402 protein-coding genes, 8 tRNA genes, 14 pseudogenes, 3 riboswitches and 1 other annotated feature (2 of these 428 running past the window's edge) are annotated in these 461,373 nt (G+C 28.9%); of the genes and pseudogenes, 60 read left to right on the top strand and 364 right to left on the bottom strand.

The window, feature by feature from the left end; genetic code table 11:
• From BN2920_RS05735 to BN2920_RS05720, 4 genes are all read right to left on the bottom strand, one after another.
• Positions 1-775 carry the 5' portion of a DegV family protein gene (locus BN2920_RS05735; RefSeq protein ID WP_058294055.1) on the bottom strand. It extends 62 nt beyond the left edge of the window, so 775 of the gene's 837 nt are visible here — the first part of the coding sequence; it begins with the start codon at positions 773-775; its stop codon lies beyond the left edge, outside the window.
• Positions 776-791: 16 nt separating this feature from the next.
• Positions 792-1,253, bottom strand: a complete 462-nt coding sequence (locus BN2920_RS05730; protein ID WP_058294054.1) for a tRNA (cytidine(34)-2'-O)-methyltransferase — start codon at positions 1,251-1,253, stop codon at positions 792-794.
• 214 nt (positions 1,254-1,467) lie between these two features.
• Positions 1,468-2,952 (bottom strand): VanW family protein, encoded by a 1,485-nt coding sequence (locus BN2920_RS05725; protein ID WP_058294053.1) that lies wholly within the window; start codon positions 2,950-2,952, stop codon positions 1,468-1,470.
• Positions 2,953-3,103: 151 nt separating this feature from the next.
• Entirely contained in the window at positions 3,104-4,048 is a 945-nt protein-coding gene (locus BN2920_RS05720) for a glycoside hydrolase family 25 protein (RefSeq protein WP_058294052.1), read from the bottom strand.
• 246 nt (positions 4,049-4,294) lie between these two features.
• On the opposite strand from BN2920_RS05720, the gene BN2920_RS05715 reads away from it, so the two are divergent.
• On the top strand, positions 4,295-5,008 hold the full coding sequence (locus tag BN2920_RS05715; RefSeq protein ID WP_058294051.1) for a response regulator transcription factor: 714 nt from the start codon (positions 4,295-4,297) through the stop codon (positions 5,006-5,008).
• A 10-nt stretch (positions 5,009-5,018) separates the two neighbouring features.
• Positions 5,019-6,482, top strand: a complete 1,464-nt coding sequence (locus tag BN2920_RS05710) for a sensor histidine kinase (protein ID WP_058294318.1) — start codon at positions 5,019-5,021, stop codon at positions 6,480-6,482.
• A gap of 137 nt (positions 6,483-6,619) precedes the next feature.
• Here BN2920_RS05710 and BN2920_RS05705 read toward each other — a convergent pair whose 3' ends face one another.
• From BN2920_RS05705 to BN2920_RS05675, 7 genes are all read right to left on the bottom strand, one after another.
• Complete coding sequence (locus BN2920_RS05705; RefSeq protein ID WP_058294050.1) at positions 6,620-7,528, bottom strand: D-alanine--D-alanine ligase; 909 nt, start codon at positions 7,526-7,528, stop codon at positions 6,620-6,622.
• Positions 7,529-7,773: 245 nt separating this feature from the next.
• Positions 7,774-8,412: an endonuclease III gene (gene nth, locus BN2920_RS05700; RefSeq protein ID WP_058294049.1), complete on the bottom strand. Its 639-nt coding sequence runs from the start codon at positions 8,410-8,412 to the stop codon at positions 7,774-7,776.
• Between the two features lie 12 nt (positions 8,413-8,424).
• Positions 8,425-9,129 carry a lysophospholipid acyltransferase family protein gene (locus BN2920_RS05695; protein WP_058294048.1) on the bottom strand — a complete coding sequence of 235 codons (705 nt, stop codon included), beginning with the start codon at positions 9,127-9,129 and terminating at the stop codon, positions 8,425-8,427.
• A gap of 175 nt (positions 9,130-9,304) precedes the next feature.
• On the bottom strand, positions 9,305-10,303 hold the full coding sequence (gene queG / locus BN2920_RS05690; protein ID WP_058294047.1) for a tRNA epoxyqueuosine(34) reductase QueG: 999 nt from the start codon (positions 10,301-10,303) through the stop codon (positions 9,305-9,307).
• A 10-nt stretch (positions 10,304-10,313) separates the two neighbouring features.
• Positions 10,314-10,904: a serine O-acetyltransferase EpsC gene (epsC, locus tag BN2920_RS05685; protein WP_058294046.1), complete on the bottom strand. Its 591-nt coding sequence runs from the start codon at positions 10,902-10,904 to the stop codon at positions 10,314-10,316.
• Between the two features lie 43 nt (positions 10,905-10,947).
• Positions 10,948-11,859, bottom strand: coding sequence for a cysteine synthase A (gene cysK, locus BN2920_RS05680; RefSeq protein ID WP_058294045.1), 912 nt, complete (start codon positions 11,857-11,859; stop codon positions 10,948-10,950).
• Positions 11,860-12,019: 160 nt separating this feature from the next.
• Positions 12,020-12,258: a binding site (T-box leader), on the bottom strand.
• Positions 12,259-12,361: 103 nt separating this feature from the next.
• On the bottom strand, positions 12,362-13,609 hold the full coding sequence (locus tag BN2920_RS05675) for a magnesium transporter (protein ID WP_058294044.1): 1,248 nt from the start codon (positions 13,607-13,609) through the stop codon (positions 12,362-12,364).
• Between the two features lie 697 nt (positions 13,610-14,306).
• On the opposite strand from BN2920_RS05675, the gene BN2920_RS05670 reads away from it, so the two are divergent.
• Together BN2920_RS05670 and BN2920_RS05665 are read left to right on the top strand one after the other, a co-directional pair.
• Positions 14,307-16,268 carry a YgiQ family radical SAM protein gene (locus BN2920_RS05670; RefSeq protein ID WP_058294043.1) on the top strand — a complete coding sequence of 654 codons (1,962 nt, stop codon included), beginning with the start codon at positions 14,307-14,309 and terminating at the stop codon, positions 16,266-16,268.
• A gap of 109 nt (positions 16,269-16,377) precedes the next feature.
• Positions 16,378-16,926, top strand: a complete 549-nt coding sequence (locus BN2920_RS05665) for a hypothetical protein (protein WP_058294042.1) — start codon at positions 16,378-16,380, stop codon at positions 16,924-16,926.
• Positions 16,927-16,974: 48 nt separating this feature from the next.
• Here the strand turns inward: BN2920_RS05665 and BN2920_RS05660 are convergent, their stop codons facing one another.
• Together BN2920_RS05660 and BN2920_RS05655 are read right to left on the bottom strand one after the other, a co-directional pair.
• Positions 16,975-17,625: a hypothetical protein gene (locus BN2920_RS05660; RefSeq protein WP_058294041.1), complete on the bottom strand. Its 651-nt coding sequence runs from the start codon at positions 17,623-17,625 to the stop codon at positions 16,975-16,977.
• Between the two features lie 51 nt (positions 17,626-17,676).
• Positions 17,677-18,555, bottom strand: coding sequence for a YegS/Rv2252/BmrU family lipid kinase (locus BN2920_RS05655; protein ID WP_058294040.1), 879 nt, complete (start codon positions 18,553-18,555; stop codon positions 17,677-17,679).
• A gap of 237 nt (positions 18,556-18,792) precedes the next feature.
• On the opposite strand from BN2920_RS05655, the gene pssA reads away from it, so the two are divergent.
• A complete protein-coding gene (gene pssA, locus BN2920_RS05650; protein WP_058294039.1) occupies positions 18,793-19,314 on the top strand; it encodes a CDP-diacylglycerol--serine O-phosphatidyltransferase in 522 nt (173 codons plus the stop codon).
• 58 nt (positions 19,315-19,372) lie between these two features.
• On the opposite strand, the gene BN2920_RS05645 is transcribed toward pssA, so the two are convergent.
• The 7 genes from BN2920_RS05645 to BN2920_RS05615 form a co-directional block, all read right to left on the bottom strand.
• On the bottom strand, positions 19,373-19,726 hold the full coding sequence (locus tag BN2920_RS05645; RefSeq protein ID WP_058294038.1) for a hypothetical protein: 354 nt from the start codon (positions 19,724-19,726) through the stop codon (positions 19,373-19,375).
• 257 nt (positions 19,727-19,983) lie between these two features.
• Entirely contained in the window at positions 19,984-20,244 is a 261-nt protein-coding gene (locus BN2920_RS05640; RefSeq protein ID WP_058294037.1) for a hypothetical protein, read from the bottom strand.
• 12 nt (positions 20,245-20,256) lie between these two features.
• On the bottom strand, positions 20,257-20,799 hold the full coding sequence (locus BN2920_RS05635) for a rubrerythrin family protein (RefSeq protein WP_058294036.1): 543 nt from the start codon (positions 20,797-20,799) through the stop codon (positions 20,257-20,259).
• Between the two features lie 97 nt (positions 20,800-20,896).
• Positions 20,897-21,496 carry a class D sortase gene (locus BN2920_RS05630; RefSeq protein WP_058294035.1) on the bottom strand — a complete coding sequence of 200 codons (600 nt, stop codon included), beginning with the start codon at positions 21,494-21,496 and terminating at the stop codon, positions 20,897-20,899.
• 86 nt (positions 21,497-21,582) lie between these two features.
• Complete coding sequence (locus BN2920_RS05625; RefSeq protein WP_058294034.1) at positions 21,583-26,754, bottom strand: SpaA isopeptide-forming pilin-related protein; 5,172 nt, start codon at positions 26,752-26,754, stop codon at positions 21,583-21,585.
• A 145-nt stretch (positions 26,755-26,899) separates the two neighbouring features.
• On the bottom strand, positions 26,900-27,790 hold the full coding sequence (locus BN2920_RS05620; RefSeq protein ID WP_172437920.1) for an ATP-binding protein: 891 nt from the start codon (positions 27,788-27,790) through the stop codon (positions 26,900-26,902).
• A gap of 434 nt (positions 27,791-28,224) precedes the next feature.
• On the bottom strand, positions 28,225-28,947 hold the full coding sequence (locus BN2920_RS05615) for a LytR/AlgR family response regulator transcription factor (protein ID WP_058294032.1): 723 nt from the start codon (positions 28,945-28,947) through the stop codon (positions 28,225-28,227).
• Positions 28,948-29,394: 447 nt separating this feature from the next.
• On the opposite strand from BN2920_RS05615, the gene BN2920_RS05610 reads away from it, so the two are divergent.
• Positions 29,395-31,104, top strand: coding sequence for a methyl-accepting chemotaxis protein (locus BN2920_RS05610; RefSeq protein ID WP_058294031.1), 1,710 nt, complete (start codon positions 29,395-29,397; stop codon positions 31,102-31,104).
• 922 nt (positions 31,105-32,026) lie between these two features.
• Here BN2920_RS05610 and BN2920_RS05605 read toward each other — a convergent pair.
• The 15 genes and pseudogenes from BN2920_RS05605 to BN2920_RS05535 all read right to left on the bottom strand — a co-directional run bounded on the left by BN2920_RS05605 (position 32,027) and on the right by BN2920_RS05535 (position 52,546).
• Complete coding sequence (locus BN2920_RS05605) at positions 32,027-32,686, bottom strand: GntR family transcriptional regulator (protein ID WP_058294030.1); 660 nt, start codon at positions 32,684-32,686, stop codon at positions 32,027-32,029.
• 339 nt (positions 32,687-33,025) lie between these two features.
• Positions 33,026-34,396, bottom strand: a complete 1,371-nt coding sequence (locus BN2920_RS05600; protein WP_058294029.1) for a SpoVR family protein — start codon at positions 34,394-34,396, stop codon at positions 33,026-33,028.
• A 1-nt stretch (position 34,397) separates the two neighbouring features.
• Complete coding sequence (yhbH, locus tag BN2920_RS05595) at positions 34,398-35,573, bottom strand: sporulation protein YhbH (protein WP_058294028.1); 1,176 nt, start codon at positions 35,571-35,573, stop codon at positions 34,398-34,400.
• Between the two features lie 8 nt (positions 35,574-35,581).
• Positions 35,582-36,847 (bottom strand): annotated as a pseudogene (locus tag BN2920_RS05590) (serine protein kinase); the annotation flags it as partial.
• 126 nt (positions 36,848-36,973) lie between these two features.
• Positions 36,974-37,687, bottom strand: coding sequence for a response regulator (locus tag BN2920_RS05585; protein WP_058294027.1), 714 nt, complete (start codon positions 37,685-37,687; stop codon positions 36,974-36,976).
• Positions 37,680-40,382 carry a sensor histidine kinase gene (locus tag BN2920_RS05580; RefSeq protein ID WP_058294026.1) on the bottom strand — a complete coding sequence of 901 codons (2,703 nt, stop codon included), beginning with the start codon at positions 40,380-40,382 and terminating at the stop codon, positions 37,680-37,682. The genes BN2920_RS05585 and BN2920_RS05580 overlap by 8 nt, the downstream gene beginning before the upstream one ends.
• 135 nt (positions 40,383-40,517) lie before the next feature.
• Positions 40,518-41,123: a potassium-transporting ATPase subunit KdpC gene (kdpC, locus tag BN2920_RS05575; protein ID WP_058294025.1), complete on the bottom strand. Its 606-nt coding sequence runs from the start codon at positions 41,121-41,123 to the stop codon at positions 40,518-40,520.
• A gap of 15 nt (positions 41,124-41,138) precedes the next feature.
• A complete protein-coding gene (gene kdpB / locus BN2920_RS05570) occupies positions 41,139-43,205 on the bottom strand; it encodes a potassium-transporting ATPase subunit KdpB (RefSeq protein WP_058294024.1) in 2,067 nt (688 codons plus the stop codon).
• Positions 43,206-43,219: 14 nt separating this feature from the next.
• Positions 43,220-44,959 carry a potassium-transporting ATPase subunit KdpA gene (gene kdpA, locus BN2920_RS05565; RefSeq protein WP_058294023.1) on the bottom strand — a complete coding sequence of 580 codons (1,740 nt, stop codon included), beginning with the start codon at positions 44,957-44,959 and terminating at the stop codon, positions 43,220-43,222.
• Positions 44,960-45,284: 325 nt separating this feature from the next.
• Positions 45,285-47,303 carry a methyl-accepting chemotaxis protein gene (locus BN2920_RS05560; RefSeq protein WP_058294022.1) on the bottom strand — a complete coding sequence of 673 codons (2,019 nt, stop codon included), beginning with the start codon at positions 47,301-47,303 and terminating at the stop codon, positions 45,285-45,287.
• Positions 47,304-47,625: 322 nt separating this feature from the next.
• Positions 47,626-49,134 (bottom strand): recombinase family protein, encoded by a 1,509-nt coding sequence (locus BN2920_RS05555; protein WP_058294021.1) that lies wholly within the window; start codon positions 49,132-49,134, stop codon positions 47,626-47,628.
• A gap of 55 nt (positions 49,135-49,189) precedes the next feature.
• Entirely contained in the window at positions 49,190-49,411 is a 222-nt protein-coding gene (locus tag BN2920_RS05550; RefSeq protein ID WP_098021068.1) for a hypothetical protein, read from the bottom strand.
• A gap of 65 nt (positions 49,412-49,476) precedes the next feature.
• Positions 49,477-50,142: pseudogene (locus tag BN2920_RS05545) on the bottom strand (P-loop NTPase family protein); the annotation flags it as partial.
• Between the two features lie 234 nt (positions 50,143-50,376).
• The gene (locus BN2920_RS05540; protein WP_058294019.1) at positions 50,377-51,066 is read right to left on the bottom strand and encodes a peptidylprolyl isomerase; all 690 of its coding nucleotides are present in this window, start codon (positions 51,064-51,066) and stop codon (positions 50,377-50,379) included.
• Between the two features lie 112 nt (positions 51,067-51,178).
• Complete coding sequence (locus tag BN2920_RS05535; protein WP_097919322.1) at positions 51,179-52,546, bottom strand: MATE family efflux transporter; 1,368 nt, start codon at positions 52,544-52,546, stop codon at positions 51,179-51,181.
• A gap of 201 nt (positions 52,547-52,747) precedes the next feature.
• Here BN2920_RS05535 and BN2920_RS05530 point away from each other — a divergent pair, with 201 nt between their 5' ends.
• Together BN2920_RS05530 and BN2920_RS05525 are read left to right on the top strand one after the other, a co-directional pair.
• Complete coding sequence (locus BN2920_RS05530; RefSeq protein ID WP_058294017.1) at positions 52,748-53,215, top strand: glycosyltransferase family protein; 468 nt, start codon at positions 52,748-52,750, stop codon at positions 53,213-53,215.
• 21 nt (positions 53,216-53,236) lie between these two features.
• Positions 53,237-53,542 (top strand): hypothetical protein, encoded by a 306-nt coding sequence (locus BN2920_RS05525; RefSeq protein ID WP_058294016.1) that lies wholly within the window; start codon positions 53,237-53,239, stop codon positions 53,540-53,542.
• Between the two features lie 333 nt (positions 53,543-53,875).
• Here the strand turns inward: BN2920_RS05525 and BN2920_RS05520 are convergent, their stop codons facing one another.
• The 16 genes from BN2920_RS05520 to BN2920_RS05445 form a co-directional block, all read right to left on the bottom strand.
• Positions 53,876-54,787 carry an ROK family protein gene (locus BN2920_RS05520; protein ID WP_058294015.1) on the bottom strand — a complete coding sequence of 304 codons (912 nt, stop codon included), beginning with the start codon at positions 54,785-54,787 and terminating at the stop codon, positions 53,876-53,878.
• 212 nt (positions 54,788-54,999) lie between these two features.
• The gene (locus tag BN2920_RS05515) at positions 55,000-56,394 is read right to left on the bottom strand and encodes a glycoside hydrolase family 1 protein (protein WP_058294014.1); all 1,395 of its coding nucleotides are present in this window, start codon (positions 56,392-56,394) and stop codon (positions 55,000-55,002) included.
• An 87-nt stretch (positions 56,395-56,481) separates the two neighbouring features.
• The gene (locus tag BN2920_RS05510; RefSeq protein ID WP_058294013.1) at positions 56,482-57,360 is read right to left on the bottom strand and encodes an ROK family protein; all 879 of its coding nucleotides are present in this window, start codon (positions 57,358-57,360) and stop codon (positions 56,482-56,484) included.
• Between the two features lie 32 nt (positions 57,361-57,392).
• Positions 57,393-58,373, bottom strand: coding sequence for a mannose-6-phosphate isomerase, class I (gene manA / locus BN2920_RS05505; RefSeq protein WP_058294012.1), 981 nt, complete (start codon positions 58,371-58,373; stop codon positions 57,393-57,395).
• A gap of 245 nt (positions 58,374-58,618) precedes the next feature.
• Positions 58,619-61,474, bottom strand: a complete 2,856-nt coding sequence (locus tag BN2920_RS05500) for a glycosyl hydrolase (RefSeq protein WP_058294011.1) — start codon at positions 61,472-61,474, stop codon at positions 58,619-58,621.
• 158 nt (positions 61,475-61,632) lie between these two features.
• Positions 61,633-62,754, bottom strand: coding sequence for an SGNH/GDSL hydrolase family protein (locus BN2920_RS05495; protein WP_058294010.1), 1,122 nt, complete (start codon positions 62,752-62,754; stop codon positions 61,633-61,635).
• A 113-nt stretch (positions 62,755-62,867) separates the two neighbouring features.
• The gene (locus BN2920_RS05490; protein WP_083498716.1) at positions 62,868-64,631 is read right to left on the bottom strand and encodes a methyl-accepting chemotaxis protein; all 1,764 of its coding nucleotides are present in this window, start codon (positions 64,629-64,631) and stop codon (positions 62,868-62,870) included.
• Between the two features lie 97 nt (positions 64,632-64,728).
• Positions 64,729-65,745 (bottom strand): glycoside hydrolase family 130 protein, encoded by a 1,017-nt coding sequence (locus BN2920_RS05485; protein ID WP_058294009.1) that lies wholly within the window; start codon positions 65,743-65,745, stop codon positions 64,729-64,731.
• Between the two features lie 91 nt (positions 65,746-65,836).
• Complete coding sequence (locus tag BN2920_RS05480) at positions 65,837-66,685, bottom strand: carbohydrate ABC transporter permease (protein ID WP_058294008.1); 849 nt, start codon at positions 66,683-66,685, stop codon at positions 65,837-65,839.
• A 4-nt stretch (positions 66,686-66,689) separates the two neighbouring features.
• Positions 66,690-67,634 carry a carbohydrate ABC transporter permease gene (locus tag BN2920_RS05475; RefSeq protein WP_058294007.1) on the bottom strand — a complete coding sequence of 315 codons (945 nt, stop codon included), beginning with the start codon at positions 67,632-67,634 and terminating at the stop codon, positions 66,690-66,692.
• A 67-nt stretch (positions 67,635-67,701) separates the two neighbouring features.
• Positions 67,702-68,991, bottom strand: coding sequence for an ABC transporter substrate-binding protein (locus tag BN2920_RS05470; RefSeq protein WP_058294006.1), 1,290 nt, complete (start codon positions 68,989-68,991; stop codon positions 67,702-67,704).
• Between the two features lie 117 nt (positions 68,992-69,108).
• Positions 69,109-69,789 (bottom strand): YesL family protein, encoded by a 681-nt coding sequence (locus BN2920_RS05465; protein WP_058294005.1) that lies wholly within the window; start codon positions 69,787-69,789, stop codon positions 69,109-69,111.
• Between the two features lie 15 nt (positions 69,790-69,804).
• Entirely contained in the window at positions 69,805-70,917 is a 1,113-nt protein-coding gene (locus tag BN2920_RS05460; protein WP_058294004.1) for an ABC transporter ATP-binding protein, read from the bottom strand.
• A 332-nt stretch (positions 70,918-71,249) separates the two neighbouring features.
• Positions 71,250-72,191 carry a glycoside hydrolase family 113 gene (locus tag BN2920_RS05455; RefSeq protein ID WP_058294003.1) on the bottom strand — a complete coding sequence of 314 codons (942 nt, stop codon included), beginning with the start codon at positions 72,189-72,191 and terminating at the stop codon, positions 71,250-71,252.
• A 147-nt stretch (positions 72,192-72,338) separates the two neighbouring features.
• Complete coding sequence (locus BN2920_RS05450; RefSeq protein ID WP_242868309.1) at positions 72,339-73,622, bottom strand: ABC transporter substrate-binding protein; 1,284 nt, start codon at positions 73,620-73,622, stop codon at positions 72,339-72,341.
• A gap of 35 nt (positions 73,623-73,657) precedes the next feature.
• Positions 73,658-74,902: a response regulator transcription factor gene (locus tag BN2920_RS05445; protein ID WP_058294001.1), complete on the bottom strand. Its 1,245-nt coding sequence runs from the start codon at positions 74,900-74,902 to the stop codon at positions 73,658-73,660.
• A gap of 203 nt (positions 74,903-75,105) precedes the next feature.
• Between BN2920_RS05445 and BN2920_RS05440 the strand changes: the two genes are divergently transcribed.
• Positions 75,106-76,872 carry a cache domain-containing sensor histidine kinase gene (locus BN2920_RS05440; RefSeq protein WP_058294000.1) on the top strand — a complete coding sequence of 589 codons (1,767 nt, stop codon included), beginning with the start codon at positions 75,106-75,108 and terminating at the stop codon, positions 76,870-76,872.
• 737 nt (positions 76,873-77,609) lie between these two features.
• On the opposite strand, the gene BN2920_RS05435 is transcribed toward BN2920_RS05440, so the two are convergent.
• A complete protein-coding gene (locus tag BN2920_RS05435; RefSeq protein ID WP_058293999.1) occupies positions 77,610-79,799 on the bottom strand; it encodes an alpha-galactosidase in 2,190 nt (729 codons plus the stop codon).
• Positions 79,800-80,254: 455 nt separating this feature from the next.
• Complete coding sequence (locus tag BN2920_RS05430; RefSeq protein WP_058293998.1) at positions 80,255-81,064, bottom strand: DUF368 domain-containing protein; 810 nt, start codon at positions 81,062-81,064, stop codon at positions 80,255-80,257.
• 483 nt (positions 81,065-81,547) lie between these two features.
• Between BN2920_RS05430 and BN2920_RS05425 the strand changes: the two genes are divergently transcribed.
• Positions 81,548-81,853 carry a PTS sugar transporter subunit IIB gene (locus BN2920_RS05425; RefSeq protein WP_058293997.1) on the top strand — a complete coding sequence of 102 codons (306 nt, stop codon included), beginning with the start codon at positions 81,548-81,550 and terminating at the stop codon, positions 81,851-81,853.
• 98 nt (positions 81,854-81,951) lie between these two features.
• Positions 81,952-83,283 carry a PTS sugar transporter subunit IIC gene (locus BN2920_RS05420; RefSeq protein WP_058293996.1) on the top strand — a complete coding sequence of 444 codons (1,332 nt, stop codon included), beginning with the start codon at positions 81,952-81,954 and terminating at the stop codon, positions 83,281-83,283.
• Between the two features lie 222 nt (positions 83,284-83,505).
• Here BN2920_RS05420 and BN2920_RS05415 read toward each other — a convergent pair whose 3' ends face one another.
• Positions 83,506-84,792 (bottom strand): SGNH/GDSL hydrolase family protein, encoded by a 1,287-nt coding sequence (locus tag BN2920_RS05415; protein ID WP_058293995.1) that lies wholly within the window; start codon positions 84,790-84,792, stop codon positions 83,506-83,508.
• Positions 84,793-85,004: 212 nt separating this feature from the next.
• Here BN2920_RS05415 and BN2920_RS05410 point away from each other — a divergent pair, with 212 nt between their 5' ends.
• Positions 85,005-86,171: an FIST signal transduction protein gene (locus tag BN2920_RS05410; protein WP_058293994.1), complete on the top strand. Its 1,167-nt coding sequence runs from the start codon at positions 85,005-85,007 to the stop codon at positions 86,169-86,171.
• A gap of 58 nt (positions 86,172-86,229) precedes the next feature.
• Positions 86,230-87,663 carry an aldehyde dehydrogenase family protein gene (locus tag BN2920_RS05405; protein ID WP_058293993.1) on the top strand — a complete coding sequence of 478 codons (1,434 nt, stop codon included), beginning with the start codon at positions 86,230-86,232 and terminating at the stop codon, positions 87,661-87,663.
• 95 nt (positions 87,664-87,758) lie between these two features.
• Here BN2920_RS05405 and BN2920_RS05400 read toward each other — a convergent pair whose 3' ends face one another.
• The gene (locus BN2920_RS05400) at positions 87,759-88,520 is read right to left on the bottom strand and encodes an IclR family transcriptional regulator (RefSeq protein ID WP_058293992.1); all 762 of its coding nucleotides are present in this window, start codon (positions 88,518-88,520) and stop codon (positions 87,759-87,761) included.
• Positions 88,521-89,182: 662 nt separating this feature from the next.
• Positions 89,183-90,616, bottom strand: coding sequence for an NCS2 family permease (locus BN2920_RS05395; RefSeq protein WP_058293991.1), 1,434 nt, complete (start codon positions 90,614-90,616; stop codon positions 89,183-89,185).
• Between the two features lie 396 nt (positions 90,617-91,012).
• Between BN2920_RS05395 and aguA the strand changes: the two genes are divergently transcribed.
• Together aguA and aguB are read left to right on the top strand one after the other, a co-directional pair.
• Entirely contained in the window at positions 91,013-92,113 is a 1,101-nt protein-coding gene (gene aguA, locus BN2920_RS05390; RefSeq protein WP_058293990.1) for an agmatine deiminase, read from the top strand.
• Position 92,114: 1 nt separating this feature from the next.
• Positions 92,115-93,020: an N-carbamoylputrescine amidase gene (gene aguB / locus BN2920_RS05385; RefSeq protein WP_058293989.1), complete on the top strand. Its 906-nt coding sequence runs from the start codon at positions 92,115-92,117 to the stop codon at positions 93,018-93,020.
• A 113-nt stretch (positions 93,021-93,133) separates the two neighbouring features.
• Here aguB and BN2920_RS05380 read toward each other — a convergent pair whose 3' ends face one another.
• From BN2920_RS05380 to BN2920_RS20890, 4 genes are all read right to left on the bottom strand, one after another.
• Positions 93,134-94,924, bottom strand: coding sequence for a heme NO-binding domain-containing protein (locus BN2920_RS05380; RefSeq protein WP_058293988.1), 1,791 nt, complete (start codon positions 94,922-94,924; stop codon positions 93,134-93,136).
• Between the two features lie 294 nt (positions 94,925-95,218).
• Positions 95,219-96,382: an FprA family A-type flavoprotein gene (locus BN2920_RS05375; protein ID WP_058293987.1), complete on the bottom strand. Its 1,164-nt coding sequence runs from the start codon at positions 96,380-96,382 to the stop codon at positions 95,219-95,221.
• Between the two features lie 379 nt (positions 96,383-96,761).
• Positions 96,762-98,183, bottom strand: a complete 1,422-nt coding sequence (locus tag BN2920_RS05370) for an N-acetylmuramoyl-L-alanine amidase family protein (protein WP_058293986.1) — start codon at positions 98,181-98,183, stop codon at positions 96,762-96,764.
• 212 nt (positions 98,184-98,395) lie between these two features.
• Positions 98,396-98,563, bottom strand: a complete 168-nt coding sequence (locus BN2920_RS20890; RefSeq protein ID WP_083498715.1) for a nitroreductase family protein — start codon at positions 98,561-98,563, stop codon at positions 98,396-98,398.
• A 310-nt stretch (positions 98,564-98,873) separates the two neighbouring features.
• Here BN2920_RS20890 and BN2920_RS05365 point away from each other — a divergent pair, with 310 nt between their 5' ends.
• The 3 genes from BN2920_RS05365 to BN2920_RS05355 all read left to right on the top strand — a co-directional run bounded on the left by BN2920_RS05365 (position 98,874) and on the right by BN2920_RS05355 (position 100,859).
• Positions 98,874-99,923, top strand: coding sequence for an IS30 family transposase (locus BN2920_RS05365; protein WP_058293985.1), 1,050 nt, complete (start codon positions 98,874-98,876; stop codon positions 99,921-99,923).
• Positions 99,924-100,139: 216 nt separating this feature from the next.
• A complete protein-coding gene (locus tag BN2920_RS05360) occupies positions 100,140-100,364 on the top strand; it encodes a hypothetical protein (RefSeq protein WP_058293984.1) in 225 nt (74 codons plus the stop codon).
• 123 nt (positions 100,365-100,487) lie between these two features.
• Positions 100,488-100,859 (top strand): HD-GYP domain-containing protein, encoded by a 372-nt coding sequence (locus BN2920_RS05355; protein WP_058293983.1) that lies wholly within the window; start codon positions 100,488-100,490, stop codon positions 100,857-100,859.
• A gap of 174 nt (positions 100,860-101,033) precedes the next feature.
• Here the strand turns inward: BN2920_RS05355 and BN2920_RS05350 are convergent, their stop codons facing one another.
• The 7 genes from BN2920_RS05350 to BN2920_RS05325 all read right to left on the bottom strand — a co-directional run bounded on the left by BN2920_RS05350 (position 101,034) and on the right by BN2920_RS05325 (position 109,982).
• Positions 101,034-101,990: an aromatic acid exporter family protein gene (locus BN2920_RS05350; protein ID WP_058293982.1), complete on the bottom strand. Its 957-nt coding sequence runs from the start codon at positions 101,988-101,990 to the stop codon at positions 101,034-101,036.
• 271 nt (positions 101,991-102,261) lie between these two features.
• The gene (locus BN2920_RS05345; protein ID WP_083498714.1) at positions 102,262-103,659 is read right to left on the bottom strand and encodes a prolyl oligopeptidase family serine peptidase; all 1,398 of its coding nucleotides are present in this window, start codon (positions 103,657-103,659) and stop codon (positions 102,262-102,264) included.
• 289 nt (positions 103,660-103,948) lie between these two features.
• Positions 103,949-105,811 (bottom strand): beta-glucoside-specific PTS transporter subunit IIABC, encoded by a 1,863-nt coding sequence (locus BN2920_RS05340; protein WP_058293981.1) that lies wholly within the window; start codon positions 105,809-105,811, stop codon positions 103,949-103,951.
• Positions 105,812-106,122: 311 nt separating this feature from the next.
• Positions 106,123-106,953 carry a BglG family transcription antiterminator LicT gene (gene licT / locus BN2920_RS05335; protein ID WP_058293980.1) on the bottom strand — a complete coding sequence of 277 codons (831 nt, stop codon included), beginning with the start codon at positions 106,951-106,953 and terminating at the stop codon, positions 106,123-106,125.
• Between the two features lie 477 nt (positions 106,954-107,430).
• Entirely contained in the window at positions 107,431-108,864 is a 1,434-nt protein-coding gene (locus tag BN2920_RS05330; protein ID WP_058293979.1) for a glycoside hydrolase family 1 protein, read from the bottom strand.
• A gap of 239 nt (positions 108,865-109,103) precedes the next feature.
• Positions 109,104-109,232 (bottom strand): hypothetical protein, encoded by a 129-nt coding sequence (locus tag BN2920_RS22275; RefSeq protein ID WP_268259050.1) that lies wholly within the window; start codon positions 109,230-109,232, stop codon positions 109,104-109,106.
• 336 nt (positions 109,233-109,568) lie between these two features.
• Entirely contained in the window at positions 109,569-109,982 is a 414-nt protein-coding gene (locus BN2920_RS05325) for a MerR family transcriptional regulator (RefSeq protein WP_058293978.1), read from the bottom strand.
• A gap of 111 nt (positions 109,983-110,093) precedes the next feature.
• Between BN2920_RS05325 and BN2920_RS05320 the strand changes: the two genes are divergently transcribed.
• Entirely contained in the window at positions 110,094-110,939 is an 846-nt protein-coding gene (locus BN2920_RS05320; protein ID WP_058293977.1) for an aldo/keto reductase, read from the top strand.
• Positions 110,940-111,110: 171 nt separating this feature from the next.
• Entirely contained in the window at positions 111,111-111,692 is a 582-nt protein-coding gene (locus BN2920_RS05315; protein ID WP_058293976.1) for a histidine phosphatase family protein, read from the top strand.
• 296 nt (positions 111,693-111,988) lie between these two features.
• Here the strand turns inward: BN2920_RS05315 and BN2920_RS05310 are convergent, their stop codons facing one another.
• The 12 genes and pseudogenes from BN2920_RS05310 to BN2920_RS05260 all read right to left on the bottom strand — a co-directional run bounded on the left by BN2920_RS05310 (position 111,989) and on the right by BN2920_RS05260 (position 126,355).
• Complete coding sequence (locus tag BN2920_RS05310) at positions 111,989-113,971, bottom strand: KUP/HAK/KT family potassium transporter (RefSeq protein WP_058293975.1); 1,983 nt, start codon at positions 113,969-113,971, stop codon at positions 111,989-111,991.
• A 365-nt stretch (positions 113,972-114,336) separates the two neighbouring features.
• Positions 114,337-114,699 (bottom strand): annotated as a pseudogene (locus BN2920_RS05305) (aldo/keto reductase); the annotation flags it as partial.
• Between the two features lie 245 nt (positions 114,700-114,944).
• Positions 114,945-115,139 (bottom strand): TetR/AcrR family transcriptional regulator, encoded by a 195-nt coding sequence (locus tag BN2920_RS05300; protein WP_058293974.1) that lies wholly within the window; start codon positions 115,137-115,139, stop codon positions 114,945-114,947.
• A gap of 888 nt (positions 115,140-116,027) precedes the next feature.
• The gene (locus BN2920_RS05295) at positions 116,028-116,528 is read right to left on the bottom strand and encodes a hypothetical protein (protein WP_058293973.1); all 501 of its coding nucleotides are present in this window, start codon (positions 116,526-116,528) and stop codon (positions 116,028-116,030) included.
• A 209-nt stretch (positions 116,529-116,737) separates the two neighbouring features.
• Positions 116,738-118,753: a methyl-accepting chemotaxis protein gene (locus BN2920_RS05290; protein WP_058293972.1), complete on the bottom strand. Its 2,016-nt coding sequence runs from the start codon at positions 118,751-118,753 to the stop codon at positions 116,738-116,740.
• Positions 118,754-118,974: 221 nt separating this feature from the next.
• On the bottom strand, positions 118,975-119,421 hold the full coding sequence (locus BN2920_RS05285) for a hypothetical protein (RefSeq protein WP_058293971.1): 447 nt from the start codon (positions 119,419-119,421) through the stop codon (positions 118,975-118,977).
• Between the two features lie 113 nt (positions 119,422-119,534).
• Positions 119,535-120,917 carry a methyl-accepting chemotaxis protein gene (locus BN2920_RS05280; RefSeq protein WP_058293970.1) on the bottom strand — a complete coding sequence of 461 codons (1,383 nt, stop codon included), beginning with the start codon at positions 120,915-120,917 and terminating at the stop codon, positions 119,535-119,537.
• Positions 120,918-121,685: 768 nt separating this feature from the next.
• Entirely contained in the window at positions 121,686-123,395 is a 1,710-nt protein-coding gene (locus BN2920_RS05275) for a methyl-accepting chemotaxis protein (RefSeq protein ID WP_058293969.1), read from the bottom strand.
• A 793-nt stretch (positions 123,396-124,188) separates the two neighbouring features.
• Positions 124,189-124,410: an MATE family efflux transporter gene (locus tag BN2920_RS05270; RefSeq protein ID WP_058293968.1), complete on the bottom strand. Its 222-nt coding sequence runs from the start codon at positions 124,408-124,410 to the stop codon at positions 124,189-124,191.
• Between the two features lie 74 nt (positions 124,411-124,484).
• On the bottom strand, positions 124,485-125,471 hold the full coding sequence (locus BN2920_RS05265) for an aldo/keto reductase (RefSeq protein ID WP_058293967.1): 987 nt from the start codon (positions 125,469-125,471) through the stop codon (positions 124,485-124,487).
• A gap of 31 nt (positions 125,472-125,502) precedes the next feature.
• Complete coding sequence (locus BN2920_RS21240; protein ID WP_157065759.1) at positions 125,503-125,673, bottom strand: hypothetical protein; 171 nt, start codon at positions 125,671-125,673, stop codon at positions 125,503-125,505.
• A gap of 106 nt (positions 125,674-125,779) precedes the next feature.
• Complete coding sequence (locus tag BN2920_RS05260) at positions 125,780-126,355, bottom strand: TetR/AcrR family transcriptional regulator C-terminal domain-containing protein (RefSeq protein WP_058293966.1); 576 nt, start codon at positions 126,353-126,355, stop codon at positions 125,780-125,782.
• A 262-nt stretch (positions 126,356-126,617) separates the two neighbouring features.
• On the opposite strand from BN2920_RS05260, the gene BN2920_RS05255 reads away from it, so the two are divergent.
• Positions 126,618-127,388 (top strand): ABC transporter ATP-binding protein, encoded by a 771-nt coding sequence (locus BN2920_RS05255; RefSeq protein ID WP_058293965.1) that lies wholly within the window; start codon positions 126,618-126,620, stop codon positions 127,386-127,388.
• A 60-nt stretch (positions 127,389-127,448) separates the two neighbouring features.
• Positions 127,449-128,054, top strand: a complete 606-nt coding sequence (locus tag BN2920_RS05250) for an ABC transporter substrate-binding protein (RefSeq protein WP_058293964.1) — start codon at positions 127,449-127,451, stop codon at positions 128,052-128,054.
• A gap of 762 nt (positions 128,055-128,816) precedes the next feature.
• Here BN2920_RS05250 and BN2920_RS05245 read toward each other — a convergent pair.
• From BN2920_RS05245 to BN2920_RS05200, 10 genes are all read right to left on the bottom strand, one after another.
• Positions 128,817-129,758 carry a 2-keto-3-deoxygluconate permease gene (locus BN2920_RS05245; protein WP_058293963.1) on the bottom strand — a complete coding sequence of 314 codons (942 nt, stop codon included), beginning with the start codon at positions 129,756-129,758 and terminating at the stop codon, positions 128,817-128,819.
• A 5-nt stretch (positions 129,759-129,763) separates the two neighbouring features.
• Complete coding sequence (locus BN2920_RS05240; RefSeq protein WP_058293962.1) at positions 129,764-131,218, bottom strand: glycoside hydrolase family 1 protein; 1,455 nt, start codon at positions 131,216-131,218, stop codon at positions 129,764-129,766.
• A 58-nt stretch (positions 131,219-131,276) separates the two neighbouring features.
• The gene (locus BN2920_RS05235) at positions 131,277-133,133 is read right to left on the bottom strand and encodes a beta-glucoside-specific PTS transporter subunit IIABC (protein ID WP_058293961.1); all 1,857 of its coding nucleotides are present in this window, start codon (positions 133,131-133,133) and stop codon (positions 131,277-131,279) included.
• Between the two features lie 173 nt (positions 133,134-133,306).
• Positions 133,307-134,137: a BglG family transcription antiterminator LicT gene (gene licT / locus BN2920_RS05230; RefSeq protein ID WP_058293960.1), complete on the bottom strand. Its 831-nt coding sequence runs from the start codon at positions 134,135-134,137 to the stop codon at positions 133,307-133,309.
• Positions 134,138-135,325: 1,188 nt separating this feature from the next.
• Entirely contained in the window at positions 135,326-135,715 is a 390-nt protein-coding gene (locus BN2920_RS05225) for an HD-GYP domain-containing protein (RefSeq protein WP_268259047.1), read from the bottom strand.
• Positions 135,716-136,618: 903 nt separating this feature from the next.
• Positions 136,619-136,840, bottom strand: coding sequence for a DUF4318 domain-containing protein (locus tag BN2920_RS05220; protein WP_058294316.1), 222 nt, complete (start codon positions 136,838-136,840; stop codon positions 136,619-136,621).
• Between the two features lie 115 nt (positions 136,841-136,955).
• Entirely contained in the window at positions 136,956-138,107 is a 1,152-nt protein-coding gene (gene fucO / locus BN2920_RS05215; RefSeq protein ID WP_058293958.1) for a lactaldehyde reductase, read from the bottom strand.
• 40 nt (positions 138,108-138,147) lie between these two features.
• Entirely contained in the window at positions 138,148-138,591 is a 444-nt protein-coding gene (locus BN2920_RS05210) for an RbsD/FucU family protein (RefSeq protein ID WP_058293957.1), read from the bottom strand.
• The gene (locus tag BN2920_RS05205) at positions 138,585-140,057 is read right to left on the bottom strand and encodes a rhamnulokinase (protein WP_058293956.1); all 1,473 of its coding nucleotides are present in this window, start codon (positions 140,055-140,057) and stop codon (positions 138,585-138,587) included. The genes BN2920_RS05210 and BN2920_RS05205 overlap by 7 nt, the downstream gene beginning before the upstream one ends.
• Before the next feature lie 258 nt (positions 140,058-140,315).
• Positions 140,316-142,109, bottom strand: coding sequence for an L-fucose isomerase (locus BN2920_RS05200; RefSeq protein ID WP_058293955.1), 1,794 nt, complete (start codon positions 142,107-142,109; stop codon positions 140,316-140,318).
• 173 nt (positions 142,110-142,282) lie between these two features.
• Between BN2920_RS05200 and BN2920_RS05195 the strand changes: the two genes are divergently transcribed.
• A complete protein-coding gene (locus BN2920_RS05195) occupies positions 142,283-143,176 on the top strand; it encodes an AraC family transcriptional regulator (RefSeq protein WP_058293954.1) in 894 nt (297 codons plus the stop codon).
• A gap of 643 nt (positions 143,177-143,819) precedes the next feature.
• Here the strand turns inward: BN2920_RS05195 and BN2920_RS05190 are convergent.
• The 4 genes from BN2920_RS05190 to BN2920_RS22460 form a co-directional block, all read right to left on the bottom strand.
• Positions 143,820-149,546 carry an S-layer homology domain-containing protein gene (locus tag BN2920_RS05190; protein WP_058293953.1) on the bottom strand — a complete coding sequence of 1,909 codons (5,727 nt, stop codon included), beginning with the start codon at positions 149,544-149,546 and terminating at the stop codon, positions 143,820-143,822.
• Positions 149,547-149,745: 199 nt separating this feature from the next.
• Positions 149,746-150,966: a cation:proton antiporter gene (locus BN2920_RS05185; RefSeq protein WP_058293952.1), complete on the bottom strand. Its 1,221-nt coding sequence runs from the start codon at positions 150,964-150,966 to the stop codon at positions 149,746-149,748.
• 14 nt (positions 150,967-150,980) lie between these two features.
• Positions 150,981-151,586, bottom strand: coding sequence for a TetR/AcrR family transcriptional regulator (locus BN2920_RS05180; RefSeq protein ID WP_058293951.1), 606 nt, complete (start codon positions 151,584-151,586; stop codon positions 150,981-150,983).
• A gap of 664 nt (positions 151,587-152,250) precedes the next feature.
• Positions 152,251-152,391: a MerR family DNA-binding transcriptional regulator gene (locus BN2920_RS22460; protein ID WP_307993310.1), complete on the bottom strand. Its 141-nt coding sequence runs from the start codon at positions 152,389-152,391 to the stop codon at positions 152,251-152,253.
• Positions 152,392-152,480: 89 nt separating this feature from the next.
• Between BN2920_RS22460 and BN2920_RS05170 the strand changes: the two genes are divergently transcribed.
• A protein-coding gene (locus BN2920_RS05170) for an IS3 family transposase (protein WP_097919320.1) occupies positions 152,481-153,628 on the top strand; the annotation gives its coding sequence in 2 pieces (ribosomal slippage) (positions 152,481-152,724 and positions 152,724-153,628; 1,149 coding nt in all).
• Here the strand turns inward: BN2920_RS05170 and BN2920_RS05165 are convergent.
• The 9 genes from BN2920_RS05165 to BN2920_RS05130 form a co-directional block, all read right to left on the bottom strand.
• The gene (locus BN2920_RS05165) at positions 153,608-154,150 is read right to left on the bottom strand and encodes a hypothetical protein (RefSeq protein ID WP_230132143.1); all 543 of its coding nucleotides are present in this window, start codon (positions 154,148-154,150) and stop codon (positions 153,608-153,610) included. The two genes, BN2920_RS05170 and BN2920_RS05165, sit on opposite strands and share 21 nt — an antisense overlap.
• A gap of 145 nt (positions 154,151-154,295) precedes the next feature.
• Entirely contained in the window at positions 154,296-154,940 is a 645-nt protein-coding gene (locus BN2920_RS05160) for a YczE/YyaS/YitT family protein (RefSeq protein WP_242868317.1), read from the bottom strand.
• Positions 154,941-154,957: 17 nt separating this feature from the next.
• Positions 154,958-155,290 carry a hypothetical protein gene (locus tag BN2920_RS05155; RefSeq protein WP_058293947.1) on the bottom strand — a complete coding sequence of 111 codons (333 nt, stop codon included), beginning with the start codon at positions 155,288-155,290 and terminating at the stop codon, positions 154,958-154,960.
• Positions 155,238-155,603, bottom strand: a complete 366-nt coding sequence (locus BN2920_RS05150) for a hypothetical protein (protein WP_058293946.1) — start codon at positions 155,601-155,603, stop codon at positions 155,238-155,240. The genes BN2920_RS05155 and BN2920_RS05150 overlap by 53 nt, the downstream gene beginning before the upstream one ends.
• A gap of 12 nt (positions 155,604-155,615) precedes the next feature.
• A complete protein-coding gene (locus tag BN2920_RS21645; protein WP_198157481.1) occupies positions 155,616-155,771 on the bottom strand; it encodes a PTS sugar transporter subunit IIB in 156 nt (51 codons plus the stop codon).
• A gap of 691 nt (positions 155,772-156,462) precedes the next feature.
• A complete protein-coding gene (locus tag BN2920_RS05145) occupies positions 156,463-157,185 on the bottom strand; it encodes an energy-coupling factor ABC transporter ATP-binding protein (protein WP_058293945.1) in 723 nt (240 codons plus the stop codon).
• Positions 157,182-157,985, bottom strand: a complete 804-nt coding sequence (locus tag BN2920_RS05140) for an energy-coupling factor transporter transmembrane component T (protein ID WP_058293944.1) — start codon at positions 157,983-157,985, stop codon at positions 157,182-157,184. The genes BN2920_RS05145 and BN2920_RS05140 overlap by 4 nt, the downstream gene beginning before the upstream one ends.
• Complete coding sequence (gene cbiM / locus BN2920_RS05135; RefSeq protein WP_058293943.1) at positions 157,972-158,973, bottom strand: cobalt transporter CbiM; 1,002 nt, start codon at positions 158,971-158,973, stop codon at positions 157,972-157,974. Before cbiM ends, BN2920_RS05140 begins: the two co-directional genes overlap by 14 nt.
• 93 nt (positions 158,974-159,066) lie before the next feature.
• The gene (locus tag BN2920_RS05130) at positions 159,067-159,723 is read right to left on the bottom strand and encodes a Crp/Fnr family transcriptional regulator (protein ID WP_058293942.1); all 657 of its coding nucleotides are present in this window, start codon (positions 159,721-159,723) and stop codon (positions 159,067-159,069) included.
• A 172-nt stretch (positions 159,724-159,895) separates the two neighbouring features.
• Between BN2920_RS05130 and larA the strand changes: the two genes are divergently transcribed.
• From larA to larD, 6 genes and pseudogenes are all read left to right on the top strand, one after another.
• Positions 159,896-161,179, top strand: coding sequence for a nickel-dependent lactate racemase (gene larA, locus BN2920_RS05125; RefSeq protein ID WP_058293941.1), 1,284 nt, complete (start codon positions 159,896-159,898; stop codon positions 161,177-161,179).
• A gap of 1 nt (position 161,180) precedes the next feature.
• Complete coding sequence (larE, locus tag BN2920_RS05120) at positions 161,181-162,011, top strand: ATP-dependent sacrificial sulfur transferase LarE (RefSeq protein WP_058293940.1); 831 nt, start codon at positions 161,181-161,183, stop codon at positions 162,009-162,011.
• A pseudogene (gene larB / locus BN2920_RS05115) lies at positions 162,004-162,672 on the top strand (nickel pincer cofactor biosynthesis protein LarB); the annotation flags it as partial. The gene larE and the pseudogene larB, both read left to right, overlap by 8 nt.
• A gap of 9 nt (positions 162,673-162,681) precedes the next feature.
• Complete coding sequence (larC, locus tag BN2920_RS22270; RefSeq protein ID WP_058293939.1) at positions 162,682-163,461, top strand: nickel pincer cofactor biosynthesis protein LarC; 780 nt, start codon at positions 162,682-162,684, stop codon at positions 163,459-163,461.
• Between the two features lie 14 nt (positions 163,462-163,475).
• Entirely contained in the window at positions 163,476-163,898 is a 423-nt protein-coding gene (gene larC2, locus BN2920_RS22265) for a nickel pincer cofactor biosynthesis protein LarC2 (RefSeq protein WP_058293938.1), read from the top strand.
• Positions 163,899-163,913: 15 nt separating this feature from the next.
• Positions 163,914-164,624 (top strand): D/L-lactic acid transporter LarD, encoded by a 711-nt coding sequence (larD, locus tag BN2920_RS05100; RefSeq protein ID WP_058293937.1) that lies wholly within the window; start codon positions 163,914-163,916, stop codon positions 164,622-164,624.
• A 94-nt stretch (positions 164,625-164,718) separates the two neighbouring features.
• Here larD and BN2920_RS21640 read toward each other — a convergent pair.
• From BN2920_RS21640 to BN2920_RS05075, 7 genes and pseudogenes are all read right to left on the bottom strand, one after another.
• Positions 164,719-164,865, bottom strand: a pseudogene (locus BN2920_RS21640) (IS3 family transposase); the annotation flags it as partial.
• Between the two features lie 24 nt (positions 164,866-164,889).
• The gene (locus BN2920_RS05095; protein WP_058293936.1) at positions 164,890-165,117 is read right to left on the bottom strand and encodes a hypothetical protein; all 228 of its coding nucleotides are present in this window, start codon (positions 165,115-165,117) and stop codon (positions 164,890-164,892) included.
• A 254-nt stretch (positions 165,118-165,371) separates the two neighbouring features.
• Complete coding sequence (locus BN2920_RS05090; RefSeq protein ID WP_058293935.1) at positions 165,372-166,187, bottom strand: hypothetical protein; 816 nt, start codon at positions 166,185-166,187, stop codon at positions 165,372-165,374.
• A gap of 65 nt (positions 166,188-166,252) precedes the next feature.
• Positions 166,253-168,189: pseudogene (locus tag BN2920_RS05085) on the bottom strand (DNA polymerase).
• Positions 168,190-168,250: 61 nt separating this feature from the next.
• A pseudogene (locus BN2920_RS21235) lies at positions 168,251-168,331 on the bottom strand (ssDNA-binding protein); the annotation flags it as partial.
• Between the two features lie 140 nt (positions 168,332-168,471).
• On the bottom strand, positions 168,472-168,669 hold the full coding sequence (locus BN2920_RS05080) for a sigma factor-like helix-turn-helix DNA-binding protein (protein ID WP_058293934.1): 198 nt from the start codon (positions 168,667-168,669) through the stop codon (positions 168,472-168,474).
• Positions 168,670-168,702: 33 nt separating this feature from the next.
• Entirely contained in the window at positions 168,703-168,903 is a 201-nt protein-coding gene (locus BN2920_RS05075; protein WP_058293933.1) for a hypothetical protein, read from the bottom strand.
• A 277-nt stretch (positions 168,904-169,180) separates the two neighbouring features.
• On the opposite strand from BN2920_RS05075, the pseudogene BN2920_RS05070 reads away from it, so the two are divergent.
• Positions 169,181-169,889, top strand: a pseudogene (locus BN2920_RS05070) (CoA transferase subunit A).
• Positions 169,890-169,901: 12 nt separating this feature from the next.
• Positions 169,902-170,555: pseudogene (locus tag BN2920_RS05065) on the top strand (3-oxoacid CoA-transferase subunit B).
• A gap of 572 nt (positions 170,556-171,127) precedes the next feature.
• On the opposite strand, the gene BN2920_RS05060 reads toward BN2920_RS05065, so the two are convergent.
• From BN2920_RS05060 to BN2920_RS05030, 10 genes and pseudogenes are all read right to left on the bottom strand, one after another.
• Entirely contained in the window at positions 171,128-171,619 is a 492-nt protein-coding gene (locus BN2920_RS05060; protein ID WP_058293932.1) for a CarD family transcriptional regulator, read from the bottom strand.
• Between the two features lie 262 nt (positions 171,620-171,881).
• Positions 171,882-171,983: pseudogene (locus tag BN2920_RS21230) on the bottom strand (deoxyribonuclease IV); the annotation flags it as partial.
• Between the two features lie 213 nt (positions 171,984-172,196).
• Complete coding sequence (locus BN2920_RS05055; protein ID WP_058293931.1) at positions 172,197-172,442, bottom strand: hypothetical protein; 246 nt, start codon at positions 172,440-172,442, stop codon at positions 172,197-172,199.
• Between the two features lie 38 nt (positions 172,443-172,480).
• Positions 172,481-172,720 (bottom strand): hypothetical protein, encoded by a 240-nt coding sequence (locus BN2920_RS05050; RefSeq protein ID WP_141443146.1) that lies wholly within the window; start codon positions 172,718-172,720, stop codon positions 172,481-172,483.
• A 442-nt stretch (positions 172,721-173,162) separates the two neighbouring features.
• Positions 173,163-173,321, bottom strand: coding sequence for a hypothetical protein (locus tag BN2920_RS21990; RefSeq protein ID WP_242868307.1), 159 nt, complete (start codon positions 173,319-173,321; stop codon positions 173,163-173,165).
• 210 nt (positions 173,322-173,531) lie between these two features.
• Positions 173,532-174,170 carry a hypothetical protein gene (locus BN2920_RS05045; protein WP_058293929.1) on the bottom strand — a complete coding sequence of 213 codons (639 nt, stop codon included), beginning with the start codon at positions 174,168-174,170 and terminating at the stop codon, positions 173,532-173,534.
• Positions 174,171-174,273: 103 nt separating this feature from the next.
• Positions 174,274-174,399, bottom strand: a complete 126-nt coding sequence (locus tag BN2920_RS22260) for a hypothetical protein (RefSeq protein WP_268259043.1) — start codon at positions 174,397-174,399, stop codon at positions 174,274-174,276.
• 23 nt (positions 174,400-174,422) lie between these two features.
• On the bottom strand, positions 174,423-175,244 hold the full coding sequence (locus BN2920_RS05040; RefSeq protein ID WP_058293928.1) for a protein-ADP-ribose hydrolase: 822 nt from the start codon (positions 175,242-175,244) through the stop codon (positions 174,423-174,425).
• Positions 175,245-175,248: 4 nt separating this feature from the next.
• Positions 175,249-176,160: an SIR2 family NAD-dependent protein deacylase gene (locus BN2920_RS05035; protein WP_058293927.1), complete on the bottom strand. Its 912-nt coding sequence runs from the start codon at positions 176,158-176,160 to the stop codon at positions 175,249-175,251.
• A gap of 11 nt (positions 176,161-176,171) precedes the next feature.
• Positions 176,172-176,798, bottom strand: coding sequence for a 4Fe-4S binding protein (locus tag BN2920_RS05030; RefSeq protein ID WP_058293926.1), 627 nt, complete (start codon positions 176,796-176,798; stop codon positions 176,172-176,174).
• 69 nt (positions 176,799-176,867) lie between these two features.
• Here BN2920_RS05030 and BN2920_RS22565 point away from each other — a divergent pair, with 69 nt between their 5' ends.
• On the top strand, positions 176,868-176,942 hold the full coding sequence (locus BN2920_RS22565) for a winged helix-turn-helix transcriptional regulator (protein WP_374116970.1): 75 nt from the start codon (positions 176,868-176,870) through the stop codon (positions 176,940-176,942).
• Positions 176,943-177,073: 131 nt separating this feature from the next.
• A riboswitch (FMN riboswitch) is annotated at positions 177,074-177,194 on the bottom strand.
• Between the two features lie 21 nt (positions 177,195-177,215).
• Here BN2920_RS22565 and BN2920_RS05025 read toward each other — a convergent pair.
• From BN2920_RS05025 to BN2920_RS22560, 4 genes and pseudogenes are all read right to left on the bottom strand, one after another.
• Positions 177,216-177,617: a pyridoxamine 5'-phosphate oxidase family protein gene (locus BN2920_RS05025; protein WP_058293925.1), complete on the bottom strand. Its 402-nt coding sequence runs from the start codon at positions 177,615-177,617 to the stop codon at positions 177,216-177,218.
• A gap of 347 nt (positions 177,618-177,964) precedes the next feature.
• A pseudogene (locus BN2920_RS20875) lies at positions 177,965-178,213 on the bottom strand (SDR family oxidoreductase); the annotation flags it as partial.
• Between the two features lie 45 nt (positions 178,214-178,258).
• Positions 178,259-178,780, bottom strand: coding sequence for a flavodoxin (locus BN2920_RS05020; RefSeq protein ID WP_058293924.1), 522 nt, complete (start codon positions 178,778-178,780; stop codon positions 178,259-178,261).
• A 220-nt stretch (positions 178,781-179,000) separates the two neighbouring features.
• Complete coding sequence (locus BN2920_RS22560) at positions 179,001-179,147, bottom strand: hypothetical protein (RefSeq protein ID WP_374117021.1); 147 nt, start codon at positions 179,145-179,147, stop codon at positions 179,001-179,003.
• 451 nt (positions 179,148-179,598) lie between these two features.
• On the opposite strand from BN2920_RS22560, the gene BN2920_RS05015 reads away from it, so the two are divergent.
• The gene (locus BN2920_RS05015; protein ID WP_058293923.1) at positions 179,599-180,171 is read left to right on the top strand and encodes a sigma-70 family RNA polymerase sigma factor; all 573 of its coding nucleotides are present in this window, start codon (positions 179,599-179,601) and stop codon (positions 180,169-180,171) included.
• A 289-nt stretch (positions 180,172-180,460) separates the two neighbouring features.
• Here the strand turns inward: BN2920_RS05015 and BN2920_RS05010 are convergent, their stop codons facing one another.
• Positions 180,461-181,387, bottom strand: a complete 927-nt coding sequence (locus tag BN2920_RS05010) for a lysozyme (RefSeq protein ID WP_058293922.1) — start codon at positions 181,385-181,387, stop codon at positions 180,461-180,463.
• 12 nt (positions 181,388-181,399) lie between these two features.
• Positions 181,400-181,690, bottom strand: coding sequence for a hypothetical protein (locus BN2920_RS05005; RefSeq protein WP_141443142.1), 291 nt, complete (start codon positions 181,688-181,690; stop codon positions 181,400-181,402).
• Positions 181,691-182,195: 505 nt separating this feature from the next.
• Here BN2920_RS05005 and BN2920_RS04995 point away from each other — a divergent pair.
• From BN2920_RS04995 to BN2920_RS21630, 4 genes are all read left to right on the top strand, one after another.
• Positions 182,196-182,753: a hypothetical protein gene (locus BN2920_RS04995; protein ID WP_058293919.1), complete on the top strand. Its 558-nt coding sequence runs from the start codon at positions 182,196-182,198 to the stop codon at positions 182,751-182,753.
• Between the two features lie 542 nt (positions 182,754-183,295).
• Entirely contained in the window at positions 183,296-183,451 is a 156-nt protein-coding gene (locus BN2920_RS21635; protein ID WP_172437929.1) for a hypothetical protein, read from the top strand.
• A 69-nt stretch (positions 183,452-183,520) separates the two neighbouring features.
• Complete coding sequence (gene ltrA / locus BN2920_RS04990; protein ID WP_479680402.1) at positions 183,521-185,485, top strand: group II intron reverse transcriptase/maturase; 1,965 nt, start codon at positions 183,521-183,523, stop codon at positions 185,483-185,485.
• Positions 185,486-185,563: 78 nt separating this feature from the next.
• Positions 185,564-185,731, top strand: a complete 168-nt coding sequence (locus BN2920_RS21630; protein ID WP_172437853.1) for a hypothetical protein — start codon at positions 185,564-185,566, stop codon at positions 185,729-185,731.
• 749 nt (positions 185,732-186,480) lie between these two features.
• Here BN2920_RS21630 and BN2920_RS04985 read toward each other — a convergent pair.
• Positions 186,481-186,828 (bottom strand): TIGR04076 family protein, encoded by a 348-nt coding sequence (locus BN2920_RS04985; protein ID WP_058293918.1) that lies wholly within the window; start codon positions 186,826-186,828, stop codon positions 186,481-186,483.
• 321 nt (positions 186,829-187,149) lie between these two features.
• Between BN2920_RS04985 and BN2920_RS04980 the strand changes: the two genes are divergently transcribed.
• Together BN2920_RS04980 and BN2920_RS04975 are read left to right on the top strand one after the other, a co-directional pair.
• Positions 187,150-187,374, top strand: a complete 225-nt coding sequence (locus BN2920_RS04980; RefSeq protein ID WP_058293917.1) for a DUF1659 domain-containing protein — start codon at positions 187,150-187,152, stop codon at positions 187,372-187,374.
• A gap of 42 nt (positions 187,375-187,416) precedes the next feature.
• Positions 187,417-187,635, top strand: coding sequence for a DUF2922 domain-containing protein (locus BN2920_RS04975; RefSeq protein WP_058293916.1), 219 nt, complete (start codon positions 187,417-187,419; stop codon positions 187,633-187,635).
• A gap of 866 nt (positions 187,636-188,501) precedes the next feature.
• Here BN2920_RS04975 and BN2920_RS04970 read toward each other — a convergent pair.
• The 56 genes and pseudogenes from BN2920_RS04970 to BN2920_RS04710 all read right to left on the bottom strand — a co-directional run bounded on the left by BN2920_RS04970 (position 188,502) and on the right by BN2920_RS04710 (position 235,608).
• On the bottom strand, positions 188,502-190,007 hold the full coding sequence (locus tag BN2920_RS04970) for a glycoside hydrolase family 1 protein (RefSeq protein ID WP_058293915.1): 1,506 nt from the start codon (positions 190,005-190,007) through the stop codon (positions 188,502-188,504).
• Positions 190,008-190,034: 27 nt separating this feature from the next.
• A complete protein-coding gene (locus tag BN2920_RS04965) occupies positions 190,035-191,318 on the bottom strand; it encodes a PTS sugar transporter subunit IIC (protein ID WP_058293914.1) in 1,284 nt (427 codons plus the stop codon).
• Positions 191,319-191,320: 2 nt separating this feature from the next.
• Positions 191,321-191,626 (bottom strand): PTS sugar transporter subunit IIB, encoded by a 306-nt coding sequence (locus tag BN2920_RS04960; protein WP_058293913.1) that lies wholly within the window; start codon positions 191,624-191,626, stop codon positions 191,321-191,323.
• 4 nt (positions 191,627-191,630) lie between these two features.
• Positions 191,631-191,957 carry a PTS sugar transporter subunit IIA gene (locus BN2920_RS04955; RefSeq protein ID WP_058293912.1) on the bottom strand — a complete coding sequence of 109 codons (327 nt, stop codon included), beginning with the start codon at positions 191,955-191,957 and terminating at the stop codon, positions 191,631-191,633.
• Positions 191,958-192,352: 395 nt separating this feature from the next.
• The gene (locus BN2920_RS04950) at positions 192,353-192,679 is read right to left on the bottom strand and encodes a PTS sugar transporter subunit IIB (protein WP_058293911.1); all 327 of its coding nucleotides are present in this window, start codon (positions 192,677-192,679) and stop codon (positions 192,353-192,355) included.
• 10 nt (positions 192,680-192,689) lie between these two features.
• Complete coding sequence (locus BN2920_RS04945) at positions 192,690-194,609, bottom strand: BglG family transcription antiterminator (protein WP_058293910.1); 1,920 nt, start codon at positions 194,607-194,609, stop codon at positions 192,690-192,692.
• 175 nt (positions 194,610-194,784) lie between these two features.
• Entirely contained in the window at positions 194,785-195,492 is a 708-nt protein-coding gene (locus tag BN2920_RS21980) for a UPF0236 family protein (protein ID WP_242868304.1), read from the bottom strand.
• A 1,116-nt stretch (positions 195,493-196,608) separates the two neighbouring features.
• Positions 196,609-196,911 carry a spore coat protein gene (locus BN2920_RS04935; RefSeq protein ID WP_058293909.1) on the bottom strand — a complete coding sequence of 101 codons (303 nt, stop codon included), beginning with the start codon at positions 196,909-196,911 and terminating at the stop codon, positions 196,609-196,611.
• Between the two features lie 4 nt (positions 196,912-196,915).
• Complete coding sequence (locus BN2920_RS04930) at positions 196,916-197,131, bottom strand: hypothetical protein (protein WP_058293908.1); 216 nt, start codon at positions 197,129-197,131, stop codon at positions 196,916-196,918.
• Between the two features lie 143 nt (positions 197,132-197,274).
• Positions 197,275-197,553 (bottom strand): annotated as a pseudogene (locus BN2920_RS04925) (spore coat protein); the annotation flags it as partial.
• Between the two features lie 15 nt (positions 197,554-197,568).
• Positions 197,569-198,240, bottom strand: coding sequence for a manganese catalase family protein (locus tag BN2920_RS04920; RefSeq protein ID WP_058293907.1), 672 nt, complete (start codon positions 198,238-198,240; stop codon positions 197,569-197,571).
• A gap of 214 nt (positions 198,241-198,454) precedes the next feature.
• On the bottom strand, positions 198,455-198,595 hold the full coding sequence (locus BN2920_RS21975; protein WP_242868300.1) for a hypothetical protein: 141 nt from the start codon (positions 198,593-198,595) through the stop codon (positions 198,455-198,457).
• Between the two features lie 43 nt (positions 198,596-198,638).
• A pseudogene (locus BN2920_RS04915) lies at positions 198,639-199,009 on the bottom strand (phage holin family protein).
• 748 nt (positions 199,010-199,757) lie between these two features.
• Positions 199,758-200,195 carry a MarR family winged helix-turn-helix transcriptional regulator gene (locus BN2920_RS04910; protein ID WP_058293906.1) on the bottom strand — a complete coding sequence of 146 codons (438 nt, stop codon included), beginning with the start codon at positions 200,193-200,195 and terminating at the stop codon, positions 199,758-199,760.
• A gap of 18 nt (positions 200,196-200,213) precedes the next feature.
• On the bottom strand, positions 200,214-200,714 hold the full coding sequence (locus tag BN2920_RS04905; protein ID WP_058293905.1) for a GNAT family N-acetyltransferase: 501 nt from the start codon (positions 200,712-200,714) through the stop codon (positions 200,214-200,216).
• Positions 200,715-200,951: 237 nt separating this feature from the next.
• Positions 200,952-202,277: pseudogene (locus tag BN2920_RS04900) on the bottom strand (MATE family efflux transporter).
• 95 nt (positions 202,278-202,372) lie between these two features.
• The gene (locus BN2920_RS04895; RefSeq protein ID WP_058293904.1) at positions 202,373-202,576 is read right to left on the bottom strand and encodes a hypothetical protein; all 204 of its coding nucleotides are present in this window, start codon (positions 202,574-202,576) and stop codon (positions 202,373-202,375) included.
• Between the two features lie 103 nt (positions 202,577-202,679).
• Complete coding sequence (gene arsB, locus BN2920_RS04890) at positions 202,680-203,729, bottom strand: ACR3 family arsenite efflux transporter (protein ID WP_097919293.1); 1,050 nt, start codon at positions 203,727-203,729, stop codon at positions 202,680-202,682.
• A gap of 80 nt (positions 203,730-203,809) precedes the next feature.
• The gene (locus tag BN2920_RS04885; protein WP_058293902.1) at positions 203,810-204,214 is read right to left on the bottom strand and encodes an arsenate reductase ArsC; all 405 of its coding nucleotides are present in this window, start codon (positions 204,212-204,214) and stop codon (positions 203,810-203,812) included.
• A 55-nt stretch (positions 204,215-204,269) separates the two neighbouring features.
• A complete protein-coding gene (gene arsA / locus BN2920_RS04880) occupies positions 204,270-206,018 on the bottom strand; it encodes an arsenical pump-driving ATPase (protein WP_058293901.1) in 1,749 nt (582 codons plus the stop codon).
• A gap of 75 nt (positions 206,019-206,093) precedes the next feature.
• On the bottom strand, positions 206,094-206,495 hold the full coding sequence (gene arsD / locus BN2920_RS04875) for an arsenite efflux transporter metallochaperone ArsD (RefSeq protein WP_058293900.1): 402 nt from the start codon (positions 206,493-206,495) through the stop codon (positions 206,094-206,096).
• 111 nt (positions 206,496-206,606) lie between these two features.
• Positions 206,607-206,924, bottom strand: coding sequence for an ArsR/SmtB family transcription factor (locus BN2920_RS04870; protein ID WP_058293899.1), 318 nt, complete (start codon positions 206,922-206,924; stop codon positions 206,607-206,609).
• 120 nt (positions 206,925-207,044) lie between these two features.
• Positions 207,045-207,206 (bottom strand): hypothetical protein, encoded by a 162-nt coding sequence (locus BN2920_RS21215; RefSeq protein ID WP_157065758.1) that lies wholly within the window; start codon positions 207,204-207,206, stop codon positions 207,045-207,047.
• A complete protein-coding gene (locus BN2920_RS22255; RefSeq protein ID WP_268259041.1) occupies positions 207,203-207,331 on the bottom strand; it encodes a hypothetical protein in 129 nt (42 codons plus the stop codon). Before BN2920_RS22255 ends, BN2920_RS21215 begins: the two co-directional genes overlap by 4 nt.
• Positions 207,332-207,343: 12 nt before the next feature.
• The gene (locus BN2920_RS04865; protein ID WP_307991172.1) at positions 207,344-207,553 is read right to left on the bottom strand and encodes a phage holin family protein; all 210 of its coding nucleotides are present in this window, start codon (positions 207,551-207,553) and stop codon (positions 207,344-207,346) included.
• 839 nt (positions 207,554-208,392) lie between these two features.
• Positions 208,393-208,683, bottom strand: coding sequence for a hypothetical protein (locus BN2920_RS04860; RefSeq protein WP_058293898.1), 291 nt, complete (start codon positions 208,681-208,683; stop codon positions 208,393-208,395).
• A 37-nt stretch (positions 208,684-208,720) separates the two neighbouring features.
• Complete coding sequence (locus tag BN2920_RS04855; protein WP_058293897.1) at positions 208,721-209,815, bottom strand: hypothetical protein; 1,095 nt, start codon at positions 209,813-209,815, stop codon at positions 208,721-208,723.
• A 14-nt stretch (positions 209,816-209,829) separates the two neighbouring features.
• Positions 209,830-210,801, bottom strand: a complete 972-nt coding sequence (locus tag BN2920_RS04850; protein WP_058293896.1) for a hypothetical protein — start codon at positions 210,799-210,801, stop codon at positions 209,830-209,832.
• Positions 210,788-212,449 (bottom strand): hypothetical protein, encoded by a 1,662-nt coding sequence (locus tag BN2920_RS04845; RefSeq protein WP_058293895.1) that lies wholly within the window; start codon positions 212,447-212,449, stop codon positions 210,788-210,790. The genes BN2920_RS04850 and BN2920_RS04845 overlap by 14 nt, the downstream gene beginning before the upstream one ends.
• A 134-nt stretch (positions 212,450-212,583) precedes the next feature.
• Positions 212,584-213,915, bottom strand: coding sequence for a recombinase family protein (locus tag BN2920_RS04840; protein ID WP_058293894.1), 1,332 nt, complete (start codon positions 213,913-213,915; stop codon positions 212,584-212,586).
• Positions 213,860-215,146: a recombinase family protein gene (locus BN2920_RS04835; protein WP_058293893.1), complete on the bottom strand. Its 1,287-nt coding sequence runs from the start codon at positions 215,144-215,146 to the stop codon at positions 213,860-213,862. Before BN2920_RS04835 ends, BN2920_RS04840 begins: the two co-directional genes overlap by 56 nt.
• A 200-nt stretch (positions 215,147-215,346) precedes the next feature.
• The gene (locus tag BN2920_RS04830) at positions 215,347-215,892 is read right to left on the bottom strand and encodes a hypothetical protein (RefSeq protein WP_058293892.1); all 546 of its coding nucleotides are present in this window, start codon (positions 215,890-215,892) and stop codon (positions 215,347-215,349) included.
• A 103-nt stretch (positions 215,893-215,995) separates the two neighbouring features.
• Complete coding sequence (locus tag BN2920_RS04825; protein WP_058294313.1) at positions 215,996-216,679, bottom strand: N-acetylmuramoyl-L-alanine amidase; 684 nt, start codon at positions 216,677-216,679, stop codon at positions 215,996-215,998.
• Positions 216,672-217,082, bottom strand: coding sequence for a phage holin family protein (locus BN2920_RS04820; protein ID WP_058293891.1), 411 nt, complete (start codon positions 217,080-217,082; stop codon positions 216,672-216,674). Before BN2920_RS04820 ends, BN2920_RS04825 begins: the two co-directional genes overlap by 8 nt.
• Positions 217,083-217,109: 27 nt before the next feature.
• Positions 217,110-218,453 carry a hypothetical protein gene (locus tag BN2920_RS04815; protein ID WP_058293890.1) on the bottom strand — a complete coding sequence of 448 codons (1,344 nt, stop codon included), beginning with the start codon at positions 218,451-218,453 and terminating at the stop codon, positions 217,110-217,112.
• A gap of 22 nt (positions 218,454-218,475) precedes the next feature.
• The gene (locus BN2920_RS04810) at positions 218,476-220,125 is read right to left on the bottom strand and encodes a phage tail spike protein (protein ID WP_058293889.1); all 1,650 of its coding nucleotides are present in this window, start codon (positions 220,123-220,125) and stop codon (positions 218,476-218,478) included.
• Entirely contained in the window at positions 220,126-220,827 is a 702-nt protein-coding gene (locus BN2920_RS04805; RefSeq protein WP_058293888.1) for a distal tail protein Dit, read from the bottom strand.
• The gene (locus BN2920_RS04800; protein WP_058293887.1) at positions 220,828-223,272 is read right to left on the bottom strand and encodes a hypothetical protein; all 2,445 of its coding nucleotides are present in this window, start codon (positions 223,270-223,272) and stop codon (positions 220,828-220,830) included.
• Between the two features lie 204 nt (positions 223,273-223,476).
• On the bottom strand, positions 223,477-223,761 hold the full coding sequence (gene gpG, locus BN2920_RS04795; RefSeq protein WP_058293886.1) for a phage tail assembly chaperone G: 285 nt from the start codon (positions 223,759-223,761) through the stop codon (positions 223,477-223,479).
• 3 nt (positions 223,762-223,764) lie between these two features.
• Entirely contained in the window at positions 223,765-224,352 is a 588-nt protein-coding gene (locus BN2920_RS04790) for a major tail protein (protein WP_058293885.1), read from the bottom strand.
• Positions 224,353-224,355: 3 nt separating this feature from the next.
• Complete coding sequence (locus BN2920_RS04785) at positions 224,356-224,688, bottom strand: hypothetical protein (protein ID WP_058293884.1); 333 nt, start codon at positions 224,686-224,688, stop codon at positions 224,356-224,358.
• Positions 224,685-225,071, bottom strand: a complete 387-nt coding sequence (locus BN2920_RS04780; protein ID WP_058293883.1) for an HK97-gp10 family putative phage morphogenesis protein — start codon at positions 225,069-225,071, stop codon at positions 224,685-224,687. The genes BN2920_RS04785 and BN2920_RS04780 overlap by 4 nt, the downstream gene beginning before the upstream one ends.
• The gene (locus BN2920_RS04775; RefSeq protein WP_058293882.1) at positions 225,064-225,390 is read right to left on the bottom strand and encodes a phage head closure protein; all 327 of its coding nucleotides are present in this window, start codon (positions 225,388-225,390) and stop codon (positions 225,064-225,066) included. Before BN2920_RS04775 ends, BN2920_RS04780 begins: the two co-directional genes overlap by 8 nt.
• Positions 225,391-225,395: 5 nt before the next feature.
• Positions 225,396-225,671, bottom strand: coding sequence for a head-tail connector protein (locus BN2920_RS04770; RefSeq protein ID WP_058293881.1), 276 nt, complete (start codon positions 225,669-225,671; stop codon positions 225,396-225,398).
• 17 nt (positions 225,672-225,688) lie between these two features.
• The gene (locus tag BN2920_RS04765; RefSeq protein WP_058293880.1) at positions 225,689-226,888 is read right to left on the bottom strand and encodes a phage major capsid protein; all 1,200 of its coding nucleotides are present in this window, start codon (positions 226,886-226,888) and stop codon (positions 225,689-225,691) included.
• Between the two features lie 17 nt (positions 226,889-226,905).
• Entirely contained in the window at positions 226,906-227,595 is a 690-nt protein-coding gene (locus BN2920_RS04760) for a head maturation protease, ClpP-related (protein WP_058293879.1), read from the bottom strand.
• Complete coding sequence (locus BN2920_RS04755) at positions 227,588-228,856, bottom strand: phage portal protein (RefSeq protein WP_374116943.1); 1,269 nt, start codon at positions 228,854-228,856, stop codon at positions 227,588-227,590. Before BN2920_RS04755 ends, BN2920_RS04760 begins: the two co-directional genes overlap by 8 nt.
• A gap of 104 nt (positions 228,857-228,960) precedes the next feature.
• Positions 228,961-229,377: a hypothetical protein gene (locus BN2920_RS04750; protein WP_058293878.1), complete on the bottom strand. Its 417-nt coding sequence runs from the start codon at positions 229,375-229,377 to the stop codon at positions 228,961-228,963.
• A 173-nt stretch (positions 229,378-229,550) separates the two neighbouring features.
• On the bottom strand, positions 229,551-229,763 hold the full coding sequence (locus BN2920_RS04745) for a helix-turn-helix transcriptional regulator (RefSeq protein ID WP_058293877.1): 213 nt from the start codon (positions 229,761-229,763) through the stop codon (positions 229,551-229,553).
• Positions 229,764-229,765: 2 nt separating this feature from the next.
• A complete protein-coding gene (locus tag BN2920_RS04740; protein ID WP_058293876.1) occupies positions 229,766-230,158 on the bottom strand; it encodes a hypothetical protein in 393 nt (130 codons plus the stop codon).
• Between the two features lie 105 nt (positions 230,159-230,263).
• Entirely contained in the window at positions 230,264-231,811 is a 1,548-nt protein-coding gene (locus BN2920_RS04735) for a terminase large subunit (RefSeq protein WP_058293875.1), read from the bottom strand.
• A gap of 8 nt (positions 231,812-231,819) precedes the next feature.
• Positions 231,820-232,287, bottom strand: a complete 468-nt coding sequence (locus tag BN2920_RS04730; protein ID WP_058293874.1) for a phage terminase small subunit P27 family — start codon at positions 232,285-232,287, stop codon at positions 231,820-231,822.
• A 79-nt stretch (positions 232,288-232,366) separates the two neighbouring features.
• A complete protein-coding gene (locus BN2920_RS04725; RefSeq protein ID WP_058293873.1) occupies positions 232,367-232,816 on the bottom strand; it encodes a gamma-glutamylcyclotransferase family protein in 450 nt (149 codons plus the stop codon).
• A 71-nt stretch (positions 232,817-232,887) separates the two neighbouring features.
• Positions 232,888-233,796: an amidoligase family protein gene (locus BN2920_RS04720; RefSeq protein WP_058293872.1), complete on the bottom strand. Its 909-nt coding sequence runs from the start codon at positions 233,794-233,796 to the stop codon at positions 232,888-232,890.
• Between the two features lie 149 nt (positions 233,797-233,945).
• Positions 233,946-235,181 carry a site-specific DNA-methyltransferase gene (locus BN2920_RS04715; protein ID WP_058293871.1) on the bottom strand — a complete coding sequence of 412 codons (1,236 nt, stop codon included), beginning with the start codon at positions 235,179-235,181 and terminating at the stop codon, positions 233,946-233,948.
• The gene (locus tag BN2920_RS04710) at positions 235,171-235,608 is read right to left on the bottom strand and encodes a helix-turn-helix domain-containing protein (RefSeq protein WP_097919295.1); all 438 of its coding nucleotides are present in this window, start codon (positions 235,606-235,608) and stop codon (positions 235,171-235,173) included. Before BN2920_RS04710 ends, BN2920_RS04715 begins: the two co-directional genes overlap by 11 nt.
• Before the next feature lie 544 nt (positions 235,609-236,152).
• Between BN2920_RS04710 and BN2920_RS04700 the strand changes: the two genes are divergently transcribed.
• On the top strand, positions 236,153-236,569 hold the full coding sequence (locus BN2920_RS04700; protein WP_058293869.1) for a hypothetical protein: 417 nt from the start codon (positions 236,153-236,155) through the stop codon (positions 236,567-236,569).
• A 43-nt stretch (positions 236,570-236,612) separates the two neighbouring features.
• Here the strand turns inward: BN2920_RS04700 and BN2920_RS04695 are convergent, their stop codons facing one another.
• The 25 genes from BN2920_RS04695 to BN2920_RS04580 all read right to left on the bottom strand — a co-directional run bounded on the left by BN2920_RS04695 (position 236,613) and on the right by BN2920_RS04580 (position 259,275).
• On the bottom strand, positions 236,613-236,969 hold the full coding sequence (locus BN2920_RS04695) for an HNH endonuclease (RefSeq protein ID WP_058293868.1): 357 nt from the start codon (positions 236,967-236,969) through the stop codon (positions 236,613-236,615).
• Between the two features lie 109 nt (positions 236,970-237,078).
• Positions 237,079-237,504, bottom strand: a complete 426-nt coding sequence (locus BN2920_RS04690; RefSeq protein ID WP_058293867.1) for a DUF1492 domain-containing protein — start codon at positions 237,502-237,504, stop codon at positions 237,079-237,081.
• Positions 237,504-237,737, bottom strand: coding sequence for a hypothetical protein (locus BN2920_RS04685; protein ID WP_058293866.1), 234 nt, complete (start codon positions 237,735-237,737; stop codon positions 237,504-237,506). The genes BN2920_RS04690 and BN2920_RS04685 overlap by 1 nt, the downstream gene beginning before the upstream one ends.
• The gene (locus tag BN2920_RS04680) at positions 237,734-238,102 is read right to left on the bottom strand and encodes a type II toxin-antitoxin system PemK/MazF family toxin (protein ID WP_058293865.1); all 369 of its coding nucleotides are present in this window, start codon (positions 238,100-238,102) and stop codon (positions 237,734-237,736) included. The genes BN2920_RS04685 and BN2920_RS04680 overlap by 4 nt, the downstream gene beginning before the upstream one ends.
• A 2-nt stretch (positions 238,103-238,104) precedes the next feature.
• The gene (locus BN2920_RS04675; RefSeq protein ID WP_058293864.1) at positions 238,105-239,457 is read right to left on the bottom strand and encodes a DEAD/DEAH box helicase; all 1,353 of its coding nucleotides are present in this window, start codon (positions 239,455-239,457) and stop codon (positions 238,105-238,107) included.
• A complete protein-coding gene (locus tag BN2920_RS04670; RefSeq protein ID WP_141443125.1) occupies positions 239,438-239,731 on the bottom strand; it encodes a VRR-NUC domain-containing protein in 294 nt (97 codons plus the stop codon). The genes BN2920_RS04675 and BN2920_RS04670 overlap by 20 nt, the downstream gene beginning before the upstream one ends.
• Entirely contained in the window at positions 239,677-239,892 is a 216-nt protein-coding gene (locus BN2920_RS04665; RefSeq protein WP_058293863.1) for a hypothetical protein, read from the bottom strand. The genes BN2920_RS04670 and BN2920_RS04665 overlap by 55 nt, the downstream gene beginning before the upstream one ends.
• 266 nt (positions 239,893-240,158) lie before the next feature.
• Entirely contained in the window at positions 240,159-242,513 is a 2,355-nt protein-coding gene (locus BN2920_RS04660) for a virulence-associated E family protein (RefSeq protein ID WP_058293862.1), read from the bottom strand.
• A gap of 29 nt (positions 242,514-242,542) precedes the next feature.
• A complete protein-coding gene (locus BN2920_RS04655; protein ID WP_058293861.1) occupies positions 242,543-243,103 on the bottom strand; it encodes a sigma-70 family RNA polymerase sigma factor in 561 nt (186 codons plus the stop codon).
• A gap of 14 nt (positions 243,104-243,117) precedes the next feature.
• Positions 243,118-245,058: a DNA polymerase gene (locus BN2920_RS04650; protein WP_058293860.1), complete on the bottom strand. Its 1,941-nt coding sequence runs from the start codon at positions 245,056-245,058 to the stop codon at positions 243,118-243,120.
• A 53-nt stretch (positions 245,059-245,111) separates the two neighbouring features.
• Positions 245,112-245,651 carry a DUF2815 family protein gene (locus BN2920_RS04645; protein ID WP_058293859.1) on the bottom strand — a complete coding sequence of 180 codons (540 nt, stop codon included), beginning with the start codon at positions 245,649-245,651 and terminating at the stop codon, positions 245,112-245,114.
• A complete protein-coding gene (locus BN2920_RS04640; protein ID WP_058293858.1) occupies positions 245,652-246,791 on the bottom strand; it encodes a DUF2800 domain-containing protein in 1,140 nt (379 codons plus the stop codon).
• 2 nt (positions 246,792-246,793) lie between these two features.
• Positions 246,794-247,081, bottom strand: a complete 288-nt coding sequence (locus tag BN2920_RS04635; protein WP_083498708.1) for a hypothetical protein — start codon at positions 247,079-247,081, stop codon at positions 246,794-246,796.
• Positions 247,053-247,214, bottom strand: a complete 162-nt coding sequence (locus BN2920_RS21210) for a hypothetical protein (protein ID WP_157065757.1) — start codon at positions 247,212-247,214, stop codon at positions 247,053-247,055. Before BN2920_RS21210 ends, BN2920_RS04635 begins: the two co-directional genes overlap by 29 nt.
• Before the next feature lie 69 nt (positions 247,215-247,283).
• The gene (locus BN2920_RS04630; RefSeq protein ID WP_058293856.1) at positions 247,284-247,679 is read right to left on the bottom strand and encodes an RNA polymerase sigma factor; all 396 of its coding nucleotides are present in this window, start codon (positions 247,677-247,679) and stop codon (positions 247,284-247,286) included.
• A gap of 189 nt (positions 247,680-247,868) precedes the next feature.
• Complete coding sequence (locus tag BN2920_RS21205) at positions 247,869-248,003, bottom strand: Com family DNA-binding transcriptional regulator (protein WP_141443127.1); 135 nt, start codon at positions 248,001-248,003, stop codon at positions 247,869-247,871.
• A 78-nt stretch (positions 248,004-248,081) separates the two neighbouring features.
• Positions 248,082-248,867 carry an ImmA/IrrE family metallo-endopeptidase gene (locus tag BN2920_RS04625; RefSeq protein ID WP_058293855.1) on the bottom strand — a complete coding sequence of 262 codons (786 nt, stop codon included), beginning with the start codon at positions 248,865-248,867 and terminating at the stop codon, positions 248,082-248,084.
• 9 nt (positions 248,868-248,876) lie between these two features.
• A complete protein-coding gene (locus BN2920_RS04620; RefSeq protein WP_058293854.1) occupies positions 248,877-249,254 on the bottom strand; it encodes a helix-turn-helix domain-containing protein in 378 nt (125 codons plus the stop codon).
• 311 nt (positions 249,255-249,565) lie between these two features.
• Positions 249,566-249,934, bottom strand: a complete 369-nt coding sequence (locus BN2920_RS04615; protein WP_198157480.1) for a DUF3267 domain-containing protein — start codon at positions 249,932-249,934, stop codon at positions 249,566-249,568.
• Positions 249,935-251,006: 1,072 nt separating this feature from the next.
• Positions 251,007-252,269: a restriction endonuclease subunit S gene (locus BN2920_RS04605; protein ID WP_157065756.1), complete on the bottom strand. Its 1,263-nt coding sequence runs from the start codon at positions 252,267-252,269 to the stop codon at positions 251,007-251,009.
• Between the two features lie 139 nt (positions 252,270-252,408).
• Positions 252,409-254,574, bottom strand: a complete 2,166-nt coding sequence (locus BN2920_RS04600) for an N-6 DNA methylase (RefSeq protein ID WP_172437855.1) — start codon at positions 254,572-254,574, stop codon at positions 252,409-252,411.
• 811 nt (positions 254,575-255,385) lie between these two features.
• Complete coding sequence (gene rlmD / locus BN2920_RS04595) at positions 255,386-256,741, bottom strand: 23S rRNA (uracil(1939)-C(5))-methyltransferase RlmD (RefSeq protein ID WP_058293849.1); 1,356 nt, start codon at positions 256,739-256,741, stop codon at positions 255,386-255,388.
• Between the two features lie 277 nt (positions 256,742-257,018).
• Positions 257,019-257,423 (bottom strand): hypothetical protein, encoded by a 405-nt coding sequence (locus BN2920_RS04590; protein ID WP_058293848.1) that lies wholly within the window; start codon positions 257,421-257,423, stop codon positions 257,019-257,021.
• 19 nt (positions 257,424-257,442) lie between these two features.
• Entirely contained in the window at positions 257,443-258,147 is a 705-nt protein-coding gene (locus tag BN2920_RS04585; protein ID WP_058293847.1) for a hypothetical protein, read from the bottom strand.
• A gap of 450 nt (positions 258,148-258,597) precedes the next feature.
• Positions 258,598-259,275 (bottom strand): ComEA family DNA-binding protein, encoded by a 678-nt coding sequence (locus BN2920_RS04580; RefSeq protein WP_058293846.1) that lies wholly within the window; start codon positions 259,273-259,275, stop codon positions 258,598-258,600.
• 158 nt (positions 259,276-259,433) lie between these two features.
• Between BN2920_RS04580 and BN2920_RS04575 the strand changes: the two genes are divergently transcribed.
• Positions 259,434-260,669, top strand: coding sequence for a D-alanyl-D-alanine carboxypeptidase family protein (locus BN2920_RS04575; protein ID WP_058293845.1), 1,236 nt, complete (start codon positions 259,434-259,436; stop codon positions 260,667-260,669).
• A 55-nt stretch (positions 260,670-260,724) separates the two neighbouring features.
• On the opposite strand, the gene asd is transcribed toward BN2920_RS04575, so the two are convergent.
• Entirely contained in the window at positions 260,725-261,810 is a 1,086-nt protein-coding gene (gene asd / locus BN2920_RS04570) for an aspartate-semialdehyde dehydrogenase (RefSeq protein ID WP_058293844.1), read from the bottom strand.
• A 208-nt stretch (positions 261,811-262,018) separates the two neighbouring features.
• On the opposite strand from asd, the gene BN2920_RS04565 reads away from it, so the two are divergent.
• Positions 262,019-262,906, top strand: coding sequence for a LysR family transcriptional regulator (locus BN2920_RS04565; protein ID WP_058293843.1), 888 nt, complete (start codon positions 262,019-262,021; stop codon positions 262,904-262,906).
• Between the two features lie 189 nt (positions 262,907-263,095).
• Here the strand turns inward: BN2920_RS04565 and BN2920_RS04560 are convergent, their stop codons facing one another.
• The 35 genes from BN2920_RS04560 to BN2920_RS04400 all read right to left on the bottom strand — a co-directional run bounded on the left by BN2920_RS04560 (position 263,096) and on the right by BN2920_RS04400 (position 299,776).
• Positions 263,096-263,977: an ROK family protein gene (locus BN2920_RS04560; RefSeq protein ID WP_058293842.1), complete on the bottom strand. Its 882-nt coding sequence runs from the start codon at positions 263,975-263,977 to the stop codon at positions 263,096-263,098.
• A gap of 13 nt (positions 263,978-263,990) precedes the next feature.
• Positions 263,991-265,367 carry a glycoside hydrolase family 1 protein gene (locus tag BN2920_RS04555; protein WP_058293841.1) on the bottom strand — a complete coding sequence of 459 codons (1,377 nt, stop codon included), beginning with the start codon at positions 265,365-265,367 and terminating at the stop codon, positions 263,991-263,993.
• A complete protein-coding gene (locus BN2920_RS04550; protein WP_058293840.1) occupies positions 265,360-266,175 on the bottom strand; it encodes a MurR/RpiR family transcriptional regulator in 816 nt (271 codons plus the stop codon). The genes BN2920_RS04555 and BN2920_RS04550 overlap by 8 nt, the downstream gene beginning before the upstream one ends.
• Before the next feature lie 24 nt (positions 266,176-266,199).
• On the bottom strand, positions 266,200-268,818 hold the full coding sequence (locus tag BN2920_RS04545; RefSeq protein ID WP_058293839.1) for a glycoside hydrolase family 38 N-terminal domain-containing protein: 2,619 nt from the start codon (positions 268,816-268,818) through the stop codon (positions 266,200-266,202).
• Between the two features lie 69 nt (positions 268,819-268,887).
• Positions 268,888-270,885 (bottom strand): fructose-specific PTS transporter subunit EIIC, encoded by a 1,998-nt coding sequence (locus BN2920_RS04540; protein WP_058293838.1) that lies wholly within the window; start codon positions 270,883-270,885, stop codon positions 268,888-268,890.
• A 468-nt stretch (positions 270,886-271,353) separates the two neighbouring features.
• Positions 271,354-271,662, bottom strand: a complete 309-nt coding sequence (locus BN2920_RS22250) for a suppressor of fused domain protein (RefSeq protein ID WP_268259035.1) — start codon at positions 271,660-271,662, stop codon at positions 271,354-271,356.
• Between the two features lie 17 nt (positions 271,663-271,679).
• A complete protein-coding gene (locus tag BN2920_RS22245) occupies positions 271,680-271,868 on the bottom strand; it encodes a suppressor of fused domain protein (RefSeq protein WP_268259034.1) in 189 nt (62 codons plus the stop codon).
• Positions 271,841-271,993, bottom strand: a complete 153-nt coding sequence (locus BN2920_RS21965; RefSeq protein WP_242868297.1) for a hypothetical protein — start codon at positions 271,991-271,993, stop codon at positions 271,841-271,843. Before BN2920_RS21965 ends, BN2920_RS22245 begins: the two co-directional genes overlap by 28 nt.
• A gap of 189 nt (positions 271,994-272,182) precedes the next feature.
• Positions 272,183-273,085 (bottom strand): RluA family pseudouridine synthase, encoded by a 903-nt coding sequence (locus BN2920_RS04530; RefSeq protein ID WP_058293837.1) that lies wholly within the window; start codon positions 273,083-273,085, stop codon positions 272,183-272,185.
• 14 nt (positions 273,086-273,099) lie between these two features.
• Positions 273,100-274,350, bottom strand: coding sequence for an LCP family protein (locus BN2920_RS04525; protein WP_058293836.1), 1,251 nt, complete (start codon positions 274,348-274,350; stop codon positions 273,100-273,102).
• A 77-nt stretch (positions 274,351-274,427) separates the two neighbouring features.
• Positions 274,428-275,000, bottom strand: coding sequence for a bis(5'-nucleosyl)-tetraphosphatase (symmetrical) YqeK (gene yqeK, locus BN2920_RS04520; RefSeq protein WP_058293835.1), 573 nt, complete (start codon positions 274,998-275,000; stop codon positions 274,428-274,430).
• Positions 275,001-275,050: 50 nt separating this feature from the next.
• Complete coding sequence (gene nadD / locus BN2920_RS04515; protein ID WP_058293834.1) at positions 275,051-275,659, bottom strand: nicotinate-nucleotide adenylyltransferase; 609 nt, start codon at positions 275,657-275,659, stop codon at positions 275,051-275,053.
• A gap of 689 nt (positions 275,660-276,348) precedes the next feature.
• Entirely contained in the window at positions 276,349-276,651 is a 303-nt protein-coding gene (gene yhbY, locus BN2920_RS04510) for a ribosome assembly RNA-binding protein YhbY (protein WP_058293833.1), read from the bottom strand.
• A 120-nt stretch (positions 276,652-276,771) separates the two neighbouring features.
• Positions 276,772-278,061: a GTPase ObgE gene (gene obgE / locus BN2920_RS04505; RefSeq protein WP_058294309.1), complete on the bottom strand. Its 1,290-nt coding sequence runs from the start codon at positions 278,059-278,061 to the stop codon at positions 276,772-276,774.
• A 715-nt stretch (positions 278,062-278,776) separates the two neighbouring features.
• Positions 278,777-279,076: a 50S ribosomal protein L27 gene (gene rpmA, locus BN2920_RS04500; RefSeq protein WP_058293832.1), complete on the bottom strand. Its 300-nt coding sequence runs from the start codon at positions 279,074-279,076 to the stop codon at positions 278,777-278,779.
• Between the two features lie 4 nt (positions 279,077-279,080).
• Positions 279,081-279,467 (bottom strand): ribosomal-processing cysteine protease Prp, encoded by a 387-nt coding sequence (locus BN2920_RS04495; protein ID WP_058293831.1) that lies wholly within the window; start codon positions 279,465-279,467, stop codon positions 279,081-279,083.
• A gap of 4 nt (positions 279,468-279,471) precedes the next feature.
• On the bottom strand, positions 279,472-279,783 hold the full coding sequence (gene rplU, locus BN2920_RS04490; RefSeq protein WP_058293830.1) for a 50S ribosomal protein L21: 312 nt from the start codon (positions 279,781-279,783) through the stop codon (positions 279,472-279,474).
• 133 nt (positions 279,784-279,916) lie between these two features.
• Positions 279,917-281,365, bottom strand: a complete 1,449-nt coding sequence (locus BN2920_RS04485) for an Rne/Rng family ribonuclease (protein ID WP_058293829.1) — start codon at positions 281,363-281,365, stop codon at positions 279,917-279,919.
• A 101-nt stretch (positions 281,366-281,466) separates the two neighbouring features.
• The gene (locus BN2920_RS04480; protein WP_058293828.1) at positions 281,467-282,174 is read right to left on the bottom strand and encodes a TIGR03936 family radical SAM-associated protein; all 708 of its coding nucleotides are present in this window, start codon (positions 282,172-282,174) and stop codon (positions 281,467-281,469) included.
• Positions 282,158-284,014, bottom strand: a complete 1,857-nt coding sequence (locus BN2920_RS04475; RefSeq protein WP_058293827.1) for a TIGR03960 family B12-binding radical SAM protein — start codon at positions 284,012-284,014, stop codon at positions 282,158-282,160. The genes BN2920_RS04480 and BN2920_RS04475 overlap by 17 nt, the downstream gene beginning before the upstream one ends.
• 684 nt (positions 284,015-284,698) lie before the next feature.
• Positions 284,699-285,547, bottom strand: coding sequence for a site-2 protease family protein (locus BN2920_RS04470; RefSeq protein WP_058293826.1), 849 nt, complete (start codon positions 285,545-285,547; stop codon positions 284,699-284,701).
• Positions 285,548-285,585: 38 nt separating this feature from the next.
• On the bottom strand, positions 285,586-286,062 hold the full coding sequence (locus tag BN2920_RS04465; RefSeq protein WP_058293825.1) for a hypothetical protein: 477 nt from the start codon (positions 286,060-286,062) through the stop codon (positions 285,586-285,588).
• Between the two features lie 327 nt (positions 286,063-286,389).
• Complete coding sequence (rodA, locus tag BN2920_RS04460; protein WP_083498705.1) at positions 286,390-287,517, bottom strand: rod shape-determining protein RodA; 1,128 nt, start codon at positions 287,515-287,517, stop codon at positions 286,390-286,392.
• Between the two features lie 233 nt (positions 287,518-287,750).
• Positions 287,751-288,020, bottom strand: coding sequence for a cell division topological specificity factor MinE (gene minE, locus BN2920_RS04455; RefSeq protein ID WP_058293824.1), 270 nt, complete (start codon positions 288,018-288,020; stop codon positions 287,751-287,753).
• Between the two features lie 12 nt (positions 288,021-288,032).
• Positions 288,033-288,830: a septum site-determining protein MinD gene (gene minD / locus BN2920_RS04450; protein ID WP_058293823.1), complete on the bottom strand. Its 798-nt coding sequence runs from the start codon at positions 288,828-288,830 to the stop codon at positions 288,033-288,035.
• Positions 288,831-288,851: 21 nt separating this feature from the next.
• Positions 288,852-289,508: a septum site-determining protein MinC gene (gene minC / locus BN2920_RS04445; protein ID WP_058293822.1), complete on the bottom strand. Its 657-nt coding sequence runs from the start codon at positions 289,506-289,508 to the stop codon at positions 288,852-288,854.
• A gap of 155 nt (positions 289,509-289,663) precedes the next feature.
• A complete protein-coding gene (gene sfsA / locus BN2920_RS04440; protein ID WP_058293821.1) occupies positions 289,664-290,347 on the bottom strand; it encodes a DNA/RNA nuclease SfsA in 684 nt (227 codons plus the stop codon).
• Positions 290,348-290,476: 129 nt separating this feature from the next.
• Positions 290,477-293,464 (bottom strand): penicillin-binding transpeptidase domain-containing protein, encoded by a 2,988-nt coding sequence (locus BN2920_RS04435; protein WP_058293820.1) that lies wholly within the window; start codon positions 293,462-293,464, stop codon positions 290,477-290,479.
• The gene (gene mreD / locus BN2920_RS04430) at positions 293,461-293,958 is read right to left on the bottom strand and encodes a rod shape-determining protein MreD (protein ID WP_058293819.1); all 498 of its coding nucleotides are present in this window, start codon (positions 293,956-293,958) and stop codon (positions 293,461-293,463) included. The genes BN2920_RS04435 and mreD overlap by 4 nt, the downstream gene beginning before the upstream one ends.
• A gap of 9 nt (positions 293,959-293,967) precedes the next feature.
• Positions 293,968-294,825 carry a rod shape-determining protein MreC gene (gene mreC / locus BN2920_RS04425; protein WP_058293818.1) on the bottom strand — a complete coding sequence of 286 codons (858 nt, stop codon included), beginning with the start codon at positions 294,823-294,825 and terminating at the stop codon, positions 293,968-293,970.
• Positions 294,826-294,829: 4 nt separating this feature from the next.
• Entirely contained in the window at positions 294,830-295,849 is a 1,020-nt protein-coding gene (locus tag BN2920_RS04420) for a rod shape-determining protein (protein WP_058293817.1), read from the bottom strand.
• A gap of 22 nt (positions 295,850-295,871) precedes the next feature.
• Entirely contained in the window at positions 295,872-296,561 is a 690-nt protein-coding gene (radC, locus tag BN2920_RS04415; RefSeq protein ID WP_058293816.1) for a RadC family protein, read from the bottom strand.
• 129 nt (positions 296,562-296,690) lie between these two features.
• Complete coding sequence (locus tag BN2920_RS04410) at positions 296,691-297,257, bottom strand: Maf-like protein (RefSeq protein WP_058293815.1); 567 nt, start codon at positions 297,255-297,257, stop codon at positions 296,691-296,693.
• 208 nt (positions 297,258-297,465) lie between these two features.
• Positions 297,466-298,143, bottom strand: a complete 678-nt coding sequence (locus BN2920_RS04405) for an SPOR domain-containing protein (protein WP_058293814.1) — start codon at positions 298,141-298,143, stop codon at positions 297,466-297,468.
• A gap of 178 nt (positions 298,144-298,321) precedes the next feature.
• Positions 298,322-299,776 (bottom strand): aminoacyl-histidine dipeptidase, encoded by a 1,455-nt coding sequence (locus BN2920_RS04400; RefSeq protein ID WP_058293813.1) that lies wholly within the window; start codon positions 299,774-299,776, stop codon positions 298,322-298,324.
• A 490-nt stretch (positions 299,777-300,266) separates the two neighbouring features.
• Between BN2920_RS04400 and pyk the strand changes: the two genes are divergently transcribed.
• Entirely contained in the window at positions 300,267-301,685 is a 1,419-nt protein-coding gene (pyk, locus tag BN2920_RS04395; protein WP_058293812.1) for a pyruvate kinase, read from the top strand.
• A 62-nt stretch (positions 301,686-301,747) separates the two neighbouring features.
• Here pyk and rpsA read toward each other — a convergent pair whose 3' ends face one another.
• Positions 301,748-302,899 carry a 30S ribosomal protein S1 gene (gene rpsA / locus BN2920_RS04390; protein ID WP_058293811.1) on the bottom strand — a complete coding sequence of 384 codons (1,152 nt, stop codon included), beginning with the start codon at positions 302,897-302,899 and terminating at the stop codon, positions 301,748-301,750.
• 277 nt (positions 302,900-303,176) lie between these two features.
• On the opposite strand from rpsA, the gene BN2920_RS04385 reads away from it, so the two are divergent.
• Genes BN2920_RS04385 through BN2920_RS04375 form a run of 3 tightly spaced genes read left to right on the top strand, consistent with a single transcriptional unit; the run spans position 303,177 to position 305,395 of the window.
• Positions 303,177-304,067: a hypothetical protein gene (locus BN2920_RS04385; protein WP_058293810.1), complete on the top strand. Its 891-nt coding sequence runs from the start codon at positions 303,177-303,179 to the stop codon at positions 304,065-304,067.
• A gap of 14 nt (positions 304,068-304,081) precedes the next feature.
• Positions 304,082-304,735 carry a PspA/IM30 family protein gene (locus BN2920_RS04380; RefSeq protein WP_058293809.1) on the top strand — a complete coding sequence of 218 codons (654 nt, stop codon included), beginning with the start codon at positions 304,082-304,084 and terminating at the stop codon, positions 304,733-304,735.
• A 9-nt stretch (positions 304,736-304,744) separates the two neighbouring features.
• Positions 304,745-305,395 carry a hypothetical protein gene (locus BN2920_RS04375; RefSeq protein ID WP_058293808.1) on the top strand — a complete coding sequence of 217 codons (651 nt, stop codon included), beginning with the start codon at positions 304,745-304,747 and terminating at the stop codon, positions 305,393-305,395.
• A gap of 31 nt (positions 305,396-305,426) precedes the next feature.
• On the opposite strand, the gene BN2920_RS04370 is transcribed toward BN2920_RS04375, so the two are convergent.
• The 9 genes from BN2920_RS04370 to rd all read right to left on the bottom strand — a co-directional run bounded on the left by BN2920_RS04370 (position 305,427) and on the right by rd (position 312,597).
• Entirely contained in the window at positions 305,427-305,876 is a 450-nt protein-coding gene (locus BN2920_RS04370; protein ID WP_058293807.1) for a CBS domain-containing protein, read from the bottom strand.
• 157 nt (positions 305,877-306,033) lie between these two features.
• Positions 306,034-306,963 carry a 3'-5' exonuclease gene (locus tag BN2920_RS04365; RefSeq protein ID WP_058293806.1) on the bottom strand — a complete coding sequence of 310 codons (930 nt, stop codon included), beginning with the start codon at positions 306,961-306,963 and terminating at the stop codon, positions 306,034-306,036.
• Positions 306,964-306,993: 30 nt separating this feature from the next.
• On the bottom strand, positions 306,994-308,796 hold the full coding sequence (locus BN2920_RS04360; protein WP_058293805.1) for a MutS-related protein: 1,803 nt from the start codon (positions 308,794-308,796) through the stop codon (positions 306,994-306,996).
• Between the two features lie 463 nt (positions 308,797-309,259).
• Positions 309,260-310,189 carry a metal ABC transporter solute-binding protein, Zn/Mn family gene (locus tag BN2920_RS04355; protein WP_058293804.1) on the bottom strand — a complete coding sequence of 310 codons (930 nt, stop codon included), beginning with the start codon at positions 310,187-310,189 and terminating at the stop codon, positions 309,260-309,262.
• A gap of 196 nt (positions 310,190-310,385) precedes the next feature.
• Positions 310,386-310,568, bottom strand: a complete 183-nt coding sequence (locus tag BN2920_RS04350; RefSeq protein ID WP_058293803.1) for an alpha/beta-type small acid-soluble spore protein — start codon at positions 310,566-310,568, stop codon at positions 310,386-310,388.
• Between the two features lie 131 nt (positions 310,569-310,699).
• Positions 310,700-311,647: a hypothetical protein gene (locus BN2920_RS04345; protein WP_058293802.1), complete on the bottom strand. Its 948-nt coding sequence runs from the start codon at positions 311,645-311,647 to the stop codon at positions 310,700-310,702.
• A gap of 227 nt (positions 311,648-311,874) precedes the next feature.
• Positions 311,875-311,949, bottom strand: a tRNA-Trp gene (locus BN2920_RS04340).
• A 162-nt stretch (positions 311,950-312,111) separates the two neighbouring features.
• Positions 312,112-312,258 (bottom strand): hypothetical protein, encoded by a 147-nt coding sequence (locus BN2920_RS21200; RefSeq protein ID WP_157065755.1) that lies wholly within the window; start codon positions 312,256-312,258, stop codon positions 312,112-312,114.
• Between the two features lie 177 nt (positions 312,259-312,435).
• Positions 312,436-312,597, bottom strand: a complete 162-nt coding sequence (gene rd, locus BN2920_RS04335; RefSeq protein WP_058293801.1) for a rubredoxin — start codon at positions 312,595-312,597, stop codon at positions 312,436-312,438.
• A gap of 1,735 nt (positions 312,598-314,332) precedes the next feature.
• Here rd and BN2920_RS04330 point away from each other — a divergent pair.
• Positions 314,333-316,012, top strand: a complete 1,680-nt coding sequence (locus BN2920_RS04330; RefSeq protein WP_058293800.1) for a 2-oxoacid:acceptor oxidoreductase subunit alpha — start codon at positions 314,333-314,335, stop codon at positions 316,010-316,012.
• Positions 316,013-316,885, top strand: coding sequence for a thiamine pyrophosphate-dependent enzyme (locus tag BN2920_RS04325; RefSeq protein WP_058293799.1), 873 nt, complete (start codon positions 316,013-316,015; stop codon positions 316,883-316,885). It begins immediately after the preceding gene.
• Here the strand turns inward: BN2920_RS04325 and BN2920_RS21625 are convergent.
• The 3 genes from BN2920_RS21625 to BN2920_RS04315 form a co-directional block, all read right to left on the bottom strand.
• Entirely contained in the window at positions 316,875-317,018 is a 144-nt protein-coding gene (locus tag BN2920_RS21625; RefSeq protein WP_172437916.1) for a hypothetical protein, read from the bottom strand. The two genes, BN2920_RS04325 and BN2920_RS21625, sit on opposite strands and share 11 nt — an antisense overlap.
• Before the next feature lie 191 nt (positions 317,019-317,209).
• Positions 317,210-317,284, bottom strand: a tRNA-Trp gene (locus BN2920_RS04320).
• A 71-nt stretch (positions 317,285-317,355) separates the two neighbouring features.
• Positions 317,356-318,327, bottom strand: coding sequence for a metal ABC transporter substrate-binding protein (locus BN2920_RS04315; protein ID WP_058293798.1), 972 nt, complete (start codon positions 318,325-318,327; stop codon positions 317,356-317,358).
• 328 nt (positions 318,328-318,655) lie between these two features.
• Between BN2920_RS04315 and tsaE the strand changes: the two genes are divergently transcribed.
• Genes tsaE through rimI form a run of 3 tightly spaced genes read left to right on the top strand, consistent with a single transcriptional unit; the run spans position 318,656 to position 320,251 of the window.
• Entirely contained in the window at positions 318,656-319,117 is a 462-nt protein-coding gene (tsaE, locus tag BN2920_RS04310) for a tRNA (adenosine(37)-N6)-threonylcarbamoyltransferase complex ATPase subunit type 1 TsaE (protein WP_058293797.1), read from the top strand.
• A complete protein-coding gene (gene tsaB / locus BN2920_RS04305; protein ID WP_058293796.1) occupies positions 319,114-319,830 on the top strand; it encodes a tRNA (adenosine(37)-N6)-threonylcarbamoyltransferase complex dimerization subunit type 1 TsaB in 717 nt (238 codons plus the stop codon). The genes tsaE and tsaB overlap by 4 nt, the downstream gene beginning before the upstream one ends.
• Positions 319,814-320,251: a ribosomal protein S18-alanine N-acetyltransferase gene (gene rimI / locus BN2920_RS04300; RefSeq protein ID WP_058293795.1), complete on the top strand. Its 438-nt coding sequence runs from the start codon at positions 319,814-319,816 to the stop codon at positions 320,249-320,251. The genes tsaB and rimI overlap by 17 nt, the downstream gene beginning before the upstream one ends.
• A gap of 277 nt (positions 320,252-320,528) precedes the next feature.
• Here the strand turns inward: rimI and BN2920_RS04295 are convergent, their stop codons facing one another.
• From BN2920_RS04295 to BN2920_RS04260, 8 genes are all read right to left on the bottom strand, one after another.
• A complete protein-coding gene (locus BN2920_RS04295) occupies positions 320,529-321,281 on the bottom strand; it encodes a flagellar motor protein MotB (RefSeq protein WP_058293794.1) in 753 nt (250 codons plus the stop codon).
• A gap of 28 nt (positions 321,282-321,309) precedes the next feature.
• Positions 321,310-322,086, bottom strand: a complete 777-nt coding sequence (gene motA, locus BN2920_RS04290) for a flagellar motor stator protein MotA (RefSeq protein WP_058293793.1) — start codon at positions 322,084-322,086, stop codon at positions 321,310-321,312.
• 551 nt (positions 322,087-322,637) lie between these two features.
• Entirely contained in the window at positions 322,638-323,216 is a 579-nt protein-coding gene (locus BN2920_RS04285; RefSeq protein ID WP_058293792.1) for an ECF transporter S component, read from the bottom strand.
• Between the two features lie 187 nt (positions 323,217-323,403).
• Positions 323,404-323,521, bottom strand: a riboswitch (FMN riboswitch).
• A gap of 104 nt (positions 323,522-323,625) precedes the next feature.
• Complete coding sequence (locus tag BN2920_RS04280; protein ID WP_058293791.1) at positions 323,626-324,219, bottom strand: cytidylate kinase-like family protein; 594 nt, start codon at positions 324,217-324,219, stop codon at positions 323,626-323,628.
• Between the two features lie 100 nt (positions 324,220-324,319).
• Positions 324,320-324,928, bottom strand: a complete 609-nt coding sequence (locus BN2920_RS04275; protein ID WP_058293790.1) for a copper homeostasis protein CutC — start codon at positions 324,926-324,928, stop codon at positions 324,320-324,322.
• A gap of 63 nt (positions 324,929-324,991) precedes the next feature.
• Positions 324,992-326,128 (bottom strand): YibE/F family protein, encoded by a 1,137-nt coding sequence (locus BN2920_RS04270; RefSeq protein WP_058293789.1) that lies wholly within the window; start codon positions 326,126-326,128, stop codon positions 324,992-324,994.
• Between the two features lie 138 nt (positions 326,129-326,266).
• On the bottom strand, positions 326,267-327,829 hold the full coding sequence (locus BN2920_RS04265) for an alkaline phosphatase (protein ID WP_058293788.1): 1,563 nt from the start codon (positions 327,827-327,829) through the stop codon (positions 326,267-326,269).
• 294 nt (positions 327,830-328,123) lie between these two features.
• Positions 328,124-329,587 (bottom strand): 6-phospho-beta-glucosidase, encoded by a 1,464-nt coding sequence (locus BN2920_RS04260; RefSeq protein ID WP_058293787.1) that lies wholly within the window; start codon positions 329,585-329,587, stop codon positions 328,124-328,126.
• 272 nt (positions 329,588-329,859) lie between these two features.
• Here BN2920_RS04260 and BN2920_RS04255 point away from each other — a divergent pair, with 272 nt between their 5' ends.
• Complete coding sequence (locus BN2920_RS04255) at positions 329,860-330,654, top strand: Cof-type HAD-IIB family hydrolase (protein ID WP_058294307.1); 795 nt, start codon at positions 329,860-329,862, stop codon at positions 330,652-330,654.
• Between the two features lie 122 nt (positions 330,655-330,776).
• Here BN2920_RS04255 and BN2920_RS04250 read toward each other — a convergent pair whose 3' ends face one another.
• A complete protein-coding gene (locus BN2920_RS04250; protein ID WP_058293786.1) occupies positions 330,777-331,688 on the bottom strand; it encodes a hypothetical protein in 912 nt (303 codons plus the stop codon).
• A 218-nt stretch (positions 331,689-331,906) separates the two neighbouring features.
• Here BN2920_RS04250 and BN2920_RS04245 point away from each other — a divergent pair, with 218 nt between their 5' ends.
• Both BN2920_RS04245 and BN2920_RS04240 read left to right on the top strand, forming a co-directional pair.
• Positions 331,907-332,599 (top strand): response regulator transcription factor, encoded by a 693-nt coding sequence (locus tag BN2920_RS04245; RefSeq protein WP_058293785.1) that lies wholly within the window; start codon positions 331,907-331,909, stop codon positions 332,597-332,599.
• Positions 332,574-334,148: a sensor histidine kinase gene (locus BN2920_RS04240; RefSeq protein ID WP_083498704.1), complete on the top strand. Its 1,575-nt coding sequence runs from the start codon at positions 332,574-332,576 to the stop codon at positions 334,146-334,148. Before BN2920_RS04245 ends, BN2920_RS04240 begins: the two co-directional genes overlap by 26 nt.
• A gap of 201 nt (positions 334,149-334,349) precedes the next feature.
• Here the strand turns inward: BN2920_RS04240 and cls are convergent, their stop codons facing one another.
• The 22 genes from cls to uxuA form a co-directional block, all read right to left on the bottom strand.
• Positions 334,350-335,897 carry a cardiolipin synthase gene (gene cls, locus BN2920_RS04235; protein WP_058293784.1) on the bottom strand — a complete coding sequence of 516 codons (1,548 nt, stop codon included), beginning with the start codon at positions 335,895-335,897 and terminating at the stop codon, positions 334,350-334,352.
• A 374-nt stretch (positions 335,898-336,271) separates the two neighbouring features.
• Positions 336,272-336,409, bottom strand: coding sequence for a hypothetical protein (locus BN2920_RS21195; protein WP_157065754.1), 138 nt, complete (start codon positions 336,407-336,409; stop codon positions 336,272-336,274).
• A 94-nt stretch (positions 336,410-336,503) separates the two neighbouring features.
• Positions 336,504-338,627 carry a beta-glucosidase gene (locus BN2920_RS04230; protein WP_058293783.1) on the bottom strand — a complete coding sequence of 708 codons (2,124 nt, stop codon included), beginning with the start codon at positions 338,625-338,627 and terminating at the stop codon, positions 336,504-336,506.
• Positions 338,628-338,733: 106 nt separating this feature from the next.
• Positions 338,734-341,079 (bottom strand): alpha-xylosidase, encoded by a 2,346-nt coding sequence (yicI, locus tag BN2920_RS04225; RefSeq protein ID WP_058293782.1) that lies wholly within the window; start codon positions 341,077-341,079, stop codon positions 338,734-338,736.
• Positions 341,080-341,292: 213 nt separating this feature from the next.
• Positions 341,293-342,135: an aminoglycoside 6-adenylyltransferase gene (locus BN2920_RS04220; RefSeq protein ID WP_058293781.1), complete on the bottom strand. Its 843-nt coding sequence runs from the start codon at positions 342,133-342,135 to the stop codon at positions 341,293-341,295.
• A gap of 102 nt (positions 342,136-342,237) precedes the next feature.
• A complete protein-coding gene (locus BN2920_RS04215; protein ID WP_058293780.1) occupies positions 342,238-343,080 on the bottom strand; it encodes an AraC family transcriptional regulator in 843 nt (280 codons plus the stop codon).
• A 198-nt stretch (positions 343,081-343,278) separates the two neighbouring features.
• Positions 343,279-344,259, bottom strand: a complete 981-nt coding sequence (locus BN2920_RS04210) for an N-acetylmuramoyl-L-alanine amidase family protein (protein ID WP_058293779.1) — start codon at positions 344,257-344,259, stop codon at positions 343,279-343,281.
• A gap of 302 nt (positions 344,260-344,561) precedes the next feature.
• Positions 344,562-347,420 (bottom strand): glycosyl hydrolase 115 family protein, encoded by a 2,859-nt coding sequence (locus BN2920_RS04205; protein WP_058293778.1) that lies wholly within the window; start codon positions 347,418-347,420, stop codon positions 344,562-344,564.
• Between the two features lie 35 nt (positions 347,421-347,455).
• Positions 347,456-349,171 carry an SGNH/GDSL hydrolase family protein gene (locus tag BN2920_RS04200; protein ID WP_058293777.1) on the bottom strand — a complete coding sequence of 572 codons (1,716 nt, stop codon included), beginning with the start codon at positions 349,169-349,171 and terminating at the stop codon, positions 347,456-347,458.
• A gap of 218 nt (positions 349,172-349,389) precedes the next feature.
• A complete protein-coding gene (locus BN2920_RS04195; RefSeq protein ID WP_058293776.1) occupies positions 349,390-351,435 on the bottom strand; it encodes a methyl-accepting chemotaxis protein in 2,046 nt (681 codons plus the stop codon).
• A 368-nt stretch (positions 351,436-351,803) separates the two neighbouring features.
• The gene (locus BN2920_RS04190) at positions 351,804-353,393 is read right to left on the bottom strand and encodes a response regulator transcription factor (protein WP_058293775.1); all 1,590 of its coding nucleotides are present in this window, start codon (positions 353,391-353,393) and stop codon (positions 351,804-351,806) included.
• Positions 353,390-355,168, bottom strand: coding sequence for a sensor histidine kinase (locus BN2920_RS04185; RefSeq protein WP_058293774.1), 1,779 nt, complete (start codon positions 355,166-355,168; stop codon positions 353,390-353,392). The genes BN2920_RS04190 and BN2920_RS04185 overlap by 4 nt, the downstream gene beginning before the upstream one ends.
• Positions 355,169-355,322: 154 nt before the next feature.
• Positions 355,323-357,203 (bottom strand): sialate O-acetylesterase, encoded by a 1,881-nt coding sequence (locus BN2920_RS04180; protein ID WP_058293773.1) that lies wholly within the window; start codon positions 357,201-357,203, stop codon positions 355,323-355,325.
• Between the two features lie 127 nt (positions 357,204-357,330).
• Entirely contained in the window at positions 357,331-360,072 is a 2,742-nt protein-coding gene (locus BN2920_RS04175; protein ID WP_058293772.1) for an endo-1,4-beta-xylanase, read from the bottom strand.
• Between the two features lie 42 nt (positions 360,073-360,114).
• Positions 360,115-361,659 carry a glycoside hydrolase family 43 protein gene (locus BN2920_RS04170; RefSeq protein ID WP_058293771.1) on the bottom strand — a complete coding sequence of 515 codons (1,545 nt, stop codon included), beginning with the start codon at positions 361,657-361,659 and terminating at the stop codon, positions 360,115-360,117.
• A gap of 16 nt (positions 361,660-361,675) precedes the next feature.
• Positions 361,676-362,800 (bottom strand): family 8 glycosyl hydrolase, encoded by a 1,125-nt coding sequence (locus BN2920_RS04165; RefSeq protein WP_058293770.1) that lies wholly within the window; start codon positions 362,798-362,800, stop codon positions 361,676-361,678.
• Positions 362,800-363,696 (bottom strand): carbohydrate ABC transporter permease, encoded by an 897-nt coding sequence (locus tag BN2920_RS04160; RefSeq protein WP_058293769.1) that lies wholly within the window; start codon positions 363,694-363,696, stop codon positions 362,800-362,802. The genes BN2920_RS04165 and BN2920_RS04160 overlap by 1 nt, the downstream gene beginning before the upstream one ends.
• Before the next feature lie 14 nt (positions 363,697-363,710).
• Entirely contained in the window at positions 363,711-364,670 is a 960-nt protein-coding gene (locus BN2920_RS04155) for an ABC transporter permease (protein ID WP_058293768.1), read from the bottom strand.
• Between the two features lie 71 nt (positions 364,671-364,741).
• Complete coding sequence (locus BN2920_RS04150; protein ID WP_058293767.1) at positions 364,742-366,412, bottom strand: type 2 periplasmic-binding domain-containing protein; 1,671 nt, start codon at positions 366,410-366,412, stop codon at positions 364,742-364,744.
• 142 nt (positions 366,413-366,554) lie between these two features.
• Positions 366,555-368,642 carry an alpha-glucuronidase family glycosyl hydrolase gene (locus BN2920_RS04145; protein ID WP_058293766.1) on the bottom strand — a complete coding sequence of 696 codons (2,088 nt, stop codon included), beginning with the start codon at positions 368,640-368,642 and terminating at the stop codon, positions 366,555-366,557.
• A 108-nt stretch (positions 368,643-368,750) separates the two neighbouring features.
• Positions 368,751-370,367 carry a mannitol dehydrogenase family protein gene (locus tag BN2920_RS04140; RefSeq protein WP_058293765.1) on the bottom strand — a complete coding sequence of 539 codons (1,617 nt, stop codon included), beginning with the start codon at positions 370,365-370,367 and terminating at the stop codon, positions 368,751-368,753.
• 109 nt (positions 370,368-370,476) lie between these two features.
• Positions 370,477-371,544 carry a mannonate dehydratase gene (uxuA, locus tag BN2920_RS04135; protein ID WP_058293764.1) on the bottom strand — a complete coding sequence of 356 codons (1,068 nt, stop codon included), beginning with the start codon at positions 371,542-371,544 and terminating at the stop codon, positions 370,477-370,479.
• A 214-nt stretch (positions 371,545-371,758) separates the two neighbouring features.
• On the opposite strand from uxuA, the gene BN2920_RS04130 reads away from it, so the two are divergent.
• Together BN2920_RS04130 and BN2920_RS04125 are read left to right on the top strand one after the other, a co-directional pair.
• The gene (locus BN2920_RS04130) at positions 371,759-372,550 is read left to right on the top strand and encodes a helix-turn-helix domain-containing protein (protein ID WP_058293763.1); all 792 of its coding nucleotides are present in this window, start codon (positions 371,759-371,761) and stop codon (positions 372,548-372,550) included.
• 265 nt (positions 372,551-372,815) lie between these two features.
• On the top strand, positions 372,816-373,502 hold the full coding sequence (locus tag BN2920_RS04125) for a DUF624 domain-containing protein (protein ID WP_058293762.1): 687 nt from the start codon (positions 372,816-372,818) through the stop codon (positions 373,500-373,502).
• Between the two features lie 96 nt (positions 373,503-373,598).
• Here BN2920_RS04125 and BN2920_RS04120 read toward each other — a convergent pair whose 3' ends face one another.
• From BN2920_RS04120 to BN2920_RS04000, 24 genes are all read right to left on the bottom strand, one after another.
• Positions 373,599-374,549: a sugar kinase gene (locus tag BN2920_RS04120; RefSeq protein WP_058293761.1), complete on the bottom strand. Its 951-nt coding sequence runs from the start codon at positions 374,547-374,549 to the stop codon at positions 373,599-373,601.
• An 18-nt stretch (positions 374,550-374,567) separates the two neighbouring features.
• Positions 374,568-375,251 (bottom strand): bifunctional 4-hydroxy-2-oxoglutarate aldolase/2-dehydro-3-deoxy-phosphogluconate aldolase, encoded by a 684-nt coding sequence (locus BN2920_RS04115; RefSeq protein ID WP_058293760.1) that lies wholly within the window; start codon positions 375,249-375,251, stop codon positions 374,568-374,570.
• Positions 375,252-375,269: 18 nt separating this feature from the next.
• A complete protein-coding gene (gene uxaC, locus BN2920_RS04110) occupies positions 375,270-376,673 on the bottom strand; it encodes a glucuronate isomerase (RefSeq protein WP_058293759.1) in 1,404 nt (467 codons plus the stop codon).
• A gap of 69 nt (positions 376,674-376,742) precedes the next feature.
• Positions 376,743-378,278, bottom strand: a complete 1,536-nt coding sequence (locus tag BN2920_RS04105) for a glycoside hydrolase family 43 protein (RefSeq protein ID WP_058293758.1) — start codon at positions 378,276-378,278, stop codon at positions 376,743-376,745.
• 1,002 nt (positions 378,279-379,280) lie between these two features.
• Entirely contained in the window at positions 379,281-379,826 is a 546-nt protein-coding gene (locus tag BN2920_RS21960; protein ID WP_058293756.1) for a hypothetical protein, read from the bottom strand.
• A 1-nt stretch (position 379,827) separates the two neighbouring features.
• Positions 379,828-380,025, bottom strand: a complete 198-nt coding sequence (locus BN2920_RS21955) for a hypothetical protein (RefSeq protein WP_058293755.1) — start codon at positions 380,023-380,025, stop codon at positions 379,828-379,830.
• On the bottom strand, positions 380,015-381,736 hold the full coding sequence (locus BN2920_RS21950) for a glycoside hydrolase family 2 TIM barrel-domain containing protein (RefSeq protein ID WP_058293754.1): 1,722 nt from the start codon (positions 381,734-381,736) through the stop codon (positions 380,015-380,017). Before BN2920_RS21950 ends, BN2920_RS21955 begins: the two co-directional genes overlap by 11 nt.
• 253 nt (positions 381,737-381,989) lie before the next feature.
• Positions 381,990-384,119 carry a glycoside hydrolase family 3 C-terminal domain-containing protein gene (locus tag BN2920_RS04080; protein ID WP_058293753.1) on the bottom strand — a complete coding sequence of 710 codons (2,130 nt, stop codon included), beginning with the start codon at positions 384,117-384,119 and terminating at the stop codon, positions 381,990-381,992.
• Between the two features lie 364 nt (positions 384,120-384,483).
• Positions 384,484-385,959, bottom strand: coding sequence for an L-fucose/L-arabinose isomerase family protein (locus tag BN2920_RS04075; RefSeq protein ID WP_058293752.1), 1,476 nt, complete (start codon positions 385,957-385,959; stop codon positions 384,484-384,486).
• A gap of 116 nt (positions 385,960-386,075) precedes the next feature.
• Positions 386,076-386,699, bottom strand: coding sequence for a DUF4867 family protein (locus BN2920_RS04070; RefSeq protein WP_058293751.1), 624 nt, complete (start codon positions 386,697-386,699; stop codon positions 386,076-386,078).
• A 189-nt stretch (positions 386,700-386,888) separates the two neighbouring features.
• The gene (gene tkt, locus BN2920_RS04065) at positions 386,889-388,880 is read right to left on the bottom strand and encodes a transketolase (protein ID WP_058293750.1); all 1,992 of its coding nucleotides are present in this window, start codon (positions 388,878-388,880) and stop codon (positions 386,889-386,891) included.
• A gap of 605 nt (positions 388,881-389,485) precedes the next feature.
• A complete protein-coding gene (gene fsa, locus BN2920_RS04060) occupies positions 389,486-390,136 on the bottom strand; it encodes a fructose-6-phosphate aldolase (protein WP_058293749.1) in 651 nt (216 codons plus the stop codon).
• Between the two features lie 233 nt (positions 390,137-390,369).
• The gene (locus BN2920_RS04055; RefSeq protein WP_058293748.1) at positions 390,370-391,518 is read right to left on the bottom strand and encodes an ROK family transcriptional regulator; all 1,149 of its coding nucleotides are present in this window, start codon (positions 391,516-391,518) and stop codon (positions 390,370-390,372) included.
• 72 nt (positions 391,519-391,590) lie between these two features.
• The gene (gene xylB, locus BN2920_RS04050; protein WP_058293747.1) at positions 391,591-393,099 is read right to left on the bottom strand and encodes a xylulokinase; all 1,509 of its coding nucleotides are present in this window, start codon (positions 393,097-393,099) and stop codon (positions 391,591-391,593) included.
• 158 nt (positions 393,100-393,257) lie between these two features.
• Positions 393,258-394,805 carry a response regulator transcription factor gene (locus BN2920_RS04045; RefSeq protein WP_058293746.1) on the bottom strand — a complete coding sequence of 516 codons (1,548 nt, stop codon included), beginning with the start codon at positions 394,803-394,805 and terminating at the stop codon, positions 393,258-393,260.
• Between the two features lie 29 nt (positions 394,806-394,834).
• Positions 394,835-396,679, bottom strand: a complete 1,845-nt coding sequence (locus BN2920_RS04040; RefSeq protein WP_058293745.1) for a sensor histidine kinase — start codon at positions 396,677-396,679, stop codon at positions 394,835-394,837.
• A gap of 459 nt (positions 396,680-397,138) precedes the next feature.
• Positions 397,139-397,699: a methyl-accepting chemotaxis protein gene (locus BN2920_RS04035; protein WP_326998586.1), complete on the bottom strand. Its 561-nt coding sequence runs from the start codon at positions 397,697-397,699 to the stop codon at positions 397,139-397,141.
• Between the two features lie 35 nt (positions 397,700-397,734).
• Complete coding sequence (locus tag BN2920_RS04030) at positions 397,735-398,865, bottom strand: MCP four helix bundle domain-containing protein (protein WP_058293743.1); 1,131 nt, start codon at positions 398,863-398,865, stop codon at positions 397,735-397,737.
• 170 nt (positions 398,866-399,035) lie between these two features.
• Positions 399,036-400,223, bottom strand: coding sequence for a multiple monosaccharide ABC transporter permease (mmsB, locus tag BN2920_RS04025; protein ID WP_058293742.1), 1,188 nt, complete (start codon positions 400,221-400,223; stop codon positions 399,036-399,038).
• Complete coding sequence (gene mmsA / locus BN2920_RS04020; RefSeq protein WP_058293741.1) at positions 400,223-401,767, bottom strand: multiple monosaccharide ABC transporter ATP-binding protein; 1,545 nt, start codon at positions 401,765-401,767, stop codon at positions 400,223-400,225. Before mmsA ends, mmsB begins: the two co-directional genes overlap by 1 nt.
• Before the next feature lie 306 nt (positions 401,768-402,073).
• Complete coding sequence (gene chvE / locus BN2920_RS04015; protein WP_058293740.1) at positions 402,074-403,174, bottom strand: multiple monosaccharide ABC transporter substrate-binding protein; 1,101 nt, start codon at positions 403,172-403,174, stop codon at positions 402,074-402,076.
• A gap of 284 nt (positions 403,175-403,458) precedes the next feature.
• Complete coding sequence (mnmM, locus tag BN2920_RS04010) at positions 403,459-404,004, bottom strand: tRNA 5-(aminomethyl)-2-thiouridylate-methyltransferase MnmM (RefSeq protein WP_058293739.1); 546 nt, start codon at positions 404,002-404,004, stop codon at positions 403,459-403,461.
• Between the two features lie 371 nt (positions 404,005-404,375).
• Entirely contained in the window at positions 404,376-405,404 is a 1,029-nt protein-coding gene (locus BN2920_RS04005) for a hemolysin family protein (RefSeq protein WP_083498702.1), read from the bottom strand.
• A gap of 103 nt (positions 405,405-405,507) precedes the next feature.
• The gene (locus BN2920_RS04000) at positions 405,508-406,434 is read right to left on the bottom strand and encodes a DMT family transporter (protein WP_058293738.1); all 927 of its coding nucleotides are present in this window, start codon (positions 406,432-406,434) and stop codon (positions 405,508-405,510) included.
• A 254-nt stretch (positions 406,435-406,688) separates the two neighbouring features.
• On the opposite strand from BN2920_RS04000, the gene BN2920_RS03995 reads away from it, so the two are divergent.
• Complete coding sequence (locus BN2920_RS03995) at positions 406,689-407,072, top strand: CBS domain-containing protein (protein ID WP_058293737.1); 384 nt, start codon at positions 406,689-406,691, stop codon at positions 407,070-407,072.
• 64 nt (positions 407,073-407,136) lie between these two features.
• Here the strand turns inward: BN2920_RS03995 and glgB are convergent, their stop codons facing one another.
• From glgB to BN2920_RS21190, 8 genes are all read right to left on the bottom strand, one after another.
• On the bottom strand, positions 407,137-409,080 hold the full coding sequence (gene glgB / locus BN2920_RS03990) for a 1,4-alpha-glucan branching protein GlgB (RefSeq protein WP_374116940.1): 1,944 nt from the start codon (positions 409,078-409,080) through the stop codon (positions 407,137-407,139).
• 179 nt (positions 409,081-409,259) lie between these two features.
• Positions 409,260-409,328, bottom strand: coding sequence for a glycerate kinase (locus BN2920_RS20860; RefSeq protein ID WP_243145180.1), 69 nt, complete (start codon positions 409,326-409,328; stop codon positions 409,260-409,262).
• A gap of 134 nt (positions 409,329-409,462) precedes the next feature.
• Entirely contained in the window at positions 409,463-409,762 is a 300-nt protein-coding gene (locus BN2920_RS03985) for a hypothetical protein (protein ID WP_058293736.1), read from the bottom strand.
• A 350-nt stretch (positions 409,763-410,112) separates the two neighbouring features.
• Positions 410,113-412,278 carry a Tex family protein gene (locus BN2920_RS03980; protein WP_058293735.1) on the bottom strand — a complete coding sequence of 722 codons (2,166 nt, stop codon included), beginning with the start codon at positions 412,276-412,278 and terminating at the stop codon, positions 410,113-410,115.
• 399 nt (positions 412,279-412,677) lie between these two features.
• Positions 412,678-413,517, bottom strand: coding sequence for a CPBP family intramembrane glutamic endopeptidase (locus tag BN2920_RS03975; protein WP_058293734.1), 840 nt, complete (start codon positions 413,515-413,517; stop codon positions 412,678-412,680).
• A gap of 100 nt (positions 413,518-413,617) precedes the next feature.
• Positions 413,618-415,102, bottom strand: coding sequence for a sensor histidine kinase (locus BN2920_RS03970; protein WP_058293733.1), 1,485 nt, complete (start codon positions 415,100-415,102; stop codon positions 413,618-413,620).
• Positions 415,089-415,787, bottom strand: a complete 699-nt coding sequence (locus tag BN2920_RS03965) for a response regulator transcription factor (RefSeq protein ID WP_058293732.1) — start codon at positions 415,785-415,787, stop codon at positions 415,089-415,091. The genes BN2920_RS03970 and BN2920_RS03965 overlap by 14 nt, the downstream gene beginning before the upstream one ends.
• 278 nt (positions 415,788-416,065) lie before the next feature.
• Complete coding sequence (locus tag BN2920_RS21190) at positions 416,066-416,266, bottom strand: hypothetical protein (protein ID WP_058293731.1); 201 nt, start codon at positions 416,264-416,266, stop codon at positions 416,066-416,068.
• A gap of 84 nt (positions 416,267-416,350) precedes the next feature.
• On the opposite strand from BN2920_RS21190, the gene BN2920_RS03955 reads away from it, so the two are divergent.
• A complete protein-coding gene (locus tag BN2920_RS03955; protein WP_242868294.1) occupies positions 416,351-417,727 on the top strand; it encodes a M28 family metallopeptidase in 1,377 nt (458 codons plus the stop codon).
• Positions 417,728-418,000: 273 nt separating this feature from the next.
• On the opposite strand, the gene BN2920_RS03950 is transcribed toward BN2920_RS03955, so the two are convergent.
• From BN2920_RS03950 to BN2920_RS03875, 16 genes are all read right to left on the bottom strand, one after another.
• Positions 418,001-418,444, bottom strand: a complete 444-nt coding sequence (locus BN2920_RS03950) for an Hsp20/alpha crystallin family protein (RefSeq protein ID WP_058293730.1) — start codon at positions 418,442-418,444, stop codon at positions 418,001-418,003.
• Between the two features lie 54 nt (positions 418,445-418,498).
• Positions 418,499-418,936, bottom strand: coding sequence for an Hsp20/alpha crystallin family protein (locus tag BN2920_RS03945; RefSeq protein ID WP_058293729.1), 438 nt, complete (start codon positions 418,934-418,936; stop codon positions 418,499-418,501).
• A 355-nt stretch (positions 418,937-419,291) separates the two neighbouring features.
• A protein-coding gene (gene prfB / locus BN2920_RS03940) for a peptide chain release factor 2 (RefSeq protein ID WP_097919264.1) occupies positions 419,292-420,393 on the bottom strand; the annotation gives its coding sequence in 2 pieces (ribosomal slippage) (positions 419,292-420,314 and positions 420,316-420,393; 1,101 coding nt in all).
• 210 nt (positions 420,394-420,603) lie between these two features.
• Positions 420,604-423,258 carry a preprotein translocase subunit SecA gene (gene secA / locus BN2920_RS03935; protein WP_058293727.1) on the bottom strand — a complete coding sequence of 885 codons (2,655 nt, stop codon included), beginning with the start codon at positions 423,256-423,258 and terminating at the stop codon, positions 420,604-420,606.
• Positions 423,259-423,602: 344 nt separating this feature from the next.
• Positions 423,603-424,136 carry a ribosome hibernation-promoting factor, HPF/YfiA family gene (gene hpf / locus BN2920_RS03930; RefSeq protein WP_058293726.1) on the bottom strand — a complete coding sequence of 178 codons (534 nt, stop codon included), beginning with the start codon at positions 424,134-424,136 and terminating at the stop codon, positions 423,603-423,605.
• A gap of 374 nt (positions 424,137-424,510) precedes the next feature.
• Positions 424,511-425,206, bottom strand: a complete 696-nt coding sequence (locus BN2920_RS03925; RefSeq protein ID WP_083498732.1) for a ComF family protein — start codon at positions 425,204-425,206, stop codon at positions 424,511-424,513.
• A complete protein-coding gene (locus tag BN2920_RS03920) occupies positions 425,179-426,195 on the bottom strand; it encodes a hypothetical protein (protein WP_058293724.1) in 1,017 nt (338 codons plus the stop codon). The genes BN2920_RS03925 and BN2920_RS03920 overlap by 28 nt, the downstream gene beginning before the upstream one ends.
• A 20-nt stretch (positions 426,196-426,215) precedes the next feature.
• Positions 426,216-428,441, bottom strand: coding sequence for an SF1B family DNA helicase RecD2 (gene recD2, locus BN2920_RS03915; protein WP_058293723.1), 2,226 nt, complete (start codon positions 428,439-428,441; stop codon positions 426,216-426,218).
• Between the two features lie 266 nt (positions 428,442-428,707).
• Positions 428,708-429,883: a methionine adenosyltransferase gene (gene metK, locus BN2920_RS03910; RefSeq protein WP_058293722.1), complete on the bottom strand. Its 1,176-nt coding sequence runs from the start codon at positions 429,881-429,883 to the stop codon at positions 428,708-428,710.
• Between the two features lie 164 nt (positions 429,884-430,047).
• Positions 430,048-430,149, bottom strand: a riboswitch (SAM riboswitch).
• 186 nt (positions 430,150-430,335) lie between these two features.
• Positions 430,336-430,420, bottom strand: a tRNA-Tyr gene (locus tag BN2920_RS03905).
• Positions 430,421-430,425: 5 nt separating this feature from the next.
• A tRNA-Thr gene (locus BN2920_RS03900) sits at positions 430,426-430,500 on the bottom strand.
• Between the two features lie 43 nt (positions 430,501-430,543).
• Positions 430,544-430,628, bottom strand: a tRNA-Tyr gene (locus BN2920_RS03895).
• A gap of 5 nt (positions 430,629-430,633) precedes the next feature.
• Positions 430,634-430,708: transfer RNA gene (locus BN2920_RS03890), tRNA-Thr, on the bottom strand.
• An 18-nt stretch (positions 430,709-430,726) separates the two neighbouring features.
• Positions 430,727-430,802 (bottom strand) — tRNA-Val (locus tag BN2920_RS03885).
• 6 nt (positions 430,803-430,808) lie between these two features.
• Positions 430,809-430,893 (bottom strand) — tRNA-Tyr (locus BN2920_RS03880).
• A 145-nt stretch (positions 430,894-431,038) separates the two neighbouring features.
• Positions 431,039-431,449, bottom strand: a complete 411-nt coding sequence (locus BN2920_RS03875; RefSeq protein WP_058293721.1) for a hypothetical protein — start codon at positions 431,447-431,449, stop codon at positions 431,039-431,041.
• A 101-nt stretch (positions 431,450-431,550) separates the two neighbouring features.
• Between BN2920_RS03875 and yyaC the strand changes: the two genes are divergently transcribed.
• Positions 431,551-432,099: a spore protease YyaC gene (yyaC, locus tag BN2920_RS03870; RefSeq protein ID WP_058293720.1), complete on the top strand. Its 549-nt coding sequence runs from the start codon at positions 431,551-431,553 to the stop codon at positions 432,097-432,099.
• Positions 432,100-432,182: 83 nt separating this feature from the next.
• Here yyaC and mreB read toward each other — a convergent pair whose 3' ends face one another.
• The 29 genes from mreB to BN2920_RS03725 all read right to left on the bottom strand — a co-directional run.
• Positions 432,183-433,217 (bottom strand): rod shape-determining protein MreB, encoded by a 1,035-nt coding sequence (gene mreB / locus BN2920_RS03865; protein WP_058293719.1) that lies wholly within the window; start codon positions 433,215-433,217, stop codon positions 432,183-432,185.
• 78 nt (positions 433,218-433,295) lie between these two features.
• Positions 433,296-433,550, bottom strand: a complete 255-nt coding sequence (gene spoIIID / locus BN2920_RS03860; RefSeq protein WP_058293718.1) for a sporulation transcriptional regulator SpoIIID — start codon at positions 433,548-433,550, stop codon at positions 433,296-433,298.
• Positions 433,551-433,695: 145 nt separating this feature from the next.
• Positions 433,696-434,454: a M23 family metallopeptidase gene (locus tag BN2920_RS03855; RefSeq protein WP_058293717.1), complete on the bottom strand. Its 759-nt coding sequence runs from the start codon at positions 434,452-434,454 to the stop codon at positions 433,696-433,698.
• A 327-nt stretch (positions 434,455-434,781) separates the two neighbouring features.
• Positions 434,782-435,825: a stage II sporulation protein D gene (gene spoIID / locus BN2920_RS03850; protein ID WP_058293716.1), complete on the bottom strand. Its 1,044-nt coding sequence runs from the start codon at positions 435,823-435,825 to the stop codon at positions 434,782-434,784.
• Between the two features lie 185 nt (positions 435,826-436,010).
• Positions 436,011-437,273 (bottom strand): UDP-N-acetylglucosamine 1-carboxyvinyltransferase, encoded by a 1,263-nt coding sequence (murA, locus tag BN2920_RS03845; RefSeq protein WP_058293715.1) that lies wholly within the window; start codon positions 437,271-437,273, stop codon positions 436,011-436,013.
• A gap of 21 nt (positions 437,274-437,294) precedes the next feature.
• Positions 437,295-437,930, bottom strand: coding sequence for a hypothetical protein (locus tag BN2920_RS03840; RefSeq protein ID WP_058293714.1), 636 nt, complete (start codon positions 437,928-437,930; stop codon positions 437,295-437,297).
• Between the two features lie 257 nt (positions 437,931-438,187).
• Positions 438,188-438,586, bottom strand: coding sequence for an ATP synthase F1 subunit epsilon (atpC, locus tag BN2920_RS03835; protein WP_058293713.1), 399 nt, complete (start codon positions 438,584-438,586; stop codon positions 438,188-438,190).
• Between the two features lie 14 nt (positions 438,587-438,600).
• A complete protein-coding gene (gene atpD, locus BN2920_RS03830; RefSeq protein ID WP_058293712.1) occupies positions 438,601-439,995 on the bottom strand; it encodes a F0F1 ATP synthase subunit beta in 1,395 nt (464 codons plus the stop codon).
• A gap of 14 nt (positions 439,996-440,009) precedes the next feature.
• Positions 440,010-440,861, bottom strand: a complete 852-nt coding sequence (gene atpG, locus BN2920_RS03825; protein ID WP_058293711.1) for an ATP synthase F1 subunit gamma — start codon at positions 440,859-440,861, stop codon at positions 440,010-440,012.
• 36 nt (positions 440,862-440,897) lie between these two features.
• A complete protein-coding gene (gene atpA, locus BN2920_RS03820; RefSeq protein WP_058293710.1) occupies positions 440,898-442,412 on the bottom strand; it encodes a F0F1 ATP synthase subunit alpha in 1,515 nt (504 codons plus the stop codon).
• Between the two features lie 10 nt (positions 442,413-442,422).
• Complete coding sequence (locus BN2920_RS03815) at positions 442,423-442,962, bottom strand: F0F1 ATP synthase subunit delta (protein ID WP_058293709.1); 540 nt, start codon at positions 442,960-442,962, stop codon at positions 442,423-442,425.
• Positions 442,963-442,964: 2 nt separating this feature from the next.
• A complete protein-coding gene (locus BN2920_RS03810) occupies positions 442,965-443,459 on the bottom strand; it encodes a F0F1 ATP synthase subunit B (protein WP_172437856.1) in 495 nt (164 codons plus the stop codon).
• 59 nt (positions 443,460-443,518) lie between these two features.
• A complete protein-coding gene (gene atpE / locus BN2920_RS03805) occupies positions 443,519-443,734 on the bottom strand; it encodes an ATP synthase F0 subunit C (protein WP_058293708.1) in 216 nt (71 codons plus the stop codon).
• Positions 443,735-443,772: 38 nt separating this feature from the next.
• Entirely contained in the window at positions 443,773-444,435 is a 663-nt protein-coding gene (locus BN2920_RS03800; RefSeq protein ID WP_230131943.1) for a F0F1 ATP synthase subunit A, read from the bottom strand.
• A gap of 673 nt (positions 444,436-445,108) precedes the next feature.
• Positions 445,109-446,287: an acetyl-CoA C-acetyltransferase gene (locus BN2920_RS03795; RefSeq protein ID WP_058293706.1), complete on the bottom strand. Its 1,179-nt coding sequence runs from the start codon at positions 446,285-446,287 to the stop codon at positions 445,109-445,111.
• Between the two features lie 375 nt (positions 446,288-446,662).
• Complete coding sequence (gene wecB, locus BN2920_RS03790; protein ID WP_058293705.1) at positions 446,663-447,814, bottom strand: non-hydrolyzing UDP-N-acetylglucosamine 2-epimerase; 1,152 nt, start codon at positions 447,812-447,814, stop codon at positions 446,663-446,665.
• Between the two features lie 153 nt (positions 447,815-447,967).
• Positions 447,968-448,462 (bottom strand): deoxycytidylate deaminase, encoded by a 495-nt coding sequence (locus BN2920_RS03785; protein WP_058293704.1) that lies wholly within the window; start codon positions 448,460-448,462, stop codon positions 447,968-447,970.
• A gap of 20 nt (positions 448,463-448,482) precedes the next feature.
• The gene (gene upp, locus BN2920_RS03780; RefSeq protein WP_058293703.1) at positions 448,483-449,112 is read right to left on the bottom strand and encodes a uracil phosphoribosyltransferase; all 630 of its coding nucleotides are present in this window, start codon (positions 449,110-449,112) and stop codon (positions 448,483-448,485) included.
• Positions 449,113-449,159: 47 nt separating this feature from the next.
• Complete coding sequence (gene rpiB / locus BN2920_RS03775; protein WP_058293702.1) at positions 449,160-449,609, bottom strand: ribose 5-phosphate isomerase B; 450 nt, start codon at positions 449,607-449,609, stop codon at positions 449,160-449,162.
• 103 nt (positions 449,610-449,712) lie between these two features.
• Positions 449,713-450,762 carry an L-threonylcarbamoyladenylate synthase gene (locus BN2920_RS03770; protein WP_058293701.1) on the bottom strand — a complete coding sequence of 350 codons (1,050 nt, stop codon included), beginning with the start codon at positions 450,760-450,762 and terminating at the stop codon, positions 449,713-449,715.
• Positions 450,763-450,782: 20 nt separating this feature from the next.
• Positions 450,783-451,370 carry a hypothetical protein gene (locus tag BN2920_RS03765; RefSeq protein WP_058293700.1) on the bottom strand — a complete coding sequence of 196 codons (588 nt, stop codon included), beginning with the start codon at positions 451,368-451,370 and terminating at the stop codon, positions 450,783-450,785.
• 106 nt (positions 451,371-451,476) lie between these two features.
• Positions 451,477-452,559, bottom strand: a complete 1,083-nt coding sequence (gene prfA / locus BN2920_RS03760; protein ID WP_058293699.1) for a peptide chain release factor 1 — start codon at positions 452,557-452,559, stop codon at positions 451,477-451,479.
• 61 nt (positions 452,560-452,620) lie between these two features.
• Positions 452,621-454,399: a peptide chain release factor N(5)-glutamine methyltransferase gene (gene prmC / locus BN2920_RS03755; protein ID WP_058293698.1), complete on the bottom strand. Its 1,779-nt coding sequence runs from the start codon at positions 454,397-454,399 to the stop codon at positions 452,621-452,623.
• Positions 454,400-454,424: 25 nt separating this feature from the next.
• Positions 454,425-455,009: a thymidine kinase gene (locus BN2920_RS03750; protein ID WP_058293697.1), complete on the bottom strand. Its 585-nt coding sequence runs from the start codon at positions 455,007-455,009 to the stop codon at positions 454,425-454,427.
• 84 nt (positions 455,010-455,093) lie between these two features.
• Positions 455,094-456,857 (bottom strand): sensor histidine kinase, encoded by a 1,764-nt coding sequence (locus BN2920_RS03745; RefSeq protein ID WP_058293696.1) that lies wholly within the window; start codon positions 456,855-456,857, stop codon positions 455,094-455,096.
• Between the two features lie 146 nt (positions 456,858-457,003).
• On the bottom strand, positions 457,004-457,576 hold the full coding sequence (locus tag BN2920_RS03740; protein ID WP_230131945.1) for a methyl-accepting chemotaxis protein: 573 nt from the start codon (positions 457,574-457,576) through the stop codon (positions 457,004-457,006).
• 281 nt (positions 457,577-457,857) lie between these two features.
• Positions 457,858-458,862, bottom strand: a complete 1,005-nt coding sequence (yjfF, locus tag BN2920_RS03735) for a galactofuranose ABC transporter, permease protein YjfF (RefSeq protein WP_058293694.1) — start codon at positions 458,860-458,862, stop codon at positions 457,858-457,860.
• Positions 458,859-459,896 carry an ABC transporter permease gene (locus BN2920_RS03730; protein ID WP_058293693.1) on the bottom strand — a complete coding sequence of 346 codons (1,038 nt, stop codon included), beginning with the start codon at positions 459,894-459,896 and terminating at the stop codon, positions 458,859-458,861. Before BN2920_RS03730 ends, yjfF begins: the two co-directional genes overlap by 4 nt.
• Before the next feature lies 1 nt (position 459,897).
• Positions 459,898-461,373, bottom strand: the 3' portion of a protein-coding gene (locus BN2920_RS03725; RefSeq protein ID WP_058293692.1) for a sugar ABC transporter ATP-binding protein. The gene runs 42 nt beyond the window's last position; only the last 1,476 of its 1,518 coding nucleotides appear in the window; its start codon lies beyond the right edge, outside the window; its stop codon occupies positions 459,898-459,900.

Genomic DNA, 461,373 nt, shown 5'->3' with positions numbered 1-461,373 from the left:
CAACTGGTGATAAAATATAATTAACCTTGTTTTCAATCAAATATGTTTCTAACGCATTTGTAACTTCTGGATTATCTACCTCAATCAATATTACTGGAACATCATTATCTAAATCATTACTTTCCAAATCACTTATTATCTTCTTAATTGCCTTTTTACTTCCTCTTATTTTATCTTTTACTGACATAAGACCATCTTTAATTTCAAGAATTAATTTTATTCCTAACACGCTTCCTACAATTCCAGCTGTTTTAGATATTCTTCCACCTCTAACAAGGTTATCTAATGATTCAAAAAGAATTGAACTCTTAATATTGAATTTTATTTTCTCCAATTCTTCTGCTATTTCTTTAGTTCCATATCCATTTTCTTTAAGGATAGCAGCTTTTAATACTAACATTCCAAGTGCAGCAGTAACATTTTTAGAATCAATAACAAAAATCTCTTCTGACTCTAATGTATCTTTTGCTATACATGCTGATTGATATGTTCCGCTCATTGCTGAAGAAATATGAATAGATATAATTTTATACCCATCATCTAGATACTTCTTATACGTATCCATAAATCTATTTGGTATAACTTGCGCTGTTGTAGGAAGACTTCCTTCTTTTTCAATTCTTTCAAATAACACTTCTGGGGTTATTTCTACTCCATCCAAGTAACTTTCTTCTCCAAAATTTATTAGTAAGGGTAAAACTTCTATATCATATTTTTCATATACTTCCTTAGGTAAATCTGCAGTACTATCTGTAATAATCTTTATTTTTTCCATCTGCCTCATTCCTCTTCTATTTCATATTTGGAAATCCAATTTGCCTTAATGCCTCATATGCTACAATAGCTACAGTATTAGATAGATTTAAACTTCTAGTGCTTGTTTTTACCATTGGTACTCTAAATCCTTCATGATTATTATGAACAACTTCTGGAACACCACTTGATTCCCTTCCAAACATTATGAAATCACCATCTTTATATTCAACTTCATCATAATGTTTCTCTGCATGAGTACTTGATAAAAATATTCTCCTATCTCCATACTTAGCAAGAAAATCCTCATAACTTTCATGTATTTCTAAATCAAGTTCGTTCCAATAATCTAATCCTGCTCTTCTTACTTGTTTTTCATTTATATCAAATCCTAATGGCTTTATTAAATGTAACTTACTTTGTGTTAACACACAAGTTCTTGCAATATTCCCTGTGTTTTGTGGTATCTCTGGTTGATATAGAACTATATTAAAATTCAAAACTTCACCTTCTTTAAATTCTTTTAACTATATATTGTTAGGCTGATTATTTCATTTAAAAATTATACTATATGCTTTAATACAAGTCAAAAATTCTAAACTTTATTAGTATATTGATTTATAATAAAATAAAAAAGCATATTGACTATGTATATTTATGTTATAAATTTCTCATAGATCCATATGCTCTTCTATATTTCTTATATTGATTTAACTAATTAACTTCTGGAGGCATTTGATTTTCTTCTGATATTTGGCCTACAGCTGGTGGCTCTAATGGTTCTGTAGCCTCTTCTTTTTCTGCCTTCATAGTTCCTACTTTCACAATTGAATCAACTTTAGCGTAATTATCAGTTGATATAAGCTCTCTGCTAATCTCAGCTCCATTTTCATATGTTATTTGATATGAGTTGACTTTATATCCAGTCATGGCCCCACCTTCATCTACGCGTTCGCCTTCTGGAAGGTTAGGATCAAGAACTTCTTTAGTTTCAGGTGGATGCACTTCAAGAATTTCATTTGTCATATCATATTTTTTTCCATTTAATGCAGATGGATCTCCATATATTGTATATGTAACAACTTTACCTGCTGTTATTCCTTCTATATATATAGGAAAGTCATATGTATTCTTAAACTTATAATCTAAGTATCCATAAGCTACAGTTGCATCTAATCCTGGTTCCATATATCCAACCACCATAGAATGATTAGTTCTTTCTGTTGATCTTATATTAGCTCTCATCGCAGCTCTATATAATGCAGATGATACTTGACATATTCCGCCACCAATTCCTGGCTCTACCTTATTACCTACATAAGTTCCTGCTTCTTGATATCCTCTTTCTACTGATCTATCTCCAACTACATCATTAAAACTAAAAACCTCTCCTGGCATAAGTATAGTACCGTTAATACTCTTAGTTGCTAACTCAATATTAGTAGATCTCCCAGGTGCTGAAGTTCCATAAGAACTAGAATAGCTTCCCATAGGACCAGTAATTTTTGATAACTCTTCTGCTGTGATTTTTGCTTTTGTAGTTTCTAATTCTAATTGTATTGTTTCATTTGTATTTGATTTAAGTGCTTCTTTTATTTTTGAATCCAACTCATCAATATTTATAGACTTTCCATCAGATTCACTTTCAACGGAAATATTTCCATTAGAAATATTTATTTGGGCATTTTTGGGTTTTACATTAACTTTATCCTCTATTGTTTTTTCAAATTCTTTTAGTTTTTCTTCATCATATGTAAAGTTAATAGGTACTTGTTGAACCTCTCCCTTTTTAATTATAGAATATTTTTCTAAAACACCATGATCTTTTCCAAATTTAAATGCCTGTTCAACTGCATCATTAATATCATATTGTGGATTAATATCTGAATAAATAAGTTCGAAATCTTGATCTTTAACTTTTATGTGTAAACTCTTATTAGCTATTTCACTTTTTAGATGTTCTTCTAACTTTGCTTTTGCTTCTTCTTTTGACATACCACCAATATCTATATTATCTATAGTGATTCCTGGATATACTTTATCTTCCCATTTTCCAACTACTTTTTTTGTAGCCAATGTATATGCTGATAAGCAAACAGCTCCAACGATAACTATAGCAAGCATAACAGTAATAACTTTTCTTTTTACATCATTAGCATTATTATTTGATCTTTTCTTTTTACTTCTATTTCTCCCCACGCAAATTTTCCTCCTTTCATAAAATATTTATATTAAAAATTTGATGATAATTTATATTATGTATATTTTTCATCAATGCTACAATATTATATCATATTTCGACTGATATATGATATAAAAATATATCAGTCAAAATACAATAAACATATAATTATAGCATTACTTTAGCTCTTCTTTTTGATGTTTCTCCATCATAATCGAATGCCTCTATTGTTACAGAAATATTTCCCGGCTTAGGTATTTTAAATTTATTTTTATTTATAATGTAACTTGTATCATCTTTATCAACAGTTGCTACCCATTCGTTATTAACAAAGATATTATATCCCAATAAATCAGTATCTTCATTCCTGTTCCAACTTACATATATGTTGCCATTTTCCAATCTGGCCTTTAGCCCTTTCACATCATCTGGTTGTGTTAATAAATCTATACTGTTAGGTCCCCAGTTAGCATCCACTGGATTACCAACTCCTTGGACTATTTGATTTTCGCTATACTGCCAAATTCTCCATCTAGTCCATCCCCCTATATCTGGAGGAACTGCAGGATTAGTTGGTACATTAGTGTACATAGCAAACCATAAAGGCATATTCTTTAATGGATATCCTCTTCCTTGAATATAAAAGTTATTATATAATTCTATAAAAAATAGTCCCGTATAAAGCATTAATCTTCTTCTTGTTTGCTTTTCAAACCTTTTTCTAAACCTATCTATCCAATTTATTAATGCTGTTGTTGAAATTTCTGCTGTATCCACAGGTACTTCCACATCTAATACTGGCATTAAATCTCCATAATCTCGTTCTCCAAAACCTTGTTGTAATACATCAATAAAATCATCACATTGATTATCTGCAGTAGTCAAATCATAAGATGGAACAGCAAAATGATATGCGCCTACTGGTATACCATAATTTCTAGATTCTACTGCATATTGTAAAAATTTTCTATCTGTTCTAAATCTTCCACTTCCTGAACCTGAAGCTCTTAAATATAAAAAATCTATTTTAGTTGCTAAGATATTAAACTGAACATTTTGAGTATATTCATTTATATCAATACCAAATAGACTTTTAGAATTTTTATCTTGCATATTTCCTCCACAAATAATACTTTTCTAATATATAAAATATTCATATATATTTAAATTTGTGAATACTTTTATCTATAATTTTCATGTATATTTTAAAGCCGTAAATTCTAAAATAATTTATAAAATATTAAGAACTTTTGTTAGATATATTAAGGTCTTCAGTTTAAAATATATTTATACATGAATACCAATTAAATTGTTATTAATATAGAAATATGTATATTATTATTTATAGGAGATGATTTTATGGATAAAGAAAATATTTTAATTGTAGATGATGAAAAAGAGATTAGAGATTTAGTTGAAATATATCTTAAAGGCGAAGGCTATAATACACTACAAGCTGCTGATGGGGAAGAAGCTTTAGTTCTTCTTGAAAAAAATCAAATAGACTTAATAATTCTAGATGTTATGATGCCTAAATTAAATGGAATTGAAACATGTTTAAAAATAAGAGAAATAAGAGAAATGCCAATAATAATGTTATCTGCTAAAAGTGAAGACATAGATAAGATTCTGGGTTTGAATATGGGAGCCGATGATTACTTAACCAAACCATTCAATCCATTAGAACTTATTGCAAGAGTAAAATCACAATTAAGGAGATTTCATAAATTTACAAACAATAAAACTTTAAATGATATTTCTAAAGTTAATGAAAATATAATTCAAATAGATGATTTAATCATTAACTTAGAGACACATGAAGTAATATTGAATGAAGAAATTCTTAGGCTCACTCCAACTGAATTTGATATTCTTTCACTGCTTGCTAAAAATCGTGGTAAAGTCTTTTCAATAGAAAACATTTATGAGAGCGTATGGAATCAAGAATTTATGGCTTCTGATAATACTGTTATGGTTCATATAAGAAAGATAAGAGAAAAAATAGAGCAAGATCCAAGAAATCCAAGATTTATTAAAACCGTTTGGGGGGTTGGCTATAAAGTTGAAAAATAAAAAGAAACTAATCGATAAATTTAAAAGGATCCCTTCACTGAATACTTTATTGGATGAACTCAAAAACAAAATAAAAAAATCTATTCAGTTTGAGCTTATGTTTGTTGTTGCTATATGTTTTTTAATATCGTTTCTTTTTTATAACTTTACTAATAATATTCTTAAAAGAGAATATACAGAGCCTCAAATCACTTATGATTATGATTCAATAGAGCGACAAGCAAACGATCTTTTAAAAAATATAGAAAGTAAAGAAAATTTAACACTCTCTGATAAAGAAATTATAGAAAGTGAATTAAATAAATATTCTGATAACGCTAAGTGTTATATAACAGATTTAGATGGTAAAATTCTTTTTAAAACCACGAATGTAGCCGAAGATTCTATTGATATTTATACAGCTTTAAAAAATGCTATGACAAATGTTAATTACGAAAGCGCAAATATGCCTAAAGAAAAAAATTATATAATGCCACTTAAAATTAATGACGAAAGAATTTATTTAATATACTCAAAACTTCCTGAAGCCACAATAACTTATAATGTTGTCAATGTTTCCAATTCACATTTCGCATTGCTTCTTACTTTTATTGTTTTCATTATAAGTTTTGTTATTATAACCAATCATAAGATGAAATATCTAGATGAAATTGCTTCTGGATTAAAAATAATTGCAAATGGTAATTTAGATTATAGAATAAAAGAAAAAGGCGATGATGAAATCAGGAATATAGCCTATAATATAAATAATATGGCAAAAGAAATAGGAGAAAAAATTCAAGCTGAACGAGCAGCTGAAAAAACAAAAACTGATCTAATCACAAATGTATCTCATGATCTTAGGACTCCATTAACATCTGTTATGGGATACTTAGGTCTTGTAATAGATAATAGATATAAAAATGAAGAAGAGATGCGTGAATACTTAAACATTGCATTTTCAAAAGCTGAAAGATTAAAATTACTTATTGAAGATTTATTTGAATATACAAAGTTAAACAACGATGGTATATCACTTTCTAAAAGTAGCGTTAATCTTTCTGAATTTTTATCTCAGCTTTTAGAAGAGTTTTTTCCAATACTTGATGAAAATAATCTCACTGTTTATAAAAAATTTGAAAATGAGAAGCTAATTGTTTCAATGGATACTTTAAAAATGCTTAGGGTATTTGAAAATATATTAACTAATGCTATTAAGTATTCATATAAACCTGGAGAAATAATAGTCGCACTATATGAAGATAATAACTATGCAATGATAGTTTTTAGAAATAAAGGAGAGCATATTCCTAAGGAAAAAGCTGATAAACTTTTCGATAGGTTTTACAGAACTGATGAATCTAGAAATTCTAATACTGGGGGATCCGGTCTAGGTCTTGCCATATCAAAAAATATTGTTGAATTGCATGGCGGTGCTATTTGGGCTCAATCAATAGGTAATAACATTAATTTTTATATAAAACTAAAACTTTAAAAAAATGATCAATTTTCACTTATCAATTATCAATGACCTCTAAAATTCTAAAGTGATTTATAGATACTATAAATTTTTCTTTTAAGAATTATCTTTCATTGAAAATTAAATATTGAGAATTGATCATTTAAATTAGATTATCTTTGCACTTTTAATGAATCCTGAATTATCATATCAATTAATTGAGTAAATCCTATATTTAATGCTGCTGCACTTTTAGGAATTAAACTATTCTTAGTCATACCTGGTAATGTATTTACTTCTAATATATAAGGTGTTCCTTCGCTTGTAACAATCATATCAACTCTAGAATAAACTTCACATTTTAAAGCTTTATAAGTTTCCAAAGCCATTTTTTCTACTTCTTCATGTAAGCTTTTTTCTAGCTCAACCACAATTTCTTCTGAACCGCCATCCTCATATTTTGATGTAAAATCAAAGAATTCACCTTTTTTAGGTTTAATAGCTATTACTGGCATCATTTTATCTGCAAATACTGGGCATGTTATTTCGTCACCTTTAATGAATTTCTCAATCATAACTTCATTATCCCATTTAAATGCTTCTGCTACGCATTCCTCAATTTGTTTTTCCTCTTTTACAATAAATGTAGCTACACTAGATCCTCCATGTGTTGGCTTAACTACAACTGGATAACCTAATTTATTTATTTCATCATAATCAACATTATCATCTTCTCTTAAATTAATCCATGGTGCTGTTCTTATTCCCGCTGATTTCAACATTGATTTTGTTACATCCTTATCCATGCACATTGCACTGCTTAAAGGACCACAGCCTGAGTATGCTATTCCTAGTGTTTGAAGCACCGACTGAACTGTTCCATCTTCTCCAAATTTTCCATGCAATGCTAATAAAGCAAAATCTATACCTTTAACCTTATTTATTATATCTTCTTTTTTATCTATTATAATTGATTCAACATCATACTTTTCTTTATCAATATTTTCAACTATAGACATACCACTTTTTAATGAAATTTCTCTTTCTGATGATATACCGCCCATTATTACTCCAATTTTCATAAAAATACCTCCAAAATTTATATTTGATCTAATTGTATAGTTTTAATTATAATCTGTGCTTATATCAATTATTAATTTTAATCATAATTTGTGTTTATATCAATTATTAAAATAACTATCTTTATATATATTTTACTAAAATCTATTGTAAAAAAAAGAACCACTAATTTATAAAATAAAATTAGTGGTGGATTTTTTCAGCTTACAATTTCAAAATATATAATTTTTATTATAAAAGAAAATTGTTATTTTTTTGTTCTTGTTTTATTATCATATTTACATTCTTTATTAAGTGGACATTCACTACACTTAGGATTTCTAGCTGTACAACATCTTCTTCCATGAAATATTAACATATGATGCATAAGCGACCATTCTTTTTTAGGTAACTCCTTTTGAAGTTGCTTTTCAACTTCTAACACGCTCTCTGAATTAGCTAATCCTAATCTATTAGATACTCTAAACACATGAGTATCTACTGCTATTGATGGAACTCCAAATGCATTTGACAAAACAACATTTGCTGTCTTTCTGCCTGCTCCCGCAAGAGAAGTTATTCCTTCCATTGTTTGAGGGACTTCACCATTAAATTTCTCTTTAACTTGATTAAACATCATTATAAGATTCTTAGCCTTATTTCTATATAAACCTATTTGTTTTATTCTTTCTTCAAGTTCATCGTTTGTTATTGTAAGAAAAGCATCTAAATCAGGATAATCTTTAAATAAACCTTCAGTTACTTCATTGACCTTTTTATCTGTAGTTTGTGCAGACAAAATTGTAGCTACAAGCAATTGAAGTGGTGTCTCATAATTTAATTCACACTTAGCATCTGGATATGTCTCTTTTAATATCTCTACAATTTTTTTTGTCCTTGCTTTCATTATAAATTCTCCTTATTTATAAACACCTCTATAGCTTTCTGGTAAAAGTTTAGCTATACTTCTCATTAGTGTGTCCATACATCTATCTTCGTATGCATGTCTATCCTCATCTTTTTCTCTTGGAGGAAATTCTACTTTCTCTCCTATTTTTATAGTAACATCTGCATGATACCATTTTTCTCTTCCCATATCTCCATCTTCACTGATTGGTAGCAACTTGTCGGTTCCACTCATTCCAATTGGAATTATTTCAGCTTTAGACATTCTTGAAAAAAGAAGTATTCCTTTTTTCCCTTCTATCATAGCTCCAGTTCTACTTCTTGTTCCTTCTGGAAATATCAAAATATCTTCTCCGCCCTTTAAAACCTTAACAATATTAGTAATAGCTTCTTTATCAGCAGAATTTGGTTTTATCCCTATATTTTTCACAATCTTAGTTCCAAGATTAGTTATTGGATCATCAGATAACTTTACTCCTGCAACAAATGTTGGATCACTTTTTTCCTTAAGTATTTTAGATAAAATTAATCCATCTGAATTACTAAGATGATTGCATATAAATATTCTTGGTTTTTTGACTTTATCTATATTATCCAATCCTTCAATTTTAATGTTAGCATATTTTTTTATATAACCATTAGCAATGCTTTTAGCAACTTTTATTACAAATCCTTCTGGCAGCATTCCTATTATTTTAACTGTAATTGGTGATAACATTCTAATCAGCCTTTCTAAAATAAACATATTAAATTTACACTATTTACATTATATATTCTTTTATACTTTCGTGCAATTTTTATATATAACTATATGACACTACTATAATATTGTATAAATTCATTTTTAATACTATATAATGTAGTTTATCCTATAATAACACTATAAGTTATCCCTATTCATTTTTCAACACTAATTTTTCCAGATATTTCTGTAGATATGGAGATTCAAATTTTTTATGTTGCATATTATCTTTTAAATATAATTGCTTTCTTATTAAAGCATTTCTTTTTAAAATATTCTTTCCTCTCCAGCCACAGGATGTTAATTTAAAGCTATTTTTAAACTCAGCATTTCCCATATTTATAATAAAATCTTCGTTATTATCATTCATAAACTCTAAGCTATCAAACTCTCTTATTGATGATAATTTTGCTTTTTTATTGTATGGGCATTTCAATTGACAGCTGTCACAACCAAAAACTCTGCCATCCAGCTTCTTAATTTCCCAATCTTCAAGTTCTTTTTTTTGTGTTATGTATGATAAGCAAATATTGCAATTTTTCTTTATACTATTAATCGATTTGGTTGGGCATTCACTATAACATATAGTACAATCTCCACATTCTTTAAAAAGATTAATTTCTTCAAAACTTCGTTTATCTTCTTCATAAAATTCTAAATCTGTTATAACTTCACCTAAAAAAACATATGATCCATATTCCTTTGTTATTATCATATTATTCTTTCCTATAAATCCAACTCCAGAAATATAAGCTAAATATCTTTCTGGAAGTGTATTACTATCCACAAAAGCCTTTGCCTTCCCACCATAATTTTCGATTATATCTATTATATTCTTCAAATACTTATTTACAACATAATGATAATCACTTCCTCTAGTATAAAGTGAAAATCCATTATCTATTCTATTATCTATATTTAAAGAAAGATAAGGGAAAGCTATAGAAACTATAGTCTTTCCCTCTTTAAACCATTCCCTGCCTTCTATTCTAAGGTCTATATTTTTTTCTTCAAATTCATTTTCTAAGTTCAAAGCTTTTCTTTCTTTAAAAAAGCCTTCCAATTCTTCAAACCTTCTACATCTTATAAAACCTACTGAATTTATACCTAATGAAAAACAATAATTAATAATGTCTTCTTTTACTCCCACTTTAACTCCTCTAAATAACCATATCATTAAATATTTTTTTACGGCGACCTTTTAAATCACTTATTTCAATTATACTTGAATTAGACTTAGCTTTCACTATATTTTTTGCTCTAATTCCAACAGCTGTTGCACCTTCTGGAACATTGTGGAGAACAACCGAATTAGCTCCTATCTTAGCATTATTTCCAACTATAATAGGCCCAAGTACCTTGGCTCCAGTTCCTATCAGCACATTATCTCCAATTGTAGGATGTCTCTTTCCAGTATGCTTTCCCGTACCACCTAGAGTTACTCCATGATAAATAGTTACATTATCTCCAACTTCAGCTGTTTCACCAATTACAACTCCCATACCGTGGTCTATAAATAGTCCTTTTCCTATTTTGGCCCCTGGATGAATTTCTATACCTGTAAAAAATCTAGATAGCTGTGAAATCAATCTTGCTAAGAAAAATAATTTATGCTTATATAAAAAATGTGTTAATCTATATGCTATAATTGAATGCACACAAGGGTATAAAAATAATACTTCTAATTTACTCTTTGCAGCCGGGTCTTCTTTTAATATTCTTTCTAGGTCATAATTGAGTCGTTTAAACAAGTTCCTTCCTCTCCTTCAATAAATTCAGTTTGTGGTAATAATATTACTCATATAATCCCATTGATATATATTTTTCTCCACCATCTGGTGCAATTGCTAACACTTTTTTACCCTTTCCAAGTTTTTTAGCTAATTCTATTGCTGCATATATAGCAGCACCACTTGAGATTCCAACTAATACACCCTCTTTATCTGCAAAAGCTTTTGCAGTTTTAAAAGCATCTGTGTCTTTTACTCTTACTACTTCATCGATAAATTCTTTTTCATATATGCTTGGAATAAATCCTGCGCCTATTCCTTGTATCTTATGGCCGCCTGGATTTCCGCCACTTAATACTGGTGAAGCATCTGGTTCAACTGCAATTGCTTTTATGGCTGAATTTTTCTTTTTAAGATTTTTAGCTACACCAGTAATTGTTCCACCAGTTCCTACTCCTGCAATCACTGCATCTAAATCTGGAATATCAGTAAATATTTCTTCTGCAGTTGTTGCATAATGCTTTTCTGGATTAGCTATATTTTCAAATTGTTGTGGTATAAAATACTCATCCCCGACACCTATTTCTATAGCTTTCTCGATGGCACCTTTCATTCCTTTTGCGCCTTCTGTCAAAACAAGTTCTGCCCCATAAGCTTTAATTAAATCTCTTCTTTCCTTACTCATTGTCTCTGGCATTACTATTATTACTTTATAGCCTTTTAATTTTCCTATAAGGGCTAATGCTATACCTGTATTTCCACTTGTTGGCTCTACTATAGTAGATCCCGGCTTTAATAATCCTTCTTTTTCAGCTTTTTCTATCATTCCTAGTGCAGCTCTATCTTTTACGCTTCCACCTGGATTAAACTTTTCTAATTTAACATATATATCTGCGATATTGTCATCCTTCACTAAATTGTTCACCTTTAAAATTGGTGTTTTTCCTATCAATTCTAATACTCCATTATAAATCATACGCTTGTCCTCCTACTATTTTATACTTATTTTAAATCTATTTAATTGCTTTAATCTTAAGTGTTTTTAAATTATCATGCATGAAAATTTATGTTTTAATCATAAAACCTGTGAATTAACTTTTATAAATGTATATAAAAAAACCCCGTCGCTATAAAACTATAGAGACGAAGTAAATCCGCGGTTCCACTCTAATTGAATTAAATTAATAATTCCTCTTTGGTTTCAGCACATTATTATGCTATATCACTATAACGGGTGAATCCGGAGAATCATACTCTTATATTCTGATTTCAACTCCAAAGGGCACTTCACATAAATTTCTGATGAAAAGTTCTCAGCCTTCTTTTCTCTCTGTTAACATTCCTTTATGTTACTTTCCTTTTTCATAGTCTTTATTCTTAATTTTTTATTCCGAGTGTTCTGATAAACTTTATATATTCATTATATGACTTATATAAAAAAAGGTCAACACCTTATCAAGTATTTTTTTCCATAAATATTAATTTTTCTTTTTCCAAAGTGGATAAAGAAACTCATCTATTAAATCGTGAATAATTACAATCCCAATTAATTTTTCATCTGCATCAATTACTGGAACAGAATTCAAATGATACTTCGCAGCTACTTTAATAACTTTGTTAATTTCATCATCAAATCTCACTCTTGACACAGTTTCATCCATTATTTCTTTTATTTTGATCTCTGAATCATTTATAATTAAATCTCGTATTGGAACTACACCTTGAATCTGCTCATCTTTGTCAGTTATATAGATATAATACATAACCTCTTCATCTGGCTGCATTTCTTTTAATATATCGATTGTTTCACCAACTGTTATATCCAGATTTACTGAAATAAACTCCTTACTCATTATGCTTCCAACAGTTTCATCTTCATAATTTAAAAGTTCTTTTACTTCTTCTGCATCTTCTCGCTCCAAATTTAATAATATTTTTTCTCTTTCTTCTTCATTCAAATCATCTAATAAATCTGCAATCTCATCGTTAGGCATATTCTCTAAAACTTCAACTGCCTTACTATCTGATAATTCCTTTATTATCTCTGATTTATATTCTGAATCTATTTCCTCTAATGTGTCTGCTGCTAAGTCTTCATCTAATGATTCTAATACCTGTTTTCTTGATGTTGAGTCTAATTCTTCTAGTATGTCTGCAAGATCAGCGGGGTGAAGTGTTGATAACTTTTTATATGGCAAGTTAATCTTTAAATTATTATCTACCATTTCTAAAGATTCAACATCGTCCCATCGTAGCATCTTATCAGTAGTATCTTTTCTAAAAAGTTTAAATATAAATTTAGCTAATCCACCTATACCTAAACGTCTATATTTTGCTAGTGGACCCGCTTCTACTCCTATTACCCTATATTCACCAGCTATTTTTGCTATTCTTAAATCATTAACACTTACAACTTTTTTCCCATTGATATCTACTATTTTTTTATCTAATAAATTCTCTGAAAGTAGATAGCTATATCTCATAGGAAGTATTTCTTTACTTCCTCTAGTTTTAATTTTTACTTTACCATCTTTCTCATTAAATTCTATATATTTAAATTCATAATGGAAAGTCACTCCATCTTTTTTTAATTTATAACCAATAACACGTGGATATCCATCTTCTGTAGTAACATAAATATCTTTTAGACTTCCTAAGACATCGCCAAATTCATCATATACCTTTTTCCCTAAAATAATAGAATATAGGAATGTAGATAATTTCATAATTTAGATTCCTCCTTTTTTATTCACAGAAAGAAGTCATTAAATACGAAATTATCCACATTTATATGTATATATTTTATACATAATCAGCATAATTATTTCCAAAACTTTCATATTTTATAAGTTAAATAAATAATGCTGATTTAGTGCATTTCAAATAAATGAGCTCTCTCTGAATATATTTAGTTTTTGCCGTATGATAATTAATATTCTGAGGTCCTTCCTCCATTTTTTGATACACCATCCTTTATCAATTTATAATTTACAATTCATGATTCACAATTTAAAACTCATAATTATAACTTGCAATAAATAAATATAAATTTTAACTCATATTTTATAAACTTATACTAAATAAATTTAAATATTCCTTCAATAGAAATTTTATAATTAAATTTAAGTATTTATTCTTTCTTAATTATTATATTATATAGCTTCAAAAAGGCAACAAATTTTTGCTTTTCTTTAAAAATTAATTATTGCATATATTTTATTATAAAAATGAATATATATTATCTTATAAATTCTGAAAATACTTAAATTATCATCCAAATTTTACTTTCTTTAAATATTTGTAAAATTAACATCCGTATGTTAAACTGAAATCTGTTAATGAATAGAAAAATAGCTAGTATAATAACTAGTTATTTTTTTAATATATCTTAATTAATATAATAAAGAATTGGAGTTAATATATATGAAGCTTTGCAAAGAATTTTTACCTATAAGCAAGGATGATATGAAACGTAAAGGTATAGAACAATTAGATTTTATAATTGTAACAGGTGATGCTTATGTTGATCATCCTTCTTTTGGTACTGCTATTATTGGTAGAACACTTGAAGCTCAAGGTTTTAATGTTGGTATAATTGCTCAGCCTAATTGGCATAATTGTGATGACTTCAAAAGATTAGGATGTCCAAAATATGCCTTTTTAGTTAATTCAGGTAATATTGATTCTATGGTAAACCACTACACATCTGCAAAGAAGAAAAGAAGAGATGATCTCTATTCTCCTGGTGGTGAAGCTGGACATAGACCTGATAGAGCCGTTATTGTTTACTGTAATAGAATTAGAGAAGCTTATAAAGATATTCCCATAGCTATTGGCGGTATAGAAGCAAGCCTTAGAAGATTTGCTCATTATGACTATTGGGATGATAAAGTAAGACGAAGTATACTATTAGATTCAAAAGCTGATCTTCTAATGTATGGAATGGGTGAAAAAACAATCGTACAGATTGCTGATTTATTTAGATATGGTGGGCATATACAGAATATGGATAATATTCGAGGAACTTGTTATATAACTAAAGATATTTCACATATTAATAAACCTGTGATAGTCCCATCGTTTGAAAAAGTATCTACTGATAAAAATGCTTATAATGAAGCATATAAATTAGAATATTACGAACAGGATTCCATTCTTGGAAGGACCATAATTCAGCAATATGGAGATAGATATCTGGTACAAAATCCACCACAAGAAAATCTTACACAAGAAGAAATGGATGAAACTTATAATTTACCTTATACAAGAACATATCATCCTATATATGAAGAAAAAGGTGGAATTCCTGCTATAACTGAAGTTAAATTTTCTATAACTAGTCATAGAGGCTGTTTTGGTTCTTGTTCTTTCTGTGCATTAACTTTTCACCAAGGAAGAGTAATCCAAAATAGAAGTCAGGAATCTATAATTGACGAAGCGGAACTACTTACTACTTTACCTGATTTTAAAGGATATATACATGATGTTGGAGGTCCAACTGCCAACTTTAGGCATAGAGCATGTAAAAAGCAAGAAATTCATGGCACATGCAAAACTAAACAATGTATGTTCCCTTCTCCTTGTAAAAATTTAATTATAGATCATACTGAATACTTATCACTTTTAAGAAAAATAAGAAAACTACCTGGAATAAAGAAAGTATTCGTACGTTCTGGAATCAGATATGATTATTTAATTCATGATAATAATGATGCTTTTTTCAAGGAATTATGTGAACATCATATAAGCGGTCAATTAAAAGTTGCTCCTGAACATGTTGTTCCTAGAGTTTTAAATCAAATGGGTAAACCTACAAGGGACGTTTATGATAAATTTGTTAATAAATATTTTAAGATAAATAAACAACTGAATAAAAATCAATTTTTAGTGCCTTATTTGATGTCTTCTCATCCTGGTTCAGATTTAAGCGCTGCAATTGAGCTTGCACAATACGTTAAACATATGGGATATACACCTGAACAGGTTCAAGACTTTTATCCTACTCCTGGAAGTCTTTCAACGACTATTTATTATACAGGCGTTAATCCTATTACAGGTGAAAAAGTATATGTTCCTAAAACTCAAAGTGAAAAAGATATGCAAAGGGCTCTAATACAATTTGCTGTACCAAAAAATTATGAAAAAGTAAAAAAAGCTTTAATTGCTGCTCACAGAGAAGACTTAATTGGAAATAGTAAAGCTTGCCTAATTGGATATGCTCCCAAAAAACAGGGATATCAAGGAAAAAATAAACTTAATTCTTCTACGAATATAGCAAAGGGGAATTCCAATACAGCAAAGAGCAATTCCAAAAAATACTCTAAAAATAAAAATAGTAATTTCAAAAAATCTAATTCAAAAAAAAATAATTCTAGATTTAATTGATAATTATTAAATGTTTTTTTATTATTTGTTAAGAAACATTTAAGATGCATGTTTTATAATAATTTGTAATTAATAGTATTTAATATTTATAAGAAACGGGGAATGATGGGTGAAAAGAAATATTTATATTATGGTTAGCCAAACTGGAACTAACTGCTCTAAAATATTACAATTTTTTACGCGTGCACCTTATAATCATGCTTCTATAGCACTTGATGAAGATTTAAATTCTTTATATAGCTTTGCCAGACAGAACTTATATATTCCACTAATTGCAGGATTCGTTAAAGAAAATATAAATGAAGGAATTTATAAGCTCCATGATAATACAGTATGCCAAATATACCGTATATCTATTACAAACAAACAATATAGAAAATTACAAAGAGAAATACGTGAATTCGAAAGAAACGGAAATAAATATCATTATAACTTTGCTGGTCTTGTAGCCATGTTATTTAACATACCATATCACAGACCTAATCACTATGTTTGTTCTCAATTTGTTGCGTACGTACTAGAACAATCAGAGTCTGTAAAATTTAATAAACATTTTACTTTAATAAGACCATATGACTTTTGTGATTTAGCCGAATCATCAGATGTTGATTTAGTATATTCAGGGAAATTAGCTGATTATAATACTGCATTTGCATAAAAAGTCACCATACAGATTTATTTGTTATAAATCTGTATGGTGACTTTTTTACTTATTAATTTTTTTGAATCCGTTAATAACAAAATTCATAATTATTAAAAATATTAATTCTCCACTAACTGAATAAGGAAATACTTTAATTCCTCCAAGTATTGTTACTTCCTCAGCCATAACTAGCACTATGGCTAATATAACAAACCATATTCCTTTTTTATTAACAAATGGTTTATCAAGTATTACTACATTTATAATCATTAATACTCCAAGTAATATTAATGAAAGCATGGATATTGTAACCTCATTATCTAATCTTATTATAAAACCATAAATATAACTTACTTCCATTGTCACTTTTGATAAGTGCAATATAATTGCATATATTATCCCTACTATAACTGCTATAATATAACTACCAGTAAATTTTAATTTTTCCGCTCTTAAATAAACATAAGATATAGGTATTATCATAAGTGGTATTGTTATATAATCTAAAAATACTAGTAGTTTTAAATAATATAAAAAGTTACTATTTTTAATTAAACATAAACATAATAAAGCTATATTTCTTAATAAAAATAATGTTATTACAATAGTTAAATAAATTTTTATTTTTTTAGGTGAATAATCTATATTCTTTTTTATCATTAAAAAGGATAAAAAAATTATAAGTAACAAAAATATATAATACGCAAGACTCACACTTTACACTCCCGTCTAATATTTCGTTACTTATATTTATTATTGTTTATATTAATTTATTCCTAAAACTTTAATTCCTTTTTCAATACATTGAATCCTTAAAGGAAAATCAGGGCCTCTCTCTCCATCTATATCAGTAACTATATCTTCGCTAGATTCTATATACAAATCATCAGTCTTAAAATATACAACCTTATCAGAGTCTAAATGTTCTCCTCTTAGTACCTTTATAAACAGAGGTATTAATTCTATTATTTGAATTGCCTTAAATATTATTACATCAAGTTTTCCATCTGTAACATCAGCCTCAGTTGCTAAATTAAAGTTGCCTGCAGTTTTTCCATTAAATACTAGCAGTAAATACATTTCTCCATCAAAAGTGCATTCCTTAGATGTAAGTTTTAGCTTTAATCTTCTGAAATTAGGAAGTTCCTCTAACCCTTTTAAATAGTATGCTAATTTCCCTATTGTATTTTTTAAATTAACATCAGTCTTTTGAGAAACATCTGTAAACAGTCCTGTGCTCGCAACATTAACGAAGTATTTTTCATTAATTTTACCAATATCTATAAGCTTTGGTTTTGAGCTTAAGATCTGCTTACACGCAGTTTCTACATCACTTGGTATTCCAAGAAAGCTACCAAAATCATTTGCCGTTCCAACAGGAAGAATTCCTATGGGAAGATTTATATTTCTCTGTTCCATAGCATTAACAACTGAATCTACAGTTCCATCTCCTCCAGCAATTAATATATATGCATAAGTGTCATCTACAATATCAAGAGCTTCACTTAAATCCTTTCCTTTTTTTATTCTGTATGGAACAATAATCATTCCTACGTCTTGATGTATTCTTATTACATTATCTATTTCGTCTATTATTCCATTTTCACCCGAATAAGGATTATAAATAAATCTAACCTTCTTCATAAAAGAATTTCTCCTCTCTAAAGTTATTAATTTACATCTTTTTCCTACCACATAAAAATTATTATACCATTTAAAAATTACAGTGTCGAGAATAAAAAGATGGTGATTGCAATATTATATATAATAATATGAGTATTACATTAATAATATCTTAAAGTTATTTAATGTCTTATATTATTTGCATTTATATGGTATAATATTTTTTTGTAAGTAGTTTTTAATTTCTAGGAGGATTTTATGAGGAAAAGTTGTATTCCAAACGTTTTTACCTTTCTCAATCTATCTTGCGGAGTTATATCTATCTTATCAACAATGAACTTTAATTACATTCTTGCATGTATTTTTATTTTATTAGCTGGTTTAGTAGATAGATACGATGGTAGGATTGCTCGTTTTTTAGATGTGTCTAGTGATTTAGGTAAAGAATTAGACTCCCTAGCTGATTTGGTTTCATTTGGTGTTGCACCATCAATATTAACATATATATTATTTGATTTTCAAAACTTTGGTCCAAAAGGACTATTAGGTCTTATTTTACTTTTATTATTCCCTATTTGTGGAGCGTACAGACTTGCAAGATTTAATGCTGTTCAGTTTGATGGGTGCTTTACTGGAGTACCAATAACAGTTGTAGGATGTTTTATGGCTTTATATAATTTGCTTACTTTAAATATATTTCTTCCTAAAATCATTCCTATGTTTTTAATGATTTTAGGTTCATATTTAATGATCAGTAAAATTCGTTTGAAAAAATTTTAATATTTAAAAAGAACTCTAATTTCATAAATGAAATAGAGTTCTTTTTAAATATATTCCTTCATTCTTCCTCTTCCCTGTTTGATGAATTTTCAAAATTCAATTCATTATCTATTTCTGTAAATATACCATCTTTTTCTGTATTTGCTGAAATATAGCTGTTTTTAACTTTACAATATTTTAAGTACCCTGTTCCACATCTGTCTAATGTATTTATTAATTTATCTATTAATTCCCCTAATTCATCTGCTCTTTCTATTGCTTTCCTTACTTCACTTTTCTTTGCTATGTTTATACTGTATAGATCAGCAGCTCCAGCTATTAATAATCTATAAGCATTCACATAATTCCCCAATAAGTTACTCAAATTTTGTATATCTACATATTGCTTATCCAACAGATCATTATAATTCATATTTCCTCTCCCAAAATTAATCTACTAATTATTTTATATTTTATTTGTTTTAATAAAATACCATTATTATATTATTTTATTTACTAGACTTGTGCAGTGATTTGGATATATATACCAAAAGGCCAATATTTTATTCTTTGATATTTAATCCCCCTTGCTTTTAAGCCATTTTGGAAAATTGCTCAATTTAGTGCGCAAGTCAAGTTATTTATATAAATAAATGAGAATCACTAATAAGTAATTCTCATTAAAATCATTTATATATCCAACTTTATTTCATTATTTATATATTCTTCATCTGATTCTTCAAAAATATTTTCTCTTCTTTTGCAATCTGATTTTTCTAGATTATTCTCTTTAGATTCCACCTTCTCTGAAAAGGGATCACATTCTCTTAATAAGCTTTTTTCCACCTCAATTTCTGTGTCAATTCCTTCCGATTCTTTATTATTTTTCTCAATTAAGTTATCAGAATAGCTCACTTGAACATTATACTCATCTGGATAATTAAAAAACATTTATATTCACTCCTATTTACAATCTATATTTTCTATTTTTTCAAAAAATGATTTTGGATATTTGCACAAAGGACATCTATCTGGTGCTTCTTTACCTTCATATATATATCCACAATTTAAACATTTAAAGTAACAAACTTCTTCACATTTAAATATAGTTTCACCTTTTACTTCTTTTGCTAATTTTGAGAATATTTCTTTATGGCTTTCCTCTACTTCCTGCAATTCTTTATAAAAATCTGCAATTTCTTTAAAACCTTCTTCTCTTGCAACTTTTTCAAATTCTTTATATATAAATTGACTTTCTTCAGCTTCTCCAAGGGCTGAATCTATTAAATTATTTTCTGTATCGCAGACTTTTTTTAAGTATCTTTTATATGCTTCTCTTGCATGAGCATATTCATTTCCTGCTATCATATTAAAAATTTCTGATATCCAAACATATCCGTCTGCTCTTGCTTTTTCAGAATAAAGGTTATATTTCGTTCTAGCTCTGCATTCTCCTGCATAAGTCTTATATAGATTCTTTTCTGTTCTGCTTCCTTCCAAGTCCATAAAAATCTCCAACTATTATTACATATAAATAAAATATTCACTTTATTTAATTCTGCTACTAAAGCTTTTATTTAATTTTCTATCCATTGCCTATAATCTATTGTTCTCTGATTCCTTTAATAATTAGTCTATGAGATCCTACTCTAATTGGAGTGCATGTTATTAGTGTTATTTCTTCTTCCTCACTTTGGTTTAATACAGATACTTCTTCTGGCTTTACTACTTTAATTTCTGTAACTTTGTATTTAAACTCTTTTCCGTTATATTCAACAATAATTTCATCATTTTCTTCAATTTCATCTAATCTATTAAAAAATTCTCCATAGGTATAACTTCTATGTCCAATTACGCAGAAATTACCCTTCTGACCTGGCATAGCCGTATCTGAGAAATGTCCAACAGAATATTTTAATGTTTCATTATCTACCCCTTCACCAATGCCAACATTCAAATCTAATTTGGGGATACTTAAGATCCCTATTATATTGCTTGATTGTTCTTGAGAAGTATATGTTTCAAACGCTTTCTTATTCTCGTTAAAAGATTTGTCTTCATTTTGCATATTTGAAATATAATCTCTATAATTATCTACTATCTTTTTTTGTTTATAATCAGTAATTATTTTTAATGAAATTGCTACAATAATAATGATGCAGCCCAAAGCTATAAGCATTTTGCCTAAATATTTCTTTATCATTTTATTGACTTCTCCCTTTATATAAATAGATATTTATTAAAAAACTGCCTTAAAAGTCTTAGTCTTTTAAGGCAGTCTTTTCTAAATTAGAATTTTACTGATTTCTTCCTTTTTAAATTATATGCAAAGCCTAATATAATTAATATTAAACCTGAAATAATTAATACTGTAGAATCAATGAATCTTCCTGCTTGTGGTAATTTTTCCTTTTTACTCTTAGCTTTTATTTTTTCTTCTCCACTGGTATAATTGGTACCATTAGTACCATTGGTATCTACACCAGCAGAAATTTCATTTCCATTCTTATCATACAAAGTATATTGAGAACCACTTGGTGAACCCTCAGTTGCATTTAAAAAATTATTTCCTGTGTTTTGATTATTTTCTTGTTCAACTTTTGTGTTATTATCTATTTCAGTTTTTTCCTCAGGATCCGTAGTTATGATTTCTTCCTCATCTTTATCATCCTTGTGCTTCTTTGAACTTGAAGATGAGCCACCACCTCCTCCTGATCCACCTCCATTTGTTGGAATTAATTTATTTATGAATTCATATGGTGATGTTCTTATAACATCATCTGTCCCATTAAATTCATCAATTGTTATATTAATTACTTCTTCTGATAATTTATATCCTTCTGGAGCCTTTGTTTCTTTAATCTTATAATTTCCGGCTTTAACATTTATAAATTTTACTATTCCATTATCATCACTTACTGCTGACGAAATAGGATTTTCAAAATTAACATCTTCCAACTTATATAATGAGAAAATCGCATCTTTCAATGGATTACCATTTATATCTTGTTTATAAAGCTCTATTGTCTTAATTATCTCTTTATTAACAATCTTATATGGATTAGTCTTTATAACTTCTCCAGCCACTTCAAAGTCACTTTCTTTTATACTAATTACTGTATCAGAAAGTTCATATCCTTTTGGAGCTTTTGTTTCTTTAATTTTGTAATCCCCTGCTTTAATATTTGTAAATCTAACTAAGCCAGTAGAATCACTTCCTGTAATAGATACAGGGCTTTTAAAATCAGTATCCGTTTCTTTATAAATAGAAAATATAGCATCTTTTAATGTTGTTCCACCATCAGATTCTTTATAAAATTCAATAATTTTCTGTGGTTTTGTCTTTGTATTAACTACTGTTCCCTTATCAAAGAAAGCATCTGCTGTCTCAAAGTCTGACTTGTTTACAACAATTGAATCTGCTGATGGATCAAAACCATTTGGTGCCTGAGTTTCTTTAATTACATAATCTCCATAGTCAACATCTTTAAATTCCACTATTCCATTTTCATCACTATACGCTGGGTCGCCTACTGGAATAGTTTCATCTCCATTTTTATATAACATAAAAGTTGCACCTTTTAGCTTAGCCCCATCTGCTGAAGTTTTTAATAACTTTATATTCTTTTGAATAAATTTATTTACAACTTCAGAAGGTGTAACATTCACTACATAGTCATTATTTCCATCTGGTGCAATTGTAGCAGTAATTTTATCTGCATAAGTAACATATCCAGTTGGAGTCTTTGTTTCTTTAATCTCATACTCAACACTCTTGCTTGGATCTACAGCTATATCTTTAAATAATACAAAACCATTTTCATCACTTACTGCTGTTCCCTTAGGATCTGAAAAGAATGTATCACTTGCTAAGTAAAGCTTAAATTCTGTTCCTTTAATTGGTTGTCCATCAGAATCTTCTTTTTTAAACTTAATATCTTTCTTTATTTTTTCATTAATAATATTGATTTTCTTAACATTATTTGCTGGTATCGTTGTGTCTTTTTTTATATTTACTAATGTATCTTTAGTGCCATCTAAAACATATCCTTTTGGAGCTTTTATTTCTTTTATATGGTAGTCAACACCAAATTTCAGTCTAGTAAATTTAGTAACTCCATTTACAGTTGGTTCTGAGGTTTGAACTACTTTTTCATCTTTAATAAGCTCAAAGACAGCTCCATCAAGCTTTTTATTATTATCATCCTTATCTACTTTTGTTATTATAACAGAGCCTGAAGTCCCAGATGCACCACCACCATATATATCATCTGAGAAACTTACATTAATTCCTGTCTTTTCGGATGTATAAAGAGTAGAATTACCATCTAAGCTTACAGAGTTAGAAAAACTTCCAGAACTTTTTGCAATTGTATCAAATTCTAGTAAATATGATTTTGTAGTCGAAGGTGAATAGTTAACTTCAAGCTTTCTAGTATCTGCTGAATAGTTACTTGTATAATTAGATGCAGAAACTTCTATTTTATTGTTAATTGTCTTATAGTCATCACCTGTTAATTCAACTTCATATAATTTTATTGAATCCATATCAACTTGAAGACCATCTTTTATATCATCAATAACTTTAAATCCATCTAATTTGATATTATTTTTATTTATATATATATCCCAAGTTATAAAGTCATTCCCTTGTGTGTATTGTGAATCTTTATAAACAAGATAGTTTTTAATTGTAACTGTGTTTGAATCTTTAATCTCTTTCGATGTTTCTGATGTAGTAAGGTTAGCTTCATTAGTTACTACTTTATCTTTATTTTCATCAAATTCATTATCATTTGGTATTTGCGTATCAAAGGTTATTTGATAGCAGTCACTAATGTTTCCAAAGTCATAAACAAGATCTCCACCTTTCTCCAATTCTAATGAATCCTTAGGTGTATAAATTAATTTACTTCCCACATTTGTAGTAATTGACGTATCATCAGTATTACCTGATTGGCGTATAACTTTAAATGTATCTTTAAGAAACTCTTGTCCACTTAATATACCATCCAAAATCTTAACATCCTGTATAGGTGTTTCAGACTTATTTACATCTATTGTCCATGTTATATGGCGATTAGCATAATTGTATTTTCCAGATTTTCTAATCAAAGTACTGTCAACATTTTGTGGAACATCATTTGATGTATATATGCCTATGTTAGATCCTGTTAAGTTACATGAATTGTAAACACTTGCATTTCCATTCCCATATATGATATTATCATTTGTCAACTCAGTTTCTAAAGTAATAACTTTGCTTCCAGTAATATTTCCCAAGGAAATTTCATAAATTGTATTTGTGATTTCATCAAATTTAGCAGCTACTCCGTCAATTTCTGCTGAGGGATCAACATATTTTTGATTATTTCCTATAGCTTCAGTAACTTTTGCATCAGTTATATTAAGACCAATGGTATTTACAGTTATTTCCCATTTTATTCTTTTTGTTTTCTTATCATATGAAACAGCTCTTTTACTTATTGCTTCTCCATTTCCATCCACTCCAACACCAACTCCTGGTGCATTGTAATAATACGAAAGACCATTAACTGATAAATCTATCTTATTATTAAATGTAATTGGAGTATGAAAGGCTTGTTGAAGTTTATCTGAATCTATCTTTGTTACAAATGTTAATGTATGAGCACTATTATCTTCTGGGGAATTATTAAAAGTAAATAATCTACTACTAGAGTCATAAGTAAAGTCTGTGTTAATAACACTATCTTTATTATCTAGTTTTACACTATCTGTATCTAAGAATAAACCTTCTTGCAAAGTATCTGTAATGATTGGATTATTAAAATTAACTTTGCTATTATTAATTTTAACTGTCCATAATATATCTTTTGTAGCAGGGTTATACTCTCCAGTCTTATTAATAAAATCATTAATAACAGTAACAGTCTTATCATTAGAATTTACAATTTCTTTTGTCCCATTATTATTCTCAAATTCTAATGATGCTTTATTAGTTATGTTTGTTTTAACTCCTTGACTTTCAAGAATAGATTGAACAGGTATAGTTTGAAATTCAATTGTTCTCTCTGGTGATGGATTTCCTGTTGTAATCTTATCTAACGTGTATTCTAAAGTTGAGGTATTAGAATTTGCATCTTCTGTGATTGTAGGATTACCTACTGAAATTCCATCCACCTTAAAGCTTCCATTTTTAAAGGTATGTTCTTTTGTATTTAATACATCATTAATCACAACATCTTTTTTATCCAAATTTCCTGCTTTAACTTTTAATTTCCAATTTATAACTTGATCTTGTGCTGAATACGAACCATCTTTAGTAATTATTGGATCAGATTCTTCAAACGGCTGTTGCTTGAAATTCAGATCATACTTCTTTGTCCCAAATTTCGGTATATCAAAAGCTATTTGCACTGGATTTGTATTTCCAATATTATCTTTATTTAAAGATCGTCCAAACCAAAAATATCCAGTGACATCTGAATGCCCTTCTGAAAATTCAGTAAATGTAATTATAATTTGATTATCATTTTTATAAGTTACATCAGCTACTTTATTTCCATCAGTATCATTAAGAACTATTGTATCTTCAGATGGCTTTAAAAATTCATTTGGTATATTCATTACAAATTGTTGACCTTCAGTTACTGTAACAGTGTCTGGTATTTCAAATTTATAACCTACATACATTTGTGAACTTTTTTCTAATTCTTTATCCTTTAATGTATTTGTGTAATAATCATTATATTCTGTTTCAAAATTATCAGCTGTAATATCAATTCCAGAACTATTAAAAGGTTTATCACTCAAATAAACTCCTGTAATAAATGGAAAATCTATATTTGTAGCCAATAATGCTGGTTGCTTCATAATATTAAAATCTTCAAATTCGATTCCATTTTGTGTTAATCTAACTATTTTAGAAGCTAATCCTTCTACTTTCTCTGCATCAAATTTCATTTCTAATTCTAATTTACCCTTTATTTTTTTATCTTCATTTACTGTAACCCCATCTGAAGTTGTCACTTCATCTGCAGTTGTATTATACTGTGAATTTTCCATTAAAGAAATGATAGTTTTGTTTTTTTCATTACTAGCTGTCCCAATATATCCATCACTCTCTACCTCAATATTACTTTTTTCTACTTCTAATTCTTCTGGTAATTCTAATATTAAATTTCCATTAGAAATATCCGAACTAGAAATAGTAAAATTATATTCTGCCTTAATTTTGTCACTGGTGGAAATTGTGCTGCCATCTGAAATTTCATTATTATCACCATCATAAAAGTTCATACTAGTAACATATTTACTAAAATCATTTTTATCTTCAGCAAATACATTTAAATCTAATGAAAATCCAATTATAAAAGATACAACTAAACAAATTGATATCATTCTCTTCATATATGCTTTTTTTATTGAGTCTTTCAATTGTAATCTTTTTGTTCTTAAAATCATTTTTTTATCTCCCATATTCTCTCCCCATTCTTTATTAATTAATCTTGAAACATTATTATTATTTCTAAACATATATTATTTAATAATTATTATTCACAAAAAAATAAAAAACAACACATTTACCAAAATAGTTGTTTTTTTACTGAATTAAAATATATTATTAGTTAATCAATATTGAAACTTCAAATATGTTATTATTATATTTAAAATTTGCAATGCCACAATGTTTTTTAGCAATGCTTTTTACAGATTCTATTCCTATTCCAGCCTCATTACGCTTTGAAGAAATAAATATGCCATTTCTACAATTAATTTTGCCTTCAAAACTATTTTCAATTAAAATGGCTATAATCTTCTCATCCTGCATTTTAATACTTAAATTAATGAATTTTTCTTCTTTTAATTGGCGTATACAAGCTTCAATGGCATTTTCTAATAAATTCCCTAGTATTATGCAAAGATCATTTTCTAATTTGTAGAGTTCTTTAGGAATATTTATAGCGATTTTTATTTTAATTAAGTTCTTTTTGGCAACCCTTAAGTAGTGTTGAATAATTGAATCAACTGCATAATTTTTACATATAGGTATTCCTTCATCTAACTCTGCATCTCTACAATAATCATATACATAGTTCCTTACCCCTTCAATATCTTCCTTATCAACAAGCCCTTTTAATGCAATTATGTAATGCTTTAGATCATGCCTCATTCTTCTCGATTCTTCGATATTTTTTTTTAGCATATCATATTGTTCTCTTTGTAGTGAAACTTTAATTTTTGATATCTCCAGTTCTTCTTTTATTTTTCCGTTTTTAATAATCTCCGAAAATGTATGTAAAATAATAAAATACGATAAGAATAATCCTATTGACCAAACATAAGTCACTAAAAAGCTTGTCTGAATTAATTCATTAATTTGGCTTTCATGACTTGAAGGCATAATAACACGATATATAGCATAAAAAGAAGCTGGAATAATCCAAAAATATCTCCAAAATACTATTTGCCCTTCTTCATCAATTAATGACCTTAATAAATTTAATATAAACATATTTAAAATTGGATACGATAAGACCAATACAATTATCTTTGACAAAAAATAATATTTATAACTAAAGTTACCATAATTACAATTAAAAAAGATTATACTAAAAGATAACGAAAATAAATTAACACTATCCATATAAGTTTTTGTTAAGAAATAGACAAACAAGATCTGAAAAACTGATGCTTTTATCATCAACATTAAAGATACTAGTATTGGGAGAAAATATATAAGTGAACAAAATAAATTCTCCTTTGCATATAAATCATAATCATAAAATATAATTACAGATTTTATAATAAGAGCAGATACTGCAACTGTGATAATGGCAGTAGTCCAAATAGAAAACCGAAATTTTTTACTAAACACCATGAAAATTATGCAAAAACTTGGAAGCAATTTCAATATTATTTCAATTATCATGATTTTATTGCTCAATATTATAAGGCACCTCTCATCTTATCAAATATGTAATCTGCAAAATACTGTTTGATTTCTCCGCAATGTTTTTTAGATATTGGTATTATTTCTCCATTTTTCATTACAAAGTCTTTTTCCCTAATACCACTTACTTTGCTCATATTTATCATACAATTACGATAACAATATAAAAATTGCTTATATGGTTCAAGTAATTCCATGATCTCTTTAAACTTCATATAGCTTTTAATCATCCTATAGTTAGTATGTATTTGAATATAATGATTATAGTAGTCTATGTAAATAATGTCATCTAAGCATACTTTTATATTTATACGAGCTTCTTTAACTTCAATATATTTCACTTGATTTGGCAAGACTTTATGTGCTAAATTCATAACCTCCATAAACTGTTCATAGCTATATGGTTTCAGCAAATAATAAAAGGCTCTAACCTCATAACTTTCTATTGCAAATTCTTTACTTACAGTAGAAAATATTATTAAACATTTCTCATCTTTTTTACGTATATTTCTTGCTAATTCCATTCCATTTAAATTATCTATATAAATATCCAAAAATATTATGTCAAACTTATCTTTTTCAAATTCATCACAAAACTCTTTTTCGCATTTAAAACCATGTAAATTATATGATATATGCTTTTTTTTGTAATATTTATCTATAAAATTTGATATTATATCAAAATCATTTTTCATATCCTCAACTACTGCAATATTCAAAATATCCCCCCTATAATAATACTTATTCACTTGACTTGCAATTAATAAAATAATTTCTCTCAATAATTTTCATCTTATGTATCTTAATACAAAAAATATATTCTATAGCATTATTTACTATTATAGCATATAGCATAATGCTTGTAGATGTATTTTCTTTTCCATTTTTTAAAGTACTCTTAGAAATAAATTTTTTTCAGTCTAACTTCCTTCAATTCAATAATAGTCTTCAATAATTACTACACATAAACAAAACATTCATATCAATTAATTCTACTATATATTAAACTTAATTTATCTTAGTCAATCTTTTATTACATAATATGGTTTTATTTTAAATTTATCTAAATTCTTTTAATATTTCATTTAATATATTTTTTATTCTGCTATAATAAAAAATGTAAATGTTTTAAATAGATTATTTTATTTTCTTAGGAGGTACTTATTATGCAATTAAAGCACAAAAATAATTTGATTAATGTAAAAAACAAAAAAATAAGTAAAAAAATAGATTTAATATTTATAAATATATTAAATCTAACTCTAATTACTATGATAATTTCTATAGGCGTACTATTATTTACATCTTCGAGAACTTCTGCTCTTTATGAAGGTCCATTTTTGCTTTCAAAAACTATATCAAATATTAGACTTAATTTACAAGAGAGTGATAAAAACATATATAGGGCAGTGGTCCAAACTGATACAATAAACAAAAATATATTCTTAAAAAATTCCGATAACTCTGCTAATGAACTAAAGGCAGATATTGAAATTCTCCGAAACATTTCTACAATAGACGGTAGTTTAATAAATGAGCTTACTACTAATATTGATTTAACAGAAAAACTAAGAGTTGAATTAATTGATTTAATAAAAAATAGTGATACTGAAAAAGAAATTGAAGAAAAACAAAATGAATATGGCTTTCAAATGGATATATGTGATAATTTCATAGACAAGCTATACGATTCATCACAAGAAAGTGCATTATCGTTTGTTAATAGCTCAGTATTTTATAGAAATATAGCTATATCTGCACTTATTATCTTAATGATTTTTCTTATTATCATTCCAAGATTAATGGGAAAAAGCCTAAAAAGCACATTAATTAGTGGAATTAATAATGTAACTACTATAGCTAATAATATTGTTAATGGAAATTTAGATGTAGAAAACAATTATATTTCTACCGATGAAATGGGACAAATGTCTGAGGCACTTATAAAATCTATTAATATGATTAAATCATATATAGCTGATATAACTGTTACTTTAGAAAACTTATCTTTAGGAAATTTAAATATATCTACTAATTCATCAGTTGAGTATATCGGTGATTTTATTCCAATACATACTGCTCTTAATAAAATAATCGAGCAATTAAATATAAGTTTTTCAGATATGCATAATTCAATTGACTTCACAGCTAATAGCGCTAAAGAAATTTCTTCAATAACAAAGGTTTTATCTGACGGTGCTTCTAATCAAGCTAGTGCAATCCAGCAGCTTCAGGCAAGCTTTAGTGAAATATCAGAAAAAGTCAATCTTAATTCTGGCAATTCAGAACAAGCTTATTGTTCTTATATTAGAACAAAAGAGATTATCGAAAATGGAAATAATCAAGTGAATATTTTATTACATTCAATTTTAGATATAAGTATTTCATCTAAGCAAATATCACAAATTATCAGCACAATAGAAGATATTGCTGAGCAAACAAATCTCCTTTCTTTAAATGCAGCTATAGAAGCAGCTAAAGCTGGAGAATCAGGAAAAAGCTTTGCTATAGTTGCTGATGAAATTAAAGGGTTATCCGAACAATCTTCAAATGCTGTAAACAAAATAACCAAAATTATAGAAAGTTCATTAAAATTAATTAATAATGTTGAAATTTTGGCTAAAGATACTAATATTACATTAAATGATGTTGTAAAAAATGTTGATTCAACTTCTGCTTTAATAAATGAAATAACTGCTGCATCTAAAGACCAGGCTGATGCAATATCACAAATGACTTCTGGAATAGATGTCATTTCTGATATAATTCAAAATAATTTAGCAACTGCTGAAGAAACTGCTGCCTCTACTGAAACACTATCTGAGCAATCGCAAATTATACGTGATAAAATTTCTTTATATAAGTTAAAATTTTAGATTCATTTTAAATAAATTTCAAAAACACACCATGTAAAATTTAACTTTTACATGGTGTGTTTTAATTTATATATTTTTATAATACTTTAGAAAGAAAATCTAGAGTTCTTGGATTTTTAGGATTGTCAAAAAATTCTTCTAAAAAAATCCCTTCTATACCGCATAAAATAAGNATATAGACTCATCTTTTTGGGGTCATCTCAAAATAATATATTAATTTGAGATAAAAATTTATTTGCACACTCTAATCCACATAAAATAAGCATATTCTTAAGCAGAGAACCCAAATCTTGTATTTGGTGCGAATCGCTTACACCTACGAATGTATATGAGCAGGTGTTTCCTTAAAAACTCCTTTATAATCCCGCATAAAATAAGCATATTCTTAAATTCTTAAATTCTTAAATTCTTAAATTCTTAAATTCTTAAATTCTTAAATTCTTAAATTCTTAAATTCTTAAATTCTTAAATTCTTAAATTCTTAAATTCTTAAATTCTTAAATTCTTAAATTCTGGGTATTTTACCTTATTCTAAATATTTATACAATAGTTTTTTCTTCATTTTCCTAATATTTTTTTAATTATAAATTATAACATATAAGCTCTTTTTAATTATTAAGATACCTTTCTTGCTATTTCCAATTGAATTTCTTTTTTATCTACGTTATCTAATAGACGATTTTAAAAAGATGATTACAGCCATTCAATTATTCTTTTTAGCCTTACCCCCTTCATATTATATATACTTACTCCTTGGTTCTATATCTTTTATATTCTGTATACAACACATTGATATAAAAAAATAATAAAGTCAAAAATTTAAAATCTTTGACTTTATTGCCTTTAATTGTATATTAATCATTAATTATTTTACTTTCAGTATTTTATTGATAAGACACTAATAATTTAGATTATCAGACATTTATGCATTTTTTCTTAATATTTTTTCTTTTACATTCTTCAAATGTCTAAGCATTGATTCACTTGCTTCTTCAAATTGTCCTCGTTCTATATAATCAATTATTTCTTTATGTTCCTTATTAGCTATAATACTATATTGTGGTACAGTACCAGACAATATTAAAAAACGTTTTGTTACTAGAGTTGCCTTTTTTATTGTTTCATTCAAAAATGAATTTCCTGTATATTCTGAAATAGTATTATGAAAATCATAATCTAATTCTATAAAGCTATATCCATCAAATTGTTCTATGGTATGTAATTGTTCTATATACTTATTTTTTAAATCTTCTATCTGACTTTTTGTTATTTTATCTTTTAGCAAAGACACTGCCAATGGCTCTAGGGATTCACGTATAAAAAATATATCATCAATATCTTTTTGAGTAATATCAGACACTATTACATTTTTATTTTTGTTTATAAATGCAATTTCTTCAAACACAAGTTTAGATAATGCAGATCTTATTTGTGTTCTGCTAATATTTAATTCTTCTGCCAGCTTTTCTTCTGCTAATATTTCTCCTGGCTTTAATTTATTATAAATTATTGCTTCTTTTATTGTATCATATGCTTTATCAGCTAATGATTTACTTTTTTTTATTGAGCCAAGTTTTTCCACAGTTGACTTACCTCCCATTTATGAATACTGTATACATATTCTATTCAAATACATCCTAATTTTATATGAATAAATAAAATCTATATTCACATAAAATTATATAATCATTTTTATTTAATGCATATTATTATTTCTCTCTATGCTTAGAATACGTCTATCAACATAAACTGTCAATTATATGTTTATATGATTTTTATGCTTAATTATTCAATATTAAATTATCATTTTTCAATGCCCAATTATCAATTTAAGTTGAAATTCTTTTAGAATTTCTTAAAATATATTTAAAATTTTCCTTAACTGATTATTGAGCATTGATATTTGATAATTATATATGCCTTATAATATATTTATTTGTTTTTCTGAATTACATAACATAACTACGCTTTGCTTATCACTTCCTTTAGTAATTAATTTAACATCATATCCCCAAAGCTCTTGTATATATTGTAAGGTTGCTTTTGCATATGATAAATCCAAAGTTCGACCATCATATACATTTTCTAAAGTCAGAGTTCTATCATTTTTATTAAGATCAATGATTCTTACATATGGTATTCCTCCCATACCACATGTATAACTTAATGTATCACGTATAGTTTTCCAGCCATCTTCATCTGATATTTCTTCAATAATTGTATCGAATGTTCTTTGATTGTACTCAAAAAGATTTAACTCTTCACACAATTCTTGTGTTAAATATCTACGTAAAAATGAAGAATCTCTTTCGATAGCTCTAACTTCAAAAATTTTTTCTTTTCCATATTTTTTTTCTATATCTTCAAACATTTTAAATCCTATATAGTATGGATTTAAGCCACCTATAGCTGGTGCTATTACATCATTGTGCCTCTTAATAAACTCTAAATATAGCTCTTGTGGTAAATCTAGCTGCTTTAATATATTATAATGAGTATAACTTGCCCATCCTTCATTCATTATCTTAGTCTCTATTTGAGGAAGAAAATATTCAGCTTCTCTTTTTACAATACTTAAAATTGTTTTTTCCCATTCCTTAAGAGAACCATACTCTATTATAAATCCCATAATATCATCTACTGGCTCTAATGGTATTTTATCTAAATTAGGCAATTTAATTTCTTCATAAGAATCTAAAAAACTTCGATTTTCTTTTTTACTCTCATAATCCTTTATTATGCTTTCTTTTATTTCATTATCTGATAACTCTTTAACTCCAATTGTTCTTCCAACTTGATATTTTATAGCATGAGCTGCATCTAATATTCTTTCAACTTTTTCATATCCAATACTTGGATCATCTATATATTCTCTTATAATCTTTGAATTCAAATTGAACATTTCTAAAGTATATTTAGCTTTAGTTCCTTGTTTAAATAATCTATTATTCTTAAAAAAATCATTATGACCATATACATGAGCCATTGTTAATATTTGAAGCAACACTGTATTGTCTTTCATCAAATATGCTAAACAAGGATCAGAGTTAATAACCATTTCGTAAGGAAGCCCTGTAAGATTTAAAGAATATAACATTTTATTTTTCTCATATGATTTTCCAAAGCTCCAGTGGGGATATCTTGATGGCATACCCACATAAGACTCATATCCAATCATATCATTAAATCCTATCATTTCAAATTCCTGTGGATAAAAATCTAATCCATATTCTTCAACCTTTTTTTCTATCTTTTCATTCCATATTTTTAAATCCTCTACTGTATAATCCAAACTAACCTTCCTCCTTTAGCTCCTTCCTAAGCATAACTTTTAGTGCTTCCCATAAATCTTTCTTTTCCTTTATTATTACAGGAACAAATTTTTCATTTGTTATTTCTTTCTTGAATTTATGATACATGGTTGTTGTATATGTTGACGGTAAAAGTTCTGCATACCCAAACATATTACTTATTTCACAAATTTTCTTAACAGCTTTAACAGCTCTCTCATTGTCTTCAGACCAATTATCGCCATCACTAGCATATATAGGATAAATATTCCATGCAGCAATTGGATATTTTTCTTCTATTAATGCTAATGCTTCATTAATTCCACTTGATATATAAGTTCCTCCTGATTCAGATCTATGAAAAAATTCATATTCATCTACTCTTTTAGCCACTGTTGTATGGTATATAAATTCAAAAGCAATGTTGTTATATTTTCTTTTTAAAAAAGTAGCCAATACGAAAAAGTAAGAACGTGCCAAATATTTCTTTGTAACATCCATAGAACCTGATGCATCCATTATGAAAATCATAACAGCATTACTAACCTTTTTAGGCTTTACTTTTACCCTGTAATATCTTAAATCATCATCAATAAATGGAAATCTTTCAAGCTCTTCTTCATTGCCTAATTCACTTAAAGCTCTCTTTTTACATTGCTTTCTAGCAATCTTGGTTGCTACTGTTTTTTTCTTAGCCAAACGTGGTCTTATTCCATGTGTTTGATAACCTTTTTTCTTACCACTAGTTTCATTTATTATTTCTGAATACTTCTTTTCATCTAAATTAGGTAAGTTCAAATCTTCAGCAATATAGTCAAGTAGCTCTTCCAAGGTTATTTCAGTTTCATATACATCATCTCCCTCAGAATTTCCCGCTCCTTTGTTTCCTTGACCTGGAGCATTTTCACCACTTCCTATCTTTTGTCCACGTTTTTCATTTCCAACTCCAGTAGCTACCCCTTTAGAATTTTTTCCATAAACAAACTGATATTCTTTTATCCCCTTTATAGGTATTTTAAATTTTTTATTCTTACTCTCTCCAACTATACTTTCTTCTGATAATATATCACCTAGATTTTCTTTTATTGATTTTTCTACAAGCTGCCTATGCCTTCTTCTATCTTCTATGGATCTGTCATGATCAATTGGATTGTTAGTATAATCCCTAAAAATAGCCATATACTACTTTAATCCCTCCATAAGTTATTAGCTGCATATTTTAATATTACATCGCAGCAGTGAAGGCAATATCCATTTCTTTTCATCTCTTCAACCATAGAATCATATTTTTCCGCTTGTTCTTTATCTCTAACTTTTGATTTTGTTATTATTCTTGATAAATCCTTAACTGAAGCTGTTAATTTCTTTTCTATAGCTTCTTTTAATGGCTCATAAGATGTATAATCAAGCTTTCCGCCATTTCTAACAATATAAAACATATAAGAAGTTACATCAGATCTAAATCCTTTGCTTGATGCTGCATATACACCTATTTGTTCTTCTATGCTTCTCATGAAATCTTCATCTGGATTTAATTCTTCTCCTGTAGAATCATCTTTAATTTTTGTTTTGTTTACATATGCTTCAGCATTATCTATATAGTTATTAAATAGACTTTCTGCCTGTTCTCTAAATGAATGTATAAATGCCTTAGTAATTTCTTTTTCAAGAACTTTATTATATTCTTTTCTAATACTATCTTGAATAAATGCAAGATATTTCTTCTTATCATCAGCACCAATGTCCATTTCTTTAACAGACTTGATCATGCTTTCCATTATACTAAGAGGATTTATGCAGTCATATTCAGATTCTGAGAGTGCATTATCAATAGCTTTTATTATAAATCTTGTACTTATTCCTTTCATTCCTTCATATTGCCCTGCTTCTTCTCTAAGTTCACCTATATCAATCTTCTTTGTAGTTCCTTTTTCAACTATTTCTTCACCATTATAAATCTTAAGCTTTGTCATAGTATCTACCTTGGATGAAGGTATAAGCCTTGAAAGTATTGCAAACATAGCAGCAATTTCAATTGTATGTGGTGCTATATGTGCTTTAAAAGTACTCTTCTTTAATATTTTTTCATATATTTTCACTTCTTCATCAAGCTCTAAACAGTAAGGAACTTCAACTTTTACTATTCTATCTAAAATAGCTTCATTAGTATGATCTGATTTAAACTTATTCCATTCAGCTTCATTTGAATGAGCTACGATAACACCATCAAAATAAATCATTGATCCTTTTCCAGGTGATGGAACAGATTTTTCTTGTGTTGCTGTAATTATTGTATGAAGATACTCAACATCATTTTTGAATACTTCAATAAATTCAACTAAACCTCTATTACCAACGTTAAATGCACCATTTAATGAGAATATTCTTGGGTCATCTTCTGAATATAAATCCATTTTTGATATATCTATAGATCCTGTTAATATTGAAGTATCTTAATTTACTGTTTAGGGACAAGCCTGAAGATACTATACACCTACAAAGTTTAATTTGAATTTATAATGCATAAAAAAGAGGTATCGCAGATTTTTTATGCGATACCCCTTATATATACAGTAATTTCATTCTATATTATCATTAATTCTTATCATTCTATATCCAACACCTATATGAGTTTGAATATATTTGGGAGCTGATGGCTTTTCTTCGATTTTCTTTCTAAGAGTTGCCATAAAAACTCTTAATGAAGGTGTATCATTAGGTAAAACATTGCCCCATATTTCTTTTAAAATAAAGTTATGAGTTAGAACTTTACCAACATTTTTTGCTAATAGACATAATAATTTATATTCTATAGGTGTTAGGTGAATTTCGTTATCTTTCATAAAAACGCACCTTGCTGCATAATCTATTTTTAGTTCTCCATTAATAAATAAACTGCTATTTTTATCTTTTATATCATTACTATAATTAATCCTTCTTAATGTAACTCTTAATCTGGCTAATAATTCATCTACACTAAATGGCTTTGTTAAATAGTCATCAGCGCCAGAATCAAGCGCCTCAATTTTATCTTTATCTTCACTTCTAGCACTAACTACTATAATTGGTACATTAGACCACGTTCTTATCTTTCTTATAATATCTATACCCTCAATATCTGGAAGTCCTAAGTCTAGAATTATTATATCAGGTTTTGATGTTACAGCTTCCATAATAGCTGATTCACCATTCTCTGCAATATGATATCTATAATTTTGAGTCTCTAATGTAGTTATAATTAAATTTCTAATAGCTTTATCATCTTCTACTACTAAAATATGTGGTTTATTCATCTAGTTTAACCTCCTCTTCCTGTAAAGTAAATCCAAAAGTACTTCCCTTAGGTATATTATCTTTTACGTAAATTTCTCCGCCATGAGCATTTATTATTGACTTACATAGTGACAATCCCAATCCAAGGCCTCTTCTGCCATCTCCATGCTTATCATTTATTGTAAAAAACATATCAAATATCTTGTCTTTAACCGAATCACTAATTCCATATCCATTATCAGAAATTTCAACTACAATCATTTTTTCTTTTCTAGCTGCAGAAATTCTTATATTTGAACCTTTTGGCGTATATTTTATAGCATTATTCACAATATTTATTATTACTTGAATTATTAGTCTGGAATCCATTTTAGCCATCATCAAATCATCTTCTACCAATACTTCTATATTGTATTCTGATTTCTTTCTATTAACATGAAGTAAAGCTTCCTGTATAACTTCATCAATTAACTCAGGTTCTATTTTTATATTCATTGAACCATTTTCAATACGTGTTATAGATAATAGATTTTCAACCAAGTTTATTAGCCACATTGAATCATCATAAATATCTGAATACAGCTCCTGCTTTTTTTCATCATTCAATATATTAGAGTTTTTCATCAAAATTCCTGCATTTCCTGATATACTAGTAAGTGGAGTACGTAAATCATGTGAAATAGCTCTTAACAAATTTGCCCTTAGTTTTTCCTGATCTGCTTTCATCTTTATCTTATTTTTACTTATATTAATCTCCTCTTTTTCTAAGGATATTGCACTTTCACCTAAAACTGCAATTAATAAATTCTTTTCAAATGGATCTAAAATTTCATTTTTATCTATAGGAATTGCAATTACTGCAAATGATTTTTCATAATTTCTTATTGCTAAATAAAGACACTTAGCCCCTGGTAATGTATCAGTTGTTGCTCCTGCATGTTTTTTATTTTTAAACACCCATTCTGCAACTGCATGCTCTTCTTCTGTTATATATTGTTTAATATCCGTATCATTATCTTTTTTAAATATAATTGGTTCTAAATTTCCTTTATCATTTTGTATATATAATATTATGGGTTTATCCAATAATTTCTTTGTTTGATATGCTGTTTCATTAAATATCTCTTCTTTACTCTTTGCAAGTTGCAATTTCTGACTGGTTTCTAACAACACTTCGGTTCTATAAGCTTTTTTTGCTGAATTTTGAGCTTCTATCTTTACTCTTGTTGCTAATTTGCTAGATAAAACAGAAGATACAAGCATAACTAAAAATGTAACTGGATAGCTAGCATCATATGCCTTTAATGTAAGCCTAGGTTCAGTAAACATAAAATCGTATGTTAAAACTCCCAGTATTGATATTAATATTCCATAAGTCTTACCACTTGTGATAATAGAAGTAATTAAAACTCCCAAAAGATACATAATAATAATATTCGATTCCCCATATCCTAAATTATAAAATATTAATCCAGTTATTGTAGTAATTAATAATACTCCTAATGTTTTTGAAATATCTATTACTGTAAATTTAGGTATTTCTATTCTTTTAATATTTATTTTATTATACTTTTTTGAATTATCTGGAATAATGTAGATATCTATATTAGGTGCAAGCTCAGTCAGCTTATCTACTAGAGTTTTCTTATTTATAAGTAATCCTTTCCTCGTATTTGATCTACCAAGTACAATTTTAGATACTCCACTTATTTTTGCATATTCTGATATTTGACTCGCAATATCTTCTCCATATACAGTCGCAATTCTTGCTCCAAGTTGTTCAGCTAATTTTAAATTCTTCTCCAGACTAATTCTATTATCTTTTTCGAATTCTTTAGTATTTGGAGTTTCAACAAATAACGCTGTAAATAGTCCATCAAATGCGGATGCCATTCTAGCTGCAGTTCTAATCACTTTGGCATTACTTGGTGCACTTGAAAGACATATTAAAATATGTTCTTCAGTATAATAGCCACTCTTGTTATTTTCTCTTTCCTTATCTATTTTCTTATTTACAGCATCAGCCGTACGTCTTAATGCAATTTCCCTCAATGCAACTAATTTTTCCTTTGTAAAAAAGTTTACTAGCGCTCTTTTTACTTGATTTTCTTTATATATTTTTCCTTGATTTAATCGTGCAATTAAATCTTCTGGTTCAATATCTACTAATTCAACTTGGTCAGCATCATCAAAAACACTATCTGGAACCCTTTCACGTACAATTACACCTGTTATTGATGCTACAATATCATTTAAACTTTCAATATGCTGAACATTTACTGTTGTATAAACATCTATTCCATTTTCCAGCAATTCTTTTATATCTTGATATCTCTTTATATGCCTGCATTGTTCTGCATTACTGTGAGCTAACTCATCTACTAAAATTAGTTGTGGCTTTCTTTTGATTGCTCCATCAAGATCAAATTCATTTAATGTAATTCCTTTATACTGTATTTTTAAATTAGGAAGCATCTCAAGACCTTCTAAAAGTGCAAGTGTTTCAACTCTTGTATGCGGTTCTATATATCCTGCTACTATATCAATTCCACTCTTCTTTGCTTCATGTGCAGCTTCAAGCATAGCAAATGTTTTTCCAACTCCTGCTGCATATCCAAAAAATATTTTTAGTCTTCCTTTCCTCTTCACATTTTCTTCTTTTTCATCTAAGATTTGTTTTAAGACTGCATCTGGATTAGGTCGCTCCTCTATCATATATTCCACCTCCAAAATCAATTTTAATTTTATAAAATCTTCTTGTAAATAAATTATACTATAGCCAAAATAATTATTTTATAAATATTTTAGCTATAGTATAAAGATTGTGTTAATATTATTATTTTCTTTATATTATTTCAAAATTCCATCAAGTGCAAGATTTACCTCTAATACATTAACTGTTTTTTCTCCAAGCACTCCTAGCAATTTATTATCTGTATATTTATCAATTATTGATTGTACTTCTTCTTTTGACATATTATTATTTTTTGCAATCCGATCCACTTGATACTCAGCTGCTGCTACTGAAATATGTGGATCTAATCCACTTCCTGAACATGTTACTAAATCAACTGGAATAGGAGTGTCCCCTTTTTCTGGATGTGCTTCTTTAATTTTTTTAATGCGTTCATTAATTACTGACTGTAATTCATCACTTGTTGGAGTTAAATTTGATGCCCACGCATATGCGACCTTATTCCCTTTATCATCTGTAAAAGTGTCTGTATCAATATTCATTATTCTTCCCCATAAATGTTTTTCATCAGTATATTGCTGTGCTAATAATGCACTTCCATATTTCTTACCATCAATCTCTATAATACTTCCATTAGCCTGTTTGGGAAATAATATTTGAGAGATACCTGTTATGACCAATGTATATACTGCTCCACATAAAACTGTAAATATTAAAAATATTATTAAAGCTTTTGGAAATACTGCTTTAAAATCTTTCATTAAAATCATCCTTTCTTAAATAATACCTATTGAAGTAATAATCACATCAATTATTTTTATAGCTATAAATGGTACCACTATACCACCTAAACCATATACAAGAAGATTTCTTGATAATAATTTTCCTGCTGAAACTTCACGATATTTTACACCTCTAAGGGCTAATGGAATTAATGCTATTATTATTAATGCATTATATATTATTGCTGAAAAAATTGCACTTTCTGCACTATGCAAATTCATGATATTTAATGCTGATAGTCCTGGATACAGCCCAATGAATAAAGCTGGTATTATTGCAAAATATTTAGCAAGGTCATTAGCAATACTGAATGTTGTTAAACTACCACGAGTCATTAATAATTGTTTTCCTATTCTAACTATATCTATTAATTTTGTTGGTGATGAATCTAAATCAACCATGTTTCCTGCCTCTTTTGCAGCTTGTGTACCAGTATTCATTGCTACTGCAACATCAGCTTGTGCAAGTGCTGGTGCATCATTGGTTCCATCACCTGTCATAGCAACTAAATGTCCTTTAGCTTGAAAATCACGAATCATAGTTAATTTTCCTTCTGGAGTAGCTTCTGCTAAGAAATCATCAACACCAGCTTCTGCCGCAATTGCTGCTGCTGTTAATGGGTTATCTCCAGTTATCATAATAGTTTTAATACCCATTTTTCTTAAATCAGCAAATTTCTCTTGCACACCTTGTTTAATAATATCTTTTAAATAAACTACTCCAAGTATTTTATCATTTTTAGCAACAACTAAAGGAGTTCCACCCTTATTTGCTATTTGAGTAACAGCATCATCACACTCTTTACTGTATTTTCCACCTTTTGATATTACATACGCTCTTACTGAATCTGCCGCACCTTTACGAATTTCATTTCCATTAAAATTAACACCACTCATACGAGTCTTTGCTGTGAATGGTACAAATTCCATATTAAGCTCACTTATATTTCTTTCTCTAATTCCAAACCTTTCCTTAGCAAGAACTACTATGCTACGTCCTTCTGGTGTTTCATCTACTAATGATGAAAGCTGAGCTGCATCTGCTAATTCTTTTTCTGATGCACCATCTACTGGTATAAATTCACAAGCTTGACGATTACCAAGAGTAATAGTTCCTGTTTTATCTAACATTAATATATCTACATCACCCGCTGCTTCAATGGCACGTCCACTCATTGCCAAAACATTAGCTTGATTTAAACGACTCATACCAGCAATACCAATAGCTGAAAGTAATGCACCTATTGTTGTTGGTGCTAAACATACAAGTAACGCAACTAAAGAAGTTACTGAGATTGGATTTACTTTTCCTGCTTGATTAGCTGAAAAAATTGAATATGAATATAATGAAACTGTAACTAATAAGAATATAATTGTTAATGCAACCAATAAAATTTGTAATGCTATTTCATTAGGAGTCTTTTTACGAGAAGCTCCTTCAACCATTGCAATCATTTTGTCAAGAAAGCTTTCTCCAGCTTCACTTGTAATCTCAATAACCAACCAATCTGAAGTAACTGTAGTACCACCAGTAACAGCACTTCTATCTCCGCCGCTTTCTCTTATAACAGGTGCTGATTCTCCTGTTATTGCACTTTCATCAACTGATGCTGCACCATCAATTACTTCACCATCTGCTGGTATTTGTTCGCCAGCTTTTACAATCACTATATCACCTTTTTTAAGTAATGCTGATGAAACTTTTATTATTTCATCTTTTTTATCTACTGAAGGTATTTTATGAGCTTCTACATCCTTTTTACTAGCTCTTAGCGCATCTGCTTGTGCTTTACCACGCCCTTGTGCTATTGCTTCTGCAAAGTTTGCAAATAATACTGTAAGCCATAGAATTATTGTAATTCCCAGTATAAAACCTGGCTTTGCATCTCTAATACCAACTAGTGAAACTACATATAAAATAGTTGTTAATATAGATGAAATGTATACAAGAAACATAACTGGATTTTCCATTTGAGTTTTAGGTGATAATTTTATAAAAGAATCCTTAATGGCTCTTATTATCATTTTTTTATCAGCAAAACTACTCTTATTTTCATTCATATTCGTCACCTCATTTAACCTAACATTTGAAAGAATTCAGCAATAGGTCCAAGTGCTAATGCTGGAAAGAAGCTTAATGCTCCAATAAGTAATACTACAAATATTAAAAGACATACAAACATAGCATTATGTGTTGGTAATGTTCCTTCACTTTCTGCAACCTTTTTCTTTTTAACTAAGCTTCCTGCTATTGCAAGAGTACATACCATAGGAACAAAACGTGCAAATAACATAACAAAACCTAAACTTACATTTAAAAATGGTGTATTTGCATTTAATCCAGCAAATGCAGAACCATTGTTACCACCTGCTGAAGAGTACGCATAAAGTATTTCTGAAAATCCATGAGCTCCACTATTTTTTAAACTATCAACCATTGAAGGTAATAATGTAGCTATTCCACTACCTATTAATATTGCTATAGGTGTTGCCAAACATACTAATACGGCCATTTTCATTTCAAATGGTTCTATTTTCTTTCCTAAATATTCAGGCGTTCTGCCAACCATAAGCCCTGCCATAAATACTGTTAATATTGCAAAACTTAACATTCCATAAAGTCCGCAGCCGACTCCTCCAAATATAACTTCACCTAACTGCATTTGAATCATTGTAATCATACCACCAATTGGTGTATAACTATCATGCATTGCATTTACTGAACCATTAGATGCAGCTGTAGTAAATGCTGACCATGTAGTGGATGTTGCTATACCGAATCTTGATTCTTTCCCTTCCATATTTCCACCTGCCTGGTCAACTGCTGATAGGTCAACTTGTCCATTCATTGCTAATTGTGGGGTTGCATTTTGTTCATTTACTCCTATTATTCCAAGTGTTGCAACTAGCATAATACCCATTGCTAAAAATAATGCTATTCCTTGTTTCTTATCTTTTACATTTCTACCAAATGTAAAGCATAATGCTGCTGGTATTAATAATATTGATATCATTTCAAATAAATTAGATAATGCATTTGGATTTTCAAGGGGGTGGGCTGAGTTAGCTCCAAAGAATCCTCCACCATTTGTTCCTAATTGTTTTATAGCCACTTGGCTTGCTGCTGGTCCAAGTGGAACCACTTCTTCTGTAACTACAGTTCCATCGTCAAGTGTTATAGGTTCCAGTAAAGAAACTGTTTCATATGGCTTAAAGTTTTGAACAACTCCTTGTGATACTAGAACTACTGATACTACTATTGAAAGTGGAATTAATATATAAAGAAGTGTTCTAGTAATATCAGCCCAAAAATTTCCTATTCCATTTTCTTTAGCTCTTATAAATCCTCTAATTAATGCAAATAATACCGATATACCAACTGCAGCTGAAACAAAATTTTGTACTGTTAATCCCATCATCTGTGTGAAATAACTTAATGAACTTTCACCTGAATATGATTGCCAGTTAGTATTTGTTACAAAACTTACTGCATTGTTAAATGCTAAATCCCAAGTTGTTCCTGGCAACTTTTCTGGATTTAATGGTAAAAACCCTTGACACATGTGTAGTAAAAATAATACTACAAAGCTAATAATAGAAAACGCTAAAGCTGAAATTGAATATTTTTTCCATCCCATGTCTTCTTCTTTATCTATACGTAAAGCTTTATATATAGCATTTTCGCATGGAACTAATAGTTTAGATAAAAATACTTTTTCTCCATTCATTACTTTACCTATATAATTTCCAAGCGGTATTGCTAGTACTATTAGAATTAAAAGATACAGTCCATACTGTAATAATACATTTGTCATTACTTATCACCTCTTAATAAAATATTTGTTAAATAAATGAAATATATAAATGCAACTAATCCTATAATACTTACTAATATATTCATTTAAATTCCCCCTTCCTTTTGATAGCATTAGTTTAGCACCAAAGAAATTAGTATGGTGTTAGGGTTTTTATTTTTGAATTAAGATTGTGTTAAGATAGTATTTGAATATTTATATAAAAAATAAAAGATAACTATCCAGTATAAAAATGGCCTTATATAGTAGATAGACTCTTTTTATGAGTATCTGCTATAATAAGGCCATTTTAGTATTCTATAGCTCTCTTTTATTAAAAATATATTTATAATTTAAATTTATTTACTAATTTAGATAATTTTAAAGACTTGTTTTTATTATCAGCTGAATTAGATATTATGGATTCCTTCTTTGTATTAATATTGTTCATATTTTCTGCAATTGTTACAGACGATTCAGATACTACTGAAATTGCTTCTGTAAGTTCTTTAATGCTCATTGTTATAGTATTTATTGAATCTGAAATTTCATCTGATATACTCGAGAACTCTGATGCCATACCTTTAACATTAGTTCCAGCCTGTTGATATGATAATGCTACTTCAATTAATTTCTTATAATCATTCAGTATATCTTTTTCAACTACAGATAATAATTCTGATGAAGTATTAGATAAATCTTTAACCGCATTTAATGCCTTATCAACATTAGATTGTATATTACTAACTGTTGATGCTGACTGTTCTGCTAATTTTCTTACTTCTTCTGCAACTACAGCAAACCCATTACCATGTTCACCAGCTCTTGCAGCTTCTATTGAAGCATTGAGAGAAAGTAAATTAGTTTGCTCTGAAATATCTAATATACTATTTGACATTTGTGAAATAGTTTCAACAACAGATATTTTTTCTAATGCTTCCTTCAATTTCACACTACATTTTTTATAAATTTCTTCAATATTTTCTTTTGATTCGATAGTTGCAATATGAACAGCACTTGCATCTTTCTCAATCTTATCTGCCAATTCTAAACTTTCACGTGCTTTATTCACAGACGCTTGCGTATTATTATTTATAGATTGTGAAATCGAATTAACTTCCTGCAAAGATGCATTACATTCTTCCATGCTAGCTGAAATCTCCTCCGTTGTTGCTGCCGCCTGTTCTAATTCAAATGACATTTCTGATAACATAGAATCTATTTGTTCACTGCTTGCACTTATTTCACTACTATTTAATTTTACTTCCTTCATTGTTGAATCAAGAGTATCTACACCTGAGTTTAATGCTTCTATAACTTGTCCGAACTCATCCTGCCTTTTTGCTTTTCCTCTATATCCTAAATTATATGCAGATAATTCAGATGAATATTTCTTTATATAATTTATTTCTACTGATAAATATTTTCTAATTAATAATGATATTACTCCCCCTATTATTATAGCTACTATAGTTAAAATAACTTGTTTAACTGCAATCTGATTAATTCCACTTAACACATCCTCTGAAGCAACAACTGTACAAATAGACCAAGGTGTATTTTTCACTTCAGTATATGACATAAAAATATCTGTACTTTTACTCTTAATTTCATCTATAGATGTTTCTTTTGATTTTATTTTATTAAGAACTTCTTCTAATTTTTCATTAACTTGTTCATCGGAATCGTTATTAAAAGCATCTATAAAATTAGTTTCATTAAATACTAAATCCATATTTTTATGTGCCACAAAATTTCCTGAATCATTTAATAAAAATGCATAACCAGTATTTCCGATCTTAACAGATTGAACAATATTATTTACATCATCTAATTTAATTGTACCACATAAATAGCCTACTATTGTTCCATTTTCACTATTTATTGGTGTTACAATAGTCGTTATTGATTCTTTTTCTTCCTGTCTTATGTATGGTTCAGTAATAAAAGAGCCTTTTTCTTGCATTGTTTTAAAAAATTCATCATTCGATTGATCTTTAATTTCTTCTTCTGAATCCAATGCGTAATACCCATATCCATTAGTATCCATAATAAACATTCCATCATAATTCCATTTTTCTATTTCTTCTAAAAGAACTGGCTTTTGTATCTTCCAATCCATTGATTGTATTTCTGGTAATGATGAAATATAGTTAAGTTGTTCTTGCCTATAATAAAACTCTCTTTCAATTGATGTAGCACTGTCTTTTGTTCTTTCTGCTAAAGTATTATATGTAGTTTCTAAAATATTACTCTTTGTTTTATAATACGATAAGAACGATAAGGAACAACATATTCCTATAACCAATACTATTATTTGAAACATTATTTTGTTTCCAATACTATAAAACGTATTTTTCTTCATGTTTTTACCTCCTAAGAATAAAGCTTCGCAATCGTTTGTAAAAGTGCGCATATTAAATTTTTAATACATTGTTATTTATAATATATATGCTTTTATCGTTTTCATGTATCTTATAAAATAATTATTTATATTAATATATTATTTTTATTTAATCATATTATCGACATTTTTTTGCTTAAACATTATATATTTTTTCAAAATATTATTCATTTCAACATTTACTTTATTTTAAAACACCATAGAAAATTGTTTTCTATGGTGTTTTAGATTTAAAAACTCTACTATATTAAAGCTGTATTAATTCTCATATTAAAATATTATTTCATTTATCATTTAAATACTTGAAATATATCTCAATAGTTCCATCGATATAAACTACAATATTATCTATTATTGATTTTATCATTGCATTATTCCAGTCTTCTGTTTTAGTTTCAAGCAAATCATTTATTCCACCTATCAATAATTTTTCTTCTTGCTTTATTTTTCTTCCGCTATTTGCGAAAGAATTTAATTCTTCTTTTCTATTGACTAAATGCTTGAGTATCTTTTCTATCTTCTCATTTTGTAATTTATAATTCATTTCACCAACATTTCCTTTAGTATATTCGCATAATAATCTAGTCGAAATATTTATCTGATCTTTTATTTTATTTTCTATACACTTCAATTCTTTTTCATATTTTATATTACATGTATTTTTTTGTTTTATCTTATTTTTTAATTCCTTATAATTATTTTTCACTATACTATCCAGCTTTTCTTTTATATAATTTATTAATATATCTTCCCAAATAAAATTAGATCTATGTCCACATACCTTTATTCCTCTTAACTCATAATTTATACAATTATAAAAAGGTTTATAATTATTTAACTTTTTCTTTCTTTTAATAGATAATCTAGAGTTACATTCTCCACATATAAGTAAATTACTGAATAATGAAGAATTGCTTTGTTTTATACTTGTCTCATTATAAAATTCCTTAATTCTTTTTGACCTTTTCTTAATATTATATTGAACACTTTCAAAACATTCTTTAGAAATTATTGCTTCATGATTATTAATATGCTTAATCCATTCTTCTTTAGGAATTTTCTTTTTAGTATCCATTGTAACATCAATAGTTTTTGTTTTGCCCTGTGTAAGCACACCTAAATAAAAATCATTTTTCAGCATATTACCAACTGTAGTTCCGGCCCATTTTCCATTTCTCTTAGTAGGTATATTATTTTCTGTTAATAATTTTGCTATCTTATTATATCCATTTCCTTTTATATATAATGAAAATATTTTTCTAACTATATCAGCTTCAATATCATTTACTACAAAATTCTTTATTTCTTTATTATAATCATAACCATAAGGAGCCAGAGTTACATGAACCTTTCCCTCTGAATTGTAATTTTCCCATACTATCTTAATTCTTTCACTTGTTTTTTGAGCTTCCTGCTCTGCAAGCCATGCAAATAATCCAAATTTATTAGAATCCTGCTCACTATCCAAATTATCTTCTAGGAATATAATTCGTATTCCATTATTTCTTAGCATTGCAATGGCATCTAATGTTTCTCTTTGATTTCTCCCAAATCTAGAATAAGATTTAGATATTAGTATATCAAATTTTTTCTTTTTTCCATCCTCCAGCATATTAAGCCATTGCTTTCTTTTATATCCTTTTGCACCGCTTATCCCTTCATCTGTATAGATCTTATATAAAATACATCCGCTATTTCTTTTTAACCAATTTTTAAATACTTCTTCTTGATTATCTATTGATGAATGCTGATCTAATGTTGATACTCTTGATAAGAATGCTACTTTCCGCATAAGATTTTTCCCCTTTTAAAGTTATATAATTGTTGATTTAAAATTATAATAATCTTTATATTATAATTTTATCTTTTTTTAAATACATATCTTCTAGGCATTCATTCAAACTACATTCACCATAGTCAGCTATAAATTTATATATTTTTTTTCCACTTCTCTTAATGTCTATTTCTATATTTTTACTCTTATATATATTAATGGTTTGTCCATCATCTATTTCTTCACAAACCCTATAATATTCTTCTTCTGATATATACATAAATATATCCCTCATATTCTCACACCCCAAAATAATATTATATTGATAACAGTTCAAATTACATCCTAAATAATAAATTATGAAGTATCTTGATTGTTAGGATCCACTGGAGGCACAACACCAATACCTTTCCTTGAGCGAATAGAAAAACCTACTCTTTCTACTGGAAAATCTTCATATTTACCATCTAATTCATGTAGCAATTTATATTTACATACTGGACATAAATCACCTTCTATTTTTATACTTAGCATATCCTCAAATTTGCTTCTTAAATGTTTAGGAATAAGATGAAGAGGTTCTTCATGCATTGGGCATCCCTTGAGTGCATATATTTCTTCACACTCCTCTAATGCCTTTTTTAAACTTTCTACTATAGAAGATTTACCTGCACCTACAGGACCAACTAAATATAATACCTGTCTTGCTTCTTCACCTTTCATTGCCGCAGATTTTAAATAACTTGCAATCTTCATTATTACTTTATCAATACCATAAAAATCATTCTTAAAGAAACCATATTTTCTTATTACTTGGTTACCATAGATTTTTCTTATTCTTGGATTTTCATCAGGTTTTAAATCTTCAACTCCTTTGCTTAAAATCATTTCATATAGTCTTTGATGTCCTAATTTAGGTATATCCGGATTATTCTTTAATATCTGTAGATAATCCAAAAAATTTCCTTCAAATTTTTCTGTGCTTCTTTTTTCACGGTCTATTTCTATAAATTCTTTGAAATCCATAAATCCTACCCCCTTCTTATTAAAATATATTCAACCAAAAGGTGACAGTATTCCTAAAAATCAAATCTTTTATATCTATAATTAATATAATAACTTTTATACTTATATATCATTTATCTTATTTCTCATAATTAAATTTTAATATAAAAATACCTATGATTTTTAACTAAATTAAGTAGTTATAAAATCATAGGTACTTTTATAAAATATTACTTCTAAATTTATATAAATCTTCTATTGAATCTTTTCAGGTTCCTTATACTCAACACCTTTTGTGTCAACTGTAATTGATTCAATAACAACATCTTGTTCTGGTTTATCATTAGAATCTGTCTTTACATTTTCTATCTTTTCAACAACTTCAATTCCTGAGATGACTTTTCCAAATGCAGCATAATCTCCATCTAAATGTGACGCATCTGCTGACGTAATAAAGAACTGACTTCCAGCACTATTAGGATTATCTGGATATCTTGCCATAGATATTACACCTTTTGTATGTTTTAAGCTATTTGCAAACCCATTTGATGTAAATTCTCCAACAATTGAGTATCCTGGACCTCCAGTTCCTACTCCATCTGGATCTCCACCTTGTATCATGAATCCTTTAATAACTCTATGAAATGTTAATCCATCATAAAATCCACTATTAGCTAATGAAATAAAATTATTTACTGTATTAGGAGCGACCTCTGGATATAATTCTAATTCAATTGTCCCATAATCTTTTATTTTCATTGTTACTATTGGTAAATTTTCATTTGTTTCTTTTGTTTCTTTTGTTTCTTGTTCTGATTTTTCCTGAGTTTTTTCTGTATTTTCTTTTCCTTGTTCAGTAGTACTGCTATTTCCACAGCCAATCAAAGCAAATAAACCTATAATAAATATAGAACAAATTAATAATATATTTTTCTTTCTCTTCATCTTTCTCATCTCTTTCTACCTTTTATTTTACTTATATTATACATTAGTAGTATATCATAATATTTATTATTTATATTGTAGTTTTACAGTATGGTTATTAGTTACCATCTTTTTAGTTCCCAACTATATTTTTGAGCCATTTCTTTTGTCTATATCTTCTTATTCCTAAAATAAATTTGTATACTTCTTCAAACATTACCATAGCATAAACTATGTATATAGGTAACCCTAAGAATATACCACCTAAGAATGCCAATGGTATTCCAATAATCCAAACTCCTGTAACATCTAAAAATAGTGCCGCTTTTGTATCTCCACCACTTCTTAATACTCCCACTATATTAACTAAATTAAACATCTTAAATGGTAAATATATTATAAATACTATTAAACATTTACTTATATCTAATGCAACAAATTCGCTTACAGAGAATAGCCTTATAAGAGGCATTTTTATTAGAAAACATACAACTCCCATAACTAAACTTAAAACTAATTGCATTACTATCAAATACTTAGCATGAATATCTGCTTTCTCTAATTTATTAGCACCAAGTTCATTTCCTAATATAACAGCTGTAGCCGATCCAATTCCTTGGAACATTACAGTAATAATCTGTTCAACATTTTGAGTAATTGTGATAGCAGCCACAGCACCATCTCCCATTCTTCCATACACTAATGAATACATTGTAACTCCTAGTCCCCACATAAATTCATTAATAATAACTGGAGTAACTGTAATAAAGAACTTCTTAGTAAATTCTTTATTAAAATCTATAAGTTCTTTTATCTTTGCTGCTGCCGGACCATTTTTTATGTATATAATAGTTAAAATACTTAAACATTCTATTATTCGAGCTATTAGTGTTCCTAATGCTGCACCTTGAACCCCTAAAGCCGGAGCGCCAAAATGTCCAAAAATTAATGTGTAATTTAAAACTATGTTTATAAAAATAGATACTAAACTTATTACAACAGGTAATCTAACTTCATTAATAGAGCGCAATACTGCAGTATAAACATTAGTTATAGCTGTTAATGGATAACTTATTGCAACAATCGCTAAATATGATGCTCCTATGGCAATTGTATTTGTACTTGGAGTAAAAATATTCATTACTAATTTAGGACATAATATTCCTGGTATTACAAAAAAAATAGAACCTATTAATCCTATTACTAATGAGATTCCTAACACCCTTCTTATACTTTTTATATCTTTTTTACCGAAATACTGTGATGTAAGTATTGAAGATCCACTACATATTCCGAATAATAGTAAGCTAAAGACAAAGAATACTTTATTAGCTAGTCCAACTGCTGCAATGGTAGTTTCCCCTAAACTTCCAATCATCAATATATCTATAAAATTTAAAGTTGTATTTAACAATAGTTGAAAAGTTATTGGTATAGCTATTGCTATTGCTTTTTTGATGAATTTTTTATCATCTAGCATGTTTCTATAAAGTTGTTTCATATTCATCTCTTCCCCTCCTAAATTCATATTATCATAGAATTATTTATTTAAGAAGATATATTTTACATAATATATCAAATTTCAAAGACCATATATTATTACTTTATAATATATAGTAATCAACCAAAATCTATAATTTGAATAATATTCTATTTTTTGGTATACTTATTATGGTTAATACTTTATTTTGGAGGGGATTTAATGAAAAAGAAATGGGAAGTTGAAGTTGATGGAATAACGCATGAAATCGAATATAAGGCTGGCTTTGGGAAAAAGCTTATAATTGATGGAGAACTTAATAAATTAAAATCATCAAACTGGTTTATTAATGTAATTGATTATGAAATCACATTTAATAATACAGTTTGCCAATTAGTTGTTTTAGGTGCCAAGGCTGATTTAGCAGTTAATGGTACATTTTTAGGGTCTAATAAGCCTTATGAGCCAATTTCAAATGTACCTTCATGGATATGGGTACTTGTCGGTATAAGCACTTTAGGTGGAATGTTCTTTGCAGGACTTCTTGCATTACTAATTGGATTAGCAATGAGTATGTTGTATGTTCAATTTGCACTTCAAAAGAAAAATGGTGTTGTTATTGGTAGTTTTATTGGTTGTTGTTTACTTCAAGTAATACTGGCATTTGGAATAGCTTCACTTCTATATTAATAATTTAATAGGCTTTATATTATGAATAATGATAATAGTAAAACAAAATTATCCAATACGCCAAAACCAGTTATAGTAAATAAACTATCCCAAAAAAATGATTCTATATCTATCTCATCATTAGTTTTCGGAATAATGTCTTGTATACTTTTCTTTTCTATTATGTACTCAATTATTGTTGGAATAATTGGTTTAATTCTAGGAATTATCAGTATTGCTCAGAAAAGAGATGGATTTAAATTAGCTATTGCAGGAATAATTTCCTCTGTAATAGGTTTACTCATAGGTACTCTTTTCTTTATTGTATATATTTTATTTACCATATGATATTTCAATAAAAGCTTAATAATATGAATAAAAAAGTGGCTTCGCCACGCTTTATACGTAAAATATAAACCTTAACGCTATAAAATAAGCAATTGCTAAAACACTTTTTTAAATAAGAAGGCACTTTTTTTACCCATGCAAAAGGTCCCAAAACTTGCTTTTGGGTTCTTTTGCGGGACTATAATTTATTTTTTAACGTATTGTACTATCTAAATTACAGAAACGCTCTATTCTTAAGGCTTTTGCTATTATAAAAATTTTATACTTTCCTATAAGTTAAAAAAGAGAAACTACATAAGACTATTCTTTGTAGTTTCTCTTTTCACATTATAATTATTTTGCTACTGATTGAAAATAATTATATAGTGCACCTAATTTATTTGCGTCATTACCATATTTACATTTCTTTATAGATGGTACTATGGTACCTTCTAGCGAAGTATTTTTCATTAAATATTCCATATGTTTATTTATTTGATTTACATAATCTTCTCTTTCACTTATTGCCCCACCAAGTATTATAACTTCTGGATCATAAGTGTATTGAATATTATATATTCCTACCGCCATAGTATAGTAGTATTTGTCCACTTCTTTAAGTGCTATTTCATCACCTTTTTCACACAGCTCAAATACATCTAAACCAGTTAAACTGCCTTCTTCCAGCCCTTTTAATTTTGCTACATTATTTGCTAATTGAATAGTTGATCCTGCTTTGCTCCAGCTAAGACATTTAACTCCTTCTTCATCAAAAGTACAACTTACAGAGCAATAACCAAATTCTCCTCCATGTTTGTGAACTCCTACATGTAATTTTCTATCTTTTACTATGGCTCCTCCAATTCCTGTTCCACATACAATAAAAGCCATATCATTATTTTCTTTACCTGCTCCAAGCCAGCATTCGCCTAATGCTGCACAATTTGCATCATTTTCAATTGCAACATTCAATCCTGTTGATTCCTTTAATATTTCTTTAAAATTTGGACCATGTATATATGGAATAGCACTTAATCCTCCAATAATTCCTGTAACAGAATCAACGGCTCCTGGAGCACTTATTGCAATACCTTCAACATTAAATTTTTCTTTCATTTCATTAGTTATATTTTCTAAACTTTGAAAGAAACCCTCTTTATTATCTGGAGTTTTTATGCTACCCTTTTCTTTAAAATCACCATTTTCTGTAATAACAGACCATTTTATAGAACTTCCTCCAATATCAAAAACCATATAATTTTTCATCGTTTAAATCCGCCTCTCTTTACTGCATATAATAAAAATATACTTTTCTATCTTATAATATTATATTTCATAATCATATTTATGAAAACATTTTCCCTAAAAAATTATACAAATTTATTAACCTTTGTAAAACTCATAATAACAAATTAGGACTTCTCACTAAAAATATTATAAATTTTTAATCAAAGTCCTAATTTTATTATAAAAATTTCTTAGAAACCGTTGTTTTTAGCAACTTCTTTAATCCATCTTCCCGATTTCTTTATTGTCTTTATTTGAGTAGCTAGATCTACTGCAATAAATCCATATCTATTTTTATAGGCATTAGCCCATGACCAACAATCAATTGGAGTCCATGTATGATATCCGAAGCAATTTGATCCTTCTTCTATTCCTTTGTGAAGATATTCTAAATGTTCCTTATAGAAATCTATTCTATAGTCATCTTCAATAACTCCATCAGCATTTATATATTTTTCTTCGCCTTCAACACCCATACCATTTTCTGAAATGTACCATGGGATGTTGTTGTAGTTATCTCTAATATTAATTGCTATATCGTACATACATTGTGGGTAAATTTCCCATCCTCTGTATGGGTTCATTCTTCTTCCTGGCATCTCATAATTATCAAAATATTTATCTGGCATCCATCCATTCGATTCATCAAATGGTGTTTCTTTAGCTTTAACTCTTCTTGGTTGATAATAGTTTACTCCTAAGAAGTCAATTGTGTTATTTTTGATTATTTCTAATTCTTCTGGAGTTGATTCCCATATAACATTATCTTTTTCAAGAACTTTTACTAATCTTTCAGTAAAGTGTCCTTTTATAGCTGGATCTAAGAATGAATTGTTAAAGAAATCTTCTGTAAATTCTGATGCCTTAACATCTGCTTCATCTTGAGATCTTGGATATGCAGGAGTTAAGTTAAGAATAATACCTATTTTTCCATCCTTAGCAACTTCACATTTTCTAAATTCTTCGATAGCTTTTGCAGAAGCTAGATTTATATTATATAAAACTTGAACTGCTTTCTTTCCATCAACTATCTTTGGATAATGGAATTGATATAAATATTCACCTTCAACAACAACCATTGGTTCATTAAATGTAGTCCAATACTTAACCCTATCTCCAAATAACTCAAAACATTTCTTAGCAAATACAACAAATAAATCTACCACTTTTTTAGATTCCCATCCGCCATATTTATCATATAATTCAACTGGTAAATCAAAGTGATGTAAGTTCATAATTGGAATTATATCATTTGCAATAAACTCATCAATTACTGCATTATAAAATCTTACTGCATCTTCATCTACTTCTCCAGTTTCAAAATCCTTTATTAATCTAGTCCATTGAATAGATGTTCTTAAACTATTTAACCCAATTTCCTTAATTAACTTTATATCTTCCTTATAGCTATTATAGAAATTTGATGCTACGTTTGGCCCTATGCCATTAAAGAATTCTTGTGGAGCTATATCAAACCAGTGATCAAATACACTTGCATGTTTCTTATTAAATCTTCCTTCAGATTGTGGTCCTGATGTTGCTGATCCCCACCAAAAGTTTTCTGGGAACTTAAATTTTATACTCATTTTATTCCTCCAAATCTTAACGTTATTTAAATCTATATAATTTATTTAGATTACTTATTTAATTATTAATTAAATATATTCTTTATACTAAAGCATAGCAGCTCCTATAAGTCCTGCGTTATCACCTATTTTTGCAACTCTTATATCTACCATATTAGGATCTGCTACTTTACCTTTGACAGCTTCAATAACTAAAGGTATCAGTTCTTTGTTATTAATTGGAACTGCACCACCTAAAACAATAACTTCGGGATCTACTACAGTAATTATATTAGCTATACCAGTTGAAATATTATCTATCCAATTTTCTATTATTTTCACTATCTTTTCATCTTTTTTATTATATAAATCAAAGACTTCCTTAGTTGAAAGTTCTTTTGAACATTCTGTGCTAGCTATTCTTGCTATATTCACACCACTACATTGTCCTTCTAAAGAACTTTTATTTAATCCTGGCTGAATATAGCTATCTTCATTAATAATCATGTTATAAATTTCAGCAGCCTGACTATGTGCTCCATTAACTAATTTTTTATCTAAAATTAATCCTCCACCTACGCCAGTAGAAATTGTAATATAAAATACTGACTCAGCTTCTTTTGCCGCACCTACAATTGCCTCTGCAAGACCAGCAACGTTTGCATCATTATTAACTTTAACTGGAAGATTTAATTGTTCACTTAAGTATTCTTTAATATTGAAGTTTTCCCATCCTTTTAAATTAGGGGGATTAAGAATCTTTCCTACTTTTAAATCTAATGGACCAGGTGCTCCAACACCTACTTTTTCAACTTCATATTCTTTCCATTGATTTTTTATATGATCTACAAGCTTATTTAAATTGTGTTCAGCTCCATTAACAACTTCATTAGACGTTTTGAATGTCTCTATTACTTCTCCTTCTTTAGAAATAATAGCTGCTCTAAGGTTAGTACCGCCAATATCTATTCCTATAAAATATGACATTATAAACACCTCATCAATTTTTGATTTAATTTCTATTTTTCTACTACGCTTAATATTTCTTTTTCTTCATTTTTTATATTTGGAACATAACTTTTTAATAATGTGAAGTTTCCTACTAATTCATATTCTCCAAGAGTAGCTGGAATAAATATGCTGTCTCCCATTAATATCTTTTCTTCGCCACCATTGTACTTAATTGCGCCTTCACCATCTACACAAGTAAATAAATAAAATCTTTCTTCGTCGCTTTCTTCTTTTACACTAGTTTTAACTTCATATTTTTGCACTGTGAAAAACTCACTTAAACATAAAACAGTCTTATCATAGTTATCATGTTTCATTGTGATTCCTTGAGTGTTTTTTCCTTCGAGAGAAAAATCTATTACATCTAAAGCTTTTTCAACATGTATTTCTCTACCTCGATTATAATCATAAACCCTATAAGTTGTATCACTACTTTGTTGAATTTCTGCTATTAATACACCTTCGCATATTGCATGTACTAAGCCACTTTGAACAAAGAAGAAATCGCCCTTCTTTACTTTTATCTTATTTAGACATCCTTCTAATTCACCATTCTCTAATGCCTTTTTAAAATTTTCCTTATCACAGTCTTTTGTTCCAACAATAAGACATGCATCTTCCTCTGCATCAATAACATACCAAGATTCTGTTTTTCCAGAATCCTTTTCAACTCTGTTTGCATATTCATCATCAGGATGTACTTGAACTGATAATTTATCGTTTGCAGTTATTAATTTTATTAATAATGGAAAATCTGATGTATCAATAGTTGTTCCAACTAATTTTTCTTTATATAAATCAATTATTTCATCAAATCTCTTACCTTTAAGTTCACCATTTATTACAGTTCCTGTCCCATTTTTGTGACAAGCAATATCCCAGCTTTCACCTATAACTTTATCCGATGGAACATTATTTCTAAATTTATTTAAGCCATCCCCACCCCAGATTCTTTCATAATATAAATTTTCAAATTTTATTGGATACATAATAGCATTCCTCCTAAATTATCTTCTTACTTATATAGTATAACGTTTGAATAAAAGTTGCAATATGTTATGTCTTTTAAATTAAAAATAATATTTTTAATTTAATGCTTATATGTATATTTGTGTAATATAAGTTAAATTAAGAGAAGCCATCATGATTTAAAGTTATGTTTTTAAATTAGATAGCCTCAATACTTTTCCTATAAAAAATGTTATGAGATTATATTATAAAATAGTATAAATTATTAATTAACCCATTCGCCATTATTATTAACCTTATATCCATTAATCACTTCATTTATAGCCATTTCTCCATTTTCTTTTAGATAGTACCATCTTCCATTAGTATCCTTAAACCAACCTTTTTTCATAGATCCATCTTCATTTAAATAATACCAGTTTCCATCTGAATTCTGATTCCAACCTACTTTTGTTTCAGCATTTGTATTTACAGCTTTAATATTATCAAAATACATCTTTGATTCTACAGTCCAAGTTCCAGTACTTCCTTGTGGTTTAATTGTATTACACCATATCCCCATTTTTTCTATATTAGCTAAATCTAAAGTTCCTCCATTTTTGCCTTTAAATTCACTAAAAGGTATAGTTAAAACTTTGGCTTCTGTTGTAGCTGCAAATTCAGGAAGAAATACCTCAAAATCTTCACCATTTGAAGTTATCTGTATAACAAGCTTTTGACCATATCCATCTGGCTTACACCATAATCTTAGAGCATCACAGTCTGTCCAGTCAGCTCCAACTGTTCTTGTTATTCCAGCCCATCCTTCTGAAATCTTTTCTGTTGAAATCTTATAATTAAATTCTAGTCCATATTCTCCATTACTATAATTTTCTGTTTTCAATTGTGGTTTAACATAACATCCATCTCCAGAATTGGTGGCCCATACTGCATCTAAAAGATCTTGTTCTCCTATATAACTTTCAAAATCATCTACAACTTTTGGATCTTTATCAGGCTCTTTTATATTAAATAATGCAGTTATAGAATTTAATTTAATATTTCCAGAATATAAATCAATTGTTCCAATTGTCTTACCTATTTTATCTAAAATATTTTGATCTATATATCCACTGTATATATTATTATCTAAATTAGCTTTAATTGTTTCTATTATATCTCCATTCTTATTTTTTATTATAAATTTAATATCATTCGTATACCCTTTCACTGACGCTGTAATTTTTACTGGTTTTAGCATTCTATTTCTAGATGCTGGAGATGTAATAAAACCATAACTATAAGAATCAGTAATTTTAGTATTAACCTTTGTATAATTACCTGTTTGATTTGCAAAGATTGATTTTTCATCATTATAATAATCTATAAATTCGTTTATCATTTCATGACCTTCTGTATCATTAGCCATAAATGGAGCGAAGAAATTTTTTGTATCAAAATTTGCCCATACCATATAATATGGCATATTTGATTCTGATACTATATCAGAAATATCTTGGAACCAATTCTTATTAGGATTTCCAGTTAAAATTGCAGCACCAGTATCAGATATTATTCCAGTTTCTGAAACTGCTGAAAGTTTTTCTTTCTTATCTGCAATTCCTTGTACAAGTTTAATAGTATCTTTAAAGCTTGTCATCCATGGATCTTCTTTTGAATCACTTAATGGAGTAGTATTTTCATAAAAATCAAAAGCTAAAACATCTATAAATTCATCTCCTGGATAACGTGATAAATAATCATCTTCGTCCTCAAATGGCCCATTTGGTGAATATACATATAAAAAATTGTGAACTTCTTTAGTATCTCTTAAATATTCTACAGTGTATCTATATAAGTTTTTATATGCTTCTGAATCACAAAAAGCTTTTCCCCACCAGAACCAGCTTCCATTATTCTCATGAAATGGTCTAAAAAGTACTGGTACTCCTGCATTTTCTAACTTCTTTGCATATTCTGCTACCATATCTAAATATCCAGTATAAGCTTCGTTTAAATCACCTCCTGGCATTATTCTAGAAACCACATCTCCAGTTGTAACATTTGGTGTGTATCCAGAATAATCATATTTACCATCTATCTTTCCTTTTTTAGCCACTTCTGCAAAATTAGGCATATGACACGACATAGCTATAATTCCACCCTCTTTTGAAGCATCTATTCCGAGCTCAGCAGCCTTAGTAATAAGATCTAGGCCTTTTTCTTTTTCTTCATCACTTAATTGAAGCTCTGCACCTGTTAATGATAGTGAATCTATTCCAGAGATAGCTGCTATTGATCCTGTTACGTCTTTTGTATCTGAATTTGTTCCACTATCCTTAAGAATAGCTTTATGATGAGTGTCATTTTGATGACCATATAAAACTTTATCACTTTTTCCAACACCAATTAAATATGAATATAAGCTACCAACTTCTTTAATTGCATTTTCATCTACTAACTTTACCTCTTCTTTTGTATCTAACTTAGATACATCAATACTATTTTGTGATTTAGGTTCATTAGTTTTTTCTACATAAACATTTCTATTTTCCTTGTTAAACTTAATATTATCAATATATATTTTCCCATTATAATCTGTATTATTTCCTATAATACTAATTATTATTGAATCTATATTAACACTTTTACTATCAAATTTTATTGTAACTTTTGCTTTCTTTAGACCATTCCCAGCATCTTCTGAATTTTCTAAATTTATATCTGAATAACTATCAGCAGCGCCATTTATAAATAGTTTTGACTTAAAACTTCCAGTTGTCATATTTTGAGGATTATATATAAAATCATAAGTTAAAATATTATATCCATCAAACTTAATTGGAGAATCTAAAGCCTTTGAGATCTTAAACTCACTCCATGATGACAAAGCATTATTTCTATAATCTAAATTTAATTCTAATGCATTAGTCAACTTATCATACGAAACTTCCTTGGATCCTGTATAATCATATTCACCCCCATATTTCCATCCATCATCAGAATTATTAAACTTCCAGTCAACGTTTTCAGAGTGAGTATCATCAGCCATTACTAGCATACCTTTAAGATTTATTATTGTACTACTTGAAAGAACTATTGTTAGACCTGCCAATAATTTTAGTATTTTTTTTCTATTCATCAAATTAACTCCTCTCATATATAAAAATTATATTTTTCTTCTAAATAAGAACTGCATAATCATCAGTTCTTATTTAGAAGGTAAAAACAACTTAAAAACTATGATTTTAATATTAACTTTATATTCATTTTCTTATAAAAAGTTACTTTTTTAAATCACTATGATACTAAAACTCCAAGTATGGTTACTTCTCTTTTTCTATTTTCATTTTCTACTTCTATTTCCAGTTTATATTTTTTTATTTCATCACTTTCTTCTAAAATTTCTGTTACAGTCCAATCTCCCCATCCATCTTTAAAATAAGTATCTAACTTAACCTTTTCTTTTCCATTAACTTTAACAGTGAACTTTCCAGCATTATCAGCAATAATTTTTTTGTATAGCAAAATTATATTTTTTCCTTCAACCTCTAAAGTTAATTTTCCATCTTCATTTTCTTTGCCTTCAAATTTCCATCCATCTTGGAATACTTGAAAACCTTCCGAATAATTTTTAAATCCAGTAATTTCACTTGGTTCTATGTCTCTATTGTTTAATATTTTTCCATTAATATATCTATCTCCAAACACACAGTCTTTTTCTAATGTATCATCAGTTATTTCTATATATTGTCCACCTTTATAATCATTTGAATATATATTTTCTAAAAAATTTATTAAGAGTGTAGCAATTATATTATGTCCATCATCATTTGGATGAACTTCATCTGTTAATAAATCTGACCATTTTAGATTTTGACTCTTCACTATCTCACAAGCAGAATCTCTAAAACTTATCATTGGTAAATTATAATGTTTCCCTATTTCTATTTGTTGCTCTTGATAGTTAACTCCATTTTCCATTGTCATAAAAACTTCTATAACTGCTGGTTTACCTGGACTACTTAATAATTTTCTTATTTCACTTTCATAAGAAACTTTACATGTATAGCTATCATCATCATTTACAGCAGCATCTACGAAAATTATATCTGGATTCTTGCTTATTACTTGCCTCTCCGCTCTATGAACTCCAATAAGGGAACCCGTAGCTCCTACTCCTGCATTTATATGCTCTACCTTCACATTATTAAATTTCTCTTCAAACCATTTTGAAACTAATTCAACATAGCATTTTTCATGAACAGTAGAATTGCAGCCTTGGGTTATAGATCCACCTAAAAATGCTACTAATATATTTTCTCCATTTTTTGCCTTATTAAATAGTTTTAATATTCTTGATATATCACCTTTATTTACCAAAGATTTTTTTATTAATTCATTATTTAATTCAATACTCATTTTTTACTCCTTCTACAAATTCACACTATATTTTAGCTATTTATGAATTTTATCTAATACACTCCATAAAAAAATTGCAGTTAGCTTTCTTTCAATCATAATTAAAAAACATCCTATTCAATCTTAAAACGTTGTATCATCTTGTTTAATGTTTCAGCTTGTGCTGTTAAATCTTGACTTGCACATGCACTTTCTTTAGCCGTCTCGGAATTCTCCTGGATTATTTCTAAAATATTTATAATATCATTATTAATTTGTTCTATTGATGTAGCTTGTTCTTCTGATGCTGAATCAATTTCTGATACAAATTCTGTAGCCTTTTTTGTATTATTTACTATTTCTAATAATGACATGGCTGTATCTTCTGCTAATTTCTTACCACCATTAACTGCTTCGATACAATTTTTAATAAGATTACTAGTTTGAGTTACTGCATTTGCACTTTCTCCTGAAAGCTTTCTAACTTGATCTGCTACAACTGCAAACCCTTTTCCCGCATCTCCAGCTCTTGCTGCTTCTATTGCTGCATTTAAAGCAAGGAGTTCTGTCTGTGATGCTATATTATTTATTGTATTTATAATATTATTAATATCTCTTGATGCTGATTCTATATTTCCCATAGATATAAGCATTTCTTCCATTTTCATATTACATTTTTCTATATCACTTCCAAGACTGATTGTAATATCATTGGTATTCTTAGCATTTTGAGCATTACTTTGAACCTGCTCATTAATTTCATTCATATAATACGAAAGTTTTTCCACTGAATCAGTCTGTTTTACTGATCTTTCAGATAATATCTGTGCTGTATTTGCTACCTGTTCACAATTTAAATTTACATTGTCACTAGTTGTTTTAATATTAGTAAATACATCTGACAATGACTTAACAATATTATCTAATGATTGCTTTATTTCAATGAAATTCCCCTTATAGTCTTCATTTGTCGATGTTATTAGGTCTCCTCTGGAAATATTTCCTAAAATTATAGATATTTCACTGATATACGCTTTTAAATTGTTAATCATCTTTGAGAATGCAAAAGCTAACATTCCAAACTCATCTTTTGATTCAATATCTACAGATACATCTAAATTTCCATCTGCAATTTCTTCTGCAACTTTTCTCATAATATCTATTGGCTGACTTATCTCTTTAGTTAAATTTTTAGATATTACTAATACAAGTGCACTTGATGCAATAATTGCTACAATTACGCATATAATACTTATTGATTTTAAAATCATTAATTCATCTGCAAGTTCATTGCAATTATCTATCTTCTTTTGAAGTAAAAGCGAAATATCACTTGATATTTGATTCATTATAGTTGTTCCTTCACTTCTAAAAAGTGCTAATCCGTCATCTTTCCTTCCACTTAAACTATATATTACCACTTGATTCCTAGTTTGTTTGTACTTTGCTAAATTAGTTCTTATTCTATTAAATATATCTTTTTCTTCACTAGTAACCATATAGTTTCCAATTGAATCAAGAGAACCCTCAATAACATCTAATGAAGTAACTAATTCCTTCTTAATAGACTTTAATTCTGATTCATCTTTTATAAATAAAATATCTCTAACTAATGTATTTGTTTTTTCTATCTCGATTCCTAATTTTCCGATATCTCCTTGAGACATTCCATACTTAAGTAAAGCAGTATTGTATTCACTACTTGTCTTTTGTAAAAATATCAATCCTACTACTCCTGCCATATTACTAAGAATAGAAATTATTATAAATGATATTAACAACCTTTTTTTAATTGGCATATCTCTAAAACTTTTGCTACTTTTTAGAATTATTTTTCTACCACTTCTTTTATATTCACCATTTTTCTTTGTTTTCTTAGTTAACTGAGCCTTTTTCATATGACCTCCATTTTCTCTATTATGCACTAAAAACAGTAAAAAGCTCTAACCCCAAGCTATTTACTGCTTTTATATTAAACTTGCATTATTCTTTTAATTACAATCTTCCTTCGGTTTCATCTAATCCAATAAGCTCATTATGTTCTTTTATAAATTTTACTGTTTCATCTACTGTAGTATAAGCTAATCCCACATAAGTATCTGCGGCTCCATAATATATTGCTATTCTTCCTGTTTCTGCATCTGTTAAAGCTGCGCATGGGAACACAACATTTGGTACAAATCCACGTTCTTCATACCATTCTTCTGGAGTCATCATTAAGCTTCCAGCTCTGTATAATACTTTAGATGGACATTCCTTATCTAGTATTGCTGCACTCATTGAATATACAAATCCATTACATGTACCTGTTACTCCATGATAGAATATAAGCCATCCTTCATCAGTTTCAATTGGAGCTGGACCGCAACCAATTTTAACTGATTGCCACCATCCATTTCCTCCTTTTTGCATTACTATTCTATGCTCACCCCAATATTTTAAATCTGGGCTCTTAGTTAAGAATATATCTCCAAATGGAGTATGACCATTATCACTTGGTCTTGATAACATTACATATTTTCCATCAATTTTCTTAGGGAATAATACACCATTACGATTAAATGGAAGGAATGGATTTTCAAGTCTTACAAATGTCTTAAAATCTGTTGTTCTTGCAATTCCAATTGCAGCTCCGTCAAAGTCACCACACCAAATTACATAATATGCATCTTCAACTTTAACAAGTCTTGGATCATAAGCATAAAGTGGTTGATATGGCTTTCCATCTTCATCTACAAAGTTTATTCTTTCTTTATCAAATTCCCAATGTACTGCATCTTTACTATGTCCTAAATAAATATGTGGTCTTCCATTTATAGTTTCACCTCTAAATACTCCAATAAATGCTCCTTCATAAGGTACTACTGCACTATTAAATATTCTAGCTACTCCTTCTACTGGATTTCTTCCTATTACAGGATTTTCTGTATGTCTCCAAATTGGACCATTAAATCCTTCTGGTTTTTCTTGCCAAGGTATATTGGGTAAATTATCACCTATTATCTTACTCATATTTTATCTCCTCTTTATATCAATATTTTATCTGAAATAACTTTTAAATTATTCTCTTTCAATCTTACTATTAAAAATGATTTAACTTATACTATTCTTTCACTGATCCTGAAACAAGACCACTATATATTTGTTTTTGTAATGTTAAGAAAATAATTAATGTTGGAATCATTATTATAATTATTCCTGCTGATATTATTTCCCAGTGTGATCCGTAAGGACCTTTAAATTTAAATAATGTTGTTGATAATGTTAATAAATCTGCTTTTGGCGTATAAAGGAATGGTGTATAGAAATCATTATATATACCTACCCCTTTAGTTATTAATACAGTTACTATTGCTGGTGAAAGCAATGGGAGTATTATTTTGAAAAATATTTGAAAATAATTAGCTCCATCTATTATTGCAGATTCATCTAATGAAATTGATATATTATCAAGGAACTGTAAGAATATATATATTGTCATTATATCTGTTCCTAAATAAAGTATAATTGGTGCTAGTCGTGTATTAAAAAGTCCTAATGCTGAAATTATTTGGAATGTTGCAACTTGTGTTGCTATCCCTGGTATCATTACTGCAACTAAAAACATTCCATTTACAAATTTACTGAATTTAGATTTAAATCTTGAAAATATGTAAGCAGCCATTGAACCTGATAAAACTGCTCCTGCTAATGAGAATACAAGTATTATTGTTGTATTTTTAAATCCGGTAAGCATATCCCCATCTTTAAATACAGCTTTAAAGTTATCTAAGTTTCCAAAGGAATGTGGAAGTGCTAAAACACTTGTAGTTACATATTCTTCACCTGTTTTAAATGCTGCAAAAAATACTGTTAATATAGGAATAATAAAAACTAAAACTAGAAATATAAGTAATGCATATTTCAGTATTCCAAATGCTATGTTTTTTGGTGTGAGTTTATCCATTTTCATATTCCTAAGCCTCCTTATTTCTGAAAATTAACTTTTGAATAGTTGTTATTATTATACACATTGCTAATAATATCATTGCCATTGCTGAAGCAAGTCCTACCCTATGATTTTGGAATGCATATTTAACAGTTTGTATAATAAATGTCATACTGCCATTTCCTCCACCTGTCATAATATATGGAGTTTCAAATGCAGATAAAGCACCTGTTATTGATAAAAATAATTGTAATCCTAATATTGTTGAAATTCCTGGAAGAACTATGTGCCTAAGTTGTTGGAATTTATTTGCTCCATCAACTCTTGCTGCTTCTATTATATCTGGTGAAATAGATGCCATAGCGGCGGAAAACATTACTATGTTATACCCTACATATCTCCAAACAGATACACTTGCCATAGATACATTAATTATATTAGGATCTTTTAACCAGTATTTTACTAAGCCTCCTAATCCAATGGAATTCAAAACTGTATCTAATGTACTTCCTGGTTGGAAAAAGAATATAAAGATAAAACTAATTGCAACACTATTAATTAATGATGGAAAAAAGTAAACACTTTTAAAGAAATTTGAAGCTCTGCAGCCAAAAGAAACTAAATAAGCAACTACTACTGCTAATCCAATTTGAACAAATGATGCTATAAAATAATAAATACTAACAAACATTGGTTCAAAATATTTTATATCACTGAAAATAGTTTTATAGTTTTTAAGTCCAATAAAGTTTCTAGTCTTGCTAATACCATCCCAGTCAGTGAAACTATATCCAGCCATTGATATAGCGGGTAAATAGGTGAATACTGTAAGTAATACTACAGGAACCATTAAAAATAATATAGAAATTATAATTTTCTGCTTTTTATATGGTAGAGATGAAAAGCTTAATTTTTTCTTTAACTTATTAACAGGATTTGGTTTCATCTCAGTTTTTTGAATATCTGTTGTCATAATAACACCTCTTTACTTTTTAGGTGAAAAGGTGATATCTTTTTAATATCACCTTTTCTATATCTAATTATTTTCCAGTAGCTTCAATACCACTAACCCATGCTTTATTTAATGATTGCATATACTCATCAAATGTTTGATTGTTATTTCCTAAACCAATTTCAATAATAGTCTTTATCCAAGTACCATCTGCAAGATTTATTAGCGATTCTTTTTGAACTGTATCAAAATCTTTAGCTGATTCAGTAGTTCCTGGAACTGCTTGAACTAATTCTGTATTTTCATCAGTACTTAAATAATCAGGAAGTTTTGCACCTACTATAGAAGAAATCATATTCGAATCTTCTGGATATTTTTCTACAAAGTATTTAACAAATTCTTTTGCTAATTCTTTGTTCTTACTATGAATATTAACGCCCATATTATAATCTGGACTTATTTGTATCATTTGTTTTCCATCATGTATAGCTGGCGCTGGCATAAATTTAATATCATCTGGATTTTTTGATAAATCTTTAATTTGGCCAACAGCCCAAGAACCTAGACACATTACACCAATTTTTCCATCAGCCATGGCTTGTTTAGAATATTCCCAGTCTGAAGTCATTGGATCATCTTCAACTAAACCTTCTTTTACTGCATCATGTAAAAGTTTTAAAGAATCATAAATAGCTGAACCTGGTAAGAATGTATTCTTATCATAAACAAGTTTATTCATATAGTCTGTATCACCAGCCATTTCTATTTCTATTGTGTTTGAGAAATTAGTTAGTGACCAGTCTGCAACATAATTTGTATAATAAGGTATTGCATCTGTCTTTTCTTTTATTAGTTTTAAGTCTGCTATATATTCTTCTGGAGTTGTTGGATTTTTTTCTATTCCTGCTTTTTTAAATACTGCTTCATTATAAACAAATCCTATAGCATTAACACCTGTTGCAAGTCCATAGACTGTTCCATCAACGTTTACATTATCTAAGTAACCATATTTATCTTTTAACTCATCATATGTTCCCATTGGTTCATAGAAATCCTTGTACTGATTTTTAGTTATGTTAGCTGGCATCATTAATACATCACCATAATCTTCAGTACCCATTCTTGTTGAAAGTGTGTTTTGATAATCGTTTACCGCTTCAAAGTTTACTGTCACTCCAGGATGTGCTTTTTCAAATTCTTCCTTATATCCTTTGAACACGTTATCCATATCAGTTCTGTGTGTTAATACTGTTAATGTTTTATTTCCCTTGCTATCGCTTCCAGCATCTGCACTTTCTTTGCTGCCTCCACAGCCAACTAGAGTTCCAACAGCTAAGGCTCCAGCCATTAATAAAGCTATTTGTTTACGAAATATCATTTTTCATACCCCTCTTCTATTTAATTTGAGTTTATTTAATTTATAAAAATTTATAAATTATCGCAATTATTAAAGTTTTAGATTTTTTTATTTAAAAGTCTTTTATAATTTTTCCAACTATTTAATAATGTTTTTCTCTATTGCATTCCATGCACAAAAGCTGCTTACAAATGAGCATCCTGAAAAACTAAATACTAAAATTACTGGAACTGACATAGGTAAAAATATTATACTTAATACTATCAATAATGAGCATATTAAAAATGCTATAATTGAATTCTTTATATACATTACTGATAATATAAATGAATTCTTTATTATATAATGAAGTTTCAAATTTACGGATACAGCCATTGGATAAGCATATATCCATATCATTCCATATATAATAGTTACTATTGCAATTATAAACATCATACTATAATATGAAATTCCTTCTAGTTGAAAATAATATAAAAATGCACTTATTATTATTATCAAAGTAAGACCACCAAATATGCTTAGTATAAATGATTGTTTCCAATTTTTTCTAAGCCCCTGCTTAAAATCGTAATAAATATCTGATGGTTCATCCTTAACCATTTTTACTGTTACTGCAGTCATTGCTCCAATTGAAGGTCCAATGGTAACTATTGGTATACAACTTACTAAGAATATTAAATTTAGCTTTAGCAATGTTGTAAATTCACGACAAAATATATCTATAAAAAGTGCACTTCCTGTTTTCTTAGGAGCATTTCTATCTACTCCTGGTCCAGCCTTTGTGTAATCTGGAAAAAGTAAAGATCTTATTGTCATAACTTATTCACCTCACTAATTACAAATAGTTAAAGTGCTTTCTTTGTCAAATAAATGAACCTTCTCTAAATTTAATGCTAATTCTACTTCTTCACCCACTTCATATTTCTTATTACCAATTGTACGAATTGTAAATTTCTTTTCACCACATTTTACATATATATATGATTCTGCTCCCATAAGTTCAGAAATCTCTACCTTCCCTTTAATAATATATCTCTTTAATTCTTCTTTTTTTTCTTTGTCTATATAGATATCCCCCGGTCTTATACCTGCCGTTATTTCTTGTCCAACATATTCTTCTAATTTTCCATCTTTATTCTTATCCTTTGGAAGTAAAAGCTTATGCCCATTAAAGTCTATGTAATAATCATCATCTTGTTTTCCAAGTTTGCAATTAAAGAAGTTCATCTGTGGCATTCCTATAAATCCTGCTACAAACATGTTACATGGATAATCATATAAATTTTGAGGTATATCAACCTGTTGAATATATCCATCTTTCATAACAACAATTCTATCTGCCATAGTCATTGCTTCAATTTGATCATGAGTTACATAAACAAATGTTGTTTGTAGTTGTTGATGTAACTTAGTTATTACTGTTCTCATTTCTCCACGGAGCTTTGCATCTAAGTTTGAAAGTGGTTCATCAAACAAGAAAACCGAAGGTTCTCTAACCATAGCTCGTCCTACAGCAACACGTTGTCTTTGTCCTCCTGAAAGTTCCTTTGGTTTACGATTTAATAAATATTCAATATCTAAACTTTTAGCTACTTCTCTTACTTTCTTATCAATTATTTTTTTATCTTCCTTACGCAACTCCATACCAAATGCCATATTTTTATATACAGTCATATGAGGATATAATGCATAATTCTGGAATACCATAGCTATATCTCTATCTTTTGGAGCTACATCATTAACTAAAGTATCTCCTATATACATTTCTCCACCTGTAATATCTTCAAGCCCCGCTATCATTCTTAATGTTGTAGATTTTCCACATCCTGATGGTCCAACTAAAACAACAAATTCTTTATCATTAATTTCTAAATTTAAATCTTCAATAACGGTTACATTACCTGGATAAGTTTTTACAATATTTTTAAGTGATATACCAGCCATAATAAGCCTCCTTATAGATTCATAAATATAATTTTTACTTTGTTTTCTTCTATATCTGTTGTTGTTAAGTTAATTATATTTTTGAAATAGAGCTATGTAAACGTTAGAGGGCATTTGAGTGAATTTTGGTTTATATATAGTAGAATTTGTTTATCCTTTTCTTTAAATCGGTATAAAAGTATAATGAATCTGTTTAATCCTGTTAATACTACTAATGTATTTCATACATAATATAAAAATGAGCTTAAAGTTAAATATATTGGATAACCCAAATATAAAACTTATAAGCTCATTTCTATAATCTTTACTTAATTATAAACTTTTATTAAATTTCACTTTCTGAAATATTCACTTATTATTTTTTCTGCTTTTTTATATTTAATACTATAATCTCCATATAATTTTTCCTGCTCACTTAATGGCGATTTCATAGGCCAATCCCAAAAACAAAATCCATTAATAAAATCTTTTTTAAATGATTCCTCCAAAAATTCCTTATAATACTCATACTGCTCATCTTCTGAACTAATACCATCTTTAACAACAGTCCAGTCATTTGGATTTTTATTAGCCCCTAAAGTTGATGGACAGCCACCTTCAGCAAAAAAGAAAGGTTTATTATATTTTTTTATTACTTTTTCAATTCTTTCAAGCTCTTTACCTATTGTATTTTTAGGATAATATCCAGATGAGGATATATAATCTAAGGCATCCCACCATTTAACATTATGCTCTTGATACTTATCACAGTTATATGTCAATTTACCACTATATACTTTTCTTAACTGCCTTATTAACTCTCTCCACTCATCTTCTCTATGATCTGTTCCTACTAATTCACATCCAATAATGATCATATCAACCTGATTTTCTTCACAAAACTTACCATAAAATAATAAATATTCATAATAATTTTTAAACCAATCACTCCATTTGGGTTCACATGGAACATCTTCATCAAAAAATCTAATATATGCCCTCCAATACCCATCACTAACATTAAGCATTGGTTTTACTATTGTTTTTAAGTTCCTACTTTTAACATAATCTATTAATTTTGAAAGTTCTTTCAAGTTAGGCATATGAGAACCTTTCCAATTTATATTTGTTGAATAGCAATGTTCTTGATATGCAGAAAAGGCAAACGTTATTGTATTTACGCTACATTTTTCAACTTGATAATCAATTTCTTCTTTAACACTTTCAAATCTAAAATCATTTTTCCAATTCCATGTGATAAAATTAAAACTCTTAATCTCAAATTTATTATTCATCTTTAACTCTCCTTAAATATATAATTTTATAAAATTTAACTATTTATTAATAATCAAAACTATATATTTTTCAGATAATTCTTGTCTATATTTTACTTAAATAAACAATATTTTTATTTATATTTCTTATTTATAGTTTACTTTTTGCTAATTATCGCGTTGTTCCCTCCATTCACTATTCATATCTTCTCTTAACTTTTCTGGATTTTCTGAAGTTATATAACTTTGTATAAAACAATAATTTAACCCAACACTATTTTTCAAAGTATAGTATTTATTATATATCTTTCTATCTTCATCAGTTTCATTTAAAAGTTTATCTGACTGAAATTTTACTGGCAAATTAAACTCATTTAGATTATTTAACACTTCCTTAGTTCTTTCACTTTCTTTTGAGTTTGACATTATATTCACCGCTTTTACATATCTATCTTCTTCAAATAAATATTTTAAAAATTCTTTTGCTGCTTCTGGATATTTAGTATTTTTGTTGATTGCTATCTTATAATCACCTGTCATATTTATCACATTAGTATCTGGTAATGGAAACATGCCAATTGAATCTCTACCCATACCTAAATCTTCTAATTGGTATATAAAATCTGAATTCCATATTATCATAGCTATTTTTCCATCTAAAATATCTTCCTTACATTGTCTCCATTCATAATTTAAAGGATCTTCCTCACAATATCCATTAGAATAAATATTTCTTGCCAAATTTAATGCTTTATATATTGCACTATCATTTCCTAATATATCTTCATTATTTAATAATACACCTTTTTCAAAATTTATATTGTATAGATATGGAATTATATCACTCCACATTCTCATGATCCATGATTGCTTATAATTTAATGCTACTGGTACTATACCATTGCTTTTTATTTTATTACATACATCTAAAAATTCCGCTTGATTTGTTGGAAGTCTAGTTATCCCCAACTCCTTAAAAATATCCTTATTATATATTACTCCATGCCAAGATTCAGATGTTGTTAATGTATATAACTTTCCATCAGTCCCCACCCCTGATGAATAGTCATATACTTTTTCTTTAGTAATTCCTAAATCATCTATGGGTAAAAAATATTTATAAAATTCTTTTCTTTGTATAACTGATGGAACTAATGTTACATCTGCCATATCTCCAAGAGATGCCTTTCTCTCCAATATTTCTTCTGCATCACCAATAAGCTCTAATTTTACTGTCACATTGGGGTGAATTTTTTCAAATTCTTCTATTAATTTGTTAAGTTCATCACTTTTATCTGTTCTATTGCTAACAAAACTTATATCCCCTTGTAATTCATCTTCATTTTTATCTGTATAATGCTTTTGAACCTTATTTAAAGCTATAACTAAGGGAATGAATAAAATCACAAAAATTATGCACCATATTTTGTTAGAATTTTTTAGACTTTTCATTAACTTTACCTCTTTCATAAAATAATAACGTTTGTCTAATCCTCTTTATTATTTCTAAAATTATTCGGCGTTGTTCCAGTTATTTTTTTAAATGCTCTGCCAAAACTTATAGAATCATTATATCCTACCATTTTAGCTATTTCATATACTTTTAAATTTGTAGTTACTAATATCTCTTTAGCCTTTTTTATTCTGTAATTAGAGAGAAATTCATAAAACCCCTCCCCTATTTCCTTTTTAAAAAGTTCAGACAAATAATTTTGACTTAAAAAAACCTCATCTGCTACATCTTTTAATGTTATATTTTTATTAAAGTTATTTATTATATATTCTTTTGCCAGCTTTATAACGTTTATATCATTAGATTGATTATCATCTCTTTCAAATATCTCTGCTAATTTTGTTTCATTATTTAAAAAATACGTCTTTGGTTGCATATTATTTAATATCTTTTCTTTTACATTTCTAACTAAATTAGATTGTTCTCTAAGCTTCCATACTTCATCTGTTGTTTCTAGAACATACATATTAATTTTATTTTCTATGAAAGAATCTGCTTTTTCTACTATGCTTTCAATTATTTCATTAAAATCATTATACATTTTATTATTTATGTAAAATATTGTATAAATAATGTTTTTATAATAAAATGAAGAATATTCTATATTTGTATGCTCTTTAACAACTTCTTTTATAAAAGCTGTTACTAAGTTTATGCTTTCATCATTCCTATCAACCACAATCATTTTATAAACATAATTTTCATCTAGTTGCATATTTCTTAATAATGGATTATCATTTTTCTTTCCAAGTTCTTTATTAGAAAATAATATACTTTTGAAGAAGTCTTTCTTTAATATCTCAATTGATTTATTAAATAGTATATTATCGTTCTTATTATGGTTTATTTTTTCTTGGACTTCTTGAATAATGTTCTTTAGCTCGTCTTTTTTAATCGGTTTCAACAGATAGTTAAATGCGCCAAATTTCATAGAGTCTCGCACATAATTAAACTCATCATATCCACTTAATACTATAAATAAAGGTGGTTTTTCCAGTTCTTTTATAGATGTTTCTATTAATTCCACTCCTGTCATTAAAGGCATCTTTATATCTGTTATAACTAAATCTATATCTTGTCCATGTTTTTTTAAATAATCTAGTGCGAGAGCTCCATTTTGGAAACTACCAACTACTTTATAATCATCATTTAACTTCTCCACTATTTTTGATAATCCTATTCTAATTATATTATCATCATCAACAATTGCTATTTTCATTGCTCCTCCTAAACTATTAAACAATAATTTTATAAAACCTTAATAAAATAATAGCATTGATTATTAATAAATATATACTATTATTCTTATAATAGACTCTTTAATATTGAATAAAAAAAATATATACTATATATTATGATTATAATTCAAAATTTTATTATTTAAAATAATTTTTTATTTATCATGATATTATAGGTGATTTTATGAAATTCTTAAAAAATGATTTATCTATAAAAAAGCTGACATTACTTATTTTTATTATTATGTATGTATTATTTTTTATAGTTACAACTTTAAATCTGTATTCATATTCAGAATATGAATTTGCTAAAACCGAAAAGCTCATAAAAAATTTCAATATAAGTTTGACAAAGCAAATAAATCAAAAAATAGATACAGTTCTAGATGTTTCTAAATATCCGTTAATCATTCCTGAAATAGATACTGTAAATAAAATTTTGCAATCAGATAAACCGTATTCAATAGACGAATATAATTATTTATTATATCTTTGTGATATGATGCTTATACAAAATGAATCTGTTAATGGTGCTTATATATATAATTTAACCGGTACAGGCGTATATACTTCAAGAAATAATTCTAATGATATTTTAAAAAATCCATCTTTAGAAAAATGGTTTATAGATGCTGTTAATTCTCCTTCTCAAACTAGTGTAACTGATAACATAGATGTTAGTAATATATTCAAATATACTGATTCATCAGATACTAAGTTAATTGCCATTACTAGAAAAATCATAGATTTAAAAACTCAAAAGATTACTGGAATTTTACTGTTAACATTACCAACTGATTCAATATTATCTTTATTAAAAAGTGATATTCCATTTAATAATCAAGTAATTTCTCTTTATAATTCTTCAGGTAATTTGATTACCAGTACAGATCCAAATAAAACACTTGATCAGTACCAAAAATATATTGATAAAATTAATCCTTCCCCAAATATAGAATATATAAATGATAATCTACAACATATAATTTGCTATAATAATCTTTTACCGTATAAATGGACATTGATAACTTCAATTCCTAAGAATGATGCTTATCACATAAGTAGTCTATATATTATTCTTTTTGTTAGTAATCTAATTTTTTGTTTAATATTATTTATTATAATATATATATTCTTTTTAAGAAGAATATTTCAGCCAATTGAACACTTAATTGAAAATATGAGTAGCCGAATTGAAAAGAATCTAAGTTATAGTTTTAAATATAATAGAAATGATGAAATTGGAATACTAGTAAACTCATATAATGATATGAAAAATAGAATACATAATCTTATTAATATTAACTATAAAAATAAGATTGAACAAAAAGAGCTTGAACTTAAACAACTTCAAAATCAAATCAATCCACATTTTATTTATAATACACTTGAATCTATACATATGATGGCAGAAATTAATGATGATCCTGAAACTTCAACAATGGCTGAATATTTTGGAACAATAATAAGATATAGTATGAATAGACGAATTAATACTGTTAAACTAAAAGAGGAAATAGCTATAATTGAAAATTATATATATCTTCAGCGGATAAGATTTGATACTTTATTTACAATTGAAAATTTAGTAAATGATGATGTCCTTGAATGTGAAATAATTAAAATGATAATTCAACCTTTAATTGAAAATTCAATTTATCATGGTTTAAGTGAATGTAGTGGTGATGGTAAGATTATTATTCAAGCATTACATATAGATAATAATCTTGTTATAACTATTTCAGATAACGGAATTGGAATTGAGGAAAAAAGATTAAGATCATTAAATGATTATATTAATGGGAAAAATGAATCATTTAATGGTATTGCTTTAAGAAATATAAATCGACGCTTAAAATTGCACTATGGAAATGATTATGGATTAGAAGTCTTCAGTGTATTAGGTAAAGGAACATCTATGACCTTAACTCTCCCCTATTTAATAAATTAAATATATGACGTAGAACCAAAGTTTAGAGGATAACAACCGAAATTCAATATATGATATGCTCGATTGTAGGGAAATTTAAGCTAAACTTCTAAAGACAAAGGCTGTGCCCAAAACAATTTGCTCCAACAGCAAGTGTTGGACAAATAATTTTGGAACAGCCTTTGTCTAAGAAGTTAAAAGCTTAAATTTCTAAATACAATACTACGCATATCATATATTTAATTTCTTTGTTCTTCTCTAAAATATAGTTTTCAATCAATTGAAGTAACTTATGAAATTACCTATAAACTCAACCTTCCCCCATAAAATAAGAAAAGATCCGAATTGCACATAGCTGCTCTTTGGCATATAATGCTTGGTGAGGTACGTACCTAGCTGTATAGCCCATCTTCATCTACTGATGAAGAGATTTCTTTTATTGATACATTTTAAAAAATAATAAAATATTAACTTTTTAAATTTTAATATAATTATATATAGCAACGTAACATTGATACTATGAATTTAGATGAAACAAAGAAATAAAGCACTTATGTGGTGCGGTGTCTTGCATTAAAAAATGAAGCTTTAGAATTTTTACATCAATGATTGTTTCAAAATTGTTTGTCCAATTTTATATTGGAACAAACGGTTTTGAGCACAATCATTGATGTTTGAATTCTTAGCTTCATTTTTGTAGCAAGCGAGCACCATATAAGTGCTTTATTTCGGTTCTTATCCTCTAAACTCTAATTTATTTAGCATTTTATTAGATGTATTAATTTTCCTGCATAGTCTCCATATAAGTCAGTTAGATTTATACCCCCGTTCATAAGTACTCCACCTGAATATATTTCATTTGTTTCTTCATTTCTATACATTGAGTTTTCATCTAATCCTTTTAATTTTATTCTTCTGCTATGATAATTAGGTCTGCCTAAAACTTGAATACATGTAATTAACGCTTCATCTTTGTTCTTTGAAACTACTGCCCAAGAATCAAAATTATTATTTTCAGAGAAATTATCAATTCTATAATAATCACCTTCTCTAACTAAATCATTATATTTATGATACATTGCAACTTGTTTTGGTATCATATTTCTATCTTCTTCTGATATCTTAGTAATATCTAGCTCATATCCAAATGTTCCACTAAGCGCCACATATCCTCTTGTCTCAAAAGGAGTAGTTCTTCCTACTGTATGGTTTGGGCAATCACTTACGTGGGCCCCCATTGCTGATAATGGATAAACCATAGCTGTTCCTTCTTGAATTTTTAGTCTTTCAATTGCATCAGTATCATCAGAGCACCAGATTTGTGGACTATAATATAACATTCCTGGATCAAATCTTGCTCCTCCACCAGAACAATTTTCAAGTAATATATTTGGAAAATCAGTTGTTAATCTGTTCATCATATCATATACTGCGAGTACATATCTATGAAGTATCTCACCATGCTGCTCCTTTCCAATAACACTACTTCCTAAATCAGTAATCTGCCTATTCATGTCCCACTTAACATAAGTTATATTTGCACTTGAAAGAACCTTTTTTATACTTTCATAAATATAATCCACAACTTCTTTTCTGGTTAAATCTAGAACATATTGTTCACGGCATAAAGCTGGTGTACGTCCATCTATATGTATACACCAATCTGGATGTTCTCTATATAAATCTGAATCTGGAGATATCATTTCTGGTTCAAACCAAATTCCAAATTCTAATCCTAATTTATTTACTTCATCAACAAGATATTTCAATCCACCTTTTATTTTATTTTCATTAATAATCCAATCTCCAAGTGAAGAATTATCTGCATTTCTATGGCCAAACCATCCATCGTCCATAACAAGCATCTCAATTCCAACATTGGCTGCTTCTCTAGCAATTAATAATAGCTTATCTGTGTCAAAGTCAAAATACGTTGCTTCCCAATTATTAATTAAAATAGGTCGTTTTTTATCTTTAAATTTTCCTCTTATTAAATGGTTACGATATAAATCATGGAAAGTTCTTGTCATTTTTCCTATACCTTCATCAGAATATACCATAACAACTTCTGGAGCTACAAACTCTTCATTAGGTTCTAATTTCCACTCAAAATCACTTGGATTAATTCCCATAAGTACTCTTGTTGTATCAAATTGGCATCCTTCTACTTGTGCTAAAAAATTTCCTGAATATACTAAGTTAAATCCATATACTTCACCAAAATCCTGTGTTGCACTACTATCTAAAAGTACTATAAAAGGATTATCTTGATGACTAGATTCTCCTCTTACTGAAGATACTGTCTGTGTTCCATAAGTAACTTTTTTTCTCAAAATATGTCTTTCTCTAGCCCATGAACCATGTAATGAAATCATATCATAATTTAGTCCATCAAAATCTATACACATTGATAAAACTTTTGTAAGATAAACCTCTTCTTTTCCAATGTTTTCAACTCTAACACTTCTTGTTATTACATCTAAGCTTTCAAAAACAGTATATATTAAAATTACTTCTAAATTCGCATCTTCATCTAAACATGTTATTTCAAGACTTGTACACTCATTATTTTTACCAAAGGTAGCAGGAAGATCTTTAAGCTCTTTCTTGCCTTCATAAATTTTATGTGAACAATATCTAAGTTTACATGTTGTATTTCCATTGAAATCTTTTATTGCTAATGCAGTTTCTCTAAAATCTCCTATACCATGAGTTGAATATTCCATTGGAAAGCTATCATAAAATGATACTCTATCTCTATTATTTTTAGATGGAACATATGGCGGCTCTTCTAAACGTAATAAATAATTAACATTTTCATCAATAATCTTTTTTCCATAATAAACATGACCTATAAATTTTTCTTCATCAACAATTGATATGATATATGATGTATTCTTCGCATCTAACTTAAATATTTTATCATCTTCAAAAAATTTTATGCCCATTGTTATCCTCCTTATTATTAATCTATATTTCTATAGAAAAGGTTTACTATATATTGACGATAATATAAACATTAATCTTAATCAATGCTATTTTTTAATATCATTTATATTTGTATCAAATGCCGAATTTTTGTATATAAAACTCAAAAACAATGGGCTGTTGCACAAACTAGAATTTAAGCAAGAGCCCAAATTTTATATTTGGCTGCTCGAGCTTACTCCTATGAACGAATGTGAATAGTGAGTTTCCTTTAACACTTAACCTAAAAATTCTTCAAATCTTGAAACACTATTCTTTTTGCCGATTACTACAATTAAATCATTTTCGGATAAAATACAGTCTGGGCTTATCTCAAAAAACTCAAAACAATAAGTCTACTTGGACTTATGTTTTTTATAATTTCATGTTTAATCTCCTCGTTTCACTCATAATTGAATTCTATTTTTATGAACACTTAATTATCAAAAGCTGATAATTTTCTTATTGCAAAATATCCAATTAAGAATGTTCCTATACTTATTATTATATTTATTCCTGATGGTATTCCCGGAAATACTTCTATAACTGATGCAATTACAAAACCAAGAATTATTAAATATGTTGGTGCAGTATATGTATTCATTGCTTTCTCTAAAATTCTAGTTGTCAATATTATTCCCAAAAGTACTCCTACACCTAATGGAATTAGATATGGTAAATAAAATTGATCAATTGCCTTCATAGTTTCTTCGTACATTCCTAGTACTAAAAGCATATAGGATACACTTATTCCTGGTAAAACTAATGCTATAGCGGCAACAATTCCTGCAATTACTAAAAGCAATATATCAGTTACTCCAATATCTAAATTTACTGAAAATAATTCTTCTGGAATAAATGAAATCATAAATATAATAGCCATTCCTAATATAGTATATAATATTACTGATAATGATATTTTTTTTATATCTGCTTTCTTATAAATCATAGGAATTGATCCAACTACTGCCCCCATAAATAAATACATCATTGGAAAAGTAAATGTATCAGTTAAATAAAGCAGTGGTTTTGCAAATAATAAAATTCCTATACCTGCCCCTAAAACAAATGTTCCTAAAACTATAATACTTTGCTTTTTATGTTTAAAAAACGAACTTACAGATGTTATTAATTTATCATATATTCCAAGAATCATTGCCATTGATCCTCCGCTAACACCTGGTATAAGCATAGAACCTCCTACAAATAATCCTTTAAGCATATTTAATAAAATATTACTATCCACAATGTTCTCCTTTCTCTTTCTAAATTTATTTATAATATGAAAGAGGTATAAACTACCATTTAATAACGTGTAGATTATACCTCTTTATATCATTTTCATTAAAAATATTACTCTGCCTTATATCACTAACCGATCTAATGTCTTTCATATTCATCTCTTTACTTTCCTCTTAATTAATAGGGCTAATAATATTAATTTATTATATCCTATTAAGTCTACTATATCAACAATTAGTTAGCTCAATATATATAAAAATCATTATATATATTCCTCCTAATCTTATGTTTTTCTTAAATCTTAACAATAATTACGAAATATATGCAATTATTCAGTTTTACTTTAATTTAATACGCATTATGTATATTTGTTACAAAAATAATACTATAATATCATTGATGTGTCTTTATATTCCAAAAGATATAACTTATTTATTTTATTGAATATCTTATATCAAAAAAATTAATTATTAAGGAGGAGTTATTTATGGTAAGAATCAAATTATTCTGTGCTTCTGGTATGTCTACTAGTGTTTTAGTTGGCAAAATGAGAGACGCTGCTAAAGCAAAAGGAGTTGACTGCGAAATAAACGCATACTCTGAATCACAACTAGATCAACATTTAGGCAGCATGGATGTAGCTTTACTTGGACCTCAAGTAGCGTATACACTATCTAAGGTTAAAGAGAAGTGTGATCCAGCAGGTGTTCCAGTTGAAGTTATCCCTATGGTTGACTATGGGATGATGAATGGAGCTAAGGTTTTAGATTTAGCTTTAAGTCTAGCTAAATAAGCAATCCTTTGTAAAGGATTGTAAAATCCTAAGCAAGTAACTTTCTTATATTGTTTAGGATTTCAATATAAAATTATTTTTTAAAGGAGAGAAATATTATGTCAGTTAGTCAAGTTATGAACGACAAAGTAGTTCCTGTGGTAATGAAATTTGTTAACATGAAAGGCATTGTTGCACTAAAAGACGGTATGCTTTACACATTACCATTAAATATCATTGGATCAATATTTCTATTAATAGCTGCTTTTCCATTGGAATCATTCACTAACTTTATGGTAAATACTTTCGGTCCAAGCTGGAATGATCCATTATACAAATGTCAAGATGCCACAATGAATATAATGGCGCTTGTAGGTCTTATAGGTATGGCTTATGTTTATGCAAGAAATGAAGGTGTTGAACCTTTATCAGCATCATGTATTTCTTTAAGCACTTATTTAATACTTAATAATAATTTCACTATGTTCACTCCAGAAGGAGCTACAGATGCTTTACAAGTTGGAAGCGTAATTCCCTTGGATTGGACAGGTGGTAAAGGTATGTTTACGGCCATATTGGTTTCTTTATCTGTAGCAGCAATATATTCTTGGTTTATACACAAAGATATTAGAATTAAAATGCCAGCTGGTGTACCAGAAGGTGTTGTTAATTCTTTCTCAGCTTTAATTCCAGCAGCTGCAATCCTTGTAGGTTCAACTTTAATTTATGGAATATTCAAATTTGGATTTGATACTTCATTACCAGAAATGATTTACAAATTCTTACAAATACCATTACAAGGCGCTTCCGATTCATTAGGTGGAGCAATATTAATTACATTCTTCGTTCCATTCTTATGGTTCTTTGGTATCCACGGTGGAGTTACAGTTGGAGGTATGGTTGGAACTCTTTTGACAGCTAACACTATGGATAATGCAGCTCTACAAGCAGCAGGTACATTAGATTTAGCTCACGGAGCTCATATAGTTACTCAACAATTCCTTGATAACTTCGTCAACTTATCAGGTTCAGGCCAAACACTTGGAGTAGTATTATTTATGCTATTCTTCGCTAAATCAGCTCAATTTAAGCAACTAGGTAAATTGGCTGGACCAGCAGAATTATTCAACATTAATGAACCAATACTATTTGGTACTCCAGTTGTAATGAACCCAATAATCGGTGTACCATTTGTTTTAGTACCAGTTATCAATTCAATATTATTATACATGGCAATTAAGACTCAAATAATTCCTCCAATGGGTGGACAATTACCACCATGGACAGTTCCACCAATAATTTCAGGTTTCATATTAGGTGGATGGAAATATGCAGTAATGCAATTAGTTGTACTAATAGTAGGATTTATAGTATACTTCCCATTCCTTAAGAAGCTTGATACAATGAACTACCAACAAGAACTTGATGCATCAAATGGAGCACAAGCTTAATTAGTCTTCTTAAATTAATATAATTTAAATATGTTAATTTTTATAATATTTATAGACTCTCTTGAATAAGAAATAGAGAGGTTAGATTCAAACTGAATCCAAACTCTCTATTTTATTTTTAAGTATTATATAAGTTGTTATAATTATTTAAAATATCTTTCTCAACTACCTCTAATAAATCTGATAGATATAATTTTCATCCTTATAATTTTATGTATATTTTTATTTAAAGAATTCTATTCCATAATACTTTAATAGCTCACCTGCAAGCTTTTCTCCTGCAACTTTAGATCCTTCTAGATTTGGATGAACACCATCTATACATTGAACATTCCATTCAGATGTATCAATGAATACTGTATTTTCTGTCATTGAGACTACTTTCTTTATTTCTTCTTTCCGCACATTAATAAATGGTAACATCAAAAATATAGTTACTCCACTATATTTATCTTGTATTCTTACTACACATCTTAATAATTCATCTTGAAACTCTTCCATTGATGCATCATTATCATTAGTTCCCATATTTATAACTATGAAATCTGGAAATTGTGATTTTTCTTTTGTTATAGAATCCATATTATCAATAAAGTCTATAAATTTAGGAACTCCTCCAGTTCCACCTTTAGTTACACCTGCTGCTGAAAAAGCTACTCTTACATTCAAGCAGCCCAATGTCTCACAGCATTTAGCTACATAATTTGCTTCCGCCGCATAACCTTGGCTTGGTGTATTTCTATCTAGTAACCAACATCCTGCAGTTATGCTATCTCCATAAAATAATCCTATTTTTTTATTTTGTGTAAAAGGTTCGATCTTTCCATCTACATCAATATCTATTCCTGTAAAAGCTATTCCTTGTTCTTTATTCCATACTTCATCTTCATCTTTATTTCCAGAAACTACAATCTTTAGTATATATTCTTTATCTTTATCTAAGTTATCTATTATAAATGGTGAATTTGATACATTATCTCTAATATAATCCTCATCATTAATCTTATAAGCAATTTCAACTGGATTGCCAATTGGATTAGTATTTAAGAAATTTATTTTTATTGTTTTAGTACCTTTAATTTTTGCATGTATTTCTGATCCCAAATTTATCGTATATATGCATTCTGCATTATCTATTATTTTTTCTGTCCATCTTCCTAAGAAATAATATTTTGAAAAATCATTTCTTAGTACAATATGTTCTTTATTTATTGATTTTAGATTTTTAAATTTTCCCTTAAAATATATTATAAAAATAGTTGTAAATATAAAAAGCGGAAGATACCTAAGATAAAATTTATTACTAAAATTTATAAAATAAGATATTAATTGATATTTAATATCTCCTGAAGGATATATTTCAATTATATCTTTTAATGTTGATGATAATACCATAGGTATTTCAATAAGAATTATTATCCATGCGTTTTTTCTAAATATGTATGTAGAAAAAAGTGCTATAAATAGTGATAAAATAATTATTGCTATAAAACAAATTAATATATTCATAAATTTACTCCTGTTAATATTTTGATAATAATCCTTAGTATACACTATTTATTGTTTATTTGCTATTTGTTCCGCTCAGTGGAACAACAATTTTACAGAATGGGATATGTCAATTGTATGATAACGTAAACATTGTATAATTAAATTATAAGAAAAACAAATCATTGAATAAATATATATTATTAACCATATTAATTGGGAGGTTGAGATTTATGTTAAAAGTAAATGTAGGATCAAGTATATCATCTTGTGCAAAAACTGCAGGTAAAGAAGCTGCATCTAAGGCAAAGCTTGGTCTAGATTCAATAAAAATGGCATTTGTTTATGGTAGTTGTGATTACAATATTGATGAAATGTTATCTGGGGTAGCTGAAGAGCTTCCTGATATACCTCTAATCGGAAATACTTCATTCACAGGAATCATAACACCTGAAGGTTTTATTGGTTCTGACGATGGATTTGTTGGTGTAATGGCACTCTCTGACCCTGATATGATAATTGGTATAGCGTCTAAAGAACGTGGAGCTTCTCCTGTTGAAGATGGTAAATTAATTGCTGCTGAAGCTATGAAAGCTGCTAATCAAAACTCTTCTCCAAATTTCTTTTATATGGCTGCATCACCAGCAGAAGAAGAATTTTATTTAAAAGGCATAAGCTCTATTATTGGAAGAATTCCTTTCTTTGGTGGAAGTGCCGCTGATAATAGTATCTCAGGAAATTGGAAATTATACACTGATAATTCTCAATTTTCAGATGGTGTTGTTATTGCATTTTTCTATGGAGATATAAAAATGACCAACCTCTTCACTGGAACTTATAGAGAAACTGATGATTTTGGAGTAATAACAAAAATAGATGGTAATCGTACATTAGTTGAAATTGATGGTGTTCCTGCTACCAAAAAATATGCTGAATGGAGAGGAATTGACATGGAAGCCGTTACTGGCGGAAACTTACTTTCAACTACTATAACATCTCCTCTTGGTGTAAAAGACCGTTTAGGTGATTTAATCGCAATACGTCATCCTATGAATGGAAATGATGATCTTTCTATGGCTATTGGTAACAATTTATCTGAGAAAACATGTGTAATTCGTATGGAAGCAACTGTTGATGAACTAATTTCATCTACTGGTGAAACATTAAAAGCTTTAATAGAAAAAATGGATAAGCCTCCAATAGCATTTCATTTAGTTCATTGTGGTGGCCGTCGAGCTGGTATAGATAGTAGAATAGATGAAGTTGCAAAGCTTATTAAAGAAGCTGCTGGTGATATCCCTTTCATTGTAGAGTTTACATTTGGTGAATATGGATTTGAAAGTGACAATAATAATACTTGTGGTGGTTTAATGCTTTCTTTCACTGGATTTTTAGAGTAAACGGTAACAAATATAGATTATTTCTAGAATTATATATATATGAATGGAGGATTTTATTATGAAAATGATTATTGATGGTAAGGCTGTTGATTCTTCAGATGGCAAAGTATTAAATGTTTTAAATCCTGCTACTGGAGAAGTTATTGATACTGTTCCATTAGCTACTGAAGATGATGTTAATAAAGCTGTATCTTGTGCAAAAGAAGCACAAAAGATCTGGGCTAAAGTTCCAGTATATGAGAAAGTAGAAATACTAAAAAAATTTATAAATCTTGTTTTAGAAAATAAGGAAGATTTAGCAAGAACATTATCTAATGAAACTGGCAAGCCAATTAAAGAAGCTAGAGCTGAAATTGCAAATATTCCAATTGCTTTTGATGCTTTCTCTGAAAAAGCTAAACATTTATATGGCACAGTGGTTCCAGCAGGATTAGAAGCTGGACAAGATAAAAATATATTATTTACTCAAATGGAACCAATTGGTGTAGTTGCTTGCGTAATACCATTCAATTTCCCTTGTGACCTATATGATCAAAAAGTTGCTCCAGCTTTACTTGCTGGTAATGCTGCAATTGTAAAGCCATCAACTGATAATCCTTTAACTTTATGCAAGTTAACAGAGTTAATGGTAAAGGCAGGTGTAACTCCTGGTGCAATACAAATAATTACTGGACGTGGTTCTTCTGTTGGAAGCTGGCTTTGTTCTAATCCCGATGTACATTTAGTTACTTTAACAGGATCAACAGAAGTTGGAATAGAAACTGCAAAAGCTTGTGCAGATAATTTAACTCATGTTGCTTTAGAATTAGGTGGAAATGACGCATTCATTGTTTTAGAAGATGCTGATATAGATTTAGCTACAGATGAATTATTATGGGGGCGTATGTATAATACAGGGCAAGTTTGTTGTGCTTCAAAGAGATTTTTAGTTCATAAAAATGTTGCTTCTGAATTTTCTAAGAAGGCTGTAGAAAAGATAAGTGCAATTAAAGCTGGAATGCCATCAGATGAAGATTCTGAACTTGGATGTTTAATTAGTGAAAGAGCTGCAATTAAAGTTGAAGATCAAGTAAATCTCACTGTATCTCAAGGTGGAAAAGTAATCTTAGGTGGAAACAGAAACGGTGCTTTTTATGATCCTACTGTAATTATAGATGTTCCTAAAACTGCTGATGTTGCTATTGATATGGAGATTTTCGGACCTGTTGTTCCTATAATTACATTTGATACAATTGAGGAAGCAATAGAAATTGCTAATAGTTCTAAATTTGGTTTATGCGGCTGTGTATTTAGCCAAAATATGAAAAATGCATTTTATGTAGCTAACGCATTAGAATGTGGTGGTTCAGTCATTAATGGTGCCAGCTTCTTTAGAAGTTTTGAAATGCCTTTTGGAGGATATAAATTCTCAGGTATTGGTACAGAAGGTGTAATGAGTACATTTAATGAAATGACAAGAACAAAATCAATAGTGCTCAAAAATATCCTATAATATATTATCTCATATTAATTAACAAGGGGAGCTGAAATTTTCAGCTCCCCTTCCACTTAAATTCAAATATTTTAAACTATTATATATTTTATAAATTAATTTTCCAAGTACCCCATTCTTCTAGAAATCTGACTTGCAGCTTCTTTTACATGCTCTATAATAATTGGTAATTTTTCATCAGACATTTGTGCTACATGTCCACTTGCACTAATTGAAGCAATTGCATCTCCTCTATAGTCAAAAATAGTTGCTCCAACGCATCTATGTCCCATAATATATTCTTCATCATCAATTGCCCAACCTTGTTGTCTTACTTTTTTTAGGTGCTTTTTTAAATCTTTCATATTAGTTATAGTATTTGGGGTAAATTCTTCAAATGTGCAATTATACAGTGCCTCATCTAATTCATCCCCAGAAAGACTTGCTAAAAGACATTTTCCCATAGATGAACAAAATGCTGGTGATCTATACCCTACTTGAGAATAAAGCCTTGTAGTTGGATACAAATCTAGCTTTTCAATATATATTACTTCATGTGCTTCTAATATACCTAAATGTACTGTTAAATTTAGCTCAGATCTAAGTTCAGATAAAAACGGCTTTGACTCTGTCTGTAATTCTAATCCATTTATATGATAACTAACGATTTCTATAAGTTTTATACCTATATAATAGCATCCATTATTATCTTTTTCTACATAGTGACGTATATTCATTGCTTTTAGTAACCTATACGCTGTAGATTTACTTATTCCTGTTGCTTTTGAAATTTCAGTTAAATTCATTGGATGATTCTCTTTAGATAATAATTCAATAATATCAAATGCACGATCCATAACCCTTACACTAGATTCCATAAACTTCTCACCCTCTATTTAAATATAATCATGATGTATAATATTTTTCTTTTTGGTAAACCATTACAAATATTATACATCATCTACTTATTTATTTCATTAATAATGCATAACAAAATTAGAATTTAAGTGAGAGCTAAAATTTTACATTTGGCTACTCTAGCTTACTCCTATGAACGGATGTGAATAGTGAGTTTCTTTATCCAATGCTCAATGATCAATTTTCAATGATCAATGGATGAAAAAAGTTTTCGACTTTTAATTATATTATTGCATCGTTATGCCCTTTAGCCATAACATTCGCTGGCATATAGTGCTTAGTGAAGTATGAACTTAGCACTATAGCCCATATTTTTCTGAAAGAAAAATATGTTTACTATCAAACAGTGGACTATATTGGCATATAAATCTTAGCGACAAAGGAGCTTAGAGTTATAACCAATATTCTGTAGGAATATGTTCCTCGGAAAATATACATGCAATATAATAATTTAAGAAAAAACGAAGTTTTTTTATCCTTCATTGAAAATTGATCATTGATAACTGAGAATTGCTAGACAAATTCTAGCTGTGCAAAACAGTTCCATTTTCATTAAAATAAAAAATAGGATTTTAAAATAAAATTAACTATTCTAAAATCCTATCTTTATTTTAATTATGTCTTATAATATTGCTAAAATTATAAAGTTTAATATAAATAATCCTGTTGATACCCATAAAATTGGATGAATTTCTTTTGTTTTTCCCTTACATACTTTCACTATACAATAGAATATAAATCCACTTGCTATTCCATATGAAATACTATAACATAATGCCATAAATATTGCTGCGAAGAATGCTGGAATTGCTTCCTCTAAGTCATCCCATTTTATTTCTTTAAATGAAGCTAGCATCATAATTCCTACAACAATTAATGCTGGTGCAGTTGCTTGTGCTGGAACTATTCCTATTACTGGAGCTAAAAACATACTAAGCAAGAATAATATTGCTGTAACTACTGCTGTTAATCCAGTACGTCCACCTGCTCCAATACCAGCTGCACTTTCAACATATGTTGTTGTATTAGATGTACCTAAAATTGCTCCTATTGAAGTGGCAATAGAATCAGCAAATAAAGCTTTATCCATTTTTGATTTGAATCCTGATCCATTTTCTAATGCTTTTTGGTCTTCTGCACTAAAGATTCCTGTACGACGTCCTGTACCAATAAAAGTACCAAGCGTATCAAATGTATCTGATAAACTAAATGCAAAAATAGTCATTAATACTAATGGAATTTTCGAACTATCTGAGAATAGTGAAAGCATTCCCTTTGAACCAAATGCTACTCCAAATGTTTGTCCTAATTGTCCAAATGATTCTCCTAATCCTGCGCTTGTACCTATTGCTGATAAATCCACAACTCCCATTGGAATTCCTATAATTGTTGTAGCTGCAATCCCTATAATAATAGCGCCTTTAACATTTAATATTAATAAAACTGTCATAATAGCTAGTCCTATAACTGCAAGTAAAACCCCTGGAGTATTAAAGTTAACTAAAGCTGGAACTGCACTACTATTTGCAACTACTGTTCCACTGTCAAGTGCTGTATATGTACCTGGATCAGATGTGAAATTAATTAATCCTGCATTCTTAACACCGATATATGCTATGAATATACCAATTCCACCTCCAATAGCATTTTGAATACTTTCTGGAATTGCCTTAATAATTAATTTACGAACCTTTGTTATTGTTATTAAAATATTAATCATACCGCAAATAAATACCATTGCTAAAGCTTGTTGCCATGTGAAACCTAATGCTCCACAAACAGTAAAAGTAAAAAATGCATTAAGTCCCATTCCTGGAGCCTGCGCATAAGGAACATTTGCAAATAGTCCCATAACTAAAGTACCTACTGCTGATGCAATAATTGTAGCTAAAAATATAGCACCTGTTGGCATTGGATTATCAGCTGTTCCTGCCAAGCTTAGCATTGAAGGATTAACAAAAATTATGTATGCCATAGCAAAAAATGTTGTTATACCAGCCATAAGTTCTGTAGAAAGATCTGTTTTATTTTCTTTTAATTTAAAAAATTTTTCCATTTTTAGTCCCCTTCTAATCACAAATTTTATTCTATTAAATTTTATTTAAATAAATAAAGCAAAATATACTGAAGCCGCTGATTAACTTCATCATTTTATTTTACTAACGTTCATAAACATTTTACACTATAATGTTCGTATATAATGTTAAAATTAAGTTAAATTTTGACGAAATATCTTTTTACTTCCTTTAAATTAGCTTAGAAATATAAAAATATCCATAAACTATTTACTTTTCAAAAGTTATCTCAAGGTAAAGGCAAATAATAATCAATTTACTATTGTTTAATATACATAAGTTTTATTGTTGATATATTCAGATTATGATAAAATAATCATGATATTTTTGAAAATCACACATTTTGCATAATTTTACTATAGAGGAGAGGTTCTTTAATGAAAATATTAAAATCAACCCCAAAACAAGACGGTTTTTACATGCCTGCTGAATTTGAAATTCATGAAGGATGTATAATGATTTGGCCAGAACGTACTGATTCTTGGCAATATGGAGCAGTTGCCGCTAGAAAAGCTTTTACAGAAGTCGCTACCGCTATTTCAAAATCTGAAAACGTAACTGTCTGTGCTAGTGAAATCCAATATGATACTGCAAGAGAAATGCTTCCTGACCATATACGTGTTGTAGAAATGTCTAGTAATGACTCATGGGCTAGAGATTATGCACCTACTTTCGTAAAAAACCATAATGGTGATATTCGCGGTGTTGATTGGTACTTCAATGCATGGGGAGGTTTAGTTGATGGTCTATATTTTCCATGGGATAAAGACAATAAAATGGCAAGAAAATTATGTGATTTATATAATGTAGACACATACAATGCAAGACATTTTGTATGCGAAGGTGGATCTATTCATGTAGATGGACAAGGTACTGCTTTAGTTACCGAAGCTTGTCTTCTAAGTCAAGGACGTAATCCTAAAATGACAAAAGATGAAATAGAAGAAACTCTTAAAAATTATTTAGGTGTAGAAAAAGTAATTTGGTTAAAGTATGGAATATATAATGATGAAACAAATGAACACGTAGATAATATTTGTGCTTTTACAGCACCTGGAGAAGTTGTTCTTGCATGGACAGATAATAAAAACGATCCTCAATATAAAATGTCAAAAAGTTGTTTAGATATACTTGAAAATGAAATTGATGCTAAAGGACGTAAAATAATTGTTCATAAGCTTCCACTACCTTCTCCTGTATACATAAGTAAAGAAGAATGTGAAGGTCTTGAAAATATGGATGGTGAGCCAACGAGGGTTGATGGTGAACGTTTGGCTGCCTCATATGTTAATTTCTATATTGCAAATGATGCAATAGTAATGCCTGGATTTAATGATCCTATGGATATGGTTGCAAAAGAAAAGCTTCAAAAATTATTTCCTACAAGAGAAGTAATTCAAATTTACGCAAGAGATATATTAATCGGTGGTGGAAATATACACTGTATAACTCAACAGATTCCAAAGGGAGGTAAATAATATGACTAGAAAAATTAAGGTTGCTGCTATTCAAATGTCTTGTGGTACTGATAGAAATGGTAATTTAGATAAAGCCGAAAAATTTGTTCGTGATGCCGCAAAACAAGGTGCTCAAATAATCCTTCTTCCTGAGTTATTTGAAACACAATATTTTTGTCAGGAAAAAAACTACAATTATTATAATCTAGCTACATCAGTTGATGAAAATCCTGCAATTCAAAGATTATCAAAAGTTGCAAAAGAGTTAAAAATAGTTCTACCAATCAGCTTTTATGAAAGTGCTGGAAATACAACTTTTAATTCAATTGCAGTTATTGATGCAGATGGAACAAATTTAGGTATATATAGAAAGACTCATATTCCAGATGATCACTTTTATCAAGAAAAATTCTATTTTACTCCAGGAGATACTGGCTTTAAAGTATTTAAAACTGCTTATGCAAATATTGGAGTTGGAATCTGTTGGGATCAATGGTTCCCTGAAGCTGCAAGATGTATGGCTCTTTTAGGTGCAGAGATATTATTTTATCCTACTGCAATTGGCTCAGAACCAATATTAGACTGTGATAGTATGCCTCATTGGAGGCGCTGTATGCAAGGGCACGCTGCTTCAAATATTATGCCAGTTATAGCAGCTAATAGAATTGGCTTAGAAAAAGTGACTCCAAGTGAAGATAACTCTAATCAAGAATCTTCTTTAAATTTCTATGGTTCATCATTTATTACTAATGAAACTGGTGAAATCATAGAAAGTTCCGACCGCACAACTGAAACAGTGTTAATTTCTGAATTTGATTTAGATCATATTCGAAACATGAGATTGAGCTGGGGTGTATTTAGAGATAGACGACCTGAATGCTATTTTCCTATTACTAGACCAATTACAAATAACACCACTTTACAATAAAATATAAGAATATAGGAATATGTATTCCTATATTCTTATATTCTTAAAACATCTTCTTAATTAACATACTTTATAGTTTTCAATAAAGTTAATACAATCTAAAGCTTTATTCGTTATATGTTGTATTTATTTAAATCATTCTTAAAGTTCTCAGTTATATCTTTGAAATCAGATATATTATCCATTAATTTTTTAATTTCATTAGTATAAGTTGTTACATTAGCACTTACTTCTTCTGATGATGCTGAGTTTTCTTCTGCAATTGCTGCTAAGGATTCTATACTCTCATAAACACTATTTATAGAATCAGCTTCAGTATTTAGTTTATTTATAGTTTCTATCATAGAAGTTGCTACTATTTGTATTGATTTATTTGCTTCAAAACTTATATTTCTTACATTTTCTAAGTTAGTAGTTTCATTTTCCAATACGCCATATTGGTCATCTATATTATCTACTAATGATTTTATCTCATGTACAAACTGCTTTAGGTTAGAGTTTATCTCTTCAACAGCGTCTTTAGATTGTTCAGCTAACTTTCTTATTGAATCAGCAACAACAGCAAAACCTTTGCCTTGTTCTCCAGCTCTTGCTGCTTCTATAGAAGCATTTAATGCTAAAAGATTTGTCTGTTCTGCTATTCCTGATACTATTGATACAATGTTATTTATATCATTTGCTTTTTCTTCAAGATTACCACCTTTAACCCTAACTTCATTAAACTTTTGTAATGAATTAGTAATATTATTACTTGCATTATTTACATTTTCATAACTATTATTTATTTTTCCAATAGCATCTTCAAGTTGTGATTTGTTGTCATTTTCCTTTTTAACTATCTGTCTTAAATCTTGAATATTTTCATGTAATGACTGTACTGCATTATCTGTATTTTGAGCTTGAGTAACAGCACCTTCTGCAACTTGTTCAACTACACCACTTATTTCATTTGATGTGTGATTCATAGAATCTGATATTACATTTATTTTATTTATAAATGTATTCATCTCATCTGTAACGCCTTTAAAACCTACAAAATCAGTTTGTATATTATTCCTATGTTTTTTTATATACATATATATATCTTCAAAGAAATCATTAGTTTTAATTGTTCCATCAACACTATATTGATTATTTATTAATCTTTCAATTTCTTCTTTCAATGCATTTATAGGTCTAATCATTAATGAAACCCCAATAATACTTGAAATTCCACCTATAGCGCTTGCGATTATTCCATTTTTTAAGCCTATGATAGGTAACATGATTAAAAATGATATTATAAAATTAAATATTCCAACTTTAACTCCAAAACTTTTTATAAATCCAAACGAAAATAATCTATTAAAAATATAATTTCTATTGTAATATATATCTTTATCAAAAGTTAACTTTAAAGTAAGTTCGTTACTAGCTTTAGATAATTCTTCTGTCTTAATCTTTTCATTAAAATAAATACATGCCCCTTCAAGCATTCCGATAAAATAATCAAACATTCCTCTATCAGATCTATAAGTAAAAATAGCTTCTCTTGCTGAAATTGGCTCAATTTCAACTATTGGTGGTTTTGATCCTGCAAATCTCTTTGTCATTACAACATGTATATCAAATAATGACTTTAGAAATGAATATAAATTATCGTGTATAAAAAAAGCAGGATAGTCCTGACTGAAAGATACTATATTATCATGTCCAATTTTCTTCCAAAGCTCTCCAACTTTCATATTTTCTTTTTCTGCTAGATACTGTATTATTTTTTTGATTTCTTGATCATCAACATTTTCAAGTGGAGAAAATATTCTTTTACTTCCCCAGCCCACGTATTCCATTGCTTCATCAACTATTGAATCATCAAATAATTTCCTGTTGGTTTTCATCCATGTTGCTACAACAGTTCCCTTCATTTTGATACCTCCTATTATAATAATTTTATATTTTTTACTTATTTTAAGTTTATATCTTTACATTGGTATTGTCACTAAAATTCTTCGTTATATTATATACAATATAACATGATATTTTAATATGAATATAATGAAAAAGATGACTTATCCTCAGCAGAAAAGTCATCTTTTAAGCTCAATTAATTAATTTTTAATATCTATATATCTTTTCTAGATTTAATTATTGTTAAAAATTAAACTATCAATGGTAAAAATTATATTGATATTGTTATTTTATATTAATAATATCAATCTTTATTTTAATATTTCATCTGCTAATTTTCTCATATTTTCAAAATCTTTTTCTTTGGCTACAGATTTTATAGTAACAACTGAGTCACAAATTGTTAAATCTCTCATTTTTTCTAATATGCCTTCCATGGTCTTTGCTGCCATTGGTGCCCATGAACCATTTTCAATTATACCAACAGTTCTCTTCTGGTAATTTTTGCTCTTTAAGTGTAATAAAAATTCTTCCATACATGGGAATACGCCACCATCATAAGTAGCTCCAGCTAAAATTAATTTATCATAAATAAAAGCATTTGTTACTGCTTCTGACATATCTTGTCTTGATAAATCAAATAAAACTACCTTCTTAGCTCCTTTTTCCTCTAGTATTGAAGCCATTTTTTTAGCAGCATTCGCAGTGTTTCCATGAATTGATGCATAAGCTACTAATACGCCATCTTCCTCTGGTTCATATTTACTCCAAGTATTATATTTATCTATATAGTAAGAAAGATTTTCTTTTAAAATAGGGCCATGTAATGGACAAATAGTCTTTATATCTAATGTAGCCGCTTTTTTTAATAACACCTGAACAGGAGAACCATATTTCCCTACTATATTTAAATAGTATCTTCTAGCCTCATCAATCCATTCATCTTCTACATCAAGTGCGCCAAATTTACCAAATCCATCTGCTGAAAATAGTATCTTTTCTGTTTTTTCATATTCAACCATAACTTCTGGCCAGTGAACCATAGGCGCCATAAAAAATTGTAATGTATGATCTCCTAAATTTAGTTCATCTCCTTCTGCAACCAAAAGTGTTTTTCCTGTAATATCCACGTCAAAAAATTGAGGAAGCATATCGAATGTTTTTTTATTTCCAACTAACTTCATATCAGGATATCTTTCTATAAGATTTTGAATGTTTGCTGAGTGATCTGGCTCTAAGTGCGAAATTACAAGATAGTCTACAGTTCGTCCATCAAGTGTCTTTTCAAGATTTGCAATCCACTCATCTGTTGCTCTAGAATCGACTGTATCCATAATTGCAACTTTTTTATCAAGGATTACATACGAATTGTAAGAAACACCATTAGGTATTTTATATTGGCTTTCAAATAAATCAAGTGTCTTATCATTTACCCCTATATACTTAATGGAATCTGAAATATTAATATCTGTCATACTTTATAGTACCTCCCTTTAGTAAATCATTACTTAAAATAATATTAATTAATAAATAATATATAATATTATTTATTATATTTTCCTTTAATAATTCTATAATCTAAAATAATTCCCTTGTAATTTTTTATCATTATAAATATATAAAATATCTTTTTTGTTATTAATTATATAATACTACAATATAATGAAAATTACTAGATTAAATATTAATCAATATTAATTCTTTATATTAACTAATATTGCAAAAAAAGCGCAAATTATGTATATAACTTTTTATATTAAGAAATTATATTTTACTTTCATAAAATAAAAACTCAAAGTTCAACTAAGTCTTTGAGCTTTTATTTTATATTCTACATTATTAATTTTTTATAATTTATTTAACCCATGCTCCGTTACTTCCAACATAGTATCCATCAACATAAGTGTTTGCTGCCATTGAACCATCAGCATTTAAGTAATACCATGTTCCATTGTCATTTAACCAGCCTGTTTTCATTGCCCCACTCGATTGTAAGAAATACCACTTTCCTCCTACTTTCTGCCATCCTTTTGTCATAGCACCACTAGTACTCATAAAGTACCATGTTCCTCCAACATTTTGCCATCCTGTTGTCATGGCACCATTAGCATTCATTAAATACCATTTTCCTTCTATTTGTTGCCATCCTTTTAATGCTTGTCCGTTAACATCTCCAAGATACCATGTTCCATCTACTTGTTGCCACCCTGTTGCTGGCACACCTTCTGCATTTACAAGTTTTATGCTTCCATCTGCATTTTGCTGCATTGCTGCTGTACTACCTTGAGATACGGTAACATTTGAATATGTATTATTGTTATTACTTGATGTTGAGCTATTAGAAGAATTACTTGATGATGATCCCCCTGATGAACTACTACTTCCACCACTTGACGATTTTTTACTTATCTTTCCTGTAATAGTTTCCACAGAATTTTCACTATTAGATACTACTAATTTTATGTATTTATATGCATCATCATTCTGTAATTTATATGCTGAATTCGTACTAACTAATGTTTCAGAAACTGAACCTACTCTATCTACTCTATACCATTTATATGCTAAATCTGAATTCACCTCATTCCCATTAATATCTTTAACATTTGCACTTAAAGTATTTCCAACTTTTTCATTCCCTTTAATTTCCACAGATGATAATTCAACTGCTGAAGGTGTTGTTACTGTTCCTCCATCTGGTGGATTTGGTATTCCTGGATTATTTGGTACAATTAAAGAAATTTTTGTTGTATACTCAAGCGAGCCAATCTTATATTCTTTACCATCCTTATTAAATGAAAAATCCTTTGTTCTAACTGTAAGTGTAACAAAATCATCATTATCATTATCATGTTCTATAAGCCATCCACATTCATAAAGATTTTGACCATCTTTTAATGGTACATCTGTATCTATGTCTAACCCCTGTCCACTAATTTTAACATTTAATATTGTATGTTTGGATAATTCATCTCGTATACTTAATACTTGAAAATCTAGAGATGTATTACTTGGTATTTCTACCTCTATAGGTGCATTCAAGCTTACATCTGCAGTTTTTGTTATTCCTACCGCAGATGGTGTTGTTTCTATTATAGAAACATCAGATGCTAATTTTGTTCCTTGCTTTAAGATTTCCACCTTGTCATTTGTTTGATTACGTTCTACCGCAAATGCATTAACATCCAATAAATTTGTAGCCATTGCTCCTGATTGGAAAATAGTAGCTGCCGCTAAAGCAATTGCTGTTGTTTTAGTGTATTTTTTTCTAGCCATTCTTATTTTCTCCTCTCTAAACAATATATTTCGACATATATTTTACCATTTTACATATATAATTTAAATATTTTTTGTTAAAGAACTAGACTTTTCTTCATTATATATGTTTCAATAATAAAATTTCATTTAAGATGTTCACAAGCTAAGTAAATACCGCATAGAAAATATAGAAAAGTAATTTCAACATATATAAATTAAAATATTGTATTTTACTCTATCCATTCCCATACATCTGTGCCAGTGCCTAATTCCAAATGGCATTTAATAATTCCTAAATCTAATTTGGTATAAAGTGCAGTTAATGCCTTTGATCTTACCTTATTACCTTCTAAATTAATCAAAAACTTTTGCTTGTTCATTGACGTTGGCAATAGCATTGCTACTTACACGCTTTTTTCAAAACAAATCTGATATTTTCAATTAGCTTTATAACTCCTAAGCTCTATCTTTAAATTCTTTTTTATTATAGTGAATTCTTCTAAAATAAGTAGAAAATTTAAAAGTCAATCTTTTTATTATATAAACCTCTTGCTTAAATAACAATCTATGAATTAAATTTATTATTGAAAATATTAATTAAAAATTTTAGACTAGTTGTAAAATGAAATTGAACTAATAAAAAAATCCATAGTGATTATCTGTGTTATGATTTAATCGCCAAACAAAATCACACGGGGGATAATCACTATGAATCATCAAAATCATAACACAGAATCACGTAAAAATAAACATTTGAATTTCAAAGAACGTATGACTATTGAACTACGTCTTAAAGATGGATTTTCAGCATATAAGATAGCTAAAGAGCTTAACCGTCCAATTAATACTATTTTAAATGAGATACGTCGTGGCACAACTACACAGATAAAACAAGGAAACTACGTTGAAATGTATCTTGCAGATACTGGCGAATCTATTTATCAAAATAATCGCCAAAATTCCTGCCGTACATTTAAACGGCTAGAATGCAATGACTTCATTTACTATGCTGTTGATAAGATGAAGAATCACTCATGGTCGCCAGATGCATGTGTAGGTAACGCCCTTGCTAAAGGCAAGTTTCAACGCTCTCAAATAGTTTGCACTAAAACTTTATACAATTATATTGATCTTGGTCTGTTATCTGTTATTAATGCAGACTTACCAATGAAACTACGCAGAAATACCAAGCCAGCAAAAGTAAAGAAGCATAAGAAAAAACTAGGTACAAGTATTTCTGAACGTCCAAGTAATATCGATAATCGTGAAGAATTTGGACATTGGGAAATAGATACTGTTATTGGTGAAAAATCCAATAATGACTGTGTTCTTTTAACTATTCTTGAGCGCAAAACTAGGAATGCATTCATTCAAAAAATTGAATCTAAGACTGCTGAAGCAGTTACGGAAGCTCTTAATAATATCCGTAGCATATATGGTGAAAAGTTTAGTAAGGTTTTTAAAACTATAACAGGTGATAATGGCTCTGAGTTTGCTGATTTATCTAAATTAGAGATAGGCACAGATACAAAGGTATATTTTACTCATCCATATTCTTCATTTGAAAAAGGTACTAATGAACGTCATAATGGTTTAATACATCGATTTATCCCAAAGGGAAAACGCATATCAGATTATAGTTTAGAAGCCATTGCATTTATAGAAGATTGGATGAATACTCTTCCTAGGAAAATACTTAATTATAAAACTCCAGAAGAGTTATTTGAAATACACCTAGATCAAATATATGCAATTTAAGTAAATTCAAACATTTAAGTCATAAATGCAAATTAGTTCAATTTGTTATTGCAATTTATAATTAAAAATTTTATAATAAAAAAATAATAAATTTTGAAAAGCGTTCTATGAGTAAAGTAAAAACAATTTTAATAAAAAAGATGTAATTAGTCCTAGAGGTGTTGTTATACTCCAAAAGGAAAATTATTAAAATTAGATTTAGCTACTATAGATAGATTGAAAACACATAGGGTTTATTACGAAATTCTAAGGTCAGAAAATAACTTACCACAACTTGAACAAACTAAAAATACTTTTTCTAATGAAATTTCAATAAAAGAATATATGTTATCTGATAATGATATCTCACTTAATGTTCTAAAACATAATAATTCAACAAAATATGGTATTATTTTAGATATAATGAATGAATTTATTTTTGATGGTAAAAATGAGCAATAGTATTTATACTTCAAAACATTATTTAATGGTTATAATTGGTACTATTCACATTCTATAAATGTTGCTAGTATTGTTGCAGCGATTGGATTAGCCTTAGAATATACAACAGAATAGCTACATTCTTTGATATTAGGTTCTCTACTTCATGATATTGGTGTTATTCTTCTTCCTAAGAATATACTTCTAAAAGATAAAAATTTATTTACATCTGAAGAAAAAGCTATATTTGAAAAACACAATTCACTTGGATATGACATGGTAAAAGATTTATCTATACCAGAAGTATGTAAAAGAATTATATTAGACCATCATAAATTATTAAATGGAAATGGATATCCTAGTTCAGAAGATGATGAATTAAGCATAGAAAGTAAAATAGTAATAGTTTCTGACTATTTTGATTCTGAAGCAACAAGTGAAAAATCCCTAGAAGATATAATAATTTATCTTGTTAATAATCCAGATAAATTTCCTATTGAAATCGTATCAATTTAAAAAAATGAATTTAACCTTTAATATTTTTATTAGATACATTGCAATAGCAAATAAACTAATTTATATTTATGATTTATTCTATAAATATTTTCCGTATTCTGATTTTCTTCTTAGAAATAATAGATAACAAGAATGTACGAATATCTGTGAAAGTAAAAAATCCTTTAATTTCCCCTAAAATCTTTCCTTAAATTCTTTTTTTATTATAAGAAAATCTTCTAAATCATTTAAAAATTGAAAAAGCAATGCTCTATTTTCAAATTCTTCTCTATTTTTAGGTAATTCCATTCTTCTATATTCTTCCTTTAATAAAGTTAAATTCCTGATAAGCTCAATACAATCATTATCTGCATGTATATTAACAGCTACTTTGCGTGTAAACTCTGATAATATGCTAGTTTGCTCATATGTCATATAAAATCTAGAAAAATGTTTTTTCATTTTTTTTAATGTATCTAATTGTGCTATTCTCATCTCTATATAACATAAGTAATAATCCTGATTTCTAAAAAAGTAATTATTACTTATTCTTTGTGCCATAACCTTAGTTTCATAAATTAGTTTTTCAACAGCCCCAAATATTTTTTCTTCATTTCTCGATACAGCTTGAGTAATCAAGCTCGTGGATAAGTTTAACAATATTAATTTATACTGTTCCTCAATCTCATGCTTATTTTTTTCAAAATCCTCTTCCAAAGAAACATTATACAAATTAAACATCATTGCAACACTTATTCCTACTATTGTTAAGCCCACTTCATTTATGATCCACTGAATATTTATATTAGTACTTGTTAAAAGATGAGTAGATAAAACCGCACCTACAACCATCCCATCTTCGATTTTAAATCGTATTGTAATAGGAATAAATATTAATAAAAATAACCCAAATATGATTGGATTGTTTCCTAATAAAACATACAAAAGAAAAGATAAAAGTATAGCTATGATTGATGCTAAAAATCTTTTTACACTTACTATAACTGCTTCTTTTTTTGTATCTTGAATACTTAAAATTGAAATTATACCCGATGTCACTCCAAACTGGAATCCAATATAGCTTGATATTAATACTGATATAGTTGCCGACAATGCTATTTTAAAAGTTTTTGATTGTAAATATTTTATCATTAATATATCTCCTGATTCTTCTTGTTAATCTTATAATATATTAAGTTTAACATTATATTCTATAGTAAAGCTAAAAAAGCACTAAACATTTTTGTTTAGTGCTTTTTTAGAATAGCCTATGAGTGATTGTTAAAATAAACATCTAATGCATTGTTATAAAAGACCATTTTCATTTCCTCTTCATCAAATATATTGTATCGGATACACAAAAGATTTAATAATATCACTCTTATATTTAATTTAAATTAAAACAAGTTGTTCATTAAATAAATTATTTCGCAACATTGCCATATGAAGCTGCCCAGTTCATAATGCTAACTCCATTTTTATCTTTTGGATTATTATTTAATGTATAAATCCAAGACCAGTGATCATTATATTGAACTAATGAATTAATTCCATCTTGATTATAATCTTCTGCAAATTCCAACTTATTTGATTTTTCCCCTGTTTCACTTTGAACCTCTACTGTTTCATATAAAGATAATTTATATTTTCCATCCTTTGTTTCAGATGTAGTAAAGTCAGAATTTAGATCTTGTTTATATTCAGTTTTTGTTAATTCTTGTCCTTCAGTTAAAATATTAAATAAACGAACGGAACAATCTTCTGTTTTAACAGAGCTGTCTGTTTCACCTTGCACTAACCAAATAGCTGTATCAGAATTCTTCAATGATGATAATTCAGCATCAGTTGGAGTTTCTCCACCACGCTCAGTAGCAACATCTAATGCTGGACAACTTATCATTGCAGCTTTAAATAAATCTGGATAAGCAATTAACATTCTTGTTGTCATATATCCACCTGCTGAACATCCTGAAATATATACTTTTTCTGGATCGATATTTTTGGCTTTAATAACTTCATTTATTTCATTATATGCTTTTTTCAATAATTCATCCTTTTGAGCATTGTACCAAGTATCTGGTGCTTGGAATGCCATAACATGTGCTCCACCAAAAATTGCTTGTGTTTCATCTGTAGCCCAAGCAACTGTACCACGGTTACCTAACATTTGAGCAACATTATTGCCAGAAGATAGATAATCACCTTCACCATTTCCATGGAACCAAACTATTAATGAATCACTAGCTCCTGCATCATAGTATTGATAATTAATTCCGTTTTCAACTTTAACTGACTGAAATTTAGCTGTTTCAGCATTTATAACACTATTATTAGTAGTATAATTAGCTGTATATGATTCATCAATTACTACACCATTCTCATCAGTTAATATAATTGGCTTATTTTGTTTAATTGTATAAGTTAAATCTGCAGGGTAGTTTCTTGCTGAACTTAAGTAAGCTAATGTAGCTCCTTCTGATTCATCAAAATAAATAGTTACATATTGGCCATCAGTTTCTACTTTTACAATCTTACGATCAATATCATAATCACCATAACTAGTAACTGTAGTGCCTTTACGAATTCTATCTGTAGAAGCTTTAGCATGTACTGTAAATGTATCTTTATCTACTCCAGTAACCTTTCTTGCATCACCAAAATTAATTACAACCTTCGAAACACTCTCACCAGCATCAGTAACTTCTGAGTATACTTTACCAACATACGTAACATTAGTTGCTGCAAGTGTTGGCGTGTAATAACTTGTTACACACACAGCCAAAGTCAAGGCCATTGTTAATAATTTTTTAATTTTTTTCATATGTTCATTCCTCCAACTTTAATATTATTTTATGTACTCTTTTATCTTCAGCTAATACTATGGTAAAAGAGTCTACTATATTTCCAGTAATAACTGAAAATTTATTAGGCTAATTATATCTTATTATCTAAACTTACTTCTCCACTTACATGAAGAACTAAGATTAGTAGTACTCCCTATAAAATCGTTTAAAAAAATAATTTAACTGTAGATTTATTTCATTCCAGATATTATGAGTAATATCTAAACTACTCATAATATCTACAATCAATAATTTTCATAAACTAAATTATATTACCACTGTTAGTAGGTCTTCTTTGAAATCTATTTCTTTTTTATCACTTTCTATAACATCTAAATAATTGTCTGAATTTGTTATTATTACTGGTGTAATTAAAGAATATCCTTCTTTTTCAATTGCATTAATATCAAACTCTAATAAAACTTGTCCTTTTTTAATTACATCACCTTGTTTAGCTTTCAATGTGAAGTGTTTTCCTTCTAGTTTTACAGTATCCATACCAACATGTATTAATATTTCTGCTCCATTATTAGTTGTAATTCCCATAGCGTGTCCTGTTGGGAAGAATGTTGTAAGCACTCCATCTGCTGGTGCTACAACCTTACCCTCTGTTGGCATTATTGCTATACCTTTACCTAATGCACCACAAGCAAACGCTTCATCTTCAACATTTTTTAGTTCTGTTAATTTTCCTTTTAATGGGCTTGAAATAACTTCTTGTTTAACTAATGTATTTTCACTATTTTGTGAATTACCTTTATTAGAACTATCATCTTTCATATCACTTGGATCTAATTTTACAAATAGCATTGCTAAGAATCCTAAAACTAATCCTACTACTGATGCTATTAATATTCCATAGAATTCCATATTGAATCCATCTGGTCCCATAAATGTTGGTATAACAAAAACCCCCATACCACCTATTGAATATGCTTTTGAACCACAAAGTCCTAAGATTCCACCTGTTACAGCACCTATTATACAACTAACTACAAATGGTTTCTTTCTTGGTAATGTAATACCATAAATTGCTGGTTCAGTAACACCAAAAAATCCTGAAATAATTGATGGTATGCATAATGATTTTAACTTTTTATTCTTTGCTTTTAATGCTATTGCAATAACAACACCTGTTTGAGCAAAACATACTGCAAAAGAAGTCGCAACTACTGTATCATATCCAATAACAGATACGTTATTAATTGCTATTGGAACTAAGCCCCAATGTAAACCAAACATAACAAATATTTGCCAAAAACCACCTATAAATAAACCTGCTACAACTGGACTTAAGTTATAAATTGCCATTGTAATACTTCCAAGTCCATTACTTGCATAAGATGCTATAGGTCCTATTACTAAGAATGTTAATGGAACTACTATCAATAATGTAAATAAAGGAACTATGAAAGTTTTAATAACGTCTGGAATAATTTTCTTACATAACTTTTCAACATAAGATGCAAAATAAATTGAAAGTATTATTGGAATAACAGTTGAAGTATATCCACTTGATGGCATTACAACTGGAATACCAAAGAAATCAATTGTCTGACCTGCAAAGCCTACTATTGTAGGATAAACAAGAGTTGCACCTATTGCCATAGCTGTAAATTGATTTACATTGAACTTTTTAGATGCTGTAAATCCTAAGAATATTGGGAAGAAATAAAATAAGCAATCTCCAATTGACTGTAATATTGTGTAAGTTCCACTTTGATCGCTTAAGAAACCTAAAGCAACAAACATTGATAAAAGACCTTTAATCATACCAGTTGCACATAACACGCCAAGTGTTGGCTGGAAAACTCCTGATACAACATCTATGAATTTATCAAATAAATTCATTTTTTCTGAAGAATCATCTCCAGCTCCTTCACTAAATCCTCCAACTGCAACTACATCTGCATAAACATCTGGGACATGATTTCCTATAACTACTTGATACTGTCCACCACTTTGAACAACTGTAACTACACCATCCATATTTTTCAATACATCTGTATTAGCCTTTTTTTCATCTTTTAACTTAAAACGCAATCTAGTTACACAGTGAGTTAAGGAGTTAACGTTTTCCTTGCCTCCAACATTTTTAATTATTTCTTTTGCAAGATTTTCATATTTCATAAGCAATCGCTCCTTTTCAATTAATCATAATCTTAGGCATTATCAAAAACATAACAAGTCATCTGCCTATCTATTTTCCATCATACTTCTTCAGTAAATTGCCATAATAGACCCAGCTATGATGGCAATCTACTTCATTGTCTGATGAAAAATATTCTCGGCATATTTGGACTTGTTATTTTCTTTCATATGCCTTATATACAAAAAGGCAAGACCTAAAATTTAACAATACTCAAATTACTTTTGTATTCTTAAGCTTCTGGTCTTGCCTGATTTAACAGTAACAATCCTAAATATTTAATTATTTCTATTTACCTATTTACAACACGCTTAATATGAAGTGTCAAATAAAGCTGTTCTTCATGACTTAACTCTATATTTAAATATTTTTCTATCTTAAGCATGCACTTATAAGCATCTTTATATTTTTCCTTTACTTGTGGTAAAAGAAAGTCTTCATTTTCATCTCTATACATCTCTTTATTATTAACTCTTTTAAAGAAGAATCTTAAATGAGTAATAAATCTTTCATAACTTAAAGATTTTTCATCTAATTCAATATCATAGGTATATTTTACAATATTCAGTATATCTTGAATCTTTTTAGTCATATCATAAGCAGTGTCAATTTTATTATTTTTTTCATTAAGCTGAGCTGTTATTAAGTGGAGTGCAATATTTCCAGCTTCTTCTTCATTAATCTTTTTACCAGTCTCACTTTCAATAAACTCCAAAGCTTTTAATCCAATATTGTATTCCTTAGGATAAAACTTTTTTATTTCCCAAATTAATATATTGGGTCTTTCTATTCCTTCATCAAATAACTTTAATGTATAGCTTATATGATCAGTTAATGTTACATAGATATAATCGTTAAGTTCACAGTTTAACATGTTCTTTGCATATTCTACAATGTCATAGCATAATGATATTTGTTCTGTAGGAATGTCTTCTAAAAGCATTTTAAACTTTTCCAAAGTATCCTTTTCTTTTAAAATAAAAGTTTTTTCTATTAGTGATTCATCTATTTCATCGCCAACTTTTTTTTTAAATGCAAGTCCACATCCAATAATAACAGCATCCCTTCCATTGTCTTCTTTAGCCATAACTGCATTATTGTTAAAAATCTTATCTATCTTCAATACACATCACCTCACATTCCATTCTATACTTGACTATATATTTTAAAATAAAAAACCTTAATTAATCAAAAGAAATAAATAGTATATTTCTTCTCATTAATTAAGGTATAGCCTGATCGAATCAGTAACAATCCCGACTTAATGTAATCGTTTATCTTGGTTTTATTATAATTTTTTTACAATGGCTTGTCAATACTTTTTTTATAAATTTATATGATTTTATACAAAAATCTTTTTTACTTTTGAATCAAATTCTAAATTTTAATGCTTTACTTTAGGCACATAAAAGAAAGAGCTGCGACATAAAGAATACAAAATATAATATATTATATTCAATGCTTAAATCTAAAAATAAAATATTGTGGTAATTGTCTTAATGCCACAGTCTCTTCTTTTTAACTAAACTTAATTGTCTCAAATAGTAAATATACTTAATAGTTAACTAAGAATATCTACTAGAATTTAATATGAAGCAAGTTATAGTTCTTCCCCATTAGTTTTTATTACATTTTTGTACCATTCAAATGATTTTTTCTTCTTTCTGTCTAATGTACCTTCTCCAGCATTATCTTTATCTACATAAATAAAACCATATCTCTTTTCCATTTCACCAGTACTTGCACTTACAAGGTCAATACATCCCCAAGGAGTATATCCAATTAAGTCTACCCCATCTTTAACAGCTTCCTTCATTTGAATTATATGATCTTTTAAATATTCAATACGATAATCATCATTAATTGAACCATCTTCTTCAACTTTATCAAAAGCCCCAAGACCATTTTCAACTACCATAAGAGGAATATTGTATCTTCCATATAATTCATTTAAAGTATATCTTAAGCCTTTAGGATCAATCTGCCATCCCCAGTCACTTGCTTCAAGATATGGATTTTTAATTCCACCAAGTAAATTTCCTGAAGTTTTGTCTTCATCTCCTGATGCTGATTCACAATTACTCATATAATAACTGAATGTATAATAATCTACTGTTCCTTCTTTTAAAATCTTCTTATCCTCTTCAGTTATATCTAAAACAATATTGTTTTCTTCAAAATATCTCTTAGCAAAGAAAGGGTATTCACCTCTGACTTGTACATCTCCACAAAGATCATTTGCTAATTGATTTTTTTTCTGTGCAAGTAATATATCATCTGGATTACATGTATAAGGATATGTTGTCATATGAGCAATCATACAACCTATTTTAAAGTCTTTATTAATACTATGACCAAGCTTTACTGCTTTTGCACTTGCTACAAATTGATGGTGAAGTGCTTGAAAACGGATTTGCTTATTATCATTTTGATGTAAAAAGTCTTCTGTGCCTTCATTTAAAATTCCAAGCCCAAGATATCCTCCCATTGGCATTGTGCCACAGTTAATTTCATTAAATGTAAGCCAGTATTTAACTTTGTCCTTATATCTGTTAAATATTACACTACAATAGTTAATAAAAAAATCTATTAGATTTCTTGAAGCCCAGCCATTATATTTTTTAGTTAAATTAAAAGGCATCTCATAATGTGAAATAGTGACTAATGGCTCTATATTATATTTTTTTAATTCATCAAAAACATCATCATAAAACTTTAAACCTGCTTCATTAGGTTCTTTATCATCGCCATTAGGGAATATACGTGTCCATGCTATAGACATCCTAAATACCTTAAATCCCATTTCTGCAAATAGCTTAATATCTTCTTTATATCTGTGATAAAAATCAATAGCTTCATGGCTTGGATAATTTAATCCATCAATAGTTTCCTTAGTAATTTTACGTGGAATTGTGTGAGTTCCTGCTGTCAGCATATCACTTGTACTTGCACCTTTACCATCTACATTCCATCCACCTTCAAATTGGTTAGCAGCTGTAGCACCGCCCCATAAAAAATCTTTACTTAATATCATATAATGTTCCTCCTTATTAAATGATTTAATTAGATTTAATTTATAAATTAAAATTGTTTGTTTAAAAATAAAAGACCCATTTGTAGAGATATAAGAAATTGCACATAATGTAATGCTTATAAACTCATACAAATAGGTCTAGCTTGTCTTTTTAACAATAACCATCCACTTGTTATACTTATAATATAAAATATTCTAAATATTTTGTCAACGGTTTCATTTATTTATATTTTATAATTTTATCTTCTTTGCAAAAAAACTAAATATTTATTATAAGCATTTTTATAGTCTGTGTACTCTTCCAGTTCAATCAATCTTGTTAATTGTTTAGCAATTGCTGAATTAAAAATTTCATTTAAAGACTTCATTTTATTCTCCTCCAATTTTTATAAGTTTCTATCATAGTAAATTATCTTTGTTCTTTCATGACGCTCAAAGATTTACTTTATGATAAAGTTTACTCCCTGAAGTTAACTTTAGGTCAAGAGTAATTATAAAAATATTAGGTATCTTAATAAAAATTTATATATTTCTATTCAATTTAAAAATTTAAATTGCCAAATAAATATGAAAAATATTCAACGTATGCATTCAGATTATCTCTACAGGAAAAACTCAAGTTAAATTAAGGACAGCTGCAATTAGTTTTAAAATATTGATACTGTCCTTTTACTTATATATTCACATTTCCCTTATTACATTATTTATTGAATATCTTGTTTATTTTCTATATCAATTAAATTACTTATATATTTTATTTTTCCGTCCAATACATCGTCATAGAAAGATTGTTTGTTGTCAATGAAATCAATACATTCATTAAGTTCATTGATTTTCTCTAGCAAAGATTCTTTTAATTTATTAAGCATCTCTTTTCTTTGATTAATTGTAGAAGGGCCTTCTAAGCAATAATTCATATATAATTTCATATCTTTAATGCTCATTCCACACTTTCTCAAGCACTGCAATCCCTTTAACCATGCAACATTTTTTTCATCAAACACTCTATAGTTATTTTTATCTCTTTTGACGTTTGGTACTAATCCTTCCTTACAATAAAATTTTAATGTTTCATAGGATATTCCTACTTGTTCACATACCTCTTTTGTTGTAGACATGAAATTACCTCCTAAATTATTAAAAATTAAAATACCACTTGCTAGGTAGTTACTACCTACTGGTAAGATTATTATAAAATATAAAATAATAAAAATAAAGGAGAGATTAAAGTGGAATATGTAACTTTAAATAATGGAATAAATATGCCTGCAGTTGGATTTGGAGTTTTTCAAATCACAAATAAAGAAGAATGTATAAAGGTTGTAATAGATGCTATTGATGCTGGATACCGCTTAATTGATACAGCGCAATCATATGGAAATGAAGACGCTGTTGGAGAAGCTATAGCTAAATCATCTGTACCTAGAGAAGAACTATTTATTACAACTAAAGTATGGATTAGTAATGGAGGATATGAGAAAGCAAAAGTTTCTATCGAAGATTCGTTGAAAAAAATGAAGTTAGATTATTTGGATTTAGTATTAATCCACCAGCCACTAAATGATTACTATGGGACTTATAGAGCTATGGAACAATTATATAAAGAGGGAAAAATTAAGGCAATAGGGGTATCAAATTTCTATCCAGATCGTTTGGTTGACTTATCTTTATTTAATGAAGTAATACCTGCAGTAAATCAAATTGAGATTAATCCATTCCATCAACAATTAGTAGCACAAGATTTTAATAGTAAGTACGGGGTACAACTAGAAGCATGGGCTCCTTTTGCTGAAGGAAGAAATGGGATGTTCAATAATCCTGTTTTAAAAACAATTGGAGAAAAATATGGCAAATCAGTTGCACAAATTATTTTAAGGTGGTTGGTTCAAAGAGGGATTGTTCCACTAGCTAAAACAGTTAGCAAAGAAAGAATGTTACAGAATATTGATATCTTCAATTTTAAATTAAATGAAGATGATATGAAGAAAATAGCTGCTTTAGATAAAAAAGAAAGTTCTTTCTTTAATCATCAAGAAGCATCATCAATAGAAATGTTAGCAAATCTTATTAGATAGAACTTTAATTAACATATATAAGTTCTAATTAAAAATGTCAAATGCACAATTTATGCCCCTTGTGGATACAAATAGTGTGATGAAAGTTTAAAATTTTTCAAGATTTCTTAAATTACATTCAGATTATTTATTAGAATATATATACTAAAATTAATATTAGGAGTGATACTTATGAAAAAGATATTGTATTTAATGAGACATGGACAAACATTATTCAATGTTAGAAAAAAAATTCAAGGATGGTGTGATGCCCCCTTAACTGATCTAGGAGTTAGACAAGCGATTGTTGCTGGAGAATATTTCAAAAACAATAATATAACTTTTGACCACGCTTATTCATCTACATCTGAAAGAGCTTGTGATACATTAGAATATGTTTCTAATATTCCTTATAAGAGAGTAAAAGGTCTTAAAGAGTGGAACTTTGGTACTTTTGAAGGTGAAAGTGAAGATTTGAATCCACCATTGCCTTATGGAGATTTTTTTGTTAAGTATGGTGGTGAAGATGAAATTGAATTAAGAAACAGAATTGCAGAAACACTGTATTCTATTATGAAAAACGATAATCATCAATCGGTGTTAGCTGTCTCTCATGGAGCTGCTTGCCGTCAATTTATGAGATACTGGGCTCATACTAGTGATGTTGACCAAAAAGAAAGACTAGGTAATTGCTGTATACTAAAATTTGAATTTGAAAATGATGAATTTAAATTGATAGAAATAATAAATCATGACTTTAGTCAGTTATCTTAAATATATATGTTGCAATTACTTTTCTACATTTTGTATGCTGGTATTTACTTAGCCTGTAAACATCTTAAATGAAATTTTATTATTGCAACATATATACTATAATTACTTGTTGTGCTAGTTAAAAACAGTCAAAACAAAAATAGAATAAAAAATTGTTTTATCAATTTTTTAACTAACACAATGAGTAAATAATGTTTAAGGATAGAATTACAAAGCGCTAGCAATTTAGCCTATTTGGCTCAACACTAAAAACTGTGCTTGACAATATGAAGCAGTAACACCTATATGTATAATAGCTAACATTTTCTACACTTCTTTCCCCTCCAAGTTTGCATATCCTTTGGAAATACTCTTATTAAATTTGGAGCTTCTTTATATCCTATTATAATTGGTGCTTTTTCTATAACTACATTACTAGTGTCTATTCCAAACCATCTTGCCGGAGATACTGTTAATCTTTTAATTAATAATTTTGTACTTGTTATAAAATTATCCCATTTTGAAAGTTCACTTTCATTTGAAAGAACTTCTTCTAATAATACAAATTTAAAGTCTCCAAATACAAATTCATTATTTTGATTCAGCATATACTTTTTGGGAGTATACTTAATTTCTCCACTTTTAGCTAAGTCTTGAATTACTTTATATAAGAAAATATTTATTCTTTGATCTATTCTAAATCCAAGATTAAACTGAACACTATATGCCATATTGGGAACAAGTGTCTTGACTACATATTCTTCTGTATGTGGTTCGTCTGTCACTTTTATATTTATGAACCAATAAAATTTTGCTCGTTTTGGCTCTTTATTGAATATAGAGTAAACTATTTTCTTCTCAAGCATCCTATAATTTAAAGATTCTGTTAAATAAACTACATTTGTAGCATAAAGAGGTAATTCTTTATCTTCTTGAAGATCCTTAAAATGCTCCTGAAAATCTGATAAATTAACATACTGTCTAAATCTTTTTCTAATAATAGTACCATATATCCATATATACATAAGAAAAATAAGAAGTCCTGCAATAATTACAGTTACATATCCTCCATGTAAAAATTTAAATAAGTTTGCATATAAGAATCCACACTCAATGATTACAAAAGTTGTAAACACTATCCAAGATAAAACTTTTTTCTTCTTATTAATTCTTAAATACTCATTTAATAAAATTGTTGTCATTAACATTGTTATTGTAATAGCTAGTCCATATGCAGCTTCCATGTTTTCTGACTTCTTAAATTTTAAAACTAATAATATACATCCAATATAAAGTATAACATTTACTGTTGGTATGTAAATTTTCCCTTTATCATTATTAGGATAATTAACTTGAAGCTTTGGAAATAAATTCAACTTTATTGCTTCTGCTACTAATGTAAAGGATCCTGTTATAAGGGCTTGGCTAGCTATAATAGCTGCTATTGTTGCTATTATTGTTCCAGGTACTATAAACCATTCTGGCATAATTAAAAAGAATGGGTTATCTTTTATTCTGCTTCCTTCTCTTGATAAAAGCCATGCACCTTGACCTAAATAATTTATAACTAAACAGGTCTTAACAAAAATCCATGTATAGTGTATATTTTTTTTACCACAATGCCCCATATCAGAATATAATGCCTCTGCACCAGTTGTACAAAGGAATACTGCACCTAAAATAGATATACTTTTAGGACTTGTTAAAATTAAATGTATACCATAATAAGGATTCAAGGCTTTCATTATTTCTGGATAATTAAATATTTGAATAAAACCTATTATAAAAAGCATTGAAAACCACAAAACCATCATTGGACCAAATAATTTTCCTATTACATCTGTTCCAAATCTTTGAATAAAAAATACAACAGTTAAGATTGCAACTACTATTAATATTATTTCCTCTGTATTAATAGGTAAAACCAAAGTTAAACCTTCTATTGCAGATGTTACTGTTACAGGTGGAGTAATCATTCCATCTGCAAGTAATGAAGCTCCTCCTACTACTGCTGGAATAATAAGCCACTTCGCATTTTTTCTAACTAATGTATATAGAGAAAATATTCCTCCCTCACCTTTATTATCTGCTTCTAATGTTATCATTACATATTTTATGGTTGTTTGAAGAGTTAATGTCCAAATTACTAAAGAAATTCCTCCTAAAATAAGTTCACTTGAAATTTGTCCATTATTTACCATAACCATTGATTTCATAACATATAAAGGGGATGTACCTATATCTCCATACACTATTCCTAAGGCTATAAGCAATGATGCTATACTAATTTCTTTTTTCATTTTTAGTTTATTTCCTCCATAAATTGTATTATTAAGTATAAGTAACTCACTAGATTATAGTACTCTAAATTTAAAGTGTCTATATCTGTAAACTTCCTTTGCAAAATTTATTACTTTGATAATTTTTTTACCACTTTTTTTATTTCCTTACTATTCATTATCAAATTATTCACATTTTAAAAAATGAAAACCTTATTTATTAAAAAAGTGCCCAATTAATCGGACACTTTTTTAATGGCACATACTATGGTTCTCGCATTATCAAATTCATAGCTACAGGTATAAAATTACAGATATATGCAAACTAAAGCATTTATAATATTCACTTTTTAATAATCCATAAAATAATGAACAAATGAAACTTACTATTTATTTTCTGCCATAACTCCAACTAAGCGATGAGGTTTATAAAGTTCTTCTAAATAAATAATTTCTTCATCAGTCAATTTAACTGCTACTGCCTTAACAGCTCCATCAATATTATGTGGTTTTGTTGCACCAATAATAGGTGAAGTGACTTTTGTAAGTAACCAAGCCAATGATATTTCAGTCATAGAAACACCTTTTTTCTCAGCTAATTCTTCAACTCTATGAATAATTGCTAAATCTTCATCATGTGTTATATCATATTTTCCTTTCGCATAAATATCTTCACTTAAGCGTTTAGACTCTTCACCAGGATGTTTAGCTAATCTTCCAGATGCTAACGCGCTATATGGTGTCATAGCACTTGATGCTCTAGCATGATAAATTGTAGCAAATTTCAGAGTTTCAGGCATTACTTTAGAGCCATATAATTCCTGATGCCACTTAATATCAAATTCTTTGCAATGCTCAAAGATATAGTCTTTTAAGCAATTCTGTCATTCTACCATAGATGCTTGTTTCATAAAACAATGATATTTTTCATATTTTCAAAAGCAATAAGAAGTGAATCATAAAAGTTCATACTAATATTCTTATCATTAAAATCTCAAACTATCCTTGTATCATAAACATATTGAATTAAATCATTTTTATCAATGAAATGATTATAGAATGTTTGCCTACTAATTCCTGTTTTATCTAATAACTGCTTAATTGTCATTGACTCTAAAGACTGTGTCTCACAAAGTTCTAATAGTGCAGTAGCTAATAAATTCTTAACATTTATAGCTATTACTATCACCTACCTCAATTCAATTTTACCCAAAAACCAATTGAATATCAAATGTTATAAACGTAAACGTCAAAGAAACAACGCCTACAAAGGAAATATAGCCTTTTGTTAAAATTGAAATAAAATATTTTAACAGGAGGCATTTTTTATGAGTGAAGTTAAAAAAATAGATTAGAAAGTAACAGAAAATAGAGATATGCATTTATTAAAAGATTTCATGCCTTGGTCTTCTAAGCTTCCAGATACCTTGTATTCTACATCTAAAAAGAATTAATATTAAATTTTTTTCCCAACATCAATTTCAACTGTTGGGCTTATTTTAACATTACCAAGATTTCATTTCTATACGTGAATTCTTTTACGCTTACAGTGATATCATTGCAAAAAATGCATAACAAAAGGACTCTAGAGTTAAGATACACTTAACTAATAAAGTCCTCTAATAAATATTTGCCCTATTGCATATTATTGCCATACTTTGGTTATAATATACAATATGAGCAATAGAAGAAGTATTGCATATTACTATAATTACTGACGAAATTGTTTAATAAATTTAAAACTGAAAATTTTGATTATTTCTAAGAAAAAGTTAGGAATACACAAAATTATTTCCCCCTTCAAAAATTAACACCTATAAAATAAATATTATGTGCTAATGCTTTTAATATCATTCTAAGCATTAGCACCATTTAGAGAATTATCTATTATCGTATTGATATTAAATTAGCTGGTTATTATTCCCTTTGACAAAATGTTTCCAATCCGTTTTTCTAATTAATGAATCATTAATTCTATCTGATACTAACTTATTTCTTCTCCCATTTATTGGGTGAAATTTCTCATACTCATTCATATTTTATACCTATAGCTGAAAGATATTAAAGTTCGTTCTTCTTACAATGAGACTATATTCTCTATTACTTTAATATGATTATCTGTATGATTTATTAAATTGGTTAAAACCTCATATGTACTACTTTTATTATCATTAGTATTATTATACAATCTTCCTTGTATATCAATGAGTAATGCGTATTTATCTTTAGTTAAATCTAATGTAATATCCACATATTCTTTAGGTGATATTTCATCTAAATCCATATACTTTATTTTATTATCATATTCATTCATTAAAAATGCTATTTTATCATAAGTTCTAAAATCAATTTCTTCAATACTCGATATATTTATTCTATTTTTTAATTCTTCATAATAATCTATTACCCTATCTATATCTTTTAGAAATGTTTTTACTAACACAATTAACCTTAATCTAATTAATTCGCTCTTAATAAGATTAAGCGAATCCTCATTAATGATTTTTTTAAAAATCTTTCTTTTATTTTCTTCTATAATAATGCACTTATTTACTATATCAATTATGTTATATCCCATATCCTAATATTTCTTCCTTCCAAATTTTAAATATTGATTATAACAAGCACACAACTTAATTATTCTTTTATCTTTAAATAATCTTTTTATACATTTATCTTCATTTTTTAATTAGATATGCATTTTTAACATTTTATTTATATACCAACTTTATAATAATTCATTTTTGTTCATATCATCTAATATTTGTTTTTTTATATTCATAAACTTTACTCTTGCTTTAATTTAAAATATTCGATAAGTTGTTTTAAGCTAATTGCTTGAGATAATAATTCTTCACTAACAGATGAACTTTCTTGTGAAGTATATAAATTGTTTTCTACAATATTAGATATTTGCTTTGTACCAAGCATCAATTCTTCAAGAGCTACTTTTTGACTTTTACTATTGTCAAGAAGATTTTCTGTTATTTCTACACTACATTCAATTGAATTAACAATATTATCAAAAGATTTAGCTGTATTATTTGCAACCTCTTGACCATGTTCAACTTTTTTAAGAGTATCTATAATTATATTTTCTATCTGTCTTACAGTTTCTATGCTTCTGTTAGCTAATTCTCGTACCTCTTCAGCAACTACCGCAAATCCTTTTCCAGCCTCACCAGCTCTTGCTGATTCTATAGCTGCATTTAATGCTAATAAATTAGTTTGACTTGCTATTTCATCTATAATTTTTATAATATTTGATATGCTTTTACTTGCTACACTTATTTCATTCATTGATTCAAGCATTTCATTTATAGTTTCTGTACCATGTATAGCATATTCTTTAGCTGATTGTGATATTTTACTACTTTCCTCTATTTGCTCCATACTCTTTATAATATTACCCGATATTTCTTCTGTAGAAGCTATAAATTCTTCTATTATACTTGATTGATCAGTCGCAGCATTTGCTATATTGTTAGATACTTTTTCTATATTATTTGCTCTACCTTTTAATTCATCTGCTGAATTACTAATACTACTTAATGTGTCATTTAATTTGTTAGATATAGACAACATAGATTCTTTAATTGTGTAAAAATCTCCTATATAATCTAATTGTGGTATTACAGTAAAATTACCTTTAGAAAATTCACCTAAAACATTAGAAATTTCAATTACATATCCAGATAATGTATTAGCAACATTATCAACCATTTCAGTCATTTCTATAACTTCTTTACTATTTTTATCAATATTGCTTGAATCAAGTTTTAAGTTTCCTTTGCTAAATTCATTTAATAAATTACTTGTTTCTTCTATTGGTGTAATATACTTTTTCGAAAATTTAGAAATAAGAACTCCACTAATTATAATAGATATTACTAATACTGATGTATTTAAACCTATTTCTTTAACTAGTTCTTTTTGAATAATTTTCTTTGGATAGTTGAATATTATCCTCCAATTTCCATAATCCAAAGTTTCAACAACGCTATAACATTTATTTCCTTGAATATCTACACTATTATTTATATTTCCATCTTCCGAATTTAAAATCCCATTATAATCAACTGGAAAATCGGAAATTTTTAATATCTTTCCATCCTTTGGCATAATATCTTCATTGGGATGAACTATAATTTGCTCTTTATCATCTATAATGAATGCATAACTTCCATCTTCATATGTTAAGTTATTTATAAATTCTTTTAATTTATCTATAGGTACATCTAATGCAATTACACCTACTAGATTATTATTGATTTTTATATTTTTTGATATAGTAATTACTAGGCCTCCACTCTCAGCATCTGAATATGGGGCACTTATATAGTATCCATCTGAATCTACAGCATCTTTATACCAATCTCTATCCTTAGCATTATAACCTGCCTCTGGTATCCATCCACTTGAATCTACATAATTTCCATCCACATTTGCAAAATATATAGCTAATATTTCATTATTATTTTTTGCTTCTTTAGCCATATATTCTTGTAAAACAGCTGCATTCTCTTCTGTATCCCAATTCAATAATTCAATATTATTTTCTACCAATTTTAATATACCAATTTTATTATCAAACCATGAGTTAAAATTTTCCTTACTAGTTAAAGCAGTATTTTTTAAATACTCCTGAGCCTGCTTTTTTGTATTATTATAAACCTTAGAAATATTTATAATCGTAATAGTACCCATTAATAAAATACAAATAGTTGTAACATATATCAATATTAATGAACTTAAACTTTTCTTCTTACTAAAAATATCTTTATATCTTTCAATTTTCTTCATATTTATTAATCACCTCAATTTATGATATTCTCAATATAATTAAATTTTCCTTACATTAAAATTTCTAGCTCAACACACAAATGTGTTCTTGACAGAATTAAGATGTTAATGCAAATTTATTACATTCTAAAAAAATTCTTGCTTAATATTGTCACACAAAGTTTTTAGTGTTGAGCCAAATTTCTTAACACAGTAAATTCTTCAAATTATATATCTACTTTTTAATTAACATGATTTTTTATAATATTAGTTTCTTTTCTGTATAAATCATTCTTAACTTCTCTATCAAATATTTCTAATGAATATTTAAAATTACATTGTTCTAAGAGTAGCACTTTCATACAATTTAAAATTTCACCAAGCTCTTTACCAAATAAATCTACTCTTTTATTAAGCTTATTTTTACCATCTATACTCTTAATTTCTTCTCCCAATTTATCAACAGCCGAAATTCTATCATATAATTCTTCATATTTATTTATTATTTTAGTAAGATTCTTATGTAACATTTCTGCCTTATTTCTCATTTTGTGATTAAATAAATTATTCGAGTTGATTATTTTCCAATACAATATTTTTGATGTTTCATTCAACTCCAATAAATCTTTTTCTATAGTATTTTTAACACTAAATATCGTATCATTAATATCACATAATACTTCCACCATTTTATTAATTTCTACCTCCAAATCTGCTTAAATCATAAAATTTACACTAAATTATTTCTTCATATTATTTATTATTCACTATAGAAAATTATTCTCATTATACATGTACACTTTTAAATATTTGTTTTAAAAGTGTCTAATAAATCAATTATATCTGATGATATACAATCCATTTCTTCTAGTTTTTTTTCTGATAAATCCACATTACCATTTCTATATAAGTAAATAGCTTCTTTTGCTTTTTTATGTAAATTTATATGTGGATTTTCAATAGACTTAAATATAGGATTATCTAATATTTCCTTATTCTCTTCTCTGTAATACCATTTTCCTAATCTACATTCTTTATAGTCAGATGCGCACTCAGCATCTATATCATCTATTCCTAATAACATATTATATATTTTCCATTTCCATAATAAATGGTCTACTTTATAAATATCTATTTTTTCTTTAATGGACAAATCATCTATCTCTTTTTTTAATATTTGCGATCTTATATTCTCCACATTTTTACTTAATGAATATACTTTATTTCCAACGCTTCTACATATATTTTCTATCTTAGCAGCTTCAGATGACACCTCTGTCAATTCTTCTGCAAACATAGATGTTGCAGCATTTTGTTCTTCAGTTGTAGCAACTATGCTAGATATTTCTTCATCTATTTTTTTGATAAATTCTACACTATCATTAATTAAACTGGCAATATTATCTATTTCTAATTTTCCAATCTTCAATTTTTTTATTATACCTTTTGTGGCTAAACTAGATTCATCTGTCTCATTTTGTAATTCTATCATGCTTTTATTAATTGTTCTCACAGATTCCTTTGTATATTCTGATAATTTTTTAATTTCATTTGCAACAACCATAAAACCTTTTCCATGTTCCCCTACTCTCGCAGCTTCAATAGAAGCATTTAAAGATAACAATGTTGTCTGATCAGAAATCTCCTGAATTATATTTAAGACATTCCTTATTTCATCAACCTTCTTTTCAATATTCTCCATTTTCGTTATTGCAGTTTCTATATCTTCAAAAGATGTATCTATAAATTCTACTGATTTATTAACTTTATCAATACTATTTAATGCAACTACTTTACCATTATTAGAATTATCCGCTATAACTTGAATACTTGAAGACATATTATCAATTGTAGCTGATAATTCTTGGCTGGTTGCAACCATAGAATTTATAAATTCTGTTTGAGAATTTATGTTTATTATCATGTCTCTAATTAAATCTAATCCTATTATTTCATTTAATATGTCATTTATTTTTACTATATTTTTATTATTATTATTATAGGCTTCAAGTAATTTATTTATATTACTAACCAGCTTATCATTCTGAACATTGTCTGACTTCAAAAGGCACTTATTCTTAATACAATTTTCTAAATTATTATTCAAATCTTCTATAATTTTATTATTTTCTTTACTTCGGAAATTAAAAATTCTATAAATACTTTTTTTTAAATTCTGTATCATTTTTCATCTCCCATTATATTTTTCAAAAATTCGCAGTATAGTGTCACACAGATTTTTTCTTTTTAAGGATATCAGCAAAATATTCTTTTCATTTTATAGTTGTTATTTTAAATATTCATCAACTTAACCTTTATCAGCAATTATTTTTATTAATGTTTTATTTTCTATTAATTCAAAAACTGCTTATCTATCATCAATTCCTGCAGATGCTAAGAACAAATCAAAATAAAGCTATCTGTGGTAACCAATGCATGAAGTTTTAAGCCAAAATATTTTTATTTTTTAAAGCTCAATATCCATATGAAGCAATATCTTTGAAACATTTACTGAAATAATCTCTTAAAAATTTACAAACTTGTATTGGCATGCTATCAATAATTCGGATAGAGTCATTCATCAATTTTTTTAGCATTATAATAAGTGAACTCTAACATTGTAGTCATCTCCTTATTATATTATTGTAGTTAATTATATTTTTGTTGAGATGATTGCTTATTGTTAGAGTTTTTTATTACCACAACACGTTAGTTTATATTTTTACATAAAAGTTCTTTTTAATTGTCATTTACTATAAAAGTACTTTCTCTTCTATATCTTTTTTATAAGCCCTAGTAATTATATTGCTGTTAACTCAAGACCTATTTGAGCATATCACTTATCTCTATTATTGTATTTTTATACAATGTGAAACCTATTTCTTCACACTTCATTTATATAAGCTTTACTTTCATCAAGAATAAATTTAAAACATTAGCCTATTTACTCACACTATTTTTTTACTTTATATCTAGCCAATTCTCCATCAACTCTAGTTGCTTGTCTAGATAATTCATTAGTTGAATTTGTAATCTCTTCTAATGTAGATGAGTTCTTTTCAACTACATCTGCTATCTGATTCACGCCTTCAACCATTTGTGCAATAGCAATACTTTGACTATTAGATACTTCAGATACTTTTTTTGATAATTCTGTAGTTCTTACCACATTTTTAACAATTATACGTAAAGATTCCGCTGTTTCATTAGCTAACATACTTCCTTCACCAGCTTTTGAAATAGCATGTTCAATTATTTCTCTTGTATCTCCTGCTGCAATTTTAACTTCTTCTGCGAGTTTTCTAACTTCTTCTGCTACAACAGCAAATCCCTTTCCTGATTCTCCAGCTCTTGCTGCTTCTATAGCTGCATTTAAGGCAAGCAAATTTACTTGTGATGCTATATCATCTATTGTTTCTGTTACTTGTGATACTTGTTGTGCAGCCTCATTAATATCATTCATCGAGTTTCTAAGAGTATCCATTTTTGAATTTCCTTCATCAACTATCATTTTGGTTGACTCTAGATATTCCTCTGTCTTTTCTATATCTTTTGCATTCTCTTTTACTTGATCTGATATTTCTGTAAAACTTGCAAGTAACTCTTCTACTGCTCCAGCCTGTTCCATAGATCCTTCTGAAATTATTTCTGTTGTTGTATGTATATCTTCTGACCCCTCTGCTATTGACTTAGATGATTCCGCCATGTTCTTAAAAATATCATTTAATGTATCTATTATAATTCCAAATGATGTTTGTATTTCTTTAAATTGTCCTCTATAATCGATATCTTTATTTAATTCTATATCTAGATTTCCGCTTGCTAAAGTATTTAATGTAGTAACTTCATCATCAACATAAGATTTTAACAAAGTTATTGACTCATTCATTTCACTTATTACTTGTCCAATTTCATCATTTGAAATATATGTATTATCAGTTTCTAGTTTTCCTTCATTTAAATTTAAAGAAATTTTTCTTAAACTTTGTATTCCTTCAACTAAAATAGAGTTAATTACCTTCATAATCCAAATTGAAAAAGCTATAATTACAACACCAACAGCAACAGTAAATATAAAGTTATATAATGTAATCCTGTCACTTTTCTTTAAAGACTCCTCTGCACTAGCAGTCGTATTATCGCCTATCTTTTCTAATACTTCTCTAGCATTATCAATTGTATCTGCATATGTTGTTGTAAGCATATTTGCTGCTTCTTCATTATGACCATTTCTTATTAATTCCACTACTTTTTGTCTTTCAATTGCTGATTCATCCATATATTTGTTAAACTCATTTATCAAATTTGTATCAATAGAATCGTCTTCTTCAAGTCTTCCTTTAATACTGTTCATATTCTTTTTCAAGCTTTCTGCATGTTCATCTGCAATCTTTATATATTCATTTTTTTTAGTTATATCTTTCTCAATAATTGCCCTAGATGTATATTTATCTAATGCCTGAAGATTCACTCTCATCTGCCATACAGTATCATTAGTCACATATGAGCCATTATATATCTTTTCACTTAAACTTCCTACATTTGATAATGTGGATAATGATAATATCATAAATAAAATCATCATTGCAATAATAGCTCCGAAGGAAACTGTATTTCTTTTTTTTATTGAATAATTTTTATACTTTTCTTTTATCCATTTCATAAATATAGAATCCACCTTTCAAGTTTTTATTATAATTCAATGACTAAGCACTCATAATTTAGTGCTCAAATTTTATTCATAATTTAAAATTTTTTATTTATTTTCTCCTCCTCCTTATAAATTTAGAATAATTTATTAATTTTAAATATTATGCAGTGTTTCTTGTAATTATTTTCACAATTTTTACATTTATAGACTTTTGTTTCAATAATAAAACAAGATAAATATTTTGTCTAGTCATTTTTTTATAAATATACAAAAATATTAAATTATTATAAAAAAACCTTTTAAATTAACAATTTATTTTTTATTTTTATAAAAAATTATATATATCAATATTGTATGTGCATAAAAATAATTGTGCTTTCTAATTTATGTAGGTATACCTCTTTAAATTTTTCTTTACAAAGGATTCTATTATATTTTCGCTTTGCAAATTTTGTCGTTATATAGTAAAATATAATCAGAGGTATTCACTGTAACTATCAAAATCTAACAAAAAATCCTAGTCACTATTTTATTTAGTAATTAGGATTTTTTTACTTTAATTATTCAATTCTTGTTTATGGATTTCCTTAAATTCAGTTGAGAATACTTTTTGAAGAAATAGTTAAACTGCCTTTTATCTCAAGTCAATTTGGGATAGAATTGTCGAATTAAGTATTCATAATATTATTCTGATTACTTCTTAAACTTCAATAGGTAATGATTGTACCTTTTCTATTTCTTATTAGAGCCATTGCATTATTAGTATAATTGAAAATATTGTAGAAAACATGAGTAATTGACTTGATTATTTAACACTATTTTCTTCATCTTTATTGCCAATATATTGACTAATGATAGCTGCACCACCTGAAGCAATTGCTGTAAATAGATAGATAAAAACAGTATTAAACATATTCACGAGTGAGACTTCTGATACTGCTGATTCCCCTACAAAACTTACAACAAAAGTATCTACAATACCTACCATCATCACCAATAATTGTTCTAAAAACAAAGGAACAATCATGTTTTTTAAATCCTTATTACTAAATAATATTTTATCCTCCCCGTATTTTTATCCAAAAAACTGTTTCATTCATTCTACTTATTTTCTGCCATAACTCCAACTAAGCTATGAGGTTTATAAAGTTCTTCTAAATAAATAATTTCTTCATCCGTCAATTTAACTGTTACTGCCTTAACAGCTCCATCAATATGATGTGGTTTTGTTGCACCAATAATAGGTGAAATGACTTTTGTAAGTAACCAAGCCAATGATATTTCAGTCATAGAGACACCTTTTTTCTCAGCTAATTCTTCAACTCTATGAATAATTGCTAAATCTTCATCATGTGTTATATCATATTTCCCTTTCGCATAAATATCTTCACTTAAGCGTTTAGACTCTTCACCAGGATGTTTAGCTAATCTTCCAGATGCTAACGCACTATATGGTGTCATAGCAATGTTATGAGCAACACAATATGGTTTCATTTCTCTTTCTTCTTCTCTGAAGATTAAATTATAGTGACCTTGAATAGATACAAATTGTTCATAACCTTTTGCTTTAGCTATCTCATTAGCCTTGGCAATCTGCCATGCATAACAGTTAGATATTCCAATATATCTGACTTTTCCTTGCCTTATAACATCATGTAAAGCTGCCATAATATCTTCAATAGGTGTATTATAATCCCACATATGAAGAATATATAAATCAACATAATCCATATCTAATCTTTTTAGACTCCCATTTAAGCAATTCTCAATGTGCTGTTTAGCATCAATCCCTTGTTCAATCTCTTCTTGAGTTCGAGGAATAAACTTTGTAGCAATGATAACATCCTCTCTTTTGGCATATTCTTTGATAGCTTTTCCTAAGAACGCTTCACTTGTTCCCCTTTGATAACCCATTGCAGTATCAAAGAAATTAATACCATTATCTAATGCATATTTAATAATCTTTTTAGACTCTTCATAAGGCAAAGTCCATGAATGCATTCCTTTTTGTGCTTCACCAAAACCCATACATCCTAAACATACCTTAGATACCATTAAATCTGAATCACCTAATTTTACATATTCCATAAAATGACCTCCTATTATCTTATAACTTCTTTTAAACTAAACTTATGATTATATTTGTTCCCTTACTATTTATCATCATACTTGCATTTTCATCTAATATATAGAATATAGATGTCGCATTTGTTTTTTCAAAAGCCTTATAATCTATCCTGATTGTTTTTGGAGCAACAGCTTGCTCTTTCTCATTTATCTTTATATCCATCAAAAAAGTCTCCCCTCTTTTTAAATATAATATTATTGAAAAGAGTAAGAGACTTCAATTTACATAAAATATGAAATGTCAAGAAATTGACATTCTTATAAAATTGTCAACTTTTACTATATGGATTTCCCGTATTTTCACCGTCTTTAAAAAGTTCCTTCATACCAATTCCTCTCATTTCTACAATCATTCTTACGATTTCTTCACATGAAACTGGCATATCAGATAAAATCCATGATAAAGTCATAGCACTTGATGCACTAGCATGATAAATTGTAGCAAATTTTAGAGTTTCAGGCATTAGTTTAGAACCATATAATTCCTGATGCCACTTAAGATCAAATTCTTTGCAATGCTCAAAGATATAATCTTTTAAGCAATTCTGTCCTTCCATCATGGATGCTTGTTTCATAAAGCAATGATATTTTTTCATATTTTCAAAAGCAAGAAGAAGTGAATCATAAAAGTTCATACTCATATTTTTATCATTAAACTCTGGAACAATCCTTGTATCATAAACATATTGAATTAAATCATTTTTATCAATAAAATGATTATAGAATGTTTGCCTGCTAATTCCTGTTTTATCTAATAACTGCTTAATTGTCATTGACTCTAAAGACTGCATCTCACATAATTCTAATAGTGCAGTAGCTAATAAATTCTTAACATTTATAGCCATTACTATCACCTACCTCAATTCAATTTTACCCAAAACCCAATTAAATATCAAACATAATAAACTGAATAATGAAAGGGGCAGTCGCACAAAGAATAAAAACTACAATATATTGTAGTTGAACTTTGAATTCTACAACAAAATGTTATGGCTACATTTCTTAATGCAACAGCTCCTTAAATTGATAAGGAAATCCAATAAGAAAAATAGTTATATTCTACCGTTCTTACTATCTATTATCTTAAGAGAAAGGAAAGTGTACTAGATGGATTTAAAAATAGAAGATTTAAGTATAGGTTACGGTAATAAAACTATATTATCAGATGTTAATTTAGTTTTTAAACCTAAGATTATATCAGTTATAGGGCCAAATGGTGCAGGAAAATCAACACTTATAAAAGCAATAGCTGGTATTAATAAAGTAAAAAAAGGAACTATTAGTTTTAATGAAAGAAAAATTGATAAGAATTATAAAGAATTTTATTCAAAATACCTTGGATATTTTCCTCAGTTTTTACCTACAAATTCAGTCCTAACAGTATTTGAAGTTATATTGCTTGGTATGATTGATTCATTATCACTTAGAATTAGTGATGAAGAACTGATAAAGGTAATGTCCATAATGAAGAAACTTAATATAGATGGGCTAGCAAAAAAACGCATGACTGAGTTAAGTGGTGGTCAACAGCAGATGGTATCCTTAGCTCAAGCAATTATTAAAGATCCTAAGGTTTTACTTTTAGATGAACCACTTAATAATCTTGATATATATAGACAATTTGAAATATTAGATATTATCAAAAAAATAACTTATAAAAATGATATTATTACAGTAATTGCAATTCACGATTTAAACTTAGCAGCTAGATATGCAGATGAAATTATAGTTATTCATGATGGAAAGGTATATAGCAAAGGAAATCCTAAAGAAGTGCTGACTAAAGAACTTCTTAGGGAAGTATACAAAGTAGATGCTGAAATAACTATAGACAGTAATAATATACCATCAGTTAATCCAATAGGAATGGTAAAATAGACCTATTTTATTAGAATAAGCTTTAAATATAAATTTAAACATGAATAAGGAGAAAATCAAATGATAAAAAGAAAAAAAGGTATTTTAAAAATATGTACTATGCTACTAACAGGTGCATTGCTATTAAGTGGATGCTCAAGTAATAGTAATGGTAATAATAGTGCAAAAACTAAAAGTGATACAATCACAATTACTGATTCAGTTGGAAGAGAAGTTACTTTAGAAAAAGATATTGATAGAATTGTACTTGTTAGAAGCAGAGATATTTTTGAAATAGAAGTTCTACTTGGCGATGAAATGCCAGATAAAATTGTAGGCTGGAGTGATGATTTACAAACAAATGATTCAGATACATACAAAAAGGTAATTGAAACATTCCCAGAAATGGCCTCTATACCTAGTATAGGTAATAATGCTAATGATACTATAAGCACCGAAGCTGTTTTAGCATTAGAACCAGACTTAGTATTAATGAACGCTTCTATGGCACAAGGAAATTTTGATTATGTAGAAAAGCTAGAAGAAGCTAATTTACCGATTGTATATTTAGATTCAGTAAGTAATCCATTATCATCACCACAAGAAAGCTTAGCAATTTTAGGTGAAATTTTAGGTAAGCAAGATAAAGCAAATCAAGTAATAGAATATATGAATAAACAAGCTTAATATCCTCCTTAATTATATATTTTCTCTTAAAAGTTAGATGTGTACTTAATTAAATTCTTCTATAAGATTTACTTCTACATACACTCTTTCACTTTTTGCTTTAATACATACAAGGTTAATTAATTATACTTAACTTGTCCATTAATTTAGTTTAAATAACTTGTTAACGTATCCTTAAGATCAACTCTCATCTGCCATACAGTGCCATTAGTCACATATGAGCGCCATTATATATCTTTTTTACTTAACCCTCCTACATTTTCCAATTTAGATAATGATAAAATCATCATTACAATAGTAGCTCTGAAAGAAACTGTATTTCTTTTTTTATTGAATAATTTTTATATTTTTCTTTTATCCATTTCATAAATATAGGATCCACCTTTCAAGTTTTTATTATAATTCAATGACTAAGCACTCATAATTTAGCGCTCAAATTTTATTCATAATTTAAAATTTTTTATTTCTTTTATCTTCCTCCTTATAAATAAAAATAATCTATACATCAAACTATTATATCATGTATCTATATCAACGCAAATAGGCTATTCTTATAGGTTTCTATCATATCATTATAAGATAATCAACACTATTTTATAGTATAAAATAATACTCTTTTTTCTATTTAAAATACCATATTTTTATATTCATTCTTGTATTTGGGTAGATAATATTTTTAAAATTATATTAATCATTTTTCTTCTAATAAAACATGAAAAAAGGTTGTAGCTTAAACTACAACCTATAATATAAAATTATCTTCTATTTTCTTCTTTCTTGCCTCTTTACTATATATTTAATTATAATTGGAGTTATTATACTTGTTATTATTGATGCTAAGGCTATTTGAGACATTGCAACATTCACAAACGGAGCATATGCATCACTAATTTCAGCTGCTAATGAGGGTACTGAAATAGATAATCCTGCTACAGATGACATTGCAATAGCTGCATAACCAGGCCTTTTTACAACTTTTCTATCTAACAATAATAAAGGCAAAAGACTCACTAAATAGAATATTAATGTGAGAATTACTCCTGATACTCCTGACTTTAAAGCTACTATAATATCTATACTACTACCAAAGCATATTCCCATGAAAGGCAAAAGCATTCCTGTAGCTGATGCATATAGCTTCTTAAAATCACCATCTAAATTTCCTAAAATCATACCTAATATAAATGGAAGCAGATTAGCTATTATTGTATTTAAATCTATTCCTTGTCCATTTGCTGAGCTTAAAATCATAAGTGGAATTGCAGGTACCACTATTAGATTTAAAAAGCCAAAAGCTGCTCCATCTATTTCATCTCCATAATCATTAACTAAGGCTAGATATAATCCTGGATTACAACTTGTAATTGTAGCAATAATGGCAACTGCAGATATTCCAAATACTCCTTCTATTCCAAAGAATTTAATCACTAATAATCCAATAATATATGATATAAATAGCTTTCCAATGCATAGTAATCCTGCTCTTTTAAGAACACTAACTATGTTTTTTATATTAAATTGTGTACCAGAGGCAAATAGCATTAATCCTACTAATACCATAGTACTCTTATTAGTAAAAAGTGCTGTTGTTGGATTCCCTATTTGAAAAATCTCAGGAAAAAAAGTGTTTATTATTGCAGAAAGTATCATGGGAACTATAAGTAGTCCCCCTGGTACTTTCCTAATACTATTTAATATTTTCATAAATCTTAAAGTTCTTTTCCATTGGTAGCTATAACATTCTTATACCAATAGAATGAATCTTTCTTGTAACGTTTCATTGTTCCATTACCATAGTCATCTTGATCTACATATATAAATCCATAACGCTTTGACATTTCTGATGTCCCTGATGAAATCATATCAATTGGTCCCCACATTGTGTAACCAATAACTTCTACTCCATCTTCAATAGCAAGCTTTAATTGTTCAATATGTTTACGTAAGAAATCTACTCTATATGGGTCATGTACTTTATTATCTTCTGTTAATTCATCAAAAAATCCCGAACTATTTTCAAGTATAAAAACAGGTAATCCAAATCTATCATATACATGATTTAATGTATATCTTAATCCTATTGGGTCAATTTGCCATCCCCATTCATTTGCATCAAGATGCGGATTTTTATAAACACTATGAACATTACCAGCAGTAAGCTCTAGCTGATCTCCATCATCACTTGATATCATAGAATTATAGTATGACATTCCTACAAAATCAGCTGTATTTTCCTTTATAACTTCCAAATCTCCATCTTTTATATTTAACTTAATGTTATGTTCTTCAAAATATTTCTTTGAATAATATGGATACTTACCACCATTTAAAATATCTAAATAGAATAGATTTTTCATTTGATCATCCTTTTGCATTGCTAGGGCATCTGCTGGCTTGCATGTATAAGGATAAGTAGTAAAGTATGCTACCATGCTGCCAATTTTATTTTCTTTATTTATTTCATGAGCAAGTTTTGTAGCTTTTGCAGCTGCAACAAATTGATGGTGAAGAGCTTGGAATAACATTTCTTCATAGTTTTCTTGCCCTTCATCTATTACTCCCATAGTTTTAGGACCAGCTTTAATACTCATGTTTATTTCATTAAATGTTACCCAATACTTTACTTTTCCTTTATATCTATTGAATATTACCTCACAATATCTTAAATATAAGTCAATTAACTTTCTGTTATACCATCCACCAAACTTTTCAATTAAAACTATTGGAAAATCAAAATGTGATATTGTTATTAGCGGTTCCATACCATTTTTTAAACATTCGTCTATAACACTATCATAGAACTTTAATCCTAATTCATTTGGCTCTTTATCATCACCATTTGGAAATAAACGTGCCCAAGAGATTGAATATCTAAACACTTTAAATCCCATTTCTTTAAATAAAGCCATATCTTCCTTATATGTATGATAAAAATCTATTCCTCTTCTTTTTGGATACTTTATTGTATCAGGATCATTTTTAGCTTCCGCTATCATTTCCTTTGTAATTTTAAGCTGCTTAGTCACTTTTCTATCATTTTTAGGATTAAATGGCATTACTTCTGGAACAGTAAGTGTCTTACCATCTACATTGTAAGCACCTTCAGCTTGACAAGCTGATAAGGCACCTCCCCATAAAAAGTTTTTTGGAAATCCTTTATTCATATAAATCTACCTCTCCTTCTATATTTTGTGTACAAATCTTATGCACTTATTTAATTATTTATATTAATTTCAATAAATTATCATTATTTGTTACTTCACCATTTTTTACAACTAAGACATCCTCATATTCATCAGAATTTGTAATTATAAATGGAGTTATAACATCATATCCTTCTTTCTTAATTTCATCTAAATCAAACTCAACTAATAAATCTCCTGCTTTTATAGTCTGCCCATTAGTTATATGACTCTTAAAGTGTTTACCTTCTAAGTTTACAGTATCCAATCCAATGTGAATTAATACTTCTACACCATCATTAGATTTTAAACCAATAGCATGCTTTGTACTAAAAATTGCTTCCACTATTCCATCAAATGGAGCCATAACTTTACCTATCTTAGGTTCAATTGCAACTCCTTTTCCCATTAATCCTTCAGAAAATACACTATCATTAACTTCAGCTAGATCTTTAACACTTCCCTCTACTGGACTTTTTATCATAACCCCTTCATGAGAGACTACATTTTCTTTTTTAGCTTCTGTTTTATTATCCTCACCAATTACAGAATCATCTACTCCAGCAATAATAGTAAACACACATCCTAAAACAAATGCTGCTACAACACCAATTATAATGTAAATATATTTATCTGCATTAAATGTTGTAAGAGATAAAATTCCTGGAATAGCAATAGCATTTGCATGAGCATTAACCATACCATAGAATCCACTTACTAACCCTGCTGCTAAACATCCAGCAAAGAATGGCTTCTTAAATCTTAAAGTAACTCCATAAATAGCTGGTTCTGTAATCCCAAAAAGAGCTGTTAATGAACTTGATCCTGCTGCTGCTTTCATAGTTTTATTTCTAGTCTTTAAGAATACAGCAAATGCTGCACCTGCTTGTGCCATATTAGCAGCTAAAGCACTTGCTGTTAATACAGTACTTCCTGTATCTGCAACTTGTTGAATTTGCATTGGCATAATTGAATAGTGCATACCAAACATAACAAGTATAGGTCTAAAGAATCCTAGTAAAGCACCTGCAATAATTCCACTTGTTGCAAATAACATATTTAATCCTTCAGCAATCCATGTACCTACATATGATCCAAATGGTCCTATTGCAATTAATTGAACTGGAACCATAATTAATAATGTAATCATTGGAACAAGTAATACCTTAAGTAAATCTGGGACTATCTTTTCAACAAACTTATAAACATAACTTAATAACCATACTGATAATATTATTGGAATTACCGTAGAAGTATACTTAACTAATAAAATAGGTAATCCTAAAAAACTTATTTTATCAACACCAGTTTGAGCAATTTTACTTGCTGCATCTAAAATTGTCGGATGTAATAGACATGCTGCTAAAGCAACTGCTAAATATTCATTAGTTTTAAACTTTCTTGCTGCACTAACAGCTAAGAAGAATGGCATAAAATAAAACACACAGTCAGATATCATATTAAATATTGTAATAAATCCTGTTGAAGGATCCACCATACCTGTTGAAGTCATTAGGGAAGATAAACATTTCATCATACCACATCCAACAAGTGCTGGAAGTATAGGCGTAAATACTCCTGATATAGTTTCTATAAATGCATTAAAAGGATTTTTCTTAGCCTTAGGCATCTCTGTACCATCATTATTTGAGAAATCACCAAGTTTCACAAATTCTTCATATACTTTGTTTACCTTAGCTCCAATTACAACTTGTAATTGTCCACCACTATGTTGTGCTTTCAAAACACCTTCTAATGTATCTATTGCTTTTAAATTTACTTCTGCTTCTGATTTAACAACAAGTCTTAATCTTGTAGCACAATGAGTAGCAAGGGTAATATTTTTTTCTCCACCACTTAATTCAAGAATTTTTTGAGCTAATTCCTTATTATTCATCTATCTCTCCACCTTTTGTTTTATAATATATATTTAAAACTTTTAAATCTTAGCCAGCATTTGATTTATAAGTTATAAAATCAAAATAAAAATGACCAAAGACTAATGTAATTATAGATATAGTAAATAATCACATTAATTTTTGGTCATGCCTGATCGAATCAGTTACAGTCCTAATTATTTTGTTTTCTTATTCTTTGGATATGAAGCATTAAATATAATTTTTCATCATTTGTACACTTCCATCCATATTTATTATTTAAATGTTTCTCTATTATTTCAACACACTCTAACTCTTCTGTTAGCTTATCCTTCATAATAGTAAACATATCGCTATTTTCATTATCCAATGGTTTATTGTTTACCTGTCTAAGAATAAAATATCTTATATGAGCTACAAATCTAGTAAATTCAAATGAGTCTTCATTAAACTCTATTTTAAATTTATATTTTATTAAATTAAGAATTTCTCCCATAATAGTTGTTATCTTAGTTGTTTCAGTCATATCATGTTTGCCAAGCTGAGCATTTATAAAATGTAGTGCTATAAATGCTGCTTCATTTTTATCTAATTTAACTCCAAGTTCATTTTCAATAATATCTAATGAATGAAATCCTATCTCATACTCTTTAGGGTACATATGTTTAATTTCCCATTGAAGTGGATTTCTAACTTGTATTCCTTCTTTATTTCTTTGAATAGCAAAATTAATGTGATCAGATAAAGTTAATAAAATATCTGCATTAAATTCCATATTAAGTTCTTTATAACCACTTCGTATAATTTTTTCTGTTACTTTGATCACTTCATTAGGGATGGATTCTAAAATTTCAGAAGCTTTTGTACTTTGAGGAATTACATACTTTTTCTCTATCAGAGATAAGTCTTCTAAAATATATGGTGTTTTTCGGAATCCTAATCCCTTTCCAACAACTATAATTTCTTCCTCTTTATCGTTCAAAGCTAATACAACATTATTATTTAACTTTTTTACTATCTTCATCTTTAGTACCTCCCTCCCTTATTTATTTTTAAAGCAAAAATGACCAAACATTAATATAATTATCCATAAATAATCACATTAATTTTTGGTCATGCCTGATCGAATCAGTTACAGTCCTTACAATGTATACGATAACAGACTTTCGAATTCTTGTCAATACTTTTTATAAAAATTATTTTTAAATTGATACAATTCCTTTGAAAGCAAATTTTTGAACCTATTGCGAACTAAATTTTTGTCTAACATTATATCAACTTCTTTTATTAAAACTGATGATGTCACACTAAATAATTAGTGCATAGTTCCTTTTTTGTGCAAAAATAAATCTCAAACCCAATAAGTTTGAGATTTATGATAAAAGGAGCTATTGCTAATTGATTTTAATCCGCTAATACAACAGACCCATCTACATTCCATACAAACGTCTAATTATTACTTATCCAATAGATTTCCTATTATTAGCAACCTTAATTGTTGTATCAACAACATTATCAACGGTGAATCTAAATTACTTAAATGACTCATTCGCACACTCTAGCATCTATAAAATAAGAAAAGTTACTTATTGCAGCATAGCTGCTCTTTTTATAAGTGCATATTCTTAAGCAGAGAGCCCAAATCTTGTATTTGGTGCGAATCACTTACACCTACGAATGCACATGAGTAGGTGTTTCCTTGGCATATAATGCTTGGTGAGGTACGAGCCTGGCAGTATAGCCCATCTTCATCTGCTGATGAAGATATTTCATTAAGTAATTCCTTCTAATTCCCATGAGATAAGCATATTCTTATATTCTTATATTCTTATATTCTTATATTCTTATATTCTTATATTCTTATATTCTTATATTCTTATATTCTTATATTCTGGACATTTTTTCATTATTAAAATAATTACACAATAATTTTTTATTTAAACTATGTATATCTAAAATTAATATTTTTAGCACTAATCAACATAATATGTTATGTAACTTATAAATATATTTTTATTATTATAAAGATCTATAATCTCTCCTTCTAATTTATGATTACTTTTAATAATCTTGACAAGAGGTTTAAATGAATTTTTTGTATTATTTTTAATTACGATCCCTATATCTCCATCGTTAAGAGTCACCCTCGTATCTAATGTAAACACTTCTACACGCTTTAAAAACTATCCTAATATTTCCATATCAAACCCTTTTAAATTTTTTTCAAATTCTCTTCAAATAATATTTGATTTTTATCTAACATTATATGATTTATTTTTATTTCATAAAAGCTATAAACTATACTTATTATTCTAGCAAAACTACTAATTTCTTCACCTTCTAGTTTATTAGGATACCCTAAGCCATCAAATTGTTCATGATCATGTAAAATTGCAAGTAATATTTCTTCGTCTAATGAATAATTTTTCTTTAAATATTCATAGCCTAATATAGGATGTTGTTTATATGCATATTTTATATTTTTTTCAACCTTCGATGACACTAATACTATATCTTTTAATAATGCAGCTATACAAAGTTTTATTAATTTCTCCCTTCTCAGATTCATTTTTGCCCCTAATATTACAGACATAATTGCCACATATATTGTTTGCTCAATAATAGAACTTACAACAATCTTATTGGGCTCATATAATATTTTAAGATTATCAGCTTCTAAAGAATATCATTCACAAACTGTGTCGCTATAACCATCGCATCATCTAATTCTTTACTTCCGCTTCCCCTCTAATAACCTTATTGGCAATATCTTCTAACCCCCTAATGCTTTTGTATAAATAATCTATTTTCATGGTGTATTTACTCTGTTTGTTATTAAAACAATACTCATCATTAATATATACATATGATATACCCAAGTTGTCTAAAATTTCTACCCCTTTTGGAGTAATTTTTGTCCTTCTTTTAACATTAATCTCCAATTGTTATCAATTACATTGATAGCAATCTCAGAATTTTTCTTTCAATTTTTTTACTGGTACTAATCTCATCTTTCATAACTCCTCTTGCTAGTTAATTATGCGGCTAAACTTTATCTTAAATTATACAATAGCTTTAATCTTCTCTTACTCTCCTACTACAGATAATTTTGTAGCAATTAATGCAATCAAGTCACTTTGTTACTTAAATATTATTATTTAGTTTTTCTTCAACCTCTTTAGCTACAATATCATAATCTTTATCAAACATAGATATTGTTTTTACACTATATTCATTTATTCCTGTTTATAATACTACCTTTGTCTTTTGAATTTCATTAGAATATACAACGTATGTTACTACATATTTGCCTGTTTGAAAGCTTACTAATGGTTCATAGGCTCTGAGTCTTATGAAATCGGCTTCATTTTATCTGTTGTTTATAATTCTAGGTGAATAATATGTATAATCTTCCATTAGAAAGATGCCATACACATGAAGACTTTTTACTCAACAAATTAGAATTTATCTATATTGATAATTATTTTTATAATAATTTTGATGTTTATTTTTCTCTACACTTTATTCCATAATTTCCTCTACTACAATTCTCATATCCTCTGTATATTTCATACTTCTTACCATTTATTTCAACTTCATCATCTCCTGTAAATATACAAGAATCCCCATTTTCATCACAATATTTAGAAATTGCTTCAATAGCTTTTGTAAGTGTAGGATAACTACCACTATCCTCATATGGAACCCAAAATGCTTTCTTAAACATAAAAAACTTTTCAAACTTTTTTATAAAATTAGAATAAGAGACAACGCACTTATTAAATAATAGCATTACCTCTCATTTTAATTTTAGACTTGTTATTTTATTTCATATACCTAATCTAATAAATTGATTTATATATTTCTAAAATTTCTTCAATACTTGTATCTCTTGGATTACCTGGAGTACATGCATCTGCCATAGCTGATTCTGCAAGTGCTTTTAAGTCTTCTTCTTTTACTCCAATTTCTCTTAAAGTCTTTGGAATTCCAACGTCTTCTGAAAGTTTTTTGACTGCATCAATAGCAGCTTTTCTATATTCTTCTTGAGACATATTATCTACACCAGTAACTCCCATTGCCCTTGCAATTTCTCTATATTTTTCACCTGTAGCTTCTGCATTATATTCCATAACATATGGCAGAATTACTGCATTTGCTATTCCATGTGGAGTATCATAAAATGCCCCAAGTGGATGAGCCATACCATGTACTATTCCTAAACCTACATTACTGAAGCCCATACCAGCAACGTATTGTCCAAGTGCCATATCTTCTCTGCCTTTTGGTTCATTATTTACTGCACTTCTAAGAGAACGCGATATTATTTCTATAGCCTTTAAATGAAGAGCATCTGTTAATTCCCATGCCCCTTTAGTTATATATCCCTCAATTGCATGAGTTAAAGCATCCATTCCAGTTGCTGCTGTTAATCCCTTTGGCATTGATGACATCATTTCTGAATCAACTACTGCAATTATTGGAATATCATGTGGATCAACACATACGAATTTACGTTTCTTTTCTTCATCAGTTATTACATAATTAATAGTAACTTCTGCTGCTGTTCCTGCTGTTGTTGGTACTGCTATAATATCAACACATTTCTTTTTAGTTTCTACCGCACCTTCAAGACTTCTTACATCTGAATATTCAGGATTATTTATTATTATTCCAATAGCCTTTGCTGTATCAATTGATGATCCACCACCAATAGCTATAATATAATCAGCTTTAGCTTCTTTAAATTTTTCTATACCTTTTAAAACAACATTTATAGTTGGATTGGCTTTTACTTCATCAAAAATTTCAAATTCTAAATTATTATTTTTTAAAAGTTCAGTTACTCTTGTTGCTACATTAAATTTAATTAAATCTTTATCTGTTACTACTAAGGCTTTTTTATATCCTCTTATTTTTGCTTCTGTAACAATATTTTCAATTGCTCCTGCCCCTATATAGCTGGTTTCATTTAATACCATTCTATTTGCCATTTAAATCCATCTCCTTAATATTTAATTTTTCTATATCGATCTAATCTCCAACTACTACTCCCTTTTGAATCATAATATTAGCGTAAAGTGCCTTTTCACTTGTTGCAATAATAGCATAGGCCTTCTTTGCTTCTTCATAAAACGCAAAACGTTCAATATTGCCTATACAATTTTTTCCTCTATCGTCATATTTATTTATAATTTTCTCATATTCTTGCCAAATAGGAGTCTCTACATCATCTCCTGGCATAACTTCCATTAAGTTTACTGAATTTTCAACATAAGTATCTAAAGGAAAGACTTTTAAAATAGCATCTAAAATTTCTGGCACACCATGACCATCACATCTAATAACAATTGCATTCTTTCCCATGCTTTCAGCTGGAAAGTTTCCATCAGAAATAACCAATCTATCACTATGTCCCATTTCACATAATACTTTTAATAACTCTGGCGATAAAATTTGTGGTATTCCTTTTAGCACTTTATTACCTCCTTAAATCTCTCATAAGCTTTATTCCAAAGTGATATATCCTCTGGATTATATTCCTTAATATCAGATGATTTTTCAATAATTCTCTTAGCTTCATCTAATCCTTTAATTAATCCTAAAGCAATTAATTGTAATGCAATATTTCCAAACACTGTTGCTTCTATAGGCCCCGCTGTTACTTTACAGTTACATGAACTTGAAGTCATTTGACAAAGTAATTTACTTTGAGTACCTCCACCTACCATGTATATATTTTCATATGTTTTATTAGTGCACTCTTTTATTTTTTCAAGTTCATATCTATATTTCAAAGCAAGACTTTCATCTATACATCTAACAATTTCTGCTTTTGTTTCTGGTACTTCTTGATTTGTGCGCTTACAATATTCACGAATACGTTCTGGAATATTGCCTGCCGGTACAAATTCTGGAGCATCTGGATCAATAAAGCACTTAAATGGCTTTGCTAAGGCTGCCATACTCTCTAGCTGGCCAAATCCATATTCTTCTCCTTCTTTAATCCATTGTCTGCGACTTTCTTGTATAAGCCATAAACCAATTATATTTTTTAAAAATGAAGCTTTTCCACCATCCCCCCCTTCATTAGTTATGTTGTATTTACTTGATATATCATTAATTAATGGTCTTTCTAGTTCTGTTCCAAACAATGACCATGTGCCACAACTAATAAATATAAAATCTTTTTCTTTGTTAGGTACAGATACAAGAGCACTCTGAGTATCATGACCTGCTACTGAAACCACATCACATTTTTCTATCCCTAGTTCTCTGCAAATATCATCTGAAACCTTTCCAATACTTGTACCTGTAGGAATGATTTCTGTAAATAGTCTCTTAGGAATGTTAAGAGCATCTATTACTCTATCAGACCAAGTTTGCTTTCTTGCATCTAATAACTGTGTAGTTGATGCAATGGAATATTCAGTTATTTTTAACCCTGTAAGCATATAATTGAATAAATCTGGCATTAATAAAATTTTATCTGCTCTCTCTAAAATATATGACCTCTTTTCAACTAATGATAGTAATTGAAATGCTGTATTAATCTCCATGAATTGGTTACCTGTAATATTGTAGAATTCCTCTTTAGAAATCTTTTCTAAACTTTTTTCTAACATTCCATTTGTTCTGCTATCTCTATAATGAATAGGATTTTCTATTAAATTTCCATACTCATCAATAATTCCAAAATCAACTCCCCAAGTATCCACACCAATACTACAAAAGCTGCCATAATGTTTTGCTTTTATGATCCCTTGCTTTATTTCATAAAATAATCTCAATACATCCCAGTACATAGTGCCATTTACAACAACTGGATCATTAGAGAATCTATGAATTTCTTCTATTTCAATTGTATTTCCATCATATGTTCCAAGCATTGCTCTTCCACTAGATGCACCAAAATCAAATGCTAGTACCTTTTTTTGTTTCATATTTTCACCTGCTAACTCTTTTGATTGTGCGTTCTTTTATAATTATGAATATAAATTTACTTTTTCAAACTTTATTTAATGCATTATCAAAAAATAACAAGTCAAATCTGCCTTCCTATCTTACATCATAATTCTTCAGTAGGCTTACTTAATTAATCAAGTTATTAGACTAATCTACTTTAATTATCTGATGAAAAATATCCTTGGCATATTGGAACTTGTTATTTTCTTTAATATAATATGCCTAATTTAAAATTACTATTTATATAGTGGTCCATAAGTAGCACAAGCTCTAAAATCTTGTCCTTCTTTATCTTGTCCAAAAGCATTCCAAGCTGCTGGTCTGAATATTTTTTCATCTGGAACATTATGCATGCATACTGGAATTCTCAAAATAGAAGCTAAAGTTATTAAATCTGCACCTATATGTCCATAGCTTATTGCTCCGTGATTAGCTCCCCAATTATTCATAACATCATATGCTGATTTGCATGGACCTTCTTTTGTTGTTCTTGGAGCAAACCAAGTACAAGGCCAAGTATAATCTGTTCTCTTCCATAAAACTTCATTAACCTCGTTTGGAAGTTCAACTGTCCATCCTTCTACTAATTGAAGTACAGGACCTAATCCTTTAACAATATTAATTCTAGCCATAGTACAAGGCATAACATCCTTTGTTAAGAATCTTGATGAGAATCCGCCGCCTCTAAAATATCCTTGATCTGCTGGATTCCATGTTGTAGCTTCAAGAATATTCTTTTTATCCTCTTCTGTGATTTCCCAGAAAGGTTTAATAACAGCATTTCCATTTGCATCCTTTGCTCCACCATTAGCATCTAAGCATGCTGCACCTGAATTAATTAAATGTATAAATCCGCCAGCCTCTTTAGCAGCTCCTTCAATTTTATAACCTGTTGCTTTTTCAACTGCCTCTTCACTCCAATAAGTACGAACATCAGCAAATATTTGAGCTGTATTTGTTAAAAGCTTATTAAATAACATTGTTGCAGCATTTAATGTATCATTTTCAGTTGCTAATATATAAGGCTCTCTAGGTCCATTCCAATCAAATGATGTATTTAATAAAGATTCTGAGAAGTCACAATTTGGATAGAAATCAGTCCATTGTCTTTGACCTTGGAAACCTGCTGCAATAGCATTATGTCCAACTTTTTCTTCTTCACAACCTTGTGGAAGATTTTCATTTCCATTCATTAAGTCCTTAATAATACACATCATTTTAACAGTAAATTCCCAATCTTTATCTTTTTCTTCTCTAGTTTTTTGAGCTCCTACTGGATTTTTATCAAAGCCTTCTTTACAATGCTCCTTTGTCCATGCAAGAGCTTTTTGGAATTCAGCTTCATCATAGATGCCTTCTGTCATTCTTCTTATGATTTCCACTTCATCCACTGATTCAATTCTCATTCCTAGATATTCTTCAAAGAATTCTGGACTTATTATTGATCCGCCAATTCCCATACAGATAGAACCAATTTGTAAATAAGATTTTCCTCTCATAGTAGCTGCTGCAACAGCTGCTCTACCAAATCTTAATAATTTTTCTTTTACATCCTCTGGGATTTCTGTATCATCTGCATCTTGAACATCACGTCCATATATTCCGAATGCTGGTAACCCCTTTTGTGCATGTGTTGCAAGTACAGATGCTAAATATACTGCTCCTGGTCTTTCAGTTCCATTAAACCCCCATACACCTTTTATTGTCATTGGATCCATGTCCATTGTTTCTGCACCATAACACCAACAAGGAGTAACTGTAAGAGTAATATCTACACCTTCTTTTTTAAACTTTGATGCACAAGCTGCTGATTCAGCAACTCTTCCTATTGTTGTGTCTGCTATGACAACCTTTACTGGCTCACCATTAGAATATTTAAGATTTGATCTAAATAATTCTGCTGCTGCTTTTGCCATTCCCATAGTTTGTTCTTCAAGAGAACCTCTTACATCTAACATGCCTCTTCTTCCATCAATAGTTGGTCTTATTCCAATTACAGGATAATCTCCTATTAGTCTGTTTTTTGCCATATTAGCCATCCTCCTCAAATTATTAACTATTTTAATATAAATCTTTACTATATTACTTATTTCTAATTTCCTCTTGATTACGATTTCATTATACGATTATAATTTAATTAATACTTGTGTTATAATGGCAAAAAATATAACAATATTCATATTTATTTAAAGGAGAAATTGTAATGAGATATTCAGAATATAATGAAGTTAAGCAAAGAGGTACTTTTGACTTTCCCATAGAATTTTATTATGTAGACAAATTACATCCTAGGTATAAAATGTCCTATCATTGGCATTTAGAATATGAAATAATAAAGGTTTTAAAAGGTACACTTAATATTTATCTGAATCAAAAAGAAATCTTGGTAAAAGAAGGCGATATAGTTATTATAAGAGATGGTATTTTACACTCTGCCGAACCTGAAGATTGTACATATGAATGTATTGTTTTTAATATGAATATGCTATTAAAAGACAATTTTTCTGGAATGAAATATATTCAACATCTAATAAATCATAATATAATTATTAATGATTATTTTCCAAAATCCAATTCTAATTTTAATAAAATCATATCTAATTTATTTAAAACAATAAAACTTAGAGAAGATAGCTTTGAATTAATGACATTAGGCTTGCTATATCAATTATTTAGTTATATATACAAAAATAAAATGTATTCTCGAGATTATCAACATACTCAAAATGATAGTAAAAAAATCAAACAGTTAAAAAAAGTTTTAGAAGTTATCGAGGAATCCTATTCTTCCCCTTTAACTTTAGAAGATTTATCTAGGATTATTTGTATGTCTCCAAAATATTTTTGTAAATTTTTTTATGAAATGATTCATCGAACTCCCATAGATTATTTAAATTATTATAGGATAGAATGTGCAAGCTATCAAATTGTAACCACAGATCTTTCCATAACAGATATTGCTTATAATTGCGGATTTAATGACTTAAGCTATTTTATTAAAACGTTTAAAAAATATAAGGGAATTACACCTAGTAAATATTCAAAATTAAATGATAATAAAAATTATAAATTGCCATATATAATTGCTGATATATAATCATAAAAACAAACTATTATACTAAGTGCAATTATAACAATATTCATATTAAAAAAAATCGCCAAGGCGACTATGATATAGTCTTCCATAAAATACAAATCCAATAGAATACAATAGCTTTTATAAAACGTAATCCTTTAAGCCGTCGATTTTTTTCAGCGCACTCTGGATTTTCTGAGCTTACCGAAGAAAAGTCCAGGCGCATATAATCTATTTTTTATTCTTTAGGAACTATGCATTAGTCTATTGTAATATTTTTTTAAATAACTTATCTACAGATTGTTCGTGAATATAATTTCCTAAAGAATAAAAAAAATCAACCTTTATATAAATTAACACCAATCTTTTCAGTGAATATCTTCACCAAATATGTTTTTTTATAATTTTTATAATGTTTATTAGAAAAATTCAGATATTTTTGTATTAGATGTTAGTATAAAATAGTAGATACTCTTTGATGCTAGTATAAAGCAGTGGACACATTAAGTAGAACTAAGCAGAATAATATTTAGTTAAGAGAGGATATGTCCATTATAAGAAATAGCATAATATAGAGATCTGATAGTAGATTTCTCCTTATAATAAAAAAGAAAAAAGGAGGCAAAGATTATATGTGTCCTTGCCTCCCACAGTTTTTCTGCTGTTATCCATTAATCATTGCGCCATCCGCGCCTATTTTATATCCATCAATGATAGTGTTTGCTGCCATTAATCCATCTGAATAGAAATAGTACCACTTGCTGTCTATTTCCTTCCAACCACCGGCAAACATCTTTCCATCTAAATTGTTTAACCAATACCATTTCTGATTATCAAATATCCAGCCTTTTGACTGCTCTCCATCTTTGTAGTAATACCATTCTCCGCTGTCGTTCTTTCTCCATCCATTTGCACTCTGTGGGTCTATGACCACTTCCACAAAACGGTGGATAACTGCGGTAGCTTCCGCACGAGTAGCTAAGCCTTTAGGGTCAACTTTGTTGCCTGCCTTACCTGAGAAAATACCCGCCTGCTGCATCGCCTTTACTGAGTCTTTCGCCCATGAAGAAATCTGTGCATCGTCTGTGAATGTCATAACCACTAGCGTTTTCGGAATGGTATAGCCCATCTTTTCCATATAATTATTCATAATGACTGCCATCTGCTCACGTGTAATATTACTATTAGGTGCAAAAGTTGTCTCGCTTGTTCCGCTGACAATTCCACTCTGTGCTGCCCAGTTCACATATGGTGCATAGTAGGCATCCATTGCAACGTCAGTAAACTTGCCTTTTTTGTAACTATCAGGGTTGATGCCTGCCAACTTTCCTAATGCTGTGACAAACATCGCACGAGATAAGCTCATATCCGGGCTGAAAGTAGTATCACTAGTGCCAGAGAACAATCCGCGGCTTGCTGCAAATACAATATCTTCTCTAGCCCAGTGATTTTCAATATCCGTAAATGCTGGAAGATCGGTCTTGTATCCAATTCCATAAACACTGAAATGCTCTGTTTCAAAAATAACGGCTTTTTGGTCTGCATTATAGCTAGATTTAGTCAGCCAATTTACTTTACCACTGCCGTCCACATAGACTGCATGCAAGTTACCTATAACTTCGCCATTTGAAGGCGTATATGGTATTGCAATACTTACAGTCTTTCCGTTCAAGGTTGTTATTGGATTTTCCTTTCCTTCCTTGACAGCATGTATGTTAATGTCATACACTGGACGGCTTCCAATAGCTGCTTTTCCTTCATTTGATGAAACGTCTGCCTGCTTAATCTGTATCGCAATATCACTTGAACTCTGAGTATTCAACTCCTTTAGCGTGTCCAGTGTAAAACTAATCTCAGCCATACGGTTCACATCAATTGTAAAGCGTTTTACATTGGAGGAAATTAGTGTGTCCAACGTGCTGGCGTTTAGAGGAATCTGAACATTGTTCAAATTTGTATCTATTTCCACTGGGACTGAAACAGCTATGCCGTTTTCTATATTACCATTCTTCATTGCGTCTGCCTGTGCTATAGAGACAGCTTCAGACACTATTTCTTTTGTAAGTGAAACTTTTCCATATATATCCGATTTTATCGGTTTTGTTTTCCCTATGGTTGGAGTATTTGGCTTGTTATTGTTCGGGCGATCAATACTTGTGGAATCACTGCTTCCACCTCCGCCAGAACTTCCGCTGCCTCCGGAACTGCTGCCACCTCCAGAACTGCTACCGCCTCCAGAACTACTGCCATCACCTGTACCGTCGCTAGAATCATCCTCAAAGACAGCTATCACATCTACATCTTCAGCTGGCATGATAAACGTAGTTACTGAGCTGTTAACATCAGACAACTGTACATTGTTGCTATTCACAATCCAATGTACAAATTTCCTGCCTTTCAATTCTTCTGCAGTAATTGTTACTTTATCACCAGACTGTGCTTTTACTTTATCTGCACGACCACCGTTTACTCTAACTTCATATTGCGTTTCTGTTCCATTTAGGATATTCAGCCACGCGCTTTCAGTTTTAACAGAGTAGTTTGGGTTACTATCACCTGTAACGCCTATTAATATCTCATATCTGCCAACATTCCCCGCGTCTGGTGTTTTATCATAGGCCATTCTTATAACACCGATTTCTTCCTTCGGTCTGTCAGACACAAACTCATAATCCACGCCTTCAACTGGATTATCCAAACTAGGAATAATATCGTCTACTTTGATATTTTTTTCAATTGCCTTTATTTCCACTTGCTTTGGTTTTATTTCAAACTCACCACTTACCTCGCCAAATTCATTTGCTGTTTCAATCCTGAGGGTTACGCCGTACTTTCCTGCGTTTATAGGTGCGCTGTCAAGATTTTTTTGTTCTGTCATATCATAATATGATGCTTTAATATCTTCCCTCTTATATTCTTCAACATGCCAAGCATCATACGCAACTCCGCTGTATATCACATCTGGTATGCTGTACTTAGGAGTAACCTGTGTTTTTCCTGTCTTAACAACATTAAGCACAATATGAATATCTTCATGATTTAAGAATTTAATTGCTGCATGTATGGACCCGCTTCCCTCATTTTCTAAAACTTCAAAATCTATTCCATTTTGTGATACTCTTACATTACTTAAAATGCTTCCATAATTGCTTAACCCGTGCAATTCTTCAACGCTTACAATCGTGTATCCGTCTGGTATTATGCTCTTATCAAAAGCAAAATTCTTTGGACCGCCACTGGAAAATGTTAGGTTTTTAATCACAGTTCCTTTACTTTCTGCCTTTCTTATAACAGCATTAGGGCTTATCTTAACATTTGAAATTTTTGTGTTTAACTGACTTGCGTCATACCAATTTCCACATTCTTCCTTAAGTGCAATGCTAGTTATATCAGCTTCAGAATAGGTTCCAGCATTTGATGAAGGCAACTCAGCATTTCCAGTAAAAGTGATTCCAGTAATTGATGCATCTTTCCAATTTATACCTGTTATCTCAGTCTGCTTTTTAGCGCCATCATAAACAAGATCCTTTAAAGAAATACTTGCAATATCCATTGGCTGAAGTATTTTTTTATTTAATGTAAATACGCCTCTTTCTGTAAAATTAGCTGACTCAAGTGTACTGCTGCCACCAAAATCAACTGTAATATCGGCATTTCCAATAGGAATGCTGCGCTTTGCAGTATTGTAGAAAATCACCGCCTTGCCATCTACCACGTCAGCCGAACCCAAAAGTGTATTTCCAAAATAGAAATCCGCTTTATTTTCTGACGGGCTCATTAACATAATTGCAGAATTTACATCCTTTTTAGGCTCTGCTGTAAATGTAAGTTTCACAGTTTCACCATATTCATACGATTTTTTTTCTGCAGAAACAGCTCCGCTGGTTTGAGTTTCACCTCTAACAATATCAAATCTGACTTCTACACTTCCACTGTAACTGCCTATACCTTCTACAATAGCTTTTGCCTTATTTTCTCCAGTTGTGACATTAATATTCTTCTCATACTTTACAATATAGTCATTACCTTCGGACAATTCGTTTCCATCAACAACAACTTTAACCTTAGGCTTTATCTCTTTTCCTGTAAATTTTTGATTTGGTATAATATCTATATTTTCAGCTTTGATTTCTTTTGTTGCTTGTCCTTCATTTTTGTAAATTGTGATTTTCTCACTGCCAATAGATGCTTTAAGAAGTTCACCAACAGTGACATTATTAGGATCAGCAGGTTCCTCAGCTAGAAATAGTACTATATATTTTCCCGGCTTGATCTTGCTGCTTATATTGGAATTTTCGGTGCCAAATTGAAGAAAATACTCGCCGTTCCAATCATCAGATTCCATAAGAAATATGTCTGTACCCCATTGGGTTTCATCCAAATTATTAATATCTTCTTCTCTAAGTACATATCCATAAAGCTCTGGTACATAAACCTCATCATTTATATCTTTTGATTCTGTTACAAATACATATGACTTTTCAATCTTACTATCCAAAGCTTCTTTTTCAAGAACTTCAAAATCAGCAAAACTTGGAGCTGATATAATTTTAAAGCTTCCTAACTCCCTGTCATGAGATGGCGTATTGTTTTTTGCCATCCATCTGTTCTGAGCAAATTCCAAAGAATAGTTGCTGTTATATCCTGCATCAAGCTTTATAGTTCCTGATATATTTCCAGAAACACTTGTTATGTACGACTTGCCATCAATAAGATTGCCCACAAGCCCTAGCGAGCCACCCCACGTTTTAAACGTTGTATTCCCGCTGATTTCGCCTTTTATAACTAAAGAGTCGTCCTTATCAAGTATTAATGTACCCCCGCCTTTAAAGTTACCTGCAATAGTAGTTCCCGGCATAGAAATAAGGTTAAGTACAGTTCCTGTCGGCACTTCAATATTATTAATTGATGCTTCAGATTTAGAAATCGGCTCAAAAGTCGAACCATTTACAAGCTTTATATTATTTATGCCATTAACTTCAACTTTTTGTGCAGAAATACCATCAAATAAAATATCTGTATTTGCATTGCCTTCAAAATATTTTATTCTGGATGAAGCAAGATTTTTTCCATTTATATTTATAGTGACCTTTCCTGTATTTTCCTTAGAAAATATACCTTCACGTACAGATGTTTTTCCATCTATATTTAACTTAATATCTCCGTAATATGGTACCATATTGAACTTGCCTTCATCATGTCCAGCATAGATTGCCTTTATATTTGTTTTATCATTTGAATTTATAATATTAAGCTCAGCACCATTTTCGTTAATGGTTGTTCCATGATACCCTCCAGCATAAACAGTTGGAAGCAATTCATCTTCTGAGCTTCCAAAACCACCTAATGATCCGCTGGCACCATCAGTATAGCAGTTAACATTATCAAGGGTTAAAGTATGCCCTGCTAAAAATATTTCACGATGAGGTATGCCGCCAAGAGCATCACTCGATATGAAATTCATTTCTATATCCTTAAATGTAACATCATCTCCATCAATTTGTATAGGAGAACGTATCACCAAATTTCCAGAGCCTTTTCCATCTATTGTTATACCTGCTGGAAACTTTATAGGATTTAAATCCATATCAGACCCTGTTCCACTTGTAATCGTAATTACTCCATTTACAATGATTTCATCAACACCTTTGGCCAAAGCTTTTTCAAACTCTGCTGAAGTTGAAACTGTTACAGAATCACCATCAGCTAATTCTTCAAGAAATAACTTATTTAATTCCTCGCTGTTATCGATCTCATCATCATTGCTAATACCAGTATCATCCTCAGTATCAGTATTAGTATCGAGCTCAGCCTCATTGCCAGTGCATTGACTCAGGTCAGCGTCCTTCACACCACACAACGGGCAGTCCTCATTGATGGCTTCATCGCTGCATAGAGTGGTACATGTACATTCGATTTCTTCCTGCTTGTCGTCCTGACCCTTGCAGATTGCACACACATAGGTGCAAGGGCTTCCCGGAGTACCTTGGGTATAGCCACAATCTCCGTCATGCTGATGCTGACAGTTTAATTCTCTTTTGATACAGCCACTTTCATCGCTACACTCATGTGTACATGCAGTTGGCTCTTTCTCCTCTGCATCAGATTGAGTATCATCATTGCCAGATACGCTATCTTGAGGATAGCACTCTGTCGTATGCTCATGAGTACAGTCCGTCTTAACTGTGTAGCATTCTTCAGTATGCTCATGATTACATGGTGTTCCCAGCACATCATTCACATATTCGCATGTTGACGTATGCTCTGGGTGATGTTCGCATAACCCTCCAGCGTTCTGTATCTCTACCGCCAGTGCGTTCACAGGAAGTGCAGAGAACAGCACAGAGGCTGCCAACAGGCCGCTGAACCACTGTTTTCTGTATTTCTTCATTGTATCTTCCTTTCTATATATATTTTTTGACTGACAACATAAAAACTATTTTGTTGTAACCAGTCGGCATATTAAATGATATACATCCTTATTTTACTATATCTTTTATATATTTTTCAATATTTTTGGGCATCATAGCCCGCATTATGCAGGAAAAGGCACAAAAAAACCACCAATATTAATCAATTCTTCTCTACATTTATACCAAGCTAATCTCTTCTTGAACTTTAAGTTCACCTGCCATCTTAAATGCTTGCTTAGCTAAAAATACAGCTATAATTTCATTTATAACAGCTGCTGCTGCAATAGTACCTTGTATCATCGTTGCATACTCTGGTACAAATGGCATTAAAGTTTCTACTGCTATCCCAGTAAATATAAGCGATACTCCAGAATGAGGTAAAAGAGAAAGACCTAAGTATTTACATACATTATCTTCAGCTTTTGATAACTTACCACCTGCATAAGCACCTAATATTTTTCCTATTCCACGAGCTATTATATATATAGCAGTAAGAAGGCCTGCGCCAAATATTAAGCTATAATCTAATGGTGCTCCTAAATCTATTACCATTATAACTAATGCTATACTTATTATAGGATTAATTCCATCCATTATTTCATGTAATCTCTCTTTTTCAACTGTATTGGCAATAATAGCAGAGAATGATATACCTGATAATAATAAATTTATTGATAATATATTTTCATTTACATATCTGCCAATAATAACAGTAACTAATACAAATAATGCAACTTTTAATATCGTTTCTCCTTTAGAGCTCTTCTTTCGTAAAATTTTACTTGCTACAACACCTGTAGCTGTTCCTATAGCAAGTGGTAATATTATCATCATTAAAATAGAAATAATATTTATTGATTCACCAGTCATACTTCCTGAAACCAATCCAATAACTATGAAAAATACTAGTAACGCTAGCACATCATCTAATGCAGCAAGTGGTATTAAAGTCTTTGCAACCGGCCCTTTAGCATTGTACTCTTTCACAATTGATAAAGATGGTGCTGGCGCTGTTGCTAATGCAATTGCTCCAAAAACTAAAGCTATAGAAAATGGTATATCTGCAAATATAAAAAATGCAACTGCAACTACTATAAATGCTACCATACCTTCAAATAGGCATATAATAACTATTTGCTTTCCTGACTTCTTAAGTTCTTCTAGTACAAGTTCAGTACCTATTAGCATTCCAACTAACACTTCTCCTATATTACTTAAAACATGAAACCACTGAGCATCCATAATACTACTATTCATAAAATTTAGTGCGTGTGGACCTATTATCATACCTGTTATCAGCCACCCAAGTATAGATGGTAACTTAATTTTTGAAACTAGTTTACCAATTATTAACGCAAAAATTGTAAATAAAGCTAATAATACAATTCCTTTTATCACCTAGATTCCTCCTTTTATTTATCAATACCTTCAAAGACCATTTCTAACATTATCTTGTGGTCTTTTCTAAACTCTTCTATAACAATATGTTTATCCTTAGATTCTATATCTTTCATATGTTTTTCTTCTAACTTTGAACCTATCATAACTATTAATTCAAATGCTTTATTTCTATTAAATTTAGGATTAAAATCTATGTTCTTTATAATCTCATATAAAAGAACATTATTATACTCTTCAAACTCATTAGCTAATATTTCTGCACCTTCTATATTGTTGTTTAATAATAAATTTAAAACAAGTTTAGAGTACTGTGGGTTTTCTCCAAAAAATTTAAATTTAGCATTAAAGTATTCACTTATATAATCAATTCCCTTTTTATTACTATCTTCAATATATATAGTTATATTTTCTTTAAATTCATCAATAAAGTATCTAAGCACAGATAAATATAGATTTTCCTTAGATCCATAATAATGATAAAGTAATCCTTTTGATACTTTAGCCTTTTTACAAATAACATTTGTAGATGCTGATTGATATCCATTTTGTGCAAATTCTTCAAGTGCTATATTGATTATTCTTTCTTTCACACTTGTGTGACACTCTCTTTCACTCATATTATCCTCCTTTTATTGACCAGGTGGTCTACTATTATAAATCATATCATCTATAGACCACCTGGTCAATATTCTATTTATAAATCTAAAAAGGTATTGACCTTGAACCGACTCCCAAAAGTTAGACCAAAAAATCTAACGATTAGGAGGTCGTTTTTGGGGTCTAACTTTTTGGGGTCACCTCAATATCCTCTTTAGTCCTCTAATTATTTTGAGCTCTCTAAGCATATTTATTTCCTTTTCTGTAAGTCATGTGAGATTACTTATTGATTCATTATCTAATCCCATTTTGATTGCTTTTATTGTTGTATCTGTTGCTTGCTCTTCACTCCCTTTTATCTCCTAAAATATAAAAAGACTTATAGCTATCGTAAATTTACTCATAATAGATAAGTAACAATCACAAACGGCTATGAGCCTTTTATTTAACAATCAAATTGCTTTTATACTCTATCTTGCCATCTAAAATATCGTCATAAAATTGCTGTTTAGTATCAATATATTCTTGTATGATTTTCATTTGCTCAATAAGTGCTTCCCTCTTTTGAGATAAAATTACTTTTCTTTCAGAAATTATTGATTACCCTTGTAAGCAATAATCCAAATATTCTTTTATTTCTTCGATACTCATACCACATTTTTTTAAACAAGATAGACTTTTTAACTAACCAATATTGTTATCATCAAAAATTCGATAATTATTTTTCTCTCTTTTAACATTAGGTACTAATCCTTTATTACAATAAAATTTCAAAGTATCATATGTCATGTTACAAAGCTGACAAACTTCTTTCAATGAATACATAATAAGGAATTTGATGTTAGTATAAAGTAGTGGACACATTAAGTCGAACTAAGTAAAATAATATTTAGTTAGAAAGGATGTGTCCATATATGGGAAAGGGCAGAAGATATGATCAAGAATATAAAGATATGATAGTAGACTTATTTAAATCAGGAATTAGCTTAGCAGAGCTAAGTAGCGAATATGGCATTGCAAGATCAACAATCAATGGCTGGATTAAAGATGTAAAAGAAATTAAAGTAGATGAAAATGAAGTTATGACATTAAAAGAAGTTAAAGAACTAAAAAAAGAAATGGTAAGAATTAAAGAGGAAAATGAAATCTTAAAAAAAGCTATGGCCATATTTGCAACAAAAAATTAGATGAAGTAATAGAATTTATAGACAGCAATAAAACCAACTATGATATTAAGACTATGTGTTCCGTTCTGGGCGTAGCCAGAAGCACATATTATAAATCTCTTGACAAAACTAAATCTATAAGAAAACTAGAAAATGAGGCATTAAAAGCAGCTATTATAAGGATATATAAAGCTAATAAAGGTATATATGGTGCTCCTAGGATTCATCATATACTTGGTACAGAAGGCTTTAACGTCTCTTTGAAAAGAGTTCAAAGAAGAATGAAGGACCTTGATCTTTGCGCAATAACTGTCAAAAAATACAAACCTCATTCAAATAAAAAAGTAGTAGAAGGTCTAGAAAACGTTTTGAAAAGAGATTTTACGACCACTTCTATTAATGAAAAATGGGTAGGAGACATTACATATATTCATACTATCAAAGATGGTTGGTGCTATTTGGCTTCTGTTCTTGACTTACATTCTAAAAAAATAATTTGCTACGCTTTCGGTAAAAGAATGACTAATGATTTAGTTGTTAAGGCTTTAAAAAACGCCCATTACAACCAAAGCCCGGATAAAAATAAGCAGTTAATATTCCATACTGACTTAGGCTCTCAATACACTAGTAATGATTTAAAGGAAATATGTAAAAAGCTTAATATTACACAATCATTTAGTAAGAAAGGTTGTCCATATGACAATGCTTGTATAGAATCTTTTCATTCATCTATAAAGAAGGAAGAAATATATAGAAATACATACCGTACCTTCGAAGAAGCTAATATAGCTATTTTTAAATATATTGAAGCATGGTATAACAAAAAAAGACTACACTCTTCTATTAATTATATGACTCCTGATCAATGTGAATTATTAGCTAGAAGTGCAGCATAAAAAAAGTTTGACTCTTTGTGTCCAAGATATTGACATAAGACCAAATTTATATAATTTTCTCATCGCCATTTCAGAATCTAATTCATCTTTTCCTGCAATTATGTAAGAAATCCCCAAACGTCTTAAAAACGCTTTATATGAATTTGAAGCTTTTTCTGTTAAAATTTCAAGAACATGTGCAGTTGTATCTACATAAGTTAATGTATTTTTCTTCCACCCCAATTTTCCAGATGGGTCAACAGATACATAATACATATTTGCATCTACTTCAGAAATAAAATCTCCTTCAGGAACTTTTGGATCATTTTCATTTAAATCTGGCTTCTCATAAAATGTAAAGTTATCATCCGTTGTCACTCTACCTGATAACCATCCTTGATGCTTATAGTATGCATTCTTTCCAAATGCAATATCATAAAATACATTTCCAGCTAAATTTCCTTCTGGTGTATTCATGTAAGATCCTGTAATCTTACCATCTAAAGAAGTCATCATATGACAGAATATATATGGTCGTTTCATTTAACATTTCCTCCTATTTATTTTCTTTCAATTTCTAATCTGCTAAAGCAATCGTCATTTCCTCTGGATTACTTAATTTTTCAATATGAATAATAAACAATTACCGTATTCATTTTAAAAACCTCCTTTAGTCAATTTACAGAAGTTATCTTATACAAGATGTATCTGTTTGATCATAAAATGCAATTTTCTTTAACATTGAACCTGCTTTCTTAGAAAATACTCCAATTATTTTTCCTGTTAATAGCGCTGACAAAATCGTGCCTTCACGAATTGCTGTATTTCCTTCCAGGAAAAGAAAGGTAATCATAAAACCAATAAAAACAAATATACAATCTGAAGCAATTTTCACTTTAGAAAAGGGAAGATTGAACCTTTCGCATACAGATAATTGTAATCCCTCAGGAGCATTAGGAACAATATCCATCACAATATACAAAGTGGCTCCAACCGCACAAATAATAATACTGAAAATCAAAACAAGAAATTGAGCTCCATAACTATTCAACTCAATATTATTCATAAAAGATCCAGTAAAATCAACGAAAAAGCCAAAGGCAATGCTGAAAGGTATCTGCAATATATTTCTTTTTTTAAATTTTTCTTTTAATAATAGATACTGCATGAATACAAAAACGACGTAAGCACAAGTTGTTACTGCTCCTAAACTCATATTTAGACTTTTACTGATTGGTAAAGTAAATGCTGATACTGGTGAAATTCCTAGTCCTGATACAATAGAAAGATTAATGCCTATCGTAATGATGAAGAGTCCAAAAAAGTAGATCATGATTCTTAGAATATATTTCATTTTTGCAATTTCCTTAAATTAAAAATTAAGTAATCCAATTCACTTAAGTATTGCTCTTCATCATGCACTTTATCTAATACAATTTGTCTTTTACTTTGCAACATAATTAGCATTCTTTCGTAATTATCCTGTTCATTCTTATCCAAAATAAGATCTTTACGTATATTGGGCAAAGTAAAACCCTTTTTTTCAAGTGATATAGCTAAAGAATTTTCTCTTATATAATCATCATTAAAATCAGTTTCATTTTCTATAATTTCTGAACTAAAATATCTATTAAATATATCTTTGGATATACAGCAGCATGCCATAATTTCTTCTTTGTTCATATAACCTCCTCAAATAAAATACCGCATCAGAAAAGAAATTTAATACGTAATATGTCTGTGAATCTGTTGATATGATATTAAAGACAGTTAATAATGCTAGTACTGCTTTAATCATACCAGCCCCAGACATTGCTGGAATAACAGGCATAAATGTTCCCGATATAAAATCAATAAATACACTTACTGGATTTTTCTTTTTACTAGATGTAATATCTTCCTTTAATTTTTGAGGTTGTACTATTTTTTCTACCTCTTCATAAACCTCTTTTACATGAGTTCCAATTACAACTTGAAACACTGCATTACTAATCATTACTTTTGCGATTCAATCCATAGATTCTAACGCTTTTTGATCTGCTTTATCATCATTTTTTAAATTAAAACGTAGTCGAGTTTGACAATGATATACATTACTAATATTCTCAATGCCACCAACTTTTTCAACAATACTTTGAGCTAAAGTTTCATACTTTTTACTCATAAACTACCTCATCATATAAAATTGTTTTCTTGTTAACATTTACACTCTATTTAATACACTATTATTTTATAGAACAAACATAAATATGTAAAATACTTATATTTCATGTTTTATCATGCGTTTTTTCTATGATAAAATATTTCAATTAATTTTTAATCACATAAATGATATAAATATAATCCTACCTCCTTCACTAAACATTTTATCTATTATAGAATCCCATAAAATAAGGCTTTAGATAATACTACAACAAATAGTAAAATCTAAAGCCTAGAACAACAGGTTCAAGTGAATTGTTATATATTTCCCTTAAGCTTACGACATTGATCCTGTGTCTTGTTAATAAGAACCTCTACAAAACAAGATATATTCCGGCTTTAAATTCTATTTTAAAAACTGCTTAAAAAACTAAAAAATGTGTCTACTATATTGACATAAGTCCCCAAAAAAGTAGATGGTTTTGTTTTTACACAAAGCTATCTACTGTCCTGGGTTGGCTGCATAACCAGTCCTAGAAAATGTCTGAACCACCTTCCCTCATTCGTGTTTTTGAATGGTTTATTTGCTATGCTCTTTTTTTAAATTAATATTTTTTAGAAATTTACTTGACTATTATTAGCTGGTCTTATTTTAATATCTTGAATTTATTTTTCACAAAATCTATACTTCACTCTTTATCTGATAAAAATAATTACAACAGCCTGCAATATTCTTCTATATCTCTATGTTTTTTTAATTGCTCACTTGATAAATCGTATTTAATACTTTTTTCTTTAAATATCAAAAAATGATTAGCTACCTCCTTTACTTGATCATATCTATGGGTAGTTAATATAATAGTTTTCCCTAAATTATTTAACTGCTTCAGCAAAAATAATATCTCATCTTGAAAATGCATTGATAATCCGTTAAATGGTTCGTCCAAAATTATTATTTTAGGATTCATAGCTAAAACTGCTGCTATTACAACCTTCTTTTTTTCACCGCCAGATAAATTATACGGAACTCTATTCTTTAATTTTTCTATATCTAAAAGCTTAAGGCAATCCATTACCCTTTTATTTACTTCTTTTTCTTCTAATCCCATGGTTCTTATTCCAAAAGCAATTTCATCATATACTGTAGCATTAAAAAGTTGTACCTCATAATTTTGAAATATGAATCCTATATTTTGATGAAATAATGACAGATTATAATTATTCTTTAAATATCTACTGTTAATATCTCTTCCTTCAACTATATATCTTCCTCTGCTAGGAAAGATAATACCATTCAATATCTTCAATAAAGTAGATTTTCCACATCCATTGTCTCCCATTATAACAACAAATTCACCTTTATTAATTGTAAAATTAATATTTTCAAGAATTGAGCTATTATCATAATCAAAATATACTTCATCACATGTAATCATTGCATATAACTCCTTACATAAAAATAAATAACTATAAATAAAATATGACACAAAATAAATAAAACATCTTTCTTACTCATATGCTTTACAGATGGCTTTGCATAGGTGTCTGTAAATCCCCTGCATTCCATAGCATTATATAATTCTTCACCACATCTTTTCACTTTAATAAATATCTTAGAAAATAATCCTCCAATTGTATTATATTTATGAATATCCTTTCCAACATTACGTATATTTATAGCCTGCAATACATCACGTATCAAATATGCAGTACAATTTAAATACTTAATTACTATGTCCATTACAAAAATAATAACATCTGGACAACGTATTTGCTTCAATGATTGTCCAACATCATATATCGTAGTGCCAGATATAAATATTTGTACTTCAATCATCATAGTAAATATCTTTAAATAATAAATCAATGCAATGCTTATTGGCGCACATATTGCATATGGAATAAATATTATCAAAGGGAAAATAAACATGAGCAATGATTTTTTTAATATGTTTAGTATTATCTTCCCTGAATTTAAGGACATTTGAATCATAACAAATAAGATACAAATCCATAACTGATACGTATCACGGCTTGCACTAATTAAGACCATCAATAAAATTAATGATAAGATCTTTAAAGATGAGTTAATTTCATTATTGCAATTATAAACATTTTCTCTTTGCACAAGCTTGATCAAACTATTAAATCTTATAATATTTTTTCTTACATAATCATCTTTTTTAGTATTTAATTTATAATTTTCATCATTTTCTAACCAATCAGGCATTTTCATGATTTTTTCTTTCCTTCTTAAATATAATACGGTAAACGAGTATGAAAATTATTATAGCTGTTACTGCACATAAAATGTAGGAAATGCTAGATGGCATATTTGAAATAGTATAATCTGAAAATAACGCACTAAAACTAAATCCATTTTCCATCCCCTGCGGAACATACTGTGATATATTATAAGATTTTAAATTCTCCATTAGTTCTGTTATATCCCATTCGCCCCAAGCAGTACCACTTGCAATAAGCCCTATAGGACATAAAATTATTAATAATATTATTAATTTATAAAGCCTTTTCACTCTTATACTTTTCTTATTTTCATAATCTCCTGTATTAAAATTTTCTCTCTTTATAATCCTGTAAACTGAAACCGTAAAAATACTTTCCACTATTCCAATAAGCATATGTGAACCAACCATTGCTGGCACAGATATTGATAAAGGGTATGGATTATATAATGGATTATTAAATGCATCATAAGCAATTATAGGCTGTAAACCAAGCTCTACCGCAGCACAAAAGGCTGCTAAATTTATGCTAAGATACGAGCCTAAAGCTGCACCTATAATTTCCCCTCTCTTTTTCATTAGTTTCGTACATAATTTGTATATGTAATATCCACTAAACGGCATTATAAAAGCCATATTAAAAACATTAGCACCTAAAGCAAGAATTCCTCCATCCCCAAAAAGAAGTGCCTGTAATGCCAAACAAATCGTTATTGCTATACATGCCGCATAAGGACCAATCAAAATTGCCAAAAGACATCCTCCTACAGCATGGGCACTGGTTCCTCCTGGTAGAGGAATATTAAACATCATTATTAAAAATGACAAACTTGATGCAATCGCCATCAAAGGAATAGTTTCTTTCTTTTTTTCAACCTCCTGCTTAAGTTTATTGGCCGAATACATTACAACAGGCAACATAGCTACTGCAAAAGCTGCGCACGTTTTCGGACTTAAATAATTATCTGGAATATGCATAATAAAACCTCACTTTCTAAATAGCATAACTAATTTTAGCATGTGGCTGATTTATCAAAAATAATAGATGATGTTATCAAATGATAACATCATCTATAAAGTAAATGTCTTAATATATTCCCTATCTAATATATGTATTTTCTTGTCAACAATATTGATTACTTTTTCTTGTTTTAATTCATGAAGAATTCTATTTACACTGTTACGTGTTGAGATTCCACAAAACCCAGCAATCTCTTCATTCGTAATAGGAAATTCAATAACTATCTCTCCATTTTCTTCTTTTCCAAACTTGTCAATAAGGCTATATAAAAATGCACATATAGCACCCTTTTTACTGTTCATTATCATTATTTGTTCGTTAAAAATGGTCTCCATCAATTTATTTCTATAATACTCTTTTATGTATTCCTGAAGCTTATTATTATTATTATTAACGTACTTCCAGAATGTTACTCTTGGAATCTTATAAAAAACCGCTTCCTTTGATTCTATCCTCACATTAAATGGGGATGATGTATTTGCACTCACCTCATCTCTTAATAAGGAAATTATATCTGGAGCACATATATACGATATATTAAATTCTCTTCCATCTTTTAATATAACACTTGTTTTTACTACTCCTTCTTTTAAAACATATGTATACTGCTCGTCTAAACCACAAAAAGTTAAATATGAATGATGCTTCTTCGTTATTGTAGCCGTGTTGTTTTTTTCTAAAAAGTCGAGTAAAAATTCTGAATTCATAGATCTCCCCCTTATATCTATCACTATTATTTTTATGCATATTAACTTTTATTCACATTATTTATTGTTAACAAATGATAACATCTCATGGTATATTATAATACATTTTTTTAATTTAAAATAATTGATGTCGAAAATAATATTAATTTTACAAGATGGAGGATGATATTTTATGAAAAAATTTATATTACCTTATGATTCAAAAACAGTGACTCTAAAATTAAATGATAATAATTTTGCTGGTCTTTTAGAATCAAAACAAAGCACATACAATTGTAAAGAAAGTGAAAATGACATTGTTGAAAAATCTTTAGACAATCCAATTGGAAGCTTATCATTAGAAGAACTTGCAAAGGGTAAAAAAGATATTGTAATAATAAGCAGCGATCATACAAGACCGGTTCCTTCTAAAATTATTACTCCTATTTTACTTAGAAGAATAAGAAGTGTATCTCCTAATGCACGTATAAGAATACTCGTAGCAACAGGATTTCACAGACCAAGCACTAGAGAAGAACTTATTGCAAAATATGGAGAGGATATTGTAAATAATGAAGAAATAGTAATGCACAAATCTAAAGATGATTCATCAATGAAAAAGATAGGTACACTACCAAGCGGCGGAGAATGCATAATAAATAAAATTGCAGCTGAAGCTGATCTTTTATTAGCTGAAGGTTTTATTGAATCTCACTTCTTTGCTGGATTTTCTGGTGGAAGAAAATCAGTACTCCCTGGTATAGCTTCATATAAAACAATAATGGCAAACCACTGTGGAGAATTTATTAATGATAAAAATTCACATACTGGTAACCTTTCTCATAACTTAATTCATGAAGATATGTTATATGCAGCCAAAACTGCAAAATTAGCTTTCATCGTAAATGTTGTACTTAATGGTGAACATAAAATCATAGGTTCATTTGCCGGTGATGTAGAAAAAGCTCATTTAGAGGGCTGTAATTTCGTAAATAACTTAGCTAAAGTAAATAAAATCAACTGTGATATAGCTATAGCAACTAATGGTGGTTATCCTCTTGATCAAAATATTTATCAAGCTGTAAAAGGCATGACTGCTGCAGAAGCAACATTAAACAAAGATGGTGTAATCATAATGGTTGCTGGCTGTCGTGACGGACATGGTGGACAAGCATTTTACGATAATATTGCCAACGTTAAAGATCCAAAAGAATTCTTAGATTCTGCTATCAATACACCAAGATTAAAAACTGTTCCAGAGCAATGGACTTCGCAAATTTTAGCTAGAATTTTAGTTAACCATAAGGTAATACTAGTCTCTGATTTAGTCGATCCTACATTAGTAACTGCTTTACACATGGAAAGTGCTAAAACAATAGATGAAGCTTTAAATAAGGCATTTAAGTTAAAGGGTAAAGATGCTAAGGTTTCAGTTATTCCTGATGGATTAAGTGTTATAGTACGAGGTAATAACTAATATGTTATCTATTGATGAAAAGCTAAAAAAATTAAAAAATCTTATTGCTTCATATGGTTCATGTGCTGTTGCTTTTTCAAGCGGAGTAGATAGTACATTTTTATCATATGTAGCAAAAGATGTACTTAGAAACAATGCTATTTTAATATCTGTTGAAGCGCAAACCCTCACTTCAAGAGATAAAGCTGATATGAATTCATATTCCAAAAACATAGGTCTTAAATTAATAAAAGTACCTTGCAATCAGCTTAAAATAGATAATTTTATTAAAAATCCACCTAAAAGATGTTACTATTGCAAGTATGCTTTATTTACTAAAATAAAGGAAATTGCAAAACAGAATGGGAAAGATATCGTAATTGATGGTACAAATGCAAGTGACTGCAGAGATTATCGTCCAGGTATGAAAGCTTTAGAGGAACTTGACATAAAGTCTCCTTTAAAAATATGCGGTCTTACTAAAGATGAAATAAGACAATGCTTAAAAAAATGGAACATAAAAGCTTCAGAAAAACCAAGTTCAGGATGTCTTGCCACTCGCATACCATATGGTGAAACCATTACTCAAGAAAAACTAGATATTATCCGCAAATGTGAGGATTATCTTTTAAATCTTGGTATAAAAAATATACGTGTAAGACTTGAAAATAAAAATGCCAGAATTGAAGTAATGCCAAATGAAAGATCATTTTTCTTTAATGAATCAATAATGGATAATATTTATGACACATTTAGGAGTTTTGGCTGTACTTATATATCACTTGATTTAAGAGGATATAGAACTGGCAGCTTAAATGAAATTTTAGATAAAGGAATGAATCAAAATGAGTGATGACGAATTTATAGATATAAACGTTGCTAAAGTTGATATTCAAAGAGATAAGCGGAATGGTTACCCGGAAGTTATATATGGCCAAGGTAAAACTGCTGATCAGATAATAAAAATATCCAAAGCTTTATTATCTAAAAATAAAACTGTACTTGCAACACGTGTTTCCAAAGAAAAAATGTCTAAAATATACAAAGAATTTCCAGATGCAGTTTATGATGGATGTGCCCGCTGCATGTCAATTAATAAAAAAAACATAAAAAAACCAGATGGCTATATAGCAATTGTAACCGCTGGTACTAGTGATATACCCGTTGCAAAAGAAGCAGAATTTTGTGCTGATGTATTAGGAAATAACGTAAAATCCATTTACGATGTTGGTGTTGCAGGAATCCATAGGCTATTCTCTTACTTAGATGTAATACGTAATGCAAAAGTAATAATAGTTATTGCAGGTATGGAGGGTGCTCTAGCAAGTGTAATCTGTGGCCTAGTTGATAAACCAGTAATTGCAGTTCCAACTAGTGTAGGCTATGGTACAAGCTTTAAAGGAATCACTGCCCTGCTTTCTATGCTAAACAGCTGTGCAAGCGGGCTCAGCGTTGTAAATATTGATAATGGCTTTGGTGCTGCTTATAACGCAAGTATGATTAATCATTTATAGGAGGAATTTATGTATACATTATATTTAGATACTTTCTCAGGAATAAGTGGCGATATGTTTATTGGCGCTTTGTTAGATTTAGGATTAGACTTTGATGTATTACAAACAGAATTAAAAAAATTAAACTTATCAGGTTATAAACTTTATTATGAAAAAAAAGCTAAGAATTCTGTTTTCGGCAGTGACTTCGATGTAATTTTGGAGGATGGTAAAAAAGACTGTGGCATTGAAGAATGCCACCCCCATCATAATGGAAGAAGTTTTTCAGATATTAAACAAATAATTGAAAATAGTAACTTGAGTGCTTTTGTAAAAGCTCATTCAATTGATGTATTTCATGAAATAGCAGAAGCTGAATCCATAGTTCACAATAAAAATATCGATGAAATTCATTTTCATGAAGTTGGTGCTATCGATTCAATTATTGATATAGTAGGCTCTTTCGTAGGTTTGGAGAAGCTCAATATTACTGAAATAATCTCTTCTCCTCTCACTGATGGATGCGGACATATAAATATAGCTCATGGCGAAATGCCAGTTCCAGTACCTGCTGTAATGCAGATGCGAGTAAATTCTTCTATTCCAATTCATCAGCGCTTAGATATAAATACAGAGCTCATTACTCCAACTGGTCTTGGAATTATAAAAAATATAGTTTCAAATTTTTCTTCAATACCAGATGATATGAATATTTTAAAAATTGGCTATGGTTTTGGCAAAAGAGATACTGGATGTTTTAATGCCTTAAGAATGCTTCTGCTAAAAAAAAACTCAATAAAAATAAAGTAAACGAAGATGAGATAATGGAACTTGAAGCCAATATTGATGACCAAAGTAGCGAACAAATAAGCTATGCTATGAATTTACTCATCAATATGGGTGCAAAAGACGTATTTCTTACTCCAATAATGATGAAAAAAAGCAGAATGGCCTCTAAACTCACCGTATTGATTGATCCAAAGCAAAAAGATAAATTCATTGAAGCTATTTTCAGCCATACTGCAACATTAGGAATACGCTATTCAATTAAACAAAGGACTATTATGAGTCGTAAAACGTTAAAAATAAAAACAATCTATGGGACTGTGAGGGTAAAAGCCGCCTCTTACAAAGATATAAATCATTATGATATCGAATATGAAGATTGTGCCAAGCTCGCCCAATCACTTAATATTCCCATAGAAAATATATACTTTGAAACAGAAAAAATATGTAAAGACAATTAAAGGAGGCCTAAAAGTATGTTTCAACATTTAACTGCTGAATTTCTAAGCACCGCATTAATGATAATTTTTGGTGTTGGAGTTCATTGTGATGAAGTATTAAAAAATACAAAATATAGAGGAAGTGGACATATATTTGCAATAACAACATGGGGATTTGGTATAACAATAGCATTATTTATGTTTGATGGTGTATGCATGAATCCAGCAATGGTTCTTGCCCAATGTATTTTAGGAATGATACCTTGGTCATGCTTTGTACCATATAGTCTAGCAGAGCTTTTAGGTGCATTTGTGGCCTCATTAATTATTTATATTATGTATGCTGATCAATTTAAAGCAAGTGAAAATGAAGTTGATCCTATAGCAGTAAGAAATATTTTCTCCACAAACCCAATAATCCGTAATTTACCAAGAAACTTTTTCGTCGAATTGTTTGCTACATTCATTTTTATAAGTGCAACTCTTATGATCGCTACAAAATATAAAAGCATGCTTCCAATAGGAGTAGGTCTTTTAGTATGGGCAATAGGTATGGGCCTTGGCGGACCTACAGGATTTGCTATGAACCAAGCAAGAGACTTAGGACCAAGACTTGCCTTCCAAGTACTTCCTATAAAAAATAAAGCCAACAATGACTGGAAATATGGCTTACTAATACCAGGTCTTGCTCCATTTGTAGGTGCTGCTGTTTCTGCTATGTTTGTACATTTATATTTCGGAATTTAACCTAATGGGGTACGGACAAAGTCTTGGACTGGTTATACAACCAACCCAAGACTTTGTCGTCCCCCTAGGATTCATATTTTCTAATGATACTTTAGAACATTTCATTCTTCAGGCGCCCAAATAATCCTTCACACGCAGAATTATCTGGGAAACCTCCCTTTTTTGACATAGATCTCGCTAAGCCTGCCTTATCTATTTTTTTAATCCAACTAGACCATCAATAATGACAGCCCCCGTCAGATTTGCAGCTATTTCTACACTTGCATTATCTGCAATTTAACCACGGCATCTTCCCCCCATAATATTTATTTGAAATATAAATCTGAACTACATTATCAAGAGCTGCTAATCTTTTAAAAGCTTTTTTACTTGAAGCTTCTGCTTCCTCTCTAGTCACTGCAAAAGAACAAGATTCTCCCATACACTTTTCCACATTAAGTTTGCTGCATCTATTACCTCTAGCATTTGCTATACAAAAATTATTTCTTTCCATAATATTAATCCCTCTCCATCCTCGCCTTCACGGCTTTTATTAACCATGATCTTTGTTAAAATTGTTGTTATAGCTGCAAAACATTGATTTTACTAGCTTTGCACAATATTTCTCTTACAAAAGTCTTTTTTCCCTATATAGTATAAATATAGTTTATATACACGTATGCTCAATATTATTTACATTATATATTAACTATTGTCATATATTTAGTTAGTTAGAAAGATCCTCTGCAAACAGGATACATTCAAACTTTAAATTCTATTTTTAAGTTTATTACATGCTGAATATGCTGGAATGTAATCATATCTTCCATAAATAGTGCTTTCCTTATATATGTCATTTAAAAACTTTTCTATTGCCTGGGTAATAGAATATTGCCTACAAAATGCTCCTATAAGTCCTTCTTTTTCTAAAGGGTCTGCTTGTCTTGAAATATTATGTCTTACAATACTTTTCTGCCTTGAAGATACAGGCCATTCACTACTGTTTTTCCAATCCTTATATCTTGAAAGTATCTTATCTGGATCTAAAAGCTTCCCTTCTTGATTTTCAAAAATGAACTCTCCATCCTTTGAGGTTGAAGGCCAGTACATTAACCTTGTTGGTTCATATGTTGTATCATCAAACTGCTCTATTCCAATATCAAATGCCACCATTCTAGAAACTGCACAATATTCATCAGCACTTATGCTTCTTGATAATGGAATGATTAATCTAAGGCGCATCTTATCTTTTGTACGTTTATGTGTTGAATATATGCAGCATGTAAAATCATAAAATAAAGTTATCTGCTCCCAAAGTCCAGCATCTGCATAATCCATATCGAGAGTTAACCTGGTTCTATCCTCAACATATCCATTCTTTCGTTTACCTTCTTTAAGCTTTCCAGAAACAAAACCGCCAACATCTTTTATCTCATCTTGTTTTGCCTTTGAAAGATTTTTAAATTCTTTTACAGTTTCAGATGTTCTTTTTGTATTTTTAACTTTCTCTAAAAACTCATTCCAAGAAACATCTATGGCTTTCCATTTCTTAGCTGTCCTACTATTAGCAATGCTTATTATCATTTTTTCATCACATCCCTTATCCCCAAAGATAAACTCATCAGTAAATTCTTTAATATCCTATAGTCCTATTCTTTCTTATAATAATTGCACTCATAACCATCTGCCTTTAAAAATAACCCTTCTGCCCACTTTGGAGTAATGGACATGATTTTACACACTTCATCTAATGAATTTTTATTTACAGGTGTTTCAATTACAACTTCATCATGAATATGCATGACAATTTCATATCCTACTTTATCAAGTCTTAACATTGCTTCTGCAAGTAAATCTCTAGAAGCAGCCTGAACAATATTTTCAACTAATTTAGGTCCATAAGTTTCAATTCTTGTCCATTTTTTGTTTTCACCTATTCCTTCATAAGTCAGGCCTTCCCTGTCAAATTTATTGATTTGTAATCTTGGCTTCATATAAGCTAGTCTTCTCCCAGATAGAAGTGTTATAAATAATATTCCACCACAATATGTGAACTCAATTTTTCCTACTTTTACTGTAGTTCTTTCTTTTACTGCTATAACTGCCGCTTTATCTATATTCCACCAGAACTTGGTTATTTTTTGATTCGCATTTCTCCATGCTGTAACTATTGGCTGTAATTCTTCCTCTTTAAGTCCCATTTCAAGTGCCCCCATAGCTGTTAAAGCCCTTATCCCTCCCCCATATCCTAATGCCAGTTCTGCTATTTTGCCTTTTTGCCTTAGGTCTGAATCTTTTTTTATTTCTTCTATTGGCACATTAAACATAGCACTTGCTGACGCTTCATATATTTTTCCATGATTTTTAAACACATCTAATCTCCATTTTTCATCTGCAAGATATGCTAAAACCCTGGCTTCGATGGCAGAAAAATCTGCTGCTATGAATATACATTCTGCTTTTGGTATAAAAGCAGTCCTTATAAGCTCTGATAAAATTTTTGGTGTACTTTCATAAAACATTTCTAACTCTTCAAATCTTCCATTCTTCACAATATTTCTTGTGAGTTCTAAGTCTTTAATATGATTTTGAGGAAGATTCTGCACCTGCACCAATCTCCCTGCCCATCTTCCAGTACGATTTGCGCCATAAAACTGAAACAGTCCATGAACTCTTCCATCAGAACATACTGACCTCTTTATTGCTTCATATTTTTTTACTGAAGTCTTAGTTTTAAAATTTCTTCTATTTCTCCATCACATTTTTCTGCTAAGTTTGATACTTCTTTTCTTGAAAGACTTTTAATTTTTATGCACCTATGTGCAAGTCTATGTTCAAGCCATTTTTTAAGCTGCATTATAGAATTTGGATTTTCTAGTCCTGTAAGTTCATAAGCTCTTTTTGTAGCTGCACCTATAAAATCTTTATCACAGGCTATTGCTCTTTTTACCAAATCCATATCTACTAAAATTCCTCTATCATTTATGCTTTGATCTAGCCTATATATTTCCATTTCCTTTTCACTTATTGGATGATTTTTAAGTTTATTTCTTATTTCAGTTTCTGCTTCAACATCTCTAATGCAATAATTCTTAAATATCCTCCATTTTTCTAAATCATGTACTGTCAGATTTCGCATTCTGTTTCCATTAACCTTTGTTGGCTTGCAGGGACAGCAGAAATACTTTATAAGATCTTTTCCTTCTTTCATTTTCTTATTATTAAGTCCAAGAACTTCTGAAACGCCTTCAAGACTAGGTGGAAGTGCTAACATTGAAGCTTGAATTGCGGTGCATATCCATGAATCTGACTTTAGATTACTATTAAAATATTTGCTTAAGCACATTCTTTCAAAATTAGCATTAAAAGCTGTCTTTATAACATCATCACTTAATACAGCTTCTTTAACTTCTTCTGGAATAACTTCACCTAATTCTAAATCAATAATTTTTACTTCACTTTCATCAAATGAGTATGCCATAAGTAATATTTCAAAATTAGGACTATCTACATATGCATAAACTCCGCATTTAACTAAATCTATATCCGAATAAGTTTCTAAATCTAAGGATAATGTCTTTTCCATATGATTCCTCCAAAACTTTAAAACAATGAACAATTTACAATTGGTGTTGTTTAGCCAAAAAATTTATTGATTTTGGTTCCCATACATTTGCATAGCTTAGCCTGACTACTCCTGTAATCACCTTTGTTTTATTATTTATCATTTATGCTTCCTCCTTAAATTCTATATTAGTGCTATTTGATCTATAATTATCAATTATCAATTGTCCATTGTCTCTGTCTTATCTTGGTTCTTTAATAATCCCTACACTATATAGGTCACGAGAAATCCAAAATCGAACCCCTAATTTAAAACTTTTTTTAATTTTTTATAAACTTTATTTAATCTGTTTCTAATTGCAGCTTCAGTAACACCTTCATGTGCTGCTATATCAACAAGCTTCATGTTTTTATAAAATACTTTTTCTATTAAATCCTGTTGACCTTTAAGCAGAGTTTTAATTGCACTTTTTACCTCATCTGTTGTTTCTGCTTCTTCCACTTTAAAGTCTATGTCATCATTAATATCTTTAAATTAAAATCCTGCCTCTTCCATACTATTTATTGAATTATGTCTTCTGCTTTCTTTCTGACATACCAATTCCTCCTCTATAAAGATTTCTTCAAATAATTTCACTTTTTCTAATAAAAACTTCTTTATTAACTTCTTTCTATTACTGCTTAACAAATTATTATCATAGTTATTTACTAATTTATCTATATTTTCTTTTGGCATAAATTTAATTATGGTGCTTTTGAGGAGCTTGCGACGAAATTGCTAAATTTTCGTTTTAAAGTTTTTTCGGAAAATTATATAAAATAAGTGTATTGTAGTAAATGCAATATAGATATAATGTAGTACTGATAAAATTAATTAGTATTACTTAATATAAAGGAGGTTAATTTAAAATTGAAAACTGGATTTCTTGAGAAGGGCTGATAGATTTCAAAAATCTAAATTTTATTTATTAGCCAATATGTTTTTAAAAATTTTTTTGTGGGTGCATAGAAAAATGGAAAAGATTAAAACAATACAAGAAGCTTTGTTAAATATTAAAGATGGTATGAAAATTATGACAGCAGGTTTTCTTGGAATAGGTGCTCCATTAAAGATGATAGATGCATTGGCCAAGACTAGTGTCAAGGATCTTACACTTATTCAACCTGCATCAGCTCATCCAGGAGAAACTCATGATATTGGTAAACTAGTAACAAATAAACAAATAAAAAAATTTGTGGGTTCACATATTGGAACTTGTCCTGAAATTCAAGAACAATATAATGCAGGTACATTAGAAGTAGAATTTATACCTATGGGAACTATAGTGGAATGTATAAGAGCTGGACTTGGAGCAGTTGTAACTCCAACTGGTATTGGAACTGAGATTGAAAATGGTAGAGATAAGCTTACTGTAGATGGAAAGGAATATTTAATATTTCCACCAATAAGAGCGGATGTGGCTTTAATAAAAGGATATAAAGCTGATAAATTTGGTAATATCATATATAGAGGCACAACAAAAGGAACAAATACAATTATGGCACTTGATGCTGATTTAGTTATAGCTGAAGTAGATGAAATTGTTGAAGTGGGTGAAATTCCTCCTGATAGTGTTGGGACACCAGGTATATTAGCTGATGTAATAGTTCAAGGTGATTCTTTTGAAAATAAGATCAAAGTATTTTGAAGATTTATGGATAAGAACTAAAAAAATGAAGTAGGAGGTTGAAAAGATGGATGGTAGAGAAATAATTGCAAGAAGAATTGCAAAAGAATTTAAAGAAGGAATGGTTGTTAATTTAGGATTTGGAATACCCAATATGGCTGCAAACTATTTACCAGAAGGAGTCGAGATTATATTACAAGCTGAAAATGGCTGTCTAAGGTTTGGATCAACTCCTAAAATAGGTAAGTCTGATCCTGATATAGGAAATTCAGGTGGATCTCCTATTACTTTTTTAGAAGGAGCATCAACATTTGAAATGGATTTATCATTTGCAATAATGAGAGGTGGACATGTTGACATAACTGCATTAGGTGCTTTAGAAGTTGATCAAGAAGGAAACATTGCTAACTGGAAGATACCTGGAGTATTTGCACCAGGTATGGGAGGTGCCATGGATCTTTTAGTATGAGCAAAATATGTAATAGCTGCTTTAAGTCATAATGATAAAAAAGGCAATTCAAAGGTTTTAAAGAAATGTAACTTACCTTTATCTGCTGCAAAATGTGTTGATATTATAATTACAGATAAAGCAGTTATGAAAGTTACAGATAAAGGATTAGTATTAATCGAAGTGGCACCAGGTTTAACTGTTGATGAAGTAGTAAAGAATACTGATGCTGATTTAATAATAGCTGATGATGTTAAGGAAATGGAAATATAAAAATAAATTCCAGTAAAGCATCTATTCATATTTTCAGATCTCCCTTTAATAATAATTTTACTTATATAATAATACAATCATTGGTTAATTATAACATATTTGTTTAATACCGTACTATTCAATTATAGTGCTTCTAAAATGCCAAGTATTAAAGTTACTATAAATGTACTATGGTAAACTCTTGAATTTGTGATACAATCAAGTATAGATTTAAACGATCTAAATAATCATAAAATTTATTTTAAGCATATTAAAGAAAATATACCAGTATATTGACTTGTTATTTTTATAAGTAGGCTTTGAAGCGAAGGAAGCAATATGAATAATAAAAATATAGAAATGATGAAAAAATTAATAGAAGAAAAGAAACAAAAAATAATAATACTAAAAATAATGAAAGACCTAAAAAGGTTATCGGTAGGATGTTATTGCATAGTGGAAGAACAACTCAATAGAAGACTCTATTAGAGTAAAAAAATAGTCTGCATTCTTTTTATATACACCAAAAAATGTTTCTTAAAAAGAATATAGACTATTTTTATTTAAAATTTAATAGTATAAAAGACAATCCTCTATTGAACTTTTATAGCCATATTTAATATATACTTAGCTTTATCATTAGGTAAATTCTTAGATTCACTTATTTCATCTATTAGAAACATTTTTGTTTTTTGCAACATTTCTTTATCTCTTGAACTAAGAGCATGTTGCTTCTTTAATTCTGTAAGATTGCAAACAACTTCAAGACAATCCACTAAAGTACCAGACTTTAATTTCTTAGAATTGATTGCATTTCTTTCTCTAAAATTAAGTGATAAGAATTCAATCTCTCCTATCTTTAATTCACTCATATTTTTTAAATTATCATCTATAACATTGCAATCACTTACTAATCGTATATTTAATAATTCTGCACTACTTACTGGTATTTTCAGTTTCATAGAGTTATTTAAATCCACTAAATAGTAATTTTGCATCTCACCCTTAAATTCTATTTTTTCAATAGAATTTATTGTACCAATTCCTTGATTTGGGTAAATAATTTTATCTCCAATATTAAACAAATAATTACCTCCTTATGCTATACATATATTATATCATATATCAGATATTATTTGCAAAATTATATCTTATCACTTTTTTAATACTAATTCAACAGTTTTTTTGTTTTTTATATAATTATCATAAAATACTATTTCTAAAGTAAATCACTTACTCATATGACTTTATGAAGATTAGTTTCATATGTTGAGAGAGTGTTACAGATGCTAGCTATAGGATAAAAATCTTTTCCTATACAGTCCTCTTTTTAGAAATATAATTCCCCTACTCTGCATAAACACTTCTTAATAGTTCTATTTCTTTTGCATATCCCTCAAGCTCATTAGGTGTCTCAAGGAAAAATGGTAAATGTCGTAATTTAGGATTTATTCTGTATTGCTTATTTGTATACTCCAAAATATATGAAGCAAGAATTTTTTAAACACGTAAAACTTATTTATATTAAGATTATGTTCTAATTCATAATAAAAATTTATCTTTTTATATACATATTTAACTCAGCTATGTCTAAAACAATCTGAGCTTTCATAAAAAGGTCTAATCCTAATAATCCATTTTTTAATTCTATTTTTACGCTCATTATATACTCCTTCTTATTCCAATATTTTTTACTTTCTCTATTATGATTTCTTCATTAGCAGTACTATATACAAGCTGACCATTTTTACATTTAGTAAATTCTTTCATTGCTTCATGTCCGTCCTTTATTGCTTTTATTATTGCAACATCATCAACATATTTATATTTATCATCTTCATGGCTTTCTACAATCTCAAATTTAACAAATTGATTTGGATATAAATTCTTTACTTCACTCCACTTCATAGATATAGCACCTCTCTTATTTTTGATGTATACACAACTTATATTTCTTCTATATTGATTTCTTTAAATTTTTCTTTCCATTCATCAATACTAAGCACTTCAAATTTTGAAAGCATTTCTCTGACAATACTATTCGCTTTTAAATTCAATGGTAATTGCTTTCCTATTTTTATTCTTAATTGTTTTCTTATCTTAGCATCCATAATTGGAGCTTCTATTAATAGTACATATATTATTGGGAATTCATCTTTATTTCCAACAGTTGCCCAAAACATCATTAAGCTATCATAATATTTTTTTGCTATATTTTTATAAAACTTCTCCGGATCTCTCTTTATTTTATCAACAAATGCATTAGGATTAACTGCGTTTTTTATATTTGCATTCTTATATTCTAGAAAAATTATATTATCATTGAATTCCTCTGCATTAACTCTTAATTCATCACAACTTTTTCATAATGAACTATATAATTCGCTCTTTTTAATAGCAATTTTCTACCTACATGAATAGAGTATCTATTCATTTTGTATTTATTTGTATATATTTTATTATAACTATAAATTAGCGTTTTTACATCCAATAAATTACAAATAATAAAAAATAGAACATTTATAAAATCATTTGTTATAATTAAGCTGCAACACAAAACATAACAAGGAGATATCATAAATGTTCATTGGCTAAATTATAACAAATTCATCATCTATAATCAAATTCTTAAATAACTACATTATTAATCATCTTTGATTTTCCTTTATATGTTATTTCTATAGATGCAAATAATAATCCATCTTTATAATCTAATATATACCACTCACCATCAATCTCTTTCCAACCATTTTTAGACGTATAGTAATATTTATTAAGGTTCATCATTAAATTTTATGATTAAGTAAAATTTCCATAAATTGCATTTGTAATATTCTAGTAAAAATATAGAAAAAACCCCATATACCTTTAGCATTTATCTTGCAAAACAAAAAAACAAAGTAGGGATATGGGATTTATACTTGATACAATATGCTAAGCATATTTCATAAAATTTCGAGATGAACCTAAATGTTTACTATAACAACGCGCTTATTATTAATTTATAGGCTTAAAACGTAATCTTTCACCATCTTTACATTCATAAAGATTCATTCCGCCATCCATTGCATATACTTTATTTGTATCTAAATCAACATATATATTAAAATCATATGAGTCTTCTTCTGATTCATCTATTAAATGTTCAAAAGTATTGAAAATTAATGCTTTTGATATTTTTAAATTATATAATACTGGCTTAAAATCTTTAGCTGTTGTTATATAATCTTTTAAATTAATTACTTTAATATCTTTAGGTAAATTCTTTTCTATTAATTGAATATATTTATCTATATCTGCTTTTGATACTCCCTCAAGCATATTTCCCCTGTTAGTTAAATAATATCCATTAATAGTTGCATCCTTAGCCATGGTTCCATTTGAATAATAATAATACCATGTATCATAATCGTCTTTTACCCAACCTGTTTTTAAATAACCATTGTTGTTAAAAAAATATATATTATTGTCTATCCATTCACTACAATTTTTTAAATATGTATTTCCCTTTGAATACCACCAACCCTTATTATCTTTTTTCCATGCAGCATTAGCTTGTTTAGGTACTATTGTGATAATACTTAAGGCTAATAAACTTGTTACAGTAATCTTTTTAATAAGTACATTCTTAATCATTAAAATCTCCTTTGAATTCAAAATATAGAATATTATACCATAACATGTAATATTTTTATACATATTCATTTATTGATGTAATAAATTTAAGCTTCTACCTAATTCAGGAACTTTTAACTACTCTAATGGCATTTATTATTTTATCACTTTTACTAAGCTTTCCACCCATTATTGGTGTAAATGTTAATGATATTATATCCTGCTTGCTAAGTTCTTCTCCTTGATTCATCTTATTTATTATTTAACTAACTCTTAATTTAAATTCAAAACCTGCATATATATTTTCTTATCTAAATCCTTAAAAACATTAAAAATTATTCTATCAAATTTCTCATAATTTAATTTTAAGAATTCATTAACAACATTTACTGCAATATGTGCTGCTTCATTATTCGGAAAATGAAATTCACCTGTTGATATACAGCAAAATGATATACTTCTAATTCCTTTTTTAACAGCTGCATTTAAACATGACTCATAACATAATTTTAAGTCATTTCTTAATGATTCTGTAAGCTTATCTGGCACAATTGGTCCAACAGTATGAATAACATATCTGCATGGAAGATTATATGCAGATGTAATGACTGCGTTTCCTACAGGTTCTTCATAATTCTTATCTTTAGCTCTACGCATTTTCATGTAATTATTGCATTCTTCACGCAACTGTATTCCTGCTGCTGAATGTATTGCATTATCAATACATTTATGACATGGTACAAAACACCCAAGCATTTGAGAATTTACTGCATTTACAATTGCATCAACCGAAAGTCTTGTAATATCTCCTTGCCATATAGATATCTTATCACCAAATTCATATTGTGAATTATACAGCTCATTAATGGTTGGTATATCATTAAGTGTTACAATTCCCTTTACTTCTGCTTCTTCTTTTAAAAATAAATCCTGTTCTCTCAAAAATTCATTTGAAATTGGTTTTGGCATTCGTATATTCATTAACGAACGCATAAGTGTTCTTCTGTCATTCTTCTTATACTTAATATTTTTATATTCATCAGAATCTCTGCATAATTCTTTTACTAAGTAATCTAGCCTTTCTTCAGTATTCATCTCGTTATTTCACCCCATTTTTTATATCATCAAACACCTTTGCAATATCACCATATATACAAACTGAGCGTTCCTTTATTTCATCAGGTGCATATGCTTCATTTAAATTAATACAAATATAATAAGCATTAGGAAGACTCTTTGTCATCTTCCAGAATGGATATTTTATAATTCCAGGTGTATTCATTCCTGTACCTAATTCAATAAACACTATATTTTTATTACTGTTTAAATTTAAAAATTTCTGATATCTTTCACATGCAATATTCCAATTTTCATCTTCAACAAAATATTCATCACATCTTAAATTAACTTCCATCTCTCCTCCACATACAGGACACTTTGGAACTAATTCTGTTGGAATTCTGCATTCTATCTGTTTTTCTATCATTTTACGTATTATAGATTCATTATAATATAGTTTTTTATGGCAGGCATTTGCACATTGAAAATATCCATAATCCCCTTGTGCTGCAAATATTTTTTCTTTTTGAAAACCTGAAATCATAAACTGACTATCAACATTAGTAGTGATAACGAAATAATTTTTATCTCTTACCATATTTAGCAAATCAACATATGGCTTCCCTGGAGAAACATTATATCTGTTGTAATAAATATGTCTGCTCCAATATGCCCATTTTTCTTCCTGCGTATTGAATAGATAAAACCCTGCTGAGTACATATCTCTCATTCCATATTTCTTAATGTATTCTGGAAATAATTTTTCAAACCTGTCTCCATCATATGTTAACCCTGCCGAAGTACTCATTCCTGATCCTGCACCTATTACTATTGCATCTGCTTTATTTATAAGTTCTGCAACTTTAGAAATCTTTTCACCGTAAGATTCTTCAGTCTTAACCGATTCATTATTTTTATCTTTAATTTTGCTAAATAAGTTAGTTATTTTCATAATACTTACTCCTATCTTTTTTCTACTGCTCCAAAAGGACATACTAACATGCAGTTCCCGCAGTGCAGACAATTCTCCTGATTTATACCAACAGGTTTAGTGCTTATATCAATACATTTCTGTGGACATTTTGAATAACATAACTTACACCCTCTGCAATTATCATTGATAAAATATCCACTTTTCAACACTTGTATATTCTTTCCAATTACAAATGATTCTCTTATAATTGGCTTAGATGATAAGTCAAAGTACTCTCCCTGACCCTCATACATTCTAAATACTTCTAATGCCATTCTGCTTTCCTTTGATGAATAAATTTCTTTCATATATGTATTTTCTTCAAATACTTTATCAAGAAACTTATATCCGATATTTTCTATTTTTCCTCTGATTGAAATGGCCTTCTTATTTAAAGATCCTTCTCCATTAGTCATCCCACTGACTGCCACATATTTTTTATCCATAAGCTGCTTATAAAATTCTTTTCCCTTTGCTGTAATAAAATAAAAACTCTCATCATCTACAAGCATAATATCAATAACTCTTGTTACTGGTAATCCATTTTCATCAACAGTAGCAAATACTGTTGAATGAATTTCTTCTTTTAATATTCTTAAATATTCTCTACTATTCATTTTTATTTTCATCCTTTTCATACTCATTTTTATTTATTAACTATTAATCTAAATAGCAGTATTTTTTATTTGGTATATCCACAAGTTCCTCTAAAAGTTGAATATTCTCTTACAGAAATAGGTACAAGTCTTCAACCATTTTAGATTCTATGGTTTCTTGGGGGAATAATTACAAACAAAACAGCAACTAATTCAAATTCACAGTTTCTTATATAAATGCAGCCTTGAAATAATGTAATTTCAAGGCTGTATTTATTAATAAATATGTGAAATGTAACCACCTTTTCTCATCCGGACTTACTATACCGTCGGTTTCGGAATTACACCGAATCTGCTTTATAAAAGCTCATGGACTTTTACCACCGGTCAGGAATTACACCTATCCCAAAGATAATTCTTACTTCTAACTTTATAAAATTAACATTCAAATTCTTTAGGTGGATTACCTGAAAAATCTGCAATTGTTGCCTTTGCATTTTCTAAATAGAAAACTTCAAATATTGGATTATCAGCTGTATTATATTGTCCTTTTACTATTGGATTTGCCATACATGCTTCTTTTACTTCCATATTATTTTCAAATACTGCCTTACCATTTAATCTTATCCATGCATAACTTGCATCTGAAACAGATACTTCTACTTCAGGGTTTTGCTCCATATCTTTATAAACATCCTTTGTATTATTTGTACAGAACCATAACTTTCCGTCTTTTTCAAAACAGAACATAAATGGACGACATTTTGCCTTACCGTCTCTTCCTACTGTTGCTAAATATTGAACTGGGTTTGCCTGTAAAAATTCTACTACTTCTTTCATATTATTATCTTCCTTTCGCTTGAAAAACTTTTTATTCTTTCTTTTAAAATCGTCTGCAAATTTCTTCTTAGATTCTCAAGCGGCCGCTTGCTATACTCATATTATATAAGCGTTATTTATTTTGGTAAAGAATGCACTTTAAAGTGCTATAGTTACCTTTTGGTGCTATAGTTACCTTTTAGCTCTTTAGTTTCCCTTGAAATACTTAATAAATTATTATAATTGACTAAGTTCTATTTTTTTATTGAATAGTCTAATATATTTTTCTATTACTTTTATCTGATAGTATAATAGCTCCATAAAAATAATCAGCCTAAAGAGTTAATACTCTTTAGGCTGAGTTAGTTTTAATCATTAGGTTTAAGCGGGCCATAAAAATATGATGCTGTTGCACCACCATCAATGAGAAAATCCGCCCCTGTGATAAATGCTCCCTGTGGACTCATCAGAAGCTCCGCAACGTTTGCAACCTCATCCGCCGTACCTGGACGTCCAGCTGGGCATTTTGCAGACATATTTTTGTAGAAATCTCCTCTAGGGCTGTTAAATTCATCAATAGCAAGTGGCGTAACAATAATTCCAGGCGAGATTGAGTTAAAAGTTCCCTCTATCTACTTGCGTTGTTCAAGGGAAAGCCCCACTTATGCATTTTCAAGCCAATTATTAATTGTTGATTTTGCCTTTGAAACTGAAGATCCATGAATTGCAAGACCTTTTCTTATATCAGCATTAGGTATAAGTTTTTTCAAATCCCTTTCGCTGTTTCCCATTCCACTGCCCTCGTGGGTACAGAAAGGAATTACTATTTTTCCTCTGAAATCATGACCTTCAAGGAAAGTCCACACGACCATTGGCATTGTTCCCCACCAGTTGGGATATCCAAGAAACACTATGTCATAATCAAAAATATCCATATTTTCCGCAAGTTTCGGACGTGAGCTTACTCTAAGCTCTGCTTTTGCTTCTTCAGTGCAAGCGTTGTACTCAAACGGATACTCATTTACCGCTTTGATTTCAAAGGTATCTGCATTTAGTGAATCTGCAATCATTTGAGCAGCAATAGCGGTATTTCCCATTTTTAATTCCACAATCCTGCCGTTTGAATAATTTTCTCCCTTGTGTGAAAAGTATGCAACAATGATTTTTTTATTTTCAAAATTCATAATTAACCCCCCTGCTATTTTTGATATTTTTATTATAGATCTTTGAGTTAACTCCAAGTCAACAGGATATAATAAAATTTTCCTTAAAGTGAAAATACCATAAATAAAAGATAGCAAACAAAAACAATTGTTATGTTTACTATCTTTCTTCTTTAATTAAGGATTTTACTTAATTTATTATATAAATCTTCTATTTTTGTTTTCGCTTCCTTTTTTAAAGCTACACCTTTTCCAAAGAATTTGTACTTATTTTCTCCATTCTAATCGCATTTATTATTTTATCACTTTTACTAAGCTTTCCACCCATTATTGGTGTAAACGTTAATGATATAATATCCTGCTTGCTAAGTTCTTCTCCTTGCTTCATCTTATTTATTATATTATTGAAAATTTCATCTCCATCTTTTCTATACCAAAAAATTTTAAACCCTCTTCTGCAAATATATCCATTGCTCTTTTCATTATCATATCTTCATAATTTATTTGTTTCACTAATGCACCTACTTACATAATCTGCAATACATTATAAAAAAATAAACACTTCTCTATACTTTTATTATATCCAATATTTAACAACTAACTATACCTAATATGATAATATATACAAAATTACTATTCAAAAAATTTTCCTACAATAATTCTAATTCTAATTCTTATCAATGATTATGCCAAATCTGTATTAGCAATAAATATATTCACTATAAGACATCAACGTTTCATATACCAAAACACCCTCCCATACTGTAATATTCATTATATAGTCATATATATTATTTATGTTAAATAATTCTATATGTATTATATAAAGGAGGTCTCCCATGAATTACACCCAAATCGAATCTCTAGTAAAATCCTCAAAGCAAGGAAACACAAATTCAAAAGAACTCTTAGCAGAGTCATTTAAGCCTTTTATCTTAAACATTTCAAAGCGTACATTTATTAATGGATATGATTTTTATGATATCCAAAATGAGTGCTTTAAGATTTTATTTCACTGCTTATCCTTATATAATCCTGAAACCTCCAAATTTGTTGCCTATGCCACAAATGGTATTAGGAAAAGCCTTAATGATCTTATTAAGAAAAGTAAAAACAGAAGTCATGCAGAAGGGCATGAAGCATTGATACTATGTGGCTGTTTAGAGCACGTTCTTCCTTCTGAAATTCCTACTACTGAAGAAATTCTTTGTGAAAAAGCTGATTATGAGATAGCCACCTCTGCTCTCAATAAGCTCCCATCAAAAGAAAAAGACCTTATAACTTATGTATTCATAGAACAGAATACTGTAAGAGAATATGCACAACTTTATAATATCAATTATACAACTGCCATTTATATTAAGAATAATGCTCTTAAACTTTTATTAGAGGAAATAAGGCATATGAGATAAAATAACAAGTCCAGAGCTGACATGAATATTTTTCATCAGGCAAGGAGGTAAAATACCATCATAGTGGGGCTATTATGGTATTTTGCCGACGTAGGATGATGGAAAATATGCTGTCAGATGGACTTGTTATTTTTTTGATTATGCCTAAAGCTGCAAAATAAATAGAACCTTCAAGATATTCTGGTCCAATATCTTGAAGGTTCTATTTTTATTTTAATATATAATATATCTGACTATTTGATTATTTAAAATTACACTTTGCAGTTATAATTATTAATATTTTCTTATCCTAAATGTTCAGGTATCTGCAAAGCAAAAATAACTCAGCCTCTGCCCTTCTTCTTCTAACCAATCCTTGAAGCACCTCTCCAGAAGAAGATTTAACAAACCTCAAGAAGTTTTCAGAAAGTATATTCTTATCTCTTATTCCTTTTGTTATATTATACCATAAAGTTGATTTTTCTAAAGCTGATATACCACAATTAAATGCAAATGAAATTAAAGCATCACGTTCATAACTTTTTAAATCCACATTACTTTTATTACATAAATCATCAACACTGCAAGCAAATTTAGATACATCTTTTTTAAGCTCCACATAAGCCCTTTCTTTTGTTATAGTGCCTAAACTTGTAACTTCTTTTCTTGTGCATCCAATTCCAATAGTTAGCACACCACTAGAGCAGTAGTAAGCTTTTAATCTGCATCCTTCAAAATATGCAATAAAATCACATAATCCATCTGAGATGATTTCATTTCTTTCATTTTGATTTTCTTTTACTTCTTCAAGCCACACACCTTCTTTATCAAATTTATGATATTTGTCTTTTATTTTGAATATTCCATCAGAATACATAGCTCCAAGAGTATTCTCATTAATATCCTCAAAGAAATGCCACTTACCATTTAATTTTAGCCAGCCAGTGCATATTTCCCCTTCATAAAAGGTTTTGCCATTATTAATGGTTTCATTTTGGAATGCATAATACCAGTCATTATTCTTTGTAGTCTGAAACCAGCCTTTAAGCATATGTCCATTTTTCTCTAAGTAATACCACCTATCATTACTTTTGACCCATTCAGTAGTTAATTTTTTATTATTTTCATAGTAATACCACTTATTATTTTCTAGCACCCATCCATTTTTGATATTTGCTGAGCTTTGTGCTTCACTCAATATATTTTCAGTATTAGATGAACTTATAACATCACTCATATTACGCCTACCCTATATATCAAATATTTTAACTGTAATTTCAGTATCTTCAGCATACTTTTCTTCCATCTCATCAATGCCATCACAGATAAGTAAGAGCTCAAATTTTACATTTGGCTTGCTCGCACTTACTCCTACGAATGAATATGAGTTGGAGTTTCCTTTAAATAATAAAGGGCATTTATGGCATACCTTAAGCTCATCCTGAAGTAATGAACAATATGATGATTCCTTTTTTGCAGAATTATTTACTGCCAAACATAAAGCCTTTCTATCAATTACCTCTTCATTTTCCAGTCTCATTGTAAATTTCTCTTTAATCATATAAATACACCTCTCAAAATTAAATTTACTCAGATAATATATATGATTTAAGAGTTATAATTACAAGAATTGAGTAGCTATTTTTATAAGCAGAGAACCCAAATCTGTGATTTTGTGTGAATCGCTTCCACCGGCATATAATGTTTGGTGAGGCACGAGCCTAACATTATAGCCCATCTTCATCTCATGATGAAGATGTTTCTTTAAAATGTATATGAGTAGGTGTTTCCTTAAAATAATTCCTTCTACCCCGCATAAAATAAGCATATTCTTATATTCTTATATGGTAATATTCTAATATTCTCCTATGTATATATTCTTATATTCCTTTATTCTAAAATTCCTAAGAATATTAGAATAAAAGAATATTAGAATACTGTAATTTATGTTTTCGAATCATATTTATTGTAGAGGCATATAATGCTTGGTGATGCAAGAGCTAAGCATTTTATAATGTACAATTGACAATTAAGGAGGTTTAAAAGTGGTGAGAAAGAAAAATGATGAGATTCCTAAAAGTGATTTTGAAGTTAATGAATCACAGGACCTTTTATGTTTTGATAGTACTGAAAATCTTGGAGAATGTATTGCTGCTTTTAGCTTTGGCAACAGCTCTGATTCTGATTTAGATATTACACCTAATAATTTATATATAAATAATAATGACACAAATAATATAAAAGAAGACAAAACAATGGTCTTAAATGATAATTTCAATTCTAATAGTACAGAAGAAAAAACAATAGTTTCAAATAATAAACCTTTTTCTATTCATATAAATGATATTAATAACTTAAGCGACGATAAATACCAAGCATTATTTGATAATAGAACTACACCTATAGCAAATGGTGCAGCCCCTCTTATTAAAGGTCAAGTCCCTGATATAAAAAGAACATATATGCTTCGTTCATCTACCATCAGAAAATTAAATGAACTTAAGAGCATTCATCCAGACATTAATGTATGTGTAAGCACTATTGTTGATATAGCGCTTGATCATTATTATAAATACATTACTGAAGAAGGTGGATCACAATAATTATCTTTATTTCTGTAATTCACCTTAAAAGATCATATATATATCATGCATAAATGAATTATGTCTGTGTAGAAGCAAGTACATGAGATATAAAGGAGGTGATACAATATGGAAGTTAATGATTTAATAGGACTTATAGGCAATGTTGGATTTCCCGTTGCAATTAGTGCTTACTGTGTGACACGTTTCTAAGTGAAAAGCTTAGACATTAAAACCTTTAGTTTTAATAGAACTAATATTTTTCATGAGTAGAATGATGGAGTAACATCCTGAAATGCTCTCGTTAATACTCCGATTAGCAATTTATTGGATAAAAAATAAGTTGTTAAAAGCTCGGTGAAGTCGGCTGAAAGCTACCGAAAAGAATTGTGGATTATACCCAACTAACGAAATCTGCCCAGAGGTGGGTGGTGTAGCCCATAGGTCGGATGCCTATAAAATATCTATGGTGAGAATAGCAATTAATTTTGCAGACAAACTTTCGATTGTACAAGTCTAGACGCTGAATATGTAGAAATACATATGGTATTAATATACCGTGTATGTGGATTAGTAAAATTGGTAAGTATGAACTTCCATATAGTGTTACAGGCACTATCAAGTACACAGGCTTAAAGAAAGCACCTAAAGATATATGTACAGGGATAAATATTGGAACGTGGAAAGCTACAAACGCAGAGGCGTTTATCAGCCGATGAAGCGGTGATATCGAAGAACTATAAGTATCTTTATTGTAGTGAGAGTAGAGGCATAGTACCTATGAAACAGTGATAATAAGCTGTGGAGGGATAGCCTCAAGTCAATTTATAAAACAAAAGTTTGTTAACGCAATCAATGTAGATTCGAGTATGATTAAAGAAGGTCTCAGAAAGGAGATATTAACTATATTGGATTCTCATAAAATAAGAAAGAAACAAAAACTAAGAAACTCAGAATATTATAATATGACAAATATACTTGATAATCTTTATGCTAAAAGTACAGATGGTGAAGTTTTTACTAAACTCATGCCACTTATATTATCAAAACAGAATATTATGCTTGCCTATAGGAATATAAAAAAGAATCCTGGAAGTAAAACACCAGGTGTAGATAAAAGAAACATAGAAGATGTAGCAAAACTATCTACAGAAAGCATAATTAATATAGTACGTAAAAAACTTACAAACTACAATCCCAAACCAGTTAAACGTGTTGATATTCCTAAACCTAATGGCAAAACAAGACCACTAGGTATACCTTGCATAATGGATAGAGTTGTACAACAATGTATACTGCAGATTCTTGAACCAATTTGTGAAGCAAAATTCCATGAAAGAAGCAACGGTTTCAGACCTAACAGGTCTGCAGAACATGCTATCTCTCAATGTTATAGAATGATACAATGTTATAATCTACACTATGCAGTTGACATTGATATTGAAGGTTTCTTTGATAATGTAAATCACAAAAAATTGCGTCGGCAATTATGGACACTAGGAATACAAGATAAAAAGCTTTTATGCATTATAACAAAAATGTTAAAAGCTCCAATAATAATGGCAAATAAAAGTATTGTATTTCCTTCTAAAGGAACGCCTCAAGGTGGCATCTTAAGTCCTCTACTTAGTAATATTGTTCTTAATGAATTAGATTGGTGGATAACTAATCAATGGGAAAATATGAAATCCCAAACAAATTATAGTTGTAATTCTTCTAAATTTAGAGCACTACGAAGGACTAAGCTTAAAGAAATTTACATTGTAAGATACGCAGATGATTTTAAAATTTTCTGTAGGAATTATAATGATGCTCGACGAATATTTATTGCTACCGAAAAATGGTTGATTAAAAGACTATCATTGAAAATAAGTAAAGAAAAATCTAAAATAGTTAATCTAAAGACAAAATACTCAGAATTCCTTGGCTTTAAGATTAAAGCAATCAAAAGACGGAATAAGTATATCGTTAAATCGCATATTTCAGATAAAGCTGCCAAAAACATTGCAGATACTCTAAGAAATAAAATAAAAGATATGCAAAGATGTAAAAATAATATTCAATCAAGAAACAATATAAATCTGTACAACTCATATGTATGGGGTGTTCATAACTATTATCAATACGCCACACTCATTAGCAACGATTTTGGTAAAATACAGTTTCAAATCAAAAAAATACTTGAAAACAGGCTAAAGAAAAGACTTCAAAAGAAGGGTTCAATAAAAACAGGGTATCTTAAGGAAAAATATGGACATAGTGCTCAAATACGCTTTGTTGATGGATATCCCCTTACACCTATAGGATATATACGGAATGCAATTCCCAAATATAAAAAGAAAATAATTAATGACTACACTCCTATGGGACGGAAAGAAATACACAATTCTTTAAAAGTTGATATAAGCATTATTCATCAACTTATAGTAGAAGAAACAACTAATGAAAATGTTGAACTTTCTGATAATATAATTTCTTTATACTGTGCACAATGTGGCAAATGTGCTATTACTGGAGATGTACTAATACCAGGTGAATTCATCTGCCATCATAAACTTCCTAAAGAGCTTGGCGGAGATGACACTTATAAAAATCTTATACTTGTCAAAAATGATGTACATTCTCTAATACATGCAACAGAAGATAAAACAATTAATGAATATATGGATCTATTAAACATAACTAAACCAATGATAAATAAAATAAATATTCTAAGAAAAAAGGCTAAACTCGAAACAATTAGTATTTTATAAGAATTCTGCGTTATAACAAACTTTACTTTTAAATTGATGGAACGCCGTGTGAGGTGAAAGTCTCACGCACGGTGTGGAATGGGGGAAAAACCGGAGATTGCTTCAAAGGTTTACCTATCATTATTACTAATAAGATTGGAAAAACAGATGAGAAGCCTTTCAAGTTCAATTAATAAACTAAACACAATTATTTCTACTAAGCTTGGCATAGTTATTGATACTGGTGATTCTGATCATGTTGCATGAGGAAAAGCACTAAACAGTTTTATAATTGTTTAGTGCTCTTTTTATTTTAATTTTTATAATTAAAATATATATACTATTTTAGAATTGCGTACCCCAAATACCGCATATTCATTTTGAATAATACGGTATTTTAATAAATTTAAAGTTGTTATTACTAAAAATATATGTTTTAAATATAAATTAGATATATAAATATTAATAAAGTTATGCTAAGAATAACAAAATCAATAATGATTAATTTATACTCTTTCTTTATAAATGCTATTATAAATGCAACAATACTTAATATAATATTAATACAAGCTAAAATAACATTACTAAATAGTCCTCTAATAAATATAGATTCTAGTATATACATTCCTGTAATAATAAATAGAATGACATGTATTATCTTAATCCAATTACTTTTATTAAAAAAATTTTATTAATCATTTATATTTTCTCTCCTTCCATTACTTTTTTAATATAATAGTTGTTTAAAACTGTTCATAACTTAATTCTATTTATTTTTTTATTTGATGCAACTATGATTAAATTAATTATAAAAATGATAAAACTAGTCGTTGAAATAAACCAAAGCCACTTATCCCAATAAGACCAGTTAAGAGCATTGTTATCAGCTAAAACTCCATAAACATTATTCCACACAACATGGTGTTATTTATTTTTTAAGTAATAATAAGCTCATATCTAGACTGAAATTTATACATTTTGGTCTATCTTCAAACTAAACACAATAAAAATTAAAGCTAATCGAAAAACTTCCCCTTATAAAAATTCTCATTTCCAAGTTTCTTGGCCGTCATCCTAAACATAACGCAGCCATCTGGACATACAATATCTTTGCTATATTTGCCATTTCCACCAATATTCTCTAAATTTCCATCACTTCTGACAGCCTCCATGATTGGGAACATAATCATCATTACTTTGGAGCAAATACCCTGTCCATCCGTATTTACAGGACAGCCATAGGTGCAGGTATACTTATCTCCAACTTCCTCGCCGTTTCGGCAATACCGCTCTGTGTGGTCACTCCGAAGAAACCCTATCACCTCAATTTCCCATTCGTACTCCTCATCATACCATTTTTTCATGATTAACCTCCAAATTCTAATTTATCTGTTTATTATGAGCTAATTATATCATACTTTCCAATATCGAATTATTCAGTTTTCAAAGATCAATTTTATTAATTACTACATACTTTCTGACTATTACACATTATTGAAATTATAAAAAAGTAGCTAAATTAAACTCACCTACGTGGCCCAATTTTTATGTCTTATGGCAATGCTACAAGCTTTTTATAATTTAAATTTACTAATAATATTTATATAAAAATATAAGTAATTTCTGTAATCTTCATTTTAAAGTCATATATATTATGTGATCAAAAATGAAAGGGGGAATTTAAGATGGCAGTAAATAAAGCTGTAGAATCAACTTCTATAAGCATAGAAGTACAAAACGGACAAGATAAAGCCGGCGACCCAACATTTGCTAAAAAGACTTTTTCAAATGTTAAAGAAGATTCAGATCTTCAAGCTGTATATGATGTTGCTGATGCAATCAAAAACATCATGGATGGTGAAACACGTGACACTTTAATAAATGTTACTTCAAGCTTAACTCAGGCTTAATAGCATCATTTATTAAAAATCTACGAAAGGAGGATATTTTCTATGGAATACATCTTATCAATGACTTTCAATACTGAAGGTGGTAAGACTACAAATATGAGTATCACTGGTGTTAAAAATGACATCAAAGAAGCTCAAGTTTTAGCCCTTATGAACCTTATAATTGAAAAAAACATCTTCTTAGTTGACTCTGGAAGCTTAATAAGCAAAAATTCTGCTAAGCTTACTCAAAGAGTTGTTACTAAGTATGAAGTTGCTTAAGTTTAAACATTAAAAAAGCTGTCATTTTTATGGCAGCTTTTTTTATGTTTCTACCTTTACTTCTATATTCACTAGGCTTTTATCATCTCAAACAATTTCTTAGATGTGAAAAATGATCTATCTTCATCATTCATCTCTCCCTTAAAATCATTTATATATTAACATTTATTCACTAACACCAATAACAAAAAATTATATGCAACCAATACATATATAAGAAAATCAAAAACTGGATATGAGAGCAAAAAAACACTTTATGTCTGTGAAGATTGTGCTAACTGTAAATTTAAGAAAAACTGTATAAAAGGACATAATTGCAAAATTCCATTAGAAGAAAGAACTAAAAAATTAGAGAAAACAGGAACTCATTTATTTAAATTAAATCGATGTGCTTAACTTATTTTTCCTAAAAATCTACATAAAAAAATCCCTAAAATAATAGGGCTTATTAAAGTCGACTTATTTTAGGGATGACTTATTTTAAAAAATAAAGCTTGTTAAATTTATAAAAAACGGAGCTTGCCGCTAGCAGTTTTTAACTGCTAATGCGACAGCCCCATTTCAAACACTTATTTATTAGTTTTAATATCAACTCTAAACAAACAATTTCAGCATTAATTTAATTGTTCTTTTAAAATTAATTATTTGTCTATCTTTAATTCGTTGAAAATATTAAAATATTCTTTAAACTTTTTTCTTTATATAAGATATTACTCTATATAATTAATCACTATTATTAATTCAAATATCATTTTCTTTACTCTTCTTCTAATTTATCTATTAATTTAAGATCAATTCATATTAGAGTTCAACAGACAAAAGACCATAAAAAAGCAATCCTTGTTAAATACTAAGTAATAAAAATTTTAATCTAACTCTTCACCATTTGTCTTAATAACATTTTTGTACCAATAAAATGATTTTTTCTTAGAGCGCTTAAGTGTTCCATTACCTTTATCATCCATATCTACATATACTAATCCATAACGTTTTTTCATTTCACCTGTACCTGCTGAAACAACATCAATACAGCCCCATGGTGTATATCCTAATAAATCTACATGATCAATTTCAACGGCTTTTTTCATTTCTTCAATATGTCTTCTTAAATAATCAATACGATAATCATCATTAATTGAACCATCTTTCTCTACAGCATCAATATTTCCCATTCCATTTTCAACAATGAATAAAGGCTTTTGATAACGATCATATAATTCATTTAAGACAAATCTTAATCCTTCCGGATCAATTGGCCAACCCCAAGGTGTCTTTTCTAAATATGGATTAGCAGATCCTTGTTGTCCTCCTGTAGTTGTTGTATTTGGTGAATTCCTATCAAATACTGTTGTACGATAATAAGAGAAAGCTAAGAAATCAGTTGGATGTTCTTTTAATATTTCTTCATCTCCTGATTCCATCTTTAATTGAAAATTATATTCATCAAAAATAGCTTGAGCATAATTAGGATAAGCTCCTCTACATACAACATCTGAAAACATAAGGGCGCGACGTCTAAAATCATAAGCACCAAACACATCTTTAGGATGACAAGTTGCAGGATAAATACCAGATAGTGCTAACATACATCCTAACTTAAATTTAGGATTAATTTCACGTGCGATTTTATTTGCATATGAAGAAGCAACTAATAAATGATGAATCGCTTGAATTTTAGCACCTGCATCTTTAAAAGATGTTTCCCCTTGATTAGAATTATTTCCTTCAAGTCTATTATTTGACGCTAATCCCAAAGTCCAATAACCACCCAATACATTAATTTCATTAACAGTAACCCAATATTTAACTTTATCCTTCCATCTCTTAAATAAAACTTCTGCATATCTGAGATAGAAATCAATAAGTTTTCTATTCTCCCAACCATTATATTTATTTGCAAGATGTAATGGCATATCAAAATGTAATATTGTTACTAATGGCTCAATACCATATTTCAATAACTCATCAATAACATTATCATAAAACTTCAATCCATCTTCATTTGGAATTGCATCATCTCCATTAGGAAAGATACGCGTCCAAGATATAGAAAATCTGTAAACTTTGAATCCCATTTCAGCCATTAAAGCAATATCTTCTTTATAATGATGATAAAAATCAGTTGCTCTGTGGCTTGGATAATAATATCCTTCTTTAAGAATTCCATGTGCACCTATAGGAATACATTCTCCTAACCTAATACTCCCTTGTATTCCATCATTAAATTCATAAAATATTTTTCGAGGTGATTCTTGATTGCCATCTGTAATTAAATCAGAAACAGCAATTCCACGACCTCCTTCTTTAAAGCCTCCTTCAAATTGGTTAGCAGCAGTCGCTCCTCCCCATAAAAAACCTTCAGGAAATCCCATTTATATTCTCCTTTCTAAAAACATTAGTTATACGTTTTCCTTTGCTCTATTTGACATTAATACAAATGGAATCCAAATAATGGTGCATACAGCCAAAATAATAATTTGTATAATTATTCCTTTCCATCCATATGATAACATAGCATTAATAAAGATAGGTAAACCGAAGGGAGCATCAACAGTATTACATGTTAAAAATCCTAATTTTATTGCACTTAAAGCAATTCCAGCTGCAATACCAGAGTTAATAATGAATGGAATTGCAAACACAGGATTTAAAACAAGTGGTAATCCAAATACAATTGGTTCTCCAATTCCACAGATTCCTGGTAATAATGACATTTTAGCAATCATTCTATGATCCTCTCTCTTAGAGAATTTTAGAATTACAAAAATTAATGATAAAGTAATTCCAGCTCCACCACAAACAACAAAAATTGTCCAGAATCCTCTTGTAATAGGCATTGAAGGAACTCCTCCTGCATTTATTGCTGCAATATTGGCAGCAATAGCTGAAGCAGATAATGGGCTACGGATTGGTTCAATAATCAATCCACCATGAATACCTAAGAACCAGAACAATTGGCTAAGAATAGCCATAAATATAATCCCTAACGAACTTTGGAAAATCACTTCTAAAGGTGCTTGCGCAACAGAATAAATCCATTCATTTAAGTAATAACCTGTTCCTAATTTGAATAAGTTTCCAAACACTGCAGATAAAACGAGAATAATGAAAATTGGAATTAATGTATTAAATGATATTGCAATCCCTTTTGGAACTGAAGATGGCATCTTAATTTTTATTTTTTCAATCTTCATTAATTTATTAAATGATTGAGCGACAACAACGGCTATTAACATTCCAACAAACAACCCTTGTGCTCCTAAAGAAGAAGTTCCAAGGCCAGCTGCTGTTCCTTTTAATTCTTCTTTAATAACAGTCACTGTTGATGGGACAACAGTTAAATAAGCACATAAACTTAATACACCAGTTGTAAATTGTGGCATTTCATTATCTTTTGCTAAATGCATTGCAATTAAAAATACAATTGGAATCGTCATACACGAAACAGTTGCAAAACTTAGTACATCAAAAGCTGGCTTTAAATTCGCTAACAACGGAATCCATTGTGCAAGACCAGTTTTCTGATTTGCAATTAATGAATTTAATAATGTTCCAAAAGATCCTACAATAATAAATGGTACAAAATCTGTAAATGCATTTTTTATACTTCCTAAATATTTGTTTCCATCTATTTTTTCAGCAAGCAATAATAATCCATCTTCAATTTTAGAAAAATTTTTCATATTTATCCCTCCTGATATAATTTTTCAGCTTGAGCCAATACTGCCTCACCATCACATTTTCCATATGAAGGTGCATCTATAACAGCAACTTTTGCTTTACCCCCCACTAATTTAGTAACCCTTCTTAAGATATGACGAACTTGTGGTCCTAAAAGTAACACGTCAAAGTCCCCCAACTCTTCAGCTATTTCCCCTTCTTCTACAGCCCAAATTTTATATTCTTTACCTTGTTGTGTTGCTGCTTCTTGCATTTTACTTACCACAAGACTAGTAGACATTCCTGCATTACATGCTAACATAATTCTCATATTGTTACCCTCTTTCCTTTAAATCTTTTAAAATCCTATATATATTAGTAAATTCTTTAGCTTGTTCAAGCATAATCATTGCTGTTGTTAAATGATCTTGGGCATGAATGAGAATAACATTAATATCTTGTTTTTCTCCTCTTGCTTCACCTTGAATCATCTCAGTTTGTGAATTATGAGCAGCTTTTAAATCCTCTGCTGCTTCTTTAATTAAAGATTCTGCTTCTTCAAAATTAAATTCTCTTGCACTTTCAATTGCCATTAAAGATTTTGATTTTGAGTTTCCTGCATTTAAAATTAGTTCAAATGAACTTTCGTATTTATTTTCCATGTATCTTCTCCTCTATTTTATTTATCTAGTGCACTTGATATTTTATATTTAAAATATAAACCTTTTCAAAGTATTTCTCCACCAGTTTTATTTCCACTTTAATTATGGAAAAATTATATTTAAAATGATTTATCCTCCGACTACTGATTATAGAATATTTATAAACCATAAAAGAACATATACTCTAATAAAACATAATAGCTCTATCTATTGTTATAGTTAACAACGTAATGAAAAAATCACTCTCTTAAAGGTCAACTCAGCTTAATATTAATGAGTCATTAAGTATAAAAAAAGAAAGTGTATTAATTACACTCTCCTAAAGCATTAATTTGATTTCTATTGTCTCTTTTTTTAGATCAAAATTAATAATATAAAGCTTTTTTATTATTATTCTACTTAATTAACTTTTGAGCTGAATGGTTTTCAAATAATTCTTCTGCATATTTTAAAATAGCAGCTGCATCTAATTTACCATAATCTTTTACTTTAATAACACCTATTGGTATTTGCCCCTTTGTCATTTTTTCAACTCTTTTCAAAATATGCCGAACTTGTGGTGCTAATAAAATAACGTCAACTCCATTAATTTCATCTTTTAAAATCCCTTGATCAACAGTTTTAATATTATAATCTTTCCCTTGTTTTTCACATTCTTGTAAAATACATTCTACAAGAATACTTGTAGACATACCTGCACAACAACTTAACAGTATATTCATAAGAGCCTCCCTATATATTTTTTTCTATTTCTTTTATTATTGAACAAAACATATTGTAATCTTTATTTTGTATTAAATCTTTAATATACTTTTTATTTGTAAATAATTTACTTGTTACTTTATAAATATATTGTAGATCTCGATTTTCTTGATTTGTTACTGACATAAGATAAATCAACTGAACTTTCTTTTTATTCCAAACAATCGGTTTCTTCAATATCACTAAGCAAATAAAAGTATCTTCAGTAATAACTTTATACGGATGTGGTAAAGCTACCATGTTACCAAATTCCGTCGGAGAAAGTTTTTCTCTTTTCATAATTGCTTCATAAAAGTTATCTGGTACACGTGGCTTTACTTGCTTAATTTGCTTTACCATATAATTAATAACTTCTTCTTTACTGCTAAAGTCAACATCTGTAATATATAGCTCTGGATCTAAAAAGTCTAATAATGATTGATTATTATTCTTTTTGAAGAAATCTTTAATTGTTTCTAGTTCCAAATCTTCTAAAAAACATGTAATTTCAAGAATAGGTACAGGAATTTGAAAATCAATAGGTACAGTTGTGATCACATAATCAATATTCTTAAAGTCTATGTTTCTTAAATTTAAAATGTCAGTAGTTATCACCTTATTTAAATATTTATCAAACTCTTCTTGAAACCTATAGGCTAACAATTTTGCTGTTCCTCTTCCAGAGCTGCAAACAATCACAATATTCTTCTTATTTATTATTTTCTTTTTTCTTTCTAATGCAAGATTAAAATGTAATGCAAAATAGCCAATTTCACTATCAGACACTGGCTTTTTATATATTTTTTCTAAAACATTACAAGCACTTACTGCTATATTATAAGCTAAAGTAGCTCTTGTTTTTATATCTTTAATAATAGGATTATGAGCAATCATGCTACATTCCATTCTAACTTGGAATGGAATAAGATGCAATGCTAATAACATTCTCAATTCTAAATCATCAAAGAATTTAATCTTATACGTTTCATTTACTTCTTTCAACATATTTAGCACTATATTATTTATCTCTTCACTTATCACCATATTTTTGTTCGATTTACTTTCATATATTGTCTCTTTGGCTGCTAAGTGAATTGCTATATAGTAAACTTCATCATCTGGAATAACAATATTAAAACTACTTTCTAGCTTTTCAAATATATCTCTTGCTAAATTGAGATTTTTCTCTTTTACTAATTCTTTTATTTGATGATTTATTGGCACATAATTGCTATCTTGAACTCTTTTTAATGCTGTATAAATATGAATAATTAAATTTTGGAATGCTGTATCTGAGATTAAGTACTTCTCGTCTTCAAATGAAGACGTTAGTATATCTGCAATCATTTTAAGACATTCAATACGTTTACTTTTTTCTAAATCTGATTGTAAAACTCCTGTATTGTCCATTGCATAATTCGCCATACATAATCTTAAATCAAATTCACTACCTTCAACTTTTATACCGTGATTGGGTTTAGTATTTAATTTCAAGTTATATACTTGTAACTGCTCTCTGACTTTCTTTAAATCTAAAGAAAGACTTGTTTTACTAACATACAACAAATTACATAAATTTTCGATTTTCACATAAGAATACGATTGCAGCAAATATTCCATAAGAAATTCTACTCTCTCTTGAGAAGTTTTAGGTATTTTATGAGAGGTTTTATTATTTATTTCAGATAAATAATCTTGATATACTTCTCTATTATCTACAATTAAAATATTTCCACATTTTGTTTTAGTTACAATCTTTGCCCCGTGCATTTCCAATACTTTATTAAGTTCCTTTAATTCATTTCGCACTGTTCTTCCACTTATGTCTAATTTTAATGCAATATCTTCAGAAGAAATATACTCGTCCTCTGATAAAAAATTTAAGTAATTTCTTTCACGATAATCCTTCATTTTACCACTCCCCATACATTAATTATAAAATGAGGAAATTAAAACTCCATTCAGATAATTTCCATACTAATTATGGAAAACTTCTTTATTAAATATAAAATATGACCTATCTTTGTTATATTCATCTATACTATAAATTCTTGCTCCTTATCAATTAGTATAGCAACATTTACAGTTATTTAAAAGCACCTATCAATGCCCAGTTACTGTAAAAGAAATGTGGGGCAAAACTTTTTATTTTTATTCCAATGCATGGAATCTGAATTTTATCACAAAATATCCTCAAATTATTTAAACTAATTTTAAAAATTTTATAGTAAACCACGTAATGCTCTAAAAAAACTTTTATGTGAGATTCTTTATTAGAAAATTTACTAGTCTTTTCATATAAAATGTCTCTTACAGCGTCATTTATATCTTTCTTAGCTTTCTTCAGTTCATTGTCAAGTTCATTTTTAATATTATATTCAAAATCTACATTAATTTTTCTTTTGGTTATTTCCTCAATTTCACTTAACAAATCGCATTGGCTATGTTTTAAACACAGTAATTTAGCCATTGCATTTGCTCCGGTCATAGACCAAGATAAACCATGTCCTTTTATTCTAGTTGCTAAAACATTATGAACACTACCCTCCATAGTACCTAAATTCTTTAATTCTTGATCTGTATCTAAATTGAAATTTTCTCTATCTACATAGTTAATATGTATAGGAAGTGTTTTGTTAATACCTAAAGATAATTCATCATCAAATATAGAAAACATTTGTGCTTCATAAATCCCTCCAATTTTAGGAGTGATAATAGGTTCATGCTCAAAAGGAATAACTTTCGATTGTACCGAATTGTATATTTTTACATTAAAATTATACTTTTCCTTCAATTTAGCAAAGAACCCTCTCGGCATAAAGAAGATATTATAGCACCTGGTTATAGCTATTTAGTTTTGCAGTTTTCCGACTAAACGATAGAGGAAAGATTGATATGATTAATGAAAATATTGAGATAACATTCTTTTGTAAGTATTCTATCATAGTTCCTCCATCCTTAAATGCTGTTATTTATTGTATCATCCTTGTTTTTCTTACACAATGCATCTCTGAGATACTGCTAATTATAAAAGAAAAACACTAACATTCTTAATATTCCTATAGCTTTAATAAAAGACATTGAAATTTTTACAAATTATCCTCTTTATATTTACTATATTAAATATTATACAATACTTTATCAATTAATTGGATAACAGTATTAACAGTCAATCCAATTTTCTCCTATCTTTGACACAGAAAAAAAGTACCATTTATACGGTACTCCTTAAAATCTAAATCTTTATTTTATTGTGTTCCCACACTCCATATCAATAACTACAGAAACGTTAATATATTTTTTTAACTGTTTATTGCGGATTTTATCACCCTCATTTGTAAAAACAAAATGGTTGAAGAAGTGTCTAAAATTAAGGATTTCTATATAGTTTTTCGTTGTACTCCGCATGAGGCGTATTCGTACATTATAACCTCCAAATATATTACATAAAATCATTATATATCATCTCAAGCCTTGAAAATAGGGCACTCGAATGATATGTAATAATAATACAGATTAAAATATATTTGTATTTTATCTTAATATAACTTGTGCATTGTCGGCAAATCGTCGACAAATTTGTGTTTGCTGACAGAAAAAAACAGAAAATTCTTCATTAAAAGATTTATTTATAGATGTTATCAGAAATAAATTATATCTTCTACTTATTTTTGCTTTTTTTACATGTAATTTTCATATGGCAATTAATGAAACTGAAATATATTGCTAGAACTATCTTCATATCAAGATTAGTTATTATTGTAATATTTTTAATATCGCTAAAAAACCTTATTTCAATAGGAACTTTTATATTATGATTACTGTTACACTATTACATAGTTTCCCCACCTTACTTTTTCTGCTTTATTGCACAAAAAAGAACCCTATTTCTAGAGTTCTCTATAAGTTTCTACTTAGTTTCATTAATAGCATTTTTTGATTCATTATAAGAACATGTTAATTGTTCAGTAGGTGTACTATATGGTTTAAGCCATCCTTTATTAATACTCAATTCTGTAAGCGCTGTGTGCCCTTCAACCATTTGTACTAGTGCTGCCGAATAAATTGCTCTTAACTCTGGGGTACTACTTGTTAATGCTGAATTAAGATACAGATCTGCTGATTCTTTTGCTGCTGATAGCATGCTGATTGCTATCATTTTATCATCTATATCAACACTATTCTTAATTAAATTTCCAATCATATTTGTCATAACCTTATTCCTCCTTAGCAACTGATACATTATTTTCACTTATAAATTGTTGTATCCCTTTAATTCTACCTTCTGTTGCTAAAATACTAGCTTCTGATTGTCTCTTTAAATCTTCATCTGATATTAGAGTATTTATTGCTCTTTGCATAATTACTCCATCGCTTTCCATTTTTAAGATTGCTGCTAAAGATATATTTTCAACATCTGAAAGTGCTCTCATTTAATCACCACCTATAATATTTTACTTATATATTATGTGCACTTTTTCTCGAAATAATCATATTTATTTTCACCTTATATGGGATTTATATACAAATATATTTATTGTTGTACTTCATTAAATATTGAACCAGCAGAATTAATTTATTCTGGTTTAGCTGGACTTAATGAATAAAAACCTTTCTTGACCATCCATTGCCAAACTTCATATGCATGATTACAACTCATTGTGAATACATCCTTTAAAAATTCTCTTAATTCTGGATTACTTACTTCCATTGCACTCCAAGCATATTCTCTTCCAGCCCTTTTTAATGTTAAAAGATATGCTGTTGCCATTTCTCTATCATCAAATTGTTGAACCTCTGTTCTTGGCATAACATGTACAGTTGGTACAGGCGCTTTAGTAAAATCTTGTAGTATTTTTAGTTATAAATCCTATTTTCTTGGATTTTCGAATGATGGTGCAGTTGGATTAGATGCTTCATGAGATGGTCCTGGATTAGATAAATTAAAATATAACTTTGAATCTTCAGTAACTCCAAAATCTTTATTTGATCCAGTCTTTTGAACTTTGTTTAAAGCTTCTCTAAATAAAGCATTATGTGCTTCTTCTCTGTTAAGTAGAAAATCAATTGTAGCCCTCACTTCTTTATCTTCAATTTGTCGATAAAGGTATTCGTATACTACTTTTGCTCTTTGTTCTGATGCTATATTAGATAATAAGTCTGCAACTAAATCTCCAGTAACTGTTACATAATCAGCTGTCCAAGGTGCTCCTGATGAATTAATTAATACAGGTGATAATCCACATTGTACATGTGTTTGTATTTCACCACTAGTAACTTTTTCATTTGCAACCTCATGACCGTTTAATAAATTTATTGTTTGTGCTACCATTTCCATATGGCTAAGTTCTTCTGCCCCAATATCCAAAAATAAATCTTTTATTTCTGGATCTTTTATTCTAAAACTTTGAGAAATATATTGCATTGCTGCCTTAAGTTCACCATTTCCTCCGCCTAATTGCTCTTGCATAAGAACTGCATATTGTGGATTAGGCCTTTCAACTTTTACTTCATGTAATAATTGCTTTTTGTGTTCAAACACTTTCAATACCTCCAAAAAATAAATTTTTTTCATTTTATTATTTGTCTTACACGAAATAATATACATATTTAGTATACTTTATAAGTTGAAAAAAGATGGTCAAAAAGCATAAAAATAAAGAAAGAAGGCTTTAGATAATACTATAACAAATAGTATTATCTAAAGCCTCAAATAATTGGATCAAGCGAATTATATATAATTTTTAATTAAAATTTCAATCTGTATAATAATATGAATTATTAGTTAATAATTCACTTACATGAGTATAAAACTTCTGCATCTGGCTATATTCATCTACAATTCCTACTGCTCCTATACAATTCTTTGAATGTCCACCTCTTAGTCCTATTTTCATATTTTGTTTCCTCCTATAATTCTTTCTTATTTCCTTCTTTTAATTAAATTAATGTATCTTGTAATTTTTGTGGAACTGGAAGTCCCAATCCCACACAATTTTCAAGTAAGCTGATTCCTTCATTTGCAATATAAAAATAGGCTATTAAAGTTCGAAACACTCAAGTTCCTGCATTTAATAACCTATCTAATAAAACTCCAACTATTAAAACTACTAATATTAATGACTTTCTTGCTATTCCAATAAGTCAAACATTTGAACTTACTTCTTTCTTTACAAAAGTTCTTACAACTCCTGTTATATAATCTAAAAACATACAAGTACAGTTAAAGCCGTATCCCAAGCACCAAACACCCAAGTAAGAGTAGTTCCAATTGTTGCAGTAACATATTTTATTGTATTTTCATTAATCATTTTTCACCTCAAAATAGCAGAAAAAAAGAACTAATATCTTTGTATTTTCTAAAACCAATTCATTTTTAAATTCTTCCTAGCACAACTTCAAACATCTTATTAAAAATAAAATGCCCACTTGTCGACAAGGTAACAATTCCGTCGGCAAATGGGCGGCAGGCGATAAATTATCGCCTTATAAAATCCTTTATAAATGGCTATTTATTTTAATGAACACATTCTTCAGACAAGCTTCAAAATGCGGGCTTGAACCCTAAGTTCAGATGTCGACAAGCTCCACTTCACTAAGCGTTCAATGCCAGCTTCACAACTGTCTCAGCATGCGGAGTTTGTAGATATAATATCTTCTGATATATTACACTAAATTAATTTATATCATTGTAACCCTCTAAAATGCGAGCTTTAAGAGAAATACAATCTTCTCTTAAAATTATATGTATTACTTTATAATTTCATAAAACTTGTGCATGGGTGGCAAAAGGGTGGCACATTTATATTTGCCACCCTTTAATTTATACTTCTTATATATTTCTAAACTCATTATAATTTCTGCATGAGGCGTATTCGTACAGTATAACCTCCAAATATATTACATTAAATCATTATACATCATCTCAACCCTTGAAAATAGGGGATTTGAATGATATGTGATAATACTACATATTAAAGTATATTTGTATTATATTTTAATCTAACTTCTGCATTGTCGGCAAATTGTCAGCAAATTTGTGTCTGCCTACATAATAATTTACTCAATAAAATTATTATTAAATACCTCTATTAATATTCTCAATGAATTTAAAATATCATCCCTATCATCAATGTTTATTTTTTCATAAACTTTCTCAAACTTATCATTCATTTTATTTTCAACTGAATTGAATAGTCGCTTCCCCTCATCTGTAAGTTTAACTATGAATATACGTTTATCTTTATCTGATTTCATCTTAATAGCATAATTCTTTGCAATTAAATTATCTACAGTTCTGCTCATTGTGCTTATATCTAAATTTAACAATTGTGATAAAGATTTTATTGATATACTATTAGCTCGTCCTATTTCTACCAAAGCATGACATTGTGCTAAAGATACATTATAATAGCATCCTCCACCTTCTTTATTAAGTAATCCTAGCTTTCTTTCTAAATTCCGTATTAATTCTCTAAATTCATTACTTCTATTCATAATAATGTTACCCTATAGTTAGCCAATACCAACTGTTTTACTTCTAAATTCCATTAATACTGTATCTGACCATTTTCCATTACTTAATTTAGCTATTTTTTCACGTGTACCTATTTCTCTAAATCCACATTTTTTATGTAATTCTATACTTGCAATATTTTCTTCTATTATTGCAGAGTAGAAACTCCATATACCCTTTTCTTCTCCTTGCTTAATTGCCTCTTTCATAAGCGCTTTGCCAATACCATTTCCTCTAAAATCTTTTCCAATATAAAGGCTTATTTCTACTACTCCAGAATATACACATCTGCTTGATGTTGAACTTAAAGCAACCCATCCTAAAACTTTTTCTTCATTACATGCTACAAATCTACCAAATTTTAGATGAGAATTATCCCATTGTTCATAGCTAGGTATTTCTGTTTGAAATGTTGCTATTCCTGTTTCAATACCTTCCCAGTAGATTTGTTTTACTTGTTCCCAATGTTCTTTTTGCATATTTATTATTTTATATTCCATTATAAACCCTCCTTCTAAATAATTACTATACTTATATAATATTGCAAAATAGTTGTAATATACAACTATTTAATCAAAAAAATAAATGGATACATTTTTTATTTTCTAAGTATCCATTTATTTATTTATTTATTTATTTATTTATTTATTTATAATTGAAATGATTTATTTTCAATTACAAAACTACTTTAACCAGTCTTATCATTTTGTTATGCCTCTTCATTAATTTCACTATATTTATTTTACAATGTCTACATACTTTCTTCTTACTTTAATTTCATATAGTAAATAAGAAAAAATACCTTTAAGAATACTTGAAAGTGAAATACTTAACCATATTCCATTTATACCAAAAGGTTTAATTAATAATAATGCAAATGGAATTCTAAGTGCTGTAAATATAATGCTTATACTTGCCGAAATATTAGGTTTCCCTATTCCAGTAAATAAACCATTTGATATCATTTCTACTGCACTAAATATTTGTGAAAAAGCTACTACTTTTAAATATGATGCTGCAATTACAATGGTTGCTTCATCTCTTATAAATAAGTTAATCAACGGCCTGTTAAACAGTAAAAATACACATGCCATAACCATTGAGTAAATTATTCCTATGATTAATGTACTTTTATATCCTTCTTTTATTCTTTTAAACTTCTCTGCTCCAAAGTTCTGGCCTGTAAAGCTTGCAACTGCTCCATTAAGTCCTCCAATTATCATATAGGCAATAGATTCTATCTGAACTCCTACTTTTTGTGCTGCTATTGCATCTGATCCAAAAACTGCAATTATTTTTGCTAATAGAATATTTATAATTGTAAATAGAATTCTTTGAAACGCCATTGGAAATCCCAATTTCACAATTTCTTTTATCTTTCTATAATCTATCGATCTTTTAAAATCATATGTAAGTATTCCATTAGAATTTATTTTAAATAAAATGAACATTATTATATTGGCAATCAGAGTAGCAAGTCCAGCTCCTATAACTCCAAGTTTAAAAAACTAGATGAATATAGGGTCAATTATTATATTTATAACTACTCCAACTGCATTAATCTTAAATGCCAGCTTATTATTCCCAAAACTCCCTAATATCCTTGTATACATCATATTAAAGAATGCAAAGAATAAAATAGGTGCATTTACTGCCAAATAGTGATATGCATTTCTTTCAACTTCATAATTATTAAGATTTAAAAATCCTATGAAGCCTTTTCCTAACAATATCAATATAATTCCAAAAATAATTCCAATAATCGCATTAATGAGTATCCCAGAATTTATATATTCTTTTACTTCTGTATCATCTTTTCTGCCAATTGCATGTGCTACAGTTATTCCAGTTCCAATAACAACTAAAGCATTTATAGAGTATCCTATATTTATATATAAACTTGATGATCCAATGCTTGCAACTGCACCACTACCAAGTCCACCTACCCACATCATATCAATTAAATTATAAGTAAATTGCAAAAAAGAGCTTCCCATTATTTGTAATGCTAATGCGGTTATAACTGAGATAACTCTTCCTTTTGTCAAATCTGTTTCTTTCATTTTTTCTCTATTCATTCAGCAAATATTTATCTGGAGCTTATATAATTGAATTTTTTTACAAAGCACTCAAATAACATAAATATCATTTTCTATAGTTAGCGTTTATCTAATAACTTTAAATATTGATCTTTATTTATTTCACAAAAAAAATTAAGCACAAATTCTGTATAAGAGCTTGTTTCTTCCTCTTTTATTTTAATAAAACAATCAATTGGATCAATATCTATTACTTTGCTAAAATAAACTCTCTCCCCGCTAAATCTAACTTGTGCACTATAAGTTATAATATGATACTTCATAATTTACACTCCTTTTAATTATTAAAGAACTACAAATCTGTAAAATGTTTTTCTTTAGTACATCAATTTTTATCTATCATAGTAAGTTTGATATTTTTAATTACTAATTATTCTTAAACCACCCTATAGTATTATTGGCTATTTTAACAAGTGCTAACATTACTGGCACTTCTACTAGAACACCTACAACAGTAGCTGTTGCAGCTCCACTTTGTAATCCAAACAATGATATTGCTACTGCAACAGATAATTCAAAAAAGTTACTTGCTCCAATCATTCCAGCTGGTGCTGCTATATTATGAGGTAATTTTAATAACTTAGCACCAAAATAAGCAATTGCAAATATAAAGAAGGTTTGAATTGTAAGTGGTACTGCTATTAATAAAATATGAATTGGATTCTTCAATATAATATCTCCTTGAAAAGAGAATAGTATTATTAATGTTAATAGCAATCCCACTATTGTTACATTGTCAAACTTTTTTAAGAAAACATTATTAAAATAATTCTCTCCTTTATTCTTAATTATTACTGTTCTTGTTACACATCCAAGTACTAACGGAATTACAACAAACAATATTGTTGCTAATACTAGTGTACCAATAGGTACTTTGACATCTCCAATTCCAAGTAAAAATGCTACTATTGGTGCAAATGCAATTAAAATAATTAAATCATTAACAGCCACTTGAACTAGTGTATATGCTGGATCTCCTTTAGTTAAATGGCTCCATACAAATACCATTGCAGTACATGGTGCTGCTCCAAGTAATACAGCTCCTGCTAGATATTCCTTTGCGAGTTCTGCAGGGATAAGACTTTTAAATACTACATATAAAAAGAACCATGCAATTGCATACATAGTAAAAGGTTTAATAAGCCAGTTTGTTACACATGTTAATATAAGTCCCTTCGGCTTTTTACTTGCATTTATTATACTTGTAAAATCAATCTTAAGCATCATTGGATATATCATAAGCCATATTAATATTGCAGTTGGAATTGATACATTATAATATTCAAATTTACTTAGAGTCCCAGGAATTATTGGCAAAAACTTTCCTATAGCAATTCCTATAATAATACATGCCGCCACCCAAACTGTTAAGTACTTTTCAAAAATACCTAGTCCACTATTATTTTTGTTTGACATAAAAATCACTCCTTTTTTTAAATTCATGGTCATAGCTTTCTATAACCATGAATTTGATTATGAATTAGAATAACAATTCTTTAGATTTCATTATTCTGTATTCTTACAACTAAATCTTTGATCTTTTCTTCTATTAATTTAGCTGTCTTTATAAATTCTTCATCACTTTTCCCAGTTGGATCATCTAGGCCCCAATCTTCTGTATGCTGTGCCGGCAAAAATGGGCATACTACATTACATCCCATTTTCACTACTATATCAACCTTTGGTATATCACTTAATAACTTAGATTTTTGTGTTTTGTTCATGTCTATACCATATAAATCTTTTATTATTCTAACTGCATCTTGATTTATTTGTGGTTTTGTTTCAGTTCCAGCTGAATAACTTTCAAAAACATTTTCTCCATAAAGTTTTCCTAATGCTTCTGCCATTTGTGATCTACATGAGTTATGAACACAAATAAATGCTACCTTTTTCTTCATGTTTCTTCTTCCTTCCATCATTTATAATCTATACTTAAATAATTTTCATTAAAAATTATCTTAATAAATCAATAAGATTTTTATCTTTTACTTCTTCTGCTTTCCATTCAACAACTGCAAAATTTCCTTCTGAAATTTCATTAACTTTATTTATCCATTGAATTTCATTGCTAGCTTTTGCTTTTAAGACATTATTTTTAGTATTTGTTGCATAAAGACTTGAATTTATTATCCACCACTTACTATAAATATTAGCTCTATCTAAATCAGTTTTAAGCCTCATTGCTTCATATACTGGTGTTGTTTCTGCTAATGTAACTACTATTACTTCTGTATCATTCTCATTTTTCAAAGTAGGTAATAATTTTATTACAGATTGTGGTATTTCTCCTTCTGACCTTGAAATTTCTTTATTATAACTTTCTGTTGATTCTAAAAGTAATAATGTATGTCCTGTTGGTGCTGTATCTATTACTACAACTTCATTTTCAGATTTATTAACTATTTCTGCAAAAGCTCTAAATACTGCAATTTCTTGAGTACATGGAGATCTTAAATCTTCTTCTATATAAGCAATATCTTCTTCACTAGCATTGCTTTCTCTTACTTTACTCAATACTTCTTCCTGATATTTTTTAAGTTCTTCCTTTTCATCAATATTGCTTAATGAAATTCCATTGCTTTCATCCAATACAAACTTTAAATGACCTGCTGGATCAGTAGTTGTTAAATGAACTTTTTTGCCTTTTTTAGATAGACCTAATGCTATTGTAGCTGCTATAGTTGTCTTACCAACTCCACCTTTTCCCATTGTAAATATGACTTTTTTATTATTGTTATATAAATCTTCAATAACATTTTTTAATTTAGGTATTGAAGTCATATTTAGAGTATCACTACTGACTTTAATATGATCTTCTTTTAGTAATGATCTTACATTTTCAAGTCCTGTTATATTGTAAGGTCTTAATGGAATTTGAAAAGTTTCAATATTCTTAAGTTTAGCTGGCATATCTTTTAAAGCTTTTTGCTGTTTTTCATAAATAGCAGTTGATAAATAATCATCATGATTTTGTAGCACACCATTTATAATCAGTACTTGGTTATTAACTCCTATTTCTTGAAGTTCATGTGAAGCTCTTTCTGCTTCTTTTAATGGTGTATTTTCAGGGCGAGATACAAGTACAAGTGTTGTTTTATTTTTATCTGCTAAAGTCTCTACTGCATTTTTATAAATTTCTTTCTTATCTTCAAGACCAGAAAGCTGTCCTAAACATGATGCACCATGAGTGCTTTCGTTAATAAAATTGTTCCAAGCAGAAGGTAATTGTAACATTCTTAAAGTATGACCTGTTGGTGCTGTATCAAATATGATATAGTCAAACTCTTTCGACGCTTTTTCATCTGTTATCATTGATGAAAATTCATTAAATGCTGCAATTTCCACAGTACATGAACCTGATAATTGTTCCTCCATATTATCTATCACAGCTTGTGGTAGCTTTCCTCTATATGGTGAAATAACACTTTCTCTATATTCAGCAGCGGCCACTTCTGGTTCAAAATTTGCAACCACTAAATTAGGAACATCTTTTATTTGAACTCCTTTATTGTTTAATTCAGTACCAAACACATCTTGAAGATTTGAAGCCGGATCAGTACTTACAAGCATAATTTTCTTTCCATCATCAGCTAAATTTACTGCTACTGCACATGCTGTTGATGTTTTGCCAACGCCTCCCTTACCCGTAAAAAATAGATACTTAGTTAGATTTAATTCTTTTATATCAAATGATTTAAACATAGCTCCCCTTCCTTTCTACTATATTTTCTACTAAAAAATACTCAGTTTTTTTCGTATCCCCTCCAAAATTATATTCTAGCAACATCTACCTTTGCATTTGCAACCACCATTAGATTTTTTTACGCTAGCTTTATTTATATTAGGTTTCTTTATATTAGTTGCTAAAAAGTCTGCCGGTATTTCTAATAAATTGCAAAATTCTTCATTCGTAGGATAACTCCCTATCTTAACTACATCTTCATCTACCATAGTTACAGGTAATACTTGTATACCTTTGCTGTCTAGCAATTGATTGATTTTTTTATTGTCTATAAATGCTTGAGGATTACTTGTGAGGTTGTATCTTTCAATTACAATCCCTTTGTTTTTAAGTGAATTTAGAATAGTTGCAACTCTCAAAAGTTCTGGATTTACAGATGGACCACAAACTCCTGTAGAGCAACACATTGCTGGATCAAAAATTATCATTTTTTTCATAATTAATACCTCCAAAGTAAAATATTTTTGATTCATATCTAAATTTTTCGATATGTAGTATATTTTTTAAACCATCAATAAAGATGGTCTTATTAAGTATGTCTTATTATTTTATGTACAGCATTTTGTGTTATCAATGTCAATTTGATTGTTTACTTCTGTTAGTTGTTTTAATAATTCACCTGCATACTTACTACCTTCAGAACTAATTGAATAATAGGTCCATTTTCCTTCTTTACGACCAACTACAATTCCAGATTCACATAGTATTTTCATATGATGTGATAATGTTGATTGACCTATGTTCATCTGTTCTAATAAGTGGCAAGCACATTTTTCACCAGTTTGTAGCATTTCAAGAATCATTAAACGCTTTTTATCACAGAAAGCTTTAAATATGCGAGCATTAAGTACATATTTATTTTCCATGCTATCACCTCATATCTATTTTTTTCGATATGTATATTGTATTCCTAATATCGAAATTTATCAATATATATTTTCACTTACTTTTATAATATTAATTATCCTAGAAAATGTTACTAAGCTTTATTTTTTTATTTCATATAGTAATTCTCCTACCTTATTCTTTATTTCTTCAGATCTTTCAATAGGCATACACTCAGTTTCAATCCACACTCCATTTCCATCCCCTCTAACATAGCATTTAACTCCATCAAAGTATTTATCAAGAATTGCTCTTATATTCACCCCATCATATCCTTTAATAATTTACTTACATGAGTATAAAATTTCTGCATTTGCTCATATGCATTTATCATACCTACTGCTCCTTGTGCTTTCCTTGAATGTCCACCTCTTAATCCTATTTTCATCTCTGGTTCCTACTATAACTCTTTCTTATTTCCTTCTTTTAATTGAATTAATGTATCCTGTAATGTTTGTGGAATTGGCAAACCCAATCCCACACAATTTTCTAATAAACTAGTTCCTTCATTTGTTATATAAAAATAGGCTATTAAAGTACGAAATATCCATGTTTCCGCATTTAATAACCTATCTAATAATACTCCAACTATTAAAACTACTAATATCAATGACTTTCTTGCTATTCCAATAAGCTAAATATAACAGTCCACACAAGGCTTGCTTTTACTTCTCTTCTGCTTGCACTCAGTTTTCTTACATCCCTTTCCCATGTACTATCTCCACACATTAGATAATGATTCCCCACCTTGCTAACATCTTATAAAAAATGAAATGCCCACTTGTCGACAAGATAAAAATTCCGTCGGCAAATGGGCGGCAGGCGGCAATTTGTCGCCTTAAAAAATCCTTATAAATGACTCTATTTCTTAACTAACTTAACCACAGTCTCCGCATGTGTGTAGACAAGCCATTAATACAATTTGGCAAATATTTCTTGGCGACCCCCTAGGTCTTTTTATAACAAGCGGAGGATAAAACTAAAATTGAGGCAAATACTCAATTTGCAATCCCCATCTTGCTATCTTTTTTAGTCTAGTATATCGCAAAATATTCCAACTATGCCCCCCTATATGCCTATTCTTCTTCATCTCCAAGTAGTAATTATTTAAGCCACTTAATACCTAAAGACTTAAATTCTTTTCCGCAGTATTAACACTTTAACTCAAATGCTTTGCAATGTGTTTTGTCCCACAATCTCTTACATTCCATGGAGCAGTATCTTCTTTTTCTTCCTGTAGCATTCTGCTTAATTTATTTGCCGCATTGGAGACAAAGTATATACATGAATCCTTCCTGCATTAACATCTTATGCTGCCTTGCTATCTCTTCACTAAATCCATCTAGTCCATGCTTTCTGTAATATCCTCTTACTGAATCTCTTGATAATCTGATTTCATTTGCTATCTGTTTATATCCTATCCCTTGCTAACGCATCCGGATAATTTAATTACAGTTCACTCAAAACTTTATATAAACTACTAATTTCATTTCTAAATAGCGCTCTCTTATTGTGATCATCTAATCCCGACTCATCAATATAATACAAACAAGCATCTGGAACTACTTCCATGAATTTTTCATTAAAACTAGGATAATACTTTTCTAATAAATTTACATGCTCTGCATAACCTCTTTCTGATAGTTCATAATGTTCATCTTGAGTAATTATGTAATTTAGAAAATCTTTCATATATTGAATTAGATTATTTTTACATAACAATGCTTTCTCTTTGCTCATCCTTTAAATTACCTTATCTCAACTTAGCAATTCTTCTTTATGCTTCTCTAGCTTTCTTTAAAATATTCTTTATATCCATATATCCTAATACATTATGAATCAAATCCTTTTCAAGTACATATCTAAATCTCTGACAAATTTCATCAACTCTATTCACAAGTTCTTCTATTATATTAAGTAACTTTTTATTATTAGATTCAGATGTAACATTAACAATGCAATCTTTAAAAATTTCATCAGGAATTGCATATGATTTACTATGTGGTTGAAACTTAGCACTAATCATTTTGCCATTTGTTAACAACCTAATATAGCCAATACTTTTATTTGTCCCATTAATTTTTTTAGTAATTTTGTAAACAGGTATTTCAAATATTAATACTGTTTTTAATTCAAGTGGTTTTAAAATATTTTCTTTTAATATACCATCACAAATAATTCCTGCTTTAATTTCTATTGTCTTTATAAACTTCTCTTTCAACTCTGATTTATACTCTCTTGAATACATCCACCTATCACCATATTCTTTTTTAAAATCAGTTAATACCTTATATAACTCATCTTTGCCAACAAGAGATTTATATTTAGCATACTCTTTTTTATCATCAAATGCATTCTCTAATTCAGTTTCTCTATCCTGTTCAATATACGCCAAAGCATTCTTTAGATTTTCAATATATGCCGAAAAACTTGGCATTATCATATTACATGTGAATTTATTTTCTTTTTTTCGTTTACTCCCCTTATCTAACTCCGTATCTTCTTCCTCCTCAAGTCTTAAGTCTATTGTATTTAATTTAATGAATGGTGTTCCATTAATATTACAACTTCCTAGGTTTATTCCATATTCCTTAAATATATTTTTAGCAGAATCAACCCGATAGGTTAATAATTCATACATTTTTTCTTTACCTTTTAACACTTTTCCTCTTTGGTATGGGCGCAATGCTTCTTCTGGTATTTTATATGAATCTATTTCAAATTCACACAAAATCAAATCCTCACAAAATGACAAATCCATCCTATATCTTTTGCTTTTATCAAGTTCGTGGACAATATCTTTTAATTTTTCACGAATTTTATTATTTAACTCTTTATCAAACAAACTTGTATTTTCAATAATTATTTTCATTTCTATTCCTTACCTTACGTTTCTAATTTTTGTGAAAATTCTAAAATTTCTTTGAAAAAATCTGATTTACTATAGAGTTTTTCAACATATTCACAATAATTTAAAATAAGCTTTTTTTCATTGTCACTTACTCCTGACACAGTACGCAAATCATTGATGTACATGGAAATATCATTAATATATTCCCAATTATCCATATGATTCTTTATTTCTTCTTGCATTTTTTGTTTCTTTATCAATTCTTCTTTTTCCATACGTATTCGTTCTTCACGAATCTCATCTTCTTCCCATTGTTTAATTTGTTTTTTCCTGGCTTCTTCTTGCTTTTCTCTTTCTTGATCTATAATGATCTTTTTTGATATTGCATCATCCCTTAATCTCCAAAATAAATCTGATAATTCACTTTCCACAACATCTGAGTTATGAATCTCTATAGCCTGTAATAATTCCCATTTATTATTTTTATCTTTATGTTCAGCAAAAACTTCAAAACACAAATGACCATTATACTCTAACTCGTATAAAGGACTCATTTTTCTATTATCTGTTTTTATCCTATTTCTTAACTTAACTTGCTTTTCATATAATTTACATCTATATCTACTATTTAATAATGTAACCATAGTATTATCATCATCTTCCATGTTATCAACATATACATTGCCACCAATTTTAGAGATGCAATTTATAAAAGCATTCATAAATTTATACGCTTTAGTTCTTATCTTTTCTGAGGTATCTATACTCATTACAATTGTTTTTCTTCCATCTATGTAAGGTGTACTTTTCCCTTCCATCCTCCATCTTACTCCAAAAGGCAGATTTTTCAAATACTCTTTCTTAGTGATATCCTTTCTGTTATTCATTTCACGATTATGTGCTTCAATCATACTACAAAAATTCGTTTCAGTTAAAGTGGTATTAATCTTTTTAACCCATGAGCTAAATTCTGTTTCATCATATATATCTATTTCACTGCTTTTCATCAAAACCACCACCTTTTTCAAAACAAAAACCTGCACGGTATAGTCCATCTATTAATCCTTCAATTTTCTCTTCATTATCAATTTTCTCCGGAATTAAATATCTTGCTTTGCTGTCCTGTACAATAGTCGCTAACCCTTGCATAAAAACTCCAACTGTTGGATAATCGTAAATACTCATATATTCATGTCTACTATCTTCATCAAATATTCTTCTATAATTTTTCCAAGAATCAATATTATTAAGATGAATTCCCACAATAAAACTTCTTATTGAAGATAAAGCATTAATTGTCTCTTCCATTTTTTCCTTCAAAATATTTTTTCTATTACTATCGTTGAAATCCACTGATAATTTTAATCTTAAATTTAATTCTTTACAGCTATTGTGTAACTTAAGAATGTCATCTATAGATGAAAATAAAAATTCTTTTCCTTTACTTCCTTTTATATTTCCATTTATTATAGCTATTTTAGTCTTAGTAAATCTAAATAAACCTTTCTCAAACGCTTGGTAATTATCAAAAAAATCTTCCTTACTATACCCTACTGTTTTATATGGAGATTGAAATTCTACAAGACTAGGTGCTCCATATCGCTTAAAGCTGCTTTGTAAATTTTCTATTAAAGATTTTAAGGACTTTTTCTCTTTCCATATTTCATCATTATTTTTTGCATAAGATATCCTTACTATATAGTTTTCTCCTGGGTCTTTCGTAATTAATCCATTGACAGTTTCAATATATTTACCAGCAGCTACTATTTCAGCTGGATAATTAATATTAGAAATCTGAACTGGTATAAACACACACTTTCTTTTTGATAACTTTACTCTATTTGAGTCAAGAGAAAGTTGAACATATTCCGGCCAATAATCCAGATCTTTTATTTCATCTTTTAACCAGCAATACATTATCAGCATTTCAAGTTCACCCTTATGATCCTTTATAAACTCTCTATGCTCATTTCTATGGTAAATATCATTAATATCAAATGGGTTTTCTTGATATCTATAGTCATACTTATTTATATGATAAAAAGTCTCCGTTTCTCTATCATATTCCGTAACCACATAAGTTTCGTAGTAATGGTATGCAACCTCACTTGCATAATTCAATAAATTCACATGATATTTTCTATATACGCTCTTTACCCAATCCACTATTGCATTATCAAGTTCCTTCATTTCTGAAATTGATGGACATTCATTTTGAACTTGTTTATATTCTTGAGCCATTAAAGATAACTTTGAAAATAACATTTCATTCATTGGAATATTTAACTTTTTTTCAATAACATATTCAGCAACCTTTTTATAATCTTCTTCCTTATAAAATAATTCACTGTCTTTCATTTCTTCATAAGCTTTAGTAACATATTTATCTAATCTCATTTTTTTGTCAAAATAATATGAAATTATATAGTCATGTGTTTGCGGATAATTTTTTTGAATACCATTCTTAAACTTGTTTACTGTTTGCTGAGTTTTTGCCATTTCATAATCGTAATCCTCTAAGTTCAAATAATTATTAAAATAATCAGTTACATACTTAATAATACTCGCCATGTTCTCTGAATGTTTCTTAAAGTCAAATTCATCAATTTTATCTTCCTTTTTTCTCTTTGCAATATACTCTTCCAATTTAAACATTTTTATTCTCCATTTCTTTTATACAATCAAAATACATATAATATTTTAATTATAGCATTATCTTCTCCTTTGTATTCAAAACAGAAAAAAAGACTGACCATGATAAAATTTACCACAACCAGTCTCTTAATATATTATTCAATTACAACCTCTATCTCAGTTCCATCAAGCAAGCTTACAATAATCTTCTCTCCTTCAAACACAGTCATCTTCTCTATTATCTTTAAAAATAAATTTACATCAAATTCTTTAATTTGTTCTGCTTCTTTAATAATTTTTATAAACTGCTTTGACCTATACCTTACCAAAATATTCTCACTACTAATTCCCTTCTCCCACTTCTCCATAAAATAATCCTTATTTTCAATAATAGCATTGAAAGTATTTATAAACGTCTGGTATAAAACCTTATCATCAATGTGTTTATTTTGACAGCCTTTTTCACCTTTTACTTTATATCTATTACTACACATCCAAACTTTTCTTCTGAAATCTTCATTTGTGGAATGCCATGTTTTTCTTCCAAATACTCCTCTACAGCATCCACATATAACTCTTCCTGCAAAAGGATTATCTAATGTTGCATAGTCTAATTTAAATACACCATAAGTTTCAGCAAATACCCGCCTTCTTTCCATTTCCAACTGTACTGCTTCCCACATTTCTTTATATATAATTGCTGGATGACTTTCCTCTACATAGTATTGGGGAACTTCACCATTATTATCTACCCTTTTCTTAGTAAGAAAATCTACTGTATAAGTCTTTTGAAGCAAGGCATCTCCTTTATATTTTTCATTAGTTAATATTCCTCTTATGGTACTCTCATACCATTTAGCTTTACCATTCCAGCCTTTAACCCTGTCCTCTTCAAGTTCCCTTGCAATTCTATTTGAACCTTTTCCATCGAGGTAATCCTTATAAATTCTTCTTACTATCTTGGCTTGTTTTTCATCTATTATTAAGTTTCCTTCTTCATCCTTATCATAACCTAAAAACTTTTTATGGTTTACCACTACTTTTCCTTGTTCAAATTTTCTTCTAATTCCCCAAGTGGAGTTTTCGCTAATGCTCCTTGACTCATCTTGTGCCAATGAACTTAAAATAGTAAGTAAAACTTCTCCTTTTGAATCTAATGTGTTTATATTTTCTTTTTCAAAAATAACACCAATACCAAGTTCTTTAAGTGTTCTTACATAATTCAAAGTATCAAGAGTATTTCTTGCAAATCTACTTATAGATTTGGTTATTATCATATGAATTTTTCCAGCCTTACAATCTTCTATCATTTTATTGAACTGTTCTCTCTTTTTAGTATTTGTTCCTGAAATACCTCCATCTGCGTAAATACCAGCACATTCATAATCTGGATGCCCGTTTATATAATTAGTGTAATAGTTCACCTGTGCTTCATAACTTGATAACTGTTCTAATTGGTCTGTTGATACTCTGCAATATGCCGCCATTTTCTTTTTCTGCTGCTGTACTTGCTCCGCTAAATTGCTCCTGTTTGCTCTTGCAGGTATAACTGTAATGTTTCTTGCCATCCTTGACTTCCTCCCTTACAATAATTTCTTCCTTTATATTAAGCTTGCTTACAGTCTCATTATCTATCCTTGTTCCTTCACAAGCACCTTTCCCATTTCTAATATAATTACTACATTGCCAAACAATCTTTTTACAGTTAAATTTACTATTCCAAGTTCTTCTAATTAAACTTGATCCACACTTACTGCAATATAGCATTCCTGTCAGTGGATATCTTCTTTTATATTTATCTGTATCTCCTTGAATATTTCCTTTTTCTTCAGCTCTTCTTTTTATGTTCTCTTGAACTTGTTCCCACATTTCTCTTGTAATTATTGGTGAGTGGTTATCTTCAATATAATAACTATCAATCTGCCCATTATTTTTTACCTTGGTTTTAGTTAAATGATTTGGTGTATAATATTTTTGAAGAATAGCATCTCCTCTATATTTTTCATTCTTCAATATTTTTAAAATAGTTGTATCACTCCACTTTCCACCTACTGCTGTAGGAATTCCTTCCTTTTCAAGTTCTTTGGCTATTGTAAAACTTCCTTTTCCGCTCAAATATTCTTCAAATATTCTTCTAACTACTTTTGCTTCTCTTTGATTTATAACTAACTCTCCATATTGATTTTTATCATAACCTAGAAATCTTTTTTCATTTATTACAAGTTCACCTCTCTGAAATTTCTGCTTAAACCTCCAGTTAATATTATCACTTATATTCTTGCTTTCTTCCTGCGCAAAAGAAGAAAGGATGGTAAGCATAAGCTCTCCATCCCCTGATAAAGTGTCTATATTTTCTTTTTCAAATCTAACTTCTACACCTATATCTTTTAATTCTCTTACTGTTTGTAACATTATTGCTGTGTTTCTTGCAAACCTTGAAATTGATTTTGTTATTATTAAGTCTATACTACCATTCCTGCAAAGCCCCAACATTCTTTGAAACTCTGGTCTGTTTTCAGTAGTTCCTGTGATTCCTCTATCTGCAAAAATTCCAATAAACTCATACTCTGTATTACTTGATATGATGTTTTCATAGTACTGAATTTGGTTTTCTAACGATTCGCCTTGACTTAAACTATCTGTTGAAACTCTTGCATAAGCACATACTTTTTTCTTCCTTTTATTATTCACTGTTGGTTTTATAATAGTTACTCTCATAAGGTTCTCCTTTCTACCAAATATGTACTACTATACATCACTCTTAGCTTGAAGGAAGTCAAGATATTATCTATAATTATATACACTACTTATTAAAACAAAAAGGTCGTAAAAATCATATTCACACCTCTAATCAAATAAATACGTATACTTTTAATAGAGATATCAATTTTTACTCCCCCATTAACATATTAATATTATTACTTATATATATTTTCAAAGTAAGATCTTTTTTTCTTATTTTGTTCTTCATCTATAACTTTTTCTTTAAGCTTTTTCATATTTATTTCTTGTTCTGCTTTTTTTCTATTACTTTCAATCTCATTCTTTAGAGAATTAATTTTATCATAAATTTCTTTGCACCAATTTCCTTTCTCTACCCACTTTAATTTTGAATAACGTTTTACAAAATCACCATCTTCATCCCAATTGATATATTCATTTGATATTATCGATTCAGCAACCTTTAATTCCTTCTCATTATGAACTAGTGTTATTGTAATTATCCAATCTGCCCATTGTGAAATATCTAGTTTAATACCATCCAGTAGTAGCGTTCTATTTAAAGCTGTAAAGACGCCTTGCTCATAAAGATCATTATTCTTTATTTTTAGATTAATTTCTTCACCATATTTAGCTACATAAAATAGTGTGTTTAAATCTATTTCATCATTCACAGATTCTATAATCTCTATATTAGTTTTTCTATTTTCTTTTCTTAATATAAATTTTCTTATATTTAACATTTAATATCTCCCTAAAATTAATTTTATTAGTGCTATAAATACTTACATTCAATGTTATATTTTATGAAGGTTCTCATGCTAAATATGATTTTTATCACTGGAATTATTTATTAAAAATTATAATTTCCGCATCAAAGCCTGCTGCCTTTAACTTCCGTATCTGGTTTTCAGCATTTTCTCTTATCAAATAGGAACCAACCATTACTCTATAGCGAGTTTGACCATTTTCTGCTTGAGTTGGTGCTGAAGTTTCAACATAATCAACTCCTACTTGTGCTAAGATTGCTTTTGAAATAACTTTAATTATTTCGTTTTTCTTAGTATCAAACAACCTATTATCTTTTGAATTATCAATAAATCCAACCTCAATTAAAACTGCTGATGATTTTGTTTCTCTTAATACATGATAATTAGCTTCCTTTATTCCTCTATCTGTAAATCCTAAATCTACTAGTGATTTTTGTACCACCTGAGCTAATCTTTTAGCTTTTGCTCCTGCATTTAAATATGTGTAAACTTCAACTCCTTCTGCTTTTTCAGGTTTATAAGCGTTTCTATGAAATGATATAAAATAATCATAAGTATTCTTATTTTCAAAAGCACTTCTATTAGTAAGACTTACTGTAGTATCTGAAGTTCTTGTTTCATCAACAGTAACGCTATGCCTTCTTACTTCTGAAGCTACTGCTCTACCTATACTTAATACATCATTACTTTCTTTTCTTCCATTGTAGCAAGCCCCTGGATCTTCTCCACCATGTCCATAGTCAAAACATAATCTATTCATCATCCTTAGCCTCCCTATTTAACTGCCCTAAAATATCTTTTAACTTTTGTGGTATTGGTAAACCTATCTTAGCTGAATTCTCTATAATGCTTATCCCTTCATTGGAAATGTAGAAAAAAATAACAGCAGTACGAATCGCACTACCGTTTTTGAGCAAATGAACATCTATTATATTTCCTATCCCTACAAAAGTAAAAATTAATACTTTTTTAAAAATACCTCTAAATCCAACTTCACTAGATAGCTTTCTTTCCAGCACAGCTACCATTAAACCTGTTAAATAATCAATTATAACAAAGGTAATCAGTGCATACATAAATCCATCACATCCTCCTAAAAGCCATCCAAAATATCCTCCAATGGTAGTAAATATTAATTGAAATGTATTAATAATATTTTTCATTCTCTTTTCCCTCCATAGTTATTCAATTTAATGTTTTGGCATCCTTAGTGCTTCAACATACTCACAGGTAAAATCATATTGTATTTTCATAGTATTAGTAGGTACTTTTGTCACTGTTTCTGGTAAAAGTGTATGTGCTGAAGCTGGTATTATATATTCTTGCTTTAATTCCCCATAGGAATTACTTGTATATGTGAACATTGTTGATGTGCTATTATCCCATGCTATACTTTTATAATCTTTTAAGTTTGAATTTAAATTACCATATACACTTAAATCATCATTTAACTGCATACTTAAACTATTATTTATAACTACTATAAATTTATTATTAGTTATCTTTGTTATAGGAAAATTATAAATATATTCTTGATATATATCTGATTTTTCTCTAAATGTTCCATCTTTATCGTATTTAGCTATGCACCCTTTTGCCAAGTTCCCTGAAGATTCCTTATACCCACTATAAGATATATAAATACTTGCTTCATCTACTGCTATATCAAAAAACTGTAGCGAACGTGGTATATCATTGGTTATCACACTACTTTTTAAATAAGTATTTAAAACCTTAAAATCTTTATCAAACTTTTTAAATGCACCAGTACTTAATAAACTCCAAAAATTCACCCCATCATATGCTATAGCTATTGATGTATCTGATAGAGTTATATTACTCTTCTTCTCATAAGTTATCTTGTCATATACATATATAATTGTTGAGCTAACCTTCAGTACATACAGATTGGTTTCATCTGTACATATATTATAATTAGGTAAAGAAGTACCATAAGTACCTTTTTCTAAAGTCTGTTTAGTATACGTGTAATTCAATTTTGGATTTGTAGGTGTATTAACTGGAACTCCTCCTGACCAATATATACTTCTAAATGTTCCGTTTGCTGCATTTGTTGGAAAGTCTATAACATAGTGCATAGTATCTATTGTTCTTATAGTTTCCGCTTGATTTACAGTTCCCCGTAAATTATCACTTCCACTATAAGGAGTAAGACAATCCGCATATCCTACAAGGCTTCCCCATGAAAAATAATCATATGAATCTTCTGCAATATCTCCTGTTGTAAGTGCTATCATTCTAAAAGGTAATGATGTATATATGCTGTATAAAGTATTATTTAATTTATTATCAAGAATTGGATAATAAAAACCATCAAGATAAGCTATATTGCCAAAAATTGCTGATATTCTGTTTTCACTTTTAGCTTCATATGTTTGCTTTCCTGTTAGTGAATCAAATAATTTTATTGTTGCTGTTCCTGTATAAGGTACAATTGCTTTCTTTTTTAATATTTCAGTATTTGTCCCATTTATAAAGTCTTTACTATATGCTAGGCTCTCTCTATAGTTCATTTCTGCACCTCCTCTTATATTTTTATTCCATAGTTATATTTACTTCTGTGAAGATTTCCTTTTCTCCAATTATTTCTGTTGTATCGAAACCTATGCTACTAGTAAATAACTTTGTACTTGTCTCTTGTAAGTTTATATCTCTAAAATAATGATTAACTTTATTAATATATAGCTTATTAATATCAATGATTTCTATTTTTTCAAAACACTCTGCATGAGCTGGCTCTGCACTTAATCCACCTTGAAGATTTCTTCCATCTATCATACATTGCATATTATATATAGGTATGGTTACTGTTCCTGTATCAACCTTTAAATATATTCCTACATAATGTGCTCCTTGATTTACTTGTGGTATTCCTAATGGTATCCCTATAACATTATCACCTTGTTTCAGTTTTTGCTTAGGCTTGAATACTATTTCGACATTATCTAACTCTATCTTAATTGTCAAAGTACATTCACTACTTGCATTACAGCTTATTGCTAAATTTAAAGATAAATTAGTATTTGCTACTGCACTTACCCCTAAATACATAGGCTGAATTTCTGTAGTACTAATATTTAGTATTATTGGATTGGCGTAGTACATCATAGAAGTTAATACCTTAGCAACTTGATTTCCTAACTCATCTGTAGCTGTTTTTATTATTGCTGATGGATCTATTGATTTCAGAAAATTACCTAGTGGCTGTCCTAATTCTACTTTTGTATTGATGCCAGTAAGTAAATCTTTTTTTACTTTTATAACTTTCACCTTAACATCAATATTAAACTCTCTATGTCTAACAGTTACAATGTCACCTATATTTACTTTCTCTAAATCTTTAAATTTTGAATACTCATTACTTTTGCTTAATTCAATAAAATCAACTTGTATATTAATTGAACTTAATCCTATTGTTTCAGCTAACTCTGATGCCATTTTTCTTAATGTAACTTCATCTGCTGCTTCCTTTAATTCAACTTTCTTTATTATAGGAAATGGTGGGTATAAGTCGCTATCCCAATTGAGTACATTAATATACTTTTCAGTAAGCTTTATTCCATTAGCTCCTTTAGGATATAATTTTGTAACCACATTAGTAGTATCTATAGTTATTTTTAACCCATTAATATTCTTACCATATTTGATAAGTACACCGTTATCTTTTCCCCTCTGCTTTAGTATTTTTATATCATAATTGTCTCTAATTAATTCACCTTGTCCCCATCTATCTATTATCTTAAACATAGCTTCAGCAGGACTCATCTCTACCATATATAAAGTATTGGCAATAATAATATCACTATCAACAGTATATATTGTAGGTAAATCGCTTATCATAGCTTTTTGCATCGCTGTTTTTACTGAAGCATTTGTTGGTCTTTCATCCTCAATAAAATAGTTAGCTAAATCATAATATATATGATTTGCATATACCTTTATTCTTTTATCTATATCTTGTACTTTTTCAACTTTATAAATTCTAAATAATTGTTCATCAGCTTTTATTATGTTGAACTCTTTAAAGTATATTGATTTCTTTGAATTTGCCGGATATTCAATTTCTAAATAATATTGACCATTTAACTCTTCTGTAACTTCACCTACAATTAATTCATTTAAAACTCCAAGTCCATTATTATCAAAATTACCTTTAATGGTTTTCTTATCATATATGCATATCAATTATAGCCACCTCCAATTTGGAATTACTTCCACCTTGGAAACTACTCCTGTCCATGATATGTTATTTTCCCCTACTTCTAAAATAGGAAATTCACCACTCATCTTATTATTTAAATTATCTACTGCTTCGTTATAACAATTTTGCTGAACTGTATCTAAAATAATATGGTCTTTAACATCTTTTAGCTTTATAATTTCTGAATTAATAGTAAAACTAATATCCCCACTGCCAAATATCTTAATTACGGGTTCTGAATATATACTTCCTGGATTGATTAGGCTTTCGTGTTCTGTTACCTCAATAATGTTACTTTCAGTTTCATACTTAAAAGGTCTGCAATTAAAAACTATAACAAATTGTGAAATATACTTTAGAACTTGTGTGAAATCTATTACATTAACTACTTGAGCAATATATTTTTTATTATTTTGATTACTAAAAATTAAATCGCTTTCTCCATTTGATAATAACCATTTTTTTATTTCATCTATTTTATCTGGCAATATTGAATCTTTAATTGAACACTCCACACTAATAGTAATATCCTCATAAGTATTTTCATCAAATCTAAAGCTTGAACTCTTACCTGGAATAACAACATTAGTGATTCTTCTTTCTGGAGATGGTATAGATGGTCTTTTAGAAATATATATTCCATAATCTGAAAAGCTATTTTTACCTCTAAAATTAAAACTAAACATCTATTCTCCACCTCTTCCAATAGTGATTCTCTGCCTATAAAATTCTAATTCATACGCAAGCTGCTCTATATCTTTTTCTGTATTATTAATAAAATTTTCTATTTTAATTATAAATCCATTTGGACTATTAGATTCTTTGCTCTGCCTTGAATTTCCGTTATTTGGTGCTGATGTATTTTGTAAACTGGTACTTACATTCATATCTAAAGATAATTTATTTATAGCATCAGTAACTACACTTTTACTTTTATTTATCCCATCTGCAAGTCCTGACATAAAATCTGGCATCCAGCTTTCATAATCAGTAAGTGGTCCTACATCCGGAACTGAAAAATGCAGATAACTTCTTATTGTATCTGCAACATCACTTACTGCATCTTTTACTTTTCCAATAGATGATTTAATTCCTTTAACTATACCATTAACAAAATCTGCACCATACTCCCACGCCTTACTTGGTAGACTCGCTAGAAACTTTAAAGCACTATTTATTCCTGTTTCTATGGCAGTTTTGACATTACCTATTGTACTTGATATTCCATCTTTCATTTTTATAAACATACTTGATCCATAATTATATAGTTTAGCTGGCAGCTCTGAAAACCAAGTTAATATACTGTTCCATATATTAATCACACTTTCTTTTATGTTATTACAAAGATTTATTACTGTCTCCTTTAACTTAGTCCATGCATTTAATGCTACATTTTTTATAGTTTCAAATATATTAGTTAATGAAGTTTTTATATTATTCCATATATTTTCTATATCAGTTTTTAATTTAGTAAAATTTCCTGTAACTATGTCAAGAACTATAAGAACAAAACCTAAAACAATATTTTTTATAATTTCCCATGCATTTTGAAAAATAGTCTTATAAAATTCTAAGGCTGGCTCCAAAAAGCTTTTTATATTTTCTAATCCTAAATTTATTGTATTCTTTAAATTCTCCCATGCATTTACTGTAGCCGTTTTTACATTTTCCCATGCCATTGAAATAGATTCTTTTATATTTTCAAATGTTAAAACTATATTATTCCATAATTCCTGTGCCTTAACTTTTATTGTATCCCAGTTACTATATAAAGCTATTCCTATAGCAACTAATCCAGCAATTACAGCTATTGCAATTCCTACTGGTCCTGTTAGAAGTGTCATTGCACCACCAGCAGCTCCAATAGCAGAACTTATACTTCCAAATACACTTATTATAGAGCTACCAACAGTTATCATATTACCTACCAAAGAAAGTACCGGTCCTACAGCAGCAGCTAATGCTGCAATTACAATTATTATTTTTTGCATACCTGGATCTAAATTTCCAAAGGCTTGTATCCATTCATTTATTTTTATAATTATAGGTGTAATAACTGGTAGTAAATTTTGTCCCATTGTTGCACCTAATTCTTTTAAGCTTTCTTGGAATATTCTCATTTGATTAGCAGTTCCACCGCTTGTTCGCTCAAAATCTCCATGAGCATTCTTTGTCTTTTCTAAAACATAGTTATATCTTAATTGTACCTTTTCTGCTTCTGTCATACTTTGAGTTTTCTTATCAATGCCTTTACTATATGCATATTGTTGAAGGTTTGCATCAGTCATAACTACACCTAGCATTTTTAAACTTTCAGTTTCTCCTGTAAATATTCCATTAAGTGCTTGTTCAGCCTGCTTTATATCAATATTTTTAAAGCTTGATAAATCTCCAGCTAAACCAACTAAAGACATTGACATTTTTGCTGCTTCATCTTGAGTCAGCCCCATACTTGTTGCCATATCACCATAAAGTGCCGCCATATCAAGGGCTGTTCCTTTAGCAAGTCCATAACTTTTAAGTGTTGTACTAGACCAATCTTTTACTTTATTATTTACATTTCCAAATGCGACTTCAACTTTATTCAAACTTTCATTCATATCTGATGCTAATTTTACACTTGCTGTACCTGCAGCAACTAATGGTGCTGTTACTCCTATTGAGAGTTTATTACCTACACCTGATAAACCCTCTCCAACAGTTTTCATTTTATTCCCTACACCTTCAAGGTTTTTGCTTAATGAATTCCATTTATTACTTTGAGTATCTATTTCTTTATTAGTTTTTGAAAGTTCAGTTTCCATTTGTGAGAGAGTTTGCTTTGCTTTATTTAGCTTTATTTCAAGAGCTTGAGTTGCTTCGCTATCTTTTCCTTTTACTTGTGCACTTTTACTATACGCCTGCTCTAATGCACTTACTTTTTGTTTTTGAAGCTCCATTTGTTTGGCAAGATTTTCTGACTTTATCTTTAACCCATCAAGCCCTTTTGCATTTTCTCCAAGTGCTGAAGTATTAGCTTTAAATTCACTATCTAAAACTCTAAGATTTCTATTTATGCTGCTTATCCCATTTTGAAATCCACTTGAATCAAGACCTATTTTGACTGCTAAACTTCCTAGCTCTTCTGCCATACTCTCTCACCACCTTTTATAGTATATTTAAGACTGTATCTAAATTTTTGTTATATTCTTTAATTGCTCTGTAAATTAAAATATCAAAATAAAAAAATATATCCATTTCATCAACATCGTTTAATGTCCACCCTTGCTCTAAAAGATTTGAATATATTTCTTTAATAAAATCAAGCGGAGATAGCTTTTCTTCTGCTTCTCCGCTTAATTTTTTGGGAACTCATTTAATTTGTCTGTCATTGTTCCTACTATTCCATTTATACTACTATTCAGAGTTTCAATAAGTTTGTCTGCATCAAGCTCATCATAGAATTCATCTCTAGTAAACTGATTTCCATATAAATCAACAACAAAATCAATTAATTCATCTAAATCTTTTGTCTTTAAATTATTGAAATCTATTTTTTCATTTACTTCAACAGCTTTTCTAAGCATTCTTGTTTTTACTTTTGGCATTACATAAGTTCTATCATTTAAAACTATATCCATTAATTACCCCTCCTGACTTTCTTGAGTTACTGCCTTTTCATATACTTTGGTAAACCAAGTAGATCCACCTTTAAAACCACTATCTTCATCAGCAGTATACTTCCACCTTCCATCTGCTCTTGTTAAAAATGTTCCTTTAAGTTTTGGTGTTTGGAATTTTGTTTTATCTTCCTGAGTTGAATGTTCTTCTTCTGGCTCACTAAATTTTCCTTTAAGAAGCCATGCATATCTGTATTTACCATTTGCTTTCTTTACTTTAAATCCAAGTGCTACATAAGGTGCTATATCATTTGCTTCATAACACATTACTTTGGTTTCCGCATCTAAATTATGCCCTAAAAGTGCTGATTGAATCTCTAGTGGCAAATCCTGAGTTTCTATTTCTACTTCAACTTCTCCTAAACTTGATACTGTTTCTACAGCTCTATTATCAGCATATAAAGTATCTGAATTACTCTTTGGATTGATTTTTACATTTATAGCTGGTGAAATAAATGCTGGTATTTCATAATCTGGTGTGGTTTCATCATTTAATATTGCATATACTAAATTTTCTACTCCTACTGGTGCACTATTAACAACCCCTGACATATACTAATTCCTCCCCTCAATATTCATATTAAATCGCATTGTTTTATGATAAATTTTAGTATCTTCTTCAAATAAATCAGCCGCAGAACTTCTTATAAATCCTGCGGCTTTCATCTTATCTTCTATATCTTTTACTATTTGTGTATAATCTTTTTTACTCCATAAATCTACTTGGATATAGTATCCTGTTACCTTTTCTTCATTATCAGCATATTGTTCACCTTTCTCTAAATAATTAAAGAAGGTTATATATGTGTTTTCTTTGCCACTATATTTTTGAAATGAAACTGGAATTTTTAAAGGATTCAATGTATTAATAATTAAATTATTTATCACTTCAAGCCCTCCTTTAAAGTTTCAGCTATGGTTTTCTGTATATTATCCTTATTTTTCTCATAAGCTGGCTGCATAAAAGGTTTTGCTGACATTTTAGAAGTTCCAAATTCTAAAAACTTACCATAATATATTTTTGAATTATCACTTTTATCTATTCCGACAAGAACATACTTCATACCTTCCTTACTTTTAATACTACTTATTTTAAGATTTTTTCTAAGATTACCACTTCTATCATTAAAGGCATTACTTGATTTAGCATCATCTAAAACTGGCTGTGCTGCATTTTTTAGAGCTTTATTTTCTAATCTGCTTATATTATTCCCAATTTGCTGAAGCTTGTTTAATATTTCATCAACACCTTCAAGTTCAATATCAGCCACTATCTTCTACCTCCAATGCTTTTATTTCAATATATTTGTTTTCATATTTCACATTATCAATTGCTGTTATATCATATAAACTTTGATTAAATAAAATCCTCATAGATTCATCTATATCATTAATATATCTAATCATAAACTTTACTGTTTTTTCTGCATGAATTGCTGCTGCTTGATAATATTCTCTCCCAGATAAATTAGAAGCTGATGCCCACACTGTTTTGTATTCTTTCCATATTTCTTCTTCAAATCCATTTTTATTATTTGTTGTTACTAATATTTGAAATGTTATTCTATGTTTTAAATCTCCAATCATCATAATTATCACCAGCTATCTTTTCTATAAGAAAATAAAAGTCTTGTCATAGTTTCAATAACATTTTTCACATCAAAGTTTTCTCTTTGCTCATACATATTAACAACTGCATATAAAATAGATTGCCTTATACATTCTGGTATATTTTCAAATTCAGTTAATTCATATCTAATAATTCCTTGACATATATCTTCTGCTACTATTATAAAATTAGTGATGAGTGTATCTTCTTCACCACTATCAACTCTTAAAAATAACTTTGTTTCTTCAAGCGAAATAATCATACACTCACCTCTTAACTTTATGATAATTTCATCTGTAATACTTTTACAGCTTCACCCAATACTAACTTACCGTCAACTCTTTGAGTTGCTTTAAAGCCAATTTGACCTGTTGCTGCATATAATTCGTTTAACCTTTGAAATGATCTTCCTTGTCTATCTGCAACCCAATAATAACTGAAATCACCAAAAGCTATTGCTTTATTTCCTGCCCCTAAAGTAGGAACATATGATGAAGTTTTCACTGGCCTATTTAATATAGTATCTGGTGTACCTGCTGTTAATGATGGCTGCCAAATATATTGTCCATTTCCATCTTTAAGTTTTCTTATTGCTTTTACGGTTGCATCATTCATTGTAAAAACTGCATTTTTTCTATATGGTGAACTAAGAGAATAAAATAAATCCATAATCTCATCTAAAGTAATAGCTGTTGCACTTGCTGCTGTTACTCCAACTAAACCTCCACCAATTTCATTAAATATTCCTGTTGGCTTTCCAGTACCATCGCCAATAAAGAAAGCTTCTTCTTCCTTAGCTCCAATTCTTCTTGCAAATTCTTTAGCAATATAGCTTTCTAAATTAAAAACACTATCATTAAGTAATTCTTCTGAAACCTTAATCATAGTAGCTAACTTATATGCTCCTATTGAAACTTGACCAAATGAATCATCACTTTCAGGAATTGCTCCTTCTTCATCTACCCAAGATGCAGTACCTTTAGTTGCAACAACTGGTATTTTCTTATCTCCTGAAGATGTAGTAACCACATTTGCAAGCTGTCTAAATATATTTTGTTCTAACAAACTTTCAATTAATGTTTTTTCAAATTCGTCTGGTGCTAAATATCCTCCTTCACTATCTGTTCCAACTTGTAATGCATTTTGTAAATTCATATGATTTTTATTTCTCATTGAATTCCAGAAAGCTTTTTTATACTCATTTGTTGATCTGCCTGTTTTTTCTTCTCCTAAATTTGCATTTGGAATATTAGTTATAGGTGTTGATATTGGTTTTGAAAGTTCTAAATCTATTACTGCTTGGTGTTCAAGTCTCTCAATTTCTTTTCCTAGATCTACAACTTCACCTTCCATCTTTTCATAAGTCGCTGTATCTTCTCCGGATAATAATCCTCTTTCATTTCTCCTGCTATCTAAAAATGATTTTGTACTGTCCCATAACTTTGCTCTTTTTTCTCTAAGTTCTAATATTTTACTCATTTACATTCCTCCATTTATTATTTTATAAGATTTAATCTTTGTAATAATTGTTCATATGGTATTTCTTTTTCAGCTTTATCATGTGCTGAATTTGGTATTTTTCTCATTAATGCATTAGTTACTGTAACTTTATCAAATATAAATCCTTCATTAGTATCCTGAATATTTTCTTCATATAAAACTTTATCTGCAAATCCTAGTTCAACTGCTTTATTAGCGCTAAACCAGGTTTCTGCATCCATCATTTTTGATATTTTATTTCTAGCAAGTCTTGTTTTTTTTTCATATGCATTTACTATGCTTTCCTTAACTTCTGACAACATATCAATTCCACTTTTAAAATCAGATGCTTCACCAAATATAACTGTAGCTGGATTATGAATCATCATCATCGCAACTGGTGACATTAATATTTCTGAACCTGCCATAGCAATCACTGAAGCTGCACTAGCTGCTATCCCATCAATCTTTACTGTTACTTTTCCGTTATATTCTTTTAACATATTGTATATTTGGCTTGCTGCAAAAACATCACCGCCTGGAGAATTAATCCATACAATTACATCTCCATCTGAAGATGTAAGTTCGGATTTAAACTGCTTTGGTGTAATATCATCATCAAACCAGCTATCTTGTGCAATATATCCATCAAAATAAAGTGTTCTGCTTTCTTCATTCTTCACCCAGTTCCAAAACTTTTTACTCATTACTATTCTCCAATCTACTATTATTTTTATTTGCAAATGCTCCCGCATCTTGAAGCTTAGTCATATTTCCATTCACTAAATATAAATCGCCCCCAAGTTCTTCTGATATTTTATTGAGATTTTCAAGTTCTCTAATATCATTACTAGATAGCCATCCATTTTGTCTTCCTGTAGCATAACCATTCATCCTGCTTTGATAATCACCTCTGAGTAACCCATCTACATTAAACTTTATAAAATAGTCTTTCTTTTCACTTGGTAACAATAAAGCTTTTTTCATGGCTTGCTCCCATCTAATTACCCAAGGATCTAAAGTGTATTTAACAAATTCAAGACTTTGCTGCTCTATATTAGAAAAACTTGATTTTTCTAAATCTCCAACCATATGTGGAGGTATACGAAAAAGACGAGCAATTTCATTAATCTGAAATTTTCTCGTCTCTAAAAACTGTGCTTGTTCTGGCGGTATTCCTATACTTTGAAATTTCATACCTTCTTCAAGAACTGCAACTTTATGGGCATTTCCTGTGCCTTGATATACTGAATTCCAACTTTCTCTAACTCTTGCAGGATCTTTAACTACTCCTGGATGTTCTAATACACCACCTGGATTTGCCCCATTCGCAAAGAAACTAGCACCATATTCTTCACAAGCAATAGACATACCAACAGCATTTTTAGCCATTGCTATTGGTGAATATCCAACTAAACCATCAAATCCTAACCCTGGAATGTGAAGTACCTCATGATTTTGTAAATATACATCACCATAACCAGATATATTAGTATTTTCGTCTGTATATCTTGAATAAATATAATATATTTCTCCATTGCTTGCTCTATTAACAGTCATTTTATTTGGCAATAATGGATATAAACCTATAACATTTCCTCTTCCATCTCTAATAATCTGTGCATATGCATTTCCCCATAATAAAAGATGACTCATAAGTGTTTCTCTAAACACAAATGAAGTCATCTCTAAATTTGGTTCATCTGCAAGAAGATGATATATTGGATGCTCTATAGCTTTTTCTTTACCATTTTCAGTGTGTTTATAAGTGTGTAGCGGAAGTGAAGCTATAGTTTCTGCAAGTATTCTAACACATGCATAAACTGCAGTAGTTTGCATTGCTGTTCTTTCATTTACTGTCTTTCCGCTTGTTGTATTTCCAAAAAAGAAACTATATGTGCTTCCCCATAAACCATTTTTAGGACTTGCTCGAGATTGTTTTATTTTTGATATTATAGGTATTTTCATTTTGGCTACCTCCTAAAACAAACATAAAAGAAAGCATCTTAGTTGTAAGATGCTATAATATCGTAAGTAATTTTTATTTCATAAAATATACAATATATAAATTATTATCCATAATAACTTTTGTACTTTTTATCCTTAGAAAAATATTTATTTATTAAAAATTCGTATAATCTTTCAACTGGAGGTTGAATATCATAATCATAATCATCACTTGATAGTTGAATTATTGGTATTCCAGAATCAGTAACCCCCTCAAAATCCAGTGTCCATCCATCCAAATATGGATGTAACTCTTGTTGTCTCGATTTATATCTATATTCTTCAAAATTCTTTGCTATAATATACTGTTTCATAGATTCTATATCGTCATTTGTCAATTGTATTGTAATATAATCCAAATCTCTTCCTATAGCACTTTGAAATGTATAAGATAACTCTTTCATATTCAAATTGCAACGAATCAGAAAGTTCAATCCCCCACTCGCTTTTATTCCAAATCTCGTATAATATTCTTCATCCATAATTGTCCTCCTACAAAAATACAAATCTAATAAACACCTTATAACACTTGCTTAGATTCATCCTTTAACTCCCTACAAGATATCATTAATCTAAGCTTTTCGCATGCTACATTTTATATAAATACAATATACCTCTAATCCGCCTTTATAATATCTTATTTCTAGTGTAATTCTTATTCATCCTCATCTACAAATTCAAATACTTCTTCAACAGACTTACCAAATACTTTTGCAATATCCATAGCTAATTTTAAAGATGGGTTATATCGTTCATTTTCTAAATGAACGATTGTTTCTCTTCTTACTCCTACCAATTTTGCTAATTCATCTTGTTTTATATTCAACTGTCTACGCAGCTCATGAATTTTTGTCCTTAGTATTGCCATACTCAATCACCAACCTTTTCATAATATATAAATAATATATACTTTAAAAGATAAGCTACACCAGCCAATAAGAGCATCACTGCTTTAAAATCAATTAACATATTATTACTAATTGTAGATATTAATATACAAGTTGTCATACCTAAAACTAGAATTTCCAATACAATAGATCTTGCCTTTTCCATATTATGCTGTGATAATTCATCTTCACTTTCAGTTTTTACAAAATACGGAACAAAAGTAATGCATAAACTAATCAAAAAAACAACAGATAATATTAATTCCACTGTTCTATTTACTTTGATAAGTTGCATTATACCCGATGCAATCCAAACTACACCAATAACTCCATTTAATAATAATTGTTTTATTCTTAGACTCATTGTTTTATTCATAATATCGCTCCTTGTTATATATTTATAACTTTTGTTATAATTATATAACTCATTGCTAATTTTTACAAGTGAAATGTTATAAATATTTCACATCACACTGTACACCTATAGTATAAGTAGTCCCCTTTCATTATAAACACTTCCACAATCTCCTTGATTTCTAATTGCCCTATCCAAAGCCATTATCAAAGCAACAGCTCCATCAATCTTCTCGGTACTTTTTTCCTTATCAGGTTTAATATTTCCTGCTGGATCTGTCTTAACATAAATATTATCCATCATCCATCTAAGTACAGGATTACCTCCATGTAATATTTTCTTTTCAAGTGTAATTTTCATTAATTCTTTAGATGGAGGAGACATATCTTTATACCCTTGCCCAAATGGAACTACTGTAAAACCCATACCATCAAGATTTTGTACCATTTGTACTGCTCCCCATCTATCAAAAGCTATTTCTTTTATATTATATTTAGTTCCTAACTCTTCAATAAAAGTTTCAATAAATCCATAGTGGACAACATTTCCTTCAGTTGTTTTTATAAATCCTTGCTTCTCCCAAACATCATACGGAACGTGATCCCTTCTTACTCTAAGTTTTAAGTTATCTTCTGGTATCCAAAAGTAAGGTAAAACAATATACTTTTCTTCTGAATTTCGTGGTGGAAAAACCAAAACAAAAGCAGTAATATCTGTTGTACTTGAAAGGTCAAGTCCTCCATAACATTCTCTGCCTCTTAAAGAATCTATATCTATATTAAAATTACACTCATCCCATATATGCATTGGCATCCATCTAGTTGATTGTTTTACCCATTGGTTTAATCTAAGCTGCCTAAATATATTTTCTTCTGCTGGATTTTCTTTTGCACTATTATAAGCATTTCTAACTTTTTCAATATCTATTGTGTCTCCAAGAGATGGATTAGCTTTATACCAATTTTCTTCTAAACTCCAATCGTCATCATCATTTATTCCATAAATAACTGGATAAAAAGTTGGGTCTATTTTTCTACCCTCAATAATATCCAAAGCCTTTTGATGTTGTTCAAAGCATATTGAATTTCTATCTGTACCTGCTGTAGTTATTAAAAAGAATAATGGCTGTAACCTTGCATCTCCTGAACCTTTGGTCATAACATCAAATAAATCTCTGTTTGGCTGTGCATGAAGTTCATCAAAAACAACTGCATGAACATTAAGACCATGCTTTGTATAAGCTTCAGCAGATAAAACTTGATAAAAACTATTAGTAGGTTTATACACTAATCTTTTCATAGACATTACTGGTTTTATTCTTTTTTTAAGTGCAGGGCATTGTTCTACCATTTCAACAGCCACATCAAAAACTATAGATGCTTGCTGCCTATCTGATGCACATCCATAAACTTCAGCTCCCCATTCATTATCTCCACAAGCCATAAGAAGTGCTATAGCTGCTGCAAGCTCTGACTTTCCATTTTTCTTTGGTATTTCAACATATGCAGTATTGTATTGCCTATAACCATTTTCTTTAACTGTTCCATAGATATCTTTAATTATTTTATATTGCCATGGTAATAAATCAAAAGGAACTCCTCTCCACTGGCCCTTAGTGTGTTTTAAACAATTAATAAAGCTTACTGCTCTATTGGCTTTCCCTTCATCAAACATATTTAAACCTACCCCCTAAGCATCATTTCCATAGGATCTTCACCTTCATCTGCATTCTTATCTGCAACAATTCTGCTTCTTGAAGATGGTGTAAGTCCAAACTGTTCACAAAACTTAATCATTATCTTTAAATAAGTTTGAGCAATTGAAACCTGTGGCACCTGTTGCCAATAACCACTAGGTGTTTTTACTATTGTTCCATGCTTTGATATAAATTCTTCTGCTTCTTTCCATCTTGAATATGCTTCACAATATCCAGCAAATGCAGCCATATCAACTTGTGTTAAAACGCCAAGTTCCTCAAGTTGTTTAGACAGACGCCTCCATTCCTTTTTTGCCTCTGCATCAAGCCACGTTGGGCATTTAGGCGCTTTATTTCTTGGCTTAGGTTCAACTACATTAAGCTGTCTCTTTCCTGGATTTCCTTCCAATACCTTTAATGCTGTAGGTTTTGGTTTTCTCCCTCTCTGTGCCATAGGTTCCACCTCCTATCTTTAAAATTTACTATAAGAAAAGAGCCTATATTTATTTATAGACCCTCTATATAAATCTAAATTATTTTGTTTTTGATAAACATTCTGAATAAGCTATCTGTAATGGTTCTAAATCAATTTGATTATCTTCATATCCTTTTACTATAACATTAAAATAATATTCTGTTGGTATTGCAGCCATATCTTTATATCTATCCGCCATTATATAAGCCATAGCTTTTATCGATTGTTCATCTACTATAACTTCAACTTCTCTTTTAATATACAAACTCGGATATCCCTCATAAACATCAAGTGCATTTTCACATTCATCAGTTATATTCCATAAGACAATTGGTACACTTGTATCTTCACACTCTTCTATATTTGCAACCCCTTTATAAACTCCTCTAAATGTTAACTTGTAGTTTTCAAGTTTTCCTTTTCCTATAACTTTTGCATTTGGGCATCGATGACTCATTTGTTCTAAATTCATATTTGAGCCATAAGCACAATATATTTTTTCTTTCATAAAATAATTCACAGCTCCTTATTTTTTTCTAAAGTTTTCCACAAGAGACTTTTATCTCTTGTGGATATTTTTTAAGCTACACTGGGATTCCTCCATGCTGAGTTTCCATCTAATGATTTCATAAGATGCATTCTACAATTTTTAAATTCATCCCCTATAAGCCCTAGTCTTAAAAGCCAACATCTAAAAGTATACTTCTCATTATTGGTATAAGTTCTTCTTGGGCTTGCACTCTTTTGATTTAATGCTTGGTGGCTTATTGCCAAACATAAAACAATGTAGCTTCTTATTTTTCCTGCGTGTAATGTTCCATTAAAAAGCCTAAATTCAATAGTTCCTTTTGTGAATGTGCTATGTAAGTTAAGTCCATGATATCTGCTTGTATGGTAATGCCTATCTCTATTTTCAACTCCATAACCGCTGTACCAAATATCTTCAAGCTGCTCTAATGTTTTGGGCTTCTTCCTATTTATTGTTTCTATTAAATTCTCATTTACTTTTTTACACCACCTTACCCTTGATGGATCTATTTCTAAACTTTTATAAATCAAATCTTCCTTTGCTGCCATTAGATTAACCAAGTTTTTCAAAGTGTTTGGTGTATGGTTCTTTGCTCCTATATGAACGTGTATGCCACATTGAAACTCGCTATCACTTACAGCTCCTGCTTTTCTAAGTCTTCTTATTAATTCTTGTAAAGTTTCAATATCTTCATAATTTAAAATTGGTGTTACTAGCTCAACACTGTAATCTCTGCTTGTTATTGTTTTAAGTTTTCCATTTACATTTTTCATCGTCTTTATGCTTGCGTCATTCATGATCTTCCAGACTCTTTCGTCTGGTGTTATTATTCTGTAGGTATCATATCCATCGTATTCTCTTGCAACTCTTCCTTCTAAAAAGTTTGCTGTAACCTCTGCTGCTTTTTCTTTTGTTATTCCTGTCATTTCAATTTCTACACCTATTGTTTGGTTTTTCATTTTCCTTACCTCCTAAATGGTATTTTATACCCTTTTGTTAGTGTACATATTAGCTCTAACAGGTTCACTTATCCAGTTATATTTAAAGAAAAAACACAGGTTTTTAACGACAATTAATGCATATTTATTTGTAATAGAAAAGGTACTATTTAAAGCGCCTCTTCTACAGATCTAACTATATCTTTATATTTTATTTTTTCTCCATCTCTTAATAAATACACAGCATTATCATTACCAACTTGTTCAATATATCTATTAACAATAACATCCGCATACTTTTCATCTAGTTCAATCGTATAGCAAATTCTATCTGTTTGCTCACATGCAATAAGAGTTGAACCACTTCCTCCAAAAGGATCAAGTACAATAGAATTAGTTAGACTTGAATTTGTTATTGGATATGCAACTAATGCTATTGGTTTCATTGTTGGGTGGTATTTAGATTTTGTAGGCTTATCAAAATTCCAAGTTGTTCTTTGTTTTCTATCAGCATAAAATTTATGGCCTGCTGTAGGCTTCCATCCTACAAGTACAGGTTCATGATTATATTGATAATCACATCTTCCAAGTACAGGAGAATTCTTTATCCATATACATGTTTGATGACAAAAGAAACCTGCTTCTTTAAATGCGGCTCTAAAATTAACAGTTTCTTTATCAGCATGAAATACATAAATAGAACCACCATCTGCAAGACTTTCATACATTCCTTTATAAGCTGATAATAAAAACTCATGAAATTTTTTATCATCCATATTATCATTTTGTATAGTTCCTGCTGTACCTTCATAATCAACATTGTAGGGTGGATCTGTTACTACAAGATTTGCTTTCTTACCTTCCATTAATTTTTCATAAATTTCAAGCTTTGTGCTATCACCACAAATTAATCTGTGCCTTCCAAGTATCCATATATCATTTTGTTTTGATATTGGATTTTCTGGTGGAGCTTCATCAAAGTTATCTTCCTTCACACCTTTAGGATGCAGCTCATTAAATAATGCATCAATTTCTGGTGGATCAAATCCTGTGAATGATGTATCATAATCTAAATCTTGAAGATCTTTAATCAAATCAGCAAGTAGTTCTTTATTCCATTCACCAGTAATTTTATTAAGAGCTATATTCAAAGCCTTTTCTTTGGTTTTATCAACATCAATAACTACACAATCTATTTTTTCACAGCCTAGAGCTTTTAAAACAGATATTCTTTGATGTCCTCCAATTACTGTTAAATCCTTATTCACTATTACCGGATCAACATATCCAAATTCATTGATGCTATTTTTTATCTTTTCAAATTCAGCATCACCTGGTTTTAACTTTTTTCTTGGATTGTATTCTGCTGGTATTAATAAATCTATTTTTAGCTTTTTAAACTCCATCCTCTTCCCTCCAAAATCTATCCTTTATGTAGCAATCATGACTACAGTATTTTCTGCTTTTATTCCCATAAGCAATAAACTTCTTGCTGCAATAAATACAAGTGTATTTGTAAATTGCTTTCTCGCTTCTATTTCTTTTGTCAGTATTTTCATTCCACCATTTATATCTGCATTCACTACTACAAAATTTACATGTCCTACCTTTGTTTTTTTGTTTTATAGGTTTCTTACAATAACTACATATTTCATTTTTTTGAAGTTTCACTTCCATGTTTAAAGCAACAACAGCTTTGTTTCCAACTAAATTATTTCTTCTACAAAAGCCTCTCACACTATCTCTAGATAATCCCAATACCTTTGCAATTGCTTTATACCCCATTCCCTTAAGTCTAAGTTCTTTTATTTTTTCTTTTTGATATTCATTCACCACTGCTACTCCTTTCTTCTAAACTTTTGCGCACAAAAAAAGTAACTGCCATCCTTCACAGTTACTTAATTACAACTTTTTATTATGCGATTTCTTAGTACCCCCCTTATGAAATTCTGCGAAAATTCACACGAGAGGGGGCGGCGGTCTTTAGCTCGTCCCATTTTAGAGATTTAATCCCCCCTGCCTACATATTTTTTTAAACTTTTTGTTGCATAATATTAATGTATATATTATAATAAGTACATACATAAGTACGTACTTAAAAGTATTAAAACAAATTAGGAGGTTTTTTTATGACTAAAATTTTAAAATCTTTGCTAGTACCTGGTACAACATACCATCTACAAGATTTATACATTGCGACAAATTGTACCACAAAAAATGAGCGCCATAACTGTCGTGGCTGTCTTAGTTCTTTGCAAAAAAGTGGCAGAGTAAAATCCTTAGGTAGCTCTTTATGGAAAGCGCTATAAGATAATAATTTCATTTACTCAAATCCATAGATCATTTGATCAATTATTCAATCAATGGAGGTTATAACATGGATACTATTTTAGCTAAATATGAACTTATTGTTTATAGTAGTGGAAAAATTAGATTAAATCCACTTGAAAACTCTTCAACTGAAGAACTATTATCTAAATGTAGTTCTAGAATTCAACAAATCCTTGCTACCATCACCACTATCAAAATACTTTTAACTAATAACCCCAATGCATCAGACATTGATATATACAGTAAAGCCCTTAAAGAAGTTTCTGAAAAACTTGAAGTAAATGTAACTACAATATCTGATAAATTTACGCGCCAGTTAAAGCTAAATGCTGAAGAAGCTAGATCAATGATATTCGACTATCTAAGATTTAATTCTTCAGAATTAAAAAATATATTATTAAAAAATGTTGGCAAAAACACTAAAGAACTAGATACAATTGCAATCAATTCTATTCTTAAATAGAATTTTAATTGGCCACTCTCATATGAGTGTCCAATTAAAATTTTCATCTATATCTATATTCTTCATATCTATCTTCACTCATAGTCTTTTTATCATGACAAGTCTTACAAAGCGACTGCCAATTACTCTGATCCCAAAACAAATTCTTGTCACCTCGATGTGGTTTAATATGATCAACAACAGTCGCTTTAGTAAGTTTATCTTCCTTTCTACATTTAACACACAAAGGATTAACTTTTAAAAATCTATTTCTAGCTGCTCTCCATCTACTATCATAACCACGCAATGTTGCATTTGCTCTATCATTCATATGAAGTGCTTTATGTTCATAGCAATATTTTTCTTCAGTAAGTTTAGGACAACCTGGCTGCTTACATGGTTTTAATGGTTTCTTTGGCATGTAAACTCAACTCCATTACATAAAAAAAGTCACTACATTTTTACTGTAATGACTTCTTAATTATCTTTATTTTCTCTATTATAATAATATCAATTTTTCATACTCTCATTCAATCACATTTACTCTCATCTTTTGAAATAATAATTCCTTTTAAGATCTTATCATGAATCCTAAAAAGATGTTGAATGCTATATCCCATATCAACAGCTATCTGTTCCCAAGTCTTAAAGCAAAGGTATCGTAACTCCAATAATGTCTGCTGCTCTGGATTATTAATTTTTTTTATTATAGACATTATCTCTTTCTTCAAATCCACAAGAACATCTATATCAGCATTAATTTCACTTTCAAGTTCCATCATCTTTACTATTATTGCTTCCATAGAATGTATATTGCGAGTTCCACTTGAAGGTGTATCAGTTAATGTAGATGTTGCTTTAGCTGCTAATTCTCTTAAAGAAACTATTTGTTCAAGCTTACTATTAATTCTTTGATCTATTCTATAAGCTTGTGCTAAATATTCTTTATTGCTCATTATTCTTCACCACCTTTTAACCATGGCATTTTACCTCCATAATATTTATCTGCTATATGATTTTGCTTTTTGGAACTTAAGCTATTTAATCTTTCATTTGTAACCATAATTAAATGTTCTTGTTGTTCCTCACTCTTACTAAAAGTACATTTTTCTCCAATGCACTTTTTAACAGTTAATATAACACATTTATTATACTTGTTACAGTATATACAATTATTATCTATATTCATATTATATTTCTCCTAACCATGGTATTTATGTTCATACTTACTGATAATATTTCATTTAATTTCTCTTCATCTTTTTCCTTAAGTTGTCCAATAATATCTAAAATTTGATCTTTCGATATTGTTAAAATCTGCTCACCTAATATTGTACTATCACATTTTAAACAGCAATAATCTTTTGATAATAATTCCTGATGTGTTGGGAGTGCTTTTTTTATTCTCCCTGTTATAGGCGCTACTATTGTTGTAGTTGAATGTTTATTTCCTAAATCATTTTGAATTACAACTGCTGGTCTTATTCCCTTTTGAACTGAACCTTGATTTTCTCCAAAGCTGACCATTATAATACTATTTCTATAAATTTTCATTATTAATTCCTCCCAATCCTCGCTTTAACAGCATTTATCAATTCATTTTGTCCTATTTGCTTTTTCTCAAGTGCCTTCACTACTTGCTCATCTATAGTTCGTTTGCAAATAATATGATGAATAACAACTGTTTCTTTTTGACCTTGTCTATAAAGTCTTGCATTAGCTTGTTCATATAATTCTAAACTCCAAGTTAAGCCAAACCATATTATTATAGATCCGCCAGCTTGTAAATTGAGTCCATGTCCTGTTGATGCTGGATGTGCTATTGCTATTTTCATTTTTCCACTATTCCATAAATTTATATCTTCTGAAGTATTTATTTCTCCTGCTTTAAACCTTTTAATCATTCTTTCTTTATCATGTTTATATGCATAAAATACAAGAACACTTTTACCATTTGCACTTTCAATTAAATCTTCTAATGCTTCAAGCTTTCTATCATGAATTACTTTTACTTTTGAATTTTCATCATAGACTGCTCCATTTGCTAATTGAAGAAGTTTATTAGAAAGCGCTGCTGCATTTACTGCATCTATATCTCCATCTTTAAATTGGAGTATCATATCATCCTCTAGTTTCTTATATAGCATAGCTTCTTTTTCATTCATATAAACTTCAACTTTATTAAACACACATTTTGGCATTTTTAAATAATCACAAGCTTTCATACTTATACAAATATCAGAAATCTTTTTATAAATATCATCTTCTGCGTTTTCTTTAAGCTTATATGAAAAGACTATTTGTCCATTTCTTTTGTCTGGCATAAAATACATATCTCTATATCTACCAATAAACCTTCCAAGTCTTTCTCCCATATCTAAAATATTAATTTCTGCCCATAAATCCATAAGACTATTTGGTGCTGGCGTTCCAGTAAGTCCTACTATTCTTTTTATTTCAGGCCTCACTTTTCTTAAAGCTTTAAACCTTTTTGATTTGTAAGACTTAAAAGAACTAAGTTCATCAATTACAACCATATCAAAATCCCAAATACAATTTTCAATAAGCCACTCTATATTTTCACGATTTATAATATAAATATCTGCTATTTTATATATCGCTGTTTTTCTTTCTTCAACAGTTCCAAGTATTTTAGATATCTTAATGTCTTTTAAATGATCCCATTTTTCACATTCATTACTCCAAGTATCTCTAGCAACTCTAAGTGGTGCTATTATAAGAACTTTTGAAACTTCAAAATAGTTATGCATAAGTTCTGCTATTGCAGTTAAAGTAATTATACTTTTGCCTAATCCCATATCTAAAAGTAATGCAAATACGCTATTCTCTATAAGCTTTTGAACACAATAATTTTGATAATCATGCATATCAGCTTTTTTCAATTTCATCTATAACAACTCCTATAACTTCAATGTTGTCTATAACATAAACTCTGAAACCTAAATTCTCTAATTGTAATTTTCTCTTTTCTTGAATTAACCTTAACTTTTTCCCTGGTGCCTTAAGTTCTACAAAAGCAATCTTTCCATTTTTCATTAAAACAATTCTATCTGGAACTCCTAACATTCCAGGTGATATAAATTTCAGTGCCATACCACCATGTTTTTTTACTTCTTTGGTAAATATCTGTTCCAAATATTTTTCGGAATATACCATAGCCATAACCTTTCCTCTCCATTGACTAATGTCACTGTTTTTACACCTAATTTTTCTTTTATATTTTTAACTTCTTTTTTAGTCATTCCATGAAGTGCCGCTATTTCATAAACTTTTGTATATTCTACAAAATCATTTTTTAATATATTTTCTATAACATTTTCCATGAAATCTCTCCTCTAATTTATTGTGGTACAAGAAGTGGAACAAAGGTATTAAAAACTCTATCGCGCCTTATATCATGTATTACATGATATATACTACTTATTTATTATTATTTATCTAAATAGACACTCTTGTACCTTGTTCCATAATATAACCAAAACAGGCATTATAACTTACTTCTTTACTGGAACTATACTTTGGTACAACCTAGCGGCTCATTCCATTTGTTCCTGCTTATGTTGGAATAAACTTTTCTTGTTATAATTTCTCATTCCACTCTCATAAATGCTCTTTGCTTATTATAAATATGAAATCTTGTTGTCCCACTTTTCGTTCCATCATATGGTTTCCAATTTTCAATTCTAGCCATTATTGCAGTTATTTCATAAGAATCAGATTTCTTAATATTAGCAGAATCCTTTCCAAAGCATTCACACCAAATTTCCATAGGACAAACAATCTTACGCTTCTCAGCTCCAATTGGTGCATTTTCAAACTCTCCACCATTTAAAAAGTTTCTACGTTCATATAAATCCATAGTCTGCCAATTTTCAGGCAATAGTTTTTCAAGATATTCACGCACTAGTCCCTCGCGATCATCACTTTCCATAGCATTTGCCTGCTCTGAAATAGCTATTTGTGCTTCATTTCCATTTAAGAATAAATCTTCACCCTTTCTATACACACACACTGCTTCAGCCCAAATTTGATCTACATCATTAAGTTCCCAGGCTTTTTTTATGCTCTCGCCACTAACTCTAACAGGCCAAAATCTACGATTTCCTGTTATATCCCTTAGAAATCCACTTTCACTATTGGTACTCCCAACTATTACACACTGTCTTGGATGACTCTCAACATTAACTCCATAGCTTGCGCGATACTTATCATCAGTTCTTGAAACAAAAGATTTTACAGTTTCTACATCCGTTTTCCTTATTCCAGCTAATTCTCCAAGTTCTAAAAGCCAATATCCCTGTAATTTTTCTGCTGCTGCTTTATCTCTCATATCTGTTATTGTTAAGCTATCAGAAAACCATGAAGTCGCAAGTTTTGCAAAAAAAGTGCTTTTTCCTATTCCTTGGGGTCCATTAAGTATTAATACACTATCAAATTTAGTCCCTGGCTCATAAATTCTAGCTACTGCTGCTACAAGTGTTTTTCTAATAACTGCTTTTGAATATTCATTATCTTGTGCTCCTAAATAATCAATTAACAAATTATTCAATCTCTCTATTCCATCCCAATCTGGTAATGTATTTAAATATTCTTTTATTGGATGGTATGCTCTCTCTGCTGCAACTGCTATTAATGCTTCTTTTAACTTTGTTGGTGACCATATGCTATAAGCTCTATCAAAATACACTTTAAGAGCCGACATATCTGAGTCACTCCATCCACTTTTTATCTGCTTCCAAGGTAAATTACCTTTAACATCAATACTGTCGCAATGTTGGTTATAAGCTATTCCTTCTAAGTTTTCATCATTCTTCATGATAAGAACTAAATTTTGAAGATTATCTTTAATTTGTCCATTCTTGTTTATTGAAAGATTTTCTTGCCAGTTTTCATCTTCAGCTTTAAATTCTTTATTTGCTTGCTCTATTCGTTCTTTTGCTAAGTTCTTTTTTACATTTACATCACCTATACAAAATTCTTGCATTGCTTTAAAGGATGGAAGTTTTGAAGGTGGTATATCTTCATCTGCCTTTACATCAAGTTGTCCAAATTTATGAATTCTGACCAAGTCAAATGAATTACATAATTTATTACAAGCTGGATCTGTAGCATGGTGTGAATATACAAATTTATCATCATAAATAAGTACACCAGCACTTGAATCAGCTGGAACATAATCATATCTTCCATCAATTATGCTTGGCTTATAAATATCATTTAGAAACTTATCAATAACTTCTGTAATTGAATATACTCTACAAAATGCACCTATCATTCCTTCTTTCTGTAAAGGATCTGCTTGATTTGTAATAGTGTTTTTTACTATTTTTCTTTCTCTTGATGACACTGGCCATTTACTGCTATCATGCCACTTTTCATATCTTGAAAGTATCTTATCAGGATCTAACAATATTCCTTCTTGCTTTTCAAATACAAATTCTCCATCTACCGATGTTGACGGCCAATACATTAACCTTGCTGGCTCATAGGTAGTGTCGTCAAATTGTTCTATTCCAATATCTGAAGCTACCATTCTAGCAATTGCACAATATTCATCAGAGTTTATACTTCTTGCTAAAGGAATAATTAATCTAAGACGTGGTTTATCTTTGATGTGTTTATGAGTGGAGTATATGCAACATGTAAAATCATAAAACATAGATATTTGTTCCCATACTTCATGTTCTGCATAATCCATATCGAGAGTTAGCATTGTTCTATATTCAACATATCCATTTTTTCGTTTACCATCTTTAAGTTTTCCAGCAACAAAGCCTCCAACATCTTTTATTGAATCTTGTTTTAACTTTGAAAACTTTTTATATTCTTCAATTGTTTCTGAAGTTCTTATTGTGTTTTGAACTTTATTTATAAATTCATTCCAAGTAATATCCATACCTTTTAACTGCTTTGAAGTTCTGCTATTTGCAACACTTATTATCACTAAAATCACTCTCCTAGTCTTTTAATTTACTAAGCACCTTTTTCATAAGAAATTTTTATTTCTTCGCATATTTTCTTAATAAGTCTACCAACATATGATTGACTTAAATTTAGAGCTACACCAATATCCTTCTGTTTTGTTCCAATTAAATGTAGTCTTAAAATTTCTCGCTTTACTGGTGATAACTTGCTTATTAACATAAAAATTTCTTCATTTACAATCAAATTTATTGCTTCATCCATAGTATTAGATATAGATGGAATAACATCTTGAAGAATTAGCATATCTTGATCATGTTCCTCACATATTGCTGTTTCCAATGAAATAGTTTCTACCTGCTTTAAAATTTTACGATTTAATATCAGTATCTCATTTACCATAACTTTGCTAAAAAATGTTGCCCATTTACTTTTATTTGGATCAAATATTTTTGCGGCTTTAGCAAAAGCTATATCACCACAACCAATAAGTTCCTCATACTCTAAATTAAAATTAAAAAACTTATTTGCTATATAAAACATAAGTCGTTTGTTTCTTTTATATAAAGTATCTATATCACCAGTCATAAAAAGTTCTTCATTACTAACCATATTTTTTCCCCTCTCTAGTCTTTTTTGTAATAACTACACTCATACCCATCAGCTCTTAAACATAAACCCTCTGCCCATTTTGGACTCACACTCATAATTTCATACACTTCATTTAATGAACCTTTATTGATAGATGCTTCAATAACAACTTCATCATGGACATGCATAACAATTTCATATCCAGCTTTATCAAGTCTCAACATTGCTTCTGCAAGTAAATCTCTTGCAACAGCTTGAACTATATTTTCCACAAGTTTTGGGCCATAAGTTTCAATTCTTCCCCACTTTTTACTTTCAGTAATACCTTCATATGATAATCCTTCTCTTTCAAATTTATTAATTTGCAGCCTTGGCTTAATATATGATAACTTTCTGCCTGAAGGTAATTTTATAAAAAGTATTCCACCACAATACTTAAATTCTATCCTGCCTACTTTAATTATGCTTTTCTCTTTAACCGAAGTTATTGCAGCTTTATCTACCTCCCACCAAAACTTAGTTATATTAGGATTTGTATTTCTCCAAGCCGTAACTAATGGTTTTAATTCTTCTTCCTTAAGCCCCATTTCTAAGGCTCCCATTGAAATTAAAGCTCCTGTACTTCCACCATAGCCTAATGCTAGTTCTGCTATTTTACCTTTTCGTCTTAATTCAGAGCCCTTTTTTATTTGATCAATTGGTACATGAAACATAGCACTAGCTGAAGCTTCATATATTTTCCCATGTGTTTTAAACACATCTAATCTCCACTTTTCACCTGCAAGGTATGCTAAAACTCTAGCTTCAATGGCAGAAAAATCTGCTACTATAAATCTGCATCCTGCTTTAGGTATAAATGCTGTCCTTATAAGCTCTGATAAAATCTTTGGTGTACTTTCATAAAACATTTCTAATTCCTCTAATGTTCCATTCTTCACAATATTTCTTGCAAGTTCTAAATCCTTAATATGATTTTGAGGAAGATTCTGCACTTGTACTAATCTACCTGCCCATCTCCCTGTGCGATTTGCGCCGTAAAACTGAAACAACCCATGCACTCTGCCATCAGAACATACTGACCTTTCTATCGCCTCATATTTTTTAACTGAGGTTTTAGACATAAGTAGTCTTAATTTTAATACTTGTTCTATTTCCTCATCACATTCTGTTACTAAATTTGATACGTCTTTTTTTGAAAGACTTTCAATAGTTATCCCTCTATCTCTAAGCCATCCTTTAAGCTGTGCCACTGAATTTGGATTTTCAAGACCTGTAAGTTCATATGCTCTTTCTGTTGCTGTTACTATAAACTGTTTATCACAAGCTATTGCTTTTTTTACTAAATTCATATCTACTAAAATTCCTCTATCATTTATGCTTTGGTCTAATCTATATAATTCCATTTCTTTCTCAGTTATTTGATGATTTTTAAGCTTATTTCTTATTTCACTTTCAGCCTCAACATCTCTGATGCAATAACTCTTAAATATCTTCCACTTCTCTAAGTCATGTACTGGTAAGTTTCTAGTTCTATTTCCATTAATTTTTGTAGTTTTACAAGGATAGCAGAAATATTTTATAAGCTCTTTTCCTTCTTTCATTTTCTTATTATTAAGTCCAAGAACTTCTCCTACACCTTCAAGGCTAGGTGGTAATGCTAACATCGAAGCTTGAACTGCACTGCAGCACCATGTATCTGCTTTTAAATTAATACCTAAATATTTACTTAAGCATGTTCTTTCAAAATTAGCATTAAAAGCTGTCTTCATAACCTCATCACTTAATATTGCTTCTTTAACTTCTTTTGGTATAATCTCACGTAATGCTAAATCAATTATTTTTACTTTCTCATTATCAAAACAATATGCCATTAGTAATATTTCAAAGTTAGGACTATTTACATATGCATAAACTCCACATTTAACTAAATCTACATCAGAATAAGTTTCTAAATCTAAAGATAATGTTCGCCTCATATTATTCCTCCAAGTGGTGAGGTGATGGCTTTATTACACCACCTCAATATTTCTTAGCTTAAAAAGTCATCATCTTCTTCAGTTATAAAGTCATCACTTGCACTTGATCGACCACTTAAAGGCTCTCCATCTTTTATCTTTTGGATATTTCCAAGGCCACATGCTATTCCTTTATTTCCATTACTGTTAAATGCATAAAAGGTAATTGACACTCTACCATAACATCCTGAATATACTTCACTTTGATCTAATATTGGTTTAACACTCTTGTCCACAATTTGTGGTCTATCCTTACTATTTGCATTTACAAAATAGCTGTCTTTATAAGCTTCATCTTCAGGTCTTTCTATGTCTCCATCTCTAAGTGGAAGTTTTAAATTGGCTGGTATCTTACCACCAAATTTTGATTTACCTTCTTGCTTTGCAACTTCAACTGCATCTTTAATTTCTTGAATAGTATTAGTATCATTTTTAGGAATGATCAATGAAACACTGTACTTTTCATCACTACCATTTATTGATTTTGGCTCCCATACATTTGCATAACTAAATCTAACTACTCCTGTAATTACCTTTGTTTTGTTACCTACCATTTATAATTCCTCCTTGAATTCTGCTTTTGCAGTATCTAATAAATTTATTTCTTTTCTCTTATCAAACTCTGAAACTAATGTTATTTTTCCTTTAGGCTTTTCAATAAAGCTTCCTAATATATCATTAAATTTCTTTTTACCTAATAACTTTTCCATCTCTGTAATTCCTAAAAGTGTCCTTTTATAAATATCTTTTTCTTCATATCCAGCACCAGTTACAGTTTCTATAACTAAACTTTCATTAGAATATTTACGATTTGATCTTCCTTCAACCAATTTAAATCCAGTCCATTTCTTCCCTTCATTAACTGCTTTTTCTGTTGCATATGAATATATGTCCTCTGCCCATTTTGATAATTGATTACATAAACTTAATACATCTTCAATTTCATAATCACAAAGTAAAGCTGGCATCTTAAATTCATATCTTGCAAGTTCTAAAAGACTTTCGGATCTTGCTCTACAAGTTTTTCTTACTCTGCAAAATCTACAATGCTCACCAGGAACAAATTCACCCTCACCTTTTATTGCAAGCTCTGCTTTAGGCTTTAATTCTGTATCTGCCCAATTAATAAGTTCATCTACAGATATTTCATAAGTTGAAATTGACTCTAATCTTGGCTGTACAATTGTCATATTAATATTTTCAATGTTATACAAAGCTTCAAATAAGTTAAGTGCACCTAATGCATATAGCATCATTTGTGGATTTTTTTCTGCTATAACTTGTACACCTTTACCATACTTTAAATCCACAATATAAATAGTTTTATCTGCTACTATAACTAAATCTCCAGTTCCAAAACCTTCTGGAACATAATTTGAAAAATCTAATTTCTGCTCTATTAGAATGAGTGGATCTTTACAAGCTTGTTTTACTTTTATAATCAGCTCAGTTACATAATCCACATAAACATTTGTGAATTCTTCCATCTCATCATCATAAAATTCACTTTTAGGCTTTTTGCATTTCATTTTTAGATACTTCTTAATCTTAAATTCTGATAAGCCATGAGCAGCTGTACCTTCTTCTGCAAAAGTACTTGTTTCTTCATTAACACTTGCTTCAAGCACTGGCGCAGGTGTACAAGTAAGCCATCTATGAGAAGCACTTGCAGATAATAATGCATGTTTACTCATACTTACATTTCCTCTGCATCTTTCAATAAATCTTTGTAGCATGTTGGTTCTAAATCAGTTAATTTATTAGCACCATATTTTTGTATTAGTGCTTTAACTTCTTTCTGCTTACCATCTTGTGATTTTGATGCTAATACTTCTCTGACATCTTCTATTGATATAACTTTTTCTTTGGTATCCACCTTTGTTTTTAACTCTACACCTTCTTCTTTAGTAAGCTTTGCAAAGATTTCTAAATCGTCTGCTAAACCTCTTAAATCATTAACAATTTTCAATACTACATCTTTCATTATTTAACTTTCTCCTTTCAATCTTTAATAAGCTTGATATTTTACCTACTACATCATCTTGTTTATCTTTAGTTTCCTTTATAGAAACTGTTACCAATTGATCTGTGTTAATAGTTATTTTTATTGCTGCCATTACTCTCACCTCATTTCTTTTAAATAATCCTTACACTATATAGCCACGAGAAAGCCAAAATCGAACCCCCTAATTTAAAATTTTTTTCAATTTTTTATAAATTTTATTTAATCTGTTTCTAATTGCAGCTTCTGTAACCCCTTCATACTCTGCAATATCAACAATCTTCATATCTTTATAAAATATCTTTTCTATCAAATCTTGTTGATTAGGAATAAGAGTTTTAATTGCATTTTTTATCTCATCTGTTGTTTCTGCTTCTTCAACTTTAACTTCTATATCATCGTTAATATCTTCAAATTGAAATCCTTCCTCTTCCATACTATCTATTGAATTGTGTCTCCTTGTTTCTCTTCTCTCGCTTTTATATATCTTTTTTTCAATTTCTATAGATATGTTTGCAATATCTTCATTTACCTCTATTTCTATTTTTTCTCCTGTTACAAATTCATAAGTAATATTCATTTTTACACTGGCCCCTTTCTTTTGGGCCGTAAATAAAACTAGAAATAAAGTATTTTTATGTATAACAAATAAACTCCAAACAAAAATGGCCTAGAGTAAAAACTATTTCTAGCTTTACTCCGGCCATTTGGTATCTCATTTTTATTATGGATCACTTGCTCGGTAGTTTATGTTTAATTTTATATTTAATTATTTACAGTAGTTTATTTTTACTATTTTGCGACAATGAGGACACTTCATCTCTATTATCATCTTACCTTTAGTTGCTTCCACTACATCCATAGCTCTTTTATTACAGTTTGGACACTTTAATTGTACACCCATTTTTTATCCTCCCTTTTATACATGTAAGCTTTTCTGCTTACACATTGTTGTTTTAAATAGCACCTAATTATAAAGGTGCTATACAAAACTCATTCTATCAAATCTAATATTTTTAGTATTTCTATTATCAATAATACCTAAATAGCATAATCTAACTTCTGCTGCTTTTTTAGACACATTAAATTTTTCTGCCGTTCTTCTTATTAATAAGTCATTATATATTTCTCTATTTCCAAAACTCATGAAAGCTAAATAATCTTTAAGTTCATCATCTTCACAATACTTTTTGACCATTGATTTTGGCATTAATATTGCACCTGCAAAATAATTAGCTTGCCATTCCATTGTAGACTCATCATTCCATCTAGACTCACTATTATACTTTCCTTCTATACTAACTGTTCTACATTGAATATTTGTGTTTTGCATATCAAAAATTATCACCATTTGATTAATATCTCTCATAAATTTTCTTCTGTGTAGTATCCAATGACCTGCTTCATGCATTGCTGTAAATCTATATCTTCCTTCTTGTCCATCTTCTAATAATGATGAATCTATAATAATTGTTCCTTGCTTAGCAGTAATATATTCTGCCCTCTTTGTAAATTCATCATATATTACAATTTTTTTATTGTCTTCAAATACAATCATTCCAAGATATACACCACAATGTGATAAATACTTAAAATCTTGTGTTAATTCTAAGTAATCTGTTATAAATCGATCTTCATCAATAGGTTGAGGTGTTTCCAAGGTTTGTGGACAAAACTCCATCAGACACCTTTCTGCAATGTTGTCAATTTCAATTTTACTTAATATAGGGACACCGTTTGATTTTGTTCTGAAATTTGGAATGTACATATAAAAGGATTACCCCTTTCTGTCTTTAAGTTCTTCCACAAACTTCATCCACTCATCTTCTCCTGCTCCTAAATCCATTGCTGTTCTTAATGCTACACGTACATAATCTCTATCCATAATATAATCTGGTAAATCTGGAGAAACTGTCTTTCTCTTTTTTCCAGCTAAGTCATACATATACCTGCATTCATCATCACTCAATGAAAGTATAGCTGCTATTTCATCTAATTTTTCTCTTTCTGGAGAATTTCGTCTATCCTTTTCAATGTCACTTAAATATGGTGGCGTAATCTTTAGTAACTTAGCCATTTCCCTTAATGTAATTTTCTTTTCTTCTCTTTTCTTTGCAATAAATTCACCAAAACTTTGTTCAACATTATTATTCATATCTTATCATCCTCTAAACATCTCTCATATCACTCTACTCTTTTAAAATCTTTAACCACTACTCAGTAATCATTCTCTTAATTCTTTTAAATACTTAACATTCAATTTAATATGTTACGTGTTTTACCGTTATTTAATCTTACATACAAAATGCTTTTTAAATCCAGGTGATTTTATTGCTGTTTGAATTTAGCTTATATAAAATATTATTTACTTGTAAGCTAAATTGTTAATTCCATTATATTGCATATGTAAAATAGTGTAAATATACTTTCGTGCCAATAATTTTTACAATTTATATAATTATTGTTTTATTTATCTATAACATCAAATCCGTAAATTCTATCAACCACATAACTATTAACATTACTCTTACATAAATATAAGGCCATTAATATATCACCTGTACTTCCTAATAAATTTAATAGAAATACAATTCCACCGATATTTTTAGGCATAAATGCTGAACACAATGAAATTATAGTTAATGGAGCTAATAGAACTAATAGAAATTTAGTTCTATGTAACTCTATGTCTGATATTTCTTGTGCATAAACATATATAACTTTAAATCCGTATCTTACCTTCCCTCCAAACATCATATAAACAATACCATGTAGTAATTCATGGACAAAGGTTATAGGTATAAAGATAATGAATAAAAAAATACTCAAATCCATACGCATATTTCCTGTAAACTCTATTCGTGTATTTTGTAATAATAATCCTACAAATAAATTTAAAATAAATTTTTGTTCAATTAAACAAAAAATATAAGCTATAAAAAAACATAATATATGTATTTTCCATGAAACTTTAAAAGACACGGCAACACCTCCAATATTAAGTATTGACATGTCTTTTGAGTTATAAACCTTACTTGATTATATTATTAGACATTATTAAATGATAAATAAAATATAGAATTGTTTATACTTATAAAATTCATTATAACTTCCTATATATAGATTTTGAAAATTATATACCTTTTATTTAAGCATCTGAATAACTTTTAAATCCATATATTAGGTATCTGGTGAATTGAATATTAATTGACATATATATTCTCTAAACTAGTAGATATGCTACTTAAGGACTTTTTAATGACAAAATTGTATAGAAAACATACACTATAAAGCATTAAAAATTGTACATCGTAATATAAGCAAATTTAATTGACACATTAATATCATTCCTGCAACACCTAGTAGTTTTATAGCCTTAAACTTGCAATTATTAACTATGAGCTGTTGTGCTAGCCATGGACAGTTTTATCAATTTTCCGTAAGCCACGCCATCGCTCCTTTAATTTAGTTGACTTTTCAAAAAATCTAATCTAATATATCATAACGCTCAAATTAGGAGGTCTTTATGAAAAAAAATTATATAATTATAAAATGTACATCATATACAGATGTTGCCACTAAATTATTGATCTATCAAGGAAAACACTTACACTCATATGAAATAGCCAAAGAATCCACGAAATTTTTAATACTAACAGAATGTATCTTATCACAAAACCAAATTAATATCCTAATTAGTCAAACTATCATGGAAACTAAATGCAATTCTTATGCTCCAATTTGCACTCTTACATCTTATAATAGGAATATTTGCTATTCTTTCAAAATTTCTTCATTAGACTTACAAACAACTCCTTACAAATATTTAGCAGACACTATACTTTCATTACCATATAGATTCACCAAAGCCAAAACACATATCGACCCATATGGAAACGTATTTCTATTACTGATTAATTAAATAGCTTTCATATTTTTTCTCTAGTAACTCAATAGCTTCATTTTCTAGCACATTAGCTTCTTCTTGCAGAATTGAGGCTTGCTTGAAATATTTACCAATTTCTTCTTGTGCCTTAGATGCTATCTCAGGAATAGGGATTGTCTTTAATACTACTGGATCTATTTCTGGAATATCTTTTCCGAATCTAGTCGCCGAGATAAGATGATACCCCCATTTATCACTACACAGAAAAGCTGCTATGTAATAGAAATCCATATAATTACTTTTTTTCGCAACCCGTAATACGTGCTGAGTAACTGCTTTCCCATTCATCAATTCACCGGCTAATACGCCATGCCCCATTATCCCACCATATGTACCAGAACATGGAATCAATACTGTATCAGTTTCTATTTCACACTTTTTGAGTTCTTTAGCATTTAGTTTTTTTGAAATAAACTTACTTGGTGAGAAATTGGCTCTTACAATATCAGATGATGAATATAAGCCAATACCATTTGGATTGTCTTTATCTAAATAATGACGCTTAAAACGCGCTGTTCCCCATACATTTGCCATATCCCCCAAAAACCGGTGCTTTCCCTTTAGGATTTCTCTAAAAATATACTCTGAATAAAAATTATACATATGCGGATCTATTCGATTAATAAGTAATCTATGGAAAGGTACAATATTATTATTAGATTTTTGCACTTTTGGTAAAAAACTACTCAATTCCTCATCTAATCTTTCTTCTACCTTATCTAATAGCATTCTTGCTTCATCATATTTTGATACCGCATTCAACATCATGTCATTAATTTTTTTTACAGCATCCTCAAAGTACATTACAGGAAGCTCTTGAATATTCTCTTCTGTCAATTCCTTAATTACTTTTCCATGCGCATCCTTCACTAATAATGCCATTCCATATCTTGTTCGTAGATATGCAGCAATATATCCTCTTACTTCCTTTTTTAATCTAAGTCTTATACAATGATCACTTGCAACAAATCCAACAAAAGTATCACCACATAATACACTAGTACCAATTGTACCAGATCTAGAAATCAGTATATCCCCTGATTCAATAAACAATTTTTCAGAATTTCGTATTTTATTAATAAATATCCTTGTATCAGTAGGCAATTTCATATTTAGCATGGAAGAAGTACCTAACATAGGCACCCCAGCTTTCGGATTATCCGTATAAGCCCTACTAAATCTATTAGGCAGATACATCCCTTCAATACAATCTAGATTTATCATCTTTTTTATTTTAATGTTATGGCTTTTACAATTACGAATTATTTTTTGTGTTTCAACATTGTATTGGCTAGGATCAATACGAAGCTTTCTGGAAATAGTATCGATGCTAGCAACAATATTGATCTGATTATCCAACTTACTATAAGACACGATATATCTCCTCCGCTAAATCATAGTATACTTTTCCATCTCTTAATTTAGCTGAAAACTCCAAATACTTTTCAACAATTCCTGGTAAATCGTTATCAATAATTTTCTCTTTAACAATTTCTTTTGTATCAGCGTTAATCTCAATCTCTTGAAGAATTTCCTGACCTTCTTCATCTTTTACAAAAAGCTGCTTTCCTCTTCTGTCATATCCAACCTTAAATACTTCAGCCATGAAAATCGGATAATTTTCAATTTGAATTACTTCATCTAAAATCCGAGCTGTCTCTTGTAATTCTCTTCGTTCTACAACTAGAACCGCAGTAAGTGTACCGGTTCCCTCTCTACCACTTATTAAAAATGTTTCTACAGGTAACTCTAGGACAGCTAATATCTTTGTGTGTGCAAACAGCCACTTTCTAACATATTCAAGTCCTGGATTATTAAGTATTGATTGTGGAACAACTATCGCTGCGCGACCTTTTCCTGGTACTAATAATTGAATAATTCTCTCTATAAATAAAATTTCAACAATTTGTGATGTCTTATCTTTTGCCAATTCAAACTGTTCAAGAACATACTGTTCTGTTCTAATAATATTGTTACCAAAAGGAGGATTAGCACCTATTTTGGTAATGTTTCCAACATAAAATACATGTCCTGATTCTTCAACCTTTTTTAATCCATATAGTTTTCTTAAAGCATCTGCATTATCACATGTCCAGTTTTGAACAGGTTCAAGAATATCCTGATTAAACACTTGAGCAGTTTCAGCGCCATTCATCATCAGATTCATAGAGCACGCATTCGCAAGATTTCTATTTATATCATTCGCAATAATATTGTTTGCTGCGAAGTGACTCTGTTCCCTATAAATTGCTTCGCTAAAATCACCTTTTCTTTTACTATATCTATTATAAATAGATCTTTTTCCTGCTTCTAACATTGAAATAATAAAACCACCCGAACCACATGCTAAATCAGTACAAATATCATCCGGTTCAATTTCCAGCATTGCTACTGCCGCCTCTATAACAACTCTCGGAGTGAAGAACTCTCCTTTGTCACCTCTTAAATTAGCACCTACAATTTCTTCATATGCAGCACCTTTGATAGTTGCACTAGTTTCAAGTAATGAATAATTCTGCAATTCATTAACGATTCTTGAAAGAGATGCTGGTCTAATATTAATTGTATCTCCCAAAAAACCTTGATACTTATCATATCTATCGACGATAAGTCTTTTATATAATCCATTAATTCGATTATTCAACTTATTAATCCCATCCTGTGTCTGGCTCTCATTTGGAGTAACATAGAATTCTGCATACTCTTTATCTTCTTTTTCATCCTCAATCTTTGTTTCAATCACTTTAAGTAATTCCCAAAAAGCTGTCATCTTATCGTCACCAGCTGTAGCAATAATGTCATGACATTTTTTAAATCGCCACTTCAAGCTCTCTGATGTCGCTGGAACAAGTTCTTCAATTCTCGGTCCTTTATCACCTGAAATAACTTGACCTGCTCGTGGTATATCAGTATCCACTTCGGATACTTTTCCACTTCCTATCTTTTCACGCATAACAACCTGACGTAAACATCCTGGTCCATTAGTCCATAACCCAGACATACAATCCGGACATACTGCAACATATGATATTAACTGGCCAACCCCATCTTTCTTATCAGCCAATCCAATCTTTGGTGATTTTGTTTCTATTATTAATTTTACGTTTTCTTGTATGTGTTCTCGATTCTCATCAAAGATTGCAATATCTATTCTCTTAGATGAACTACCAACCTTAATTACAAATTCTGTTTCCATATCTTCAAAAGAATAATTATATTCCTTTGCAAGCACTTTTATCATTTCTTGTCTGACATATTCTTCATCTGTAGCCTTTCTCTGCTTCTTTGCTACCGGATCATACACATATCCTTCTTTTATTTTACTCATATCAATATCCTTTCTTGAATCATTCTTCATATTATTGAAACTTCTCAGATTTTCAGGCTTTTGGACGCCAGAAGGGATAAGCCACGTTTTTCCCTTCAACATTGCTCCCTCTATCCTACCTTGACTGCATAATAAGGCAATTCTTCTTGCAGAAATTCCCCATATTTTAGATAATTCGTATGTAGTAAAAAAATTCATCATACCCCCCATTTCTTAACCAAATCCTGCTCTTTTATTATATTCTTTTATCTGAACTTTTCAACCCTTATTTTGCATATTCTTATGTATAAGCATATAAAGTTCCTCCACTCATTACATTATAGTAATTTATCTTATTAAATTCTCTATTAAACATGCCTATCTATTCTACCTCAACCGCCATAATCCCCTTATTTCAAGCTTTCCATAGAAATCAATAATAAATGAAAATTATCTAAGAGTACAAAATTCCAATTAATATATTTCAAACGTTAAGATATTCAATATTATATGACTTGAAATTCCTAAAGATATTCCTATACAAAAAAGTTAAATTTAAAAATGAAGCCACGCAACTTAATATAAGTAAAAATATTATACTATGAACTAATTGTTCTATGCCATAATATTTCTTTTAAAAAATAGAAGCTATTTAATCCCCCCCCTCCTATCACCTTTAAGACAGTTGATTTGTAAGCTCAAACAATAAAAATAAAGTTTTTCCGAAATTTGCACCTCCAGCAAAACAGCTGCGAGATAAACCTAATATCTAGAAACCATTTTTTTACTGGCAGTTTCAGGTACTATATTTCTTTATATTAATAATACATATTCCATGTGAAATATCTATAAAACCATATTTATATATTAATAATGAGATAACCAATTTTTTACTCAAATAAATACGCAAATATCCTCACTTCTGCGTAAAAGTTAGCCCCCCTAACCACAAAAATTCCCCAAGACCTAGTCTTAGGGAACATAAAACACACTTCAATATTTAATTAAAATCCGCGAAACCTTTGATACTGCGCTATTTCTTGATTAGCTTCACAACAGTCTCAGCATGAGGTGTATTAGGGAACATATCCTTAACCTTAGTCTGCACAACTTCATATCCTCTTTCAATAAGAACTTTAAGATCATTAACTAAAGTCTTAGGATTACATGAAACATATATTATCTCTGGTGCATTAAACTTAATTACATAATCAAGTGCCTTAGGATGAACCCCGCTTCTTGGTGGATCTAAAATAATTATATCTGGTTTATCTTTAACTGTTTTAATTATTTCTGCAACATCTCCAGCAAGGAAAGTACAGTTATCTAATCCATTTAGCTTAGCATTTTCCTTAGCTGCTTCAACAGCTTCTTCTATAAGTTCAATACCTATAACTTTCTTAGCTTTTGGTGCAACTATTTGACCAATTGTTCCAGTTCCACAATAAAGGTCAAATACAACTTTATTTTCACTATCTCCCATGAACTCCCTAACCATTGAGTAAAGTTGTTCTGCTCCCTTTGTATTAGTTTGGAAGAATGAAAATGGTGATATGTTAAATTCAAGACCTAAAAGTTCTTCTCTTATATAGTCTTTACCATAAAGTACATTAACCTTTTCTGGTATTACTGCATCTGATCTTGAGTCATTTTCTGTATGTATAATTGAAACTAATCTTCCTGAATATTTTTGATCCCTTAATAACTTTACATATTCACTTAAATCAAAATCTATTTGAGTTGTAGTTACTAAATTTACTAACAATTCTCCTGTATTTTTGGCTTTTCTTATTACTAAGTGTCTTAAATAACCCTCAGCCTTCATTAATCTATAATAAGGTAAATTTTGTTCTCTAAAATATTCTACTGTAAGCTTTATTATTTTTCTATAATCTTCATCTACAAGCTTACATTCATCAACTGTTATTATCCCAAAGGATTTACCTATCATGTGCATTCCAACACCAAGTGGAGCACCTTTTTCTGCATCTCCAAAAGTAAATTCCATTTTATTTCTGTATTCAAACTGTTCTGGACTGCCTTGAATCCCCAGATAATTTCCCATTGGAACATCTGCATTTTTAAATAAATCTTTTATTTCTTCACTTAAAAACTCTAATTGCTTTTCATATGATAAATTTTGTGATGAACATCCTCCACATACTCCAAAATGAGGACATACTGCATCAATTTCATATTCTGCTTTATCAATCACTTCAATAAGTTTTGCTTCTGCATAAGTATCTCTTTTCTTTTTAACTCTCGCTTTAACCGTCTGGCCTGGAAAAGCATTCTTTACATATATTTTTTTATCTTCTGCATAACCTATTCCTGTTGACGGAAATTCTGAATTCTCTATTTTAACAATAATATCGCTTCCTCTTCTCATTGCACGCTCCTAAATTTACATTAATATTTTTAATCTATATTCTTAAGCTGATAATCCAAATTTTATGTTTGCTGAATCACTTATACCTATAAATATACATATGAATAGGTATTTTCCTTATTACTTATGTACCTATCCTATTATAATTTAAAAGTTATCTTTACGCCAATAAATTTTATTGGTTAAAATTGAAATTTTACAATAAAAAAGCACAAACTATTTAAATATATTTTTTAATAAGTTTGTACTCAAATTTTTATTTTATATAATTAATATTCTATATATTAAATATTTTTTCGCCTAGAGTCTTTTTAAATTTGCTATTCTTAAGTATTGGCGAATAAAGTGAATTAACTATGAAGTATATTATTAATAGCACTCCTAAAGGCATAACAACCATATATCCTGCAAATTTTATTAAAAAGTCAAAGATGATTAACAAAATACTTGATAATGCTATCATAAGTGATTGATCTAATACATTGCTAAAAATCTTCTTTAATAATGAAGTTTCTTTTATTTCTTCGTTTGCACCATCTTCATTTTCACATTTCTCAGATTCTTCTACTGAAGTTTCACTTTCTACTGATTCTATATTAGTCTCATCAGTTTTATTTTCCACACTTGAAGTATTTTCTTCGCTTTCATTATTGATATCCTTCTTTATTTCTTCGTTTTCCAAAACATATCCTCCTAAACTTTTATTCCATGCTCATTTCTGCATTTGCAAATACATATTTTTTAGTTGATAATTTATAAACAATATAATCCTTATCAGCAAGATATTCTTCTTTTAACCCATCTTTTGTTGTATTACTAACTATTACTTCTTCTTGACCACTTTTCATTTGTTCAATTATAGTATTATTTATGTTAGAATAATCTTTATTCTCTTCTCCTGTAAAGGCTTCTATGTATTTAGCAAAAGCTGTTTCTCCTAAATCAAACTTTCCGCTTTCTATTGCATCCTTACTATCAAATTTCAAGCTTAATTTTAATTGAATTTCTCCACTTGATAAATCTTCTCCATATATTTTTAATCCAAAATACATGCTTTCCATTTTGTTCATTTCTGGATTTTCATTATCAAAATAAATTGCTTTTTCTGTCACTTGTTGGCCATCGATCTTCTTAATCTTCTCATCTAATGAATACTTCAATCCTGTATCTTTTGTTATTTTCTCTACGTTAGCAAGCTTTTCATCAAATACAGTTTTAAGCTCATCTAATGTACGATCTTCTGCCCATTCTCCTGTAAGGTATGCATCTGTCGCATCTGTCTTTTGCTGCTCTTGAGCTGTATTATTTTCTTTTGCTGCTTCATCTTCTGTTTTTCCATTTCCACAGCTAATTAAAGATACACATAATACTAAGCTCATCAATATGCTTGCTATCTTCTTTGACATATATTTTCCCCCTAAATTTTTGTTAATTTTATTATATATGTTTATTAATATATGTTGTTATAAAGGGATTTAATTAAATTGAATAGGCATATAATGCTTAGTGATGTGCAAGCCTGACAGTGTAGCCCATCTTCATATACTGATGAAGATGTTCCCTCGGCATATAATGCTTGGTGAGGCACGAACCTAGCAGTATAGCCCATCTTCATCGATAGATAAAGATGTTTCCTTTAACTACTAGCAATAAAAATCCACAACATATACTTTATGTTATCATTACAGTATTACAGTTATGTGTCATAGGCATATAATGCTTAGTGAGGTACTAACTTAGCAGTATAGCCCATCTTCATCTACTAATGAAGATGTTTCCTCTTTGAAGATGTTTCTTTGTTTATTATATAATCTTTCTCTTAATCTTGCAATTATCATAACATATAATCAAATATTTTAAACTTCTATCTTATCTTTAATTTTCTCAAACATTTTTTCACCAATTCCATCCACTTCTTTTATTTGATCAGTAGAAGTAAACCCACCACTTTTCTCTCTATACTCTATTATTCCATTGGCCTTAGCATCACCTATACCATTTAAAGTTTTTAATTCCTCTAATGTTGCAGAATTTATATTGACCATATTGCTTACATTAGTTGTAGTTTCTATATTATTTACAACTGTATTATCTTCAACCTTATCATTTATTTCATTCTTGTTTCTAATATATATTAACTCATGATTTTGTAATTTCTTTGCTCTATTTATATTACTTAGATCAGCTTCTTCTGTTACACCACCTGCAAGATCTATTACATCTTTTACTATAGACTCATCTTCTAATGTATAAACATCAGGCTTTTTTACTTCCCCTTTAATTTCCACAACTATGTTTTTATCTTTTAAAGGAATGCTTTTCTCAGAAAATTCACTTTTAGAATTGCTCTCATTCTCAAAATAAGCTGAATTATCAGACTCATTATTTTGTTCAACAAATATATCTTCATCATTATTTTTTCTTAATTCCTTATACCCATTCCTGTAATAATTAAAACCAAGAATAGTTAATAATATTAATATGACAATATATATGCCAAGCTTCTTTTTATCCTTAAAAAGTTCTTCTAACATATGTGTCCCCTCTCCATATTTATTATATTAAAATTATTGACATATATTATATAAAATACACTATAATTACAAGTGCATAGAAATTTTTATGGAATTAATTATAATTATTTGGTAAAATGTACTGAGTAAGCAAAATAATTTTTATGGAGAATAGAATAATGAAAAAGTATGTAAAGATATTGGTTTTACTGTTTTTAGTTTGCTTTTCATTCTCTAATGCAAAAGCAAATGCAGTGGAAGAACCTAATATTAATGCTGAAGGATCTATACTTATTGATGCTTCAACCGGCCAGGTTCTTTTCGGGAAAAATGAAAATAAATCTTTTGAACCAGCCTCTACAACAAAAGTAATGACAGCATTAATAGCACTAGAAAGTTGTAAATTAGATGAAACCGTTAAAGTCACACAAGACTTTACTTCTATTGATGGTACTGCCATCGGATTATTAACTGGTGATGAGCTAACAATGAAGGATTTACTTCTAGGTTTACTTATGGAGTCTGGAAATGATTGCGCTAATGCAATAGCAATCCATATTTCTGGTAGCATAGAAGATTTTTCAGTACTTATGAATAAAAGAGCCAAAGAAATAGGAGCTGTAAATACTACATTTAAAAATCCAAGTGGGCTTCCAGATAAAGGCCATGTCACCACACCTCATGATTTAGCTCTAATACTAAGAGAAGCAATAAAAAATAAGGATTTTATGGAGATTTCAGAAGTTCCTTACTATGAGATTGTAATGAAAAATAATCCTGAAAGAAAAATTATAGTAAACAATAAAAATCATATGATAAATAAAAATTCCAAATATTATTATCAATATGCTACATGCGGAAAAAATGGATATACAACTGTTGCTAATCATACATATGTAGCTGCTGCTGAGAAAGATGGACATGTTCTAGTTGCATCTTTTCTAAATGCATTAGATAAAAATCAAAATTTCCATGATATGCAGACTGTTTTTGATTATGGTTTCAATAACTATTCTTTAGTAAATTTATATAAAAAAAATCAAGAAGTATCAACATATAAGATAAAGGATAATTTAGAAATTCCCCTTCTTGCACCTGAAGATATAAATTATTATGTAAAAAAAGGTGAAGAAAACAATGTAAGTTCTAATATAACCGTTGAAAATAAAGATTTGAGTAAGAGTTCTTTTAATAAAAATGATCCTATTTTAAAAGGAACTATTTCGGTAAATGGAAAAGAGTTTATTACAACTGATTTACTTGCTGGTGAATCAGTTGATTATGTTCCACTAATGTCAAAAAAGAATTTTCCTGTATTAAGCATTGCAGCTGGTGCTATTGTTGGTTTAGGATTAATCTTTGTAGGCGTTAATTTTTCTAAGAAGAAGTTTAAAATAAGAAAAAGAAAACATTAAAAATGTGCCTTTGGCTAATTATTAAGCCAAAGGCACATTTCTATATATTAAACATCTATTTAGCAGTCAAATATCCTGTAGCTTTTAAATATTCAGCAGACAATACTGCTCCACCTGCAGCACCTCTTAAAGTATTATGAGAAAGTCCTACAAATTTGTAATCAAAAATCACATCTTCTCTAAGTCTACCCATTGAAATTCCCATTCCGCCTTCATAATCTCTATCCAAATTAGTTTGAGGTCTGTCTGGTTCTTCCATATATCTTATAAATTGCTTTGGCGCGCTTGGAAGACTTAATACTACATCATCAGCTTTATAACTATTCCATTTCTCTATTATTTGTTCTTTAGCTGGTTTGTTTTTAAACTTAACTGAAATTGTTGCCAAGTGTCCATTTGCAACTGCAACTCTTACACATTGTGCACTTATAACTGGTGATTTTGCATCAACAATCTTGTCTCCTTCAATTTTACCCCAGATTTTAAGTGGTTCAATTTCGCTCTTTTCTTCTTCTCCACCAATGTATGGAATAACATTATCAATCATTTCTGGCCAGTCATTAAATGTTTTACCAGCACCTGATATTGCTTGATAAGTGCTTACTACAACTTTTTCAAGTCCAAATTCTTTTAGTGCATTTAATGCTGGAACATAGCTTTGAATTGAACAGTTTGGCTTAACTGCAATAAATCCTCTCTTTGTTCCAAGTCTCTTTCTTTGAGCTTCTATTATTTTAACATGCTCTCCATTTATTTCTGGAATAATCATTGGAACATCGTCTGTATGCCTATGTGCTGAGTTGTTTGAAACAACTGGTATTTCATTCTTTGCATATTTTTCTTCTAATTTTTTTGTATCTTCTTTATTTAATGATACTGCACAGAATACAAAATCTACTTTTCCACCAATTGCATCAATATCATCTGAATCCATTACTACCATGTCCTCATATTTTTTAGGCATTGGCTCATCCATCTTCCACTTATCTCCTACAGCTTCTTTATAAGATTTTCCTGCTGATCTTTTACTTGCTGCAAGTACAGTTACTTCAAACCATGGATGATTTTCCAAAAGACATGCAAATCTTTGTCCAACCATACCAGTTGCCCCTACTATCCCTGCTCTTAACTTATTTGACATAAACTCACCTCTAGATAATTTTAATATAAAGTCTCTGTTATAACTTATGATGCTTATATTAAGCATTTACCTATAGTTAGAATTATTTATCTAACCTAAATCTTCAAGACCTTACTTATTTGTTAAATATATGATATCATGTATTTATCTATTAGTAAAATTGATAATTTCTATTATCATAATCAATTATTTTGATGGAGGTGAATTTATGGATTTTAAACAACTTAATGCCTTCTTAACTATAGGACGACTTCAAAGCTTTACAAAAGCAGCTCAGGAATTAGGCTATGCTCAGTCAAGCATTACTACTCAGATTAAATCACTTGAAAATGAACTTGAAGTTAAACTTTTCGAACGAATAGGAAAAAATGTAACTTTAACTCACGAAGGAAGAAAATTAATTCCTTATGCAAAACAAATGCTTAAATTATCTGATGATATAAAATCAAGTATAACAACCGCAGACAAGCCAACTGGAACGTTAACTATTGGTGCAGCAGAATCACTATGTGTTTTAAGACTTCCTGAAATTTTAAAAAAATATCGAGAACTCTATCCGGATGTTGATGTTTCAATTAAATTTGGAAGTTGTGCTGATTTTAGGCACTTCTTAAGCAACAATATTGTAGATGTAGCTTTTTCTCTTGGCGTAAAAATAGATTCAACTGAGTTTATTTCAGAAATAGAACTTCCAGAAAAAATGCTTATTCTTGCATATCCTGGACATCCTCTATTAAAAAAAGAGAAGGTTTTTCCTAAAGATATTTCAAATGAATCTCTAATATTAACTGATACTGGATGCAGTTATCGTGCTGCTTTTGAAAATATTTTAAGAGATTCACATATAACTCCAAATGTAGCTTTAGAGACAGGCAGTGTGCAGGCTATTAAGCAATTCACAATGAGTGGTCTTGGCATTTCTCTTTTACCTAAGGTTGCTGTAACAGACGAAATTGAATCTGGAAGGTTAATTCCTATAAATTGGGCTGGACCAGATTTTAATATAATTTCACAAGTTATATATCATAAAGATAAATGGATTTCACCTGCTTTGAGGGAATTTCTAAATTTAGCTAAACAGTATTTAAGCAATTGATTATTTATTAGAAACAAATGAATTTGTTGGCTGCTATTGGATACGTCCTATTTCATAGATAGTAATATCTATGAAATAGGACTATATTTAAAGGAAGAATTCTGGTGACAAGGTTTTTCAAAAGAAATATGCTCAGAAGTAATCAATAACTGCCCGTATATCAGAATAAATATACTATTCTTTAATAAATTAATTATATTCATTTAAGTAATTTGCAAGAGCTCCTATAAGATTAGAATCATTTTTATGAACGCATATGTCTAATTTAGGCTCTATAGTTTTTATATCTATACTTTCTCTTATTTCTTTGATTTCACTATTAATCCTTTCAACAAACCCTTCTCTACTGCTGATTCCACCTCCTATAAGAATTATCTCTGGATCATATATGTGTTGCAAATTAAATATTCCTTTAGCTAAATTTTTATAAAAAGTATTTATAGCATCTATACATATTTCATTTCCCTCACTAGCTTCCTTAAATATTCTCTCCCCATCATAAGAATCATCTTTATAATGTTTTCTAACCTTTCTTACAAAAGACATGGTAGATGCGCACTCACTAAAGTTTCTATACTTTCCGTCTTCTTCTTCCATAATCATGCACCCGAATTCTCCTCCATATAAATGTTTTCCTTTATGAATCTTGCCATCTTTAACTATAGCGCCTCCAATACCTGTTCCACAAACTAAGAACATCATATCTTTTGCCCCTCTAGCATTACCCGAAAAAACTTCAGCTAAAGCCGCACAGTTTGCATCATTTTCTATAGAGACATTTAACCCTGTTTTTTCTTTAAATATTTCTTTAAGATTAGGTCCGTGAATGCATTTGACAGCACTATCACCTCCTACTATTCCACTTTTTGAATCTACTGCACCTGGAGAACTTATTGCTAAACCTTCTATTTCATATTCTTTTTTCATATCTTTTATCCAGTTTGCTACATCATTTGAAAGCTCTTCAAAATTATCTTTTACTTTAAGTTTTGATTTTGATTTTAAATTGCCTAATTTATCAGATACGGCCACTTTTATAGCAGTTCCTCCTATATCTATACAAGCGTACATAATAAACTACCTCCTAAAATCCTTTATTTTCTGAAAGCTGTTTAAACCACTTTCCACTCTTTTTTATAGTTCTTTTTTGAGTGTCTAAATCTAATGATACTAATCCATATCTATTCTTATAAGCATTTAGCCAAGACCAATTATCTATAAATGTCCAAACGTGATACCCTACACAGTTTGCGCCTTCACTAATAGCTTTATGAAGCCAAGTTAAATGATCTTTATAAAATTCTATTCTATAATCATCTTGAATTTCTCCATCCACTTTAAACCTCTCTTCTCCTTCAACTCCCATTCCATTTTCAGTTATCATCCATTCTATATTTCCATAATTATCTCTTATGTTTATAGCTATATCATATATACCTTTTTCATAGATTTCCCAACCTCTATATGGATTCATCTTTTTTCCAGGCATTTCATAGTTGTCATAATAATATTCTGGCATAAACGGAGCTTCTGGATTTGGAAGATTTGCTTTTGCACAAACTCTTCTAGGCTGATAATAATTTACACCTAAAAAGTTTATAGTATTTTCTTTTATGTCCTTTAAATCTTCTAAATCTATTTCCGGCATCAAGTTATGTTTTTTAATTATATCTACTAAATCTTTAGTAAATTCTCCTTTTACAGCTGGGTCTAAGAAACTTTTATTGCAGAATAAATCAGCAATATAAGCTGCTTTTAAATCACTTTTATATTCACTTCTTGGGTAGCATGGAGAAAGGTTTATTATTATACCTATCTTTCCATCACCATTTAGATTTTTATATTCCTTTACAGCTAAGGCACTTGCAAGTGCTGTATGATATGCAACTAAAACAGCAGCTTTAGGATCTACTTTATATGGATACTGATATCCTAAATAATATCCACACTCTACGTGAACCATAGGCTCATTAAAAGTAAACCAGTGTTTAACTCTATCTCCAAATAACTCAAAACAAGTTTTAGCATATTTTGCATAATACTCAACTACTAACCTATTTTCCCATCCGCCTATTTTTTGCAATTCATAAGGCATATCAAAATGAAATAAGTTTACAAAGGGTTCTACTCCATTTTTAATCATTTCATCTATAACATTATTATAAAATTCAACTGCTTTTTCATTAACGTCTCCAAACCCATTTTTAAACATTCTTGACCAGCTTATAGATAATCTAAATGAATTATGACCTGTCTCTTTTAATAATTTTACATCATTCACATAATTTTTATAAAAAGTAGATGCGACATCTGGTCCTATGTTGTTATGAAATCTAAAACTTTCAGTCTCATACCAATAATCCCAAATATTTTTCCCTTTCCCATCTACATTACTAGCTCCTTCAGTTTGAGTTGCTGAAGCTGCACTTCCAAAATAAAAATTCTCTGGAAATTTAATCATGCCTATCTCCCCTTTTTTCTACAAAAACTTTTTCTGTTGAAATCCATTGGTCTAATACATCGCTATATCTTCTAACATAGTAATAATAAATCAAATCTATTTGTATAAGGATTGGAATCTGAGCAGACATCATACCTGTTGATTCTTCTCCTTCTAGATTTGCTGTAAGCAAATAAACATCAGATAATTTTACTAACTTAGAGTTTTTATTTCCTGTTATAGATATGATAGTTACACCTTTTTCTTTAAGACTTTCTGCATATCTTTCTAAAGTTTTATTTCCTCTAAGAGAAAAAATAAATACTAAATCACCTTCTTTTAAAAGTTCACAAGTCATTGCAATGGCGTCCTTATCATATATTACTTCTATAAGCTTACCTGTTCTTGAAAACCTAAATTTAAAGTCTTGAGCTGCTGTTGCACTAAGTCCAAGAGCAAATATATGCATAAATCTATTTTCATAAATATGCTTACATATCTCATCTATTTTTTCATTTTCAAAGTTATTATCTATATAGCTAAATATCTTAATATAAGATGAATGCAAATCTGTTGCTATATTTGATATGCTAAGTTTATCCAAATCTTTTAAATGCTCACTATATAAATAATTAAGCTCCTTAAAATTACTAAGTCCTATCTTCTTACAAAATCTAGTTATAGAAGCTGGGGATACGCATAACTTCTTTGATAATTCATTTGTTGATAAAATAGGATTATTTCCTAAAAAATATTCTGCTATTTTTTCCTCAACATAAGTAAAATCCATTTTTGAATGTGTTATTCTTAAAATTATCTCTTTATTCACTTCTCACTCCAGCTCCTATCTAAATTAAAAATTAATCTTTAAAGTTTTTATTTCACCTTTTCTAAAGCTTCCAAGGTTTATATATCCTTCATTTTCAATTTTATTAAATTTACCTTTGTTATTCATGTTTATCCATTGATAATTTTTGCAATTACCTATAAAAATTTCACCTGAATCTGCAATTTCTTCACCATTATTTACGAATCTTATAAAATATGATCTCTTATCTATAGGTGCAATTGATGTAATTCTTATATTCTTCATATTACTTACATCTATTAAATTATCCATAAAATTTATTTCTTCTCTTAAAGGATGCATAACAAAATACTTTAAAGTATTAGTAAATCTATTTATTTCTTGAACTTGATAGTCTGAAACTTTTATAGCGTAATCTTTCCATCTTTCACTAACTTCATTTAAATCTATTATTTTGCCTAAGTATAAGGCAAATTTAAACTTCATCCTTTTGATTAACTGACTATCTGGTGTTTTTATATATTTAAATTCATTTCCAGATGCAACTCCAGGTCTTCTTATTAAATCTGGTTTTCCAAGATAACCCACACTTCTAAAAAGCGTTAAAGCTATTTGGGAATCATCTAAAACTTCATATTCCTTTATTCCTTTATTAAAAATATAAGCATTATACTTTTCATCTTTAAGTCCTACAAAATGTAGCATTGGATATATTGGTGAAGGTTCTTCTTTCCATAAAAGTTCTCTCCAATCATCTAAATGCTCTGGTTTATTATCTCTTTCTATAACTCCAAAAGCAGTATCAGCTATGCTATATTTGCTTCTTAGACCTGTATCTATAACTATTCTCATTCTATGGTCATTTGCTTTATTATCAATTTCTAAATGAAACTCTATATTTTTACTGTTATTTAAGGATATTTTTAATTCATAGTCTATAGATGTATCCAAAGTTTTATCTTCTCTACTATTTAAATCCTTTGGGATTTCTAATTTTCCTTCTATTTTTAATTCATTATATATATTTCCTTTTATTGCTGATACTTTAGAATTTTCAAATCTAAATTTAAGTAAAAAATCCTTTTCTGGTGGTGAATAATCGTAAGTATCCCCATCATCTCCTGAATCCTCTATATAAACACAATCCTCCAGAATAACATTTCTTTTTTTATCAAATATATTTATTTTTCCTTCCATTAAAGATACTTTAAATAGATCATCTTCTATTTCATTAGAATTTAATATTTCAATTTCTTTAACTTCTAAATTTTCATCTTTAACTACCTGAAATCTTTTAATTCCAAGTCCTTCTATCTCTTCATTTACGGAGATTTTGGATATATAATAATAAAGATTTTCATCATAATCTTTTTCATCTTTTTTTATGCTTCCGCTATACTCTTTTTTAGTATCTAAAATTTGATAGTCTACTAAATTGCCATTTTTATCTACTATCTTAAACTCTTTAAATTTTGTGCTTAAAGTAATTTCTGAATTCACTTTTCTTTTTTTAGGTAATGTATTTATTAAAATCAAATCATTTTCTTTTTTACCTTTTAAAGATTCACTGATTTTTCTTATTATATAATCATGGGCTGAATACGCTAATTCATCAGCCTCTATTAATCTATTTAATATACTTCTATTAGTTTTATCACTGTTGCATCCACATGCACTATCGTGTGCATGATTCATTAGAAGCCTCTTCCATATGGCTTCTATCATTTCTATCTTAGGATCTAACCCTAAGTTTTCTGCTATTACCATAAGAGGTTCTAATTTGTAAATTAGCATTCTTTCAACTTTATCATTTAAATATTTATGATCATATCTAGATGAGTAGATAGATCTGTGAATTTTTGAATTTGAAGGGTTTACAAACTCTCCTAAAACTTCTTCAAAGTTACCTTCTCTCTCTAATTCATCAAAAAACTTTTCGCATGAACTTTCAACATATTCTAAATCATGTTTGCTTTTATTTTTATAAAAATCTATTCTTTCTTTTATATTGAAATCAACGTATCTTTGGTCACCACCTACTGGAAGTAAAATATTTTCTTTTGAACTTCCATCCAATATAGTGTTTTCAACTGTTTCAACATCATCACTATAGATTAAATTCCCTCCATAAAAGTACCCATTTTTTATATTATAAACCAATAAAGAACTTCCATCTTCTCCTTTCCATAAAAATTCTCTATTTTTGCAATTATCTTTAGATACACCTCTCCAAAATATGCTTCTTTTTATATCAAAGCCATTCATTATTTTAGGTAAATCCTTAGTTTGTCCGAAGGAATCTGGAAGGTAAGCAACCTTCATATATTCTCCAAACTTTTCAGCTGCTTTTATTCCATAAAATAAGTTTCTAACTATTGATTCACCATCTATAATAAGCTCATCTGTTTGTGTATACCAAGGACCTAATATAAGTTTTTTTTCTTCTACTAATTTTTTAACCCTATCAAAATTACTAGGTGAAAACCTTAAATACTCTTCTAATAGGATCATTTGTCCATCTAGTAAATAATTATCAACTAATCCTTCTTCTAATGCATCCATTACTTCATCCATGTGATATATAAGTTGTATTATTGATTCATTTGCTGTGAAATACCACTCATAATCCCAATGTGTATGCGAGTATACGTGTACCTTTTTCATAACTACTTCTCCTTAAAAACTATTTTTAAAAATCCACCAAAAGTTATACTTTTAGTGGATTTTTATTAATTAAAGCTTTATTTGTGATACTAAATTGTATAATTTATCTTTATCAGTCTCATTTACAATATTATTTCTAAAGTCATCATCAATTAGCTCTGTTGCTATTGCACTTAATATTTTCAAGTGATTTTCTGCACCATCTTCTGGTATTGTAAGTGCAAATGCTGTTTTTATATCTTTTCCATCTAATGAATTCCACTCTATTCCGTTTTTGAATTTTATTAAAAACACTCCTGGTTTTATTACTGTACTATTTTTACTATGTGGAATTGCTATTCCATCATTAAAACCTGTTGTTGCTTCTTCTTCTCTTTTCCATAATCCTTTATAATATTCTTCTTCACTTTTAACATATCCATGTTTTTTAGCTATTTTAGCTATAAACTTATAAGCTTCATCTTGAGTTTTTGAATTTTCATCTACATATATGTGAGTTTGATCAAATACATCTCTATTTATAAAATTCTTTTCATCTATAACCTCTGTTATATTTACTTCAATATTTTTATCAGTTTCATATTGTAATTCATCATCCATTTTATTTTCTGGTACTGGTTTTCTCCAAAATCCGATTATTAATGCTGTAACTAAAATACCTGCAAGGGTACATAAAATCCATGTTACAAATGGAATAGGTTGTTCTATATATCCTATAAAAGTTCCAAGAGGAGAACCTATACCTCCGTAGAACTTACATCCAGTTAAACCTACAAGACCTCCAGCTATTGCTGAACCTGCAACTGATGCTGTAATCATTTGAACTGGATTAGATGCGGCAAAAGGTATTGCCCCTTCTGTAACTCCTACTATACCCATACCAAAAGCTGAACTTGCTGATATTTTTTCTTCTTTAGTAAACTTATTTTTAAATAATACTGATGCAAGCCATATTCCAAGTGGCGCTACTGATATTGCCGCTTGAGCTGCTGTTCCTGGTACGAAGTTAGCATTTTGGATTCCAAATTTAGCTACAGTATCTGTAAATACTGCTGTTCCAAATATAAGAGCTGTTTTATTAACAGGTCCTCCAAAGTCGAATCCTATCATAGCTCCAATAACTGCTCCAACTATAAATGTTGCACTTGAATAAGTATCATTTAAGTAAGTTAGGCTATTATATAACCAGTCCATAAGACCTGCTATAGGTCCACCTATCATATAAAGTACAATTACAGTTATTACAAAAGTAGCTATTAAAGGTATTATCATAATTGCTAATAAAGGTTGTAAAATTTTTGGCCACTTTATTTTCTTTAATCCCTTAACAAAATATCCAACTATAAATGCAACTAATATTGCTGATAAGAACCCTCCACCTGTTTGAGTTCCTAAAAACTCTGGGTCATTTGCTAAATAAGCACCTATCATAGCTGGTGCAATAGCTGGTTTGTCTGCTATTGAATTAGCAACAAATCCCGCAAAAAGTGGAATCATAAGTTTAAATCCAACTTGCCCAACTGCAAAAAGTTTTGACATAAAGTATCCTAATTGAGTAGATGTATCAAATCCCCAATTTATTATTTGTCCTAAATCATTTTTTTGGAATGCAAATATATTTGCTACTGCTAAAAGTAAACCTGCTGATATTACCATAGGTACCATATACGATATACCACTCATTATATGAGTTACAAACTTATTATCAGTTTTTCCTAAAGTAACTTTTCCAACTTTAGTTCCTTTTGCTCCAAATACTTGCCCCTCTTTAAGAGCTTTTTCTATTAAGCCTTCTGAATCTTTTATTGCATCGATTGATTTTGCAACAAATACTTTTTTACCTGTAAATCTCATTAAATCAATACTTATATCTGCTGCTACTATTACTACGTCTGCTTCTTCTATTTCTTTTTCCGTTAATACATTTTCTGCCCCTATAGAGCCTTGTGTTTCTACTTTTATTTTATAACCTTTTTCATTGCCAGCTTTAGTTAAACTTTCTGCTGCCATATACGTGTGTGCAATACCTGCTGCACATGCAGTAATTGCTACTATTTTTTTATTCATTAAAAAACACCTCCCGTTTACAGCTCTTAGTATATACTCACAACGTTTTCAAGTAAATATTTTTGAACTGTTTAGATTTAGCTTACTAAAATAATTTTTTATATGAAATTATTTTCACAAAATATGATTTTAATAATTCAAACTAAAATCTTTATTGAAATTATTTTCACCTTAAAGTAATAAAATGGGTTGTCACACTAAATAATTAGTTCTCAGTTTTTTGCAATAAAAATCCACCAGCTAAGCTGGTGGTATTTCCTCAGTCCTATAATGGCCATGCACCTGCCTTATATCTTAAGGCTCTTGAAGTGGTCCGCAAGCCATACCTACTTCCTTTACTTGCTCCTCTTAAAAGTGTCCATATCTTATCACTAATAGTTACTTTAGGTACTTCACGAGCCCGTACGTCAGACTATATAGCTGTATTTTTATAAAAAACATTAGTGCAACATACATATTATAAATAATTTATATCAAATGATCCCTTGAATAATCTGTAAGTTCTATTTGCAGCTTCTCTGACAGTTCTTGTACATCACTTCTCTTTTTATTTAATAGCATTTTAAGTTCTTTATCAGTCATTCCAACAAGCTGAACAAACTCTACTTGTCCATTTGGTGTATCTATTACCCCAGCCGGCTTATCTGGTATAGTTATAAATCCTGTAATTTTAGATATACCTTTAGAATCCATTCCTGTTTCCTGACCAGTGTAAATATATTCATATGTCCTAAATATTTCTCCATTTTCAAAAGTCATTCTTGCTAATGTCTGCAAAATTCCTGCAACACATTTTAACTCATTATCATCAATACCAGGATTTTTTTCAATTTTAATGTAAATTCAAACCCATATCCACTATATTCTTTATCTTCACACTCCTTTTCATATAACTCTGAAAGTCCATAAGTTACAAAATGATAATACTCTCCAGCATCATAAATACTTATCCCATCTAGAGGTCTGATCCCCCAAGCCTCCACTTTATCAATGTTCCAAAATGAAGCGGATCCTTTTGATCTGGATATATTCTTTCAAAAGTTTCTGTTATACTATCCCATCCACTTGCTTTTATTTCTTCTTCACTCATTTTATTCGATCCAATCATGACATTTCTAACTTATCGTTGTTTTTAATATTATCTTTAATTTTCCATATTCTTCAAACTTCTATCTTTAAATTTCATAAACATAATTTAAGCAAAAACTTTATATAATCTATAACCAAAAAATCTGCTATCACTAAACCAAATTAAAATCTTAGTTTAATGAAAGCAGATTTTTTATTATTGTGATATTTATTTTAATTTATCTATAAGCCCCTTCATATCATCAGGAAGATCAGCTCTTAACGAAAGTTCTTTTTCTGTTCTTGGTGATTTAAAATCAAGTCCATAAGCATGAAGTGCCTGTCTTTCAATCAAATCTCCCTCATTATCTCCATCTCCATATAAAACATCACCATATATAGGATGCCCTAAATAACTTAAATGAACTCTTATCTGATGTGTTCTTCCTGTTTCAAGTTTACATTCAACTAAACTTGAATCACTAAATTCTTCAACAACTTTATAATGTGTTATGCTTCTTTGACCTCTTTCATCCACTACTCTTCTAGTACCATTTTCAATTCCTTCTGGTCTATATATTGGCTTATCTATAGTTCCTTGTTTTTCTTTGAAAATCCCATGTACTATAGCCAAATATCTCTTTTCAACTTTATTTTCGCTCATAGCTTTTGAGAGCATTCCATGAGAAAATTGATTTTTAGCTATTATAATAAGTCCAGATGTATTCATATCTAATCTTGAAACCAATCTTACAATGCAATTTTGATTGCTTTCCATAAAATAATTTATAACACCATTTGCTAAAGTTCCGCTTTGATATGTTTTAGTTGGGTGAACAACCATAAATGGTTTCTTATTTACTACTAAAATATCTTCATCTTCATAGACTATGTCAATGTCTATTTTTTCTGGTGCAATATTCTGACTTTCTTCCTTTTCTAAATCTATTTTAATGATTTCACCATTTTTTATTACACGGTTCATTTTAACTACTTCATTATTAATAAATATCCTTTTTTGTATTGAAGCGCTTCTTATTAATCTTGTTGAAATACCCATTTCACGTTTTAAGTATTCTCTAAGCTTAGTACCTTCAACCACATCTTCAACTTTTTTTTCTAAAATACTCATCCTAAAGTACTCCTTTAAAATTTATCATCATAATTATTACCTATAATTATAATAACATCATAATCACTATATTCAACCTTATCTTCTTTTTCATCAATCTTACTTACATCTACTACTTTTTTTATTTTCTTTGCAATTGAACTATCATTACTTAATATTACACTTTTTTCTGTTTCTATAGTGTTATCAACATCAATATTAGTATAACCATTAGCTACTAATTTCTCTTTTACTTTCCCTGCCAATCCATTAATATTTGTTCCATTTAAAACTTTTATTCTTGCATCATAATTTACTTCTGACTTTTCAGAGGGGCTAGCATTTTCACCCAATGAATTTATTATATCTGAATTATAAGATTTATTAAAGACAACATAGGATTGACCACCAATCATTTTTAAATCACCGGTTATAGTTGACATATTCATATTTGAGCTATGAATTAAGAATTTCAATCCATATCCAACAACCTTGTATGCTGGTATATTAGTTTCAATATTATCTGCAAATGCATTTAATATGCTAGGTATCCTAAATATTATAAATGGATTTTTGCATTTTTTAACTACCTTCGCAATAAACTTTTGTTGATTTTCTATTCTTCCTAAATCACCAGTAGCAAGTCCTGTCCCATCATTATTTTTTCTCCATCTAAAAAATTCCTCAGCCTTTTTACCATCTAATTTTACAGTTTCACCAGCCTTGAAATTAATATGTAAATTTTGACCTTCATCGTCATAGTACATGTTATTTTCAATTGTCATTTCAACTCCGCCAATGGCATCTATAAATTCTCTAAATGCATTATAATCTATTCTTACTAGGTAATTTATATTTATATCTAGTAAGTTTTCTACTTCAGTCTCTAATCTTGAATATCCACCTAAGGCATAAGCTGCATTAATTTTATAATTAGATCCATTAATATTTATAAGAGTATCTCTTGGTATAGATACTAAATTAACATTTTTAGTTGTAGGATTATAATTTAAAATCATAAGAGTATCAGTTCTTTTTATTGATTCATTTTCAACCTGATTAACATCACCTATATCAACGCCCATTAACAATATATTTAATGATTCTCCAAAGCCTGGGCTCTCTCCATCTGGCATTGAGTTATTTGATATTTTAAACAATGCAATTACTGCTGATAATAGTGAAAATACAACTAATGCTAAAATTAAAGATATACATCTTAAACAAATCTTTTCTAATCTTGAAAAAGTGCTATCTTCTTTTTTTTGATTTTTCTTTCTCCCCATAACCAGAATTCACCTCTATCTAAGAAAGATCTATCTTAAATATTTTTCCCTTTCTTTTACTATTCAATAGCTATCTCTTATTTACCATTATGAATTAATAAATAATTTCGTGCCTTAACTGTATTTTCATCCATCAATGAATTTTTACTTAAAAGAAATTTCATTGTGTGAGTAAGACCTGCTAAAACTCCATCATCCAAATTATTAAATGTTATATTTCTTAGTTCCTCTAATCCATCAAAATCTCTTGTTGGTTCAATCATATCTGCTATATATATTATTTTTTCTAGTGTTGTCATATCTTCTTTTCCTGTTGTATGCCATCTTAAAGAAGAAAGTATCTCCTCATCTTCAATACCTAGTTTTTCTTTAGCTACAATTGGTGCAATTATACTATGCCATAGGCTCTTATTTATCTCTTCAACTTCTGAAAGAATAATATTATTTTCATCCATTATCTTCTTCATTTCATCTATTTGCATATTTTTAGCAACATCATGTGCAAAACCTGCAAGCTCTGCTATATCTTCATCTACATTATTTAATCCTGCTAATTTCTTAGCAGTTTCTGCAACTCCTAGAACATGATTATATCTCTCTTCTTGTAAATTATTTTTTAAATACTCTTTTATTTCATCTCTTGATAACATAAAATATCCCTCCATCCTTTCTAACAATCAAAAAATTCACTATTACTTTTTTATTTTTTATATAATCCTTTTGCATATATATAATTTTTTACGCTCTCAGGCACAAAAAAATCTATTTTCTTTCCTTCATTAACCCTATTCCTTATATCTGTTGATGATATTTCTAGCTCTTTAAGCGCTAAAAATATTATAGAAGCATTATATTTCTCTTCAATATATTTCTTTTGAGCTAATAGCCTCTCCACATCTGTTCCGCCACGCATAAAAACGACCATATTGCTTAATGATAATATTTTTTCTACCTCTCTCCATTTTTCTATATTCATTAAACAGTCAGCACCTGTTATAAAAAATAATTCCTCATCCTTACTCTCTTTTGAATTATTATAATGTTCTAATGTTTCATAAGTAAAACTCAATCCACCTTTATTTATTTCATAATCTGAAACTTCAAAGCTATCATAATTTCTTATAGCTTCTTTAACCATTTCATATCTATCTTTTGATTCCGTTATTTTTTTATCTGTTTTTAATGGTTGAATTCCTGCTGGCATAAAAATAACCTTATCTAAATTTAATTGTTCTTTTGCTTCATAAGCTATATATAAATGTGCATTATGAATTGGATCAAAAGTTCCGCCTATTATTCCTATCTTCATAGTTTCACTCCTAAGCGCCATAAGCTTTTTATAATTTCATACTATAATTATAGCTTCTCTAATTAGCTCAAATAATATAATAAAATTATTTCTATATTATTATATCATTAGTAAATAGATTCTTAATAACGTTAATCTTAATTTTTTATAAACTCATTTATAAATTAATAAAATAAATTGAGTAGAATCAAAGTTTAGTTGGAAATAACCGAAATTCAATATATGATAGGCTCGATTGTAGAAAAATTCGAACTAAAAATTCTAATGGCAGAGGATGCACCCAAAAATGTTTGCTCCAAAAAAACAAGTTTTGGACAAACAATTTTTGAACATCCTCTGCCAAAGAATTTAAAAGTTCAAATTTTAATACAATACTAAGCCTATTCATATATTGAATTTCTTTGTTTTCTCTAAAATCATAGTTACTCAACTTTGTTAATTATATTTTATGCTTTTTAGAATATTCTATATATCAATATATTGTTGCTTTCTTAAAAATTATAAAATATTAGCTTGCTTAAACAACTATTCCTTAATTTAAAAATGTATTTATGTGCAACACCAATAATACTGAAACTTTGAGTTTAGATCAAACAAAGAAATAAAGCTCTCATATTGGTCGTAGACTTGCATTCCAATTTGAGAGCTTTATTTCAGTTGTTATTCACTAAACTTTAGTTCTACATCCATTATTTCTTAGGTAATTCAATCTTTCTCTTTTTCACGTCACTAGATTGTTTATATAAAACCATTTTTCTTCCTGTCGCTTGAATTCCTTCGCAATTAACTAATCTGCAAATTTCATCTGAAGCTTCTCTTGTATCTAGTCCGCTATTTTCTAAAACTTTAATTTTTATTAATTCTCTTGCTTCTAAAGCCTCTTTAACTTGTTTTATAAAGTTTTCTTCTATACCATTTTTCCCAACTTGGAATATTGGCTGTATATCATTAGCTAAACTTCTTAAATAAGCTCTTTGCTTGCTTGTTATCATATTTTCATCTCCTCATTTTACACTTCATAATTCAAAATTCATACCATTTATGACATCAATGCAAACAATTCACAATTAAAAGCTATAATTGTGAACTGTGCATTGTGAATTCTGAATTGCCTAAAGTATATATTCAAATTCAAAGTCATTTAATCTTACAAAGTCACCATCTTTAATGCCCATTTCTCTTAATTCATCAAAGATACCTTTATTTCTAAGAACTTTATGGAAGTATCTTAATGAATCTGCATCATGTACATTAACAGCATGTAATAATCTATCCACAAATGTTCCTTCAACAACATATGTGTTAGTACCTTCATCATTTGGTTCAATAGATATTTCATATGTGAATTTCTTTTCTTCTGGAATATACATTTCATCTTCTGAAATTTCTAATTCCTTAATTGGAATATCCTTAAGCATTCTTGCTGCTTCCTTCATTACAACATCAACACCGTCATTTGTAGCTGCTGACATTTTAAACACTTTAGTATATCCTAATTCTTCAACCTTCTTTTTAAAATCTTCATACACAGAGTCATCATATAACATATCAGTCTTATTAGCTACTACTATTTGTGGTCTATCCCATAGCTTAACTGAATATTTCTTTAACTCTTCATTAATCTTTACGAAATCTTCAAAAGCATCTCTGCCTTCAACACCTGATATATCAACTATGTGTATTAGAAGTCTAGTTCTTTCAATATGTCTTAAGAATTGTATTCCAAGACCGACACCTTCTGCAGCACCTTCAATAATTCCTGGAATATCAGCCATAACAAACGGTTCAATTCCTTCTACTGCAACAACACCTAGGTTTGGTTTTAATGTTGTAAAATGATAGTTAGCTATCTTTGGTTTAGCTTTAGTTGTCATTGATAACAATGTTGATTTACCTACATTAGGAAACCCTAACAATCCAACATCAGCAAGTAATTTCAATTCTAAAACTAAGTTTAATTCTGCCCCAGGCATTCCTGGCTCTGCATAATGTGGTGCTTGTTTAGTAGCTGTAGCAAATTTAGTATTTCCTTTACCACCTTTACCACCTTTAAGTAATACTAACTCTTCATCTTTATGTGAAAGGTCAGCTATTACTTTATTACTTTCAGCTTCTCTTATGATTGTTCCCATCGGAACATTTATCACAAGATCAGCCCCATCTTTACCATAGCACTTTGATCCGCTACCGTTACCACCGCATTCAGCAATAAATTTCTTTTTATACTTGAAATCTAATAATGTAGTAATTCCAGTATCTACTTTAAATATGATGCTTCCGCCTTTTCCGCCATCTCCACCATCAGGTCCTCCTAATGGAACATACTTTTCTCTTCTGAATGTAATAGCACCGTCTCCACCATTACCTGACTTTACGAAAATTTTCGCCTTATCTATAAACATATGTTTACCACCTTTCTTTTCTAATTGATTTTTTAATGAATACTCACAATTCATTAATATCCGAACGCCTATAAAATTAAAAGCTATTTAAAATAATAATCCAAATTCTTATTTCTTATTAAAATATGTATATTTGCTAAAACATAACTATATTTATTTCTTAGTCATAAAAAATATATTATAATAAATTATGTAACTTTTTTATATAATATTTTATCATAATATATAATAATTCTTTTATTTTATTATTTATAAAACTACCTTATAGTTTAAGTATTCCCTTAAAAACCTACTTTATTATATCATATCTGCTTTAAGTATCAACATAAGTATGAATATTTTCTTGCACTTCCTTATTATGTTATATTTCCATTTCTTTAAATATCTGCAATTTAAGAAATCTTAACTTTTTTAACTTAGAAAAAACACACTGGAATTTTATTAAGATAATCATATAAAGAAATGATTAATATATCCAATTACTGAAAAATATAAATAAGCATAGCAGTAATATAGTAATTTATAATAGCCTTATGCACTATAAATATAGGTATATATTATTATTTAGAAATGAACCTACTATTTTTAATATAGAATACATAGATAAAATATACTTTTCAAAATATACCACTCTAATAAGTATATATAAATCTTACATTTACCTAGCCAATATTAAAAAAAGCACCCTTAAAACTAAGAGTGCTTAAAGTAAAAACTATTCAGCTTTTGCTTCTATTTGTACTGGGTAAACGCTAGCTTTTTTCTTATCTCTACCAAATCTTTCGAATTTAACAACTCCATCGATTTTAGCGAATAAAGTATCGTCTTTACCTCTTCCAACATTTTCACCTGGGTGAATCTTTGTTCCTCTTTGTCTAACAAGTATGTTACCAGCAAGAACAAATTCTCCATCAGCAGATTTAACTCCTAATCTCTTTGATTCAGAGTCTCTACCATTCTTTGTACTACCTACCCCTTTTTTGTGGGCAAATAATTGAAGGTTCATGATTAGCATGTGACTACACCTCCTCTATTTCTAAAATTATATATTCCCTACGTTTTTCTTTTCCAAACATTTCTTCCAAACTCAAAATTACACTTTCTAAACTTTTTTCAAATGTTTTGAGCAATACCTGAGCTTGATTTAACTCTTCTTTAGTAAAATCTGAAATATCTAGTTTTAGATATCCATCCATGATTTCGTATGTACAATTAAGTTTTAAAACTTCATCTAAACCAATTAAAACACTTTGAGATAAAACAGATACTGAGTTACAAATCATATCAAATGCTTCACCTACAAGTGCTGCATCATTCTGAAAATCTCTTTCATCTGATATGGCATGGTTATTTATTACGAAACCAACAATATTACATTCTTTTTGATTAATTGTTATCTTAACCATAACATTAAGCTTCGATCTTCTCGATAACTAATTTAGTATAAGGTTGTCTGTGACCATTCTTTCTTCTATAGTCCTTCTTAGCCTTATATTTGAAAACTACAACTTTTTTAGCTTTACCTTGAGCTACAACTTTAGCTGTAACCTTAGCGCCTTCAACTACTGGAGTACCAACTTTGATACCATCTTCAGTTTCAACTGCTAAAACTTCATTTAATTCAACTGTAGTGTCAACTTCAGCGTTTAATTTTTCAACGAATAATACGTCTCCTTCTTTAACTCTGTATTGCTTTCCACCTGTTGCTAATACTGCGTACATTAAAACACCTCCTCATAACGGTCTCGCCACTTTCGGTACAAAGATTTAACTTTGTTTATAAATTAAAACCTTATGTGAGCGGTCTACAAAAGCCATTTTATCATAATCATAATTTTTTGTAAAGCAAAATCTTTTAATATTCCTCAATATTATTCACTTTATAATCTTTTAAATTATCTTTTTGATTTTGAAATAAAAGTGGCTCTATTTTATATCCGTCAATTCCATCAACATAGTTTAAATATATGTCATTTCCTAAAGCATCTATTTCTTTCAGAAAACTAAATACATCTTCTTTTACTCTGTCTTTATATACACTGTCTACTTCAATATAAAAAGACTCTATTGAATTTTCTTCCTTCATTCTTATAATTTCATTTTTGATAAGACCTTCAATATAAGATAGCTTTAGTACTATTCCACGTCCTTTGCATAATGAGCATTCTTCTTCCATGTACTCATATATACTCTTTCCATTCCTTCTTCTTGCAATTTGAACTAAATCAAGTTCTGTAAATGGAAATATCTTAACATTACCTTTATCATTTCTTAAACTCTCTTGAAGAACGGACATAACTAATGATCTTTGATTTTTATCTCTCATATCGATAAAATCTATAACAATAATTCCGCTTAAATTTCTAAGTCTTATTTGTTTTCCTACTTCTTTAGCAGCTTCTAGATTAGTTTCTAAAATTGTTTTATTAAAGCTTCTTTCTTTTATATTTTTCCCACTATTAACATCAATAACATACATTGCTTCTGTCTTCTCTATGACAATATATCCTCCACAAGGTAAATTAACCTTATGATGTCTAAGCTTTAACAATTCTTTTTCTATTCCATAATAGTCAAATATTCCTCTGTATCCTGTATATTTTTCTATTTTAAAATTGCTTTCTCCATCAACAAAACTATTTATAATATTAAAATCTTTTTCATCATTAACAAAAACTTTTACTGTTTCATTACCTATATTATTTGTTAAAATCTTTGTTAGTATAGCATCATCACCATAAAGCTTTTGTGTTCCTAATGAATACTTCATTTTGCTATCTAGGTTTTTAAAAATTTCATAAAACTTATCTATTTCTGCTTTCAATTTTTCTAAGGCTATATTAGCACCTTCTGTTCTAATAGTTATACATACATCTTCCAATGGTGCAATATTATTTAATATTTCTTCTTTTTTTAAATCATCATTTATTCTTTTAGAAAATTTAATCCCACTACTATAACAATCTAATACGACATATTTCCCGGGAATTGAAACTTTATGAGTTATTTTTGCGCCTTTATTTCCAATAGGTTCTTTTATAACCTCTACTAATATTTCATCGCCTTTTTTTAAATCTTTAGATTTAAGTTCGTCACTATAATACATGTAACCTTCTTTATCTAAACCTAAATCAACGAATATTGAGTTAGTTCCTTGAATTATATTTTTAATTTTTCCTTTGTATATTTCTCCAATTATAGGTCCACTTTTCTTTTCCTCTACTATGCTTTCAACTAACTCATTATTCTCCTTAATTGCAATTCTTAAAAGACTCTCACTTCTCTCAATAAAAATCTCCTTCATAAAATCACCACCCTTTTTCAATTCACAATTCACAATTCAAAATTCACAATTACTTTGACAGTTGACCTCTTAACTGTCAACTGTGCACTGTCAACTCTTAACTATTCTAAACATTTATATAATGGTACTAGCTTATCTTCTTTTTTATAAAAATACATTTCTTCTCTTTTCGTATCAACAAAAGCATCTAAATCTGCGTTTGTTGTATTCTCTTGAATATATCTAACTAATAACTCTGCACTTAAATGTTCTCTACTTCCAGTACTTATTAATGTATTTATAACTAAATATTCATCTTTAATCCAAAAACTAAATTCTTTAATAAAAGTTTTTATATCAACTTCTTTTGAACCTTTTTTACTTTTCTTTATTGTATTCCATTGGTTTTTTTCCAAAAGTTTATTCATTTCAGTTTCTACATTATCTATCTGTGTATATTTTATTTTTATTATATATCTTGCTGCATCTATCATTGCCATAGCTTGAGGCACTTTCTTTTGTCCCTCAACATATGGAATAGCCAATGCACTTATATATTTAATTCCACTTGGAGCTGTCTCATTCAATCTTTTTATTATTTCTTCCTCATTCATTTCTCTAGTCAAAACCATATCCATATATTCACCACTAGAATAAACTCCTACTGACAATGGCTGCGCAATTGATGTTGCCATATGTGGATTAAATCCTTGTGAATATTCTATTGGAAGATCTGCTCTTCTTATATTTCTTTGAATTGTTCTCAGTACATCTAAATGAGAAATAAATTTTATATTTGGTTCCTTAGTAAATTTAATTAAGTATCGCACCTTCAAAACACTTCCCATCTTTAAAGTTTACATTTACTCCACATCCTGTACATCCTTTTCTACAGTTTTGAGTAAGCTCTGCTTTTTTAGCTTTTTCATTTTCTCTTTCAAGATATTTTCTTGTAACTCCAATATCTATGAAATCCCATGGTAATATTTCATCATATGTTCTTTCTCTATATGCATAGAAGTCTCCATCAACATTACATTCGTTTAATGCTTCTGTCCAATAGTCGAAATTGAAATACTGAGTCCATCCATCAAATCTTGCACCTTTTTCAAAAGCTTTTATAAGAACATCACAAAGTCTTCTATCTCCTCTTGCAAACACTGATTCCATGTATGATGTCTTTTGTTCATGATAGTTATAAACTATACATTTAGATTTAATTGATCCTTTAACAGCTTCAATCTTCTTATTAACATCTTCAATTCTTGCCATAGGTGCCCATTGGAATGGTGTAAATGGCTTTGGCACAAGTATAGATGTACTTACTGTTATTCTAAGTCCTTTATTATTTTTTCCTTTTGGAATCTCTGCATATTCCTTAACCATTTTTTCTGCAAGCTCGCCTATTCCTCTACAATCATCTAATTCTTCATAAGGAAGACCAACCATAAAGTAAAGTTTAAGAGTTCTCCAGCCTGCTTCAAAGGCACTTCTTGCAGCTTCAAGGATTCTATCTTCTGTTAACCCCTTATTTATAATGTCTCTCATTCTTTGAGATCCTGCTTCTGGTGCAAAAGTTAAACCTGTCTTTCTTACCTTTTGAATTTCCTTAATTAAGTCAACAGAAAAGGCATCAACTCTAATTGATGGAAGTGCTACCCCAACTTTATCTGGTTCATGTTCCTCCATTAAATCATGTATTAATTCTTTTATATCTGAATAGTCGCAAGTACTTAATGAAGAAAGTGATATTTCATCATAACCTGTATTTTCAACTAACTTTCTCGCTTGCTTAACTAAATCTTCTCTAGTCTTTTCTCTAACCGGTCTGTATATCATTCCTGCCTGACAGAATCTGCATCCATTAGTACATCCTCTAAATGTTTCTAAAACTATTCTATCATGAACTATATCAGTATAAGGAACTATTATATCTTCTGGAAATTCTACTGCTGTATAGTTATTTATTATTCTCTTTTTAACCTTTGCAGGTACATCCTCATACTTAGGTTTAAATTCTTTTATTGTATTATCTTCGTTATAAGTAACTTCATATAATGATGGAACATATACTCCTTCTATTTTAGCTATTTCCCTTAAAAACTCTGCTTTACTTTTGTTTTCTTTTTTAAATTGTTTGTAAACGTCTAAAACATCGTTCATGATTTCTTCACCTTCACCTATTTCAAAGAAATCAACAACATCATATAAAGGTTCCGGATTATATGCACAAGGTCCACCAGCCATAATTATAGGATAATCTTCTCCTCTTTCAGATGTTCTTAATGGTATATTACACATATCAAGCATATTAAGCATGTTTGTATAACTCATTTCATATTGAAGAGTAAATCCTAAGATATCAAAATCATTTAATGAATCTTTAGTTTCTAATGTAAATAAAGGAATATTCTTATCCCTCATTAAGGCTTCCATATCTGGCCATGGTGCGAAAGTTCTTTCACAATATGTATCTTCTCTTAAATTGATAGTATGGTAAAGTATTCTGCTTCCTAAATGAGACATTCCAACCTCATAAACATCTGGGAAACAAAATGCAAATCTTATGTCAACTGATTTCGGATCTTTAACAATTTCATTTAATTCTCCACCAATATACCTACTTGGCTTTTCAACCTTAAATAGAATATCATCTGAAATTTTATTCATTAACTATTTCCTCCTTAAAAGTACTCTATTTTATAATCTGAAACTTTATCCACAAATTAGATTTATTTTCTTAAGTTATCCACATTTTATATGAATAATCCTCTATTTCTGTATATAACTATACTATCATAAGTATATCCATATTTATAATATGTCTAATTTGAATAATTCCTTAAATAGAAAAAAGAAGTACTATTTATACTTCCCTCCTCTAAATTACTATACCTATTCTAACATAATTATATTATTATTGGAATAATGATATTTTTGACAACTATTAATACTTTTTACTATATTAAATATATAATTATTTGAATCTTTTAATTTCTTATGATGCATATGAACTGTTCCTATGAAATATGATTTCATTTACTAAATTTAATAAAAAAGTGGCTTCGCCACGCTTTATACGTAAAATATAAACCTTAACACTATAAATAAGCAACTACTCAAACACATTTTTAAATAAGAAGCCACTTTTTTTACCCATGCAAAAGGTTCCAAAACTTGCTTTTGGGTTCTTTTGCGGGACTATAATTTTTTTAACGTATTGGACTATCTAAGTTACAGAATAGCTCTATTCTTAAGTTTTTTGCTATGATAAAAATTTTATACTTTCCTATGCGTTAAAAAAAATTAAATATCTTTTATAATAAGCCCCTGTTCTTAAAACAATATATATTACTATCTTAGCTTCATATACTCCTCTAGACTTATATTCCCATATTCCTTTAATGCTTCTATGAGTTCATCTTCACATACAGTTCCAACAACCTTCATATTATCATCTAACACATAAAAAATATTAAACTTATTTTTATCTACTAAAGTTAATACATTAACCAATCCTTTTTTATAATAAATAGATATACTTTTATTTTCTATATAGCCATATTTTTTTAATTTTTTTAATTTCTTAAAGATATCTCCCATTATTATATACATTGTTTTTTGTTTTTCTAAAATTGAGGTATAAATCATCAATACAGAAGCCATGAAAAAACTTATATTTACTTTATGTAAAAATATCATAATACTAGTTCCGAAAAGAAACAGCATTATTGAAATAATAATACTTAAAATAACAACAATACTTTTTGTCTTTCTATATAAATATCTTCTAGTTAGCAATATTTCACATATTCTTGATCCATCTAATGGATATGCAGGCAATAAATTAAATAATCCCAAACTCAAATTTATTTTCACGCTATTTTCAAAAATTACCAAGTTATATTTATAATTTAAAATATACATCATCATCGCAATAATAAAATTAAAGCATGGGCCTGCTAAATAAACATTTAATTTCCTTTTTTCAGACAATTCCTCTATTTCACATATTTCAGCTTTAGCACCAAGAACATTAATTTTGAAATTATTAAACTTACATCCATAACTACTTGCAATAACGATATGAGAAAGTTCATGTAGCGTAATCCAAAATACACCTATTAAAAAATTCCCATTTATACTTATAATAAATATAAGAATAAGGATTTGTAGTATGATTACTCTATATTTTTTCTTCATTAAAATACAACCTCTACAAATTGCTTGCCAAACGTTCTTTAAATTTCTTTTTCTTCAACCTTAAATGAATTATCTTTAATATAATTCATACAGTCAATAAATTCTTTCTTCACATTTTCTTTTTTTAAATTATCAAAAGTAAATCCATTTATATTAAAATTCTGTCCTTTAAATGTTCCTATTTCAATACCTTTTAGTATATCTACTGATTGATCATATGTTAAATTTGTATTCAATATATTCTTACATTTAATATATAGAGATGTTGTGCCTTCTGATGGAAAACATTTGAGCCCAAAAAGAATCACTATAATAACAGCTGATCCTGCCACTTCTCTCTCAACACGCTTAATCCAATATTCTTTAGATACTAAACCTTCAATTTTATTATTGCTTCTATAATTTTTCACTTTATTTTTAGACCAAAATGAACTTTTATCTTCTTGGATATTTACATTAGTTTTTTTATTTATATTTCTATAATAATTTTCATAAGCTTCTCTATAATCGTTCATCACCCTCGCCCCTTCTTCTTTTATATATTTAATTATATTTTTCTAAAGAGGATAATATGAAAGATATATTTCATAAGTATTATATATAATTATTCTTTATTTAATTATTGCACATTGCTGTTCTAAAAATAATTTACATTACCCCAAAATAGAACTATCGTATTTGCAAAACATAGTTTATAAATAGATAATAACTAAAAGTGAATATTTAGAATTAACTTAAGTTAAAAGTATAAAACATTAAATTTTACCTTAGCAAAATCAATGTATAATATAACAAAAAAGGGGTGCCGCAGATTATTTAATGCGACATCCCAATTAAACTCATTAAAAATATATTTTCTTTCTTCTCATACCTACATTTAATACTAATCCAACTGAAATAATAGTAGTTAAAAGTGAACTTCCACCATAACTTATAAGAGGCAGAGTTATTCCTGTTATAGGCAGCAATCCTATAGTCATACCAATATTCTGCAGTATAGCGTGTAAGAAGTATGAAATTATTCCTACACATATTATTGATCCAAATAGATCTTTTGAAGTTCTAGCTATTGCTATCATCTTATATATTAAAAATCCATATAATACTATTAATAGCATAGCTCCCAAAAATCCATATTGTTCTGCTATTGCAGCAAATATAAAGTCTGTTTGTATTTCTGGTACATTTTGAGCTGCATAACCTGTACTGCTATCATTTTTTATAGACGGTCTACTTCCAAGAATGCCACCTGATCCTATGCTTATAAGTGACTGTGTTAAGTGATATCCTGTATCACTATCATCAGCAGCTGGATTTAAGAATCCTGTAAATCTAGCTTTCTGATAAGAAGGAAGTAAACCTGAATTCCAAACTATAACTATTGCTAATACAATACTTAAAAGTCCTCCACCAATTATTCTCATATCTAGTCCAGCAATAAAAAATATTCCAAGAACTATGAAGAAACAAACCATGGTCATTCCCATATCAGGTTGAATAATTATAAATAATACTGGAATGGCTGCATAGAATACCAGTGTGAAAAAATTCTTTACATCATTTATCTGACCATCCATTTCTTCCAGCTTTTTAGCCAGCATAAATATTATTCCTAGCTTTGCTAACTCAGCTGGCTGCAATGATATTGGTCCAAACCTTAGCCATCCTCTTGCCCCATTAACTACAACACCTGCAAACCTAGTTATAATAAGCAGAACTACAGTTCCCCAATAAATTATAGGAGCATAATTCATTATAAATGTATAATCAAATGTTATAACTAAATACAAAGCTACCATGGAAATTAAGAACCACATAAATTGTCTTTTAGCAAAAAAGAATCCATAATCTCCTTTAGTACATAAGTATATATTAAATATTCCATACAGAGTAAGTAAAATCATACAAATTAAAAGAGTTTTGTCTATTTCTTTTATCAACTTTGTATCTAATTTTAATTTTTTAAACACATTTCCACCTCTTTGCTTTAAATACACGGATATAAACATAAATAAAATAATCATATTTATTTTTATTGATAAGTGCATATTTAATTATACATTATTATGATTATATTCTCTATATTAATTCATGTAAGATAATAAATTCGTAATAAATTATTTACTTTTACATAATATCTTCACAAAAAAAAGTAGAAATTAACAACTATATCATCGTTAATTTCCACCAAAAAACTTCATTTTTATCTACCACGTATATTTCTTATTGGAATATTGGCAACAAGTGCTGATGAATTATCTCCTTCATCATCATCATTTTTATTTACTGATATCTCAACATCATCAACCTGAATATCTATATATTTAGAGATTACTTCCAATATTTCTTCTTTTATTTTTTTTATTGTTTCTGGAGGAATTTCTCCCCTGTCATGTATAAGAATCAATTTTAATCTATCTTTTGCAACTTCCTTAGGAGTTGGTTTATTACTTAAACTCTTAAAAAATCCCATATAACTCTCCCCCTATTTACGCTTAAATAGTTTTTTTAGAGACGTAAAGAAGCCTTCTTGTTCATTATTCAAATCCAAAAATGCAACTTCTTCTCCCATAATTCTATGTGCTATATTCTTAAACGCTTTTCCTGCAAATGCACCATCATCTAAGACTATCGGTTCACCCTTATTAGTTGAAACAGTAATATTTCTGTCATCTGGAACAACACCTATTAGTTCTATTGATAAAGTTTCTATTATATCAGAAACATCTAGCATATCTCCATTTTTCGTCATTTGATAGTTTAATCTATTTACTATTACGGCATGATCATCAAGACCCTTAGCATCAAGCTTTCCTATAACTCTATCTGCATCTCTTACTGATGTTATTTCTGGATTTACTACTACTATTGCTCTATCAGCTCCAATTACAGCATTTTCAAATCCTTGCTCTATTCCTGCTGGAGAATCTATAATCACATAATCAAATTCTTCTTTTAATTCCTTTACTATTTTTAGCATCTCTTGAGGACTTATATCATCCTTATCTCTAGTTTGTGCTGTTGGAAGTAAACATAAATTTTGGAATCTCTTATCTTTTATAAGAGCTTGTTTTAATCTACATCTGCCTTCTATAACATCCATTATTGTATATACAATTCTATTTTCTAATCCCAATAATACATCTAAATTTCTTAATCCTGTATCCCCATCAACAACTACTACTTTTTTGCCTAGTGAAGCTAACGCTGTCCCTATATTTGCAGTTGTTGTTGTCTTTCCTACTCCACCTTTTCCTGAAGTAATTACAATAGATACTCCCATACAAAAATCCCTCCGACATCATTAATATATATATTTATTTGGTAAATACGGCTCAACAATTATTATTCCATCTTTAATCTTTGCTAATTCTGGATATTTAGGTTTTCCAGTATCATCTGGAGACATGGCCATACATTTTGCTATTTTTAAAAGCTCTGGTTGAAGTGAAAATGCTGCAATAAAAGCTTTTGTATTTCCATTTGTTCCCGCGCTTACTTTTCCTTTTAATGTTCCTAAAACAATTACATTACCCGCTGCAGAAACTTCAGCACCACTATTAACATCACCAATAATAACTATATTGCCTGGGTAATTAATACATTGACCACCTCTTACAGCTTTCCTTATAAATCTAGTTTTTCCTTCATATACCCCTGAAAATACTTTTTTATCTTTTTCTTCATCTTTTTCTATATTTTTTTCAATATCTTCTAATACAATATCTTTTAATTCAATTTGATTTAATAACACTTCTTTAAGTGTTTGGACATTTTTCTGAGTAATTGCTTTTAAATCAATTTTTAGAATTAGTGTTGTTCCCTTATAAAAGTGTTTTCCCTTAGAAAGTTTCTTTATAAGGTTCATGAGCATATCTTCAAAATCAGCAAATTTACTTATGTCAATCTGTGTGTTTATGCCTTCCTTGTTGCCCTTAATTACAATTCCATCATTATACATTTACTGCCTCCAATAACTCTGCAGGTTAAACCAATCACAAATCATATTTTTAACTCAATATCCAATATGTACCTTTAAATATTTTTTATATATCCATTTAAAATTATATCATTATTTCAATATTTTTGTATATATATTTAGATACTTTTAGACTTTTATATCTTAACTTTCACATAATCTCTTATATCGATGGAATTTTCAGTAACATCACAGTCTACAGCTAATATATTAACACCATGTTTTTTTGCTTCTCTTAATACTTCTCCAAATTCCTTATGTGTCCTTACATTAGGTTCAAAATATAAAACATCTTTCATTTGAATAACAAAAATTATATATGCTTCATATCCTTCATCTATGCAATTACAAAGTTCTTTTAAATGTTTTACTCCTCTTTCCGTTGGTGCATCTGGAAATCTTACAACGCCATCTTCTTCCAGAGTAACTCCTTTAACTTCAATAAATGCTTTTCTACTTCCTTCTTCAACATATAAATCAAATCTAGACTTATCATATTTCTTTTCTGGTTTTATTAATGATGGGCTATTGAATAGATTTCCTTTTTTAATCCATTCATATACAACTTTGTTTGGTACTTGTGAATCCATATTAATTAATCTATCACCTTTTTTCACTGTAATTAGAGAATATTTTGTTTTACGATTAGGATTATCATTTTCTTGTACAAACACAGTAGTTTCCTCTGGTATCAATAGCTCTTTGCATCTGCCTGTATTTTTGACATGGCAGACTTCTATTTTATTATTTATCTCAACATTAGCTATAAATCTATTAGGACGAGAGATAAATCTCCCTTGTAATATATTATCATATTTCATATCTTTACCTCCAACTCATAAAATACGTTATTCTTATTTAGAATATAATAACTATCTGTATTTTTAAATAGTTTATATATTATATAAAAAAATTATCCCAATACATTTTATTGGGATAATTTTTTTATTTTATTCTGGTTCATTATTTGATTCTGTATTATTTTGACCATCACCTGATTCAGAAGTAACTTCACTTCCGGAAGTTTCATTACTTGTTGCTTCTGTATCAGTTTTTGTTCTATATGGATTATTCAAAACATACTTCTGGAAAGATTGAGATTTATATGCATAATTAGGATCCATCTCTAATAATCTATCTTTAAAATATGCTTCATAAACAGCTCTAACAGCTGGTGCTATTGAACCTCCATGACCTCCATCAAAAACTACTGCAACCACTGCTATTTCTGGGTCTTCTTTAGGCGCAAAACTCACATAGGTAGCATATGGTGCTCTTCCAACTTCATTTTGAGTCTCTGAGAAATCAGCTGTACCTGTTTTACCTGCTGTACTTATCGGAAATCCCATGAATGCAGTACTCGCTGTACCTCCATCATCTTCATTAACCTTTGCCATTCCCTCTTTTACAGCATCAATAGTACTTTGTTTCATTTCTACTTTATTTAATACTTCTGGCTCAAATTGCTGCACTACATTACCATCGTTGTCTGTAATCTTATCGACTAAATGTAACTTATATCTTGTTCCTCCATTAGCTATTGTTGAAACATAACCTGCTAATTGAAGTGGCGTAAATGTATGCATACCTTGACCTATAGATGCGAATACGAGCTGAGCTGGTGATTTAATTTCGGCAGCTTTATCATTTACTGTAAATCTCGCTATTATATTTGACACTATATTAGCTTGATTATCAAGACTTACAGTTTTACCTGTCTTTGCTTCGTAATCTGCCACTCTTTTCTTATATATATCAGAATGCTCGATTATTGTTTTTACATCTTTTTTAACATCTTTCGTGAATTCTTCTTCTGATGGATTTTTATTATCATCAGTACCAACATTACCTAAGTAATTTGCAACTTTATCCTTTATTGATTGCTTTGCATTTTTAACTTCTTCAATGTCATCATCTGAAACTTGTATATCAAAAGGAACGAAATTAGTGATTATTCCCTTATAATCACCTTTTTCTAAGTAATCTACTAATTCATACTTAGCATAATACACTGAATTTCTTCTAAAAGAAGTAAAGTTATATGTCTGGCCAAAGTTTTCTTGAATTTCAATACCTGTCGATGGATTAGCTTTACTATTCGGGTCTATTCCAAGTCCAAATTGATATGCATACTTTGCTATAGCATCTAGCGAATCAATATTTCCACCATTATATTTATACAATCTATAAGCTGTTTCATAGAAAAAATAGTTGCAAGAAACTTCAAGAGCTTTTTTTACATCGATTGAACCATGTCCATATCCATAATTACTATATACTAGACATTGAGGAGCAAATCCAACTCCGAAAGTTTCTGGATGTTCATCAAATTTACCTTTATCATAAATCGTAGTAGTCGGATCTATAACTCCTGTTTCTAACCCTGCAATGGCTGTAAGTGGCTTGAATGTTGATCCTGGTGGAATCAATGCCATTGTAGCATAATTATAAAATGGTCTTGGATATAAATCGTACTTATCTACTCTTGCTCCATTTTCTTTTGGAAATATATAATCTAAGTCCTTAGTCAATCCCATTCTTTGTATAAGTTCTGTCCCAAATGAATCTAAATCTGGATTAAAGTAATTTCTAGTTTCTTCAGAAGTAAGCTTACCGGAAGTAGTAAATAAATTTGGATCAAATCCCGGATAGCTTACTAAAGATAATATTCTACCTGTTTTAACCTCTACAGCAACTAAAGCACCTCTTGTAGCATTTGCAAATCTATATCCCCTATCAGATCCATTTTCTTGGATATTTTTAATTCCATCAGCAAGAGCCTGTTCTGCTACATACTGAATATCTCTATCTATTGTTAAATGAACATCATTTCCTGGATAAGATTCTAATTTAAACAATTCTTCAGTTTTTCTACCTTGAGAATTTACCTTTACAGTTGCTCCACCCTTAACACCTTTTAATTGTTCTTCAAAAGCTGATTCAATACCTGCTTTACCAATTAAATCTGTAGAAGCATCATATCCTCTTAGCTCATATTTTTCTTCTTCCGAGCTATTTATTGATGATACATATCCAAGCACTGATGATCCAAGTGTTCCATACGGATAATATCTTATAGGCGATAAATTAACAGATATTCCTGGTAAATTAATTAGCTTTTGTTGAATTATAAGTGCAGTATTTTTTTGAATATTATCAGCTATAGTAACAGCTTTATATCCTTTAAAACTTTGCATTTTTATTGCATCTTTAATAACCATAAATTCTCTTATTTCTTCAAGAGAATATCCTTGTTTCTTTATAAGATCTACAATTTCCTTTCCAGACATATTATCATACATCTGTTTTTTTTCTTTAGAGTCCTTATAATTAGGATCAATAAGTTCAATTAAAGAATACTTTTTGGTTAATTCATAAAACATTTCTTCTGGAGTTATCTTAAGAAGTTCTGAATCTAATTTTGCACTTTCTTCATCACTTAACTCTTCAACATCTGGAAACATCTTCTTTTTTAGTGTATCATCAAATCCTCTATCTTTTTTGAATCTTAATTCTTGATAATTTTGTGATTCTTTATCACTAGTTGTATATTCAAAATAAATATTACCATCAGAATCTATTTTTAATGCCATATTATCTTGAATAGATTCATTATTTTCTTTGAATATTTTAAATATTTCACTCATTGTACTATAGAAGTTATTTGTTGCATCATCTGTAGTTGTATATGAAAGAGTATAAGTATTTATATTATCAGCCAATATATTTCCTTCTTGATCATAAATTCTTCCTCTTGGTGCTTTTTCTGATTCAAACCTTGTTGATGTAACATTGGCTTTTTCTTTATAATCTTCATGATTTAAAATTTGAAGATATATAAGTTTAAAAGTAATAGTTCCAAATATTATTAACATTATTATACTTAAAACAGTATATCTTGATATCTTTTTCTTTTTGGCTGGTTTATTTACTATCATTTAAACCTCCACTGTTGATTGTTGTTATTTTTATCCAATTGTCTAGATACTATCTTATACATGAAGAACATTATTATTGAGTTATACAATCCCATGATTATAATTTTTATAAAATCCACTTCAACAATAATATCCATAAAGGAAAATATCATAAATATTCCAAAAAACTTAACAATCGTAATTACAAATATACTTACTGTAGGAATTAATCTCTTATTTCTTACAATACTTTCACCTATCACACTTGCCATAATACACAAAAATAAATTCAACAATGAATTTACACCGAAACCATTGTAAAAATATATATCTTGTAATAGCCCACTGACAACTCCTATAAATACTGCATCTTCTTTTTTCTTTAAAATTGAATACGCTATAGAAAAAGTAAGCAGTAAACTCGGATAAGCTCCATGTATAGCAAAAAATGGAGCAAATGAATTGTCTAAGATAAGTAGTACTATAGAAATTAATATTAAAATTATTTTTTCCATACTTATCACCTAATTATATTTAACTTCTTTTGTGTCCCTTATATCTTTAGGAACTATTACAAACAATTCTTCCAATTTATTAAAATCAACATAAGGCTTAACTATAGCACTTTTCATTACTTTTACCTTATCTTCCTCAACTTTAGTTACTTCACCAATTCTAATTTCTTTTGGATAAAGCATTCCAACGCCTGAAGTCATTATTACATCGCCTTCTTTAATTTCTGAATCTATTGGAAGATCATACACCTTAGCCAAATTCCTATTTTGTCTATCTTTATATCCTTTTATATATCCTGTTGCTTCTCTTGTACTATCTGCCATAACAGCAACCACTATATTTTCATTTGCAAGGGATTGAACTATACTCCAGTTTGATCCAACGCTAGTTACTTGGCCAACAAGTCCTTGTGCCGCTACAACTACCATCCCTTTTTGTATATTTGCATTCTCACCTTTATTAATAAAATATCCGTCAGAAATATTATTGTTAGGATATCCAATAATATCACATCCAACATAATCATAATTATTATGTTCTTCAGTGAAATTCAATATTTGTCTTAATCTTTCGTTCTCATCTGCTAAATCAGAATACTCTAATAATTTATCTTTCAATTTTTCATTTTCAGTAATTAAATTCTTATTTTCTTCTTTTACTTCTGAGAAGTTTAAAAAGAAATCTACACTTTCTTTCACCCTATTTGTTGCTTTATAGACAATACTTTGGACTGGATTTAATGCCGCTCCTGCACCACTTTCAATCATACTCTTGTTTTCTCTTTTAAAAGTAGCAATAATTAATACTAAAAATGTAACTGACAGTACTATAATAGTTACTGCCAGCTTATTTTTAAGAAGCTTCATTTAATTAACCTCTTTGATCTCTGCTAATTTTGTCAAAATCCTCTAATGCTTTTCCTGCTCCTAATACTACACAATCAAGAGGTGATTCAGCTATATGTACAGGCATATTTGTTTCTTTATTTATTAATACATCTAGTCCTCTTAGATAAGCTCCTCCACCAGCAAGCATAATACCTTTTTCCATTATATCTGCAGCTAGTTCAGGTGGTGTTTTTTCTAATGTAGTTTTTATTGATTCTATAATAGCATAAACGGGTTCTTTTAAAGCTTCTCTTACTTGTGATTCAGAAATTTCTACTATCTTTGGAAGGCCTGTTATCATATCCCTGCCTTTTATCTCCATAAGCATTTCTTCTTCGCCTTCTAATTTATAAGCAGATCCTATTTCCATTTTTACTTGTTCTGCTGTTCTTTCACCTATCATTAAACTAAATTCTTTTCTTATATAAGAAATGATTGATTGATCTAATTCATCTCCTGCAACTCTTAATGATTTACTAGTTACAATACCTCCAAGTGAAATTATTGCAACTTCTGTTGTACCTCCACCGATATCAACAATCATGCTTCCTGTAGGTTCACTTACTGGAAGTCCTGCTCCAATAGCTGCTGCCATTGGCTCTTCCATTAATACAACATCTCTTGCTCCTGCAAGTTTAGTTGCTTCTTCAATAGCTCTCTTTTCTACCTCTGTAACTCCTGAAGGATAACATACTATTATTCTTGGACTCTTAAATGCATTTTTTGTAGTAACTTTCTCTATTAGATTCTTCATCATAGTTTGAGCTGTATCAAAATCTGCAATTACTCCATCCTTTAATGGTCTAATAGCAACAATATTTCCTGGTGTTCTACCAATCATAAGTTTAGCTTCTGAACCTACTGCTAATGTTTTTTTTGTTACATTATTCATAGCAACAACTGAAGGTTCTCTTAAAACTATACCTTTTCCTTTAACAAATACTAAAGTATTTGCTGTACCTAAATCTATTCCCATATCTTTTCCTGAACCAAAAAATCCCATTATTGCGTTTGCTCCTTCCAATTTATATAAGTTTTTTATCTTTTAAACTAACAAATTTATTGTTACCTATAATAATATGATCTAACAATTTTATTCCCAAGATATTTCCACATTCCTTTATTCTTAAAGTAATATTAATATCTTCTCGGCTTGGTGTTGGATCCCCTGATGGATGGTTATGACATACAATTATAGATGCACTACTTTTATTTATTGCAGGTTTAAATATTTCTCTCGGATGAACAATAGAATTATTCAAACTGCCCTTAAAAACATCCTTACTTCCAATAACTATATTCTTTGTATTTAAAAATACAACTTTTAACACTTCTTGATTTAAGCTATTCATTTCATTCATTACAACACTAGCTAAATCTTCCGGGCAACTAATTTTAACTTCTTTTTTTGATGCCCTTAATGTACTAAGTCTTCTTACTAATTCAGATATAGCAAGTATTTGAGCTGCTCTAGCACCTCTTACACCTTCTATAGATTTAATTTCTTCAAAACTTGCACTTAGTATTCCATCTAATCCATCAAACTCCATTAACAATTTACTACTTAATTGAAGTATCCTCTCTTTATTGGAGTTTTTTTCAAGTATAATTGCTAAAAGCTCATGATTTGCTAACACCTCTGGTCCAAATTTTACTAATCTTTCTCTTGGTGTTTCATAGCTATCATCATATTTATTTCTTGGGATTGCTTTCATTATTTACCTCCAAATAATTAAAACTCCCCACCCCAGATTAACCTACAAGCTATATTCTTCATAGATATCATTTATTACATTGTAAGAAAAAATTGCTCTTTTAAATCATATCTAATGTTGAAATATTTTCTATACTATTTCTTTTAGAACAGATCTCAATGTATTTAAAGGAAGACCTACAACATTATAGTAGCATCCTTCTATGCTTTCAACAAAAACTCCTCCGATTCCCTGGATACCATAAGCTCCAGCCTTATCCATTGGTTCTTTTGTATTTATATATTGAAAAATCTCCTCATCACTCATATTGGAAAATTTGACTTTTGTAGCCAAACTCTTTTGTATTATAATATTCTCTTTATTATTTATTACAACAATTCCAGAATAAACAAAATGATTTTTTCCTTGAAGTGACTTTAACATTTTAAAAGCTTCTTTCTCATCCTTTGGCTTTCCAAGAATTTTGTTGTCTAATGTAACTATAGTATCTGCTGATATTATTATTGAATCCTTAGATACTCTATTTCTAACATCCATCGCTTTTCCTAATGCTATTTCTTTAACATACTCATCTATAGAGCCCCTAAAATCAACTTTGTTTTCATCAAAATTGCTTATAATTATATCAAAATCAGAAACTAACCTTTTTAGAAGTTCTTGCCTTCTCTCTGACGCTGATGCTAATATTATTCTCATATTTTCACATCCTAAATTTAAAGAATCTATCTATTATTATTGACAAATACTCTTTTAAATAGACATTAGGGTGTAGATTTGTCTCAGCAACAATTCTACACCCTATAGTTTATCATTTAACAACACCTTAAACAAGTGTGTTCTATTAAGTTATGTTTTTTTTTATATAAAATTAATTTTGTTGTAATAATTTCATTAAACAACTAATTTAATTCTCGTTAATTGCTTTATATACATTGGCACTAATTTCTCCTTTATTATTCTTATTTATTTCTTCTGGGAAATTATTTATACACTCATTTATTAGATTAAGTTTTTTAGAATTATTTAAGTCCTCTTTATTTATTATATTTTGAGTCCATTTTTTGAAGTCTTCAGTCTTTATACTCTTAACACCATCTTCGTCTAGTTTATTTAATATAGTAAAAACTCCATCCATCACTTCAATACATTTTTTATCTTCATTATTTTCTCCATTTATGGTTAATTTAATTTTTGCCACTTCTATCCCCTTGGATATTAATTCATCAAACTTTTTACTTGCATTATTTTCTTCATATATCCCTGCCATTACTCTAAATTTTCCATCGCTTTCGATTATAAATGGTGTACAATAAGCAGCTAGTTCATTTACAGATTTCTCTGCATTTTCTTTCTTTGAATAATATCCACATTGTAATGCTATTATATTCATATTAGTATCCACAACTTTATCTTTATCATTGTTTTTAGATGCTGTTGTTTGTACTGAATTTTCTTGATTTCTATCAAAAATTAAACTACTTATATATAAGCCTCCACCAATAGAAATACCACCTATAATAATAACACTACATAGAAATTTTAGTTTGCTATATCTTTTATATTCATATCTTGTGTATCTCATAATGCCACCCCCAGATTTTTAATACTAAAACTCATTTATATATTATTATTCCTTTGGAAATCCATTTATGAGTTATGTAATGTAATTTTAAAATTTTTCTTATTTAAAATATGAAATAAAAAAGAGATTAAAATATATTCATATACTTTAATCTCTTGAAAAATGATATTTAAATTAATTATTTAATTTCTTTAAGTACTTCTAATAGATATTCATAACATCTTTCAACTGATGAAATACTCATATGCTCATTTGGTGTGTGAACATCATAAAGATCTGGGCCAAAGCTAATCATATCAAGATCACCTAATTTTTCCTTAAACAATCCACATTCAACACCTGCATGTATAGCTACAATTTCTGGTTCTTTATTATACATTCTCTTAAATACCTCTTTACATATTTCTCTTATTTTCGAATCTGCTTTATATGGCCATTCTGGATAGCCAGCATTACTAGAAAATTCTCCACCCAAAAGTTCTGTTATACATTTTATCTTTTCTACGATATCTTCTCTTAACGAAAATACTGAGCTTCTTACCGCACTATCAAATTCAACTTCATTGTCATTCATAAGCACTACACCTAAATTAGTAGAACTTTCAATAAGTCCTTTTATATCAGCACTTTCTGTGTTCACACCATTCGGATACATATACAATAAATCAACTACTTTTTGTGTTATTTCATTTGAAATTACCTTATTATTTGATAAAGTAGTTTCACAAATATTTATTAATAATCCTGGATCCTTAGTTGCAAATTCATTTTTTAAATCTTTAGTAAGATTTGATACTATTTCAAATAACTTATCTTTGTCAGTTTCATTTATTGATATTACTGCACTTGCTTCTCTTGGAATAGCATTATTCTTTGATCCACCTTCTATTGAAGCTAAATTAAAGCTTATTTCATTAGAAATGTTCTTTAAAATTCTTCCTATTATTTTATTAGAATTTCCTTTTCCTAAGTGAATCTCCATTCCTGAATGACCGCCTTTTAGTCCCTTTACTTCAATAGAAAATTCCTTAATAGCTTCCTTTTTATCTTCTAATTGAATTTTTATTGAAGATTTTGTTCTAATTCCCCCAGCACAGCTAACTAAAAGTTTTCCTTCTTCTTCATTGTCTAAATTCAAGATAATTTTTCCACTTATATGCTCTGGACTTAATGCCATAGCTCCACTCATTCCTGCTTCTTCATCAGTTGTAATTAACACTTCAAGAGCTGGATGAGATATATTATTTGAATCTAATATTGCCATTGCATATGCAACTGCAATTCCATCATCAGCTCCTAAAGTCGTTCCATTTGCATATATATAATCATCTTTTACCACTAACTCTATAGGATCTTTAGTAAAATCATGTACTTTATCTTTATTTTTTTCACATACCATATCCATATGTCCTTGAATTATAACTGTCGGCGCATTTTCATATCCTTTAGTTGCTGGCTTTTTTATAATTATATTATTTGCATCATCTTGAATTGATTCAAGGCCTAAACTTTTACCGAAATTTAATAAATAATCACTTATAGCTTTTTCATTTCCTGATCCTCTTGGAATTTTGCTTATTTCACTAAAATATTTAAATACATTTTCTTCTGTAAGTTTTTCTAAAGTTTTCATAATAATATCTTCCTTTCCAAAATTGTGTGGTACAATATATTTGATATATCTTTTATATCACTTTAATATCATAAGATAATAAGATATTAATCAATTATTTCATTTATTATATCATATCTATCTTTACATAGTTAAAATTATATAATTTTTTAATTTTCCAATAATCAAATCAAATATTAGTTTCCTCTCTATAACTAATCTATAGCTAAACAATAATATTCGTTTTATGTATTATTATTTAGCAATAATTTTTCTGATTTTAAATTATATAGTACGTGTATTAGAATTATTCCTGCCTAGATTTAATGAATTTAATAAATGTATTTTGATAAGACTATAATTGATATTATATATTTTGCTCCATTTTTTTAAATTTATTGCGAGCATTTTACTATTTTATATTTTTTCATTTATGTAGTGTATTATTGCTAATTTATTCAAAATTAGATGAAATATATATTAAAATAAATTATTAGGATGAGGTGTTAATATGCAAAAAACAAAAATGATTTTTACTATTGGACCTGCCAGTGATAATGAAGAAGTTTTAGGCAAATTCATTGATATTGGTATGAGTGCCGCAAGATTAAATTTTTCCCATGGAACTCATGAGACACATAAAGAAAAAATAGAATTAATAAAGCGTTTAAGAAAGGAAAAAAATTCATCAACTGCAATTATATTAGATATTAAGGGTCCTAAAATAAGAACCCATAATTTTGTCAATGATGGTGTAGAACTTAAGGAAGGCAATTCTTTTGATTTTATTTGTGGAGAAGAAATTCTTGGTGATGAACATAGATGTTCTATATCTTACTTAGAACTTTATGAAGATATAAAAGTAGGAGGTAAAATTCTAGTAGATGATGGTCTTCTAAAATTCACTGTTACTAGTATTGAAGGAAAAACTATTCACACAGTAGTTGAAGTTGGTGGTATGATTAAAAATCATAAAGGTGTTAATGTACCTAATGTAGTTATAAAACTCCCTTCAATAACTGAAAAAGATATCGAAGATATTAAATTTGGATGTGAGATGGGTGTAGATTTCATTGCTGCATCTTTCATAAGAAAAGCTAGTGATATTCTTGATGTCAAAAAGATCTTAGCTGAAAATAATGGAAAGCATATAAAAGTGATTGCTAAAATTGAAAATCAAGAAGGTGTTGATAATATTGATTCAATTATAGAAGTTACTGATGCAGTTATGGTTGCTAGAGGAGATATGGGTGTAGAAATTCCAATACAAAAGGTACCTATAATTCAAAAAATGATAATTAAAAAATGTAATAAAGCAGGTAAAATAGTAATTACAGCTACTCAAATGCTTGATTCAATGATAAGAAATTCTCTTCCTACAAGAGCTGAAGCTAGTGATATCTGTAATGCTATATTTGATGGAACTGATGCAATCATGTTAAGTGGTGAAAGTGCCTCTGGTTTATTCCCAATTGAAGCCGCAACAACTATGGCTAATATTGCTCAAGAAGCTGAAGAATACCTAGATTATAATGCTTTAACTGCAAGACTTAGAGAACCATCTCTTACTGATTATGCTGCTGCAATAAGTTACTCTGCTTGTAGAACTGCTAATTTACTAGATGCAAAAGCAATAGTTGCAGCTACAAAAAGTGGTGCTACTGCCAGAATACTTTCAAGATATAGATCAAAAGCTCCAATTATAGCTATTACTCCATATGACCAAGTTAGAAGGTCTTTAAGCTTAAACTTTGGTATTTATCCAATGCTATGTGACATGTTTAATACTACAGATCAAATTTTAGATGAAGCTAAAAATGTAGTATTTAAATTAGGAATAACTGAACCTGGAGATGATATAATAGTTGCTGCTGGTATGCCTACAACTCATACAGGTGGAACTAATATGTTAAAAATCGAAAAAATATAATACAATAAAATAAAAAGATAATGCCTAAATTTAAGTAGGCATTATCTTTTCATTTTATATCTTTATTCAAACTTAAATCCTTTAAGTAAATCAGCTAAAGAGGTTCCATCTTCTTCATTATCAACATAATTTAAATATTCTTTATTAGTCTCAACAGCCTCTTTTATGCTTAATGCAATTTTTTTGCTTTCGTTGTCAATACTTAATACTTTTACTTTAACCTTTTGACCCACTTCTAATACATCAGAAGCTTTTGCAATATTATCATCTGTTATTTCAGTAATATGTACTAAGCCTTCAATTCCATCAAACAGCTCTACAAAAGCACCAAATGAAGTTAATCTACATACTTTTCCTTCTACAACATCGCCTTCTTTTAAATCTTTGCTATGTAAAGTCCACGGTTCTTGTTCAACATCTTTTAGAATTAGAGATAATCTCTTCTTTTCCTTATCCACACTTCCTATAAATACTTCTACTTTATCACCTTCTTTTACAACTTCTTCTGCTCTATTAACTCTTTTCCAAGATAAATCTGAAAGGTGAATTAATCCTTCTACTCCACCTATATCTACAAAAGCTCCAAATTTAACTATCTTTTTAACAACTCCAGATCTCTTTTCTCCTTCTTTTAAAGTATTCCAGATTGCTTTTTGATTTTTTTCATATTCTTCTTCTTCAAGTACCCTTCTTGATGCAACTATTTTATTATTTCTGAAATCTAATTCAGTTATCTTAGCCTCTAATTCCTTTTCAAGTAAAGTACTAAGTTCAATTCTCTCCCTTGACGCAAGTGATCCTGGAATAAATATCCTTATATTTCCATAATAAGCTACTAAACCACCTTTAACTTCTTCTTTTACTTTTACAATTATAACTTTTCCTTCATTATAAGCTGCTTTCAGATTTTCTTTTTCTGTTATTTCCATAGCTTTTATTAAAGAAAGTTCAACATAACCTTCTCCATCATTAGGTGAAAGTACATATACTGTAATTTCATCTCCCACATTAACTACTTCTCTAGGATCTTTATTATCCATAGATACTTCTTCTTTTGAAATTAATCCATCAAAAGCATAATTTATATTAACACTTACATCCTTATCACTTACTTCTATAACTGTACCTTTTAATATTTCTCCTCTATTTAATTTCTTTACATCATAATTATCAAAGAAATCATTCATTGTAACTTCTTTTTCTTCATTAAGCATTTTCAAATCCTCCTAAAAATAAACTATCTAATTACAATATTAATCTAAGTAAACCTTTAATACAAGTAAACTCATATATTTATAAAAATATTTTACTTCTGATTGCAACAAATAATATTATATAACACTTTAAGAGTTATATAATATTATTAAAAGATAGTTTTAATAACCTTTTAGTGATATATTAAACCCTAATCCTGTAATTTAGTCTATTTTGAGTAAATTCTATCATTGTGTGATTATTCTTTTTTTTATATAATTAATACATACTTAATTTATGGGGGGGATAAATATTAGAAAGAATAATAGGAAAAAACTTTTTATATTACTTTTAACACTTTTATTTACATTTTCCGGTTTATCCTTAGATATAATATCTCTAGGTAATACAGATCAGCTTCAAACTAACATTGCACAAGCTAAATCAAAATCTAGTAGTTCCAAAAGTTCTCACAGTTCAAAAAGTTCTAGTAGTAAAAGAAGTTCTAGTAGTAAGAAAAGCTCATCTAATAGTTCAAGCAGTAGTGGATTTAAATCTGGTTCTGTAAGTAATTCTTCTACAGATAAAAAGAGTTCCTCTACTAGTTCAACAACTAGTGGAAATAGTAATTCTACTAATAAAAAGAATTCCACTACAAGTTCAACAAGTAGCGATTTTAAAACTGGTTCTGTAAGTAATTCTTCTACAAATAAAAATACTACTTCTACTAGTTCAACAACTAGTGGAAATAATACTTCTACTGATAAAAATAATTCCGCTACAAGTTCAACTAATGGCGATTTTAAAACCGGTTCTGTAAGTAATTCTTCTACAAACTCAACTTCTAGTGGAAATAGTACCACTAGTGATGAAGACAGTTCTTCTAGTAGTACAGGAAGTGAAAAAGGATTTAAAAGTGGTTCTTTCTCTACAAATAAAAATACTGATGATAAATCATCTGATGCAGATGGTAATAACCAAGAAAATGATACTAATACCAAAAGCTATGATTCACCACCTAGAGGAAATACATCTTATTGGCCATCATATAGTTATGGTAGTTATTTTTATAGACCATTTTATTTTGGCTCAATAACAAGTTTAATGATCAATGCTATAATATTAGCAATAATATTTATGATAATAATTGCTTTAATAAAAATATATCTAAAAAATAAAAGAAAATAATTGGAGGTAAATTTATGGGAATCTTCTCAAGAATGTCAAATATGATAAAAGCAAAAGTAAATAATACTTTAGATGAAATGGAAAATCCAATTGAATTATTGGATCAAAAGTTACGAGATATGGAAGAACAATTTAATAAAGCAAAATTAAATTCTGCTCAAATTCTAGGTAATGTTCATGAAATAGAAAAAAAATTAAACTTAGCTAAAAAGGAATCTGCTGATTATGAAGAAAAAATCAAACTTGCATTAAGCAAAGGAAATGAAGATCTAGCAAAAAAAGCTTTAGCTAGAAAAGTTGAAATTGACAAAAAAGTCTCTTCTCTTCAATCAAGTTATGATAATTCAAAAATTCAAGCAGATGCATTAAAAGCCAATCTTCGTTCATTAGAAGAAGAGATTAACAAAACTAGAAACTACAGAGATGAAGCTGCTGCTAGATTTTCAAATGCTGAAGCTTCGCAAAAAGTTAATGAAGTGCTTGCCAATGTTCAAACAAAAAATAATTCCATTCAACTTGATAGCATAGAAAGAAAAATTCAAAGAAAAGAATCTCTTGCTCAAGGATTAGGAGAATTAAAAGATTTAGACAATTTTGATAGTGAGTTTGAAAAGTTAGATGAAGTAGATTTAGATCTTGAACTTGAAAAATATAAAAATAATCTTTAGGTGATATATATGGATAAAGATCTCGACTTTATAGAAACTGAGAGAAACTATTGGGGAAAGATATATACAGAAATAATGTTTGCATTAAATGAGGTTTCCCCTTTTATAGAAGAAAAAAAATTAAAACAACGAAAATATTATTCTAAGTCTGATGCATTAAAAGAATATATTAAGCTATTAGATTCAGCAGAAACTGATTGTAAAAAAAAATCTCTATTTTCTATATTTAAATCTAACCCTACTATTTCATTGTTGCAAGATTATAAAGAAAAAAATAGAGAGGATTTCACTCAACTGGAAAAATGTTATAAATGTACATGCTTAAATTGTTCATTTGAGTGTAATTTCAAATCATGCTCAGCTTGTAGAAGCAACTCATTATTAAGTTTTTGTGATAAAGATAGAGTTAATATTCGAAAGTTTGATAACTTTACCTTTGATCTTACTAATAATGATACTGGTATTTCTTCTAAGTATAAGGCCTTAGCTGTAATAGAGGACTGTACGATTAAAAAACAATATATACTACTTGAAAACTTAAGAGATGCAAATGATAAATTAGTGTTATACTATTATCCTGGAATAAAAGAAGATACCTTTGGTGAAATAACTAATGTTGAAGAATTTGACTTCATTGTTGAAACTTATCAAAATGCTTAAAGAGGTGGCAACTAGCCACCTCTTTAATATACTATCCTTCATCATACATAGAAAACTGCTGAACTTCTAAATGCTTTCTTTTTTCCATCTCATTATAACAATAATTTATTATATCACTTCGTTTTATTATTCCTATAAAAATTCCATTATCATCAGTAACCGGAACAAAATTCTGGCTAACCGCTAAAGTTATCAATTCTTCTATATTCGAAGTTATAGATACTGATTTATGATTTATTCTTCTTTCAATATGTTTTACTTTAACAGATTCAGTGTTCTTAAAATTCAAATCTGGGGTGTTCTTTAACTTCCAAAGTAAATCCCCTTCTGTTAATGTACCTACATATTTTCCTTCTCTGTCTATAAGCGGTATAGCTGTATATCCATGATGCTCCATTTTCTCCATAACTTGTCTCATTGTCGCTTCTAGATTTTCATATACTACTTCATTTTTAGGAGTAAGAAAAAAGGCTATATTCATAACTAAAATCCTTTCCTAAATAAATTTATTATAATTCCATGCTACAGATTATTCTTTAAACGAATTCAATATCACATTCTATATAATATTTCTATATTTTGTAACATGTCCTTTTTACATTTTATCATACTTTTCACAAAATTTCTTCAGTAATTTCTTATATATTTGTTACATTTTCTTTATTTTCATCTAAATTATTAAGCTTATAACAGTATTTCAAATAAGCTTCACTCTTAAGTATACTATTATTTTCTATGTAGATTTCTTCATCTTTCAATGTCTTTTTTATAGAAACTTCACATAATATATTATTTTTACATTTAGGGCATGCTCCTACAGCTGCAAATCTCCAATTAAGTAATTTTAAGGGCGTTTCTAAATTTACTTTTTTATTACATTTCGGGCATAGTAATTTTAAGTCTTCTTCGTCTATATTACGTTCTTTTAGGTTTTCCACATTTAATGCAGGCATGTTATAAATATCATTAATTATATAGTTCTTAATAACTCTTGAATTATATATTCTTTTAAAAACTTCTACTGTATACTCCGCATCATTTAATGCATCATGAAGTTTACTCTCATCAATCTTTATTTTTAGTTCATCTAAAGCTGATTTAAGACCTAATGCTTTTTTATGCACTAATATTTTCATTGCATATTCTTGTAAATCTAAGTAACCATTAATCCATTCTAGCTGTTTATAATTATGATAATTAGAATTTATGATTAATTCTACAATATCATCTTTCGCCCATGAACATAAAACATCACCATCTTCAAACATATCTCGTAATTTACTCATAGCTTCTTCAAATGAGATGCCTCTATCCTTTAAGATTTCCATGTCAATTTTAGTTATTTCATTTACTATTGGATTAATAATAGGGAATATAGTCGGTTTTATATATTCTCTCATACTACATACAGGTTTCATATATTTATCAACCTTTATAGCACCAATTTCAATTATTTCATTTTCAATACCAACTTCTTTAAGCTCACTATGTTCATCAAAAAAATCCTTGTAATATTTAGTTATCCCCTTCATTCCATTAAATTCCAAGTCAATAATAATATATGCCATAATAATTTAAGAAGGCTAATTCACCTCCTTTTACTCCTCCCCTATCTCTATTCCTGCAAGTCTCATTAAATGTATTGCATTTTGAGTTTCGCTTTTTCCTTTTCTAAGTAAATAATCAAATTTAATCTTATTATTTTCATAATATTCCCTGAAATTATAATTTACGATTTTACTGTTTTTATATTCCAAATCGCACAATTCTAAATCGTGAGTAGATACAAGACCTACGCCACCATATTTTATTAATTGATTTATTAAAACTGTAGCACCTATATGCCTATCTTTTGAATTTGTCCCTTTAAAAATTTCATCTAATAAAAAGAAGACTTTTTCGCCTCTCTTGCATGCTTCTATAAGTAATTTTATTCTTAATATTTCAGCATAAAATGATGATATGTTTTCTTGCAAATTATCTTTAGTTCTCATACAGGTATAGATGTTCATAATTCCACAAGAAAAATTCCTTGCGCAAACAGGTGAACCAACATAACTAAGTAAAAGATTTACACCTAAAGTTCTCAAAAATGTACTTTTACCAGACATATTTGAACCTGTAATAACGGCGACTCTTTTTTCCCCATTAAATTTAAAATTATTTTTAATTGCCTTTTTACCAATAAGCGGATGTCCTATATTTTCTCCTTCTATTATATCATTATCCAAAATATTAGGATAAACCCAATCTGAATTTTCAAATGCAAGATTTGATATGCTACTCAGTGCGTCTATTTCACTAACAACATTAATCCACTGTTCTATACACTCACCATTTTTTTCTCTCCACTTATAAAGACTTTTCATTAAAAAAACATCAGAAAAAAATAATATATTTAATAAAAAATAATATGAATTATATTTGCTATTTCCTATCCAATCAAAGATATCAGATAATTTTTCTAGTTCTTTTTTACAACTTACATTATCATTACTTAACTTACGGCAAAGCTGCTTAAGGTATTCACTATTGAATTTTTCTTCTTCTATTATAGCAAATATTTTTGAATATCCATTTATTACACTCTTTATTGATTCAAATAATTTTATCTCATGTTTTATACCGCTAGATAATATCTTTGATACTAAATAATTTGCCATTAAATTTAGCAACAAAAATGATTCTGGTAGTATATTCCCAATAATTAAACAAATAGACACAATAGTTATTAAAATAAATATACTTGCCCATACTATTCGTGATAAACCATATTTTCTTTGTATTTTATTCCATTCAATAAAAGATTTTATTTCCTTGATATTTGTCTCATTTAATACTCCTTCAACAAATAAATTCTGCCTATAATCTACCCTTTCTCCAAGTTCATTTATAGCTTCTTGCCTTAGTTTTATTTCTTCTTTTGAAAATCTTATTTTTAATTCTAGTAAATTACATAGTAATATACGTCCACCATAAGTTACAGTAGTATTTATATATTGAAAAATCGAATTATTTCCAAATACATCTAGATCATTTGTGAATGGATGCGTATAATCTAAAAACTCTTTGCCATCATCTTCAAATTCCTTAAATCTTCCCTCTATTCTTTTTATGCCTTTTTTATTTACTTCTAATAATATATCTTCCTTCCTCTTAGAATCTAAAATATTATTATGATAAATTACTAGGATCACAAATATAAATATTCCTAAAATTGATGATATAGCAATATTACCATAATCATTTTTTTTATAAAAAATATAATCTATTACTATCACCAGTATAAGTATTCCTAACCTGCTCCACCCAACTAAATTACTTTTCTTATTTAGAAAATCGCTTTTTTTCTCATGAATTAATATATTTTCCTCATAAATTTTTCTTGCCTTGTCTTTCATAAACTCTCCTTAAAATTATTCATCAAATTTTAATCCCATATATCTATATTTTACGTTATTATATAAATGTGTCAATAAACGCTTGTATTTTTTACCATGAGTTTTTATAATATTTGAACAAAAAAAAATCGCCAAGGCAACCATGATATAATCCCCTATAAAATATAAATCCAATAGAGTACAATAACTTAAATTTAATAAACTCCTTTAGCCGCCGATTTTTTTCAGCACATTCTGGATTTTCTGAGCTTGCCGAAGAAAAGGCCAGGCATATATATTTTATTTTTTATTCTTTAGGTTCAACGGCATTAGTTTATTTCAATATTTTCCATTTCAGTTTATCCCCTCAAAGGGCACGCTCCTAAAGAATAAAAAATAACTTTGACATTTTGAACTGTTCTCCGTCAAATAGACAGGAAGATGTTTAAAATATCAAAGCTTATTTTTCTATTCTATAAAGTTATTATTTTTCTAAGCAATTATATATTTGATTCAAATTATACTCCATAGCTTCTAGATAGCTTTTATTATCTTCTTGAGACTCTAAAGTATATATTGGAATTACTTTTGCACCAACTTCAGCTGCCAAAGTCTCAGAAACTTTAGGACTTGCTAATGACTCTGAAAAAATAGTTGTTATATTATTTTCTTTACAAAAATTCACTAGATTCTCTAATTGCTTTGGTGTTGGTTCACCTTCTCCAAATACATTTTCAACTGATTTTTGTTCCAATCCAAAATCCCTACATAAGTATCCAAAAGCTGCATGACCAGTTATAAAATTCTTATTTTGAAGTGTTTGAAATTTTTCATTATATTTATTGTATAAATCATCTAATTTTTGTTTAAATTCATTATAATTTTGTTCATAATATGCTTTATTTTCAGGATCTATCTCTATTAATGTATCTTTTATTGCTTCTGATTGAACTTGTGCTTCCTTTAAGCTAAGCCATGAATGAGGATCAATTGCCCCGTGTTCATGGTCATGTTCTTCTTCATGATTTTCATCTTCTATTGTTATAGAATCTACATTTTTACTTGAATCTACTATTAGTACGTCTTCATTCTTTATTACTTCATTAACTTTCTCTACCCATTCTTCTAATCCAAGTCCATTATATATAAACGCATCACTATTTATTAATTTTTCAAAATCTTTAGTTTTAGGTTCATAATCATGTGGTTCCATATTATTTGGAACTAAACAATTAATATCTACTTTATCTCCTGCTATCTCCTCAGCAAATTCTTTTAACGGAAAAATTGATACTGTAATGCTTGGTTTTGTCTCTCCATTTTTAACTGCATTCTTATCATTTGATTCTCCACATCCTATGATCATACTTCCTATTAAACCTAATAATACCCCTAAAAAAATTTTCTTTTTCATTATTACCTCCTATATGCAAATAATTCGCATTTGCACTCTTATAAATAATATTACTAGGAATAGATAAGTATGTCAATAAAATTATAATGGCTAATAAAAATAAGGGATATATTACTATAAACTTAAGTAATATATCCCTCGGCATTGAAATATGAAAATTTTAATTAAGCTTTCTGAATATTAATAAACATAATCGCTATATTCTATGTTCATATTCCTCTACCATTCTTTTTACCATTTCTCCTCCTACGGAACCGCATTGTCTTGCTGTTAAGTCGCCATTATATTCTTTAAATGGTACTCCTAGTTCTTGAGCTACTTCGTTCTTAAATCTTGATAAGCCCTGTTTTGCTTCTGGAACTAATGCTTTGTTTGACATTACAATCCCCTCCTTGGTTAATCTGGTATTTGCCAACATGATTAATAATTTATTTATCCTTGTTGACAATATTATTTTTACCAATATAGGCTTTTATATTCCTTGAAAAATATGGATTTTTATATTTTTTATTAACTTACAGTAATCATTAAACTATCAACAAATTTTTTATCTATTTGCGCAAGCGTTTGAGTTTCTTTATTTATTATATTAAGAAGTAAATTAGAAGCAATCGAATTAAGCTCATGCATATCATTTTGTGAAATGATACCTTTTTCTTTTATCTTCTTTAAATAATTGTTCATTTCCCTAAAAAATCTAAGCACTTCATACCTTACAAGATCATGGCATACAGATTCATCACTTATATTAAATAATCTCCTTTCCAAATCAAATATTTTTAATGGGAAAAATAAATATACATTTTCATCAAACATTTTTTTCATATCATACTTCCAACTTTTTACTACATTAAATTTATATGAATGAGTATTTTCAGCATTAATTTTAAATTCCAACATGTCTGGCACTTCCATATTTGAATTCAACATAATAATATATGGACTGTTTTTATTTAATTCTGCCTTACTCTTTTTATTTCTTAACGCTTGTTTTCCACCAAACAAACTTATTATTTTATTTGATTCTTTAGATAAGTCATCTCTAAAGATAATTATTGCTCGATTTTCATTATCTTCAATTTTAAAATTAATTTTATACTTTATTTTTTTATATTCATTTTCTATTTGAATTACAATATCAAATTCTTCTTTTGATTCTTTGCTACTTTCTATATATCTAACAATCGAATTTAATGCTTCCCATCCATCACAGTATATAGAATTAAAAAAATCAATCACCGGAACCTTATTATCAAAATAGAATAAATTTTTTATTATTTCTAACAATTCTATTTCAGATTCATTTTTTTTACTTATATAATAAAATCCATTTTTATTTATAAATTTATCTTCAAATTTATAATATCGTCTTTCTACTTTATCCTCTATGATCCTATCACATTTATTTTCATAGGGATTTTTCTTTGCTACTCTTTTTAAAAAAAGTAATTTATCCATAATATTTTCACCTCATAATGGATTATCACCACAATATTATTATACTATACAACTATCTTCTATTTTTCAATTAATATATCTTACAAATTAATTTTATTAAGTTTATATATATATTATGATTTAATTAAATCTCATTCTACATTTGAATTTTTAATTGCTTCAGCTATATAGTATATCTATGTTATACTATTTAAATAAAAAAATCGTAACACTGTGTGTTACGATTTTGGCAGGGGCAGTAGGATTTGAACCCACAACCAATGGTTTTGGAGACCACTACTCTACCGTTGAGCCATACCCCTAAGACATTTAGTATTTTATCATACATTATGTGAATATGTCAACAAAAATTTAATAATAATTATTACATTTTATACTCCACTAAAATAATAATATAGTGTATATTAACATTTCATTGAAGTATTTTATGGTAATAACATCTGAAATAAATAATTTAAAATTACCTATGAAGATGGAATTAAATATTTCACATCACTTGCAGAAGAAGTTACTTTAAAACTAATACCAGAACTATTTGTTAAGGCATGGGGATATAATTGTTCAGTACCAGGACCAACTATTATAGTAAAACCAAATGATAAAGCCTGCATTAGAGTCATTGCATGGACTAGAAGTGCTTAATGATATGATTGTGTTCCGCCAATAGATCCATCGCCTTATATCGAACCTGGTGTAAACAATAAAATACATCTAAATTGTAATATAACTTATAAAGTTATGAAATTTAGATGTATTTTATTATCCTAGTTTATTCCTATTAATATTTACTATGCTACTTTTTCAAAGTATGATTTTCCTACTCCACACAACGGACAAACCCAATCGTCAGGAATATCTTCAAACTTTGTTCCAGCTGCAATTCCATTGTCTGGATCGCCTACTGCCTCGTCATAAATATAACCACAGACTGTACAAATATACTTTTCCATAATAAATTCCTCCTAAAATAAAATTATAATTCTTTTAGATTATTTTTTCTAATCTTCTTCCCCTGTGTCTTTCTTTTATTTTTTCATTAGTTAACTATATGAAGTCAGCCTTTTTATTTTGTTGATGATAACTTAATTACTCTTTATTTCTATTTATAATTTGTAACTGGTTATATCCACAAATAATTTCACAGCTTGGACAAATCATATCAATTAATTACTAGTATCTTTTTTTATTTTTAATTACCTAAATTTCATACAACTAAAACATAGCACTCTCCATATTATAATTTCAAAAAATAAATAAAGAATAATACTAGCCTTCAAGTATAATTTTCTTTACACACAAAAAAATTAAGAAAGGCAGGCATTATCCAATGAATAATTTTACCTTTACTAATAATAAGTGTAAAGATAAAAAACATAAGTATTAATGAAATCAATCCAGTGGAATTATTTCATTTTTATTTTATAATCAATGTCAGACTTATAATAGCATTCTTTAAGATGGCTAAAATGTATGTCATATAAAAAATCTAAGAACATCAAAATTCTATAGTATATATGGGTTTCTGTAGATTATATCCACAGCACATAATCTTATAAGCTGTTTCAACTCTATAGTTCTTTACGCACTGAACTTGAAAATATAAGAATTAGAGCTCTAGTAAAAATTGTTGGAAATATAAAAGATGTTGTTAAAAGAACTTCTGAGAGAATCACAGTAAATATTTCGCAACTAACTAAGTTAGCAAAGTTAATGATTTATGTACTTTGTATTCCCACATATATCCAACTAACTTTTAATATTTCAAGTTAAATCAAGTCTTACCAATTAAATATAATCCTAAATTATAAGTATTATTTTTACTTTTCTCAGTATGACCATTTTAAAATTTGTATGGTACTCAATAATACATTATCTTAAATTGGACACATAAAGAAATTTTATAGGTAATTATAACTTTTATATTTGTACGAAAGATAGGTAATTAAATATAAATTATATGTATAGCTATTATAAATATTATATTATTTTCCATAAAAATTTATTAATTCTAGGTAGTTTTTACAGCTTACATTATAATTTATTCTAAAACTTGTCTAAAAGTATTTCTATTTCTTTGTTATCTATATTCCTCATAATACCATATTATTTTTCTTAATTCAATAATCTTCATTAATTGTTATTTTTAATCATTATTATATTATACTTATTTAGTATTTAATATTATTTAATGTAAAATTATTTACTATATCTGAAATCTAATATCTAAGATTTATAAAATATATCTTTAACTCAATTTCCAAAGTCATTTTAAAAATAAAAATTTAACATTATATATATGTTGCAAATCAGTTTCTATCTTCAGACGCATAATCTAACTATTGCCTAAGTAGAAAACATATTTATATTTCTTATAAACTTTTCAATTGCATTTCTAACTTGTGGTAAAGAATGATAAAGCACATTGTAATAACACAAAATAGAAAAATTCCCCTTATAAATCTATAATTTTAATATTTATAAATAATTTAAGATTTACCCAGATTTTATAATAAAATCTGTCTCAAAACGCAATTTAACAATATATTTAACAATAATTATCATTTGATATTTATTGTTCCCAGATGTATATTTAACTTAAATAATAATTAAACAATAATAAATATAATATCAATATAGTATATATTTTTAATAATAAATATACACTGATGAAATGAGGCGAAAAAATTGAATTATAATATTTTAATAGGTGGTAGTGCTGGTCAAGGCATGGATACCATTAGTGACTTTCTTGAAAAGTCGCTAAAGAAAAAAGGGTTTTATGTATTTTCTAACAAAGATTATATGTCAAGAGTTAGAGGTGGTCACAATTATACTCAAATAAGGTTTGGAACAGATCCCATTTATTCTCATGCGAATGAACTAGATTTGATATTAGCTCTGGATGAGAATACAGCACATCTTCATATAAATAACTTAAAAGAAGATGGATCACTTATTTTAGATGAATCTATTAATATATCAGATCCGAGGGCTATTAAACTACCATTAATTAAAACTGCCACAACTCTTGGAATATCACGTGGATTTACTTCTGTAGCTGCTGGAGCAGTACTAAAATATTTCTCTTTAAATGGTAGTGTTGATGATTTATTTAGCAAAAAATTAAAAGAGCCAATAAGAAGTAAAAATATTGAAGCAATACATCTTGGATATGATTTAATAAATTCAAAATATAAATTGAAAGGCAAAGATTTAAGTAATCATATCTTAATAAATGGTAATAACGCAATTGCTCTTGGTGCCATCGCTGGAGGTTTGGATTTTTATTCAGCTTATCCTATGACACCAGCCACAAGTATAATGACTTATTTATCAAAACATCAAAAAGATGTCGATATAGTTGTTGATCAAGCAGAAGATGAAATAAGTGCCATAAACTTTGCAATTGGTGCATCGTATGCTGGCGCTCGCGCAATGACTGGTAGCTCAGGTGGTGGTTTCTCACTAATGGTTGAATCTCTAGGGCTTGCTGGCATAGCAGAAATCCCACTAGTTGTAGTTGATTCTCAAAGACCCGGTCCTGCTACTGGGCTTCCAACAAGAACTGAACAAAGCGATTTAAGTTTTATTTTAAGTGCATCACATGGTGAATTCCCTAGAATAGTTCTAAGTGTTAGAAATGCAGAAGATGCATTTAATCAAACTGTTAAAGCATTAAATATTGCAGATAAATATCAGACAGTAGTCTTTCTATTAACAGATCAATATACCGCCGATTCTAACATTACAATCCCTATGTATGACTTAAGTAAAGTAAAAATAGAACGACATGTTGCATCAGAAAAAGATATTGCTTCTGATGAAGTATATAAGAGATATAAAGTTACTGAGAATGGAATTTCTCCAAGATTAATTCCTGGTAGTGTAAAAGGTCAAGTCGTAATAATTGATAGCGATGAACATACTGAAGAAGGTCATATCACTGAAGAATCAGAAGTAAGAATCTCTCAAATGGAAAAGAGATTTAGAAAAATCAGTTCAATAATAGAGGATGATTTACAAGAGCCCGAATACTTTGGTGCAGATTCTATTGATATACTTCTTGTTGGCTGGGGTTCAACTTATGGTGCCTTAAGGGATGCTGTTAAATTATTAAATGATAGTGGCATAAAAACAGGTGCATTAAGCTTTGGAGATATCTATCCTCTTCCACAAAAGAAATTAAAAGAATATAAAGAAAAAGCTAAAAAAATAATTAATGTTGAACAGAATTTCACTGGTCAATTTGGTAAACTAATAACTCAAGAAACAGGAATTTTAATGGATTACAGCATATTAAAATATGATGGCCGCCAAATTATTGGTAGTGAAATTGCAGACAAAGTAAAAAAGGAGGCCTTTTAAATGATAGAATTAAAATCTTTTAATAGTACTGATGAAAATACTTGGTGTCCTGGTTGCGGTAATTTTGCTATATTGGCAGCAATAAAAGAATCCTTATTTGAACTTGGCTTATCTCCTAATGAAGTTGTTATGGTATCTGGGATAGGACAAGCAGCTAAAACTCCCCATTACTTGAAAGCAAATGTATTTAATGGGCTTCATGGTAGAGCACTTCCTCCAGCACAAGCCATTAAAATAGTAAATAAAAAACTTAATGTAATAGTTGTTTCCGGCGATGGAGATACTTACGGTGAAGGAGGAAATCACTTTTTGCATAATATAAGAAGAAATGTAGATATAGTACAGCTTGTTAATAACAATCAAATTTATGGTTTGACAAAAGGCCAAGCATCTCCTACAACTGCAAGAGGACAAACAACTTCTATGCAATTTGAAGGAACTTATACCGATCCTTTAAACCCATTAGCTGTTGCAATAGCAGCTGGAGCAACATTTGTTGCTAGAAGCTTTTCTGGTGAAAAAGAACATTTAAAAGAAACAATAAAAAAAGCGATAAATCATAAAGGTTATGCATTAGTAGATATACTTGATCCATGTATTTCATTTAATAAAGTAAATACTTTCAAATGGTATAAAGATAGAGTCTATAAATTAGATGAAAATTATAATCCAAAAGATAAAATTAAGGCCTTTGAAAAAGCCCAAGAATTTGGTGATGATGGGATTCCAATAGGAATAATATATCTTGATGAAACAAAGAAGACTTATCATGAATCTCACCCAGTATTACAATCTGGAATTAATATTATTGACAAAAAACGTGAACCAGAATATGCCCAAAAATTATTAGATAAATTCTTATTTAATGATTAAAAATATAATTTAGAAGAAAAATCTCAGAAATAATTTTCTGAGATTTTTTTCTAAATAAAACCGTAAATGCAGCTTCGCACACAGCTTCTGATAAATCTTCATTTTTACCAACATCATCCATTCTGTAGTCCAATATCCGGTTTACTTGCGTTATGTTCCATGTGTCCTATAGTGCTTACTTCATGCCTTCTCATTACAAGTAATGTACTTACCTTCGACTTGTCTTCCTAACGTTCCCGGCGACTCAGACTTCTTTCAGTATGCCCGCTCGCAAACATATTTGGCAAACAAAAAAAGCCACAGTACAACGTACTGCGACAATTGTGGCAGGGGCAGTAGGATTTGAACCCACAACCAATGGTTTTGGAGACCACTACTCTACCGTTGAGCCATACCCCTAGGACATAAATGATTATATAACATCCTAAAAAATAAAGCAACATTTTTTTATGTTTTCTAGAGAATATTATCTATTTAACTTCTTCTTCCAAATTATTGTCAGTATTATTAGCTACATCGAGTTCCACAATATTTGATAATTCTTTAATATTATATAATATTAAATCATCAAAACTCATATTACCATAATATTTCCAAAGTTCTACAGTTTTATAGTATTTAGCTTCTGGATTTGACTCAGTTCCTTCTGTTTTCATTGAATCAATATCTATTAATCTATTTATATCTACAAGATCATCTCCATCTTGAATTATAACTACTTTTTCTGGATCTAAATTCTTTTCTTTCACTAAATCATTTATATCATTATTCTGAAGTTTTATAGTACTTAAATTTAATGATTTTGCTATATAATCAAATCTATTATCTAAAATTACAAAATTATAATTTTTAAGAGCATTAATATGCTTATTATAATAACTTATTTGTTTATCAAATTCTTTTATAGATTTATTATAATTTTCTTCATAGTAATCTCTATTTTTAGGATCTTTATCCTGTATAGAATTTTTTATGTTATATAATGCTATCTTATATTCTTCTATTCCTTCAAAATAGTAAGGATTCTCTTTTACATCTCCATTATTATCGAAATTTAGAAGTCTTATTCCTCTTGATAAATTTATTATTCCCAAATTTCCTTTTTTCAACTTACTTATAAAATTTGATATCCATGGCTCAAAATCTGTTCCAGTATATATAAATAAATCCATATTAGATACATTCTTTACTACATCATCATCAAATTCAAAATTTTTAATATCCTTTTCATCTGTTATCATATATTCAACATTGTGCTTATTTCCAATTATCCTTTTAACCATTTCAGCTTGAGGTTTATTTACAGTAATTATATTTAAATATATATCTCTAAATTCATTCTTTTTACTCTCTGTATTTGCAAGTAATGGACTTTGGAATATTGTCATTCCAAATGACAATATTATAGTTATAAAAACCATTATAAAAGTGACTTTTTTCAAAAGTTTGCACCCCCATTAAGTATTAATTACACATCCCAAACTTATACCGATATACATAATTATTTCTATTAATTTTATATAATTATAAATATAATTTATTAAATATTTAAGGTTTTCTTTAATTATATTTATATTAACAAATATAACATTACTATTTTTATATTATATCAATTTTTATATTATAAATATATAGTATTATGCTACTAAAGTATACATATTTTATTATTTTTAATTATATTTATTTGGTTTTTATAAAGATTTGATATAAAATAAAGTAATGATAAATTCATAAGCTGCAATAATATTAATATTAAGGAGGCTTTTATACATGATATTTAAAATAAATAGCGTAGAAGATACTACGCAACTTGGTATAAATTTAGGTAAATTACTTAAAAGTGGAGATATAGTTTGCTTAACTGGAGATTTAGGTACAGGAAAAACACATATTACAAAGGGAATTGCTAAAGGCCTAGGTATTGAAGATAATATAACCAGTCCAACTTTTACTATTGTAAATGAATACGAAACTGGAAGATTAAAGTTAAATCACTTTGATGTATATAGAGTAAGCGATCCAGATGAAATTTATGCCATAGGTTTTGATGACTATATTTTTTCTGATGCTGTTTCTGTTATTGAATGGGCAAATTATATTGAAGAAATTCTACCACAAGATTTTCTTCATATATTAATAGAAAAAGATCTTAGTCAAGGTGAGGATTATAGAAAAATAACCATAACTCCATATGGAGAAAAATATAATTATATAAAGGAGCTTACATTATGATTACACTAGCTATTGATTCGTCTTCAAAGGTAGCTACTGCTGCTTTAATTAAAGATGATACTCTACTTGGAGAAATAACTTTAAATGATAAGAAAGAACATTCTGTAATACTTATGACAATAATTCAGGACTTGTTAAAATTTCATAAACTAGATGTTAATGATATAGATGGTTATGTAGTTTCTAAAGGGCCTGGTTCTTTTACAGGTCTTAGAATCGGAATGGCTACTATAAAAGGTCTTAGCTTTGGTAGTAATAAACCTTACGTAAGTATTTCAAGCTTAGATGCATTGGCTTATAGTGTTTCTGCTTTTGATGGAATTATCTGTCCTATTATGGATGCTTTAAGAGACAGTGTGTACACTTGTTTGTATAAATCTTCTTATAATAGCTTAGAAAAACTTACTGACTACTCTGCTCTTGACCTTGATGAACTTATAGAATTAATTGAATCAAGAAATGAAAAAGTAATTTTTATAGGTGATGGTGTTGATAAATATAAAGATTATTTAATTAAAAACTGTCCTAATTGTAACTTTCCACCTAGCCATTTAAACTTAGTTCGTGCTTCTTCTTTAGGTGAACTAGGAAGTAAACTATTAAAGGATGGTAAATTTGACGATCCAAATTCTAGTCCTATATATCTAAAGAAATCTCAGGCTGAAAGAGAATATGAGCAAAGGATGAAACTAAACAATGAATGTTCAAATTAGAATTATGAATGAAAATGATGCAGTTGAAGTTGCTAAGATAAGTATACTTAGCTTTTCATCACCCTGGAGTACTGAATCATATATCCAAGAAATAAAGAATCCAGTTGCTTTATATCTTGTTGCAGTTATTAATAATAATATAGTTGGTTTTATTGGAACATGGAACGTATTGGATGAATCACATATAACTAATGTAGCAGTTCATCCGGACTTTAGAAAACAAAAAATAGGTTCTCTTCTTTTAGAAAATCTTATAAATACATGTGAAAAACAACATAATACTTCATCATTTGATTTAGAAGTTCGTGCTAATAATATTCCTGCTCAAAAACTTTACTCAAAATTTGGCTTTAAAAATAATGGTATAAGAAAAGGGTATTATACTGATAATAAAGAAGATGCTATTTTAATGTGCCGATAGCATTATATCTTTTTCCTAATATCTGATATATAAGATATAATATTAATAGACATATAGGATAAGTATTATCTGCTACATAATACTTATCCTATATACTACTTTGTAAGTGAATTTTCAATAATAATAGTACTAAATAATTTTTCTATAGTTTTATTATTTTTAGGCAATATACATTTTTCTTTATTATTAGGAATAATAAAAACAGAATGCACCCAAACTTTGCATCCTGTTCATATTAATCTTAATAACTATACTGCTTTATTTGTAATTTTTGTTATCATTTCGCTTCTTCTTCCTCATCTACTGGGAAATTACGAACCACATAAATTTCAACTCTTCTATTTTTAGCTTTTCCTTCTTCTGTGTCATTTGAAGTTTTGGGCTTATATTGACCATAAGCTTGAATTGAAACATTCTCTTCTTTAATTCCACCATAAGAAACCATAAAATCCATAACATTAATTGCACGAGCTGCACTTAAGTCCCAATTCGAACGGAATTTATTATTACTTATTGGAACATTATCAGTATATCCTACGACTCTAATCTGATTGTCTAATTCTTTAAGCATATTAGATATTTTTAATAATATCGGTGATACATCACTTAATACTTCAGCATCTCCTGAATCAAATAAAGCAACATCTTGTATTGCAATTTCCAATCCTTCACCATTGAGATCAATTTTTATTCTGTCTCCATAGCCCTCTTGCTCAATTTCTTCTTCTAAATTCTTCTTTATTTCAGTCATTTTAGTGTCTTCTATTTGACTATCACTCATTCCTGTAGTATCTGATCCATCTGGTCCTCCTATAGATACAATTGAATTTCCATCACCATCACTAATCCCAGAACCACCTGAAAAAATAACATTAAATTGTTTAGCTACATTGTTAAATTTTTCTTTATCAATTTGTCCCATTGCAAACATAGTAATAAACAAAGCTAGTAGAAGTGTTAGCATGTCCGAATATGGAAGAAGCCATGTTTCATCCATATGCTCTTCATGGTTTTTCTTTTTCTTCCTCATCACTGTTCTCCTTTAAAATAATTTATAATTAATTATTCTCTTCAAATATTTTTCTTTGCTTCGGCTCCAACATACCTACTAATTTTCTTTCAATGCTCTTTGGATTATTTCCAGCTTGAATAGCTAACACTCCTTCAAGGATAATATTCATATTCTCTACTTCTTTCAAGGATTTTCTTTTTAACCTATTAGAAAAAGGATGGCAAATTACATATCCAGTAAAAATTCCATAAACTGTTGCAATAAATGCATTGGATATACTTGAACCAAGTTTCTCAATATCATTAAGATTTCCAAGGGCACCAATTAATCCAATAACTGCACCTAAAACTCCAAGTGTTGGCGCTGAGCCACCCGCTGTTGCAAAAATAGAAGCACCTAAACGATGTCTCTCTTCCAAACTTTCTATTTCTATTTCTAATACTTCTCTTATCAAATCCGGATCCAATCCATCAATTACCATTTCAAATCCTTTTTTCATAAACTTATTGTCTAGACCTTGTATGGTACTCTCAAGAGATAACAATCCCTCTCTTCTGGTTGATTGAGACATTCCTACAATCTGTGTTACAATTTCAGCTGGATCCTGTGTATTCTTATCACTGAAAAGAACTCCTATAATTTTAGGAATTTTCTTAAAGTCTTTTTTAGGAAAAGAATTCATTACAGCCATTATAGTACCAAGAATAATTATCATAATAGCCTCAGGATTTAATAACATAGTTATACTTGAGCCTATCATTAATAATCCTGAAATTACAATTGTAAGCCCCCCTAAAATACCTATAATCAAAAATATATCCATTTTTTTCTCCTTTGCAAATTGTTAAGCCTTTACAGAAATTTTCAAATTTCTGCAAATTCATTCTTTTTATTGTTTCTTATAAAATCTCCTTTTCTGCATAATACTCGCATTTTTACAAAAATATATTTTTGTAAGTTAAGTTTTATGATTGAAAAGTTAAGATATAATTCTAAAATTAATATCCCCATTATAATTAATCAATTTTTAAATACATAATGCTATTATATCATGTATTCATATCAATGCAAACAGGCTATTTTCCTAAGTTTCTCTTATGTCTTTATGAGATAATCAGCACCATTTTATAACATGAAACAATACTCTTTTTTCTATTTAAAATACCATATTTCTATGTGTTTTTTGTATTTTGGGGATATTTTTTTAAAAAATAATGTATTTTTCTGCTTATATATAAAAATCAACAAATTAAATTTTATACCTAAAAATATAAAAAACCTAGTGTAATATAAATTATCACTAAGCTTTATTTATGTTAGGACTTATATAATTTAGGCAATAACATTATTGTTTGGATGATTTTAATCATATAACTATTTTAATACTTCTCTTTCTGATGATCCAAAATTCGGTTTAACTTTAAATATTGAAACTGAAACTCTCTTGTATAAAAAATAAGTAGATACTGATACAACTAATGCTTTAACTCCATTTAATGGTAATAGACCTACTGTTATATATTTGATTAATTCTGATTGTGACATTTGCATACCATACGCAGGTAATAAGAGATAAACATTAGCTAATATTCCTACTACCTCTATTGAGATAGCACCTACAATCATCCCCAATATTGCATTCTTTTTACTTTTATTTCTATGATATATAATTCCAGCTGGCAAAATTAACGCACTTCCTATAAGAAAGTTTGCTGTTTCTCCAACAAAACCAGTTCCACTTCCCTTTATTAAAATATAAAGTATGTTTTTAAATAATTCAATTATAACACCTGAAATTGGACCAAATCCAAACGCACCAATAAGTGCTGGTACATCACTTAAGTCCATTTTTAGCCAAGGAAATACAGGAATTATTGGTAGATCAATATACATAAGTATTACTGCAATGGCCGCTAATAAAGAAATTTTAATCATCTTGTTTGTTTTTTCCATAGTACTTTGCCTCCCCAAAATTATCTCCTGAGTGTAGCTTATTAAGCGCTTAAAAAATCTATTATTTTTTAATTTTAGTTTCCTATATATTTATAGTTTTTATACCCAATAAATAATAAAACCCCAATGAATATAATTCATCAGGGTTCACCATACTAAATAAATAATGATTTTTTAATTCCTAATAGGTTACCTTCTTTCATCCAGACTATACTGTTGGCTTCGGAGTTACACCGAATCTGCTTTTATTAAAGCTCGCGGGCTATACCGCCAGTAGGGATTTACACCCTGCCCTGAAGATATTTTAAAATATTTTTTATTTTTCCTATATATTATACATCACTCTATACTATAATTACAATATTTTATAATATTATTCTATTTTTTATAGCTAAACTATTTTAATTATCTATTTTTTATTTTTCATATTTACATACATTTTTATTAGTTCAACAGCATTATCTATTCCTATTCCACTGTCTAATGTTATATCATAGTTCTGCGCTTTTCCCCATTTATTATCAGTATAGTGAACATAATATGTTGATCTACATTTATCAAGCTTAGTTATTGTCTTTTCTATATTTTCCTCTGGCATATTATATTCATTTATAGCTCTTAACTTTCTTTTTTCAATATCTGCATGTATAAATACATTTATACAATTAGGATAATCCTTCAAAACATAATCTGCACATGCACCAACAATTACACAATTTCCTTCTTCTGCAACTTTCTTAATTGTCTTGCTTTGTGCTATAAATATTTCATCATCAATTGACAAAGTATATGGAGAACTTGAAAGTGATAATGCAAACAAATTTGTAGCTCTTTTTTCTGCATTCTTAAACATATCCTCATGTAATCCACTTTCTTCTGCTGCTCTCTTTAATAATGCTCTATCATAAAATGCAACCCCTAACTTATCTGCTAACTTTTCTCCTATCTTTCTTCCTCCACTACCATATTGCCTATCTATAGTAATAATAATATTCTTATTCATAAAACCTCTCCTTATCTATAAATATTGCTATTACATCATGTATATACAATTTTGTTATATTTATATTATATCAATTTCCCATAAATTAATATAATACTTATTATAATATTTTACTTCCATGTATCTCTATAGCTTTAGTATATTCTAAAATCATATCTCTATTTTCCTTATTAATACCTTTTCCCGGCATTATTAATATTTTTCCATTAGAATACTCAACTAACTCCTTTAAACACTTCATCCCTTCTATAGCATTTTCTTTTCCACCTTTAGTTAATATTCTATCACCTCCAAGCTCAACCAAATAATCAATTGCAGATTTTTTATCTTCAATCTCATCAAATGCCATATGAAATGTTATAGACATTGGCTTAGCCACATTTACTAGATCTTTAATTATTCTATAATCTATTTTATTATCCTTTATCGCACCAATTACTACTCCATATGCCCCTAAATTTTTGCACATTTCTATATCAGATTTCATTATTTCTAATTCATCATCTGTATAATAAAAGTCTCCACCTCTTGGCCTTATAATAACCATAACTGGTATGTTTAATTTTTCAATTGTCATTTTAATTGTTCCATAACTAGGGGTAGTTCCGTCCTCTAATAAATTATCACAAAGTTCAATTCTATCTGCCCCCCGCTTGGCAGCTAAAACCGCTTCTTTATAATTTCCAACACATACTTCAAATATAGCCATATAACTTTTCCTTCTGTAGATGTTGCATATTAAAATAGTTAGTATATAACTATTTTAATTCTATCATATTATCGTTTTCTTTTCTCTATTAGCTAACAACAATCCACTAGCTATTGCAGTAAATGGTGCTACTGTTATCAGTCCAAAACTCCCAATTAAAGTGTGTAGTATTTCTGAAGAAACATATTTTAAATTTAATATGTTTATTATTGGTGTTCCTTGTGCCATAAATACCATAAGAAGGCCTATATATCCCCCTGAATATGCTAAAAGTAATGTAGTCATCATAGTTCCCATTATAGATCTTCCAACATTTATTCCAGATTTAACCGCTTCAAGCTTTGTTATTTCTGGCTTCTTCTCCACTACTTCTGATACAGCTGAAGTTATATCAACAGCCACATCCATGACAGCTCCAGAAGATGCTATAAATATACTAGCTATAAATATCTTTGTTAAATTTAAACTTTCATATCCTGAATATAAAAGTGATTCAGAAAATGACATAACTGCACCATGAATTTTAAATTTACTTACAAAAAATAATGCCATAAAACATGTTACTAGTGCACCAGAAATAGATCCTAAAATAGCTGCTAAAGATCTTTTGTCTAGGCCATAAACTAAACCTATTATTACGCATATTAATATTAGTGTAGTTACCATTCCAACTATTATTGGATTATAACCAAGCAAAAATAATGGAATTAATACTTTCCACATAGCAAGTACAGTGAATATAAATGATAAAATTGATTTTATTCCTACAATACCTGCAAAACTTACTAAAACAACTACAAATATTCCTACTAGCAATAATTCATAATTTAATCTGTAATGATCTACAAGAGTAACTACTCTTATAGTATCACCTGTATAATCAACAGTAACTAAAACCTTATCTCCTGCTTTAAATAATTTATCCTGTTCAAGTGATCCCGATAATCTATTAGTCCCGGTTATGGTTCTTCCTTTAAATTTTCCTTGAAGTATTTCTATTTCACACAGTTGGTCTCCAACTTTTATAAGACCATTATTAACAATAAAATTTTCATCAGTACTTATAACTCTAGCTGATACCCTCTCAGTATTTTCATATATCTTCTGTGGAAATTTATTAGGTAATAGTATTAACAATATTATTGCTATTAAAGTTATAATTATTGGAATAGTGTTTCTTCTATGAATATCTTTAAACATCTAAATAATCTTCCTCTCACTTATGCAAACTTTATTAGTATTAAATAAAAATTTGCTCTAATCACATGAAAATTTAATATATTTCGTAATTAGAGCAACTTATTATTATTCTTTATTTTAAATTCAAAATCATATATCTTATTTTACTTTAGTTATTTCTTTTAACTTATCAAACACATTTGTATTATCATAATATCCTGAGAATAACTCTTGCCCTGCTCCCTTTGCCATCATAGCAACTGGTAGTCCTGTATGTGAATAAGAGCTATATGATACACCCGATTTATTATTCAAAATATGTGTTAATGTAACAGTAAATGGTTCATAGCTTCCATACATAACATATTCATTTTCATCTAATTTTCTATCCTCTTTTTGAATCATACTCTTTTCATAGGCTGCTTTTATTCTTGCTTCTTCTTCACTTGTTAGTACCATTCCACCTTTTGTTGATTCACCTGATGATCCTGCTCTCTTAAGTCCAAAATTCGCTTCAACATCTTTCATCGCATCATCAAATGATGTTTTATTTTCTCTGTACTTTGCCACATATCTATCAAATGCTGTGTATGAAATCTTTTGATTAGATAAGTTTTGTAAATAAGTATCATAATTTGTACCTGCAAATCCTATTGTAAGTCCACCCGTCTCATGATCTCCCGTAACTAAAATTAACGTTTCTTTTGGATGTTTATTATAGAAATTTATTGCTTCTTGTACTGCATCACTAAGAGCTTCTGTATCATTAATACTTGATGCTGCATCATTAGCATGGCCAGCCCAGTCAATCTTTCCGCCTTCAACCATCATAAAAAATCCTTTATCATTATCTAATAGCTCTATTCCTTTCTTAGTATAATCAGCTAATGTAAGTTCATTACCTGTGCGATCTAGATCATACTTTATTGCTCCGCTTTCTTTCTCAATCTCATTCTCTGGACATATGGCAATTACTTTATTGTCACCAGATTTTAAGCTCTTTATCTCTTCTTGTGTATCTGCTATCTTAAATCCGTTCTTTTCTGCTAATTTCGATATAGGTAATTTCCCTTGTTCTTTTACTTCTTTAGAATCATCTGATAAGAACTTTCCACCTGCAAAATAATTAAAGTTGGAATTAACAAGCTGTACTCCCATATCATAATAATTACTTCTTGCTGGCACATGAGCATAATATGCACCTGGCGTTGCATGATCTATATTTACAGAAGTTACTATACCTATTTTATATTCCAATTGTTTTTTCAATTTTTCAGTTATTGTTTCATAAGATTTAGTTTTTGTCTCATCCATGTTTATTACACTACTTAATGTTTTCTTACCTGTTGAAAGTGATGTAGCTGTTGATGCTGAGTCTGGACAAACTGATGTTGAATCATAAGTAGTCACAGTTCCTGCAACTGGGAAGTCCATAAAAGATAAATTCACTGGATTTGGGTAATTTCCTTTTTTAGGATCAATTACTCCATTCTTTTCTACACCTTTATAATATTGAGCAACTTGAATTTGTGGAAAACTCATCCCATCTCCTATAAACATGAATATATACTTTGGTGCCTTTCCATTATATTTAGCTGATTCTGATGTTGCAGCTTCCACTGGTTTTATAGGACTTATTGGATTATTTAATGTATATCCAATCCCAACCAACATAGTTAACGTAATTGTTGTTCCCACAATTCTTTTAGCAGTTTTATTCATTAATATCGCCTCCACTTTTACCATTAAAAGTTTTTATTTCAATTTAATTCTGTACTAATTATAGTATTATCAAATTAAAACAATTTTATAGTTTGGTAAAATTTGTATTATATGTATGTTAAATAAAACTCACCACATATATCCATAATCTAATCACGCTTTATCTGATGCATTAATGTAAATAGAACTCCTAAATTTAATATCAATAAATTTTATTCTGCCATTTCATAAAACTGCAAAAAATGGTATCTACTTGACTTTTCACTTTCAAGTAGACACCATTTTTAATTAATATTATAATTCTTCACCATTACTTGCTATAACATTCTTATACCAGTTAAAACTCTTCTTTTTATATCTATCTAAATTACCAGTACCATCATTATTTTTATCAACATAGATAAATCCATAACGTTTTTTCATTTCACCAGTACCTGCTGATACAAGATCAATACATCCCCAAGGAGTATATCCCATTAAATCTACCCCATCAATTACTGCTTCTTTCATTTCTTTTATATGATCTCTTAAGTAATCTATTCTGTAGTCATCATTAATTGACCCATCTTCTTCAATTTTATCAACAGCACCAAATCCATTTTCAACAACCATTAATGGAATTCTATATCTAGAATACAATTTGTTTAACACAGTTCTTAACCCTATTGGATCAACTTGCCATCCCCAATCGCTTGCTTTTAGGTATGGATTCTTTAACCCAAGAGACATGTTACCTCCAATTTGTTCTAAATCTTCTGGATGCGCGCTTATACAGTTAGACATGTAGTAGCTAAATGTATAGAAGTCTACAGTTCCTTCTTTTAAGATTTCTAAATCTTCATCTTCCATATGAATATCTATATTGTTTTCTTTGAAGTATCTAGCTGCAAAGTGTGGATATTCTCCTCTTACATGAACATCTCCACATAAGTAATTACTGATTTCTTCACTATTTTGAGCTAAGAAAACATCTTCTGGGTTACATGTATATGGATATAATGCTTCATAGGCAATCATACATCCAATCTTAAACTCTGAATTTATTTCATGTCCCATTTTTATAGCTTTTGCACTTGCTACAAATTGATGATGAAGTGCTTGGAATCTCTTTTGAGGATTATCCTTAATTTCACTTATAGGTCCACCCTTTTCATCAAGAAGAATTCCGCCTCCAAAGAATGCACCAAATGGCCTTGCAAGTATATTTATTTCATTAAATGTAAGCCAATATTTAACTAAATTCTTATATCTAGTGAAAATTGCCTTACAGTATCTTAAATAACAATCTATAACTTCTCTATTAGCCCATCCATCACCATTATATTTTTTAGTCAATCCATATGGAAATTCATAATGTGAAATTGTAACTAATGGTTCTATATTATATTTCTTTAATTCATTAAATACATCTTCATAAAATTTTAATCCTTCTTCATTTGGTTCAAGCTCATCACCATTTGGGAATATTCTAGTCCAGTTAATAGACATTCTAAATGTCTTAAATCCCATTTCTGCAAATAAAGCTATATCTTCTTTATATCTATGATAAAAATCTATCGCCACATGGCTTGGATAATAAGTTCCTTCTTCAAGTTCTGGTGTAATTCTTCTTGGTATTGTATGAGTTCCACCTGTTAATACATCAGATGTACTTAAGCCTTTTCCACCTTCTCTATATCCGCCTTCAAATTGGTTTGCAGCAGTTGCTCCACCCCATAAAAAACCTTCTGGAAATTTATCTGAATACTCTTTTAACATGTACACCTCTCCATTTCATAAATTACTTATAAATTGTTTACATATTTATGATACCATATATTAAATATATTTTTTCATTTCATTGACTTTTTGTAACAGATACCATTTTATAGGTATTTGTTTTTTTATAAAACAATGTGTTATTATTTATAATTTAACAATACATTTTATATTAAAGTTTATGTATTTTAATTGACTAAGGATACTAACCACCTTAAAATTATAGTAAATAATAATTTGAGCACTTCATACAAAGGAGATAATTAGTGATTATGAAAAAAGCAATATTTCTTGATATCGATGGAACAATTTTAGACTGCTTGGGAGGCATACCTGATATTACCCCTAATGTAAAGAAAAGAATACGTTCACTACAATCAGATGGCAATTATGTTTTTGTTGCTACTGGCAGACCTTATGCATTTTTAAGTCAAGCTATATTAGATTTTGGTTTTGATGGGTTCATTTTAACAAATGGTGCTCATATTATAATTAATGGTAATACTTTTTACAAAGATCCCATTGATAAAAATTTTATAAAAGAAGCTACTATTGAATTTGAAAAACGTAATATTCAATATATTCTTGAAGGTGAACTTTACTCGTATATGAGAGATAATTGTAAAGAATTCTATGAATTTTATGATAGTATAGGAATTTCCAGAAAATTTTTAGAAAGCAATTTTAATATTGATGATGTAGATACTTATAAAATAGAAATGTTATGTCATGATAAAAGTTCCGTAGATTTCTGCTTATCATTAATAGAAAATAATCCACATTATGATCATTTTCATAGCATAGATGAAAAATCATTCGAACTATATTCTAAGAAAAATACAAAAGCCACTGCAATTTTAAAAGTATTGGATCATTTAAATATCCCTATTGAAAATAGCTATGCATTTGGTGATGGAAAAAATGATATAGAAATGTTATCAACTGTTGGCTGTGGAATAGCTATGGGAAATGCTGATGATGACGTAAAGAAATATGCAAAAGAGGTTACTGATACAGTTCATAATGATGGGGTAGCTTTTGGTATAGAAAAGTACATTCTTTCTTAATTAAATCCTTTTATACTTTAACTATATATAATATTTAAAATATATTTACTTAATAATTTATAAAAATGGAACTACTATAAAATTTAGTTTTACAGTAGTTCCATTTTTATGAATTCCTCAATCTACCCTTCTAAAGCTTCAAGTATCTTATCTTCTTGTGCTTGAGTTATCACTCCAGCTTCAACTAAATTATCAAGGTAGCTTTTTTGTGCTGATGTTGAAATACTAGTAGTACTACTATCTTCTTCCTCCTCATCATCTTCTTTTGATTTATGTGGTGCTGGTTTTCCCATATTTTTAATTATCTCATCTTTTATTTCTTTTGTTATAGTCCCATCTTCAACTAAAGCATCTAAAGGATTTATTTTTGTTTCTTCATCTTCTTCATTAGAAGTCAATGCTGATAATAGAGTAGTTTTACTTAATTGACTTTGTTCATCAGTTATTATGCCATCTTCAACTAATTGTGATAAAATGTCACTTATACTTTCTTCATTGCTGCTGCTATTACCTAAGCTTTTTATAATTTCATCTTCTTGTTCTTGTGTTAAAGTTGCATCTTCAACTAAAGAATCTAGTGGATTAACTCCTCTTTGAATATGCTCACTGCGTGTATTTTGTTGTATTGTTGATAGCAATGCATTTTGAATTGAACTCTTTTGATCCTCAGTTATTGTTTCAGAATTAATTAAACTATCAAATGGTGTAGTGGAATTCATCATATTTCCCTCACTACCATATGTCAATGTATTTTTATACGTATTGTTTATTCCATTACTTTCAAAAGCACTTTGAACTGCATCTGCTTGCTCTTGTGTTAAAGTCCCGTCTTCAACCAAGTTATCTAAAATGCTAGAATCAAATTGTGGTGGCTGCATTAGTCCAGACGCTATATTTCCAGCTTGTTGGCTGATTTGGATTGAATCACACTCTTGTTGTTTAGCCTGCTCCTGCTCTTCTAATAATTTTTGCAGTTGAATCTGAGTAAGATTATAGTATCCATTGATTTGTGATGTACCATTTATTGTGTTCATGTGTTTTCTCTCCTTATATCTGCTTCCTTGCACACATTTTTACACTTCCCTGCTCTTCATTTAAATTTTCATATTATTTTTATCGTAATATATTTCATACTGACAACTGTTATCATGTGGCAAATTTAAGGCAAAATTGTGGCAACATTAAAGAATGTAAAATTTATTAATTATTAAATATCTTTTATGTTAAAATGGTTTTGAGGTGAATTAGATAAATGAACAAAAAGTTGATTTATATGGCTGATGATGAAATTAATATTTGCAATATCATTAAATCATTTCTTTTAAGAGAAGGTTTTGATATTGAAATCTTTACTGATGGCCGTTCTTTGCTAAATGCATTTCAAGAAAAACAAGCTGATATGCTAATATTGGACATAGTTTTACCAGAATTAGATGGATATCAATTATGCTCATTAATCCGCCTAACTAGCAATGTTCCAATAATATTTATTTCTGCAAAAGATACAGAACCCGATAAAATTGCAGGACTCAATCTTGGAGGAGATGATTATTTAACAAAACCCTTTAGTCCATTAGAGCTTATTGCAAGAATAAATAGTATTTTTAGAAGAATAAATTTAGATAAAACACAAACTGAAAATAATGAATATATAAATATATGTGATATTTATATAAATCCATCTACAAAGCGTGCTGAAATTAATGGGAAAAAGATAGATTTCACTGTTACAGAATTTTCACTACTACATTATTTAGTTAAAAATAAAAATAAAGCAATTAGTAGAAGTGAACTTTTGGACAAAGTATGGGGTTATGAAAATAGTGTTAAAACAAGAGCTACTGATGATATGATAAAAAGAATTAGGAAAAAACTTAGTGATGCAGGATCCGTTTTAGAAATACATACAATCTGGGGATATGGATTTACAATACAAGATGAATAATTTTATAGTAAATAAAAATACAATAAAAGGCAAAATATTAAACTATAATATAAGTATCATTATTATGCTTATTGCATTAACTGCTATAATATTTAATTTATCTATAAATCTTTATATTCAAAAAGATATAAAAAATCAATTAAACACCCTTGCTTCAAACGCCAAGAATACTGTATTAATAAATAGTCCGGATTTTTTTCCTAATAATAACATTCCGCCAAAGCCACCTAAATTTAATCAACATCAAACTAATAATCAAGATAATATAGAAACAGATAAAAATATTGTTCCTCCATCTGATCCATCAGAAAATCAAAATAATATTTCTAGTCATTTGTATAGTGATAATAATGATTCATTTAAATACTACTTAATGCTAGATCGTTCTTTAAAAGAGCCTCTAACTTTATTAAATGCTAATTTTATACTATTAGATGAAAATCAGAACACAATAACTCCTCTTCACGAAAATTTTGATTATTCTGCTATTATTGAAGAGATATCATCCAAAAATTCTAAGGCTATGCGCTTAAATGAAACAACATACGTTAACTTTGACTTTTCAGATAATAAGTATATGGCAGTAATTCAGCCAATAGCTGATAAAGACTTCTCTTTTTTAGGATGGATTATTATATATTCAAATGTACAGAAAATGCAAGAATTAAAATTTTATATTAATATAATTCTATTGCTTATTCTTATTTCTAGTGCTTTTATTACAGTTATTTTTTCTTCTAAACTATCAAAAAATATATCCAAGCCGCTTTCTGATTTAAATGAACAAATAAGTTCTATTTCTGATAGAAATTTTGGTAATAAAATTCAAATTCCTGTATTTGATGAACTAGATGAATTAGTAAATAATATAAATTCCATGTCAGAGAAGCTTGGAGATTATGATAAAGCTCAGAAAATTTTTTTAGAAAATATGTCTCATGAATTTAGGACGCCTTTAATGTCTATTCAAAGCTATGCCGAAGGTATAAAATACAGTGTTATTGATAATGATACTGCTGTTGAAGTCATTCTTGGTGAGATTAATCGTATGAAAATTTTAATAGAGGATTTATTATATTTATCCAGATTAAATGCAATAGAAGAAAATTACAAATACTCCACCTTGAATTTTAATGAAATAATCGTAAGATGTATTGAGCGAATGAATCTAATTGTTGAAAAAAATAATATAACTATATCCTTTAATCTTCCAGAAGAAATACTCTATATTAATGGAGATGAAGAAAAACTTTCTCGTGCAATTACCAATATTATAACTAACTGTGTTAGATATGCTAATAGTTTAATATCTATTAATTTAATAATATTAGGACATAACAAAATTCAATTAACTATAAGTGATGATGGCACTGGTTTTGATACCAATGATTTTTCCAATATTTTCAAAAGGTTTTATAAAGGAAGTAAAGGTAATTTTGGATTAGGACTATCCATAAGTAAAAATATAATAGAGCAACTAGGTGGCACCATTAGTGCACGCAATTTAGAAAAAGGTGCTATATTTACAATTATATTACCATTACTGTAATATGCTTTTTTATATTTAAATCATATATAATTTAAACAAGTATTTTTAATTAATGAAATTTCAAATAACTTAGAACTCATAGTAAAAATTTACACTCTAAACCTTTAAAAATGTTAAAGACTATCACCCACTAAATAATGTGATAGTCGTTAATTTTATTATATTAACTTTTAGTTAATATTCCAAACTTCCTGTATAAAACTACATTAATGGTGCAAATAATTTTAATGTTCTTCCTATTAATTTCTTCATTAAACCAAGCTTTTTACAATCTTCAATAGTAATCAACTGACACTTTTTAAGAGTATTTTGAAAATCTTCTTCAATCTTTCTAATAACTGAATTTTTATATATATAACTTGCACACTCAAAATGTAAATAAAAACTTCTAAAATCCATATTAATAGTACCTACAACCGCCTTCTCATCATCACTAACAAATACCTTTGCATGCACAAACCCCGGTGTATATTCATAAATTTTAACTCCTGCTTCAATAAGCTCCTCATAATATGTCCTTGCAAGAAGATATGCAGCTTTCTTATCTGGTATATGAGGCATAATTATAATAGTTTCTATGCCTCTTTTAGCTGAATATGTAAGTGCTGTTATCATTTCATTATCTAAAATTAGATATGGAGTCATTATATGAACATATCTATTCGCTGTATTAAGTATGTCCATATATACTTGTTCTCCAACATTCTCAGAATCAAAAGGGCTATCTCCATATGGCATTATGTAGCCTTCCGTTTTCACTTTATCTTGAAAATTAAAATTTTTCTTTATGTACTTTTCTAAATCTTCTTTTTTTCTTACATCAATATCCCACATACTCAGAAACATTAATGTAAAACTTTTAACTGCTTCTCCTTTTAGCATTATTGCAGTATCTTTCCAATGCCCAAATCTTTCATATTCATTTATATATTCATCAGCTAAATTTATGCCTCCTGTAAATGCTGTATGCCCATCTATAACAAGAATCTTCCTATGGTCTCTATTGTTTTGATATGTTGAAAGAAATGGTACTATTGGTGCATACATTTTACATTGTATTCCTTTTTCTCTTATTTTTTTAGGATAATTATATGGAAGTAATGCTAGTGAGCACATCCCATCATACATTACACGGACTTCTACCCCTTGTCTAGCTTTACGTTCCAATATTTCTAAAATAGTATCCCACATTACACCATTTTCAATTATAAAATACTCCATAAATATAAATTCTTTTGCACTCTCTAATTGAATTTTCATTTCTTCAAATTTATCTTCACCACAAGGAAAATATTTAACAGAGGTATTTGTGTATATTGGAAAGCCTCCACAATTATGCATATATTGAGCTAAATTAAATACTTGTACATTTTCCTTTTCTAATGCTTCCCTTGTAAACTTATCTTGATATAGATACTCTCTCTGACTTTCTAATAATAACGCTAATCTTTTTTCTATTGTCTTTGTTCCAAGCTGAACTCTTGTAAATAAATAAAAAAATACTCCAAATACCGGGATAACCAATATTGGAATAATCCATACCAATTTGAAACTTGGATTCTCTTTAGAATTTAAAATGTAAATTACTACACTTGAGCTCAATAAAATAAAAGCTCCATAGATATATGTAATGTATTGATTCAGCCATGTTAAGCAACCAAGAAATATTATAATTTGTAATATAAATAATAGCGCAATTACTGATGTTCGTCCAAATACCACTCTACCTAAACGCCTTATTTTCTTCATCACATACTACTCCTATTTTTTTACTTATAAACTTACATTTGCAAATATTTTATCTTTCACTTATTATATCATATTTTGTAATTGAGATTAATTAAAATAGTGCAATTCATTTGAACTAAGTAGAAGTTGACAAATATCTTTCTTAAAATTCAGCCTTATTATATTCCATTATTCTACATATAGCTTTTATAAAGTTATATGATATATTAGTATTACTTATATCACTAAAACTTTTTACTATACATAAATATTGTCTAGAAACTCTTTAGCCCTCGCTCAGATCAAGTAATATTTTGAAATGCATAATGTTCATAAGATAGTAAATTGTTTCATGCAAAAATGATTTTTTCTTTTTCCACAGCTATTAGCAAATTCTATGCATTCTGATTTTTTTCAGCACATGGTACAAAATGAAGATTTCTAAGTCTTGCAGAAGTTGAATATAAATCTGTTAAATCCACCGCCTCTACAAATTGACTTAGTAATCGCACTGAATCATTAACTGGTATCATATAATTAATGTTCTCCTTTTGAATAAATTATCAATTTTATTCAAAAGGAGAACAAAAATAAAACTAAATGAAAGAACTTATTCTATTTGATATATTAAAATTCATAATCTGAATCAATATTAACCTTTGAATTTAATCTAATATCTTTAGATGAGCTTCCTACTAAGATATTAAATGCCCCATTTTCAACTTTCCACTTTTTATTATTAACATCATAAAAACCTAATGATTTTTTATTTAACTTAATTTCTACTTCTTTAGTCTCTCCAGCTTTTAATGATATCTTTTCAAATGCTTTTAATTCAATAGCAGGTCTTTCTACACTTGCTTCTAAATCACTTATATAAATTTGTGCTATTTCTTTACCTGCTTTTTTTCCTTTATTAGTTATTTTAAAATTAACTAATATTTCTACATCATTATCTTTTTCATTAGTTGTAATTTTAAAATCCATATATTTGAAGTCTGTATATGATAAACCATGTCCAAAACAAAATAGTGGATTAATATCATAAGTTTCAAAATATCTATATCCTACATATATTCCTTCTCCATAATTAACAGTTTCTTCGCCAGGAAATTCTCCAAGTTTATGAGCCGGACTATCTTCAAGCTTTCTTGGGAATGTTACTGTTAATTTTCCTGATGGATTAACATCTCCAAATATAACTTCTGCAAGTGCTCTTCCGCCTTCCATACCGTTATACCATGTTTGAACTATAGCTTTAGCTTCATCTGCCCACTCACTCATATCTACTGGTGAGCCAGTAAGCATTACTATAACAGCATTTTTATTAGCTTCTAATATTCTCTTTATTAATTCATCTTGGTCATATGGAAGAATTAAATCGCTCTTATCATAGCCTTCACTATCAATTCTATGTTTAATTTCTTCATCTTCATCTACTGAAAGGGCATTATTTTCTAATTTCAGCTGATCTTCAACGTGCTTTAAGCCACCAACTATTATTACTTCATCAGAAGATTTAGCTAATTCTACTGCTTCTTCTATTAATTTATCTTTAGCAGATGGATCTTGGCTATACCCCTTAGCATATTTTACTTCTGTATTCCCACCAAGTCTCATTTTTAATCCTAAAAGTGGTGTAATTTCGTATAATGCCTTTATTTCAGCACTTCCCCCGCCATTCGAATGAGTAAAGTTTGCATTTTCCCCTATAACGGCTAGCTTTTTAATCTTTTTATCTTCTAAAGGAAGAACATTATCTTCATTTTTTAATAAAACTATTGATTCTCTTGCTACATCAAGAGTAACTTGTCTGTGTTCTGATAAATTGTAAGTTCCGCTTTTTCTATCTTCTGAGAATATATTTATTTTATACATGAATCTTAATATTCTTCTTATTTTTTCATCTATTACTTCTTCTTTTATTTTTCCTTCTTTTACTGCTTTAATTAACGGATTTGCAAAGAAGTATTCATCAAAATTAGTAGTAACACTCATTTCTATATCCATACCTGCATTTACTGCAAGTTCTGTGTTATTTACTGCACTCCAGTCAGATATAACAATGCCATCAAATTCCCATTCTTCTTTTAACAGTTCAGTTAGCAATGCCCTATTATTTGAACAGTGATATCCGAATATCTTATTGTATGCGCACATTATTGAATATGCATTACCTTCTTTTACTGCCATTTCAAATGCTGGAAGATATATTTCTCTAAATGTTCTCTCATCTAATATTGCTTCTACATTTAATCTTTCTGTTTCTTGATTATTAACTGCAAAATGCTTTACACATACTGAAACATCATTTTCTTGAACACCCTTAATAAAAGGTACAGCCATTTTTCCACTTACATAAGGATCTTCTGACATGTATTCAAAATTTCTTCCACAAAGTGGACTTCTAATTATATTAATTCCAGGCCCAAGTATTACATCTTTTCCTCTTCCTCTTGCTTCACATCCAAGTACTTGACCACTTTTATATGCTAATTCAGTATTCCATGTAGATGCTAAAGCAAGACTGCAAGGAAGATAAGTAACATAATCATCAGAATTTCCAATTGGAATCCAACTATCATCTAGAAATTCATTCCTTACACCAATTGGTCCATCTGACATTTTTAACGGTGGTATATTAAATCTTTTTACACCTTCAGTTCTAAAAAGACCATTTCCATGAATCATGGCAATCTTTTCTTCTAAAGTAAGCATTGATATTATTTCTTCTATTTTCTTTTCACTCATGTCAAACTCTCCTTTATTAATTTTTTCTCATAATCACTTGTAAATAATTAATATTTAAATATAGGTAGAGATTTCTCTCTCCCTATAAACTTATAAAAAATTTCTTTTATATCAACGTACAAACTATATCAGCATTTCCATTTTCAACTGTTATCTTCGTATCATTTCCCTCTACTACAAATGAAGCACCTTCAACTGATTTAACATTTGTAACATTCTTTAACACCAAACTCCAAGTTCCGTCTGTTCCTTCTGATTTTATGTTTATTACCTTATCATTCTTTATAGCTTCTACTGATAAAGATTTATTTCTTTCCATATCTAATATTTCAGCAGCTGCTTTTTCATTATCTTTTAATTCATACGCTAATAATGAAACATCCTTTCTATAATCATAGTCAGGTTTAGTATCATTTGCTCCAACAGCTATAATACTATTTTCCTTAACAAGCATTGGTATGCTTAAGTAATCATGAATTTCCTTAATCCATCTTCCACCTTCATATTTCTTACCTGTTATAAAGTTAGTCCATTTACCTTCTGGTATATAATATTTAGCTTCACTATTTTCATTAAAAATTGGTGCAACTAATATTGAATCACCTAACATATATTGTTTATCTAAATATGCACAAGTATCATCATTTTGATATTCTAATACCATAGATCTCATTGTTGGAATTCCTTTTGTATGAGCATCATTAGCTATTTTAAATAAATATGGCATTATGCTGCATTTTAACTTACTAAAGAATCTTACTACTGCTGAAGCGTCTTCATCATAAGCCCATGGAACTCTGTATGAAGTACTTCCATGTAATCTACTATGAGATGATAATAATCCAAATGCTACCCATCTCTTATAAACATCTGCTGTAGATGTGCTTTCAAATCCTCCTATATCATGACTCCAGAATCCGAATCCAGACATACATAAAGATAATCCACCTCTTAAACTTTCTGCCATTGATTCATAATCAGATTCACAATCTCCACCCCAATGAACAGGGAATTGTTGTCCTCCAGCTGTAGCTGATCTAGCAAATACAGCCGCTTGATGTTCACCCTTCACTTCTTTTATTGTTTCAAATACAACTTTGTTGTACATTTGAGTGTAGTAGTTATGCATCTTATATGGATCAGAACCATCAAAGTATTGTATATTTTCAATTGGTATACGTTCACCAAAATCAGTTTTGAAACAGTCAACTCCCATAGCCATTAATTCTTTTAGCTTATCACTGTACCATTTGCAAGCATCAGGATTTGTAAAATCTACTATTGCCATAGCTGGTTGCCACATATCAAATTGCCATACATCTCCGTTTGTTCTCTTAATTAAATATCCATTTTCCTTTGCTTCAGCAAATAATTTAGATTCTTGAGCAATATATGGATTAATCCATACACAAATATTTAAATCTTTTTCTTTTAATCTTTTAAGCATTCCTGTTGGATCTGGGAATACTCTCTTATCCCATTCAAAATCACACCAGTTAAATTCTTTCATCCAGAAACAGTCAAAGTGAAATACTCTAAGTGGAATTTCTCTATCTATCATTCCATCTACAAATTCATTTACTGTCTTTTCATCATAGTTTGTAGTAAATGAAGTAGATAACCATAAACCAAATGACCATGCTGGTGGCATTGCTGGCTTTCCTGTTAATGATGTATAATTTTCAATTACTTCTTTCATTGAATCTCCACCTATTATGAAGTAATCTAAAGATTCACCAGGTACACTGAATTGAACTTTTGTAACTTTTTCTGATCCAACTTCAAAAGATACTTTTTCAGGATGATTTACAAACACTCCATATCCCTTATTAGTTAAGTAAAATGGTATGTTTTTGTATGATTGATCTGTACTTGTCCCACCATCTTCATTCCAAGTTTCAATTGTTTGTCCATTTTTAACAAATGGCGTAAATCTTTCACCTAATCCATAAACTAACTCACCAACACTTAATTGTAATTGTTCTCTCATGTAAGTTTGTTCTGGATAATCTAAGAAATCCTCTTTTCCGATTTTAACATAAGCCATTCCTCTATATTTACTAGCTGTTAGCTTTTCTTTACCTCTATAAAAAGCCATTTCTACTTTTTCTTTATCAAATACCATTTTGGTATTTCCAGATTGAAATACTACTTCCTTATCATCTTCATTAATTATTACTTTCGTATTATTATTTTCATTTAACTCATAATTTGGAGCTTTAACTTCCTCTCCTATATAGTGATAAGCTCTAACTCTTATTACATTCTCCATAGGTGATGAAATTTTATATGTTATAACTGGTCCACCAAGTGTGCAGCCTCTATTATAGATCTTATTACAAGGTGTATATAATGTTAAAATATTATCTTCTACTTTTGTACTATATACTTCTTGTGGACTAAATGTTTGAACTCCTGTTTTATTTAACCAACATCCATTACTGAATCTCATATTAACACTCCTTTAAATTTTTTTAATATATAACTAATGATTTTTATTACTTATTTTCCTTACAGACCAATTATACCTTCCAAAACTGTAACCGTATACTTTGAAAATTTCATATATTTTATGGTATTAATTATACTTTTTGTATTACTTTTAATAACTAATCCTTCTCTTTATTTTCACTATGATATATTAATTAAAACTTTTAATCATATTTCACCATTCCTTGCTTTCTATTCGCCTATTAAAATATGAAATAACTTCATTTGCTATATTTTTAGGATAATTAATTTTTCTAATTTCACATATCTCTTCTAAATCACTTTTAAATAAATTCATACTACGTTTTACTGCTTTTTCTAATTCACTAAGTTCTGCTACTGAAAAATATGATTTTAAATGCTGTTGCTTTTCACAAGGTACACAATGTTTTATTTTACTTTCCCATGATCCCCAATCCAGAGTATCATATTGATATAACATTAAATCTACATGAGAATGAAATAATATATCAATGTTTTTAAGTATCTTAAAAATATCTTTCCTCTTAAAATACTTAATAAGCATCTCTGTATGAAACCAATAAGTATCCATAGTTCTTATAATATCTGGTATATAATTATCTGTTCTAAGTCCAATACTAAGAAGATTTTCAACCTCTCCTGTTCTATCAAAAATCATGTCATCTTTTGTGCATCCTTTTAAATGCTGTCTACACATCCAATCTTCAATATATTTAGAATTAATTATAAAGAAGTCAAATTGATGAAGGTTATTTTCTAGTCTAATTACAGTGCAATAATTTTTAAAATGATCATCATTAAAACTTTCTCCCCAGAAAATTAACAATTCATCTGAAGCATTAGAAAGAATTTTAGGAACATCTTGTGAAAACTCTTGAAAGTCTTCATCTGATACAAGGAAAACAGGATCATAATCAGAATATATATCTGATTCTCCTCTACTTATAGATCCATAATGCCATCCTCCTTTACATCTCCTATCTTTCTTTAAAATTTCTATTACTTTATTAAAGACTTCTTCTAAATCCCTATGCATTTTCTCACTCCCCTCAAATAACTCTATAGCTATATTAGCATCCATTACTTAATAAGTATTGTTAATTATGAACTAGTTATTGTCAATTATTATCTTTTCAAATTATTTCTTTAGTTTAAATTTATTTTTATATTTTGCTGGTGTGCATTTATAAACTTTTTTAAATGATTCTATAAAAGATTTAACATTTGCAAATCCATTATTTAATGCAATTTCTGTTATTGATGAATCTGTGTTTATAAGCTCTTTATAGGCATTATATAATCTTATCTTGTTTAAATAACAATAGAATGTTTCACCTGTAGTTTTTTTGAAAAACCTAGAAAAATATGTTGGAGCCATCCCAATTTCATCTGCAATATTTTTAAGGGATAACTCTGAATCATAATTTTCTTCCATGTATGTGATTGCTCTTTTTATATTAACTATACTTTTTTCTTCATACATACTAAAATTAATATCATTTCTTTTTTGCCTGCATTCTTTTAATAATATCATGCATATTTCTCTTAAAATAATTGATATCTCAAGTTCATAAAACTCTTTCTTATTTTTATATAAATCAGCACACTCTATAATTAAATTTATTATCTTTTTCTTTGCTTCTTTCTTCTCATCGAAGTTAAAATAATATAAGTCAATATCTGGACAGTATTTTTTTAATAAATCATATGACAATAATATAGTAATTGCGCTTATGGTGTTCTTATCATTAGCCTCTGTTTCATGTAGATCGCCACTATTAACAAAGAAAAAATCTCCTTCATTAACATTAATGTCTTTCCTGTTAATTCTGCCTCTTATTTTTCCTGATAACACAAGATCAAATTCTATATTATTATGCCAATGTAAAGGATAATGGCAATTTTCTCCCTTAGTATTTCCAATATATATTTTTGCAGGTATTATAGTATCCATTTCTATTTTTTCTTGATAAAACTTCATCTTCTTCATCCTTCTTTATATTTCTCATTACTTTATTTTCGCATAAAGGATAAAAGAACTATATGCTAATAAATAGCATATAGTTCTTTTATATAATTTATATTATTTGTTCCAAAGCTCAACTTTTTCTTTAGTTAATTTTGTCATTCCTGCATTTAATATTATTCTTTTTTAATGCTTATTTTTTATTATTATATATTATTTAACCCAAGCTCCATTAGCTCCTAAATAATATCCATCAATAGATTCATTAGTAACCATTTCTCCATTAACTTTTAAGTAATAATACTCACCATTATTTAACAACCATCCAGTCTTCATTGATCCATCTTCATTTAAATAGTACCATTTATTATTATCTTTAACCCATCCTGTTTGCATTACGCCATTCTTATCCATGTAGTACCATTTATTATTATCCTTAATCCATCCTTTACAATTATCATTATCTTTAATGTAATACCACTTATTATTTTCAATCATCCATCCATCTTTTTTCATTGCTTCAGTAGTTTCAACTGCATCTTGTGGCATTATCATACATTTTGATACTTCCATCTTTTGTGGAAGTTCAAGAGTTTGCATTTTATCTGGATTTACATCTTCCCATAATAATAGATTTGATCCTACCTGAATATCATCTATTCTCACAATATTTTTTGTTCTGTATGGAAATATCTTCGTATTATTATTTAAAGTTGCTTCATATGTTCTTCCTTCACTTATTACAGTTGTGCTTCCATCATTATTTTTCTTTATAGCTTCAACTTTAATATAAGTTGGTGCTTTAGTATCTTGAGGTACATTTACAATAATTACTTTAGCATTTGTCATAGGTGGTAAACTTAAAGTCATCACTTGCCCAATATAGGTATAAATACCTTCATTCAATTTTATATCTTTTACTGATGCTGGTGTACCTGTTACTGCATCAACAATTACAGTTTCTTCAGATACATTTAATAAAATTTCATTATTTACATTAGTTGAATTTTTAATTAAAATTTGTCCTTCTTCAGATATATTGGCAACCTGTCCATAAACTTGAGTATAAGTTTCTCTATGAGATGCTTCCATATTAGATTCTAGCTTTGTATCTATTGCATATGCACTTTGTGGTATTGCTGAAAATGCTGTTATTCCTAACATAAACATTGAAGTCATCTTTTTTATTTTCATATAAAATCATCTCCTCTAAATAGTCTATTATAATTAATAATTTTTTAAGTGGTTATTATTAGTAGAATTTGTTTCTTCACATATAATACAACTCAGCTTAATAAATTGTTGCAATAATTATAAATTTATTTTTGTGTAAATCACAATAACAAATTCATACTACCTTAAAGAAAAATGATATATATATAGATACAAATATTCTAGTTAAGCAAAATTGTATATATTTAAATATCTGTAATATTAATGTAATAAAAAATATAACTATTCTATTAATCACTTAATTAAGTACTTACCTAATATATCTATTTATGTGCTACATAAAAACTTTCCTCTGGTCCAAAATAAGAATATGGAAGTTTTTCTTTTGATAAAACTAGCTTTTGCAATACCAAACCTGCATCCATACCATAAAAACGAAGCTTATGAATTCCTTTAGTTAATCTGTGTTTAGTTGTTGTTATATGAATGTTATTAAGTACTGCCTCACACCAACTGTCATTAGTGTAGCTACCAGCAATAAAATCATCTATAAAAGCATCTGCTATAGTTTCTTTTTCACCATCAAAAGCCACTGCATATTTTAATCTGCTTTTCTCTCTAAGATTATTTGTTGGTGCAATATAGGTTGTTAAAATATATTCCGAATCCATATTCACTTTTAATAAGTATTCCAAATATGGTGCATCTTCAACCTTTTCAAAAGATACAGTTGTCGGAAACATCTTAACTGATGACAAAGTACGTCCATAATTTTCAATTACCTTCCATGATGCTTTAGCTTTTTCAATATTATTTGATACATGTTCTGCTTCAATAGAAACCACATCATGAGTCTCAATAAATGTCATCTTAGGCAGATCATACGTATCTATAACCTCTGCTGTAACATTTATCTTAACTATTTTTCCTGCACCTGAAATAGTTATATAACCTGCTAATGTTTTTGATACTTTACTCCAATCTATTGAAATATTAATTGTCTTCCCATTAGAAATGCTTCCATGCATGTTATCTACATTTATCCAGTCTTTGCTTGTTTTTACTTCATATTCAAACTCAATTTTCCCACCATTACTTATAGTGATATCATAATTTTCTTTATTTAAATTTGTAAATGACGGTAAATCTACTGTACCACCACTATATCCTTTTTCACACCCTTCAACATCTACAATCATAATACTTTCATTCTGAAGAGAAACATTATTAACTTCTGGATATTTCCATCCATCTGGACACCATTGAGTATATCCTATATGAGGAGAACTCATCATTCCTTTCCACTTGCCATTCGACATAATATTATTATAATAATTCTGCATTTCAGTATCCTTAACTTTGCACTCTTCAACTAATTGTGCATACAAATTAGCAAGGCAACTTTTACGTTTATAATAAATACTATTTAATCCAGCATATATCTGCATTTTTACTACATTAGCAGATGCTACTGCTGGATAATAAATAAGCTGATAATATGCATCTTTTAAATAATCTGGCATCTGATCATAATATTTCTTAGATCTATTTTCTAAATCAATTACTTTTTTAAGTACTCTTTTAGCTTCATTATAATTTATATAGCTGTATGTTGATGCAGATGTAACTTCAGGCTTTCTACTTCCATTCATTTTTGTATAATCAGTCAATATACTCTCTATTCCATTTATTAAATCTTGTCCTACAACTTTTCCAAATTGCTGCATACACCACTTCTTTGTATATTTTCTTATTTTATTTATTCCATTAGTACCCCATGTTTCGAAACTATAAGCTAAATCTAGAAAATATGAAACTGGAAATTCCATTGGTTTTAAATCTCCAACATTTACAATCCATATATCACGTACACCATAATCATAAGCCATAGACATCTGTTCCCATATCTTTTCAAGTGGAGTTACATTTACCCATTCATAAGAATATGGGCCACCATGATAGTCAAAATGATAATACATTCCCCATCCAGCTTTTCTACTTGCTTCTTTTTCTATAGGAAGTGTACGGACATTTGCGAAATTATCATCAGCAAGCATAATAGTAACATCATCTAATACATCCCAATTTCTTAATCCTTCAGCTTTATCTGTTCCATACCAGTATTTTTCTACCTCTTTATATATTGTAAGAACCTGTCGTTCTTTCTCAAGCCCATGCTTCTTCAATAAATCCTTTTGTGTTATTATTATTTCCTTTAAAAGTTCAATATTTTCTTCTTCTGAACCTTCTAATGCAGAATCTTGCTCTCCTCTCATACCAATTGTAATAAAGCTTTCAAAATTCTTATTACGCTTAAGTCCATCTTCCCAGAATTTTGTTATGGCTTCTTTATTGCTTGCAAAATCCCAGGTTGTGTTATCACCGTATTTATTATTAATCTTCTTCCATTCTTCACCTGAACGAAACATTGATTCATGATGAGATGTTCCCATTACAATACCATATGTATCTGCAAGTTTTGCATTTGCTAAAGGATTGCTTTTACCATTTTCACTAAATACAGCGCTCCACATAGCAGGCCACATAAAATTCCCCTTTAGTCTAAGAATCAATTGAAATATTTTCTCATAAAATTCTTCATTAAAATCTCCAAATGAATTTGTTACCCATGAACCTAACGATGGCCATTCATCATTTAAGAAAAATCCTCTATATTTTACAGATGGCTCCTTTGATGTAAAGTTTAAATCATTCTCATCAAAAATCAACTCTGACTTCTTTTCCGGTACAACATCTCCAAAATAACTCCATGGACTAACCCCAATCAATTCCGAAATGTAGTAAATTCCATACATTGTTCCTCTTTTATCGCTTCCTACAATAATAATAGCTTTTTCTATTCCTTTATATGGATTTTCAACAACTTGTATCTTATAACATTCTCTTCTCTCTTTTATATCTGATACATCAATTCTTTTATTAATGATTAATGTGTCAATAATAATATTATTTCCTATAGAACCTGCAATTATGGCACTTTTCTTTAGTTCTTTCACATCTGTTACAACTTTAGGTTTTATTCCAGTAACCATAGTAATATCTTCTGTAAATGATTTTGCCACAAGTTTTAATCCATCGTAATCATTTCCATATCTATCTATAAAAATATCACATGCTTTTCCTTCCGCTGTAATTGCTATCTTTGATTTATAATACAACATTTTCAAATATTCTCCTTTGTTGTCATTTTAATATATTAATTATATCCAAATCCAAGAATAGTAAAGTATTTATCCTTATCACCATGTGCCATCTTTATTTCTATTTTATGTTCCCTTATGTTTTTCTCATTGTATAGAATAACAGTATTACAATGAGTCCATCCTGCTTCTTGTGGATCTATAGTCATAGCAAAAATACCATCAACAAATATATCAGCCTTACCAAAATCTAATCTTCCTGAATCTTTAAATACAAGCAGCAAACTTCTGCTGTTAACTGTTAAAAGAAAGCTTTCATCTCCAAAACCTGGTGCATGCATCCAGTTATATGGAAACTGTGCTGTACCATCTTGATTATCATCCATTTCAACAAATTGAAGATCTGTATCTATTTGTTTAAAACTGCCATGTTCTATTACTGCTTTACATTCATTATCTCTTCTATCAATCAGATGCATTCCTATAAATTCATCACCTATAACTGGTTCTTTATCCAATGAAATATCAATAATATCACAAAAATTTTTTTCAGTTTGTTCAAACAAGTATGCAAGACAATCTGCCATTATAGTATGTCCATCATTTGTAGGATGATAAATGTCATAAAAATACTGTCTCTTACTTATTACATTCCCTTCCTCTTTTGTAAGTTTAAATTGATCAACCACTGCATCAGATATGCTTACCATTGGAAGATTATAATGTTTTCCAACTGGTGAAAGTCTCTCTTGCAAATTCCAGTCATTAGCAAATACAGAAAATAATAAAATTACTGCTGGCTTATTTTCATCAGAAAGTATATTTAAAATCAAGCTTTCATAGCATTTCCCTTTAGTTTCATCGCCTTCATCATTTACCGCAAACTCAACAACTACAATATCAGGCTTTACGTTTCCATTTCTAAGAACATCTCTGTTATATCGCACTATTCCTAGCTCTGATGGTGTTCCACCAACTCCTGCTTTTATAAAGTGAACATTATCTGCTCCATCCCTTTCAAACATCTCTTTGAATTTCAAATAAGATTTGTAAGCATAACAGTTTGTGTGAATTGGTTTAGCTCCTGCTCCTTGAGTTATAGAACCTCCAATATACGCTATGTTTATATCTCTTCCATTTTTCGCCTTATCTATTGCAGCTTTAAGCCTTTTATTATTTCCTAGGCTTAAAAGAGATCTTGAAATCATTGAATTGTAGTCATCACTTTCAAATTCAACTGGCGAATCTATTGAAATTTCTGGAGTCTCATATCCATCATTAAGATAAATTTTCACAGTTGCTTTTGCCGTAAGTCCTGGCTTTTCAAACTCAAAAGCCATCTTTCCTACAACATATTCATCTTTTAACCATTCATACTCATCAATATTAAAAATCATCTCCGAACCATCCTTCTCGCAAGGCAGCTTAATTTGTGTCCCCCCTCCATACTTATCTGTTTCCCCATAATTTTGAAACACAAAATTAATTGTTCCAGCCTCGTCAGATGCTACTACAGAAATTCCTATACTGTGAACTACTTTATAAAAACCATCAAAATTTTTTAAAAGATTAAGTATATTTTCATCTTCAACACCACCTACAAATTGTGCATCAAAAGATAATCTTCCCTCATCTAGATAAAATTCCTGTGAAGGTTTTCCTTCACATCGTGCAGTAGCCTCTAAAATTTTATCTACCATAATATAAAATCCACTTCGTCTTTTTTGTGGATCCTTTGGTGCTTTAGGTCCTGATTGTTTATTATTTGACATAAACTATTTTCCTCCTATATTTTATAAAAATGCTATGATAATATATATAAATTATATTATCTCATTACTTTTAACTATATACATAAATAGATTAATAAATTGTCTCAATTATCATGAATTAATTTACATCCAAATCAACAAATTTCATAAAAAGTATTACAATACATCTAAACTAAATATTATCCTTAAGCTAAATTACTTTTTAGTCTAAATAATAATTAATTATCTTTTACATGAAAATATGAAATTGTATTTTCAAGTTTTTCAACTATTTCATTTAATTTTTTTGAAAAATCAGCTACTTCTTCTATTTCTTTAATTTGATCTTGTGTTGCCTCTGATACTTGTTTGGTTGTTTGTGTTGTTTCTTCTGAAATGGATGATATCCTTTTCATTGCACTTCTTGCAGCTTCCTTTGTACTTACTATTTTTTCAATTGCTTTAAAAACCCCTTTTAATTCATTATCTATCTGATTTATTGAAAAAAATGTTTTATCAAATGCCATGCTTGTATTTTTAAGTGAATGAATTTGATGTTCTATTACATTACTTGAATTATCCGACATTTTAACTACTAATTCAGTTTTAATTTTAACATTATTTATTATATCGTGTATCTTAATAGAAGATCTTTTTGTTTGATCAGCAAGTTTTTTAATTTCATTTGCTACAACCGCAAATCCTTTACCGGCATCTCCTGCCCTTGCTGCTTCTATTGCTGCATTTAAAGATAATAAATTTATTTGTTCAGAAATATCTGCAATTATATTTATAATATCTCTTATATTTTTGACCTCATAATTTAAAGAATTTATTTCTTCAGTTATTTTAAAAGATACTCTATTAGATTCATTAACTCTTAAATTTAAATCTTCAACTGACTCTAAAGCACTTTCTTGCACCTTTTTAGTATTTTCTAAATATCTTGAAACATTTTGTGCTTTTTCGTTCACAGCATTTATTTCATCCGATAAATTATTCATAAACTCTAAACTCTTAATAACACTATCTTCTTGAACAATAGCTCCTCTTTCTATTTCCAACATTGTAGCCGCTATTTCTTCGGATACAGCATATGAATGTTCTGATATATTCGAAACAGTTTCAGTTCCATCAGATATATTTCTTATTAAATTCTTAACGTCACTAATCAATATACTTATTTTTTTTATCATACCTTTAAATTTATAAGTAACTATTCCTACCTCATCAGTATAATTATTATTTATCTCTAAATTTAAGTATCCACTCTTAGCTTTTTCCATAAGCTCAACAAGATTTTGTAATGAGATTGAAATGTCTCTAGATATTAATAACGAAATAATCATTGCTACGATAAATGATATTGTTCCAATTATTATAATATTATTTTGCATTTTATTCGCTTCTTGATTTAAATAACTATATGGAATAGTCGTTACTATATACCAGTCATTTATATTTAAACTAGAATATGAAACTAGATTTTTACCATAGCTACTCGAAAAAGTTCCTGATATATCAACATCAAATCCGTCTTCTTTTCTAACTCTATTATTAATTTCATTTAATAAGTTTCCTTTCTCGTACTTTTGGCCTACAAAATTTATATCTTTATTTCCTATAATAGTTCCATCTAAACTCAATATAGATACCTCTGAATCAATTCCTAAATTAATATCTTTCAGTATATTAGTAAACATTTCTCCTTTAATTTCTTGTATTACTGTTCCAATTCTTTGGCCATTATATGAAGATTTTACGCCAAATAAATTATATATTGAATATTTACCTTCCTCATTTTGTAGCACCCATTTACTATTTATATTTTTCTTAATATTATCTTCATTTTTTTCTAAACATTTCATCATATTAGCTGATATATTACCTATACTAATATTATTTTCATCAACAATACTTAAATTTGATACATAATTATTAGATGATATTCTCATTCTAACTATTTTTGATAACGATGTTGTTTTTTTGTATTTATCACTATATCCTAGTGTTTCACTATTAATTAAATAATCCTGAATATCAGAGTCTAACGCTAAAGTCTTCGATAAATCTACATTTTTGCCCATTTCATTAAACACATTGTTTTTTATTTGATTTGTAATTTGTGAAGAAAACTGTATACTTTTATTGTCCATTGCTTTACGAGATTGTATTATAGATGTTTGTCCAATTATTAATAGTATAGCTAATATTAACACTCCATAAGAAATAATTAATCTAAATTTTATTTTAAGATTTCTAGTTAGAACATTCAAATTAATCATTTCTACATTACATATTCCTTTTTTTTTTCAATACATTTTTAATACTACATATGGTGTTTCTCATAATTTTCATGATTAGTTCCTCCTGCCTCTTACATCCGAACTATACTTACTACTAAAAAAAAAATTCTTTAGAATTTGTACTACCTCGTAACATTTTTAAAGCTTTCTTAATCTATAATATCATTACTTAACTTTTATTTTATATATACTTTCTATAGATAAAATACTAATAATTATATAAAATAAAGAATATACTTTACCTTAGTTAATTTAAATTATCCTCCAAGAAAATAAATCTACAGAAGCAATTCTTATTATAGAATTTGTTTCATTATTATAATTAAATAAATACCAGTATAGAAGTCTTATCTTCTATTAACATCTATAAGCTGTCTTCTATATTGTGACGGGGTCATTCCCTTTAACTGAACAAATTTATTAATAAAATAATCAGTATTGCTATATCCAATAGCCTCAGAAATTTCATAAATTTTTTTATCACTTGTCGCCAATAATTGAGAAGCTTTTTCTATTCTAAAATTGTTAAGATATTCTTTGAATGATGTATTATATTTCTTTTTAAAAATCTGTCCTAAATATGCACTATTAATATAGTACTTTTCACTTAAAGATTTTAAACTTAGCTTTTCCATATATCCTTCTGAAATTTCTTTATCTATATAAGTTAAAACTCCTGATACTGAATTCTCTCTTAGTTGAGCTAAATACTTTGCAAATTCAAATGAAAATTCCTTTAAATGTTCTGAACTTCCTCTACTAACTATTTTAGAAAATGCTCCATAAGTAATATATCTCATTACCTCTTTTTGATCTGCATCAGCATCTAATTTTTTAGCAATATTTATTAGATTGCATAATAAGTAATTCACATTCATTTTTATAACATCTAAATCTATTGCAGTTTTCTTAAAGCTACTATACAACCTATCCACACAGTTTGAAATTTCTTCCTCATTATTTTCTTCAATTTCTTTTATTAACTTATCTATATATTGCTTTTCTACTCCATAAGAAACTTCATTTATTTCAATAATCTCATCATAATACGTTATACAGGAAAAATCAGTAAATATTTTTGCTATATTAGCACTTTTATATGATAATGACAAGTCTTCAATACATTCAACTTTCTGCCCAATATACATATAAAAGTCGTATTTTATTCTTTGTATTAATTTACCTCGAATTATTGATATATATTCTTTTTCAGTCAACCCTTTTTCTTTAGCTAATTCTTTATTATAGATAAATCCAACATCATAACAATTTCTATCATTACTTACATCAAAAATAACATTATAATAATGTTCATTTAAAATATCCATCATGCTTTTATATAGTTCTCTTTGAGCTTTTCTCTTACAGTCATCTGAAATATAGGTATCTGTATCATAATTTATTTCGACTATTATATATCTTAATAATCCATTAAAATCTAAATATTTTTTTACATAATCTAATTCAGCTTGGTCATATTTACCTAATATAATTGAACTTAAATTCTTATCATAAATAGTTTTATCTTTTATCTTTTCTTTATTATCCTTTATTTTTTCTTTTAAATATTCTTCTTTGAAACTAGTCAACACTTTTATAAGTTCATCCACTACAATTGGTTTTAAAATATAATCTTTGACATTATATTTTATAGCTTTTTTGGCATATTCAAATTCATAAAATCCGCTAAGTACAATAAATTTATACTTTTTCTTTATATTACTTTGGGTATACTCAATAAATTCTAATCCATTCATTTCTGGCATTTTTATATCTGTTATGATTAAATCTATTTCATTTTTCTGTAATTCCTTTATTGCTTCTACTCCATTACTTGCTTCTGCTACAATTTCATACCCATAACTCTCCCAGTCTATGAGTATTTGTATACCTTTTCTTATAAAAGGTTCATCATCTACTAATAATATCTTTATCATAATACTCTCCTCTCATTATTTAATGGTATTTGTATCAAAATCTCTGTTCCCCTATTTAATTCACTATCAAATTCAAATTTCATTGAATAATTACTATATGCTTGTAATCTTATACAAGTATTAATCATGCCTATACTTTTACTGTTATTCAACATTTCTATCTTTAAATTTTTTAGTTTCTCTTTTATTTCATTTAGCTTTTCTTCTTCCATACCTATTCCAGTATCTATGATTTCAATAAATAGATCTACTTCATTCTTAAATATAGTTACACATATACTTGCATTACGTGGAACTTGCTCAACTCCATGCACACATGCATTTTCAACAAAACCTATTATAGATAGCTTAGGTATTTTAATTTTTTTGCAATTTTCCATAACATTCAAAACAAAGTCAAGTTTATCTCCAAAACGATATTTTTGAATATTAAGATAATTCTCTACAAATGTCATTTCTTCTTGAATTGTCACAGTATCATCTCCCCAGTTAACTATATTTCTCAATAATACTGCTAATTTTTCAATTATCTCCCCCGTTTCTTTTTCACCTTTTATTAAACTTCTCATTCTTATGCTTTCAAGAGTATTAAATAAGAAATGTGGATTTATTTGGCTTTGTAGAGCTCTCAGTTCTAATTGCTTTTTAGCCAATTCTAAAGCTTGTTTTTCTACATTTTTAAGAAGTACTTCTTCTATTAATTCTTTTATTCTACATACCATTAAATTATAACTTTTTATTAGCCTCCCTATTTCATCTTTGCCTTCATCACACACTATTGTGTTAAACTCTTCATCTTCAACCTTATCTAAATAACTATTAATTAATAAAATTCTATCTTTAAAAGATTTAGATACCATATTAATTACTATAGTTGGTAACAATAAATTAAATAATATAAGTATTAAAATAACAGCTTTTTCTTCTCTTAGTTTATTTAATACATTAATATTATCCGCAGTAATAACTACATTCCACACTTCGCCTGTTCCTCTTACTTTAATAGATCTACTAAATTTAAAATCTTTTTCTTTAATATTATCAATTGACTTAAATTCTTCTTTAGAATTATCATCTTTGACATTAGAAAATAATATATTCTTATCATTACAGACGTATAAATTAGCATTCATTTTTTCACTTGCTATTTCATTGAATATCTTATCATAGTTTAGATCTATCTTTAAAATCTGGGTATTCTCTGGGGAATCATTTAATTTGTTAATTATACTTATCTTTCTATAGGGGTTATCATTTAAAATGTTTATTACACTTCTATCAAAATACGTACTTAAAATTAAGCTTTTATTGCTCTCAAATGCATCCTTATACCATTTAGTTTCTTTTAATTCTGGAGTGATTTTTTCAAAGTATGCAGAATCAGATATAGTATTGTTATCTGTATAAATTGTTAACTTATATATATTGCTTGAAGTATAGTATGAGTTTATAGATGTTATTTTTAATAAATCAGTATATTCTTCATAGAACTCTATGTAACTAGCATACTTCTTATTTAGAAAACTTTTTAATACACTATTAATATATAAATCGTTTGCAATAGACATACTTTCTTCTATTCTTGTACTAAGATTATATTTTACTCTATCAAGGGTATTCTGAATATTTATCATTTGCTCATTATCGTAATACTTTTTCATACTAAAAAAAATAAGAGAATTAGTTACAATAATAGGAATTAATACACATACTATATATATTGTTAATAATTTCGACCTTATACTGTAGTTATTAATCATATATTTATTTTTCATAGCTTTCTCCTTATAATATCAATTTTAACACATATACCCTTATATTTCATTAATTGATATTACTTCTCTTTTCTTTATTACTTTATTTAAAAGCTTAGATTTGCAAAGAGAGGATTCAATATTGAATCCTCTCTTTATTTATAGGTGTAGTTCTTTACTTTGTACTAAATGGTGAGGCTGGCAATCCTTCTTTATTATATAATGTAACTTCTAACGGACAATCTGCCCAACAATATCTTACACCACATATGCAATCCACTTTATCACTAACTACTTCTACTACATTATTAGTTAATATTGCTTTTGCAGGTATATATATATCATCTTCGCCACATACTGCAAAATGTTTTAATTCTGATCCTTTTACTAAAAGTCCACTAGCTATATTAGTAAAATAAACCTTAGCTTTGTTATTACATACTTCTAACTTTTCATATAGTGGTCCACTATGAACAATCTCTTCATTATAAATTATTTTTCTAGCACATAATGCTAACCTTTTACCAACATCTTTTTTATTTAGCGGATGTAAGTCATTATATTCTCCTAAATCTATAGCTACTGCCATTCCTGTATTATTAACTTTTAACGTTCTCCTTTGTAAATCTCTAACAAGTGCCCAATTACTTTCGCTATATTCTTCACTTGGTTCCATATAATTAGCTAATTGAACAAATAAGAATGGAAAATCACCTATATTCCAAGTCTCTCTCCAATTTTTGATCATATCTGTAAATAATTCTTCATAATCATAAGGATATTCAGTATTGGACTCCCCCTGATACCATATAACCCCTGCTATATTATAATCTTTAATTGGATAAATCAACTTATTATAAAGACCTACTGGTTTAAATTCAAAAAATGTTTGCTGCTCTAAAGCTTCCATATTACATCCTATTTTATATTTCCATAAACCTTTTAAATCTATTTTTTCAGATCCGATAATCAATTCATAATCCTTATCTTTTATAAATCCACCTACATTAATGTTGCTTATTAATCGTATAGTTATAATATTTTTACCTTCTTTTAGTATATCTTTAGGAATATCATATTTCCTTGGTGGATACATATAATCGGTCTGTCCTACTTTAATACCATTAATATATACTGCATCCCAATCTACAATCGCACCTAATAATAATTTACTTTTAAAATTTTCTGCACATTTTGATAAATATATCTCTTTTCTAAACCATATACATCCATTAATATTTTCAAGCTCTGTCCCCTCAAAACTTTGCGGAACTGTCATAGTGCGCCAATTTGAATCATCATAATTTTCACTATACCATCTATCTTGTTCATCCTTATAACCTTCATCAATATTATTTATGGTTGTATACCACTCATTTATTCTATCCATATCGCTTTTTATTGTGGCTTGCACATAATAATCATTTTTACATCTTTCTATTGTTTCAGTAAACCTCGAATATTTATTCAAAGCTTCCTCGCTCGTCCAGCTTTCTGCTCTACTTCCACCTACTGCATTTATTATTAATCCTATTGGTATTTTATATTTTTCATATAAATCTTTTGCAAAAAAATATGCTACAGCACTACATTCACAAGCATTTTGTGGATTAATTTCTAACCATCCACTTCCATTAATTTCTTCTTGTGGTCCATGAAAATCATATTCTTTTAGTAATGTAAATCTTCTTATATTTGAATTACTATATCCATTTACTTCATCTTCATATAAATCAAAAACTCTACTTATTGGTAATTCCATATTAGATTGCCCACTACAAACATATACATCACCTATTAAAATATCTTTAATTCTTCTTTCTTCTTTTCCCTTAATTATCATTTCATAAGGGCCACCAGCTTCTAAGTTTTTTAATGTCACTTTAAAATATCCATTTTCATCAGTAATACTTTCGTACTTTTCATCGCAAAATTCGATTAGTATATCTTCATTTTTACTTGCTTTTCCTGTAATTGAAGTTTTATTTCCTCTTTGTAAAACCATTCCATCACTAACTAAAGCAGGCAACCACATTTTATTCAAATTTAATGACATACTTTAAATCTCCTTTAAGTTAAAAATTACAAAATATATAAATATCGTTAAAAGCTCATATTTAGCTTCTCTTTTTTGAATATTTATTTTGTATATATTATTTTTCTAATATATTTATTAGGATTATTTAACCAATTAATAATATATTACCGATATTCTTCAGAGTAGACCATGTCATAGAAGATTCATCACACCAAATATTTACCCCATTTCTTGTACCATTAGTAGCATCATTTACTTGAAAATCAAATCCTAAAATTTGATTAACTACAGCCTGATTATTTAAAGGTATAGCCATTTCTACTACATATCCATCATCAGTTTTACTAGCTGCTGATTTGAATTTATCAACAATTCTGTTTCCTCCACCACTTTGTTCATTATCATAATTTACTCTATATTGAGCATCATCATTATCATAATCCGAAGTTCTCGCATTATTTTCATCAATAAATGCCTCAACAGAATCTTGCTCATGTAAATTTTTACTAGTTTTATCTAAAGTACCATCACTAACTTCACTTAATACATAAATATAATTTTTATCCCATAAAAGTCTAACTTTAGCTTTAGCTGTACCTTCCCCTTGTAGACTTACATCTGTGCTGATAACATTAGCTGTCTTCCATATATCATCTATACTACCATCAATAACTGGAGTTCCTTTTTTAACTTCTACTAATTTTGATGCTTGACTAAATAATAATATTCCACCATTTTCAGGATTTAATGTATCTGTGCTTGCATAATCATTCCAAACTGCTGAAGATGTTATATCCCCATTAGAATCATTGTCATTAATTTTCATATCAAATATAATTTTAGTTCCTAATCTAGCTTCAATGCCCTCTAATGGTAATTTAGCTTGTATTTGATATCCACTAGATGTTTTACTAACCTTAATTCTATCATTGTTAGTACTACGATTAATTGAATATTTTTCATATTTACCTTCACTATTAGATACATATATATCTACACTATCTTTATCTCCAACTGTTTCATCATGTACATCTGCAAAAATATATAAATTATCCACATCCCACATAGATTTTACCTTAGCTGTAGCTCCATCTAATCCTTTTACAAATGAATTAACATCAAAGGATTTAGTTGTCATCCATTTGGCGTCCACATTATTTCCTATTACAGGCGTTCCACTTGATGTATTTACTGTCTTTTTATATACATCAACTTTCGAAGGATTTACAATCGCCCAATAAGCTGGCTTAGCCTGTAAATTTCTATCGAAAAGCAATGCGGCATTATTTCTACCCACTACCGGAAAATTATCTAACCATGAATCATCATCTGAATTACCCCAGAACATAACTAATCCTAAATTACCTTTTTGGGCTTCTTCTTTATAAACATCAAATAGTGATTTGTATTGACTTGCTTGTTGTACTAAAATATCATTTGTTATATTTTCAGGTTCATCATCACTATTATAAATTGACATATCTAATTCTGTAACTTGAACAGTAAAATCTGGGTTGTATTTTTTCAAAGTTGCAAATTTTTCAATACACGATTTAATTTGCTCTACTGAAGGTCTAGTTATAGAAATATGACTTTGAATACCTATACCGTCTACTGGGATGCCTTTTTTAAGCATTCTCTCAACTAAATTATATAAATCATCTCTTTTTCTAGTGCTTCCTTCTGTACCATACTCATTTATAATTAATTTTGCCTCTGGATCAGCTTCATGAGCATATTTAAAGGCTAATTCAATATAATCACTATCATAGCCATCACCATCAATATCTCCTATTATAGATTTCCATTTTGATCCTTCATTCTCTCCTCTTAAGCCACTATTATCTGAGATAACTTCATTTACAACATCCCAATATTTTATCTTTCCTTTATATCTTCCAACCACAGTTTTTATATGATTCTCTAGTCTACTTCTTAATAATTCACTTGAAGCTGGTTTAGTTGAGTCATTTTTATCTTCAAAGAACCAATTAGGTATTTGACTATGCCAAACCAAAGTATGTCCTCTTAATATCATTCCATTTTCTTGACCAAACTCTACATACTTATCTCCTTCATCCCAATTAAAATTACCTTCAGTTGGTTGTAGTGCATCAGGCTTCATAAAATTACCTGGCACCAATGCATTATATTGATATTTTAAGAATTCAGAATGAATATCACTACTATCAAGCTGATTTGTATTAATTTCTGTTCCAACAGGAAAATAAGCACTAAATACCTCTTTTAATTTTGGAATATCTCTTTGGAAATCTTTTTTTGCTATTTCTGTTTTTGTAATAACTAAATTATCTAAATAAAAATCAATTTTATCCGAATCATTAACTTTATCATCTGCTTTATAAGGTAATTCTATATATAGAGAATATTTATCTGCACTTTCAGGAATTGTATAGTCACCTTCTATTTTAGTCCACTGACCTTTTTGGGCTATACCACTTCCAGCAGCTTTGTAAGTTTTGCTCTCACCAGTAACACTTTCAAATTGTAAATTAAAAACTTGATTATCTAATCCATTTTCATCATCATACATTACATATACAGAAAAATGATAAGTTTCTCCTTTAGTAAGTATATTAGTTAAGTCTTTTATAGGTCCTTCCCATGTTTTTGTTCTTCCTGATACTTTTAAAGAATTATTTTCTTTGTATTTTTGTGTTGAATCCTGTGAAACTACAGCTCCTCCTCTAGTTTTCCATTCACCTATACTTTCCTCAAAATTTTCGGAATACTGCACATCTGCTATCTGATCTGTTTGTGCTAAAGCTGGTACAATATTATGCTGTAATGGTATACAAATTATATTAGTTATTAGTCCAATAGTAATTACGCTAATCCATTTTAATACTTTTTTCTTATTTAACATATAACCTCTCCCTTTACATATCAAATCTCATTATCTATATTGCTATTTTATATCTTGATACTCAAAACATAAAAAGTCTGCATAATTATTGCTTTTATACCTATTACTTGATCCATACATACCTAATGTGCAACCTACAAATCCTCCAGCTACCTCAGTGCTTAAATTCCTTGTATCCACATCACGTTGTAATACCTCATAATTAATCCCATCATAACCATAATAGAATGTTAATAAAGAATCTTTACATTGTATTTTTAAATATAATCTTTTATTTTTTATTTCTACTTCATTAAGTATGATAGATTTTTCTTTATTCTTTTCAATTATTCTTAGTACATATTTTTCTTCTTTTTTTGTGTATTCATATGTCATATAATATTCATTACTTTGAACTACAGCAATACCAGCACACTCATTTTGTGAGTTCGGAGTAAAATCCATTGCTGTTGATGCAATATAGTTATAACTCTTTTGTCTTAAAGCTATATAAGCCGGATTATCTAAATCACTTAAGGTTTGTTCTTTAAGATATAGTCTTAGAGCTCCTTCCCTTTCTTTAAGAGAATACAAATTTTCTGACGGATTTTTTAAAAATAGCCACTCTTTTTCAAGTTGTTCTTTATAAAAATGATATGAATTTGTTTTTCTTTCTACTGGATATTCACAAAGATCAACTTCTTGTTCTTCCTGCAATATTCCAACCCCATAATTTATAATCGGCCAATCTTCTTCCCAATCAACTGTCGCTAAGAATGTTTCTCTTCCTATATTACAATATCCATTAAACTTTCTGCTTGCTAGCATTATAATAAACCATTTATTATCTTGTGTACTTATTAAATCACCATGTCCAACATGTTGTATTGGATATTTATTACCTAAATGTCTGTGCGTAATTATTGGATTTTTAGGATTTCCTACATACTCTCCAAATACAGATGTACTTCTTGCTACTGTGATACAATGATCAGGACCTGTACCTCCCTCAGCAATCATGAGATAATAATAATTGCCTTTCTTATAAATATGAGGACCTTCTGGCCAAATTACATTTTTAAGAGCACCTTTCCATATTTTATGACTTTCTCCTACTAGCTTCATAGAGTTTAAATCTAATTCTTGTGTCCATACTTCCCAATCTCCATTATATCTTACGCCTTGCTGATTCGGTCTTGTTCCTACATAATAAACCTTTCCATCGTTATCAAAAAATAAACTTGGATCAATTCCTTGAGCACCTTCTAAAAAGTTAGGATCACTCCATGGACCAGCCGGATCTTTAGATGTAACTATAAAGTTACCTCCATGAGTAATATTAGTTGTTATCATGTAATATGTTCCATCATTATATCTTATAGTTGGAGCAAATATTCCTTCTGAATGTCTTGTATTACTCAAGTCTAGCTGAGATTTTCTATCTAAAACATTACCTATCTGTTCCCAGTTGCTTAAATCCTTACTTCTAAATATAGGTACTCCTGGGAAATAAGTAAATGTTGAAGTTACTAAATAAAAGTATTCATCATCTTTACATATTGATGGATCTGGATAAAATCCAGATAATATAGGATTCTTAATTTTCATAAACTGTAACTCTCCTTTACTTCCAGATTTTATAATTTCCACTTAATGCCAAAAAAGCAAATAAGTATAAACAGTTATCATAATATCTTCTTTCATCGCTTCTTAAAGGTGTGTTCCAAAATAAATCTATACATTCCTTTTTATACTTTCCTTTAGCTGCTAAAGATGCCATAGCGTTTGTTGCTATAATAGCTACAGGATGAAGTGCTTTTTCATTTATAATTGTTCCATCTATTTCATAAACTAAATCATCTTGTCCCTTTACTGTCTCACAAAAGAATTTTTGAATTTTATCTGCACATTCACATTCCCAATCCGAATATTCAAACCATTCATAGCTTAGTCCTAAATTTGCAGCAACTCTATATGAATCACTATAATACCTTTCACGATTATCATGCTTAAAAGGAGAGCCATCATAATATGAATATTCAGGTGCTAAACCTGTCACTGGATGACATGCCTTTTTTAAATATTCTCTACTGTTTTGAGAGGCTTTTTTCCAAAACTCTTTATCTTCTTCATTACACCATAAAGCAAACAAATCATAAAAATGTGGTAAATGATAGGATGGATCAGTAAAATCTACTGCTGGAACAAATTTTATTAATTTATTATTTATATCCCACATGCTGTCTCCATCATTTTTTTCACCTTTATGAATACAATCATGTAGAATATTTCTTGCTTCCAAAGAATAATTAAATATTCCTTTTCCATCTCCCCATCTATTACTTGCAAAGAATAAAGATAATGCGAAATATTCTTCACCATCTGGAGCTGGACCATCAGAATTTTTTATACCACTTGGTTGAACTGACCAAGCAAAATATCCTTTATTCCAGCCTGAATCCATCCACATATACGTTTTAGCAAATTTCCATAATTTATCAAACTCTTTTTTCATGTTTCTTTGAACACACATCATCATTGCATATGACATACCTTCTGTTCGTACGTCATAATTTCCTGTATCTATAAAACATGCCATGTTATTCTCTGTTTCATGATACAATCTTTCCTCTTCATTTCCATAAAAAATTGTATCGTATATTTCATCTAATCTCTTTTCAATTTTATTTTCATCATATCCATATTCTTTAAAAAGATTAGTATAATTTTCAGTTAAATATGCTCCCATTATTCTTTAACGCCTCCAATTGTAAGCCCTGTAACAAAGTATCTTTGTAAAAATGGATATAGACATACTATTGGTGCCGCTGTGATTATTGTAGTTGCTGCACGTATAGATTTCGGTGTTACAATATTACCAGCATTTTTCATCATATCAACAGTACCTGAAGTACCTTGTTGTGTCGCTGCTGATAACAATTTCATAAGTTCATATTGAAGAGTTGTCAATGAAGAATTACCTGCACAATATAACATTGAATCAAACCAAGAGTTCCATTGGCCAACAGCTACAAATAATGCTACTGTTGCAAGAACAGGCTTACATAGCGGTAATATTATTTGAATAAATATTCTAAAATCACCTGCCCCATCAATTTTAGCTGATTCTGATAAACTATCTGGAAGTCCATTCATATAAGTTCTAATTACTATCATATTAAAGGCACTAACTAAGCCTGGTAATATGTATACTAGAAAGTTATTTAATAAATGCAATTTTTTTATTAATACATAAGTTGGGATCATTCCACCACCTACATACATTGTCAAAACATATATAAATGAAAGTTGTTTTTTAAACATATACTCTTTTCTACTTAAAACATAAGCTAACATCGCTGTTAGAAATACTTGCAATACTGTTCCTATTACTGTTCTTGAAACTGAAATAAATGCAGCTTGGCTTAAATTTTGATTATTAAATACTGACTTATAGTTTTGAAGTGTGAACACTCTTGGCCATAAATATATTCCTCCTCTTACCGAATCAATACCATCATTAAATGAAATCGCTAATGTATTCAGTATTGGATACAATGTGACAATTAAAAATAGCACCATGAATATTCCTATTAAAGTATCATATACAATATCTCGCTTACTTCTTCTTCTCCAATTTGCCATAATTGCTCCTCCTTCTAGAATAATCTCTCTTCACCAGCAGATTTAGCCAAACGATTTGCTATGAATATTAAAGTCACACTAATTACGCTTTTGAATATACCTGCTGCCGTTGCTAAAGAATAGTTATTTAAACTAATACCATATTTTAACACGAAAATATCTATTGTTTGTGATACTTCCTGTACAAGACCATTACCTAAAAGATATTGAACTTCAAATCCTGCATTTAATATATTACCAATGTTCATTATTAATAATATAAATATAGTAGATTTAATTCCTGGCAATGTTACATGAAGCATCTTTTGAAATCTTCCTGCACCATCAATTTCTGCTGCTTCGTATAAATCTGGACTTATAGCAGTAATTGCTGAAAGGTAAATAATACTTCCCCAACCCACTTCTTTCCATACATTTGTTATACCTACTATTCCCCAAAAATATTTTGTGTCTGCAAAGAAATTAATTGGCTGATTAATAATATTAGTTGCTAATAAGAGTTGGTTTATAATACCACCATCTGAAGAAAGAACATCTGCAACAATCCCTGTTACAATTATCCATGAAAGGAAATGAGGTAAATAAGATACTGTCTGAATGAATTTTTTTGATAATATATTTCTTAATTCGTTAAGTAATAGTGCAAATCCTATTGAACAAATAAATCCTAATGTTAAATTTATCAAACTCATACACAATGTATTTCTTACTACTTTTAAGAACGTTGGATCTGAAAATAAGAATTTAAACTGATCCAGTCCACACCACGTTTGGTCAAATAACCCTTTTGCAGGTTTATACTTTTGAAATGCCATAAGCCATCCTGCAAGAGGAAGATAATTGAAGATAAATATATATATCAAAAATGGAATAGACATGATAATTAGTGTCTTTTGTTTCATAATTTTCTTAAATAAATCTTTTTTAGGTTTTGTTTCTACGTTTAAGCTAAGATTTTTCATTTCTGCTTCCATACTATTTTCTCCTTTAATTTATTTTAGTAGTAAGGGAATTCTAAAAATCTTCCCTTATTACTAACAATTTTTTATTTACTTAATAATTCAACTCTTCTCTTAACTTCTTGTGTCAATACATCTTCATATGCTTTAACGTCTGCTTGAGTAGTTAATGTTGTTGTATATTCATTCCAAGTTGATTCAAAATTTGAAGTCCCTGACATTACAACTTTTGGAAGCCATTGTTTCTTAATATCATCCATCTTTTGTGATGCAATTCCTGCTGCAGAATCTGCAGTTAAAGTATTAACATATGAATAAATAGGGAACCAAAGTTCATTTTCTTCTGGTGGTGGATTTAAAAAGTCTGCAAATGTTTCATATCCATAAGCATCAAGAATCTTCTTATCTGTTTCACTTAATGTAGCACGGAATTCTTCTGGTTGCTCTCCTGGAAGTATAGTATTAATTCCATCTGCTTGCATTCCTTTATAGTTAGGGAAGTAAGAATATGCACACATATTAGCATTAACCCAATCTTGATTTTTAGAATTATCTCTTTGTTCTTCAGTTCTATAAAATTTACCATTTTCATCCACTTTATAGTCTACGTCTTTTTCCCCCCATGATCTCATTGTTATTACTTCAGGATCTAATAAATCATTTATAACTTTTAAAGCTCCTTCTACATCTTTACAACTTGTTGATATACCAATACCACTACCAGCATTAAACTCTAGTTTGCTTCTATAGTGCTCTGTAACATTTGGGTCAATAGTTAAACCTAACGGTACATAAGTTCTTTCATCTTTGCCTTGTTGCTTTAATGAATTTTCAGCATTTTGAAATTGCCAATGTTGATCAACCATACCAAGAACTCTACCTGTAGAGATCTTGGAAATATATTGGTCATATGATGATGTGAACGTTTCTGGATCTATATTTCCTTTAGCATATTGCTCATTTAATATTTTAAAATATTCTTTTGCTTCTGGAATTGTATTATAATTTTTAGCTGTTAATGTATCTTTATCTATAATGGCTTTACCATCATTAGGATATCCAGCTACAAATTGTGGAGGATTTTCTAAACAGAAATATCTCCAATCATCAGAAAGAATCTCAAAACCTATAGTAGGTTGTCCATCTATTGTTGGGTTTGCTTCCTTATATGCTGATATTAAATCAAAATATTCCTGTACTGTTTTTATTGTTGGATAATTTGCCCATTCTAAAACAGCTTTTTGAATCCAAAATGCTTCTGATCCCATATTGGTATCTGTTTCTTTTCCTTGAACTGTTGAGAATTGATTTATATAGTAAATATGACCATCAGGTTGTGTTAACCTTTTTCTATCTTGTTCAGATAAGTACTTGGATAGATTTGGATATTTATCTATATAATCTTCTAATGGAATAAGTGCGCCAGCATCAATCAATGCTTGTGTTGCATCTCCTGCATCTATAAAATCTGGATATTCGCCCCCCGCAACCATAACACCAATTCTTTCTTTAGCAGTTTGTCCAGTAAGCCATTGTTCATCAACTTCTGCTCCAATTTTCTCTGTTATTAATTTTTTCACTCTATTATTATCTGGAATTTCCTTTCCAGCTGTTGCAAAAAATGCTGTGAATTTTTTTACTCCACCATCGGATGCTGAACTATTATCAGCATCCGATTTACTACCACATCCACCCAATGCACCTACCAAAAACATAGTTGTCAATACTAAAGCTAATAATGATTTTGTTTTTTTCATTTACCTTTCCCCCCATACTAAAATCACATTGATTTTGACTATTATTTGTAAACGTTTGTTACAAATATATTGTATCATCCATCTTTATTAGTTACATCATAACTTTCTATATATAAAATACCAAAAACTATAGTTTTTATAATCAATATATTTTTCTATTCTTCTTATCGCTTATTCCACTTATTCTATAAAAGTACGTATTTATAATGTCTCTCCATTCTTTAGCACTTTCTAGTTGTACATATAAGCCATTTAATATACTTTCATAAATTTCTCTATTTAGTCTCTCTTTAATTTCTTTTATTGCATCAATGAATTTTTCTACTGTTTCATACCCTTCAAAGTGACTATCATAAATGTGCTCAATCACAGTCTTATTCGATTTTAATATATGATTATAAGAAACATGATGAAAAAATAATAATAATTCATCTGGACATGAATATAAATTATTATATCTGCTACTAAGTGGTTCGTTATATTGATTTACATAGCCTGTACCAGTTTCCATTGTTCTATCTATCCCAATTCCTTTGCAGTCTGCTCTATGATAAGTGCCCCAAGAAGAAAACTCATAGCCATTAACATCTGGTCCATAATGATGTCCTGGAGCTACCATCCATCCTATTCCTAAAGGAGATGTGTAATTTTCATAAGCTTTCCATGAGTTCATTAGTATATATTCAATATTTTTCACAACTAATTCATCATCACCCAAAGTAAGCTTAATCCATTCTTGTGCAATTTGTTCACTGCTTATTTCACTATTCCATATAATTCTTCCATAACCATATAGATTGGCTTGTGCTAATATACTTCCTGTCCAATTTTCATCATTCCCTACATTAACAACACCAGCAATTCCTTCTATTCTATCAGCTACAGAGCTATATTCATTATTTGCATATGTTTCTGACTCTAAAATTTCCTTCCACCATGGAATCAAGTAGCATACATGCTTTTGTTGTCCTGTATATTCTTGAGTTATTTGAAATTCCATTAGCATATTTGTTTTGTCTAATTTCCCAAATAAAGGTGATATAGGTTCTCTAACTTGAAAATCCATTGGTCCATTTTTTATTTGTAAATATACATTATCTAAAAATTCACCATCTAATTGAGCAAAACATTCAAAAGCTGCTTTTGCTCTATCTGTTCTTTTATCTCTCCAATCCTGTCTACAGTTATATACAAAACACCTCCATATAAGCTTTCCACCATAAGGTTGTAATTCTTTTGCTAGCATATTAGCTCCATCAGCATGATTACGGCCATAAGTAAATGGTCCTGGTCTGCCTTCTGAATCTGCTTTAACCATAAAACCACCTAAATTGGGAAGTACACTATATACATATTTTATTTTTTCTCTCCACCACTTAATTACATTTTCATCTAAAGGATCAGAAGTATCTAAATCTTTTAATGTTATTGGTGATGCAAAATTTATACTTAAATAAGTTATTATTCCATATTTTATCATTATGTCACTTATAGTTTTTACAACATCTATCCTTTTATTTATTAGTTCAGTTTCTAATGTGTGTACATTTGTGTTATTTATTGTTATAGCATTTATTCCAATTGAACAAAGCATTCTAGCATAATCATTTATTCTATCTAAATCAGAAGCTACTTTGTAATCATCATTAAATGCATCTCTTATTAAATCATAAGTTGCATTTATTCCTATAGCAGCCATAATATCTTTCATTTTATCTTTATTTCTTACACTTTCATATAATATAGAACTACCAGAAAATCCTCTTTCAACAGTTCCATCTAAGTTATCCCAATGATCTATCATTCTTATTGATTTCGATGGATTATCTATTATTTCTTTATTATCTAAATCTGTACCTTGTTCCAATAATCTTAATAAAGCAAAACTTCCATAAAGAATACCTTCTTCATTAATAGCACTTATTGTTATATTAGAAGCTTTTCCTTCTTTTAATTCATGTTTTATAATATAACCATCTTTAACTATTCTACTATCTTCTATTAATCTTAAAACTATATGATCTTCCTTTATTTCATATTCAAAAATATTAGACTTACTCTCTTCGAAATCACATTGTTTTAAAGCAACTTCAAATTCATTTATAGCAGACTTAATTAAACTTGTATTACTTTTCACTACTATGTTTTTAAGATAATTTGAATATTTACTCTTTTTTACTTCTCTATGACTTAACCAGCATAAATACATATTGCTTTCTTTATTCACCATAATAAAACCCCCTTTTATTTAAAAGAGCTATATCAAAACAAATAATTTTACTACCACTTAATGTTCTGATAGAGCTTCTCATATTTTATTTTTCTATATTTTAGAATCTTAATTCAAATACTTTATTAAAGTGATTCTTACTGCGCCATTACACCTTACAAGCTCCTCAAAATAACTTTCTATCATTTCACCAATACCAGCTTCATATAAATTAATTCCAAAAGTATTTTCATTAGAAAGAATAGGATGTAATTCTTTTGAAAAAGGTCCCTTATCTCCAATTTTTATATCTTTAACATATTCTCTTAATGTCTCTAACATTGGATCACTACTTAATATAAATTCTTTTCCTTCATCATTAATTCCTAATAAATATCTACACCATCCAGCTATAACTAAAGGTATAAATGTCAAGTCTTTTACATTTAAACTATCATGCTTAATATATGATTTGATTGTTTCACCAAAACGAATACCTAACTTTTGTGATGTATCTGTTGCTATTCTTTGAGGTGTATCTGGCATAAATGGATTTGGTAATCTAACATTTAATACTTCATCTATAAAATCTTTTGGCTTTATTATTTCTGGATCAACGACTACTGGTAATCCCTCTTTATATCCTATGTTTTCAATAAGTAATCTTAATTCTTTATCATTCATTTCTTGATATATTTTTGTATGTGATAATAAACATCCATATATAGCTAATGCTGTATGAAGCGGATTAAGGCATGTACATACTTTCATCTTTTCTACTCTATCTACAGTAGCTCTATCTGTAAATTTAACTCCAACCTCATCAAGCTTTGGTCTTCCATTAGGGAATGCATCTTCTATAACTAAATACTCTGATTCTTCAGCATTTGTAAATAAAGCAGCATAAGTATTTTTAGTTGTTATTATAGGATCTACATTTTCAATTCCATCTTGTATAAGGCTTTCCTTTACATTATCATCTGGTCTTGGGGTTATTTTATCTATCATACTCCATGGAAAAGAAACTAATCCCTTATCATTTATATAATTATAAAATCCTTCTTCTACTAATTTATTTTTAGTCCATGCCTTAGCAAAGGAATTTATTGCATTGTAAAGCTTTGTTCCATTATGAGAACAATTGTCCATACTTACTAATGCTATAGGTTTCTTACCGCTTAAATATCTTTCATAGCATAATGCAGATATCTTTCCGATATAGCTTTTAGGATAATTTGGACCACTAATGAAATCGTCTTCAACATCTGTAATTAAATTTCCATTTTTATCATTAATACTATATCCCTTTTCTGTTATAGTGAAACTTACCATTTGTAAAGAATCTGCTTTAAAAATTTCTTTTAATCTTTCAAAATCTTTTTCATTTTGACTATCAGCCTTTAAAGCTTCTACAACACTAGCTACTACCGTCTTTTCTATTTGCCCATCAGCTTTTAAAGTGACTAATAAACTTAGATTATCATGTGGCTTATTCATTTTATCTATAATTTCATAATCATAACCCTCTGCGACTATTATTCCTGTATGCTCTTTACCTTGTTCTAAAAGTTTTTGCTGTAATAATGCTGGAAATGATCTGAATATATTTCCAGCGCCAAAATGTATCCAAGTTGGATTTTCCTTTGTATTTTTTATCGCTTCATTTATATTAAATTGTGGGAGCTTTATGTTTCTTTCAGTCCACGCTTCGTAGTTTAAAATCCCATCATAGTTTAATCTTAACATATACAACCATCTCCTAAAGTTTAGATTAATCCTCTTTATTTTTATGTTCTTTCATATTACTTAACTATAACCAATAATTACATTATTTCACTTCGAATTACTCACCTTATTATTTGCCTAGCTTTTGTAAACTTTCTAGTATTCCATTTAAATATGCTACTCCAAGTGCTCTATCATAAAGCCCATAACCTGGCATTGACTTTTCTCCCCATATAGCTCTTCCATGATCTGGTCTTACTATTCCATTAAAACCAATTTCATATAATGTTTTCATAATTGCATACATATCTAAAGAACCATCAGAAGATAGATGTGCAGCTTCATCAAATTTTCCCTTACCTAAATGCTTAATATTTCTAACATGTGCAAAATGAATTTTTCCTTTTAGAGATTTTATGATGTCTACAATATCATTATTTGGATTTGAACCTAAAGACCCAGTACATAATGTTACTCCATTACATGGACTATCAACCATTGTAACTAATCTTAACAAGTTTTCTTTACATGTCATTATTCTTGGCAATCCAAATACAGGCCAAGCTGGATCATCTGGATGTATTGCCATCTTTATGTTATATTTTTCGCATGTTGGCATAATAGCTTCTAAAAAATATTTTAAATTACTAAATAATTTTTCATTATCCACGTCTCTATATAATTCAAACAATTCTTTAATTCTAGCCATACGTTGTGGCTCCCATCCTGGCAATTCAAATCCATTAGATTTAGAATCCATAGATGATAATAAATTCTCTAGATTTATCTTATCAATTAATTCTTGGTCATATGATAAAACTGTAGATCCATCATTTCTTACTTTTGCAAGATCACTTCTTGTCCAATCAAATACCGGCATAAAGTTATAGCAAACAACATCAATCTTCTCCTTACCTAACCTTTCTAAAGTTGTAATATAATTTTCAATGTATTTATCTCTATCATCGCTACCAACTTTAATAGAATCATGTATATTAACACTTTCTATTCCAGCTATTCTTAACCCAGCATCCTCTACTTCTTTTTTTATAGCTCTTATTTTTTCTACTTTCCATACTTCACCTGGCATAGTATCATATAAAGTTGTTACTACACCTGTAACTCCTGGTATCTGTCTTATTTGTTCTAATGTAACACTATCAAACTTTTTACCAAACCATCTTAAAGTCATTTCCATTGATAATCACTCATCCTTTTCATATTTTAATAAAATAATAATCATTGTGGTTTTTAGAATCTTTACTTAATAATTCACATTGTTATACTCTTAATCAGCAAGTATTCTAGGATTTATTTATTCCTTATTCTATAATTCTAGCTATTTATTATTTGACTTTACAAGTTGTTACTTATATAATTATAGACAAAATTTATCATCTTAGGAGTTTTATATGTTAAAATACGAAGCCTACCATTTTGGTGAAAATAACCTATTTTCTTCTTTTCATAATTACAATTTTAACTATACAAAAAACTTACATAGAAGCTTTGAGTTTGTTTATGTAAAAGAAGGTAATATTGAAATATGTATAAATACTAGAAGTTTCACTTTAAAAAAGAATCAATGTGCACTCATATTACCTTATGAATCACATTCTTTTTCAACTAAGGATTACTCTGATTCATATATCTGTGTATTTTCTCCAGAATATATAAGCACTTTTAATAATATGGCATATGGAAAATTCTTAGAAAACCCTGTTTTTGAACTTTCAAATATTTCTCAAAATTTAGTAATTAACAATATCTTTAACCCAAATAATAATATTCTACAAATTAAATCAATACTTTATCTTATTTGCTATGAACTACTTGAGCAGACTACATTATTAGAAGCTACAAAAACTGATTATGAACTTCTTCATAAGATTTTAAACTACATACAAGAAAACTTTACAAAAGATATTTCATTAAATCATGTAGCTAATAAATTTGGATACAGTTATACTTATATCTCTAAATATTTAAACAGTATTTTAGGTATCTCTTTCAATGATTTTATAAATGAAAATAGAATAAGCTATGCTATACACTTGCTAAAAAACACAGATTTGTCAATTACTGATATTTCTTTCTCGTGTGGCTATTCAAGTATACGGTCATTTAATCGAAATTTTCTAAAAATAGTAAATACTACTCCAAAGAACTATAAAAATAACTTAATAAACAAAAACATAACCTAGATATTTTTAAAAAATTAATTAATAATTTCTTACAATTAGAAAAGAAGAAAACATTAATATACCTTCTTCTTTTCTAAAAATATCATATCCATACTCACCTTTTTTAGAATTACCTTTTTGTAAAATTTTTAATATATTATTTATTAAATTGTGGTTTTATTGTATAATATCTGTAAACCTTTCATTAAGATAATAATGATTTATTATAGTATTTTTGATTTATTTTTCCCCGAAAATAATTTGCTAACAATGAAAGGAGCCACTTATGAAAAAAGATTTTTATGATCAGCCACTTTTCACAATTTCAAACTATTTTATTGCATATTTTTTAAACAGTATTTATTTCTCTTTATGCAATATATTACTAATTTTTTTCTTTCTTTTAATAGAAATATCATCAGATAATTTTAGTTTATTTTCATTATTTGTTGCGCTTATACCATTAGGACCTGCATTAGGTTCACTTTACTGCACAATGGGAAAAGTAGTGCGGGAAAAAGAATTATTTTCTTCTTCTTACTATTGGAAATCTTATAAAAATAACTTTATATCATTTTTAAAGATTTGGATGTTTTTTCTTAGTGTCATTTATATCTTGCTATTTGATTTTATGTATTTTTACTTAAATTCACCACAAACTCAACTTTATTGGATCTTTATGATACTAACTGTACTTTTTGCATTATTAGGCACCTATGCCTTTTCAATAAATTCTAGATTTAGAATTACATTTAAAAACTTGATTATTTTATCAATTAGTTGTATGTTTAAGAATTTCGGTACAAGCATCTTAAAGTTCGTAATTATGGGAATCATATATTATTTGTGTAAAAATCTTTCAATTGGATTTTTACTGTTTATTCCTGGTGCAATATGCATGCTTTTTTATTACTATGATAAAGCCATATTAGATAAAATAGAGAAAACATACATTTCTTCTAGCTCCTATTAAAGAGATTAAACTAATAATTCCTCTAAAATATAAAGACTGCTAAGAATTATTTTCAAAAACCATTCTTAGCAGCACTTTTATATATTTATCAATTTATTATCGTTCTATATTTTTACTCTTTCCTATAAAGCTCATTAATTTATCATAATCTGGATATCCCTCACAATCACCTTTAACAAGTGTTGCCATAGCACCTACACCATTAGCATATTCTCCTATTTCTTTTAATGATAACTTTTCTAAATATCCACATATTATTCCAGCTGCAAAACCATCCCCTGCTCCTGCAGTATCTGCAATAATATCATGAACATCATATCCATTTACAACAACGCTTTCTTCTTTATTTTTTAAATAACATCCATTTGCGCCTAACTTTAAGCAAACTAATTTTGCTCCTTTTTCTAGAAAGTAATCACAAATCTCATCTTTATCTTCTAATCCTAAAAGAAGCTGTCCTTCATCTATTCCTGGAAGAACTATATCCGCATGACTTGCTATATCTAATAGAACTTTTTTAGCTTCTCTAATATCCCATAACTTTAATCTTATATTTGGATCAAATGATATAAGTACATTATTCTCTTTTGCAATCTGTATTGCTTTATAAACTGCTTTTCTACAAGATTTTGATAATGCTGGTGTTATTCCTGTAATATGAAGAATCTTGGAATTCTTAATATATTCTTCATCTATATCTTCTTCACTTATATTGCTTGCTGCTGAATTTTTTCTAAAATAATACACATTCGGATTTTTACCTTGGTAACATTCTTTAAAAAGTAATCCACATGAATTTTCTCTATCCACAATAACTCTTGATGTATCTACACCTTCACTTCTTATTGTATTCAAAATAAACTTTCCAAATTCATCATTTGATATTTTAGAGAACCAGCCAATACTGTGATTAAGTCTTGAAACTGCAATTGCAAAATTTGATTCAGCGCCACCTAATGATTTAGTAAATGTGTTTATATGTCTTAAAGGTCCATTACTGTTAGGAGCTAAAACAACCATAGATTCTCCAAAAGTTACAACATCCATAACTACTCTCCTTATTTATTATAAGTTTGATACAACTTTATTACCCACTTCTTTTGGAGATATTTTTGCGTTTTTATAAGCATCTACAAAACGTTTAGCTGTTTCTTCTATTAATTTATAGTCTCCATATTTCGCTCCTTTAGTAAGATCTCCACCAGTTCCTACGGCAACTGCCCCTGCTTCTATCCACTCATGCAAGTTTTCTACGCTTACCCCTCCTGTTGGCATAAACTCTCCCTGTGGAAGCGGACCTTTAAAAGATTTTATTACTGATGGTCCATATAAATTTGCTGGGAATACCTTCACTATATCCACACCATACTCGAGAGCTATTATTGCATCATTAACAGTCATAATTCCAGGCATAACTGCTATCTTATACTTATTACAAAGCTTTAATGTATCAATATCCACGCTTGGACTTACAATAAATTGAGAACCTTCTAAAATACATGCTCTAGCTGTTTCTGAATCTAAAACTGTCCCTGCTCCAATTACCACTTCATAATTATCTTTATATTTTTTTGTTATTTCTCTTATTAGATCTATTGGATTTGGAACTGTCATTGTAAGTTCAATTATTTTAATTCCACCCTTTATAACTGCATCTACTGTTTTAATTGCCATTTCAAGAGACTCACCTCTTATAACTGCAATAACTCCATTTTCTACAATCTTGTTTAATACAACTTGCTTTTTCACTTTTACACCTCACTTACTTTATATATTAAAATACTCTTTAGCATTGTTATAGCTTATATCTTCAATAATTTTCCTGATAAGTTTTTCATCATTTGGTACTTCTCCATTTTCTACCCATTCTCCAACTATATTACATAGAATTCTTCTAAAATACTCATGTCTAACGTAAGATAAAAAACTTCTTGAATCTGTTAACATACCTACAAAAGAATTTAATAATCCCATATTAGCTAATGTTTTAATTTGATTTTCCATACCAATTTTATTATCATTAAACCACCATGCACTTCCAAACTGAATTTTTCCTTTTATATTTTCACCTTGAAAACATCCGATTGCAGTTGCAATCCAAGCATTATCATTTGGATTTAAGCTATATATTATAGTCTTTGGGAGCTTATTTTCAACTTCTAAAGAATTAAGGAATTTTAAAAGTGATGATGCAAATTTCTCATCATTTATAGTATCAAATCCTGTATTTGGACCTATTTTATTAAACATCCTTTTATTATTATCTCTTATACAATTACAATGTAATTGCATTGCCCAATCATGATCATAATATAACTTTCCAAGATATTTTAATGTATATATTTTGTATTTATTTTCTTCTTCTAAAGTTATTTCTTCTTTATTTAGAGCTTTATCAAATATTTCTTTTACTTCTTCAATTGATGCCTCTATATATTTAGGAAAAGAATCCAATCCATGGTCAGATATCTTACATCCAACTTCATTAAACTTTTCTACCCTCATTTTTAGTACTTCCAATAGTTCATCATAAGTATTTATTTTTAACCCACATATATCTTCTAATCTTTTTAGGTATTCTACAAATATATCCTTTTTTATTTCAATGATATTGTCTGGTCTAAATGTTGGCAATACCTTTGTTTTAAAAGAGGTATCCTCATTTATTTTCATGTGATACTCTAAAGTATCTGCTGGATCATCAGTAGTGCAAAGACTTTCTACATTTGATTTACTTATTATTTTTCGTACACTAAACTCATCGCTTCTTAATAATTCACATGTCTTTCGCCATATTTCAGGAGCACTTTTTTCATTTAGAATTTCTTCTATTCCAAAGTATCTTTGTAATTCTAAATGAGTCCAGTGGTATAATGGATTTCCTATTGCACTTGAAAGTGCTTTTGCCCATGTTAAGAATTTTTCATAATCAGTAGATTCACCACTTATATATTTTTCTTCAATTCCATAGCTTCTCATTAATCTCCACTTATAATGATCTCGATAAAGCCATAATTGTGTTATATTTTCATATTTTTTATCTTCAAATATTTCCTTAGAATCTATGTGTGAATGATAATCTATTATAGGTAAATTTACACAATAGTTATGGTATAGTTTCTGAGATGTCTCATTATTCAATAAAAAATTTATATCCATAAACTTTTTCAAAAAATCATCCTCCTTTATTGCGAATCTTTAAATTTTTTGTAAATTTAAGAAATTTTTTTATTGTTATATTTATCGAATAATATTATATTTAAAATTAGAAAACTCAGCACATCCTCCAACTTCCTTTGTAGAAAATAAAAATAATCCAAAGCGACATCCTATAAATTGATCCATTTTCCATACCATACTATGGGTTACACCAAGCTTTTCCCATTTCATCTCATTTAAATAGTAAAACTCACCTTCATCTTTTCCATTAATAAAGTTTCCTCTTGCTTTAAGAGTTATTTTACTTCCATGCAAAGATACTCTTCCATACTCAGTTCCAGGTTCGCTATCTACTAAGTTTCCGAAAATTGATTTGTCCTCACTTTCTCTTGCCAACATTACTAAATAATATTTATCTTCTTCTTTAGTAATAGCTATTAATCCATATGTGCTTATCAAAAAACATATACCTGCATAATCTCCATTTTTAAGTTCACTACCATCTAGTGTTACAATAGCTTCACATTCTGGTCCCATGGTACGTTGTGTTAATGTATTAACTGCAAAATTTAAATTTGGACTTATTTTCCCTGATTTAATTCTGTATGTCCCATATTTTTCAGTTACTGACCATAATCTTTCATCTGGAATATGATTCCATTGCCAAACATCTTTAATGTGAACTTTTCCATTAAAGTCTGGTTCATAAACAAAATCATCATCTCCAACTATTGGACTATATTCATACTCTGGCCTTGTACTATCAATTTCAATATGCTCCGGTGCTTTTTTATCAAATAAAGGAAAATCATTTTCAAAGTGCATTGGTACAATAACAGGTATGCGTCCAACAGCCCCTCTGTCTTGGAATAACATTGCATACCATTTACCATCTGGTGTAGATACTATACCTCCTTGTGCTATGCCTGAATTCTTATATCCCATGTCATCATTAAAAACTTCTCTTCCAATAAACTCTCCATCTAATGTATCTGATACAAAGCATGCTTCAGTTCTACGTCCTTTTGATTTAAGTATATGAATCAAGAAAATGTAGTATTTACCATTTATTTTATAAAAATGAGATCCCTCATAGCCAAGATCATACTCTTCTGTTTCAGTTACTATAATTTTATCTAACCCATTAGGTTTAGGCCCCGATAAATCTTCTTTTAGTTCTGTAATATGAATATCTGTATTCCCATAAGCAATATAAACTTTTCCATCATCATCAAATAATAATGAACAATCATGATAAAATCCTTCAATTATTTGTTTTGTCCAATTTCCATCTATTTCAGTAGCTGTATACAGATATGTCTTTCCTGTATCATTAGCCACAAAACATACGTAGAATTTATTATTATGATACCTGAGTGAAGCTGCCCACATGCCCTTTCCATAAATTTGGTTTTTACCTTCCAATTTTTGTCCACATGTATCATCTAAAGTATCATATACATATGTTGCTACTTCCCAATTAATAAGGTCATAAGAACGTAAAATAACACATCCAGGCATAAGATGCATTGTAGTGCTAACCATATAATATGTGTCGCCAACTCTTATTACATCTAAATCAGGATAATCAGACCAAATAATAGGATTATTTTTCATCTCAAACACCTTACCTTCACTATTAAAATATATTATTAAATATAACCTTTCAAAATTAATCAAATTAGGTAATAAAAAATACACTCAACTTTTATCTGAATTATACTTTTACACTTCAAATCTGAACCACTTGAAATCAAAATTACATCCTGGTAAAAATATAAACGTTACTGTCTTAATTCCTGTCATCTTTTCTAAACTAAACACCATTTCTTCATAATCCTGCGTATGTGCAAACTCAACAATCTGCTTGCTTGTATTTTGATCATCTGCAAATTGAATATTTATGGTATTTTTATCAATAGGTGAGTTACCACAAATAATAAGTTTAGATGCACCTTCACTTTTAAAGTCCATATCTTCAAATATCAGTGAAACATTATTTCCTATTCTTTCAATACTCTCTTCTTTCATTAAGAATGTATCACCATAAACCTTATTACATTCTGTAGCCATAATTTTTTCAAAAGCTTTGTTCTTCTTCTCAAAAATAAATCCTTTCATATGAACTTTATTATAAAAAACAAAATAAACTGAAGTTACATCTTTAAGTTTTTTGTTTAATTTATAAGTTTCTTCTTGATATACGNCTTCAAATATCAGTGAAACATTATTTCCTATTCTTTCAATACTCTCTTCTTTCATTAAGAATGTATCACCATAAACCTTATTACATTCTGTAGCCATAATTTTTTCAAAAGCTTTGTTCTTCTTCTCAAAAATAAATCCTTTCATATGAACTTTATTATAAAAAACAAAATAAACTGAAGTTACATCTTTAAGTTTTTTGTTTAATTTATAAGTTTCTTCTTGATATACGTTCCATATTGATTCTTTTTGATAAATAAATTCACAAACTAGTGTACTATTTTGACCTTCAGGTATACCTTCCCAAACCTGAAAATCGCATTTTTGATCACTTAGGGTAAAGAATGATACTATGATTGTATCTGAGCCATAAGAACCAAAATCAATATCATAAAAACCTACTCTTGTTTCTTTTTAGCGATCTGAACAAAGACCTTTTTCATTTCCATTTCCAACATTCCCTGTTACATCATGATCAAACAAGCCACCTGACACAAATTCATATGGGTTTTTAAATATAGCTTCAAGCCCATTTACTTTAAATTCTAATTGTGATATTAATTTTACTTTATCAGTACCATTATTACTTGTACACCGGATTCTAAACTCTCCATCTCCTAAAGCAGTTACCTTTGCATAATCTCCAAAACTTTGAACTTTAGCTATGTTTGATACTATTCCACTTTCATTTACAGCACTCCAGTTTATCTCTTTATATGAAGCATTTTCTGGATAAAGCTTTGCTTTAACAATTATTTCTTTCTTATTTATATCAAATTCTTGTCCATCTTCACTTACTATTTCTATTTTACGTATTGGTATTTCATCTAAGCTTCCCATTACTACTTCCATTTCCTTGTTTTCTGTACTTGCACAAATACCTTTTAACTCTTCATCATTTGCACTAATAGCTTCAAGCTGTATGGATGTACTTTCTAATCCAGTTGATGAAACTTCCATATTAATATATCCTTCTTCTAAAGTGCTTCCCTATTATAGCCATTAATTTACCACTAAATAACCTTCTGCTTAATCCTTTATATTGATCATAATCGGTACTATCACCATTATCTAACCCAATTAAACGTCCAGCTCCACTTACATTTACTTTTACTCTATTATTTGCATTTTCTACTATGTTTCCATCTTCATCTTTCATAATAATTTCTACGTTTATAAGGAATCTTCCACCATCCAACAAGATCCTTTCCTTTTTTGTGATCTATATTGTATTTTCCTATAACTTTTCCATTAAGCTTTAATTCAATTTTGGGAGCATTAGAACAAACTCTAACATCTACAATTTGATTTTCACTAAAATCCCAATAAGGAAGTATATGAATCATTGGTTTTTTCCTATAATCTGTCCATTCAGACTGATAAATATAATAAGAATCTTTTTTAAATGTTGCAGTATCAATTTGTCCAAAATAGGAATTCTTTGTATGATAAGGTGTAGGTTCACCTATATAATCAAATCCAGTCCATATAAATTGTCCAAGAGAAAATTCTGCATACCTGTCATCAGTTATACATCTTTCTGGACTTTTTGCTCCCCAACTTGTTGTACTATTTCCAAGTACAGAACATTGTTCATCATCATCTGCAAGTATTGATTTCTCAAATGGAAAGTGATATATTCCTCTACTTTGTACTACTGAAGCTGCTTCACTTCCATAAATAATCCAATCTTTATGTTTTTCATGATGTTTTTCATGATGTTCTTCATAATATTTTTCTGAATAATTATAGCCTGCAATTTTAACTATATCAACACACTTTTTAGCGTTCTCCCATGGCATAAAATTTGAACCTATTGTAACTTTCGCATTTTCATTTGGATCAAATTCTTTTACATATTCCATAAGCATTTTTGTGATTTCTTGACCTCTTACATCTGCATGAGTATAATAAATCTCATTCCCAATACTCCACATTAAAAGACTAGGATGATTTCTATTTCTAGTAATCCAGCTCATCATATCTTTATGTGACCATTCTTTAAAAAATCTTGCATAATCATAAGTTGTCTTACTTCTTTCCCACATATCAAATGCTTCAGAGGCAATAAGAAATCCCATTTCATCAGCTAAATCCATAAACTGTGGATCTGGCATATTATGAAATGTTCTTATAGCATTTACCCCCATATCCTTTAATATTTTAAATCTTCTTCTTAGTGCTTCTTTATTAAATGCTGATCCTAAAGCCCATAAGTCATGATGCTCACATACTCCAATTAATTTTATCTTTCTACCATTTAATATTAATCCTTTATCTGGATCCATAATGACTTCTTTAAATTCTATATTTTTAGAAATATGTTTAATATTTGTTAAATTATACCCGTCTATTAATTTTAGTTCTGTAACTAGCTTGTATAAATTAGGATTGTCTATATCCCATAATAATGGTTCTTTTACAATCATAGTTTGAATATTTCTCTTCTCTCCACGCTTAACTTCTTCACTAGTTGTAGAAATAACTTCATTATTATAAATAATGCTATGATATAATTTTGCATTTTCATAAAGCTTTAATTCTGTACTTATTTCTACATTCCATAATTTATTCTCTTTTCTTATAGAAACGTAAATTCCATTAGTTTCAATATGATTTTTATCTCTTGTTTTTAACCATACATTACGATATATTCCTTCTCCTGAATACCACCTACTATTAGGACTTTGATGGATTACTCTTATAAGTATTTCATTTTCTCCCTCCACAAGAACATTTGTTATATCATGCTCAAAGGATGAGTATCCATACTTCCATTCGCCAACAAACTTATTATTCACATAAAGTGTAGAATCCATATATACTCCATCAAAACATAATAGAACTTCATCTTCGTTTTTAGAGTACATAAATTTTTTTCTATACCATCCAATACTATTTTCATAAAGATCTAACGAATTATATATTAACCAATCGTGTGGTATATCTATCTTTTAAAAACATAATCTACCACTATATTCTGTTTCTAAGTTGCCTTTAAAAAATTCCCATTCGTCATTAAAAAGTATTTTCTTATTCACAGACTCCTCCAATTAATATAAATGTGTTAATTCATACTTTCCTAATTTCTATAGAATTTATGCATTATCTATATTAATTTTATTATTTTAAATTTAGTTCTTTCTCTAATGGTGTTATTCCTGTAAGCTCTATACTTCTCTTATCAGGCTGAGAAACTCCAACAAATAATTTAAACTTTTTACTATCTAGAATTCGTTCTCCCTCATCATTGACAACTTCAAATTCTTTTCTTCTAATATTTAAAGTAACAGTTTTAGATTCTCCCTTCTTTAAACTAATGCGTTTAAATGCTACTAAGCTATGATTTAGTACTGCAAATCTAGATTCTAAATTTTTCAAATAGCATTGAACTACTTCTTCAACATCGTAACCTCCAATATTTTTAATATCTATGCTTACATTTACGTTTTCAAAATCTTCTTTAATATCTTCGATATTTAAATTGTTTAACTCTACTTGTGAATATGTTAATCCATATCCAAATGGATACAAAGCTTCTTCTTCAATATATCTATAAGTTCTTCCCTTCATTGAATAATCGCTAAATTCAAGCATATTATCAATGCTTTTATAGAATGTTACAGGTAACTTACCACTTGGAGAATATTTTCCAAATATTAAATCTGCTGCTGCAGTACCTCCATGACTACCAGGGTACCATGCTTGTATAATTGCAGCACAACTTTCTTCTAATCCATTAAGTGTAAGAGCACTACCTGATCCTAAAATTACTATAACTGGTTTTTTAGTTTCAAGAACCTTTTCTAGTAACTCTTGTTGTGTACCTGGCAAATTCAGATTCTCCTTATCTCCTGCTCCATAACTATTTCCTGCATCGCCTTGTTCTCCTTCAATTGTTGAATCTAATCCTAAACATACTACTACTACATCTGATCTTTCTGCTACTGAAACTGCTTCTGATATTCTATCCTTAGGTTGAGCCAGTCCTTCTACTCTATCTTTGTATAAATGACATCCTTCTGAATAATATACTCTAGTATCTTCATTTACAGCTTCATGTATTCCTTCAAGTATAGTTGTATATTTAGACGCCGTACCCGAATAATTTCCTTTAAGCATTACTTGACTATCAGCATTTGGACCTATTACTGCAATAGATTTTAAACTAGATTTATCTATTGGTAATGTTCCATCATTTTTAAGTAAAACCATTGACTTCCTTGCTGCCTTTAATGAAAGTTCGTTATGTTCTTTGCAATCATTTGATTCATAAGGTATTTCGTTATATTCACATTTGTCATCAAACATTCCTAATCTTATTCTAGTAGCTATTAATCTTTCAGCTGAAGTAGTTATATCTTCTTCCGTAACTAACCCTTCTTTATAGGCTAACATCATTTGAAGATATACATTTCCACAATTTAAATCACATCCATTTTTTATAGCTAATGCTGCTGATTCAGTTGCTGTACTAGTTACTTTATGATTCAAATGAAAATCTGCTATTGCCCAACAATCTGATACTACATGTCCTTTAAAGTTCCATTTACCTCTTAGAATATCTTTTAATAATGTTTTGCTTCCACAACATGGTTCACCATTTGTGCGATTATAGGCCCCCATTACAGCTTCAACATCTGCTTCTTTTACACAAGCTTCAAATGCTGGCAAATATGTCTCATATAAATCTTTTTTTGTTGTTACTGCATTAAATTCATGTCTTATACCTTCTGGACCACTATGAACTGCAAAATGCTTTGCACATGCTGCTATTTTTAAATATTTCCCTTCACCTTGTAAACCATTTATAAAGGCCACTCCTAATCTAGATGTTAAATATGGATCTTCTCCATATGTCTCATGTCCTCTTCCCCATCTAGGGTCTCTAAATATATTTACATTAGGCGACCAATATGTTATTCCCTTATATATATCTCTGTCATCTTTACTAGAATACTCATTATATTTTGCACGACCTTCTGTTGCTATAGTATCTGCTACATTTTCTAAAAGTTCTTCATCAAAAGTAGAAGCTAATCCAATAGCTTGAGGAAACACAGTAGCAGTTCCTGCCCTTGCTACTCCATGAAGACCTTCATTCCACCAGTTATATCTTGGTATATTTAAACGTTTAATCGCTGCTGCGTTATAAGTTAACTGCTCTGCTTTTTCTTGTAATGTCATTTTTTCTACTAATTCTTTTGCTCTAGTCAATGCTTCTTCATGTGTAATTCTATTTTTTTCTTTCATAATAACACTTCCTTCACTCTCTTATTAATTAACATCATTTGAACATTTTAAAATCCATGTATTAAATTTTTCACTAAATTAAAATATTAAAATCATTACTTTATGGATATAATTTGAAATTACATCTACTTAATCTTATATATTAATAATAAATAATTTAGCTCTGATTCAACAAGCAAATATTTATGCATTTCTAGACATTATTTATCATTAACTCAACGTTATATAAAACAAAATAAACTTAAAATACGATATTATTAAAAAGCTATCTTAAGTGTTTAAAACACACTTAAGATAGCTTTTTTTATTTTAATAAATATATTACGGAAATTACAAATATTTAAGATTTTCCATACTATTTTAATTATTTTTCAAATGGATTTTCTGTCTTATAAAGCATTCCCTTTGGTTGGTTAAACCCAACTTCTTTAACTCCTAAGTATCTAAATAAGTTGTAGATAGCTTTTCCATAATGACCAAAAGCAACTGCTCCATGATGTGGATATCTTCCTTCAATTAATACATGACGATAGAATCTTCCCATTTCAGGAATTGCAAATATTCCTATAGATCCAAATGATCTTGTAGCTACTGGTAATACTTCACCTTCTGCAACATATGCAGTAAGCTCAGCATCTGCATTACTTTGTAATCTAAAGAATGTAATCTCTCCTGGGACAATATCGCCTTCAAGAGTTCCTCTTGTAATATTAGGTTCTTGATTTGGTTCTAAAGCTCTAGCCATAATCATTTGATTTTTCATAGTACAGCTTGTAAGCTTGCATGCTGCAGTATTTCCACAGTGGAATCCCATAAATGTATCTTTTAATGTATAGTCAAATTTACCTTTGATTTCTGATTCATACATATCAGCTGGTACTGTGTTATTTATATCTAATAATGTAACTACATCTTGGCTTATACAAGTTCCAATATATTCACTTAATGCTCCATAAATATCAACTTCACATGATACTGCAATGCCTCGAGCAGTTAATCTACTGTTAACATAGCATGGTACAAATCCAAATTGAGTTTGGAATGAAGGCCAGCACTTGTTAGCAAATACTACAAATTCTCTAGATCCTTTATGTTCTTTCATCCAGTCTAATAGTGTAATTTCATATTGTGCAAGCTTAGGTAAAATACCAGGCATTTTATTTCCTTCACCTAATTCTTTTTCCATATCAGCTATTACATCTGGAATTCTTGGATCATCTTTGTGATCATTAAATGCTGCATATAAATCTAATTCAGAGTTTTCTTCTATTTCAACACCTAAATTATATAATTGTTTAATTGGAGCATTACAAGCTAAAAAGTCTTGAGGTCTTGGACCAAAAGAAATTATTTTTAAGTTTTTAAGTCCAATTAATGCTGATGCAACTGGTATAAATTCTTTAATCATATCAGCAACTTCAGATGCAGTTCCAACTGGATACTCTGGTATATATGCTTTTATATTTCTAAGTGCTAAATTATAGCTTGCATTAAGCATTCCACAATAAGCATCTCCACGTCCTCCTACTAAGTTGTCTCCGCTTTCTTCTGATGCCGCTACAAACATAACTGGTCCATCAAATTCTTTTGCAAGTAATGTTTCTGATGTTTCTGGTCCAAAGTTTCCAAGGTAAACTACTAATGCATTTACACCTGCTTCTTTAACTTCTGCTAATGCTTTTCTCATGTGTACTTCATTTTCTATTGTTGTTTTGCACTCATAAATTTCTCCATTAAAAGCTTCAACTACTGCCTTTCTACGATTAGTAGATAACTCCATTGGGAAACAATCTCTACTTACAGCTACTATTCCTAATTTAACTTTTGGTGTATTATTCATATTTAATTCCTCCAAATCATATTTTAATATTTATCTAATTTTTATATTTAATTTGCACACTATATATTTTAAAAACAATTACTTAGAAAGTAATAAGTGTTTTTTACTTATTACTTTTATTTTAGAGATATATTCTCTCCAACTAGTCCAATAAATGCGCCTTGTTCACCTAAGTCAGTATCCTTATGACCAATTAGCCACTTATTCTTAGCAAATAATAATGCATCTTCTCCACACTTCTTAATATCTTTTTCTAATGGAAGGTTTGTATCCTTAGGTAATACAACAACACATCTAAATCCACTTTCATCTGCATTACAAGGTGCATAATGAAGAGTAGTTGCATATACTTCTATTATTGTTCCTGCTGGAACTAAGAAAGCTTCTATTTTAGAAGTATCATATGAAAAATCATCATTAATATCTTGCTGGCTTCCTATTAATAAAATAAGATCTGTAACTGCTATATTTATTTCAGAAGATCTATGATATTCAACTGCGTTTAAAATATAATTATTACCATTACAGTATCCAATTTGAATTGGAAGACCTCCAAATTCTCTTTCCATTAAGTCTTCATTAATCTTTAACTCTTCTAGTTCTTTTATTGATGGTTCATATATTACATCATTAGGAAGTGGGGTATTTTTCATTTTTTCTATTATTTCAGAACAATCATAATTTTCTAATATTCTTCCATATTTTTTAAACTTTGAATCGGTAACTTTATTAATAATCATTTAATCACACCTTTCTTAATGTCTTATTTATTAAAATATTATGGTTTTTTATGAGATTTTGAAATTAGGTTAACTATCATTAAAATTATTTGTTCTTGGAAGCAGCAAAAGGGGCTGCCACTTCCAAAATAGACTTGTTTTATATCAATAAATATCTTTTTAGCTTAATCTATTAGTAGATTTAATTTTCTACTTATTAACAACCTTAACTGTTGTATCAACAACATTATCAACAGTGAATCCGAATTGCTTAAATAACTCATTTGCATTTCCTGATGCTCCAAATGTATCAAGTGAGATTATCTCTCCATCTAGACCTACATACTTATGCCATCCAAATGAAGTTAATGCTTCAACCGCAACTCTTTTTCTTACACAGTTTGGAAGTACGCTTTCTTTGTAAGCTTCATCTTGTAAATCAAATAATTCGAAACATGGAATACTTACTACTCTTGCATCAATTCCTTTAGCTTCTAATTCATCTGCAGCTTTATATATAAGTTCTACTTCTGAACCTGATGCCATTAAAATAACATCTGGAGTTTCTTTCTTAGATTCTTTTATTATATAACCACCTTTTAATGCTCTCTTTGGACATCCTTCATATAGTGGTAGTTTTTGTCTTGTTAACACTAATGATGTTGGTGTTTCCCCATTAGTTACAGCGTAATACCAAGCGGCTGCTGTTTCTTTTGAGTCGGCTGGTCTAAATACTGCCATATTAGGCATACTTCTAAGTGCTGCTAATTGTTCAATTGGTTGGTGAGTTGGGCCATCTTCTCCTACCCCAATACTATCATGAGTTAAGACATATGGTATTGGTAATTTCATAAGAGCTGATAATCTCATTGCACCTTTCATGTAATCACTAAATACAAAGAATGTTGAACAGAATACCTTAAGTCCACCATGAGCGTACATACCGTTAGTAATGGCTGCCATTGCATGCTCTCTTACTCCAAAATGAAGATTTTGTCCACTTCTATCTTCTGCTGAGAAGTCTCCCTTATCTTTCATATAAGTCTTATTTGAAGGCGCTAAATCTGCTGAACCTCCCATTAAATTTGGAATTATATTAGCTAATCTATTTATAACTATTCCTGACGATTCTCTTGTAGCCATTTCTTTATCAAAGCTCCAGAATTCCTCATTGTTTAATAATTTTTCTTTATTTATTTCATTCTTCATCCATTTAGTATATTCATCTGCTAATTCTGGATAAGCTTCTGAATATTGTTTAAATAATTCATGCCAGTTTTCTTCTTTCCATACACCGTCTCCAATATACTTGTCCATATTTGTGTACACTTCGTCTGGTACATAGAATGCAGGTTCTAATTGCCATCCTAGATTTTCTTTTAATGCTCTTATATTTTCTTCTCCTAATGGCTCACCATGTGCTGATGCCTTACCTTGTTTTGCTGGGCATCCATACCCTATTACGTTCTTCACAATTATAATTGATGGTCTTAAACTGTCTCTTTTTGCATCATCAATTGCATTTGAGATTGAATCTATATCATTTCCATTTTCAACTTTGATTACTTGCCAGCCATACGCTTCGTATCTCTTAGCAACATCTTCTCTAAATGCAATATCAGTATTACCTTCAATTGAAATATTATTTGAATCATAAAGTACAATTAATTTTCCAAGACCTAATGTTCCAGCAAGTGATGAAGCTTCTCCTGAGATACCTTCCATAAGGCATCCATCACCAACAATTGCATATGTGTAGTGATCTACAATATTAAAATGTTCTTTGTTAAATTTTTCTGCAAGGTGAGCTTCTGCCATAGCCATACCTACTGCATTACATATACCTTGTCCAAGAGGTCCAGTTGTTATTTCAACACCTTTTGTGTGGCCGTATTCTGGATGGCCAGGAGTTAAGCTTCCAACTTGTCTAAAGTTTTTAATATCTTCAATAGTTATTCCATATCCAAATAAGTGTAATAAAGAATATTCAAGCATTGATCCATGCCCTGCTGATAAAACAAATCTATCTCTGTTATCCCAGTCTGGATTTTTTCCATTATGATTCATTTTTGTCCATAATGTAAATGCCATTGTAGCTGCTCCAAGTGGAAGACCAGGATGGCCAGAATTTGATTTTTGTATAGCATCTGCTGATAAAACTCTTATTGCATTAATAGATAATTTATCTAATTCTCTACTCATTGTTATCCTCGCTTTTTATTTATTTTATTTTTTATTACTCCAAAATATATAGACTCATCTTTTTGGGGTCATCTCAAAATAATATATTAATTTGAGATAAAAATTTATTTGCACACTCTAATCCACATAAAATAAGCATATTCTTAAGCAGAGAACCCAAATCTTGTATTTGGTGCGAATCGCTTACACCTACGAATGTATATGAGCAGGTGTTTCCTTAAAAACTCCTTTATAATCCCGCATAAAATAAGCATATTCTTAAATTCTTAAATTCTTAAATTCTTAAATTCTTAAATTCTTAAATTCTTAAATTCTTAAATTCTTAAATTCTTAAATTCTTAAATTCTGGGCATTTTTTCATTCTTCAAATATTTGTGCAATAAATTTCTTTTATTTAAAATCTGCTACGTTCATACTTTTAACTATCGTACTTTCTAATTATTCAATTTTTAAATGAAACTCACTATTCACATCCGTTCATAGGAGTAAGTTCGAGCAACCAAATATATTCTGAAACTTCTACTCACATTCGTTCGTAGAAGGGCTATACCACTAAACTCGTTCCTCGCCAAGTGTTATATGCCAATTGGGGCTCTCACTTAAATTTATTTATCTCCAAACGCTGCTGCCCAGTCTGCCTTAAATTTTTCAAGACCTTGATCTGTTAATGGATGCTTTAACATTTGTTTAACTAAATCATAAGGAACAGTTGCTATATCAGCACCGGCTTTTGCAGCTTCTATAACATGTATTGGATTTCTTACGCTTGCCGCAATTATTTCTGTTTCTATTCCATGTATTGCAAATATTTCTGCTATGTCTCTTACTAAATCCATACCTATCATTGATATATCATCTACTCTTCCAAGGAATGGACTTACATATGTTGCTCCTGCATTTGCTGCAAGTAATGCTTGTGTTGCTGAGAATATTAATGTTACGTTTGTTTTTACTCCTTCGCTTGCTAAAACTTTAGTTGCTTTTAATCCTTCACCTGTCATTGGGATTTTTACAATCATATTTTTATGAATCTTAGCAATTTCTCTACCTTCTTTTATCATTCCTTCAGCATCTTCACTTACTACTTCTCCACTTATTGGTCCATCTACTATTTCAGTAATTTCTTTTATTACTTCATTAAAATCTCTTCCTTCTTTGGCTACAAGTGATGGGTTTGTTGTTACACCAGAAATTACTCCCATCTCATTTACTTCTTTAATATATTCTACATTTGCTGTGTCTAAGAAAAATTTCATTTTAGATACCTCTCCCTTTTATTTGATATTTTTACTCTTTACTTATAGACTTATAGTTTATTTAAATCTCTAATTAGGTTTATTTAAAAATTGTCTTAACTCCAGAATTCCAATCAGAAATTTAAGACTCACATTACTGACTAAATTTATTTTAAATATACTTTTAAAAATTATTTTAAAAAGTTTCTATACCTAATTTACAATATTAATGTTAAATTAGATATTACACAATGCTATTTTATTGTTAAAAACTCTTCTATTGGAAGTCTTGCTGCTCCTAATAAATATGACTCTTTAAACTTAGTTATTTCTACCTTACAATCATTTTCATTTGTAAACAAGTTATCTTTATATATCGTTTCTTTTAAATAGTTTAAATTTCTATCTATTAAATTATTTATTTCTCCACCTATAACAATACTGTTAGGGTCTAATATCATTGTAAGATTACTTATGCCAACACCTAAAATAGAAATATATTCTTTAAGTACATCTAATGCTATCTCATCTAATGAATCACATAATTTTTCAAATTCTTCAATATCACTAATTTTGCTTTTTGCTTTATCATTATATTCATCCAGAATAGCATTTTTAGATGCATATGCTTCTAAGCAACCTTTAGCTCCACATTTACACTCTTTACCATCTAGGTTAATCTTCATATGTCCCATTTCACCAGATGAATTATTACTACCTCTATAAATTCTTCCATTTATAATTATTCCAAGTCCTAAACCATCTGTTATAGATACATATAAAAGATTATCCACAATATCTTTTTTATTTAAGTACTCATAATATGCTGATAAATTTGCTTCATTATCTACATAAATTGGAACATTTAAATATTCAAATTTTTCTTTTATATTAAAATCTTTTATATTTAATAAATAACAATTTTTTATTATCCCATTTTGTGTATCTACTGTACCTGGTATTGATATTCCTATTCCAAGTAACTGATCAGCTTTTACATTATTTTTTTCTAACAAGCTTTGTATATTATAACTTACTATATTAATTATGTCTTCTATGCTGTTATTATCATGTCTTATTCTAAGTAATTCTACATCTTCACTTCTAAGATTTATTAATGATAATTTTACATGCCTTGGTGTTAACGCTATTCCTAATCCATATTTGCAATTTTCATTTAGCTTAATCGCCATAGCTTTTCTTCCACCAGTAGATTCTAATGATCTGACATCTTCAACAATTCCAATTTTCTTTAATTCTGAAATATTAGTAGATACTGTTGTTATACTTATATCCAATTCTCTAGAGATATCTAATTTTGTAATTTCATCTTTTTCTAGTAATAATTTAATTATTTTTTTCCTATTTGTTTCTTTAATTTTGCTATGATTTACTTCTATCAATTTTAAAATTACTCCCCTCTAGCATTTAATAACCATATTATACTTAATATGATATCATTATTACTGTGCTAGTTAAATATCCTTTATTCTTGGATATAGTGAATTATAAATTTCATATACTTTTGAATAAACTTCTTTTAATTCTCTATTGGGAACAACCTTCTCACTATCATTTCCGCCTAAAATTTTCTCACATGCTGTTTCAACTGAATCATAAACACCAGCTCCAACCCCTGCGAGTATTGCTACTCCAAGCGCTGGCCCTTCTGAGGCTTTTACTGTAGATAACGGATATTCTAAAATATCACTTAAAATTTGTCTCCATATCTCACTCTCAGCGCCACCGCCACTAACTCTTATGTCCTCAACCTTAACATTCATATCTTCTATTATATCTAAGCAATTTTTTAAGCTAAAACTAACCCCTTCTAAGATACTTCTAATAAAATCATCATGATTATTAATCAATGATACTCCAAAAAATCCACCTTTTACATTAGGATCTAAATGTGGAGTTCTTTCTCCCATTAAATATGGCAAGTAAATAACGCCATTAGCACCTGGTTCTGATTTAGCTGCTTTTTCTGTTAATAAATCATAAATATCTCTGCCGAGCTTTTCACTTTCTTCAATTTCTTTTTGACAGAAAGTTCTTTTAAACCAGTTAAGTGATAATCCTGCGCCTTGAGTAACTCCCATTACATGCCACTTACCTGGTACTGCATGACATAAAGTATGAACTCTTCCATACTTATCGAACTTAGGAGAATCTGTTGATGCAAATACTACTCCTGATGTTCCCATTACGGTTGATATTACACCTTCTTTTACAATTCCACTTCCTATTGCTCCTGCTGCTTGATCTCCAGCACCACCAACTACTGGTGTACCTACTGAAAGATTAGTTAATTTAGCGGCTTCTTCTGTAACCTTTCCGCTTACAACTACTGATTCATATACATCTGCAAGTATTGATTTATCTATATTTAAATCTTTAAGCAGTTCATCGCTCCAGTCTCTTTTGTTTATATCAAGCATTTGCATACCACTAGCATCTGATACTTCAGTTGCAAATACATTTGTTAACTTAAATCTTATATAATCCTTAGGCAAAAGAATTTTATATATTTTTTTATAATTTTCAGGTTCATTATTTCTAATCCATAATAATTTAGAAAGAGTAAAACCAGTAAGAGCTGGATTTCCTGTAATTTGAATTAGTCTTTCTTTTCCTATAGTGTTTGTAATTTCTTCACATTCTTTTTCAGTTCTTTGATCACACCATATTATAGAATTTCTTATCACTTTGTAATCTTTATCTACTAGAACTAGTCCATGCATCTGACCACTTAATCCTACGCCTTTTATATCCTCTGATTGTACACCAGCTTTTTGTATAACATTACTTATTCCTTTTACACAAGCATTCCACCAATCTTCTGGATTTTGTTCTGCATATCCTGCTTGTGGTTGGAATAAATCATAACCATAAGTTGCAGTAGATATAGTTTGTCCATTTTCATCAAATAATGCTGTTTTTGTTCCAGATGTACCAATATCTAAGCCTAATAAATAACGCATAGTACTCCTCCTAAATCTTTCATTTTAAATTTATTAAATATATTTTAAAATTACTTTTTAAATGTTGTTTTATAAGTATAATATACTCTCTATTCTATAATAAGTCAATAAAATTATTGTAAATAATTACACAGTTTTTCTATTTAATATTATATTAATTACTTATATATTTTTCTATATTCTCCAGGTAATTGATCAGTATTTTCTTTGAATACTTTACTAAAATATTTTGGATCATTATAACCAACCTGTTCAGATATCTGATAAAGCTTTAACTCTGTTGATATAAGTAGTTTTTTTGCTTTATTTATTCTATAACTTCTTATATAAGCGCTAAATGATTCTCCAATTTCCTTTTTAAATTGTGTGCTTAAATATTCTGGAGTAACGCCTAATTTAAGTGCTATTTCATCTAGAGTAATTCCTTTATTATAAAATTCATGAATAATGCACTGACTCCTTTTAACCAAAAGACTTATACAACTCACCGATGAAACATCTTTGTGATGATTATTTTTTTGAATTAGTATCTTTAGCGCTCCCTCCAACTCGTTCCATGTTATTGCTGACATAATGTTAGTTAAAAGTTGCTGCGAATCCAAATCGCTATATAAAGTCTCATCGATTTCTTTTGTAAAGCTTATAATTATCCATGCAAACCTTACAAAATTTTCTTTAATTCCTTTTGGATTCCCTCGAATATCTTTACAATAATGAATAAACTTATCAATTATCTTATCAATTTTGTTTAATTGCATTGTGCATACTACTGTTTTCAATTCTTTCTCAATGGCAATTGGATATGATATTGGTAAAGTATATTTTTTCAAAACTTCTGGATAATTAACAATATCATTTGATTCTAAAACTATATTCCAATGTAATTCTTTATTAAGTTTGTGAATAATATCTTTTAAGGCCAATATCCCTTCACACCTCATATATCCTAAAACCATATCATTGGAATCTATATAATTAATCCTAGGTCTAAGAGAATTATTCACATACTCTAGTAAGTTAATTTCTATTTTAAAATTAAAAAATATCATCACAATCTCATTACAACTTGGTAACTCTAACATTTTAAATTCAAAATTATTTGTATCGTTCAAAATGATTTTGATATCGTTTTCTATTTTGATATGATATTGCTCATATTTATTACCCAAATATATTACAAATACCTCAAAGATATCATTAACGCTTATTTTATAATTTTCCTTCAATAATTTCTCAATATCACCATCAATAATTAATTCCTCGAACAAACTGCTCTGAAATATATGCTTAAGGTTGAAAAGCCTTTCTGGATTTTTTAATTTATTATTCTGTTCATAATTTAACTGATTGGTAATTTTTTTTAATGACTGTGCAATTTCTTGAATTGAAATAGGCTTTAATATATATTCACTCACTCCTAATTTAATTGCCTTTTGGGCATATTCAAATTCTGAATATGCACTTAATACTATTGTTTTATGTGTAATTCCCATTTTAGCTACACTGCCTAACATTTCAATTCCATCCATCTTTGGCATCCTAATATCTGTAATAACTAAATCAGGTCTTACCTTCTCTATAATTTCTAATCCTACCTCTCCATCCTCTGCACTACCTACTATCTCTACATCTTTATCAATCTTTCCTAATAATTTAATAAGCCCATTTCTTATAATTTCTTCATCTTCTACAATAACAACCCTCATACTATATCCCCTTTTTATTACAAAACTCATTATTTTCTTAAAATTTTGGGCAAAGTGATACTAATTTTAACTCCCTTCCCAATCTCACTTTCTATTAAAAATTCTGCACTACTACCATAATACATTTCTAGCCGCCCAATAACATTATCAATTCCAATATGACAGTCATCCAAATCATTCACCTTTTTATTTTGTTTTATTTTCTCAATTGTTTCTTTATCCATCCCCCTTCCATTATCAATTATATTAATTCTTATCTTGCTCCCTTCATCTTTAATTTCTATGCATAATAAACATGTATTATCAACATTATAAAAACCATGAATTATTGAATTTTCTAAAAAAGGTTGGAGAATTAATTTATGAATCATACTTTCTAACACGCTCTCATCAACATTTAAAATAAATTCAAAAGGTACACTTAATCTACTTTGCTGTAAGTATACATATTTCTTTACCCACTCCAATTCTTCTCTAATTTTTACACACTCACTGCTATTTTGAATTGCATATCGTAAAATTGTTGCTAATGAATTTATCATATTGCTAATCTCATATTCTTCCTTTTCAATAATTTTCCAATTTATAGTATCTAAAGTGTTATATAAAAAGTGAGGATTTATCTGTGCCTCTAATGCTTTTATCTCTGATTCTTTTTGCTTTAACGTTATAATTTTTACTTTTTCAACAAGATCACTTATGTTGGCTATCATTCTGTTAAAATGTTCAGCAATCAACCTAATTTCCTGATGCATATCTTCAGTAATGCTAATCACTACTGATAATTCACCTTCTCCTGCACTATTCATAGCTTTTAAAATTATTCTAATTGAGCTAGTTAGTCTATCTGTTACACCTAAAATTATTAAAAGCAAAATATTAATTGTAATAAAACTTACTAATAAAAATATTTTTCTCTGCAAATTAATAGATCTATACAATTCGCTTTGATCATATATATATTCGATAGTCCAATTAGTTTTTTTATCCTTTAATTCTGTTATTCCAATATGAGCATTCTTAGGAACTTCTAATTGATCTGTAGTATATTGATTATTTTCCATTAATTTCACTGAAAAATTCTTAGCATTTTCCACCTCTTCAAGATGATAATAGCTTAAATTCCTACCCATCTTTTTTCTATCAGGGAAAAAAACTATATTTCTATATTTATCATAAATATAGGTTATCCCATTTTTTTTATTTCCTAAATCATTTTCATTACAAATTTCATTTAATACTTTTGCATCTATACTTATTATTATAATGCCGATTCTTTTGTCTATATCTGTATTTTTTACAAACCTGTGTGCCATATGAAAAATATAATAATTATACTTTTCTATTTTTGCTGCAAATCGCGTTGGAATAAGTATCCTTTCATTATTTTTAATCACATTTTCATAATTATATTGATTAATATTAATCCAACTGCTTTTAGTAGATGAAGATGTTAATTTATCATAAAAAATAGTTTGTCCACTATCAGTCATTAATGTTAACGCCTGTATTTGACTTTTAGCATTACATAATTTTTTTAATTTTCTTCTAAGCATATTCGTATTAATTTCAATATCAACATTATTATTTATATTTTCTACACACTGAATTATTTCTTCATCACTATAAATTTGGTATAGCAAATCTCCATATGATTCTAATGTTAAATTCAATGTTTTTTGAGTTTGTATTAAATTTGAATTCACCAATTCCTGCATATTATCTTTCATATTCTCAGTTATGGAATAGTATGAAATCATTTGCATAATAAAGAAAGGAATTATTGAAATAACAAGAAAACTTACTATAAGTTTATATTTTAAACTCTCCTTTTCTTTTTCAAATATAGTTTTAACTTTTTCTAATTTAAACATATAATTAATTCCTCTTTAAATAGTCTCATTTGTTGAATTTTGAGTTTTATTAGCTACTATCTTACAATTTACTTTTCCAGAAATACATTCTATTATTAAATTTAAAATTGAATTTGAAACACTAGGAAATTTTTCTGTAATTTATATTTCCTCTACATATTAGCGAAAATATAAATTACTTTCTCTCCGCCTTAAGTATACGTTTTCTACTATTCGCTACATTAGCTACTCCAGCTTTATATTTTTCTAAATAATTCATTAACTTATAACAGTTCTAAACTTTCAAATACTCTCCCCTACATATATGTCTTCAGCCAAATTGCACCAAAAAATATAATTATTTAACAAAATTACAATTTAAGAAATATCCCAATTTATTTTATTATAATACTTTTAATATTATTAATAAATTATATTATAATATATTTTCACATTTTTTGTTAATATTAATGAAATTCTTTAATTGCAATTACTTTTCAATTTGAATTTTTTAACAACATCTTTTAAATACTTAGCTTGATCGCTAAGCTCTACACTTTCTAATGAGCTTTCCTGAGCTATTATAGAATTTTTTTCTACTATTTCCGAAATTTTCTCAACAACTCTAATTGCGTTAACAATTGATTGAGATTGCTGACCAGATGCTTTTGCTATCTCATTTATAAATTTTGTTGATTTATTTGTGTCTTCTACAATAAGCAATAGTTTTTCACTTGTTTCTTTAGCTATTCCAATACCATTATCAACTGAATAAATTGATTTATTTATTAGATTTTTAGTACTGGTAACAGCTTGAGAACTTTTTGCAGCCAAGTTTCCTACTTCTTTAGCAACAACTTCAAACCCTTTTCCAAATTCACCTGCACGTCCTGCTTCTATTGAAGCATTTATTGACAAAATGTTTGTTTGCATAGATACATCTTCTATTACGTCAATAACTTTACCGATTTCATTTGATGATTCTGAGATTTCATCTATTGAATATATCATATTTAATATCTTATTATTTCCTTCTCTAATTTCACTTAATACTTGATTAGTAATATCTATTGTACTTATAGAATTTTTTCATTTTCAGTTATTTTATTCGATACATAACTCATTAATTGTAATAATTCTTCAACTGAATTTGATTGATTAATTGATGCCTCAGATACTTTCTTTGACTCTTCTACCATTTTAGCTGATCCATTTGCTACACGACTAGCTGTTACATTTATATTTCCTAATAAATCATTTAGAGAAAATACTATATTATTAAGTGAATCTTTGATTTTTATAAATTCACCTTTATAGTCTTCTTTTATTTCTATATCTAAATTTCCATTCGCTATATTATTTAATATACTAGTTATTTCTGTTATATATATTTTTAATGTATATATTGTTTTTGAAAAAGTCTTAGCTAGAATTCCTATTTCATCTTCATATGGATAATTTATTTCTATATTAAAATCCCCATTTGAAATTTTTTCTGCTGCTTTTACAAGCATTGAAATCGAAATACTTATATCATTCACTATTTTCTTCGATATGAATATTGATATTACTATTGATAATATTATAGAAATTGTAGTAATGCCTATAAATAATAATTCAATTTTTTTAATATTATTTAATTCCATGTTTCCATTACTAATATTTAGATCAAATAGCCTTTCTATATCATTCCCTATTAAATCAGAAATTTTTGTTCCTTCATCACTAAATAGCTCATACGCTTCACTGTACTTGTTTAATTTAGCTAAAGTCCTTACCTTCTGACTTACCAATTTATATTCTTCCCAATAGTTTTGAATGTTGTCATTAATTTCTTTCGATTCATTATTATTAATTGTCTTTGATACTTTTTTCATATAATTCTCTATATTAATTTCACTAGTCATAATATTAGCATCTAATTTTTTTATTTTTTCATCATCTCTAGCATTTATTCTATCTCTAATAAGAGATCCTGATTTTTGAAACTCACTGTTAAGCTTTCCTATATCCCCTTGTGAAAATCCATAATATTTTAGAATATATCTAAAGTTATTACTATTATACATTGAGAAACCTACTTCACTTATTAACGCAAAAGTCATAACTACTATTATTATAGAAAATGATATAATCATTTTTTTCTTTATATTAATATTATTTAATTTCCTATTGTATAATCTTTTAAATTCATTTTTAAAAGCCATGGGATCTCCTCCATAATTGTATACATTATATGTAAAGCATCATTTCATATTCAATTTGTCTTAAAATATAACAAACTAGAAGATAGAATTTATTTATATATCCTATCTTCTAAGAATTGCATCAAGTATATTTATGAATATAAAAATTATTAACTGAAAATATCTAAATACTATTTCTTTGATTGATTATATATATCAAATGCTACTGCCGCCAATAATACTAGTCCTTTAATAGCCTGTTGCCAGTCAACACCAACCCCCACTAAAGACATACCATTATTCAATATCCCCATTACAAGTCCACCAATAATAGCTCCTACAATAGTTCCAATTCCACCTGACGCTGATGCACCACCTATATAACAAGCTGCTATTGCATCAAGCTCAAACCCTTCTCCTGCACTTGGTGCTGCCGCATTTAATCTAGCTGCAAATAACAATCCTGCTAGAGCAGCCATAACCCCCATATTTACATAAACCATAAACATAACTCTCTTGGTTTTAATTCCTGATAATTTAGTTGCCTTTTCATTTCCACCTAAAGCATATATGTGTCTTCCTATAACTGTTCTATTAGTTACAAATGAATAAAATAAAATTAGTGCTCCTAAAATTATAAATACAAAAGGCATTCCTTTATATCTAGATAACCAATATGCAGAGAACATTATCACTAAAGTAATTCCTACCAATTTTGCTACAAACACATTGTTTGCACATTGATCAATTTCATACTCTTTTGCTTGTACTCTTTTTTTTATTTCAGATATTATAAATACTACCGAAACAAATACGCCTATTATTAAAGTTAAGAGATGAATTTTACCTGTTCCAATCTCAGGCAAGAAGCCCATAGACATATATTGGAATGTTGCAGGATATGGAGAAATGGTGTTTCCTTGTAATATTACCATTGTAATCCCTCTAAAAATTAACATACCTGCAAGAGTTACAATAAATGCTGGTACCTTTACGTATGCTATCCAGAAGCCTTGCCAAGCACCTATTAATGCACCAATGCAAAGTGATATAATAATTGCTATTGGAATTGATATTCCCATTGATATAATAAGTACTCCTGATATTGCTGATACTACAGCTACTATAGATCCTACTGACAAGTCTATATTCCCAGTCAAAACACAAGGTAACATACCTATTGCTAATACTAAAACGTAACTGTTTTGAAGTATAAGCTTTGTTACATTCATTGGCCTTAGTAAGACACCCTTTGTTAAAATTTGAAATAAAAGTGCTATTACTATTAATGCAATAAACATTGCATATTTACGTGTATCAAATTTAAATTTTTTAACATTTGTTTCTTCTGATTTTCTTGCTACTGCTTCTGTATTCATTATATAGCCTCCTTAACATTACTTTGCATAATACATTTCATAACATTCTCTTGAGTTGCTTCTTCTTTAGATAATTCTCCAACAAATGATCCTTCATTCATTACATATACTCTATCACTAATACCTAATACTTCTGGAAGTTCTGATGAAATAACTATAACTGACTTTCCTTGACTTGCAAGTTCATTAATTATGCAATAAATTTCATATTTTGCACCAACATCAATACCTCTTGTTGGTTCATCTAAAATCAATATATCTGGATCTGCAAAAATCCATCTTGCTAACATTACTTTCTGTTGATTTCCTCCAGATAAATTTCCTGTATACTGATCAATGCTAGGTGCCTTTATCTTAAGTCTTTTCATGTAATCTCTTGCAATGCTTATTTCCTTACTATCATTTATTACAATCTTTTTACTAATTTTATTCAAACTTGGTAATGTCATGTTTCTTTTGATATTATCTATTAATATAAGCCCTTGAGCTTTTCTATCTTCAGTTACATATGCAATTCCGTTTCTAATTGCATCCCCAACACTATTTATTGATATTTCTTTGCCATCTTTGATTATTGTGCCAGATATATTTCGTCCATATGACTTACCAAAAATACTCATAGCAAGTTCTGTCCTTCCAGCTCCCATTAAACCTGCAATTCCTATTACTTCACCTTTTCTAACATTAAAATTCACATGATTTATTACAATTTTACTACTGATTTCTTCCGAATATGCAGTCCAATCTTTTACCTGGAAGCAAACCTCACCAATATTGCATTCTCGTTTTGGATACCTATCAACAATATCTCTACCAACCATTCCTCGTATAATTCTATCTTCTGATATTTCTCCTGAACTTTTTGTTAATGTTTCTATACTTGCACCATCTCTTATTACGGTAATTTCATCAGTGACTTTTGTTACTTCATTTAATTTATGTGATATTATAATTGCCGTCATTCCTCTTTCTTCTCTTAATTTTAAAATTAAATTTAATAATTTATCACTATCTTCATCATTTAGCGCTGCTGTTGGTTCATCTAATATTAAAAGTTCAACATTCTTTGATAGTGCTTTTGCAATTTCTACAAGTTGTTGCTTTCCAACTCCAATTGTATTTACAGTAGCTTCCGGATCTTCATGCAATCCTACAATTTTCATTAGTTTCTTAGCTTCAAATCGTGCTTTACTCCAATTTATCACTCCCTTGTCAGCTTGCTCATTTCCTAAAAATATATTTTCCATTATTGATAAATATGGGATAAGGGCTAATTCTTGATGTATTATAACAATTCCTTTAGTTTCACTTTCTTTTATATCTTTAAACTTGCATATTTCTCCATTATAAATTATATCCCCTTCATATGTACCATATGGATAAACGCCACTTAGTACATTCATAAGTGTAGATTTTCCTGCTCCATTTTCTCCTACAAGAGAATGTATTGTTCCTTTTTCTATTTTTACATTTACATTATCAAGAGCTCTTACACCTGGGAAAGTTTTTACTATATTCTTCATTTCTAGAATAACTTCTTTCATTTTCTGACCTCCATTCTGCTCAATATACATGAATAGTAACTATTCAGCCACTATATATTGATTTATATATTTAAAAAATTACAATGTGCAGTGTAATAATTAAAATTGAATAGTATAGAACAATTTGTACAACTCTTCAAAAGTAATATAAATATAAAATAACTAAATAGGCTATTAAACAGCATAATTAGTATTTGTCAATAGCTTAATAGTTCCCATGAATATTCTTTAAGTAAAATTATTCTTCTTTTCTTATAAATGGGTTATGCTTAGCATAAAAATACTTAAGCATAACCGCTAACATAATTACTTTAATTGATCTTCAGTATAATATCCTGAATCAATCAGTAAAGATTTATAATTACTGCCATCTACAAATTCTGGCTTTAATAAATATGAAGGTACTACATAAGTTCCATTATTATATGTTTCAGTATCATTTACTTCTGGTTCTTTTTGATTTGCAATAGAATCTACCATTTCTACAACTTTTTCTGATAATGCTCTTGTATCCTTAAACACTGACATTGATTGATCTCCAGCTACAATAGCTTTTACATTTGCTATATTAGCATCTTGTCCAGTAAGTATTGGCATTGGTTTATCTGCTGTTCCAAATCCAACAGATTTTAATGATGATTGTACTCCTAATGACACTGAATCATTTGAACATAATACTGCATCTAATTTATCGCTTGTATAATTAGCTGTAATTATATTATCCATTCTTGATTGTGCTTCTTTTTCATCCCAATTTGGAGTTGCACATTGTTCTCTTGTTGTTTGTCCTGATTTAACTACTAACTGACCGTTATCTATATATGGTTGAAGAATACTCATAGCACCACCATAAAAATAAACTACATTATTATCATCTAATGGACCTGTTGCGATTTCAATATTAAAAGGTCCAGCTCCATCTTTTAATCCTAATTTTTCTTCAATATATTCTCCTTGTATTACACCTACACTAAAATTATCAAATGTAGCATAATAGTTTACAGCATCTGTATTCATGATAAGTCTATCATATGCTATTACTTTTATTCCTTCAGCTTTTGCATCTTCTAATACCGATGATAATGCTCCACCATCAATGGATCCTACCACTAGTACTTTTGCTCCTTTCGTTATCATATTTTCTATTTGGTTTACTTGTGTTTCAACTTCATTTTCTGCAAATTGCAAATCTACCTTATATCCTTTTGCTTTTAGTGATACCTCCATATTTGCACCATCTTGATTCCATCTTTGCAATGATTTTGTAGGCATAGAAACTCCAACAATAATATCTTTTGACTCAACACCTTCGGCTTGTGGTTCACCATCACTATTTGCTCCTCCACATCCAATTAATGCTGTCATGACCAATGTTGCTGATAATACTAATGATATTATTTTTTTCATATTTCATCTCTCCTCTTTAAATAAAGTTAATTTTATCGCTCTTATTGATTACGTTTTCATTATATTAAAATTTATACATGCCTTCTACTCTAATATTCTTCAAAAGGAGTAATTTTCTAATCTAAGCTTTAATTATAATAATATTAAATAAGTAAAAGATGTAATAGTACACCTTTATTCATACAACATTACATCTTTTCTCATTTAATTTTTATAGTAACCATCTTTTTATAAATGCATGTTTCTCAAGTATGTTACCATAATATTATATTCAGTAGAGTAATTTACTTTTTCTCCACAACAATTAAAATAGGCGCTTCTTTACTTCTATTCAAAAACTCATGATACATGACCCCAAATTTTGATTTTGGAAGATCCTTAAGATATGGAATAATTACACTCTCTTCTTCTTTCCCTTCCCCATGTCCCCTATAAAGACAAATAGTCATTACTCCACCATGATTCAATAATTCTAGACCTTCAATAATACTATTTAAAGATGTTTCTGACATTGTTGTAATTTTCTTATTTCCACCTGGTAAGAAACCTAAATTGTACATAATGCAATCAACTGATTTTTCAGTTATATATCTCTTTAATAAGTGGTGAGAGCTGTTTATTACAATGACATTTTCATTTTTTCTTTCAGAATAGTTTTTACATGCTTCTTCTTGTATTTCAAATGAATAGACTTTAGTGAATTCTTTTGAAAGAAAGTCTGTATCATATCCATTTCCTAATGTAGCATCTATTGCTATATTTTTATTTTCTAAAAACTGATCTATTATATAATGAGAAATCTTACTTATATCTCCAACATACTTAAACATATATATTCTCCATTCTTATTACATAGTAATGTTTTTAATTTTGACTAAAAATATTTATATATAAATTATATCAATTTATATTCTAATATTAATAGAATGAGTGATTAATATCTAAAAAAATTAGACTGGGTATTAAACCCAGCCTAATAAAATATTGTTTCATAAAACTATATTAAAATTAAAACTTATATATATTTTAATCCAAAATAACTGAAGACTAATCTACATATTACCTTCAGTTATATCTTAATATATTTATTTTTTATGCACTCTTGTATATCTGTATTATATTTGTTATATCTTAATATATTTATTTTTAATCTAACATCAAAAATCACTTGTTTTTATCTTAGTAAACTTATTCTTTATGTCTATTCATCAAATTCATCCTCAATATCCCCAACTAATTCTTCGATTATATCCTCCAATGTTAATAACCCACTAGTTCCACCATATTCATCAACTATTATTGCGAACTGCTCTCTCTTTTCTTTAAGCTCTTTAAATATATTTCTTATTTGCATTCTTTCAGTAAAATAACTTACCTTTCTTGTACAAGACTTCAAATCCAATTTGTTATCAGAAACTACATCCCTATAGATATCTCTGACATGAACAAATCCAATAACATTATCCTTTTCTTTATCTATTACAGGATATCTAGTAAATCCATTGTCTGTTATTATTTCTAATACTTCTTCCTGAGTTGAATCTATATCTATACAAACCATTTTTGTTCTATGTATCATTATCTCTTCTGCTCTGCGGTTTGAAAATTGAAATGCATTAGATAATAGCATCTGATCCCCACTATCTTCTATGCTTTGGTTTATCAGCATTTGTAATTCTCCTCGCGTATAAGTCTCATTTGCTTCATTAGCAGGCTCTATTCCAAATGGTTTTAAACATAGTTCTGTCAATTTATCAAAAGTCATAGTTATAGGATAAGTTAGTTTATGAAATAAAATTAACGATCCATCCAAAAGTAAATTACATTTTTCTGTTTCATATAATGCTATTGCTTTTGGAACAAGCTCACCAAATACAACTTCAAGTAATGTAATCAAGCTAAATGAAACTATGAAAGAAATACTCTGTTTAAGTGCCGCATTTGAAGTTATCATTTCTAGTAATGGATCTATAAGCTTAGATACAGTTGGTTCACCAAGCCATCCTAATAATAATCCAACTAAAGTTATTCCAAGCTGTGTTGATGATAGATATGAATTTATATTATCTTTAACAATCTTACATTTTTTTGCTCTTTTATTACCATCTTCTATTAATGTATCTATTTTAGATGATCTTATTTGAACTATTGCAAACTCTAAAGCCACAAAATAGGCATTAACTAAAATTAATATTAATATTATTACTATGTTTAAAAATTCAGATTCCATAATATTCTCCTTTATTATTTTTAAATTAGTATAACAAGTATATTATATCTCGTTTTTTATAATATGTAATTATTGTAATATCATTAATCAAATATGGCTAAACTTATTTTTTCACTTTATAAACTTGATAAATTCCTATACAAACTAATATTAAAGATATTAGAATTTTTATATCAAATATATTTTCTCCTAAGAATATTCCTGAAAGCAATGTTCCAAATACAGGCACTAAAAAATTAAATACAGAAATCATTCCTACTTTATTGAATTTTAATAATTGCGTCCAGATTACAAATGCTACAGATGATAATAAAGCCATATATATTAATAGAATTATAGATTTAAAATTAAATGAACTTAATTTACCACCAAAAACAGCCCCAAGAACAATTAATATAAGTCCACCTATAAATAATTGATATCCTGTTACTGTTGATGCATCCATTTTCTTTGTAATTTCTTTACTATATATTGCTCCTAATGCAAAAGTAATAGCAGCTATAACAATGAAGCCTTCACCCTTAAATGTAAAACCAACATTATTTACTCCACTTTTCCCATTTAAATTTACCAATACAACTCCTGAAAATCCAACTATGCAACCCAGTATTTTATTAAAATTAAGCTTATCATTTTTATATATAAAGTGAGCTAATATTATACTTACAAAAGTTCCTGTTCCATTTATTATAGATCCCCTAACTCCTGTTGTATATGACATTCCAACATAAAAAAATATGTATTGAATAGTAGTTTGAATAAGTCCTAAAGCTGCTATTTTTGAATATTGCTTTCTAGAAAAAGTAAATATATTTTTCTTTAATATAGTTTCGTATAAAAGTACAATGATTCCTGCCAAGGCAAATCTATAACCTGCAAATATCAACTTTGATGGAATATCATTTGAAGATATATTAAAAAGCTCATACCCTACTTTAATAGCTGGATATGCACTCCCCCATAAAAAACAACATATTGTTGCTAAAAAAACTATGTTTTTTCTATTTGTATAAAACTTTTCTTTATCCATTCCCACGTTCCTTTCTACAATTTATATTTATCATTTACTGTAAATAGACATATAAATATTACCACATATTTTATTAATTAAATTCATTTTACAACAATAAAATGATATCATATTATAAATTTAATCTTCTAGGTAAGCTATAGTTTATAGAATATCACTATAATTTATGTTAAATCTATTTTATATTGTTTAAATAAATCAAAATATACAATATTTATGATATACTATTACTATATAGATTTAGGAGGTTTAGTATGCTGATAAAAGATATAAGTAATTTACATTTCCATACTATTAATAAAAATATTTCTGTTGATGAAGCATTAAATTTAATGAATACTCTTAATGTAAACGGTATCCCGGTAGTAGATGACAATACTAAACTTGTAGGCATAGTTGTCAAGGCAGATGCATATAGATTTTTAACCAAGCCTGGACATTATGTTGACTATCCAGTTGAATTGATAATGACAAAAAGAGTTGTAACAGCTCAATATGATGATGATATTATCAATGTTGCAAAACGTTTAAGAGAACATAATATCATTGCGATGCCTGTTCTTAAAGGTGATACTGTTATAGGTATTATTACAATTGAAAACTTAATAGATTATTTTCTTAAATGTGAAGATTTCTAAAATTATACTGAAAAATACAGCTAACATTGAATAATTTTGATATTAGCTGTATTTTTCATGTTATTTACTTAAAAACAAATACTGCAACTCCATAAGCTGGCAAACTATACTTAATTGAATAAGAATATCCATCACAATCTTCTTTCACCGCTTTATAAACCCGTCTTCTTTTTTCTCCTTTTCCACCAAACTCTATATCATCACTATTTAAAATAAGTCTATATGTGTTTTCTTCTGGAACCCCAACCTTATAATCAGGTCTTTCAACTGGTGTAAAGTTTAAAACAAATAACAAACTATTTTGCATGCCTTCTGAATACCTTACAAAGCTAAAGATACTTCTATAATTATCATTAGCATTAATCCATTTGAACCCATTGGGATTTCTATCCAATTCATACATACATGAATACTTTTTATAGATTTTTAATAGAGCCTTTACAAAATTATTTATATGTCTATGATCTTCATCTGCTAATAGATACCAATCTAGTTCTCTCTCTTCGCTCCACTCTCTAAGTTGAGCAAAATCTTGTCCCATAAAAAGCAGCTTTTTTCCTGGATGGGCAAACATAAAGGCATATCCTACTTTTAGATTTTTAAATTTCTCTTCTAATTCCCCTGGCATTTTGTTAATCATAGAACATTTCAAATGAACTACTTCATCATGAGATAAAACTAGTATATATTCTTCGCTATGGTTATAACTCATAGAAAAAGTCATTTTATTATGATTATCTTTTCTAAAATACGGATCTAATTTCATGTATTCTAAGAAATCATGCATCCATCCCATATTCCATTTAAAAGTGAAATTTAATCCATCATTTTCTGCTGCATCAGTAACTCTAGGCCATGCTGTTGATTCTTCAGCAATCATCATAATTCCAGGATTACGTCTTATTGCTATTGTATTTAAATGCTTAAAGAATTCAATTGCTTCAAGATTCTGATTTCCACCATACTTATTAGGAATCCATTCTCCTCCGCATCTCCCATAATCCAGATACAACATTGAAGAAACAGCATCTACTCTAAGACCGTCTATGTGAAAATTTTCAATCCAAAATAAAGCATTGGCAATAAGGAAGTTTTTTACTTCTGGTTTCTCATAATCAAATACCTTAGTTCCCCAATCTGCATGTTCTCCTTTTCTTTTATCAGAATACTCATAGAGACATGTACCATCAAATTCTGCTAATCCATGTTCATCTTTAGGAAAATGTGCAGGAACCCAATCTAAAATTACACCTATATTATTTTTATGAAGATAATTTATGAGATACATAAAATCTTCAGGTGTTCCATATCTAGATGTTGGAGCATAATATCCAGTTACTTGATATCCCCATGAACCATCAAATGGATATTCAGCAATCCCCATAAGTTCAACATGAGTGTATCCCATATCTAATATATATTCTGTCAAAGAATGTGCAAATTCTTTATAATTATAAAATCCATCCTCATCTCTATTACGATGTTTTTTCCAAGATCCTATATGAACTTCGTAAATTGACATAGGTTTCTTTTTTAAATCTAGCTTTTGTCTTTTTTTCAACCATTGATTATCTGACCAATTAAAATTAGATATATCTGTTACTACTGAAGCATTCCCAGGACGTCTCTCTGAATAATTAGCATACGGATCGGACTTGTGCAATATTTCATCATTAAGTGTTTTAATTGCATACTTATATCTTTGTCCTATTAATGCACCTGGAATAAATAATTCAAATATTCCACTATCTCCAATTGGATTCATTTTATTATTCTCTATATCCCACCCGTTAAAATCCCCAATTACACTAATCTCTTGTGCATTTGGAGCCCAAACACTAAAACTTATCCCATCTTGATCATCTATCCTTTTTGGATGTGCTCCAAGCTTTTTATAAATCTCATAATGAATTCCACTTTTAAATAATCTTATATCGTTTTCTGTGATTACGTTACTTATTTCTTCATCATAAATTTCTCTTTTTTTTACTTTCCTCTCTTTTGTCAAACCCAATACCACCTTTTCTTATTCTCAATATAATTTTAACATTTTTTATTTAGTTATAAAATGTTATTTTCCAATATTATTCAGACTATAAAAAAACTACATTAGATATATTTTGTAGATTTGATATTTTAAATTATCTACTTCTAAACATCAAGCTTTATTTCATCATTATTTTTATCTCACATCCCCCCAAGAGCTTCTAACATACCAAATCCTGCATCATTAGTAGAACTGCCACCAAGACCTATTACAAAATTTCTAACTCCTTTATTAATTCAGCTTTTATCACTTCTCCAATTATTAACATTTATAATGATATAACAATTATATAACAAAAGGATCCAAATACATACAGTATTAAGACCCTCTTATAAAATATCACTTAATATTTGAATTTTATTGATATTTCTTTTATTTCGCCTTTTGAATTCTTTCTTATAACAAAATCTTTTATATCTTTAAATTCATTTTCTATCTGATAATTTAGCTCTGTTATTGTAGCTTTTGCATTTTTAGTTATTCCACCATCTTCAATTACTACAAATCTAGATTTTCTACATGTAATTTCATCTCTTTTATCATCGATGATAACATAATATTCTGTAGCTTCTTCAACAACTGAATATTCCTTATTTAGAGTTAAAGTAGAACAAAGATTGTTATCAATACATTTTACTTTCATATTTCATTTCCTCCTAAATCATACTTAGTTTAGAATTATCACGCTCTAAACCTCATCTTATTATTTATTATATACCAGTCTTATCTCTAGGTGTATAAAATAATCAACTTTTCTTTTATATCTTTAAAATTTATCATATTAATTGTAAATTATTTTCTTCGCCACGCTTCCATCTTACGCATAGCGACTCTTTTTATTTGCAAAAGTTCCGTATTGTGGCATAGCCACTCTTTGGCATATAATGCTTGGCGAGTGTCGAGCCTAGCAGTATAGCCCTCCTATGAACGAATGTGAATAGGAGTTTCCTTTTTTATTTGTGAAAGTTCCGTATTGTGGCATAGCCACTCTTTTTATTTGTGTACGTCTTTCATAGTTAATGATATTCTTTTTCTTTTTTCATCTACTTCTAAAACAGCAACTTCTACTATATCGCCAACTTTAACAATATCGAGTGGATGTTTTACGAATCTATTTGCCATTTGGCTTTTATGAACTAATCCATCCTGATGAACTCCAATATCTACGAATGCACCAAAGTCTGAAACATTTCTTACTGTTCCTGATAAAACCATTCCTGGCTTTAAATCTTTCATCTCAATTATTCCAGTCTTAAGTATAGGCTTTGGCATTTCTTCTCTTGGATCTCTACCTGGTTTCTTTAATTCTTTTATTATATCTTTTAATGTCATTTCTCCAATTTCAAGCTCTTTGCTTAGTTTGCTTATTCCATAACATTCAGCCTTTTCATCTATATCACCTAACTTATTATTCTTAAGTGCTTCATTATCATATCCAAGGACACCTATTAATTTTTTAGCAGCATCATATGATTCTGGATGTACCGATGTATTATCAAGTGGTTCCTTACTCTCTGCAACTCTTAAGAATCCAGCACATTGTTCGTAAGCCTTTTGTCCTAATCTTTTAACCTTTAATAATTCTTTTCTTGAAGTAAAATGACCAGCTTCTTCTCTATAATCAACTATGTTTTTAGCTATAGCTGCATTAATTCCTGAAATATGTGTTAAAAGTGATGGTGTTGCAATATTTAAATCAACTCCAACAGTATTTACTGAATCCTCTACAACTCCTGCCAAAGACTCTTCAAGTTTTTTAGGAGTAACATCATGTTGATATTGTCCAACCCCAATTGCCTTTGGATCAATTTTAACTAATTCTGCAAGCGGATCCTGAAGTCTTCTTCCTATGGAAATAGCTCCTCTAACTGTAACATCTAAATCAGGATATTCTTTTGTAGCAAGTTCTGATGCTGAATAAACTGATGCTCCTGCTTCTGAAACAATAACATATGCAATTTCTTTTCCTGTCTCTTCTTTAATCTCGCTTATCATTTCAGCGATAACTTCTTCTGATTCTCTTGAGGCAGTTCCATTTCCAAGTGATATCACATCAACATTATATTTATAAATTAATTCTTTTAATTTTTTCTTTGTTCCTTCAATATCTTTCTTTGGAACTGTTGGATAAACTGCTGTATTTTCAAGGAACTTACCTGTTTCATCTAAAATCGCAATCTTACATCCTGTTCTAAATCCTGGGTCATATCCCATTACAACCTTACCCTTTATAGGTGCTTGCAATAATAGTGCCTTTAAATTTTCCTTAAATATCTTTATAGCACCTTCTTCACCAATATCAGTTAATTCACTTCTTATTTCTCTTTCAATTGATGGATATATTAATCTTTTTAATGAATCCTTAATTGCAAGCTTCAATTGTTCATCTAAAACTGCATTTCCTGTTAATATATTTTTTTCTAAATAATTTATTATCTTATCTTCATTTGCAGTTATCTTAACACTTAATATTTTTTCTTTTTCGCCTCTATTTATAGCTAATATTCTGTGGGGTGGTATTTTATTCACACCTTCTGAATATTCATAATACATTTCATAAGGTGTTGGTTCTTTTGAACTTCCTTTAGATTCTATATTACCTTCTCTTATGACCATTTCTCTAATATATTTTCTATACTTTGCCTCATCAGAAATAGTTTCTGCAATTATATCCAAAGCACCTGATATAGCTTCTTCACTGCTTGCTACTCCTTTATCTTCACTTATATATTTAGAAGCTTCTTCATTTAAATCACCTTTAAATGAACTTTCCATAATTAATTCTGCTAAAGGTTTTAATCCTTTTTCAGCAGCAATTATAGCTTTAGTTCTCTTTTTAGGTTTATATGGTCTATATATATCTTCAACTTCTGTTAAAGTTACTGATTTATCTAAAGCAATAATTAATTCTTCAGTAAGCTTTCCTTGTTCTTCAATTAATCTCTTAACATCATTTTTTCTTTCTTCTAAATTTCTTAAATAAGTAAGTCTTTCTGCAAGTTTTCTTAAAATTTCATCAGAAAGTCCACCTGTTGCTTCTTTTCTATATCTTGAAATAAATGGTACTGTATTTCCACCATCCAAAAGTTCTATAACATTTTTTACTTGTGATAATTTTATTCCTAATTCTTCTGCTATTCTTTCTTCTATTAAATTCATACTTTCCTCCTAAGTCTAAAAAAGCTTTAATAATACAACTTCTCTACTATTAACAAATTATTGCCATTACTATTATTTAGTAATGGCAATAATTTAAAACATATATTCATATTATAATTTTTTTGGAATTTTTTATCAAGGAATATTTATATATATTTATCCTTTCATATTATTTATGGCTCAACACTAAAAGCTGTGCTTGACAATATGAAGCAAGATTTTTTTAGAATGTAATAAACTTGCATTGACATCTTAATTCTGTCAAGATCACATTTTGGTGTTAAGGCTTATTTATAATGGTATTTATCTTCGTTTCAAAAAACTCATAAAATACCACTCCTTAGAAAAAAATATATTAATCATAAAAAAATCATGAGATTTGCTCATGATTTTTTATAACTATTCTACATAGATTTCTTTTACATATTTTTTATTTAATTTAATAAAATGAATTAACAATGCTACTCCTATACTTAAGATTATAACTCCGCTTATTCCATTAATAATAGCAATATCTTTTTGAATGCTAATTAAATTACCTGAGTAATCCGACACTTTGAAAAATATTGTAAGAGCTAATAAATTATTAATCAAATGTACAAATATAGGTATTAATATGTTCTTATATTTAATATACAAAAAGCAATTAACCACTCCAAACCCTAAAGCACCTATCATTCCAGATCCTGCATTAAGAGATGCAAAAATTATTGATGATACAAAAAGCCCTACGTATACATTAAATTTTTCTGTAAATCTTTTTAATAACACATGCCTAAATATTAATTCTTCTGCTATTGGAGATATTCCAACTACAAAAATAAAACAAATAAAATAATCAAAATATCCATTTATAATTATAGCTGAACTAGAAAGAAACTCATCAGCCAAAGATGGACTTATCAAATAAATCGCTCCCATCATTACGTTGCTTCCACCAATAGATAATAAAATATTCATAATAATAACATATATAATTTCATGCATATCTATTTTTTTCTTAAAATCATCACTTAAAACAGCCATAGTTTTCTTTGATATATCCAATTTATAAAATAACATTATAGTAATTAAAACTTGATTAAATAAAACAATACTATTTATTGTACTATCATTAACTTCTACATTCATATTTTTTATAATAATAAATGTGAGAATTGTAGTAATTGCTAAAGAAATTAAATACATAAAAACTATTTGTCTAATTTTAACTTCCCTGAATACTTTATCTAATTCCAAAATTTTTCGCTTCCTTTCTATTCATTAAAAGGTTTTGCTATATAATAAAAATTATAACTTACAATAATTAATCTTCACTTATTACAATATTAAATTATACTTAATTATTTATAAGCGGCAATTTTATTTCAAACGTTGTCCCTTCCAAACTGTCAATAATTTTTACATCACCATAATGTTTGAGTATTACTTTTTTGGTTATAGATAAACCTAATCCAGTTCCTCCAGTTTTGGAATTTCTTGACTCATCAACTCTGACAAATGGATTAAATATTCTTTCCCAATATTCTCTTGGCATTATTTCTCCATTATCAGATAATAATATATAAAAATATTTTTCTTTAATTTCAGTTTTTACTATTATTTTATTTCCAATTTCATTATACTTTATTTTATTATCAAATATATTGTTTATAGCTCTTGTTAATTTTTCTTCGTCGGCTAATATAAATATTGGTCCTTCCATAATATCAAAATCATATTCAAATTCTTTATATTCAAACTCAGGTATATAATTTGCAATTAATGTTCTAATAAATTCACATACATCTATTTTAGCTAAATTTAATCTATAATTAATGTTATTATATAATGAAAATTCAAATAAATCATTGATTAATTTATTAGCTTTATGTGAATTTTTATTTATTATCTGTAAACATTCATTTTTTTCTTCTTCAGTTAATGTATTATTAATCATAGTTTCGCTATATCCTAAAATCGATGCCAATGGATTCTTTAAATCATGAGAAACATCTAATATGAGTTCTTCTCTCATTTTCTCTAATTCTTCTCTCTTATTTGTCTCATATTGTATTGTTTCTGCCATCTTATTAAATCCATTAGATAATTCAGCAAATTCATTTTTTCTTTCACTCTCAATTCTAACATCATACTCTCCATTAGATATGGCTATAACCCCTTTTAACAAAGTTTTTATAGGATTTACAAAAACTTTAGATGTAAGACCTGCTAGTAAATATACCATAAGTAATATAATAACTACATTAAAAAAACTTAGCATCTTTATAATTAAATTATGTGGTATTATTCTTGTTATTGCATTAGGCTTTGTTACCTCTGAATAAGGACATCCTATTATTACTACAGCAGTTTCTTCTTTTAAATACATACTATATATTGAATAATTTATATCTTTTCTCGTTTTAATTATTGAATTATTTAAATCTAAAAAAGCAGTTGAAGATCTTAAATCTGAATTTAACAATACTGAATTGTCTTCCTCAACTCCAAAAATCTTCATATATGTTGTTATATCCACCTGCTTAAACTCATCTATTACATTTCCTACAGAATAACTTATCTGATTTTGATTAGTTATTTTAACTAAAAAACCATTAATATGCTTTAAATCTTCTTCTGTAATGCTTCTATAATCTTCTATTAATTTTGATTCTAATTGTACAAAATATGAATTATACATTCTTTGTCCACATAAAACTTCATACATAATTAAAGAAAAGAATATAGATACAATAACTATTACCGTTATTAATATATATCCCAAAAAGTAAATAAAAAACAATTCGGTTGTAACACTTCTAGTTCTTTTAGCTGTTTTCATTGGTAGTTATCCTCTCAATTTTATATCCAATTCCCCTTATTGTTTTTATATATATTGGATTTTTAGGATCATCCTCTACCTTTTCTCTCAAATGACTCAAATGAACCATTATATTATTTGAATCTCCTATATACATCTCTTCCCATACATTCTCATATATTTGCTTTTTAGTAAATACTTTTCCTAAATTAGAAATTAATAATTTTAGTATTTTATATTCCTTAGGATTGAGATCTATTTTTTGTTCACCTTTATATACTTCAAATGTCTCTTCAAATAATTTTAATTCTCCTGTAGAGTATACCGTTTTCTTATTTTCAGTGTACTTATAGCATCTCCTTAAATTAGATTCTACTCTTGCACATAATTCAAGTGGACTTATTGGCTTGACTAAATAGTCGTCTGCTCCAAGTCCTAATGCTAATACTTTATCCGAGTCACTTCCCATTGCAGTTATGCATATTATGGGAATAGTTGATACCTCTCTGATTTTTTCTATTAATGTTAACCCATTAATCTTAGGCATCATTATATCTAATAGAACTAAATCTATACTTTCATTTTCAGAAATTTTTAGAGCTTCTTCACCATTTGCTGCTTCATAAACAACATAACCTTCTTTTTTCATATGAAGAGATATTAACTTTCTTATATCATCTTCATCTTCAGCAATTAAAATATTCATATCTTGCCTCCCCCACTCTCTTTTTCTACAAATATATTCTACCATAATATTTAAATTGTAGAAATTGAAAGTATTATAAATTAAAAGTATTTTCTATTTCTTTCTTGCCCTAAATTGAAACAAACTGTATAATTATTATGTAAATATTTTCCAGAGGTGATTGATATGATAAATAATGTAAGCAAGATATGTTCATTTCTTTTATTATTCCTCTTTGCAGTCTTAGGCTTAAATCAGTTTGAGATAATATCTTATTCAACGCAATTAGAATATATTTTTTATTTTTTATCGCTTTTACTAATAATGTTTTCTTCTGTAACTACACTACTAACAAATAAATCTGGCTTTTTCAAATTTATAAGTATAGCTATTATGGCATGTTTAGCTATAGGAGGGGTAGGTGCTATAATCAAAAATACTTTTAATATATTTCTATATGTATCTGCAATATTTACTGCTATATATTCATTAGTTGACATGTTTTATAAAGCAAATTAGTGAATATTCCTTCTAAGTTATTAATAAACTTTATTATGATAATTAGTAATTTAGGAGGTATTCTTTTGAGATTTTCTAAGAAAAAATTTTTCTATTATATATTCATAATTATATGTTTTCTTGGATTTGCGTCTTCCTTTTTTCTTCAACTTACATACTACCATTTTTCACCCGATAAGGTAAAAAAAAATATAGCATTCTTATCATCCGATGAATTTAATGGTCGTTTGACTGGGACATATGGAAATTATAAGGCCTCCCAATTAATTGAAGACACATTTAAAAAATATAAACTAATTCCACTTAATAATAATTACAGAGAATCTTTTAATGTAACAACGATAGCAACAACATCTGAAAAGGCCAAATTAAATATAAAAGATTCCAATGGCAATATTATAGAAAATTATAATTATGGTACTGATTTTAAAGAAGATATGTCAAATTGTCGTACTTCATCAGCAGTTTTTAGTAAAAAAGATAGCATAAGCATATTATCAACTTCATTTATAATAACTAGTAATAATAAAAAATACTTATTTTATATTGATTCAAGCAATAACTTAAATTTTAGAAGTTCTTTTAATAAAGATTCAATATATGAATTTTCATTAGCTATAACAAATCAAGTATACAATGATATATTGAATAATCTAAAAAACAATAATACAGTTGAAATTGATCTTCCATATAGACTATATCCTAGTAAAACTGATAATATAATTGGAGTCATAAAGGGATCACATAGTAATATTTCACCATTAATAATATCTGCACATTTTGATCACGTAGGTTCTGATGCCATTGGCAATTGTTATGGTGGTGCACTTGATAACGCTTCTGGTACAAGTTTCTTGATGGAATTGTGTAAAAACATTTCAAGTCTTCCTAAGCCCAAAATGGATATTATATTTGTTGGATTTACTGGAGAAGAGTTTGGTTTATTAGGTTCAAAAGAATTTGCAAAGGAAAATATGAGCTTAATTAAAAATTCGAAAGTCATTAATTTAGATATGATAGGTGCTAAAGACGTACCTTTAATATTAATGTGTGGCGAAAATACTTCTAATTCATCACTAGCTAGTGATTTTGAAAAATATTGTACTAAGTATAATATTGATTATAAAATTAAATATCAAAATTCTAGTGATCATGCTAGCTTTTCATCAAATGGCATTGATGCTTTGACCCTTTGTCATGGTGATTTTTCTAGAATTCATACCCCTAATGATACAGTTAAATATATTGATACTACTGCTATTAATGATGTATACTCCATAGTTAAAGATGAAATTTTTAATTCTGCATACAGCCCAATTATAATATTTTTTTATAATACAAATATCACTTTATTCTTCCTTATAACATTCATGACTTTAATCTTCATACCAAAATATAAAAATACAATTCTAAAACAAATATCTGCTTCAATAAAATCTTAAAACATAAGTAAATAACATAATATCAGAGTTTAGTGGATAATAATCGAAATTCAATATATGATAGGCTCGATTGTAAGAAAATTCAAGCTAAAAATTCTAAGAGAGAGGCTGCACCCAAAAATGTTTGCTCTCAAAAGCAAATTTTGGACAAACAATTTTGGAACAGCCTCTCTCTAAGAATTTAAAATCTTAAATTTTTAATACAATACTACGCCTATTCATATATTGAATTTCTTTGTTTTTCCACTAAACTCTAAAATTTTCGTCATTTACTTACTGAATGAATATTTTTGAACTATCCTGTTGACCTTTGATTTCTTTAGGTAAAATAATCTTAAGTTCTCCATTTTCAAATTTAGCTGCTATATTTTTCTTGTCTACATTGCTGAAATTCAATGCTCTTGAAAATTCTCCATAACTTCTTTCTCTTCTGACGTAATTATCTTTATTAGAATCATGGAACTCTTCTCTTTTAGCTGAAATAATTAATTCATTATCTCTAAAGTCAAGATTTATATTTTCCTTTTTAACGCCTGGTAATTCAGCACTTACTAAATATTCATTTTGCGTCTCTCTTACATCTACATTGAATTGATTTAAATTAATAGTATTTAATGATGTAAAGAAATCATCATTGAAAAAATCACTCAAGAAATCTTGGAAGACATCACCTCTTCCATTTAATTTACTAGTTCTAAATGGTACTAATCCAAACATAAAAATGACCTCCTCAAATATAACATTTATTAATTATGAAATTTTAATAATCAACTATTGAATAGAGATTTTAGATGCTTCTTTTTCCTTTATTTTCTTAGGTACTGTTACTTTTAATTCTCCATTTTCAAACTTAGCACTTATATTTTTATTATCTACATCTACAAATCTAAAAGATCTTTGAAATTCTCCATAACATCTTTCTTTTCTTATATAGTCTTCTTTGCTTTCGTCTTTACATTCTTGTCTTTTTGCCGAAATTACTAATTGATCATTTTTGAACTCAACATTTATATCTTCTTTTTTAACTCCTGAAAGTTCTGCTATTACTACATATTCATTTTCATTCTCTTTTATATCTGTATTAAATTTACTAATCTCTTTATTTAATGGTGCTATAAAATCATCATTAAAGAAATCGCTAAATAAATTATCAAATGTAGAGCCTCTCTCCTGTAAATTATTTGTTTTAAATGGTATTAATCCATACATAAAAACGACCTCCTTAAATTTAAATCTTATATTAAAATTGTTTTTAATTAAGGATTTATTTAATTTCTTTTATCTCTTCCTTAATTACAAGTTTATTATAACTTAAAGGTCAGAGAAGGTCAAAAACATTTTTCTTTGACTATCTTTGACCTTTTATTGTATAACCTTATTTTAATAAAATATCTTTATAAAAGTAACTATTTCTTTGTTTTTCTCTTAAATTCATTGTTATATTGTTTATGATAATTTCTTTAATTAAATACTCCTATTACTAATTTAATTAATCATAAAAATAGACAAAACATCTTAGTAAAAAACTACAATGTTTTGTCTAATATAAACTAAATTTAATTTATTAATCTTGATAATTTAAAAAACCGTTTATAAACATATCTAATTCTCCATCCATTACAGCATTAACATTGGATGTTTCAATATTGGTTCTGTGATCCTTAACCATACTATATGGATGGAATACATATGATCTTATCTGACTTCCCCATCCCATATCTTTAAGCTCACCGGTTAAGTCTTCTATCTTCTCTTTATGAGCTCTTTCCTTTAACTCAACAAGCTTAGATTTTAGCATTTCCATGGCTGTGTCTTTATTTGCAAACTGACTTCTTTCATTTTGGCATTGAACTACTAATCCTGTTGGAATATGAGTTATTCTAACTGCAGATTCAGTTTTATTTATATGCTGTCCACCAGCTCCAGAAGCTCTATACGTATCTATCTGCAAATCTTCTGGTCTTATTTCTATGTCTTGTTCCTTTGTTAATTCTGGCAATACTTCCATAGATGCAAAAGAGGTTTGCCTCTTACCATTAGCATTAAAAGGCGAAATCCTTACTAACCTGTGTATTCCTTTTTCAGCCTTCAAATATCCATACGCATATTCACCGGTTACCTTCAAGGTAGCACTCTTTATTCCAGCCTCATCTCCTGGTAATAGCTCTATTGTTTCAACTGAATATCCATGTTTCTCACACCATCTAGTGTACATTCTAAGAAGCATTTCAGTCCAATCATTTGCATCTGTTCCACCAACACCTACATGAAGTGTTAGTATTGCATTATTTTTATCATATTCTCCAGATAATAAAACCTTAATATTATATTCTTCAATTTCTTTTTCTAAAAATTTTATTGTTTCTATTATTTCTAAAGCAGAATCTTCATCGCCCTCTTCTGCCATTTCTTTTAATACATCAATATCCTCTATCTTACTTTTCAAGCTTTCAAAATTTGTTATTTTATCTTTTAATGCTTTACTTTCCTTAGTAACTTCTTCTGCTCTTTTAGAATCATTCCAGAAGTTTGGCTCTTGCATTTGACATTCTAGTTCATGAATTTTTCTTTCAAGACTATTTTTGTCAAAGTGAAGCCCCCATTTCCTCTATAGATTTTTTTATATTAGGAAGTTTTAATAATTCTTTTTCTAATTCAATATTCATCTATACCACCCCTTTTTCAATTCACAATTCATGATTCACGATTCACAATTCACGATTAATAATAGTATTGTTTTTTTATATAAATTATATTAGAAATTTTATAAAGAAATCTCCTTTTTTAAAAGGAGATTTCTTTGTAAATAAACTTCTAGAAATTCTATAAGAATTTCATCCTAAATTGTGGATTGTGCAGTGTACATTATGAATTGTCTAAACTTCTCTTCCACAACAATTTTTATATTTCTTACCACTTCCACATGGGCAAGGTTCATTTCTTCCATGTTTATCTTCATTTCTTATAGGTTCAGCTGGAGCTTTTTCTCCACCTGGTCCATTTTGAGATGCCATTCCTGGATTTCCACCACCTGGTCCTGCCATTCTTCCTGGTGCTGGTCCTGGTCCTGCTGAAACTGCACCTGGAGCTCCTTGTCTTACTACCACTCTTCCACTTGGACCTGCTACAGGACCTTCATGAACAGCAGCCGTTTCTTTAGCAACTCTTGTTCTTTCTTCTGGTGCTCTTTCTATTTTAACGTGGAATAATAATTTAACAGTCTCTTCTTTGATTGATTTAATCATCTCATCAAACATTTCACTACCTTCCATTTGGTATGCTTCAACTGGATTAACTTGTTTGAATGATTGAAGACCAATGCCTTGCTTTAAATGATCCATACTGTCAATATGATTCATCCATTTGCTATCAACACATTTTAAAAGAATAACTCTTTCAATTTCTCTTAATCTTTCTGAAGTAAATTCTTCTTCTTTTGCTTCATAGAATTTAACTGCAGCTTCATAGAATTTTTCAGTTATTTCTTCATTTGACATATTTTCCATTTCAGCTAAATTAACTGTATTCGCTGGAATACATATGTCTTGTAAATAAACCATCAAATGTAAGAATTGTTCTCTATAATCCTCTGCATCATTTGTTATATGAAGATTAACTGCATCACTTATAATATCTTTAGTCATGCTTAGTATTTCATCTTTTATATCTTCACCTTCAAGAACTTCCGATCTTTGCTTGTATATAACTTCTCTTTGAATATTCATTACGTCATCATAACCTAATAATGTCTTTCTTATATCAAAGTTATTACCTTCAACTTTCTTTTGAGCATTTTCTATGGCCTTACTAACCATTTTGCTTTCAATAGCTTCGTCTTCTTGAAGTCCTAATTTTTCAACAACACCTTGGATCTTTTCTGAACCAAATATTCTCATTAAATCATCTTCAAGTGAAATAAAGAATGTTGATTCACCTGGATCTCCTTGTCTACCAGAACGTCCTCTTAATTGGTTATCTATTCTTCTTGATTCATGTCTTTCAGTACCAATTATTTTAAGTCCGCCAAGCTCTACTACACCTTCTCCAAGCTTAATATCAGTACCTCTACCAGCCATATTAGTAGCTATAGTAACCATACCTTTTTCACCAGCATGACTTATAATCTCTGCCTCTTGTTCATGATATTTTGCATTTAAAACCTGATGTGGCACTCCATTTTTCTTAAGTAGACTTGAAAGAAATTCTGACTTTTCAATACTTACTGTACCAACTAACACTGGCTGACCTTTTTCATATGCTTTCTCTATTTCAGAAGCAACAGCATTAAACTTTCCAAGTTCAGTACTAAAGACTAAATCTGGATTATCTTTTCTTGCTATTGGTTTGTGTGTTGGAATCACAATAACATCTAATCCATATATTTCTCTAAATTCATTTTCTTCTGTTAATGCAGTACCAGTCATACCAGATAGCTTTTTATACATTCTGAAATAATTTTGGAATGTTATTGTAGCTAATGTCTTTGATTCTCTAGCTATTTTAACATTTTCCTTAGCTTCAATTGCTTGATGAAGACCGTCTGAATATCTTCTACCTTCCATAAGTCTTCCTGTAAATTCATCAACAATGATTACTTCTCCATCTTTAACCATGTAATCTTTGTCTCTTCTCATTGAAAAGTTTGCTTTCAATGCTTGAGTTACATAGTGTTGTAATTCTAAGTTTTCAGCATCAGCATAGTTTTCTACATTAAATGTTTTTTCTGCTTTCTTTACACCTTCCTCAGTTAACATAACTGCATTAGCTTTTTCATCTTTAGTAAAGTCAACTTCTTCCTTTAATTTTTTTGCAAAGAAATCCGCAACTTTATAGAACTCTGTAGATTTATCTCCTTGACCTGAGATTATAAGTGGGGTTCTAGCTTCATCAATTAAGATTGAGTCAACTTCATCAACAACTGCAAAATTTAATGGTCTTTGTACCCTATCATTTTTATATACAACCATGTTATCTCTTAAGTAGTCAAAACCAAATTCATTATTTGTTCCATATGTTATATCAGCTGCATATGATTCTCTTCTTTGCTCATTATTTAATTCATGAACAATAACCCCAGTCTTTAAACCCAAGAAACCATATAGCTCTCCCATCTGCTCAGCATCTCTTTTAGCAAGATAATCATTTACTGTTACTACATGAACACCTTCACCGCTTAATGCATTTAAGTATACTGGCGCCGTAGCAACTAATGTTTTACCTTCACCTGTTTTCATTTCTGATATTCTTCCTTGGTGAAGTACGATACCACCCATAAGCTGTTCATCATAATGTCTCATTCCTAAAACTCTGACAGATCCTTCTCTAACAACTGCAAAAGCTTCTGGTAAAATATCATCTAAAGTTTCTCCATTGCTTAATCTTTCCTTGAATTCATCAGTTTTTGCTTTTAATTCATCATCTGAAAGACTCTTAATAGATTCCTCTAAACTATTTATTTTTTTGATAATAGGTTGTAATCTTTTTACTTCCCTATCACTATATGTTCCAAATACGGCTTCTAAAAATCCCATAATGTCATCCTTTCAAAATTATATATATTTTGCATTAAAAAAAGCTTTATATAACTTACGCATTCTTAAATTATACCATTTAGATTACATAAGTTTCAATAAAAGTATACATTTTTATATTAAATATATCTTATTATTAAAATATTCTTAATAATATACAATAATCAAATTGTTATTTTAGTCCTTATTTTAATGTTACATTAAAATTATGTATATATTGTGACAGTTTTAATCTTATTTTAAAAATTTCATATATTATAGTAATTTATTTTTAATATTATAATAATTTTTATTTGTAAAACATAAAAAGTCTATCCTAACTCCTAGGATAGACTACATTTACATTATATAAATTCCGGTTCTAATAAACCATAATCTCCATCTTTTCTTTTATATACAACATTGACTTTACTGGTATCTGCATCTTGGAATACAAAGAAGTTATGTCCTAATAGATCCATTTGAAGTATTGCCTCTTCTGAATTCATTGGTTTTACCCCAAATTTTTTAACTTTTACTAACTTTCCTTCGTCTTCTTCATTAATCTTACTAGCTGGATCATTTAGTTCTGCAAACTTAAATGAACCATTATTTCTTCTTGCTAATCTTGTTTTTTGCTTTCTTATTTGTCTTTCTAACTTTTCTTCAACTAAATCTAGAGACTTATACATATCTGAGGTTGCTTCTTCTCCTCTTAGAATTATTCCATTAAAAGGTATAGTAACTTCTATTATATGTCTATTCTTTTGAACACTTAATGTAGCTCTCGCATCCACATTAGAATCAAAATATTTTCCAAGTTTACTTATTTTCTTTTCAACTATCTCCTTTAATGCAGCTGTTAACTCAATATTTTTTGCTATAACTGTGACTTTCATAAATTCAGCCCCTCTCTAATATGAAAAAAGTTTGTTAAAAGTATATTTTAAATTTTAAAATATATTTAACTTGTTAACTTAAATATATTTTACCACTCTTTTCTAAAGTAAACAAGAGAATTTTCAGTAAATTCAGATAATTTATTCTAAAAATAAAGTAAAGCTAGTTGACCTGGTTTTTGACCCCACACTCGCCTGCTGGAGCTTTTGCTACTAAAAATTAATTCCTCACTACTAACCCTCTCAACATAAAAGTTGGCAGGACTTACTTCTATACCGCACCATGCTCCTTAGGTATTTTACCTAAATTACGTGGATCGTTTTGCCTGCGACTAGCATCGACTTTCAACCACAAACCTAGCTTTACATTATTATTATATAGCACTTTTAGCTAAGGTCAAGAGTTTTATACTTTTTGCCGAATTTTCTTGTAGTATTTTATAAGCCTCAATCATTGTGCTTCCAGTAGTGGTTACATCATCTATAAGTATAATATTACAGTCAATCACATTAATTCCTTTCTTTACTTTAAATGCGCCCTTTATATTTTCACTACGTTCATGCTTATTAAGCGTCTTTTGTTCTGCTGTATCTTTGTACTTGATTAAAATTTCAACAGCTTCTATATTTAGCTTCTCAGATACTTTTTTTGCTATATATTCACACTGATTAAATCCTCTTTTCTTCTTGGATTTCTTCGAAAGTGGAATATAGGACAACATGTAATTATCATATTCTATATTATCTTTAATATAATCTGATAGAAAATCCGATAGTATATCGCCAGCTGAAAAATCCTTTTTGTATTTTAAATTTAATATCAGCTGCTTCAAAACACCGCCATAATATCCATAACTACTTATATCTGAATCTATTATATTAATTTTCTTAATGCTTTTTAAACATGATAAGCATATCTTATGACAATCTTCTGCTTTACATATTATACAATAATTTTCACTTGGATATATTAATTCTAATAAGGATTCTAAAAATACATTTACCATTTTTCGAATTAATTTAATATGCATTTTAGATTTTTTTATAATTCTCTCAATTTCTTTTCCCATACTTTTTTATTGAAATCTCTTGCCATATCTTTCGCTTTCTCAATATCTTCAGAAACTTCATTACACACAAGCAAAACCTCTGGTAAAGTAAGATTGACACTTCTCATTTGTCCACATATATATAAGATCTTCTTGTATGTATATTTTTGATCTTCACTAAATAAAACAACAGCATCATCCATATAGCAGTATTCAAGTAACTCCTCTATCTTATTTGTTATTATGAATATTGCCTTATCCTTAATTTTTGATACTCTCTCACACTTTTTTATTTCTTCTATTTTATTAGCTTTTATTATCTTAACATCTTTTATTTTTAATTTTTTTATAAAATATTCATATACAGAATCAAGTTTTTCCTTATCTGGAACATAAATCGCAACCTTATGTTTACTATCTTTGAACCATTTTAAATAATCATATAATGTATATGGTATATCTGTATTTAAATTTATCCTTGTAGTTATTATCCTTGGTTCAACAAATGGTTGTTCATAGTTATAAGCAGCTAATTCAATTTTCTCACCTATAAGAGATATCTTTTCTATGCAGTAAGCTATAATCTTATTTCCCATGTTACTGCAAAATTCTAACAATTCTCTTATTATAGTTCCATTTAAATTAGAAAAGTATGTTATATCGTCAAAGATAACTAATTCATATTCGCCTTCTATATATGCTATATTTTTATAGTTAATAAATGTAATATCAGATGAACTACTACCTCTTTCAATAAAAGAATGAGTTATTGTTGAGTTTTTTTCTCTAATTGCTGCTATTAGTTCCCTATTCTCAACACCTTTTCCCCAAACATATAATATTTTTTTATTACTATTTGAAATTGTATTTATAATATCACAAAAAATACATGAAGTATTAAATGGAACTGTAATTATAGTTAGATACTTTATATTCTTTCTATACCAATAGTTAATTTTATCTACTGCATATTTTAGATTTTCTTCTTTAACTTTACATACTACCCCCATAAATATCTCCTTCCATCTATTTACTCTATGACATTATCATTTATTATATCTCTAATTCGATATTGAAGCGCTGAATATCTTTCCATACTATTAGTGTTATTTATCATATATAAAAGTGCCTTTTGAAAACCAACTACTACAACTAACTGTTTTGCTCTTGTTATACCTGTATATAACAGATTTCTATTCATGAGAAAAGGTGATCCCATAAATGCCGGAATTATTACAACCTTAAATTCACTACCTTGACTTTTATGAATAGTAGTCGCATAAGCTAGATCTAGTTCATCCAAAAAGTTAAAATCATAAAACACTTTTCTTTCATCATCAAAAATTATTGTTAAATTCTTCTTTTCTTCATCAATATTTTGAATAAATCCTAAATCACCATTAAACACACCAACACCCTCGTCTTCTCCAAATCCACCAATTCTGATCCATTTTAGCGAATAATTATTTTTAGTCTGCATAATCTTATCGCCTTCTCTAAAAATTATATCTCTAGACTTTATTTCTTTTTTATTTGGATTAGGGGGATTAAACACTTCTTGTAATCTTTCATTAAGATTAATTACCCCCAACACTCCTTTTCTCATAGGTGTAAGTACTTGCATGTCTTTTAATACATCCCACTCTGTATTAAATTTAGGAAGACGCCTCTTCATTAAATCTATAATTGTAGTTAAAATGTTATCTATATTCTCCTGATTTATAAAGAAAAAATCCTTATCTTTTTGGTTTAATATTGGCATTTCACCTTCGTTTATCCTATGAGCATTAACAACTATTAAGCTTTCATTTCCTTGTCTGAATATTTCCTTCAAACGTACTACCTTAATATATTCACTCTCTATTAAATCTCTTAATACATTTCCTGGCGCTACAGATGGTAATTGATCAACATCGCCTACAATTATTAATCGTGTACCAAGCTTTATAGCCTTTAATAGATTGTGCATAAGCATTATATCAATCATAGATGCCTCATCAATAATGATAACATCACAGTCTAATGGTGATGACTCACCTTTTTCAAAAACAGATTCGTCTTCATCAGATACTCCCATTTCAAGAAGCCTATGAATTGTCTTCGCTTCTCTTCCTGTAGACTCTGTCATTCTCTTTGCTGCTCTTCCTGTAGGTGCTCCTAGAAGCACTCTCATTCCATTATTCTCATATATGTGAATGATAGCTTTTATTATCGTTGTTTTACCTGTTCCTGGTCCACCTGTTATTATTTCTATTCCACTATTAAATGCTCCAATTATAGCTTCTTTTTGTGATTCTGCAAATTTTATTTTTTGCTCTTTTTCAAATACCCCTATTTCAAAGTTTATATCAGAATTGATAGTTTGAGTTTCTTGTAATCCAAGAGTAATAATTTTCTGAGTAACGCCAAGCTCACAATAGTAGTATGGCAATAAAAATCCCATTTCTGTATCATTTATCTTTTCTATAACTATTTTCTGCTTAGCAGACATATCATATAAATTTTTTTCTATAAGTTCTTCTGGTACCATTATATTTTTCTTACATTCCTCTATTATATTAGCTTTTGGCATAAAGGTATTTCCTAAGGCACAAAACTGATTCATAACATATTTTATTCCACTTTGAATTCTAAAATCAGAATCATTTTTTATACCTATACTCATAGCTATCCTATCTGCTGTTTTAAAACCAATTCCTGATATTTCTTCACAAAGTATATAAGGATTCTCAGATACAATATATTTAGCATTTGGTCCAAATTTCTTATATATTTTCACACATTGATTACTTGTAACACCATGTTTGCTAAAATATAAAATTATATCTTTTAAACCTTGCTGCTCAATATATGATTCATATATTATTTGAAATTTCTTTTCTCCAATTCCCTCTATCTCCATGAGTCTCTCTATATGGTTTTCCATTATATCTAAAGTTTCTTCTCCAAACTTTTCTATTATCTTCTTAGCAGTTATAGGACCTATTCCATGAATCACACCTGCGCTTAAATATTTTTCAATCCCATCAATTGAGTTTGGAAGAATTTCTTCGTAGTCTTGAATATTAAATTGATTACCAAATTGTTTATGCACTGTCCAGTATCCAGTTAACTTTACATTTTGACCTTCCTTTATAAAAGGTACTGTACCAACAGCGCTAACTAAATTTTTATCAGCTCTAATCCTGCATACAACATATCCTGTTTCTTCACTTTTAAAAACAATATTTTCAACAAAACCATTAAGAACTTCCACTACTATCTCTCCAAACTATGATTTAAACTTATACTTCTCTTTATATTATTTTAATTATATCATAAGTTTAATTTATAATTTTATACTATTTATTGAATACTTCTCTTCTATTATATAAGTACAGGAATATATCATCCTATATTCTTTTATATCCATATTCTCAAAATATATATTTCTAATTTAAGTCAATGTTTATAAACGATTGTCACATATTTTAAATTTTAAAAAAGCAGGAAATTAATTAAAACTTCCTGCTTCTATAAATACTAAATATATTTTTTGATTTCTTCTACCTTATTTAATTGTTCCCATGGCAGATTAAGATCTGTTCTGCCAAAGTGGCCATAAGCAGCTGTTTGCTTATATATAGGTCTTCTTAAATCAAGATCTCTTATTATAGCTCCTGGTCTTAAATCAAATACCTTTTCAACTATTTCAACTATTTTATCATCTGATAGTTTTCCTGTTCCAAAAGTATCAACAGTTATTGATACTGGTTTAGCAACTCCAATAGCGTAAGCTAATTGTATTTCAAGCTTATCAGCTAATCCAGCAGCCACTAAGTTTTTCGCAACCCATCTTGCAGCATAAGCAGCAGATCTATCAACTTTTGTTGGATCTTTTCCTGAGAATGCTCCACCACCATGTCTACCATATCCACCATAAGTATCTACTATAATCTTTCTTCCAGTTAATCCAGAGTCACCTTGTGGTCCACCAACAACAAATCTTCCAGTTGGATTTATAAAATATCTTGTTTTATCATCTAATAATTCTTGTGGTACTACTGCTTTAATAACATGTTCTTTAAGATCCTTTTCTATTTGTTCTAATGTAACATGCTCATCATGTTGAGTAGATATTACTATTGTATCTATTCTCTTTGGTTTTTCATCTTCATATTCAACTGTTACTTGTGTCTTACCATCAGGCCTTAAATAGCCTAATGTACCATCTTTCCTTACTTCAGTAAGTCTTCTTGATAATCTATGAGCCATATGAATTGGTAACGGCATATATGCATCAGTTTCATTTGTAGCAAAACCAAACATCATTCCTTGGTCTCCAGCACCTACTGCTTCAACCTCATCTTTCTCACCTTTTCTTGATTCTAAAGCTTCATCAACACCCATAGCAATATCTGCTGATTGTTCATCTATTGTTGTCATAACAGAACAAGTATCGCAATCAAATCCGTATTTAGCTCTATCATATCCAATTTCTCTAACAGTTTCTCTAACTACTTTAGGAATATCAACATAACAATTTGTTGATATCTCTCCCATTACCATAACCATTCCTGTTGTTGTACATGTTTCACATGCTACTCTAGCATTTGGATCTTGTGCTAAAATTGCGTCTAATACGCCATCTGAAATTTGATCACACATTTTATCTGGATGACCTTCTGTAACTGATTCTGATGTAAATAATCTTCTCATATTTTTCTCCTTCCGCTTGTACTCCTTATCTTTAATCATGAAATAATTCGAGTAAAAGTGAAAAATCTCACACTTCTTAATATTTTTTATACTGTCTTAAAAGAAATACCTTTTATATGCAATAAAAAAACTCTTCGATAAGAAGAGCGCGATTACACAATACTTTCTTATCTTGTAGAAAATCTTTCTACAGGAATTGGCACCTTGTAATTAAACAGGTTGCCGGGTTTCACTGGGCCCTATCCCTCCACCTCTCTTGATAAGAGTAACAATATTTTATTTTCGTAATTTATTCTACCACATAATATTTTTATGGTCAATATTATACAATAAACATAATATATCATATAATCTATAATATATTCTATTCATGCATAAATTGATACAACTATTTACTTTTCAACTTTTATTTCAAGATAAAATAAAAAACTCAGAATAATAATTCTGAGTTTTGGTGGAGGAAGATGGATTCGAACCATCGAAGCGAGACGCAACAGATTTACAGTCTGCCCCCTTTGGCCACTCGGGAATTCCTCCTTAATTGGAGCTGGCAATAGGAATCGAACCTACAACCTGCTGATTACAAGTCAGCTGCTCTACCGTTGAGCCATGCCAGCATATTTCTTATTTAATTGTTATAATATAAATATTTGGTTTAAATGGTGGAGGAAGATGGATTCGAACCATCGAAGCGAGACGCAACAGATTTACAGTCTGCCCCCTTTGGCCACTCGGGAATTCCTCCACAATTGGAGCTGGCAATAGGAATCGAACCTACAACCTGCTGATTACAAGTCAGCTGCTCTACCGTTGAGCCATGCCAGCATATTTATATTTTTTAGATGGTGGGCACAACAGGGCTCGAACCTGTGACCCCCTGCTTGTAAGGCAGGTGCTCTCCCAGCTGAGCTATGCGCCCATCTAATGGTGGAGGAAGATGGATTCGAACCATCGAAGCGAGACGCAACAGATTTACAGTCTGCCCCCTTTGGCCACTCGGGAATTCCTCCATTAAGTTTTGTTGGTGTTTTTGTTCACATCAACAATAGTTAGTATATATTCAAAGTACTTATATTTCAACTCTCATATATGCTTATTTAGATAAATTATATCGCTATATATTCTATTTACTCTTTATTTCTTCATTTTAATACACTAAACATATTTATTTTTTAGTATAGAATTAAGTTCTTCAATATCTATAAGCGGACTTAATATTTCTTCTATTTTTTTATATTCGCTTTCAGGCAATCTCCTTTTTAATTTTCTGAACGCTTTTATGATTTCATCTTCACTACATGTATTAAGCTCTTCTTTTACTAACTCTATTTCAAATGTTGATAATGGTGAAAGTATACTATCAAGTTCCTTTGATTGACTATTATCTAGTTCTTCTAACAGAATTACATCATCAACTTTGCACAAAGATCTTGTATCACTAAATACTTCAGTGCTTTGCATTGGATCATCTTTTTTATTATCTATATCTGGATTCCAAAATAATGCTATAGACATGTTCATTATTAAAGTAAGTGTAAATATTATAAATATAATAATTTTTTTCATTTTCTCCTCCTTACATTAGTATTTATTGCCATTTATTTATTTTTATATACTATTTTTTCATTTTCCTAAATATACATATTCTATAAGGAGGGATGCCTTTAATGAATTTAGATAATAACCATAGTTCCAAAAGCTTTTCATACAAGCTATCTCATGAATTAGAAAAATACATTAATTCTAATACAATAATTGTTTGTATTGGCACTGATAAATGCATAGGTGATTGCCTTGGTCCATTAGTTGGTTCAATATTAACTGAAAATTTCTTTCCATTGCCAGTATACGGGACATTATCAGAACCAATCCACGCACTAAATATAGATGAACGTTTAAATAAAATAAAAGAACTTCATCCAACTGCTAATATCATAGGTATAGATGCATGTCTTGGAAATCAAGATGATATAGGTGAAATTCGCATTAGAGACTATGCTATTCATCCTGGAAAAGGAGTAGGAAAAGAGCTTCCCGAAGTAGGTATGGCTTCTGTAATAGGTATTGTAGATTCTAGCGAAAATTCTGATTTATTCTTTTCTAGAAGCATCCGATTATCTTTTATTATGGATATGGCAAAGATTATATCTAGATCATTAATTAATGCTTATAATTTAAATAATGATTTATTTCCTAAGCTTTCGCTAGACATTTGAATTAATACCTAAGCTTTAATTACTTTTTTAATTTTATAAAAAGCATCGAGAGATTTTCAATAAAAAGAAAATCTCTCGATGTTTTATTCTATAAGAACTATTTGTTGTGAATTTACTTCTCTATCTAATCTATCTAAATACCCTAATACTTCTCCTGATCCATTAACAACACATTCTTCTGCCCCTTCTGCAACTGTCACTGCTACACCGGTTTTAAATTGAATAAGCTTATCCAACCCATTAATCAATGAACCTCCACCAGTCATTACAATTCCCTTTTCAATAATGTCTGCTGCTAATTCCGGTGGTGTTCTTTCTAAAACGATCTTTACACAGTCAACTATACTTTGCACTGGCTCTTGTATTGCAAGTCGTATTTCTTCTGTATTAATTTCAACTTCATCTGGTAGACCTGTAACTAAGTTTCTACCTTTCATCATACATGATAAATTTCTGGCATTTTTAAATGCTGAACCAATATTTATTTTTAATTCTTCAGCAGTTTTCTCGCCAATCATTAATTTATATTCACTTCTTACATACTTTATTATAGAGTCATCGAACTTGTCTCCTGCAATTTTAATTGATTCTCTTTCAACAACTCCTCCTAAAGATATAACAGCTATATCACAAGTACCTCCACCAATATCTACCACCATACATCCATTAGGCTTAGTGATATCAATTCCTGCTCCTATAGCAGCAGCAAGAGGTTCTTCTATTATGCGAACAGTTTTAGCACCTGAATTCATAGTTGCATCAATAACTGCTCTTTTTTCTACTTCTGTTGCTTCTGATGGTACACATACGACAACATTTGGTGCTCTTAAATTTCGCTTGCCAGATGCCTTTTTAATAAATTCCTTCAACATTTTTTGAGTAAGATCATAATCAGATATAACACCATCACGTAAAGGTCTTACTGCAACAATGTTTCCCGGGGTTCTACCTATCATTTTTCGTGCTTCGTCACCAATGGCTAATATATTCTTATTATTATTATTAATTGCTACAACTGATGGTTCTTTTAAAACTACACCTTTTCCCTTTGCATAAACTAGAACTGTTGCTGTTCCTAAATCTATAGCAAGATCTGTCCCCGTTCTCCAAAAGCTCATTTTTATTCACTCCTATAATACATATTACTTCCTTACTTTACATAATTCTACTAATTATATATTATAGTCGTTATTCTTCTAAGATTCAATAGCTTTATATTTCATTTTAGTAGCTTCTCCACCTCTAAGATGTCTTTCTGATTTATTTAATTCTAAAATTGAGTGTGTTTCCTCTGCAATTTCAGGATTAATTTTGGGAAGTCTTTCTGTCATATCCTTGTGTATAGTACTTTTACTTACTCCAAATACTTTAGCTGTTTTTCTAATTGTTGCTTTAGAATCAATTATATATTTAGCAACATCTAAAACTCTTTCTTCTATATAATCTTTCATTATTTTTTCCTCCTAGCTTATACATTTATCTTAATTTTTTATTTTCTACTTATTGTTCGTAATTATTAAATTATTATTCTACGATTATTGAAAAATAGTATTTTATATTAACCAGCCTCTGACTGATTAATATAAAATATAATTATTATTTTGTTTTTAATTCAAAATATTTCTCTGGATTTACTTGATTTCCATTTGCATCAATAACTTGTAAATTTAAAAATTGTCCAAATGTTTCTTCATCAAAAACCTTAGCAGTATTTCCCACTTTACCAATTACTTGGCCGGCAGTAACTTTTTGGCCTTCTTTTACTGAAACATTAGGATCAAGATTACTATATCTTGTCTTTAATCCATTAGCATGCTTTATTTCTACAACTATACCTTCTTCTACTCCAGAATTTGAAGCAGTACTTACCACGCCCTCTGCTGCTGCTTTAACATCAGTTCCGATCTTAGCATCTATATTAACTCCCCTAATAGTTCTAAATGTATTTTCTTCAATTTGAACAGGCTTAGGATAAGTATAAGTTCTACTTTCAATACCATCTACTGGATTAATAAATTTAACTACTGCTGTTGTTGATACAGAAGTTGAACTTTGTTTGCTATTTTCTTCTTTTTTAGGTTCACTTTCTTTGTCATTATTAGGTTGAACTTTGTTCTCCACTCTTTCTGCATTAGGAATTTCTGTAGTAGCCATATCTTTGTTTTTTTCTTCATCGATGTTAAGTGTCACTTGATTATTTAAATTCTTTTGTGAATCATCTACATGATTCTTAGATAACATCTTATAAGAGATAGTTCCTACTGTGACTACTATGCAAAGACAAAGAAATAAAGCAATATAAAACCCCTCCTTCTTAAATAAATCTCTTAATTTTTGTTTAAAATTTTTGTTCATCCATGAACACCTCCTTCTTCTATTCTTTCCGTTTTATGAAAAATAATACATATATAACATTTTTTATTTATTATTTTTAATAATTTTTTTTAGAAGGATGTGTCATTAGGTATTTCTAATACAAAAATATAGAATATTTAATTATTTTATAAAAGATATTCATATTACTTTCTTTTTTTTTCTTTTTTTCTTTTTTATTACATTAGCATTGTATAAATCAGCATCTAACTTTTAAATAATTTACATGTCATAATACTCTTTTAGCTATAATGAAGCTTAGTAATTGATTTTATTAAAACAATTTATAATATTATGCAAAGATAAAGGTTAATTGTATTCTAATTTTTCAACTTCAATTCCAGAATAATAATGTTTAAGAATATCTATATATGTGTAACCATTCTTTCCCATAACATTTGCCCCCCACTGACTCATGCCAATTCCATGGCCATAGCCTGTACAAGACATTGTTACTATATCATCTCTTATATCTAATGTAAAGTAAGTTGAGTTTAAATTAAATAATTTTCTAAACTCGCTTCCTTTAATGGAAATTCCTCCTACCTTAATTATATTTACACTACCACTTTTGTTATATTTTTCAACATAGATGCCCTCTTTAATATTTTCTGTTCTTATATCTACATTAGGATATTTTTTTTTAATCTCACTTATAAATTCTTCAGCACTCATTTGCTTAGTTGATTTAAATTTAGGAGCTATTTCTTCACCTTTACTATCTGTAGATTTTAAATAGGGGATATCTATAGATAAAACATCCATTGCTTCTTCTGTCTTGCCAAAGCTCACTGCAAAATATTGAGGATATTCTAATACTTCTCCATTGTAGGTTAAAACTTGTCCTTTTGTGTCCATCACTGCTTTTTCTATCTTATTCCAATTCTTTTCTGCATCCTTGCTGTTCCACAAACTTAATCTTTTATTTTTATCCATATATACTTGACAATGTACTGTATCACAGATTTCAGCATTATGTGAACTTGCATTTGAGCATTTATTATTTCTACGATTTATATAGAATGTTCTAGCAGCTACAGCTTGTGCCTTTAGAGCTTCTTCATTAAAATTTGCTGGCATTTCGCTTGCAACTACTCCCATTATATACTCTTCTAAATCAATTTCCTCAGCACTATTACTTTCACTATTATATAATTTCACTTTTCCATTCTTCGGAAATTGTATAGCCGAGCTTGTAATTATATTATTATTATTTAATTCAAATTTATTACTAGAACCATTCTTATCCAAAAATACGAATGGCAATAAGATAATCATTACTATAATTATAATTGTCATTGCTAATACTAACCTTATATTATCATCAATCATTCTTTTATTATTTTTTACCATAGTATACCTCCCAAATATTATGCACGGTATACTATATGTTTTATGTTTATATTTATGAGTATTTAATTTCTCTTCATTAAGTCAAAATATTAAAATACAAATAATAAAATGCATCATATGAAGCTATTAATAATTAAGTAATACGCTTTATATCATGCATTATTTTATAGACGCAATAATCTTTTTTACATTTTTACCCTATATATTTCTGCGCCTAACTTTGAGAATTTTTCTTCTATATTAACATAACCTCTATCAATGTGATATATATCGCCTATAATTGTTTCCCCTTCAGCAATTAATCCACTTAAAATCATTGCAGCACCGGCTCTCAAATCTGTTGCTTTTACTTCACAGCCAGTTAGTTTAAGAGTACCTTCAACTACAGCTGTTCTTCCATCAATCTTTATATTTGCTCCCATTCTCTGTAATTCTGCTACATGCATAAATCTATTTTCAAATACAGTTTCTGTAATTACACTTACTCCATTTACTACAGAGAGCAAACTCATCATTTGTGGCTGCATATCAGTTGGAAAACCTGGATAAGGAAGAGTCTTTATATCTAGTGGTCTTTTTTCAACTTTTCCGTCAACTATTACTGAATTATTTTCATAATTCCCAAATTTGACTCCACACTCTTTAAGTTTCTCTATTAATGGTCTTAAGTGCTCTTCATTAAATCCATTTATCTTTATTTTACTATTAGTTATTGCAGCTGCAACCATGAAGGTTCCTGCTTCAATTCTATCATAAATAGGTGTATAACTTACCCCTTTTAGCTTATCTACACCTTCTATTGTTATCTTACCAAATCCAGCACCTTTAATATTTGCACCCATTGAATTTAGAAAATTGGCTAAGTCCCATATTTCAGGTTCTTCAGCTGCATTTTCTATAATTGTAGTTCCATTTGCAAAAACTGAGGCCATCATAATATTTTCTGTAGCTCCCACTGAAGGAAAATCTAAATATATTCTATTTCCTGTTAATTTTTTAGCTTTAACCTCTACAAATCCATGATCTGACGTTACATCTGCTCCAAGCAGTTTAAATCCTTTCAAGTGTAAATCAATTGGCCTGCTGCCTATATTACATCCGCCTGGCATAGATAATTTACAATAACCAAACCTTGCAAGCATAGGTCCCATAATTAAAAATGATGCTCTCATTTTTCTTATTAATTCTATATCAGCATCAATTGGAACTATATTTTTAGTATTGATCTCTAATTTATCATCAAATTGTGATATGTTTACATCACAATTTAATTCACCTAATAGCCTACATATTACACGTACATCTTCTAGCATTGGTGTATTTTCTATAGTAATATTTTGTGGACATAATATAGTTGCAGCAATAATCGGTAGAACAGCATTTTTGGCTGAACTAATATTTACCTCACCCTTTAATTCATTAATACACTTCACCACTATTTTCTCCATATTATCCTCCATATATTATTGTTAGTATGTTGTGAATATAATCGGTGTAGCAATTATAATATAAGAGCCTGTATCATACTTTATTTCTGCAAAATTAATTTTTTCATCAGCATTTAAATTTGCTATTCCTGTATAACCATTACTTATCTTTATTAAATTGCTACTTCTTAAAATTCCCTCATCATTTAATTCTCCAATAATGTTTCCATCACTTTTGCCCTTATAATATGAATAACACTCATTTAAAACTAAATTTTTATCATCTATCTTATATAATATCTTTCTTAGATCTACTGTTTTATATTTAGAATTTTTATTATATATAGTGATATTAATATAAGAATTATTGTTTTCTTTCCATTGATTAACTTCTATCCTTTGTTTATCTTTATAAAATATTAAATTATCTGATGAGTCACTATCTCCCTTGTTAAATCCTAAGCTAGAAAAAGCCTTATCAATCTTTTCATATTCTATATAGGTATTGTTTTTAGTTTTATATTTAGCTTCTACTGCATTCTCTACAAAGTCACTCTTTTCTCTAACATTAGTTTCTAAATTATAAAAGCTATCTACATAGCTTAAAATATTACAAGAATATCCCATATTTAAAAATGACATTATAAGCAGAATAACAATACTTACTCTTAGCTTCATATCATTCTCCCCCCTATTACTTTTTATCATTTTTTAATTATGGTCAGCCTTATCAATTTTTATTCCAACTAATATTATTTATCTTTATACTATCAATATATAAATCTTTTAACAAATTGTGCTAAATTGAATATCTATAAATACCTTATTTTAAGCATGAAAAAAGCACTATCTTAAATTAATATAAAAATAGTGCTCATAATATAGAAAAATAGGTATCTTAAAATGATTAAAAATCATTTTAAGATACCTATTTTTTATTTTTTTAATTTTAATCTTTCTACTGCTCTTGCTAATGCTAAATTATATATCTTTCTCTCATAATCTTCAGCATTTTTAAGTTTTTCTTCTGCTCTATCCTTAGCTTTTTCAGCTCTATCAAAATCAATATCTTCTGGGAACTCTGCCGCATCTGTACATACTGTTACATTACCATCTGAAACATAAACTATAGCTGATGAAATGAATAGCTTTTGTTCTGTTCCTTTATCATCTAAAAATCTTGTTATATATGGTACAGTACTAGTTATCATATTTTCATGATTAGCTAATATTTCAAGTTCTCCACTAGAGTTCTTTAAAAATATTTTTTCAGCATTTCCATCATATACATCATGGCTAGGAGTTACAATTTTTAGTGCAAATGTCTTGCCCATTACTAATCAACTCCTTATTCCATAGATTTAGCTTTTTGTATAACATCTTCGATTGATCCAGCAAAAAGGAATGCTGATTCTGGTAAGTCATCGTATTTACCTTCTAATATTTCTTTGAATCCTTTTACTGTATCTTTTACAGGAACATATTTACCCGGCATACCAGTAAATTGTTCTCCTACTGTAAATGGTTGAGATAAAAATCTTTGAATTCTTCTAGCTCTTCCAACAGTGATCTTATCTTCATCAGATAATTCATCTACACCTAATATTGCAATTATATCTTGTAGTTCTTTATATTTTTCAAGAATATTCTTAACATCAGTAGCAACTTGATAATGTTCTTCTCCAACAATTCTAGGATCTAATATTCTTGAAGTTGATTCTAATGGGTCAACTGCTGGATATATTCCAAGTTCAACAATACTTCTAGATAAAACTGTTGTTGCATCTAAATGAGTAAATGTTGTTGCTGGTGCTGGGTCAGTCAAGTCATCAGCTGGTACATAAACCGCTTGAACTGATGTAATTGATCCATTAACTGTAGACGTAATTCTTTCTTGTAATGCTCCCATTTCAGTTGCAAGTGTTGGTTGATATCCAACTGCTGAAGGTGTTCTTCCAAGTAATGCTGAAACCTCTGAACCTGCTTGAGTAAATCTAAATATATTATCAATAAACAACAATACATCTTGACCCTTATCTCTGAAATATTCAGCCATTGTAAGACCTGTTAACGCAACTCTCATTCTTGCACCTGGTGGTTCATTCATTTGACCAAAGACTAAAGCTGTTTTAGCAAGAACCCCTGAATCTTTCATTTCATGATATAAATCATTACCTTCTCTTGATCTTTCACCAACTCCAGTAAATACAGATAATCCACCGTGCTCTTTAGCTATATTATTTATTAGTTCTTGAATTAATACAGTCTTACCAACTCCGGCTCCACCAAATAGACCTATCTTACCACCTTTTTGATATGGTGCTAATAAATCTAAAACTTTGATACCTGTTTCGAACATTTGTGGTTCAACAGATTGTTCTTGAAAGCTAGGTGCTGGTCTATGTATTGGATATTCTTCTTTTACATCAATTTCCCCAGCATTGTCTATAGTTTTACCTAAAACATTAAATAATCTTCCAAGTACAGTTTCTCCTACTGGAACTGAAATTGGTCTTCCCATATTTACTGCTTTCATTCCTCTTTTTAAACCTTCTGTAGCTTCCATTGCTATACATCTAACTATATCATCACCAACATGTTGCTCAACTTCAGCTATTAATTCGTGACCATCACCCAAATTTATGTGTATGCTATTATATAAATTTGGAAGAGAATCTGAATCAAATTTTATATCTATTACTGGCCCAATTACTTGAACTACTTTTCCAATATGTTCAGCCATAAGATACCTCCTTACTATTTTTGAGCTGCTGCTCCTCCAACTATTTCACTTATTTCTTGCGTAATAATTCCTTGCCTAATTCTATTGTATTTAAGATTTAAATCAGATAATAAATCATTTGCGTTACTTGTAGCTCCATCCATCGCAGTCATTCTTGAACTTTGTTCACTACATTTTGAGCTTAACAAAAGATTTCTTACTTTAGCTTTTAAATAAAGGTTAATTGCATCACCTAATACAATATCTACACTTGGTTCAATTGTATATATATGCTCTTTATCTTCTATTCGTTCTATTGGTAATATCTTTACAGATGTAGGTACTTGTTTAACTGGTGAATAAAATTTTGTATATACAACATTTATTTCTGATACTGAACCGCTAATATACATGCTAAATGCTTTTTCAAAAATAACCTTGCACTCTTTTACAGTTGGTAGATCTGATATATCCACATATTCTTCAACCGTATCAAGACCAATTCTTTTAATATAACCTATACCTCTATTTCCTACAACCATAACTTTGCTATTGGCTTTTTCATTACCAATTAAACCATTCAGATATGCAGCTATATTAGCATTGAATCCACCGCATAATCCTGTTTCAGATGTCATGACTATATATAATTTATCTTCACTTTTATTTCCATCAAAATATATATTTTCATCATCTTTAGAAAAAGATGCAGACAGTGCTTTAACAATAGGTTCTAATGAATTTACAAAACCTTCATTTACTAATAATTCTTTTTTAGTTTTACGTAGCTTAGAAGTAGCAACAAGTCCCATGGCATTTGTAATTTTTCTAGTATTTTCTACTGACTTTATTCTTCTTTTTATATCAATAAGTCCAGCTGCTCCCATGATTACCTCCTAAAGAATGGCATAGCTTATTATAAGCTATGCTTCTTGTAAAAATATCTTTTTAAACTCAACTATAACTACTTCTAATTGTTTCTTTATCTCATCTGTAAGAGTCTTTTCTGCAATTATAGATTTTTCAACTTCTCTATGATGAGTATCTATATATTCCAAAAGTCCCTGTTCAAATTTTCTTATATCTTTAACTTTAATATCTGATAAGAAATCATTAACTGCTGCATATAAGATTATTACTTGTTTTTCAACATCCATTGGACTATATTGACTTTGTTTTAATACTTCGACTAATCTCTTACCTTTTTCAAGTCTTCTGCTTGAATCATTATCCATATCAGAACCAAATTGTGCAAATGCTTCAAGTTCTCTATATTGTGCAAGGTCTAGTCTCAATGTACCACTTACTTGCTTCATAGCTTTAATTTGAGCGTTACCACCAACTCTTGATACAGAAATACCTGGATTTACAGCTGGTCTTTGTCCTGATAAGAATAAATCTGATTGTAAGAATATTTGACCATCTGTAATTGAAATTACGTTAGTTGGTATATAAGCTGTGATGTCCCCTGCTAATGTTTCTATAATAGGTAGTGCAGTCAATGATCCACCGCCTAATTCTGGCGATAATTTAGCCGCTCTTTCAAGCAATCTTGAATGTATATAGAATACATCCCCTGGGTAAGCTTCTCTGCCTGGTGGTCTTTTAAGTAGTAATGACATTGCTCTATAGGCAACAGCATGTTTTGATAAATCATCATATATTATTAATACATCTTTACCCTTATTCATAAAATATTCACCAATACTACAACCTGCATATGGTGCAATATATTGAAGTGGTGCAGAGTCTGCAGCTGTAGATGATACAACTATGCTGTAGTCCATAGCTCCCATTTCAGTAAAAGTATTAACTATATTAGCTACTGTAGATTGCTTTTGTCCAATTGCTACATATATACAAATAACATCTTTTCCCTTTTGGTTTAATATTGTATCAATAGCTATAGCTGTTTTTCCTGTTTGTCTATCACCTATAATAAGTTCTCTTTGTCCTTTACCTATAGGAATCATAGAATCAATTGCTTTGATACCAGTTTGAAGAGGTTCATTAACAGAGCTTCTTTCTATAATACTAGGCGCCGGTACTTCTACAGGTCTTGTTTGATTTGTATTTATAGGTCCTTTTCCGTCTAAAGGTTCACCAAGTGAATTTACAACTCTACCAATTAGTTCATCACCAACTGGCACCTCAACTATTCTACCTGTACCTTTAACAATGTCTCCTTCTTTGATTCCCTCTTCACTACCTAATAGAACGCATCCTACATTATCTTGTTCAAGGTTTAGTGCCATTCCATATACATCATTTGGGAATTCTAGAAGTTCACCTTCCATACATTCATCTAATCCATAAACCCTCGCAACACCATCTCCAACTTGGATTATTGTACCAGAATCTACTGTTTTTATTTGCTTTTCATATTTTTCTATTTCTTTTTTTATAATAGAAGTTATTTCTTCTGGTTTAATATTCATGGATTCACCTCTATTTCTTTTTAAGAATTAATTCTTTTATTTCATCTATTTTAGATTTTATTGTTCCGTCTATTACATCATTGCCTACTCTTATATAAACTCCACCTAAAACTTCTTTATCAACTTGAGTTTCAAATATAATTTTTTTGTTATACTTGGTTTCAAATAAATTTTGAAGCTTATCTAATTCCTCTGGTAATAACGGAATAGCTGTTTTTATTAATCCTTTTACAGTATTTTTTCTTTCAAGATCAATTAACTCCATTTGAGATAACTTTTCTCTTAGAAATAATATTCTATTTTTTTCTATTAGTATTAAAAGAAATGAAAGAAGTTCCTCATCTATTTTACCTTTAAATATACTTATAAATGTCTTCTTCTTTCTTCTTGTGCTAATTTGAGGATGCTTTATTACTTCGTAGAAATCATGATTATTTTCAATTAAATCACATATTTCCCTTAAATCATCTAAATACTCTTGAACTTTTCCTTTTCCTTCAGCAACTTCATAAAGAGCTAAAGCATATCTTCTATCTAAATATTCATACATAATTACATCCCTACCTTAGCAATAAAGTCGCTAATAAGTTTTCTATGTAAGTCTTCATCAATTTGTGTATCTAAAGCTTTTATAGAAAGTTCTACTGCTAAATCTACAGCTTGTTTTTTGACTTCATATTCAGCTTTTTCTTTTTCCCTGCCTATTTCTACTTTTGCTCTCTCAACAAGTGAATCTGCCTCTTTTTTTGCATCATCTAATATTTCATCATAAATTTTTTCAGCTTTCTTCTTTTGAGCTTCAGTAATCTTTTTACCTTCTTTTTTGGCGTCTTTTAATATTCTTTCATTTTGAACTAAATACATTCTAGCTTTTTCAGAATCTTCATCGGCCTTAGCTAACATATCTTCTACTTCACTTTGTCTTGATTCAATAATTCCTTTTAATTTATCCCAAAAAAAGTGTTTTAAAATCAAAAGTAATATTGCAAAGTTTATTATCGTATATATCAGCGTAGAAATTTTAATTCCAATTTCTATATTCTCCATATAATTACTTTCTTCCTCCCTTCGGAGTCAATACACTCAACTCAAGTTATATTAATTGATTATTTATTCATTAACATAAATGCGATTATTAATCCATAGATTGCTGTTGCTTCTGCAAGACCTCCACCGATAATCAATGCTGTTTGAATTTTTCCTGCTGCTTCTGGTTGTCTAGCAATTGCTTCTGTTGCCTTTCCTGTTGCTATACCAATACCAATTCCTGCACCTACTCCTGTAAATACTGCTATTGCAGCTGCTAAAACTCCTAAACTCATCTTATAATTCCTCCTAAATAAATAATAATTTTATTTTTCTACTCTTCAGAAACTAATTTTATTTGAATCATAGTTAACATTGAAAAAACGAGCATTTGAATTGTTCCATCAAAAACATCGAAATATGAATGTACTATAATTGGTAAACCTATTTGTGCAATACTTGCTACACCAGCTAATGCTTCATAGACCATATCTACTAGCAATGTTGCAGCTAACATATTACCAAATAGTCGAAGAGCTAACGATACTGGAAGCATAACTCTTTCCATTATGTTTATTGGTAACATTACTATAAAAGGATGTGCATAGCCTTTTGCATAATCAAAAAGACCATTTCTCTTTATGGCTGTATAATGGATAGTCATAAATGTTGTTAATCCTAATCCAGCTGTTACACTTAAACTTTGGGTTGCTGGTTTTATTCCAATTAACCCAGTAAAGTTCATACATAATAGATAAATGATTAAACTTCCTACATATGGAATAAAATTTGTGTAACTTTCACCCATAGTACTTTTTACTACAGATTCTATCGTTACATACAGCTTTTCTAACGCTGCCTGTTTTTTATCAGGAACGTTTTTTAAGTTCCGTGTTAATAGAAATCCGCCAATAGCTAAGAACAACATAATTACCCATTGAGTCACAATTTCACTGCTTAACCCCAATGGATATCCAGTCGTCAAAGATATTTCCACATTAAACACTCCCTTTCATTACTTTATGCAATCATTCAAAATTAATTTAATTGTTTGAAAGACCCACATAATTTTTGAAGGATAATAAAGCTTTTTCATAAAAACATCAATAATCCATCCATATATTTATAGTTTATCATCAATGAAATAAGATTATTCATATCTTTAAGATCATTGCTAAATCCAATATCAGAATTATAGCTCGTTTTATAATTTTTAACAAATCATGATTTATAGTCGAATTTATCCTTTTGGGGTAATTGTGGGAAAATAACTCTACATTTCTCCTAAATCCTTAGATAATGTTTGTATTTTCTCATTTTTTCTTTATTTTTACATAAAGTAATATCCATTTATTCAATTGTCTGAATATTTAGTTATATGAATAAACTCTTTCTGTTTTGTGATAACATTTTCACTTGAATTCTTTTCCATTATATGTAATATATCTATTTAAAACAGTAAATATCTTCTCTTTTTTTAATATATAGTTATCGGTTTACTATTATCTCTTTTTATGCTACTGAATATCAACAATGGTACTTATTCAATTATTATTTTTTATTTTTTCAACACATTATTCGCATATAACACTATATTCTACAATATACGTTTACAAGCATATTTATAAAAAAAGCCAGAGATATTTCTCTGGCTTTTTTATAAGCGAACACTATCTTTCAACAATAAGAGCTGTTCCCATTCCTCCACCTATGCAAAGAGTAGCTAAACCTGTTTTAGCATCTCTCTTTTCCATTTCGTGAAGAAGTGTAACTAATATTCTTGCTCCAGATGCTCCAACTGGATGTCCTAAAGCAATAGCTCCACCATTTACATTAACCTTGTCCATATCAAATCCTAAATCTTTAGCTACTGCCAAACTTTGAGAAGCAAATGCTTCATTAGCTTCGATTAGATCTAAGTCTTTAACTTCCATATTTACATTTTCTAAAGCTTTTTTAGTTGCATAGAATGGTCCATATCCCATTATTGCTGGATCTAATCCTCTTGAACCATAAGATTTAATTGTAGCCATAACTTTTAATCCTAATTCTTTAGCTTTATCAGCACTCATGATAACAAATGCAGCAGCTCCATCATTAATTCCTGACGCATTACCTGCAGTAACTTTACCATCTTTAATGAAACATGGCTTTAACTTTGCTAAAGTTTCTGCAGTTGTTCCAAATCTTGGGCCTTCATCAGTATCAAATACCTTTGGATCTCCTTTTCTTTGAGGAATAACAACTGGAACTATTTCATCCTTGAATTTTCCTGCTTTAATTGCAGCTTCAGCTTTAGCTTGAGAGCTTGCAGCAAATGCATCTAATTCTTCTCTAGTTAAATTCCATTTTTCAGCTATGTTTTCAGCAGTAACACCCATGTGATAGTCATTAAATGCATCCCATAAAGCATCGTTGATCATTGTATCAACTGTCTTTGTAGCATTCATTTTATGTCCCCATCTCATTTCTTTTATTGCATATGGAGCATTAGACATGCTTTCCATACCACCAGCAACAACACAATCAGCGTCTCCAGCTTTAATCATTTGAGCTGCTAAGCTTACTGCTCTTAATCCTGAGCCACAAACCTTATTAATAGTCATAGCAGGAATTTCTTCTGGTAAACCTGATTTTACAGCAGCTTGTCTAGCTGTGTTTTGACCAAGACCAGCTTGAATAACATTACCCATGATAACTTCTTCAACTAATTCTGGTTTAATTCCTGCTCTGTTAACAGCTTCCTTAATAACTAATGCTCCTAAATCTACTGCTGGTACATCTTTTAAAGATCCACCAAAAGTACCGATTGCAGTTCTTACTGCGCTTACGATAACTACGTCTTTCATAAATTAACCTCCATAATCATATATATTATATTATTTTCTATTTCGTTAAATTATTAACACAATATAATTATAACCATTAATAGTTTTTTTAGCAAGTATCTTGTTAAATTTTAAACATACTTTAAATAAGTTGCAACGCAACTTATAATTATTAATGATCAATTTTCAGTGATCAATTATAAATGGTTTTTCTTTAAGAAAAATCTGCACTATATAAATATGAGCTTTAGAAAATTTCTAAAGCTCATATTTTAGAGACTTAAAAGCAGTAGATTTTGCATAAACAAAATCTACACAATAATAAATTTCAAGATAAACTGAAATTTTTTCTATATTAATTGATAATTATTCATTGAAAGTTGCTTTGCATTTTATTTATCTTATAAATTCTTCTATTTCATTATCACTTAATCCATAGTACTTTAATATAGCATTAACAATTCTCTTAGACGCTAATCCATCGCCATATGGATTTATAGATTTGCTCATTTTATTATACGCGTCTATATTATTAATTAATTCATTTGCTTCTTCAACTATCTTTGCTACATCTGTTCCAACTAATTTAACTGTGCCAGCTTCAACTGCTTCTGGCCTTTCTGTAACATCTCTTAGCACTAAAACTGGTTTCCCTAAGTGTGGTGCTTCTTCTTGTAATCCACCTGAATCAGTCATTACCATAAATGACCTATTCATTAAATTATGAGTTTCTTTAGTATCTAAAGGCGACAATAAATGAACTCTTTCTTTATTACCTAACTTTTCAAATACAACATCCTTAACAACTGGATTTAAATGTACTAGATATACTAATTCTACATCTTTATTTTCTTCAACTATTCTATTTAAAGCCTCACAAATATTTTCTATTCCTTCCCCCCAATTTTCTCTTCTATGGGCAGTAATCATTATAATTTTTTTATTTTCAAAATCTATTTTATTTAATTCATCATTTTCAAAAATATAATCTTCATCAACAGTATGCTGCATTGCATCAATTACAGTATTACCTGTGATATAAATATCATTTTCATTAACGCCTTCTCTTAATAAATTATTTTTTGATCCTTTTGTAGGCGCAAAATGTAAATCTGCTAAGCTTCCTGTTAATTTTCTATTCATCTCTTCTGGAAATGGGAAATATTTATTAAATGTTCTAAGACCAGCTTCAACATGCCCAACCTTTATTTGTTTATAAAAAGCAGCTAAGGCTCCAGCAAATGTAGTCGTAGTATCTCCATGTACCAAAATCATATCAGGCTTTTCTATATCAAATACTTCTTCTAGTCCTTCTAAAACCCTATTAGTTATTCCTGTTAAAGTCTGCTTGCTTTTCATTATATTTAAATCAAAATCTGGTGTTATATCAAATAGTTCTAAAACTTGATCAAGCATTTCTCTATGTTGAGCTGTTACACAAACTTTTGATTCTATCTCTTCTCTTCTTTCAAGTTCTTTTACTAACGGTGCCATTTTTATTGCTTCTGGTCTCGTTCCAAATATAGTTATTATCTTCTTTTTACCCACTCTGTTTCCTCCATTTCATTGAACACAGCTACAAGACTTTAAATACTTATTTATCCTTATATTGTATAAAAATTTCATTCCATATTGGTATTATACACTAAAAGAATCCCGATTGGCAAAATATCACCAATCGGGTTTTCTTAATATGTTCTTTTAATATCCAGCTTCCTTCATAATTTCAAGAGAATCATCATTTTCAATCCATTCTTCAACATTTATTTCCCTGAATTTATCTTTACTATCTCTTATAATTATATTCTTTATTCCAGAATTTACTATAAGTCTTTTGCACATTGAACATGAATTTGCATTTTCAACATACTCTCCAGTTTTAGCATCTTTACCTACTAGATATAAAGTTGCGCCTATCATATCTCTTCTTGAAGCGCTGATAATTGCATTTGCCTCACTATGTACACTTCTACAAAGTTCATATTGTTTTCCTCTAGGTACATTAAGCTTTTCTCTTATACATAAATTTAAATCTATGCAATTTTTTCTTCCTCTAGGTGCCCCTGTATATCCTGTAGAAATTATTTCATCATTTTTTACTATGATAGAACCATAATTTCTCCTCAAACAAGTTCCTCTTTCTAAAACTGTTTCAGATATATCTAAGTAATAGTTATGCTTATCGCGTCTCTCCATATCATTTCTCCTAAATATTATTATTTAGTTCCAAACAATCTATCACCAGCATCTCCAAGTCCTGGCACTATATATCCATGTTCATTTAATTTTTCATCTATTGATGCTAAGAAAATATCCACATCTGGATGAGCTTCTTTTACTGCCTCTATTCCTTCTGGAGCTCCTACTAAGCACATTAATTTTAAACTCTTAGCTCCTCTTTTCTTTAACATAGTTATTGCATCTATTGATGATCCGCCAGTTGCTAGCATTGGATCTACTACTAATACATCTCTTTCAGCAATATCTTGTGGTAATTTGCAGAAATATTCAACTGGTTGAAGTGTTTCTTCATCTCTATATAATCCAATATGGCCTATTTTAGCTGCTGGAATTATATTTACAACTCCATCTACCATTCCAAGACCAGCTCTTAGTATCGGAACTACAGCCATCTTCTTTCCTGCTAATACTTTGCACTTTGTTGTACAAATAGGAGTTTTTACTTCTACTTCTTCCATACTTAAATCTCTTGTAACTTCATAAGCCATTAACATAGAAATTTCTTCTACTAACTTTCTAAATTCTTTAGAACCTGTTTTTTCACTTCTTAAAATAGATAGTTTGTGTAATATTAATGGATGATTTATCTCTGTAACTTTGCTCATTTTATATTCCTCCAACTTTCATTAAATCATTTTTTATTTAGCTTTTGTTATTTTGAGTATTTTTTCTCAATTTCTGATATCTTATCAATTCTTTTTTGATGTCTTTCACCTTCAAATTCCGTATTTAAAAATGTTTTAACTATATCTAATGCAAGACCTGTTCCAACAACTCTCTGTCCCATAGTTAATATATTTGCATTATTATGTTCTCTAGTAGCATGTGCACTAAAAGTATCTGAACATAGGGCTGCTCTTACTCCTGGAACCTTATTAGCTGCAATACCAATACCTATTCCTGTTCCACATACTAATATACCAAAGTCATATTCCTTATTTACAACTGCTTCTGCAACTGGAAGTGCAATGTCTGGATAATCACAAGACTCTTCAGAATATGTTCCAAAGTCTTTAACTTCGTAATTTTCACTGTTTAAAAACTCTATGATTTCATTTTTTAATCTAAAAGCACCGTGGTCACATCCTATAGCTATTTTCATAACTCCTACCTCCAAAAATATTTTAATTATAATTTATTAATTATCAATGGGGACTATAGTGATTTTTAATACATTGATAATTAAATTTTACTAACGTTAATAATTATACCTCTACAATATCAAATCCTGCTGCTTTATTTAGTCTATTCATTATAGCGATTCCTACACCTTTTTGTTCAAAACTTTCTGCAAAAACAACATCCGCGCCAATATCATCACATTTTCTTAATGTTTCAAATAAATTTCTCGCTACAGTAGATAAGTCATTTAAACTTCCCAAAGAAATTTTGATTCCTTCACTATATTCTTTTTCATTTTCATCTACTGTTAATATGCAAACCTTTTTCTTCTTCTCTATATTATAATGTACCATTTCTTTTATCTTTTCAATAGTATTCTTTTTATTTCCAGAAACTATTGTAACTTTAGCTTTTGGAGCATAATGTCTATATTTCATTCCTGGAGCCTTTGGCTTTAAATTAGGTTCTGGCTTCTTCATTATTGCAGGGTCTATATTTATATTAGGATCTATTTCTCTAAGCATTTCTAGTGTAACTCCACCTGGACGCAAAACTAAAGGTGGATTAACTGTACAATCAACTATAGTTGATTCCACTCCTATATCACTTTGCTCTCCTCCTAATATACAATCTACTTTTCCATCAAGATCTTCAACACACCTTTGAAGATCTGTTGGGCTTGGTCTTCCACTTATATTAGCAGACGGTGCAGCAATTGTAGTCTCACTTAATTCTATTAGTTTTAATGCAATTTCATTATTAGGCATTCTAATTCCTATTGAATCTAAACTTGCACTTGTTTCATTTGGTACAATATCTTTCTTTTTTAATATTATTGTTAGTGGACCCGGCCAAAACTTTTCTACAAGCTTATTTGCAATTTGTGGTACTTCTTCAGCATATAAGTTAAGATCTTTTGATGATACATGTATAATAAGCGGATTATCTTGAGGTCTTCCCTTGGCTTCAAATATCTTTTTTACTGCTTCTGAATTTAATCCATCAGCGCCTAAACCATAAACTGTTTCAGTTGGAAATACTACTGTTCCACCATTTTTTATTATTTCTGCTGCCTCTTGTATTTCTTTTTCATCTTCACTAGCATTTTTTATCATACTAATTTTAGTTTTCAAAATCCTACCTTCTTTCTAGTTTACACTATCATTTGACCTCTCGCGATCTTTATATTTTGTATACTTTCATCAGTATAAACTGCTTTAACACAATTTCTATATATTGAATCTAATAATAAGTATTTTTTCAGTCCACCTCTTTTTATAACTTGAAAATAATATTTTTTATCTGGATTTTTTTCTTTTATCTTTTTGTAATACGGTTTTATTTGTGGATACCTTCTTAAGAAATTTTCTTCAACCGGTCTTAAGTATTTATTTTTAAAAACAACATTTGTAATTATAATAATCTCTAAATCATAATCACAGTTATTAGTATGTACTAACCAAACTTTATCACACATAAGCAAATTTTCTTTGGTTAAAATTCCAGTTTTAAACATCAGCCTATTATTCACACATCTATATTCAACCTTATAATAATTGAACTTAATTATAATTGACATGCATATTAATATTTCAATTATAATTAGGTATGATATATAAAATAAAGTGAATAAATTAGTGAATATTAAAATTATTGGAAGAATTAATGCTATCATAAACATAAGAATCAAAAATATCTTAAGTCGCTTTTTTTCTAGCTTTATCGCCTTATATATATCCATACAATCCCCCTAAAGCACTATAATTCAAACCATTGCCCATTAAAATGGGACTGTATCAAAATCTAACATTAAGTTAATTATTTTGTTACAATCCCCTTTTAATTTATTAAGCTTCTGTATTACCCATAAGTTTCATTTTTTCTGCTTGATCTGCTGTTATAAGAGCATTTATCATTTCATCCATATCTCCATCTAGGAATGATTCCAATTTATATAGAGTTAATCCTATTCTATGGTCAGTAACTCTTCCTTGAGGATAATTGTAAGTTCTTATTCTTTCACTTCTATCCCCTGTACCTACTTGGCTCTTTCTATCTTCAGCAATTCCGTCTGCTCTTTCTCTTTCAGCTTGTTCATACAATCTAGCTTTTAAGACCTTCATTGCTTTTTCTTTATTTTTTAATTGTGATTTTTCATCTTGGCACGATACTACAAGACCGCTTGGTAAATGCGTAATTCTAACTGCTGAATCTGTAGTATTAACGCATTGTCCACCATTACCTGATGCTCTAAATACATCTATTCTAATATCCTTATCATTAATTTCGATTTCAACATCATCAACTTCTGGAAGTACAGCCACTGTAGCTGTTGAAGTGTGTATTCTACCGCTTGATTCTGTATCTGGAACTCTTTGTACTCTATGAACTCCACTTTCATACTTAAGTTTTGAATATGCTCCATTACCTTTTACCATGAATACAACTTCTTTAAAACCACCAAGATCAGTTTCATTTAAACTCATTATTTCTACTGCCCATCTTTGATTTTCTGCATATCTTGTAAACATTCTAAATAAATTATATGCAAATAATGCTGCTTCTTCTCCACCAGCACCACCTCTAATTTCAACAAAAACATTCTTTTCATCATTAGGGTCTTTTGGTAATAATAATATTTGAATTTCTCTTTCAAGTTCTGCCTCTCTAGCTGTAAGTGATGAGATTTCTTCATTTAACATCTCTCTCATCTCTTTATCACTTTCCATAGAAAGCATTTCCTTATTATCTTGTAAATCTTGTGTAACTTTTTTATATTCTCTATAACTATTAACTATTACTTCTAAATCAGCATGCTCTTTACAAAGCTTTCTCCATTCATTTTGGTTTTGCATTATTGATGGATCACTGATTTTAACTGATAGTTCGTCATATTTATTTTCTATAAATTCTAACTTATCTAATAACATGTAATCACTCCGTACTCTAATTTTAGCATTTATATATTATATCACAAACACTATATCTTTATCAATCAACTCTAGTATTAATTGACGTTCCAATTACAATTCTGTCTAAACCTGCAAAATCTTTAATAATTTTAACATCTTTAAAATTGTTTTCTATCATTAACGATTTTACTTCATTACCTTGATTATAACCTATTTCAAAAGCTAATATTCCATTTTCCTTTAATACATCCTTACTTTGCTTTACTATCTTCTTATAAAAATCCAAACCATCCTTACCACCACTTAAAGCAGTGTGTGGCTCATATTTTTTTACATCATCCATAAGATTTTCTATTTCATGTTCTTCTATGTATGGTGGATTAGAAACTATCACATCATAAGTCTTGTTATCTTTTATTGCTTCATCTAACAAATCACTTTTAATAAACTTTGCTGAATTTTCTACATTGTTATTCTTTATATTAATTAAAGTTACTTTCTCAGGAATATCATAGTAATCTACTAAATCAACAAATATACTTTTTCTATTGTGCGCTAATGATATACCAATTGCTCCTGATCCACAGCATAAATCACAAACATTCATATTTGAATCTTCTGGTATAAGCTTAAGAACTTCATCTACTAAAATTTCTGTATCTCCTCTTGGAATCAGAACACCTTCTTCAACATAAAAATCAAGCCCCATAAAATCACATTTCTTCAAAATATATTTTATAGGTTTCCTATTTTTGCGTTGTTCAATTAATTCCATAAACTTTTCTTCTTTATCTTTAGATACATTCTCTTCTTTATGAGTTATTAAATATAATCTGTCTTTTTCGATTACGTATCCAAGTAATAATTCAGTATCCAATCTCGCTGTGTCTATTTTTTCTTCTTTTAAAATATTAGTTCCATAAGTTATTAGCTTTTCGATAGTTTTTTCAGGATCTTTAATTCCTTCAGCTGCTTTTAGAGCTGCAATTGCGACTTCAATTTGACTATCATCCGGTTCCTTAGTTGTCAATAATTGAAGCTTTAACCCTGGATAAGCTATGATTTTAGCTAAATTCCCATTATTTCTTCCTAGAAATCTTATTAATTCATAACTTACGCCTGTAACAACTGGAATTAAAATTATTCTTAATAATAATCTTTCTAAAAGACTCCCCCATCCTGTTAATGAAAAAATTAAAATACTTACAATCATAATCAAAAACATGAAGTTGGTTCCACATCTTGGATGCAGCCTTGGCTGCTTTTTAACATTCTCTACTGTCAATTCTTCCATTGCCTCATAACAAAAAATAGTTTTATGTTCTGCGCCATGATACTGAAACACTCTATAAATATCTTTCATTTTACTTATAAGAAACATATATCCAAGCAATAGTATTATTCTTATACATGCCTCTATAAAGTGCAGTCCAATATTAGATACTCCTGTAAACTTAAATAATGAAGCAATTCCTGTTGGAAGTAACATAAACAGTCCTATCGCGAACACAAATGAAATAATCATTGTCACGCCCATTATAAAATCATTTGCTTTATCACCTAATTTATCATCTAACCACTTTTCAAATTTTGATGGCTCTTCATCTTCATCATCTTCAAAAAATGAAGCCGAATAATTTAAGCAATCCATTCCAATTTTCATAGAATCTATAAGTGAAAAGAAACCTCTAACAAGTGGTAACCCTAGTATTTTATACTTTTTCGTTAATGGTTTTGCATTTTTCATATCTATTTCAATTTTTCCTTTTGGAGTTCTAACAGCAGTTGCAAGGCCTTTATTACCTCTCATCATTACGCCTTCTATTACCGCCTGACCTCCAACATCACATCTTTTCATAAATTCATCACTACTTTCACATTATTTATTGTAACTTATATTTGTAGTAGCACTCTCCACATAGCGATTCGTAATTAACATCATTTTGTTCATCAATGGCAATTTGTTCACCTTCAAATACAAATTTATTGTTTATTTTTCTTCCATTAAAAATAGCTTTTTTACCACATGCACATATAGTCTTCATTTCTTCTATACTATGTGCTATAAGTAAAAGTCTTGTACTTCCTTCGAATCCATTTCTTTTAAAATCTGTTCTTAGTCCATAACATATTATCGGAATATTTAAAGTAACAGCGATTTCAAATAGCTCATCTATTTGAGCTTCTTTTAAAAATTGAACTTCATCTACTAATATACAATCTATTTTTTTATTCGCATTTAATCTTTCCTTAATTATATCAAGTACATTATCATTTTCATCTAACAATAAATCTACTTTTCTTCCTACACCTAATCTAGAAACAAGCGTGTCACCACCTTTTTTATCTACCATAGGTTTTATTATTAGAACTTTCATCCCACGTTCTTCATAATTATACGCTACCTGCATTAGATGCGTTGATTTTCCTGAATTCATAGCACCATATCTGAAATATAATTTACTCATCTAGTCGTTCGCTCCTTATTTACTTTTCATACTCGATTATAGCATTTAATAATAATCATAAAAAGAACTTTATTAAAATATATGTTATTCAATTATTGGATGTTTAATTTCAACCATTGTTCCTTCTCCAAAGATACTTTTAAACGTTACTCCATATTCTTTCCCATACATTAACTTTATTCTTTCATTTACATTAAAGATACCATATCCAAGTTGATCATCTTTTATATTTCCAGATTCAAGCATATCGTTTATTGCCTTTAGCTTTCTTTCATCTATTCCTTTGCCATTATCGCAAACTGAAAAGTATATCATATCCTCACTCTTCTCAGCAATTACTACAACTTTCCCATTTCCTCGTTTTTCCTTTATTCCATGATAAATAGCATTTTCAATTAACGGCTGTAATATCAATTTTATGACTTTATATTTCAGAATTTCTTTATCAAAATGTATCTCATAGTCTAATTTCTCCTCATATCTAATTTTTTGAATTCTTAGATAACTTGTAATATGATTCAATTCATCATTAATTGTTATAATTTCTTTACCTTTGCTTAGACTTATTCTAAGCAAATTAGTAAATGATTCTATTATTTCAACTATATCATTTTCTTCTTTTTCTTCTGCCATCCATCTTATAGTATCCAGTGTATTGTACATAAAATGTGGTTTTATTTGAGCCTGAAGTACATTCATTTCTGCTTTTCTTTTTTTAGTTTCTTCTATCTTAATTAATCTTAAAAGATTTTTTATTTCTTTTACCATACTATTGAAAGAATCTCCAAGATCGCCTATTTCATCATTATATTTTCTATTAAAATATACATCTAAATCTCCATTTTGTGCTTGTCTCATAAGACTTTTTAATTTATAAATTGGATTAGCTATGCTATTTGTAAATACAATAGCTAAAATAGTAGAGAATATTAATGCTATTCCGCCTATAGCAAATGATATCATAGTTATACTTTTTATAACTTTTAAGCTTTCCTTTTCTGGAAATACACCAACTGTTTCCCATCCTGTATATTGAGATGTATTTTTAGTCAGCTGATAATTTTCACCTTTAATTTTTTTAGTTATTATTTCATTACTAATATCTTTTATCCACTCTTCTTTAATTCTATAGACAATATCATTTACAGGGGTATATACTATTTCACTATCTTTATCTACTATAAATACGAAACCTGCTATCCCAGGTTTTGAATTCTCAATAACATTCTTTATGACATCTAACTTAATATCTATTAATATTACACCTATAATTTCTTTAGTTTCGTAGTCTATTACTGCTTTTGACATTGAAAAAACTTCATCTGCTGAATATTTAAAAATATTATTTATATTTCTACCAATTGGCTTAGTATATATATGTATATTTTCCGGATCTTCAATTGACGTTTTATACCATTCTTCATTAGTTAATGAATCTCTAGATACCTTATTCATGACATCACTTATATATCCACCATTCATATTAACGACCATAATTCCAGCTATTTCCGAATTAAATTTAGTAAATCTATAAATTGATTTATATGCTTCATCCTCAATATTATGATTTTCTTTCTCATTGTCATTAAGAAACTTTAATATTCTTGGATCTGTTGACATATAATTAATTATATTTTCAGATTTCTCTACATAAAAATCTATGTTATTACTTATTTGTTTTATTATTTGGTTAGTATTTTCATTTTGTGATTTATTTATAGATTCTCTATAAGCTAAGTTCCCAAAATATGTTATAGTAAGAGTTAAAGTTAATATGATTCCCAAAAAATATATTATCAATTTTTCTCCAATACTTTTGTTCATAAAAGTTTTTTTTAGGCTTATCATAATAACTCTTCCTCCACCATATATGTTCATTTTAAATCTTTCAATTATGAATATATGTTTATTCTAACATAATATTTTACATTATTATAATAATATAGAATCATATGTTGAAATAAATAAGTCATTCTAAATTCAGTAATGCTTGTCTAGAACATTATTAAACTCAGAATGACTCTATTAAACCAATTTAAATCAATGCTAAATCTATTAAGTTTTTCTTCTAATACTTTGGCTTTATTGTTTAAATCTTCTGCTTGTTTAGCAATATCACTTATTTTATGCATCTGGTTTCCCATTGACACAGCAGTCTTACTAGTTTCTAATACTGATTTTTTTGATATATCATATATATCATTACTTGAATTTACAATAGAATTATTATATTCATTCATTTCATTAACAGATTCATTTATATCCTTTATTATATCAATAATACAATGAATTGATTTTAATATGTTATTAAATGATTCATTTACATGTTTAACTGAAAGAAATTGTTCTTCCGATACGTCTTTAACACTTTTCATTATACTAACATTCTTATTAATCTCATCTTTTATAGACATTATTATATCTGATATATTTTTTGTTGCTTCATCTGATGAGTCTGATAATTTTTTAATTTCATTTGCAACTACTCCGAATCCTTTGCCTGCTTCTCCCGCCCTTGCTGCTTCTATTGATGCATTAAGTGAAAGTAAATTAGTCTTTTTTGATATATCCCCTAATATCTCTAATATTAAAATAATTTTTCTTATATCCTTTCATAAAATCCTCCTTAAAATAATGTAATCCTAAATATCATCTATCTAAATAGTCGATAAATGCAGAACCATTATTATAAGGTTCTGCATTTATACACATCTATTTATTAATGTAACTAGTCTTATGCAAGAAATAGCATAAGATATTCTAAGTCAACCTGTTATCTTTATATCCTGGTGTAGAATCAGATGTATATGCTAAATATATTATTTACATTTGCCAATTCAGTATATCTCTAAGTTGCTATACTTTTTCTTTTTTCATCTTGCAGAACAATAACTCTTTGTAAAACTATAAAAATAAATAGTAGCATACCTACAGCAATTTTTGTCCACCATGAATTTAAAGTACCATCAAACATTATTAAAGTTTGAATAATTCCAGTTGTTAATACACCGAATAATGGTCCTATTATATTTCCATATCCACCTGTCAATAATATTCCACCAATTACACAGGCTGCAATTGCATCCATTTCCATGCCATTACAATGAAGTCCGTATCCTGAAAGTGTATATATGGTAAATAGCAATCCTCCTAAAGCTGAACAAAATCCTGAAAATGTATATACAAGTACTTTTGTTTTTTCAACAGATAATCCCATTAGTTTAGCTGAAGCCTCATTTCCACCTAATGCATATACGCTTCTTCCAAACTTAGTGAATTTAAGCATATATACTGCTACAAGTAAAACAATCAAGCTTACAACAACATTTATTGAAATAAATGCTCCTGGCAATATTGGGATTCTGAAAGATGATATCTTACTGAAAGTTGGATCATTTATTATTATTGTATCTATACTAATCAAGTAACTAGCACCTCTTGCAAAGAACATTCCTGCAAGTGTTACTATCCATGGATGTAGTCCAAATTTTTGAATCAAAATTCCTTGAACAGTCCCAAATATTATTCCAACTACTAATACAATACCAATAACTAAAAACGGATTAAGACCTTTTTCTAAGAGACTTGCAGTAATCATACTAACAAATGCAATCATTGCTCCAACAGATAAGTCTATTCCACCAGTTAATATTGCTACAGCCTCACCAATTGCTACAACAATTAAATATGCATTATCTATAAATAAGTTAGCTATTACTTGTGATGAAAAAAATCCTCTATATTTTACCGAACCTATTATGAATAACAATAAAAATAGAGCAACAGTAGCATATATTGAGATATTATCTCTATTTAGCTTTATTTTTTTGGTATTCAATCCTTTTTTATTCATGCTTTAGCCACCTCCCCTTCTTTTACATTATTATTTGATATTGTTACTTTCTTAGTATTTATCATTTTTTTAAACTGCGGAGTCTGAATTGTACATACCACAATAACAACTATAGCTTTAACAACTAATGTTATTTCTGGTGGTACTCCTAAACTATATATAGTTGTTGTTAATGTCTGAATAAATAACGCCCCAACAACTGTGCCTCCTAAATAGAATCTTCCACCAGACATTGATGTACCTCCAATTACCGTTGCCAAAATCGCATCAAGCTCAAGCCATAATCCAACATTGTTAGCATCAGCACTTTTAATGTTAGAGCAAAGAATTATTCCAGCTACCCCGGCAAGTAAACCACAAATAACATAAAGTAAAAATACTATCTTTTTAGATTGTATACCAGCATATTTACATGAATTGCTATTTACACCTATAGATTCAATGAATAATCCTAATGAAGTTCTTCTTATTAAAAAATACATTATTATTCCAATGATTGCTGTGATAAATATTGCAACTGGAAGTAATATATACCCTGTTCCAATAAAAATGAATCCCTTGTGTGTAAATGTTAATATTTGTCCTCCAGTAATTAATTGTGCTATTCCTCTACCTACAATATATAAAATAAGTGTTCCTACCATTGGCTGAACTCCAATATATGAAACTAATAATCCATTCCAAGCACCACATATAATTCCGCAAATAATACCTACAATTACTGCTATCGGAACAGAACCACCTCCAACAATAACTGTTGCTGACATGGCTGCACTTATTGCAATTATTGAACCTACTGATATATCAATTCCTTGTGTTGCAATAACTAAAGTCATTCCCAAAGATATAATAATAAGCGGCGCTGCACGATTTAAAATATCTATTGTGTTTCCAAATAAGTGACCATCCTTCATGCTAATTTTCAAAAAGCTTGGTGTCATTATAAAATTAAATAGAAGCAATACTATAAGACTTATTAAAGGCCAAAATATTTTTGATTTATAAAATTTTATAAATAAGTTATTACTATTCATATTATATTGCACCTCCTGCTATTGTTTTCATTATGCTCTCTTCTTGGATTTCATCGCCAATTAATTCCCCAATAACATTTCTATCTCTAAGTACAACTACTCTATCACAGCATTTAACTACTTCTGAAAGTTCTGATGAAATAAATAAAATAGTCATTCCTTGTTTAGCTAGTGCTAAAATCAATTCTGTTATTTCGCCTTTTGCACCTATATCTATACCTCTAGTAGGCTCGTCTAAAATCAATAGTTTAGGATTAGTTGCCAGCCATCTTGCAAGTATAACTTTTTGTTGATTTCCTCCACTTAAATTGCTAATCTTTTGCTCCATACTAGGTGTCTTTATTTTAAGCAAATCAATATACTTTTGTGATATTTCCTGCTGCTGCTTCATTGGTATATATTTAAATATTCCCTTATTTCCTTGAAGTGCTAATATAATATTCTCTCTTATTGTTAAATCTCCTATTATTCCTTCAATCTTTCTATCTTCTGGACAAAATCCAAAGCCTTCTTCTATAGCTTTTTTAGGATAGATATATGAATATTCTTTTCCATTTATATTTATAGTACCATTTGTTGATTTATCTACTCCAAATATAACCTTTGCACTTTCGCTTCTTCCTGATCCAAGCAATCCAGCGAATCCTATAACTTCACCCTTCTTTATATCTATGCTGAATGGCTTTATAGAACCTATTCTTCCGAAATTCTTTGTTGTAACTAATGTTTCAGTTAGATTTTTATTAACTTCTTTTTTTATCCTATTAGATTTAACTATCTCACCATAATCTTTTCCTATCATTTTAGATACTAAATCTATTCGTGATAACTTGTCTGCATCATAAGTTCCAACTAATTCTCCGTTTCTTAAAACTGTTAACCTATCTGATACTTCATAAACTTGATCTAAAAAGTGAGTAACAAATATTATTGACATTCCTTCTTCTCTAAATTTTTTCATAATTTTAAATAATTGCTTTACTTCATTTTCATCTAAACTTGAAGTTGGCTCATCAAGAATCAGTATTCCTTTTGACATATCTACAGCACGTGCAATAGCAACCATTTGTTGTATTGCTACAGAATAATTATTCAATGCCTTCTTAACATCTATATCTAAATTCAATCTCTCTTTCAAAAGTTTTTCTGAATCTTCATTCATCTTTTTCCAATCTATAAAACCACCTTTAACAGGCTCCCTGCCAATAAAAATATTTTCAGCAACTGTCAAATTAGGACATAAATTAACTTCTTGATATACAGTACTTATTCCGTGTCTCTGTGCTTCTTGAGTTGACGATATTTTTATTTCTTTTCCTCTTAAAAATATCTGTCCTCCATCTATTTCATAAACGCCTGTTAATACCTTAATAAGTGTAGACTTTCCTGCCCCATTTTCTCCCATTAACGTATGTATCTCACCACTCATTAATGTAAAATCTACATTTGATAAAGCTTTAACACCTGGAAAAATTTT

The sequence above is a fragment of the Clostridium neonatale genome, assembly GCF_001458595.1.
In the GTDB taxonomy this organism is placed as follows: domain Bacteria; phylum Bacillota; class Clostridia; order Clostridiales; family Clostridiaceae; genus Clostridium; species Clostridium neonatale.
The sequence above is the reverse complement of the archived record's forward strand: the minus strand, read 5'-3'. Positions and strand labels throughout refer to the sequence as shown.

Coding starts and splice junctions, on each gene's coding strand:
- BN2920_RS04725 (WP_058293873.1), bottom strand. CDS start 232,816: ATGAAAGAAAAAATATATTGTGCTTATGGCTCAAATATGAATTTAGAA.
- BN2920_RS05030 (WP_058293926.1), bottom strand. CDS start 176,798: ATGAATAGTAGAGAATATTTAAGAATATTAAAAGAAGAAATTCATTCA.
- cls (WP_058293784.1), bottom strand. CDS start 335,897: ATGAAGAAAATAAGGCGTTTAGGTAGAGTGGTATTTGGACGAACATCA.
- BN2920_RS05645 (WP_058294038.1), bottom strand. CDS start 19,726: ATGAATTATAATGATCTGTTGGATAAGCAATATGTAGATATACAAAAT.
- BN2920_RS05315 (WP_058293976.1), top strand. CDS start 111,111: ATGAAAAAGATATTGTATTTAATGAGACATGGACAAACATTATTCAAT.
- BN2920_RS05345 (WP_083498714.1), bottom strand. CDS start 103,659: ATGAAAAAAATTAAAAAATTATTAACAATGGCCTTGACTTTGGCTGTG.
- BN2920_RS04600 (WP_172437855.1), bottom strand. CDS start 254,574: ATGATGAATTTTTTTACTACATACGAATTATCTAAAATATGGGGAATT.
- motA (WP_058293793.1), bottom strand. CDS start 322,086: ATGGATATATTTTTGATTATAGGTATTTTAGGGGGGCTTACAATTGTA.
- BN2920_RS04185 (WP_058293774.1), bottom strand. CDS start 355,168: ATGAAAAATAAATATATGATTAATAACTACAGTATAAGGTCGAAATTA.
- kdpA (WP_058294023.1), bottom strand. CDS start 44,959: ATGACAAATGTATTATTACAGTATGGACTGTATCTTTTAATTCTAATA.
- hpf (WP_058293726.1), bottom strand. CDS start 424,136: ATGAAAGTCACAGTTATAGCAAAAAATATTGAGTTAACAGCTGCATTA.
- BN2920_RS04695 (WP_058293868.1), bottom strand. CDS start 236,969: ATGCCAAAGAAACCATTAAAACCATGTAAGCAGCCAGGTTGTCCTAAA.
- BN2920_RS04965 (WP_058293914.1), bottom strand. CDS start 191,318: ATGAAAAATTTTTCTAAAATTGAAGATGGATTATTATTGCTTGCTGAA.
- BN2920_RS05365 (WP_058293985.1), top strand. CDS start 98,874: ATGAATCATCAAAATCATAACACAGAATCACGTAAAAATAAACATTTG.
- secA (WP_058293727.1), bottom strand. CDS start 423,258: ATGGGATTTTTAGAAGCCGTATTTGGAACATATAGTGATAGGGAAGTA.
- BN2920_RS05435 (WP_058293999.1), bottom strand. CDS start 79,799: ATGGGCATAAAATTTTTTGAAGATGATAAAATATTTAAGTTAGATGCG.
- BN2920_RS03950 (WP_058293730.1), bottom strand. CDS start 418,444: ATGTTTGGATTAGTACCATTTAGAACTAGTAAATTAAATGGAAGAGGT.
- BN2920_RS05635 (WP_058294036.1), bottom strand. CDS start 20,799: ATGGACTTGGAAGGAAGCAGAACAGAAAAGAATCTATATAAGACTTAT.
- BN2920_RS04760 (WP_058293879.1), bottom strand. CDS start 227,595: ATGAGTAAAAAGTTTTGGAACTGGGTGAAGAATGAAGAAAGCAGAACA.
- BN2920_RS04400 (WP_058293813.1), bottom strand. CDS start 299,776: ATGAAAACTTTAGAAAAACTTACAGAAGAAAATGTATTTAAATATTTT.
- BN2920_RS21195 (WP_157065754.1), bottom strand. CDS start 336,409: ATGATACCAGTTAATGATTCAGTGCGATTACTAAGTCAATTTGTAGAG.
- BN2920_RS04265 (WP_058293788.1), bottom strand. CDS start 327,829: ATGAATAAAACTGCTAAAAGAATTGTGGGAACAACAATTACGTTAACT.
- BN2920_RS04975 (WP_058293916.1), top strand. CDS start 187,417: ATGGAATACATCTTATCAATGACTTTCAATACTGAAGGTGGTAAGACT.
- BN2920_RS04850 (WP_058293896.1), bottom strand. CDS start 210,801: ATGAAAAGCAGTGAAATAGATATATATGATGAAACAGAATTTAGCTCA.
- BN2920_RS03815 (WP_058293709.1), bottom strand. CDS start 442,962: ATGTATGAATATTTAGATAGAAGATATGCTTTAGCTCTTTATGAAGTT.
- BN2920_RS05425 (WP_058293997.1), top strand. CDS start 81,548: ATGGTAAGAATCAAATTATTCTGTGCTTCTGGTATGTCTACTAGTGTT.
- BN2920_RS04655 (WP_058293861.1), bottom strand. CDS start 243,103: ATGGTTAGTAATGAAGAACTTTTTATGACTGGTGATATAGATACTTTA.
- BN2920_RS03785 (WP_058293704.1), bottom strand. CDS start 448,462: ATGGAGAGACGCGATAAGCATAACTATTACTTAGATATATCTGAAACA.
- BN2920_RS05245 (WP_058293963.1), bottom strand. CDS start 129,758: ATGAAAATATTAAATAGTATTAGGAAAGTACCAGGGGGACTACTTATA.
- BN2920_RS04670 (WP_141443125.1), bottom strand. CDS start 239,731: ATGGCTATGGTATATTCCGAAAAATATTTGGAACAGATATTTACCAAA.
- BN2920_RS04140 (WP_058293765.1), bottom strand. CDS start 370,367: ATGTTAAGATTAAACTATGATGGGATTTTAAACTACGAAGCGTGGACT.
- BN2920_RS04690 (WP_058293867.1), bottom strand. CDS start 237,504: ATGAGCAATAAAGAATATTTAGCACAAGCTTATAGAATAGATCAAAGA.
- BN2920_RS03745 (WP_058293696.1), bottom strand. CDS start 456,857: ATGATAAGCCTAAAAAAAACTTTTATGAACAAAAGTATTGGAGAAAAA.
- BN2920_RS05585 (WP_058294027.1), bottom strand. CDS start 37,687: ATGAATAAACCACATATTTTAGTAGTAGAAGATGATAAAGCTATTAGA.
- BN2920_RS04755 (WP_374116943.1), bottom strand. CDS start 228,856: ATGAAAATACCTATAATATCAAAAATAAAACAATCTCGAGCAAGTCCT.
- BN2920_RS04620 (WP_058293854.1), bottom strand. CDS start 249,254: ATGAATAATAATGTTGAACAAAGTTTTGGTGAATTTATTGCAAAGAAA.
- kdpC (WP_058294025.1), bottom strand. CDS start 41,123: ATGAAAGATTTTAAAGCAGTATTTCCAAAAGCTTTAATAATATTTTTA.
- yjfF (WP_058293694.1), bottom strand. CDS start 458,862: ATGAATAAAAAAGGATTGAATACCAAAAAAATAAAGCTAAATAGAGAT.
- BN2920_RS03980 (WP_058293735.1), bottom strand. CDS start 412,278: ATGAATTTAATAGAAGAAAGAATAGCAGAAGAATTAGGAATAAAATTA.
- BN2920_RS21630 (WP_172437853.1), top strand. CDS start 185,564: ATGGGGGAAAAACCGGAGATTGCTTCAAAGGTTTACCTATCATTATTA.
- rpsA (WP_058293811.1), bottom strand. CDS start 302,899: ATGCTTAATGAAGAAAAAGAAGTTACAATGAATGATTTCTTTGATAAT.
- BN2920_RS05705 (WP_058294050.1), bottom strand. CDS start 7,528: ATGAAAATTGGAGTAATAATGGGCGGTATATCATCAGAAAGAGAAATT.
- BN2920_RS05395 (WP_058293991.1), bottom strand. CDS start 90,616: ATGGAAAAATTTTTTAAATTAAAAGAAAATAAAACAGATCTTTCTACA.
- BN2920_RS21240 (WP_157065759.1), bottom strand. CDS start 125,673: ATGGATATAAAGATAAATGAGAAAGAGCAAGCTGTTGCTCCAAAAACA.
- BN2920_RS04150 (WP_058293767.1), bottom strand. CDS start 366,412: ATGAAAAAAACAAAATCATTATTAGCTTTAGTATTGACAACTATGTTT.
- BN2920_RS05625 (WP_058294034.1), bottom strand. CDS start 26,754: ATGGGAGATAAAAAAATGATTTTAAGAACAAAAAGATTACAATTGAAA.
- yyaC (WP_058293720.1), top strand. CDS start 431,551: ATGAATTTAGATAATAACCATAGTTCCAAAAGCTTTTCATACAAGCTA.
- atpG (WP_058293711.1), bottom strand. CDS start 440,861: ATGGGAGCAGCTGGACTTATTGATATAAAAAGAAGAATAAAGTCAGTA.
- BN2920_RS05180 (WP_058293951.1), bottom strand. CDS start 151,586: ATGAGTGAAAGAGAGTGTCACACAAGTGTGAAAGAAAGAATAATCAAT.
- atpA (WP_058293710.1), bottom strand. CDS start 442,412: ATGAATATTAAACCAGAAGAAATAACTTCTATTATAAAAAAAGAAATA.
- BN2920_RS05540 (WP_058294019.1), bottom strand. CDS start 51,066: ATGAAGAGAAAGAAAAATATATTATTAATTTGTTCTATATTTATTATA.
- BN2920_RS03810 (WP_172437856.1), bottom strand. CDS start 443,459: ATGGAGAATATAGAAATTGGAATTAAAATTTCTACGCTGATATATACG.
- BN2920_RS04555 (WP_058293841.1), bottom strand. CDS start 265,367: ATGATTAAATTTCCAGAGAATTTTTATTTTGGAAGTGCAGCTTCAGCA.
- atpD (WP_058293712.1), bottom strand. CDS start 439,995: ATGGCTGAACATATTGGAAAAGTAGTTCAAGTAATTGGGCCAGTAATA.
- BN2920_RS05380 (WP_058293988.1), bottom strand. CDS start 94,924: ATGAAGGGAACTGTTGTAGCAACATGGATGAAAACCAACAGGAAATTA.
- BN2920_RS05295 (WP_058293973.1), bottom strand. CDS start 116,528: ATGGGATATAACATAATTGATATAGTAAATAAGTGCATTATTATAGAA.
- BN2920_RS04530 (WP_058293837.1), bottom strand. CDS start 273,085: ATGAGTATTTTAGAAAAAAAAGTTGAAGATGTGGTTGAAGGTACTAAG.
- BN2920_RS04075 (WP_058293752.1), bottom strand. CDS start 385,959: ATGAATAATACACCAAAAGTTAAATTAGGAATAGTAGCTGTAAGTAGA.
- BN2920_RS03765 (WP_058293700.1), bottom strand. CDS start 451,370: ATGGATATATATAAGGCGATAAAGCTAGAAAAAAAGCGACTTAAGATA.
- arsB (WP_097919293.1), bottom strand. CDS start 203,729: ATGTCAAACAAAAATAATAGTGGACTAGGTATTTTTGAAAAGTACTTA.
- BN2920_RS05495 (WP_058294010.1), bottom strand. CDS start 62,754: ATGAGTATTGAATTAAATAATGAATTAATAAAAAAATCTTTGGTAAAT.
- BN2920_RS21990 (WP_242868307.1), bottom strand. CDS start 173,321: ATGATGAACCTTAATAAATATTACTATACGTCTAAAAATGGTTGGAAA.
- BN2920_RS04205 (WP_058293778.1), bottom strand. CDS start 347,420: ATGTTGTATTATAAATCAAAGATAGCAATTACAGCGGAAGGAAAAGCA.
- BN2920_RS21190 (WP_058293731.1), bottom strand. CDS start 416,266: ATGTCAACTAATGAATATATAGCAGTAAATATTGCAGATACATATAGA.
- licT (WP_058293960.1), bottom strand. CDS start 134,137: ATGAAGATAGTAAAAAAGTTAAATAATAATGTTGTATTAGCTTTGAAC.
- BN2920_RS04250 (WP_058293786.1), bottom strand. CDS start 331,688: ATGAACACAATAAATGGTACATCACAAATCAATGGATACTATAATCTT.
- BN2920_RS05290 (WP_058293972.1), bottom strand. CDS start 118,753: ATGAAGAAAATTGAAAGATATAAAGATATTTTTAGTAAGAAGAAAAGT.
- kdpB (WP_058294024.1), bottom strand. CDS start 43,205: ATGAATGAAAATAAGAGTAGTTTTGCTGATAAAAAAATGATAATAAGA.
- arsA (WP_058293901.1), bottom strand. CDS start 206,018: ATGTTTAAATCATTTGATATAAAAGAATTAAATCTAACTAAGTATCTA.
- BN2920_RS05370 (WP_058293986.1), bottom strand. CDS start 98,183: ATGGCTAGAAAAAAATACACTAAAACAACAGCAATTGCTTTAGCGGCA.
- BN2920_RS04855 (WP_058293897.1), bottom strand. CDS start 209,815: ATGAAAATAATTATTGAAAATACAAGTTTGTTTGATAAAGAGTTAAAT.
- mreB (WP_058293719.1), bottom strand. CDS start 433,217: ATGAGCTTTTGGAGAACGGGGACAGATCTTGCTATAGATTTAGGAACA.
- BN2920_RS21200 (WP_157065755.1), bottom strand. CDS start 312,258: ATGCAGGCTTTATCATTTGGTTTTACTATAATAGTTGGTCCTGGTACT.
- BN2920_RS04650 (WP_058293860.1), bottom strand. CDS start 245,058: ATGAGGCGAACATTATCTTTAGATTTAGAAACTTATTCTGATGTAGAT.
- BN2920_RS04355 (WP_058293804.1), bottom strand. CDS start 310,189: ATGAAAAAGAAAATTTTTTTAGGGGTATTATTAGGTTTAATAGGAAGT.
- mreC (WP_058293818.1), bottom strand. CDS start 294,825: ATGAAGCTTCTTAAAAATAAGCTGGCAGTAACTATTATAGTACTGTCA.
- BN2920_RS22560 (WP_374117021.1), bottom strand. CDS start 179,147: ATGAAGCAAGGAGAAGAACTTAGCAAGCAGGATATTATATCATTAACG.
- BN2920_RS04665 (WP_058293863.1), bottom strand. CDS start 239,892: ATGGAAAATGTTATAGAAAATATATTAAAAAATGATTTTGTAGAATAT.
- BN2920_RS05325 (WP_058293978.1), bottom strand. CDS start 109,982: ATGTCTACAACAAAAGAGGTATGTGAACAAGTAGGAATATCCTATGAA.
- BN2920_RS05520 (WP_058294015.1), bottom strand. CDS start 54,787: ATGAAAAATTATATGGTTTTTGATATTGGAGGAAGTTCTATAAAATGG.
- prmC (WP_058293698.1), bottom strand. CDS start 454,399: ATGAAAAGATGTGATGTTGGAGGTCAGGCGGTAATAGAAGGCGTAATG.
- BN2920_RS21965 (WP_242868297.1), bottom strand. CDS start 271,993: ATGATTGGATCGAATAAAATGAGTGAAGAAGAAATAAAAGCAAGTGGA.
- nth (WP_058294049.1), bottom strand. CDS start 8,412: ATGAAAGCAAGGACAAAAAAAATTGTAGAGATATTAAAAGAGACATAT.
- BN2920_RS04420 (WP_058293817.1), bottom strand. CDS start 295,849: ATGGGATTTTTTGGTTCAGGAAAAGATATGGGAATAGATTTAGGTACA.
- BN2920_RS03840 (WP_058293714.1), bottom strand. CDS start 437,930: ATGAAGCTAAGAGTAAGTATTGTTATTCTGCTTATAATGTCATTTTTA.
- BN2920_RS04200 (WP_058293777.1), bottom strand. CDS start 349,171: ATGTCAAATAATAAACAATCAGGACCTAAAGCACCAAAGGATCCACAA.
- BN2920_RS04165 (WP_058293770.1), bottom strand. CDS start 362,800: ATGGGAGCATATTTAACTGAAAATTATACTAATCTTTTTAAAGAATAT.
- BN2920_RS04130 (WP_058293763.1), top strand. CDS start 371,759: ATGTTAAAATACGAAGCCTACCATTTTGGTGAAAATAACCTATTTTCT.
- BN2920_RS21205 (WP_141443127.1), bottom strand. CDS start 248,003: ATGGGTGTACAATTAAAGTGTCCAAACTGTAATAAAAGAGCTATGGAT.
- BN2920_RS05145 (WP_058293945.1), bottom strand. CDS start 157,185: ATGATTACATGTGATGAAGTATATTTTGATTATGATAATAGCTCAATT.
- BN2920_RS04735 (WP_058293875.1), bottom strand. CDS start 231,811: ATGTTTGATGAAGGGAAAGCCAATAGAGCAGTAAGCTTTATTAATTGT.
- BN2920_RS05405 (WP_058293993.1), top strand. CDS start 86,230: ATGAAAATGATTATTGATGGTAAGGCTGTTGATTCTTCAGATGGCAAA.
- BN2920_RS04045 (WP_058293746.1), bottom strand. CDS start 394,805: ATGAGGGTTGTTATTGTAGAAGATGAAGAAATTATAAGAAATGGGCTT.
- BN2920_RS05265 (WP_058293967.1), bottom strand. CDS start 125,471: ATGGAATATGTAAAATTAGGTGATTCAGATTTAATGGTATCTAAGGTA.
- mmsB (WP_058293742.1), bottom strand. CDS start 400,223: ATGAATACAGAAGCAGTAGCAAGAAAATCAGAAGAAACAAATGTTAAA.
- BN2920_RS04215 (WP_058293780.1), bottom strand. CDS start 343,080: ATGAAGTTTTATCAAGAAAAAATAGAAATGGATACTATAATACCTGCA.
- BN2920_RS04800 (WP_058293887.1), bottom strand. CDS start 223,272: ATGGCAGAAGAGCTAGGAAGTTTAGCAGTCAAAATAGGTCTTGATTCA.
- BN2920_RS05375 (WP_058293987.1), bottom strand. CDS start 96,382: ATGACAGATATTAATATTTCAGATTCCATTAAGTATATAGGGGTAAAT.
- larC2 (WP_058293938.1), top strand. CDS start 163,476: ATGGAACTTGAAGCCAATATTGATGACCAAAGTAGCGAACAAATAAGC.
- BN2920_RS20890 (WP_083498715.1), bottom strand. CDS start 98,563: ATGCTATTGCCAACGTCAATGAACAAGCAAAAGTTTTTGATTAATTTA.
- BN2920_RS04005 (WP_083498702.1), bottom strand. CDS start 405,404: ATGGAATCTGAATTTTTAAACATAGTAATAATATTAATATTAATTTTA.
- BN2920_RS04820 (WP_058293891.1), bottom strand. CDS start 217,082: ATGAAAAATATTATTAATACATTTCAATTAATATTTACTACCATTGGA.
- BN2920_RS04645 (WP_058293859.1), bottom strand. CDS start 245,651: ATGGTAGGTAACAAAACAAAGGTAATTACAGGAGTAGTTAGATTTAGT.
- pyk (WP_058293812.1), top strand. CDS start 300,267: ATGCAAAAAACAAAAATGATTTTTACTATTGGACCTGCCAGTGATAAT.
- BN2920_RS04635 (WP_083498708.1), bottom strand. CDS start 247,081: ATGAAAGATGTAGTATTGAAAATTGTTAATGATTTAAGAGGTTTAGCA.
- atpC (WP_058293713.1), bottom strand. CDS start 438,586: ATGGGCAAGACATTTGCACTAAAAATTGTAACTCCTAGCCATGATGTA.
- BN2920_RS04180 (WP_058293773.1), bottom strand. CDS start 357,203: ATGTCATTAAATTTGAATAAAATGTGGTTGCCTGCTTTAGTTAGTGAT.
- BN2920_RS21955 (WP_058293755.1), bottom strand. CDS start 380,025: ATGAAAGATGAAGATGGAAACATAGTAGAAAATGCAAATAATAGAGTA.
- BN2920_RS04985 (WP_058293918.1), bottom strand. CDS start 186,828: ATGAAAAAATGGTATGATGAGGAGTACGAATGGGAAATTGAGGTGATA.
- BN2920_RS05250 (WP_058293964.1), top strand. CDS start 127,449: ATGATAAAAAGAAAAAAAGGTATTTTAAAAATATGTACTATGCTACTA.
- BN2920_RS05640 (WP_058294037.1), bottom strand. CDS start 20,244: ATGTTTTTTAATTATCCAGATGAGTATAATGTTCAAGTGAGCTATTCT.
- uxuA (WP_058293764.1), bottom strand. CDS start 371,544: ATGGAAATGACTTTAAGATGGTTTGGTAAAAAGTTTGATAGTGTTACA.
- BN2920_RS04740 (WP_058293876.1), bottom strand. CDS start 230,158: ATGAATAAAACAATGAGTCTAAGAATAAAACAATTATTATTAAATGGA.
- BN2920_RS04475 (WP_058293827.1), bottom strand. CDS start 284,014: ATGAATAAAATTTCAGATGATATTCTATTTAAGGTTGAAAAGCCAAGT.
- BN2920_RS04485 (WP_058293829.1), bottom strand. CDS start 281,365: ATGAAGGAGATTTTTATTGAGAGAAGTGAGAGTCTTTTAAGAATTGCA.
- BN2920_RS03965 (WP_058293732.1), bottom strand. CDS start 415,787: ATGAATATTTTAATTGCTGAAGATGAAGATGATATAAGAAAGTTAATA.
- BN2920_RS04350 (WP_058293803.1), bottom strand. CDS start 310,568: ATGTCAAACAAAGCATTAGTTCCAGAAGCAAAACAGGGCTTATCAAGA.
- atpE (WP_058293708.1), bottom strand. CDS start 443,734: ATGAGTTTAGGAGTTTTAGCAGCTGCAATAGCAGTATTTACAGGAGTA.
- BN2920_RS04885 (WP_058293902.1), bottom strand. CDS start 204,214: ATGAAGAAAAAGGTAGCATTTATTTGTGTTCATAACTCATGTAGATCA.
- BN2920_RS04360 (WP_058293805.1), bottom strand. CDS start 308,796: ATGAAAGACAAGGCAAGAAAAATTTATGAGGAAAATATATTAATTCAT.
- BN2920_RS05280 (WP_058293970.1), bottom strand. CDS start 120,917: ATGATACAGAATTTAAAAAAAAGTATTTATAGAATTTTTAATTTCCGA.
- BN2920_RS05340 (WP_058293981.1), bottom strand. CDS start 105,811: ATGAAATATGAAAATCTTGCAAAAGAAATAATTAAAAATGTTGGAGGC.
- BN2920_RS05130 (WP_058293942.1), bottom strand. CDS start 159,723: ATGAATTCAGAATTTTTACTCGACTTTTTAGAAAAAAACAACACGGCT.
- BN2920_RS05200 (WP_058293955.1), bottom strand. CDS start 142,109: ATGGCAAAAAACAGACTAATAGGAGATTATCCTGTAATTGGAATAAGA.
- BN2920_RS05190 (WP_058293953.1), bottom strand. CDS start 149,546: ATGAAGAAATACAGAAAACAGTGGTTCAGCGGCCTGTTGGCAGCCTCT.
- BN2920_RS04680 (WP_058293865.1), bottom strand. CDS start 238,102: ATGAAAATTTATAGAAATAGTATTATAATGGTCAGCTTTGGAGAAAAT.
- BN2920_RS03750 (WP_058293697.1), bottom strand. CDS start 455,009: ATGAGTAAATTATATTTCAGATATGGTGCTATGAATTCAGGAAAATCA.
- fsa (WP_058293749.1), bottom strand. CDS start 390,136: ATGAAATTTTTCTTAGACACAGCAAATGTAGAATATATTAAAGAAGTA.
- BN2920_RS04230 (WP_058293783.1), bottom strand. CDS start 338,627: ATGAGTGAAAAGAAAATAGAAGAAATAATATCAATGCTTACTTTAGAA.
- mreD (WP_058293819.1), bottom strand. CDS start 293,958: ATGGAAAAAATAATTTTAATATTAATTTCTATAGTACTACTTATCTTA.
- rplU (WP_058293830.1), bottom strand. CDS start 279,783: ATGTACGCAGTATTAGCAACAGGTGGAAAGCAATACAGAGTTAAAGAA.
- BN2920_RS05310 (WP_058293975.1), bottom strand. CDS start 113,971: ATGAAAAAAGAAATTAGTATAGCATCATTGCTTATAGCCTTAGGAATA.
- BN2920_RS05195 (WP_058293954.1), top strand. CDS start 142,283: ATGAGATATTCAGAATATAATGAAGTTAAGCAAAGAGGTACTTTTGAC.
- BN2920_RS05275 (WP_058293969.1), bottom strand. CDS start 123,395: ATGAAATGGATAAAAGAAAAGTATAAAAATTATTCAATAAAAAAAAGA.
- minD (WP_058293823.1), bottom strand. CDS start 288,830: ATGGGAGTATCTATTGTAATTACTTCAGGAAAAGGTGGAGTAGGAAAG.
- BN2920_RS04950 (WP_058293911.1), bottom strand. CDS start 192,679: ATGAATATACTGTTAAGTTGTTGTGCAGGTATGTCTACAAGTATTCTT.
- BN2920_RS05560 (WP_058294022.1), bottom strand. CDS start 47,303: ATGAAGAAAAATACGTTTTATAGTATTGGAAACAAAATAATGTTTCAA.
- cbiM (WP_058293943.1), bottom strand. CDS start 158,973: ATGCATATTCCAGATAATTATTTAAGTCCGAAAACGTGCGCAGCTTTT.
- chvE (WP_058293740.1), bottom strand. CDS start 403,174: ATGAAAAAAATAATATCATTAGTATTATCAGCAACATTGGTCATGACA.
- BN2920_RS04580 (WP_058293846.1), bottom strand. CDS start 259,275: ATGTTAGAAGAACTTTTTAAGGATAAAAAGAAGCTTGGCATATATATT.
- arsD (WP_058293900.1), bottom strand. CDS start 206,495: ATGAAAAAAATGATAATTTTTGATCCAGCAATGTGTTGCTCTACAGGA.
- BN2920_RS04870 (WP_058293899.1), bottom strand. CDS start 206,924: ATGGAAAATAAATATGTACTTAATGCTCGCATATTTAAAGCTTTCTGT.
- BN2920_RS21635 (WP_172437929.1), top strand. CDS start 183,296: ATGTGGATTAGTAAAATTGGTAAGTATGAACTTCCATATAGTGTTACA.
- BN2920_RS21645 (WP_198157481.1), bottom strand. CDS start 155,771: ATGAGTAAAAAGTATGAAACTTTAGCTCAAAGTATTGTTGAAAAAGTT.
- yhbH (WP_058294028.1), bottom strand. CDS start 35,573: ATGGCTATTTTTAGGGATTATACTAACAATCCAATTGATCATGACAGA.
- BN2920_RS04365 (WP_058293806.1), bottom strand. CDS start 306,963: ATGGCATATATTATTATTGACTTGGAATTTAATGGAATGAAGGGGATA.
- BN2920_RS05440 (WP_058294000.1), top strand. CDS start 75,106: ATGAAATTCTTAAAAAATGATTTATCTATAAAAAAGCTGACATTACTT.
- BN2920_RS04280 (WP_058293791.1), bottom strand. CDS start 324,219: ATGAATAAGAATATTATTATTACTATAGATAGGCAATATGGTAGTGGA.
- sfsA (WP_058293821.1), bottom strand. CDS start 290,347: ATGAAATATGATAATATATTACAAGGGAGATTTATCTCTCGTCCTAAT.
- BN2920_RS04825 (WP_058294313.1), bottom strand. CDS start 216,679: ATGAATAGATTATGTTTTGACTATGGACATGGTGGAGAAGATCCAGGG.
- BN2920_RS22260 (WP_268259043.1), bottom strand. CDS start 174,399: ATGAATCAAGGAGAAGAACTTAGCAAGCAGGATATAATATCATTAACA.
- tsaB (WP_058293796.1), top strand. CDS start 319,114: ATGATTACACTAGCTATTGATTCGTCTTCAAAGGTAGCTACTGCTGCT.
- BN2920_RS05555 (WP_058294021.1), bottom strand. CDS start 49,134: ATGCGGAAAGTAGCATTCTTATCAAGAGTATCAACATTAGATCAGCAT.
- BN2920_RS05045 (WP_058293929.1), bottom strand. CDS start 174,170: ATGATTAAGAATGTACTTATTAAAAAGATTACTGTAACAAGTTTATTA.
- BN2920_RS04405 (WP_058293814.1), bottom strand. CDS start 298,143: ATGAGATACACAAGATATGAATATAAAAGATATAGCAAACTAAAATTT.
- nadD (WP_058293834.1), bottom strand. CDS start 275,659: ATGAAGATAGGAATAATAGGCGGAACTTTTGATCCAATTCATAATGCA.
- BN2920_RS04685 (WP_058293866.1), bottom strand. CDS start 237,737: ATGAATATAGATAATAATTGTATATACTGTAACAAGTATAATAAATGT.
- BN2920_RS04370 (WP_058293807.1), bottom strand. CDS start 305,876: ATGAATATAGCCTTTTTTCTTACTCCTAAAAATGAAGTAGTATATGAA.
- BN2920_RS04960 (WP_058293913.1), bottom strand. CDS start 191,626: ATGAGAATTATGTTAGCATGTAATGCAGGAATGTCTACTAGTCTTGTG.
- BN2920_RS04720 (WP_058293872.1), bottom strand. CDS start 233,796: ATGAAAAACCAAACAATAGGTGTAGAAATTGAAATGACAGGAATAACA.
- asd (WP_058293844.1), bottom strand. CDS start 261,810: ATGTCAAATAAGTTAAGAGCAGGGATAGTAGGGGCAACTGGTATGGTT.
- spoIIID (WP_058293718.1), bottom strand. CDS start 433,550: ATGAAAGATTATATAGAAGAAAGAGTTTTAGATGTTGCTAAATATATA.
- BN2920_RS04435 (WP_058293820.1), bottom strand. CDS start 293,464: ATGATAGTAAATAAACCAGCCAAAAAGAAAAAGATATCAAGATATACT.
- BN2920_RS05350 (WP_058293982.1), bottom strand. CDS start 101,990: ATGATAAAATATTTACAATCAAAAACTTTTAAAATAGCATTGTCGGCA.
- BN2920_RS05155 (WP_058293947.1), bottom strand. CDS start 155,290: ATGAACAAAGAAGAAATTATGGCATGCTGCTGTATATCCAAAGATATA.
- BN2920_RS04285 (WP_058293792.1), bottom strand. CDS start 323,216: ATGGAAAAAACAAACAAGATGATTAAAATTTCTTTATTAGCGGCCATT.
- larA (WP_058293941.1), top strand. CDS start 159,896: ATGAAAAAATTTATATTACCTTATGATTCAAAAACAGTGACTCTAAAA.
- BN2920_RS04770 (WP_058293881.1), bottom strand. CDS start 225,671: ATGATTATTTCGCTTGAAGAAACAAAGTTATTTTTAAGAGTTGATAGT.
- BN2920_RS04840 (WP_058293894.1), bottom strand. CDS start 213,915: ATGGCGGCATATTGCAGAGTATCAACAGACCAATTAGAACAGTTATCA.
- BN2920_RS04220 (WP_058293781.1), bottom strand. CDS start 342,135: ATGCATAGGGATTTAGAAGAAGTCTTTAATAAAGTAATAGAAATTTTA.
- BN2920_RS04255 (WP_058294307.1), top strand. CDS start 329,860: ATGAAAAAAGCAATATTTCTTGATATCGATGGAACAATTTTAGACTGC.
- gpG (WP_058293886.1), bottom strand. CDS start 223,761: ATGGATATAGTTTTAAATGATAGAACTTATGTAATGCCAAAAGTAAAA.
- BN2920_RS04980 (WP_058293917.1), top strand. CDS start 187,150: ATGGCAGTAAATAAAGCTGTAGAATCAACTTCTATAAGCATAGAAGTA.
- BN2920_RS04380 (WP_058293809.1), top strand. CDS start 304,082: ATGGGAATCTTCTCAAGAATGTCAAATATGATAAAAGCAAAAGTAAAT.
- BN2920_RS05220 (WP_058294316.1), bottom strand. CDS start 136,840: ATGTTTAAGAAAGCATTTTGGGTTCCATATGAGGATAGTGGTAGTTAT.
- BN2920_RS04000 (WP_058293738.1), bottom strand. CDS start 406,434: ATGGATAAAGAAAAGTTTTATACAAATAGAAAAAACATAGTTTTTTTA.
- prfA (WP_058293699.1), bottom strand. CDS start 452,559: ATGTTATTAGATAAGTTAGAATTTATAGAAAATAAATATGACGAACTA.
- BN2920_RS05655 (WP_058294040.1), bottom strand. CDS start 18,555: ATGAAGAAGGTTAGATTTATTTATAATCCTTATTCGGGTGAAAATGGA.
- BN2920_RS04525 (WP_058293836.1), bottom strand. CDS start 274,350: ATGGGGAGAAAGAAAAATCAAAAAAAAGAAGATAGCACTTTTTCAAGA.
- BN2920_RS21950 (WP_058293754.1), bottom strand. CDS start 381,736: ATGTACTCTAAAAACGAAGATGAAGTTCTATTATGTTTTGATGGAGTA.
- fucO (WP_058293958.1), bottom strand. CDS start 138,107: ATGGCAAATAGAATGGTATTAAATGAAACCAGCTATATAGGGGCAGGA.
- BN2920_RS04410 (WP_058293815.1), bottom strand. CDS start 297,257: ATGAGAATAATATTAGCATCAGCGTCAGAGAGAAGGCAAGAACTTCTA.
- BN2920_RS03995 (WP_058293737.1), top strand. CDS start 406,689: ATGCTGATAAAAGATATAAGTAATTTACATTTCCATACTATTAATAAA.
- BN2920_RS05165 (WP_230132143.1), bottom strand. CDS start 154,150: ATGAAACGACCATATATATTCTGTCATATGATGACTTCTTTAGATGGT.
- BN2920_RS04910 (WP_058293906.1), bottom strand. CDS start 200,195: ATGAATAGAAGTAATGAATTTAGAGAATTAATACGGAATTTAGAAAGA.
- BN2920_RS21960 (WP_058293756.1), bottom strand. CDS start 379,826: ATGGAAGTTTCATCAACTGGATTAGAAAGTACATCCATACAGCTTGAA.
- BN2920_RS05515 (WP_058294014.1), bottom strand. CDS start 56,394: ATGAGTATAAAATTTAAGTTCCCAGAAAACTTTTGGTGGGGATCAGCA.
- yqeK (WP_058293835.1), bottom strand. CDS start 275,000: ATGTTATCAAGAGATGAAATAAAAGAGTATTTAAAAAATAATTTACAA.
- BN2920_RS05550 (WP_098021068.1), bottom strand. CDS start 49,411: ATGAGGGATATATTTATGTATATATCAGAAGAAGAATATTATAGGGTT.
- rlmD (WP_058293849.1), bottom strand. CDS start 256,741: ATGAGAAGAGGAAGCGATATTATTGTTAAAATAGAGAATTCAGAATTT.
- BN2920_RS03795 (WP_058293706.1), bottom strand. CDS start 446,287: ATGAAAGACGTAGTTATCGTAAGCGCAGTAAGAACTGCAATCGGTACT.
- BN2920_RS04585 (WP_058293847.1), bottom strand. CDS start 258,147: ATGTCAAAGAAGATAGCAAGCATATTGATGAGCTTAGTATTATGTGTA.
- BN2920_RS04325 (WP_058293799.1), top strand. CDS start 316,013: ATGATAGAATTAAAATCTTTTAATAGTACTGATGAAAATACTTGGTGT.
- BN2920_RS22460 (WP_307993310.1), bottom strand. CDS start 152,391: ATGTATTCATTGAAAGAAGTTTGTCAGCTTTGTAACATGACATATGAT.
- BN2920_RS04935 (WP_058293909.1), bottom strand. CDS start 196,911: ATGACAAATATGATTGGAAATTTAATTAAGAATAGTGTTGATATAGAT.
- BN2920_RS04775 (WP_058293882.1), bottom strand. CDS start 225,390: ATGATGATTGGAGATTTAAAACATAGAATAACATTTCAAATATTAGTA.
- yicI (WP_058293782.1), bottom strand. CDS start 341,079: ATGAGATTCAGTAATGGATGTTGGTTAAATAAAACAGGAGTTCAAACA.
- BN2920_RS21975 (WP_242868300.1), bottom strand. CDS start 198,595: ATGAAAATAGGACTAAGAGGTGGACATTCAAAGAATTGTATAGGAGCA.
- BN2920_RS04605 (WP_157065756.1), bottom strand. CDS start 252,269: ATGATAAATCTAGATTGTATTGAAGGGATGTATCTGCCTAATAGATTT.
- BN2920_RS04295 (WP_058293794.1), bottom strand. CDS start 321,281: ATGAGGAAGAAAAAGAAAAACCATGAAGAGCATATGGATGAAACATGG.
- BN2920_RS04080 (WP_058293753.1), bottom strand. CDS start 384,119: ATGAAAGAAAAAAATAGAATTACACATGAAGAAGCATTGACTAGAGCA.
- pssA (WP_058294039.1), top strand. CDS start 18,793: ATGAGGAAAAGTTGTATTCCAAACGTTTTTACCTTTCTCAATCTATCT.
- BN2920_RS05470 (WP_058294006.1), bottom strand. CDS start 68,991: ATGATATTTCGTAAACAAATAGCTTTATTAATGGCTGGAGCCTTAGCT.
- BN2920_RS04835 (WP_058293893.1), bottom strand. CDS start 215,146: ATGAGAGTAACTATTATAAAACCAACAGTGAATAATAAAAGGAAGAAA.
- BN2920_RS05670 (WP_058294043.1), top strand. CDS start 14,307: ATGAAGCTTTGCAAAGAATTTTTACCTATAAGCAAGGATGATATGAAA.
- manA (WP_058294012.1), bottom strand. CDS start 58,373: ATGTATCCAATAAAATTTGAAAATTTATATTATGAAAGAATCTGGGGT.
- BN2920_RS05410 (WP_058293994.1), top strand. CDS start 85,005: ATGTTAAAAGTAAATGTAGGATCAAGTATATCATCTTGTGCAAAAACT.
- BN2920_RS05400 (WP_058293992.1), bottom strand. CDS start 88,520: ATGGAATCTAGTGTAAGGGTTATGGATCGTGCATTTGATATTATTGAA.
- BN2920_RS04070 (WP_058293751.1), bottom strand. CDS start 386,699: ATGATTATTAATAAAGTTACCGATTCAAAGTTTAAAAAATATGGAAGA.
- BN2920_RS04030 (WP_058293743.1), bottom strand. CDS start 398,865: ATGGCTTTTAAAAATGAATTTAAAAGATTATACAATAGGAAATTAAAT.
- BN2920_RS05610 (WP_058294031.1), top strand. CDS start 29,395: ATGCAATTAAAGCACAAAAATAATTTGATTAATGTAAAAAACAAAAAA.
- BN2920_RS05580 (WP_058294026.1), bottom strand. CDS start 40,382: ATGATAGAGGAGCGACCTAATCCAGATGCAGTCTTAAAACAAATCTTA.
- BN2920_RS03875 (WP_058293721.1), bottom strand. CDS start 431,449: ATGAAAAAAATTATTATATTTATAATATTTACACTTACTTTAATAATG.
- obgE (WP_058294309.1), bottom strand. CDS start 278,061: ATGTTTATAGATAAGGCGAAAATTTTCGTAAAGTCAGGTAATGGTGGA.
- BN2920_RS05720 (WP_058294052.1), bottom strand. CDS start 4,048: ATGCAAGATAAAAATTCTAAAAGTCTATTTGGTATTGATATAAATGAA.
- BN2920_RS21210 (WP_157065757.1), bottom strand. CDS start 247,214: ATGGCAGCAATAAAAATAACTATTAACACAGATCAATTGGTAACAGTT.
- BN2920_RS04625 (WP_058293855.1), bottom strand. CDS start 248,867: ATGTACATTCCAAATTTCAGAACAAAATCAAACGGTGTCCCTATATTA.
- BN2920_RS03945 (WP_058293729.1), bottom strand. CDS start 418,936: ATGTATGGATTAATACCATTTAAAACAAATAATTTACAGGAGAGAGGC.
- BN2920_RS05015 (WP_058293923.1), top strand. CDS start 179,599: ATGAATTACACCCAAATCGAATCTCTAGTAAAATCCTCAAAGCAAGGA.
- BN2920_RS04715 (WP_058293871.1), bottom strand. CDS start 235,181: ATGGAGTTTAAAAAGCTAAAAATAGATTTATTAATACCAGCAGAATAC.
- BN2920_RS05525 (WP_058294016.1), top strand. CDS start 53,237: ATGAATAATGATAATAGTAAAACAAAATTATCCAATACGCCAAAACCA.
- BN2920_RS05035 (WP_058293927.1), bottom strand. CDS start 176,160: ATGAAAATAACTAACTTATTTAGCAAAATTAAAGATAAAAATAATGAA.
- BN2920_RS04145 (WP_058293766.1), bottom strand. CDS start 368,642: ATGGTGAATAAAGAAAGCAATATGTATTTATGCTGGTTAAGTCATAGA.
- BN2920_RS05530 (WP_058294017.1), top strand. CDS start 52,748: ATGAAAAAGAAATGGGAAGTTGAAGTTGATGGAATAACGCATGAAATC.
- BN2920_RS04210 (WP_058293779.1), bottom strand. CDS start 344,259: ATGAAAATAAAAAAGATGACTTCAATGTTTATGTTAGGAATAACAGCA.
- BN2920_RS04895 (WP_058293904.1), bottom strand. CDS start 202,576: ATGAAGTATCATATTATAACTTATAGTGCACAAGTTAGATTTAGCGGG.
- BN2920_RS05005 (WP_141443142.1), bottom strand. CDS start 181,690: ATGAGACTGGAAAATGAAGAGGTAATTGATAGAAAGGCTTTATGTTTG.
- BN2920_RS04945 (WP_058293910.1), bottom strand. CDS start 194,609: ATGAAGGATTATCGTGAAAGAAATTACTTAAATTTTTTATCAGAGGAC.
- BN2920_RS04700 (WP_058293869.1), top strand. CDS start 236,153: ATGGATACTATTTTAGCTAAATATGAACTTATTGTTTATAGTAGTGGA.
- BN2920_RS05620 (WP_172437920.1), bottom strand. CDS start 27,790: ATGTTTATATTAAATTTATTAAGGTCATTAATTGATGAAGAAGGGCAA.
- BN2920_RS04765 (WP_058293880.1), bottom strand. CDS start 226,888: ATGAGTAAAATATTAGAACTTAGAGAAAAAAGAGCAAAGTTATGGGAC.
- BN2920_RS05240 (WP_058293962.1), bottom strand. CDS start 131,218: ATGAATAAAGGATTTCCAAAAAACTTTTTATGGGGAGGTGCCTTATCA.
- BN2920_RS04540 (WP_058293838.1), bottom strand. CDS start 270,885: ATGAATAAAAAAATAGTAGCAATTACTGCATGTGCAGCAGGTATTGCA.
- cysK (WP_058294045.1), bottom strand. CDS start 11,859: ATGATTTATAATGGAGTATTAGAATTGATAGGAAAAACACCAATTTTA.
- BN2920_RS04830 (WP_058293892.1), bottom strand. CDS start 215,892: ATGTTAAATATAAGAAAATTTATATTAAGAAAAGAAAATAGAAAAACT.
- BN2920_RS05150 (WP_058293946.1), bottom strand. CDS start 155,603: ATGATTAGTAATGCAGTGTTTCAAGTTGTAATTGGAACTCATGTAAAA.
- BN2920_RS22255 (WP_268259041.1), bottom strand. CDS start 207,331: ATGAAAATAGGATTAAGAGGTGGACATTCAAGGAAAGCACAAGGAGCA.
- BN2920_RS04930 (WP_058293908.1), bottom strand. CDS start 197,131: ATGAGAGCACTTTCAGATGTTGAAAATATATCTTTAGCAGCAATCTTA.
- BN2920_RS04260 (WP_058293787.1), bottom strand. CDS start 329,587: ATGTTAAAAGAGTATTCAGATAAATTTCCAGAAGGTTTTTTATGGGGT.
- BN2920_RS05255 (WP_058293965.1), top strand. CDS start 126,618: ATGGATTTAAAAATAGAAGATTTAAGTATAGGTTACGGTAATAAAACT.
- BN2920_RS04105 (WP_058293758.1), bottom strand. CDS start 378,278: ATGAAAAATAATCCTATTATTTGGTCTGATTATCCTGATTTAGATGTA.
- xylB (WP_058293747.1), bottom strand. CDS start 393,099: ATGCGTTATTTATTAGGCTTAGATATTGGTACATCTGGAACAAAAACA.
- BN2920_RS05040 (WP_058293928.1), bottom strand. CDS start 175,244: ATGAATACTGAAGAAAGGCTAGATTACTTAGTAAAAGAATTATGCAGA.
- spoIID (WP_058293716.1), bottom strand. CDS start 435,825: ATGGTAAAAAATAATAAAAGAATGATTGATGATAATATAAGGTTAGTA.
- BN2920_RS04560 (WP_058293842.1), bottom strand. CDS start 263,977: ATGTACGCTTGTATAGATATAGGAGGAACTGCTATAAAAGTGGCCGTA.
- larD (WP_058293937.1), top strand. CDS start 163,914: ATGTTTCAACATTTAACTGCTGAATTTCTAAGCACCGCATTAATGATA.
- BN2920_RS05055 (WP_058293931.1), bottom strand. CDS start 172,442: ATGAAGTGGAGTGAAGTAAAGAATTTATATCCAAATCAATTTGTTAAA.
- BN2920_RS04125 (WP_058293762.1), top strand. CDS start 372,816: ATGAAAAAAGATTTTTATGATCAGCCACTTTTCACAATTTCAAACTAT.
- BN2920_RS05475 (WP_058294007.1), bottom strand. CDS start 67,634: ATGACAACAGATATTCAAAAAACTGAGATGAAACCAAATCCTGTTAAT.
- BN2920_RS05450 (WP_242868309.1), bottom strand. CDS start 73,622: ATGAAAAGTCTAAAAAATTCTAACAAAATATGGTGCATAATTTTTGTG.
- BN2920_RS04195 (WP_058293776.1), bottom strand. CDS start 351,435: ATGATTAATTTGAATGTTCTAACTAGAAATCTTAAAATAAAATTTAGA.
- BN2920_RS05270 (WP_058293968.1), bottom strand. CDS start 124,410: ATGATTGTTCCTTTGTTTTTAGAACAATTATTGGTGATGATGGTAGGT.
- upp (WP_058293703.1), bottom strand. CDS start 449,112: ATGAGCAAAGTTACAGAGATAAATCATCCATTAATATTACACAAACTA.
- BN2920_RS04270 (WP_058293789.1), bottom strand. CDS start 326,128: ATGTTTAAAGATATTCATAGAAGAAACACTATTCCAATAATTATAACT.
- BN2920_RS05050 (WP_141443146.1), bottom strand. CDS start 172,720: ATGATGTTTTGGGCAACTGTTGGAAATAAAGATGAATTCCCAATAATA.
- BN2920_RS03925 (WP_083498732.1), bottom strand. CDS start 425,206: ATGGGAAAAGAAATTGAGAGAATTATAAAAAAATCTAAAATGCATATT.
- tsaE (WP_058293797.1), top strand. CDS start 318,656: ATGATATTTAAAATAAATAGCGTAGAAGATACTACGCAACTTGGTATA.
- aguB (WP_058293989.1), top strand. CDS start 92,115: ATGACTAGAAAAATTAAGGTTGCTGCTATTCAAATGTCTTGTGGTACT.
- minE (WP_058293824.1), bottom strand. CDS start 288,020: ATGGGATTTTTTAAGAGTTTAAGTAATAAACCAACTCCTAAGGAAGTT.
- BN2920_RS05455 (WP_058294003.1), bottom strand. CDS start 72,191: ATGAATAATAAATTTGAGATTAAGAGTTTTAATTTTATCACATGGAAT.
- BN2920_RS05445 (WP_058294001.1), bottom strand. CDS start 74,902: ATGAAAATAGCAATTGTTGATGATGATAATATAATTAGAATAGGATTA.
- BN2920_RS04630 (WP_058293856.1), bottom strand. CDS start 247,679: ATGAATATTACTTATGAATTTGTAACAGGAGAAAAAATAGAAATAGAG.
- murA (WP_058293715.1), bottom strand. CDS start 437,273: ATGGAGAAAATAGTGGTGAAGTGTATTAATGAATTAAAGGGTGAGGTA.
- rimI (WP_058293795.1), top strand. CDS start 319,814: ATGAATGTTCAAATTAGAATTATGAATGAAAATGATGCAGTTGAAGTT.
- BN2920_RS05095 (WP_058293936.1), bottom strand. CDS start 165,117: ATGGAAAGAAATAATTTTTGTATAGCAAATGCTAGAGGTAATAGATGC.
- BN2920_RS04750 (WP_058293878.1), bottom strand. CDS start 229,377: ATGGATGAAGAATATTATACGAGATTTGGAATAAAAGCGAGTGGGGGA.
- BN2920_RS04815 (WP_058293890.1), bottom strand. CDS start 218,453: ATGAACTATAGAGAGAGCCTAGCATATAGTAAAGACTTTATAAATGGG.
- BN2920_RS05630 (WP_058294035.1), bottom strand. CDS start 21,496: ATGATAAAGAAATATTTAGGCAAAATGCTTATAGCTTTGGGCTGCATC.
- BN2920_RS04040 (WP_058293745.1), bottom strand. CDS start 396,679: ATGTTTAAATTAGAAAAAGTTAAAACTATATTTGAAAAAGAAAAGGAG.
- BN2920_RS05205 (WP_058293956.1), bottom strand. CDS start 140,057: ATGAAACAAAAAAAGGTACTAGCATTTGATTTTGGTGCATCTAGTGGA.
- larC (WP_058293939.1), top strand. CDS start 162,682: ATGTATACATTATATTTAGATACTTTCTCAGGAATAAGTGGCGATATG.
- BN2920_RS03920 (WP_058293724.1), bottom strand. CDS start 426,195: ATGGGGGTAGTATGTAAAGTTAAAGAAGAAAATCTAAAATATGCAGTA.
- BN2920_RS04565 (WP_058293843.1), top strand. CDS start 262,019: ATGGATTTTAAACAACTTAATGCCTTCTTAACTATAGGACGACTTCAA.
- tkt (WP_058293750.1), bottom strand. CDS start 388,880: ATGAGTAGAGAATTAGATAAATTATCTATTAATGCAATAAGAGTTTTA.
- minC (WP_058293822.1), bottom strand. CDS start 289,508: ATGTATAATGATGGAATTGTAATTAAGGGCAACAAGGAAGGCATAAAC.
- BN2920_RS05485 (WP_058294009.1), bottom strand. CDS start 65,745: ATGAGTAAGATAATAGGTGATAATTTACCCAATATACCTTGGCAAGAA.
- BN2920_RS05510 (WP_058294013.1), bottom strand. CDS start 57,360: ATGTCATATTTTATAGGAATAGATATTGGCGGTACTAACCTTAGAGCA.
- BN2920_RS05010 (WP_058293922.1), bottom strand. CDS start 181,387: ATGAGTGATGTTATAAGTTCATCTAATACTGAAAATATATTGAGTGAA.
- BN2920_RS05075 (WP_058293933.1), bottom strand. CDS start 168,903: ATGCCAAAAGAAAATATAGATAAATTAGTAAATAACTATGATAATAAT.
- larE (WP_058293940.1), top strand. CDS start 161,181: ATGTTATCTATTGATGAAAAGCTAAAAAAATTAAAAAATCTTATTGCT.
- BN2920_RS04860 (WP_058293898.1), bottom strand. CDS start 208,683: ATGAGCAAAGAGAAAGCATTGTTATGTAAAAATAATCTAATTCAATAT.
- BN2920_RS05090 (WP_058293935.1), bottom strand. CDS start 166,187: ATGATAATAAGCATTGCTAATAGTAGGACAGCTAAGAAATGGAAAGCC.
- yhbY (WP_058293833.1), bottom strand. CDS start 276,651: ATGATAACAAGCAAGCAAAGAGCTTATTTAAGAAGTTTAGCTAATGAT.
- BN2920_RS04160 (WP_058293769.1), bottom strand. CDS start 363,696: ATGGCAAATTGGAGAAGAAGAAGTAAGCGAGATATTGTATATGATACT.
- BN2920_RS05260 (WP_058293966.1), bottom strand. CDS start 126,355: ATGGCTATAAATGTTAAGAATTTATTAGCTACTGCACTATTAGAATTA.
- BN2920_RS04615 (WP_198157480.1), bottom strand. CDS start 249,934: ATGGATTTGAGTATTTTTTTATTCATTATCTTTATACCTATAACCTTT.
- BN2920_RS05285 (WP_058293971.1), bottom strand. CDS start 119,421: ATGGTGGAAGTATTATGTGATATTAATGATACGATATTTAGTGTTAAA.
- BN2920_RS05235 (WP_058293961.1), bottom strand. CDS start 133,133: ATGAATAATAAGGAATTAGCTCAAAAAATTCTTGAATTAAGTGGTGGA.
- BN2920_RS04640 (WP_058293858.1), bottom strand. CDS start 246,791: ATGAGTAAACATGCATTATTATCTGCAAGTGCTTCTCATAGATGGCTT.
- BN2920_RS04730 (WP_058293874.1), bottom strand. CDS start 232,287: ATGGCACAGAGAGGGAGAAAACCAAAACCTACAGCATTAAAGGTATTG.
- BN2920_RS04175 (WP_058293772.1), bottom strand. CDS start 360,072: ATGTTAAATAAGAAAAAAGTATTAAAATGGATTAGCGTAATTACTATT.
- BN2920_RS04675 (WP_058293864.1), bottom strand. CDS start 239,457: ATGAAATTGAAAAAAGCTGATATGCATGATTATCAAAATTATTGTGTT.
- BN2920_RS04375 (WP_058293808.1), top strand. CDS start 304,745: ATGGATAAAGATCTCGACTTTATAGAAACTGAGAGAAACTATTGGGGA.
- BN2920_RS05160 (WP_242868317.1), bottom strand. CDS start 154,940: ATGATCTACTTTTTTGGACTCTTCATCATTACGATAGGCATTAATCTT.
- BN2920_RS04155 (WP_058293768.1), bottom strand. CDS start 364,670: ATGGAAGCAGAAATGAAAAATCTTAGCTTAAACGTAGAAACAAAACCT.
- rpmA (WP_058293832.1), bottom strand. CDS start 279,076: ATGCTAATCATGAACCTTCAATTATTTGCCCACAAAAAAGGGGTAGGT.
- BN2920_RS04845 (WP_058293895.1), bottom strand. CDS start 212,449: ATGTTTAAATTGGAAGAGTATATTGCAAAGAGAAAAAAGGAAGATAAA.
- BN2920_RS04120 (WP_058293761.1), bottom strand. CDS start 374,549: ATGGATGTTGTAACTTTTGGAGAATCTATGGTTGTTTTAGCTCCTAAC.
- BN2920_RS03970 (WP_058293733.1), bottom strand. CDS start 415,102: ATGAAAACAGCTAAAAGAACTAGAAGTGTTACAACCGAATTGTTTTTT.
- BN2920_RS04245 (WP_058293785.1), top strand. CDS start 331,907: ATGAACAAAAAGTTGATTTATATGGCTGATGATGAAATTAATATTTGC.
- BN2920_RS05500 (WP_058294011.1), bottom strand. CDS start 61,474: ATGAATAGAAAAAAAATACTAAAATTATTGGCAGGTCTAACAATAGTT.
- mmsA (WP_058293741.1), bottom strand. CDS start 401,767: ATGAAAGAAGTTATTCTAGAAATGAAGAATATAGTAAAAACTTTCCCA.
- BN2920_RS05420 (WP_058293996.1), top strand. CDS start 81,952: ATGTCAGTTAGTCAAGTTATGAACGACAAAGTAGTTCCTGTGGTAATG.
- mnmM (WP_058293739.1), bottom strand. CDS start 404,004: ATGTTTAAGTATGTTGGAGATATAAGTAAGATTTCTCATTATATAATA.
- BN2920_RS04970 (WP_058293915.1), bottom strand. CDS start 190,007: ATGGGATTTCCTGAAGGTTTTTTATGGGGAGGAGCGACTGCTGCTAAC.
- BN2920_RS03730 (WP_058293693.1), bottom strand. CDS start 459,896: ATGAATAGTAATAACTTATTTATAAAATTTTATAAATCAAAAATATTT.
- BN2920_RS05535 (WP_097919322.1), bottom strand. CDS start 52,546: ATGAAACAACTTTATAGAAACATGCTAGATGATAAAAAATTCATCAAA.
- BN2920_RS05460 (WP_058294004.1), bottom strand. CDS start 70,917: ATGGCTGGTATATCACTTAAAAATATTGTAAAAACTTATCCAGGTAAT.
- aguA (WP_058293990.1), top strand. CDS start 91,013: ATGAAAATATTAAAATCAACCCCAAAACAAGACGGTTTTTACATGCCT.
- BN2920_RS05695 (WP_058294048.1), bottom strand. CDS start 9,129: ATGTTATCACCAATTACAGTTAAAATAATAGGAATGCTGCCAGAAGGA.
- BN2920_RS22275 (WP_268259050.1), bottom strand. CDS start 109,232: ATGAAGTCTTTAAATGAAATTTTTAATTCAGCAATTGCTAAACAATTA.
- BN2920_RS05480 (WP_058294008.1), bottom strand. CDS start 66,685: ATGAAAATGGATAAACTCACACCAAAAAACATAGCATTTGGAATACTG.
- BN2920_RS05330 (WP_058293979.1), bottom strand. CDS start 108,864: ATGATATTAAGTAAAGATTTTTTATGGGGCGGTGCTACAGCTGCTAAC.
- BN2920_RS05140 (WP_058293944.1), bottom strand. CDS start 157,985: ATGAAAATGCCTGATTGGTTAGAAAATGATGAAAATTATAAATTAAAT.
- BN2920_RS04575 (WP_058293845.1), top strand. CDS start 259,434: ATGAAAAAGTATGTAAAGATATTGGTTTTACTGTTTTTAGTTTGCTTT.
- metK (WP_058293722.1), bottom strand. CDS start 429,883: ATGAGAAGATTATTTACATCAGAATCAGTTACAGAAGGTCATCCAGAT.
- BN2920_RS04275 (WP_058293790.1), bottom strand. CDS start 324,928: ATGGCTATATTTGAAGTATGTGTTGGAAATTATAAAGAAGCGGTTTTA.
- BN2920_RS04545 (WP_058293839.1), bottom strand. CDS start 268,818: ATGAAAAAGGTACACGTATACTCGCATACACATTGGGATTATGAGTGG.
- BN2920_RS04955 (WP_058293912.1), bottom strand. CDS start 191,957: ATGGAAAATAAATACGAAAGTTCATTTGAACTAATTTTAAATGCAGGA.
- BN2920_RS05715 (WP_058294051.1), top strand. CDS start 4,295: ATGGATAAAGAAAATATTTTAATTGTAGATGATGAAAAAGAGATTAGA.
- BN2920_RS04345 (WP_058293802.1), bottom strand. CDS start 311,647: ATGGATAAATTACTTTTTTTAAAAAGAGTAGCAAAGAAAAATCCCTAT.
- BN2920_RS03985 (WP_058293736.1), bottom strand. CDS start 409,762: ATGAAAGTAAAATGTATTGATAACAATCTTTGTTCTACTTTAACTCTA.
- rd (WP_058293801.1), bottom strand. CDS start 312,597: ATGGAAAAGTATATTTGTACAGTCTGTGGTTATATTTATGACGAGGCA.
- BN2920_RS05675 (WP_058294044.1), bottom strand. CDS start 13,609: ATGAAATTATCTACATTCCTATATTCTATTATTTTAGGGAAAAAGGTA.
- BN2920_RS04190 (WP_058293775.1), bottom strand. CDS start 353,393: ATGATAAAGATATTATTAGTAGATGATGAACCTTTTATAAGAAAAGGT.
- BN2920_RS04240 (WP_083498704.1), top strand. CDS start 332,574: ATGGATTTACAATACAAGATGAATAATTTTATAGTAAATAAAAATACA.
- BN2920_RS05490 (WP_083498716.1), bottom strand. CDS start 64,631: ATGAAAAAGGCTCAGTTAACTAAGAAAACAAAGAAAAATGGTGAATAT.
- BN2920_RS04495 (WP_058293831.1), bottom strand. CDS start 279,467: ATGGTTAAGATAACAATTAATCAAAAAGAATGTAATATTGTTGGTTTC.
- BN2920_RS04790 (WP_058293885.1), bottom strand. CDS start 224,352: ATGTCAGGGGTTGTTAATAGTGCACCAGTAGGAGTAGAAAATTTAGTA.
- BN2920_RS04905 (WP_058293905.1), bottom strand. CDS start 200,714: ATGGAATATAAAATAATAAATATGCAAAAAGAACATTGGGAACAAGTA.
- radC (WP_058293816.1), bottom strand. CDS start 296,561: ATGAAAGCAATCCCAAGAAATAAATATGATGATAGCTATGAAACACCA.
- BN2920_RS04745 (WP_058293877.1), bottom strand. CDS start 229,763: ATGGCAATACTAAGGACAAAAATTCATGAGCTGCGTAGACAGTTGAAT.
- BN2920_RS05020 (WP_058293924.1), bottom strand. CDS start 178,780: ATGAATTTTGAAAATAAAAAAATCATTGTTGCATACTTTTCACACAAG.
- BN2920_RS04805 (WP_058293888.1), bottom strand. CDS start 220,827: ATGTTTAGTTTTAATTTTAGAGGTAAAAATAGCTTTTCAGATTATGGA.
- BN2920_RS04385 (WP_058293810.1), top strand. CDS start 303,177: ATGGGGGGGATAAATATTAGAAAGAATAATAGGAAAAAACTTTTTATA.
- BN2920_RS05025 (WP_058293925.1), bottom strand. CDS start 177,617: ATGAAAGAAGTAGTAGAATTTTTACAGGCAAACCCAGTTCAATATTTA.
- BN2920_RS04465 (WP_058293825.1), bottom strand. CDS start 286,062: ATGAACGATTATAGAGAAGCTTATGAAAATTATTATAGAAATATAAAT.
- BN2920_RS03855 (WP_058293717.1), bottom strand. CDS start 434,454: ATGAACAAAAATTTTAAACAAAAATTAAGAGATTTATTTAAGAAGGAG.
- BN2920_RS05415 (WP_058293995.1), bottom strand. CDS start 84,792: ATGAATATATTAATTTGTTTTATAGCAATAATTATTTTATCACTATTT.
- BN2920_RS04470 (WP_058293826.1), bottom strand. CDS start 285,547: ATGAAGAAAAAATATAGAGTAATCATACTACAAATCCTTATTCTTATA.
- BN2920_RS04170 (WP_058293771.1), bottom strand. CDS start 361,659: ATGAAAATTAAGAATCCTATATTATCTGGATTTTATCCAGATCCATCA.
- rpiB (WP_058293702.1), bottom strand. CDS start 449,609: ATGAAAATAGCTATAGGATGTGACCACGGTGCTTTTAGATTAAAAAAT.
- BN2920_RS05465 (WP_058294005.1), bottom strand. CDS start 69,789: ATGACAATAAGATCTTTACTTTTTCCAGATTACACAAAGGCTGGACCA.